Genomic DNA, 461,373 nt, shown 5'->3' with positions numbered 1-461,373 from the left:
GTTCCCCCGGATTTTCTTCACGCCTTGGGAACCCTCAGGAAAGCCCAGTGCCGCCGGGAACTCCACCTGGCGGAGATCCCGGCGCCGGCCCGGCTTGCGCCTTTCGCCGTGGCCCTGGGCGCGGAAGTCTTTGCCCCCGGAGCCGGTACCGCCGGCACTCCCCTGCACGGCCCCGCCGCCATGGCCATGGCCGCCGCGTCCGGAACGGAAGACGACGCCGGGACGGAACTGGCCACTGGCCGCTTCATCCTGCTCCACGACCCCGAAGGATCCGAAGTCTGGGACGGTGAATTCCGGATCGTGACCTACATCCGTGCAGAGCTGGAACCCGAGATGGGCAACGACGAGATGCTCGGCACCGTTGCCTGGACCTGGCTGGTGGAGGCGCTGGAAAACCACAAGGCGCCATACCGCGCGGCAGGCGGAACCGCCACCCGGGTCCTCTCCGAGAGCTTCGGCACCCTGGCAGGGCGGCCCGGGTCCATCGACATCGAACTCCGTGCCTCCTGGACCCCGGCCACCCCGGACGTCCGCTCCCACCTGGAGGCCTGGTCCGACATGGTGTGCACCTTTGCCGGCCTGCCGCCCCTGCCGGACGGCGTGACACCCCTGCCGCACCGCCGTCGGAACTGACGCCAGTGTGCTGCGGGCAACGGCACCGCGCCGGCAGCCAGGGACGGCGGAAAGCCCTCCCGGCGGCCGGCCGGTAAACTGAAGGCACCATGACCCCAAACATTCCGGAAAACACCACGGCCGGCGTCCCGGCTGCTGATACCGCACCCCACATCACGGTGGAAGGCTTCGACAGCCCCATCCCCGAAATTATCGAACTCGCTTCACCCCGGGACGGTGTTCCGCTGGTCATCGAAACGCAGTCCGGCCTGGAGCGTTGCGCCGCGGCCATTGCCGCCGGGACGGGACCGGCAGGGGTTGATGCGGAGCGGGCATCCGGGTTCCGCTACGGCCAGCGCGCGTTCCTGGTGCAGATCCGGCGCGAGGGTGCGGGAACCTGGCTGATCGATCCCGAACCCTTCGAAAACCTGGACATCATTAACGAGGCCCTGCGGGGTGTGGAATGGATCCTGCACGCTGCCAGCCAGGACCTGCCCTGCCTCTCCGAACTCGGGATGTGGCCGGACAAGCTCTTTGACACCGAACTGGCCGCCCGGCTTGCGGGACTGCCGCGGGTGGGCCTCGCCGCCGTCATCGAACAACTGCTCGGTTTCGGGCTGGCCAAGGAACACTCCGCAGCCGACTGGTCCACCCGGCCGCTGCCCGAGCCCTGGCTGCGGTACGCCGCACTGGACGTCGAGGTCCTGACGGAGCTGCGGGAGGAACTCATCGAACTCCTCCAGGCCGACGGAAAACTGGAGTACGCCGAACAGGAATTCGCGGCGATCCTGGCCGCGGGACTGCCTCCGGCCCGCGTGGATCCTTGGCGCAAGACCTCGGGCCTGCACCAGATCCGGGACCGCCGGCAGCTGGCTGCCGTGCGGGAGCTGTGGCTGGAGCGTGACTCGCTGGCCCAGAAACGGGATGTGGCGCCCGGGAGGCTGATTCCGGACTCCGCACTCGTGGCGGCAGCCAAGGCGATGCCCTCCACTGTGCCACAGCTGCTGGGAACCAAGGGATTCCATGGCCGGGCCGCGCAACGTGAAGCCCCCCGCTGGCTCCGCTGCATCGCCGCAGCCCGGGACCTCGAGGAACTCCCGCCGCTGCACCTGCCCACGAACGCACCGCCCCCGCCCCGGGTCTGGGCCGACCGGGACCCAGAAGCCGCGGCCCGCCTGGCCACGGCACGGCCCCTGCTGCAGGCCAAGGCAGAAGCGTTGAGCCTGCCGCTGGAGAACCTGCTTACTCCCGATTACCTGCGGCGGGTGGCCTGGCGGCCGCCGGCCATCATCAGCGAAGCAACAGTAGCTTCGGAGCTCCGTGCCCTGGGCGCCCGCGAGTGGCAGGTGGAACTGGTTGCGCCGCTCATTGCCGGGGCCTTCCTCCACCCGCAGCCACTGCCCGCCAAGGAACCGAAACCCGACGCCGCTCCGGCCGGGCAGTAGGCTGCACCGCTCCTTTGCGGCCCCGGACTCCCACCCCGACCCCCAGACGCTCTCTCACTTGATGCGTACATTCCGGCATCGCTCTCTCACTTACCTAACGCACGTGAGAGAGCGTCGGCAAAAAAGGGGCATTAAGTGAGAGAGGGTGCCGCTAATCCGGGGCCTTGCAGGCTAAGTTACTCGCGAGTAACATCGAGGGTATTGCCGCCGCGCCAATAGCGGAGGGCGGCGCGCTACCGGCGCCTACGTCTCAATGAGGAGTAACACGTGAGCCACCAGGGAAACGGCGCAGCCATGCGCACAGTCCGGGACGTCGTCTTTGTGGACGGCCTCCGCACACCATTCGGGAGGGCGGGGGACAAGGGGATCTATGCCGGCACGCGGGCAGATGACCTGATAGTGAAATGCATCCGGGAACTGCTGCGCCGCAACCCGTCGCTGCCGCCGGAGCGGATTGACGAGGTGGCCATCGCTGCCACCACCCAGACCGGAGACCAGGGCCTGACCCTCGGCCGCACAGCGGCCCTGCTCGCGGGGCTGCCCAGGACGGTTCCCGGGTTCGCCATCGACCGGATGTGCGCCGGTGCCATGACCGCTGTCACCGCAACGGCAGGCGGCATCGGCTTCGGAGCGTATGACGTGGTGGTGGCCGGCGGTGTTGAGCACATGGGCAATCACCCGATGGGTTCCGGCACCGACCCCAATCCGCGCTTCATGTCCGAGCGGCTGGTGGACCCTGCGGCCCTCAACATGGGCAACACGGCAGAGAACCTGCACGACCGCTTCCCGTCCATCACCAAGGATCGGACGGATGCGTACGCCGTGGCCTCCCAGGCCAAATTCGATGCGGCCCGCCGTGCCGGCAGCATCCAGCCGGACCTTGTGCCTGTGGCGACCCTGAAGCCCGGCCAGGGCTGGACCCTGAACTCAGTGGATGAACCACCCCGGCCCAGCACCACCATGGCCGACCTGGCAGCGCTGCGGACCCCGTTCCGCCCCCACGGCCGCGTCACTGCCGGCAACGCCGCCGGCCTGAACGACGGGGCCACTGCCGCCGTCCTGGCCTCCGCCGATGCTGCCGCCGAGCTGGGGCTGCCCGCCAAGATGCGCCTGGTCAGCTACGCATACGCCGGCGTCGAACCGGAGGTCATGGGCATCGGCCCCGTCCCGGCCACCGAGAGGGCCCTGCAAAACGCCGGGCTCGGCATCGAAGACATCGGACTGTTCGAAATCAACGAGGCTTTTGCCGTCCAGGTGCTGAGCTTCCTGGAGCACTTTGGCATTGCCGACGACGACCCCCGGGTCAACCGCTACGGAGGAGCGATCGCCGTGGGCCACCCCCTTGCGTCCTCCGGGGTGCGGCTGATGACCCAGCTGGCCCGGCAGTTCCAGGAGGACCCCTCCGTCCGGTACGGCATCACCACCATGTGCGTGGGCCTGGGCATGGGAGCCACCGTGATCTGGGAAAACCCGCACCACACCGACTACAGCGGAACCCGGCCGCAGAACTCCGCTGCCGCCACCCGCACCGCATCCGAAGGAGCCGCATGAGCGCCGCAGATTTCACCAAGCTTGCCGACCTGTTCCCGAACGAGACAGTCACACACTCGTACGTCCAGGACATCGAGCTGCCGGCACCGGCAGGAAAGCCAAGCCCCGGCACCTTGGCCCTCATCACCCTGGACAACGGCCTGGACCATTCCAAGCCCACCACGCTGGGCCCCAACACCCTGGTAGAGCTCGGCACCGTGCTGGAGGGCCTCCGGGAGCGCGCCGCCCGTGGCGAAATCGTGGGCGTCGGAGTGACGGGCAAACCCTATTACCTGGTAGCCGGCGCAGACCTTTCCGCCGTCAAGAACCTGGACAAGCGCGAGCACGGGCTGTGGATGGCGCAGCTGGGCCATGACGTTTACGCAACCCTCGCAAACCTTGGCGTTCCCAGTTTCGCCTTCATTAACGGCGCTGCCCTGGGCGGCGGCCTCGAAATCGCGCTGCAGGCCACCTACCGCACCGTCTCCACGGGAGCCGGCACGCTGGCGCTTCCGGAAGCCTTCCTGGGCCTGGTGCCCGGCTGGGGCGGCGTGTATCTGCTGCCCCGCCTGATCGGGCCGGAGAACGCCGTGAAGGTGATGATTGAAAACCCGCTCAGCAACAACAGGCCCCTGACCGGCTCCCAGGCTTTCGGCCTCGGCATCGCCGACGCCCTGTTCGAGCCGGCCGACTTCCTGGAGCAGTCCCTGGCCTGGGCCGCGGGAGTCATCTCCGGTGGGGTGGTTCCGGAACGTGCCAACGCCGTCGACCCCGTTGATCCCGCAACGGCGGAAAAGTGGGCTGCCGCCGTCGCGGCAGGACGGGAATTCGTGGAAGCGAAGACCTCCAACGCGGCTCCCGCACCCGGGAAGGTCCTGGACATCCTTGAGGCGAACCGCACCATGACCCAGGCGGAATCGGCTGCGCTGGAATGCGAAACCCTCGCGGAACTGATGCAGACTGACGAGTTCCGGTCCACGGTGTACGCCTTCCTGGACCTCGTGCAGAAGCGCTCCAAGCGTCCCGCCGGCGCCCCGGACCGTAAGCTGGCCCGTCCGGTCACCAAGGTGGGTGTGGTGGGAGCCGGGCTGATGGCAAGCCAGCTGGCATTGCTGTTCGCCCGGCAGCTCAAAGTCCCCGTGGTCATGACCGACATTGACCAGGCCAGGGTGGACAAGGGCGTAGACTACGTCCACGCCGAAGTGGACAAGCTCCTGGGCAGGAAGCGGATCAGCCAGGACGCCGCCAACCGGACAAAAGCCCTGGTGACCGGCTCTGTGTCGAAGGACGTGTTCGCGGACGCCGACTTCGTCATCGAAGCCGTCTTTGAAGAGCTCAACGTCAAGAAACAGGTTTTTGGCGAACTGGAAACCATCGTGGCTCCGGACTGCATCCTGGCCACCAACACCTCGTCGCTGTCCGTCACTGCCATGGCGGAGGACCTGCAGCACCCGGAGCGCGTGGTGGGCTTCCACTTCTTCAACCCGGTGGCCGTGATGCCGCTGCTGGAAATCGTCCGTGCCCCGAAGACGGACGACGCCGTGCTGGCCACCGCGTTCGAACTTGCCAAGGGCCTGAAAAAGACTGCCGTACTGGTCAAGGACGCCGCGGCCTTCGTGGTGAACCGGGTCCTCCTGCGGCTCATGGGCGAGGTGACGGCAGCCTTTGACGAGGGCACCCCCGCCGACGTCGCGGATAACGCCCTCCGCCCCATGGGCCTGCCCATGACGCCCTTCACCCTGGGCGCCATGGTGGGCCTGCCCGTGGCCCAGCACGTCCAGGAGTCGCTGCACGCCGCCTTCGGCGAACGCTTCAAGGTATCGGCCAACCTGCAAAAGCTCATCGACAACGGCGTGAAGTCCCTCTGGGTGACCGGTCCGGACGGATCGAAGGAAATCCCGGAATCCACCCTGGCCCTGATGTCCTTCGGCACCAGCCCCTCCGCTCCGGAGCAGGTGCTGCAGCGCACCCAGGATGCACTCGCGGAGGAAATCGGGCTGATGCTCCAGGAAGGCGTGGTCGCAGGGCCTGAGGACATCGACCTCTGCATGATCCTTGGCGCCGGCTGGCCGATGTTCCTTGGCGGCATCACCCCGTACCTCGACCGGGTGGGCGCCTCTGAACGCGTCAACGGCAAACGGTTCCTGCCGGCGGGAGTGGCATCCCGGCCGGCATAGTCAGGAAGCCAGGCGGCCGCCGTCGAGCCTTACCATCCGGTGGGCGGCCGCCCGGGCATAGTCCAGGTCATGCGTGACCAGCACGACGGCGGCCCCCGCCCCTGCCGCTGAGCGCACCGCGGCGTCCAGCACGGCACGGCCGCAGCCGTCGAGCGCCACGGTGGGTTCGTCCAGTGCCAGGACGGACGGCCTGCGGGCAAGGACGGTGGCCAGGGCCAGGAGGCGCTGGCTTGAAGCAGGGAGTTCAGCCGGATGCGCGTGCGCGGCGGCGGCCAGGCCCACGGAGGCCAGTGCATCATGGGCGCGTTCCAGGGCTTCCCCTGCGGGGAACAGCCGGTCCAGGCCGAAGCCCACCTCCCGGAGCACCGTCCGCTCGAACAGCTGGTCCCGGGGCTGCTGGAACAGCAGCCCCACCGCTTGCGCCACCTGGCCCGCCGGCGTCCCGGCAATATCCCTCCCCTGGACCAGGACCTGCCCGGCCGTGGGCCGGAGCAGTCCGTTCAGGTGCCGCAGGAGGGTGGACTTGCCGGCGCCGTTGGGTCCGGTCACCGCCACAATCTCGCCGGGGTGCACAGCCAGAGTTATTTCCTGCAGCACCTGGTGCCGGAAACCGCCGGCCGGTTTGCCTCCCCGGTCCCGGCGCCCGGCTCTGCTGGTGGCGGCCCTGTAGCCAAAGGACACCGCGCGCAGCTCGACCGCAGGCCCGGCGGCCCTGCCCGGCGGCACGGCTGGAGTCAGGCGGGCGGCCTTTTTCCCGGACATGAGGATGCCTGGCGGCAGCAGGTCCGGAGTCTTGGCCAGCGCCGCGGGCGTCCCGCTGGCCGTAACCCTGCCGCCCGCCAGGACCAGCCATGTTCGTGCCTCAAGGAGCGGCGGGTCGATGGCCTGGCTGAGGATGACGACGGCGGTCCCGCCGTTCACGAGGTCCCGCACCAGGCGCGCCAGCCCGGCCGCCCCGTCGCTGTCCAGTGACGCGAAGGGCTCATCCATAATCAGCACCCGCGGGTCCGCAATGATGGCGCAGCCAATGGCGAGGCGGCGCAGCTGCCCGCCGGAAAGCCGGGCCGGATCCTGGTCCAGGAGTTCAGCGAGTCCCAGGCGGGCTGCGGTCCGTTGCACCGCAGCGACCATGGTTGCCCGGTCCACTGCCGCATTTTCCAGCCCGAAGGCAAGTTCTTCGGCAACCGTTGAACGGACGGTGGACAGAACGGCAGCCGGATCCTGGGGAACGAAGCCCACCTGCTTCCCCCACTCGGCCGGATTGATCCGGGGGTCGCCGCCGTTGCCGCCAAACTGCAAACGCGTGCCCGCAAGCTCGAGGAAACCGCTCAATTCACCCCCGCCTCCAGGCGGCAGCCACCCGGCCAACAGCCAGCCCAACGTGGATTTGCCGCTTCCGGACGGACCAAGAATGGCCGTGAAGGTTCCGGGAGTGAAGTCCAGCTGCAGCCCTTCCAGTACGGGGGCAGCGTCGTCATGGAAAGTGAACGTCCGGATGCCGGCGGACAGTACGGGCCGGGCGGCGGGCGGGGTGTCCTGCTGGCCGGTCATCCCTGGCGGCCCGCCCCCGCCAGCCAGAGCCGTACTCCAACCGCGGCTGCTGCAGCAGCCAGCAGAAGCACGCGAAGCATCTGCTGGCGCCGTGTATCCGGGACCTCGCGGTAGCTGGTTCGCGGACCCGGGTTGCTGAAACCGCGTGCTTCCAGGGCGGCTGCCCGGGTTCCTGCCTCCTCCACGAGGGACAGCACCAGCGGCACTGCCTGCAGCCGAAAGGCAGCGGCCCGGTGCAGCAGCCCGCGGCGGACCACCAGGCCGCGGGACTCCTGGGCCTGCCGGATCCGTCCGGCGCGTGCCATGATGGCCGGCAGCAGTGTCAGCGTGGATGCCAGCACGAAAGCAAACCTGCCCCGAAGGCCGCGTGCCGGGAGTGCCGCCACCAGGTCAGGAACCGTGACGCCGAAGGAGAACACCAGGAGGGCCAGGACCGCGGCTCCCAGCTGGGCTGCCCGTTCGAGGGCGAAGGCGAGTCCCTCGCTGGTAACCCGGGCGGGTCCAAACTGTGCCAGGACGTTGCGTCCCTCCGGGAAGAACAGCCCGTGCATGAGCAGCAGCGACAAGCCCAGGGGGGCCAGGACCGCCGCGGCGGCCGGCAGCATGCGGCGCAGGGTACCGCTCCGTGCCGACACGCCCACCGCAGCCGCCATGACGGCGAGGGACAGCGGCAAGCTGGCGGCCGCCGTCGTGATGGCTGCGGTGCTGCCGGCGGCTGCGAGGGAGGTCAGCGGATTAAGCCGCACGGGACGGGAATCAGGAGCCCTGGCCGGGCGCTTTGCCGGCCAGCACACGGTGCCGGCGGACAAACGGGAACTGCAGCCGGATGCGGCGGGGCAATGCGTACACCAGGAGGGCCACCACGGTAAAGACGATGGCCTTGTCCATGGGGTCGGAAATGAGCGCCTGTTTGGTGATGGCGGCCAGGAGTGTGTCGCCCATGGACCGGAAGGCACTGACGATCGCCCCCGTGGCAAGCCCCGAGGTGCCGCCGAAGACGAACGCAGCCACGGGAGCGGAGACCACGCCGCCCAGGATGCCGGTGGCGAAGCCGGCCACCGGGGCCAGGTAGAAGCGGCGGAACATTCCGTGGCGGGCGGCGAGGCCGGCCAGGCACCCGATCAGGGCTGCGCCGGCCGCGAACGGCAGGACGGTGGGGTTGAAGAAGGACCAGACGATGCTGCTCAGCGCCCCCGTGGCCGCACCGGCCGCCGGGCCGGCCAGGACCGCGATCAGGACGGTGCCGATCGCGTCCAGATAGAACGGGACCAGGGTGCTGCCAACGAACTGTCCCAGAACGATGTTCAACACCAGCGCCACAGGAATCAGCACCACGGTGGAGGTGGGCAGGGTGGGCAGGACGGCCACAATCAACAGGATGGCCCCGGCAAGGAATCCGGACAGGGCGATCAGGGCCGAGGCGCTTCCCGGTCCCCCGGTGATGTCAGCGGGCTGGTTGAGGACCAGGTAGATGTACGTGCCGGCGATGGCCGCGGCGCCGAGGATTTCCAGCAGCCGGCGCCTGCGGGCGGCGGCCGGTGCGGGGGACGGCAACGTCAGGGAGGGCGATGACATGGGGTTCCTTCGGGATGCGTTTCGGGAGCGCCCGGCGTTGCCGGGCGGAGGAACGCTGCCTATGTCACCTCGGCAACTGCGGACAGGCTATTCCGCCCGTCCGGTCCGCAGCCCATTCTACTGGCCTCAGCCCTGCCCGACGCTCCGGGCCAGCCTGCCCACGGAGGACACCAGCTCACGGAAGGCCGCCCCGGGATAATTGAGGGAGACCACCCGCGCGTTCGGCGGCCGTCCCCACAGCCCGCGGAAATCTGCCACCGTGGTGCCCATCAGCATTTCCGAGCCGGTTTCCACGTCCACGGCGGCGGGACGGGCCTGGAAATCCAGGGTTCCGGCGGCCACCCCGGCCGCGAAGTAGTCGTGGACGTGGGCAAGGTAGCCCTGGTCGTAGCGGCGGTGGAACTCGAAGTAGAACCGGAGGGCGTCGGACAGGTGCCGGACGAGCAGGTTGTCCGAAGTGCTGTGCAGCCCCTCCGGCTGTTCCGGCAGCACGTCCTCTGGAACTCCCGCCCCCGCCGCCTCCGCCAGCTGCCGGAGATGGGCGGGGTGGAGTTCCATCCGTTCGGTGGTGTCCAGGGAACAGACGATCGGCAGCTTCTCCAGCGGCTGGCCTGCAAATGCCGCATACACCTCCTTCGCCGCGTGCGGATCCACGTGGGTGTTCCACTCGGCAGTGGGTGTGGTGTTCCCCTGGTAGTAGAAGCTGCCGCCCATGATGACCACCTTTGCCAAAAGTTCCGGCAGCCGCGGTTCCTGCCGCAGGGCGAGGGCGAAGTTCGTCAGGGGCGCGGTGATGAGGGCGGTCAGCTCCCCCGGCCGCGCCCTTGCATGCTCCACCCACAGGTCCACGGCATTTCGGCCGGAAACGGCTCCGGCGGGGTCCGGCAGGACGGCGTAGCCAATCCCCTGGGGGCCGTGGGTTTCGGGGGTTGTCAGCAGCGGAATGGCGAGCGGTCCGCGGGCACCGATGGCCACCTCCACCCCGGGCCGGCCGCACAGTTCAAGCAGGGCCAGGGTGTTGCGGGCAACCTGGTCCGCGTCCACGTTTCCGGGGGTTGCGGTGACGGAGACGAACTCGGTGTCCGGCAATGCGGCAAGGTAGGCGATGGCCAGGGCGTCGTCGATGCCCGTGTCCACGTCGAGCAGGAAGGCGGTCATGGCGGCCTAGAAGAGAGCGACCTTGGGCACTGCAGGGAAAATGGCGTCCAGTTCCGCGAGATCCTGTTCCGATGGAATCCAGTCGGCTGATGCGGCGTTCTGGCGGACCTGGTCCGGCCTGGTGGCGCCCGCGATGACCCCAGCCACTGACGGCTGCGCTGCGAGCCAGGAGAAAGCAACCTGGATTTCGGTCAGGCCGCGTTCCTTCGCGAAGCTGCTGAAGCTGCGCAGCTGGTCCCAGTCGGCGTCGTGGACAAGGTGCTTCCGGGTGTGGCTGAGCCGGGAGCCTTCCGGTGCGTGGCCCGGTGAATACTTTCCGGTCAGGAGGCCGTTGGCGAGGGGGAAATAGGGCAGGACGCCCAGGCCGAACTCCTCCGCGGCGGGCGTCACCTCGAGTTCAGCGCGGCGGTCCAGGAGGTTGTAGTGGTTCTGCGTGGATATGAAGCGTTCCCCGCCAAGCTCCCGGGCTACATACTCTGCGCGGGCAATCTCCCAGCCTGCCAGATTGGAGTGTCCGATGTACCGGACCTTGCCGCTGGTGACCAGGGTGTCCAGGGCGGCAAGGGTTTCGTCGATCGGAGTCAGCGGGTCCGGCGTGTGGAACTGGTAAAGGTCGATCCAGTCGGTGCCCAGCCTGCGCAGCGACCCCTCCACCGCCTGGAGGATGTACCTGCGGGAGCCGCGGGCACCGAAGTCGTGTCCGCTGGCACCCTTCATGTCCATGCCGAATTTGGTGGCAACCACCACGTCCGCGCGCCTGCTGCCCAGGGCCTTGCCCAGCATCGTCTCGCTGAGGCCGGGTTCCCTGCCGTAGGTGTCGGCGACGTCGAACAGGGTAATTCCTGCGTCCACGGCCGCGCGGACCACGGCGTCGGTTCCTTCCTGGCTCTCTGTGGCGGTATTGGCGCGGCCCAGGTTGTTGCAGCCCAGCCCGACAGTGGAGACGGTAAGCCCTGACTTTCCAACGCGGCGGTACGTGGTCATTGGGCGCTCCTAGGGGCTGAAGGTGTTGGCCGGCTTGCCGGAATGCTTGAGTTTGAAGTGGGCGGGATCATTGAAGGCGGCGGCACCGATGCTCAGTTTGGTGAAGTCCAGGTCCTCGTTGCGGGCGCAGATCTTGATGGCATTGACGGCCTTGTTGACGTCCGGGCAGAGGCAGAAAATGTTCAGCTTGTAGTCGGTGAATTCTGAGCGCTCCACGGTGCCGAGTCCGCGCCAGGCCAGGTGGCTGATAAGGGCGTCGGTGGCCTTTTCCTCCAGGCGGCGGTCACGGTCGGTGCCCTCCCTGGTCTTCAGCGCGAACTGGGCCACCACCCAGAACTGCTCCTCCTCGGGGATTTCGGCATACCCGTCCTCGGCGCACTGGACGGCAAAAGCATCCAGCAGCCCTTCGGCTGCTGCGGCATCCGGGACGTCCGTCTCCTCGGTCTTGCTCTGGTGGCCCACAGCGCCGTAGTTCATGACGAACTGGTTGTACTCCTCGTCGTACCAGGCTTCCCGGAAGTGGAGGGCGCCTTCGTCGTCGCGCTTGTAAACCCTGACAATTCCGCTCATTTTCGTCCTTTTGTGAACCATGCGACGTCTGTGCCGTCGAAGGGTGCCTGCTGTGCCTTCACGGCCTGGTAAAGCCCGTCCGCTGCGGACTGGATGTCCGCCACCAGCCGGTCCGGATAGTTCATGCTGACGGCGTGGTCCGCGAACTCGTCCTGGTCGTCGATGAAGACGCCCCGGTCCGCGGTCCGGATCACGTCAAGGTCCATGTCGATGACGTGGAATTCGGTGACGGCGGGGCGGATGGCCGTCCACTCGTGGGCAACCGCGAGGTCCACGTACACCCGGACCCCGTTGGGATGGGCGTCGTCATAGAAGGTGGCAACCCAGTCGCCCGAGCGCGGCACCAGGAGCACCGCATCGGAGCGGGTGTAGAACGCCGCGCCGGGCCGCGAGCAGAACTCGTTGGTGCCCTGGAAGATCCACCAGCCATGCTCGTCTTCGCCCAGGTAGCGCCCGGGGACCACCCAGTGCGCTTTTCCGTTCCACTTCCGGTTCCTCGCCACCACCAGCTGGCCGGGCTGCAAACCGGCGGGAATCCGCGTGGTGGTGGTGTGCATGACCGGCCCGGCATCCCCGAGGGCCCCGGGGTATTTCAGTGCATCTTCTTCCCTCACAGAATCGGAAGGCTGCCGGTTGTGGGGTGCTGCTGGCCTGGGAGGGGGCGGGCAAAGGGGACCTTTGTTCCCAGGACCTGGGCAACGACGTCGTGCGTTATCTGCTGGGCCGTCAGGCCCACCCGCTCCAGCACCTGGCTGCGCGTCCCGTGGTCAAGGAATTCCACCGGCAGGCCCACCTCATTCAGGGCGGTGTCCACGCCGGCGGCGCGCATCTCCTGGCGGATGCGGGAGCCGACGCCGCCTGCACGGACGCCGTCCTCGATGCAGATGACCAGGCGGTGGTGCGATGCCAGGGCGATGATGGACCGCGGGACGGGCAGCACCCAGCGGGGATCGACCACCGTGGTGCTGATGCCCTGGGCGCCGAGCCGGTTGGAAACGTCGAGGGCGAGCTCGGACATGGCGCCCACGCTGACGATCAGGACGTCGTTCTCCGTGGATCCAGCCGGCCGGCGGGACAGGACGTCCACGCCGTCGCTGAGGCGTTCAAGGGCCTCCACCTCCGCACCCACGGAACCCTTGGAGAAACGGACCACCGTGGGGGCGTCGCTGACGGCAACGGCCTCGCGGAGTTCTTCGCGCAGCCGGGTGGCATCACGCGGAGCGGCCAGGTGGAGGCCAGGCACAATCTGGACCATGGACATGTCCCACATGCCGTGGTGGCTGGCGCCGTCCGGGCCGGTGACGCCCGCCCGGTCAAGCACGATGGTGACACCGGCCTTGTGCAGGGCCACATCCATCAGGAGTTGGTCAAAAGCACGGTTCAGGAACGTGGCGTAGACCGCCACCACGGGGTGCAGCCCGCCGAAAGCCATCCCCGCAGCAGAGGTGAGGGCATGCTGTTCGGCGATTCCGACGTCGATGACGCGGTCCGGGTGCTTGGCGGCGAATTTGTGCAGGCCCACCGGAATGAGCATCGCCCCGGTGATACCCACCACGTCCTGGCGCTCATCCGCGATGGCCGCAATCTCGTCGGCAAAGACAGAGGTCCAGGACTGGGCACCTGCGGTACCCGTCGGTTCGCCGGTCTCGGGATCGATGATGCCCACGGCGTGGAACTGGTCGGCTTCGTGGGCGCGCGCCGGGGCGTAGCCGTGGCCCTTTTCCGTCATGGCGTGGACAATGACGGGGCCGGCGTAGTGCTTGGCGGTGGCCAGGGCGTGTTCCATGGCCTGGAGGTTGTGGCCGTCCACCGGGCCGATGTACTTCATGCCGAGGTCCTCGAACATGCCCTGGGGCGCCCACCAGTCCTTGATGCCCTTCTTCATGGCATGCAGGCTCTTGTAGGTGAACTGGCCCGCCGGGCCGCCGTTCTGGAGCTTCTTTTTCCACCAGTCCAGCGCGCGTTCGTACGCAGGGGTTGCCCGGAAGGAGTCGATGGTGGGCCGCAGCGAGGCGAGGTAGTCTGCGAAGCCGCCCACAGTGGGCGCGTAGGAGCGGCCGTTGTCGTTGACGACTATCACCACCCGGCGCTTCTTGTCGGCTGCAATGTTGTTGATGGCTTCCCATGCCATGCCGCCCGTGAGCGCCCCGTCCCCCACTACGGCGACGACGTGCCGGTCCCCTTCGCCGGTGAGCTGGCGTGCCCGGGAAATGCCGTCGGCCCAGGACAGGGACGAGGAGGCATGGGAGCTCTCCACGATGTCGTGCTCTGATTCCGCCCGGGACGGGTAGCCGGAGATGCCGCCCTCCTGGCGCAGGGTGCTGAAGTCCTGGCGCCCGGTCAGCAGTTTGTGCACGTACGACTGGTGCCCGGTGTCAAAAACGATGCTGTCGCGGGGCGAGTCGAAGATGCGGTGCAGGGCCAGGGTCAACTCCACCACACCAAGGTTGGGGCCGAGGTGCCCGCCCGTCTGGGAGACGTTTGTGATCAGGAATTCCCTGATCTCCGAAGCCAGCTGCTTCAGCTGTTGTTCGGATAACTCGTTCAGGTCCTGCGGATTCCGGATGGTGTCCAAGATTCCCAATGACCCCTCCTTCAGGTGGTAGACGTGCCGTTTAACTCTAACGCCTCGGCCCAAATGCAAAGCCGAAGCCCCGGCTGGTCGGTGACCGGCCGGGGCTTCGGAGGTGCTGCCTGCTGGCAGGAACCCGCTAGTTCGCGGAGATCTGGCGCAGCACGTACTGCAGGATGCCGCCGTTGCGGTAGTAGTCCGCTTCGCCCGGGGTGTCGATGCGCAGGACGGCGTCGAACGACGTCGTGCTGCCGTCCTCGGCGGTTGCGGTGACCTTGAGGGTCCTCGGCGTGGTGCCCTCGTTCAGGGCGGTTACGCCCTCAACGGAGAACGTTTCCGTGCCGGACAGGCCCAGCGTGGCAGCAGACTCGCCGGCCGGGAACTGCAGCGGCAGGACGCCCATGCCGATCAGGTTGGAGCGGTGGATGCGCTCGTAGCTCTCGGCGATGACGGCCTTGACGCCCAGCAGCGCCGTGCCCTTGGCAGCCCAGTCGCGGGAGGAACCGGAACCGTATTCCTTGCCGGCCAGGACCACCAGCGGGATGCCGGCAGCCTGGTAGTTCTGGGCAGCGTCGTAGACGAAGGCCTGCGGGCCGCCTTCCTGGGTGAAGTCGCGGGTGAAGCCACCTTCGACGCCGTCCAGGATCTGGTTCTTGATGCGGATGTTCGCGAACGTTCCGCGGATCATCACCTCGTGGTTGCCGCGGCGGGAACCATAGGAGTTGAAGTCCTTGCGCTCCACGCCGTTGGCCAGCAGGTACTGGCCGGCAGGGGTGTCGGACTTGAAGGAACCGGCCGGGGAAATGTGGTCGGTGGTAACCGAATCGCCCAGCTTCAAGAGCACGCGGGCACCCGTGATGTCCTTGACCGGCTCCGGCTGCGCCTGCATGCCCTCGAAGTACGGGGGCTTCCGGACGTAGGTGGAGTTCGGATCCCATGCGAAGGTGTCACCGGCCGGGGTGTCGAGCGCCTTCCAGCGGTCGTCGCCCTCGAAGACGCCTTCGTAGCCCTTGGCGAACATTTCCTTGTCGATCGACGAATCGATAACCTGCTGGACCTCAACCGGGTTGGGCCAGATGTCCTTCAGGAAGACGTCGTTGCCGGCCTGGTCCTGGCCCAGGGCGTCGGTTTCGAAGTCGAAGTCCATGGAACCGGCCAGGGCGTAGGCGATGACCAGCGGCGGGGAGGCCAGGTAGTTCATCTTGACGTCCGGGTTGATGCGGCCTTCGAAGTTGCGGTTGCCCGAGAGGACAGCAGCGACGGCGAGGTCGTTGGCCTGGATGGCTTCTGAGACTTCAGCTTCCAGCGGGCCGGAGTTGCCGATGCAGGTGGCGCAGCCGTAGCCCACGATGTAGAAGCCGAGCTTCTCCAGGTAGGGGGTCAGGCCGGACTTCTCGTAGTAGTCCGTGACAACCTTCGAGCCGGGGGCGACGGAGGTCTTGACCCACGGCTTGGACGTCAGGCCCTTATCGACGGCGTTGCGTGCCAGGACCGCGGCGGCCAGCATGACCGACGGGTTGGACGTGTTGGTGCAGGACGTGATGGACGCAATGGTGACAGCACCGTGGTCCAGCTCGAACTCGCGGCCGTCAGCCATCTTGACCGGCACCGGCTGCGAGATGCGGCCGGCTGCGCCGTGGCCTGCCGAGTACTTCGGCGGTTCACGGTCGGTGTCAGAGACGTGCGTGCCGCCGGAGGTGAAGGACGGGGCGTCGGAAGCCGGGAAGGTCTCCTCGAGGGATTCGTCCAGGGTACCGGCGTTCGCGTCGTGGGAGACGTAGTTCTTGAGGTCATGGCGGAACTCGTCCTTGGCCTCGGTCAGTTCAATGCGGTCCTGCGGGCGCTTGGGGCCTGCAATGGACGGAACAACCGTGGACAGGTCCAGTTCCAGGTACTCGGAGAACTTGATGTCGCGGGAAGGATCGTGCCAGAGGCCCTGCTCCTTCGCGTACTCCTCCACGAGGGCAACGTTCTGTTCGGAGCGGCCGGTGAGGCGCAGGTAGTCCAGGGTCACGTCGTCGATCGGGAACATGGCGGCGGTGGAACCAAACTCCGGGCTCATGTTGCCGATGGTGGCGCGGTTGGCGAGCGGCACTGCGGCCACACCTTCGCCGTAGAACTCCACGAACTTGCCCACAACGCCGTGCTTGCGGAGCATCTCGGTGATGGTCAGCACCACGTCGGTCGCAGTGGCGCCGGCGGGGATGGACCCGCTGAGCTTGAAGCCCACGACGCGCGGGATCAGCATGGAGACGGGCTGGCCCAGCATGGCGGCCTCGGCTTCGATGCCGCCGACGCCCCAGCCGAGCACGCCCAGGCCGTTGACCATGGTGGTGTGCGAGTCGGTGCCAACGCAGGTGTCCGGGTACGCACGGAGCGCCCCGTCAACTTCGCGGGTCATCACGGTGCGGGCCAGGTACTCGATGTTGACCTGGTGCACAATGCCGGTTCCCGGGGGGACAACCTTGAAGTCATCGAACGCCGTCTGGCCCCAGCGCAGGAACTGGTAACGCTCCCCGTTGCGCTGGTATTCGATCTCCATGTTGCGCTCCAGCGCGCCGGAGTTGCCGAAGGCGTCGATCTGGACCGAGTGGTCGATGACCATTTCGGCAGGCGCCAGCGGATTGACCCGCTTGGGGTCGCCGCCCAGTTCCTTGACCGCTTCGCGCATCGTCGCCAGGTCAACCACGCAGGGAACGCCGGTGAAGTCCTGCATGATCACGCGGGCAGGCGTGAACTGGATTTCTGTATCGGGCTGGGCGTTGGGATCCCAGCCTGCCAAGGCGCGGACGTGATCGGCAGTGATGTTCGCGCCGTCCTCGGTCCTCAACAGGTTTTCTAGCAATACCTTGAGGCTGAACGGAAGGTTTTCTGCACCTTCAACGGAGTTCAACCGGAAAATTTCGTATTCGGTTCCGGCTACATTAAGTTTGCCTTTTGAACCGAAGCTGTCCACAGTGCTCATCGCAGGACTCCTCTCGCAACAGTTTCATCTTTGTCGCGCGGTTGACCGCCTGCTAGTTAGGAAGCCCTAAGTAGTTTCGGGCCCGAAAATTGCACACGGCCGGCCGTGATTACGGAGCGCGACGTGGGACTACTACCGCCATAGTAGTCGATCCCGGTTCCGGCATCAGGGACGAGGGGCCAGTAACGCCACCGTCTCCAGATGATGGGTGTGGGGATACAGGTCCAGGGCCCTCAGGCCTGACAGCTCCCAGCCCGCCTGGCGGAAGTACCCAACGTCCCGGGCGAACGACGCCGGATCGCAGGATACGTAGGCAATGGCGCGGGGGTGCGCGGCCAGGAGCTGATTGACCACGGCTTTCCCTGCACCGGCGCGGGGCGGGTCCAGGATCAGGGCGTCGAAGTTCCGCGGTTTCTGGCGCAGGACCCGCTCTACGCGGCCCTGGACGATCTCCACCTGGGGTGCAGCGTGCAGGTTCTTGCGGGCGTCGCGGCTGGTTCCCGCAGCCCCCTCCACGGACAGGACCGAGCCCGTCTCCCCCACCGCGTCCGCCAGGACTGCCGTGAACAGGCCTGCACCTGCATAAAGATCCGCCACCACCGCTCCCGGGTGGAGGTAGCCGCCGCCCTGCAGGAATTGTGTGACAGCCCCCACAAGCGCTTCGGGCGCGTCGCGGTGGATCTGCCAGAACCCGGCGCCCGTGACCCGGTAGTCGTGGCCGGCCGCGGTTTCCTGCACCCAGGTGCGGCCCCGCAGCTGCTCGACGGCTGCGGACTCGGGGTCTAGCGAGGCCACCGACACGTCCGCCGGCAACTGCGCTGCGATGGCGGCCAGGCGTTTGGGCCTGGTTCCCGCGGCCGGGGCCAGCAGCACCAGCGGACGGGAGCCGTTGGCTGGAGCGGCCACTTCCACCCGCTCCACACCCTGCAGGTCGATGTCCCACAGTCGCAGTTCATTGATCGCGTCCACGGCCAGGGGCATCTCCCGCACGGGGACAATGTGCCCGGACCGGTGGGCATGCATTCCAAGCTTCCCGCCGGGGGTGACCGAAAAACTCGCGCGCGTCCGCCACCCAAGGCCGTTGCCGCCGTCGGACGCCCCTCCCACGGCCTCCACGCTGCCGCCGTCCCAGCCCGGAACGCTCTCCAGGCCGGCGAGCCGCTTCAGCTGCTCGGCCAGCACGTCCGCCTTGAGGCGGCGCTGCCTGGCAAGCGTGATGTGGCCGAATTCCGCTCCCCCCACCGGCGGGTGCCCGTGGCCCCACGCGCGCCGTGAATCAGCCAGATGCCAGAAGTGGTCCACGCGGTCGGGAGAGGCCTCGAGGACCTCGACGACGTCCGCCCGCCAGAACTTCGCGGTCTCGTCGGCGTCAGTGAGCCGTGCCCGCACCTTTTCACCCGGGATGCCGTGCCGGACGAAGATCACGCGGCCCTCATGGCGTGCGACGCAGTGGCCGCCGTGGGCCACCGGGCCCACCTCGAGCACTACTTCCGTAGCGGCGTCTCCGGAAATTCCAGGCTGGGTTTGGGTCTTGGCGGTCATTGCACGTCCTGCAGGTTCTTGGCTTCTTCGGATGATTTCAACTGCCACGGTACGCTCGCCACCATGACGCCGGGTTCAAAGTGCAGCCGGGTTTTGATGCGCAGCGCCGTCTGGTTGTGGACCAGCTGCTCCCACCACTTGCCCACCACATATTCGGGGATGTACACCACGATCAGGTCGCGGGGCGAGTCCCGCCGCATCTGCTTGACGTACTCCATGATGGGCGTGACCGTTTCACGGTAAGGGCTGGCCAGCACGGTCAGCGGCACGGGGATTTCGAGCTTCTCCCAGTCCGCCACGGTCTGGGCGGTTTCTTCCGCGTCGATGTCCACCGTCACTGCATCAAGGCGGGACGGGCGGGACGCCCTGGCATAGGCCAGGGCCCGCAGGACGGGCTTGCGCACATGGGACACCAGCAGGACGGCGTGCACCCTGGTGGGCAGCGCACGCGGCGAGGAGTCCTCGTCCACGGCCAATTCCCGGGCCACGTTGTCATAGTGCGCCCTGATGCTCCACATGATCAGGAACAGGACGAACATGGCCAACAGGGCAATCCAGGCGCCCTGTTCGAACTTCGTGACCAGCACGATCACCAGGACCAGGGCCGTCATGCCGAAGCCGATGCTGTTGATGACACGGGACTTGGCCATCCTGCGCCGGACCGCCTTGTCCCGTTCCAGCTTGAGCCGGCGGCCCCAGTGCCGGATCATCCCCAGCTGGCTGGCAGTAAAGGAGATGAAGACGCCCACGATGTACAGCTGGATGAGCTTGGTGACGTCGGCGTTGAAGGCGAGGATGAGCACCAGCGCGCCCGCGGCGAGGGCCAGGACGCCGTTGCTGAAGGCGAGCCGGTCGCCCCGGGTCCGCAGCTGCCGCGGGAGGTAGCCGTCCTGGGCGAGGATGGACCCCAGCACCGGGAAACCGTTGAAGGCCGTGTTGGCGGCAAACACCAGGATGACACCGGTGGCGGCCACCACGATGTAGAAGAGCAGCGATCCGGGGCCGAAGATGGTCTGGGCGATCTGGCTGATGGCGGGGGTTTGGATGTACCCCTCGGGGAGCGGGCTGCCGTTCAACAGGAACTCGGTGGCCGGGTCCAGGACGATGTGGACCTTGGTGGCGCTGGCCAGGAACATGATGCCCGCCAGCATGGTGGCACCGATAACCCCAAGGAGCAGCAGCGTGGTGGCAGCGTTTTTGCTCTTCGGCGGCCGGAAGTTGGGCACTCCATTGCTGATGGCTTCGACGCCGGTCAGCGCTGCAGCGCCAGAGGAGAACGCCCGGAGCAGCAGGAAAGCGCCCGCAAGGCCGACCAGCCCTTCATCGAACCCGGGGGCCGGGACGATGGTGAAGGCGGCGGACGGCGCCTGGCCCAGCCGGCCGGTGGCAGCCTGGATGAGCCCCACGGCCGTCATGCCGAGGATCGAGGCCATGAAGATATACGTGGGCACCGCAAAAAGTGTGCCGGCTTCCTTGACCCCGCGGAGGTTGACCAGTGCGAGGATCACCACGCCGATTGTGGCGATGATGGCCTGCTGCCCGTGGAGGGCCGGAACGGCGGTGGTGAGGTACGTGGCGGCGGAGGACATGGAAACGGCCACCGTCAGGACGTAGTCCACCAGCAGGGCGGACGCTACGGTGAGCCCCGCATACTTGCCCAGGTTCTCGCCGGCGATCTCGTAATCGCCGCCGCCCGAGGGGTAGGCGTGGACGTTCTGCCGGTAGCTGGCCACAACCGTCAGCAGGACCACCATGACCGCCAGCCCCACCCAGGGCGAGAACGCTACGGCGCTGACGCCGGCCAGAGCGAGGGTGAGCAGGATCTCGTCCGGCGCGTAGGCCACCGAGGACAGCGCGTCGGAGGCGAAAACCGGGAGTGCGATGCGCTTTGGGAGCAGCGTATGGGACAGCCTGTCATTGCGGAACGGCCGGCCCACCAGCACACGCTTGGCGGCGTTCAATATTGTCAGCACCCCACAAAGCTAGTCTGATTCCCGGGCGATGTCATGACGGCCGGTTGGCACCGGCGGGCGGGGGTGCTGGCGGTAGAGTTCTAGCAGCAGGACCTTGACAGGAATACAGAGGAGATACCGTGGCGCATTTCGTGATCATGGGATGTGGCCGCGTGGGGGCGACCCTGGCGCACACGCTGGAGGACGCCGGGCATTCCGTGGCCATCATCGACCAGGACGACCGCGCTTTCCGCAGGCTTCGGCAGGGATTCACGGGGCGCAAAGTCACCGGCGTGGGGTTTGACCGGGACACGCTGAAGCAGGCCGGCGTTGCCGAAGCCTATGCCTTCGCCGCGGTGTCCAGCGGTGACAACTCCAACATCCTCGCCACCCGGGTGGCACGGGAGACCTTCCACGTTCCGCACGTCGTCGCCCGCATTTACGATCCGGGCCGCGCCGAGATCTACCAGCGGCTCGGCATCCCCACCGTGGCGGCCGTCCGCTGGAGCGCTGACCAGGTGCTGCGCCGCATCCTGCCCGAACAGCACCTGGCCGGCGATTTCCGCGAACCCTCCGGGCGCCTGGTGCTCGCTGAACTGGACCTCGATTCAGGCTGGATCGGCCACCGCATCAGCAGCATTGAAAGAGCCGCCAATATCAGGGTGGCGTACCTGACCCGCTTCGGCGAGGGCCTCCTGCCCGACGCCGGAACCGCCTACCAGGACGGCGATACCGTCCACGCCATGCTTCAGGTTGACCGCAGCGCCCAGGTTGCGCAGATCCTGGCCAAAGCCCCCGCCAAGGAGTTGCAGTGAAAGTCGTGATCGTGGGCGCGGGCAGCGTCGGATCGTCCATCGCCAGGGAACTGCTGGCGCACAAGCACGAAATCCTGCTGATCGACCTCAAGCCGGAAGTTATCGGCCGGAGCGGCCTCCGGGGCGCGCACTGGCTGGTGGGTGACGCCTGCGAGCTGAGCACCCTCCAGGGAGCAAAGGTGGAGGACGCCGACGTCGTGGTTTCCGCCACCGGCGACGACAAGGTCAACCTGGTGGTCTCCCTCCTGGCCAAGACGGAATTCGGCGTCGGCCGCACGGTGGGCAGGGTGAACAACCCCAAGAATGACTGGATGTTCAACGACTCCTGGGGCGTGGACGTGGCCGTCAACACCCCCCAGCTCATGACCGCTCTGGTGGAGGAAGCCGTGGAGATCGGCGACCTTGTCCGGCTCCTCACCCTGCAAACGGGCGTTTCATCCCTGGTGGAGTTCACGGTTCCCCACGATTCGCACGTGATAGGACGGACCGTCGGGGACATCCGCTGGCCGGAGGATTCCACGCTGGTGGCCATCCTGCGCGATCACGCGCCCATCACGCCGAGCCGGGACGATGTCATTGACGGCGGCGATGAACTGTTCTTCGTGACCACCATCGCGGCGGAGGACGAACTGCGGGCACTGCTGTCCCGGGAGACGCCAGGTACGCTCACGACCACCGGTGTTCCGGAACCTGCAGGTTCCGGAACCGTCCAGCAGGCGCCGGAAGACGACGGCTTCGACGGTTAGGCGTCAGGCTTCAACGCCTCGCCCGCCTCGCCCGCGCCCTCGGCGTCGTTGGCCGGAGCAGGGCGGGTGACAAGCCAGGCGATCCAGACTCCCAGGATGTACAACGGTGCGCCCATGATCAGCCGGGTGGTGGCCAGTGCCGCGAGTCCGTCCGTGCCCATGAGGTACAGGGGAACCTGCACAACCAGGCGCAGCGCCAGCACCGCGACGATGATCCAGGTGCCCACCTGGTATGCCTTCACCCGGACGGGGTCCTTGCGCCAGTCAAGCCCCTCGTTGCGGATGAATCCGAAGAGCAGCCCCGCCACCGGCCACTTGACGGCAATGGAGAGCACCATGGCCAGGATGTAGGCGGCGTTGGTGAAGAAGCCCGGGAGGTAGAAGTCCTCCGCCTTGCCGGTGGTGTTGGCCAGCCAGGCAGAGATCCCGACGCCGACAACACCGGCGAGTGCCTGCGTCAGGGGCCGCCGCTGCACCAGCCGGACCACGGTGAACACCGCGGCGGATGCCAGCGCTGCCACGAGCGAGAGCGTCAGTTCACGGGTGATGGTGAAGGCCACGAGGAAAACCAGGCCCGGCACGATGCTTTCGGCTATGCCCTGGACTCCCCCGGCGCTGCGAAGCACATCCACACGTCCGTCGTGCGTCCGGTGGAGCCCCGCTTTGGCGGCATACTCCGCCGCGAAGCCGGCTACCGGGGATGGTTCCTGCGCGGGTCCCGGCGTCGCCTGGTTGCCGGATCCTTGGCGGTGAGCTGCCCTGTTGTCTGGAGCACCTGGCCCGGAAGGCCGGGAGGACGGGTCGGACTGGGGCGCGGTCATTCGTTCTCCTGGCTGGACAGTATTTCGTAGCGTGGGTTGAACATGGTGGGCATGCCCTGGCTCCGGGAAATCATTCCTTCGAGCCGCAACTCCGCCCCCGCTTCAATGCCCGGGACGTGCCGGCGGCCCAGCCAGACAACGCGGAGCCTGCCGCGGGCCGGCGCGGCGTGTCCGGACGGGGCCTTTGCGGCGGGCGGGTCGGCGACGATCGCGGTGAAGGCTGCTGCCTGATCCGCCGGAAGGAAGGTCACGGACTCCACGCGTCCTTGGCAAAGGACGCGGCCCTTGTCCGGGAGCTGGCCCAGGGAAAGCGGCGCGGCGGCACCGTGGGGCACATCACCAGCGGCAGGGTCAGCCAATCTGGGTAGTCTCCGGCCCACGTTCCGGTTCCTGGAGCGAAGGGGCTCCGGGAGGAGGCGTGGTGGATGCGTCCTTGGGCAGGCGCAACTGCAGAAGGTCACGCGGCGGCATGGGACTGCTGCCCCGCACCACCACAACCTGCCGGAACAGGGCCTCCAGCGGTTCCGCTGCCGCACGCTCCAGGGCTGCCGGGCCGCCCAGGACGCCGCGCAGGAACCACCGGGGACCGTCGATGCCGATGAACCGGGCCACCCGGTAGCCTTGGCTGCCGTCCGGCAGCCCTGCAGGAAGCTTCGCTACGAGTTCGGTGCCGAAGCCGCCGTCGAGCTCTTCCACCTGGCCGCCCTGTGCGCCCACGGACTGGCCGATCTGCTCACGGATTTCGTCCCACAGTCCCTCTGACTTGGGGGCTGCGAAGGCCTGGAGCTGCAGGCTCGAGCCGTTGAGGTCCAGCGTGACCGCCACAACCCTCTGGGTGGCTTCTTCCACCTCGAGGCGGAGCTGGAGCCCTTCACTGGGAGTCACCAGCAGGGCGCCGAGGTCAACGTAGCCGTCGCGGCTGCTGACTTCGGACTCGTCGAACGGGCCGTTTGCGCGGGGGCCGGTGACGGGTGCCGCCTCCCCGGCGGACTCTCCAGCAGCCAGGGAGTCGTCCGGTCCGGCGTCGTGTTCCTTCTTGGCTTTCCTGCCGAGCCCAAAGACCATCAGGGTGTCTCCTTAGTTGTGAAATATGCCGGTCCGGCCCCTGGCGGGTCCCGCCGTCGTGCTGTTCGCCCTCCCGCAACCACGCTGCAGGGAGCGGCGTCGTTCTTTACTGGGCTGGCGGCCGGCTGAAGCCGCCGGTGGACCCGAATCCGCCAGTGCCGCGCACGGATCCGCTCAATTCGCTGACTGGAATGAACTGCGCGTGCTCCACGCGCTGGATGACCATCTGGGCAATTCTATCGCCGCGGCGGAGCTCGATGGTCTGGGTGGCGTCGGTATTCAGGAGGGTCACCGCTATTTCTCCGCGGTACCCGGCATCAACTGTTCCCGGGGCGTTCACGATGGTGAGCCCGTGCTTGGTGGCCAGTCCGGACCGCGGATGGATGAGGGCCACGAAACCCTCCGGCAGGGCAATTGCCACTCCGGTGGGAACAAGCTTGCGCTCCCCGGGCTGCAGGACAACATCTTCCCTGGCGCGAAGGTCAGCGCCGGCGTCGCCCGGGTGTGCGTAGGACGGTGCCTCCAGGCCGGGATCCAGCATCTTCAGCTGGACCTGCAGGGTTGGGGCGGTTGCCGCAAGAGGCTCACCGGCGGCCACTGCTGGAGGGATGGTGTCGACGGCTGCGGAATGATCAGTCACAGTCACTCACTCTAACCCGCGCGCGCAGCTGGGACCTAGGCCACCGGCTCCCCGCCGCCACCAGGCCAGGGAGCGGCCGGGATGAAATAGGCGGGGAAAGGTGGAAAGCTTGGCTCATGCCCGAATCCAGTTCCGCAGCGCCCGTTCCCAGCACACCTCCCACCGGGTCCGCCGTGACGTACCGCGAGAAGCTGTGGCCCAATGCCTGGATCTGGATCATTGCCGCAGGGGTGTCCGGTGCTGGAATCCTGGTGTTTGCCCCTATCAGCGCAGCTGCCGGATACACGGCCGCAGTGGTGCTGTTCGCGATCATCGCGGCACTGCTGGTCCTTTCCACCCCCAGCATCGTGGTAACCGAAGAAACACTTACCGTGGGCCGTGCCACCATCGAGCGGCGCTTCGTGGGGGCCGTGCAGTCCTTCCGCAAAGAAGAAGCGACGGCGGAGCGGGGCACCCGGTTGAACGGCCTGGCATACCTCTGCATCCGGGGCTGGATTGATCCCGTTGTCAGGATCGACATCACGGACCCCTCCGATCCGACGCCGTACTGGCTGACGTCCACCCGGCGGCCGGATGAGTTGACGGCGGCGCTCTCGCGCAAGTAGCAGCACGCCCTCCTGCAGGACAGCCAGACCGGTCCGGGCGGCCGGAGAGTCAGCCCTCGCAGTCCTTGCAGTAGAAACGGCCGTCCTTTTCCCTGGCGATCTGGGAGCGGTGCCGCACCAGGAAACAGGAGGAGCAGGTGAACTCATCCGCCTGTGCCGGGACAACCTGGACCTGCAGTTCCTCGCCCGAGAGATCCGCCCCGGGTAGTTCAAAACTTGCCGCCAGCTCGCTTTCGTCCTCGTCCACCACCGCTACCGGCTTGTCCGACCGGCGCGTTTTCAATTCTTCCAGCGAATCGGAGTCCAGGTCCTCTTCGTTCTTGCGGGGAGCATCGTAATCGGTGGCCATTGCAGCAGCTGCCTTCTTCCTGTTGTGCCGCCAGGGTAACAACATCCTTGATAACGCCGGATGGCCAGCCTTGGTGCCCGGGCCGGAAACCTGTTCCGCCCGGCTTTACGCCCTGAAGTCCCGGAATATCGCGGCGCGCCCTGCCCCTTGACCCAAAACCCGTCCGGCGGGTGGCAAAGTTTCGATTGATAGTAATGCCAGGGTGGAGGATTTGTATGCAGGATCTACGGCTTGTAGGCGTACACGACGACGGGACTCACCTCCTGTTGAGCGGGGCCGGCGGCGAGATGTTCCAGCTGCCGATCGACGAAGCATTGAGGACGGCGAGCCGGTCGTCCGCCAAGCCGCGGGCTGACCGCCCCGCCGTGCCGATGTCCCCACGGGACATCCAGGCGAGGATCCGGGCAGGCGCAACCGCGGCGGATGTCGCGGAGCTCTCAGGCCTGCCCCTGGCCAAGGTGGAGCGCTATGAGGGGCCCGTCCTCGCCGAACGCGAATACGTGGCCCAGCAGGCCCGCAAGGTGGAGGTGGCATCCCCCTCCCCCGGGCACGACGCCTACCGGTCAGCGTTCGGCGACAATCCGGCAACCCTGGATGACATGGTGGCGCACCGGCTCGCGGCCCATGGCATCGATCCCGCCACAGTGGAGTGGGATTCGTGGCGGCGCCAGGACGGCACCTGGACCGTGTCTGCCACTTTCGAACCGAAGAACGGCGGGACCCCGGGCATCGGCGAAGAGCCGCCTGCCCTGTGGACCTTCAGTCCGGCCCGGAAATCCTTGCACAACGCCAACCGCTGGGCCCAGCAGCTCAGCGAGCTGGAGCCGTTGGACGGGCCGGTGCCGGCGCGCAGGCTTTCCGCCGTCTCGGACAGGCCCTTCGATTTTGAAACGGACGCGGACGCCGCACCCGGAAACCAGGCCGGCCACGCCGGGCAGCAACCCGGGAAGGACAAGGAATCGGACGGCCTCCTTGACATGCTGCGTTCCCGCCGGGGCCAGCGGCTGGGCGTGGACGAGGATTCCGACGACGCTTTGGCCCTGTTGCTGACGCATGGCGTGCCTGCCGCCCATCCGCGCCCTTCGGAAGTGGTGCCGGAAGCAGAGGCGGAAGAGACGGAACCGGGACCGGAACCAGACCAGGGGAACGCTCCTGCCGCCCAAGGCGATTCCTTCATCCGGCGGCGGGACGCCCGGCCGTCCATGCTCTCCCGGCTCAGCCTGATCCCCGCCCACCGCGACCCTGCCGATGAGAACCTGCGGCTGCATGACGGCGTGAGCACCGACACCCGGGAGATCACCATTGTGGCCTCTCCCCAGCGCCCCTCCGGCCAGGCTGAAACTGATGCGGCGGAAGGGCAGAAAACCGGCGCCACTGGTGGAGCCGGACTGGATGAGCTGCTGGGCGGAAACCCGCGGCGGCCCGCACCCAGGAACGATGACGCTTCCCCCACCACCGGCCAGCTTCCGGAGACGGGCGCCCCCGAGCGGCAGCCATCCAGGCCCAAGCGCTCCAGTGTCCCGTCCTGGGACGAGATAGTTTTCGGCACCCGGGGCGACTAAGCCACAACGGCCCGGTTCAGGCTCCCGGGCCTGTCCTGCCGGTGCCGCGCCAGAGGCAGGCATCCACTTCGAACGGCAGCAGTTGTTCCTGCTCTGCCATGAGATTCGCGCCGTGCGCCGTGACCCTGCGCATGAAGTGCCGCCGGCAGAGGGTTTCGTAGCCCACAACCGGCAGGTGATCCGGCGCTGCGGCGGCTGCTGCGTCCACGGCCATATCCACATCGCCCACCACCACCTGGGCACCCTCGGTGACCATGACGCCGTCCACCGTGCGGGCGTTGTGCGTGGCGCGGCGGCCGCACCAGCACAGTGCCTCCACCTGCAGGACCTGCACCCGGTCCGCCAGTTCAATCAGCCGCTGCGAGCCGGGAAAGAGGCGGGTGCGGAAGTCGGCGGTGATGCCGAAGGCAAAGACGTCCACGTCAATCTCGTCCACGACCTTGGCCAGCTGCTCCACCTGCTCGGGAGTGTAGAACTGCGCCTCGTCGCAAATCAGGTAGTCCACGCGCTGGCCCTGGGTGCGCCGGCGCATGACTTCTTCCCAGAAATCGGTGCCGTCCGCGACCTCAACGGCGTCCGTTTCCAGGCCGAGGCGGCTCGAGATGCGGGACTCGCCGGCGCGGTCGTTCCGGCTGAAGCGCACCCCGCCGCGGCCGCGGGCACGGTGGTTGTAGTCCATCTGCAGGGCGAGCGTGGATTTGCCGCAGTCCATGGTGCCGGAGAAAAAGACCAATTCAGCCACGGCGGGCACTCCTGCCGCCTGCCGGGAAGCACAAGAGCGGGACCTCCCGCTCAGCCTTGGTCAGTGAGCCGTGCTGGCCCACTACCTCCATTGCGGCAGGGCGGACCCGCCGCGTGTCATAGAGCGCGAGCTCATCCCGGGCGGCGATCATCACGTCACCGATCCGGCCTTCAACGGCGGTCCGGACGGGTCCGAACAGACCAGCCGCAATGGCTTCTTCCCGCGTGAAGGCCCAGATGCGCGCACCGAACCGTGCCCGCCAGGCAGCGAGCAGCCGATCGCGCGACGCTGGTCCGGCGTCGTCCTGTTCGAGGTAGAGGTGCAGCATCCTGGGTTCGCCTGCTGTATGCCGGACGCCCTCCACCAGCGAGGGGTCCGCCGGGAAGTCGATCCGCTGCTGTTCCGGAACGTCAAGCATGCCGTGGTCCGCGGTCAACAGGATGGTGGTGCCCGCCGGCAGGGAGGCATTGAGGCGCTTCATGGTGGCATCCAGTTCCTCAAGCTGGTGCTCCCACTGCTCCGACTGGCAGCCGAAGCGGTGTCCGGCCTTATCCAGTTCGTTGAGGTAGAAGTACATGAGCGCGGGGCCCGGCCTGGCCAGGACCTCGGCAGCGGCAGCAGTCCGGGCGTGCGGCGTGGTGGCGGGCACGAAGGCGCCGCCGCGCAGGGCGGCCCGGGTCATGGGTGAATCGCCGAACTGGGGAAGGCTGACGGTGGTGACGGCCGCCTGCTCCGCGGCACGCTCCAGGACAGTGGGAAACGGCTGCCAGGCAAGCGGGTCCACACCGGCGTCCCAGTTGCCGAGCAGGTTGACTACTTTGTCCTGGTCAGGGTCCAGGACGTCATAGCCCACCATGCCGTGCTGCCCGGGGGGAAGCCCCGTGCCGAAACTTGCCAGCGCCGCGGCGGTGGTGGAAGGGAAAGCGGAGTCCAGCCAGACCGGGACGTCGCCCTGCCCGGCCTGGATGACCGACCGCAAAAAGGGTGTGTGGGCGGACTTTTGCTTGAGCAGGTTCCGGCCCAGTCCGTCGGCCACCACCACGCAGACCCGGGATGCAGCAGGAAGGCCAAGGGTGTTGGCGAAACCCTCCAGCCCGAGGCTCGCTGCGGCGCTGCCCAGCACGTCCGCCACTGAACGGCGGCCGTACGCCGGCGCGGGCGGCAGGTCCGGAGACGGGGAAGTTGCGGGAGCGGTGACCGTGCGGCGTTCTTCCGGCATCAGCGCTGCTGGTGCCCGCGGCTCAGCCGGTTGCCGAAGACGCCGGACCGCGGACGCGGTGGCATGGACTGGATGTGCGGCACCGGCGCGGCGGAGCCGGTGTTGACGGCGCGCAGCGCGCGGGCGAAGAGCTTGGCGTCCTGGACTGCCTGCAGCCCGTCCGCCTCGGCGCTGATCCGCAGGACAATGTCCTCCTGCGCAATCGTGCCGCTGTAACCGTGGTCCGCTTCGCACTGTGGGTCGCCGCAGCTTGCAGGTCCCATGTCCAGCCGCTGTCCGCCGGACCAGGCAATGGACAGGGTGACCTCGCGTACCGGGTCTGACGGTTTGTAGTTCTGCGGCTGGGCGTACATGTAGCTGAGGACCACTGACCGGATTTGCGCCACGGGGACGGATTCGGTGGAGATCTGGGCCACGATCTGTTCGCCGGCCTCATCGAGCTGCTGATCGTCCACGTGGGTGATCACCAGCATGTCCGAGGTCAGCACCAGCACGGTGATGTGGCGGCGCACCTCAGCCCGGTCAAAGTGGGTCTCCAGGTGCACCAGGTGGGCAACACAGTCGCGGCCGTCCAGGGCATCATCCACCACGTCGGCCACGAGGCGGGGGTAGAAACCCGCCTTCTGGAGCGCGCCGTCCAGGCTTTGGCCCTGGGCGCTGTGGTTGTGTGAGCTGTGGCGGACGGCCTGGTTTTCATTGCCGGGCGTTTCGGGCGCCGACGCGGGAGGCTGTGAGCTCATTCCCCCATTTTCACAGATGGGCCGGTCACATGGCTAACCGCGTCAGCCGAGCATCGCCCTGCGGGCACTGTCGGTGCGGTGGGCAGCGTTGCCGATCCGCACATCAGCGGCCAGGATCACGGCACCGGAGACGCCGCAGAGCACGGGGTTGAATTCCACCAGGGCAATCTCGGGGTGGCTGTCTTTCAGCCAGGCCAGCCTGCCGGCAAGGTCCTCCAGCGCTGCGACATCAACGGGCGGGAGGCCCTGGTAGCCGAAGAGTTTGCGGGCTGCCCGCGGAGCGCGGATGAAATCGTGCACGTCGGCTGCGGACAGCGGTGGCACCCGGTGCGCCCAGTCATCCAGCAGGTTGACGGCGTCGCCGGCCAGGCCGAACGAAATGACAGGCCCCAGCAGGGGGTCCTCGATGGCCCGGAAGGTGCAGGCCTGCCCGACCGGTGCCATGCTCTGGACTTCCAGTGCAGGGTCGCCGTAGCGGGACAACGTCCGCCGCATCTGCACCACGTTGGCGCGCAGGGACTCGGGGTCCTGGATGTCCAGTCGCACTCCCCCGAGGTCGAGCCGGTGGCGCAGCGACGGGTCGGTGGTTTTCAGTGCCACCGGCCACCCAAGCGTGTCGGCGGCCGCCACCGCCTCGTCAGGGGTGTCAAAGCCCTTAGAGGGCAGCACGGTGATGCCGTAGTGGCCCAGCAGTGAGGATGCGGCAGCCTGGTCCAACTGTTTGAGCTGGTCCCCTCTCACGTCCCGCAGGAGGGTTTCAAGCTCATGCCGTGCGCTCTGCGGATCGCAGCCTTCCGGTTCCACGAAATGGCCCTGGTCGCGCGAGACCCACTCCGAGTACCGCACCACGGCTGCGAGCGCGGCCACGGCGGCCCCGGGGTTCGAAAAGCAGGGGACGGCCTGGCCGGCAGGTTTGGCAGGGTCCGGGGCACCCACCATGCCTTCCACGTAGACCGAGGGATCGAGGATCCCCGTGAAGGCGGCCACGACAGGTTTCCCCGCTTTGACGGAGCATTCGGCAAGCACTTCGGCGATGGTGTCCACGGTGAGCCCGCGGGCCGGAAGCAACGCGGCAACGGCACCATGGACGGCATCGGACTCCAACGCGGCCAGCAGTTCACTCCGCAAGGCCGGCAGGGCAATCGACTGGCCGGCGTCGAGGTCCACCCCGGCCACCAGCTGCGCGACTGTGAGCCCGTGGGAGGAGGCACTGTCCGCAACGACTTTCCCCAGCGCCTGGGAGTTGCTGCAGATGGCCAGCCCCGGCCCCGCGGGCAGCGGCTGGCCTGAGACCACCTGGGCCACGTCCATCAGTTGCTCGATGGTTTCCACCCTGATGACGCCGGACTGGCGAAGCATGGCGTCGAGGGCGCCGGCCGGTGCCTGCGTGGTGCGTACGGCGTGCCCCGGCGGCAGCCGCAGGCCCATGGCGTCGGACTTGGCCACGATGACGGGCTTGATCCGGGCCAGGCGCCGGGCCAGGCGGGAGAACTTGCGCGGGTTGCCGATCGATTCAAGGTAAAGGCCGACCGCGGAAGTGTCGGAGTCATCTTCCCAGTACTGCATCATGTCGTTGCCGGACACGTCGGCGCGGTTCCCGGCGGACAGGAAGGTGGACAGGCCCAGCCGGCGGCGGCTCGAGGCGGCATAGAGGGAAACGCCGATCGCGGCTGACTGGGAGAACAGCCCCAGGCCGCCCCGCAGCGGCAGCGTGGGCGCCATCGACGCGTTCAGTGACACGTCGGGGTGGGTGTTCACGATTCCCAGGGATGCCGGGCCGATCACGCGCATCCCGTTGGCCCTGGCCTGCCGCACCAGGTCCCGCTGCCGTAGGAGGCCGCGTTCGCCGTCGTCCGCGAAGCCTGCCGAAGCGATCACCAGGCCCTTCACCCCTGCCGCCGCACAGTCGGCCACGACGGCGGATACTTCCTCGTAGGGGACGGCGACCACCGCCAGCTGCACCCGCTCCGGGACTTCGGAAAGCCTGCCGAAGGACATCATGCCCGCCAGCTCCAGGGCCTCGGGGTTGATGGCGTAGACCGGCCCGGGGAAGCCGCCCTCAATGATGTGCTCCAGCAGCTGGTACCCCACCGTCCCCCACTTCCGGCTGGCACCGATCACCGCAATGGACGACGGCGTCAGCAGGTCGCGCACGCTCCTCGCCTCTGCGCGGTGCTCGCGGGACTCCATCACGGCCCGTGATTTTTCCGTGGGGTCGATGTTGAACTCCAGGCTCACCACGCCGTCGTCGAAATGGCGCTTGACATCATATCCGGCGTCGGAGAACACCATCAGCATCTTGCGGTTTTCCGGCAGCACCTCGGCGCTGAAGCGGCGGATTCCGTTTTCATGGGCTGCGGCGGCGAGGTGTTCCAGCAGGATGGAACCGATGCCCCTGCCCTGGTGCGAGTCCGCGATGTTGAAGGCCACTTCGGCCTCGGCGGGGTCGTCCAGGCGGTCATACCGGCCGATTCCCACGATTTCTCCGCCAATGGTGATGACGAACGCCACGCGGTCCTTGTAGTCCACTTCGGTGAACCGCTTGAGCTCCTTGCTGGAGAGCTTGGCCTTGAAGGCGAAGAAGCGCATGTAGATTGAGTTCTGGGACTGTCCCATGTGGAACTTCTGGACGGCGTCCGCGTCCGAGGGGTGGATGGGCCGCAGATGCGCGGTTCCACCGTCGCGCAGGACGACATCGGCTTCCCAATGTTCCGGATATTCGCCGTCCACGGGCTGTTCCACCATAGGCTTAGCCTAGCCAAAAACTCCCGCAACACATCCCCCATCGGCTGCAACAGCACTGCAGAAGGATTTACCAGCCCCATGGCCCGCCGCCAAAGTTCAGCCCCTCCCGCGGACAACACCCCTTACACGGAGAACATCGTGGACATCGATGTGACCTCCGAAATGGAGGGTTCCTTCCTGGAGTACGCATATTCGGTGATCTACTCCCGGGCCCTTCCTGACGCCCGTGACGGGCTCAAGCCGGTGCAGCGCCGCATCCTGTACATGATGAGCGACATGGGCCTGCGCCCTGACCGGGGCCACGTGAAGAGTGCCCGCGTGGTGGGCGAGGTGATGGGCAAGCTGCACCCGCACGGCGACACCGCCATTTACGACGCCATGGTGCGCATGGCGCAGGACTTCTCGCTGCGGCTGCCCCTGATTGACGGGCACGGGAACTTCGGCTCGCTCGACGACGGCCCGGCGGCGCCGCGGTACACGGAGGCGCGGCTGGCGGCGGCGGCCCTGACGCTCACCGACCACCTTGACGAAGACGTGGTGGACTTCGTCCCCAACTACGACAACCAGCTGACCCAGCCGGATGTCCTGCCGGCCGCTTTCCCCAATCTGCTGGTCAACGGGGCCACCGGCATCGCCGTCGGCATGGCCACCAACATGGCCCCGCACAACCTGGTGGAAGTCATCTCGGCCGCCCGGCACCTGATTGCCAACCCGGACGCCACGCTGGATGACCTCATGCGCTTCGTGCCCGGCCCGGACCTGCCCAGCGGGGGGCGGATTGTGGGGCTGGACGGGATCCGCGACGCATATGCCACCGGGCGCGGGTCGTTCAAGACTCGGGCCAAGGTGGAGGTGGAGCAGCTGTCCGCGCGCCGGACCGGCCTGGTGGTCACCGAACTGCCGTACATGGTGGGGCCTGAAAAGGTCATCGAGAAGATCAAGGACGCCGTCAACGCCAAGAAGCTGACGGGCATCAGCGACATCGTCGACCTGACGGACCGCAAGCACGGCCTGCGCCTGGTCATCGAGCTCAAGAACGGCTTCAACCCCAACGCGGTGCTCCAGCAGCTCTACCGCTATTCGCCGATGGAGGACTCCTTCGGCATCAACAACGTCACGCTGGTGGACGGCCAGCCGCAGACCCTTGGCCTGGTGCAGCTGCTCACGGTGTACGTGAACCACCGGATCGATGTGGTGCGCCGGCGGACGGTGTTCCGGCTGGGGAAGAAGAAGGACCGCCTGCACCTGGTGGAGGGCCTCCTCATCGCCATCGTGGACATCGACGAGGTCATCCAGATCATCCGGTCCTCGGACGAGGCCGCGGCAGCCCGGGCCCGGCTGATGTCCATCTACGACCTCACGGAAATCCAGGCCAACTACATCCTGGAGCTCCGGCTGCGCCAGCTGACCAAGTACTCCAGGATCGAGCTGGAGAAGGAGCAGGACGAGCTGCGCCGCGAGATCGCGGAGCTGGAGGCCATCCTTGGGTCGGAGGAGCGGCTCCGGACCCTGGTTTCGGATGAGCTGGGCGCCATTGCCGAGGAGCACGGCACCCCGCGCCGCACCGTCCTGCTGGAATCCGAGGCCGTGTCCCCCACCATCGCCGCCGACCTTGCCCTGGCCGCCGGGAAGAAGGGCAAGGCAGTGCCGCTGGCCTTGGAGATCGCGGACGACCCGTGCTGGGCCATCCTGACTGCGTCCGGGCAGATCGCGCGTACCAGCAACCAGGAGCCGCTGGCGGAAGCGGGGCCCCGGACCAAGCACGACGTCTTTACTTCCGTGGTGAAGACATCGGCACGCGGCGAGATTGCCGCCGTCACCTCCCAGGGGCGCATGCTGCGCCTGCAGGTGATGGACATGCCGGTCCTTCCGCCGATGTCAGGGCTTCCCAACCTCGCCGGCGGAGTCCCCGCCAAGGAATTCCTGACGCTGTTAAAGGGGGAAACCCTGGTGGCCTTCGCTCCGCTGGACGAAGTGCTGGCGGTCGGCACCGCGCAGGGCGTGGTGAAACGGGTCCAGCCGGACTATCCCCTGAACCGGGAGGACTGGGAGATCATCTCCTTGAAGGACAAGGACTTTGTGGTGGGGGTTGCCCCCGCGGGGGCCGACGATGCAGAACTGGTGTTCCTTACCAGCCAGGCCCAGTTGCTGAAGTTCGCCGCGGCCAGCGTGCGGCCGCAGGGCCGCACGGCGGGCGGCATGGTGGGCATCAAGCTGGCCGCCGGCGACCGCGTATTGTTCTTTGGTGCCGTCCAGCCCAAGGACGAGGCCGCCGTCGTTGTGACGATTGCCGGCACCACCGGCGCGCTTCCGGGAACGGCCCCGGGAACGGCAAAGGTCACCGCGTTCTCGGAGTACCCGGCCAAGGGGCGCGCCACGGCCGGTGTGCGGGCCCACCGTTTCCTGAAGGGTGAGGACACCCTGTTGCTGGCCTGGGCGGGCCATGGGCCTGCCAAGGCTTCCTCCGCCGCGGGCGTTGCCCGGTCCCTGCCGCAGGAGCACGGACGGCGGGACGGGTCCGGCGTGCCGCTCTCCCAGCCGGTGGATGCGGTGGGTCCCGCCATGGCCTGGCAGGATCCCGCCTAGACTGCTTGCATGCCTATCGTTCCTGATGAGAAGGACTGGACCTGGGTCCTGACGCGTCCCTGCCCGGAGTGCTCGTTTGATGCCTCCACCGTCACCCCGTCCACGGTACCGGGGAGCATTGAAAATATGCTGCCCCGCTGGCGGGCCGTGCTGCGCAGGCCGGACGCGGTGGAGCGCCCCGACGACCACACCTGGTCACCGTTGGAGTACGCCTGCCATGTCCGGGATGTTTTCAGCCTTTTTGACCAGCGGCTGAACCTCATGCTGGATTCGGACGACGCACGGTTCCAGGACTGGGACCAGGACCGGACGGCCATCGAGAAGGACTATGCCGGCGCCGATCCCGCCGTGGTGAGCGCCGAGCTGACGGCGGAGGGCAAGCAGGCCGCAGAGTCCTTTGCCGGTGTCCGGGAAGCGGAATGGGGCCGGAAAGGGCTGCGCAGCAACGGCTCCGAATTCACCGTGCTCACCCTGGCCCAGTATTTCCTGCACGACGTGGTCCACCACCTTCACGACGTCAACGGCTAACGCTCCCCTGCCGCCGCATACGCTGGCGCCGCGCTGCCCGGCTCCTCGCCGGGACGGGCCGTTAGCACCAGCCGTGCGTCCTCCGCGTGGATGTCCGCCGGGTTGTGGGTCACCAGCACTACGGTGCGCGTGCGCAGCCCCATGCGAAGGTCCGCGAGCATTGCCCGCGCCGCTTCAGCATCGAGGTGCGCCGTCGGCTCATCCAGCAGGATGACCTCGGCTCCCGTCATCAGGGTGCGGGCCACGGCCAGCCGCTGCCGTTCCCCGCCGCTCAGGAAGGCCCCGCCGGGACCAATCCTCGTGTCCAGCCCTGCGGGCAGCCGCTCCACCAGGCCGGACAGTCCGACGGCGGCGAGCACCGCGCGAAGTTCGTCGTCGTCCCCCTGCCTTCCGTCTGCTGCGGCCTGCCCTCCTGCCGGCCGGCCCAGCAGCAGGTTGCCGCGGATGGTCGAGTCAAAGAGGTGCGCCTCCTGGGGGCACCAGGCGGCCCGGCCGGTCACCCGGGCCTGCCCCGCCGCGGGCGGGAGGAAGCCAAGCAGCACAGAAAGCAGGGTGGACTTGCCGGAGCCGGAAGGCCCGGTCACTGCCAGCCAGCGGCCCGGTTCCGCCACGGCATTGAGTCCGGCGAACACCGGCGCACCGCCCGGCCAGGCAGCCGAAAGGGCGGCGAGCTCGACGCCGGGAGTCCCGCCATGGCGGGGCGGCACCTGCTGCAGGCCGTCGGCGGAGATCGCTCCGGACGTAAGAGGATCGTCGTCCAGGGCGCCGGAAGCGGCGACGCGCCGCAGGACGGTCTGCAGCGCCGGGAACTGGCGGACCGCCGTCGTCATGGCCGCGTAGGGTTCCACCAGCGCGAGAAGCAGCAGCACGACGACGGCGGCCGTTGCGGGCTCGAGCCGGCCGGCAAGGACGGCGGGAGCTGCCAGCCAGGCCGCTGCCAGGGCTGCCGCGCAGCAGGAGGCGGTGGTGAACGCGTGCCCCAGGCCGTCCGCCCAGGCGGACCGCTGGGACGCCCGGGTGGCGCTGCGGTCCTGGGCGCGCAGCCCGGCCAGCACCGGTGCCGCAACACCGTTGGCCTGCAGTTCGGCGCGGGCGTCAAGGGCAGCGGAAATGCGACGCAGGACCCCGGACTTCAGGAGCTGCTCGGCGGTGGCCGATTTCCTGTCCGCCCAGAGCGCCACCGCCGGGGCCAGCACCAGGCTTGCCGCGGCGGCGGCCAGCACGGCGGGGAACGCCTCCGGCACCAGCAGCCAGGTGGTGGCCAGCGCCAGGACGGACACCGCAACGGCGGTGACGGGCGGCAGCACAACGCGCGGCAGGAGGTCGCGGACGGTATCGACGTCGTCGATCACCGTTCCCAGGACGTTGCCGCCCTGGAGCAGGCGGCGAAGGGCGAGTGCCCTGCGGCTCAACGTCTCCCAGAGCCGGCCGCGGAGCAGGGTGAGTGCCGCGAACACGGCATCGTGCAGGAGGAGCCGTTCCCAGTAGCGGAGCACGGCCCGTCCGATCCCGAAGAACCGCACCCCCACGATGGCAGTGAGCAGGTACAGGATGGGAGGCTGCTCGCTGGCCCTGATGATCAGCCAGCCGGACAGCCCGGACAGGGCAACGGCGAAGACCGCTGCGAGGGTGCCTACAGCAGCTGCCGCGGCAAACCGGCCGCGGACCGGGGCCAGGAGCGCCGCAAGCAGGCCCGGGACGGTGCGGCTGGCGCTGGGGCCGGCGGCAGCTGCCGGGGCTGCCGGTGCGGTTGCTGGTGTGGCCGCCAGTTTCGCGTTCGCGGCGGCGGCCTGCGGTGGCCGGGCGGCGTCCTGCGGGACCCGGGCGGCGTCCAGCGCGGCCCCGGCGCCGGGGGCGGTGGGCCCGGCTGTGCCCACCGGCACCAGATGGTCGGCGAGGCTGCGGGTGCGCTGGTTGTGCGCCACCAGGATGACGGTGACGCGGCCGCGGAGTCTGCTGATGGCGTCTTCAACCGCCCGGGCCGAGCCGTCATCCAGGTGCGCAGTGGGCTCATCAAGCAGCAGGACAGTGGCCCCGGCCTCAATCCTGGCCAGCCCCCGGGCAAGGGCCACCCGCCGCAGCTCACCCGGGCTGAGCTCCGCAGGGTGCTGGTGCTCCAGGTGGGCTGCGGCGGCCCGAGCCAGGCATTTCCGGGCAGTTTCCTCCACTCCGGCGCGTCGGAGGCCGTGCAGCTCACCGGAAACGTAGAGCGCCACCTCCTCCAGCACAGTTTCCGCAAGCATGACAGGATGCTGCGGCACCCAGGCCAGGGTGCTGCGGTCAAGGCCCTCGAGGGTTCCGGTGACGGAAGTGCCGGCACCGTGCCCAACCGTCCCGGCCAGTACGCCAAGGATGGTGCTCTTGCCTGCGCCGCTGGGCCCGTCCAAGGCGGTGATCCTGCTCTGGGGCGCGGTGAAGCTGATCGGTCCGACGGCGGGGCCGGACCGTCCGCTGTAGCTCACCGTCAGGCCGTTGACAGTGACCGGCGCCCCGGGCCGGCCGGCCTTGGCTGCCGGAAGCGGACTCGGCTCCGGCGCCTCCGTGACCGCGGTGGTTTGGGCCAGGGCCACCCTGCCGTCGTCGCTGGCATGGTGGGCGGTACCCAGCTCACGCAGCGGAAGGTAGCAGTCCGGTGCCAGGATCAGGGCCAGCAGGCCGGCTTCGAGCGGCATATCGCCGTGCACCAGCCGGACGCCGATGAAAACTGCCACCACGGCCACGGAAATGGTGGCGATCAGCTCCAGCGCCAGCGCCGACAGGAAGGCGGTCCGCAGGGTCCCCATGGTGCGGACCCGGTACTCTTCCGAGATTTCCTCCAGGGCCTTGCGCTGGGCAGTGGCGCGTCCCAGTCCCACCAGGACCGGCAGGCCTTTGGCCAGTTCCAGCATGTGGGCGGAGAGCCGCGCCAGGGATGCCTGCGCTTCCCGGACATTGTCTTCCGTGTAGCGGCCGATCAGCACCATGAACAGCGGCACGAGCGGTACCGTCAGGACAATCACCACCGCGCTGACCCAGTCCGCGAAGAGGATCCTCGCGCCCAGCAGCAGCGGAATCGCGGCACAGTTCACCAGCGCGGGCAGGAACTGCGTGTAGTAGTTGTCCAGCGCGTCCAGGCCGCGGGTTGCCAGGACCGCCAGCCCGCCGTCCGCGGGCCCGGTCCCCCGGGCGCCGTTGCGAAGCGCCCTTTCGAGAAGTCCGGCGCGCAACTCCTCCTTGATGCCGAGTGCCGCACGGCGGGCTGCTACCGCCTGCCCCCAGACGGTCAGGGAGCGCAGGACCACGCCGGCCAGCCCCCAGGCAAGCTGCCCGTCCCAGCGCTGGTCTCCCGCTACCAGGCCCGCAAGGACCGAGGCCACCGCCTGGGCCATCAGGACCAGTGACAGTGCCTTCAGGGCTGCCAGCAGGCCAAGAAGGTAGAGGGCGGAGCGGGTTGCCGGGCCTGGCGGGAGGGTTGGACGCATGTCAGCCTTTGTTGGTGAGGGCCTTGGCGGCAATGGCCGGCAGGAAGCTGTGCGCCTCCGGGATGTGTGCTGAGCTGACCCGCGCCCGGAAGACCCAATAGGTCCAGGCCTGGTAGGCGATCACCAGGGGCAGGCCGAACGCGGCCACAACACTCATCAGGCCCAGAGTGTAGTCCGAGGATGAAGCATTGGAAATGGTCAGGTCAAAGGCGGGATCAAGGGTGGAGGGCAGCACCACGGGGAAGACCGCACCGAAGATGGACGCCGTGCCGAGCAGCAGAAACGCACCCAGAGCCAGGAACGCGCGCCCCTCAGCGCCCTTGCGGCCCAGTATCCAGGCGGCGGCCGCAGCGGCAACGGCCAGGAGGACAAGAACCCAGGTCCACGGCGTACCATCCAGGAACTGAACGCTGAGGGCCCATGCGGCGATGGGCAGCAGCAGGACCGGCAGCAGCCTGACGAACCAGCGGCGCGCGCGGTACCGGACCTCGCCGTCGGTTTTCAGCGCCAGGAACGCGAGGGCATGCACCAGGGAGAAGCCCACCACCGCCAGTCCGCCAAGCACCGCGTAGCCGCTGAACCACGCCAGCGGGCCACCCTCACGGTCGCCGTTGGCGTTCAGGGGAAGTCCGGTGGTGGTGAGCGCCAGTGCCGCGCCCACCCCGAACGCGGCGAAGAAGGACCCCAGGGCAATGGCCCAGTCCCAGCGCGCACGCCACTGGTCGGTGTCCACCTTGCCGCGGTATTCAAAGGCAACGGCACGGAAGATCAGTGCCACCAGCACCACCAGCAGTGGGAGGTAAAGGGCCGAAAACAGGGAGGCGTACCAAAGGGGAAAGGCGGCAAAGGTGGCGCCGCCGGCGGTCAGGAGCCACACCTCGTTGCCGTCCCAGACCGGGCCGATGGTGTTAAGCAGCACCCTGCGTTCGGTGTTGTTGCGGGCGAATATCCTCATGAGCATTCCGACGCCCAGGTCGAAGCCCTCCAGGAAGAGGTACCCGGTCCACAGCACGGCGATGGCGATGAACCAGATGGTTGGCAGCAGTTCCATTCTTCTTTTCCTCTGCTTTGGTTCGCGGCTTAGTAGGCGAAGGCCAGGACGTCGTCGGCAGCTTTTGTGCCGCCCTGTCCACCGGGGCCAGGGGTGGCATCCTCGTTTTCGTCCACAGGCGCGTGGACCAGTTCCGGCATGGCGGACACCACTCCGCCGCGGATGTACTTGACCAGCAGCTTGACCTCGACAACCAGGAGGACTGCGTAGACAGCGGTCAGCGTGACCAGCGAGGCGAGGAGCTCCCCGGCGGAAACGCCCGGTGAGACGGCGGCGGCGGTGAACATAAAGACCTGGTCGATGCCGTTCGGGTCGGGGTTGGGTGCCACCACGAACGGCTGGCGTCCCATCTCGGTGAAGATCCAGCCGGCGGCGTTGGCTCCGAACGGGGCGAGGATGCCGAAGACTGCCAGCCGCATGAGCCACGGGGATTCGGGGACGGTGCCCTTCCTGGTGATCCACAGGGCCACCAGCGCTGCCAGTGCGGCAAGGCCGCCGAAGCCGATCATCATCCGGAAGCCCCAGTAGGTGACCTCCATGACCGGCAGGTAGTCGATTTCCTGGCCGGCGCGCTCGCCGTAGATCGGGTTGTCCGGCAGGTGGGTGCCGTACTTCTCCTGGTATTCGGGCAGGAGGCTGTTGACGCCCTGGACTTCGGTGGTGAAGTCGCCCTTGGCCAGGTAGGAGAGGATGCCGGGGACTTCGATCAGTGCCACGATGTCGTCGCAGTTTTGCGAACCGAGGTTGCCAATGCTCAGGACGGAGAAGCCGGTACCGTCGTGGCAGGCCGCTTCTGCCGCGGCCATTTTCATGGGCTGCTGCTCAAACATCAGCTTGCCCTGGAGGTCGCCCGTGAGGGCGGTGCCGGCGAAGGAGATCATGGCAACTACGGCTCCGATGCGCAGGGACCGCAGCCAGACCTTGTGGTCGTCGCGGTCGCGGCCGGGAATGTCTGCTGCTTCCCCGGGAATCACCCTGCCATCGGCACCGACGGTATCGACGCCGTCGCGCCGCCTCCGCCACAGGTGGTACCAGGCGATGCCGAGCAGGAAGCCGCCGGCCACCGCCAGGGCGCCGAACAGGGTGTGGGGCACCGCTACGAGTGCGGTGTTGTTGGTGAAGACGGCCCAGGCGTCGGTCATCACGGGGCGGCCGTCGATCATCTCCACGCCCACGGGGTGCTGCATCCAGCTGTTGGCCACGATGATGAAGTAGGCGGAGAACACGGAGCCAACGACGGCGATCCAGAGGCAGGCGAGGTGGATGGCAGGCTTGAGCTGCTTCCAGCCAAAGATCCACAGCCCCAGGAACGTGGACTCCACGAAAAAGGCCAGCAGCGCTTCCAGGGCCAGCGGTGCGCCGAAGACGTCTCCGACGAACCGGCTGTACTCGCTCCAGGCCATGCCGAACTGGAATTCCTGCACGATGCCGGTGGCCACGCCCATGATGAAGTTGATGAGGAAGAGCTTGCCCCAGAACTTGGTCATGCGGAGGTATTCGGTTTTGCCGGTACGGTGCCAGGCCGTCTGCATCACCGCCACCACCAGTCCCAGTCCGATGGTCAGCGGGACCATCATGAAGTGGTAGACGGTGGTGATACCGAATTGCCAGCGTGCGATTTCCAGCGCGTCTAAAGCGTCCAAGGCGGTCCCTCGTGTCAGCGGAAGCGGATTTTCTACGTTTTGTAGAACTCCAACTTCTACCGAGTGTAGAACAAGTCTGGAAGCGGTGTAAACGTGACGTCCCCCATGAACCGACCGGAAAAGGGCGCGCGCCTATGTGTTCTACCCAATGTAGAAAGTAGCGCCGATTGGAGGTAAATTTGTTTCTGTAGTTGAAAGAATTCGCGTGCAGTCGCCGCAGCCTTGCGGCACGGCGCGGGGAACAAAGGAAAAGTGCAATGGCTAGTCTTGGTGAACTGGAACGGGCAGTCATGGACCTGCTCTGGGCGGGCCAGGAAGCAGCCACCGCCAATACCCTCCGGGACCGACTGGCGCAGACCTCGGCAGGCCAGGGTGGCGCGGCCGGCCATGAAGGCAAGGAACTTGCCGTCACCACCGTGCTCACCGTGCTGTCCCGGCTGGAGAAGAAGGGCCTGGTTGAGCGCGAACGCGGCACCCGCCCGCACCGCTACCAGGCTGTATCCAGCCGCGAGGACCACACGGCCGAACTGATGCATGAAGTACTGGGGTCAGCCCCTGACCGCGAAGCAGTGCTGGCACGCTTCATTGGCTCCGTTTCCGAAGGTGAAGCCGAGACGCTGCGCAAACTGCTTGGCCACCTCTAGCGGACCATGTTCTGGGCCTCATACCTGCTGGCGGTCCTTGCGATAGTCCTGGCGTGGCCAGTGCCTATCCTGCTCTCGCGGGCGCAGTGGCCCGCCCGCGCGCCGTTTACGGCCATGCTGCTGTGGCAGGCCATCGCACTGGCAGGCGGGCTCTCGATGATCGGCGCCATGCTGGTCTATGGGCTGGAACCGATCGGTGACAACCTGATTGCAGGGGTCCGGGCGTTGGCCGGGATGGTCCTGTTCAACGCGCCCACCACAGCCCTGGGATTCTGGCACATCTTTGCCCTGTCTGCGGCCGCGCTGCTCACCGCCCACCTGGTGTTCACGCTGCTGCTGACCTACTACAAGATTGAGCGGCAGCGGCGGCGGCACCGTGAACTGCTGGCGCTGCTGGCGTCGCCGTCGGCGGAGGGAGCCGGGACCCTGGTCATCAGCCACGACTCCCCCGTGGCCTACTGCCTTCCGGGAGGGGCGCGTTCGGTAACCGTGCTCTCCGACGGCCTGATGGCGGCGCTTGAGCCGGATGAGCTCCGCGCGGTCCTGAGCCACGAGAACGCGCACCTGAGCCAGCGCCACCATCTGCTGCTGTGGGCCTTCGCCGCGTGGCGGCAGGCGCTGCCGTGGCTTCCCACCACGCGGCTGGCGCAGGAGGCCGTGAACTCCCTGATCGAAATGCTCGCAGACGATGTTGCGCTCAAGACCGAAAGCAAAGCCACGCTCATCAAGGCGATCGCCATCGTGGCCAGCGGCTCCGCAGGGACTACCGGGGCAGAACTCCGGCCGGCTACTTCCGCCCTGGCGCTGTCCGCGCTGGACCCCGCCGCCGGCGCCGCCGGGTCTGACTCTGCCCGCACCACCGCCTCAAGGGTAAGCCGGCTGCTCTCGCCCCAGCCCGAACTCCCATCCCCCGTCCGCACCCTTGTCCTGGCCGGTTGCGTGCTGCTGCTGGCGCTGCCCACAGCCCTGCTGGTGGTGCCGGGCCTGCTTGGCTGAAGCGCCGCCGTCGGCATCCGACTCGGCATCAGACGGCGGGCGGCGTTACCGCGCGGGGCAGGCGGTCAGGCGTCGATGCGCTCCCGGTCCAGGCTGGCGGCGCCGGCAATAATGAAGTCCTTGCGCGGCGACACATCGGATCCCATCAGCAGGTCGAAAATTTCCTCGGCCTGCTTGGCGTTTTCGATCCCCACCTTCCGCAGGGTGCGGTGACGGGGATCCATGGTGGTCTCTGCCAACTGCTCGGCATCCATCTCACCCAGCCCCTTGTAGCGCTGGATGGGTTCCTTGTACCGCTTGCCCTCCTTGGCCAGCCGCGCGAGCAGCACGTGCAGCTCCGCCTCGGAGTACGTGTAGATCATCTCGTTGGCTTTCTGGCCCGCGTTGATGACTTCCACCCGGTGCAGCGGCGGGACGGCAGCAAAAACGCGGCCTTCCTCGATCATGGGCCTCATGTAGCGGAAGAAAAGGGTCAGCAGCAGGGTACGGATGTGCGCGCCGTCCACATCGGCATCCGTCATGAGGATGACCTTGCCGTAGCGGGCGGCTGCCAGGTCGAAGCTGCGGCCGGAACCGGCGCCCACCACCTGGATCAGGGCGGCGCACTCGGCGTTGGAGAGCATGTCCCCCACCGAGGCTTTCTGGACGTTGAGGATTTTGCCGCGGATGGGGAGCAGCGCCTGGAAGTCGGAGGACCGGGCGAGCTTGGCCGTTCCGAGCGCTGAGTCGCCTTCCACGATGAAGAGTTCTGAACGGTCGACGTCGTCCGTACGGCAGTCTGCCAGCTTGGTGGGCATCGAGGAGGTTTCCAGGGCGTTCTTGCGCCGCTGGGTCTCCTTGTGCACGCGGGCAGAGATGCGGGATTTCATCTCGTTGACGATCTTTTCCAGCAGGAGGGCGGACTGCGCCTTGTCGTTCCTGTTCGCCGAGCTGAGCTTGGCGCTGATCTCGCGCTCCACCACTTTGGCCACAATGGCGCGGACCGCCGAGGTGCCGAGGATTTCCTTGGTCTGGCCTTCGAACTGCGGCTCTGCCAGCCGCACCGTCAGGACGGCCGTCAGGCCTGCAAAGATGTCGTCCTTTTCAATCTTGTCGTTGCCGGCCTTGAGCTTGCGGGCGTTGCTTTCCACTGCCTTGCGGAAGGTCTTCACCAGGGCCTGCTCAAAGCCCGACTGGTGAGTTCCCCCTTTGGGGGTGGAGATGATGTTGACGAAGCTCCGTACCGTGCTCTCATAGCCGATGCCCCAGCGCAGCGCCACATCCACTTCGCAGTCGCGCTCCACCTCGGCCAGCTGGCTGTGGCCCCGTTCGTCGAGGACGGGAACGGTCTCCTTGAACTTTCCCGAGCCGTGCAGGCGCCACACGTCGGTGACGGCGGGATCGGCGGCAAGGAACTCGACGAATTCGGAGATTCCGCCGTCGTGGTGGAAGACCTCCTCGTGGACTCCAGCCTCGCCCGGGGTTCCCGGGATCCGGCGCTCATCCCTGACGGTCAGCTTGAGGCCGGGGACCAGGAAGGAGGTCTGCCGGGCACGGGCAGCCAGTTCGTCGTAGGAGAACTTGGCGTCCGGCGTGAAGATCTGCCGGTCAGCCCAGTAGCGGATCCGCGTTCCTGTGACCCCGCGCTTGGCCTTGCCCACGATGTCCAGTACCGAGTCGTCCACAAAGGGGGTGAACGGTGCTGCCGGGTCAGATTTGGAACCGGTGTCCTGGAACCGGCCGGGCTCGCCGCGCCGGAACGACATTTTGTACGTCTTGCCGCCGCGGTCCACTTCAACGTCCAGGCGGGAGGACAGGGCGTTCACCACGGAGGCGCCCACGCCGTGCAGGCCGCCCGACGCCGTGTAGGAGCCGCCGCCGAACTTACCGCCGGCGTGCAGTTTGGTGAAGACCACCTCCACCCCTGTGAGGCCGGTCTTGGGTTCCTTGTCGATGGGGATGCCGCGGCCGTCGTCGTGGATCTCCACCGAGTTGTCTGCGTGGAGGATGATCTTGATGTCATGGCCGAACCCTGCCAGGGCCTCGTCCACCGAGTTGTCGATGATTTCCCAGAGGCAGTGCATGAGCCCGCGGGAGTCGGTGGAACCGATGTACATGCCCGGGCGCTTGCGGACGGCCTCCAGGCCCTCCAGCACAGAGAGGTGCCGGGCAGTGTAATCAGAGCTTGGTGCCACTGGTAATGAACTCCTTCAGGGACGGAACAGCGGGGCTGGGGTCGCTCCCTCTAGGGTAGTCGGCTCCACGCTCCAGGGCCTGCTGCCACACGTGCAGGCGGATGTGGACCGCGCCACGTGGCGCGGAGGGCGGTTGCCTGACGGGATCTTGCGCCAACCTTGCGGATACGCGGACAGCGAACTTGCCCCATCCTTGCGATGGTTTTGTTACGAATGCTGGTTATATAGACGTACTGAACTACTAAGGAGGCCGACATGACAACAGCAGTGGCAGACCGCACACTCAACGCACTCGACCGGTGCGACCGTTGCGGAGCTCAGGCCTATGTCCGGGTTGTATTGGAGTCCTCCGGCGGTGAGCTGCTGTTCTGCGGCCACCACGCCCGTGCAGTGGAGGCAACGCTCAAGCCGTTGAGCTCCGACTGGCACGATGAGACGGGCAAGCTTCACGAGAAGGCAGCCGTAGAAATCGACTAGCCGCACTGAAAGCTGTTGGGACCCCACCGCACGGTGGGGTCCCAATTCTTTTTAACTGCGACGCGGGGCCACTCAACGCCCTCCATCCGGGGATAAAGAGGCATTGAGTGACCCCGCGTTGCCGGCCGTTGATTTAGTCCAAGTAGTCGCGGAGCACCTGCGACCGCGAGGGGTGGCGGAGCTTGGACATGGTCTTCGATTCGATCTGCCGGATGCGCTCACGCGTCACACCGTAGACCTTGCCGATTTCGTCTAAAGTCTTCGGCTGGCCATCTGTGAGGCCGAAGCGCATGGCAACCACGCCGGCTTCGCGTTCGGACAGTGTGTCCAGGACCGAGTGCAGCTGCTCCTGCAGGAGCGTGAAGCTGACCGCGTCCGCGGGAACCACAGCTTCGGAGTCCTCAATCAGGTCACCGAACTCGGAGTCGCCGTCCTCGCCCAGCGGCGTGTGGAGGGAAATGGGCTCGCGGCCGTACTTCTGGACTTCGACGACCTTTTCAGGGGTCATGTCCAGTTCGAGCGCCAGCTCCTCGGGCGTGGGTTCCCTGCCCAGGTCCTGCAGCATCTGGCGCTGGACGCGGGCCAGCTTGTTGATGACTTCCACCATGTGAACCGGGATACGGATGGTGCGGGCCTGGTCAGCCATGGCGCGGGTGATCGCCTGGCGGATCCACCAGGTGGCGTAGGTAGAGAACTTGAAGCCCTTGGTGTAATCGAACTTCTCGACCGCGCGGATCAGGCCCAGGTTGCCTTCCTGGATGAGGTCCAGGAACAGCATGCCGCGGCCGGTGTAGCGCTTGGCGAGGGACACCACCAAGCGGAGGTTGGCCTCAAGGAGGTGGTTCTTGGCGCGCTTGCCGTCGTGGATGATGAATTCAAGCTCGCGCTTGTACTTCGGATCCATGGAGCCGTCGTCTGCGTTGATCTTCTCTTCGGCAAACAGGCCGGCTTCGATGCGGAGGGCGAGGTCCACTTCCTGCTCGGCGTTGAGCAGCGCGACCTTTCCGATCTGCTTCAGGTAGTCCTTGACGGGGTCGGCGGTAGCACCGGCGGACATCACCTGCTGGACAGGTGCGTCGTCGTCATCGGCATCGGAGTAGACGAAGCCCTTGCCCGAGCCGGCAGCACCCTTGACGGGATCGGCTTCGGCGTCCTCCTCCACGGCATCCGGTCCTTCAAGGATGATGTCGTCGAGGTCTTCCTCAACTTCCTCTACTTCATCGGCGTCACCGGCCGCAGACTTCCCCGCGGCCTCGGCAGCTGCCTTGGCGCCGGGCTTGGGGCCGCGCTTTTTGGGCTCGCGCTTGCCGTCCGCTCCAGCTTCACCGGCAGAAGCCTTGTTGGCTGCCCGAGTGGCCGCCCGCTTGGCGTTGGTCGCAGCCTGCTTCTCCTCTGCGGACAGTTCGTCCTGGGCGGCGGGGTCCTTCTTCGTGGAAGACGGGGTCACAGAAAACCTTTCTAGCGGTGGTCTGTGGAATCACCATACGGGCAACACCACTATGACCCTGTCAAGTCCGTGGTGGAAACCAAGCGCCACCACGGCCGGCAGAGTCTTTAATGACAACTGCCGGAGCCGCTGTAATGTTCCCGGAAAGGGACAACCAAGAGCGCTCGATACACGGACCCAACCGGGTCTCGGCAACCATTGTCTCACGTTTCCCCGAATACGACCTCCCCGCAGATCCTGTTAACCACAGCCAGCCCAGTCCGGTAACCACAGCCAGCCCAGTCCGGCGCCCGCCGTCAGGCCGCGGCCGGTCCGAATTTCTGCCAGGCGGCGTCCTTCCGCGCGGCCCATCCGCACAAAGTGCCACGGCGGACCAGTTCCAGCAACAACTCCGCCAGGCGGTAGCCGGGCTCGATGACAAGGGCCTCACCCAGGTAGGCAGCCGCATAGGAGCCGCGTCCCCGGCACCATTCAATCCAGCCCCGTCCCGTCAGGGCGGCTGCCGCCGGTGCCCCGCCCGGCAAGGCGAGCTGCCCCAGGACAAGATCGAGGGAATCGAGCGTCCTCCATTGCGGTACCGCCGGCGCCTCCCCCATCAGGACCTCCCCATAGCCGGGTGTTCCTCGCCAGCTGGCGGACAGCAGCAGGCTCTCCTGGTGGTCACCTGTCTCCCCGGCAGGCATGGCAAAGGAGGGAGGACCGGAAGCCACCGTTCCGGAAGGAACTGTTTCCCTCCCGGCGTCTTCCGCCGCAGGCTCAAGCGGGCCCAAATCCACCTGGCTGCTGAAGATGCCGAATGCCTCGGCTCCGGCCGTCGCCGCCACTTTCCCTGCCGCAGCCATGACCAGGACCGCGTCACGCCAAGCCGGCACCAGGAGCGTAGCCCGCAGGAAGGCGTCCGAGTGTGCGGGCGCCCGCCCATCATCCACGGGACGGGCAGCATCCACTGAACGGCCGGCATCCGCGGAACGGGCAGCATCCACGGAACGGCGGGCCAGGGCCGCTTCCCACTGCCGGAGCACTGCGTCGAACTGCGGCCGGCTCTGCCGCCGCAGGTCCAACTGGGCCGACCACACGGCCTCGGCCTCCAACACCGCGTCGACGTGCCTGGCCGGCACCGGGCCGGGGGCGGGACAAGCCCCAGGCGGCGGTCCTACGCTGCTTCCCCGGTACACCATCTCCGTGCTGAGCAGGCTGTCCCGGATCTGCTGGATGGGGCGGCCTGGCGGTGGGCAGCATGAAGCATCGATGCACCACGCATCCCGCCAGTAGTCATCCCCGATATACCAGGCTTCCCGGACTGGCAGTCCGGCCCTTTCCAGCATTGAGTCCAGGCCGGCCAGCAAACCGTCGTACATGGACGGGACGGCCATGCCGCCGTTGCCGGTGAAGATCGCCAGCAAGGTGCCGTCCGCCTCCTTGTCCGCTTCGAGGTAGCCCCGGACAGCCCGCAGGTACTTTGAAGGTGCGGCCAGGACATCACGCTCCGGCAGGTCCAGCCGCAGGGTGGCTCCGAGGCTCTTGCCCTGCAGTGTCATGGCGACCAGGCTATTGGCCGGCCAGTATCCCAGCGAGTGGGGAATGAAACCGAGGATGTCTTCCGGACCGCGGACCGTGAGGTGTTCTGGAGGTGTCATGGCTCAAGCATTCGCCGGCTGCACGTCCTGGTTAAGAACGCAATGCCCCTATGTGGGCAACCCGGCACCATGTGGGTAACCCGGGCTGTGGAGGAACAGTCTCACCGGTCCTTGACCGAGGCCTGCCGGCGCCTGGCGAGGCTTTCCCGGCGCTGGCGGGCAAGGGCGTTACGCAGGGGCGGCACAACAACGCCCTGCGCCGCCATTTGGCGCCGCACTTTCCGGCGGCACACCAGCATCGCTCCCGCTCCAAGGCCCAGCAGCAGGAACTGGACGCTCATGGCAATCCTGAACGGGTCGAGCCCGTAGAGGACACCGTTGGAGAAGCCGCTGGCGAACAGGACGTCCAGCACCAGGCCAATCAGGAAGATCGCCACAAGGGCGGCGATGAAGCCTCCCACGTTGACGATCCCGGTGGCCGTACCCATCCGGTGTGCGGGATTGAAGGTGCGGGCGAAGTCAAAGCCGATCATGGAACCCGGCCCGCCCACCGCGAGCACCACCACCAGTCCGGCCAGGAGCCACAGCGGCGCCCTGCCGGGAGTCAGCAGGACGGCAGCCCAGGCTCCGGCCGTGGCACCCGCAATCAGGAGCACCATGGTGGAGCGCCGAAGCGGATGCCGGGAAACGAAGCGCCCGATGAACGGTCCCACGGCCATGGCGGCCGCGACATAGAGGGCCATCAGGGCGGCCACGGTGCCGGCGTCCAGCCCCTGCCCGGAGATGAGGAACGGGTAGCCCCACGTCATGGCAAACACCGTGCCGCTGAACTGGATGGTGAAGTGGCTCCACATTCCCAGCCGGGTCCCCGGCTGGCGCCATGCACGGGCGAGGGATGCGCCGGTGGCCCTGAGCCCCTGGTGAGCCGCCGGCCGCTCGGTGCCCGGGGGGACATCCTGCAGCAGGAGGAGGACCAGCACGACGGCGAGGGCGGACATGCCTGCCAGCATCAGGAACGCCGGGGTCCAGCCTGAGAGGTGGAGCACGAAAGCAAAGGGGATGACGCTGAACAGTTGGCCCAACTGGCCGGACATGCCCGTCAGCTGGGTGACCAACGGCACCCTGGCAGGGGCGAACCACAGCGGAATGAGCCGGATCACCGAGATGAAGGTCATGGCGTCCCCCGCCCCCACCAGCACCCTGCCGGCCACGCCTCCTGGAATGCTGTCCGCAAACGCGAGCTGGAGCTGGCCCAGCCCCATGAGGACGGCACCCCCGGCGATCATGGCCCGGGAACCGAACCTGTCCACGAGCACGCCCACCGGGATCTGGAGGCCGGCGTAGACAAGGAGCTGGAGGACTGTGAAGAACGAGATCGCCGACGCGCTGGCATTGAAGCGTTCGGTGGCCTCCAGCCCAACCACACCGAAGGACGTGCGCTGCGCCACAGCTACCAGGTATCCAAATATTCCAATGGTCCAGATAAGCCAGGCGCGGGGTGAAGTCACCCCTTCATTATGCCGTTACTCCCGCAGCCGCCCGGTCAGCAGGCGGCGGCCTACTGGCCGGGCGGCTGCTACTGCCCGGGGTTCTCCCGGGCAAGGTAGGCTTCCACCGCAGCGCCGAGGTCGTCGGCATTGGGCAGCTCGTCGTTTTCGTCGGCGAGGAGCGAGCGCCGCACGATGCCGTCAGCCTTTTCGTCGTACCGCGTCTCCAGGCGGGACACCACCTGCTGCACGTCCTCGGAAGCATCTATTTGCTCGGCGATCTGCCGGCTGACTTCACGGCCGGCTTCGCGAAGCCTGTCCGTAGGCAGCATCAGCGAGGTGGCCGCGCCCAGGTATTCGAGACCGGCCACGGCAGCAATGGGGTACTCGGCCTCTGCCAGGTAATGGGGCACGTGGATGACGTATCCGGCGACATTGCGCCCGGCCTCCACCAGCCGAAGTTCCAGGATGTGGCCCACCGCGGCCGGAACCTCAACGGTGGGCTTCCAGACCGAAATGCCCTCAATGAGGTCCGGGCGGTTGCCGTGCACGGTCACGCCAACGGGCCGGGTGTGCGGTACCGGCATCGGGATGGAGTGGATCCAGGTCACCAGGTTGACGTCCAGTTTTTCCACGATCCCCACCACTGCGCGGGCGAAACGCTCCCACTGCAGGTCCGGTTCGAAGCCTGCAAGGAGGAGGAACGGCTTGCCCAGCCCGTCCACGAGCCGGTACAGGGCCAGCCGCGGCTCCTGGTAGTCCTGGAGATGGTCCTCGACGAACGTCAGGTGCGGCCGCCGCGAGCGGTAGTCGATCAACTGGTCCGCGTCGAACACGGCCACCGGCTGTGCGTCGAGGGAGTCAAGCAGTTCCGCATTGATCTGCTTCACCACATGCCCGGCGTCGGCGAAGCCGGTGAATCCCATCACCAGGTTTAGCCCGCGGAGCTCAGGGCTGTGGAACAGCTCAATGTTGCTCGCGTAGAGCGAGTCAGGGTCCAGCAGGGAGCCGGAGATCCGTTCAAGCACGGCATGTTCCTTTCAGAGGCCAGGGTGGACAATCCTTATAACGCGCCGGGAGAACCGGGCATTCCGGCACCCTGTGTGGCGGACATCTCATCAAATTCTCCGGCCGCGGCAGGGAAGGGCTACGATCGGAACTGGCCCGCCAGCCGGGCCGGCAGACACCCGGACTGCGTTCCGAACGGCCGTACCGGGCAACCATGGCAGAGCGCCGAACATGCACCCCTGCCCGAGCATCTTTCGAGAATCGAGGACTGATCCGCGTGGTCAAGAATACTGAAATCAACCTTAGTACCCTCTCGCGGGACCTTAAGAAGAGCCCCACTGACGCTGTGGTCATTGGCGTGGGGCAGGCTGCGGACGGCCCGGTCCTCCTGGACAACCCGCTGACGGCCAAATCCGCCGAGGCGCTGGCCGATTCGCTCAAGGGCCTCGGCGTCACCGGTGCCGCCGACCAGCTGGTGCGCCTGCCCGGCCTCCCCGAAACGGGCGCAGGCATCCTGGTCCTGGCGGGCGTGGGCAAGGTTTCCGCTGCAAACCCGCTGGCCGGAGAAGCCCTGCGGCGGGCGGCGGGAAGCGCCATCCGCCAGCTTGCCGGCCTCGCCACGGTTGCCCTCGCATTTCCGACGGCGTCCGTGGCCGACGTCGCGGCCGTTGCGGAAGGTGCCGCCCTCGGCGCCTACTCCTTCACCGAGTTCCGGTCCTCGAAGGACGGGCTGAAGGATCCTGTCCGCAACGCGGTCATCTTCACGGAACTGGCCGACCATAAGGACATCCAGGCGGCGCTCAAGCGGGCCGCGCTCCTGGGCAAGGCAGTCAACGCCACCCGTTCCCTGGTTAACCAGCCGCCCAGCCATCTCTACCCCGAAACCTTTGCCGAGGCCGCCAAGGACCTGGCAAAGGGCCTCCCGGTGAAAGTCACCGTGTGGGACGAAAAGCGGCTTGAAAAGGAAGGCTTCGGCGGCATCATGGGCGTGGGCAAAGGCTCCGCCCGCCAGCCCCGGCTGGTCAAGGTGGAGTACTCCCCCGCCAAGGCAACGTCGAAGATCGCCCTCGTCGGCAAGGGAATCACCTTCGATACCGGCGGCATTTCCATCAAGCCCGCCCTGGGCATGGGCGACATGAAGAGCGACATGGCGGGCGCCGCCGTCGTCCTTAATACTGTCCTCGCCCTGGCGGGGCTCGGCCTGCCGGTCAAAGCCACCGCCTGGCTCTGCATTGCCGAAAACATGCCGTCGGGCGCGGCCTCACGGCCTGCCGACGTCCTGACCATGTTCGGCGGCAAGACCGTGGAGGTCCTGAACACGGATGCCGAGGGGCGCCTGGTGATGGCCGACGGAATCGTGGCCGCCAGCGGTGAATACCCGGACGCCATCATCGACGTGGCAACCCTGACGGGCGCGCAGCTCATCGCCCTGGGCAACAGGACGGCAGGCGTCATGGGCTCGGACAGCGTGACGGGGGCACTGAAGACGGCAGCGGACCGCGCCGGGGAACTGGTCTGGCCCATGCCGCTGCCCGAGGAACTGCGCCCCAGCCTTGATTCGCAGGTGGCCGACCTCGCGAACATCGGCGAACGCCACGGCGGCATGATGACGGCTGCCGTGTTCCTCCGCGAATTCGTCGGCAAGGGCAAGGACGGAGAACAGATCCCCTGGGCCCACATCGACATCGCCGGACCATCCTTTAACAACGGAAGCCCCTACGGCTACACCCACAAGCAGGGAACGGGCTGCACCGTCCGGACCCTGGTGGCGTATGTCGAGGACATCCTGGCTGCTGCCGCCTGACCCAGGCCCAGTTGCAGCCCCTGTGACGCGGCTTTGCGGGACGGTGATCCCTGTGCCACAAAGCCGCGTGACACTCGACACAAGCGCTCCACAAACGTGGTGCCAGGGTGGAGCATGGATAAGTGGTTCGCTAAGGTGAACCACGGTAGTCACAAATGCAAGAGAATTGGCCTGCTGGCATAATCACGGCAGTGCAAGTTCCAAGACCAGATGATGCGCGGAGAACGCGTCATCGTTCACGCGAGGGAGCGTTTAAGTGGCCGATCAGGCAACTGCGCAAGAATTCGACATCCTGGTACTCGGTGGCGGCAGCGGCGGATACGCCGCCGCGCTGCGGGCAGTACAGCTTGGCCTCACCGTCGGCCTCGTGGAGAAAGCCAAGCTGGGCGGCACCTGCCTCCACAACGGCTGCATCCCCACCAAGGCCCTCCTGCACTCCGCGGAGCTGGCCGACCACGCCCGCGACTCCGCCAAGTACGGCGTGAACGTCACCCTGGACAGCATCGACATCAATGCCGTCAACGCGTACAAGGACGGCATCATCGCCGGCAAGTACAAGGGCCTCCAGGGACTCATCAAGTCCAAGGGCATCACCGTCATCGAAGGTGAAGGCAAGCTGCAGGGCACCGACACCGTCGTGGTGAACGGCACCGCCTACAAGGGCAAGAACATCGTCCTTGCCACCGGCTCCTACTCGCGCACCCTGCCCGGCCTGGAGCTCGGGGGCAAGGTCATCACCTCCGACCAGGCGCTGACCATGGACTTCATCCCCAAGAGCGCCATCATCCTGGGCGGCGGCGTGATCGGCGTCGAGTTCGCCTCTGTCTGGAAGTCCTTCGGTGTGGATGTCACCATCGTGGAAGGCCTGCCCTCGCTGGTCCCCAACGAGGACGCCACCATCGTCAAGAACTTCGAGCGTGCCTTCAAGAAGCGCGGCATCAAGTTCTCCACCGGAGTGTTCTTCCAGGGCGTTGAGCAGAACGACGACGGCGTCAAGGTCACCCTGGTGGACGGCAAGACGTTCGAAGCCGACCTCCTCCTGGTCGCCGTCGGCCGCGGCCCCGTCACCGCCAACCTGGGCTACGAGGAAGCGGGAATCACCATCGACCGCGGCTTCGTCATCACCAACGAGCGCCTGCACACCGGCGTCGGCAACATCTACGCGGTGGGCGACATCGTCCCCGGCGTGCAGCTGGCGCACCGCGGCTACCAGCAGGGCATCTTCGTGGCCGAGGAAATCGCCGGCCTGAAGCCCGTGGTCGTCGAAGACATCAACATCCCCAAGGTCACCTACTCGGAGCCCGAAATCGCCACGGTTGGCTACACCGAAAAAGCAGCCAAGGAGAAGTTCGGCGAGGACCAGGTACAGACGCAGGAATACAACCTGGCCGGCAACGGCAAGAGCTCCATCCTGGGCACCTCCGGCCTGGTCAAACTGGTCCGCCAGAAGGACGGCCCCGTGGTGGGCGTCCACATGATCGGCGCCCGCATGGGCGAGCAGGTCGGCGAAGCCCAGCTGATCGTGAACTGGGAAGCCTACCCCGAGGATGTGGCGCAGCTGGTGCACGCCCACCCCACCCAGAACGAAGCCCTGGGCGAAGCCCACCTGGCACTCGCGGGCAAGCCCCTTCACGGCTAGTCTCCCCCAAGCACCACAGGGCCTGGTGCACCCGGCACGGAATGCCGGGTGCACTAGGCTGGCCAACAAGGCAGCAATCATCCGCACTAAAGATCAATAAGGAGAACGGGGACGACATGTCTGAATCCGTTAACTTGCCCGCCCTCGGTGAGAGCGTCACCGAAGGAACCGTCACCCGCTGGCTCAAGCAGGTAGGTGACCGGGTAGAGGTGGACGAGCCCCTGCTCGAAGTCTCCACCGACAAAGTAGACACTGAAATCCCCTCTCCTGTAGCTGGCGTGATTGAGGAAATCCTGGTTGCCGAGGACGAGACCGCCGAGGTTGGCGCTCCCCTGGTCCGCATAGGCGACGGCTCCGGCGGCGGTGCGCCTGCCGAAGAAGCCCCCGCACAGCAGGCACCTGCCGAGGAAGCACCCGCTGAAGAAGCACCCGCCCAGGAAGCACCGGCTGAAGAAGCACCCGCACAGGAAGCGCCCGCACAGCAGGCACCTGCGGCGGGCGGCGCCGGCGGCGGCGAAAGCCACGAGGTCACCCTCCCCGCGCTGGGCGAAAGCGTCACCGAAGGTACTGTCACCCGCTGGCTGAAAGCCGTGGGCGACACCGTGGAAATGGATGAGCCCCTGCTGGAGGTCTCCACCGACAAGGTCGACACCGAAATTCCGTCCCCCGTGGCCGGTACCCTGCAGGAAATCCGCGTCAACGAGGACGAGACCGCAGAGGTCGGCTCCGTCCTGGCCGTCATCGGTTCAGGCGCAGCTGCCGCTCCCGCAGAGGCTCCCTCCACCGAGGCGCCGGTGCAGGAAGCACCCAAGGCTGAAGAAGCACCCAAAGCCGAGGCGCCGGCCCCGCAGGCCGCTCCCGCACCGGCAGCAGCCCCCGCCCCGGCACCGGAAGCACCCAAAGAAGCACCCGCTCCCGCAGCAGCTGAGGCCCCTGCAGCAGGCGGCTCCGAATCCGGCTACGTGACTCCCCTGGTCCGCAAGCTCGCCAACCAGCACGGCGTGGACATCTCCTCCCTGTCAGGCACCGGCGTCGGCGGCCGCATCCGCAAGCAGGATGTCATGGCCGCAGCTGAAGCCAAGGCCGCACCTGCACCGGCTCCGGCCGCTGCCCCTGCTGCCCCGGCTCCCGCTGCTTCCAGCGCCGCTGCTTCCTCACTTCGCGGCACCACCCAGAAGGCCCCGCGCATCCGCCAGGTCATCGCCCGCCGCATGCGCGAATCCCTCGAGGTTTCCACGCAGCTGACGCAGGTCCACGAGGTGGACATGACCAAGGTGGCGAAGCTCCGTGCCCGCGCCAAGAACTCCTTCCAGGCGCAGAACGGCACCAAGCTGACGTTCCTGCCGTTCATCGCCAAGGCCGTGGCCGAGGCCCTCAAGCAGCACCCCAAGCTCAACGCTGCCTACGACGAGGACAAGCAGGAGATCACCTACCACAACGCCGAGCACCTGGCGATCGCCGTCGACACTGATAAGGGCCTCCTGGTTCCGGTCATCAACGATGCCGGAAGCCTGAACCTCGCCGGCCTGGCAGGAAAGATCGCCGACGTCGCCAGCCGTACGCGCGACGGCAAGATTGGTCCTGACGAGCTGTCCGGCGGTACTTTCAGCATCACCAACATCGGCTCGGTGGGGGCACTGTTCGACACCCCGATCATCAACCAGCCGCAGGTGGGCATCCTGGGCACCGGCGCGATCGTCAAGCGTGCCGTGGTGGTTGCCGACGAGAACGGCGACGACTCAATCGCCATCCGCTCCATGATGTACCTGTCCCTGACGTACGACCACCGCCTGGTGGACGGCGCGGACGCAGGCCGTTTCCTCCAGACCCTGAAGGCACGCCTTGAAGAAGGCGCGTTCGAAGCAGACCTGGGGCTGTAACTCCCAGCCTCGAACGACGGCGGTGCAGGCCACGGTGGGAATCCATCGGACGGCCTGCACCGCCGTCGTCGTTTAACTACTACAGGCCGTAGAATCTCTGGCTACACTGGTCCCATGAACATCGTCTATAACATCGTGGTTTTCCTGCACATCGTCGGCGCCGCCATGATCGTTGGCATCTGGATCGGCCAGATGAAAAAGCCAACAGTCCACCCGCGCCAGTTCGACGGCGCCATGCTCCAGCTCCTCACCGGCGTCGCCCTGATGGGACTCATCCCGGCCCTGGACATGGATGCCAACTACTTCAAGCTCGGCATCAAGTTCGCAGTTGCCCTCGCCGTCGGTGTCCTGGCCTTCATCGGCCGCCGGAAGTACAAGAAGGGTGAGCCCATCAGCGCTGGGCTGGCGCACGGTGTGGGCGGGCTCGCCCTGCTGAACGTGGCCATCGCCACGCTCTGGCAGTAACCGTCCTCCCAACCGGACCACCGCGACGGCGGCGCCCCTCCTCCAAGGCGGCGCCGCCGTCGTCGTTTAACAACCCGGTCATAATCCACTGACAGCGGACAGCCGGTGCACGCCGCCAGTGAAGTCCCTAGGATGGGACCGGCGGGGTCCAGGCAGCGGCCTGCCCCGGTACACATCGACCTGAGGAGTGAACATGGCAGCAACACGTTCAGCAAATGCAGTATGGAACGGCAACCTGACGGAAGGTTCCGGAACCACCAGCCTGGCCACCTCAGGCCTTGGCACGTTCGATGTCACGTGGAAGGCCCGCACGGAAGCGGCCAACGGTAAGACCAGCCCCGAGGAGCTCATCGCCGCAGCGCACGCCGCCTGCTTCTCCATGGCCTTCAGCAACGAGCTGGCAAAGGCAGGACACACCCCGGAAGAAGTCCGGGCCAAGGCTGACGTGACGTTCGTTCCGGGCACCGGCATCACCGGCAGCCACCTGACCGTCGCGGCGAGGGTCCCCGGCATCTCTGAGGACGAGTTCCAGAAGATTGCCGGCGAAGCCAAGGTGGGCTGCCCCGTGTCAGGTGCGCTGGCAAGCATCGACATCACCATGGATGCCACACTGGAATCCTGATCCGCGGTTAACGCCGAAAGGCCCTGCCTGGCCGGAGTGTTCCGGACAGGCAGGGCCTTTTCTGTTCCCGGGGCTAGTTGCCCTGGGCGCGTGCAGGCAGCGGAGCGGGCCGCAGCCGGCGGTATCCCTCACGTGCCGGCGGACGGTCCGTGGGCAGCTCCTGGATCATTTCCTTGAGCGCTCCGATGCCGTACTCCAGCTGCGGATCGCGCCCGGCCGCGTACGCGTGCGGCGGATAGGTCACTTCGATGTCCGGATCCACGCCGTAGTTCTCCACGCTCCAGCCCACTCCACCGCCGAACCAGGTGGCGTACCGCGGCTGGGTGACGCCGGTGCCGTCGGCCAGGGCGAACCGGTTGTCGATGCCCACCACACCGCCCCAGGTGCGCGTCCCGATGACCGGGCCGATACCCCGCAGCTTTGACACCTGCGTGATGATGTCACCGTCAGAACCGGCGAATTCGTCGGCCAGGATGATCACCGGGCCGCGCGGCGCGTGGTGCGGGTACGTCCGCGGCTTCTCGCCGCGGGGCATGCTCCAGCCCGTGACCTTCCGGCCGATGAGTTCGGCCACCAGCTGGGACGTGTGGCCGCCGCGGTTGCGCCGGACATCCACGATGAGTCCGTCCAGCGCCGTCTCAGTGTCCAGGTCCCGGTGGAGCTGCGCCCAGCCGTTCGCCATCATGTCCGGAATGTGCAGGTAGCCGAACTTGCCGCCGGATGCTTCCCGGACGGTGCGCCGGTTGGCGGCCACCCACTCCTGGTACCGCAAGCGTTCCTCATCCTTGACGGGCACGACGGCGACACGGCGCTGAGTGCCGGCCGCGGCTCCGTGGGCAACGCCATTGAGGAGGGTCAGCTCCACCGCACGGCCCGCCGCCCCCACGAGCTGCATGGCCGGCGTGACGCTTTCCGACAGCGGCACGCCGTCGATCGCCAGCAGGATATCCCCGGCTTTGGCGCCGACGCCCGGCCTGGTCAGGGGCGACGTGGCCAATGGATCCGAAGACTCCCCTGCCAGGATGCGGGTGATCTCCCACCCGCCCGGCGTGTGGGCCAGGTCGGCACCAAGCCTGCCCTGGCCATGGCTGCCGTTCTCGGTAACCGGCGCCGGACGGACGTAGGCATGGGAGGTCCCCAGTTCGCCGTGCAGCTCCCACAGGAGGTCCACCAGGTCATCATGCGAGCCGAGACGCTCCACGAGCGGACGGTAGCGGCGGTGGATGGACTGCCAGTCCTGCCCCGCCATGTCCTCGGCCCAGAAGAAGTCCCGCTGCAGCCGCCAGGCCTCGTCGAACGCCTGGCCCCAGACGCTGAGCGGATCCATCATGACGCGGATGCGGCCCAGGTCAACCTTGACCAGCTTCCCGGACTCCTCGTCCGCTTTGGCGTCCGTGGGAACAACCGTGACCTGCTTGTCCGAAATCAGCACCACCTTGCTGCGGTCCCCCGACAGCCGGTAGCTGTCCAGCGCGTCCACCAGGGTGGACTGCTTGCGCCGGCCAAGGTCGAACCGGACCAGGCTGGGGCGGGAGTCCTTGTCGTCCTGGCTGGCTTTTCCGTCACCGGTCACGCCGGCCAGTGCCCAGTCGAGCCACAGCAGCGCCCCGTCGGAGGCTTTCAATGAGGTGTAGTTACCCTGGGGAACGGGAACGGTGATGACCCGGTGCGCCAGGCCCTCCGGGTCTACCCGGACCTCCGGCAGCTCCGGCCCGGCCTCGTCCTGCCTGCCTGCTCCCTCGGCGGATGGTGCGTCCGCTCCTTCGGAGTCCACTGCAGGGCCGAAGGGCGACGGCGTGTCCGCAGCGAGTGCCACAAGGTACGGCTTGATGGGGCTGGGGAACGAGAGGTCGAAGGAATGTCCGTCGTACACGGGGTCAAAGCTGCGGTTCGACAGGAAGGCCAGGAACTTCCCGTCAGGGGTGAAGGCCGGGGACTGGTCGCAGAAACGGCCATCGGTGACGTCCACCGGGGCGGCATCCGGCGTTGCCACGTTGGCCAGCCGCAGCCGGCTGCGGGAACCAAAGGACGTGACCGGCTCCGACCAAACGAGCCATCGCGAATCCGCTGACCATGCAAGATCTGCCACGGTCCCTTCACCAATGCTTGCTACCAGGGCCAGTTCACCGGTCCGGGTGTCCGCTATGTACACCTCGCCAAACGAGGTGCCCACAGCGATCCTCTGCCCGTCCGGGCTCGTTTCCAGTGCGCTGGCACGGGACGTTCCCGGGAAGTCGATGCGGTCTGTGGCGTCTTCCTGCGCGCCACCTGCCTGGGCATCCGCAGCGGTGGCACCGGAGTCTGGGGCGACGTCGGCCTGCTCGTCCGTGGCATGGGTCCCGGCGTTGCTGCTGCCGCCCATGATGGCGGCGCCGGCGGCCGGAACCGGCTGTGGCAGCGCCACGGTTTCTTCGTGTTCCGCTTTATCCGTGTGCCCGGCCGCGGCTCCCTGCCCCGCAGAAAGGGTGCTGCGGGCGCCGGCCCCGCCGGCCGCGGCGGCGTGCGGTACGGGCGCAGCAATGTCCTTGATGTACAACGCCTCCGCGCCATCATGGTCTGCAATGTAGGCGATCCGGCCCTCGCCAAGCGGCCTGGGCAGCCGGGCACGGACACCGGGGGTGGCCTCGATGATGCGGGATGGGCCGTCCTTGTGCCGGAGCCAGTGGATGGTGCCATGGGCTTCCACTGCACTGGCCGAACCGGTGGCGTCCGGCACCACCGCACCGAGGTGCTTGCTGGTCTTGAGCAGGGCGGGACGCCGGGACTGGGATGCAGAGCCGAGGGTGATGTCCAGCCGCACCGCATCGGAACCCAGGTCGTGGAGCACCCACAACTCGCCGGCGGACTCGAAAATCACGCGCGTGCCGTCCGTCGCTGCGTGGCGGACGTAGAAGTCTTCATGGTCGGTATGCCGGCGCAGGTCCTTCCCGTTGGGAAGGACCGAGTACAGGTTGCCGTAGCCTTCGTGGTCCGACAGGAAAGCGATCCGGCCGCCCACCCACATGGGATCGGCGAGGTTGCCGTCAACGTCCGGGAGCAGGCGCTCGAACTCACCGTTGCCGTCCGTGTCGATCCACAGCTTTCCTGCAGTGCCGCCGCGGTAACGCTTCCACCAGGCCGGTTCGCGGGACAGCACGCTGCCTACCACCACGGGGCGTTCGTCGCCCACTTCAGGGCCGAACGCCACGGACTCAACCGGCCCGAAAGGTAGCTCTTCAGCCCAGCCGCCCTCAAGCGGCACGCTGTAAGCGTGCGTGTGCCTGCTTTCGGCCTGGCGGAAAGCGCTGGTGACCACCACCGAACCGTTAGCGGTGAAGCCCTTGACCCTTGTGGTGCTGTGGCCGAAGTACGTCAGCTGCCGGTACCCGCCGCCGTCGACCTCTGCCGATACCACCTCGGGCGCCGTTCCCTGGACCACGGTCCACACCAGCCGCTTTCCGTCGGGTGTGAAACGGGGGTTGCGGGCCGGCAGTTGGAGCGCGGAAACACGCCAGGCGCGGCCGCCACCCAGGGGCGCGATCCACACGTCGTCCTCGGCCACGAAAGTGACCAGGTCGCCATGCAAATGCGGGAAACGGAAGTAGCTCGAAAAGGTCATCGTTTGATCATAGTCAACCCTTCAGCGGCCGCAGGGAGGCGCCTCGGGGGGACGTGGCGTGGTGAGATGGAGCATGCGCATCATCATCGCCGGGGCCTCCGGGCTGATCGGCACCTCCGTGGCAGCAACCTTCCGGAACGCCGGGCACGACGTCGTGTCCCTGGTCAGGCGAAAACCTGCTTCCGCATTGGAAATCCGCTGGGACCCTGCGGCCGGTGAGTTGGACCCCGGTGCGCTGGAAGGGGCGGACGCGGTGGTGAACCTCGCCGGCGCCGGCATCGGCGACAGGCCCTGGACCCGCAAGCGCGTGGAGGAGCTTTTCCGCTCCCGGGTGGGCTCCACGCGCACCCTCACCTCAGCGATGCGCCGGCTGGATTCGCCGCCGCGCACCTTCATCAGCCAGTCCGCCTCCGGATACTACGGCGACGCCGGCAACACCGTGCTTCGGGAGGATGCGCCGCCGGGGTCGGGTGTCTTGTCACGGATCTGCGTGGAGTGGGAGGAGGCTGCACGTACTGCCCCGGACAGCGTGCGCGTGGTGATTCCGCGGACGGGCGTGGTCCTCAGCCGTAAAGGCGGAGCCATGGGCAGGCTGCTGCCACTCATGCGCCTGGGCGTGGGCGGGCCCCTGGGGAACGGCCGCCAGTACTGGCCCTGGGTCACGCTGCCGGACGTTTCCGCCGCGTTCCTCTTCCTGCTGGAGTCAGGTTCCAGTGGTCCCGTCAACCTGTGCGCTCCGGAAGACTCCGACGTCAACGCACTGGTGGCTGCACTGGCCCGCGCCCTGCACCGGCCTGCCGTCCTTCGCGTCCCTGCGCCGGTCTTGCGCCTGGTGATGCGGGAACTGGCGGAGGAGCTCCTTCTCTCCAGCCAGCGCATGGAACCGGCGGTGCTCAGGGACGCCGGCTTCACGTGGCAGCATCCCACGCTGGCGCAGGCGGCTGAATGGGTTGCCGGCGCAGAAGGGACCGCAGGCAAGGAAAACGCGGGCCTGGGATAGCACCTTGCGTTGCAGGCGCCAGGCCCAGCGCGTACCTACGCGGGGCTGCAGCGGGATCAGCCCCCGGCAAGGATGTCGCTGATCCGCCACGTGCCGTCAACGGCCGTGAGCACCAGCTTGAGCCGCCGCGGTTCGCTGGCCGGGCCAACACCGACGACGGCACCCTGGCTGTCCATTTCCTTATAGGTGGAGGAGGCGGAGACAACGCGCACCACGGCGTGCGTGTGCGTTGCGCCTTCCTCTGCCTCGACATCCGTGAGCGTGCTTGAGAATCCGGCGAGGACACGGCCGGACGCGAGCAGCTGATCGGCTGTTTGCCCGTCGGCGTTCGCGGCGCCTGACCCTTCCGCGTTCACTTCCTTGAGCAGTTCCAGGTCTCCGCTGCTGAAGGCCCGGTCCCGCAGGGCAGCGAGGCCACGGACAGCAGCAACGGGATCGCGCGCCTGCGCCTGCTGCCTCAGACCGGCAAGGCCTGCATCCCCCTCGGCATCGGCTGTGTGCGCCGGCGCCGGCACCGCGGCGTCACCATGGACGTAACCCGTTCCTTCCACCGCGGCTGCCGCTGGGCGCGGTTCAGCGCCGGCAGGTTCGGGCGGGAAACCTCCGACTCCGGAGAACCACCAGACGCAGGCGGCCGCCGCGGCCACGGCGGGAGGGATAACGTAACGTACCGCCACTGGACGTCCGGACCAAAATTTCCGAGGCAGCGTGGGCGTCCTCTTGCCTGCGTGCTTTCCATGGGCAGCCGGACGACCGTTGCCGGAACGCGGGAAGGGGATCCCCGCCGCCGGCACGGACGCCTTGACGAAGAGGGCAGGAACCCAGGGGATACGGGACCAGGGCAAGGTGGCGATCCTCCTGCCTGCAACCCGCAGTTTTTCGGCCGCTGCCCTGCGCCGGGACGGCGCCGGGACCTGCCGTCGGGTTAACAGCTCAGGAATCACTGTGGGATGCACCGACGCCGCCAGGTCCAGCGGTTCCGGTGCGGCGCTGCGGTACACCGCCGTTGCCAGCGCCGCGGCAGCAGGCCGCCCCCGCCGTTCCTCACTGAGGCCCGCTTCGAGGGCAGCGGCCAGCTCCCGCGGGACCTCCGGAACCAGGAGGGACAGGGGCGGCCGGTCTGCTGTCCGGCCCGGCACTCTGCCGGTGAGGCAGAACCAGCCGAGCGCCGCCGTCGAGTAGACATCCCTCTCCGGCTGGAGCCCGCGCACCGCATCAAGCGGGGCGGGATCGACGAAGCCCGGCGTTCCTGAAGCGTCGCCTCCGGCAGGCTCACCCAGCATCCGGGCGATGCCGAGGTCGGACAGCATCGGTTTGCCCTGGCCGGTGAACAGGACGTTTCCGGGCGAAATGTCGGAGTGGGTGAAGCCGTTGCCATGCAGGTATGCCAGCACCTGGGCGATGGGAGTCAGCACAGTTACTGTTTCGCCCACGCTCAACCTGCCCCGGCTGGACAGCAGGCCCGCGAGGGAGCCACCGGAGGCGTACTCCATCACCAGCGCCGCGCCTCCTTCGAGGGACCCTGACAGGCCGACCACGTCATGTGCTCTGACCAGGTGCGGATGGTCCAGGACGGACAGGATCCGGATCTCACGGCGCACAGCATCCGGGGACAGCCGCTGGGTACACCTGGCCCTGCCGGCGGCGGGCGGAAAGCACTTCAGGGCGACTTGCCGGCCGGTTTCCTGGTCCGTGCCGAGCCAAACGGTAGCGCTCCCGCCGCGGCCCAACTGCCGGCCAACGGTGAAGCCGGGCACCTCGGGCGCCTTCACATCTTCCATAGGTCATGTTTAGCCGAATCCGGCTTCGCCTGCAGAAGTTATCCACAGGGTGGCGGTGACGCTCCAAACCACCTCGAGGCCTGCCGTCACCTGTCGGTTGTGACCGGGTGAGCTTAAGCACTAAACCGGGTACGGGAGGCCAGGAGGTCTAAGCTGGATGCCATGACTCTTGAGTTTTCACAGCTGGGTCTTGCTCCTGATTTCGTCGACTACACCCGTGGTTGGGAAATCCAGAGTGAACTCCACGACAAGGTAGTCGCCGGGCTGGCCCCAAGCACCGTCCTCCTCCTGGAACACTCCCCGGTATATACGGCCGGGAAAAGGACCGAGGATCATGAGCGGCCATTCGACGGCACACCGGTGGTCCCGGTGGACCGGGGCGGCAAACTGACCTGGCATGGTCCCGGCCAGCTGGTGGGATACCCCATCATCAAGCTGAAGAACCGGGCAGGCATCCGTGACTACGTGGAACGCCTGGAGTCCGTGATCATCGCCGTCCTCGCCGACTACGGCATCAACGCCGTCCGCATCAAGGGACGGGCCGGCGTCTGGATCACCTCAGACAGCAAGGGCCCGGACCGGAAGATCGCTGCCATCGGGATCCGCGTGCACGAAGGCGTCACCATGCACGGCTTCGCCATCAACTGCAACAACGATCTTTCCCCTTACGCGCAAATCATTGCCTGCGGGATCACCGATGCCGGCGTGACAACGATCGCCCAGGAAACCGGCCGTGATATTGCCCCGGCCCACCTCGTTTCCCGGATCACTGAAGAACTGCGCAAGAATGAAGACGCCCTGGTCGCTACCCCCGAAGGAGCATTACTGTGACATTGGCACCTGAAGGCCGGAAGCTGTTGCGCGTTGAGCAGCGTAATGCTGCTGTTCCGGTGGAGCGGAAGCCGGAGTGGATCAAGGCCAAGGTCCAGATGGGCCCGGAGTTCGTGGGCTTGAAGAACCTGGTCAAGAAAGAGGGCCTGCACACGGTGTGTGAGGAGGCCGGTTGCCCCAACATTTTCGAGTGCTGGGAGGACAAGGAAGCCACGTTCCTGATCGGCGGGTCCGAGTGCACGCGGCGGTGTGATTTCTGCCAGATCGATACCGGCAAGCCCTCCCCGGTGGACATGTTCGAACCGACCAAGGTGGCCCGCTCCGTGCAGTCCATGCAGCTGCGCTACGCCACCGTCACCGGCGTGGCCCGCGACGACCTCGCCGATGAGGGCGTGTGGCTGTACGCCGAGACGGTCCGGAAGATCCACGAGCTGAACCCCGGCACCGGGGTGGAGCTGCTGATCCCGGACTTCTCCGGCAAACCCGAACACATCAAGGCGATCTGCGATTCCAGGCCGGAGGTGTTCGCGCACAACGTCGAGACCGTGCCACGGATCTTCAAGCGGATCCGGCCCGCGTTCCGCTACGAGCGGTCCCTGGATGTGATCACGCAGGGCCGGGACCTGGGCATGGTGACCAAGTCCAACCTGATCCTGGGCATGGGCGAAACCCGGGAAGAAATCAGCGAGGCCCTGAAGGACCTGCATGAGGCCGGGTGTGACCTGATCACCATCACCCAGTACCTCCGCCCGTCCGAGCGGCACCTGCCGGTGGACCGGTGGGTCAAGCCCCAGGAATTCGTGGACCTGCAGCACGAGGCCGAGGAGATCGGCTTCCTCGGCGTCATGTCCGGGCCCCTGGTCCGTTCCTCCTACCGGGCCGGCCGGCTCTGGGCCACCGCCATGCGCAAGAAGGGCCGGGACATCCCTGCCGAACTCGCCCACATCGCCGACGGTATCCAGGACTCCGGCACCACCCGCCAGGAAGCCAGCACCCTGCTCGCCGCCCACTCCTGACCGCCAACGCATCGTCCTGGAAGGGCCGGCACCGGAAGACTCCGGTGCCTGCCCTTCCGCTTTGGTCACGTAGAATTGAGGCACTATGGCGAAATCCCCTGATTCCAGCAACTCCACTCCGGCTGCCTCCGGCACCCCGAAGCGTGGCCTGTTCTCCCGCAAGCCCAAAGAGGCAAAGGTCAAGAAGCCGAGCCGGCTCAAGCAGATCGGCGAAGTCTTCACCATGACCCGCCGCCACGACCCCATGGTCCCGTGGCTGATGCTTCTGGTCTTCCTTGGCGTTGTGGCTGTCAGCTTCCTGGTGGGCTTCTGGCTGGACAACTGGATCACGGGCCTGATCATCGGCATTCCGCTGGGCCTGCTGGGCGCCACATTCATCCTGTCCCGCCGGGCAGAGCGGGCGGCATTCGCGCAGATCGAGAACCAGCCCGGCGCCTCCGGTGCAGCCCTGGGTACCCTCCGCCGCGGCTGGATCACCGAGGAACAGCCTGTTGCAGTCAACCCCCGTACGCAGGACGCCGTGTTCCGCGCCATCGGCCGTCCCGGCGTCGTCCTTGTCAGTGAAGGCCCCAGCCACCGCGTGAAGCCGCTGCTGGAAGCCGAGCGCAAGCGGCTTGCCCGCATCCTGCCCAACGTCACCGTGCACGTGATTGAAAGCGGCCGCGGCGAAGGCCAGGTGCCCCTCAGCGAGGTGGCCAAGAAGATGGGCAAGCTCAAGAAGGAACTCACCAAGCTGGAGGTGAACGCCGTGTCCAAGCGGATCGCTTCGCTGGGTAACCGGCTCCCCATTCCCAAGGGCATTGACCCGTACAAGGCGCGTCCCAACCGCGGACGCTAGTTTTGGACCCCGCCCCGGTTCCGGCTACTGCCGGCGGCCGGGGCGTTTTCTTTGCAGCCCACAGGGGCAGGACAGGATATTTTTGTGACCTTTAAGAACGCAGTGCTCCGCGCCTTCAGGATCCTTGCCGTCGCGGAAGCCTTCAGCTGGGCGGCGCTCCTGATCGGCATGTACTTCAAATGGATCGCCGGCACCACGGAGCTCGGCGTACAGATCGCCGGACCAATCCATGGCGCGTTGTTCGTAGGTTACGGCCTCGCGGCCCTGGCGCTCTGGCGGCTGCAGCGCTGGCCGTTCGTGGTGGCCCTGTTCGCGGGCCTCTCGGCCGTCTTCCCGTTCGCCACCATCCTGTTTGAGCGGTGGGCAGATAAGCGCGGGCACCTTACCGCCGCAGGGGCAGCAACCGGCGCCGCAGCTGTCCCGGAATCAAGCTCGGTTTAGCTCGCGCGCACGTGCGCCGGCTGCCGGCCTAGCGCCGCAGCAGCAGCGTGTTCATTGCCTTGTCATGGAGTCCGCGCTGGTCAGGATCGAAAATGACGGCGGGAACCACCAGGCAGAGCAGCACTGACCTCACCAAGGCAGCCAGGGGGCCGGGGGCCCCGCCGCCGGCCCGGACCACGTGGATTCCCATTGCCCGGTGGCCGATGCTGTAGCCAAGGGTTCCGATCAGGAGGATCTGTTCGATGGCGAAGACAGCCAGGGTTGCCCACGAATTGCCGCCGAAAGCGAAATTGCTGATCAGCAGTGCGATGGCCCAGTCGATCATGATTGCCGCTATTCTGCGGCCAGCCCGGGCGATGGAGCCCGGCCCTGACTCCGGCAAGCCCAGCCGCTCCCCCGGATACTTGGATATGCCTGAGGTGTCGGGGCCGGAGAGCCAGGAGCCGATGTCTTTGCGATCTACCACCGTCCAAGCTTAGCGACTTCCCGCAGCCCACACTGTGGATGGGGTTAGACCACAGTGTGGACAGAAGATACCGTTGCCATATCAGGGCATTCTGTAACCTGCCCGAAACAATGCGGACACGGACGGGAAATGCCGTGTCCATAGGCTGTTACCAGTTTCAAGCAACCGAGCAGCAAGCAGTACAGCAGCTATTAAGAGCAGGGTACTCACAGCAGGGAAACACAGGATGTTTCCCTGCCTTCGGATTGCGCTGGACCAGATGGCTTGCACGCCAGCTATTTACATATGCGTTAGGAGCATAGATGTTCAAGACTGCGGACGAAGTCCTCAAGTTCATCAAAGACGAAGATATTAAGTTCGTCGACATCCGTTTCACCGATCTTCCGGGCGTCCAGCAGCACTTCAACGTCCCCGCCAAGAGCGTTGACGCTGACTTCTTCATCAACGGCCAGCTCTTCGACGGATCCTCCATCCGCGGTTTCCAGGGCATCGCAGAATCCGACATGCAGCTCATCCCGGACGTCACCACGGCCTTCCTGGACACCTTCCGCATGGAGAAGACCCTCGCGCTGAACTTCTCGATCGTCAACCCGCGCACCGGCGACCCGTACCACCGCGACCCCCGCGGCGTAGCCGAAAAGGCTGAAGCGTACCTGGCGTCCACCGGCATCGCCGACACCGCGTTCTTCGCTCCCGAAGCTGAGTTCTTCGTGTTCGACAACGTCCAGTACCAGTCCTCCCCGCAGGGCAGCTTCTACAAGATCGACTCCGAAGAAGCCCACTGGAACACCGGCCGCGAGGAAGAGGGCGGAAACCTCGGCTACAAGACCCCCGTCAAGGGCGGTTACTTCCCGGTCTCCCCCACCGACAAGCAGGCCGACCTGCGCGACGCCATGTGTGTTGCACTGGACGAGGCCGGCCTTGAGGTCGAGCGCAGCCACCACGAAGTTGGATCCGCCGGCCAGGCTGAGATCAACTACAAGTTCACCACGCTGACCCACGCTGCCGATGACCTGCAGAAGTTCAAGTACGTCATCAAGAACACCGCAGATGCCTGGGGCAAGTCCGTGACCTTCATGCCGAAGCCCGTCTTCGGTGACAACGGCTCCGGCATGCACTGCCACCAGTCGCTGTGGAACGGCGGCGAGCCGCTGTTCTACGACGAGAAGGGTTACGCCGGCCTGTCCGACACCGCCCGCTGGTACATCGGCGGCCTGCTCAAGCACGCCTCCGCCGTCCTGGCGTTCACCAACCCGACGGTGAACTCCTACCGCCGCCTGGTCAAAGGCTTCGAAGCTCCGGTCAACATGGTCTACTCGCAGGGCAACCGCTCCGCCGGTATCCGTATCCCCATCACGGGCTCCAACCCCAAGGCCAAGCGCATCGAGTTCCGCGCACCGGACCCCTCCTCCAACCCCTACCTGGCCTTCGCCGCCCAGCTGATGGCCGGCATCGACGGCATCCGCAACCGCATCGAGCCACCGGCACCGATCGACAAGGACCTCTACGAGCTCCCCGCCGAGGAAGCCAAGGACATCCCCAAGGCTCCGGGCACCCTCGAGGAAGCCCTTGAGGCCCTGCGCGAGGACAACGAGTTCCTCCAGGCCGGCGGCGTGTTCACCCAGGACCTGATCGACACCTGGATCGAGTACAAGTACGAGAACGAGATCCGCCCGCTGTCCCTGCGCCCGAACCCCTACGAGTTCGAGCTCTACTACGGCGTCTAGTCTGCTGCCTGCCCGCAGGAAGAACTGAGACTGCAAAAGGCGGCCACCGGTTACCCGGTGGCCGCCTTCTGCATGTCTGGAAAGACGTTGCAGGTGGAGGCCCGGCTCCAGACGTGCTGAGACCGGGAGCCGGACCCCCTGACGAATGCCCCCCGGGTTGAAGGCTGATTCAGCCTTCCCCCCAACAAGGTTGAGAAACACCGCCAATCCACATGATCGGGCAATCGCTTTCTCAGTGCAAACGGCGGCGCGGCGCCGTTAGCCTCATTCCGGTGCTGTAAACCGGCAAAACATGATCCGCTGCGGCCCTGCCGAACCTCCGGTGTACCGGCCCCGGTCCACGAACCCTGCCCGGCGGTAGGCAGCGAGGCCCGCCGGGTTCGCCTCGTTGACGGAAAGAACGACGCCGGCCTCCCCCGTGCTGTGCCGCCGCGAAAGTCTTTCGGCGGTTGCCGCAGCCGCTGCAGCGGCGCGTGACCCCAGTCCGGCGCCCTGTTCCCGCCGATCGATCAGGAAGCCCCGGAGGAGCCAGGCGGAATGGTCATCAGGCCAGCCCGCCAGGCGCGCTGCCCCGGTTTGGAGGGTCAGGACACCAACCGCCCGGCCGGCCGCTTCAATGACGTAGGGCCGCCGCGAGTCCTCGGCCAGTCCGGCGAGTGCCATCCGAAGGGGATCGCCGACGAACCGTTCCTGTCCGGGGGCAAGTTCCAGGGACGCCACGGCTCCGAGCTGGATGGCCCGGGCATCGTCGTCCACGTCCCTGAGCGGGATCAGCCAAACGCTCCGGTCCATGCTTCTCAGGATTGGGGGCCGGCAGAATTTCCGCCGGCCGCTGATTCAGCAGGCGGACCGGCCGGATCCATCCACATCACTTCCCAGAGGTGGCCGTCCGGGTCCTGGAAGCTGTGGTTGTACATGAATCCGTAGTCCTGGGGTTTCTCGGACGGGGACCCGCCGGAGGCCAGCGCGGTCCGGACGGCCTCATCCACTGCCTCCCGGCTGTCCACGGAATAGGCGATGATCGTCTCGGCGGAGCCCTTGCTGTCCGCGACGTCCTTGGAGGTGAAGGTCTTGAAGAAGGATTCCACGAGGAGCATGACGTAGGCGTTCTCGTTGATGATCATGCAGGTGGCATTCTCGTCGGTGTAGTCCGGGTTGAAGGAAAAGCCAAGGGCCGTAAAGAAGTCCACGGAGCGTTTCAGGTCTTTGACGGGCAGGTTGAAATAGATTTGGGTAGCCATGGGCTCAAAGTAGCACCGGCCTTTGCCTGGTGTCAGCCGTTCCCCGCCATCGTGAGGGAGGCGTCCTGTCCGCCGGTCGCTGCTACTGCCCGTAAAAAACCCGCTCGAAGACTGCCCTGGCCCGCCTGCTGACGCGCAGGTAGTCCTCCTCCAGCACCGCTGCCTGGCCGGGCTCGTACCCGCACCAGCGTGCCACGGCTTCGAGGTCACGCCGTGAGGACGGGAGCAGGTCGGAGGCCTTGCCGCTCCAGATCACGTTGGCGGACCGGATGCGGCTGGCGAGCCGCCATGCGCGGGCCAGCAGGTCGGCATCGGCCCGGGCCAGCAGGCCAAGCCCGGCAGCGGCTTCCAGTGCGGGCAGCGTGGAGGTTGTCCGCAGTTCCGGGTTCTTTCCGGCGTGCTGAAGCTGCAGGAGCTGGACCAGCCATTCCACGTCGCTCAGCCCGCCGCGGCCCAGCTTCAGATGACGCGCGGGGTCGGCTCCCCGGGGCAGGCGTTCAGACTCCACGCGTGCCTTGATCCGCCTGATTTCGCGCACGTCCGTTTCGGATACCGACTGGGGATATCTGATGGGATCAATGAGTTCCAGAAAGTCCTTGGCCAGCTCGTCGTTACCGGCCATGGGGCGTGCCCGCAAGAGTGCCTGCGCCTCCCAGATGAGGGACCAGCGCCGGTAGTACTCCGCGAAGGAGTCAAGGGAACGGACCATGGCGCCGTTCTTGCCCTCCGGCCGCAGGTCCGCGTCCATCTGCAGGACCCGCTCAGCCATGATGGCCGGCTTCAGGGGCTGGGTCAGCAGCGTGGAAACCTTCGCCACGATCCGGGCTGCCTGGTCCTGGGCCTCTTCCTGGCTGAAGCCGGGCAGCGCCCTGTGCACGTACATCACATCCGCGTCCGAACCGTAGCCGATCTCGCGGCCGCCCTGCCTTCCCATGGCTACCACCAGCACCGCTGTCTTGAGGGGACCGTTGGCGGAGACAATGCCTTCGGCCACCCGCAGGGCACCAAGGACCGCAGCCCGGTCGTTGTCCGCCAGTGCCAGCCCCACCTGGTCCTGGTCCAGCAGGCCCGCCGAGTCCGCGATGGCGATCCGGAGGATCTCCCGGCGCCGGATCAGGCGGATCAGGCGCATGGCGCTTTCCGGGTCCTCATGCCGGGACATCTTGGAAGTGATCTCCTGCCACTGCGCCTCGAAACCCACCGGCGCCAGGTCCTTGTCCTGGCCCAGCCAGGCCACCGACTCGGGCGATACCTCAAGCAGGTCCGCAATCAGCCTGGAGTTGGAGAGCATGTGGCACAGCCGCTCTGCGGCGGCGTTGGAATCCCGCAGCAGCCCCAGGTACCAGTGCGTGGTGCCCAGCGCCTCGCTGACCCGGCGGAAGGCGAGCAGGCCGGCGTCGGGATCTACGCCCTCGGCCAGCCAGTCCAGCAGGACCGGCAGCAACTGCCGCTGGAGTGCCGCGCGGCGGCTCACCCCGGCGGTCAGGGCCTCGATGTGGCGCATGGCACCCTGCGGATCCCGGTATCCCAGCGCTGCGAGCCGGCCCTGGGCCGCCTCCGGTGACAGCCTGGCGTCCTCACTGCTGAGCTTGGCGGCGCTGTTGAGCAGGGGACGGTAGAAAATCCGCTCGTGCAGTTCGCGGACGGACCGCTTGGTCTTCTGCCACGTCGCCAGCAGCGCGTCCGGATGCGGCCGCTCGGTGGAGAACGGGCCGAGCACTGCTTTGGCAAGCGACCGGAGGGCAGGCTCCGCCACCGGCATCAGGTGCGTCCTGCGCAGCTGGAACAGCTGGATCCGGTGTTCCAGCAGGCGCAGGTACCGGTAGGCGTTGTCGAAGGCGGCAGCATCCGAGCGGCCGATATACCCGCCGGCGGACAGGGCAGCGATCGCGGACGTGGTGTCACGCCGTCGGAGTGTTTCGTCCGCTTTGCCGTGGACCAGCTGAAGCAGCTGGACCGTGAACTCGACGTCCCGCAGCCCGCCGCGGCCCAGCTTGATTTGCCGCTGTTCCTCGGCGGGCGGGATATGTTCGGTGACGCGCCGGCGCATCGCCTGCACTGATTCCACAAAACCGTCCCGGCTCGCCGAACTCCAGATCAGCGGAGCGACTGCCTCCTCGTAGCGGCGTCCCAGGTCGGCGTCCCCGGCGATGGTGCGTGCCTTCAGCAGTGCCTGGAACTCCCAGCTTTCCGCCCAGCGCGCATAGTAGGTCTCATGGGACGCGAGGGTGCGTACCAGCGGGCCCGACTTTCCTTCAGGCCGAAGGTTCGCGTCCACTTCCCAGAGTCCCGGTTCCCGGGCCACCGAAGAAATGGCGCGGGAGATTCCGCTGGCCAGGGCGGTGCCCACCGTGTTGGCGCGCGCATCGTCCAAGCTGCCGGGGTCCACCACATAGATGACGTCGACGTCGGAGATGTAGTTCAGCTCGCGGGCGCCGCATTTGCCCATCCCGATGACGGCCAGGCCTACACCGGCCACGTCGTCAGCGCCGTACTGCTCCCCTGCTTCTGCGCGTGAGACTGCGAGTGCCGCCTCGATCGCTGCGCCGGCAAGGTCGGCGAGTTCGCCGCCTACTGACGGCAGGAAATCCAGCGGATCGGCGGCACAGAGATCCTTGACGGCCAGGTCCACCACTCCCCGGCGGTAGGCCGTGCGGAGGGCGGCGTAGGCCTCTGCGCCTGTCAACGCTGCCACCGGACGTGCTGCCCGGGGGTCGGCGCCCACCGACCGCAACAGCGCGTCGCGCAGGTCGGCAGGATCGGACTGCAGCGGCTCCGGGCTGGCGTGGACGCGGAACGCTTCCAGGTGCTCGGGGTGCCGGATCAGGAACTCGCCCAACGCCTCGGAGGCTCCGAGGACGCGGAACATCGGCTCGCTGATGTCAGGATCGGCTGCGGCCAGCTCCCGGAGGTCCGGATGCTTTTCAATCAGGCGCACCAGGGACTGGAGGGCGGTGTCCGGGCTTGCCGCCATCTGCAGGCCCGCGAACAGCCGGTCCCGGTCCAGCCCCTCAAGCTCCGGGGCAGCAAGGAACCGCTCGCCCTTATCAAGGTCGCTGAAACCGGCCGCAATCAGGCGGCGCGCCAGGCTCACGCCCGTTCCCTAGAGGATGCCGAGGTTGCGCTGCAGCTCGTAGGGCGTCACCTGCAGGCGGTAGTCCTGCCACTCCGCACGCTTGTTGCGCAGGAAGTGCTCGAAGACCTGCTCGCCCAGGATCTGGGGCATCAGTTCCGAGTCCTCCATGGTCCGGATGGCGTCATGAAGGCTGGCCGGCAGCGGATCATGGCCCATGGCGCGGCGTTCTGCCGAGCTCAGCGACCACACATCGTCCTCGGCCGCTGCGGGCAGGTCGTAGCCTTCCTCAATGCCCTTCAAACCTGCCCCCAGCAGGACGGCGTAGGCCAGGTACGGGTTCGCGGCGGAATCGATGCCGCGGTATTCGATCCGGGCGGACTGGCCCTTGCCCGGCTTGTACAGCGGAACCCGGACCAGGGCCGAACGGTTGTTGTGGCCCCAGCTCAGGTAGCTCGGAGCCTCGCCGCCGCCCCACAGCCGCTTGTAGGAATTCACGAACTGGTTGGTCACCGCCGTGAACTCGGGCGCGTGCTTCAGGATGCCTGCGATGAACTGGCGGGCGGTCTTGGACAGCTGGAATTCCGCGCCCGCTTCATAGAACGCGTTGGTGTCGCCTTCGAACAGCGAGAAGTGGGTGTGCATGCCGGAGCCGGGGTGGGCGGTGAAGGGCTTGGGCATGAACGTGGCGTAAGTACCCTGCTGCAGGGCGACTTCCTTGATGACGGTGCGGAACGTCATGATGTTGTCAGCCGTCTGCAGGGCATCGGCGTAGCGCAGGTCGATCTCGTTCTGGCCAGGCCCCGCCTCGTGATGGCTGAATTCAACCGATATGCCCACAGATTCGAGCATGGTTACGGCGGTCCGGCGGAAGTCCTGGGCTACGCCGCCGGGAACGTGGTCGAAGTAGCCGCCCTCGTCCACGGGTACCGGTGCGCCGTCCGGCCCCGGTTCCTGCGACTTGAGGAGATAGAACTCGATTTCGGGATGCGTGTAGCAGGTGAATCCCATGTCCGCTGCCTTGGCGAGCGTCCGCTTCAGGACGTTGCGGGGGTCGGCGGCAGACGGTTCGCCGTCGGGCGTAAGAATGTCGCAGAACATGCGGGACGTCTGTTCGGTTTCACCGCGCCACGGCAGGATCTGGAAGGTGGAGGGATCCGGCTGGGCCAGCATGTCGGATTCGAAGACGCGGGCAAGGCCTTCGATAGCGGAACCGTCGAAGCCCAGGCCCTCATCGAAGGCACCCTCGACTTCGGCGGGGGCGAGGGCTACGGACTTGAGCGAACCCACGACGTCGGTGAACCACAGGCGCACGAAACGTACGTCGCGCTCTTCGATTGTGCGCAGGACAAACTCTTGCTGGCGGTCCATGATGGCCTCTTCTCCGGTCAACGTCCATGCTCCGGGGTCCGCAGAGGGGGAAAGCCGGCAGCAGTTCACCAACACTGTACTAAGCATTCGGCGCCGATGCTGGAGCCTGCGCCGCGCGTAACACAGCGTTAACACCTTCCTGCCGGGTTTCGGCTCCGGAGCGCGCCTCCGCCGCTCCCGGGGACGCGCTCCGGAGCCGTCCTATGACACGTATCACCACTGGCGGTGATCGCCGCCGGTAGCTAGGACGGCCGGTACCGCACTACGCTCATGCCATGGCCTCAAGCAACAGCCCCGACTCCAGCATGTCCGCCGATGTCCCCGCTCCCTACGGCAGCGGGCCCGGGCAGGCTGCTGCGTCTGCTGCCGAACGGAAGCCTGCGAAGGTCCGCATCCACCACCTTCAGCAGGCAAAGAGGGACGGGACCAAGTTCGCGATGCTGACTGCCTATGAGCAGTACACGGCGGAGATCTTCGACGCCGCGGGGATCGAGGTGCTCCTGGTGGGCGATTCGGCGTCGAACAACGTGTTCGGCAATGAAACCAGCCTGCCGGTGACCGTGGACGAGCTGCTCCCGCTGTGCAGGGCCGTGGCGCGGTCCGCCAAGCGCGCGCTGGTGGTAGCCGACCTGCCGTTTGGCAGTTATGAGGTTTCCCCCGAGCAGGCCGTTGCCGCGGGCGTTCGCTTCCTCAAGGAAGGCCTGGCCCACGCCGTCAAGATCGAGGGCGGCAAGTATTACGCACCGACCGTAAAGGCTATGGTGCAGGCCGGGATTCCGGTGATGGCGCACATCGGTTTCACCCCGCAGAGCGAGCACGCGCTGGGCGGGTACCGCGTCCAGGGCCGCGGCGACGACGCACAGCGGTTGATTGACGACGCCGTCGCGCTGGCTGAAGCGGGAGCCTTCAGCGTGCTGATGGAAATGGTCCCGGCGGAAACTGCGGCCGCGGTGGACGCCGCGGTCACGGTCCCCACCGTCGGCATCGGCGCCGGCAAGGAAACCACGGGCCAGGTCCTCGTCTGGCAGGACATGGCCGGACTGCGCGGCGGGCGGATGGCCAAGTTCGTCAAGCAGTACGCGGACCTGCGCAGCACCCTTTTGGATGCTGCCACCGCCTACGCCGACGACGTCAGGTCCGGTCAGTTCCCCGGGCCTGAACACTCCTTTTAGCGCCAGCGCCGGCCGGCCATACCTGCCAGCAATACCAGCCGGCAGTCACGCCGGCAGTCACCCGACGAAGGGGCGGCGGCACAGCACTCCAGCCCCAAGCGGACTGCCACTCCCGTGCCGTCAGTCGTCGTCGTCCTTTTCCCAGGCCTCGTTGCGCACGCGGACCTTCTCGAGGGCGTGCTCAGCCTCTTCCCTGGTTTTGTAGGGGCCGATCAGCTGACTCCAGTCGGACAGCCGGTCCTCTTCGATCTCATGTGTCCTGACGTTGTACCAGTACTCAGTCATCGTTGCTCCTCCGGCGGGCGGGGAAACAGCAGCGTGATCCGCGTAACTTAAATGCATACGCGGGTCGCGTGCGGCCTCCGGTTGTTAGGCGTTCTGTGGTGCCTTATATGATCAATCTATGCCTTCCCTTGCCTCGACTGCACCCATCGGCACCCTCACCCCGGGAACCATAGGTCCGCAGCGCCCCGTTCCGGCGTCCATCCCGCGGCCGGAGTACGTTGGCAAGCCCGCGCCGGCGAAATTTACCGGTTCCGAGGTGAAGTCTGCCGAGACGATCGAGAAGATCCGGATCGCCGGAAAGATCGCCGCCCAGGCCATCGTCGAAGTCGGGCGGCATATCCGGCCCGGCGTCACCACGGACGAACTGGACAAGGTGGGCCACGAGTTCCTCCTCGACCACCACGCCTACCCGTCCACCCTGGGTTACCGGGGCTTCCCCAAGTCGTTGTGCTCCTCCCTGAACGAGGTCATTTGCCACGGCATCCCGGACAGCACCGTTGTCCAGGACGGCGATATCCTGAACATCGACATCACCGCGTACATCAACGGCGTCCACGGCGACACCAACTACACCTTCCTGGTGGGCGACGTGGACGAGGAATCCCGGCTGCTGGTGGAACGCACGCAGGAGTCGCTGAACCGGGCCATCAAAGCGGTAGCTCCAGGACGGGAAATCAACGTCATTGGCCGCGCCATCCAGTCCTACGCCAAGCGCTTCGGCTATGGTGTGGTGCGTGACTTCACCGGGCACGGGGTTGGCGAAGCGTTCCACACGGGGCTGATCATCCCGCACTACGACGCCGCGCCGGCCTACAACACGGTGATTGAGGCCGGCATGGTCTTCACCATCGAACCGATGCTCACCCTCGGAACCGTGGAGTGGGACATGTGGGCCGATGACTGGACCGTGGTCACGAAGGACCGGAAGCGCACCGCCCAGTTTGAGCACACGCTGCTGGTCACGGACTCCGGCGCGGAAATACTAACCCTGCCCTAGCCTGACGTACTGACCCCGCTTTACCTCCTTCCGGTTCCCACCGGACCTAACACCAGGCCGGCCACCGGCCGCTGCAACCCTGCCCGCCACTGCCACGAACGGAAACCCATTGGCCAAGAAGGACGAGAAACCGCACAAGAACGCCCCGCTGATCGGCATCGATATCGGAGGCACGGGAATCAAGGGCGGCATTGTCGACCTGCAAAAAGGCAAACTGCTGGGCGAACGGTTCCGCGTTCCCACGCCGCAGCCGGCCACGCCGGAAGCGGTCGCCGAGGCAGTGGCACTGGTGGTTTCCGAACTGTCGGCCCGCCCGGAAGCCCCCGCCGCCGGCTCGCCTGTCGGGGTAACCTTCCCCGGCATCATCCAGCACGGCGTGGTCCACTCGGCAGCCAATGTGGACAAGAGCTGGCTCAACACGGACATCGATGCACTCCTGACCGCCCGCCTGGGCCGGCCTGTGGAGGTCATCAATGACGCCGATGCGGCAGGACTTGCCGAAGCCCGCTACGGTGCGGGCGCCGGCGTCAAAGGCACCGTCCTGGTGATCACCCTGGGCACGGGCATCGGCTCGGCCTTCATCTTTGACGGCAAGCTCGTTCCCAACGCCGAACTGGGTCACCTGGAAATCGACGGCCACGATGCCGAGAGCAAGGCATCAGCCGTGGCCCGCGAACGCGACGGGCTCTCCTGGGACGAATACAGTGTCCTCCTGCAGCGGTACTTCTCCCACGTGGAATTCCTGTTCTCGCCCGAACTGTTCATTGTGGGCGGGGGAATCTCCAAGCGGGCGGACGAGTACCTGCCGAACCTTAAGCTCCGGACCCCCATCGTGCCCGCCGTCCTCCGCAACGAGGCCGGCATCGTGGGCGCAGCCATCGAAATCGCGCTGAAGCACAAGCTCGCCAAGTAGCAGTAACCGCCAGGACGCCCCTTGGCGGGGCATCCTGGCGGTTATCCTGTTGCCGTCCAACGGCAAGGTGATGATGCCGGTGGCGGCTGCGGCTTCCCCTCCGCTGCCGCCACCGGAGCCTAGAGTGGGCTCTTCTCGGAGCTCTTGGCGGGCAGGTGACGCGCGTCATCCTCTTCCTGGCGGAGCAGGGCAATTGCCGCTTCGAAGTCTTCAAGCGATTCAAAGGCCTGGTAGACGCTGGCGAACCGGAGGTAGGCGACCTTGTCCAGCTTCTGCAGCGGACCGAGGATGACCAGGCCCACCTCGTGGGCATCGATCTCGGCGGCCCCGGAGGAGCGGATCTGTTCTTCCACTTCCTGGGCCAGCAAAGCGAGGTCGTCCTCGCTGACGGGGCGGCCCTGGCAGGCCTTGCGCACACCGTTGATCACCTTGCTGCGGCTGAAGGGCTCCCCCACGCCGGACCGCTTGATCACGGAGAGGCTGGTGGTTTCCACCGTGGTGAACCGGCGTCCGCATTCGGGGCACTGGCGGCGGCGGCGGATGGCGGAACCGTCATCGGCCATCCGGCTGTCCACCACACGGGAATCGGGATTGCGGCAGAACGGACAATACATCCTGTCTCCCTCTTCCCGTGATCCTGTTCGAAGCTGTGCAGGCGGAACACGTGCAAGCTTGATGGCAGCCAGCACAGGCTGGCCTTTCCAGTTTACGTCCCGGCCCGGGCTAATAACAAGCTTGTAACTACCACATGTTGTGGTGCCTACTACTAGATGCTGGCTTTTTCAGCCGTCACAGCCCCAGGACAGCCGGCTCTCAGGAGAACCGGGCAGTCACGGCATCACCGTGCGCCGGAAGGTCCTCCGCGCCGGACAAGCTCACAATGTGCGTGCTGACCTCGGCCAGCGCCTCCCGGCTGTAGTTAACTACCTGGATGGCCCGCAGGAACGTGGTCACATTCAGGCCCGAGGAAAAAGCTGCCGTGCCGCTGGTGGGCAGCACGTGGTTGGAGCCGGCGCAGTAATCGCCCAGGCTCACAGGGCTGTAGTCCCCCACGAAGATGGCGCCGGCATTCCGGATCCGGGCTGCAACACCGGCAGCGTCCCGGGTCATGATCTCAAGGTGCTCGGCAGCGTAGGCGTCGCAGGCGGCGATGCCCTGCTCCAGGTTGTCCACCAGCACAACTCCGGACTGCGGACCGGACAGGGCTTCGCGGACGCGCGACCCGTGTTTCGTGGCCGCCGCCTGCTGCTCCAGTTCAGTCCGTACAGCGGCCGCCAGCTCCTCGGAATCGGTAATGAGCACCGAGGCGGCCTTGGGATCGTGCTCGGCCTGGCTGATGAGGTCCGCCGCAACAAGGCGGGGCCGGGCTGTGGAGTCGGCCAGAATCGCGATCTCCGTGGTGCCGGCCTCGGAATCGATTCCCACCACGCCCTTCACCAGCCGCTTGGCCGTAGCCACGAAAATGTTGCCTGGTCCTGTCACCACATCCACCGGCTCCAGGGCCGGGCCGGCGTCTGATGCAGCCACGCCGTAGGCGAACGCGGCGATCGCCTGGGCGCCGCCGATGGCATAGACCTCCGTGATGCCCAGCAAGGCTGCGGCAGCAAGGATGGTGGGGTGGGGCAGCCCGCCGAACTCCTTCTGCGGCGGTGAGGCCAGCGCAATGGACTGCACACCGGCAGCCAGCGCCGGAACCACGTTCATGATCACGGAGGACGGGTATACGGCCAGGCCGCCAGGAACGTAGAGGCCAACGCGCGCCACCGGCACCCAGTTCTGGCTCACCAGGGCACCGTCACCGAGCTCGACGTCGATATTGCGCGGGCGCTGGCCGTCCGCAAAACGCCGGGCGCGGCTGATCGATTCCTCCAGCGCACGGCGGACGGACGGGTCCAGCCCGTCCAGCGCGGCGGAGAGGGCGTCCTGCGGAACCAGCGGATGCTCCTGCTGGACGCCGTCGAAGCGGAGGGCCAGTTCGCCCAGCGCCTCGAATCCGCGTTGCCGGACGGCGGAAATGATGTCCAGCACCTTCTCCTCGGCGTCCGCCACGGTGTGGCCCTGGGCGCGGGGCACGGCCGCGCGCAGGCCCGCGAGCGTCAGGCTCCGCCCGCGCAGGTCAACGGTGCGGAAGTCCACGACGGCGGCGGCTGGGCTGGCGGTATTCTCCGAAGAATTGGTCACCCGGCTATTTTACGGTCCCGGCAGGCGCGTAGGGCGCCCCGTGCGCGTCGCCGTCGGGCTTCTTCCCAAGCAGGTGGAGGAGCTCCAGCACGAAGACCGATATGGCAGTTGCGGCCGGCCACAGCAGCAGCACCGGCCAGGCCCGCAGCGAAAACGCGATGCTGGCGTTGGCTGAGGCGTCAACCGCCGGGCCCCAGAGGTGCGCGGCGAGGATGCCGGCCTGCCACGCCAGCACGGCACCAAGCAGGGCGCCAGCCAACCCAAGCACCAGGTCTGCCTGCGGGTCCTTACGTCTCCTGTCCGCCAGGAACACGGCAAGGAGGCACCCTGCGAAGACCAGCAGCCCGGCCAGCGTCAGGTCCCTGGGCAGCCAAACCTCGGGGTTGGTGCCGCTGCCGAAGGCAGGGTCCCTGGTGACCAGGTTCAAACCTCCGGGCGCAAGCAGCCACCAGAGGATTCCCAGCGGAACACCCGCCGCTGCAGGGACTGCGAGCAGGACCCAGGGCAGGCGGGGGCGGGAACGGAGGGCAGCTTTCGTCATGCAACAAACCTTAACAAACGTTCTTCCCCGGGATCGCCGCACCCGTATGCAACGGTTCACCAGCCGGGCCCGGGACCAATACCCTTGAAGGAGAGACACCACCAGCCAGTTCCACCCCGGGAGTTCCTGTGACAGCAAATGACGTGCCGTTCGAGCGGACGTTCAGGGAGATGTTCCGGCGCCATGCTGCCGGCGTCGCCATCATCACGGTGAACTACCAGGACCAGCCATACGGGTTCACGGCAACGTCCGTGGCCTCGCTTTCGGCACAGCCTCCGCGGTTCACGTTCAACATGGCCCGCAGCTCCAGGTCGTGGCCGGCAGTGGCAAACACCACCTACCTGGGAGTGCACATGCTGGGCCTGGAGAACCAGCAGCTTGCTGACCGGTTTGCCGGGGCGGGCAACCGCTTCGAGGGTGACCACTGGGAAGTGGGGCCCCACGGGGTGCCCATACTCAAGGACGTGGCCGGCTGGTTGATCGGCGAGGTGCAGATGCGCCTGTCGTTTGAGAACAACGCTGTTGTGGTGGTCCAGGTGGTGGACGGCCAGGTGGGCGGAGAGGGGTCCCCGCTGCTCTACCATCGCGGCGGCTACAGCCAGCCTGTCCCGCTCGACTACGAGATCTGACAGGTCCCGGCGCTGATGGCGGCCGACGACGGCGGGAGGTTCCGCCGTCGTCCGCCCACCACGGTCAGGCGTCCAGGCAGGCGGGGCCGAGGAGGACTTTCAGGTCACCAAACAGGGACGGGCTTGGGTTCACGCGCAGGTGCACCGGCAGCCCCATGATTTCCGTGCGCGTGTCCCCCTGGAGGTGCAGGCGCACCTCGGAGTTTCCGCGGTGCGTGCGGAGCACGTCGCCAAGCTCGGTAACCACGGCCTCGGTGGCCTTGTGCGTCGGCATGGTGATCACCAGCGGCCCGTTCAGTCCCTCGCTGAGGTCCGGGACGGATAGTTCCATGCAGTTCAGCGTGATGGCGCCGTCGTCGCGCTTCTGCAGCCGGCCCTTGACCACCACAATCAGGTCCTCCGCCAGCACCGACGCGATCGGGCCGTAGACCTGGCCGAAGAACATCACTTCCATGGAACCGCCCAGGTCCTCCACCTCCGCGCGGGCGTAGGCGTTGCCGCTGGCTTTGGCGATGCGCCTGCTCAACGAGGTGATCATGCCGGCGATGGTGATGATGGCACCGTCCTGTGGCCCGTCCTCGCCCAGGACGGAGGTGATGCTCATTTCCGCGTGCTGGCTCAGCAGCCCTTCCAGGCCCTGCAGCGGATGGTCCGAGACGTAAAGGCCCAGCATGTCCCGTTCGAAGGACAGCTTGTCCTTCTTCTCCCATTCCGGCAGGTCAGGGATCTCGATGCTCAGGGAGGACTCGGATTCGGCTTCCTCGAAACCGGCGAAGAGGTCGAACTGTCCGATCGCTTCGTTCCGCTTGAGCGTGATCACGGAATCGATGGCCTCTTCGTGGATCATGGCCAGGGCCCGGCGGTGGTGGCCCAGGGAGTCGAAGGCGCCGGACTTGATCAGCGATTCGATGGTCCGTTTGTTGCAGACCACGGCCGGGACCTTCATCAGGTAGTCCTTGAAGGACGTGAACGCCCCTTCGCTTTCGCGGGCGGCCACCATGGCCTCCACCACGTTGACGCCCACGTTGCGGATTGCGCCCATGCCGAAGCGGATGTCGTTGCCCACGGGCGTGAAGTTCAGGGCGGATTCGTTGACGTCCGGCGGCAGCACCGTGATGCCCATCCGGCGGCACTCGTTCAGGTAAATCGCCGACTTGTCCTTGTCGTCACCCACCGAGGTGAGCAGCGCTGCCATGTATTCGGGGGCGTAGTGCGCCTTGAGGTAGGCGGTCCAGTACGAGATGACACCGTAGGCGGCGGAGTGGGCCTTGTTGAAGGCGTAGTCGGAGAACGGCAGCAGGATGTCCCAGAGGGTTTTGACAGCCTCCATGGAGTAACCGTTGTCCTGCATGCCCTGGGAAAAGCCGGCGAACTGCTTGTCCAGTTCGGATTTTTTCTTCTTGCCCATCGCACGGCGGAGGATGTCTGCCTGGCCCAGTGAGTACCCGGCAAGCTTCTGGGCCACGGCCATCACCTGCTCCTGGTACACGATCAGGCCGTAGGTCCCGCCCAGGATCTCGGAGAGGGGTTCCTCAAGCTCGGGGTGGATGGGAATGACGGGCTGGATGCCGTTTTTCCGCAGCGCGTAGTCCGTGTGCGCGTTGGCGCCCATGGGGCCGGGCCGGTACAAGGCGAGCACGGCCGAAATGTCTTCGAAGTTGTCGGGCTTCATCAGCTTGAGCAGGGACCGCATGGGTCCGCCGTCGAGCTGGAACACGCCCAGGGTGTCGCCGCGGGCCAGGAGCTCGTAGGACGGGGCATCGTCGAGTTCCAGGTTTTCGAGGTCCAGGTCGATGCCGCGGTTCAGCTTGATGTTTTCCAGGGCGTCGGAAATGATCGTCAGGTTCCGCAGGCCCAGGAAGTCCATCTTGATCAGGCCGAGGCCCTCACACGTGGGGTAGTCGAACTGGGTGATGACCTGGCCGTCCTGGATGCGCCGCATGATGGGGATCACATCGATGATCGGGTCCGAGGACATGATCACGCCTGCCGCGTGGACGCCCCACTGCCGCTTCAGCCCTTCAATGCCCAGTGCGGTCTCGAACACCTTGGCCGCTTCCGGGTCCGTGCTGATCAGCTGGCGGAAGTCCCCGGCCTCGCCGTACCGCTTGGCTTCGGGATTCTGGATATCGGCCAGCGGGATGTCCTTGGCCATCACGGCGGGGGGCAGCGCCTTGGTGAGCTGCTCGCCCATGCTGAAGGGGTACCCCAGGACTCGGGATGAGTCCTTCAACGCCTGCTTGGTCTTGATGGTGCCGTAGGTGACGATCATGGCCACGCGCTCGTCACCGTACTTGCGCGTCACGTAGTCGATCACTTCAGGGCGGCGGCGGTCATCGAAGTCGACGTCGAAGTCGGGCATGGACACGCGGTCCGGGTTCAGGAAGCGCTCGAAGATCAGGCCGTGGCGGAGCGGGTCCAGGTCCGTGATGCGCATGGCGTACGCCACCATGGAACCAGCGCCCGAACCACGGCCCGGGCCTACCCGGATGCCGTTGTTCTTGGCCCAGTTGATGAAGTCAGCCACCACCAGGAAGTAGCCGGGGAATCCCATGGAGGTGATAACGCCAAGCTCGTAGTCGGCCTGGGCCCGGACGTTGTCGGGCACCCCGCCGGGATAGCGGTACTCCAGTCCCTTGGCTACTTCTTTGACCAGCCAGGAAGTTTCGTCCTCCCCCGGCGGGCAGGGGAACCGCGGCATGTAGTTGGCGCCGGTGTTGAAGGAGACTTCGCAGCGTTCGGCGATCAGGAGGGTGTTGTCGCAGGCGTCGGGGTGGTCGCGGAAGAGCTCGCGCATCTCCTGGGGGGACTTCAGGTAGTAGCCGCTGCCGGAGAACGCGAAGCGGGAGCCGCCGTTGTCGTAGGTGGGTTCGAGCAGGGTGGAACCGGACTGGATGGCCAGCAGGGCTTCGTGCGCCTTGGCGTCGTGCTCGTGCGTGTAGTGGAGGTCGTTGGTGGCAACGAGCGGAAGGTTGAGATCCTTGGCGAGCCGCAGCAGGTCCCCTGTGACCCGCCGTTCGATGTCCAGCCCATGGTCCATCAGTTCGCAGAAGTAGTTCTCCGCACCAAAAATGTCGCGGAACTCGGCCGCGGCTTCCAGCGCCTCGCGGTACTGGCCCAGCCGCAGGCGCGTCTGGATCTCGCCGGAAGGGCAGCCGGTGGTGGCAATGAGGCCCTCTGAGTAGGTGTTCAGCAGTTCCCGGTCCAGGCGGGGCCATTTGCCGAACACGGCATCCAGGGAGGCGATCGAGGAAGCCCGGAAGAGGTTCCGCATGCCCGCGTTGTTATAGCTGAGCAGGGTCATGTGGGTGTAGGAACCGCCGCCGGAGATGTCGTCCTTGCGCTGGTGTTCCTCGCCCCAGCGCACCCGGCTCTTGTCGCCGCGGGCCGTGCCCGGCGTCACGTAGGCTTCGACGCCGATGATGGGTTTGATCCCCTTGTCGGTGGCCTTCTTCCAGAAATCGAAAGCTCCGAACAGGTAGCCGTGGTCGGTGGTGGCGAGGGCCGGCATCCCTAGCCGCTCGGTTTCGTCGAACAGCTCGCCGAGTCGTGCCGCACCGTCCAGCATGGAGTACTCGGTGTGGGTGTGGAGATGGACAAACGAGTCGTTGCTGGAAGTCACCGGACTATTCTATGCTCCGGCCCGGACACCGCAGCGCCCGGCGTGCCCGGCCTGGCACGCCGCTAGGCCTGCCCGGACGCGAGCACTTCCAAAGCGAACGCAAGGTCCTGCGGGTAGTCGCTGGTGACCCGGACGCGTTCCCCCGTCACAGGATGGTCGAATCCCAGTTCCCGGGCGTGCAGCCACTGCCGCGTCAGCCCAAGGGTGGCGGCGAGGCGGGGATCCGCACCGTAGGTGAGGTCGCCGGCGCAGGGGTGCCGCAGCGCCGAAAAGTGGACCCGGATCTGGTGGGTTCGGCCGGTCTCCAAATGGACTTCCACCAGGCTCGCCTTGCCGAAGGCCTCCAGCACCTCGTAGTGGGTGATGGAAGGGCGGCCGTCTTCGATGACGGCGAAGCGCCAGTCATGTCCGGGATGCCGGCCGATAGGTGCGTCGATGGTGCCCACCACCGGATCGGGGAGGCCCTGCACCACAGCGTGGTAAACCTTGTCCACGCTGCGTTCCTTAAAGGCGCGCTTGAGGGCGGTATAGGCCCGCTCGGACTTGGCCACCACCATGACGCCCGACGTACCCACGTCAAGCCTGTGCACGATGCCTGCCCGCTCCGGCGAGCCGGACGTGGAGATGCGGTATCCGGCGCCGGCGAGACCGCCCACCACGGTTGGGCCCACCCAGCCTGGCGACGGGTGGGCGGCGACGCCAACGGGCTTGTCCACGACGGCGAAATCCTCGTCGTCCAGCAGGATCTTCAGGCCTTCCACAACTTCCTCCACGACTTCCAGCGGGTCCCGCCGTTCCGGCATACTGACCTGGAGGACGTCTCCCGCCACCAGTTTTGCCGACTTTCCCAGCGGCTTTCCCTTGGCGAGCACGTGGCCCTCTGCCAGGAGGGACGCAGCGACGGAACGTGAGACACCCAGGAGCGCTGCCAGGCCGGCGTCGGCCCGCGCTCCCCCGAATTCCTCCGTGACAACCATGCGCTCAGGCATCCTTGGGCTTCTCCTTGGGCTTCTCCTTGGGTTCGGACGTAAGCCGGCTCCCGTCCAGCGTTATGCCGCGAAGGGTCAGGATGCAGATGATGGCCACGGCGGAGACCACCGCTGAGTCGGCGATATTGAAAATCGCAAAGTTGGGGAGCTGGATAAAGTCCACCACGTGCCCCATCCCGAAGGACGGCTCCCGGAACAGGCGGTCGGTAAGGTTGCCCAGTGCTCCGCCCAGGAGCAGGCCCAGCGCCAGGGACCACCACACCGAACCCAGCTTGCGGACCTGGAAAAGGATGGCGATGGCAACGGCGGCCATGATGATGGAAAACACCCAGGTCACGTTCTCGCCAATGGAAAATGCGGCACCGGAATTCCGGATGAAGTACCAGTGCAGCAGGGGCGGGATCACGGGGATCCGCTCGCCTTCCACCATGGAGGAGGTTACCCACAGCTTTGTAAGCTGGTCCAGGACATAGGCGAAAAGTGCGAACCCCGCAAACACGGACATCAGCACAGCCCGGCGCGGACGCGGGGATGGTGGGACAGGGCGTGCGGAGTCCGCAGCAAGTTCGTCAGTCATGGTGCTTTCATTCGTAAAACCGGGAGTTCATGCCAAAAGCCGGTGGCCGAGGAATCCTCAGCCACCGGCTTTCAGAATACGTGCTTGACAGACTAGTTGGCTTCGCTGACCTCAGGGGTGGCCACTGAACCGCGGGCGTCCAGGTCGCGGAGCTGGCCTTCGATGTAGGCCTTCAGGCGTGAACGGTAATCGCGTTCGAAGCCGCGGAGCTGCTCCACCTTGCGTTCCAGGACGGAGCGCTGCTGCTCGAGGGCGCCAAGGATCTTGCGGGACTTCTCCTGCGCGTCGTTGACCAGGCTGCTGGCTTCGATCTGCGCCTCAGCGATGATCTTGTCCTTCTGTGCCTGGCCGTCAGCGACGTGGCGGTCGTGCATCTGCTGGGCCATGGCCAGCAGGCCGGCAGCGGATTCGGCGGAAGGCGTTGCTGCGGACGGCGTGGCGGCGACGGGGGCTGCAGCCGCGGGGGCGGCCGGCTGGATGTCCTTCTTCTTTGCCGCTTCGGCGGCCTTGGCCTCAGCCTCAGCCTTTTCGCGTGCCTCGTCCTTGTCTGCCTTGGCGGGCGCGGGAACCTTCTCCACTACGGGAGCGGAAGCCGAGCTGGCAGGAACGCTGGACCCGGCTTCGGCGAGCTTCTTGCGAAGTTCGTCGTTCTCCTGGTTCAGGCGGCGGAGCTCCACAACGATCTCGTCCAGGAAGTCATCAACTTCGTCCTGGTCGTAGCCCTCACGGAACTTGGTCGGCTGAAAGCGCTTGTTGACAACGTCTTCTGGCGTCAAAGCCATCTGGTCACCTCACTGGTCTAGTTAGTCAGTAGGCCTTCCGGCCGTCAAAACTACGGTACCTAAATTTGGTCTGGTTACTCTAATTCAACACTGCGGTGTCAAACGCGAGTTTTCTTCGCTTTGCAGTAACTGTTCCCGGAAGGGTCCGCCCTGCGCTGCTAGGTCTATTTCGGGCGATCAGGAGGCCAGGCCCCTGGTGACGCTCATCGCGATGCTGACGGCGATGAACAGGATCAGGAATCCGAGGTCCAGCGAGATGCCGCCCAGACGAAGGGGCGGGATCATCCTGCGCAGCACCTTAAGTGGCGGGTCGGTGATCGAGTACACGGCATGGGCCACCACCAGCGCGACGCCCCGTGGCCGCCATTCCCGGGCGAACATCTGCACCCAGTCGAATACCAGCCGGATGATGAGGGCAACAAAGAACAGGAGCAAAGCGAGATAGACAAGTCCGAAAGCGATTCCCATGACTTATTTCATATCTCCATGTCCATGTACGTACCCGGCGTCCTGCCGATGTGTCCCGTCTATTTCAGCACAGATGCCAGGCAGGTGTCCCTGCCTGGCATCTGCGTACAGCGTGATGTTCAGCTTTGGTTGAAGAAGCTGGCCTGCGTTTCACTGGCCTTCTTGTCATCGCCGATGACTTCAACGTACGACGGCGACAGCAGGAACACCTTGTTGGTCACCCTCTCGATGCTCCCCCGGAGTCCGAAGACAAGGCCTGCCGAGAAATCCACCAGGCGCTTGGCGTCAGCCTCGCCCATGTCAGTGACGTTCATGATCACCGGAATGCCATCCCGGAAACTCTCGCCGATGAGCTTGGCGTCGTTGTAGGAGCGGGGGTGGATGGTGGTGATCTGGCGGAGGCCGCTGGTTTCTTCGCGGCTCGAGGCCGCACGTTTGATGGGGGTCACTGGCGCGCGGTATTCCTCTTCGGGGGTGTAGGACGCTTCGCGGCTTACCTCGCGGACGGGTGCAGGTGCACGGCGCTCCTCGCGGTCAGCTTCCATCGTTTCGTCCTCATCCTTACGTGTGGTCTGTTGCTCGGGCTCGTAATGCTCATCGCCGTCGGCGAGCCCAAGATAGATCATTGTCTTGCGCAGAGCGCCGGCCATGGTCGACTCCTAATCGTGTCCCGTAAGCGGGCCGCCCAATGACTTGACAGCACTGGAGTCCCCCGCCCATCACTTCCAATAGGACCGACGCTACCCCACGGCGGGACGTGATCCGAGAATATCGGAACCGATTCGCAGGTGTGTCGCCCCAAAGGCTATGGCAGCTTCGAGGTCCTGGCTCATGCCGGCGGAGATGGCCGTGGCTGCGGGATGCTGCGCGACCAGCTGTGCGGAGACGCCGGCAAGTTTTTCAAAGGCGGGCTCCGGCGGGGCGCCCAGCGGGGCAACGGCCATGACGCCCGCCAGGCGCAGGCCTTCGGCGGCGGCTATCGCATCCGCCAGGAGCGGCACCTCCGCCGGCATTGCGCCGCCGCGGTGCGTGCCGGCGTCGTCCTCCAAACTGACCTGGATGAAGCAGTCCAGAGGCGCCCGCCCGGTACGCTCCTGCTCCTTCTGGACGGCCTTCGCCAGCGCTTCCACCAGCTGCAGCCGGTCCACCGAGTGGACAGCCGAAGCATAGCGAGCCACCGATTTGGCCTTCTTGGTTTGCAGCTGGCCCACGAAGTGCCAGGTAAGTCCGCAGTCAGCCAGGAGTTCGGCCTTCGCTGCGGCCTCCTGGTCCCTGTTCTCGCCCACGTCCGTCACGCCCAGCGACGCCAGCCGGCGGATGTCCCCGGCAGGATGGAACTTGGTGACCACGATCAGTGTCGGCAGCGGGCCCACCCGCCCGGCGGCTGCGGCAGCTGAACTGATGCGGCCCTGGACGGCGGTCAGCCGCCCGGCCAGCTCCGCCGTTCGTGCGTCGCCGTTGAGGTGATCACTCATGGCACCAGACCAAACCGGCAAAACGTCCGGTGTCCTTGGCGCGGCGGTAGGAGTAGAGCGAGTCCGTCTCCAGCGTGCAGGGCCCGGCGTATTCCACGGGGACCCCGGCCTGCTCAAGCTGGCTGCGCGCGCCGGCCGGCAGGTCCAGCCCGGGAGTACCCCAGGATGTGGTGGACCAGGCGGCAGGTACAGCGCCGGCCACCTCGTCCCGGAGGGCTGGCGGTACCTCGTAGCAGCTCCCGCAGATGGAGGGGCCCAGCCAGGCACGTACTCCAGTGGCACCAAGGGACTTCATCGTTTCCAGCGCTGCCGGAATAACGCCGCCGGCAACGCCCGGCCGCCCTGCGTGGACGGCCGCCAGGACCGGCCCGTCCGCCGAGTTTCCGGCCAGCAGGACGGGAATGCAGTCCGCAACCATGACAGCGAGCGGGAGGCCGCGCGACACGATGCCGTCAGCCTCCGGCGTCCCACTTCCCTGGTCCAGGACGGTCACGTTGGTTCCATGCACCTGGTTCATGAACCTCAGGCTGCCCGTCCCCACCCCCATGGCAGCTTCGAGCTGTTCACGGCGGTGCCCTACCTCACCCGGGTTGTCTCCTACATGCAGGGCCAGGTTTCCGGCGCTGCTGTCAGTGAACGCCGCCGAAACTCCGGGAAGAATCTCGGCGCGCCAGTGGAACAAGCCCCGGCCTACTTCAGGAAGTCGGGGACATCCAGGTCGTCCGAGTGGCTGCCGGTCAGGTCGGGCTCCACCACGGAGGGCAGGTCCACGTCGAAGCCGGAGTCGGCCGGGACTGCGGACGGACGCTGCTGTCCCCAGTTGCTCAACCCTGCGGCACCCACGCCCGCGTGGACGGGCTGCACGTTCACCTGGTGGTTGCCGGAGGAGGGAGCCTGGGAAGGGGCGGGGGCAGCAGCCGGTGCGGCAGGCCGCTGGGGCGCCACCTGGGGCTGGGACTGGTCCATGGACGGCGAGGTGGCCTTGACATCGTCAAAGCCGGCGGCGATGACGGTCACGCGGGCCTCGTCGCCAAGGGCGTCGTCGATCACGGCGCCGAAGATGATGTTCGCCTCGGGGTGGGCCACTTCCTGGACCAGGCGCGCAGCTTCGTTGATCTCGAACAGGCCAAGGTCTGAGCCGCCCTGGATGGACAGCAGGACACCGTGGGCGCCGTCGATGGAGGCTTCCAGGAGCGGCGAGGCGATCGCGAGTTCGGCGGCCTTGACCGCCCGGTCCTCACCACGTGCAGAGCCGATGCCCATAAGCGCGGAACCCGCACCCTGCATGACGGACTTGACGTCGGCGAAGTCCAGGTTGATCAGGCCGGGGGTGGTGATCAGGTCGGTGATGCCCTGGACACCGGACAGCAGGACCTGGTCGGCGGAGCGGAACGCGTCCAGGACGGAGACGTTGCGGTCGCTGATGGACAGGAGTCGGTCGTTGGGGATCACGATCAGTGTGTCCACTTCGTCGCGGAGGGCGTCGATGCCTGCCTCGGCGGAACCTGCACGGCGGCGGCCCTCGAACGTGAACGGGCGGGTGACCACGCCAATGGTCAGCGCGCCCAGCGACCGCGCGATGCGGGCGACCACGGGAGCTCCGCCGGTACCCGTTCCACCGCCTTCGCCTGCGGTCACGAAGACCATGTCAGCGCCGCGCAGGACTTCTTCGATCTCGTCCGCGTGGTCCTCGGCTGCCTGCTTTCCCACCTCGGGGTTGGCGCCGGCGCCAAGACCGCGGGTCAGCTCGCGTCCGACGTCGAGTTTCACGTCCGCGTCGCTCATGAGCAAGGCCTGGGCGTCGGTATTGATGGCGATGAATTCGACACCTCGGAGGCCGACCTCGATCATGCGGTTGACTGCGTTCACGCCACCGCCGCCGATGCCGACGACTTTGATGACGGCCAAGTAATTCTGCGGAGCTGCCACGTTACGTGTCCCTTGTTCGTGTCTTATTGCGAAAACTGATGGAGAGCTTGAAGCTTCTAACCTTAACGTTCGAGTTGAAGGTTATAGTTATGTCAAGTAACTCATGTCTGTGACGGTATTTCCTCTGGTTCGCACATTCAATAACCGGCTCCGCGTGTCGGATTAATACCGGAAAGAAAGCGCTCAGCGGGTCACCGGGTGCCGTGGCACGCTGACGTCGTAGACCCTGACCGGGTTCTTCGGATCCGCGGGAACCTTCAGGAGTGCTGCCAGCACCTTAGCCTTGAGTTCCTTCTCGCCCGCGTTGCCCCAGATGATGGTCTGGCCGTCCACGAGCTTGAGTTCCACCGCGTCCACGGACTGGGCGGAGGCGTTTGAAAGCTTGGCGAGCACGTCTGCCGGCAGCGCGCCAAGGACGGCGGCCGTGGCGCGGAAGAGGTCCTGCCCGATGGTGCCGGCGCCGCCATCGATGACGGGCAGCGATACGGACGCCGGGTCCGCCGTCGAGGCCAGCTGGACTCCCTCGACGTCCACCAGTTGGTACTGCTCCCCCTGCTTGACCAGGGCCACCGGGACGCGTTCCCGGACTTCCACGGCAAGGCCGGAGGGGGGCCTCGCCTCCGCAGACACCGATTTGACCTGGACCAGCGGTTCCAGGAGGCGGCCCACCTCTTCATCCGTGATTTGCGGAAGCGGCTTTCCCCGCAGCGGCTCAAGTGCGGCTTCCACCTGGGCCGGGGTCAGCAACCGCGTGCCCGACACGGCAATGGTGTCCACAGCAAGGACTGGCGAAAAAATGGCTCCGGCCAGCAGCGCTGCCACTATGGCAAGAAGCGTTGCAGCAACTGTCAGCACGGTCCGCTTCCGCCGTTTGCCCTTCGGTTCCGGGAATGCCAGCACATTGGCCGCGGAATCTGCCGGCTGTTCCGCCTTCCGTCCCCTGCCAAGCAGCGGCACCCCGGCTTTCCTGGTTTTCCCGGCCTTCCCGGGCTTCTGCGTCTCCGGTTCCGGAACACTCCGGGATGCCGAGATGACGGCGTCTTCACCAGCCGCGTCCGGCCGTCCGGTGCCGTGCGGGCCGTGCCCGCCGGTCCGGCCGGTGGAGGTGTATGTGGGTCGGCGGGTGCTAGCCACGCAGCGCCTCGACGATCTGCGGCCCGTAGGCCGTGACGTCCCCTGCACCTGCCGTCAGCACGATGTCCCCTTCCGCCGCAGCGGCCGCCAGCGCGGCAACGGCATCCGCTGCTGCCACCAGGCGCCCTCCCCCACCCAGGTGGTCTGCGATGAGCTGGCTGGTCACACCCGGGATGGGATCCTCGCGGGCAGGGTAGATGTCGAGCACCAGGGCGGTATCGGCGAGGTTGAGCGCGTCGGCGAACTCCTGCGCAAACTCGCGCGTGCGGGAGAACAGGTGGGGCTGGAACAGGACGTGGACCTTGTGGCCGCCGGCCACCGAGCGGGCCGCGGCGAGGGCGGCCCGGACTTCCGTCGGATGGTGGGCGTAGTCGTCGAACACGCGAACGCCACGCGCTTCGCCTTTGAGCTCAAAGCGCCGGGAGGCGCCGGAGAAGTGTGCCAGCGCCGCTGCGGCCGCACCGGGATCAACTCCCAGTTCAAGGGCGACGGCGAAGGCGGCGGCGGCGTTCAGGGCGTTGTGCCGGCCCGGTACCTGCAGGGCAAGGGGATAACGCCCCGACGGAGTGGAGACCGCTGTGTCACCGGGACCGCCGTCGTGCAGCACCAGGTCCGCCTCCGCGGAGGTTCCGTAGAGGAGCACGCGCGTGTTGCCCCGTTTCCGGGTCCTTTCGGCGAGGGCCAGCGCGCCGGCGTCGTCAGCGCAGGCCACCAGCAGGCCGTCAGCGGGAAGAAGCCCGGTGAACCGGTCGAAGGACTCATACACGGCCTCCGCGGTGCCGTAATGGTCCAGGTGGTCCGGTTCAACATTGGTCACCACGGCAATCCGCGGGCGGTAGTTCAGGAACGAGCCGTCGGATTCGTCGGCCTCTGCCACGAAGATCCCGGAAGTGCCATGGGCGGCGTTGACGCCGAGTGCGGGAACGTTCGCGCCGATCGCGAAGGAGGGATCCAGTCCTGCTCCCTGGAGCAGGATGGTGACCATGGAGGTGGTGGTGGACTTGCCGTGGGTTCCGGCCACTGTCACCACGGTGTCCCCGCCCATGGTGGCTGCCAGTGCCTGGGAGCGGTGCAGGACCGGCAGGCCTGCCTCCCGGGCGGCAACGAGCTCGGGGTTGTCCGGGCGGATGGCTGAGCCTGCCACAACAGTCTGGGCGTCGCCCAGGTTCGCCGCGGCATATCCGACAGCGATGCGCGCACCGGCCGCTGCGAGCTCCGCCATGACGGGGAGGTCTTTGGCATCTGATCCGCTCACCGGCACACCGCGCGCCACCATGATCCTGGCGACGGCGGACATGCCCACCCCGCCGATGCCCACGAAGTGGACCCGTCCCAGTGATTCAAGGGTGGGGATACTGGCGTGGTTCATGCTGCTACCGCTTCCAGGATGAGATCAGCCATGCGCTGATCGGCGTTTCGGATACCCAGCCGGTAGGAATTGGCCGCCATCGCGGCGAGCCGGGGCTGGTCAGTGACCAGTGGAACCAGTTCCCTGTCCACCCATTCGGAGGTGAAGTCCCGGTCGTTCACCAGCAAGGCGCCCCCGGCAGCAACCAGTCCGGCGGCGTTGAGGGCCTGCTCGCCGTTGCCGATGGGCAGCGGCACCAGGACAGCGGGAACACCGACGGCGGCCACTTCGCACACAGTGGCGGCACCGGAGCGGGCCAGCAGCACGTCCGCCGCCGCGTAGGCAAGTTCCATGCCGTCGATGTACTCCACCTGCCGGTAGCCGTCGGCCACCAGTGGATTGCCGGCGTCGTCAAGGACCGTTTTTCCGCGCCCGGTGATGTGCAGTGTCTGGATGCCGGCGCCGGCGAGTTGTCCGACCGCCGCGGCGACAGTCCGGTTGATGCTCTGGGCACCCGAGGATCCCCCGGTGACGATCAGCACCGGCCTGTCAGGATCCAGTCCAAGCGCCTGCCGGGCGCCGGTCCGCGCAGCGGCCCTGTCCAGGCCGGCAATCTCGGCACGCATCGGCATGCCGACATGGACGGCGTGGCGCAGCGGCGTGTTGTCGAAGGCGACGGCCACACGGCGGGTCATGAAGGCGCCCACCCGGTTGGCCAGGCCTGGACGGGCGTTGGCCTCGTGGATGACGATAGGGATTCCGCGCTTGCGGGCGGCAAGGTAGATGGGCGTGCACACGTAGCCGCCCACACCCACCACAACGTCCGCGGCCGCTTTGTCCAGGATCGCTCCGGCCTGCCGGACTGCGCCGGCGAGCCTGCCGGGAAGCCGGAGCAGGTCGGCGGAGGGCTTCCTGGGGAACGGCACGCGGTCGATGGTGGCGAGTTCGACGCCCGCGGCGGGAACCAGCCTGGTTTCCATACCGGAGGGTGTCCCGACGGCGAGGATCGCCGCCTGCGGGGACGCTCTGCGCACGGCAGCGGCAATGGCGAGGAGCGGACTGATATGTCCAGCGGTCCCGCCGCCTGCCAGGACGATGGATGGGGTGGTGGAAGTCATGGAGGGCTAGGCACGCTTTCTTGCAGTCTTCTTCCGGTTCGCGCTTTTCCGCGCCGGGTTGGCCTTGAACTTGAGCATTCGCTTCGGCCGGATGGCCGGGGCCATCTGCTCCCGGGCCAGTGAGAGCACCACCCCGATGGCGCAGAGCGACATGAGCAGGGCCGAGCCGCCGTAGGAAATGAAGGGCAGGGGCACACCGATCACCGGCATCAGGCCGGTCACCACGGACATGTTCACGGTCGCCTGCCCGAGCAGCCACACCATGATGGTGCCGGCCAGCACCCGGTGGAACATGTCTTCCTGCGCCACCACCACGCGGTAGATCGCGGCGCCGAGGATGGCGAAAAGGATAAGTACGACGACGGTTCCCACCAGGCCGAGTTCCTCGCCGATGATGGCGAAGATGAAGTCGTTGTGGGCTTCCGGGATCCAACTGTATTTTTGCCGGCTTTGTCCGAGTCCCACGCCGAACCACCCGCCGGAGGCGAGGCCGTAGAGGCCGTTCGTGGCCTGGTAGTTGGCGTCGATGCCGTCGGCGCAGGACTCTCCTGTCCACCAGGAGGTGATGCGGCACATCCGGTTTGAACTCGTGATGGCCATGACGGCCGTCCCGGCGGCCGCTGCCATGCCCGCGATACCGAAGAGGTAGAGCGGTGCCCCGGCAAAGAACAGCGCGGCAGCCGTGATCATCATGATGATCATGGCCGTTCCAAGGTCGTTTCCGATCAGGACCAGGCCCACGATGATGATCGCCATGGGGACGGCAGGAATGGCGACGTGCTGCCAGCGGCTGAGCAACTTGCCCTTCCTGGCCAGGACGGTGGCCATCCAGAGCGCGAGTGCCAGCTTGGACGCCTCGGACGGCTGGAACGTGATGCCGCCCAGGTCGATCCAGTTCTTGTTGCCGTTGACCTCGGCGCCCACGATCTGCACCAGGCCGAGGAGGACCACGGCGGCGATGATCGCCAACCAGGCGAGGCGCTTAAGCCACACCACGTTGACGCGGGACAGCACGAACATGGTGAAGATGCCAATGGCGGCAAAGAGCCCCTGCTTCATCGCATCGCCGTAGGGCGACTTGCCGGCAGCAATGGATTCCACGCTCGAGGCCGAGAGGACCATCATGATGCCGATCGCCGTCAAAGCCAGGGTGGAACCCAGGATGAGGTAGTAGGTGGAGCCGTTCTTTGACGTTCCGGTTCCTTCGAGCGCCTCCCAGAATGTCCGGTAAGCGGCCTTCAGGCGGGTGGGGAGGGTCGCCGGGGGGCTGGCCGGCAAGGCAGAGGAGCCGGGACGCGGCTTGCCCGCCTGCTGCTGGCCTGGCGGGCGTGTAGGCGTGCTGACCATTGTTACTCCTCGCCGGTCTGGGCCTGCCCTTCCACCAGCTCGCGGACAGCTTCGATGAAGGTGTCACCACGATGAGCGTAGGAAGAGAACTGATCCATGGAAGCAGCTGCCGGAGCCATCAGCACAGTATCGCCGGGGGCGGCCAGCTGGGCTGCTGACGCAACTGCCCGGGACATGGCCGGTTTCCCGGCAAGGGGTGAACCGGCGGTGATGGCACCATCTGTTGCAGCAGTCTGCACCTGTTCAGTTTCACCCGGCACCGGCACGATCACCGGGACATCGGGCGCGTGTCGCTGGAGGGCGCCTGCCAGCGGGGAGGTGTCGGCTCCGAGCAGCACCACCGCCTTGAGCCGATGGGAGTGCTCGCGGACCAGGTCGTCGTACGTGACGCCTTTGGAGAGGCCGCCGGCGATCCAGACGATGTCCTTGAAGGCGGCAAGCGACGCCGATGCCGCGTGCGGGTTGGTCGCTTTGGAATCGTTCACCCAGAGCACGCCGTTGTGGCGGGCCACCGGCTGGATGCGGTGGTCTCCGGGAATGTAGTCCTGGATCCCCTGCCGCACCGCTTTGGGTTCCACGCCGTAGGCACGGACCAGGCCGGCGGCGGCCAGCGCATTGGCCACCATGTGCCGCGGTGCGAGGGCGCCGAGGTCACGCATGGAGGCCAGTTCGGCTGCGCTGTCCTTGCGCTCCTCGATGAAGGCCCGGTCCACCAGCAGTCCTTCCACCACGCCCAGCATGCTGATGGCGGGCGTGAGGGTGGTGAAGCCGATCGCACGGCATCCTTCCACGACGTCGGCGTTCTCCACCATCCGCTCTGTTTCGATCTGCTCTGCGTTGTAGAGGCAAGCCTTTTGGGTGCGTTCGTACACCTTGGCCTTGTCAGCCACGTAGGAGTCGTAGGAGCCGTGCCAGTCCACATGGTCCTCGGCGATGTTCAGGCACACGCTGGCCACCGGCGAGAGGGATTCGGACCAGTGCAGCTGGAAGCTGGAGAGCTCGACGGCGAAGACGTCGTACTCAACCGGATCCCGGATGGCGTCCAGGATGGGAGTCCCCACGTTGCCCACGGCAATGGCCTTCAGTCCGGCGGCGCGCAACATCGACTCGGTGAGCCCCACCGTGGTGGTTTTTCCGTTGGTTCCCGTGATGGCAAGCCAGTCGGCGGTTTTGCGGCCCTCGCGGACGCGGACCCGCCAGGCGAGCTCCACGTCTCCCCAGACAGGGATGTGGGCCCGGGCGGCAGCGGCAAGCAGGGCCTGGTCCGGGCGCCAGCCGGGCGAAGTGACGATCAGCTCCGGCAGTCCGCCGTCGATCCTTGGCAGCCGGGTGACGGCGTCCTCTCCCAGCAGGACGTCGGCGGCGCCCACGATCTTGAGCGTGTCCGCGTGGGCCCTTGCGGTGTCGGTGGTGGCGGCATCCACCACCCACCACCCGCGCGCCGAGTTCGATCAGGGTGTCGGCGGCGGCGAAGCCGGAGACGCCGATGCCCGTGACCGCGACCCGCAGTCCGGCCCAGTCGGAGTCCCAGCTGACGAGGTTCTGGAGGCGGGGGGAAACGGTCACAGCAGCACAACCCATTCGGCGTAGAAAATTCCCAGGCCCACGGCCACGAAAAGCCCGCCCAGGATCCAGAAGCGGACCACTACCGTCACTTCAGCCCACCCCTTGAGTTCGAAGTGGTGCTGCAGCGGTGCCATCTTGAACACGCGCTTGCCTCCGGTGGCTTTGAAGTAGCCCACCTGGATGATCACGGACAGCGTGATCAGGACGAAAAGCCCGCCGATGATTCCCAGCAGCAGCTCCGTCCTGGAAAGAATGGCGAATCCTGCGATGGCGCCGCCGATGGCGAGGGAACCGGTATCGCCCATGAAGATCTTGGCAGGCGAGGTATTCCACCACAGGAATCCCACCAGGGCCGCGCTCATGATGGCAGCCAGGAGGGCCAGGTCCAGGGGATCCCTGACGGTGTAGCAGCCGCTGCCTGCCTCGCGTGGTGATCCGCAGGCCTGGTTGCTCTGCCATATGCCCATGAGCGTATAGGCACCGAAAACCATCACCGAGGCACCCGCCGCGAGCCCGTCCAGGCCGTCCGTGAGGTTCACCCCGTTGGTTGCTGCCGTAACGATCAGGTTGGACCAGATCACAAAGAGGATGGCTCCCAGCACGGTTCCGCCGAAGGCCAGGTCAAGCCAGGGCAGGTCGCGGACCAGGGAAATCTTGGTGGAGGCCGGCGAGAGGCCGTCCTCGTCCGGAAAGTTCAGGGCAAGCACCGCGAAGATGATGCCCACGGCCGCCTGCAGGATGAGCTTGGCCTTGGCGTTGAGCCCCAGGCTGCGCTGCCGCGAGATCTTGATGAAGTCGTCAAGGAAACCCACGAGTCCCATTCCGACCATCAGGAACAGCAGGATCATCGCTGACGCGGAAGGACCGGGTGAATCGGGGTTGACCATCATCATGATGAGGTGGGTCAGGCCGTAGCTCAGGAGGACGGCTGCCACCACCACGGTCCCGCCCATGGTGGGCGTTCCCCGCTTGGTGTGGTGCGAGGTGGGGCCGTCGTCGCGGATGAACTGGCCGTAGCCGCGACGGACCAGGAGCCGGATGAATAAGGGCGTGCCCACCAGGGCGAAGAGGAGGGCCAAACCGGCGCCGATCAAAAGTGCAATCACAGCAGAGTGCTCCTTTCATCGGCGGGCTGCGGGGATTGTGGGGGTAATGCTATCCGATCGCCCAAGTGGCGAAGCCCCACGCTGTTGGAGGACTTGAACAGCACCAGGTCCCCCGGTTCGAGTTCAGCGCTGAGCAGTTCATAGGCTTCCTCGGCGTCCTCCGCAAAGATGCATTCGTCCCCCCAGGAGCCTTCCTGGACGGCCGACACGTAGAGGGCCCGGGCTTCCCTGCCCACCACCACCAGCCTGGAGATGTTCAGCCGGACTACCTGTGTTCCCACTGCCGTGTGTTCGCGGATGGAGTCTTCGCCGAGTTCCAGCATGGCTCCCAGGACGGCCCACGTGCGCCTGCCCTGGCCCAGGTCCGCGAGTGTGCGCAGCGCGGCACGCATCGATTCGGGATTGGCGTTGTAGGCGTCGTTGATGATGGTGACGCCGTCCGCCCGCTCGGTGCGCTCCATGCGCCACCGGCTGGCGGCGGCCTGGCTGCTGAGGGCGGCGGCGATGTCCTCGCCGCTGACCCCTGCGGCCCACGCGGCTGCCGCCGCGGCGAGCAGGTTGCCGGTGTGGTGGGCTCCGATCAGCCGGCTGCTGACGTGGTGCGGTGTATCCCCGCCGGGAAGGAGGAGGTCGAATTCAGGGTTCCCCTCCGCGTTGGTGTCTGCATTGAGCGCCTGTACGGCTGCGCCCGGGCGCCCTTCGGCGGTGAATCCGAGGACGGAGGCGGAGGTGCGTGCCTGCATGGCCGCTACCCGCTCGTCGTCGAGGTTGATGATGGCGGTTCCGGAGGCTGCCAGGCCTTCCACGAGTTCGCCCTTGGCCTGGGCAATGTTTTCCACTCCCCCGAACTCGCCGGCATGTGCTGTTCCGACGGCCAGCACCACGCCGATGTCGGGCTTGACCATGTCAACCAGGTAGCTGATGTGCCCGATGCCGGTGGCGCCCATTTCGATGACCAGGTACCGGGTGTCGGTTCCGGCCGTGAAGACCGTGAGCGGCACGCCGATCTCGCCGTTGTACGAACCCTTGGGAGCCACAGTGGTGCCGTGCGCGGACAGGATGCCGGCCAGCAGGTCCTTGGTGGTGGTCTTTCCGGCCGAGCCTGTGATGCCGATGACTGTCAGTTCATCGTTGGTTTCGGCCCGGGCCGCGCGGATCCGGCGGACGGACTCTGCGGCCAGCTTCCCCATGGCCAGTACCGCGTCGGGAACCAGGACAGACGGGTAGGGGGTGCCGTCCGGCGACAGGACGGGGTGCTCCACGAGCGCCAGGGTTGCCCCGGCGGCGAACGCGGAGCCCACGAAATCGTGGCCGTCGGCGTTCTCGCCGGGTTTTGCCACGTAGAGCGATCCCTGCGTGGCTTCGCGGGAATCCGTGACCACCGAAAGAGGCGTGATCCCGGGCTCGGCGTCCAGGCGCCCATTGGTGATGTCGGCGATTTCCGCCGCAGTAAATGCAATCATCTCGGTCTAGGACTCTATCCGGTCGTCTTGGAGAACGTTGAATCCCCTGGCTGTCAAGGCGCTGCGCAGCTCCACCCTGTCGTCCAGGGCGAGGTTGACACCTTTTACTTCCTGCCACACCTCGTGGCCGCGCCCCGCCACCAGGATGGTGTCCTCGGGGCGGGCCAGTTCCACGGCGCGCTGGATGGCCTTATCCCGGGGGAAGACCTCCTCCAGGATGCAGGGCAGGGAATCCCTTGCCTTGGCTTCCCGCGCCCCGGCGAGAACGTCGGCGCGGATGGCGGCAGCATCCTCGTCGTGCGGATCGTCGTCGGTGACGATGACGGTGTCTGCGAGCCGGGCAGCTATGGCGCCCATGGCGGGGCGCTTGCCCTGGTCGCGCTGCCCTGTGGCGCCGAACACCACGATCAGCCGCGACCCGGGTTCCGGGGAACGGACAGCTTCCAGCGCCCGGGCAAGTGCGTCGGTGTTATGGGCAAAGTCCACCACCGCTGCGGGCTGTTCGGACACCAGCTGCATCCGCCCCGGAACTGCCACGGTGAAGGGGTCTTCCGCATCCAGTGCGGCCTGGAGGGTGGCAGCGTCCACGCCGCCTGCCAGCACCATGACAGCGGCCAGTGCTGCATTGGCCACGTTGAAGGTCCCAGGCAGTCCCGTATGGACCCGCAGCCTGGTGCCTCCCGGCCCGCGGAGCGTGAATTCCGTGCCGAGGCCACGGGCCGCCGTTTCCGTGACTGTCCAGTCCCCGGGGTGCTGCGCGGAGGTGCTGAGGGTGATGACCGGTACGGCGGCGGCGCCTGCCAGGCGGCGGCCCCACTCGTCGTCGACAGTCACTACGGCTTTCCGCGCACGTGCGGGCGTGAAAAGCTCCGCCTTGGTGGCGAAGTAGTCCTCCATGGTGTGGTGCAGGTCCAGGTGGTCCTGCGTGAGGTTCGTGAAGCCGGCGACATCGAACGTCACGCCGTCCACCCGCTGGTAGGAAATGGCATGGGAGGACACTTCCATCGCTGCCGCCGTCAGGCCGTTCTCGCGCATCAGTGCCAGCAGGCCGTGCACGTCCGGGGACTCCGGCGTGGTGAGCAGGCTGGGCACGGGACTCCCGCCGGCAAGGATTTCAATGGTTCCAATCAGGCCGGTCTTTTTACCCAGGGACCGCAGCAGCGAGGTAATGAAGTAGGTGGTGGTGGTCTTGCCGTTGGTGCCTGTCACCCCGAACATCTGCAGCGGCGTGCCCTCCGTGCTGTTGCTGCGGTAGATCATGGCAGACAGCGGCCCCACCACGTTGCGCGGCGCCCCAACCACCAGGACGGGCACCGCCGTATCGGAGGACAAGGCCAGGAGCCGGGCTCCGGCGTCGTCCGTCAGTATGGCCGCCGCCCCCGCTTCAATGGCCTGGGCAGCGAAGTCGGCCCCGTGCCGGACGGCGCCGGGAAGGGCGACGTACAGGTCTCCGCGCTCCACGGTGCGGGAGTTCAACGAAATACCGGTCACGGCCACGTCAGCGGACGCACCGGGAACAACGACGCCGATGGCCTCGCCAATGCTGTCCAGCCGGACAGCCTCCACAGCCGACGGGCGGAAGCGGGCCTGGCTGCCCTGGCCTTGCGGGCCTGGTTCCTCCGGGGCGGGGCTGTGGTCGGACGGGTTGAACTCTGACAAGGGATCTCCGATGTTGCTAGTGGACCGTGCGCGGCGTGGATGGGCCGCCGCAGCCGTGGGCTGCAGCGGCCGCTGCCGGTGTTACTTGGCGAACTGGGCCAGTCTGGCCGGTTCGCCCGTGGACGGCTGGACGTTGTAGGTCCGCAGTGCCTGGCTCATGACCGACCGGAACACCGGCCCGTTGGTAATCCCGTAGATGCTGCCCTTGGGCCGCTGGAGTACCACCTCAACAATAAACCGCGGATCATCCATCGGTGCCATGCCCACCAGTGAAGCGGTGTAGCCGCAGAATCCTGACTTGCCGTCATCACACGGTGATTCGGAGGTGCCGGTCTTGGCACCCACCCGGTAGCCATCGATCCCCGCGTCCTTGATCCCGCCCTCCGTGACGGCGCTCTCGAGGATGTCCTGGACCTGCTGGGCCGTCTCCCCGGAGACAATTTGCCGTGGTTCTGCCGCCGGCACCTTTTCCTCGGTTCCGTCGGCCGAAATGTAGGAGTCGATGAGCCGGGGCTGGAGCATCACGCCGTTGTTGGCGATGGACTGGAACGCCCGCACAGTCTGCAGGGTGGATTGCGACACACCCTGGCCGAACAGGACCGTGTATTCCTGGCGCCCGTCCCACTGCTCCCAGGGGGTCAGGATGCCGGAGGCGGTGGCGGGCAGGCCAATGTCAGGGGCTTCGCCGATACCGAACTTCTTCAGCCACTCGTAGCGTTCTTCCTTGCTCAGGCGCTGGCCGGCCATGACGGTGCCGGTGTTCATGGAGGAGCCCAGGATGCCGGCGAGGGTCCGTTCCTCCGTGCCGTGGGCGAAGGAGTCACTGAACGTCTGGCCGTCCACGGTGTAGGTGGGGCCCAAGGTGAATGCATCGAGCGGGCTGGCCTTGCCCTCTTCGATGAGCGCGGCAACCGTCATCATTTTTTGTACCGAGCCCGGCTCATAGGCTGCGGTGACGGAGCGGACCCCGCGGTCCTTGGCCGCCACCCGGCCCGGATCATTCGGGTCCGGGGCGTTGGTGTCCGCCATGGCCAACAGGTCTCCGGTCTTGGCGTCCATGACGATAATGACGCCCCATTCGGCGCCCAGCTTGTCCGACTGGCTTTGGATGGCCTGCTGGGCGAAGTACTGCAAATCGGAGTTGAGGGTGAGCTTGACGTCCTTGCCGTCCTGCGGCGGCGTCAGTTCATCCACGCCCACGGGGATGCGGAGTCCGTCCGCGCCGATTTCAAAGAGCCGCTTGCCGTCTGCACCCTTCAGGAGTTCGTCCTGGGTCTGCTCAATCCCTGCCTGGCCGGTGGCACCGTCCTGCAGGAAGCCAATGATGCCGCCGGCAACGGAACCGTTGGGGTATACCCGCTTGCTCACGCCCTCGGTAACGATGCCGGGAATCTGGAGCTGGGAGATGCGGTCCTCGACGTCCGGTTTCACGTCCTTGGCCACGATGTAGTAGGGCTGCTGCCCGGTTACCGCCTCGCGGATGGCGTCTTTTTCCATCCCAAGCGCCGCAGCCAGTTCCGTCAGGCCCTGCTCCCGGCTGACATCGACCAGCTTCTCCTTGGATTCGTCCAGGCGCTTGAAGGTCCCGGTCTTGGTATTTACCCTCTGGTCCACCACCACGTTGTAGCGGATAACGCTGTTGGCCAGGACCGTCCCGCGGGAGTCCAGGATGCTCCCCCGCTCGGCGGGGAGGACTGTCTGCTTCATGCGGCTGTTGAGCGCAGCTTCTGCCATGCCGCCTACATCCAGTCCCTGGACCAGGAACAGTTTGCCGCCCACCACCAGCAGGAGCGTCAGCATGATGCCCAGTCCCAGGCGCAAGCGCTTGGTGGCGTTGGGTACCTTTCCGTTTGCTGCCTTGCCGGTCCTCTGCGCCACCGTGATATCCCTTGCTGCTTGACCCTGTTGCCTGTCAGACGTGCCTGTTACTGCCCGGGGACCTTCTGTTCAGGTGCGGGAACGGAGCCGCCGTGAAGCTCCACGGCAGGGGCGGCCGCTGCGGCCGCCGCGGGAATCTCTGAAGGAGCAGCCGGAGCCCCAGCGCCAGGGTTGGCTGCAATGGACCCCGCGGCATCCGAGGCTGCAGCACCAGGGGCGGCGGCCGCGGGTGACTCCGCCGGTTTGCGGCTTTCCAGCGGTTCTCCCTTGGTGGCCGGCGGCACCACGATCAGCTGTCCCGCCACGGCGGGCGCCGGAATAACGGCACCCTCGGAGCCGCCCTTGACTGCCGGCGTCGCCTTGCCCGTGACGGACAGGGTGGAGAGGTCGATCTGGCCCTTGACAGTGGAGGCAACCATTCCCAGTTCGGACGCTTTCGCGGCCAGGTTCTGGGGTGCTTCAAAGTTCTGCACCTGCTGGGTGAGATCCTGGTTCTGCTTGGTCAGGGTGCTTTGTTTGGCCCGGAGTTCCACCAGCTGGTACTGCGCCGTGGAGACGGAGATGTTCAACACCAGCACGGCGATCAGGGCGACGGCCAGCATGGCAAAGCACAGCACCACGAAGGGTGCCCGGCGCTTGCGGGGTACGGTCCGGACCACGGACAGGGGGGTGCGGCCCTTCCGCCTGTCGCCGGGGGTACGAGCCGGAAGGCTGCTGGCGGCCGTCGAACTGCCGGAAGCGACGGGAAAGTTCTTGACGGCAGCGGTGCTCATGCAGCTCTCCTGGCTCTGATTCTTTCCGCAGCGCGCAGCCTTGCTGACGCAGCGCGCGGGTTCTCGGCGATTTCGACGGCGGTGGGCACCTCGGTGCCCTTGGTGAGGGTTTTCAGTTCGGGTTTGTGCTCTTCCAGCTCCACCGGGAACCCGAGCGGAGCTGAGGATTTGGACCGGCCCTGCAGGACGCCTTTGACGATTTTGTCTTCCAGGGAGTGGTAGGACATGACGACGATCCTGCCGCCCATGGCCAAGGAGTCGACGGCGGCGGGTACCGCACGTTCCAGGACGTCGAGTTCCTCATTGACCTCGATCCGCAGCGCCTGGAAGGTCCGTTTGGCAGGGTGGCCGCCCGTTTTGGCTGCAGAGGCAGGAACCACGGAGCGGATTTGCTCCACCAGTTCACCGGTGGTGCTGAAGGGTTTCACGGCGCGGGCTGCAACAATCCTGTTGGCGATCCGGCCGGCGAATTTCTCTTCGCCCCACTTACGGATGATCCTGACCAGTTCCTCTTCGCTGTAGGTGTTCACCACGTCCGCGGCCGTCTGGCCGCGGCTGGTGTCCATGCGCATGTCCAGCGGCGCGTCGAAGGAGTAGGCGAACCCACGTTCGCGTTCATCCAGCTGCAGGGACGAAACACCCAGGTCCATGAGGATGCCGTGCACTTCGGAGACGCCGAGGTCCGCCAGCACGTCCGGGATTTCGTCATAAACGGCATGGACCAGGTCGGTCCGTGCTGCGAACGGTGCCAGTCGCTCACCGGCAAGTGCCAGGGCTTCCTCATCCCGGTCGATGCCGATGAGGTGCAGGTCCGGGAAACGCTGGAGCATGGCTTCTGAATGGCCGCCCATGCCCAGGGTGGCATCAATGGCCACGGGAGTTTCGCCGCGGAGGCGTGCCGCCTCGAATCCGGGTGCCAACAAATTGATGCACCGGTCCCGCAGGACCGGCACATGGCGTTCGGACGTGGGCTTTTGGTGTTCGTCCATGCCTCGTCCTTTCTCGCCGTCGCTGTTTCCTTGGTGCTTCTTGGGCCAGATCCCCATCCGCGCCTATCGTCCGCCCGCCTGGCTCCGGGGAAGGTGAGCCAGGATGGCCGGCCGATGGGCGGCTGGAGATCTCATCCAAGAAACTGCCTGCTGTCCCCGCAGGCATTCAGAGAATGCCCGGGATGGGGTCATCAGTTTCGGAGAAGGCTGTTTCCTTCTCCGCGAGGTATTCATTCCAAGCCTGGGCGTCCCAGATCTCGGCCCGGGATCCGGCGCCTATGACGGCCAGTTCCCTGCCGAGGCCTGCATACTCCCGGAGCGCCGGTGGGATAGTCACGCGCCCCTGCTTGTCAGGTACCTCGTCCGAGGCTCCAGAGAGAAAGACGCGGATGTAGTCCCGCGCCTGTTTTGAGGAGATTGGCGCCTCCCGCATTTGCTCGTGGACCCGTGCAAATTCCTTCTCACTGAAGACGTAGATGCAACGTTCCTGGCCCCTTGTGAGCACCAGCCCGCTGGCAAGTTCCTCCCGGAACTTCGCGGGGAGAATGATCCGCCCCTTTTCGTCCAGACGCGGCGAGTGAGTGCCCAGAAACACTGGCCCACCGCCTGTCCGCCGTCAGGAACTGCACATCCCCTAATGTTGCAACCACCCTCTTATGTCCTCCACATTACTCCACTTTCCACCACAGTCAACGCAAACGGAGCCTTCGGGATGCCTCATTATGGGAAACAGGGCTGAAATCACGGATGTTTGGGCCTGTGGTGCAAAGTGGAGGACTTTTTTCAGTGCTGCGGCTTACCCGGCACTTCTTCGCGGGGTTCGGCCCCTTGAAAAGCTGCCCACGGGCAAACCGACGCCGCTATTGCCCAGGAATGTCCACGAATTGCGGCTTAAACGCGAAAAGGACCTGCCATAAGGCAGGTCCTTTTAGCTTTTCCCCTATCTTGGGGAGCGAAGTGGAGTACCGGCTGACCGCGCGGCCAAGGGGGCTGCTAGGGTTCCCCCCTGCGCCTTTCGTCCCACCGTTCCTCCAGGTTGCTCATGAAGGAGCTTCTCTGCTTGCCCGGCTTTCGGCCGGCCTTGGATCCGGGCTTTGCCGCAGCTGCACTACTGCGCATCGTGGCGTAGTAAACGCCTCCACCCATCACCACAAAGCCGAGTACACCTACGAAGATGTTCTGGAGAGTGACGCCCACGAGCAACAGGAAGACGCCTGCCAGGGCGCCGAGGACCCCAATCACCACATGCCTCGTGGACCATGAGCGCCCAGGGTCTGAACCCATGGAATTCGCGAACTTCGGGTCGTCCTCGTGAAGCTGCTTCTCCAGCTGCTCAAGCAGCTTCTGTTCGTGCTCCGACAGCGGCATCACGACCTCCTTTTGTAGGCCAACGTCCGGGCTGATCCCAGCCACAACTTCTGCTCCGTTAACGGCTGCTGTGCCTGAGAGGTTCCCGCTCCGCCGCTGTGGCGAAAGTCGGGAACCAGGCATGCCGTCGCAGGAGCGGGAGCATGTCCAAGAGGGTCCGGCAGTAAGTCCAGTCACTCGAAAACTATGTATATCTAAGGATAGTTTGTTGAGGGCTGTTCTGAAAGACGGCAATGACTTTCCCGGGCGCCTTCCCGGCGCTTGTTGATGCCCTTTATTCGGGGCTGTTTCCGGGCTCCATGAGACGGGCGGGAAGAACGGATTTGCTGCCGAATTTCCGGGTCACTTCATCGAGCGCCTGCTCGGCGGCGCGCCAGTTCTCGTCCCGCCGGTCAATACTCAGCTGAAGCGATGTCCTCGCCGCGTCCTCCAATTGTTCTGCCCTGACCCCTACCAGGCGGACAGTCATGGCCCGCTCGCCCACGGACTCCAGCAGTTGGAGCACCACTGCGTAAATCAGTTGGGCACTGTCCACCGGCGTCTGGACAGTCCGGCTGCGGGTGATAGTGGAGAAATCCGCAAACCGGAGCTTCAGGGCTATGGTCCGGGCCACCATCCCGGACGTCCGAAGACGCGTGGCGGTGCGGTGGGACAGGCGCAGGAGTTCCCGGTGCAGGAGTGCGTCGTCGGCAGTGTCCACGGCAAAGGTCTCCTCGGCGCCGATGCTTTTCTCCAGCCGGACCGGGGTGACCTGGCGGGGATCAATCCCCCATGAAAGCTGATGGACGTGTTCCCCCGTCGCGCCCAGCATCTTCTTGAGCGAGGACACCGGCGTCGCCGCCACGTCCGCTACCGTCCGGATACCCATCCTGGCCAGGACCTCGGCCGTCTTGGCGCCCACGCCCCAGAGCGCGCCGACGGGCAGGCTGTGGAGGTAGGGCACGGTTTCGTCCGGGCTGATCAGGAGCAGCCCGTCCGGCTTGCATCGGGTGGACGCAATTTTTGCCACGAACTTGGACTCGGCGATCCCCACTGAGGCGGTAATGCCGAGTTCCTCGGAAACCCGACGGCGGATCAATGCCCCGATCCCCCTCGGCGGCCCCAGGCGGCGGATGGCTCCGGTGACATCCAGGAACGCCTCATCAACGCTCAGCGGCTCCACCAGTTCAGTGATGGACTCGAAGATGCCCATAATCTGGCCCGATACGTCGTAGTACAGCTTGTGGCGGGGCTCGATGATCACCGCCTGCGGACACATTCTCGCAGCCACCGCCATCGGCATCGCTGATTTCACGCCGAAGGCCCTGGCTTCATAGGAGGCGGAAAGGACCACGGAGCGGTCGGCGGGGAAGCCGACGATGACGGGCCGGCCCTTTAGTTCCGGGCGCGTCCGGAGCTCTACTGAGACGAAGAAGGCGTCCATGTCAACGTGCATGATGCACTTGCGCCGGCGTCCCGGAAGCTGCGCTCCGGGTGGCTGGTTCTTACCTTCGGGCCCCACGGCTGCAATCCTATCCGTTTTGTACTGACTAAACTGGAGGCTGAATCCGGCATCAACCCAGGAGGAAAGTCCCTGTGACGGTCTTTGGAAACCTCAAGCCAGCACGTTTGGCAGTCCTCATTGCCGGCGCAGCCGTGGCCCTTGCTGCCTGCAGTCCAAGCCCGTCGGCAACCCAGGACCCCTCCGCCTCCGCCACAGCAACGGCCGGGTCCCGCGTGACGGCCTCTCCAAGCCCCTCTGCTTCCCCCAACACGTCCGCCACCGTGGGGGCGGTGGTGGAGGGCTTCCCCCAGCAGCTCCTGCCACTCATGCCCGGGGCAACAGTAGTGTCGAGCAGTTTTGACAAGGCTTCCTCTCCCGCCACCGCCGCCCTGGTGGCCACCATTACTGCGCCGCCGGCAACGGTCATCGACTTTTACACGAAAGCGCTGGAGGGCCAGGGCTTCAAGGCGGTTCCCGGCGAGTCCGTGGGCTCAGTGGCTTCCAAGGATTTTGTCCGGGGCGACAACGAGACCGTCAATCTCTCGGTGGTGGAAGCCGCCGGAGTTGCCACTTTCACCATCGGTGCCAACGTGGCAGCTGAGTCAGCCAAGTGACGGGGGCCGAACAGCTAAGGAATGAGCAGGCGGACTTCGTTGCAGCCGTAGCAGGCGAGCTCACCGGCTTCCTCACGGCCCGGCAGTCGGTCATGTCCGCCATTTCTCCGGACATCGAACCGCTGATGGGATCCATTTCCAACCTTGTGACCGGCGGCAAGCGGCTGCGCGCCCTCATGTGCTACTGGGGCTGGCGGGGTGCCGGCGGTGAGCCTGCCGCTCAACAAATTGTCGCGGCCGGCGCCGCCCTGGAGCTGTTCCAGGCGGCCGCACTGATCCATGACGACATCATCGACCGTTCCGATACCAGGCGTGGCGGGCCGAGCGTGCACCGCCGCTTTACCGAGCTGCACGGCTCACGGGGGTGGGCACTGGACAGTGAACGGTTCGGCCAGGCGGCCGCCATCCTTACCGGCGATCTTTGCCTCTCCTTTAGCGAGGAAGCCTTCACGGACATCGGTGAGCGGGCGGCGGCGGGCAGCAGGGCGCGGTTGATCTTCAACCTCATGCGGGCCGAAGTAATGGCGGGCCAGTACCTGGACATCCTGGAAGAAGTTGCCGGGCCGGTCCGGGACAGGGCAGGCGCCGTCAGCAGGGCGCAGTCCATCATCCGTTTCAAGTCCGCCAAGTACTCCACCGAGCATCCGCTGGCGTTGGGCGGTGCGCTTGCCGGCGCATCGGACGAGCTGCTCCGCGGGTATTCTGCGTTTGCACTGCCCCTTGGTGAGGCATTCCAGCTCCGCGATGATGTGCTCGGTGTCTTCGGAGACCCGCTCACCACCGGCAAACCCGCCGGAGATGATCTGCGGGAGGGGAAACGTACCGTCCTTGTGGCCCTGGCGCTGGACCAGGCCTCGCCGGCGGAGTCGGCTTTTATTGACGCACGGTTGGGCAGCCCGGACCTGTCCGCGGAGGACATCCATGAACTCCGGCGGATTATTGAGGAATCCGGAGCGCTGGCCGCCACCGAGGTACTGATCAATGAATTCGGTGCCGCGGCTTTTGTTGCGCTTGAGGCGCTCCCTTTGGACGAACTGCCTAAAACCGCCCTTAGGAGGCTGGCTGAAGCTACTGTCAGCCGGGCCTCTTAAGGGCGGATAAATTGCTCTCGCGCGGTTAAAAGCGAAGCGGTCGTTTGCAGGATGCCCGGAATTACCAGGCCAGCGTTTGGGCCCGGCGCCGGATTTCTGTCTTGCGGCCCTCACGCAGCGCGTCGATAGGGCGGCCCCGGAGCGACTCGTCCGGGGTGAAGAGCCAGACGATCAGGTCCTCATCGGAATAGCCCGCATCCGACAGGACAACAATGGTCCCTTTCAGGCTGTCCACTACCTGGCCGTCCTGAAGGAATTCTGCCGGCACCGACCGGATTTTCCGTTCGCCCACCCTTAGTGCTGCCAGGGCGCGCTCATCGAGCAGGCTATGCACCTTGGTGATGGAAACATCCAATAAACGGGCGACGTCGGGCAGCGGCAACCACTCACCCACAAGGTTTTCTACATTACTCACGGATCAAGGTTGCCACGCTGTACACCCTGCCGCCTAGTCGGTGCACTCGAAAGGAGGCCGCTGACCTGCAGACACTCCCGGAATTCTTTCTTGCTGCCATTCACTGAATTCTTGTGCTATTCCGCAATCCGTGAGAGATTCTCATTGACCACATTTGTAACAGCATTAACAGCAGTCACAGTAGTATCAGGAAATGAGAGCGGCATCCCCGTCCGCACCAGCAGTTGAGAAGAGGATTCTTTCCATGACGATGTCCCGCTCGCACAAGCAGCCCCCCAAGCCGAGCCTGCCCATGCTGGCCGCCACCACGGCGGCCCTGCCAGCGGTCGTTTTGTCATCCTTGGCGTTGGCCCAGCCGGCTGCCGCCGAGCAGCCCCAGCGCGCCATTCCCGGAACCCTGGCCGCAGCGATGAAGGCGCAGGCTGCCCAGGCGACGGCGGCGGTCATCCCGGCCTCCTCGGTTTCCACTGCCATCCCTGCGGCTTTCAAGCCCACGCAGCCGCAGGCCCCGGCCGAATACACCATTGCGCGCGGCGACACCATCAGCGGAATCGCAGGGAAGTTCGGGCTCAACACGGCCGAAGTGCTGAAGCTGAACAACCTGCAGCCGAACACGATCATCTATCCCGGCCAGAAGATCAAGCTCTCCGGTTCGGCGGCTGCCCCGGCAGCACCGTCGGCCGCTCCTGCGCCTGCGGCCCCGGCCCCTTCCGGCGGTGCGACCTACACCGTCAAACCAGGAGACACCCTGGGCGCCATTGCTGCACGGCACAACGTCAGCCTGGCAAACGTCTTTAGCTGGAACAACCTCAACATGCGCTCCATTATCTATCCGGGGCAAAAAATCAAGGTCGGCGCCGGGGACGCAGCTGCAGCCCCTGCAGCCGCTCCGGCGGGCGGCCTGGCCTCAACCTCCGCGCCGGCGGCCCCCGTACCTGCTGCTCCTGCCCCTGCCGCCCCCGCTTCAGGCTCCTACACCGTCAAAGCCGGAGATACTCTTTCGGCCATCGCCTCCCGGCACGGGGTCAAGCTCTCGGAGTTGCTGTCGGCCAACCGGCTCAGCATGACCAGCGTGATCTACCCCGGCAACAAGCTGGCCATCCCGGGCGCCCCTGCCCAGCCGGCTGCAGGGCAGCCCGCGGCATCGGTGACCCCGCTGGTCCCCAGTTCATTCCTCGGCTTCAGCTATCCTGCGGCAGTGGTCAGTTCCGCGAATGAAAACAAGGCGCTGTTGAACGCTTCGCCGGTTCCCTCCCGGGCAGAAATGCGCAATATCGTTGCTGACACTGCTCGGAGGATGGGCGTGGAACCGTCCCTCGCCCTCGCGTTCGCGCATCAGGAATCCGGCTTTGACCAGCGTGCCGTCTCTCCTGCCAATGCCATTGGCACCATGCAGGTCATTCCGAGCTCCGGCCAGTGGGCGTCGGACCTGGTGGGCCGCAAGCTGAACCTCCTGGACCCTTACGACAATGCGACGGCCGGCGTGGCGATCATCCGCCAGCTCCTGGCCACAAGCAAGGATCGGGACACGGCCATCGCAGGCTACTACCAGGGCCAGTATTCCGTCAGCAAGTACGGCATGTACGACGACACCAAGGCGTATGTGGCCGCTATCAAGGCGCACCAGAAGAACTTCGGCTGAGCTGTCCCCGCCGCGCAGGCACAGGGCCGCCAGGAAAACACGGCACGGGTCCGGACCGGTATCGGTTCGGGCCCGTTTCGTTGCGGCATTAGGATCGTAGGGTGCAGGAACACGTGTCAGACCCTCTGGTAGGAACGCTGGTTGACCACCGGTATGCCGTCAGGTCAAAGCTTGCGCGGGGCGGAATGTCCACCGTCTACCTGGCCACCGACCAGCGGCTGGAGCGGGACGTGGCCCTGAAGGTGCTGCATCCGCACCTCTCGGCGGACGAGAACTTCCTGGACAGGCTGGGCCGGGAGGCGAAGGCGGCCGCAAGGTTGTCCCACCCCCATGTGGTGGGGGTGTTGGACCAGGGCAACGACGGCCGCACCGCGTACCTGGTGATGGAGTACATCAAAGGGCACACCCTGCGTGACCTCATTAACGAGAAGGGTGCCCTGCCTCCACGCCTGGCCCTGGCACTGGTCGACCCCGTTATTGAAGGTCTGGGTGCAGCACACGCGGCGGGCTTCATCCACCGGGACGTGAAGCCCGAAAACGTCCTGATCTCCGACGACGGCCGGATCAAGATCGGAGACTTCGGGCTGGCACGTGCGGTCACGACTTCTACCAGCACCGGGGCCCTGATAGGCACTGTCGCCTACCTTTCACCGGAGCTCGTCCTGGGGAAACCGGCCGACGCGCGCAGCGACATCTATTCCGTGGGCATCATGCTGTTCGAGATGCTGACGGGACAGCAGCCGTTCAGCGGGGAAGTTCCCATCCAAGTGGCTTATCAGCACGTCAACAGCACTGTGGGGCCGCCATCAGCACTGGTTCCCGGCCTGGCCGCCGAAGTGGATGAGCTCGTCCAGTGGTGCACCGCGAACGATCCTGAGAAGCGGCCAGTGGACGGCAACGCGCTGCTCCAGGAACTCCGTCATATCCGGACCAACCTTACCGACGCCGAACTTGACCTCCATCCGCCGGCAGCAGCCGACGGGTCCGCGGCCGCCGGTCCCCCTTCCCAGCACCGGACCGAAGTAATTGGCCGGACCAGCCACCCAACAACGGTGATGCCGTTTGGCAGGCCGCCCGCCCCGCCCTACCAGCCGTCGCACGGCCAGACGCCCGCCGCCGCCGGCCAGGGCCAACCCGCCGCACCCCGTCGCACCCTCACTCCCCCCGGTGACGGCGATACAGGAGAAGTCTGGGCTCCCCCGCCTCCCGTCAGGCCAGGCAAGCGTGCCCAGCGCAAAGCGGACAGGGAAGACGAAAGGGCCCGTGCACGAGCTGCCGCCACTCCGGCCCGGACCTTGCGCGAGGGCAGTCCCCGCCGCCGTGGGGTTCTGTGGATCGTGGTCCTCATCGTTGCCGCCCTGCTGGCAACGGGTGCAGGCTGGTTCTTTGGAATGGGTCCCGGCGCCGCGGCCACAATTCCCTCCGTGGCAAACAAGACAGTTGCCCAAGCCCAACAGATCCTGGCCGACGCCGGTTTCCGGTCCACTACCAGCGATGTCTTTGACGACAATGTTCCCTCGGGCCTGGTGGTTGGCAGCGAGCCGGAAGCGGGCAGGGAAATCCGCAAGTTCCAGCCAGTCTCGCTTTTCGTCTCCAAAGGCCCCCAGCTCTTCCCGTTGCCGGACCTGGCCGGCGGCACGCTGGAGGAAGCGAAGAACGGACTGAACGCAGCCGACATGGCACTGGGTACCGTCACCGAGCAGTTCAATGAGGAAGTTCCGGCAGGTATTGTGCTGCAGCAGGACCCGGCGGCCGGAACGGCCGTGCGGCATGGCACACCCGTCGCCCTGGTGGTCTCCAAAGGCCCCGAGCCCATTCCCGTTCCCTCGGTAGTGGGACAGGACGAAAACGATGCCGTGGATGCCATCGAGGCGGCCGGACTCCAGGCGGAAGTTTCCCGCGAGGAAGTCTTCAGCAGGGACATTCCGGAAGGAGCCGTGGCCAGCCAGGCCCCGGCCACCGGTACGTTGACGCGCGGCGGCACGGTCACGCTTACCATCTCCAAAGGACCGCGGATGGTGGAAGTCCCCAGCTTCATCGGCAAGCAGGCAGGCGACGCGCGGAAGGCCCTGGAGGCGCTGGGTTTCCAGGTCCGGGTCAACAACATCCTGGGCGGCTTCTTCGGGACCGTGCGCGACCAGGACCCGGTGGACACAGAGGTGCCGGAGGGGTCGGTCATAACCCTGACCGTGGTGTAGGCGGCGGGCCGCCCACACCATTTGCGCGGATCAGGCAGGTGTCAGTGCCGGGCGAGGGCGCCGGCCACCAGGAAGGCCATCTCCAGGGACTGCATGTGGTTCAGCCGCGGGTCGCAGACCGACTCGTAACGGTCCAGGAAGGCATCCTGGTCGATCGGATCAGCGCCGCCGAGGCATTCCGCAACGTCGTCGCCGGTCATTTCAACGTGCAGGCCGCCGGGTACGGTGCCCAGGGCGTGGTGGACTTCGAAGAAGCCGCGCACTTCGTCAATGACGTCGTCGAAATTGCGTGTCTTGTACCCGTTCGGGGAGGTCACGGTGTTTCCGTGCATGGGGTCGGTGACCCAGAGCACCTGTGCACCTGACGCGGTAACTTTTTCGACGACGGCGGGCAGTTTCTCCCTGATGTTGCCGGCACCCATGCGGGTGATGAAGGTGAGCCGGCCCGGCTCGCGTTCCGGATCCAGCTTGTCAATGAGGCGGAGGGCGTCGTCGCCTGTGGTGGATGGCCCGAGCTTGACGCCGATGGGGTTCCGCACCCGGGACAGGAAGTCGACGTGGGCGTGGTCCAGTTCGCGCGTCCGCTCCCCGATCCAGAGGAAGTGCGCGGAGGTGTCGTAAGGGAATCCGGTGCGGGAGTCGATCCGGGTCAGGGCCCGCTCGTAGTCGAGCAGCAGGGCCTCGTGGCTGGCGAAGAATTCAACACGCTTCAAGGCCTCGAAGTCCGCACCACAGGAGGCCATGAACTTGATGGCCCGGTCGATGTCGCGGGCCAGCGACTCGTAGCGCGCGTGGGCCGGGTTTTCAGTGAAGCCCTTGTTCCACTGGTGCACCGAGCGGAGGTCGGCGAATCCGCCCTGGGTGAAGGCGCGGATCAGGTTCAGCGTCGAAGCGGAGGTGTGGTAGGCGCGGAGCATACGGGAGGCGTCGTGGCCGCGGGACTCCGGCGTGAAGTCGTAGCCGTTGACGATGTCGCCCCGGTAGGCCGGCAGCGTGACACCGTTACGGGTTTCATCGTTGGAGGAGCGGGGCTTGGCAAACTGGCCCGCCATGCGGCCCATCTTGATGACGGGCATGGCCGCGCCATACGTGAGCACCACTGCCATCTGGAGAATGGTCTTCACGCGTGCGCTGATCTTGTCGGCGGTTGCGGCCTCGAAGGTTTCAGCACAGTCACCGCCCTGCAGCAGGAACGCCTTTCCCTGGGCAGCGGCGGCAAGCCGCTCGCGGAGGACGTCCACCTCACCGGCAAACACCAGCGGAGGAAGGACGGAGAGTTCCTTTACGGAAGCCTCGAACACATCCCTGTCCTGCCAGCTGGGCTGCTGGGAAATGGGAAGGTCCCGCCAGTTATCAAGTCCTGGATAGTCGGCTGCTCCGCTCTGGGCAGTGCCGGACAGGGAAAAGGCGGGTTTTGCAGATAGCTCAGTCACCATCTAAGACTAACGGCAGCGCAGGCCCCCGGGACACCGCCCCGTCACGCACCCTGCGCGCAGCGTCACAACCGCTCAGCCGGCGGCGGCAGCACCACCGTCGTGGTCATCGTGGCGTGAAGGTTCCGCCCGGCCGTCCGGCCCGCCGGAAGCCTTCTTCCCCGCCCTTCCGGGACCGGAACCCGCCTCCTCCGCGTCGGCTTGGGGCGCGGAGGACGCCAGCGGCTCCGCGGCAGCCGCCGGTTCGACCGGCTTTCCCGCCATCCGCAGCTTCACAACGGCCGCGTACTCGTCCACGTATTCCTGCCCGGACAGGCGCATCAGTTCAAACATGATCTGGTCCGTGACTTTCCTTTGGACATCGCGGTCCTCTGCCTGGTCCTTGTACCTGCTGAAGTCCAGGGGCTCACCAAAGATCATGCCGATCCTGCGGATGTTTGGCAGGCGCTTGCCGATGGGCTGCACCTTGTCCGTACCGATCATGGCCACCGGGATCACGGGGACACCGGCTTGCAGGGCGAGCCGGGCGACGCCCACCTTCCCGCGGTAGAGCCTCGAGTCGGGACTCCGGGTGCCTTCAGGGTAGATGCCCAGCAGGCCGCCGTGGTTAAGGACCTCCATGCCTGCGTTCAGTGAGGCAGCCGAGGCAGCTCCCCCGGACCTGTCCATCGGCAACTGGTTGGTCAGCCGGAAGAACAGGGCCGTCAGCCTTCCCTTGATGCCGGTGCCGGTGAAGTATTCGGACTTGGCCAGGAAAACAACAGGCCGGTGGACCATCAGCGGCATGAAGATCGAGTCGGAGAACGAGAGGTGGTTGGAGGCGATAATTGCCGGTCCCTCGGCCGGGATGTTGTCCAGGCCCTTGACCCAGGGACGGAAAAGAAGCTTCAGCACAGGACCGAGGAAAATCCGCTTCATGACCCAATAGAACACGTGAGAAACCTCTCCGGAAGGCGGCCCCCGGGCCCCGCGTCGGGCCTGGCCAGCAGTTCAATGCAACCCTACTCTAGTGAGATTTGTCCGGAACAGTGACACGATGGAGCAATGAGCGAAAGCAGCACCCCGTCCCCTCCTGCCGCTTTCAGCTATCCCGGCCACGGACCGAATGCCAGGACCGGCGTGGCCATCTGCCATGGCTTCACCGGCAGTCCTTTAAGCGTGTTGCCATGGGCAGAACACCTTGCTTCACAGGGCTATGCAGTGAGCGTGCCACTGCTGCCGGGACACGGAACGGACTGGCGCCAGCTGGCCAGGACGCGCTGGGACGACTGGTACCGCTGCTTCGAAAACGCCTTCCTCGAATTGGAGCGCAGCACTGAGAGAACGTTCGTCGCCGGGCTGTCCATGGGCGGGGCCCTGGCACTGCTGGCTGCCTCACGCCACAACGTTGCCGGCGTGTCCGTGGTCAACCCCGGCCTGAGTTTCTACGACCGGCGCGTGCGGGTGGTGGGAGTCCTGAAGTACTTCCAGCGGACCACCCTCCCCATCGAGGAGGAGCAGCCTACCGCCGCGGCCACCAGCCACGGGGATTATTCACGGACCCCTCTGGCCGCTGTCCACGAGCTGAAGAAGCTCTTTGGCGCGGCTGCCCGTGGGCTCCCCCGTGTCTCTGTGCCGGTGCAGGTCTTCAAGTCTGAGACTGACGCCGTAATACCGCCGACGTCGCTGGCATTGCTCCGGAAGGGCCTGGCCGGGCACCTCACGGATGTGGTGCACCTCCGCCGCAGCGGCCATGTGGCTACGCTGGACGTGGACGCGCCGGAGATATTTGCGAAATCCAGCGCGTTCTTCCATGCCCTCGCCCGCCAGACCCCCGCATTGGAGACTCCATGACCTCCGGCCTGGACCACAGCCCCTTCAGCAGTCCGTTCACCGGCAGCGGTCCCCGCGTCGGTGTGGTGCTCTCGCACGGGTTTACGGGAAGTCCGCACGGGCTGCGGACGTGGGCCCAGTCCCTGGCCGCAGCCGGTTTTGCCGTCCGGATGCCGCTGCTCCCCGGCCACGGCACCAGCTGGCAGGAGCTCGCCCGCACCCGCTGGCAGGAGTGGCACGCCGCCCTGGATGATGCCTACCTCGAACTGGAAGCGGACTGCGATTACGTCTTTTCGGCAGGGTTGAGCATGGGCGGGGCGCTGGCACTGCGAATCGCGGCCACCCGACCCGTGGCAGGGGTGATCCTGGTGAACCCCGGCCTGGTGATCGATGATCCCCGGGCACCGCTGGCAGGCATTTTGAAGCTGGTCATGAAGAGCACCCCGGCCATCGCCAATGACATCCTCAAAGAAGGCATGGACGAGGGCGCGTATTCGCGGACCCCGGTCGCTGCAGCCCACCAGCTCAACAAGATGTTCCGCGACACCCTCAGGCTCCTCCCCCGGATCACTGCTCCGGTCCAGGTCTACCGCTCCGCCGTGGACCACGTGGTCTCCGACTCAAGCATTGCTGCGCTGCGGCGCGGACTCACCCATGCTCCACTGGAGCTTGTCCGCCTCGACAACAGCTATCACGTGGCTACCATGGACCACGACGCCGACCGGATTTTCGAAGGCTCCGTCACGTTTATCCGCTCCCTGGTTTCCGACGGGACGCCGCAAGTCCCCGCCGCGGGTCCGGCAACAACTTTGGAGGTCATGTCCCATGAACAGGCCTGACCCGGGCTCCCCCGACCAGGGCGCCAACCAGGACGACGCCGTTTGGCTGGACCTGGTGGCCCGCCTGGAGGCGGATTCCGGCACAGTCTCCGGCACCGACACCGCGCCAGGCGCTGACCCCGGTCAGGCGCCCGGCCCCGGACAGGCACCCGGCCAGGACTTCTCCGCCACAGGGCGGCCAGCCACCTTCCGGGATTTCGACCCCCTGGGCCTGGCCGGCACCACGCCGTCGGAAAGATCCGCCGCGGAACGGCAGGCCGCGGCGGATGGCGGCTCCAACGCGGGGGTGGACTCACCCTCCGGCCCCCGCGACTACGAGGTGGACCCGGAGGACGGCGATTTCGTTCCCGAGGAACCACCCAGCCTGGCGGGCACCGATCCGTTGACCATGCTTGCCTGGCTCGCTGCCGTGGGCGGACCCGTGGCACTGCTGCTGGCAGCCATGTTCTGGCGCGCCGCACCGCTGTTGGCCATCGTGGGAATCGTGGCGGTCTTCGTGCTCGGCACGGTGTACCTGATCATGAAGCTGCCGCAGGAAAAAGACGAGGACGACGACGGCGCACGCGTCTAGCGCCAGGCTTGGCCGCGGCGGCAACCCGCCGCCGCCGTAGCCACGCGTCAGCGACGCGTCCGGCTGCTTACCCTGGAGAGGTCTGCGGCGCCGATAAGCCCCGCATTGGGCCCGAGCGCGGCCAGTTCAATCCCCGCTGCGGGACGGAACCCGCGGCCTGTCAGGTTGCGTGCGAAGGCCTTCCTGGCAGGCTCCACCAACAGGTCACCGGCTGAGCACAACCCGCCGCCAATAACGAATAGCCCCGGATCCAGCGCGGCGGCAAGATTTGCCAGGCCAAGGCCCAGCCACTCCCCCACTTCCTCGAGCAGTTCGCGTGAAGCCGGATCGCCGGCAAGCGCCAGTTCCGTCACAATGGCACCGGTGATGGCGTCCGCCCGTCCGCCCACGGCCGCAAGCAGGTCCTGCGCCACCGGAGAGTTGGCCCGCGCCAGGATCCTTGCCTCGCGGCCCAAAGCATTCCCAGATGCGTACTGCTCCCAGCAGCCCCGGTTGCCGCATTCACAGCGGTGCCCGCCGGGCATGATGATCTGGTGCCCGAACTCGCCGGCCACGCCGAAGCGGCCCCGTTCTACCCTGCCGTCCATCACCATGGCTCCGCCAATACCGGTACCCAACGTGATACAAACCAAGCGGTCTTCGCCCTGGCCCGCGCCAAAGCGCCACTCGGCCCAGGCGGCGGCGTCAGCGTCGTTGGCCAGGAGCACCGGCCGGCGGAGGAGTTGCTGCAGGTTGGCCCGGAGCGGTTCATTACGCCAGGCGAGGTGTGGGCTGAACAGCACTGTGCCGCCGTCGAGATCCATCCAGCCGGCCGCGCCAATCCCTACGGACCAGATCCGGTGGCCCCTGCCCAGTTCCTCCACCAGCTCAACGATGACCTGCTCCACGGCCCGGGGATCCCTGCCCGGCGTGGTTCGCCGCGCCTCGCTGAGGATCCTGCCATCGGCATCCACCACACCCGCGGCTACCTTGGTGCCCCCGATGTCGATGCCAATGGCCAGCCCCTTACGCCCAAGGCGCAGGTGTTGCCGGAAGCCCTCGCCGCGCCGCGGACCCACCCGGCTGGAGGTGGGCCGCAGCCTCCATGGGGCAGGTCTCTTCAGTGGCCCGGCCTTTTCGCCGGGTGGCGGTACGTACATAGTCCCCCATTCTAGGTGGGCGCTTTGGACGCACGGGTGTGGCCGGCCGGAGATGCCGCCCACATGTCGCACCGCCCCGTTGACGGCAAAGTTACCGACCAGTAACTTTAGATACTGCACGGCCCGGCAGCGGCATACTAGTCTTTAGGCATACCCCTGCGCGGGACCCGGATATCAAAGGAGCTATAGTGCGCGAATTCAGTGTTCCGCCTCTTGTTGTTGTCCCATCGGAAACCAACATCACCGATCTGGTGCTGAGGCAGGCAGCAAAGGCCAGCAACCCTGCGCTCTTTTCGCGGCTGGACGCCTCCGGGTCCTGGCAGGACATCTCCGCCACAGACTTCCTGGCCGATGTCAGGGCTTTGGCGAAGGGCCTCATGGCAAGCGGCGTAGCTGCCGGGGACCGCGTGGGCATCATGTCCCGTACCCGCTACGAATGGTCGCTGGTGGACTTCGCCATCTGGTTTGCCGGCGCCGTTTCCGTGCCGATCTACGAAACCTCCTCCCCTTCGCAGGTGGCCTGGAACCTCGGGGACTCCGGGGCCGTTGCCGCCTTCGGTGAGGCAGCCCACCATGAGGACATCATCCGGCAGGCGGTGACTGCCGAGGCGCTGACGTCCCTTGAGAACGTCTGGCAGCTGGAAGGAAAGGGCCTGGACGCCCTCCGCGACGCGGGCCGAAGTGTCAGCGACGACGACCTTGAGGCCCGCCGGAAGACCGCCCGGCTGGGCGATACCGCCACCATCATCTATACCTCCGGAACCACCGGCAGGCCCAAGGGCTGCGAACTTACCCACGGGAACTTCGTGGAACTCTCAGACAACGCTCTGGCCATCATCGGCGAGATCGTCCACGAGAACGCCAAGACCATCATGTTCCTGCCCCTGGCCCACGTCTTTGCCCGCTTCATCTCCGTACTTGCCATGGCGGCCGGCACCACCGTGGCACACACTCCGGACATCAAGAACCTCCTGGCAGACCTGCAGAGCTATGAGCCAACGTTCATCCTGGCCGTGCCGCGCGTTTTCGAAAAGGTCTACAACTCCGCGCTGACCAAAGCGGAAGACGGCGGGAAGGGAGCCATCTTCCACAAGGCAGCCGATACCGCCATCGCCTTTTCCAAGGCCCGGCAGGAGGGCCGCGTGGGCTTGGGCCTGAAGCTCCGCCACGCACTGTTCGACAAACTCGTCTACGGCAAGCTGCGCGCGGCGATGGGCGGCCATGTCGCGCATGCCGTGTCCGGCGGCGGCCCCCTCGGGGAGCGGCTGGGACACTTCTTCCAGGGCATCGGGCTGCAGGTACTCGAAGGCTACGGCCTGACCGAAACCACTGCGCCGATTTCCGTGAACACACCGTCACTGATCAAGATCGGATCCGTCGGCAAGCCCCTGCCGGGCAATGCCGTAAAGATTGCCAGCGACGGGGAAATCCTGGCCAAGGGTGTCTGCGTGATGCGCGGCTACTACAAGCGGCCCGACCTGACCGCCGAGACGTTCGACGACGGCTGGTTCCGTACCGGTGACATCGGCCGGCTGGATGAGGACGGTTTCGTCTGGATTACCGGGCGCAAGAAGGAGATCATCGTCACCGCTGGTGGCAAGAACGTGATTCCGGCGCTTCTGGAGGACCAGATCCGGGCGGACGCGCTGGTGTCGCAGGTGCTGGTGGTGGGTGACAACCGGCCGTTCATCGGCGCGCTGATCACGCTGGACCAGGAGGCCCTGCCTGGGTGGCTGCAACGCCACGGCCTTCCCGCTGACACATCCCTCGAAGACGCCGCTGCCAGCCCCGTGGTCAAGGCTGCGGTCCAGGACCTCATCACGGCCGCCAACACGTCCGTGTCCCAGGCGGAGGCGATCAAGTCCTTCCGGATCGTGCCCGCCGAGTTCACGGAGGCCTCTGGCCACCTGACGCCGTCCATGAAGGTTAAGCGGGCCCAGGTGATGAAGGACTTCGAGACCGTCATCGAAGAAATGTACGCCGCGCCGCGGTCCTAGAAACAACAACGCGTAGAAACAGCAACGCGGGGTCACTTCCCGCCCGTCCGAAGCATCGGATTGGGCGGGAAGTGACCCCGCGTTTTTTGTTGAGCTACTCGACGACCAGCAGGAGGTCTCCGCCTTCCACCTGCTCGACGGCGGAGATGGCGAGCCGGGAAACCTTGCCGGCCACCGGCGTCGTAATGGATGCCTCCATCTTCATGGCCTCGATGGTGGCCACCGTGTCCCCTGCCTTCACCTCGTCACCGGGCTTGACGGTGACGGTGACGGCACCGGCGAACGGCGCCGCAACCTGGCCCGGCTGGCCGGGATCAGCCTTTTCCGCAGCCTTGACGTTGCTGACCACGGAACGGTCCCGGACCACCACCGGGCGTGACTGGCCGTTGAGGGTGCACATGACCGTGCGCATGCCCTTTTCGTCCGGCTCGGAGACTGCCTCCAGGGAAGCGATCAGCCGCACGCCCTTCTCCAGCTGGATCTCGTGCTCCTGGCCGCGCTGCAGGCCGTACAGGTAGTCGCGGGTATCCAGGACCGAGATATTGCCGTAGGTTTCGACGCTCTTGAGGTAGTCCTTGGTGGGTCCGTCAAAGAGCAGCCGGTTCAGCGTGTGCTGGCGGGTCTTGGAATCGGACTTCAGCGCTGCACTGTCCTCGGCGCTGAGCTCTACGTCGCGGACCTTCACGCTCCGTCCCTGCAGGGCCTTGGTGCGGAAAGGCTCAGGCCAGCCGCCGGGAGGGTCGCCGAGTTCGCCGGACAGGAAGCCGATGACGGAGTCCGGAATGTCGTAGTTCTGCGGGTTCTCCTCGAAGTCGGCCGGGTCTGCGTTCAGGCCCACGAGGTGCAGGGCAAGGTCCCCCACCACTTTGGACGACGGGGTCACCTTGACCAGGTGGCCGAGGATGCGGTCCGCAGCGGTGTACATGTCCTCGATGGCCTCGAACCGCTCCCCCAGCCCCAGGGCCATGGCCTGCTGGCGCAGGTTCGAGAGCTGCCCGCCCGGGATCTCGTGCTGGTACACGCGTCCCGTGGGGCCCGGCAGGCCGGACTCGAACGGCGCGTAGACGCGGCGGACCGCTTCCCAGTAGGGCTCCAGCGAGCTGACGGCCGCCAGGCTGAGCCCCGTATCCCGCGGGGTGTGCGCCAGTGCCGCCACCAGGGCAGAGGCAGAGGGCTGGCTGGTGGTTCCCGCCAGCGACGCCGAGGCAACGTCCACGGCGTCCACCCCTGCATCGACGGCTGCCAGCAGCGTTGCCAGCTGGCCGCCGGCTGTGTCGTGGGTGTGCAGGTGCACCGGCAGGTCGAAGCGTTCCCGAAGCGCGGACACCAGTTTCGCCGCTGCTGCCGGACGGAGCAGACCGGCCATGTCCTTGATGGCAAGGATGTGGGCGCCGGCGTCGACGATCCTCTGCGCCAGTTCCAGGTAGTAGTCCAGCGTGTAGAGCTTCTCCTCCGGGTCCAGCATGTCGCCGGTGTAGCAGAGCGCCACCTCGGCGACTGCGGTGCCCGTGGCGCGGACAGCGCGGATGGCCGGGGCCATCTGGCTGACGTCGTTGAGGGCGTCGAAGATCCGGAAGATGTCGATGCCGGTGGCCGCAGCCTCGTTGACGAAGGCTTCCGTGACTTCTTCAGGGTACGGCGTGTAGCCAACGGTGTTGCGGCCGCGCAGCAGCATCTGGATGCAGACGTTGGGCATGGCCGCGCGCAGGGCGGCGAGCCGGTCCCAGGGGTCTTCGCCGAGGAAGCGCAGTGCGACGTCGTAGGTGGCGCCGCCCCAGGCCTCAACAGACAGGAGCTCCGGCATCAGCGCGGTGACCGCGGGCCCGGCCGCGACGAGGTCGCGGGTCCTGACGCGGGTGGCCAGCAGCGACTGGTGCGCGTCGCGGAACGTGGTGTCCGTGACGGCTACCGCGTTCTGTTCACGCAGGGCCCGGGCGAACCCCTCCGGGCCCAGCTCGAGAAGCCGCTGCCGGGAGCCCGGAGCCGCTTCTTTGTCCTTCACGGACGGCAGTTTGCGGGCCGGGTTGGAGTGGACCTTCAGTTCGCCGTTGGGCTTATTGACAGTGACATCCGCCAGCCAGGTGAGGAGTTTGGTGCCGCGGTCGGCAGAGACGCGCGCCTTGAGCAGTTGCGGGCGCTCGTCAATGAAGGAGGTTGCCACATCGCCGGCGATGAAATCGGGATCGTCAAGCACCGCCTGCAGGAAGGAGATATTGGTGGAGACGCCGCGGATACGGAATTCGGCCAGGGCACGGCGGGCGCGGGCCACCGCGGAAGGGTAGTCCCTGCCGCGGCAGGTGAGCTTGACCAGCATGGAGTCGAAGTGCGGGCTGATCTCCGCACCTGAGTAAACAGTGCCGCCGTCGAGCCTTACGCCCGCACCGCCGGCCGAGCGGTAGCCGGTGATCTTTCCGACGTCGGGGCGGAACCCATTCGCCGGGTCCTCCGTGGTGATGCGGCTCTGCAGCGCGGCGCCGCGAAGCCGGACGGTGTCCTGGGAGAGGCCCAGGTCAGCCAGGGTTTCGCCGGCAGCGATGCGCATCTGGGCCTGCACCAGGTCGACGTCGGTGACTTCCTCCGTGACCGTGTGCTCCACCTGGATGCGGGGGTTCATTTCGATGAAGACGTGCTGCCCCGCGCGCTCACCGACTGTGTCGACGAGGAACTCAACGGTTCCGGCGTTGACGTAATTGAGGGCCTGGGCAAACTTAACCGCATCCCGATACAGGGCTTGCCGGATGTTTTCGTCCAGGTTGGGGGCCGGGGCGATCTCGATGACCTTCTGGTGGCGGCGCTGGATGGAGCAGTCGCGCTCGAAGAGGTGCATGACGTTGCCCTGGGCGTCGGCGAGGATCTGCACTTCGATGTGGCGGGGGCGCAGGACGGCCTGCTCCAGGAACATCGTGGGGTCGCCGAAGGCGGCGTCGGCCTCGCGCATGGCAGACTGCAGGGCTTCGGGCAATGCTTCGCGGGTGTCCACGCGGCGCATGCCGCGCCCGCCGCCGCCTGCCACGGCCTTGGCGAAGATGGGGAAGCCGATCTCGTCCGCTGCCGCAATGAGTTCGTCCAGGTCCTTGGACGGCGCACTGGACTTAAGGACGGGCACGCCGGCGTCCCGGGCGGCCTTCAGTGCAGCCACCTTATTGCCCGCCAGTTCCAGGACTTCCGCCGGCGGACCAACAAAGGTGATGCCGGCAGCCTTGGCGGCACGGGCAAGGTCCGGGTTCTCGGAGAGGAAACCGTAGCCCGGGTAGATAGCGTCCGCACCGGATTCCTTTGCTACCCGGACAACTTCGTCAACATCCAGGTAGGCCCGGACCGGGTGGCCTTCTTCGCCAATCAGGTAGGCCTCGTCCGCTTTCTGGCGGTGGATCGAGTTCCTGTCCTCCTGGGGGAAAACGGCAACGGTCTTGGCGCCCAGCTCGTAGCCGGCGCGGAAGGCCCTGATCGCGATTTCGCCGCGGTTGGCCACCAGAACTTTGGAAAACATACTTCTCCTGCATCATTGCGGGTGGATCGGTGAGTGGTCACAGTGTCTAGGACCTACAAGGACAAACACAAATCTTTGTGTCGACTGTCACAGATTTCCCCGTCATGTCCCGAACCCTTAGCCGGTCCGGGCGGAAACCGCCCCCGCAGCACAGTCGGTGCCATGCCGACGCCCGATAAAGCGGGATTCGCCGATGCATCAACATATGATGAATGGGGCGGCAGGACCGTCCGGCTTCGGCACTGCCGGAGCAAACATTACCCCCAACACGGCATCCGGCGTTAGGTTTTGGTCTCTCAAGTGCAAGTAGTCAGCATCAGCAGCCTTAAGGGTGGAGTCGGCAAGACTTCCGTCACCACAGGATTGGCGTCCGCGGCGCTGGCCGCAGGCATCAGCACGCTGGTGGTGGATCTTGATCCCCACGCGGATGCAACCACCGCGCTGGGCGTGCAGCCCGGCGACCAGCTGGACATTGGCAGGATGCTCAAGAGTCCGCGGCGGGCGAAGCTGGCCGAGAATGTGGTGGGCAGCAGCTGGACGGCGCGTGCGCAGGCGAACGGCTCGACGCCTGCCGTCCTGGACGTCGCTGTCGGTTCCGCGTATACCGGAATCTACGACCGGCCGGACCTTGGCCGACGTGACCTGCGCAGGCTTTCCTCGGTCCTGGCGACGGGCGGCGACTACCAGCTTGTGCTCGTGGACTGTCCGCCGTCGCTGAACGGCCTGACCCGGATGGCATGGTCCGCCAGTGACAAGGTGGCACTCGTTGCAGAGCCCGGCCTGTTCTCCGTGGCGGGCACGGAGCGGACCATGCGCGCCATTCAGCTCTTCCGGCAGGAGTTCGCCCCCAACCTTTCCCCCGCGGGTATTGTGGCCAACCGGGTGCGGAGCGGCTCGTCGGAGCACGCCTATCGGCTTGCGGAAATGGAGTCCATGTTCGGCGACCTCCTGCTGAGCCCCCGGATCCCGGAGCAGGCCAACTGGCAGCAGATCCAGGGCGCGGCCCATCCTGTGCACCACTGGCCGGGCGACTCCGCCAAATCCGCCGCCGCGCTCTTCGACGAGCTCCTGGCCAACCTGATGGCGGTGGGCAGCGGCCTGCGGAGCCGTGCCCGGTAGGGGAACACGCAGAAGGACCACGTTAACTGACAGGGCCGCTCTCCGGATGGAGAGCGGCCCTGTTCGTCAGGCTGTTCGTCAGACGGGCATCAGCTGATCTTACGGGCTGCCCGTCGCTTGCTCAGTTCGTCGTCCGGAAAGGACTGCTCGGCCGCGTGCTCGCTGGGAAGCGACGCGAGGCTGCCTTCCACTTCCCGCCATACGCGCCCGACGGCGATGCCGAACACACCCTGTCCGCCTTGGACGAGGTCAATCACTTCATCGGCGGAGGTGCACTCATAGACGCTCGCGCCGTCGCTCATCAGCGTGATCTGGGCAAGGTCCTCAACGCCGCGTTCGCGGAGGTGTTCCACTGCGGTACGGATCTGCTGAAGCGACACTCCTGTATCCAGCAGCCGCTTGACCACCTTGAGGACCAGGATGTCCCGGAAGCCGTAGAGACGCTGCGATCCCGAGCCGGCAGCGCCGCGGACTGCGGGCTCCACCAGTCCGGTGCGTGCCCAGTAGTCCAGCTGCCTGTATGTGATGCCGGCTGCCTTGCAGGCTGTGGGACCGCGGTAGCCCGCGTCCTCGTCCAGCACAGGAAGGTCTTCAGTGAACAGGAGGCCCTGGGCACCGCTCGCGGGCACAGCAACACCAGCCGTGGGCTGCTTCAGCCCGCCTGCTTCGCCTTTGGGACTCACCTGGATCCTCCTTGTCATGCGCTCCCGGGGAAACTCCTACTGCAGCGGTGCATGAAGACCATGCATGTAATTTTCGCGGGGCGCACTTTCCAGTGTGACTTGCGCGGCTGCCGTAAGCAATGGGAACTTGATACTTCGACGTTAGGCCCGGCGGCTCGGAAGGTCAAAGACCCTGAAGGGTTTCAGGGGGCGTGTCGAAAGATTCATCCTCAACTTTAACCTTAACGTGACCTTAGCCGTCGAAGTCCTCGGGCTCCACGTCATCCAGAAACTCCCGGAAGCGGCGCAGTTCGCGCTCTTCATCCACAGTGGGACCGGGCTCCGTGTCCTCACCTTCGTCATGCTCGGTGATGCGCACACCGGCCTCGTCCATGACCGAATCCGCACACCAGATGCGGCACTTCGCCCGCAGCGCGATGGCAAGGGCGTCCGAGGCCCGGGAACTCACCGTGGTCCCGTTTTCGAACTGCAACTGGCCGTAGAAGATGTTGTCCTCCACGGCGACGATGTTCACGCTGACCACCGAATGCCCCAGGGACTCGACCACATCCACCAGCAGGTCGTGTGTCATGGGACGGGGCGGGACCACTCCCTGCTGGGCGAGTGCGATGGCGCTGGCCTCCGGCGTGCCGATCCAGATGGGAACATGGCGTTCGCCGTGCATCTCCCGGAGCAGGACCAGCGGCTGGTTGGAAGGCAGTTCGATGCGAACGCCTACAATCTCGACTTCAATCATCAGATGTCCATGCGTGAGATGTGGTCCTGCACCAGGGCCCGGTGCAGGGTGAGGCAAAGATCGCTGATTTCACGGGCGGCCTCTGCTGCCCGTGCCTGGGACGCCGGGTCCTTGCGGGACGCCAGCGGGGCAACAGCACGCTCCACCAGGCCGAACTCCCGTTCCGCCGCCGCCTGGAAGGGACGGAGGTGGCGGGGTTCCAGCCCATGGCTTTCCAGCTGGACACATGCGCGTGCCACCTGGAGTGCGTGCTCATCAAACTGGCCGTTGCTGTGGCTGATCAGCCCAAAGCTCAGGAGGGCTTGCAGCAGCGGCACACTTGCGCCGGATTCAGTCCGGAGCTGTTCCTCGGTGAGCTTGCGGCCGCGGCTCTGGAGTTCCGCAGCGAGCTCGTCCGAGACGATCCGCGGGGACACCACGACGCCGGGCGGCAGGTTCTCGGGGCGTTCGCCCCTGTCGATGGCGTCGAGATAGTCCTTGATGACTTTGAGGGGAAGGTACTGGTCGCGCTGCAACGCGAGGACGAAGCGCAGCCGTTCCACATCGCTGTCGGAATACTGGCGGTAGCCCGCCGGCGTCCTCCGGGGGTTGATCAGCCCTTTTTCTTCAAGGAACCGGATTTTGGACGCAGTCATCCCCGGGAAGTCCGCGCTGAGCTGGGCCAGGACTTCCCCGATGTTCAGGACCTGCGGTCCCCGGCGTTCCGGTTGTGCCATTGCCACAGGCAGTGGTCCCGGGTTCAGCCGCGGCCTGCAGCGCTGGCAGGGCTCAGGTAGAAGGTGAGGCGGAACTTGCCGATCTGGACTTCGCTGCCGGACTTGAGCTCCACCCTGTCCACGCGGTCATGGTTGACGTAGGTGCCGTTAAGGCTGTTCATGTCCACCACCTCGAAGCTCCGTGCGGTACGCCGGAACTCGACGTGGCGCCGGGACACCGTGACGTCGTCGAGGAAGATATCGGCGTCAGGGTGGCGTCCTGCCGTGGTGACATCGGAGTCAAGCAGGAACCGGGCACCTGCATTGGGCCCGCTGTGTGCCACGAGCAGGGCGGATCCAGCCGGGAGCGCCTCAACCGAGTTGCGTTCCTCGGAGGAAAGCTTGGGGGCAATCGTGGGCTCATCCCTCACCGGGGTGAGGTTGATCGAGGTGGTCTCCGACGCCCTGGCCGCACCCGAGCCGTATTCCCCGTCGGCAGGGTTCTGTGTGTGGCCGGCCATGGACTCCTCCTCTTCCCGCTGCGGCCTTCAGGTCCGCAACCAACATATGCTCCGGACCTGCAACGCAGGCCCGGTCCCCGGTTGCCCGATCCGGCCGCTGACGTGCGAAGACATTCTGGCTTCGCTGCGTGGCCGGACCGGAATTACCGGTTAGCTTTAGCCTACCTGCTGTTCGTACTCGGATGCACTGAGCAATGACTCAACCGCGTCGGCTTCGGCAAGCTTGACCTCGATCAGCCAGCCGTCACCGTAGGGATCGGTGTTGATAAGGGCGGAATCGGTGTCAAGGGATTCGTTCCGGGCAACGACTTCGCCCGTAACAGGCGCGTAAATATCGCTGACGCTCTTGGTGGACTCAACCTCGCCCACAACCTCGTTCGCGGTGATCCTGGTGCCGACTTCCGGCATCTGGGCATAGACAACGTCCCCCAGCGCATCCTGGGCGAAATCGGTGATGCCCACCCGCACCACGCCGTCGGCATTGGGTGCGGAGACCCACTCGTGTTCGGCGGTGTAGGACAGATCTTCGGGAATGTTGCTCATCAGGGGCCTTTCATCGGGTCGAACACCAATGTCAACGCAGCCGGGAACGGCCGCGTTGAAAGTATAGGCACAACTGCCGGAGCCTTCGCGGGCGTATCTGACAAGATGGGACGCATGAGCGAGTGCAAAGCCGGTGGCCGCCCCAGGCTCGGCAGGTAACGGATGCCTGAGCTGCCCGAAGTCGCAGGCCTGGCAGGGTTCCTGGACGAGCACCTGCGGGGAAGCACGGTGTCAAAAGTGCAGATCGTTTCCTTCGCTGTGCTCAAGACCGCCGACCCGCCGTTCAGTGCCCTTGAGGGCAGGACCGTCACGGGCGTGCGGCGCTTTGGCAAGTTCATCAGCATCGATACGGACGGAATTTCGTTCGTGTTCCATCTGGCCCGGGCAGGCTGGATCCGGTTCACGGACTCCCCCACTGACGCGCAATTGAAAATGGGCAAAGGCCACATCGCCGCGCGCCTTGCCTTCACGGGCCCCGGCGGACCCCGCGGCTTCGACCTGACCGAGGCGGGCACCAAGAAGAGCCTCGCAGTCTACGTGGTGCGCGATCCGCAGGACGTGCCCGGCATCGCCACCCTGGGGCCGGACCCGTTCGCAGAGGCGTTCGACGCCGGCATGCTGGCTGAAATCCTGGCAGGCAGTTCCCAGCAAATCAAGGGACTCCTGAGGAACCAGGGCGTGATCGCCGGGATCGGCAACGCCTACAGTGACGAGATCCTGCACGCGGCACGGATCTCCCCCTTTGCCACCGCCAAATCCCTGGACCGGGAAACGGTGCAGGTGCTGTACAACGCCATCCACGACGTCCTGGGCACTGCCCTGGCGGAAGCGGCTGGCAAGCCGCCGAAGGACCTCAAAGACGTGAAACGAAGCCATATGCGCGTCCACGCCAGGACGGGCCAGCCCTGCCCGGTCTGCGGCGACACCGTCCGGGAAGTTTCGTTTGCCGATACTGCCCTGCAGTACTGCCCCACCTGCCAGACCAAGGGCAAGATCCTGGCCGACCGCAGGACCTCGAAGTTCCTCAAGTAGCAACACAAAAAGCGGAAGCGCCGGAGAAATTCTCCGGCGCTTCCGCTCTTTGGTCGGGCTGACAGGATTTGAACCTGCGACCCCTTGACCCCCAGTCAAGTGCGCTACCAAGCTGCGCTACAGCCCGCTGGTTCCGCCGTTCTCCGCTGTACGGCATCTTCGGTTTTATTCGAAGATTTCCACCAGCAGTCCGGCCGAACCACCTAGAAGAGCTTACACGATCCCGGAGGGTGCCTGTGACACTTTCCGGGATTCCGCCCCGAGGTGTGTCGCAATTAACGCTTCTTGCCGCGCTTTTCACGGACGCGCATGCTGACTTCGATGGGAGTGCCCTCGAAGCCGAAGGTTTCCCGAAGCCGGCGGGTGATGAAACGGCGGTAGCCGGGGTCCAGGAATCCCGTGGTGAACAGCACGAACTTCGGCGGCCGGCTGGACGCCTGGGTGCCGAAGAGGATGCGGGGCTGCTTCCCGCCGCGGACGGGGTGCGGGTGCGCGGCCACGAGTTCGCCGAGGAACGCGTTCAGGCGGCCCGTGGCAATGCGCTTGTCCCAGTTCTCCAGGGCCAGGTCCAGGGCGGGAACCAGGCGGTCCTTGTGCCATCCCGTCTTGGCCGAGATGTTCACCCGGGGCGCCCAGTTCACGTGGGCCAGGTCCTGTTCGATTTCGCGCTCGAGGTAGCGCCGGCGTTCGTCGTCGAGCAGGTCCCACTTGTTGAACGCCAGCACCAGGGCGCGGCCGGACTCGATGGCGAGCTGCAGGATCCGGACGTCCTGCTCGCTGAGGACTTCATCCACCGCGAGGAGCACGACGGCGACCTCCGCCTTCTCGAGCGCGGCCTGCGTCCGCAGGGAGGCATAAAAGTCCGCCCCCTGCGCCATGTGCTGGCGGCGGCGGATGCCTGCCGTGTCCACGAAGCGCCACGTCCGGCCACCGAGCTCGATGAACTCGTCCACGGGGTCGCGGGTGGTTCCGGCGGTGTTGTCCACCACCACGCGCTCGGTGCCCGCAAGCTTGTTCAGCAGCGAGGACTTGCCCACGTTGGGTCGGCCGATCAGGGCAATGCGCCGCGGGCCGCCGGAGCGGTCAGTTCCCTCGATGGTGGAGAACTCCGGGAGGACGTCCATCACGTGGTCCAGCAGGTCCGCAACTCCACGTCCGTGCAGCGCCGACACAGGGTAGGGCTCCCCAAAGCCGAGGCCCCACAGGGTGGCCGAGTCAGCTTCCTGGGCAAAGTCGTCCACCTTGTTGGCCACCATGATGACGGGCTTCTTACTGCGGCGCAGCATCTTCATGACGCCTTCATCGGTGGCAGTAGCCCCCACAGCGGAGTCCACGACGAAGAGCACGGCGTCCGCGAGTTCCACGGCCATCTCCGCCTGTTCGGCAACCCTGGCGTGGATGCCGCGGGCGTCGTGCTCCCAACCGCCGGTGTCCACAAGGGTGAAGTTGCGGCCGTTCCAGTTGGCGGAGTACATGACACGGTCGCGGGTGACGCCGGGGGTATCCTCCACCACGGCCTCGCGGCGGCCCAGGATGCGGTTCACCAGGGTTGACTTCCCCACGTTGGGGCGTCCGATGATGGCCAGGACGGGGTCGAGCTTGACGGGTCCCTCGAAGTCCTCGTCGCCATACTCCCCACGCAGCAGCGCGGCGTCTTCCTCATCGAGGTCATAGTCCTCCAGGCCGGCCCGGAGGGACGCCGCGCGAAGTTCCGCCTCGTCGTCGTCAATGGCAGCCAGCCGTTCGGCCACCTGGTCCGTGCCCGTGGGCGTGTAATCGTCTTCGCCGGCGCCGGGGTGGCCGGGAGTTTGAGTCGTATCGCTCATTGCACTGTCCTTAGTGGTCATCTGCCGGCGTCCCGGCTACTGCTGTTAAGTCTTTGTGGGCATCTGCCGTGGGCAGGGGCTGCCCGCTGAGTTGAATGGAATCCTGGACGTGCCCTGCCAGCGCAGCGCGGATTTCCAGCGCCGCCCTGTCCATTGAAGCACGCCCGCTTTCCCCGGCCCGCCGGGCAAGGGTGAGGGCATTTCCGAAGCTGACGTGGAAGCGCCTGCCCGGCCGGGGTACGTAATCCAGGTGTTCGCCGCCCCTGCGGGTCCCCAGGATCGCCACCGGAACCACCGGGGCTCCGGAGTTCAGCGCCAGCCAGGCCACGCCGCCGTTGATGTCCGCCGCCGCCCCGCTCCCCCGCGTGCCTTCGGGAAGGATCCCTACGCACCGCCCGGCGTCGAGCACTTCCTTGCAGCGCTGCAGGGCTGCGCGGTCGCCGCGCCGGTCCACCGGCAGCTGTCCGGAGGCGGTGAGCACCCGGCCCAGGAATCCGCTGAACATTTCCTGCTTGACCAGGATGTGCATGGGCCTGGGCGAGGCGCCGAACATGACAGGCCCGTCCAGGAAGCTGATGTGGTTCGCAGCGAAGATCACCGGCCCGCCGGTGGGAACGTTGTCCCTGCCCGTGACGGTGGTCCGGTACACCAGATGGTCCAGGACCCAGCCCACCGGCCTGCTCCACGCCATGGTCAGGCCGGACGGGATTCCCGGCCTGCCGTCAGTCACGGTTGAGGACCTTCGTGACGATGACGAGGGCGGCGTTCACCGTTTGGTCGAAATCAAGGTCGGATGAGTCCAGCGTGACGACGCCGGAGGCAGCCTTGGTGAAATTGACCACCGTGGAATCCTTGGCATCGCGATGGGTCACCTGCGCCGCCAGCTGTTCCGCATCCTGGGTTCCGCCGAGCTGGATGCCGCGCCGGCGCAGCCGCGCTTCCTCGCTGGCGGTCAGCAGCATCCGGACTTCGGCGCCGGGCGCGACGACGGTAGTGATGTCCCTGCCTTCCACCACCATCCGGCGGTGGTGCTTTTCAATCAGTTCCCGCTGCCGCCGGATCAGCTCAGTCCTGGCGCCGAGGGTTGTGGCCACTGCGCTGACCGCGGACGAAATGGCCGGCTCGCGGATGGCGTCGGTGACGTCCACACCGTCCACCCGCACGTAGTCCTCCTGCGGACTGGTGCTTAGTTCAAGGACCAGGTCCCGGGCGGCTTGCTCCACTGCAGCGGCATCGTTGAGCTCGATCCCGTGGGTGACGCAGTACCAGGTCAAGGCGCGGTACATCGCGCCGGTATCCAGGTAGGCCAACCGGAGCCTGCGGGCCACTTCCTTGCTGACGCTGGACTTGCCTGAGCCGGAGGGGCCATCGATGGCAACCACCAGCGGGCGTCCGATGCGCAGCGCCGGCATGGTATCGAGAAGTTCCTGTGTCATTACTGGAGTACCCGCCATCCGCGGTCGTTGAGTGCTTCGATCAGGTGGTCATGCTTGTTCGGCAACACGGATATTTCCACCATACCCACGTTTTGTCCCGACGAGTGGTCAAGCCGGAGGTCCTCGAGGTTCACACCGATCTCCCCGATCTCCGTCAAAAGCCGGGCTATCTGGCCCGGCTTGTCATCCACCAGGACCGTCAGCCAGGAATAGGCCTGCGGCGGTCCGCCGTGCTTGCCCGGAATGCGGGCCTGGCCTGCATTGCCTTCGCTCATCAACTGGGCCAGGTCCAGCCGTGCACCGGGCGCCGTGGGATTTTCCAGTGTCCCGATCAGCCGGTTGAGGTCTTCACGGACGCCGTAGAGGATCTCCACCACCTTGGCGGCGTTGCCGCCCAGGATCTGCACCCAAAGGGACGGATCGCTGGCGGCAATCCGGGTTACATCGCGCAGCCCGTTGCCCGCAAGGGACAGCGCATGCAGCGGCGTGCCCTGCAGGCGGCTGGCCAGCAGCGAGGACATGATCTGGGGCAGGTGCGACACCAGGGCAACCGCTTCATCATGTTCGTCAGCGGTGAACTGGGAGACGACGGCTCCCAGGTCGGAGGCCAGCGACCGGGCCGTCTGGAGCGCCGCCGCGGACGTTTCCTCCGAGGGACACACCACCCAGGGCATCGAGGTGAACAGCTCGCCGCGCGCGGCCACTGGACCGGACTTTTCCCGTCCCGCCATGGGGTGGGTCCCCACATAGCGGGAGAGGTCCACGCCGCGGCTGCGCAGCTGCGCCAGGATGTCCTCCTTAACGCTGGCAATGTCCACCACAACGGAAGCGGGATAGTCGGACAGGGCTTGCGCCACGACGCCGGCCGTGACGTCCGGCGGGGCCGCCACCACCACCAGTTGCGGCACGACGCCGCCCAGCTCTGCCAGCGGCCGGCCGGCACCGATATCCACGGCTACTGCCTGGTTGGTGGGCGAGGGATCGGACAGGAACACGGGCACGCCCCGGCCGCGCAGGCCCAGTCCGATACTTGTGCCCAGCAGGCCGGTACCGAGGACCACCACGGGACCGTCCAGGTGCCCGCGGCCCAGGCTGTGGAAGGCGGACATGCCTCAGAGCCCTACGGATGCCAGCAGATGGCCGACTTCCTGCTTGCCGAGGTTGCGGATGCTTCCCTGGCGCTGGTCTCCCAGGCCAATGGGTCCCACCTTGACGCGGACCAGCCGCAGCACCGGGAACCCGACGGCGTCGAAAAGCCGTCGGACAATGCGGTTCTTGCCGGAGTGCAGCACAACCTCGATCAGGACGTGGCCGGGCGTGGAGTCGACCAGCCGGAAAGAATCCACAGAGGCAAAGCCGTCCTCGAGTTCCACGCCTTCCTTGAGCTGTGCACCGATACCCTGCGGGAAGGGACCGCGCACCTGCACCAGGTAAGTCTTGGGCACTTCGTAGGAAGGGTGGGTCAGGCGGTTGGCCAGTTCGCCGTCATTGGTCAGCAGGAGCAGCCCCTCGGTGGCGACGTCAAGCCGGCCCACGTGGAAGAGCCGCTCGCCCTTGTTCTTGGCGTTCTTCAGGAAGTCGCTGATGCAGGGGCGCCCTTCGGGATCCTCCATGGTGGAAACAACGCCCTTGGGCTTGTTGAACACCATGTAGACCATGTTTTCGTCGAGCTGGATCCGGATGCCGTCCACGTGGATGACGGCCGTCTTCGGGTCGACGCGGACGCCGAGCTCGGTGACGACCTGGCCGTCCACTTCCACCCGGCCCTCGGCGATCATCTCTTCGCAGACGCGGCGCGATGCCACGCCGGCTGACGCCATCACCTTCTGCAGGCGCACGCCGTCTGCATCATGGAGCTCCGACTGGGGAACTTCACCACGCGGACCCTTCCTGCGCGAGGGCTTGCGGATGGGACCCAGGTTCTGTCCGAAGCGTTCGCTGCCAAAAGCCCGGGAAGCTGCCGTTCCGGGAGCACCGGTGCGCGGCTTTGGCTTAAGGGCGCCCGGTGTCCCTGGCGCCTTCCTGGCTCCCGGCTTGCGGGCGGCAGGTTTCCGGGACGACGCCTTGGCGGACGTGGGCTCCGGGTGTCCCTGCTGGGGACCGGCCTGGTCGGGATCGATGAACCGCTCCTCGCGCGGCTTGGGAGCGCGGTGCGGCCGGTCACTGCCGAAAGCGGCCCCGCGCTTGGCAGCGCCGCCGCGGGATCCACCCGCGGCATTGCCACCCTGGAAAGTATTGCGTTGTGGTTTGCCGCGTTCTGTTCCGCCGCGTCCCGAACCGTTACGTGGTGAACCCTGGCGTCCCGCCTGTGTCATGACCCGTCCTTCAATTGTTGTGCCGGAAAGCTGTCCGCAGACACCTCAACCGGCCGTACAGAAATAGTCTGCCCTGATAAATGTTATTGCCCAGCCAGGGCGAACCCCGCTAGATGCCTTCGGCGTCGTAGTACTCCGCGATGCCATCCAGCCCCGGAATGTGTGGTGACAACTGTGGCAGCCCGGCCACCGAACTGATTCCCATCCGTTCCAGGAAATACGAGGTTGTCCGGTAAAGGATGGCGCCGGATTCAGCATCCGTGCCCGCGTCCTCGATCAGTCCCCGCTGGGCGAGCGTGCGAACTACGGAGTCAACATTGACGCCCCGAATTGCGGATACCCTGGCCCTGGAAACCGGCTGCCGGTATGCGATGACGGCAAGCGTCTCCAAGGCTGCCTGCGTCAGCCTGGCCGTCTGCCCTTCCAGCACATACTTGCCCACGATGTCGGCAAATTCCGGCCGCGAGTAGATGCGCCAGCCGCCGCCGACGTTCCGCAATTCAAAACCCCGGGGGCTGGAGCCGAAACCAGCTGGGCTGGCCTGATCCATATCCGGGGCTTTAACAGTATAGCCGTTATACTCGCGCTGAAGTTCGGCCAGCAGCGCAGCGACCGTATCAACCGACAGGTCCAGGCCCGCTGCCAGTTCCTCTTCCGTGGCGGGCTGGTCAATAACCATCAGCACAGCCTCGATGGCGGCCTTGGCCCCACCGGGCAGGTTTTGGGGATCGGCCGCCCCTGGGCGTGCGTCGTCCATGGCTCCGTTGGTCACAACTGCTCCTCAAATTCATCGCTCAGGTTCTCCGCGGACCACTGCCGGCCACCCGCCGTCCAGTGGACGGCGAGGTCGGCAAGCGGCGAAAGCTGGTCGAACGAGACCGCCTTGTCACGGAACAGCTCCAGCAGGGCCAGGAACCGGGCCACCACCACCAGGGTTGACTCGGCATCGGCGATGATGGCCCGGAAGGTCAGGGGTGACTCACGCTGGAGGCGCAGACCCACGATCTCGGCTTGTTCCTTGACGCTGACGTTGCCGCCATGGAGGTGGGCCAGCCCGACTTCGGTGGGAGCCGCCGCCTTGGGACGCAGCGCGGCCTCCGCCAGGGCGGCGAACTGTTCGGGGGTGTGCTTCCAGACAAGTTCGGGAAGCATGGCGGCGAAGTGCTCCTCAAGGGCCACCTGGCGGGGGAAGCGCTGTGCTTCCTGGTGCAGGGTTTCGCCAAGGAGGCCGGCAACGTGCTTGAAGGCCTTGTATTGAAGCAGCCGGGCAAAGAGGAGATCCCTGGCTTCCAGGAGCGCTATGTCCTCGTCATCCTCGACCTCGCCGGCAGGAAGCAGCCGGGCGGCTTTGAGGTCCAGCAGCGTGGCGGCAATCACCAGGAATTCGCTGGCCTCGTCCAGCGCCCATTCCTCGCCCAGCTTTTGCAGCTTCCGGATGTACTTGATGAATTCGTCGGTCACCGTGGCGATCGCCACTTCGGTGATGTCCAGCTGGTGTTTTGCGATCAGCCCCAACAGGAGGTCGAACGGACCGGTGAAGTTGGCCAGCCGCACCTCGAAGCCGGGTTTGGAATCGGCCACGGCGTAGCTAGGGTGCGCCGCCGCGCGAGATCAGCTCTTTGGCCAGCCTGCGGTAGGCATCCGCTCCCACGTGGTTGCCGGCATAGCTGGTGATCGGCTCCGCCGCCACCGTGGCATCCGCGAATTTGATGGAGCGCTTGATGACGGTCTCGAAAACCTTGTCTCCGAAAGCTTCCACAAGGCGGGTGATCACTTCACGGCTGTGCAGGGTGCGGGCGTCGTACATGGTAGCCAGCACGCCGTCCACCTGCAGGCGGGGGTTGAGCCGGTCCTGCACCTTGTCGATGGTTTCCACCAGAAGGGCTACGGCACGGAGGGCAAAAAACTCGCAGATCAGCGGAATGATGACGCCGTGTGCTGCGGTGAGCGCATTGACGGTCAGCAGGCCCAGCGACGGCTGGCAGTCGATGAGGACGACGTCGTAGTCGTCCTCGACTTTCTTCAGGGCGCGGTCCAGGACCTGCTCGCGCGCCACTTCGTTCACCAGCTGGACTTCCGCTGCCGACAAATCGATGTTGGCCGGCAACAGGTCGACGTTTTCCACCCCGGTCTGGTGGATGGCATCGCGGATGTCCACTTTGCGGTCCATCAGCACGTTGTAGACCGTGAGGTCCAGCTCATGGGGATTGACGCCGAGGCCTGCGGACAAGGCCCCCTGGGGGTCGAAATCGACCAGGAGCACGCGGCGGCCGTACTCGGCCAGCGCCGCGGCGAGGTTGATGGTGGAGGTTGTCTTTCCCACGCCGCCTTTTTGGTTGACCATGGCGATCACGCGGGCCGGACCGTGGGAGGACAGCGGCGCAGGTTCCGGGAACTCCCGGTATGGGCGTCCCGTGGGGCCCATCACCGCGTTGTCCAGGTCAAATTCCGTGCCCTCCAGAGTTGCTGAACCCTGTTCGCTGCTCACGTATCTATCCACACTTTCGATGACGGTGATTTCCTGCCGCTGGATGCCAGCGCCGTTCCTTCTTCTTCCCAAGGTTACAGCGGCCGACACGGTATTCGAGGCAACTTGACTTTCCTCGGATGTTGAGCCTTGACCCTCTAGCTGAGGTCGAAGGTTGAAATTTTTCCAGACATGCAACAGCCCCCGCGGCCGGAGCGGCGGGGGCTGTTGCGGCGTTTTGTGCCGCCTGGTTCCTAGACGGTGGCCGGTACGGGCCGCGCTTCGGTTTCCTCGACGGCCGGGCCGGCGTGGCCTGCGATCATGGTCTGCTCGTCGAAGGGCAGTTCACCTGAGAGCACCTGGTTTACCTGGACGCCGTCGATCTCCTTGACCCACGTGCCGATCAGGACGGTGGCAACGGCATTGCCGGTGAAGTTGGTCAGGGCGCGGGCCTCGGACATGAACCGGTCGATGCCCACGATCATGCCTACGCCGCCCAGCAGTTCCGGCTTGTGGGCCTGCAGGCCCGCTGCCAATGTGGCGAGGCCGGCACCGGTCACACCGGCGGCGCCCTTGGAGGCGATGATCATGAAGACCAGCAGCGAGATCTGTGCGCCCAGATCCAGTGGAGTTCCCATGGCGTTGGCAACGAAGAGGGATGCCATGGTCAGGTAGATGGCCGTGCCGTCCAGGTTGAACGAGTAGCCGGTGGGTACCGTGACGCCAACGACCGGCTTGGAGACACCGAGGTGTTCCATCTTGGCGATCAGGCGGGGCAGGGCAGCTTCGGAGGATGACGTGGAGAAGATGAGGAGGTATTCCCGGCCCAGGTACTTCATCAGCTTGAAGATGTTGACGCCGGTAACCACCTTGAGCAGGCCGCCGAGGATGATCACGATGAACAGTGCGCAGGTGATGTAGAAGGCCGCCATCAGGGTGAACATGCTGACGATTGCCTGGAAGCCGGTGGCTCCCACGACGGCGGCAATGGCACCGAAGGCGCCCACGGGGGCAAGCCACATGATCATGATCAGGATGCGGAAGACGAGGACCTGGCCGTGGCCGATGGCCTTGAGGATGGGGGCGCCCTGCGGGCCCATCTTCTGGAGGGCGAACCCTACGAGGATGGCGGCAAAGAGCGTGGGGAGGACCGGAATGTCGCCCGGGATGATCCCGAGGAGGAAGGCGACAGTGCTGTCAACTTCTGCCTTCTTCGAGGGATCGTACGGTGCCAGCTTCAGGCCCTCGCCCGGGTGGATCATGTTGCCCACCACCAGTCCGATGCCGAGCGCGAAAGTGGACATGAGCACGAAGTAGCCCAAGGCCAGGCCGCCCACCTTGCCTACGGTCGCGGCCTTGGCGATGGAACCGATGCCCAGGACGATGGTGCAGAAGATGACCGGTGCGATCATCATCTTGATGAGTTTGATGAAGCCGTCGCCGAGCGGTTTGAGGGACTTGCCAACCTCGGGGAACATCAGGCCAATCACCGCGCCGAGGATGACGGCGGCGATGACCGCGATGTAGAGGTAGTGCGACTTGTCGATGCCCTTGCGCCGTGTCTTCACGGTGTCAAGCGACTCTCCTCGTTGAGAAGCCATGATGTGTCTCCTTGGATGGATAATCTGATAGACGCTGCGGCACAGTCTCTGGGCTCGGCACGTCCTCCGGTGTGATATCCATCATTGGGTACGCCGTGACCCAGCTCACCGTTGCGTTCATATTGGTCATGGAAGGTGGAGGGCAGGTCCGGATGATCCATCCCTGGAGTATCGCCCGCCGGCTTTTCGTGGCGAACCTGCTGATTGTGGTGGTCTTTATCGCCATCGTTGGTTCGGCCACCTTCGTTGACGCCCGCGACCGCACCTACGATGAGGCGGGGGAACGGATGGCGGGCATTGCCGCTTCCATCGCCGCCAACCCGCTGGTCCTCGAGGCCGCGGCGGGCCCGGACCCCACTGCTTTCCTGCAGCCCTACGCGGACGATGTCATGGCGGGAGCCGACGTCGACTTCATCACCATCATGGCCCCGGACAGGACGCGGTGGACGCACCCGCGCCAGGAGGAAATCGGCAGGCCCTATATCGGTTCCATCGATGTGGCCCTGCAGGGCGGGCAGTTTACGGAAGTGACCGCTGGAACGCTGGGGCCGTCGGTCCGGACCATTGTTCCGGTCCAGGACGACCAGGGCACGGTGAAGGCGCTGGTGGCCGTGGGCGTTACCGTCCGGACGGTGGATGTTGCGTTCGCAGGGCGCCTGCCTGCCCTGCTGGCGATTGGCCTTGCCCTGCTGGTGGGAGGATCCCTGGCCTCCTGGCTGCTGGGCCGCTACCTCCGGCGGGTCACCCGCGGCTGGGGGCCGGAGCAGCTCGCGCAATTGTTTGCCTACTACGAATCAGTCCTGCATTCCGTGCGCGAGGGCCTGATCCTCATCGACGCAAAGGGGCGGGTGGTGATGTACAACGACCAGGCGGCCGAACTGCTGGGGCTCGAAGGTGCCGGCAGCAAGGATCCCACCAGGCCGCCGTCGCTGGCCGAGCTGCCCCTCGAGGAGGAGCTCCGGGAGCTGTTCGAGTCCGGGCGGACTGCCAAGGACGAGATCATCCTCACGGGCTCGCGTGTCCTGGTGGTTAACCAGGGGCCGGCCAAGGCACCTGATTCGCCTGGAACCCGCGGCAGGACCCCCGTCTATGGCACCGTGGCCACGCTGCGTGACCGCACCGAAATCGAGGCCCTGGGCAACGAACTGGAATCCATGCGGACCCTGTCCGGAGCACTCCGTGCCCAAACCCACGAGCACGCCAACAGGCTGCACACCATGGTTTCGCTCCTGGAGCTGGGCCGGACCCAGGAAGCCCTGGACTTTGCCACCCGTGACCTGCAGCTCAGCCAGCAGTTGACGGATGACATGGTCAGTTCCGTGGACGAGCCGGTCCTGGGTGCGCTGGTGGTGGGAAAGGTGGCTGAAGCCCACGAACGCGGGGTCCAGCTGGATGTTGCCACGCTGGGATCCGGTACGGTGGCGGGTGTAGCTGTGCAGGACCTGGTCACCATCCTGGGCAACCTGCTGGACAATGCGATCGATGCTGCCGCTGAGGGCCCGCCGCCCCGGCGGGTGGAGCTCACGGTGGAGTCGGATGAGGAAGGCCTGGACATTGCCGTCCACGATTCCGGCGCCGCCCTGGAACCCGCTGCTGCCGAAAGGATCTTCCGGCACGGTTTCAGCACCAAGCCTGCGGGGCCCGGAGGGCGGGGCATCGGGTTGGCGCTGGTGCGGCAGGCCGTGCAGCGGCTGGGGGGTACCTTGACCGTTAATGGACGGCGCGGAGCGAAGTTTGAAGTTTTTCTTCCCGCAGCGGTGTCCCCGCAGAAGGAGCACACACCGTGAGCAACATCCGCGTCCTCGTGGTTGAAGACGAAGCAATCGCCTCAGCCGCCCATGCGGCCTACATCGGGCGGCTGCCGGGCTTCGAGCTGGCCGGAAGCGCCCCGGACGGGCAGTCCGCCCTGCGGCTGCTGAATGAGTTTTCCGCGGCAGGCAACCCGGTGGAGCTTGTCCTCCTGGACATGAACCTGCCTGACCTGCATGGCCTCGACATCGCGCGGCGGATGCGGGCGGCGGGGATCCTGGCGGATATCATCGCGATCACGGCGGTCCGGGAGCTGGCAATTGTGCGCAGCGCCGTGGCTATCGGCGTGGTCCAGTACCTGATCAAGCCGTTTACCTTCGCCACGTTCGCGGACAAGCTGGAAAGCTACCGGCAGTTCCGCCAGCAGCTGGCGGGCGGGGACAGGGGCCCGGGGAAAACCGGCGCCTCCCAGAGCGAAGTTGACCAGGCGTTTGCCAGCCTGCGGGCGCCCTCGGAACTCCCGCTGCCCAAGGGCCTTTCCGTTTCCACCCTTGGCTCGGTCCAGGACTTCATCAAGCAGCAGCGCGAGGCTGTTTCGGCCACCGAAGTCATGGATGCCTTGGGGATGTCCAGGGTTACGGCGCGCCGGTACCTGGAATACCTGGCGGATGCCGGAACGGTCTCCAGGACCGCCCGTTACGGAACTCCGGGCAGGCCGGAGAACGAGTACCGCTGGAGCGGGCGGTGACCCGGGCCGCAGCGTGGTTGCGCCGGGCCCGCCGGTTCAGCCTGCCGTGGGGCGCAGGGTTCCGATCAGCGTCTCGATGACCCCGGGGTCCTCAATGGTGGACGGAATGGTGTATTCCTCGCCGTCGGCAATCTGGCGCATGGTCTTGCGGAGGATCTTGCCCGACCTCGTCTTGGGCAGGGCGTCCACCACCGTCACATGCTTGAAGTCCGCTACGGCGCCGATGTCCCGCCGGACCATCGCCACCAGATCTTCGGCCAGCACGTCCGCCGGCACCTCGACGCCGGATTTGAGCACCACATACCCGGTGGGACGCTGGCCCTTGAGCGGGTCCGCGAGGCCGATCACCGCACATTCGGCCACTGCCGGATGCTGCCCGATGACCTGCTCCATCGCGCCGGTGGACAGCCGATGGCCCGCCACGTTGATGATGTCATCGGTCCGCCCCATGACGAACACATATCCGTCGTCATCCCGGTAGCCGGAGTCGCCGGTGGCGTAGCTGCCCTCGAACGCCCGGAGGTAGGAGGAGACGTACCGCCCGTCGTCGCCCCACAGCGTGGTCAGCGTCCCCGGCGGCAGCGGCAGTCCCAGCACGATGTTGCCTTCCGTCCCGGCGCCCACCTCGTCCCCAAGGCCGTCCACGATCCGGAGCCTGAACCCGGGCATCGGGACGCTGGGGGAACCAGGCTTAATGGGAAGTTCCTCGAGCCCGCGGGGGTTGGCGCAGATGGCCCAGCCCGTTTCCGTCTGCCACCAGTGGTCCACAACCGGGACGCCCACGGAGCGGGATGCCCAGTGGAAGGTGTCCGTGTCCAGCCGCTCCCCCGCCGTGAACAGCGTGCGCAGGCTGGAAATGTCGTAGTTCCGCACCAGGGCGGCCTCGGGGTCCGCCTTGCGGATTGCCCGCAGCGCCGTGGGGGCTGTGAACAGGACATTGACGCCATGGTCCTGGATGACCCGCCAGAAGGCGCCTGCGTCCGGCGTCCCCACCGGCTTTCCCTCGTACAGCACAGTGGTGGCGCCGGCAAGGAGGGGCCCGTAGACAATGTAGGAATGCCCCACCACCCAGCCCACGTCCGAGGCTGTCCACATGACGTCCCCGGGGCCGACGTCGTAGATATTGCCGAGGGTCCAGCTGAGGGCGACGGCGTGTCCCCCGTTGTCCCGGACCACCCCCTTGGGGGTGCCGGTGGTTCCGGAGGTGTACAGGATGTACAGCGGATCCGTGGCCGCGACGTCCACAGGTCCGGCCGGTTCCGCGGCCGCCATTTCCGCATCCCAGTCCAGCCAGCCATAGGCTGCGGCTGAGCCGGTGAAGCCCTCCCGTTCCCGTACAAGCACGGGAAGATCCGGCGCTCCCGCCAGGTCCAGCGCCTCCGCGACGGCGGGGAGGTATTCGATGCGGCGTGACGGTTCGATCCCGCCGGAGGCTGTCACCACCAGGGTGGGCGCGGCATCCCGGATCCGGGCCGCTAGCTCTTTCGGGGCAAAACCGCCGAAAACCACCGAATGCACCGCTCCGAGCCTGGCCGTTGCCAGCATCGCGATTGCGGCCTCCGGAATCATCGGCATGTAGATGACCACCCGGTCCCCCTTGCCCACCCCCCGGCGGCGGAGTGCCCCGGCGAAGCGCGCCACCAGGCCGGTAAGTTCCGAGTAGGTAAAACGTTGCCTCGTGCCGAGCATCGCCGAATCGTAGACCAGGGCGTCCTGGGCCCCGCGGCCGGCCTCGACGTGGCGGTCCAGCGCATTGTAGGAGGTGTTCAGCATGCCGTCCGGGAACCAGCCATACAGCGGAGCCCTGCTTGCATCCAGGCCCTGCAGGGGCGCCCGGGTCCAGGACACCTTGCCGGCAGCGTCGAGCCAAAACTCCTCCGGCCGGCTGAGGCTCAGTTCGTAGGTGTCCCGGTAGCTGTTCGTAACCATGAAAGTGCATCCCATCCACGACATTGTGATGAACGCCATGCTAGCCCGCGAACTGAGCGGAAACAAGAGGTCTGTATACACAGCTAATGCATCCGTGGCGGAAATCGCAGCCGCCTCTGGCTTTTCCTTCCATTCTGTATACACTGGAGGAAGTTGATCACCGAAGGAGGCAAGGATGCGTGCCAGTGACAGGGCCTACGCCGCACTGCGCGACGACATCACCGAATGGCGCCTCCTTCCCGGCACTGTCCTGGGCGAAGTGGAGCAATCCGAACGGCTTGGCGTCTCGCGCACTCCCTTGCGGGAGGCGCTGGGCCGGCTCACCGCGGAAGGGCTCACGACGACGGCAGGCAGCCGCGGCGTCGTCGTCACCGATGTGTCGCTCGAGGACATCGACGAACTCTTTGAACTTCGGGAAACCCTTGAGTGCAAGGCTGCCGCCCTGGCGGCCGAACGGGGTGACTCCGCAGTCTTCCTCCAGCTGCAGAAGGAGCTCCTCGAAGCACCCGCCCTTATTGACGGCACCGACGCAGGGCGGCATGCCTACTACGAACTTGCCGCCCGGCTCGACGGAGCCATTGATGCCGCCGTCTCCAATTCCTACCTTGCCCAGGCGATGCGGGGCCTGCGCGTGCACCTGGTCCGCGTGCGCCGGCTGGCCGCCGACGACGCCCAACGGCTTACTGCCGCTGCCACCGAGCATGCGGCGATAGCCGAGGCCATCGCCGCCCGCAATCCCCGGCTGGCTGAGGCAGCCACCGTCCTGCACCTGCACCGAAGCCTTTCCCACGTCAAAAACACCCACACGCCCCACGACAAGGAGCACCATGGTTAAGGAACACCACGTCCGCGTATACAAGAGCGAGGAAAACCTGCCCCGGGAGGAGCAGCTCGCCTACAAGATCGCCAAGGTTGCCACCGATCCGGTCGAAGTCACCGCTGACGTAACCGACATGGTGATCAACCGGATCATCGACAATGCCTCCGTGGCCATCGCGTCGCTTAACCGTGGTCCCATCATCTCGGCCCGGGCCCAGGCACTGGCCCATGGTCCCAGTACCGGTGGCCAGGGCGCCAAGGTCTTTGGCATCGGCGAGCGCGTTTCACCGGAATGGGCGGCCTGGGCCAACGGAGTTGCGGTGCGCGAACTGGACTACCACGACACGTTCCTGGCCGCGGACTACTCCCACCCCGGCGACAACATCCCGCCGATCCTGGCCGTGGCACAGCATACCCGGGCCAGCGGACGCGACCTGGTGCGGGGCATCGCCACCGGCTACGAGATCCAGGTGAACCTGGTCAAGGCCATCTGCCTGCACAAGCACAAGATTGACCACGTGGCGCATCTTGGCCCCTCGGCGGCCGCCGGCATCGGCACCCTGCTGGGGCTCGACGTCGAGACCGTCTTCCAGTCAGTGGGCCAGGCCCTGCACACCACCACCGCCACCAGGCAGTCCCGCAAGGGTGAGATCTCCACCTGGAAGGCACACGCTCCGGCGTTCGCAGGGAAAATGGCGGTGGAGGCCGCGGACCGGTCCATGCGCGGCCAGACTTCCCCCGTTCCCATCTATGAGGGCGAGGACGGGGTGATCGCCTGGCTGCTGGACGGGCCGGACGCCTCCTACCTGGTCCCGCTGCCGGAAGCCGGGGAAGCCAAGCGCGCCATCCTGGATACTTACACCAAGGAACACTCCGCGGAGTACCAGGCGCAGGCCTGGATCGACCTGGCCCGGAAACTGAACCGGGAGCACCCCGAAGCCACGGACCCGGCCAACGTGAAGTCCATCCTGATCAGGACGAGCCACCACACGCACTACGTCATCGGCTCGGGTGCGAACGATCCGCAGAAGTACGATCCCAAGGCAAGCCGGGAAACCCTGGACCACTCCATCCCGTATATCTTCACCGTGGCGCTGCAGGACGGCGTCTGGCACCATGTGGACTCCTACTCCCCCGAACGCGCCGGCAGGCCGGACACCGTGGACCTGTGGCAGAAGGTCAGCACCGAGGAAGATCCCGAGTGGACGCGCAGGTACCACTCCCTGGACATCTCCGAGAAGGCCTTCGGCGGGTCTGTGGAGATCGTCCTGACGGACGGCAATGTCATCACCGACGAAATCGCCGTGGCGGACGCACACCCGCTGGGCGCCCGGCCCTTCGGACGCGCTGAATACATCAACAAATTCCGCACGCTGGCCGCCGGCCTTGTGGAGGATGCCGAAGTCGAAAGGTTCCTCGCCGCCGTCGAACGCCTCCCGGAACTGGGCCCCGGCGAACTGGACCAGCTGAACATCACCGCTGCCCCCGGCGTCATCGATCTCGGTGCCGCACCCAAGGGACTGTTCTGATGCTGTACTCCAAAGTCACGCCCGAACAGAAGCGGATCCGGTTCCGGGAACTCCTCGCCTCGGGAACCGTCCAGCAGTTCCCGGGCGCGTTCAACCCGCTGTCGGCCCGGCTGATCGAGGAGAAGGGATTCGCCGGGGTGTACATCTCGGGCGCCGTACTGGCCAACGACCTGGGCCTGCCGGACATCGGACTGACCACGCTCACCGAGGTGGCCACCCGGGCGGGGCAGATCGCCCGGATGACGGACCTGCCCGCCATCGTTGACGCCGACACCGGGTTCGGCGAACCGATGAACGTGGCACGCACCGTCCAGGAGATCGAGAACGCCGGCTTGGCCGGACTGCATATCGAGGACCAGTTCAACCCCAAACGCTGCGGGCACCTGGACGGCAAGAACGTGGTGGACCTGGAGACAGCCACCAAGCGGATCCGGGCGGCAGCGGATGCCCGCCGCGACCCGAATTTCCTGATCATGGCGCGCACCGACATCCGCGCCACGGATGGACTGGCAGCGGCGCAGGACCGGGCCAAGGCGCTCGTGGAGGCCGGCGCCGACGCGATCTTCCCGGAGGCGATGGCCACACTGGACGAGTTCCAGGGCATCCGCGAAGCCGTGGACGTGCCCATCCTGGCGAACATGACGGAGTTCGGAAAGAGCGACCTCTTCACCGTCGGGCAGCTGGCGGGAGTGGGCGTGAACATGGTGATTTATCCGGTGACCCTGCTCCGTAGTGCCATGGGCGCTGCTGAGCGTACGCTGGATTCGATCAAGGCTGAGGGAACGCAGGAGGCACAGGTTGGCAGCATGCTGACCCGTGCGCGGTTGTACGATCTCGTCGACTACGAGGCGTACAACCGTTTTGACACCGGGGTCTTCAATTTCCAGGTCCCCGGAAAGCACTAAAGGACCACCGCCGGCCGCGGCCGGCATCCGAAAGGCGACAGGAACAAGGGAGTTTCAGCATGGCTGAACAGGACATTAAAAAGGGTCTCGCCGGCGTCGTAGTGGATTACACGTCAGTCTCGAAGGTCAACCCGGACACCAACTCGCTGCTGTACCGCGGCTACCCTGTCCAGGAGCTGGCTGCACGGTGCAGCTTTGAGGAAGTGGCGTACCTGCTGTGGAACGGCGAGCTGCCCACCCGGGAGCAGCTGGCGGAGTTCACGGCAAGGGAGCGGGCCGGGCGCGCCCTCGATCCGGTGGTCAAGCAGGTGGTCGATGCCCTGCCCACCAGCTCACACCCCATGGATGTGTGCCGGACGGCGGCCTCCGTGATGGGGGCCCGGCACCCGCTGGCGGAGGATTCGTCTCCTGAGGCCAACATGGCAAAAGCCGTGGACCTGTTTGCCGCGATGCCGGCGGTGGTGGCGTACGACCAGCGCCGCCGGCACGGGCAGGACGTCGTGGAGCCTCGGGATGACCTCGGATACTCCGCCAACTTCCTGTGGATGGCCTTTGGCGAGGAGCAGGTCCCCGAAGTGGTGGAGGCCTTCAACGTCTCCATGATCCTCTATGCCGAGCACAGCTTTAACGCTTCAACGTTCACGGCGCGGGTAATCACGTCCACGCTCTCGGACCTCCACTCGGCAGTCACCGGCGCCATTGGGGCGCTGAAGGGGCCGCTGCACGGGGGTGCCAACGAGGCCGTGATGCACACCTTCGACGAGATCGGCATCCGGCCCGAGGAATCGCTGGAAGAGGCAGCGGCCAGGGCCAAGGCCTGGATGGAGAACGCGCTGGCCCAGAAGAAGAAGGTCATGGGCTTCGGCCACCGAGTCTACAAGCACGGCGACTCCCGCGTGCCCACCATGAAGGCGGCCCTGGACAAGATGATCGCCCACTATGGACGGCCGGAGATCCTGGGCCTGTACCAGGGCCTGGAGACGGCCATGGACGAGGCCAAGGCCATCAAGCCCAACCTCGATTACCCCGCCGGGCCCACCTACCACCTGATGGGCTTCGACACGGAAACGTTCACGCCGCTCTTCGTGGCGAGCCGGATCACGGGCTGGACGGCCCACATCATGGAGCAGCTGGCGTCGAACTCCCTGATCCGGCCCCTGAGCGAGTACAACGGCGTAGAGGAACGGCACCTGCCGTAACCCCAGCCCTTACGGAAAGCACGACGACGGCGGGGAGCCACGGCGGTGCGGTCACCTTCCAGGGTGGCCGCACCGCCGTCGTCCTTAACGGGTCCTGCTGCCTCAGAAGAGCAGGCTCTCGGACGAGGCAACAGCTTCATTGTCGTCGTCCATGGTGACCACGATGTTGACCTTGCCGCCTTCCAGGACGACCGGGAGCCAGTGGTCGGCGTCCTGCCACATCCGGTCCACGGGAAGGGTGGCGGTGTCGAACCAGGCGGGGGCTATTTCCGCGCTTTCCGTGGGTTCGCCCTCCCAGCGGGCGGCCGTGAACAGGCGCGTGTCCATGTTCCACTCCGGTTTTGCAGGAAACACAAAGCGCACCACGCCCGCGTCCCTCAAGTCCTCGTGCCGGACTCCGACGTCGGCTTCCTCCCGCACCTCGCGGATGGCCGCTTCCGCATCGCTCTCCCCCGCTTCGACGTGGCCGCCGATGCCGACAATCTTGCCGCGCCCGAACCCGGTCTTCTTGAGCCCCAGCAGGACCTGGGGCACTCCGTCCACCTCACGCAGCAGGAAGCAGAGGGCTACAGCAGCGCCGTTCACCGTCACCCCAGCGCCCGGGGGTGCGCCGCCGCATAGATCTCGCGGAGGGTGTCGGCCGTGACCAGCGTGTACACCTGGGTGGTTGTCACCGATGCGTGTCCCAACAACTCCTGGACCACGCGGACGTCGGCACCGCCCTCAAGCAGGTGCGTGGCGAAGGAATGCCGGAGGGTGTGCGGTGAGACGTCCTTGGTGATCTGCGCCTTCCCGGCGGCGGCCTTCAGGATGGTCCAGGCGCTCTGGCGGCTGATCCGGCCGCCGCGGGCGTTGAGGAACAGGGCCGGCGTGCCTTTTCCCTTGGCGGCCAGCAGCGGGCGGCCGCGGACCAGGTAGGCATCCAGTGCCCGCGCGCCGTAGGAGCCCAAAGGGACCAGCCGTTCCTTGGACCCCTTGCCGAAGAGCCGCACGATGGCCGGGCCGGACTCCCCGGTGTCAAGGGAAATATCGTCCACATCCAGGCCAACCGCCTCGCTGATCCTGGCTCCCGTGGAATACAGGAATTCCAGGAGCGCCCGGTCGCGCAGGCCGGTGGCGGTGTCCGTTCCGGCTGCCTCCAGGATCCTGGTCACCTCATCCACGCTGATCGCCTTGGGCAGGCGCTTCCCCGGCATGGGCGGATGCACCTCGCTGGCCGGATCAGCAGGGGTATAGCCCTCCAGCGCCCAGAACTTGTGGAGCCCCCGCACTGCAACCACGGTCCTGGCCGCAGACCTGACGCCCAGGGCCGAACCGCCGTCGGACCCGTCCGACAAGGCCCGGACGTACCCGGTGACGTGGTGGCGCGTAATGTCCTGGGGACTGCTGCAGCCCTGGGCAGCGAGGTAGCGGGAGTACCGGGCAAGGTCCCGGCGGTAGGCGGAAAGGGTGTTGGCTGCAAGCCCCCGCTCCACGCCCATGTGCTGCAGGTAATCCGTGATGCCGCGCTCAATGGCGGTAGGCGGGGCAGCCGGCGGGGCGGAGTCCTGGGCGGGCCCGGAGGCCAGACCTGCAGAAGGGGCTGGCACCATCAGCGCTGGCTGGGGTGCGCCGGCCAGGGTGCGTCAGCGGGGCGGAGGTGTGCATATCCCCGCGCGCGTGCGGCAGCGGCGGCCAGGATTCCGACGACGGCGGATGGGTTGTGCAGCCGGCCTGCCAGCACCGACTCCACGGCGTCGTCCAGACCGATCCAGTGGAACTCGATCTCGGCTTCCTCGTCGGTCCGCTCGTGGCGGTCGTGGTGCGGGACTTCGGTAAGGCCGCGGGCCAGGTAGATCCTGATGGCCTCACTGGAGGAACCCGGGGAGTTGAAGACATCGGCCAGGACGTTCCACGTGCTGGCCGCGAGGTCCGCCTCTTCAGCCAGTTCGCGGGCCGCCCCCACCTGGAAGTCCTCGCCCTCCACGTCCAGCAGGCCGGCCGGGATCTCCCAGAGGTCCATGCCCACGGGGTGGCGGTACTGCTTCAGGAGGAGGATCTCGCCGTCGTCGTTCATGGGCAGCACGGCCACCGCGCCGGGGTGGTCGATGTAATCCCGGGTAAGGGCTTCGCCCGTCTCCTGCAGCTGGAAGGTGTCGCTGACAACGTCCCAGATCCGTCCCTCGTAGACCTTCTCCGTGGACAGAAGACGGCGCGGGCTCGGCGCATCCGAAACCTTGACTACATGGGTGGCTTCAGGTGAACCGGGCATCGCGCCGTCCTTTTTCTGTTGCGGAAACTACTTAGCGGCTACCGTACCGGACGGCTCGTCCTGGGCAGCGCCGGCGCCTGCGGCGGCAGCCGTGTCGGCCACTCCCTGGTGGTCCAGTGCCGCCTTGACCAGGCCGGCGAACAGCGGGTGCGGCCGGGTGGGACGAGAGCTCAGTTCGGGGTGCGCCTGGGTGGCCACGTAGTACGGGTGGACGTCTGCCGGCAGCTCCACGAATTCCACGAGCTTGCCGTCCGGGGACGTGCCGGAGAAGACCAGGCCTTCGGCGGCGATCTGCTCGCGGTACTTGTTGTTGACCTCGTAGCGGTGGCGGTGGCGTTCGCTGACGGTGGTCTTGCCGTACGTCCCGGCGATCACCGAACCGGCCTCGAGCTTGGCTTCGTAGAGGCCCAGGCGCATGGTGCCGCCCAGGTCGCCGCGGCCTTCGACGAATTCCAGCTGCTCTTCCATGGTGGCGATGACCGGGTACTTCGAATCCGGCTCGAACTCACTGGAAGAGGCGCCTTCGAGTCCCACCACGTTGCGGGCGTATTCGATGACCATGCACTGCAGGCCCAGGCACAGGCCCAGGACGGGAAGCTTGGTTTCGCGGGCGAATTTCAGGGCACCGAGTTTGCCCTCGAGTCCGCGGATGCCGAAGCCGCCCGGGACGCAGATGGCGTCGACGCCGTCGAGCGCCTTGATGGCGCCTTCGCGGGTTTCGCATTCGTCCGAGGGGACCCAGCGGATCTTGACCTTGGCGTCGTTGGCAAAACCGCCGGCGCGCAGGGCCTCGGTCACGGAAAGGTAGGCGTCCGGCAGGTCGATGTACTTGCCCACCAGTGCGATTTCCACGTGGTGCTTGGGGTTGTGGACCGCTTCGAGCAGCTTGTCCCAGCTGGTCCAGTCCACATCCTTGAACGGCAGGTCCAGGGCGCGCACGATGTAGGAATCCAGGCCCTGGGTGTGCAGGGTCTTGGGGATGTCGTAAATGCTGGGGGCATCGGCGGCGTTGACCACGGCGTCGATGTCGACGTCGCACATGCGGCCGATCTTTTCGCGCATGGCCTCGGGGACTTCGCGGTCCGAACGGATCACGATGGCTTCGGGCTGGATGCCGATGGAGCGCAACGCCGCAACGGAGTGCTGGGTTGGCTTGGTCTTCAGCTCCTGGGACGGCCCGATGTACGGAACCAGCGAAACGTGGAGGAAGAAGACATTCGTCCGGCCGATGTCCTGGCGGACCTGGCGGGCGGACTCCAGGAAGGGCTGGGACTCGATGTCGCCAACGGTGCCGCCGATTTCGGTGATGATCACGTCCGGGGCGTTCTTGCCCTCGGCGGGCAGTCGCATGCGGCGCTTGATTTCGTCCGTGATGTGCGGGATGACCTGGACGGTGTCGCCCAGGTATTCGCCACGGCGCTCCTTGGCGATGACCGTGGAGTACACCTGGCCGGTGGTGACGTTGGCTGAGCCTTCGAGGTTCTCGTCGAGGAAGCGCTCATAGTGCCCGATGTCCAGGTCGGTCTCTGCGCCGTCGTCGGTGACGAAGACCTCGCCGTGCTGGAAGGGGTTCATGGTGCCCGGATCCACGTTCAGGTACGGATCGAGCTTCTGCATGGTTACAGACAGGCCGCGTGCCCGCAGCAGATGACCGAGGCTTGACGCCGTCAGTCCCTTACCGAGCGAGGACGCCACACCACCGGTTACGAAGATGTGTTTGGTCGTCTTGGATGAGCCCGGGAACCGGGAATTTACACGGGAATTTGATCGCTGCACCACGGAATTCGAGCTTATCATCATTTGAGCCTTCCACGGGTCGCCGGCAGTGTTCCCCAAACGCCCAAGTCTGCCGGTCGGGCCGCCCCCGGAGCAAGGGGACCGGTGGCCGGCACACGGCAAAGCCGGGTTTCAGGCGCGCTGGGGCAGGAGCTTTGCGTCGTCCAGCAGTTCCTGGGCGTGGGCCTGCGCCGACTCGGAATCCTCCTGGCCGGCCAGCATGCGGGCCAGTTCCCGGACCCGTTCCGGACCGTCGAGGAGGCGGACATCACTGGAGGTGAAGCCGGTGGCGGTTCCGCCGTCGGCTCCCCGGACTGAGGTCTTGGTGACGGTGATGTGCTGGTCGGCAAAGGCCGCCACCTGCGGCAGGTGCGTGACCACCAGCACCTGGACGTGGCGGGCCAGCATGGCCAGCCTGCGGCCGATTTCGACGGCCGCACGTCCGCCGACGCCGGCGTCCACCTCGTCGAACACGAACGTCGGGACGGGGTCCACCGCTGCCAGCACCACTTCGATGGCAAGCATGACGCGCGACAGTTCACCGCCCGAGGCGCCCTTGCCCAGGGGGCGGGCGGGGGCGCCGGAGTGGGGCTGCAGCAGGAAGCTGATCTCATCGGCTCCGTGCGGCCCCAGCTGCCCGGCCTGCTCAAGGTTGATCACCAGGGTGGCATCGGCCATGGCCAACGCCTTCAGCTCCGCGCTGACCCTGGCCGAAAGGTCCTTCGCGGCCTTGGCCCTGATCTTGCTGATCGCGGCAGCCTGCTTCTTCAGGTCCGCCTCAGCCTTCACCACCTCGGCGTCCAGGGTTTCGATGCGCGTGGAATCGTCCTGCAGTTCGTCGAAGCGCACCCGGGCGTTTTCGGCCCAAACCAGGACCTCATCGATGGTGGGAGCATACTTCCGGACCAGCTTGGCCAGGGCGGCCCGCCGGTCCTCGATCTCCGCGAGCCGCTCCGGTCCTTCCGTGTCCAGCCCGGCCTGGTAGCTCGCCAGCTCCGTGGCGATGTCGTTCAACAGGAAGCCGACCTCGGCCAGCCGGGCTGCAGCGGAACCCAGCTCGGCGTCGTGCTCCGCCACGTGCTCGAGGGTCCGTTTGGCGGTGTCAACCAGGGTTGTGGCGTCCCCCGCCTCGCCGAAATCCTCGGCAATGAGGGCCTGGTGGGCTGTGCTCGCGGCGATCCGGAGCTCCTCCACGTTGGCCAGCTTCACGGCTTCGGCCTTGAGCAGCTCGTCTTCGCCGGGCTGCGGATCCACCTCGTCAATCTCGGCGAGGGCACTCTGCAGGGACTCCGCTTCCCGCAGCCGGTCCCGGGCCGCACTGCGGAGCTCCTCCAGCTCGGCCAGGCTGGACTTCCACCGGCTGTACAGGTCCTGGTAGGCCGTGAGCGGACCCGCCAAAGCCTCGCCCGCGAACTTGTCCAGGGCGCCCCGCTGTGCAGCCGCGCCCTTGAGCCGGATCTGGTCCGACTGGCCGTGGACCACCACCAGGGTTTCGCCGATCTCGGCCAGGACCCCCACCGGCGCGGCCCTGCCGCCCAGGAAAGCACGGCTGCGGCCGTCCGAGCCCAGGCGGCGGGCGAGAATCAGCTCCGCACCGCCGTCGAACTCTTCCGCCTCCGCACCTGCGTCCAGGGCCCGGGCAATAGCGGGATGGCCGGCGTCGAGCTTCAGGACAGCCTCTGCGGTGGCGCTCTTCGCTCCGCTCCGGACCGCCCCCGCATCCGAACGGGCGCCGAGGAGGAGCCCGACGGCGGTGACCACCATGGTCTTGCCGGCACCAGTCTCGCCGGTCACTACGCTCAGGCCAGGTCCCAGCGGCAAGGTTGCGTCAGTGATGACGCCAAGATCGCGGATTCTCAGTTCTTCAAGCATGGCTTCACTTTGCAGTCGACGGATCGGTGTCAGCATCGGGCTGGCCGGCCTGCGGTACCTGGAGCGGTGGCATGGGCCGCGGCGTCCTGACGATGGGGATGGGCCCGGTGTGCACGGATTCGGCCTTGAGCACAGGGCCCCGCCAACCATGGATGGGCAGCTCGAACTTCCGGACCAGGCGGGCGGAGAAGGGAGTCTGGTGGGTGCGGGCGAGCCTCACCGGAGTGGCGGATTTGGTGACCTCAACCCTTGCGCCCGGCGGCAGGTCCACCGAGCGCCTGCCGTCACACCACAGGACACCCTGGGCATCCGTCCGGCCCAGGACTTCAACGGCGAGCCGGGAGCGGGGAGAAACCACCAGGGGCTTGGCGAACAGCGCATGGGCGCTGATGGGGACAATCACCAGGGCCTCCACCTCCGGCCACACCACGGGGCCTCCAGCGGAAAAACCGTAAGCCGTGGAACCTGTGGGGGTGGCCAGCACGATGCCGTCACAGCCAAAGGACGTCAGCGGACGTTCGTCCACTTCGGTCACGACCTCAAGCATGCGCTCCCGGTTGGCCTTCTCAATGGCTGCCTCGTTCAACGCCCACGTGTGCCAGATCTTCTGGCCCCGCACCCACACCTGCACATCGATGGTCATGCGCTCTTCCACGGTGTACTCGCGGCTGGCGATCCAGTCGACCGTCTGGGCCAGGTCCGCCCGTTCGCTTTCGGCAAGGAAGCCCACGTGGCCGAGGTTCACGCCCAGGAGCGGCACGTCCACCTCGCGGACCAGTTCGGCGGCCCGCAGAATGGTGCCGTCACCGCCCAGGACCATGACCAGTTCAACATCGGGGAGCTGGACGTGGTCGTGGAGGACTTCCACGGGCTGTGCCAGGTGCCCGAAGAACCTCTCCATGTCCCCCAGCTCGGACTCCTGCATCACCGGGACAATGCCGGAGGCATGCAGGAGGGCGCACGCCTCCCAGGCGGCCTTCAGTGAGTCCTCGCGGCCCGTATGGGCAAGGACCAGTACACGCCTGCTCATCAGGTTCCGCTCTCTAGTGGTTCGGCCAGATTCGTCCGAGCAAAGCAGCGGCCGCTGCCTCACGCTCTTCGATCTTAGGCAAGTCTTCACTGATCCTGCGTTTTATCCACAGGAAGTATTCGACGTTTCCGTCCTGGCCGGGCAGCGGACTGACCGCCAGGCCGCACAGGTCCAGCCCGGCGTCGAGCGCTGCCTTGGCAACTTTCTCTACCGCCAGCCTGCGCTCCCGGTCGGATGTCACCACACCGGTGCGTCCCAGCCGGTCCTTGCCGATCTCAAACTGGGGTTTGACCATCAGCACAAGGTCCCCGCCCGGTTCGGTGCATTCCGCAAGCGGACCCACCACGAGGGCAAGGGAGATAAAGGACAGGTCGGCCACGGTGAGCTCGGCGGGACCGCCGATGTCCGCCGGGGACATGTAGCGGACGTTCAGTCCCTCGTGGACTTCCACGCGCGGATCTTCACGGAGCTGCGGCACCAGCTGGCCGTGCCCGACGTCGACCGCCACCACGTGCGCGGCCCCGCGCCGGAGCAGCACGTCAGTGAAGCCGCCCGTGGAGGCACCGGCGTCGAGGCACCTTTTACCTTGCGGTTTGATCGCGGGGAAAGCGTCAAGGGCACCTGCCAGCTTGTGCCCCGCCCGGCTGACGTAGGTGTCCTGTTCGTCATGCCGCACGGCGAGGTCCTTGCCGTCGTCCACTTGGAGGGACGCCTTGCTGAGGATCTGGCCGGCGGAGCTGACTTTCCCCTCGGCAATCAGCGTGGCCGCATGGGTGCGCGACCGGGCCAGGCCGCGCGCAACCAGGGCCTGGTCAAGGCGCACCGCCATCAGGTGCCCCCGTCCGCGGGCTGGGCGTTCAGTGCGGCAAGAAGCTCATCGTGAAGTTCGTTGTAGACGTTTTCGTGCTCGGAGACGGGGACCTGCTGCAGGGCACGCAGCCGCACGAGGGCCTGTGCCACCACGGGGTCCGTGACGCCCGCTTCAGTGGGATCAGGCCAATCCGGGGAAGGCTGGGCTGCTGCATCATCAGGTTCGGTCAGCGCAGTCATTCCACCAGTCTAGTGATCCAGCCAGACGAGTTCAGGCGTCTGCGGTACGGCGGCATCCGGAGTGGCTCCCCACCAGGCCGCGCAGGCAGCCCGCCAGGAATCAAGGCTGTCCGGGCTGCCGATGATCCCCACTGCGCCGTTGGCCACGCGGGCGGTTGCCTCACCGCATGCGTACGTGCCGTCGTCGTGCGTCACGTCCGGGTACGCCCGGTGCAGGTCCGCGAGGGAGCTGATGATGTAGTCCGGGCGCTCGGCGGCGCGGGCAGCCAGGATGGTTTGCCGGGTATCGACGCCGGTCAGGACCGCCACTGTTGCGAATCCTGCGTTGTTACCGCCCAGGATGTCGGTATCCAGCCGGTCCCCAACCACCAGGGGACGCTCCGCGCCGAGCCGTTTGGCTGCGGAATGGAACAGCGGCGCTTCCGGCTTCCCGGCCACCCGCGGGGTTTGGCCTGTTGCCGCTGCCACCGCAGAGACCAGCGTTCCGTTGCCCGGGGCGATGCCGCGGGCCTGCGGAATGGACATGTCGGTGTTGGTGGCAACCCAGAGCGCACCGGCGTTCACCACGTAGGTTGCTTCGGCCAGGTCTTTCCACCCGATTTCGGGGTTGAAGCCCTGTACCACCGCCACCGGTTCTTCCCCTTGGCTGTAGACAGGCACCAGTCCAACCAGTTCAATCTCCGCGGCCAGGGCCGGGCTTCCGGTGATCAGGACCCTGGAACCCGGGGCCAGCAGGGACGCGAGCAGGTCTGCGGCGGCCTGCGAGGAACTGACCACCTGCTGGTCCTCGGCAGGTGCCCCGAGTTCCCGGAGGTGGGCAGCCACCTGTGCGGGTGAACGGGACGCATTGTTCGTCACGTAGCCCAGCCCGACGCCAAGGCCGGTGAGCTGCTTCAGGGACTCGATGGCACCGGGAATGGCATGCGGACCGGCATAGACCACCCCGTCCAGGTCAGCCAGGAGTGCATCAAACAGGGAAATCAGGGGGACGTCAGCCATTCGTCAGTCTTCCCGGCGGTCCTGCTGGTCCCCGGCCTGGTATTCCAGGTCCTGACCGTCAGCATCGCCTGCCTCAGCATGGCCGCCGTCAGCGCCGCCGTCGTTTTCGGTTGCGGTCTCCAGCTCGTCCGGCTCCACGGAGTCCTCGTCCGATTCAGCGTCATCGGAGACAAAGTAGTCGGCTTCCTGGTCGTCGATGCCGGCGTCCTGCGGCTCGCTGGCCGGGCTGGCTCCGGGCACGGCTTCAGCTGCGCCGGCAGCGGATGCGGCCTTGGGGGCGGTCTTGGACGCCTGGGAGGCGCGCTCCAGCAAACGGCGGCGTTCGGCTTCTTCCCTGGCCTCTTCCTCCTCGTCCCAGCCGAGGTCGATGATGTCGGGCTCCTCATCCACACCCTGGCCCAAGGCGTTTTCGGCCACGACGGCCTGCTTGCGCCATTTCTCAGCCTCCTCGTCGCGGCCTACGCCGGACAGGGCGTCAGCGTAGGCACGGAACAGCCGCGGGCTGTAGGAAAAGGCCCGGTTGATGTCCAGCTGAGGGATTTCCAGTTCGGCCACAGCGGCGTCCAGCTGGCCGAGGTCTGTCCTGGCACCGGCGGCCACGATTGCGAGCTCCGCTTTGCCGGGGGCATCCAGGTCCTGGGCTTCTTCAGACCGTGCCACGTCCAAGGCGCGGTCCGGGCGGCCCAGGCCACGTTCACAGTCCGCCATGACCGGAAGGTGGACGTTGGACCCGCTGATGCGGCGGTATGTGCGGAACTCCCGCAGGGCCTCGCCATAGTGGCCGGCTGCGTAGGCCGTCAGCCCTACGGCTTCCCGGACCGCTGCCAGCCTGCCTCCGCGCCGGCTGGCAGCCAGTGCATGCTGGAAAGCGAGTTCGGGTTCTTCATCGATCAGGCGGCCTGCCATGACCAGGTGGCGGGCGACCCACTCCGCGCTCTTCGCCTCGAGCGTCTTGATCTGGTGCTGGGTGGCGCGGTCAAGTTCCTTGCCTGTGACATCCTCATCAATTTCCGGCGACCTTTCGCGGTCCGGCCGGTTCGCGCTGCGGAGGTCACGGACGTTGGGCACCCGAACAGGACGGTCTTCCTGGCGGTCACGCCCGAAGCTGCGGGGACCGGCGTCGCCACGGCTGGCACCGCGGTCGAAGCTGCGGGGCGCGCGGTCCTGGCGGTCACCGCGGGCTGGCCTTTCGCTGCGGTCACCGAAGGGTTTCCGGTTCTCTCCCCCACCGAAGCCACGGCGGTCGCCTTCTCCGTCACGCCGAGGGCGGTCCCCGAAGGAGCGGTTCTCCCGGTCGCCGTACGGCTTACGGTCACGGTCACCAAAGGGCTTACGGTCACGGTCGCGGAAGGGCTTACGCTCGCCGCCACCGAATCCACGGCGATCCCCCTCGCCGTCACGACGCGGACGGTCCCCGAAGGTTCGGTTCTCCCGGTCGCCGTACGGTTTGCGGTCACGGTCGCCGAAGGGCTTACGCTCGCCGCCACCGAATCCACGGCGGTCCCCCTCGCCGTCACGACGCGGACGCTCACCAAAGGATCGGTTCTCCCGGTCTCCGTACGGCTTACGGTCACGGTCGCCGAAGGGCTTACGCTCGCCGCCACCGAATCCACGGCGATCACCCTCGCCGTCACGACGCGGACGCTCACCAAAAGGCTTCTTGTCACGGTCACCAAAAGGCTTCTTGTCACGGTCACCGAAAGGCTTGCGCTCTCCACCGCTGGCAGAACGCCGCGCGGGATCGCTGCCGTCTCGGTTGGTGCGGGCACGGAACCCGCGGGGCTCCCCGCCAGAATTGTTGTTGCCGCGGAACCCGCCGCGGTCGTTGCCGCCCCGGTTGCCCCCGTTGTGCTCAGCCATGTGGATTCCTCCTGTTGTGAGCTGACCACTGGCGCAACTGCAGCCGCTCGTATCCGTGTTTTGTTTTCCTACGCAACCCGAAATCAAGCGCTTCGAAGTCCGTACATCTTTATCAATTCTAGAGGAGACGCCCCTACCGGCAGGACGGAGTGAAGCCCAGGCAGCAGCATCGTGGCATTATTCACACGCTCTCGCACTTGATGTGGGGTTTCCCTGGACGCTCTCGCAGTTGATGTCGGGTTTCCCTGGGCGGATTCAAGTGGTCGTTGCAACACGTCCTATGCTGCTGATTCTTCCAGTATTTGCTGGAGGGCTTGTGCGGGTGTTTTCCAGCCGAGGGTTTTGCGTAGGCGTCCGTTGAGTCCTGCGGCAGCGTAGTCGAGGTCTGCGCGGGTGACGGTGGTGAGGTCCATGCCTTTGGGGAAGTACTGTCGCAGGAGTCCGTTGGTGTTCTCGTTCGTGCCGCGTTGCCAGGGTGAGTGAGGATCGCAGAAGTAGACCTCGGCGCCGGTGGCGATCCTGACGCGTTCGTGAATGCCGACCATCTCAGCGCCTTGGTCCCAGGTCAGGGACCGGCGCAGCTGGGCCGGCAGGGTCGGAAGGGTTGCCTCGATGGCGGCCAGCACCTGCTCGCCGGTATGTCCGTTAGGCAGGTGCAGGAGCATCACGAAACGGCTACTGCGTTCCACGAGGGTTCCGATCGCCCCGGCGCCAGGGGTACCGATGATCAGATCGCCCTCCTTACGATTTTGTTGTGGGTGATTTCGGAGCTGTCGTAGTGTTTCGATCACCCTCGGGTGGCGGGTATGGCCTAGGTCGCCCTGCCGCTTGGATGGCTCACTGGGAATGGCCGCCCGCTGCCCGCCGATGACTCGACCGCTGATTGAGAATTACGACATTGATCGTTGGGTAAGGACGTGCCGGCGTAGTTATCGACAGGGCCAACCGAAATTGGAGCTGATCGAAGGAGACTGAACATGCCGGCATTCTGGGTAGGAATCGACTCAGGCAAAAGAGCACATCATTGCGTCGTGATCGATCAGACGGGGACCGTGCTGCTCTCGAAACGGGTCGAGAACGACGAAAACGCAGTGCTCGAACTCATAGCCACGATCGCGGAGATCGCGGCCGGGGGCGAAGTCTGCTGGGCCACGGATCTGAATTCCGGCGGAGCGGCCCTGTTGATCGAGTTGTTGGCCGCGCACGCCCAGCAACTGCTCTATATACCTGGACGGATCGTGCATCACGCTGCGGAGACCTACCGCGGAGATGGCAAGACCGACGCGAAAGATGCCAGGATCATCGCTGACCAGGCACGGATGCGCACGGACCTCCAACCAGTCCGCCGCACGGACCAGATCAGCGTTGACCTGCGGCTCCTCACCGCCCGCCGTACGGATCTGATCTGCGACCGTGTCCGGGCGATCAACAGGCTCCGCGCCACCTTGCTGGAATATTTCCCGGCTCTCGAGCGTGCGTTCGACTACTCCAAACAGGCGCCCCTGGTCCTCCTGGGCGGCTACCAGACACCCGAGGGCATCCGGCGGATCGGACTAGCTCGGCTCACCGGTTGGCTGAGGAAACGCGGCTGCCGCAATAGTGCCAAGATGGCAGAGAAGGCACTGATAGCCGCAAACTCCCAGCACACCGTACTGCCAACTCAGACCACAGGCTCTGCCCTGGTCGTCCGGCTGGCCGGGCAAATCAGCACTCTCGATGCGGAGATCGCCGGCATCGATGCCCAGATCACGGACCTGTTCGGGAAGCACGACAGCGCCGATGTTTTGCTCACCATGCCGGGCTTCGGCCCCGTACTCGCAGCTACTTTTCTCGCGAACATCGGCGGCAACCTGGACGCGTTTGACTCAGTCGACCGGCTCGCCAGCGTCGCGGGGCTGGCTCCCGTCCCGCGCGATTCCGGACGAATCAGCGGGAACCTGCACCGACCACGTCGCTTTAACCGCAGGCTCCTGCGGACCTGTTACCTCGCCGCCCTCTCCAGCTTGAAGAACAGCGCGGCCTCAAGAACCTATTACGACCGGAAGCGCGGAGAAGGAAAGTCGCATAAACAGGCCCTCATCGCCCTCGCCAGACGTCGCATCAACGTCCTCTGGGCGATGCTCCGTGACCACACCATCTACCAGGAACCAATGCCACGCATCACCGCTCAGGCGGCTTGACAGAAACATTGAGATTCCCAGTGCCCGGGCACTGCCCGGTCATCGGCTTCCGCGGGGCGTTCACTGATCAGCAACTCTTGCGGGACCCGGGGCCTTCGCATGCCCGCGCGCCGGTTTGGCTGCCGCACGGCCCGGCCGGTGCGCAGAGCAGCAGCGAGCTCGGCTCTCAGCCCGCCGCGGCCCTGGATGTAGATGCACTGATAGATAGTCTCCGGGCTGATGCGCATGCTTTCATCATCGGGGAAATCAATCCGCAGCCGGGCGCTGATCTGCTCCGGGGACAACCGTTCCCGCGCCGTCAGCATTCCGGCGACGTAAAGCGCCAGGGCCTCGTTGAAAACCAGCTTCCGTGCCTTAGGCCTGCGCGCCAGCTTCTGCGCACGGTTCTGCGCCGAGGACGCCAGGTACGGACGGTTGCCCCCGTTCCGGATGTTCCTGCCCAGCTCCCTGCTGACAGTGGACGGGTTCCGGCCCAAACGCCGACCGATCTCCCGCACGCCGCACCCGGCCGCCCGCCACACAGCGATCAACTCGCGCTCATCGAAGGACAGGAACCGCCCGCACGGGGGCTTCTTCGCAGGATCCACCCCACCATGCTGACGGACGATCAACCTGGCCGCAGACAGGGACATACCGGCCACCGCCGCCGCCACCTCATCAGATGCCCCAGAAGACCGCGCCTCCCAGAAAACCCGCACCACCGACTGCAACAGCTCAGGCCGACCAAAACCCACAACAACACCCCAATCACTCAGGTGTTGCAACGACCCCTTGAACCTGCCCTGGACGCTCTATCAGTTGTTGTTGGGTCTTTCGACGCTGTCGTGGTGGTCGATGCCGGTCGGGCGGGGGTGATGGTGGTGGGTGGGCTTGTCTGGGCCCGCGATAGAAAGCACATGAACTGAGAGAGCGTCGGGCCACGACCCGCGTCGAGTGAGAGAGCATCCGTCAGAAACGCGCATCAAGTGAGAGAGCGTCCGTCAGAAACGCGCATCGAGTGGGAGAGCGACCGTCAGAAACGCGCATCGAGTGGGAGAGCGACCGTCAGAAACGCGCATCGGGTGGGAGAGCGTCGGGTGGTGCGGGTGTGGGTGTGCTGTGTTCTGGTGGGGTGTGGGTGTTAAATGTGGGAGGCCCCAACCATGTTCTGGTTGGGGCCTCGACCTAATGGTTGTCCGGCGGTGACCTACTCTCCCACACCCTCCCGGGTGCAGTACCATCGGCGCTGTGGGTCTTAGCTTCCGGGTTCGGAATGGGACCGGGCGTTTCCCCCACGCTATGACCGCCGTAACCCTGTTACCCGTCACCAACCCTGTTGGGGTGGTGTGGGAAATCTCTTCGTGGTTACAACTGCTCCTGTTAGGGAGCGGTGGTGTTGTTTATTCAGTTGTGTTCCTCAGCGCAACAGGCCCGTGGCGGGTTTGTTGGTTGGGAACCACATAGTGGACGCAAGCAGTCTTGTGTATCTTTTTACCCTCCCCTGGTGCAAACGCTTTTGAACCCGTTTGCGGGGTGGGTGTGTGGTGTAAGTTATCGGCCTATTAGTACCGGTCAGCTTCACGAGTCGTTAGTCCTCGCTTCCACATCCGGCCTATCAACCCAGTGGTCTGGCTGGGGGCCTCTCACACACAAGGTGTATGGAAATCTCATCTTGAAGCGAGCTTCCCGCTTAGATGCTTTCAGCGGTTATCCCATCCGAACGTAGCTAATCAGCGGTGCACTTGGCAGTACAACTGACACACCAGAGGTTCGTCCGTCCCGGTCCTCTCGTACTAAGGACAGCCCTTCTCAAATTTCCTGCGCGCGCAGCGGATAGGGACCGAACTGTCTCACGACGTTCTAAACCCAGCTCGCGTACCGCTTTAATGGGCGAACAGCCCAACCCTTGGGACCTACTCCAGCCCCAGGATGCGACGAGCCGACATCGAGGTGCCAAACCATGCCGTCGATATGGACTCTTGGGCAAGATCAGCCTGTTATCCCCGAGGTACCTTTTATCCGTTGAGCGACGGCCATTCCACAATGTACCGCCGGATCACTAGTCCCGACTTTCGTCCCTGCTCGAGATGTCTCTCTCACAGTCAAGCTCCCTTGTGCACTTACACTCGACACCTGATTGCCAACCAGGCTGAGGGAACCTTTGGGCGCCTCCGTTACTTTTTAGGAGGCAACCGCCCCAGTTAAACTACCCATCAGGCACTGTCCCTGACCCGGATTACGGGCCGAAGTTAGATGTCCAAAGTGACCAGAGTGGTATTTCAACGATGACTCCACCCGAACTGGCGTCCGGGCTTCAACGTCTCCCACCTATCCTACACAAGCCACTCCGAACACCAATACCAAACTATAGTAAAGGTCTCGGGGTCTTTCCGTCCTGCTGCGCGTAACGAGCATCTTTACTCGTACTGCAATTTCGCCGAGTTTATGGTTGAGACAGCGGGGAAGTCGTTACTCCATTCGTGCAGGTCGGAACTTACCCGACAAGGAATTTCGCTACCTTAGGATGGTTATAGTTACCACCGCCGTTTACTGGGGCTTAAATTCTCAGCTTCGCCGTGAGGCTAACCGGTCCTCTTAACCTTCCAGCACCGGGCAGGAGTCAGTCCGTATACATCGTCTTGCGACTTCGCACGGACCTGTGTTTTTAGTAAACAGTCGCTTCCCCCTGGTCTCTGCGGCCCCGATCCCCTCCCGGACGCGAAGTCCGATCAAGGTTGGGGCCCCCCTTCTCCCGAAGTTACGGGGGCATTTTGCCGAGTTCCTTAACCATAATTCTCTCGATCGCCTTAGTATTCTCTACCTGATCACCTGTGTCGGTTTGGGGTACGGGCGGCTAAAACCTCGCGTCGATGCTTTTCTCGGCAGCATAGGATCACCAAATCCCCCCAAACGGGGGTCCCATCAGATCTCAGGCATCATGAACAGCGGATTTGCCTACCGTTCGCCCTACATCCTTAGACCGGGACAACCATCGCCCGGCTCGGCTACCTTCCTGCGTCACACCTGTTAATACGCTTGCCTCCCAGGATCAGGTCCTGCGCTCCACCAAAACCCTCACACCACAAGGGTGATCGGGCAGGTCTCGGGCAGTTAGTATCCCCTGTTCAGCATGGGCGGTTTTTCGCCGGTACGGGAATATCAACCCGTTGTCCATCGACTACGCCTGTCGGCCTCGCCTTAGGTCCCGACTTACCCAGGGCAGATTAGCTTGACCCTGGAACCCTTGATCATTCGGCGGACGGGTTTCTCACCCGTCTTTCGCTACTCATGCCTGCATTCTCACTCGTGTAGGCTCCACCGCTGGTTTACACCGCGACTTCACCGCCCACACGACGCTCCCCTACCCATCCAAACACCTGAACCACGAAGGCTTAGTCATTGTTTGAATGCCACAACTTCGGCGGTGTACTTGAGCCCCGCTACATTGTCGGCGCGGAATCACTTGACCAGTGAGCTATTACGCACTCTTTTAAGGATGGCTGCTTCTAAGCCAACCTCCTGGTTGTCTTCGCAACTCCACATCCTTTCCCACTTAGCACACGCTTAGGGGCCTTAGTTGGTGGTCTGGGCTGTTTCCCTCTCGACTATGAAGCTTATCCCCCACAGTCTCACTGCTGCGCTCTCACTTACCGGCATTCGGAGTTTGGCTGACGTCAGTAACCTTGTAGGGCCCATTAGCCATCCAGTAGCTCTACCTCCAGCAAGAAACACGCAACGCTGCACCTAAATGCATTTCGGGGAGAACCAGCTATCACGAAGTTTGATTGGCCTTTCACCCCTACCCACAGCTCATCCCCTCCATTTTCAACTGAAGTGGGTTCGGTCCTCCACGACGTCTTACCGTCGCTTCAACCTGGCCATGGGTAGATCACTTCGCTTCGGGTCTAGATCACGCCACTGCAACGCCCTATTCAGACTCGCTTTCGCTACGGCTGCCCCACACGGGTTAACCTCGCGACGTAACACTAACTCGCAGGCTCATTCTTCAAAAGGCACGCCGTCACCAGAATCAGACTGGCTCCGACGGATTGTAAGCACACGGTTTCAGGTACTGTTTCACTCCCCTCCCGGGGTACTTTTCACCTTTCCCTCACGGTACTGGTCCGCTATCGGTCATTAGGGAGTATTTAGGCTTATCAGGTGGTCCTGACAGATTCGCACGGGATTTCTCGGGCCCCGTACTACTTGGGATACTCTCACAGGCGGCACAACGCATTACAGTTACGGGGCTAACACCCTCTCTGGCCGGCCTTTCAAGACCGTTCACCTATGCGCGCACATCACACCCCACCAGCCCGGCAGAACTGGTATGGAAAGTCCCACAACCCCGACCATGCAACGCCCGCCGGCTATCACACATGGAACGGTTTAGCCTGATCCGCGTTCGCTCGCCACTACTAACGGAATCACTATTGTTTTCTCTTCCTGCGGGTACTGAGATGTTTCACTTCCCCGCGTTCCCTCCACGCACCCTATGTGTTCAGATGCGGGTCACCAAGTCACTCGCGCGCTTGGCGGGGTTTCCCCATTCGGACACCCTGGGATCACAGTCCGGTTATCGACTCCCCCAGGCTTATCGCAGATTCCTACGTCCTTCTTCGGCTCCTAATGCCAAGGCATCCACCGTGTGCTCTTAAAAACTTGACCACAAAAGATCAAAAAACACTTCTCGAGAGAACCACGAAAACCAACCACACACAACAACACCACCACCAGGGCAGTACCACCACGCGCAGCCAGATCCAGGTTCATATTCTTGGAAATTGCTTCTTATAAAAGATGCTCGCGTCCACTATGTAGTTCTCAAACAACAACCCCAAACCACACACCCCACACACACAAACGTGCATGATCGGTGCAGCCAGGAAACCAGAAACAAACAAACCCGGGAAAACCCCGGCCCTGTTGCCTCAGGACCCAACAGTGTGCCAAACACTACCCAACAACCCGCACCAGCCGCGTTCCTGAACACCCATACCTTCCCAAAGGAAGAAAGAGCGCCCGTACTAACAACCGGTCCGTGCCACCAGGCACCTATTTGTTGATATTCCACCCTTGAGCACCCGCCGCAGAACTTGCGTCTGCGCAACGGGCATATACTCCTGACAAACCCCCACCAGCGCATACACGCAGTGACAGGCCTGTAGGTGCTCCTTAGAAAGGAGGTGATCCAGCCGCACCTTCCGGTACGGCTACCTTGTTACGACTTAGTCCCAATCGCCAGTCCCACCTTCGACAGCTCCCTCCCACAAGGGGTTAGGCCACCGGCTTCGGGTGTTACCAACTTTCGTGACTTGACGGGCGGTGTGTACAAGGCCCGGGAACGTATTCACCGCAGCGTTGCTGATCTGCGATTACTAGCGACTCCGACTTCATGGGGTCGAGTTGCAGACCCCAATCCGAACTGAGACCGGCTTTTTGGGATTAGCTCCACCTCACAGTATCGCAACCCTTTGTACCGGCCATTGTAGCATGCGTGAAGCCCAAGACATAAGGGGCATGATGATTTGACGTCGTCCCCACCTTCCTCCGAGTTGACCCCGGCAGTCTCCTATGAGTCCCCACCATCACGTGCTGGCAACATAGAACGAGGGTTGCGCTCGTTGCGGGACTTAACCCAACATCTCACGACACGAGCTGACGACAACCATGCACCACCTGTAAACCGACCGCAAGCGGGGCACCTGTCTCCAGGCGTTACCGGTTCATGTCAAGCCTTGGTAAGGTTCTTCGCGTTGCATCGAATTAATCCGCATGCTCCGCCGCTTGTGCGGGCCCCCGTCAATTCCTTTGAGTTTTAGCCTTGCGGCCGTACTCCCCAGGCGGGGCACTTAATGCGTTAGCTACGGCGCGGAAAACGTGGAATGTCCCCCACACCTAGTGCCCAACGTTTACGGCATGGACTACCAGGGTATCTAATCCTGTTCGCTCCCCATGCTTTCGCTCCTCAGCGTCAGTTAATGCCCAGAGACCTGCCTTCGCCATCGGTGTTCCTCCTGATATCTGCGCATTTCACCGCTACACCAGGAATTCCAGTCTCCCCTACATCACTCTAGTCTGCCCGTACCCACCGCAGATCCGGAGTTGAGCCCCGGACTTTCACGGCAGACGCGACAAACCGCCTACGAGCTCTTTACGCCCAATAATTCCGGATAACGCTTGCGCCCTACGTATTACCGCGGCTGCTGGCACGTAGTTAGCCGGCGCTTCTTCTGCAGGTACCGTCACTTTCGCTTCTTCCCTACTGAAAGAGGTTTACAACCCGAAGGCCGTCATCCCTCACGCGGCGTCGCTGCATCAGGCTTGCGCCCATTGTGCAATATTCCCCACTGCTGCCTCCCGTAGGAGTCTGGGCCGTGTCTCAGTCCCAGTGTGGCCGGTCACCCTCTCAGGCCGGCTACCCGTCGTCGCCTTGGTAAGCCATTACCTCACCAACAAGCTGATAGGCCGCGAGTCCATCCAAAACCACAAAAAGCTTTCCACCAACCACCATGCGATGGAAGGTCATATCCGGTATTAGACCCAGTTTCCCAGGCTTATCCCAGAGTTAAGGGCAGGTTACTCACGTGTTACTCACCCGTTCGCCACTAATCCACCAGCAAGCTGGCATCATCGTTCGACTTGCATGTGTTAAGCACGCCGCCAGCGTTCATCCTGAGCCAGGATCAAACTCTCCGTTGAAGTAAAACAGACACAACCCCCAGCCCCGGGAAAACGGGACCAAAAAGCTGCACAAAATTTGAAACCAGCTGTCAAAACCAGACCACCCACAGGGGCGGATGACCCGGTCAATTCAACCAATCACTAAAACAATTGGTATCAACAAACTTGGCACACTATTGAGTTCTCAAACAACAGACACATTCGAATATTCCCGAAATAATTCAATTTGAATTGAATTCTTATTTCGTATTTCTTCGCTGCGATGTTTCAATCTTATTTGATTCATTTTCACTTTGCAAATCCGGTTATTTTCCCGGAATTCACTCTGCGGAATGAATCCGCCCACCATAAATTGAAGCATTTCTTCATCATCTCGTGGTGAAGTTGCTTCACTTTTTGGTGGGGGTTGGTCGCTATTTTTCCGCTTCAGCGGCGGCGACTCAGAAAACATTACACGCTCCCCCGCGGCCGTGCAAATCGGCTGCGGAGGAGCGTGCAAAGGGTCTGTGGCGTGCGGGAGAAGGCCTCTACGGGACCAGCACTTCCACGGTGGCAAGGTTCTTCTTCCCGCGGCGCAGCAACAGGTACTGGCCGTGCAGCAACTCGGATTCCGAGATAACAGCCTCGGGGTCGGACACCTTTTCGTTGTTGACGTAGGCACCGCCCTCGCCCACGGTCCGGCGCGCTGCGGATTTGCTTTCGGACAGCCCGGAAGCAACCAGCAGGTCCACAATCCCCATTTCGTCCACCTGCACGGTGGCGGAGGGAAGCTCGGAGGTGGCTGCCTGGAGTGTGGTCTTATCCAGGGCGGTCAGGTCTCCGTTCCCAAAGAGCGCAGCAGATGCGGCGATGACCTTTTCGGTGGCTTCGACTCCGTGCACAAGGGACGTCACTTCGTAGGCGAGTTTCCGCTGGCCTTCCCGGGCGAACGGGCGCTCCGCCACAGCAGCAGCAAGCTCGTCGATTTCGGCCCGCGTCAGGAAAGTGAAGACCTTCAAGCGGTTTACAACATCGGCATCCGCCGTGTTCAGCCAGAACTGGTAGAAGGCGTAGGGGCTGCACATGCCGGCGTCGAGCCAGATGGCGTTGCCTTCACTCTTGCCGAACTTGGTGCCGTCAGCGTTGGTGATGAGCGGGGTTCCGAGGGCGTGGACGCTCTTGCCCTCCACCTTGCGGATCAGTTCGGTTCCGCTGGTGAGGTTGCCCCACTGGTCGGAGCCGCCGGTCTGCAGCATGCAGCCGTAGTCACGGTACAGCTGCAGGTAGTCCATGCCCTGAAGGATCTGGTAGCTGAACTCGGTATAGCTGATCCCCTCGTCGGAATTCAGCCTGGAGGCCACTGCGTCCTTGCGCAGCATGGTGCCCACGCGGAAGTGCTTGCCAACGTCGCGCAGGAAGTCGATGGCGCTCAGCGGAGCCGTCCAGTCGAGGTTGTTGACCATGCGCGCGGCGTTGTCTCCCTCGAAGCTGAGGAAGCGACGCACCTGGGCCTGCAGGTATCCCACCCATTCCGCCACTGTGTCCTTGGTGTTCAAGGTCCGCTCAGCGGTGGGACGAGGGTCCCCGATCATGCCGGTGGAACCGCCAACGAGCCCCAGCGGCTTGTGGCCGGCCAGCTGCAGCCGGCGCATCACGAGCAGCTGGACCAGGTTGCCCAGGTGCAGGCTTGGCGCAGTGGGGTCGAAGCCGCAATAGTACGTGACCGGTCCGCCGGCAAGCAGCTTTTCAAGCTCTGCTTCATCGGTGGAGACGTGGACCAGGCCACGCCACTTCAGTTCCTGCCAAATGTTGGCAAAAGTGGGGTCGTTCTGCTGCGTTTCGAGGCTGCTGTTGAGTTCTGGCACGCCTTCTAAGTTAGCAGTATTGCGGCGTGCCGGATCAGCGCTTGATTCCGGCCGGTACGGGTTCCGAGGCGATGAGCCGCAGCCGCTGGGTTGCGCGGGTCATTGCCACGTAGAGGTCCCCCACCTTGCCGTGTTCGTGGTTCAGCATCATGGACGGCTCCAGCACCACCACGCCGTCGAACTCCAGGCCCTTGGCTTCCCGGGGACTCATGACCACGATGTCCTGCTCATAGCTGCCCGCGCCTGTGCCAACCCGGCGCCCGTAAGCGGCGCGCAGGGCAGCGGTGGCCTCCGGCAGGAAGTGGCCATCCGCGATCACAGCGAGCAGTCCGCCGTCGAGCGCGTCCAGTTCCTCCGGCAGGACCTCAACCAGGCGGCTGACCACCTGGCCGGCGGCCACTTCATCAATCACCGGGGACCAGCGCCCTTCACGAACGGCCTTGGGAGCAGAAACCACGAGCCCGGCGGCGTTGGCCATTCGAACGGCGGCCTCGGCGATCTGGGACGGGGTGCGGTAGTTCACCGTGAGCTCCTCGAGCTGCCAGCGGTCCCCGAACATCGGCGCAAGCGCGCCCTGCCATGAGTTGGCGCCGGCCACGGAACTGGTCTGGGCAATATCGCCCACGATGGTGAAGGATTTCAGGGGGCAGCGGCGGACCAGCAGCCGCCACTGCATCGGCGAAAGCTCCTGTGCCTCGTCTACCACGATGTGCCCGAACGCCCAGGTGCGGTCGCTGGTGGCACGCTCCGCAGCGGTCAGCCGTGCTTCCTGTTCCTGGTTCTGTTCGGCCAGGTCCTCGGCGGACATCAGCGGATCGACGCCGGCGGCCTGCATGTTGACGAGTGTCTGCTTGGCGTTGGCAAGGTCCCGGGCGCGGTCGTGTTCCTGCTGGGCGAGTCCCCGCCCGGCAGCGGCGTCGAGGTCCCCGAGCAGCTCGGCGGCTTCATCCAGCAGCGGAACGTCGGATTCGGTCCAGGGTGCGTCCGCGGGCCGCAGCAGCAGCGCGCGTTCGGCCGGGGTCAGGTTGGGGGTGCAGGCGTCGAGGATCGCGGGCTTGCTGAAGAGTTCGGAGATCAGTTTCTCCGGCGTCATGGGCATCCAGCACAGGTTCAGCGCAATCCGCACGTCCCGGGCAGTACGCACATCCTCGGCCAGGTAGGAGCGGTCGGCGTTGTTGCCGATATTTCCTGCCTCCACCAGCTCCGTCATCTGCTCCGTCAGCTCCCGGAGCAGGATCTTGACGAAGGTCACGCGTGCCTCGTTGTGGGGCTTGCCGGTGGACCGTGCGCGCTCCCGCGCCCGGCGGACCTGGCGCTGCGTCAGGACGAGCTTGCGTCCGTCAACTTCCAGGATCCGGTCTTCGGCAGGCATCCGCTGCCGGTTGGCCACTGCGTTGGCCACGACGGCGGCCATGTCCAGCCGCCCCTTGATGACAGCCACGGCCGGGTCCGGTTCGGGCACAGCGTGGATGCCCGGCATCAGCCGGCCCAGGCTTGCCATCACCACGCCGGTCTCGCCCAGGGAGGGCAGCACCCGTTCGATGTACTTCATGAACGACGACGACGGGCCCACCAGCAGCACGCCGGCGGTCTTGAGGCGGTCGCGGTGGGTGTAGAGCAGGTAGGCGGCACGGTGCAGGGCAACCGCGGTCTTGCCCGTGCCTGGGCCGCCCTGCACCACGAGGGCACCGGAGATGGACGAGCGGATGATGCGGTCCTGCTCGGACTGGATGGTGCTGACGATGTCCGACATCCGGCCGGTGCGCTTGGAGTTCAGGGCCGCGAGCAGGGCACCCTCGCCCTGCAGCGACTCGTTGTCCGCCAGCATCTCCGGATCGAGCACGTCATCCTCGATGGCTTTGACTTCGCGGCCCTGCAGGATCAGGTGCCGGCGGCGGCGGACGCCCTGCCGGTCAAAGGCCGTGGCCTGGTAGAAGTGGCCGGCCTCGGGGGCACGCCAGTCCACCATGAGCCGCTGCAGGTCCTCGGTGGTGAGTCCAATGCGCCCGATGTACTGGGCTTCCCCGGAGTCCAGGTCCAGGCGGCCGAAAACCAGCCGGTCGTCAACGGCATCGAGCTGGGCAAGGCGGTCCTCATAGAGCGCGGCGAACGCGTCACGTTCGGAAACGTTCTGCATGGTGCCCACCGCTCCGGCCCGGCGGACCTGGGCGAGCTGCTTGCGCTTCTCCTCGCGAAGCTCCTCCAGCCGGGCATACAGGCCCGCAACATAGTCCCGTTCGTGGGCCAAATCGGCGTCGTGCATCTAACGTTCCCCTATCGCAAAAGACAGACCTACTATTCTACAGGCATTTCCGTTAACGCTGGCGAAACGGGCCGGCTTCCGGCAGTCACGCCGCCGGCCCGCCCATCCGGGGCCCTGCGGCCGGCGGCCTGGCTGCCCTGGGCTTGGCGGCCTTGTACTGGGACACGGTGGGGTCGCCGGTAATCCAGAAGCGCCAGGAATACTGGTCCGAGCCGCCCGCTCCTGACACGCCTACCCTCGGTCCGGAGCTCACGGACGGGACGGGACGGGGCGGAAGCACCAGGCCGAACGGCGGCGCGAGCGCGTCGCGGCCGCTGTCCGCGGTGGTCAAGCCCAGTGCTTTGGCGAGCCGTGCCGGGCCCCTGGCCAGGTCTGCCGGGCTTTTGGAGGTGGTCCGCCGGCGCCGCGCCACGTCCGTTCCCGCCACGATCTCACCGGCCCGCAGCAGCAGTGCCGAGGCCGTTCCTTCCGGGCCGCAGACGATGTTGGTGCAGTGGTGCATCCCATAGGTGAAGTAGACGTACAGGTGCCCTGCGGGCCCGAACATGGGTGCGTTGCGGGGCGTGGGGCCCCGATAGGTGTGCGAACCGGGGTCCGGGTGCAGGGAATCCTCGGGCCCCAGGTAGGCCTCCACCTCGGTCAGCCGGACGGATACCGCTCCATCCCTGGACTCATGGGTCAGGACGGCCCCCAGCAGCAGGGGCGCAAGCTGGCGGGCGTCCCCCGAAAGGAGCTCCCGCAGCGGCTGCCCGTTCGTCAGCGGATTTATGCTCATGGCCAGACTTTATCCAAGACCGGCGCGGACACCGGCGATATGCCGGCCAAGACTACGCCACGGCCGTGTCCGATTTCCGCTAGCAGCACTCCCGGGGGACTGGCAGGATGGAGGCATGGATTTCTGGCAGCGGTACCGGGCAATTGATGCGCGGGACACCCGGTTCGATGGCCAGTTCTACACTGCCGTCCGGACAACGGGCATCTACTGCCGGCCTTCCTGCCCGGCCAGGACGCCGAAAGCGTCCAACGTCACGTTCTATGAGACCTCCGCAGCAGCGCACGACGCCGGCTTCCGCGCCTGCAAGCGCTGCCTTCCGGAGGCAGTTCCCGGCACCCCGGCCTGGAATGTCCGGCAGGACGTGGCCGGGCGCGCCATGCGGCTCATCAACGACGGCGTCATCAACCGGGAAGGGGTGGAGGGCCTCGCCGCGCGCCTGGGCTATTCCTCCCGTCAGCTCAACCGCATCCTCAGCCAGGAACTGGGCGCGGGACCGCTTTCACTGGCGCGGGCGGGACGGGCCCAGACCGCCCGCGCCCTGCTGGTGTCCACCTCCATGAAGCTGGCCGACGTCGCCTTTGCCGCCGGCTTCAGCAGCGTCCGGCAATTCAACGAGACCATGGTGGAGGTCTTCGACATGACGCCCTCCGCCCTCCGCGCCGCCCGGCATCCCAGGAAGGCCGGCGGTTCCACCGCCCTGACCCTCAGCCTCCCCTACCGCGAGCCGTTCCATCCCGGCATCTTCACCTTCCTGGCAGTCCGGGCCCTCCCCGGGATCGAGTCGGGTACGGCATCCTCCTACGCACGGACCCTCGCCCTGCCCCATGGGGATGCGCGCTTCCGGGTGGAGTACGACGACGGCGCTTCGGGGCGGCCGCTGACCCTCACCATCGGCGCGGTGGACTTACGGGACCTGCCGGCACTGTTGAGCCGCGTCCGGCGGCTCTTCGACCTCGACGCTGATCCGGTGGCCATAGACACTGCACTGGCCGGGGACGCGCGGCTGGCGGAACCTGTCGCCGAGGCGCCGGGCATCCGGATGCCCGGCGCCCTCGATCCCGCCGAAATGCTGGTCCGCGCCATGATCGGACAGCAGGTCACCGTCGCATCGGCGCGGACGGCACTCACCCAACTGGCCGCCGTCGGACGCCCAAGCCAAAACCCGGGGGAAGGGCTGGACCGGATGTTCCCGACCCCTGCCGGGATCGCTGCCGAGGGCTACGCCCTCCTGCGCGGACCTCGGCGGCGCACTGAGGCGCTGCGCGCCGCCGCCTCTGCCCTTGCGGAGGGGAGACTGGATTTTGGTTACGGCGATGACCTGGCAAGCCTTTCGGCGAAACTGCTGCCGCTGGCGGGCGTGGGCCCCTGGACAGTGGGGTACCTGGCCATGCGGGTCCTTGGCGCCCCGGACATCTTCCTGGCCAACGACGCCGCGGTGCGGAACGGCATCCGGGCCCTCCCTGCCGGCGACACGCCAGGCAGCGACTTCAGCAAGGTCAGCCCGTGGCGGTCCTACGCCACCATGCACCTGTGGCGTGCCGCGGCCCGGCCCGGGGCAGGGCCGCGTCCTGGCGGGTCCAGTAACCTTGCCGGCGCAGCCGCCGCCGGAACCGGAACAGCAGAGAAAGTGAATCGATGAAGGCCCAGTTGCTCCAGATGTCCACGCCGGACGGCCCGTTCACCATCCTCGCCCAGGACGGGGCCGTGCTCTCCAGCGGGTGGACCGACAAGCCAGGCGATCTGACCGGGCAAATCCATCCGTCCCTGCGGCCGGCCACCATGGAACTGGTGACCGGGTTAGCCGGTATCTCGGATGCCGTCGAGGCCTTTTACGCCGGGGATCCGGCGCCGGCGATGCACGTCCCGGTACTGCAGAAATCGGGGCCATTCCGGGCCCACGCCTGGGATGTGCTGCGGCTGGTGGAGCCCGGGGCGCCTGTGACCTACACGGAGTACGCGGCGCTTGCGGGCAATGCCAAGGCCGTCCGGGCGGCCGCCAGCGCCTGCGCCTTCAACGCCGCTGCCCTGTTCGTTCCCTGCCACCGCGTGATCCGGACGGACGGATCGCTCGGGGGTTTCCGGTGGGGCCTGCCCATCAAGAAGAGCCTGCTGGCACGCGAAGCGCTCTAAGCTGCCCTGGAGTGCCCGCGAGATGGCAGCACATGGCAGTGCCGCCCGGCAGGATTGCCGCGAAGTGCCATCGGGCGAAGGATTTCGGGGCGCAATCCGCTACTTCGACGAGGGGGTTCCCGACGGCCACGGCAAGAGATCCGGCAGGTCCACGCCGTCGGCAGCTGCCGACGCCCGCAGGCTGCCCAGGGTTGGTTCGCGTCCTGCCAGCCAGGCGGCATGTCCGTGATCATGCCGCTGACCACGGTGGACCGGGTGCCGCTGCCGATGGACACCGGCGGCAGGCCGAGCGGCTGCAGCACCAGCCTGTCATCGGGCTGTACGCGGGCTGACAGGAAGTCAAACAGGTGCTCGCAGAACGGCCGGCTCCACGTTTCGGGTCCCCGGCCCGTTAATAGGTCGGCGTTGTGGATGACCAGTTCGCGCCAGAGAGCGAGCCCGCCGTCGAGCACCACTCCCCCGCGGTAGGAGATCGGCGCCCACCAGCCCGTCCGGTTGGCCGCGGAATCCTTGACGCCGGGCAGCGCATCGAACGCCCGGATGGCACGGGCCAGGGCGGCGGACAGATCTGCCCTGTGGGTGTCGGCGTCGTGGCCTGCGGCCATGTCGATCGCCTTGTTCCGGCCGTCCATGCCGCCGTCATACAGCTCAACGGTTTCGCCGCGCGCCGCGTATTCGAGCTGCCGCGCCATGGCGTTGGAGATGCCGGTGAGATGGGCGAGGACATGTCCCCGCGTCCACCCCGGCAGGGCAGACGGCGCCTTCACGTCCTCGTCGGTGAGTTTGGCAACATCGGAGGTGACGTCGTCGGCGGCTTTGTGGAGCCCGGCGAGCAGGATGTCAGGTGCGGGAGCGGTCATGGCGCCCAGCCTAGTCCAGCCGTTCCCCGTCCGCCCCCAGGCGGTGGCGGATATGGCGCCGGTCGTGGCTGGCCTGCCAGAACTCCAGCTCTTCGGGACGGATCGCGTAGAGCTGCCACTGGGGGTTTTCGCTGCCGTCGGCCTGGGGCCGTTCCGCCCAGTCCCTGGCCGAGGCATCGGCGGACAGCTCCACGACGGGACCTGCCACCCGGACCTGGCGGCCCAGCGACGGCCAGTAAAAGTTGAGGGCGGCGTGCGGGTTCCCGTCCAGTTCCCGGCCCTTGCGGGAGCTGCGCGACGTGGCAAAGTGCCAGCCGTCGTCGTCAATGTTCTTCAGGATCAGCATCCTGGAGGACGGCCGGCCGGCGTTGTCCACGGTGGCGAGGCTGCACGCGTGCGGCTGCCGCTCCCCCGCGTCCAGCGCCTCATCGAGCCATTGCTTGAAAAGTTCGGTGGGGTCCTGCGGGGCCTTGTCCGGATGGAACTCCGGAAGATCGTCAGGGAAGTCTGGAAGGGTGCGAAGGAACTTGCGGAAGGTTTCGCTCATGCGGCCATGGTAGCCCGGGCCCTCCTCCCCGTCGGCGCCCCAACGCTCTCTCACTTGATGTGCGAAAACTGGCAACGCTCTATCACTTTCCTGGGGAAAGTGATAGAGCGTTGGCCGGAAAGGCACGTTAAGTGAGAGAGCGTTGGAGGTTAGCCTGCGTACTCCCGCACGTCCGCGAGTTCGCCTTCCAGCGCGGCGAGCTGGCGTTCGACGGCGGCCGGTGCCGTTCCGCCCTGGGAGTTGCGGCTGTTGAGCGACCCCTCCGTGGACAGGACGGTGCGGACCTCGGGCGTGAGGTGTTCCGAAATGGCTGCGTACTCCTCGTCCGTCAGGTCCCACAGCTCCACGCCCCGCGATTCGGCCTGCTTCACGGCCGCGCCGGAGAGCTCGTGGGCCTCCCGGAACGGGACGCCCTGGCGGACCAGCCACTCGGCGATGTCCGTGGCCAGCGCGAAGCCCTGCGGCGCGAGCGACTCCATCCGTTCGGTGTTGAACGTCAGGGTGGCAATCATCCCGGAGACGGCCGGGAGCAGGAGCTCCAGGGTGTCGGCGGCATCAAAGACCGGTTCCTTGTCCTCCTGCAGGTCGCGGTTGTATGCGAGCGGCAGGCCCTTGAGCGTTGCCAGCAGCCCGGTCAGGTTTCCGATGAGCCGCCCTGCCTTGCCGCGGGCAAGCTCCGCCACGTCCGGGTTCTTCTTCTGCGGCATGATCGAGGACCCCGTGGAATACGAGTCATGCAGCGTGACGAAGGAGAACTCCTTGGTGGCCCACAGGATGACTTCCTCCGAGATCCGGGACAGGTCCACCCCGATCATCGAGCACACCCAGGCGAACTCGGCGAAGACGTCGCGGGACGCCGTGCCGTCGATCGAGTTGTGGGCGGCGGAGTAGAAGCCGAGGTCGGCCGCCACCGCCTCCGGATCGAGTCCCAGCGACGAGCCGGCCAGGGCGCCCGAACCGTACGGCGAGACCCCTGCCCGCTTGTCCCAGTCCTGGAGCCGCTGCACGTCGCGCAGCAGCGCCCAGGCGTGGGCCAGGAGGTGGTGGCTGAGGAGCACCGGCTGGGCGTGCTGGAGGTGCGTGCGGCCAGGCATGGCGATGCCGTGGTGGGCCTTCGCCTGCTCCACCAGCGCGTCCACCGTGGCCAGCACGCCGCGGGCGATGATCCGGGCGTGGTCGCGCAGGAACATCCGCCCCAGCGTGGCCACCTGGTCGTTGCGGGACCGGCCCGCGCGGAGCTTGCCGCCCAACTGGGCCCCGGCACGCTCGATCAGGCCGCGCTCCAGCGAACCGTGCACGTCCTCATCGGATTCCGCCGGCACATAGGCGCCCGACGCCACGTCCTCATCCAGCCGGGTGAGGGCCGCGAGCATGCCTTCCAGCTCGGCGTCGTCCAGCAGGCCCGCCTTGTGCAGCACCCGGGCGTGGGCCTTGGAACCCGCGATGTCGTAGCGCGCCAGCCGCCAGTCGAAGTGGGTGGATTTGCTGAGGGCCGCGAGGGCATCTGCGGGGCCGCCGGCGAACCGGCCGCCCCACAATGCGCCGGTATTAGTGGCTTCAGACTTGTTTTCAGCCACAGGGGCTACTTTCCTGCGACCCGGATATCGCGGCCGGAGGCAACCTTGGCGGACATGCCCCACAGCTCGATGAAGCCGCGGGCCATGGACTGGTCGAAGGTGTCGCCGGTGTCGTAGGTGGCCAGGTTGAAGTCGTAGAGCGAGGTCTCGGAGCGGCGGCCGTTCACGATGGCCTGGCCGCCGTGCAGGGTCATGCGGATGTCGCCGGAGACGTACTTCTGGGTGTCCTCGATGAAGGCATCCAGGGAGCGCTTCAGCGGGGAGAACCACTGGCCGTCGTAGACCAGCTCGGCCCAGCGCTGGCCAACCGTGGCCTTGAAGCGGGCCTGCTCGCGTTCAACGGTGATGTCCTCGAGGTGCTTGTGGGCGGTGATCAGCGCCATGGCACCCGGGGCTTCGTAGATTTCGCGGGACTTGATGCCCACCAGGCGGTCCTCCACGACGTCGATGCGGCCCACGCCCTGGGCGCCTGCACGGCGGTTGAGTTCCTTGATGGCCTGCAGCGGGGTGACCTTCACGCCGTCGATCGCTACGGGGATGCCTGCTTCGAAGGAGATGATGACCTCATCCGGTGCCGGCGGGAACTCCGGGGTGGCGGTGTAGTCGTAGATGTCCTTGGTGGGGGCGTTCCAGATGTCCTCGAGGTAGCCGGTTTCCACGGCGCGGCCCCAGACGTTCTGGTCGATTGAGTACGGGTTCTTCTTGGTGGTCTCGATGGGCAGGCCCTTTTCCTCGGCGAAGGCGATGGCCTTGTCGCGGGTGAGGGCGAGGTCACGGACCGGTGCGATGCACTTCAGGTCCGGGCCGAGGGTCTGGATGCCCACTTCGAAGCGGACCTGGTCGTTGCCCTTGCCGGTGCAGCCGTGAGCCACGGTGGTGGCGCCGAATTCGCGGGCAGCCTTGACCAGGTGCTTGACGATCACCGGGCGGGAGATGGCGGACACCAGCGGGTAGTGGCCCTGGTACAGGCCGTTGGCCTTCAGGGTGGGCATGCAGTATTCGTTGGCGAACTCGTCGGAGGCGTCGGCCACGTAGGCTTCGACGGCGCCGCAGCCCAGGGCGCGCTGGCGGATGGTTTCCAGGGATTCGCCGCCCTGTCCGACGTCGACCGCCACTGCGATGACCTCGGCGCCGGTGGCTTCACCGATCCAGCCGATGGCTACCGAGGTGTCCAGGCCGCCGGAGTAGGCAAGCACAATGCGTTCAGTCACGGGGATGCTCCTTGTAATTGGGGGTGGTAGGTGTTGTCTTCAAGCTTATTGCCCGGCCTCTTCGGCCAGCTGCAGGAACCGGGCCGCGAGGTCCTGGCCGCCGTTCGGGTCGCGGGAGACCAGCAGCACGGTGTCGTCGCCGGCGATGGTTCCCAGGATGGCCGGCATCACCGAGTGGTCGATCGCCAGGGCGAGGAAGTTGGCGGCGCCGGGCGGGGTCCGGAGCACGGCGATGTTGGCTGAGGCTTCCGCCGTGACCAGCAGTTCGCTGCAGAGCCGGGCCAGCCGGGCGTCCAGGATCTCCTGGCTTACCCCGCTTTTTGCGGCCCGCTCGCCGCCTTCACCGGGTACGGCGTAGACCAGCACGCCCTCCTTGCCGCGCACCCGGACAGCGCCGAGTTCCACCAGGTCCCGCGAGAGCGTCGCCTGGGTGACCTGCACGCCGTCGTCCGCCAGCAGGGCCGCCAACTCAGCCTGGGAACGCACCGATTCACCCGTCAGGATGGCCGCAATGCGGGCCTGCCGGGCTGTCTTGGTGGCCGGGCTGGAGCCCGGTGACGCCGGTTGGGCAGACACTAGAACGTGCTCTCCCCGGTGCCTTCAACGGGAGAAAGGCCGTCCACGAAGGCCAGCCCTGAGCGGTGCATGAGCCAGGCCATCAGGGCCTTCTGGGCGTGCAGCCGGTTTTCGGCCTCGTCCCAGACAATGGACTGCGGACCGTCGATGACACCGGCGGAGATCTCGTACCCGCGGTAGGCCGGCAGACAGTGAAGCACGACGGCGTCTTCCGCGGCATGTGCCATGGCCGCCTCATCCACGGAGTACTCGCGGAACAGCTGCAGCCGGGCTTCCTTTTCCGCCTCCTGGCCCATGGACACCCAGGTGTCGGTGGCAACGACGTCGGCGCCCTTCAAAGCCGCAGCGGCGTCGGTGGTGATGGTCACCGAGCCGCCCGTTTCTGCTGCGCGTTCCTCGGCCGCAGCCACGATTTCCGCGGCGGGCAGGTACCCTTCGGGTCCGGCGATCCTTACGTGCATGCCGGCCGTAACCCCGGCCAGCAGGTAGGAGTTGGCCATGTTGTTGGCCGCATCCCCCAGGTAGCTCATGGTGAGGCCCCTGAGTTCGCCCTTGTGCTCCTTCACTGCAAGCAGGTCCGCGAGCAGCTGGCACGGGTGGTAGTCATCGCACAGGGCGTTGATCACCGGCACCCTGGAGTTTTCGGCCATGGCGACCAGTCCGGCGTGCGCCCCGGTCCGCCAAACGATGGTGGACACCATGCGTTCCAGGACCTTGGCGGTGTCCTCCACGGACTCCTTGTGGCCGATCTGGGCCTCGCCGGGGTTGATGATGAGGGCATTGCCGCCCATGTCCGCGATGCCCGTGGCGAACGAGACCCGGGTGCGGGTGGAGGTCTTGTCAAAGATCACGGCCACGGTCTTGCGCCCGCTCCCCTCGGCGGCGAAAGGCTGGACGCTGTAGGGCGCCGCCTTCATCCGGGCTGCGAGGTCCAGGACCTCAGCCTGCTCCGCAGGAGTGAGGTCCGTGTCCTTGAGGAAGTGCCGGGTAGCACTGGCTGCTGATGTCACTGGGCGTCCTTAGCTGCTTGGAGGATGGCCGGGAAGGCGGAGAGGAAGGAGTCTGCCTGGGCCCGGGTGAGGACCAGCGGCGGGGCCAGGCGGATGGTACGGGGCCCGGGGCTGTTGACGATGAACCCGGCGTCCAGGCCGGCCTGCACCACTGCCGGGGCCACGTCCGCGTCCAGGTCGAAGCCGATGAGCAGGCCTTCGCCCCGGACTTCGGTGACACCGGGCAGGGCTGCCAGGGCGGAGCGCAGGTGCTCCCCCACCGCCACCACGTTCGCCAGGACGTCCTGGCTTTCGATGGCGTGCAAGGTTGCCAGGGCGGCCGCGGTGGCCACGGGGTTGCCGCCGAACGTGGTCCCATGCTGGCCGGCCGCCAGCAACGACGACGTTTCCGCACCGAAGGTGACCAGCGCACCGATCGGGAAGCCGCCGCCCAGGCCCTTGGCCAGCGTGATGGCGTCCGGCATGATCCCGGCGTCCTCGCTGGCCAGCCACTTGCCGGTCCGGCCGATGCCGGTCTGCACCTCGTCCAGGATCAGCAGCGCCCCGACCCGGGCCGTCAGTTCCCGGGCGGCCCGGAGGTAGCCGGGCGGCAGGGGGCGAACCCCGGCCTCCCCCTGGATGGGTTCCAGGAAGACGGCGGCCACGGTCTCGTCAACGGCGGCTTTGAGTGCCTCGACATCCCCGAACGGGATGTGCACCACACCTCCGGGCAACGGTTCGAACGGCTCGCGGTAGGCCTCCTTGGCAGTCAGTGCCAGGGCACCCATGGTCCGGCCGTGGAAGGCACCCTCGAGGGCGATGATTTTGGTCCGCTTGGCAACACCGCCGCCGGTGTTGCGGCGGGCCAGCTTGAAGGCGGCCTCGTTGGCCTCGGTGCCGGAGTTGGTAAAGAACACCTTGGAGCCGGCCGGCGCCTGGGTAAGGACCAGCAGCTTTTCGGCCAGCGCGATCTGGGTGGGACTGGTGAAGAAGTTGGAGACGTGTCCCAGGGTGGCCAGCTGGCTCGAGATGACGGAGGTGACGAATGGGTGGGCGTGGCCGAGCGCGTTGACGGCGATGCCGCCGAGCAGGTCCAGGTATTCCTTGCCGTCGGCGTCCCACACCAGGCACCCGGCGCCACGGACCAGTACGCGCTGGGGCGTGCCGAACACGCCCATCAGCGAGGTGGAGTAGCGGGCCAGCCACTCTGATCCTGCATGCCCGGTGGTCTCCACCAGCTGGGCCACAGGCGTCCGGTGCTCGAGGTTTTCCGTGCTGTTCATCCGTTGATCTCCTCGTCCGGGACAACCTGGGTGCCGATGCCCGCCGTCGTAAATGTTTCAAGCAGCATGGAATGCGGCAGGCGCCCGTCCACGATATGCGCCCGCTCCACGCCCTCGTCGATTGCCTTGAGGCAGGCGGCCATCTTGGGGATCATTCCCGATTCAAGCTTGGGCAGCATGGCCCGCAGCTCGGACGCCGTGAGCGAGGAAATGAGGGAGGATTTGTCCGGCCAGTTGGCATACAGGCCTTCGACGTCGGTCAGGATCACCAGTTTGGAGGCGCCAAGGGCCGAGGCGACGGCCGCGGCCGCGGTGTCTGCGTTGACGTTGAGCACCTGGCCGGTGGTCTGGAAACCTGCCGTGCCAAGGAAGCCGTCGCCCTCATCCACTATTTCTGGCGCGACGGTGGAGATGACCGGGATCCGGCCGGCCTCGAGGATGTCCACGATGCCGGCCGGGTCGACGCCGACCACCTCGCCTACCAGCCCGAGGTCCACTTCCTCGCCGTCCACCACAGTCCCGGTGCGGACGGCGCGCAGCAGGCCGCCGTCTTCGCCGGACATGCCCACCGCGTAGGGGCCGTGGGAGTTGATGAGGCCCACCAGTTCGCGGCCCACCTGGCCGGTGAGGACCATCCGGACCACGTCCATGGCTTCCGGGGTGGTGACCCGCAGGCCGCCCTTGAACTCGGACTCGATGCCGAGCCGGCCCAGCATGGAGTTGATCTGCGGGCCGCCGCCGTGGACCACCACCGGGTGGATGCCCACGTGGTGGAGGAAGACAACGTCCTCGGCAAAGGCGCGGCGGAGTTCGTCATTGACCATGGCGTTGCCGCCGTACTTGATCACCATGGTGGTGCCGGCGAACCGCTGGATCCAGGGCAGGGCTTCAATGAGGGTCGCTGCCTTGTCCTGGGCGTCGGACATGCTGGTGGTTTCACGCGTCTGGGTGTTCATGCTGTCTCTTCCGAAAAGTGTCCGCACGGGTGGCGGGCGGCTAGCTGGAGTAGGCGCTGTTCTCGTGCACGTAGTCGTGCGTCAGGTCGTTCGTCCAGATGGTTGCCTCAGACCCGCCGGCCTGCAGGTCGATTTCCACCAGGACTTCGCGCGGTTCCAGGTTCACCAGGCTGCGGTCATCGCCGATGCTGCCGTTGCGGCAGATCTGGATGCCGTTCATGGAGACGTTGAGCTTGTCCGGCTCGAAGGCGGCGTCCGTGGTGCCGACGGCGGACAGTACCCGGCCCCAGTTGGGGTCCTTGCCGAAGATGGCAGCCTTGAAAAGGTTGGACCGGGCCACGGACCGGCTGACTGTTTCCGCGTCGGCCTCACTGGCGGCGTTGAAAGTCCGGATGGCGATGTCGTGGCTGGCCCCTTCGGCATCGGCGATCAGCTTACGGGCAAGTTCTGCGCACACCTGGGTCAGGCCGGCGGCGAATACCTCCGCGGACGGTACGGCGCCGGAGGCTCCCGAGGCCATCAGCACCACGGTGTCGTTGGTGGACATGCATCCGTCGGAGTCGGCCCGGTCGAAGGTGACCCGCGCAGCGTCGCGCAGGACGACGTCGAGCAGTTCCGCTTCCACTGCGGCATCCGTGGTGAGGACCACCAGCATGGTGGCCAGTCCGGGCGCCAGCATGCCGGCTCCCTTGGCGATGCCGCCGATACTGAATTCCTGGCCGTCCGCGTCGGTGCCAATGAACAGTGCCACCTTGGGGACGGTGTCAGTGGTCATGATGGCGGTGGCAGCGTCCGGACCGCCGTCGGCGCTCAGTGCCGCGGCAGCAGCCTCCACCCCCGGAAGGACCTTGTCCATGGGAAGCTGCTCACCGATCAGGCCGGTGGAGCAGACAAAGACGTCCGTGGCGGAGATGCCCAGCACTTCTGCGACCTTTTCCGCAGTGCTGTGGGTGTTCTGGAAGCCGGTGGGCCCGGTGCAGGCGTTGGCCCCGCCCGAGTTGAGGACCACGGCGTCGACCCGGCCGTCGGAGACCACCTGGCGGGACCAGTGGACCGGGGCGGCAGCTACCCTGTTGCTGGTGAAGACGGCGGCGGCGGCCTTGGACGGTCCATCGTTGACTACCAGGGCGAGATCAGGTTTTCCGGAGGTTTTCAAGCCGGCGGTGATGCCTGCCGCGCGGAATCCCGAAGGTGCGGTAATGGTCACGGAGCTACTCCCTGCAGGTCAAGGCCGGCAGTTTCCTTCAGGCCAAGTGCGATGTTCATGGACTGGACGGCGCCTCCGGCCGTTCCCTTGGTGAGGTTGTCGATCACGCAGGTCACGACGATGCGGCCCGCGTGCGGGTCGAAGGCCACCTGCATGGCGGCGTGGTTCGAACCCTGCACGGACTTGGTGGCGGGCCACTGGCCCTCCGGCAGGACGTGGACGAAAGGTTCGTCGTCGTATGCCTCGGTCCAGGCCTGGCGGAGCTGCTCCCGGGAGAGGCCTGGTTTCACCTTGGCCGTGGCGGTGGTGAGGATGCCCCGGCTCATGGGCGCCAGGGTGGGCGTGAACGAAACGGTCACCTGTTCCCCCGCGGCGTTCGATAGGCCCTGCTCAATTTCGGGCGTATGGCGGTGGCCGCCACCCACACCGTAGGGGCTCATGGAGCCCATCACTTCGGAGCCGATCAGGTTTACTTTGGCGGCCTTGCCGGCACCCGACGTGCCGGACGCCGAGACGATGACGACGTCGTCCGGCTGGAGGAACCCGGCGGTGAACCCGGGTGCAAGGGCCAGGAGGGCCGACGTCGGGTAGCAGCCGGGAACGGCGATCCGGGTGGCGCCTTTGAGGGCCTCCCGCTGGCCGGGAAGCTCCGGCAGGCCGTAAGGCCAGGTGCCGGCGTGGGCGGAGCCATAGAACTTCTCCCAGGCAACCGGGTCCTGAAGGCGGTGGTCGGCGCCGGCGTCAATCACCACCGTCCCCTCCGGAAGCTGCGCCGCGATCTCAGCGGAGGCGCCGTGCGGCAGTGCCAGGAAGACGACGTCGTGGCCGGCGAGGTTCTCCACAGTGGTGTCCTCAAGGATACGGCTGGCCAGCCCGTGGAGATGGGGCTGCAGTTCTCCGAGCCGGGACCCGGCGTTGCTGTGGGCGGTGATGGCTCCGATGGTGACATCCGGATGCCCGGCAAGGAGGCGCAGGACTTCTCCCCCGGCGTAGCCACTGGCTCCCGACACTGCAACAGAAATAGTCATGGCACCACCTTACAGCAAAACTATTCACTAGTACCGATATTTATGCATGCCGCGTTGCAGGTGGAAAGGTGGGGCCTCGCCGCCTGATGTCCATAGGATGGTTCGGGTAGCCGGGGCTGGAAAGGCCGGGCCCGGGGAAGGAGAGCCATGACGCATGCAATCGTCGCACGCCAGGCGGGCGGCCCGGAAGTCCTTGAGTATGCGGATGTGGACCGGCCCGCTCCAGGCCCAGGCCAGTTGCTGGTCAAGGTGGCGGCAGCCGGCGTGAACTTCATCGACACCTACAAGCGCAGCGGCACCTACAAGGTGCAGTACCCCTTTACTCCGGGCTCGGAAGCGGCAGGGACGGTTGAGGAGGTAGGCGAGGGCGTGACGGGCTTCGTTCCCGGCGACCGGGTTGCAACGGCCGAGGGTATCAACTGCTACGCGGACTTCGCGCTGGTTGCTGAGGAGGCTGCGCTTCCCGTTCCTGCCACGCTGGATGACTTCACCGCCGCTGCCCTGCCGCTGCAGGGAATGACGGCGCATTTCCTGATGAATTCCACCTTCAAGGTGGAGCCGGGACATACCGTCCTTCTGCACGCAGGCGCCGGCGGCGTGGGCCTGCTCCTGACCCAGCTCCTCAAGGCCCGCGGGGCGGAGGTCATCACCACCGTCTCCACAGGGGAAAAGGAGGAGCTGGCGCGTGAGGCCGGGGCGGACCACGTGCTGCCGTACAAGGGGTTCGCCGGGCGGGTCAGGGACATCACCGGCGGAACGGGGGTGGACGTGGTGTACGACGGAGTCGGCAAGGACACCTTTGACGGCTCACTGGAAGCGTTGCGGACGCGGGGCATGCTTGTCCTGTTCGGTGCCGCCTCCGGGCCAGTACCGCCGGTGGACCCCCAACGCCTCAACTCGGGCGGTTCCCTGTTCCTCACCAGGCCCACCATTGCCCACCACCTGCGGGATGCTGCGGAACGGCGCTGGCGCTCCCGGGAGATCTTCGCCGCTGCCGCGGACGGCAGCCTCAAGGTGAGGATCGGGGCCCGCTATCCCCTGGTGCAGGCCGCGCAGGCACACCGTGACCTTGAGGGACGGCGGACTACGGGCAAGGTGCTGCTGGTGCCCTAGCTTCGGCAGCTGGGCTGGACCTGGAGAAAACGCCAAGGTCCCCGCAGCCAGGATCTATCAATCCTGGCTGCGGGGACCTCTTCACGTCAGGAGGAGTCTCCTACCTTTGTACAGCACCTACCTCTGTACTGCCCCGAAACGCTCGGCGGCCAGTGCCACGGCGCTTGCGCGTGCGGCGGATGCTTCGTCTGCCGTCAGTGTCCTGTCGTCCGCACGGAACCGCAGCCCGAAGGCCAGGGACTTCTTGCCTTCTTCGATTCCCTTGCCGGCGTAGACGTCGAAGAGTGCAACATCCTCCAGGAGTTCGCCGGCGCCCTCGCGGAGTGCCGCCAGCACGTCATCGGCGGGCACGCCGGCCGGAACCACCAGGGCCACGTCCTGGGTTGCCACGGGGAACGTGGAGATGTAGCGGGCCACAATCACGTCCGGAGCAGCATCGAACAGGGCATCGGCATTGAGCTCCAGGGCAACCGAACGGGCAGGCATGTCCGAGGCGGCAAGCAGCTTGGGATGCAGTTCACCGGCGTAGCCCACTACTTCACCCGTGCGCAGGGACAGCCGGGCGGCACGGCCGGGGTGGAATGCCTGGTGGCTGCCCTGGCTGACCACAACCTCCACGCCCAGGACGTCGCCCGCGAGCCGGGCAATGTCCAGCGCGTCGGCCCAGTCCCAGGTACGGGGGGAATGCCCGGGGGCTGCCGGGGAGTCGTGTCCGGTGAGCACCGCGGCGAGGTGGAAGGGCTGGTGCGGGACGCCGTCGTACAGTGCATCCAGCACCTCGTCGGCAGGCTTGACGCCCAGCGGCGGGATGGACTCGGTGCCCGTTCGTTCGGCCGGAAGGAACACCAGGCCGGACTCGAAAAGCGCCAGGTCACGGAAACCGCGCGAGTGGTTGCGCTTAGCCACTTCGATAAGCCCCGGCAGGATGGAGGTGCGCAGGTAGCCTTGCTCCTCGCTGATCGGGTTGGCCAGCTTGACCGCGGTGCGGCCCGCGCCCTCGCCAGGCACGCCAAAGGTGTCGTTCGCGGCCTTGGAAACAAACGGGTAGGACAGGACCTCGGTGAGTCCCGCGTCCGCGAGCGCCTGGATCAGGCGCCGGCGCTGCTGCTGCACGCGCGTCAGCCCCCGCCCGGGAGGTGCCACGGGCAGCGTGGCGGGAATCTGGTCGTAACCCACCAGCCGGGCGATCTCCTCGGAAAGATCCTCCTTGGTCTCCAGGTCATGGCGCCAGCTGGGGGCCGTGACGCGCCAGCCGCCGTCGTTCTTCACCACGGCTGCGCCCAGGTCCTCAAGGGACGTGACGATCTGCTCTTCCGTGAAGTCGATACCGATCCGGGCGGCAGCGAAGGCCGCCGGCAATTCGATGGTCACCGAGTCCGGCGCTGTACCGACGTCGGTCCCCGCCTCGTCCGCGGTTCCGCCCGCCAACTCCACCAGGAGGTCCACCGCGCGCTGGGCGGCGATGCCGGCGATGTGCCAGTCCACGCCGCGCTCGAAGCGCTTGGACGCCTCTGAAGGCAGCTTGTGCCGCCGGCGGGAACGGGCGATGGATACTTCCTCGAAATGGGCGGCCTCAATCAGGACAGTCGAGGTGGCGTCGGAAACCTCTGTAGCGGCTCCCCCCATGACACCCGCGATGCCGATCGGTCCTGAGGCATCAGTGATCAACAGGTCCTCGGGGTCGAGCGAGCGCTCCCTGCCGTCAAGGGTGGCGAGCTTCTCCCCCGCCACTGCCCGCCGCACCACGATGTCGCCGGACAGCTTGTCCTGGTCGTAGAAGTGCAGGGGCTGGCCGAGTTCCAGCATGACGTAGTTGGAGATGTCCACCGGCAGTGAGATGGAGCGGATGCCGGCGAGGCGCAGCCTGGAGGACATCCAGGGCGGCGTTGGCCTTGTTGCGTCAACGCCGCGGACCGTGCGCGCCACGAACCGGTCGCAGCCGGGCTTGCCGTAGATGGGTGCGTCGTCGTTGATCTTGACGCCGAAGCCGCCGGAGAGCGCGGCAGGAGCGCTGACGCGGGTGGCGGGATCGGTGAAGGTGGTTCCGGTGGCGTGCGCATACTCGCGTGCCACGCCCCGGATGGAGAAGGCGTAGCCGCGGTCCGGCGTCACGTTGATCTCTGCCGCCTGGTCATAGAGGCCCAGGAGCTCCATGGCGTCAGTACCGACTTCCGGGTCCAGCCCGATGCGGGACAGCACCAGGATGCCGTCGTGGTCCTCGCCGATTCCGAGTTCGCGGACGGAGGCGATCATGCCGGCCGACAGGTGGCCGTAAGTCTTCCGTGCCGAGATGTGGAAGTCGCCGGGCAGCACGGCGCCGGGCAGCGTGACCACCACTTTGTCGCCTTCGACGAAGTTGTGGGCGCCGCAGATGATGCCCTGCACGCCGGACGGGTCGATGCCGTCGCCGGTGAGTGTCTGCTCCTGTCCCTCGGGGACCACGCGGACCTGGCACCAGTTAATGGTCTTGCCGTTGGTCTGCGGCTCCTTGACCACGCTCAGGACCTGGCCCACCACGATGGGTCCCTGCAGGGTGTCGGTGGGACGGTGGACGTCCTCCTCTTCGAAGCCGACCTTGACCAGTTCGGCCATCACGTCTTCGGCCGTTGCTCCGGCCGGTACCTCTGCGAATTCACGCAGCCAGGAAAGTGGGATACGCACTGTTTAGATCTCCATCCCGAAGTGCTCGCTGAACCGTACATCGCCTTCGATCATGTCGCGCATGTCGCCCACCTCATTGCGGAACATGAGGGTGCGTTCGATGCCCATGCCAAAGGCAAAACCTGAATAAACGTCCGGGTCGATGCCGGCTGCCCGGAGGACGTTGGGATTGACCATGCCGCAGCCGCCCCATTCAATCCAGCGCGGACCGCCCTTGGCGCCGGGGTGCCAGATGTCCAGCTCGGCGGAAGGCTCGGTGAAGGGGAAGTAGTTGGGGCGCAGCCGGATCTGGGCTTCGTCGCCGAACATCTGGCGGGCGAAGTGCTCCAGCGTTCCGCGCAGGTCCGCCATGCTGAGGTTCTTGTCGATGGCCAGGCCTTCGAACTGGTGGAACACCGGGGTGTGGGTGGCGTCCAGTTCGTCGGTGCGGAAGACCTTGCCCGGGCACAGCACATAGATGGGCAGCTCACGTTCCAGCATGGAACGGACCTGCACCGGGGAGGTGTGCGTGCGCATGAGCAGGTGGGCCTCCGGCGGCTCCACGAAGAACGTGTCCTGCATTTCGCGGGCAGGGTGGTCCGGCTTGAAGTTCAGTGCGTCGAAGTTGAACCATTCCGATTCAACCTCGGGTCCTTCTGCAATCTCCCAGCCCATGCCCACGAAGATGTCCGCGACGCGGTCCTGCAGGGTGGAGAGGGGGTGCCGGGCACCGGCACGACGACGGCGGGGGGCGGCAGTGACGTCAACCGTCTCTTCCAGCAGGATGCGGGCGTCGTTCTCGGCTTCCAGCTCCGCCGTGCGGTCGGCGAGCGCCTTGTTGACCCGCCCGCGGGAGGCACCCATCAGCTTCCCGGCCACGGCCTTCTGGTCCTTGGGCAGCTTGCCGATTTCGCGGTTGGCGAGGCTGAGCGGGGATTTCTCTCCAGTGTGGGCAAGCCTCACCACCTTCAGCTCGTCAAGGGTGGCCGCGCCGGCGATGGCGGCGACGGCCTGGTCTACAGCGGCAGTGATGGCGGCTTCATCCGTGGGGTTCGGGATGGCGGCGCCCGGCAAAGTTTCAGTCATCTACTGTTCTTAGCTACGAGTCGTGGCTGCCGGTGAACAGGCAGCCTGCATGGTTTCCCGGCGGCACGTCCGTCACTGGCAGGTCATGGATGAATGTCCCTCATGCCAGCTGCGCATTTCGGTACATTCAATGACCAGGGCAGGGCCTACCGGTAAAACCGGCGGCCACTGCCCTCCAGTCTAATTCACTTGCCCCCGCTACCATGGCCTCATGACAGGGCACCGGCCGCAGGAAGCGCCAGGGCGCCTCACGGCCGCCCAGCGCGTCAGGCAGGCCGCCAACCTGGCCAACGGCAGTACGGCCCTTGGCCTTGCCGTCGCCACAGCCGCCCGCACCGAGGTCATCCGTGGCCCGCGCGGCCTCATCGTCGCAGGGGGCTATGGATGGCGGCTGCCCTTTGCCGGGGCGTTCACCCTGGGGAACGTGGTGCTCTGCCGCCAGCCCGCCGAGGAACTGCTGGCGCGCCCTGCGTTGTTGGGCCACGAGGAAAGGCACTCCACCCAATACGCCTGGTGCCAGGGCCTTGCGTTCCTTCCCCTGTATTTCCTGGCCGCCGGCTGGTCAATGCTGCGCACCGGGAACCCCGGCACAGGCAACGTCTTCGAGCGCCATGCCGGTCTGGCAGCGGGCGGCTACCCGCGCCGGGAGGCGCGGCCGGACAAGGGGTCCGGGACCGCCATTCCTTGACTTCCATTCGAACATAGGTTCGAATAGGTGCATGAGGTGGGAGGCGCAGGCACTGGTTCCGGCTGCGGGCGAAACTGGGGCCGCGGCTGTCCCGGCATTACTGCCGCTGGCTGGCCTTGTGCGCTCCGTGACTACGCCGGAGTTCGCCGGCATCACTTTCCACGAGGTCACTGCCAAATCGGTGCTCAACAAGGTGCCGGCAGGTTCGCGGATGCCGTTTGAATGGACCATCAACCCCTACCGGGGCTGCAGCCATGCCTGTGTCTATTGCTTCGCCCGGAAGAGCCACATGTATTTGGACTTCGACGCCGGGCTGGACTTCGACAGCCAGGTGGTGGTGAAGGTCAACGCCGCTGAGGTCCTGCGCAAGGAGCTGGCAAAGCCGTCCTGGAGCCGCCAGCAGGTAGCCCTCGGCACCAACACGGACCCATACCAGCGGGCCGAGGGCCGCTACCGGCTGATGCCGGGGATCATCAATGCCCTGGCCGAGTCGGGGACTCCCTTGTCCATCCTGACCAAGGGGACGCTCCTGGCGCGGGACATTCCCCTGCTGAAGAGTGCGGCTGCCCAAGTCCCGGTGGGGTTGGGGATCTCCCTGGCCATGACGGATGAGGAGCTCTCGGAGGCGGTGGAACCGGGGACACCCGGGCCGCGGGCACGGCTCAAGCTTGTTTCCCGCCTCCGTGAAGCCGGCCTCCCCTGCGGGGTGATGGCCATGCCCATCCTGCCGTGGCTCTCGGACAGCGACGAAGCCCTGGATTCCCTGTTTGCGTCGCTGGCTGCCGCGGGCGCCACCGGGGTTTCGGCTGGGGCGCTCTACTTGAAGCCTGGCACCCGTGAGTGGTTCATGAAGTGGATTGCGGAACACCATCCAGCACTGGCAGGCCGCTACCGGCGGCTCTACGGATCCGGCTCCTACGCCTCAAAGGAGTACCGGAGCTGGCTGGCCGGCAAGGTGCGCTACTTCAAGGCCCGGCACGGGTTCACCAATTCGTCGGGGTTCAGCCACAGGGACCTGGAGGACGATCCCCGTGGCGAGGAAGCGGAGTACCCTGCAGGCATCATTCCCCAAGGATCAGCCGGCACTCCCGCAGCGGGCGGAGGCAGTCCTGCCGGACCAGCAGGCCAACCAACCCTGTTCTAGCTTCCGGGGGGTGGGACTGGGCGGCGGTCAGCCCGAAGGGACCGTTACTTTGCCGTTGGGCCCACCGGCAGGGACAGCGCTGACAGCAGGGCCCGCACGATCGGGTAATCGGCCGGGATCCACGGCAGGCCGAGGACGCTTTCCGTTTCGGCCAGGGGAACCCACAGCAGCTCATCATGGTCTTCAAGCGGCTGGGCCACCCCCTGGGCCACCTCCGCAAACCACACCCGCATGCTGGCCCGGGGATTCAGCGGCCAGCCGGCCGGCGATTCAGCGGCGAGCTCGCTGCCCAGGCGAACCGTGACTCCCAGCTCCTCGGACAGCTCCCGGACCAGGGCCGCCTCCGGCTCTTCGCCCGGTTCCACCTTGCCGCCTGGGAACTCCCACAGGCCGGCCAGGGCCTCCGGAGCACTGCGCCTGGCCACGAGCAGCAGGGAAGGTTCCTCAAGGTTGTCCAGCACTGCTCCGCCCACTACCTGTATCAGTCCAGTCACCGCCCCATTCTATGGGGGACAATGAAGGGGACCGGATCCAGCCGCCGGAATCGGGAATACCTTCCTTCCTTTCCCGGTTGCCGGAAGGGTCCGGACTGACCAGCCCCACTGCCGTGGCATCAGCAACCTTCCAGTTCCATCCCCGAAAAGCAGGCAGATGAGCAGCGTTCTCGACAAGTCCACGGCAGCCCCCGCCCGGTCCACCAACCTCGCGATGGCCATCCTCTCCCTGGCCATGGGCGGGGTGGGCATCGGGGTGACAGAGTTCACCATGATGGGCCTGCTGAAGGAAGTGGAGCAGGGGCTTGCGATTTCGACGCCCGAGGCCGGCCACCTCATCTCTGCCTACGCACTGGGCGTCGTGGTGGGAGCGCCCCTGCTCGCCGCCGTCGGCGCCAAACTCCCGCGCAAGCACCTGGCGCTCGGGCTGATGCTGATCTTTACGGTGGCCAACTTTGCCTCCTACCTCGCCCCGGATTACGGCATGATGCTGGTCTCGCGGTTCGCAGCCGGACTGCCGCACGGCGCCTTTTTTGGCGTGGCAGCTGTGATCGCCGCATCCCTGGTTCCGCCGACGCGGCGGGGCTGGGCGATCTCCATGGTGATGGCCGGCCTGAGCATCTCGAACGTGGTGGGCGTGCCGTTCGCCACCTGGCTGGGGCAGACGTACGGCTGGCGGCTGCTGTTCATCCTGGTGGGCTTCATTGGCCTGCTGACCCTGCTCATGGTGTGGAAGTTCGTCCCCTTCCAGGACGCACATCCGGATGCCAGCATCAGGCGTGAACTCGGCGCCCTCAAACGGCTCCAGGTGTGGCTGGCCATCCTGATCGGCATCGTGGGCTTCGGCGGCTTCTTCGCCACCTACACGTACATTGCCCACACCATGACCCTGGTGGCGGGCATTCCCTCGTCACTGATTCCGCTGGTGGTTGCGCTCTATGGCCTGGGAATGGTGGCGGGCAACATCGTGGGCGGCAGGCTTGCGGACCGCTCCGTCATGGGAACCCTGTACTCCGTGTTGCCCGCGATCGCGGCTGCCCTGGTGGTCTATGCGGTGGCTGCCCACTGGCCGTGGTCCGCGTTTGTCATGGTCTTCGTGGTGGGCGCGTCCGGGTCCATGCTGATCCCGGCGCTCCAGACCCGGCTCCTGGACGCGTCGCCGGACGCCCCGTCGCTGGCTTCGTCGCTGAACCACGCGGCGCTGAACGTGGCCAACGCACTGGGCGCCTTCCTGGGCGGACTGGTCATCGCCCTTGGCTGGGGCTATGTGGCACCCGCGCTGGTGGGTGCCGTCCTCGCCATCCTGGGCCTGGGCGTTGCCGTGGCCAGTGGCCTCCTCGAGCGCCGGAAGCCGCTGACCGCCTGATCCCCTGAATCCGCCGCAGGCGGTCCTGTCTCCCGGTGGAAATTCCCACGCGGCCCAGCATTTAAGGGGGCCTTTGTGGCGCTGGCCACGCAGTCCAGCGGCCGGGCAAAAACCTGCTGACATCACAGCGCCGTTATGTTAGCTTGAGCCTCATCGGGACCATCACATCCCGGTAAACATAAGGAGGAGACAATGGGTTTTCTTGCTTGGATCATTCTCGGCCTCATCGTTGGGGCCATCGTTAAGGCGGTCATGCCGGGACGGGTCGGCGGCGGTTGGGTCACCAGCCTCGTTCTGGGCGTAGTGGGCGCCATCGTGGGCGGCTGGATTGGCAGCCTCCTGTTCAACCGGGGCGATCTTGCGTTCTTCGACCTCGGCACCTGGATTCTCGCCATCGTCGGCGGCCTGGTGGTAGCCGGCATCTACGGAGCCATCACCGGACGCGGAAAGGCAACACGCGCACCCTGACGTGCACCGCGGCGGAAATCCAGCAGCACCAAGGCCCCGGCTTCATCCGGGGCCTTTATTTTTGTTGGCGCCTGAAAAGTGGAAGCTCCTAGCCGCGGACCGCTGCCGGCACCTGCTGTGAACGGGCGCTGGCATACAGGCAGACGGTGGCAGCCGTTCCCAGGTTGAGGCTCTCTGCGGATCCGTAAACGGGTACCGCCACCCGGTGGTCGGCCAGCGCAAGTTCCTCCTCGGACAGGCCCTGGGCCTCGTTTCCAAACAGCCAGGCGGTGGGCTGCTCCAGGGCGTAAGTGGAGGATGGGCCTGCCCCCGTGAGCCTGCGCCGGGCGCTTTCGTCCTGGAGGGTGTCCAGGTTGAGGGAGCCGTAGCCGTCGGCGGCGAGGATGCCGATTCCCCTGGCCCGGCAGGCAGCCGCGAGTTCACCGACGTCCGCGCCCAGCACCACCGGAAGGTGGAACAGCGAACCGGCTGTGGAGCGGACGGCCTTCGGGTTGTAGATGTCCACGCTGGAAGCCGTGAGGACGACGGCGTCCGCTCCCGCCGAATCCGCCGCCCGCAGCACAGTCCCTGCGTTCCCTGGGTCGCGGACCTGGCACAGCACGGCAATCAGGCGCGGGCCGCCGTCGAGCACTTCTTCCAGGGGGACGTCGACGAAGCGGCAGACGGCAATGATGCCCTGCGGGTTCACGGTGTCTGCCATGGCAGCCAGGACGTCGTCGGTGGCAAGGCGGGCGTTGACACCCTGGGACAGTTCCTCAAATTCCGGGAAGCGGTCCAGGCAGGCCTCGCTGGCAAAGACTTCGCTGACTACGCCCGGTCCTCCGCTCGCCAGCCGCTGCTGGTGGAGCTTGAGGGCTTCGCGGACGGCCTGTGGGCCCTCGGCGAGGAAGTGGCCCCGCTTTAAACGCGCCGGGCGCCCTGCAAGTTTTGCCACGTCCCTCACCCGATCGGCTCGGGGATTGGACAGTGGAAAATCTTGCGGGCGCCCGGTTTCGTTCATACAAGAACTTTAGTGGCTGAAGTCGCCGGTTCCTGAACTGCTCCTGCGGGGAGGCTGTTGCTAGGCAACGGCCTTCTTGGCGGAGGTGTCGGCAGGCAGCGAGTCCTTGGCAACCTTGACCAGTGCTGCGAAGGCGTTGGCGTCGGAAACGGCGAGCTCGGCGAGCATGCGGCGGTCAACCTCAACCTCAGCAGCCTTCAGGCCCTGGATGAGACGGTTGTAGGTGAGGCCGTTGGCGCGGGACGCAGCGTTGATGCGCTGGATCCACAGGCGGCGGAAGTCGCCCTTCTTCTTCTTGCGGTCACCGTAGCTGTACACAAACGAGTGCAGCAGCTGCTCTTTGGCCTTGCGGTACAGGCGTGAACGCTGTCCACGGTAGCCCTTTGCGCGTTCAAGGATAACCCGGCGCTTCTTGTGGGCGTTGACCGCCCTCTTCACACGTGCCACGTGCGTACTCCTTCGAAAATCTGATCCCAAGCATCTACTGCCGGTTTCCCGGCGGCCTGAGAAGGCTTTTTGGCAGGTGACGGGCCACCAGGCGGCAGCCAGTCAAAGAACTTGGAAATTAGATGCCGAGCATCTTACGGATGACCTTGGCATCGCCCTTGAAGACGATCTTGTCGCCGGCAAGGCGACGGGTCAGCCGCGAGGACTTGTGCTCGAGGTAGTGGCGGCGGTTGGCCTGCTGGCGGCGCAGCTTGCCGCTGCCAGTCAGCTTGAAGCGCTTCTTGGCACCACTGTGGGTCTTCATCTTCGGCATGGGAACCGATCTCCTTACGTATCCGCAGGCATGGCCTGCAGCTCTCTCGCGCAGCCGCCCTTGCGGGCAGCGTGCTGGTTGCGGACTGCCGGAGGGCGGAACCTCCAGCAGCTGTGAACTAAGTGTTTTTCTTGCCAACCGGCTTGGGCGCTGCCTTGGGGGCAGGGCGGGCGGCAGGCTTCGGCGCAGCAGGCCTTGCCACCGGCTTCGGCGGGGCGGGGACTGCTGCAGGCTTCGGAGCTGCCGCAGCGGGCTTCTCCCCTGCCGCCGGCTGGGCCGGCGCAGCCTTGGGCTCTGCAGCCTTCGGCACAGCAGCCTTTGGAGCAGCAGCCCTTGGAGCTGCCTTCGGGGCTTCCTGCTTGGGTGCCTCCTGCTTTGGTGCCTCCTGCTTGGGTGCTTCTGCGGCCTTCGCGGGCGCTTCGGCTGGAGCAGGTTCGACGGCGGCAGGTTCGACGGCGGCAGCCGGCTCCTGTGCGGGGGCTTCGGCTGCTGCCTCGGGCTCCGTGGAGACGGTGAATCCCTCAGGAAGCAGGTCCGCAAGGGACTGCGTCATGGGGGCCTGGTCGTTTCCGGATACGTCGACGCGGCCGGAGGCCTTGGCTTCGTTCTGGGCCTTGGCTTCGGCGCGCTGGGTAGCGCGGCGTGCCTCGGCCTTGGCCTCTGCCTTGTTCTTCAGCGGGCCAACCACCATGACCATGTTGCGGCCGTCAATACGGGGGCTGGACTCCACCACACCGACCTCTGCGACGTCCTCCGCGAAGCGCTGGAGCAGGCGGATGCCCATCTCCGGACGCTGCTGCTCGCGGCCGCGGAACTGGATCATTGCCTTGACCTTGTCCCCGGCGCCGAGGAAGCGCAGTGCGTGCCCGCGCTTGGTCTCGTAATCGTGGGTGTCGATTTTCAGGCGGAAGCGGATTTCCTTCAGAACGGTGTTCGTCTGGTTCTTCCGGGCTTCACGTGCCTTAACCGCGGCCTCGTACTTGTACTTGCCGAAGTCCATCAGCTTGCACACCGGAGGCTTGGCCTGAGGTGCAACTTCAACGAGATCAAGGTCGGACTCGGCAGCCAGACGCAGGGCATCCTCAATACGGACGATTCCTACCTGTTCACCTGCAGGGCCGACCAGCCGCACCTCGGGGACGCGGATACGCTCATTGATTCTTGGCTCGCTAATGTTAAAGCTCCTGTTGTTGTTGTGGATTCCGGCAAATAGAGAAGGCCCCCAATTGCCGGAGCAATCGAAGGCCTCTGAAAGATCGGATGCGGGTCCCGCGGGGGGACTGCCTGCAGGGATCCGGCGAATACCGGTTCCTTGCCCGACCAGGTACCCGGCAACCTTGCGTTCCATAAACAGCTGGAACAGCGGCTGACGCGGGTGGGAGAGAACTCCGCTTGCAAACTGCATGTCATTCTACAGAAAAAATTCCCGACAACGCAGGCGTTGCTGGGAACCTTGATTGTATGGGAACAATCCCTGAAATAACGACATCCAGTCGGTCTGTGTCAAGCTTACCAGTATGAGCACCCCAGACAGTAATTCACACGTTTTCGAGCCCGCCGGCCCCGGCGACGTCTCACAGCAGATCCGCGACATTTCCGAAGTGCCGGCCATTGAGGTCATCACCACCGCCGCGGTGCACCTGATGAGCGCCGCCGCGGTCAAGCTTGGCCTGGCTGCGGAAGAGAACGCCGAAGAGCTCAAGGACCTGGACGAAGCGCGGAAGCTGATCACTGCGCTGGCAGGGCTCGTCACGGCAGCCGCGCCGGAAATTGGTTCCCAGCACGCCGGCCCGTTGCGCGACGGACTGCGCTCCCTGCAGCTGGCCTTCCGCGAAGAGTCGCTGATCCCCGACGCACCGGGCAAGGGCCCAGGCGAAAAGTACACGGGCGCAGTCAACTAAGCGTCACTCCCCCGGCAGTCCACGACGGCGGGCGGGCCTCCAAAGGTCGGCCCGCCGTCGTGCATTTAACCGCAGGAGGGGTTCACACGGCAGCGCGCCGCCGCCGCTGCTGCAGCACCAGTCCGGCAAAGCACAGCACCACACCGGCAACGCCCACCGAGACGAACCCGCCGGAGGGCCCGATGCCGTCGATGAAAATGCCCGCCAGCGGTGCGCCCAGGGCCACGCCTGCCGTCAGGGCGGAGCCGTACCAGCCCATCGCTTCCCCGCGGCGGTCCTCGGCCACCAGGTCGGCAACTTTTTCCGACGCGGAGGACAAAACCGGCGCGCACAGCAGTCCCGGCAGGATGGAAACGAACGCCAGGGTCCAGGTGTCGTGCGCGAAGCCCATGGGGATGGTCAGTGCCGCCATGCCAAGCAGCAGGAGAATGGGCGACACCGGCCGGTGCATCGCACCGTAGACCAGCCCGCCCACCACGGACGCGGCGCACCAAAAGACGAAGACAATGCCGATTTCGCGCTGGTGCCCGCCCAGCTCCAAGGCTGCAACAATCCCCACGTCCGTGCCGCTGAGGACCATCCCCGCGCCGGCCGCGACGGCAAAGACTGCCGCCACGGTGGCGGTGAACCAGGCAAAGTTGTGGGCCACCCTGCCGCGCAGTCCCGGGCCTCCGCGCGCTTCTGCATGCGCCAGCTCGGCGGCCGGCTCCTGGAGGTGGGCGGGGGCAGCGGCAACTACCGCCGCCTCGGCAGCATGGCGCTCCTCCAGGCTGCTTTCCCCTGCCTGCCCGGCGCTGCGGGTGGGCGGGTTGAACCACATCAGGAACAACCCGGCCAAGGACGTGGATACACCGACAACCGTCAGTCCCAGCACCGTGAAGCCGCTGGTGGCGACGATCGCCCCGGCAGCCGGGCCGATCATGAAGACTATCTCGGTCGTGATCGCATCCAGCGCGAAGGCCGTACGGCGCTGATCGCCGTCGGCCAGTACACCCAGCGACTGGCGCACCACGCTGAAGATGGGAAGCGTCAGGAGCCCGCCTACGAACACAAGCGGCAGGAGCCACTGGTAGGACACATGCGGAACAACGGACCAGATGACCGATTCGGAAATAACCGACGGGATCAACGCGGTACGCAGGCCCACCGTGTCCACCCGCCGCCCGCGCCAAGGGGCGCCAACAGCGATGCCGATGGTCATGACGGCGGCCGCAGCACCGGCGGCGGCATATCCCTGGTCCAGGGTGAGGACGATGTGCAGGGTCAGCAGCACCCCCGCTGCCGAGTGGGGGATCCGGGCAACCATACCCACCAGCAACAGCCGGCGTATTGGCCGGACGGCAAGCAACTCCCGGTAGAGGGCGAAATTCACGGGTGTGATCCTTTGGTCTGCCGCAGCGGGCCGGGGATCACCCCACCTGGCTGCCGGCTAGTGGTTGGCGCGCCTCAACTTGATGTCGATCGAGTCGACGCGCTCCCCAAACAATACATTCCGTGACCACTGCGCCTGGAGTCCTGCCACCAGCTCCTGCACCCCTGCCGCATTGAGCCCGTCCTCGAGGTACAGCACCACCTGCAGCTCCGGTCCGGCGCCCCCGCCTGCCACCACTGTGCCGTCCGCCGCGCGTGCCGCCACTCCCCGCCCGGGAAGCAGTTCAACGCTCCGAACAGCGGGGAACCCTGATGCTGCCGCTCCCATCTCCGCGGCAAGGTCTTCATCGCGGTAGGACGGAAGCCAGTCCCGCTGCTGCGCCAACGCCCAGACGGCCGGCCGGCGGACAACGAAGGTGAACTCCTGCCCCGGATCAAGAACCAGCAGCTCGGCGCCTTCGGCGACAGCGGAGAGGGCCGCCCGCGCTGTGTAAACGGCGACCGGCCTGGCCCCTGGATGCCAGGCCGCCAGCGCCGCTGCCGACGTGAACGCCGGCATCGCGGTCCTGCCATCCGCTGCCTTCAGCGTGACCAGGGCCATGTCCGCCTGCTTGTCGGACTGCAGGCCGTGCCCGGCATCAGCTTCTTCCGCAAGCTGGGCAACGATGGGAATGAAGACACGGGCGGTGGCAAGCGCCGCCACGACGGCCGCTTCTTCCCCTGTTCCATTCCGAAGTGCCGCGACGGCGGCCTGGTAACCGGCGTCGGCCGTTCCGTCGTCGTCCTCGAAATTATGGATTTTGGCGTGTTCGCCCGCCAGGCTGCGGCCTGCCCACGGCTGCCCGGCTGAGTCCGCCGCGCCGCCCGCGCCTGCCAGCGCCGCTGCGATATGGCCAGGCAGGTGGCGTTGCGGAGTCCTGCCGGGCCCGGTTTCGTTGCTGGCCATGGCTGTGCCTTTGCTTTTGCGCCCGCGCTGCCTAGCGGCGGCCGGCGACGTCCAGGGCTTCGGGCAGTGTGAAGGCACCGGCGTAGAGGGCCTTGCCCACGATGGCCCCTTCCACGCCCAGCGGCACCAGCGAACGCAGCACCTTGAGGTCATCCAGGCTGGAAATTCCACCGGACGCCACCACGGGCTTGCCGGTCTTCTCAACCATCTGGCGCAGGAGTTCCACGTTGGGCCCCTGCAGGGTGCCGTCCTTGGTCACATCCGTGACCACGTAGCGGCTGCAGCCGGCTTCCTCAAGACGGCCCAGAACCTCCCAGAGGTCCCCGCCTTCCTTGGTCCAGCCACGGCCTGCCAGGGTGGTGCCGCGGACATCCAGGCCGACGGCGATCTTGTCGCCAAAGCGTTCGATGGCCCGGCGCGTCCACTCAGGGTTCTCCAGGGCGGCTGTTCCCAGGTTGACGCGGGCCACGCCGAGGCCAAGGGCGGCTTCCAGGGTTTCGTCGTCGCGGAGCCCGCCGGAGAGCTCCACCTTGATATCCAGCCTGCCCACCACTTCGCGCAGCAGCTCCGCATTGGAGCCACGGCCGAAGGCGGCGTCAAGATCTACAAGGTGCACCCACTCTGCTCCCTGCTGCTGCCAGTTCAGCGCAGCCTCCAGTGGGGTTCCGTAGCTGGTCTCGCTCCCGGCCTCCCCCTGCACCAGCCGGACGGCCTGGCCGTTGACGACGTCGACAGCGGGCAGCAGTTCAAGAACCGGCAAGTCGGTTGGGGCGGTGGTCATGTCAATCCTCAGGGTCGGGGGCAGGGTGGGCAGCGGCGGTCAGGAAGCCGGCAGCGTCAGCAGGTAGGCGGCGAGCAGCGACATCCCCGCCAGGACGTAAAACGATATCTGGGTCCAGAGCGGCTTATGCTGCTGCCGGAAGGACAGGGCGCCGCCGATAAGCAGGCCGGCGAGCCCCATCAGGAGAACCGACCACATCTAGGCGGAGCCGTCCGCGGGAGTCTCTGTGGTGCCCGGCTCCGGGGTGGCCTCCGGCTTGCGCAGGGCCTGCACCCAGTTACGCAGCAGCCGGGCTCCGGCGTCGCCGGACTTCTCCGGGTGGAACTGGGTTGCACACAGCGGCCCGTTCTCCACGGCTGCGATGAACGGTGCGCCGTGTTCTGACCAGGTGACCAGGGGCGGGGCCATCCTTGGCTGGATGACGTCGAAGTTCCATTCCTGCACACCGTACGAGTGCACGAAGTAGAACCGCTCGTTCTCGACCCCTGCGAACAGCGTTGAACCCTCGGGTACCTTGACGGTGTTCCAGCCCATGTGGGGCACCACATCGGCTGGCAGGAGCTCCACCTTTCCGGGCCACTCGCCGATCCCTTCCGCCTCGGTGCCGTGCTCGACACCCGCTTCGAAGAGAACCTGCAGTCCCACGCAGATGCCCAGGACCGGGCGTCCCCCGGCTACGCGCCGGCCGATAAGGCGGATACCGTCCACCGCCTTGAGCTCCCGCATGACGGTTTCGAAGGCACCTACGCCGGGAACCACCAGGCCGTCCGCGTTCAGGACATCCTCGGGCTTGGAGCTCAGGATAACCTCAGCCCCCGCCCGTTCCAGGGCACGGACCGCCGACCGCACATTACCGGAACCGTAGTCCAGCACGGTAACAGTGGGTTTCCCTTCCGGAGAAGGGAGCTTCCGTGAGGCTGAAGGGTCGATGATGGCGCCGTCGCGCAGGACCTGGCCGCTCACAGCGCACCCTTGGTGGAGGGGATTCCCTCAACGCGGGGATCCGGTTCCACGGCGGCGCGCAGGGCCCGGGCGAATGCCTTGAACTGGGCCTCCACGATGTGGTGGGGATCGCGGCCGGCAATCACGTTCATGTGCAGGCAGATCCCGGCGTGCAGCGTGATGGCTTCAAAGACGTGGCGGGTAAGGGACCCCGTGAAGTGCCCGCCGATCAGGTGATACTCCTGGCCCGCGGGTTCGCCGCCGTGCACAAGGTAGGGGCGGCCGGACACGTCGACGACGGCGTGGGCCAGCGCTTCGTCCAGCGGCACTGTGGCTTCACCAAACCGCCTGATACCCGCCTTGTTGCCCAGCGCCGTGCGCAGCACCTCGCCGAAGGTAATCGCGACGTCCTCCACCGTGTGGTGGACGTCAATGTGGATGTCACCGGTGGCCTTGACGGTCATGTCGATCAGGGAGTGCTTGCAAAGCGCAGTGAGCATGTGGTCGTAGAACGGCACTGAAGTGTCGATGTCCGAGACGCCGGTACCGTCGAGGTTGATTTCCACGAGCACGGACGACTCACTGGTGGCACGTTCCATGCGCGCAGTCCGGGCCGCAGCCGCATTCAATCCAGTGGTACTCATGCTTGGGTCCTTTAAGGGTCAAGGGGGTGGTCAGGGCTTCCAGCGCCGCTGCTTCCAGTCTAGGCCGGAAGGGTGGCCCGGCTTGCAAGGATGCTTTCCAGGGACGTCAGGAATGCTGTGGTTTCAGTCTCAGTTCCGGCCGTCACGCGAAGATGGCCGGAGATCCCGACGTCCCGGATCAGCACGCCGGCGTCCAGCAGTTCCTGCCACACCCGGTGCGGGTCCTCCAGGCCGCCGAAGAAGACGTAGTTCGAATCCGATGCAGCGGGCTTGAGGCCCATCCGCGTGAGCTCGGACACGATGCGGTCCCGCTGCTTCTTGATGTCCTCGACATCCGCCATGAGCGCCTCACGATGCCGGAGGGCGGCGAGGGCGGTGGCCTGTGTGATGGCGGAGAGATGGTACGGGAGACGGACCAGGCGGATGGCGTCGGTGACTTCAGGCGCTGCTGCCATGTAACCAAGCCGCGCGCCGGCCAGGGCGAAGGCCTTGCTCATGGTCCGGGATACGATGAGCCGCTCCCGGCCGGGAAGCAGTGTCAGCGCACTGGGCGTTCCGTCGTGGGCGAACTCATGGTAGGCCTCGTCCACAATGACAATGGCTTGGCTGGCTTCGCCAGCCTCATACACGGCTTCCACCACATCGAGCCCGAGCCCTGTTCCAGTGGGGTTGTTCGGGGAGCAAAGGAAGACGATATTGGGCTGCAGCTCCTTGACCTGCCGCGCTGCGGATTCAGCACTCAGTCCGTAGCCCTCAGCCCGCTCGCCCACCACGTATTCGGTATCGGTGCCGCTGGCCAGCAGCGGATACATGGAGTACGTGGGAGGAAAGCCAAGGGCTGTGCGGCCGGGGCCGCCAAATGCCTGCAGTACCTGCTGAAGGACTTCGTTTGATCCGTTCGCGGCCCACAGGTTGGATTCATCCAGCCCGTGCCCCAGGTATTCGGCCAGGGCCTTCCGGAGTTCGGTGAACTCCCGGTCCGGGTAGCGGTTGAGGCCTGCTGCGGCTTCAGTTACGGCTTCGCTGATGGCCGCCCTGACGTCCGCGGGGACACCATGGGTATTCTCGTTCACGTTGAGGAGAATGGGGACGTCCAGCTGCGGCGCCCCGTAGGGGGTCAGGCCACGGAGGTTACTGCGGAGGGGAAGCCGGTTCAGGCGCTCTAGCTGGTCATTCACCTGAACAGTTTAGTGCCAGCGCTTGGCCCCGGAAAATGTGACGGTGCCTTGTTCGCGCTTGGCGTGAAGGCGCCTCGGGGCCGGCCCGCCAAAGGCGTCGCTGACGCCGCGCCGTCCATGACCGTTCTATCCGACGGGAACGAACAACTGCTGGCCAGGATGCACTCCGCCCGCCGGCAGATTGTTCAGCTGCACGATGTCCGCCACCACATCACGGGCGTCGCGCTCCGGGGCGATACTTGCCGCGATGCCCCACAAAGATTCGCCGGGCTGGACAGTGACGGTAACGGTGGGCGTTGCGGCGAGGTCCGCCATGGAATCCGATGCCTTGGCCGGGGAATTGAAGAAGCCGGCCAGTGAGAGAAGCAGGGCTGCCAGCAGGACAAGGGGAATCCCGATCAGCACGACGCGTCCGCGGCGGGTGAGGCGCAGGGGCGGAAGCGGCGCAGGCCGCTCCTCCTGCCGTTCCTGGGACTCAGCGAGAAGCTGCCGCACTGGAAGCAGCTGTGGACGTGAACTCGGTGAAACAGGTGTAGCTGACATGAACTGATCCCTCCTGGACCGTACTGTGCTGCCCGGATGCTCCCCCGCTGCCCCTGAGAGGCTTTTCGACCGGACCTTCGAACGGCCCAGCTTGCGAATAGAACACATATTCGAACTTTGCTTCCTTAGTTTTAGCACCTATCAACGAACAATGTCGAGACTCGCTAGAACAAATGTTTGAAAAAGCCGTGTGGCTGGCCTAGTTTTGAACGAAAGAACAACCACCCGGACAGTCGATCAGCAGGGTCTGACATTCAAGGGCGGGATCGTCCGGGGCCTGGCCGCGGAAAGGCCCGGTGGACACCGAAAGGCATTGGCGAATATGGCAGCAGCAGCCGCCGGGGGCAGGGGAACCGTGCAACCGAAGAGGACCGCCAAGGGCCTGACGCCACGGCAAAAGAAGATCCTTGAAACCATCCAGCGCTCGGTCAATGAGAACGGGTACCCACCGTCCATGCGTGAAATCGGCGACACCGTCGGGCTGGCAAGCCTGTCCAGTGTTACCCATCAGCTCTCACAGCTGGAGAAACTCGGCTACCTCCGCCGGGACCCGAAGCGCCCCCGGGCCATGGAGGTCCTGATGCCCCTGACGCTGGACAGCGGGGCGGCAAAAACCCAGGGCCGGCCGGCTGATGCCGCGGCGCCCGGCGGCGCGACGGTCACGGAACTGCCCACGGCCCTGGACACCGCAATGGTTCCCCTGGTGGGCCGCATCGCCGCCGGCGGTCCCATCCTGGCCGACCAGCTGGTGGAAGACGTCATGCCCCTGCCCCGGCAGCTGGTGGGCCAAGGCGAACTCTTCATGCTCAGGGTTGCAGGAGACTCCATGGTGGACGCAGCCATCTGCGACGGTGACTGGGTGGTGGTCCGCAGGCAGGCCGACGCCGCCAACGGCGACATCGTGGCAGCCCTGCTTGATGACGAGGCCACCGTCAAGACATTCCGGCAGCGTGACGGCCACACGTGGCTGCTCCCCCAGAACACGCAGTACGAGCCCATCCTCGGCGACCACGCCACCATCATGGGCAAGGTGGTTTCAGTTCTCCGCTCGCTCTAGGCACCACTCCCGGAAGCCGCGTACTGCTGGGCGACGCGCTGGCCCGCTCCCGGCAGCCCTAGGCGTGTTCCCGGGCCAGCCTCTCCAAGGCAGCCACGGCGGTCTTCCGGTCTGTGGTGGACCAGAAGGGCGGAAGGGCAGCACGGAGGAACCCGGCGTAGCGCTCGGTGGCAAGCCTGGAATCCAGCACAGCCACCACTCCCCTGTCTCCCGTGGAGCGGATCAGCCGCCCGGCCCCCTGCGCCAGCCGGATGGCCGCGTGCGTGGCCGACACCGACATGAAGCCATTGCCGCCGGCCTGGGCTACAGCCCTTGAGCGCGCTGTCATCAGGGGATCGTCAGGCCGCGGGAACGGAATCCTGTCGATCACCACGAGCCGGCAGGATCCACCGGGAACGTCCACGCCCTGCCACAAGGACATGGTCCCGAACAGGCAGGTATTGGGTTCGTCCGCAAACTGCTTCACGAGTGCGGTCATGGTGGAATCCCCCTGGCACAGGACAGTCATGTCCAGTTTGGGGCGCAGCGCTTCCGCGGCCTCTTCCGCGGCCCGGCGGGAGGAAAACAGGCAGAGCGCGCCGCCCCCGGAGGCACGGATAAGCGCCTCAAGTTCAGCCAACGCTTCCGGGGACGCACCCCTGCCCGGCTTCGGCAGGTGCCCGGCCACGTAGAGGATGCCCTGCTTGGGATAATCGAAGGGCGACCCAACATCCACGCCGGTCCAGCTGGGGGCACCATCGCCCACAAGGCCAAGCCCGCCGGCCGCAGGTTCAAACGCGGAGCCGATGGCCAGGGTGGCCGAGGTCAGCACCACAGTGTGGCCGGCAAAGAGGCCCTCCCTGAGTTTCCCTGCCACGGACAGCGGCGCGATGTTGATCAGCGCCGGCGCGGTCTCGTCAGGCTGGGAGTATCCTTGCCCCGGGTCGAAGGAACTGGCGCGGGAAAACCAGACGACTTCGCGGTTCTCGCGGGCCGCCAGGAGCCGTTCGCAGAGTTCCAGGATGAGCAGCAGCCGTGAACGCGCAAGCTGCCGCCCGCCGTCGGCCGTGGTGCTGCTGTCCCCCTTGGAATCCGAGAGGGCAGCCCGGCATGCTTCACGCAGCTGGTCCACGCAATCCAGCTGCTCGTCATTCAGGCCATTCGGGAGCAGCCCGTTGGGAACGCCGGCAAGGGCAAGTTCCAGGTTGGCGGCGGCTGCGTTGAGCGCGTCAACCGTAATGGCGGTGTGCTTGCGGGCACCGGCCGCCGCGGCATGGACCATGGCCACGGAAAGCTGGCCGGATACCGCCCCGGTAACCCTGTCCTGCAGCTCATGGGCCTCATCCACCACCACGACGTCGTACTCGGGCAGCACTGCCAGGCCCTCGAAAGCGCTGACGGCCAGCATGGCATGGTTGGTCACCACCACATCTGCCTCGGCAGCATCCTGGCGGGCAAGCTCACTAAAGCATTCCGCAGCCATGGGGCACTTCTGCGCCCCGAGGCATTCCATTGACGTAACCGAGACCTGCCGCCACGCCCGGTCCGTCACTCCGGGCAGGAGCTCGTCCCGGTCACCGGTGGTGGTCTTCTCCGCCCATTCCCGCAGGCGGACCACCTCTTTGCCGAACTGGGAGGCCGGGCCGCCCACGGCAGCAGCGAAATGCGGGACGCTGGTGTCCTCGCCCAGGCTGAACAGCTGGCCTTCGGACGGCTCTTCGGAGGGAAAACCGCCCTCCAGTTTGTGCAGGCACACGTAGTTGGACCGGCCTTTCACCAAGGCGACCTTGACGGGCCGGTCCAGTGCCGGGGTGATGGCTTTGAGGAGCCGGGGCAGGTCCCTGCCCACAATCTGGGTCTGCAGTGCCAGTGTGGCCGTGGACACCAGGGCCGGCTTGTTGCTTTCGAGGGCGTGGGCGATCAACGGAATCAGGTAGGCCAGGGACTTTCCGGTACCCGTGCCGGCCTGGACCAGGAGGTGGTCCCCGGTCTCGATGGCACGAGCCACCTGCCTGGCCATCTCGTGCTGCCCGTCCCGGCTTTGCCCGCCCATCGCCGCAACAGCCCGGTCGAGCAGTTCAAGCACGAACTGCTCGCCGGGCGTGCCCGTGGCCTGGTCAGCCACGAGGTCAGTCATTGCTGGCGAAGGGTTCCAGTTCAGCCGCCAGGCCTTCCCGGACTTTGACTACTGCCCGGGTGCCGGCTTCATCGTGGTCAACGCTGATAATCTCCGCGTCGGATTCGTGGAGCTTGCTGACCAGGTCCCCGCGGTCGTAGGGGATCAGCAGCTCAAGCTTCACCGACGGCCGCGGAATCGCCTCGCTGATGGCCCTGAGCAGTTCCGGGATACCTTCACCCGTCCGTGCGGACACCACAACGTGGCGCGGTTCGCGCTGCTTGAGCCGCTCCACCACAAAGGGGTCGGCGGCGTCTGCCTTGTTCAGGACGATAATTTCGGGGACCTTGCGGGCGTCAACCTCGCTGAAGACCTTGCGGACCGCAGCGATCTGCCCTTCCGGATCGGGGTGGGAGGCGTCCACCACGTGCAGGATCAGGTCCGAGTCCGCCACTTCCTCCAGGGTGGACCGGAAGGCTTCCACCAGCTGCGTGGGCAGGGACCGCACGAAGCCCACGGTATCGGCCAGCGTGTAGCCCAGGCCGTCGGCGGTTTCGGCTTTACGGACGGTCGGGTCCAGGGTGGCGAACAGGGCGTTCTCCACCAGCACCCCGGCGTCCGTGAGGCGGTTCAGCAGTGAGGACTTGCCGGCGTTGGTGTACCCGGCGATGGCCACCGAGGGCACTTCATTACGACGGCGGTTGGCGCGCTTGGTCTCGCGGGCTGGCTTCATCGCGGCGATCTCCCGCCGCAGCTTGGCCATGCGGGTACGGATCCGGCGGCGGTCCAGCTCGATCTTTGTTTCACCGGGACCACGCGAACCCATGCCTGCAGCTGCGCTGCCCACCTGGCCACCGGCCTGGCGGGACATCGATTCACCCCAGCCGCGGAGGCGCGGCAGGAGGTACTCAAGCTGTGCCAGCTCCACCTGGGCCTTGCCCTCGCGGCTCTTGGCGTGCTGGGCGAAGATGTCCAGGATCAGGGCGGTCCGGTCAATGACCTTGACCTTGACGATGTCCTCCAGGCCACGGCGCTGCGAGGGTGCCAGTTCGGCGTCAACCACCACTGTGTCTGCACCTGTGGACATCACGATGTCCTTGAGCTCCTGGGCTTTTCCGGAGCCGAGGAACGTTCCGGGATCCGGCTTGTCGCGCCGCTGGACCAGCCCGTCAAGGACTTCGGAGCCGGCCGTTTCGGCGAGGGCTGCGAGTTCCCGCAGCGAGTTCTCGGCGTCAGCGAGGGTTCCCTCTGACCAGAGGCCGGCCAGGACAACGCGCTCAAGTCGCAGCTGCCGGTACTCGACTTCGGTGACGTCCTCGAGTTCAGTGGACAGGCCAGCCGTGCGGCGCAGGGCGCGGCGTTCCTCGAGATCCTGCTGGTCGCCGTCGTACGTTGTATGTTCTTCGTCGAGGCGGGAGATCGCCTGCGCCTTGCCAAGGACTGCCTTCCCGTCCCTTCCGTCCTCACCGCCGGCTGGCGTGGTAAGGCCCTTGGCCGGTACGTCCTTGGAGAGAATCCGGTCGATAACAGCCTGGATTTCCTCAGGACTCATGTCCTGGGCGGCTGGATCAGATCCGGTGTTGGGCTGGCTGGTCATGGTCTCCTTTGAAGGTTCGGCAGTTCCAGAATAGTGCCGATTGCTGGTGATTGGGGAAGTATTCGCGCTGGGCTGAGGGCCTGCGGTCATCCAAGCCTCCTGGCTTGTTGGGCCGGGCGCCCGCGAAGGCTGCCACGGCGGGCATGCCACGACTCAAGTACGTGGCGGATGTGAAAGCGGCCGGAGAAACGGCGGGAAGCCAGGCATCGGACTGACTTTCGAGTGTTGTCCGGCGACCGGCCAAACAAGGAAGCGTCTGGTCCGGTGCACTCGGCGGAAGGTTGGGAAACCTGCGTCGCCGGGGTTTGGGACATGGCTGTCGCTGGAGGACAGGCTTCGGACGGGACGGGCCCGTGCCGGTTACTCGAAGATCAGGAACATGCCCTCCAGCGTAGCAGAGGACCAAAGCGGCGGTTTCCCTTTACGCTGCAAGGGGAACTACTCTGGCCAATTATGGAGTCCGCACATTATTTCAGCGCAACACCCGCCGGCCCTTTCACACGGAAGCCATTGACGGTCGAACTGGCCGGAGAAATGCGCAAGCTGCAGACTTCCAGCGGCATCTTCAGCCCGGACGGAATCGATAAAGGCACGGCAATCCTGCTCGCGGAGGTGCCCGCGCCCGCCCCGCAGGGAAACCTCCTGGACATCGGTTGCGGCTGGGGTCCCATTGCCCTGACCATGGCCCTGCGCGCTCCCTCGGCCCAGGTCTACGCGGTGGACGTCAACGAGCGGTGCATCACGCTGACCAACGAGAACGCGGCAGCCCTCGGGCTGACCAACGTCAAGGCCAGCACTCCCGAAGCGGTGGATCCCGACATCCGCTTCGACACCATCTGGTCCAATCCGCCCATCCGGATCGGCAAGGACGAGCTGCATTCACTGCTCAAGCTTTGGCTGCCACGCCTCGCGCCCGGCGGTACGGCCTGGCTTGTGGTGCAGAAAAACCTCGGATCGGACTCGCTGCAGCGCTGGCTGGCAGCCGAACTGGACGAATCCTTCGCCGTCAGCCGGGAAGCCACGTCCAAGTCATTCCGGATCCTGAAGGTCAGGAAAGCGTCCCGGTTGCCACAATAACGGCGGGACCGCTCAGCTCCACGTGCTCATGGCCGCCGGGGCCGGCAAAGAATTTGACGCCCACCTCGCCTCCCGGAACGTGGATGCGCCAGCTGTCGGGTGCTTCCGCGCCGGCCCAGTGCCGGATGGCCACTGCAGCGGCACAGGCACCCGTTCCGCACGATTGGGTCTCCCCCACGCCGCGCTCATGCACCCGCATGGTTACGGACCCTACGCCGTCGTGCACCAGGGGTTCGGACGGAACCACGAATTCCACGTTGGTTCCGTTGGCAGGGACGGGATCCACCTGCGGTGCCGTGAAGAGCCGCGTTCCTGCGAGCTCGGAAAGCTCTGCCAGGGCAACCACAGTATGCGGATTGCCCATGCTCACCGACAGGGCTGGCCGGGGGACCTCGAGGCCCTCGGCGGTCACCAGTGAGTCCATGGCCTTGGCAGTTGCCTCGCCCGGAAAGATGAACTCCCAGGGCCCCATGTCCACGGCATAGCCTTCCCCGGTCCGCACCACAGTCTTGACCCCGCCGCGGGTTCCGATGGTGAGGGCACCGCCATCGGGCAGGTCGACCAGCCCTTCGGCGCGAAGGAAATGGACGAAGACACGGACCCCGTTGCCGCACATTTCGGACAGCGAACCGTCACCGTTGCGGTAGTCCATGAACCACTCCGCCTCGGGGGCAGTTACCAGCAGTTCACGGCCTTCCGGCAGGAAGCGCGAGGGCACGGCCCGGATGAGTCCGTCCCCGCCAATGCCGCGATGCCGGTCGCACAGCGCTGCGACTTCGTCTGCTGCGATGCTGTGGGCGCCCTCCGGATCGGCCACCAGGACAAAGTCATTGCCGGTGCCGTGCCCCTTGGAAAAGCGGAGCCCGCTCAAGGTGCGGAAGGCCGGCTCGGTGGTTTGTGCGAGGGTTGCGTCCATGGTTCAAGATTACCGGGTCCAGGTTCAGCGGCTGAGCGCCGCTGCCTGGGCCACCAGGGCGGGATCCTGCCAGTCGAGCCAGTGGATGCGGGGATCGGCACGGAACCACGTCAGCTGGCGCCGGGCGAACTGGCGGGTGGCCACTATCGTTTCTTCAGCGGCCTCCGCGACTGTAGCTTCGCCGTCGAGCACCTTGAGGAACTGGGCGTACCCCAAGGCGCGGGAGGCCGTTTTGCCCTGGCGCAGGCCCTCGGACTCAAGCCGCTCAACCTCAGCGGGCAGGCCATTGCCCACCATGCGGTGGACGCGGAGGGCGAGCCGCTCGCGGAGCTGCGCGCGGTCAACGGTGAGTCCGATCTGGACGGCCGGCTGGAAATACTCGCGCTGCGGCATGAAGGAACTGAAGGGCCGCCCGGTGAGCTGGTACACCTCCAACGCCCGAATGATGCGCCGGTCATCTGAGACCCTTCCCGCAGACTCGGGATCCACTTGCCGCAGGCGCTCAAGAAGCACGGCCTGCCCGTGGGCGGCCAGGTCGGCTTCCAGCTCCCGGCGGAGCGCCGGGTCCGTGCCGGGAAACTCAAGGACATCCAAGGCTGCCCGGATGTAAAGGCCGGAGCCGCCGGCCAGGACGGCGCGCTTGCCGCGGGAGTGGATGTCCGAGACGGCTTCACGGGCCTGCTGCTGGAACCGGGAGACGCTGGCTTCCTCGGTGACGTCCAGGATGTCCAGGAGGTGGTGTGGGACCCCCCTGCGTTCGGACATCGTGATCTTCGCCGTGCCGATGTCCATGCCGCGGTAGAACTGCATGGCATCGGCGTTGATGACTTCGCCGTCCAGCTCGAGCGCAAGGCTGACGGCGAGGTCCGACTTGCCGGAACCGGTAGGACCTACGACGGCGATGACGGGCGGGGTGGCCACCGGTCAGCGGCTGCGGACGGGCAGCGAAGGCATGCCCAATGAAACACCTTTGCCGCCGGCAGCGCTGCCGGGTACCGGGGCACCGCAGGAGTCCGCCTGCGACCTGTCCCAGGCGTCACCGGCCCGGGAACGCCGGAGGCGGTAGTCCTCAGGCGTGGGATCGGCAACCAGGTGGAAGGAAGCGGCCTCGGTAATCGTGACGGTCACCAGGTCACCCGGCCGGGGTGCTGGGGCACCCTCGGGAACCGAGAAATGCACCAGGCGCTGGTCCCTGGACCGGCCGGACAGCCGGTGTGTTTCGCCTGCCTTGCGCCCGGACTGTGCCGTAACCATGACCTCAACCCGACGGCCCAGCTGGCGCTGGTTCTCTTCTGCAGCGATACGGTCCTGCAGCGCGGTGAGCCGTTCGAACCGTTCCTGCACCACGGCCTTGGGCAGCTGGTCCGGCAGGTCCGCGGCGGGTGTTCCGGGGCGCTTGGAATACTGGAAGGTAAAAGCCGTGGCAAACCGCGACTGCTCCACCACGTCCAGCGTGGCCTGGAAGTCTTCTTCGGTTTCACCAGGGAACCCTACGATGATGTCCGTGGAGATCGCCGCGTGCGGAATCCGTTCACGCACCTTGTCCAGGATGCCCAGGAACTTGGTGGACCGGTAGGAGCGCTTCATCGCCCGCAGGATGCGGTCTGAACCGGACTGCAGCGGCATGTGCAGCTGCGGCATGACGTTCGGGGTTTCGGCCATTGCCTCAATGACATCGTCCGTGAACGCAGCGGGGTGCGGGCTGGTGAAGCGGACCCGCTCCAGTCCGTCGATCCCGCCGCAGGCCCGCAGGAGTTTGGAGAACGCCAGCCGGTCTCCGAACTCCACCCCGTAGGAATTGACGTTCTGGCCCAAAAGCGTGACTTCGATGGCGCCGTCGTCCACGAGGGCCTGGATTTCGGCAAGGATGTCTCCGGGCCGGCGGTCTTTCTCCTTGCCGCGCAGTGCGGGGACGATGCAGAACGTGCACGTGTTGTTGCAGCCCACCGAAATGGAGACCCAGCCCGAATACACCGAGTCGCGTTTGGTGGGGAGGGTGGACGGGAAGACATCCAGGGATTCCAGGATTTCCAGCTGGGCCTCGCTGTTGTGGCGGGCGCGTTCCAGCAGGGCCGGCAGGGCCCCTACGTTGTGGGTACCGAAGACGGCGTCCACCCAGGGCGCCTTCTTGAGGATGGTTTCCCGGTCCTTTTGCGCCAGGCAGCCACCAACCGCGATCTGCATCCCCGGGTTTGCTGCCTTGACGGGTGCCAGGATTCCCAGGTTGCCGTAAAGCTTGTTGTCGGCGTTTTCACGGACTGCGCAGGTATTGAAGACGACGACGTCGGCCTGCTCGCCTTCCGCCTGGACGTATCCTGCGTCCTCGAGCATGCCGGCCATGCGCTCCGAGTCATGGACGTTCATCTGGCAACCGAAGGTCCGCACCTGGTAGGTGCGCGGCTTGTTGCCGTCCATGGTGGGGGCGCCTCCGGCGTCGATGGAAGTGCCAGTACCGGGCAGGGAGGAAGGGATGGTAAAACTCACCTGTTAAGGGTACCGGTTTTACCGTTCCGCATGATCTGCCGGAGCATGGCCGTCGAGGACCTCGTTCACGATCCTGAACGCCTGGGACGGCTGGTAGCCCTTGCGGGCCAGCATAGAGGCCAGCCGACGTGTGGCTTTGTCACGCTCAGACCTTTCCCGAAGGTCCATCCCGGGACGGAGCTTCCGCTCCACCAGCTGCCGGGCGGCCGCCTCCTCGTCAGCATCGGACAGCTGTTCCAGAGCTGCGGCGGCCGTCTCCTGATCGATTCCCTTGTCCGCGAGCTCGCGGCGGAGTGCACCCTTTGCGAGTTTTCGCGACTGCGCCCGGCTCCGGACCCAGGTGTCTGCGAACTCGGCGTCATTGATCAGGCGGACTTCCTGGAACCTGTCCAGCACGGCCTCGGCCACCTCTTCCGGGATGTTCCGCTCGGCGAGCTTCCGGGCGAGCTGGAGCCTGCTCTTTGGCGATGCCGTCAGCTGCCGGTAGACAATCGCCTGGGCAACCGACACAGGATCCGGCTCGGGATCGCCAAAGTTGGGTGCGTCGGGGTCGGCGGGCCCACCCTGCTCCCCTCCTGCAGGGGCAGCCGGGCGGGCCCGCCGTGGACGTCCGCCGCTGGTGCGGGGCCGTTCCCGTTCATAACCATTCAACGGCTAGAACCCGTCAACGGCCTTCAGTTTCGGGGAGTCCTTGGATTCTGCTTCTGCAGGCTTCACGCCGACCCCGAGCTTTTCCTTGATCAGGCGCTCCAGCTCGGCAGCAAGCTCAGGATTGTCGCGCAGGAAGCGCCGCGAGTTCTCCATGCCCTGGCCCAGCTGGTCACCGTCGTAGGTGAACCAGGAGCCGGACTTCTTGATGATGCCGTGCTCCACGCCCATGTCGATAATGCCGCCTTCACGGGAAATACCCTGCCCGTAAATGATGTCGAACTCTGCCACCTTGAAGGGCGGGGCCATCTTGTTCTTCACAATCTTCGCCTTGGTCCGGTTGCCGACGGAATCGGCTCCTTCCTTCAGGGTCTGGATGCGACGGACGTCGATGCGGATGGAAGCGTAGAACTTCAGGGCCTTACCACCCGTGGTGGTCTCAGGGGAACCGAAGAAGACGCCGATCTTCTCGCGCAGCTGGTTGATGAAGATCGCGGTGGTCTTGGTCTGGCTCAGGCGGCCGGTGATCTTTCGCAGGGCCTGGCTCATCAGGCGGGCCTGGAGGCCCACGTGGCTGTCACCCATATCGCCCTCGATTTCGGCGCGGGGCACCAGCGCCGCGACGGAGTCGATCACGATGACATCCAGGGAGCCGGAACCCACCAGCATGTCCATGATTTCCAGGGCCTGCTCGCCCGTGTCCGGCTGTGAGACCAGGAGCGCGTCGGTGTCCACGCCGAGTTTCGCGGCGTACTCGGGATCCAGGGCGTGTTCAGCGTCAATGAACGCAGCGATGCCGCCCTGCCGCTGCGCGTTGGCCACGGCGTGGAGCGCAACGGTGGTCTTACCGGAGGATTCCGGCCCATAGATCTCAACGACACGGCCGCGGGGCAGGCCGCCGATGCCCAGGGCAACGTCCAGGGCGATGGAGCCGGTGGGGATGACCTCGATCGGGGCACGGACTTCATCGCCGAGCCGCATGACCGAGCCTTTACCGAACTGCTTGTCAATCTGGGCAAGGGCTGCTTCGAGCGCTTTTGCACGATCCGGGGCTGCCGCCATGGTTCACACCTCTAATGCTTTCTCGCTGTGGAGTGGCCTCAGCGGCCGGTTTATTGGTCATCTCTGACGCTAATGGGCACCACTGACATTCCGGCCGGATGACGGCGGCTATGTGGATAACCCGCTATGAAAAGCATAGCTTTACCCGAACAGGTATTCGAACAGGAACGCGGCGTGTCCGGGGAAAGGCACCTATCCTCCGCTGGGTTTGATGTCCCGCCCCAGCCGGCGTTCAGCAGGAACGTCCTGGACGTCGCAGACTGCCAGCCACACCCGGCGGGGCTCCACGCCGGCAGCCAGCGCCTGGTCCGCGGTGCGTCCGCCTACCCCGGCCAGAACCAGCGTGCTGCTGAGGACCCGCGAGTAGCCGGCGCCGAATTCGTCGTCCATAAGTCGCCAATAATCGCTGATTCGCACCAGAAAAGTCTCTCACGATCCGGCCCCCTAGAATTGTTGCCATGAGCAACCCGCCTGACGTCCCCGCCCTGCAAGGCCGCCACGACGAATCGACAGTGGACGCTGCCCTGCAGAATGTGGAGCACCAGATCAGCCTCTTCTGGCGCCGCGCACGGGCCATCTCCAACCAGCTCTCCCGCCAGGTCCATCCGGATATGGAGCCGGCCGCGTACGGTTTGTTGACGGTGATCCGCCGGGAGGGCCCCATCCGGCTCACGGACCTGGCCATGACCATCGGCGTGGGCAAGCCTTCTGTCAGCAGGCAAATTGCGTTCCTGGAAAGCTTGGGCCTCGTCTCCAAGGAAGCCGACCCGCTGGACGGCCGGGCCCAATCCATCCGGCTGACGCCCAAGGGCGAGGAGAAGATGCACCAGGTACAGGACGCCCGGCGCCAGGTTTTCCGTGAACGGCTGGGCGAGTGGCCGGTAGAGGACCTGCAGGAATTGGCCCGGTACATGGCCAAGTTGAACTCCACCTACGAGCGTGACGGGTTCCCGAAGGATGGCCAGGCGGCACCCGGTGAAGATGAATAGCGGAAAAAGCGGCATCACACAGTGAAGCCCCCGGCCGAGGCCGGGGGCTTCACTGTGTGATTCGTTCTCCAGGAGCCGCTTAGGCGGTGGACACCCTACCGGGCGCCGGAAAGCAGGCCCGTGGAAAGTTCGTCGTTGAGTTCAGTGTTGAGGTCGCGCTCAAGGTCACGGCCGTAACGCTGGGAGAATTCCTGGGGGACGGTGTCCGGAACGGCAACACCTTCAGCAACTGCCACGCGGTCGCTCACTTCGCGGAGCATGCTGGACAACGGGACATCCAGTGCCGAACAAATCGAGGAGAGGAGCTCGGACGAAGCTTCCTTCTGGCCGCGCTCCACTTCACTGAGGTAACCCAGGGAGACACGGGCGCTGTGCGAAACTTCCCGGAGCGTACGCCCCTGACGCTGGCGGACATCGCGCAGGACATCACCGATTTCGTGACGAAGTACAACCATCTTGCGCTCCTTCTGTTCGCTCTTACCCTGATCGGCGAGGCCCACATCCTTCCAGCGGACAACGCCGTTTACGGATACGGGCTGCTTTACCATCTGTATCGCCTTGCTCCCTCATTGGTCAGGTCCGCCGTGGAGCGGACCGTCGTGGTCTTTTCATCCTAGGCGCCTCCGCTCTGCGGAAGCGACACAATGTAATAACTAATCGGTACCGGCTTTTGTTCCCGCCAACTTTACAGCCGGGTAACTTCAGGAAGCCAGGGCTTCGAGGAGCCGTTCCAGCGCAGCACCGCAGGCCTGCCCGCGGATTTCTGCCCTGCTCCCTGAAAACAGGTATTCGAAGCTGTTTGTTCCCGCGGCCGTGGCGATGCCGATGTACACAGTTCCCACCGGTTTACCGTCGTGCGCTTCGGGTCCTGCGACGCCGGTGGTTGCCACTCCGACGTCGGAGCCCAGGGCTGCGCGGGCTCCTGCGGCCATGGCTGCGGCCACGTCGCCGTCAACTGATCCGACGTCGGCCAGCAGTTGCGCGGACACCTTCAGCAGGTTCGCCTTGGCGGCGTTCTGGTAAGCCACTACGCCGCCCTGGAGCATGCCGGAGGCACCGGGGGTGTCCGCGAGGACGGCGGATACCATCCCGGCGGTCAGTGATTCCGCCGTTGCCACGGTCTGCCGGAGGTCAAGTGCTTTCCGCACCGCTTGCTCGGAGAGGTGGTGGAGCGACAGATGCTGGAGGTTCGTCATGCCGGCTCCTGGCCTTTATTGCTGCCTGCCTGCCGCTTTCCCTGTGAGCGCAGGCGCATTGCCTCCACCACGTATTCCACCCCGGTCCAGACGGTGATCAGCACTGCGGCCATCATCACCGCGAAGGCCACCCAGCCGAGCCACGGGGCAAGGGAAGCCAGCGGCAGGAGGTAGAGAAAGATCGCCGCTGTCTGCACTACGGTCTTGAGCTTGCCGCCGCGCGAAGCCGGAATTACTCCGTAGCGGATCACGAAGAACCGCAAGGCCGTGATGCCCCACTCGCGGACCAGGATCACCAGGGTCACCCACCAGGGCAGCTCGCCCAGCACGGACAGCATGACCAGGGCGGAACCGGTGAGCAGCTTGTCGGCGATGGGGTCGGCGATCTTGCCGAAATCAGTCACGAGGTTCCGGCTCCGGGCGATGTCGCCGTCGAGCTTGTCTGTGTAAATGGCGACGGCGAAGGCCACTACCGCCGCCCACCTCCACGGGCCGGACTCACTCTTCAGCCCTGGCGCATCCGCAAGGAGGAACCACACGAAGAACGGGACCAGAGCGATGCGGATCATCGTCAGGATATTGGGAAGGTTCCAAACCCCGGCACGGCCTGGGCCGGCCGCGGTGGCATCGGTGCTAGTCACTTTTCTAGGCTACAGTCTCCGGGCTAGCGGCCGGTCAGGGACCAGGCGTCCTCGGAGCCGTCGTCATCGTCATAGCCACCGGGCGCGGAATCCGAGCCGTCGTAATATTCGACGTTCTGCTTCCGCTTGTCCAGGTCCGCAGCCACCAGGTCCTCCGCGTAGCCGCCCTGGGCGATATTGGCGTTGGCGTTGTCGCTCAGCGCTGCAGTCTGGGCGTCCGGCGCGGCCGGCGGTTCCTGGCCCTTCATTGCGGCCAGGACAGGGGCAAGGTCGTCGGGCTTGACCAGCACGTCGCGGGCCTTCGAACCCTCGGATGGGCCCACCACTCCCCTTGATTCCAGCAGGTCCATGAGCCGGCCTGCCTTCGCGAAGCCCACCCGGAGCTTGCGCTGGAGCATGGAGGTGGAGCCGAACTGCGTGGTGACCACGAGCTCCGTGGCCTGCAGCAGCACCTCGAGGTCGTCCCCAATATCGTCGTCGATCTGCTTCTTTTCCGCCTCGGGGGCGACGTCCTCGCGGTAGACGGCCTGGAGCTGTCCCTTGACGTGCTCCACCACCTTGTGGATTTCGGATTCGGTCACCCAGGCACCCTGGACGCGCATCGCCTTGGACGCGCCCATGGGCAGGAACAGCGCGTCACCCTGGCCGATGAGCTTCTCGGCGCCCGGCTGGTCCAGGACCACGCGGGAGTCGGTCACCGAGGAGGTGGCAAACGCCATGCGGGAGGGCACGTTGGCCTTGATGAGGCCAGTGACAACGTCCACGGAAGGCCGCTGGGTGGCAAGGACCAGGTGGATGCCGGCGGCACGCGCAAGCTGGGTGATGCGGACAATGGAGTCTTCGACGTCGCGCGGGGCCACCATCATGAGGTCGGCAAGCTCGTCCACGATCACCAGCAGGTAGGGGTAGGGACGGATGACCCGCTTGGAATCCACCGGCGGCTGGACCTTGCCCGCGCGGACGGCCTTGTTGAAGTCGTCGATGTGCTTGAAGCCGTAGTTGGCAAGGTCGTCATACCGCGCGTCCATCTCCCGGACCACCCACTGGAGTGCCTCGGCGGCCTTCTTGGGGTTGGTGATGATGGGCGTGATGAGGTGCGGGACGCCCTCGTAGGCGGTCAGTTCCACGCGCTTGGGGTCCACCATCACCATGCGCACCTCGTCAGGAGTGGCACGCATCAGGATGGACGTGATCATCGAGTTCACGAAGGAGGACTTGCCGGCACCGGTGGCTCCAGCCACCAGGAGGTGGGGCATCTTGGCCAGGTTGGCCACCACGTAGCCGCCCTCGACGTCCTTGCCGACGCCCATCACCATGGGGTGGTCGGTGCGGCGCGCGTTCTGGCTGCGGAGCACGTCACCCAGGGAGACGGTTTCACGGTCGGTGTTCGGGATTTCGATGCCGATGGCGGACTTGCCCGGAATGGGGCTGAGGATGCGGACGTCGCTGGACGCCACGGCGTAGGAGATGTTCTTGGAGAGCGCCGTGACCCGCTCCACCTTGGTTCCGGGCGCGAGTTCGATTTCGTACCGGGTCACGGTGGGGCCACGGCTGAAGCCGGTAACCGTGGCGTCCACGTTGAACTGCTGGAGGGTGTCGGTAAGGGCAGCGACGACGGCGTCGTTGGCTTCCGTGCGTTCCTTCGGGATGGATCCCGGGGTCAGGTAGTCCGAGGCCGGGAGCGTGTAGGTGACGTCCCCGGCGAGGGACAGCTGCTCGGTGCGCTGCGGGATGGGCACCGGCGGCGGGGCCGGCGCCACCGGGTTGGACGGGACGGTGGGTGCTGCCGAAGCAGCCTTGCCGGCCGCGGCAGCCATGCCGGGGGTGATCATGGGGATTGCTTCTGTGGCGTTCTCTCCGGGCGGGGAGGAAGGCGGCGACGGGACAGCACCGAGGCCCTGGGCCGCCTTGATCTTCTCGACGGCGATCTCCGCCTGGGTGGGACGGCGCACCCCTGGTGCGGGGCGGGGCGCGTTGGGCTCGTCGTCGTCAATGACTGCGTGCTCAAACGCCTCGTCGCCAACGTAGCCGTCCAGGCCGGCGTCGGCGTCTTCCTCGTCCTTGCCGAAGAGGCGGCGCCTCTTTTTCCTGGGCGCCTTGGCCGGCGCGGGGGACGCAGTGCGCTCCAGGTAGCTGCGGTCGTGGCCGTTCCGGTCCTGTTCATCCAGCAGGTCGATGCCCATGAGGTGCTCGTAGGCGCCGCGGAGCCGCCGCGGAATGGCGGTGAATGGCGTCGCGGTGATGATCAGCAGGGAGACGAAGGCCAGCAGCGAGTAAAGGACCAGCGGCACGGCGGGGTGGATCGCTGCCAGGGGTGATGCAGCGAGGAATCCAAGCATGCCGCCGGCCTGGCGGAGCCCGTCGAAGCCCTGGGCCACGGTGGGCTGTCCGCCCAAAATATGGGCCAGGCCGCAGCCGGCGAAGGTCATGATCAGGAAGCCGATGCCTACCCGGTTGTTGCCCCGCCCGTCGGACGGCTGGCGGAAGAGCCGGAACGCGCAGACGAACAGCATCAGCGGAAGCAGCAGCGCGACCCAGCCGAATGTGCCGTTGACCACGGCGTACACGGCGTCCGGGAACCAGCCGGTAAGGCCCCACCAGGCGAACGTTGCGATGAAGGTGCCCAGTGCCAGGTTGAACAGGGCTGCCCCATCCCGGCGGTCCTCGGCCGGAAGGTCGCTGACGTCATGGCCGATGCGCCGGACTCCTCCGCCCACCATGTGCCCCAAGCCCAGCCAGGCTCCGCCAACGACGCGCAGCAGCCAGGGCTGGTGGTGTTCGACGGCGGGAAGCTTGCGGGTGCGGGCCGTGCTGGAGGATCCGCCGGCACGCCCGGTTTTGGCGGCCGTGGAGGCTGAACCGCGGCCGGAGGAGCTGCCGGTTTTGCTGCCGGCGCTGCCCCTGCTGGATCCGTTGGGCGCGGAAGTAGTACGTGTGGCCATACTAGCCACGGTACCCGAGCAGGGCTGGCATTCCGGGGATTTCGCCCCGCTGATCCCCCGGTTCGCCGGCCCCTTTAACGCCTCCGGCCCGCGGTCCCGGGGGTACGGGAACGCGGGCCGGAACGGGCAATTCGCTATTACGCTTCGAGCACCACGGGGATGATCATGGGCTTGCGCCGCAGCTTGCGGTTGACCCAGGTGCCCACCACGCGGCGGACCACCTGCTGGAGCTGGTGGCTGGTGTGGTCCGCGTGGTTCAGGACAGCCTCCTCCAGTGCGGCATTGATCTTGGGAATGATGTCATCGAACACGGAATCGTCTTCTGCCACCCCCCGGGCATGGATCTCGGGCCCGGACACCACCTTGCCGGTGGCGCGGTGGATGACCGTGATGATCGAGATGAAGCCTTCGTCGCCAAGGATGCGGCGGTCCTTGAGGTCGGCGTCGGTGATTTCGCCCACGCTGGAGCCGTCCACGTAGATGAAGCCGACTTCAACCTGGCCCACCACGTCGGCCCGGTGATCCTTGAGGTCGATTACCGTGCCGTTGTCCGCGAGGATGACGCTGGCTTCGGGCACCCCGGACTCGATGGCGATTTTGCCGTTGGCGATCAAGTGGCGCGTTTCCCCGTGCACCGGCATGGCGTTCAGCGGCTCAAGGATGTTGTAGCAGTACAGCAGCTCCCCGGCGGCGGCGTGGCCGGAAACGTGGACCTTTGCATTGCCCTTGTGGATGACGTCGGCGCCGAGCTTGAGCAGTCCGTTGATGATGCGGAAGACAGCATTCTCGTTGCCGGGGATCAGGCTCGAGGCCAGGATGACGGTGTCACCTTCGCCCACCACCACACGGTGGTCGCCGTTGGCCATCCGGGACAGCGCGGCCATGGGCTCGCCCTGGGAACCGGTGGACATCAGCACCACGCGGTTGTCCGGCAGGTTGTCGATGTTCTTGATGTCCACGATCAGGCCCGGCGGGACGTCCAGGTACCCCAGCTTTTCCGCAATCGCCATGTTCCGGACCATGGAGCGGCCAACGAACGCCACTTTGCGGTTGTGCTTGGCCGCTGCATCCAGTACTTGCTGGACCCGGTGCACGTGGGACGAGAACGAGGCGACAATGATCCGCTTGCTGGCCTGGCCGAAGAGCCGTTCCAGCGTGGGGCCGATTTCCTTCTCCGCCGTGGTGAACCCGGGAATGTCCGCATTGGTGGAGTCGGACATGAAGAGGTCCACGCCTTCCTCGCCCAGCTTGGCGAAGTGGCGGAGGTCCGTGATGCGCCCGTCCAGCGGGAGCTGGTCCATCTTGAAGTCGCCGGTGTGCAGCACGGTGCCGCCGGCAGTCCGGATGAAGACGGCCAGGGCGTCGGGGATGGAGTGGTTGACGGCCACGAATTCGCATTCGAACGGTCCGAACTTCTCCACCTGCCCTTCCTCGACGGTGAGCGTGTACGGCCGGATGCGGTGCTCCTGCAGTTTCGCCTCGATCAGGGCGAGGGTGAGCTGCGAGCCCACCAGCGGGATGTCGTTGCGGCGGCGCAGCAGGTACGGAACAGCGCCAATGTGGTCTTCGTGCCCGTGGGTGAGGACCACGGCCACGATGTCATCCAGCCGGTCCTCGATATAGGAGAAATCGGGCAGGATCAGGTCGACGCCGGGCTGGGTCTCCTCGGGGAAGAGGACGCCGCAGTCAACGATCAGCAGCTTGCCGTCTATTTCGAACACGGCCATGTTCCGGCCGATCTCCCCCAGTCCGCCGAGCGGAACAATCCGGAGCGTGCCCTGCGGCAGGCGGGGAGGGGTGACAAGGCCGGTAAGGGCGGTTTGGGTCATATTGCACTACTTTCCAGGCGGAAGGGTGCTGGTCTTACTCCTCAGGAAAAGACCAGCCCCGCTTCCGCCAAATCCCCGCGGATGGTTTCGATCTCGGCTTCGTCCGGCTCCACGAGGGGCAAACGGACAATCGAGTTGGGCAGGACTCCCTGCCATTTAAGAATCTGTTTGGCCGCAACGGCCCCCTGGACGCGCGTCATGGTCGCACGGACCACGGGCTGAAGTTCAAAATTGATCTTCCGGGCGGTGCCGAGGTCGTTGGCGTTAACGGCGTCGATGAGCTCACGGAAGCGGCGGGTGGCAACGTGCGTTGTGACGCCAACCAGCCCGACGGCGCCAAGGGCCATCCAGGGAAGGGTGAGTCCGTCATCGCCTGAGTAGAAGAGAAGGTCCGTCTCGGCCATAACCCGCGTGGCGGCCACGAAGTCTGCCTTGGCGTCCTTGACGGCCACGATGTTGGGGTGCTGGGCCAGGCGGATCATGGTGTCGGGCTCGATGGGGATGGACGAGCGGCCGGGGATGTCGTACAGCATGACGGGGACATCGACGGCGTTGGCGATGGTTTCGAAGTGCGCGCGGACGCCCGCCTGGCTGGGCTTGTTGTAGTAAGGCGTGACCAGGAGGAGGCCGTCGACGCCGAGGGCTGCCGCCTGCTGCGAGAGGTGGACGGAGTGTGCCGTGTCATTGGTGCCCGTGCCCGCGATGATGGCTGCCCGGCCGCCCACTGCGTCCTTGACGGCGCGGAACATGCCGAGGTTTTCCTCGTCCGTCAGCGTTGACGTTTCACCCGTGGTGCCGGTAACCACCAACCCGTCGCAGCCGTCGTCGACCAGCTTGCTGGCCAATGCCGCAGCCTGCTCATAATCCACTGCGCCGTCCTTGGTGAACGGCGTGACCATGGCGGTCAGGAGAGTACCGAGGGCAGGAAGATGCGCGGATGTGTCAGCCATGGAAAAAACGTTACCCTGTCGGCGGCTGGTTAGGACAATGCAGGGGGCGTGATGCACGTCAAATGTCCGCTGCTTGCTTCCGCAGTCAGGATGCCGGGTGGCTGGCCGAACGCGGAGCCGCCCCGGGCTGCCGGCAGTACCGTCCGACGGCGGCCTGCCGGAGGTCCTCTGCCCATGCCGCAAGACGCTGGGCAGCCCTGACGTAGTGGAACAGCTCCACGGGGGTCAGCGCGTCAAGGTCCGTCTCGGCGAGGCGGCGGGCGAGTTCGGCACCCTCCGGCTGGGCTGCGAGGCTGATCCCTTCCCGCTCCCACTGGACGTCCTCCGGCGGACGGCCAGCCACGAGCTGGCGGAAAAGGTAGTCGACCACCCCGGGGCTCATGGCCTTCATGAGCCCCGGGGTGCCGGGCTCAGAAGCAGGATTTCCTGACGATGGAGTATGCATGCCGCCCATGCTATTCGAACATATATTCGAATACAAGGGTGACTCTTGACAGCCCGGTTACAGGCAGGTGTGAGACGATCTGGTCATGACGTCCCGAACCCCGGCCAGAACGTCCCGCAAGGCTGCCGGGCAGCCATCAGGGGGCCGGCTCCACGGCATCGACGCCGCCCGCGGCTTGGCTTTGCTGGGCATGATGGCCACACATCTGCTTCCCACTTTCGAATCAGACGCGGGCCTGACTCCCACATGGATCGGGCTCACCTTTTCGGGCCGTGCAGCCGCCCTGTTCGCCGTCCTGGCTGGAGTGGGCCTGGCACTCTCCACGGGAAAGCACAGGCCGGTGCAGAGCCCGGACCTGGGCGCTGCCCGCCGCGGCATCGCTTTGCGGGCCCTGGTGATCGCCGCCGTCGGACTGACGCTGGGCGGGCTGGAGGTGAACCTGGCCATCATCCTGGTCCATTACGCCGTCCTGTTCCTGTGCGTCCTGCCCTTCCTGGGGATGGGCCTCAAGCGCCTTTGCGCGTGGGCAGGCGGCTGGATCCTGGGGTCCCCCGTGCTCGCCTACCTGATTCGCCCCTGGCTCCTGGCCGCCGAGCCTCCGCTGAAGCTGGGCCACAACCCGTCGTGGGAGGACCTTGGTACACCATCCAGGCTCCTGGCGGACCTGTTCTTCACGGGCTACTACCCCGTGTTCCAGTGGCTCTCCTACCTGCTGGTGGGACTCGTCGTCGGCAGGCTGGTCCTGGGCAGGGCGATGCTGCCGCTGTTCCTGCTGGTGGCCGGCTCCGTGGTTGCGGTCCTGGCCAAGACCCTGGGCGTTACCGCGATGGAAAGCTGGGGCGGCCGGCAGGCCCTGGAGGAAGTGCTCAACTCACCGGGTTACCCGCTGGACAGCGTCCTGCAGGTCAACCTGACGGGCATTCCGCAGGAGGGCTCGTGGTGGTGGCTGGCGTCAGCCGCACCGCATTCCGGCACCACCCTGGACCTGCTGCATACGTCCGGGGTGGCAGTGGCGGTCATTGGTGCCTGCCTCCTGCTGGGCAGGCTGGCCGAATGGGTTGACCTGGACCTCCTGCTGCCGCTGCGCGGTGCCGGGGCCATGACGCTGACGCTGTACACCATCCATGTCTGGGTGGTCTCAGGGTTCTACCTCAAACCCCTGCCAAGCGGTTGGACCGAAGACGGGATGTACTTCGTGCAGGCGGCCGCCGCCGTCGTCGTCGGCATCGTGTTCGTGCTGCTGGCGTGGCGCGGCCCGCTGGAATGGCTCGGCCACGCCGCGAACCAGCTGGGGCGCGGCCATGTCAGGGTTGTCCGGCAGTAGGACCCGCGGTAAAAAGCCTGACGGCGTCACGCATGGAGGCCCGGGCCCGCTTGCGGTCTCCGGCGGCATCGTAGGCACAGCTCAAGCGGAACCAGGAACGCCAGTCGTCCGGGGCAGCTTCGGCCTCCGCCCGGTACTTCTCGAACTCGGCATCCGCCGCCGAGCGGACAATCCGTCCGGCCGGGGTGCGGGGCAACTCGTCCACCGGCAGCCCGCCCTCGGCCTCAAGGACTCTTGCCATCTGCTCTGTGCGCGCACCGAACATGAGTTCCCGGATCAGGGCCCAGGCGCCGATGACCGGCAGCACCAGGTAGGCAGCCCCGATGGCCTGCGCTGCCAGGTTGCTGTCCGTCAAAAGGAGGATGGACCGCTGGAAGGACACCACCAGGTAGAAAACCAGCAGCAGCGTCACGGCCCCCACCCAGATCTTGGTGCGGTTTTTCCGGAACGCAGCCAGCAGGTTGGCCACGGCTAGAGCCCCAGGTCCAGGTAGCCGTCAAGGCCCACGGTCAGTCCGGGGTGGGCGGACACGTTGCGCACGCCCAGCAGGACGCCGGGCATGAAGGAGGCGCGGTCAAAGGAGTCGTGGCGCAGGGTCAACTGCTCGCCGGCACCCCCCAGGAGGACTTCCTGGTGGGCCACGAGCCCGCGCAGGCGGACGCTGTGGACCCGCACGCCGTCGACTTCGCAGCCTCGGGCACCGGGGAGTTCGCTGGTGGTGGCGTCGGGGCTGGGTGGAACCTGCGCCGCGTTCCGTTCGGCGGCGATCAGCTGGGCAGTGCGGACAGAGGTCCCGGAGGGAGCATCCACCTTGTCCGGGTGGTGCAGTTCAATGATCTCCACCGATTCAAAGTATTTGGATGCCTTGGCGGCGAAGGCGGAGGCGAGTACCGATCCCAGGGCGAAGTTCGGTGCAATCAGGACCCCCGTTTCCGGGTGTGCTGCCAGCAGGCTTTCGAGCGCGGACAGGCGGCCGGCATCCCAGCCGGTAGTGCCCACAACGGCGTGGATTCCGTGTTCGACGGCGAACCGCACGTTCTCCTCTGTGCTCTCCGGCACCGTCAGGTCCACGATGTACCGGGCGCCCGCGGCGGTGACCTGCTCCAGCGAGTCACCCCGGCCCAAGGCGGCCACGAGTTTCATGTCGGGTGCGGCTTCAACGGCTTTTACGGCTTCTGCGCCCATGCGGCCGTTGGCGCCCAGGACGGCAACCAGCTTGGGATCGGAGAGTTGTTCGGTCATGCCGTTAACCCTACCGGCGGGCGCTGGAAGCAGGGGAACCAGGGCCTGTGCGTTACCTCGCAGCAACCGGTCCAGGTCGGGCGCCAGCGGTCAGCTGCCCGCTCCCACCCATTCCACTGTGCCGTCGGTGAAGAACTGTTCCTTCCAGATGGGAACCTGCTCCTTGATCCGGTCCACGAGTTCGGAGCAGACGGCGAATGCCTGGCCCCGGTGGGCGGCAGAAACGGCACACACCAGCGCGGGGTCGCCAATCTCCAGCATCCCGATCCTGTGCGCTGCCCAGATGCGGACCGGCTGCGTTGGCTCACCTGCCGGTTCCTCCCCGGAGGCCTGGCCCTCTGCCGCAGCGTTATGCTCCGCAACCAACTGCGCGACGACGTCCGTCATCACCTGGTGCGCCGTGGGGTGCGCGCTGTAGCTGAGGCGCTCAACCGGCTTGCCGCCGTCGTGATTGCGTACGACGCCGCTGAAGCTGACCACCGCCCCCGCCGTATCGCTCTCTACTGCCGCAATGGCCCGGTCCACGGAGATAGGCTCCGCGCTCAGGACTGCGTTCACTACCTCGAATGCTGTTTCAGTGCCCATGGCCGCCTTCCAGCTGGTCGCAAAGATGCCCGATCACCGGGTCTAGGACGGCCAGTCCGTCCATGACCCCTTTTGGTGAGCCGGGCAGGTTGATGATGAAGGTCTGGCCCGCCGCGCCGGCATATCCACGGCTGAGGGCCGCCAGCGGGGTCTTCGCGGCGCCGGCCCGGCGGATGGCTTCCATGATCCCCGGGATCTCCCGGTCCAGCAGCGGCAGCGTAACGTCCGGCGTCCGGTCATCCGGGCTCAGGCCGGTGCCGCCGCTGGTGATGACGACGGCGGGGCGCTGGGTGAGCAGCGCACGGATGGCCGCGCCGACGGGCTCGCCGTCGGGGACCACCATGGCGGGAAACACGTCAAAGCCGTGTTCGGTGAGCCAGTCTGTAATGACGGGGCCGGTTTCGTCGTCGTAGATGCCGGCAGCGGCACGCGTGGAGGCGATCACGACGCCGGCCTTGCGGCCCTGGACGTCGCCGTGGCGGTGGGGTTCGGCTGCATTGAAGGTCTTGGTCACAGGGTCCAGTCCCCGCTCTTGCCGCCGCTCTTGGCCAGCACTTTGATGTCGGTGAGGACGGCGTGCTTGTCCACGGCCTTGATCATGTCGTAGACGCTCAGGGCGGCGACGGAAGCGGCGGTGAGGGCCTCCATCTCCACGCCCGTGACGCCGCGGGTCTTGACCGTGGCGAGGACGGCCACGGAGTCCGCTGAAAGCTCGAAATCGACGGTGACCTTGGACAGCGGCAGCGGGTGGCACAGCGGAATCAGCTCGGGCGTTTTCTTGGCGGCCATGATTCCGGCAACCCTCGCGACAGCCAGGGCATCCCCCTTGGGGAGGCCGCCGGAGCCGAGCAGGCCCAGCACCTCGGCGGTGGTGTGAACCGTGGCGGTGGCGGTGGCCTCGCGGGTGGTTTCGGCTTTGGCGGAGACATCCACCATCTGGGCGCTGCCGTCCTGGCGCAGGTGCGTCAGCGAGGCGGGAGTCTGTTCTGCATTCACAGCATCCATACTTCCACCTCTGCCCCGGCGCCAAGCGCTGCCACCCCAACAGGAACGTGCACCAGCACGTTGGATCCGGCGAGCGCATGCATCAGGTGCGAGCTTTCGCCGCCCTGCAGCTCGACTGTCCCGTCCGGCAGGAGTGTGCCGCGCCGGACCTGGTGCTTATGTTCCGGGGACGTCAACGGCTGGCTGAGGAGGACCCGGAGGGACATGCGGGTGGCGGGTGCGCCGAACAGGCCCGCGAGGACCGGGCGGAGGAACATTTCGAAGGACACCAGGCAGCTGACCGGGTTTCCTGGGAATCCTAGGAACGGCCGCCCGTCAAAGCTGCCGATTCCTTGCGGGCCTCCCGGTTGCATGGCCACATGCAGGAATTCCACCGGCTGGCCTTCCATGGCCTGCCGGACCACCTCGTAGGCGCCCTTGCTGACACCGCCGGTAGTGACGATCAGGTCCGCCCCGCCTCCTTCAGTGCGCAGCAGCGTTCGCAGGGCTTCCGGATTGTCCGTGGCTATGCCGGCGCGGCGCACCCTCAGTCCGGCCTGCGTCATGGCCGCCGCCAGGAGGGTGCCGTTGGAGTCGTAGATCTTGCCGGCGGGCAGTTCCCGTCCCGGCGGCACAACTTCGTCGCCGGTGGTCACCAGCAGGACTGTTATGGGCTGGTGGACTGTCGCTTCAGGGATTCCCAGCGCCGCGAGCAGGCCCAGCTGGGCCGGACCCAGGAAGGTGCCGGCGGACAGGGCCAGGGCGCCGGCACGCACATCGCTGCCGGCTTCCCGTACATAGGTGCCGGGCGCCGCCGGCGGCAGCCACACCGTTGGCTGTTCGGTGCCGGACTTGGCCTCCTGCCCGTTCCCTTGCTGCGTGTACGGCAGGAAGCGGTCCGGGACCGCCCGTTCAATGGGCACGACGGCGTCGGCACCCTTTGGCAGCATCGCCCCGGTCATGATGGGCGCTGCCATCCCTGGCTGAAGGGCGGCGGGACTGGCGCCGGCGGGAACGGGAGGCATGACGCGCAGCTCCGCACCGCCGTCGGGCACGTCAGCGGAACGGATGGCGTAGCCGTCCATCTGCGAGTTGGCGAAGGGCGGCAAGTCAATGGGTGCGGCAATATCGTCAACCAGGCCCCGGCCCAGCGCCTCCTGCAAAGGCAACAGTTGGGTCCGCTCCACCGAACGCAGGGGCCGCAGCAGGGCGGCGACGGCGGCCGCGTGCTCGCCGACGGACCGGGCCGGGCGGGTGTGCTGCGGGGCCTGGCCGCTGGGCTGCCGGGACTTATCCTGGGCTCCGTGCGCGGACGTGCCATGCGGGTGCGGGCTGGTCATGGTTCCGCCTTCAGTAGCCATCAGGTTTGCACGTCCACTCTAACGGTGTGGAAGCCCGTGGCGCCGTCGGGGGCGGGCGGCCTGTCCTGCCCGTCCTGCACGCGGCCTGCGAGATCCGTGGCACGGACCTGAACCTCATACTGCCCTTCCGCCAGGTCCACGCCCAGCTTCCATTGGCACCAAGTGTCAGGCGAGATTGCCCTGGCCAGCTCCGCACGCTGCCACTGGCCGCGGTTAACGCGAAGCTCCACCTTTCCGATCCCCGTGCGCTGGGCCCAGGCCACGCCGCCGAACACCACCGTTCCCTTCCCGAGGCGCTCGCCGCTGCGGGGCACGTCAATCCTTGATGACATTTTGATGGGACCGCGCTCCGACCAGCCCCTCGGCGTCCAGTAACCGGCGTCGTCAGCGAACCTGGTGACTTTGAGCTCCGTGACCCATTTGGTGGCGGAGACGTAGCCGTAGAGCCCCGGTACTACCAGTCGGGCCGGGAATCCATGCTCCAGGGGAAGGGGTTCGCCGTTCATGCCGACGGCAAGCAGCGCATCCCTGCCGTCAGTGAGGATTTCGAGCGGGGTGCCCGCCGTCCAGCCGTCGGTGCTGCGCGACAGCACCATGTCCGCGCCGGGCCGAGGGCCTGCCAGGGCCAGCAGTTCCCGGACGGGCCAGCCCAGCCAGCGTGCATTGCCGATCAGGTCCCCGCCCACGCTGTTGGAAACGCAGGCGATGGTGATGTGGCGTTCGATCAGTGGTTTCGCGAGGAGCTCGGTGAAGTTCAACGCCACCTCCCGGTCCACCATTCCGGTGACGTTCAGGACCCAGGTGTCGGGGTTGAGGGAAGGGACAGCCAGCGCCGTATCGATCCGGTAAAAATCCGGATTGGCCGTGACCAGCCGGGGCATACCGTTGATCCCTGCCTCCGCGCCGGCGGGTATCGGCGGCGCAGGCGACGCGGGGACCGGCAGCATTAGTCGGCTCCTTGCTTCGCTGACCACGGCGGCGGTCCCCCGCCACACTCCGGCAAGAATGCCGCCGATGGCGGTGACAGCGGCTCCGCCCGCCACAGCCTGGAGGAAGCGGCGGCGAGGTTGCACGGGATCGGCTGCCTGCCCGGATGCGTTGTCCTTCCACTCCTCCAGCCGGCGGATCAGGAACCTCAGCAGTGCACCGGCACCGGCAGCGGTCACCACGGCCAGGGCGGCGGCGTTGAAGGTTGCTTGTGCCCGCGTCAGCACCGCTACCAGGCCCACTGCTCCGAAGACGGCAATCAGGGCAACACCGGCAAAACGCCGGCGGCGCTCAAGTACTCCAGCCAACCCGGCCAATGCAGCTATGACCAGGCCCATGCCCGCGAGGAGGGCCAGCTTGTCTGCGACACCGAAAACGGCGACAGCCCAATCCTTCACACCGGGCGGAACGGCGTCGATCACGGCGCTGCCAACAGCAGTCACCGGTGAGAGCGCCGGACTGAAGAATCCCGCCGCAAGCTCCCCCAGCACCACTGCACAGCCCACGGCGACTGCACCAGCCGCGGCCGCCAGCCATGTCCGTCGCCGCGGTCCGGACCCGCGCTGCAGTGCAGGCGGCGGTGGCTCCGGAAGCCGCGTCCCGCCGTCGTGCCCTGCCTGCTGTGGCTGGGAGCTGTTCACACCTCCAGCATAGATACGGAGGATAGCGGCGGCACTTGCCTCCCCAGCGCAACCTGCTTGCATGGCACAGACCGTCACGGGTGTGATGCAGCGCCCATCGTGGCGTAGCCTGAATCCATGAGTGTCCAGCTAGGCATGCCGCAGCCGCGCGAGGAAGCAGGCGCATCGCTGCCCTCCGACCCGGCCGCCCGTCCGGCCGATGCTCCGGCCGGACTGGCCGACCGTTACGGCCGCCGCGCCACGGACATGCGGCTATCCCTGACGGACAAATGCAACCTGCGCTGCACATACTGCATGCCTGCCGAGGGCCTGGAGTGGCTTGCAAAGCAGGCTGTGATGTCGGCGGAGGAGATTGTCCGCATCGTGCGGATCGGCGTGGAGCAGCTGGGCGTGCGTGAACTGCGGCTGACCGGCGGCGAGCCTCTGGTCCGGCATGACCTGGTGGACATCATCGCCGCGCTGCGCCGCAATCATCCGGCATTGCCCATCTCAATGACGAGCAATGGGGTGGGCCTGGCGAAGAAGGCGGCGGCGTTGAAGGCCGCGGGCCTGACCCGCATCAATGTCTCCCTCGACTCGTTGCACGAGGAGACGTTCACCCAGCTCACGCGCAGGCCTTTCCTGGACCAGGTGCTGGCCGGGGTGGATGCGGCCTGGGCGGCCGGGCTCGGGCCCGTCAAGCTCAATGCGGTCCTGATGCGGGGCATTAACGACGCCGAGGCGCCGGCCCTGCTGGCTTGGGCGCTGGAGCGTGGCTATGAGCTGAGGTTTATCGAGCAGATGCCGCTCGACGCTGACCACGGCTGGACGCGGCGGAATATGATCACGGCCGCTGAGATCCGCCAGTTGCTCTCATCGGACTTCGTCCTCAGCCCCGACCCGCGGGCCCGTGACGGCGCCCCCGCGGAACGCTTTGAAGTACGACGGCGGACGGCAGGGTCCGGCGGCTCGTCCGGTCCGGTGCTGGGCACCGTGGGGATTATTGCTTCCGTAACCGAACCCTTCTGCTCGGACTGCCGCCGGACGCGGATCACGGCAGAGGGGAAGATCATGAGCTGCCTGTTTTCGCGCGAAGAGTTCGACCTGCTTGGCCTGCTGCGTTCAGGCGCCAGCGACGAGGCTCTTGCCCGGCGGTGGCAGGACGCCATGTGGCTCAAGCCAAAAGCCCACGGAATGGACCACGTGGGGCTTGACGCTCCGGACTTCGTCCAGCCGGACCGCAGCATGAGCGCCATCGGGGGCTGAAACTTTTGAACGTACGTTACTTCGCTGCCGCGCGCGCCGCGGCCGGCCTTGAGGAAGAGCGCTTCGAGCTGGCGCCTGGTGCCACTGTTGCCGACCTGCTGGAGGCCGTGCTGTCCGTGGAGCGGCCCGAACCGCCTGCCGGCACTCCTCCGCTGCCGCGCATCCTGTCGAGAAGCAGCTTCCTGCTCAACGAGGTGGCGGTAAGGGACCACGGCGCGGTGCTGAAGGCCGACGACGTGGTGGATGTGCTGCCTCCCTTCGCCGGGGGCTAGGAGCAGCCCTGCCGCGTTTGGTCTGCAGGTCACCGGGAATGTCAGTGCCTCGATGGATGATGTTTGCATGGGAAACGGCGCGGGCACGGCACCAGCGATGGAGGGCATTCAGGCCTCCACCGCTCGCCTGGATGCCCTGTTTCTCGAGGATGCCGCTCTGGAATCCGGCACTGATGCGGGTGCCGGGGTTAATGTGCTGCAGAGGCGATACGAGCTCCGCCTGGAGCGCCTGGCGGTGGCAAAGCAACTCGAAGCGCAGATCGCCGCGGTCAAAGCCCGCGACGCCGCCGAGGCAGTCGGCATCCAGCACGCCATGATCCCGCCCGAGGCGCCCGTGCATGAACGGACCTACGCCGACATGTCCGCGGTGGAGGAAATCGCCGGGGTCCTCACCATAAGCTCCAGCGCGGCCGGGGCGCTGGTCACCCAGTCCCGGCAGCTGCACTCCCACCCGCTGGTCATGGACGCCCTCTCCGCCGGGACCATCTCCTGGCAGCACGCCAAAATCATCGCCGATGAAACAGACAGCCTCAGCCCCGCCGGCGCCACCGCCCTGGTCGCCCATTTCCTGGACCCCGACGCGCCGAACCCACCCCGCCGTGCCGCAGCCGGTGACCTGGTCCCCACACGCTTCCGGGCCAAGGTCCGGGCCTGGCGGGAACGCCACCACCCCGAGTCCCTCGAACAGCGCCACGCCAAGAGTGCAGCGGACCGGCGCATGGAATACGCCCCGGACCGCGACGGCATGGCCTGGCTCTCGCTGTACCTGCCCGGCGACACCGCAAACGCGATCTGGAACCGCACCACCGCCCTCGCCCGCGGGCTCCAAGGTCCCGACGAGCCCCGCACGATGACGCAGTTACGTCCCGACATCGTCGCCCACTTGCTCCTCAGCGCAGGACCTGTCAGAAGTAAGGCCGCGGCAAAGAGCGCAGGACAAGACAACGAAGCTGAAGGACCCGCCGGCGACCCGATCGGGAGGGCCTCGCTGGCCGCGGTTGACACCGATGACACTGGTGACACTGGTGACACCACCACGGCTTACGGCTCCTCCAATCTCGCCAGTGTCCCGGTCCCGGACGCCCAGGTCCTGGTCACGGTCCCGGTGTTCTCACTTCTCGGCCTCACCGACGAACCCGCAAGCCTGGACGGGTTCGGACCAATCCCTGCCTCCATGGCGAGGAAGCTCGTTGCCAACGGCGCTGGCTCGTTCTACCGCGTGCTCATTGATCCCCACGATGGTGCGCCACTGGAAATCGGAAGGACCAGTTATCGGCTGACCCAGGCCATGAAGAATGCACTGCGGCTAAGGGACGGCAAATGCACCTTCCCCGGTTGCAACAACCCTGCATTCGACAACGGTGCGGACCACCTAACAGCCTGGCAACACGGCGGAACCACCGGCATCAGCAACCTGGCTCAACTTTGCCCGAAACACCACCGCCTTAAACACAACAGCGGCTGGGAACCCACCTCCGCAACCCGGAACGAACCACCCGGCTGGATCTCGCCAACCGGACGGGACTACAAAGCCGAACACCACGACTGGCATCCACCAGAATGGCCTCCCGGGATTCGTCCTAATGCAGCCGAGGGGCCGGGTACAGGTGAAACAGGTGCAACGGCGGGTGCAATCACACCGGCCAGCGCCACGGTAATGCTCACGCTTCTGACGGCGGAGCCGCCCCATGAAGAGGACCACCTCGTGGATGCAGACGACATGCCGCCCGACGATCCTGTGTGGGACGACTTCTATGCCGTCCTCCCGAAACTGCCGAAGCACCCGCTCAAAGAGTGGGAGTGGGACATGGCACAGGTCTGACCCTGCCCTACCGGCAGTCGCTGGAAACTGTCAGCTCCGCTGGAACCTCGATGTCATAAAGGGAACATACGCTGAGCCAGCGCCGTCGGCTTCCCCAGACTCCCCGCCGGCCTTGCGGCCACGGTTGCGAACTTCCGTGACGTGCGTGAGTACGTCGCCGTCGACCCTCAGGGTATGGCGGGTCCAGCCCGCACTGCTGCGCCGTTCAACCCGAAGGACACCGTCGTGCCATGTGCAGCGGACTGGTGCCGCCTGGCCCGGACTGGCGTTGTCCACGTAGTACCAGAGGACGTCCTGATGGGCGGGATCGACGGTAAAGATCCCGTAGCCTTCGAAATGCGTCCCGTCCGGTTCAAGATGACGGTAGCTCTGCACCACAGCGGTACCAGCAGCCACGGCCCTGTATGTCACTTCTGATTCAACAGAACGTTCTTCCTGCCCCCAGGGACCGGCGGCAAACCTGGTAGTCCCGCGCCAGTGGCCAAGGAAGCCTGCCAAGGCTCCGGGACCGCGCGCCGGCATGGCTCCTTCCACGATCCGCCGCCTTCCTGCCGAGACTTGGCATTCCCTGTTAAAGCCCGAAGGTTTCAGTTTCCTCGAATGGTCCTACAACAGTCACAGTCCGGGGCGCCGCTGCCAGTTCGGCCGCGAGCTCCTGGACCTGCTCCGCCGTGACGGCCTTGATCAGGCGCAGCGTTTCGTCGATGTCCTGGTACTCGCCCGAGACGAGCTCCGCCCGGCCCAGCCGGGACATTCGCGAGCCCGTGTCCTCGAGGGCGAGCACAATGCCGCCGCCGAGCTGGCCCACTGCCTTGCGGAGCTCGTCGTCGGAAATTCCATGCTCCGCCAGCTTGTCCAGCTCCACAGCAAGCAGGTCCAGCACCTGGCGCACCTTGGACGGCGTGCACCCGGCGTACATACCGAAGTAGCCGGCATCCGCGTAGGAGGACGCAAACGAGTACGTGGAATACACCAGGCCGCGCTTCTCGCGGATCTCCTGGAACAGCCGTGAGGACATACCCCCGCCGAGCACGGCGTTGAGGACGCTCATGACATAGCGCCGTTCGTCGGTCGCAACGATGGTGGGGCAACCCATGATGATGTTCGCCTGCTCGACGGCGCGTTTGACGACGTGGAGACCGGCGGTCCCGGTAATGAGGGCACGCTCGGTGGACCGTCGATCCACCGGTGCCGCATCGGCCTCAAGTGACCAGCCCGCAGACTCAAGCGCCTCCACCACAAGGTCGCACACGACGTCGTGCTCCAGGCCGCCGGCTGCGGTAATCACTAGTTCGTCCGGACGGTAATAGCGCTGGTAGTGCTCCCACACTGAATCCCGGGCCACGGCCCGGATGGCGTCCGGAGTACCGCCAATGGGGCGGCCCAGCGGGTGGCTGCCCAGTACTGCTGACACGAAGTGCTCATGGGCCACATCTGTGGGGTCATCGCTGTCCATGGCGATTTCCTCAAGGATGACGTCGCGCTCCTGCTCCATTTCAGCGGGATCAAGGACTGCGCCGGTGATCATGTCCGCGATGACGTCGATGGCCATGGGCAGGTCCGTGTCCAGGACGCGGGCAAAATAGCAGGTGCTTTCCTTGGCGGTCGCGGCGTTGGACTCACCACCCACCTCGTCAAAGGCGGAAGCAATCTCCAGCGCGGTGCGGCGCCTGGTTCCCTTGAACAGGAGGTGCTCCAGGAAGTGGGTGGAGCCGTGCTGGCCGGGTGCCTCGTCCCGGGAACCCACTCCCACCCAGAAACCGATGGTGGCCGACCTCTGCCCGGGCATCGCCTCGGTGAGCACCCGCACTCCCCCGGGCAGCACCGAACGCCGGACCTCGGAGCCGCCGTCGGAACCGTGGACCAGGGTGTCGCCGCGGTGGTTCTGCTCAAGCGGCAGGGGTACAACAGTCATTGAGGCCTTTCAAAAAGGGGCAGCCGGGATCTGGCTGCCATCGTAACAGCGGCGGGGCCGGTGGATCATCCACCGGCCCCGCCGATTATGCCAGTACCGAAACCGGAACTTTAGACGTCAGCGCCTTCAGCAGGTTCGGTGGTGTGGACGCGCTCGGTCTCGACCTCGGCGCCTTCTTCCTCGGCAACAACCGGGGCCAGCGAGAGCTTTCCACGGTCATCGATCTTGGTGATCTCCACCTGGACCTTCTGGCCCACGGAGACAACGTCATCGACGTTGTCCACGCGCTTGCCGTTGGCCAGCTTGCGCAGCTCGGAGATGTGCAGGAGGCCGTCCTTGCCCGGGGTCAGCGACACGAAGGCACCGAAGGTGGTGGTCTTGACGACCGTACCCAGGTAGCGTTCGCCGATTTCCGGGACCTGCGGGTTGGCAATGGCGTTGATGGCGGAGCGTGCTGCTTCTGCAGACGGGCCGTTGGTGGCGCCAATGTAGACCGTGCCGTCGTCCTCGATGGAGATGTCGGCGCCGGTGTCTTCCTGGATCTGGTTGATCATCTTGCCCTTGGGGCCGATGACCTCGCCGATCTTGTCCACGGGGATCTTCACGGCGATGACGCGCGGTGCGAACTCGGAGAGCTCGTCCGGGGTGTCGATGGCCGAGTTGATGACCTCCAGGATGTGCAGCCGGGCTTCGCGGGCCTGCTTCAGGGCTGCTGCCAGCACTGATGCGGGGATACCGTCGAGCTTGGTGTCCAGCTGGATGGCCGTGACGAACTCGGAGGTACCGGCAACCTTGAAGTCCATGTCGCCGAAAGCGTCTTCGGCGCCGAGGATGTCGGTCAGTGCCGCGTAGCGGGTCTGGCCGTCAACCTGGTCGGAGACCAGGCCCATGGCGATACCGGCGACGGCGGCCTTCAGGGGCACACCGGCGTTCAGCATCGAGAGGGTGGAGGCGCAGACGGAACCCATGGACGTCGAACCGTTGGAACCGAGGGCCTCGGATACCTGGCGGATGGCGTACGGGAATTCCTCGCGGGACGGCAGGACCGGCACAAGTGCACGCTCTGCCAGGGCACCGTGGCCGATTTCGCGGCGCTTGGGCGAACCCACGCGGCCGGTTTCACCGGTGGAGTACGGCGGGAAGTTGTAGTTGTGCATGTAGCGCTTGGTCTTCACCGGCGACAGCGAATCGATCTGCTGTTCCATCTTCAGCATGTTCAGCGTGGTGACACCCATGATCTGGGTCTCGCCGCGCTCGAAGATGGCGGAGCCGTGGACGCGCGGCAGGACCTCGACCTCGGCGGTGAGCTGGCGGATGTCCGTCAGGCCGCGGCCGTCGATGCGGATCTGGTCCTTGAGGATGCGCTGGCGCACAACATGCTTGGTGACCGAGCGGAATGCTGCGGACAGCTCCTTCTCGCGGCCCTCGAACTGGCCGGCCAGGGAAGCGGTGACCTCGTCCTTAAGGGCGTCAGAAGCGTTGTCGCGCTCCTGCTTGTCCGCGATCTGGAAGACAGCGGCCAGCTTGTCAGCGGCAGCGGACTCAACAGCGGCGTAGACGTCGTCCTCGTAGTCCAGGAACACGGGGAATTCGACGGTGGGCTTGGCGGCGCGGGCAGCCAGGTCCGCCTGGGCTTCGCAGAGTGCCTTGATGAACGGCTTGGCAGCCTCAAGGCCCTCGGAAACAACCTCTTCGGTGGGGGCGGTGGCGCCCTGTTCCTTGATGAGGTTCCAGGAGTTGTCGGTCGCTTCGGCTTCCACCATCATGATGGCGACGTCGTCACCGGCGATGCGGCCGGCCACCACCATGTTGAACACGGAGTTTTCCAGCTGGGAGTGCTTGGGGAAAGCAACCCACTGTGATCCGTTTTCATCGGCGACCAGGGCAACGCGGACGCCGCCGATGGGGCCGGAGAACGGCAGGCCGGAAAGCTGCGTGGACATGGAGGAGGCGTTGATGGCCACCACGTCGTAGAGCTCGTCGGGGTTGATGGCCAGGACCGTCACCACGATCTGGACCTCGTTGCGCAGGCCCTTGATGAAGGCAGGACGCAACGGGCGGTCCATCAGGCGGCAGGCCAGGATGGCTTCAGTGGACGGGCGGCCTTCGCGGCGGAAGAACGAGCCCGGGATGCGGCCGGCAGCGTACATGCGCTCTTCGACGTCGACCGTGAGCGGGAAGAAATCGAAGCCTTCACGCGGGTGCTTGCCGGCGGTGGTGGCGGACAGCAGCGCGGTGTCATCGTCGATGTAAACCATCGCTGCGCCGGCTGCCTGCTTGGCGAGGCGGCCGGTTTCAAAGCGGATTACACGCTTGCCAAAGCGGCCATTGTCAATGACTGCCTCTGAGAACTGGATTTCGGGACCCTCCAAGAGAGTCACCTCCGTTTCTGTTTTACGGAAGTCCAGCCGCATCAACCCAGCCCAGTATCTGTCTACTGGCCCTGCACCCGGTCATCGATCGAGACCCACGGGCCGGGGCTTCATCAAGGAAGCCGTTCCCGGGGATCACTACCGAGGACCGCGAATGCGTGATGCGGTTGATCCTCCTGTTTAGTTATTCATGTGAAGAAGGCGGCCCGTTCCACGGAGGAAGGGGCCGCCCCAAAGTGTGACTAGCGGCGCAGGCCGAGGCGCTCGATGAGCGAACGGTAGCGGGCGATGTCAGTCTTCTTGAGGTAGCTCAGCATGCGCTTGCGACGACCAACCATGGCCAGCAGACCGCGCTGGGTGTGGTAATCGTGCTTGTGCTCCTTCATGTGCTCAGTCAGATCCTTGATCCGCTGGGTCAGGACAGCAACCTGGACCTCAGGTGAACCGGTGTCACCTTCGCCGGTTGCGTATTCCTTGATGATGGACTGCTTTACAGCGGCGTCAAGTGCCACAATATCTCCTTGGGATGTGCCGTGAGGGCCCAGGTCAGTAATTCACTGCCGGGTCTGCCGCCATGGCTTGCCCTGGACTGCCGGACGCTGCCACAACAACAGGAACCAGCCGCCACGGACTGCAGCCGGATCCATCGTTCAGTTTACCGGCCTCTGCCTAATGTTGTCGAAACCGGCTCGAATCACCCCTGCAGCCGGTCCCGCATCGCGGCCATGCCCTGCAGGGTCTCCTGGAAACTGGTGCTCAGCGGTGACAGACCCACCCGGATGCCGTGGGGAGACCGGAAGTCGGGAATTACATCCCCGGCCCACAGCGCCTCCACCGTTGCCTTGGTGAAGTCCGGATGGTCCACGGTGATGTGGCTGCCGCGCCTGGCAGGCTCGCGGGGCGTGCCGAGTTCCGCACCCAGGGGCGCCAGCAGGGCGTCGAACACTTCCACCGCGAAGTCCGTCAGCTGTATGGATTTCTCCCGGATGGCGGCCATCGTGGCCTCCTCGATGAGGTCCAGCGTTCCACGCATCGCCAGCATGCCGAAGACCGCCGGCGTTCCGCTGAGGAATCCGCGGATGCCCGCTGCCGGCTCGTACCCGGCGGCCATCTCAAAGGCGTCCTTGCGCCCCATCCAGCCCCAAATTGGCTGGTTGAGGGACGCGAGGTGGCGCTGGTTGACGTAGGCAAAGGCGGGCGACCCGGGACCGCCGTTGAGGTACTTGTAGGTGCAGCCGGCGGCAAAGTCCACGCCGGCACTGTCCAGTCCAATCTCCACCGACCCGGCGGAGTGGCACAGGTCCCACACCACCAGCGCCCCGGCGTCGTGCACTGCCGCGGTGATGGCAGGCAGGTCGGCCAGATGGCCGGAGCGGTAGGCAACCTGGCTCAGGAGTACGACGGCGGTGCGCGGCCCCGTTGCCTCCCGCACCTGTTGAACGGTCACCCCGGCGGCTGGGTCTGCCTGGATCCAGCGGAGGGTCAGGCCTTCTTCCAGGGCGATCCCTTCCACCAGGTACCGGTCAGTGGGAAAGTTTTCGGTGTCCAGGACCAGTTCGTTGCGGTCCGGGTCGGCCACCGCGGCGAGGGCTGCACGGATCAGTTTGTAGAGCACCACCGTGGTGGAGTCGGCGATGATGGTCTGGCCGGGTGCTGCGCCGAGCACGGCCCGTCCCAGCTGGTCGCCAATGGACTGCGGCAGGTCCAGCCACTCCTCGTCCCAGCCGCGGATCAGCCGTCCGCCCCAACCTTGGGTGATGAAGCGGCTGATGTCGTCGGGGGTGCGCTTCAGCGGACGGCCCAGGGAGTTGCCGTCCAGGTATGACAGCGGGGTGTCGGTGCCGATGAAGTGCTGGCGGCAGTGTGCCAGCGGGTCCTTGTTGTCCAGCTCAACTGCGCGCTGCTGCAACCATGTTTGGGCATCTTTGGTTGGTGATTGCTGGTCCATGCTCATTGCCCGATCTCCGTCCTGACGGCGAACAGCTCTGGAAAGAACGTCAGTTCCAGTGCCTTTTGCAGGAACGCGGCGCCGCTGGAACCGCCGGTCCCGGATTTCATGCCAATGGTCCGCTGGACCGTCCGCAGGTGGCGGAAGCGCCACAGCTGGAAGTTGTCCTCCAGGTCCACCAGTTCCTCGCAAGCCTCATAGGCGCCCCAGTTGCCTGCCGCGTTCTCGTAGATGTGCTTGAACAGCGGCACCAGTTCGGGAGTGTACTCGTGGGCCCTGGTCACGTCCCGCTCCAGGACGGAGGCCGGAACGTCGAATCCCTGGCGCGCGAGGTAGGCGAGGAATTCATCGTAAATACTGGGTGCCAGGAGCAGTTCCTCCAGCATGGCGTGTGCCTCCGGATCTGACTCGAACACCGGGAGCATTTTGCGGTTCTTGTTGCCGAGCACGAACTCCACAGCACGGTACTGGGCAGATTGGAAACCTGAGGAGTTGCCCAGGAAGCCGCGGAACTGGGAGTACTCGGTGGGTGTCAGGGTGGCCAGCACGGACCACTGTTCGGTGAGCGTTTTCTGGATGTGCTTCACCCGTGCGATGCCCTTGAGGGCTGATCCCAGGTCGTCTGACCTGAGCCAGGCGGCCGCGCTGCGCAGTTCATGCAGGACCAGCTTGAGCCACAGCTCGGTGGTCTGGTGCTGGATGATGAAAAGCAGTTCGTCGTGGTGTTCCGGCTTGCTGACCGGCTGCTGCGCACTCAGGAGTGTTGGCAGCTGGAGGTAGGACGCGTAACTCATCCGGGAGCTGAAGTCGCGGACAATGCCTTTGTCCAGCTTCCGGGTGTTCTTCTCGACGGACACGGTCCTGCCTTTCCCTGATGGCGCCCTTCCGGACGGTTCAGCGCCTGGCGAGCAGATCGTGGGCCTGGATGACGTCCAGGCGCATCTGTTCCACGAGTGCCTCCGGCCCACGGTAAGCCACCATGCCCCGGAGCCGGGCCACGAATTCCACGACTACTGTCTGGCCGTACAGATCGAAGTCCTCCACGGCCTCCTTGGGCCGGTCGATCACGTGGGCCTCCACCTGCCGGCTGACGCCGTCGAAGGTGGGGTTCGATCCCACGGAAATGGCCGCTGGCCACCGCTTTCCGGCCTGGTCCACGAGCCAGCCGGCATAGATCCCGTCGGCTGGAATCAGACCGCTGGCGTTGCTGGCAAGGTTTGCAGTGGGGAAGCCGAGGGCCCGGCCGCGGGCGGCACCGTGCACAACTTCGCCCCGCATACGGTGCGGCCGGCCCAGCACTGCTGCAGCCGTGGCCACGTCTCCCTCCTGGAGGACTTCGCGCACCCAGGTGGAGGAACAGCGGCGGTCCGTGCCGTCGTCGTCATGCAGGGGGTAGCCCTCGGAGCCGAACTCGCTGATGACCTGCACCTCGAAACCGAACTTGCGTCCGAGCTCCCGCATGGTTTCCAGGTCCCCTGAGTTGCCGCGGCCGAAGCGTACATCGTGGCCGATAACGACATGGCCGGCATGAAGGCAGTCCACCAGGTACTGCTCCACGAATTCCTCCGGGGTGAGGCTGGCGAGGTCCAGTGAATACTTCATGACCAGGATGGCGTCCAGGCCCAACTCCCCCAGCGCCTCCAGCTTGTCCGGCAGCCCCATGATCAGCTCAGGCGCGGATTCCGGACGGTGGACCAGGGCAGGGTGCGGATCGAAGGTGACCACAACCGCTTTGGACCGTGTGATGCGGGCCGTGCGGACCAGTTCGGACAGCACCTGCTGGTGCCCCCGGTGGACGCCGTCGAAGTTTCCGATGGTGACAACAGATGGGCCGAAGTCCGCCGGGACCTCGGACGGATCGTTCCAGATGTAGACCATCACCCTCGCCTTAACCGCTTGCAAGTACCAGTGTCCGGGCCGGTACCGGCCGCGGAACTCTCTAAGATTACCTGCATTCGGGGGCCCGCCCTGACGAAGGGGAAACCCCCGTGCGTTGCTGCTACTGCTCCGTTGGAGCGTCCGGACCTCCGCCGGGCGCAGGGCCTGAGAACAGGCGGATCAGTCCATCCACCTCCTGCGCCGCAGTGGTGGGGTGCCGGAAGTGCTGGTGCGGCCTGATGGTGTAGCGCGTCCTGCGCCCCACCCTGGCGCGCTCCAAGTAGCCGGCAGTTTCGAGGTCCTTGAGGATCTGCAGGGCAGCCCGCGTGGTGATCCCCACCCTTCCGGCGATATCGGCCACCAGGATATCGGGATCGCGTGCGACGGCGAGCAGGACGTGTCCATGGTTTGTGATGAATGTCCAGGCGGGCCGGGCCGGCCCGCCTGGACGGGGGGGAACCGGGCGGCTGGGATCGGAACTTTCAGCTGTCACGGATGCTCCCTGTGTGTAGTGCTATGGATGGTTTGACCTGCTGGGTTCCCTGCGGCGCCACAAGGGTTCCAGGGCCGCCATGTCCTCGGGTGTCGCACTCCCGAAAGGGGCTTGCGCAGGTGCCGGCAGCGGCTGCCGTCCCTGGCCCCGGGTGGCCCACAGGCTTGCGGCCACCGAGACGGAGAGGATCACTGCGATGACCGCCAGTGACACCGGGGTGGGGATGTAGTAGATGTCGATCTTCAGGAACATCTTGATGCCCACCCAGATCAGGACAAGCGCCAGGCCGGTCTTGAGGTAGATGAACCGGTGGATGAGGTCCGCCAGCAGGAAGTACATGGCACGCAGGCCCAGGATGGCGAACGCGTTGGCCGTGAACACGAGGAACACGTCGTCCGTCACCGCGAAGATGGCAGGAATGGAATCAACGGCGAAGATGATGTCCGTTGCCTCCACCAGGACCAGGACAGCGAGCAGCGGGGTGGCCAGCAGGACGCCGTCCCGCCGGATCAGGAAGCGCTGCCCATGGAAGTCGTTGGTCATGGGTACGTACCGGCGGAATAGCTTCAGCGCCCGGGACTTTGCCGGGTCCACATGGTCATTCCGGTGCCGGATCATCCGGTAACCCGTGACCAGCAGGAATGCGGCGAACAGGTACAGCACCCATCCGGCACTGGCGATGATGGCGGCACCGGCCGCGATGAAGATGCCGCGGAACACCAGTGCTCCCAGGACACCAAAAAACAGGACGCGGTGCTGGTACTCCCGCGGTACGGCGAAGTACGTGAAGATGATGGCCCAAATAAACACGTTGTCCACCGCGAGGGACTTTTCAATCAGGTAGCCGGCAAAGTATTGCTGGCCGAACTCCGCACCGTACAACTGCCACACCAGGACGCCGAAGCCAACACCAAAAGCCACCCAGACGGCGGACCACAGCGCCGCTTCCCGGACGCCGATCACATGGGCTTTGCGGTGGGCAAAGAGGTCTACGGCAAGCATCAGGACGATGAAGAGAAGGACAGCCAGCCAGCCCCACAGGGGAACATTCATCAGGAACCCACTTCCAGTCAGATTAACCAACCGGAGGTCTTTCCCGGCTCCCTCAGGAGCCTGCTTCACCGGGCCGCTCAGGGGCGGCCGGACTGACGACGAAGCATTCGGGGGATACTCCCCTCCACATGAATTAGTGAACCAGACTTCATGTGTTTAGGCAAGGACCGGCGGCGGCCGGAGCCGCATCGATCCGAGTCGAAGTGCCGGTCAGGCTGCAGCAGCCTTCGCGGCGGGCCGCCGCCGGTACAGCCACACCAGGCCCAGGATCGGCAGCAGCAGCGGGATAAAGGCGTAGCCCCGGCCAAACAGGGACCAGACGGTTTCGTGCGGGAAGGCCACGGGATCAAACACGCTCAAGGCGCCCACCACCACCACGCCGATGAGTTCCACCAGCACCGCTGCCACTGAAACTTTGAACCAGGTGCTGCCGGCCTTGGCCAGCGAGACCGTGGCCACCACGTAGACGAGGGCCGCGAAGGCGGAGAGCAGGTACGCGAGCGGAGCTTCGGAGAACTTGGTGAGGATCTGGTACCCGGCACGGGCGGACGCCGAGATGGCAAAGACGGCGTACACGGCAATGAGCAGCCGGCCCGGGCCCGTATTGCGGCTGTTGGCGGCGGTCCGGCTGTTGCCCGGGATGCGCTGGCCGGCGGCGCTGGTTGCCTGCTGGTCTTTCACGTTATGTGCTTCTTCCATTTCAATACCAGATCTGGTTCATGCGTGCCGCCATCACCAGCGCGGTGACGCCCACGGCGGCCAGGACAAAGTTGCTCCACCTGGTCCGCTCCAGGATGGACCAGTAGACGGCCGCCGGCGGCAGGAGCATGGCAGTGACGAGGTAGCCCCAGAACTCCCACGCTTCACCCGCGATAGGTTCGCCGGCAATGACCCTGACGATGGAGCCCACCAGGTAAACCAGCAGGGAAACTTCCACAGCTGCCACGGACAGGATGGTTACGTCGTTCGGAGCCTTCTTCAGGATTCCCGCCGTGAGGCAGATACCCGTGGACAGGAGCCCCACCACCAGGATGATGTAGAAATATGCGTCCACGCTCAGCCCTCCCCGACGCTGCCTGGGGTGGAGCTGCCTGGGGTGGAGTTGCCGTTGCCGGGGGCAAACACCAGCACTGGTTTGGCGAAACTGCCGGCATCAGCCAGCAGGGCCACCAGGCTTCCGTCGGGCGCGAAAGCGGCTGCCGGGTGCTCGGCAGTGGCAGCTTCGGCGCTTCCCGTGGCAGCGCCGGCAGCAATGCGGCGGCCGAAGGAAATTTCAGTGGTTTCCTCGGCGGTGAGCTCGCGGTTGGGCATCAGCGCCCGGGCGGCCTGGGACATTTCCAGGACATTGAGTTCCTCGGCCAGTTGTTCGAGCGTTCGCGCCTGTTCCAGGGAGTAGGGGCCCACGTGCGTCCTCCGCAGCGCGGTAAGGTGCCCACCAACCCCCAGCGCATTGCCCAGGTCCCGGGCCAGGGCGCGGATGTAGGTGCCGGAGGAACATTCAACGGTGACCTCCACATCCACGGTGTCCGTTTCAGGATTCCGCCGGATGGCGTGCACTTCGAAGCGGTGGATGGTGACTGGACGGGCGGCCAGGGTAACGTCCTCACCCGACCGGACGCGCGCATAGGCACGCTCACCGTTGACCTTGATGGCGCTGACGCTGCTGGGCACCTGCTGGATGTTGCCGGTCAACGCCGCAACGCCGTCGTGGATCGCCTGCTCACTGACCCCTGAAGTGCCGGCCGTGGCAGTGACTTCACCTTCGGCGTCGTCCGTTACGGTCGACTGGCCCAAGCGGATAGTGGCGGTGTAGGTCTTGGAGGTTCCCACGATGTAGGTGAGCAGGCGGGTGGCCTTGTTGATGCCCACCACCAGCACCCCGGTGGCCATGGGATCGAGGGTGCCCGCATGCCCTACTTTCCGGGTCCCTGCGAGGCGCCGCATCCGGCCAACCACATCATGGCTGGTCCATCCCTGCGGCTTGTCCACTATCACCAGTCCAGAAAGCACGCCTCCCAGTATATCGGCGCTGGTTGACGCGCCGGCGCACACGTGGGACCGGGGCCCTGCAGCAGCCCCGGCGCCAGGGCCGGGCGGCAACCCTTGCGCCAGCTAGGATGGCAGGCATGCCCGAGCTTGCCGCCCATGCCCGCGATGTGCCCGTCAACCAGATCCGCGAGATTACCGAGGCCGCGTGGCGGACTCCCGGCGCCCTGGTGCTCAGCATCGGCGAGCCCGGCTTCCCCCTCCCCCGTCACGTCCTGGACGCAGGCATGGCGTGCCTGGACCGGGACGAGACCAACTACACGCCCAACGCGGGCATCCCGGGGCTGCGCGAAGCTTTCGCTGCCCGCTTCCGGGAGCAGCAAGGCATTGATATTGCCGCTGACCGGGTCTACGTGGTGGACGGGGCGCAACAGGGCCTGCACTTCGCCATGAGCCTGCTGCTCTCCCCCGGTGACGAAATTCTGGTTCCCAATCCGGGCTACCCCACGTTTGCCATGACCAGCCGGCTCCTGAATGCCGTTCCCGTGGGCTATCCGCTGTACCCGGACCACGGTTTCCAGCCCAGGCCCGGCGACATCGAGGCGCTGGTCACGGACCGGACCCGGGTGCTGGTCCTGAACTCCCCCTCCAACCCGCTCGGCGCCGTACTTGCCGAAGACCTGACCCGCGACCTGATGGACCTGGCCCGCCGGCATGATCTGTGGGTCATCTCGGACGAATGCTACGAGGCGTTCACCTACGACGTGCCGCACGTCAGCCCCGCCAGGTTCGACGGCGGCACTCCCGATGACTCCCGCGTTTTCACGTCGCTGACCCTTTCCAAGACTTACGGGCTCACCGGGCTGCGGATCGGCGCGCTGATCTGCCCGCCCGGGATCAAGCAGGAGATGGACAACGTGATGGAGTCGATCGTCTCCTGCGTGGCGTCGCCTTCGCAATACGCCGCACTCGCTGCCCTGACCGGGCCGCAGGACTACGTGGAGCACGCCCACCGGCACTACCGGGCCAACCGGGACGCGGCGTCGGCGGTCCTCGATGCCAAGGGAATCCCTTACCTGAAGGCGCAAGGGGCCTTCTATTTGTGGGCGGATGTCTCCCATGCCACCGGAGGGGACGTCCGAAGTTGGGTACGCCGCTTCCTCGCCGACTCGGGCGTCGCCCTGGCGCCGGGGACCGCGTTCGGTTCCATCGGCGAGGGCTGGGTCAGGGTGGCGCTCTGCGGAAAGCAGGATGACCTGGTTGAGGGCCTGAACCGGCTGCCCGGCCGTCACGGTTGAGAGGTCCCTGACCAGCACAAAGGGAACTAGCGGCGGGTCCCGGAAAGTGCCCCGTCCAGCCAGGAACGCAGTACGTTTGCCGGCGCTGCGCCGGCCTGGCGGGCTACCACCTTGCCGTCCACAATGACCATCAGGGTGGGAATCGCCTGCACGTCGAACCTCCGCGACAGGGCCGGCGACTTGTCCACGTCCACCTTGACCAGTTTGATCCGACCTGGCCGCTCCCTGGCCAGCGTGTCCAGCACTGGACTCACCATGCGGCAGGGACCGCACCAGGCGGCCCAGAAGTCCACCAGCACTGGAACGGGCGACTGCTCGGCCACGGCGGCAAAATCAGCATCACCCGCAGCGACGATCCACGGCAGCCCGGCTTTGCAGCTGCCGCACCGCGGCCTGCCGGCAGCCTGTGCGGGCACCCGGTTGGTCTTCCCGCAGGCGGGGCAGCTGATAAGTGCAGGTTCCATTCCTAGTATTCCTTTCTGCCCTCAAAGGCGCCCCAGGCTTGGAAGGGCGCGTCCGACGACGCGATGTCGCCTCGGGTGACGGGCAGGAGTTCCGGCCGGGTCCCCTCGAAGTAGTCATAGAAGACGGCGTCGTCGAAGCCGGCGGCGGCGGCCCCGTGGCGGTCGGCCGCGAAATACACGCGGTCGATCCTTGCCCAAAGTGCGGAGGCAAGGCAAAGCGGGCAGGGCTCGCAGCTCGCGTACAGCACCGCCCCGTGAAGGTCGTAATTTGCCGTGGCTGCCGCCGCGGCACGGATGGCCACCACCTCGGCGTGGGCCGTGGGATCGTTGTCCCGGGTGACGCGGTTGACCCCTTCGTGCACGCGCCCGTCCGGCGTCACCACCAGTGCCCCGAACGGTCCGCCCCCTTCACTGACGTTCCTGGTGGCCAGTTCCACGGCCTGCTCCAGGTATTTGGCGGTGAGGGTGGTGTCGTTCGGCTGCGTCATAGCTAGATCCTAGCCATTCGATGCGGGATTAGGGGATGAAACAGGGGGCCTGATTAGGGGCTGGCTACCGACGACACGTGCGCCATGGCGGGCGTAGGCTGACGCCGGGGGTTCTCCTGTCCGCCTCTCCGTGAGGCTGCATATCCCGGCCCAGATTGGGCACAACCCCGGAGTATTCAATGAAGAAGAACATAACCATCATCGCCTGCTTGGCGGCTGTTGCCGCCCTCGCACCGGCGGCCCCCTCGTGGGGACACGGCCCCGCTCCGCAGCCGGAACCGGACGTCCTGGCCGAGGGTCTCGTCTCGCCACTCCACCTGGCTATTGGAACAACCAAATCCGTCTACGTAACCCAGGACTTCGCGGGCACGCTTAGCCGCGTCAACCGGGACAAGACCGTGGAAACCGTGTACCAGGCACCCCAAGGCTGGGGTGTTGCCGGTGTGGAAACGCGCGGCGCCACCACCTTTTTCCTAGAAACCAAGGGAGCGGGCCAAGGTGATCCGGCCGCTTTGGGCGGGTACCTGAAGTCCATCAATCCAAGGGGCGCTGCCAGGACCATAGCGGACCTGGCGGAACACGAGCGAAGCACCAACCCCGACGCCGGCCAGCATTATGGCTTTGCGCCTGGGACGAGCGAACAATGCCTCACGGAAGCCGCAGCCGTCCCGCAGGCTCCCCCTGGCCAGTACACAGGAGCGCTGGATTCCAATCCCTACGCTGCATACGTCCAGGGAAACAGGGCCTATGTGGCTGACGCCGGGGCAAATGCAATCCTCAAGGTCAGCGTCAATTCGGGCGCAGTCGCCACCCTGGCCGTCCTGCCGCCGAGGCCCGCGGTGCTTACGGCAGATGCCGCGGATGCCTTGGGCGCACCAAGTTGTGCAGGGTTTGAGTACGCGTTCGAGCCTGTCCCCACGGATGTTGAAATGGGGCCGGACGGCTGGCTCTACGTGTCTTCCCTGCCGGGAGGACCGGAGGTTCCTGCGCTCGGTGACCGCGGCGCCATCTTCAAGGTAAGCCCGTGGACGGGCGAGGTGAAACTCTGGGTTGAATACATCCTCAGCCCCACCGGCCTTGCCGTGGCGAACAACGGCGATGTGTACGTGGCTTCGCTCTTTGGTAACCAGATCCTGAAGTTCCACGGGTGGAAGGGACATCGCACCGAGTTCCTGGCAGTCGGGGCGCCGGCAGACGTCGAAATCCACGGCCGGACGCTCTACGCCACAGCGGACGCCCTGGGCGGTCCCCCGCCCGGCCCCGGCGCCGCCCCCTCTGGCCCACCGCAGGGCAAAGTGGTGAAGGCCGACCTCCGGTAGAGGCCGGAAACGTTTCCTGGGAAGCAGAAGGCCCGGACTGCATCTGCGGTCCGGGCCTTCTGCTGTGCCGGCTTTGATGCCGCACCGGCTGTTTATATGTCGCCGTTTACTTGTTGCCGTCTTCGTCGAGTTCCTCGTCGTCGCTGAGGTCAAAGTCCTCTTCGTCGAAGTCGTCCTCGTCGATGTCCACGTCGGCCGACGCGTCGCTCTTGTAGGGATCGGCGTCGCCGGCATGCTTTGCCTGGGCCGCCAGGGCGGCCACCTCAGCGTCGCGCTTCTTGGCTTCCCTCAGCAGCTCCTCAAGATTGGAGGCAACCTGGGGAATCTGGTCGGCCACAAATTCGAGGCTGGGAGTCAACCGGACGGTGATGTTCCGGCCAACCTCCTGCCGAAGCACCCCCTTGGCCTTCTCAAGTCCCTTGGCGGCGTCGGCCTGGACAGCCTGGTCGCCAAAGACGGTGTAGTAGACGGTGGCATGTTGCAGGTCATTGGTCACTCGGGCATCAGTAACGGTGATGCCCTCCAACCGCGGATCCTTAACCTTCCGGCCCAGGGCCTCAGCAACAACAACCTTAATCCGCTGCGCCAACTTGGCAGCACGTGCCGGATCAGCCATGAACAACTCCTAAAAAAATTTGGAACGTACGACGGCGTGTTGCAGCTGACGTACCCACGTTCGATTGATGCCACGCACTCTGGGCGGGCCTAAGACGGACCCACGTTGGGATTTTTCCGGCGGCCTGGGAGTGGCATCGGGCCTGCCGAAGCTGGGTGGCCGACGTCGTAAGACGTTGGCCACCCAGCGAAGGGGCGGGGCCGCCGGAAAAATCCCAACGACCCCGCACCCTTTAAGGCTGGAACAGCCTAGACGCGCGGCTTCTCACGCATCTCGAAGGTCTCGATGATGTCGCCTTCGTTGATGTCGTTGTAAGAGCCGAGGCCGATACCACACTCGAAGTCCGTGCGGACCTCGGTGGCGTCGTCCTTGAAGCGCTTGAGCGTCTCAACGGTGAGGTTGTCACCGATGATCTTGCCGTCGCGGCTGATGCGTGCCTTGGAGTTACGGCGGATGACGCCCGAGCGGACGATCGAGCCGGCGATGTTTCCGAACTTGGAGGAGCGGAAGACTTCGCGGACCTCGGCGGTACCCAGCTGGACCTCTTCGTATTCCGGCTTGAGCATGCCCTTGAGCGCCATCTCGATGTCATCGATCGCGGAGTAGATGACGGAGTAGAAGCGCATGTCCACGCCCTCGCGGTCTGCCAGTTCGGCAACCCGCTCGGCAGGCTTGACGTTGAAGCCGATGATGACGGCGCTGTCCACTGTTGCCAGGTTGACGTCGTTCTGCGTGATGGCACCCACACCGCGGTGGATGACGCGCAGCTGCACGCCTTCGCCGACGTCGATCTTGAGCAGGGCGTCCTCGAGGGCTTCCACGGCACCGGACACGTCACCCTTGAGGATGAGGTTGAGGGTGTCGATCTTGCCTTCGGCCACTGCCTGGTCGAAGTCTTCGAGGCTGATGCGCTTGCGGCGCTTGGCCAGGGCGGCGTTGCGGTCGGCTGCTTCACGCTTCTCGGCGATCTGGCGGGCGGTGCGCTCGTCAGCGGTCACGAAGAAGGTGTCGCCTGCACGCGGGACGTTGGACAGACCCAGCACCTGGACGGGGCGGGACGGGCCTGCCTCGGTCAGTGCGCTGCCGTCGTCGTCGAACATCGCACGGACGCGGCCGTGGGCCGTGCCTGCAACGATGGTGTCGCCGACACGCAGCGTACCGGACTGCACCAGGACGGTGGCCACGGAACCGCGGCCCTTGTCCAGGTTGGCTTCGATGGCGATGCCGCGGGCGTCCTTGTTCGGGTTGGCGCGCATGTCCAGGGCGGCGTCTGCTGTGAGCAGGACTGCCTCGAGCAGCTCGTCGATGTTGAGGTTCTGGCGGGCAGAGACCTCCACGAACATGGTGTCGCCACCGTATTCCTCGGGAACCAGGCCGTACTCGGTCAGCTGGCCGCGGACCTTGTCCGGGTTGGCGCCTTCCTTGTCGATCTTGTTCACGGCCACCACGATGGGCACGTTTGCCGCCTGGGCGTGGTTGAGCGCCTCAACGGTCTGGGGCATCACGCCGTCGTCCGCTGCGACCACCAGGATGGCGATGTCGGTGACCTTCGCACCACGGGCACGCATGGCGGTGAACGCCTCGTGGCCCGGGGTATCGATGAAGGTGATCTTCCGGTCATTGCCCTCATGGTTGTGCGTGACCTGGTAGGCACCGATGTGCTGGGTGATGCCGCCGTGCTCGCCCGCCATGACGTCGGACTTGCGGATGGCATCGAGCAGTCGGGTCTTACCGTGGTCCACGTGGCCCATGACGGTGACGACCGGAGGACGTGCCTCAAGGTCTTCGTCGCCTTCGGCTTCAAGCTCGGCGTCGAAGTCGATGTCGAAGGTGGAGAGCAGCTCGCGCTCCTCGTCCTCCGGCGACACAACCTGGAGCTTGTAGCCAAGCTCCTCGCCCAGCAGTGCGAAGGTTTCCTCGTCCAGCGACTGGGTTGCGGTTGCCATTTCACCGAGGTGGAACAGTACCGTCACCAGTGCGGCGGGGTTCGCCTCGATCTTGTCGGCGAAGTCCGTGATGGACGAGCCACGGCGCAGCCGGATCACAGTGTTGCCGTCGCCGCGGGGTACGCTCACGCCACCCAGCGACGGTGCGCTCATCTGCTCAAGTTCCTGGCGCTTTGCGCGCTTCGACTTGCGCTGCTTGCCGCGGCCTGCGCCGCCCTTGCCGAAGGCACCCTGGGTGCCGCCGCGTCCGCGGCCGCCCTTGCCAAAGCCACCGCCGGCGGGAGCACCGCCGCCGCCACCGGGACCACCGGTGCCGGGAGCGCCACCGGGGCGTCCGGGACCGCGGCCGCCGCCACCGGGACGTCCTGCACCTGCGGGTGCGGGACGCTCAGTGCGGTTGGGCATCATGCCTGGAGTAGGACGGTTTCCGCCGGCGCCACCGGGACGCGGTGCACCCGGGCGGGGACCACCGGCACCGGCTGCGGGACGGGGGCCGCCTGCACCGGCTGCGGGACGCGGACCACCGGGACGGGGACCACCCGCACCGGCTGCGGGACGCGGACCACCGGGACGGTCGCCGTCGGTGCGGCTTCCACCCGGACGGGGCATGCCCTGGGACGTGGCGAACGGGTTGTTGCCGGGACGGGGAGCACGCTCGCCGTCCCCGCCGCGGCCGCGGGGCATGCCCTGGGACGTGGCGAAGGGGTTGTTGCCCGGGCGGGGACCGCCGGGGCGGGGAGCTGAGCCACCCTGTGATCCGCCGGAGCGGGTGGGTGCTGCAGGGGTTTCAGCTTTGGGGGCCGGCCGTGCGCCGGGCTTTGCGCCCGTGGACGGAGCGGCGGGTGCTGCGGGACGGCTGGCGGCAGGTGCCACCGGTGCCGATGCCGCGGGCTGGGCTGGTGCCGCCGGAGCAGCCTGTGCCGGCGCAGCTGCCTGGGCAGCCGGTGCTGCCGGAGCGGCGGGTGCCGGTGCCTCGGACTTGGCCGCGGGCGCCTTGGGTGCAGCCGGGCCGGGAGCCGGGGTTGAAGGACGTGCTTCTGCCGACGGGGCGGGCGCCTTGGGCGCGGCGGCCGGAGCTGATGCCTTGGCGGCAGCGTCGGGGAAGGCATTGCGCAGCTTGCGCACTACCGGGGCCTCAATGGTTGAAGAGGCGGAGCGAACGAATTCGCCCAGTTCCTGCAGTTTTGTCACTGCATCTTTGGAAGTAATACCGAGCTCTTTCGCAAGCTCGTGTACGCGGACCTTGGCCACATTTCTCCTGTCTCGGTCCGCACCGAGCCAGGCACGAACCGTCTACTTCTTACTGCGGGCCCCAGCCGCGTTTACTGCGGAAGGGCCCATTGCAGAGCGCAACAAAGTTGTCATCGTTACGCACTCATCGCTGGGAACTCATCGGGTTTCCATCAGATTTCTGACCCGCTTTCAGGTTGGACGGTTGGTGTTGCAGTTGCCGGAACGCCTGCAACGTTCGGGCCTGACTTGATCCGGCGTTCGACGGCGTCAGTTCCGGTTGCGCCGCCGAGGGCGCGCCCGAATGCTCGCCGCTTGATCGCCAGAGCCAGGCACGATTCGCTGGGATGCAGCCATGCACCCCGGCCAGCCATCCGGCGTCGTTCATCCACAAGGACAGCGCTTGATCCGCTGCCTTCGGCGACGAGCCGGAGTAACTCAGACCGCAGGCCCTTCTTTCGGCATCCGATGCAGGTACGCTCCGGTTGATTCCCGCTTGATGCTGGCACGGTCATCTTCCTGACGTTCATATCTGCTGGCCATTGGACAGGCCTCCTCCGCTGTTCACCGGGCCTCCGCGAAGGGAGCTCCGATGGGAACGGAAGGGGCACGCCCGAGGCGCACGGCTGCCGGCTGTTAGGCGCGGTCTTTTCTATTCTAGCCCCTCCCGGCCGTTCTGCCCGAAACTTCGCAGGCGTTTCCGGCTTCGGGAGGCAGCCCGAGAGCGCTAGTTGTCGCGGCCGGCAGCGGCGTCGGACACAATATCGATCCGCCAGCCGGTGAGCTTGGCAGCCAGACGGGCGTTCTGGCCCTCTTTGCCGATGGCCAGGGAGAGCTGGTAGTCCGGAACCACCACGCGGGCGGAGCGGGTTGCTTCATCGGTAATGGTGACCGAATTCACGCGCGACGGCGACAGCGCACTGGCAATGAAGGTGGCCGGATTCTCGCTGAAGTCGACAATGTCGATCTTTTCGTCGTTGAGCTCAGTCATCACGGCCCGGACGCGCGAGCCCATTTCGCCGATGCAGGCACCCTTGGCGTTGATGCCGGGGACGTTTGCCTTCACTGCGATCTTGGTGCGGTGCCCTGCCTCCCGGGCCAGCGCAACGATCTCCACCGAGCGGTCGGCGATCTCCGGGACCTCGAGTTCAAAGAGCTTCCGGACGAGGCCGGGGTGGGACCTGGACAGCGTGACGGACGGACCCTTGGAACCGCGGTGGACGTCGATGACGAGGGCGCGGAGCCGGTTGCCATGGATGTACTTTTCGCCGGGAACCTGCTCGGGCGGCGGCAGCAGTGCTTCCACGGAGCCCAGGTTGACCTGGATCATGTGCGGGTTGTTGCCCTGCTGGATGGTGCCGGACACCAGTTCACCTTCGCGGCCCTTGAACTCGCCCAGGACGTTGTCGTCTTCGACGTCGCGCAGGCGCTGCAGGATGATCTGCCGGGCGGTGCTGGCGGCGATCCGGCCGAACCCCTCGGGGGTGTGCTCGAACTCACCGATGGGGGCGCCGTCGTCGTCAATCTCGACAGCCCAGATAGTCACGTGGCCGCTCTTGCGGTCCAGCTCCGCGCGGGCCTTCTCGAAGGCGCCGGGCGACTTGTGGTAGGCCACCAGGAGCGCCTGCTCGATGGTGGGGATCAGGAGGTCCAGCGGGATTTCACGCTCACGCTCCAGAAGTCTCAGTGCGCTCATGTCAATATCCATTAGGCCTCCTCAGAAGGTCCATTGTGTCCAGGTTCCAGACCATCCTCGGGGAGGTGGCTGAATTCGATCTCGACTTTTCCGTTGCGGATCCTGTCGAAAGGAAGTTTTACGGGGTCGCCCTGCCTGGGCTTCATGCCCTTCTTGACGGCGATCTCCGGGACGATGGTGACGCCGGCGTCATCCACTGCCTGGATCCGGCCCGTGACGTTGTCGCCCTGGAGCACGTTGACCTTGACCAGGCGGCCCTTGGCCCGGTGCCAGTGACGGGGTTCCGTCAGGGGACGCCCGACCCCGGGAGAGGACACTTCAAGGTCGTAGGGGCGTCCGTCGTCGCCGGGATCATTGTCCAGCACGTCCGAGAGGACCTTGGAGATGTCCGCGATGACGTCCAGGCCCACGCCGCCGGTTTCCTCCTGCGGCAGGTCCACTACAACGTGGACCACACGGTGGGACCCTGCCACGATGGCCACGTCCTCCAGGTACAGGCGGTTCGCCTGGACCGCGGGTTCGAGGAGCGCGCGGAGCCGGGCCGCTTCCGGGTTGCCTGATGAAGCCGTGGCTTCTGCATTGCTCACCATGCCGGCCGCCTCCCTATAGATGATGTGGTGTTTACTAGCGTAGCTATTTTAGCCGTCCGGTGGGACGGTGAATCCCCGCAGGCGTGACACCATGGTCTGTTGTGAAAGACGACAATCGGGAAAACCGCCCCATCCTGCGCTATTTCCGGTACGCCGTTATCTCCTTCACACTCTTCCTGGTCCTCAGCCTCGGCTTCACCCTGATCCCTGCCGAGCCTCCTGCCCCCGCGGATCCGCCCTTTTCAGAGCAGGCACGGCGGGCTGCCCTGGCGGACTCGCTGGACCTGCTTGCAGCGGCCCGGCAGACCGCCGAGGCAGCCGGGGCGGACACGGCCGCAAGCCCCGCCGCGGACGCGACTGTGACTTTGCTGACCCTGCAGGCACGTGCCCTCGTTTCGCCGTCGGAATCCTCCCTGCCGGACGCTGCGACGGCGCCGGCCTCTTCCCTGTCCTCCCCGTCCGCGGCCTCTGAAGGAACCGCGCCCGCACCTGAACCAACCACGGCGGCCACCCCCGCGGACCTCGCTGCCGCCCTCTCGACCAGCGGCCTGCAGCGGCTCAGGGACGCGGAAACAGCCGACGGCGGCATGGCACGGCTTCTGGCGGGGGCGGGCACTGCGCAGCTGCTCGCCGCCGGGAAACTCGCAGCGGCCAGCGGCGTTGCCCTGGAGACACTCCCCCATGCTGCCGCGGCGGCACCCGGCGGCAGCACCGCCGTCGGCTCCCCTGCCTCCACGCCCGGCCCCACCCCCTCCGACTGCCCCTCGCCCCACCCTGTGCCGACAGGACTTCCGGCAACGGGAAGCCCCGCTCCGGCTGCGGCTCCGGCTACTGACGGGGACGCCCCAGCGTCCGCCAGGCCGGCGCTACCAGCACTGCAGGCATCAGCCCTCGGGGCGGCGCTGTCCGCGGCAGGGGCGGCGGAGCATCAGGGCGTCTACGCCTACCAGGCAGCCCTTCCACGGCTTGCCCCCGACCAGACCCTGATCGCGCAAGGCTTCCTTGAACAGCACCAGGAGCTTGCCTCCGAAGCGGCGGCGCATGCCCGTGCGGCATGCCTTGAACCGGCCACCCAACAGCCGGGATACGTCCTTGATCCCGGTTTCCTTGCGGCGCCGGCCGCCGGGCTGGCGGCCCTGGAGCTTGCGGCCTTGCCGGTGTACGGGGATCTTGTGGCGCACGCTGATAGCGACGTCCGGAAGTGGGCCATCGCTGCCCTCCAGTCCACTGCCCGCCGCGCAGTGCAGTGGGGAGGCGACCCGGGCCCGGTTCCCGGCATCGCCCTGGACCCGGAGCAGCTGCCTGGCCTTTCCGCCGCTCCCACCGCCTCCCCTGCCCCTAAGGTGGCCCCCGGAGGCTTCTGATGGTTTGCTGAAGGCATGGATGCATTTGAACCGCCGCAGCCGTCCGGAGCCGATCCGCAGGGCCGCGGGCTCCAGCGCCACCTGGAAACCGAGCCGCATGGCAACGACATCGCGCAGCGGCTGAACTGGCTGCGCGCGGGTGTCCTCGGCGCCAATGACGGGATCGTCTCCGTCGCCGCCATCGTGGTGGGCGTTGCCGGCGCCACGGCCGAATCCGGCCCCATCCTTGCTGCAGGGGCCGCCGGCCTGGTGGGCGGTGCCGTGTCCATGGCACTGGGTGAGTACGTCTCCGTGAGCAGCCAAAGCGACAGCCAGCGCGCGCTGATCGAAAAGGAACGCCGGGAACTGGCCGAGGAACCTGAGGAGGAACTGGCCGAACTGACTGCCATCTACCTCGCCAAGGGCCTCACCCCGGAAACGGCCGGGAAGGTGGCTGAGGAACTTACTGCCCACGATGCCCTGGCCGCGCACCTCTCCGCTGAACTCAATATCGACGAGACAGACATCGTCAGCCCCTGGCATGCCGCCTTCGCATCCGCCGTGGCGTTCATCATCGGGGCCATCCTCCCCATGCTGGCGATCCTGCTCCCACCCCCGGAGATCCGGGTTCCGGTCACCTTCGCCATGGTCCTGGTGGCACTGGCACTGACGGGCGGCCTGGGGGCATGGATCGGGGGCGGATCAAAGACCAGGGCCGCGCTGCGCGTGGTGGTGGGCGGTGCCCTGGCTTTGGCCGCAACGTTCAGCATCGGCACCCTGCTCGGGGCCACGGGAGTGGTCTAAGGCTGCGCCGAAATGGCGGGGTGACTGCGACGGAAACTGCGGCGCCCCCGCAGGCCGGCCGTCCCTTGCACGTACGCTTGGGACTGATGAACCAGCCAGCAGCACTCCCCATCCCGCCGGACCTGGCTGCACGCTATGGACGCAGCCGTGAAGGCCGCGACTGGCTGGCATCCCTGCCCGGCATCGCCGGCAGTCTCCTGGAGAAGTGGCGCCTTGTTTCCGACCTCCCTCCCGGATCCCTGCCATGGAACGGCCATGGGGCGATCGTCCTGCCGGTGTGCCGGGAGTACGGCTCCCCCGCCGTCCTGAAAATTGCCTTTCCGCACGATGAGGCGAGGCGTGAGCACCATGCGCTGGCACTGTGGCAGGGTCGGGGCGCCGTCGCCTTGCTTGATTCGGATCCGGACACCTGTTCCATGCTCCTGGAAAGGCTCGACGCCGGGCGCCCGCTCTCCGGCGTCCCCATGGCTGACGCCGTAGTGGTGTGGGGAGGGCTGGTCCCGCAATTGGGACTGGTGCCTGATGACCGCCGCCAGTGGCGGGAATTCGAGCACGTTGCCGCCCGCGCGGAGCAGTGGAGCGATGACCTTCCCGCGGACTGGGAACAGCTTGGCCGCCCTTTTCCCCGGTGGCTGCTGGAAGCGGCGCTCGAAGTCTGCCAGACCCGCGGGGCGGTGGGACGGCGCTCTGCCCGGGACGTCCTGGTGCACACGGACCTGCACTTCCTCAACATCCTGGCCCGGCCGGATGCACCCGCCGGCGAAGCCACGTCCCCTGCAGGGTATGCCGCCATCGATCCACAGCCCATGATCGGCGAAGCGGAATTCGCCGTAGCCCCGCTGTTGTGGAACCGCCTGCAGGACCTGCCCCTGAACCATCCCGAGTCCGGGCTGCGGCAACGCTGCGCGGAATTCAGTTCGGCGGCCGGGCTCGATCCCGAGGCGGCCCGGCAGTGGGCCGTGGTGCGGGAAGTGGCAAACGCCTTGGCGTACGCGGGAAAGCCGGGCCACCGGGGCGACCTGGCACGTTCCCTCTGGGTGGCAAGTACCCTGGCCGGCCGCACCCTGGATGGATTGCCCCCGGCGCATGCGTTGCCGGAACCCGGCCAGGCCGCCCTCGAAGGGTGAGTTAACCTGCCCGTACAGCTGTGAGGGCGCTGGCCACGGCGTCCACTGCCGTCCGGACGTCCTCCCCCGCAGTCTGCCAGTTGCTGACGGACACCCTCAGGATGTCCCGGTCCCGCCAGCGTGAACCGGACATCCATACCTTGCCGTCCCCGATGATCCTTGCTGTCACTGCGCGGGTTGTGGCGTCGTCGCCGAAGGCAACGGACACCTGGGCGTAGCCGACGTCGTTCAGCACCTCCACTCCGTCCAGCCCGGCCAGTCCGGCGGCGATGTCCGAGGCGGCAGCGGCCATTCCCCTGACTTGCGCGGCCACTCCCTCCCGGCCCAGGCTCTTCAAGGCGGCCCACACGGGCACGCCGCGTGCACGGCGGGACAGCTCCGGGACTTTCTCGAACGGGTCGCCCGGGCCTTCGGCATCCTGGATGAGGTAGCTGGTATGCAGGCCCATGGCTGAGCGGAGGGCGGAAGCGTCCCGGACAATGGCGATGCCGCAGTCGTAAGGCACGTTGAGGGTCTTGTGGGCGTCAGTGCCCCAGGAGTCGGCGTCCTCATATCCCCGGGTCAGGCGGCGCAGCTCGGGGGCTGCTGCCGCCCACAGCCCAAAGGCGCCATCCACATGCACCCACGCTCCGTGTTGTCGGGCGATCCGGATGGCCTCGGGAAACGGATCGAACGCGCCGGAATGCAGGTTTCCGGCCTGCAGGCAGACCAGCGCAGGTCCGGATCCGTCTGCCAGGGCTGCCTCCAGGGCTTCCGGGACCAGGCGCCCCTGGCCGTCGGCGTCAACCACTGTGGGCTGCCCCAGGCCGAGATAGCGCAGCCCAAGGTCCACGGTGTCGTGCCGTTCCTTCCCCACGAAGCAGCGGATGCGCGGCGCCCCGAAGAGACCATCCCGGTCCAGGTCCCAGCCGGCGTCAGCCAGGAGGCGCCACCTCGCTGCAGCCATTCCCGTGAAGTTCGCCATGGTGGCGCCGGTGACAAAGCCCACATCGGAACCCGGCGGGAGTCCCAGCAGCTCAAGGAGCCAGTTGCCGGCGCATTCCTCGATGGCGGCCATGGCTGGCGTGGCGTAGCGCAGCCCGGAATTCTGGTCCCAGGAGCTCACCAGCCAGTCCGAGGCAAGGGCAGCGGGCAGCGTCCCTCCGATGACCCAGCCAAAGAACCGGCCGGAGGGCATCGCCATCAGGCCCGGTTCTGCCGCCCGGGCCAGGAAATCCACCACCTCCTCGGCCGGCATTCCGTCCTGCGGCAAGGGTCCGCCGAAGATTCCGGTGAGGTCATGGGCAGGCACCGCGGGACCCACCCGCCGGGTGGAAAGGCTGTTTAGCCAAGCTGCCGAGTGGCGGGCTGCCGCTGCCAAAGCGGGGCCGTACTGGTCGTCGCCGTGTGACATAACTGCATGCTACGCCTCACTTCAGGCAGCGACGAGGCCGGACAGTTGCGTACCGTCAGGCGAAGTTTTCCTGCCACACGTCGTAGCCCAGCTTCATGATGAGGGCGGACACCACCAGCAGGAAGACCACCCGGACGAAGCGGCTTCCCTGCTTCACGGCCGTCCGCGCCCCCAGGTAGCCGCCGGCCATGTTGGCTGCACCCAGGAGCAGGCCCAGTCCCCACAGGAGCGACCCGTGCGGCAGGAAGAACAGCAGTGCGCCCGCATTGGTGGCCATGTTCACGATCTTCGCTTTGGCGCTGGCTTCCAGGAAGGCATAGCCCATGGCCGAGACCAGGGCAATCACCAGGAAGGAGCCGGTGCCCGGCCCGATGAGGCCGTCATAAAAGCCAATGACGGCGCCGATCAGGCAGGCCACCACATAGTGCTTGTGTCCGTCGTGGCGCAACACGGTGATGCCGCCGACGTCCGGTTTCAGCGCCGTGAAAAGCGCGACGGCGACCAGTGCCGTGACGATGATGGGCTTGAACACGCTCGCCGGCAGCGAGGCCGCCAGGACGGCGCCGCCGAAGCTGCCCGCCAAGGCGATGACGGCCATGGGCAGCGCCGTCCGAAGATCGGGCCCCACGCGCCGGTAGTACGTGGCAGCGCTCGTGGCGGTGCCGAAAATCGAGCCCATCTTGTTGGTGGCCAACGCCTGGACCGGGGTGATGCCGGGGACGAGCAACAGGGCGGGGAGCTGGATCAGCCCGCCCCCGCCCACTACTGCGTCCACCCAGCCGGCTGCGAAGCCGGCCAGCACGATCAACAGGAGAGTGGCCAGCCCGAGCGATTCGAGTCCGGACTCCACCGGCGCCTCAGCTGGCGCGGACGGCGTTGACTACGTAGTCAACAGCCTTGTCCACCGCCACGTTCTCGGCTTCGCCGCTGCGGCGGTCCTTGATCTCCACCACGCCGTCCACCAGCCCGCGGCCCACCGCCAGGATGGTGGGAACGCCCACCAGTTCGGCGTCGCCAAACTTGACGCCAGGCGACACCTTGGGCCGGTCATCCAGCAGGACGTCAAGGCCGGCTGCTTCAAGTTCCGCTGCCAGCCGCTCGGCGGTGGCAAAGATTTCTTCGCCCTTGCCCACGGCCACCACGTGGACGTCTGCCGGCGCAACAGCGCGCGGCCACACCAGGCCCCTGGCGTCGTGGTTCGACTCTGCCAGTGCTGCAACAGCCCTGGTGACGCCCACGCCGTAGGAGCCCATCGTGACGGTGACCTGCTTGCCGTTCTGGTCCAGCACCTTCAGCTCCAGGGCCTCGGCGTACTTGCGGCCCAGCTGGAAGATGTGGCCCATCTCGATGCCACGGGCGATCTCCAGGGGACCCGAGCCGTCCGGCGCCGGATCGCCCTCGCGGACCTCGGTGCACTCGATGACTCCGTCCCAGGTAAAGTCGCGGCCTGCCACCAGCCCGTACACATGCTTGCCGGCCTCGTTGGCCCCCGTGATCCAGGCCGTCCCGCGGACCACGCGCGGGTCCACCAGGTACAAGAGCTTCGTTGCGCTTTCGGCGCCCAGCAGCGATTCGTCCAGGGACATGCCCGGGCCGAGGTAGCCCTTGACGATGAGGGGCTGCTTCTTGAGGTCTTCGTCGTTGGCGGCTTCGAGGCCGATTTCACCGGCGATCGGCAGGAAGGAGCCGATGTTGGCCTCGACGCGCTTCAGGTCCACACCGCGGTCGCCCGGGACACCGATGACCACCAGCTGGCGGTCGCCGGTGGGCAGGGTCACGGCGAGCACCACGTTCTTCAACGTGTCGGCGGCAGTCCATGCGCCGCCGTCGGCCTCAGTGCGCGGGGCCAGCGCGTTGGAGGCGGTGACCAGGGTATCGATGGTGGGGGTGTCAGGGGTGTCGCGGACGACGGCGGCCGGGGCACCGGTGAAATCGATCTCGCCGGGGACGACGGTGGTGACGGCTTCGACGTTCGCTGCGTAGCCGCCCGCCGAGCGGACGAAGGTGTCCTCGCCGATGTCGGTTGGGTGCAGGAATTCCTCGCTCTTGGACCCGCCCATGGCCCCGGCCGTGGCGGTGACCGGGATGACTTCCAGGCCCAGCCGCTCGAAGATGCGCAAGTAGGCGCCGCGGTGGGCGGCGTAACTGGCGTCCAGGCCGGCGTCGTCCACGTCGAAGGAGTAGGAGTCCTTCATGATGAACTCGCGGCCGCGCAGCAGGCCCGCGCGGGGACGTGCCTCGTCGCGGTACTTGTTCTGGATCTGGTAGAGGCTCAGCGGCAGGTCTTTATAGGAGGAGTACAGGTCCTTGACCAGCAGGGTGAACATTTCCTCGTGCGTGGGGGCCAGGAGGTAGTCGGCACCCTTGCGGTCCTGGAGCCGGAACAGCCCCTCGCCGTACTCCGTCCACCGGTTGGTGGCCTCGTAGGGTTCGCGCGGAAGGAGCGCCGGGAAATGGACTTCCTGGGCACCAATGGCAGCCATCTCCTCGCGAATGACGGCCTCGACCTTCCGCAGGACGCTGAGGCCCAGCGGCAGCCAGGTGTAGATGCCGGGGGCGGCGCGGCGGATGTAGCCTGCACGGACCAGGAGCCGATGGCTGGCAACCTCGGCATCGACGGGATCTTCACGCAGGGTGCGCAGGAACAGCTGGGACAGTCGTGTAACCACGGGTGGGTATCCGTTTCTGGGGAAGTGCTGGAGCAGCAGGGCCGGGATTTCGTCTGGGTACTAATCTACCGGCACGGGAGGCCCTGCCCGGACTCCCGCCGGACACAGTAGAGCCACGCCCGGGAATACAAAGCCCCTGGCCCCCCAACGAGGCTGGTCATCGTATCCGGGCGTGGCTCAACGCCGTTATCGCCTAAGTACTGGTGAGGACTGGTGAGACCGCCCACGCCACTCCAGCGCAGCTAGATCGAACCTATGTGATCCGGGGCACGTTGACAAGTATTTTCCCGAATCCTGCCGTTGACCACTCCAGCGGCGAGGTCTAGTTTTAATTCATCGGGTGATGAATTAGGGCCGCAAGACTGCGGCACGCGTAACCCCGGCGGAGGCTGTCATGTCCCATTCCACAGCAGCACCAAGGGTCCCGGCGGACGGGCCGGAACCTGCCATTGTTGCTTCCGGGCTGGACGTCCGGCGCGGCAAGGTGCCCGTTCTTCGAGCCCTTGACTTCGCCCTCCCGGCCGGCAGGATCACGGGCCTGCTGGGACCGTCCGGCAGCGGAAAGACCACCCTGATGAGGGCTATTGTCGGCGTCCAGCGGCTTGCCTCCGGAACGGTCCAGGTGCTTGGGCTTCCTGCCGGCAGTGCCGCCCTCCGCCACCGGGTGGGCTATGTGACCCAGTCGCCAAGCCTGTATCCGGACCTGACCGTGGAAGCGAACGTCCGATACTTCGGGGCCATGCACCGGAAGCGGAAAGCCGACGCGGCGGAGGCGATCGCCGCCGTCGGGCTTGAACGCCAGGCGCGGCAGAAGGCCGCGGACCTGTCCGGCGGCGAGATCAGCCGCGCTTCCCTGGCCTGCGCGCTGGTATCCCGTCCCCGGCTGCTGGTGCTGGACGAACCCACAGTGGGGCTGGACCCGGTGCTGCGCGCTGATCTCTGGAGCCGGTTCCGCTCCATGGCTGACGCCGGAACAACCCTCCTGGTGTCCAGCCACGTGATGGAGGAAGCCAGCCGGTGCGACCAGCTGCTCCTGCTGCGGGGAGGAAGGCTGCTCGCGCACCTGACACCGGAGGAACTGAGCCGGCGCGGACACAGCAGCGACCTTGAGCAGGCTTTCCTGCACATCATCGAGGAGTCCGCTGATGGGGGAAGGCCGGCTGCTGTTGAGGACGCCGGGCTGCCCGGCGCTGCCGGGATGCGGAGGGGGCAGTGATGGATCCCAGGATGATGCTCGCCACCACCCGCCGGGTGCTGGACCAGTTGCGCCACGACCACCGCAGCGTCGCCATGATCCTGGTGGTACCCGCACTGCTCCTTACGGCCGTGTACTTCCTCTATGAGAACGAGACGCTGCCGCCGGGGGTCCCCCGCACGTTCGACCGCGTGGGCCTGATGATGCTGGCCATTTTTCCCTTCGTGGTGATGTTCCTGGTCACGTCCATCACCATGCTGCGTGAACGCACGTCCGGAACCCTGGAGCGGCTGCTGACGACGCCGGTGCACAAGGCCGACCTTCTGTTCGGCTATGGCCTGGCGTTCTCGATCATGGCCGCCCTGCAGTCGCTGGTGGCCACAGCGGTGGCGTACTGGATCTTCGACCTGGATATTCTGGGGTCCCCCGGCTACGTGGTCTTCATCGCTGTGATCAACGCAGTCCTGGGCGTGGCACTGGGCCTGTTCTGTTCGGCATTTGCCAGGACCGAGTTCCAGGCGGTGCAGTTCATGCCGGTGGTGGTCGTGCCGCAGATACTGCTCTGCGGGCTTTTCGTGCCCCGGGACCGCATGAACGACGTTCTCGAGGCGGTCTCGAATGTCCTCCCGCTGACGTTCTCCGTGGATGCCCTGCAGGAAGTCGCGGCACATGCCGAGGCAACGGCCCGGCTGTGGCAGGACGCCGGCATCATGGCGGCGATCGTGCTGGGTGTCCTGGTGCTGGCTGCATTCACCCTGCGGCGGCAAAGCCCGTGAGCGTCCCCGCGGAGAAGAAGCAGCCCGCCGTGGCACGCAGGGGCCGCCGCGGCGGAACCACGGCATCACGGGGCCATATCCTCGAAGCTGCCAGGCGGCTCTTCGCTGAGCACGGGTTCGAAGGGACAAGCCTGCGGCAGGTGGCCCGGTCCGCCGGCGTGGATCCCGCCATGATCCACCACTTCTTCAAGGGCAAGGACGAGCTCTTCGCCTTGAGCGTGGAGCTTCCGGCCAACCCGGAGGAGGTGTTGGCCGGCGTGGAAGATTCCCGCCCCGGGGAGCGCGCCGAACTGATCGTCCGCGCCGTGCTGCGGCTGTGGGAAAGCCCGGCCCAGCCCAGCCTGGTGGCCTTCCTGCGCGGGACCGTCGGGTCAAAGGCGAAAACGGCCTTGCTGAGGGAAACCGTCACCCGCGCCATCATCAACCGCATCATGGCAGGGGTGCCGGGGACGAAAGAGGAAGTGGCGCTCCGCGGGGACCTGGTGGCAACCCAGATGGTGGGACTGATGATGGTCCGCTATGTGGTCCGGCTGGAACCGCTGGCGTCCGCCCCGCCCGAGGATGTGGTGCGGCTGGTTGCCCCGAATGTGCAGCGGTACCTGACCGGAGACCTCAGCTGACAAGGGCGGCTGTGCTGGCAGGGAGCCGCAGCCAACGGCGTCACCAACTCTCAGGTCAATACAGCTAGAAGAGCACCGTGGCGAACGTTCCAACCTGCTGGAAGCCAACCCGTTCGTAGGTGGACCGTGCCCGCGTGTTGAAGCCGTTGACGTACAGGCTGGTGATGGGGGCGACTTTTTGGGCCTGCTCCACCACCGCCGCCATGTATCCGGAGCTAAGCCCCTGGCCACGGTACAGGGGGTTCATCCAGACGCCCTGGATCTGGGTGACTTCGGAAGTGACGGCGCCCAGTTCGGCCTTGAACACCACCTCACGGGCAGCGTTGAGGTGTACCAGGGAGTGTCCTTGCCGGATCAGGCCTTCGACCCGCCGGCTGTAGAACTCCCTGCCGCCCAGAAAGGGTGAGTAGCCCACTTCTTCCTCGAACATGGCGGCGCAGGCAGGAAGGATACGGTCGAAGTCAGCCAGGTTTCCGGGCCCCAGCGCCGGGTTCGGCTGCACTGACGGCTGGCCCTCAATGGTCATCAGGGGCTGGTCCGGCCGTACCTCGTGCGCACGGTGGCCCAGTTCAATGAGTTCCGCGTGGAGGGCAAGAACAGCGGCGGCGGGTCCGAACGCGGAGGCATAGCGGCGCCCGGATCCGTTGGCGGCTGCAGCAACCACTCCCGCCAGGGCCGGGTCCAGCTGGACGGGCACCAGGTTCGCCCCGGCCCAGCACGCACCCGCCAGGACACCGTCGTCGAACACGCCCAGGACGCCGGCACCGCCGCTGGTGGGCGCGGCAGTACCGGCGGCGCGCAGGTGCGCAAGGATGAACACATTGGTGACCGGATCCCGCTGGGCGAGCAGCCTGAGGGCGGCGGTGTCCTCGCCGTCCAGGGTCCGGACCGAAATCCCCGGCGGATCGGGGACGTCCTTACGAGACGCTAACCACGGGGCTACCCTTGACAGCATCTTCGCCATCGGCCTCCCCCATCTCTTCCGCGATACGCATGGCCTCTTCGATCAGTGTCTCAACAATCTGGCTCTCGGGGACAGTCTTGATGACTTCCCCCTTCACAAAGATCTGGCCCTTGCCGTTGCCGGAGGCAACGCCAAGATCTGCTTCGCGGGCCTCGCCCGGTCCGTTGACGACGCAGCCCATGACCGCCACGCGCAGCGGGATCTCCATTCCCTCCAGTCCGGCAGTGACCTGCTCGGCCAGGGTGTAGACATCCACCTGGGCCCGTCCGCAGGAGGGGCAGGACACAATTTCCAGCTTGCGGGGCCGCAGGTTGAGCGACTGCAGGATCTGGTTGCCCACCTTGATCTCCTCCACCGGCGGGGCCGAGAGGGAGACGCGGATGGTGTCGCCGATGCCCCTGGACAGCAGGGCACCGAAGGCCGTGGCCGATTTGATGGTGCCTTGGAAGGCGGGTCCGGCCTCGGTGACGCCGAGGTGCAGGGGCCAGTCGCCCTTTTCGGCCAGCATCTCGTAGGCCGCCACCATGATGACGGGGTCGTTGTGCTTGACCGAAATCTTGAAGTCGTGGAAGCCGTGCTCCTCAAAGAGTGAGGCTTCCCAGACGGCGGACTCCACCAGTGCTTCCGGGGTGGCCTTGCCGTACTTCTTGAGGATGCCCGGTTCCAAGGAGCCGGCGTTCACGCCGATGCGGATGGACGTCCCGTGGTCGCGGGCGGCTGCTGCGATCTCCTTGACCTGGTCGTCAAACTTGCGGATGTTTCCGGGGTTCACCCGAACCGCTGCACAGCCTGCCTCAATTGCCGCAAAGACGTACTTGGGCTGGAAGTGGATGTCCGCGATCACCGGGATCTGAGACTTCCGGGCGATGATGGGAAGCGCTTCGGCGTCGTCGGCCGACGGACAGGCAACGCGCACGATGTCGCAGCCCGACGCCGTCAGTTCAGCGATCTGCTGCAGCGTGGCGTTGATGTCCGTGGTGGGGGTGGTGGTCATGGACTGCACGCTGATGGGCGAGTCAGATCCAACTCCCACGGACCCCACTTTGATCTGGCGCGTCTTGCGGCGGGGGGCAAGGACGGGGGGCGGTGCTGAGGGCATTCCCAGGCTGACCGAGGTCACGAGGACTCCTAGAGTTTCGAAAAGGGGAGGCGGCTTATGCGGCCAGGCCGGCCAGCATGCCGGTCACTGGCGACCATTCGGTGATGCGTGTTCCGGCGATCACTCCGGCGGTTGCGAACGGATCCTGCTTGAGGATCGAGTTGAGGGCTGCTTCGTCGGCTGCCTTGAAAATCAGCAGCGCACCGGCGCCGTCACCGTAGGGTCCGCTGGCGAGGATGGCCCCGTCCTGGGCCAGGCCGGCGGTCCATTCGCGGTGTGCCGGCCGGACGGCGTTGCGTTCTTCGGTGGATTCGGCGGCGTAAACGTACTCAACGGCAAAAACTGTCATACCGCTACCCTATCGCCCCGCCTGCCTTCGCACCCATCCGGGCGCCGCCGGGAGGCCCGGGAAGGCGGGATGCCTGCGGAACCGGTCAGGACAGGAAGATGACCTTGATGACCGCCGCCGTTCCTGCCGCCCACAACATGGATGCCAGGGTTCCGATGATGAACCGTTCTGCCGCCACAGGTGTTTCCTTCAGTTCGGCGAACCGGCCCAGGCCCTTGATGGCCACAATGTAGGCGATGGCTACCGGCTGGCCGGTGAGGATGGCCAGGCACACTCCCAGCCGCTCCAGGATTCCGATGATGGCACCGCCCCGAAGGATCCGCTGGGTGGCGGCCGCGGGTTCGGAGACCGAACTTGCGGTCGACGGCGACTCTGCGGCGGCGGTCAGCTCATCGTCCACGCTCTGGCCCGTGGCAGAGGGCGGGTCCACCGTCACGTCCGCAGCGGGATCCTCGGCTGCCCGGGCGGCGTCCTCGGCGGCCTTGGCGGCGTCGGCTTTGTCATCAATGGTCCTGGCCAGGCGGAACACCAGGGCGGTTACAGGCCATCCGGCGAATCCTGCAACGAGCAGTGCCACGGTAATCCAGAGGACGTTCACCGGTTTCCTTCCATGGGGGTGCGGGCAATGCGCGCGCGGGCATAATCCAGGAGCATCGCCGCCGCTGGCCTCGCCGCCCATTCTTCCTGCCAGCCGGACCTGAGCACGGCACGGCTCACCGACTGCTCCGTTATTCCGAGCTCCCGGGCCACCTGCTTCTGGCTGCCGTGCCTGCCTTCCCCCTGGAGGGCCCGCAACCGGTCCACTACCCGCCACTGCGCTTCGGTGCGTTCCTGCACCAGGCGTCCGACCAGGCGAAGTACGGCTTGGGCATTTGCAGCGGCTATGGCGTCCTCCCGGGCCTGCGGTTTCACTTCCTTACTGCGGACCATACTGCCGGCCACCACTGACAGCGGAACCTGGCCGCCTGCCGCCTTGGCCAGCTCCACTGCCTTGCGGGCTGCCACGAAGCCGCTGCCGGATCCTTCGCGCGGGCTGGCTCCTTCAGCCAGGTGCACCGCGCCGATTCCGATTCCGATGTACCAGTGCCCGCCGCGAAGGGCGTGGAGGGCGATGTCCACCACGTCGGCGGCCTGCTCCACGACGCCCTGCAGCTCATCACCCACCGAACGTTCAAAGGGAATCGGCGTGAGGGCGCCCAGGGCCGCAATCAATTCCGGAACCCGGTCCACATCGGAGGTACTGCCGCGCTGGTCGACGGTAAGAACGTACATAGCCCAACCATAATGGGCTGATTCCGCATTATCAAACAAAACTGGCTGATTTTTGGATATCAGCCGTTATCGGCTTACGACACAGAATCACCCAATCGGCGGCAGCTCAGCCGAAGATGTTCACCGGCTTCACGATATCGGCGTAGATGAGCAGCGCACTCATCCCCATGAGGAGTGCCGCCACCACGTACGTCGCCGGGAGGAGCTTGGCGATGTCGAATGCTCCGGGGTCCGGTTTTCCGAGCAATCTGGCTACCTGCCGCCGTGCTCCCTCATACAGGGCACCGGCAACGTGACCGCCGTCCAGGGGCAGCAGCGGAATCAGGTTGAAGACCGCCAGAGCGAAGTTGAGCCCCGCCAGCAGGCCGATGAGCGCGGCAAGCCGGGACTGGACGGGGATTTCCTCCATGGCAGCCACTTCCCCGGCAACCCGGCCCACGCCCACCACGCTGATGGGCCCGTTGGGGTCGCGGGGCTCCTCGCTGAACGCCGCCTTTGCCACGCCCACCACGCGTGCCGGCAGGTTGAACACCACTCCCGCCACCTGGCGGATGTTCTCCCCCGCCATGGGCAGGACGGACGACGCCGGCTGGGCCACCAGTTCAGTCTGCGAACCTATGCCAAGGAACCCGACGTCCTGGTACTGGAGGTTGCCTGCCTCGTCGGTAGCCTGGCGTCCATCCGCCCCGATCACGGGCCGGGCGGACAGGACAGGCGTGACTGTGGTGGACACCCGGGCACCGTCGCGTTCCACGGTGATGGGCACCTCACGGCCCGCGGACGCCCGGATCCATTCCGTCAGCTGGTCCCAGCTGGTGACGGTTTTCCCGTCGAAGGAGGTGACCTTGTCATTGGGCCTGAGGCCGGCAGCGGCAGCAGGCGTGGGTTTGCAGTCCGCGGAGTCGGGGTCCACGGTCTCGCCCGCCGCCACCTGGCACTTGGAGACGTCGGAGATGGTGGTGGTGGCCGTGGCCATGCCGAAGCCCATCAGGAGCACGGCGGTGAGGAGCACGCCAAGGACCATGTTCATGGCCGGCCCGCCCAGCATCACGATGATCTTCTTCCAGACCGGAAGCCGGTAGAAGACCCGGTTTTCGTCGCCCGGCCCCACTTCCTCGTGGGCCATGGACCGCGCCTCGGTGGCAAGAGTCTGGAACATGCCCGTGCTGGAGGGACGGACGGAACCATCGTCCTTGTTGGGCGGATACATGCCGATCATGGACACGTAACCACCCAGCGGGATGGCCTTTACGCCGTACTCGGTTTCACCCTTCCGGCGTGACCAGAGCGTGGGGCCGAACCCGATCATGTACTTGGTGACACGGACCTTGAACAGCTTGGCCGGCACCAGGTGGCCCACCTCGTGGAGCGCGATGGAGGCAGCGATGCCGACCGCCACGAAGACGACGCCGAGGATAAAGAGGAGAACTGGGGACATAGACGTGCTGCTGCTTCCTAGAGACTGCTGACTGCTAAACGTTCATGGGTCCGTGCGCGTGCCCAGCCCTCAGCATCCAGCACTGACTCCACCGTCAGCCCGGAGGACCCTGAATGTTCGCTGAGGACAGCCCCGATGGTGTCCACGATGTCGGTAAACCTGATGCGGCCCGCGTGGAAGGCCGTCACGGCTTCCTCGTTCGCAGCGTTGAACACCGCCGGAAAGGTGCTGCCCTGCCTGGCGGCATCCTTGGCCAGGCCGACGGCCGGGAAGGCGTCCGTGTCCAGCGGTTCGAATGTCCAGCTGGCAGCCCGTGTCCAGTCGCAGGCGGCTGCCGCTTTCGGCACCCTGTCCGGCCAGCCCAGGCCCAGGGCGATGGGAAGGCGCATATCCGGCGGGGACGCCTGGGCGATGATCGACCCGTCAATGAACTGCACCATCGAGTGGACAACGGACTGCGGATGCACCACAACGTCGATCCGGTCCAGCGGCATATCGAACAGCAGGTGCGCCTCGATGACTTCCAGGCCTTTGTTGACCAGGGTGGCTGAGTTGGTGGTGACCATGACCCCCATGTCCCAGGTGGGGTGGGCCAGCGCCTCCTGCGGGCTCACGCTGTGCAGTTCTTCCCTGCTCCGGCCGCGGAAGGGACCGCCGGAAGCCGTGAGGATCAGTTTCTCCACTTCCGACGCCGAGCCGGAGCGCAGGCATTGGGCGATGGCCGAGTGCTCGGAATCGACGGGCACTATCTGTCCCTCGGCTGCGGCTGCCTTCACCAGCGACCCGCCCACGATGAGGGATTCCTTGTTGGCCAGGGCCAGCGTGGCGCCGGACTTGAGGGCTGCCAGGGTGGGTGCGAGCCCGATGGAGCCGGTGATGCCGTTGAGCACCACATCAGCTTCCACACCGGCGATCCTCGTGGCGGCATCCGGTCCAGCCATGATGTCAGGCCGGTAACCGTGCCGGCCGGCCGCGGAGGCAGCGTCCTCGATCAGCGCGGCCAGGCGGCGGGGATCACCTTCCGCGATGCCAACAGCGGCTGCCCCGGTGTGCACGGCCTGGCGGGCAAGGAGCTCCAGGTTGGCTCCGCCTGCGCTGAGTGCCACCACCTCGAAAAGGTCCGGGGCGCCGTCGACGACGTCAATCGCCTGGGTGCCGATGGAACCGGTGGATCCGAGGATGACGATTCTGCGTGGCTGCATTGCTTAAGTATCCCGCACAGCACCGGGCGGAAACTGCCCAAGGGGCCGCGAGAGCCACCGCAGGTACCCGCTTAGGATGTCCCGAGCCGCGATTCAGGCCGCAATGCGGCAGGCACGACGCCGGACATCGCCGTTTCCGCCAGCGCCTCCCCCAGTGCCGGCGCCTGCTTGAAGAGGTTGTGGCCCCCCACGGCGCTGAGGTTCCCCGTTGACCAGATACCGACGCCGTCATCGCCCCAGGGCAGGCGGGTCACCCAGCAGTGGACGTAGCCGGCGGGTTCCGGATCCAGGCCAGGCAATGCCTTCCGGACATATGCCGAGGCACGGGTGGCAAGCGACTCCAGGGCAGATGGGTCAACAAGGCTGCCGTCCGGGCGCGCGGCAGTCACTTCGCTCAGCCCCACGGCAAAGTGCCGGCTGTCTGCAGAGGGCGCCGCGTACACGCCGGTTTCCCCAAAAAGCCCGCTGGCATCCTGGAAGGTGGGCAGCGGAACGTCCACGTCGGCCCGCACGCGGAACGTTACCCGCGCGTGCGCGGCAAGTTCGATGGGAATGTCCAGACCCGCGCTGCGCGCCAGGGCTGCCGTCCCGCGGCCGGCGCACAGGACAACGTGGTCGAACCGGTCCACGCGGGTTCCGGTACGCACCTCCGCTCCTCCATCACTGGAGTGCCGGACCGCCAGCACGTGGTCCGGCACCAGCAGGTTTTCCAGTTCCCCCGTCAGTGCCGTAAACGCGGCGTGGGTGCGGATCGCACCACCCTCGGCGTCCAGCATGGCCTTGCCTCCGAAGGCGGCGAGGATGGGCAACCTGGCCGCAAGCTGTCCCGGCGGGACCAGCTCCACCGGAATCTCCGGCAAGCCGCTGAGAACGCGGAGCTTGTCCTCCACGCTGTCGCCGATGGCTATCGCCCCGGCAGGGGACACCAGTTCCACGCCGAAGTCCGACTCCCAGTTCCGCCAGAGGGTCCGGCTGTGCCTCACGAACGCGGCCAGCCGGACGTCATCGTGGGCGTGCCTGAAGATCCTCGACTCCCCTGCTGATTGCCCCGAGCCCGGGGTCCCGGACTCGTAGACGAGTACGTCCGCTCCCGCCTTTCGAAGGGCGTGGGCTGCTGACAGCCCGATAATGCCTGCACCTACCACCGCAACACGTGTCATGGGTCCAGCAAAACATGGTTGGGCGGGCCAGCCCAGCCCGGGACCGCGCCGGGCGGTACGGCTTTCAGGCTGCAGCCAGCTCCAGCAGCCCCTTGCCCAGTGTGGCGACAGCCCCGAGGTAGGCGATGACTGTCACGATGCGCCGGGCCGCCGCGGGATGTACCCGCCCGGACAGCAGGTCCCCGGCCACGATCCCGGTGATCATTGCCGCCAGGATGGCAAGCCACTGCCAGCCTTCCAGCCCGGGAACGTGTCCGCCGGACAGCACGTATTTGCTGATCAGCGAGGTGAAGCCGGTGGTGATGAAGTACGGCTGCAGGGTGGCGCTGAAGCTTTTCTGCTCCCAGCGGCTGGCGATCGCGTAGGCAGTGATGGCCGGGCCGCCCACTCCGGCGGCGGCATTCATCAGTCCGCTGGAGAAGCCCAGGGAAACCATGGGGGCGGCTCCGCCGGCACGCCACGAGCTCCTGGTCAGCCGCTGGGAAGCGACAAGGGCAATGATGAGCAGAAGGCCAATGCAGATCTCCAGTGGTGCTTCCGGAACATTGCTGGCAAGCCAGGCGCCGGGCAGTACCCCGGCAAGGGCTGCGAGCGCCAGCCCAAAGTACTTTTTCCAGGCCACATGCCTCCAGACCCTGGAGAGAATGAGCAGGGAGGACGACGCGCCGCAGAGGTTGATGATCATGACGCCGTCGAAGGGACCCAGGAGCACCACCAGGACCGGGGACACCAGCAGGCCGAATCCGAGGCCCGCGATGCGCTGGGCCAGCGCGCCTGCAACGACGGCCGCCAGCACCAGGACAAACATCCTTCGATCCTAGTGGCAGCCCTCTGACAAGGCGTAACGTGGACTGCGTGGACTGGCTCTCCTGGTTTGACGCGCCGGAATACGAATTCGCCCGGCAGGTGCTGCAGCGCGGGGTGGCGGCACTGTATTTCGTCGCGTTCCTGTCCTCGCTGAACCAGTTCCCGGCCTTGCTGGGTGAGCGTGGCCTCCTCCCGGTCCCCGAATACCTCTCCGGTTTTAGCCGCCTGCGCAGGCCCACCCTGTTCCGCTGGCGGTACTCTGACCGGCTGCTGCGGTGGGTATGTGCCGTTGGGCTGCTGGTCTCGGCGCTGCTCGTGGCCGGCATCCCGCAGCAGGGCCCCCCGTGGGTTCCGCTCATCGCCTTCCTGGTCCTGTGGCTGCTGTACATGTCCGTCGTGAACGTCGGCCAGACGTTCTATGGCTTCGGCTGGGAAATGCTGCTCCTGGAGGCGGGCTTCACGGTGGCTTTCCTGGGCTCGGACCAGACCGACCCGCCGCGCACCATCCTGCTCCTGATCGTGTGGCTGGTGTTCCGGCTGGAATTCGGCGCCGGGATGATCAAGATCCGCGGCGGCCGGGAATGGCGTGACCTGACGGCCCTCTACTACCACCACGAGACGCAGCCCATGCCGGGGCCGCTCAGCCGGCAGGCGCATCTCCTGCCCAAGCCCCTCCACAAGGTGGAGGTCCTTGGCAACCACTTCGCCCAGCTGGTGGTACCGTTCTTCCTGTTCGCCCCCCAACCGGTTGCCAGCATTGCAGCCGGCATTGTCATCGCCACCCAGCTCTGGCTGGTGGCCACCGGCAACTTCGCGTGGCTGAACTGGATCGCCATCGTGCTCGCGTTCGCTGCGGTCAGTGATCCGGTAGCCCACGCCGTCCTGCCGGCCATTCCGCTGGACTGGCACGGGACACCGGGCGTGGACCGGGAAACCCCGCTGTGGTGGCTGGCCATCACCCTGGCCGCCACGCTCCTGCTGGTGGTGCTCAGTTACTGGCCGCTGCGCAATCTCTTCTCCCGCCACCAGCTTATGAATGCCAGCTTCAACCGCTGGCAGCTCGTCAACACTTACGGGGCGTTCGGCACCGTGACCAAGCAGCGGATCGAGATCGTGGTGGAGGGGACCCTTGACGAGGATCCGGACGACTCCTCCGACTGGCGGGAGTACGGTTTCAGGGGCAAGCCGGGTGACGTCCGCAGGCTCCCCCGCCAGTGGGCGCCCTACCACCTGCGGCTGGACTGGCTGATGTGGTTCCTGCCGCTCAGGACAGTCCACGAGGAGTGGTTCTATGCCTTCCTCGGCAAGCTCCTGGAGGCGGACCCCCAGACGCTGAGGCTCCTGCGCCATGACCCGTTCGACGGCGCCCGGCCGCGTTGGGTGCGTGTCCGCAGCTACCACTACAGGTTCGCCAGCCGGAGGGAGTTCCGGGAGACCGGGGACCGCTGGGTGCGGACGCTGCTGTACGAGCCGATCCCGCCGCTGTCCCTGCGGCGGTCGCCGGGGCGCCGGGGTTAGCGGTCAGCTATCCCATGGCCTGGGCACGGCGAATGATTTCCTGAGCGTGTTTGAGGATGGGGCCGTCGATCATCTTTCCCTGGTACTGGAAGACCCCCGAGCCGGCTGACGCAGCAGCATCGAGGAGGGCTTCAGCGTCCGCCACCTCGGTCTCGGAGGGCGCGTAGGCGGCCCTGACCACGGCGGCCTGGCTGGGATGGATGCATGCTTTGGAGCTGAAACCGGAGGCCACGGCATCGGCTGCTTCCTCTTCCAGCCCGGCAAGGTCCGGAATGTTCGTGTACACCGCATCCACCGCTTCCTTGCCGTGGGCGCGCGCAGCGAGCAGCACAGCCGCCCGCGCGTGCAGCGCCACGGCCCGGTACCCGCCGTCGGCCTTCCTGCTGGACGTACCCCCCAACGAAGCCAGCAGGTCTTCTGCACCCCACATCAGCCCCACCACGTTCGGGGCGGCTGCGATGGCGGGGGCGTTGAGGACTCCCAGCGCTGTTTCACACAGCGCGATGACCTTGTAGCCGTCCAGCGCTTCGAGCTGCTGGACAGTTTCCGTCTTGGCCAGCATGACCGTCCGGTAGGGGGTGTGGGCGAGGCAGTGAAGATCCTTCTCGAACTCCTCGGTACCGGCGGGATTCACCCTCACGATTGTGCAGCTGGGTTCAAGCTCCGGCTCCACCCCAGTGGTTCCGAGCTGCGCAAGGATGGCGCCGCGGGCACGCTTCTTGTCCGCCGGCGCCACCGCGTCCTCAAGGTCCAGGATGACTGCGTCGGCGCGGGCGGCAGCCTTCTGGTAGCGCTCGGGCCTGTCGGCAGGGCAGAACAGCAGGGCAGGGCCCATTACAAACGTCATACCGGCATTGTCTCCTGTCCGTTTCCCCGTACGCTGCCAGGCTGCCCCGCATGGGCCTCCCGCATCCACATCAGGCAGCTCCGCGTGGCCAGCGCCACCACTGCGCCGTCCTGGTTGCGGCCCGTGTGCTGCATGGTCACAATTCCCTGGCCCGGCCGTGAGCCCGACGGCCGCTTTCCACTGATCACGGTCTCGGTGTACAGGGTGTCACCGTGATAAAGCGGATGCGGGAAGGAGACATCGGTCAGGCCCAGCTGGGCGATGATGGTGCCCTGCGTAAGCTGGGAAACTGACTGGCCAACCATCGTGGCCAGCGTGAACATCGAATTCACCAGCCGCTGGCCGAAAGGCTGGCCGGCGCTCCAGGCCGCGTCGAGGTGCAACGCCTGGGTATTCATGGTGAGCGTGGTGAACAGGACGTTGTCCGCTTCCGTGACCGTCCGCCCGGGCCGGTGGGCGTACGTGACGCCCTCCTCCAGCTCCTCGAAGTACAACCCGCGCTGCTCGATGACCCGCCCGCCGCCGTCGTCCTTCCTGCCGTGAGCGTTCATACTGTGAGTTCCCGGTCTTCCTCGAAGAGGTCCGCCCCGGTGGCTGCGGCCACGTCCTCCACTGAAACGTTGGGGGCAAGTTCGCGCAGCAGCAGCCGGGACCCCGACTGGTCCGCAACAACATCGATGACCGCAAGGTCCGTGATGATCCGGTCCACGCAGCCCTTGCCTGTCAGGGGCAGGGAACACTCCTTGACGATTTTCGGATTCCCGTTCCGGTCCACATGCTCCATCATGACGATCACCTTCTTGGCGCCGAACACCAGGTCCATGGCACCGCCCATGCCCTTGACCATCTTGCCGGGGATCATCCAGTTGGCCAGGTCGCCGTTTTCGGCCACCTCCATGGCGCCCAGGACGGCCACGTCCACGTGGCCGCCGCGGATCATGCCGAAAGACGTGGCGGAGTCGAAGAACGCAGCCCCTTTGTTGACCGTGACGGTTTCCTTGCCGGCGTTGATCAGGTCCGGATCCAGGGCGTCCTCAGCAGGATAGGGGCCGACGCCGAGGATTCCGTTCTCCGAGTGGAGCACCACTTCCACGCCGTCAGGGATGTAGTTGGGGATCAGGGTGGGCATCCCGATCCCGAGGTTGACGTACTGCCCGTTGCTGAGCTCGCGTGCCACCCGGGCGGCCAGTTCATTCCGGGTCCAGCCTTTGGCGGCGGTCCCGTCCGCCTGGACTTCGTGCTGCTGGGCCGCGGCCCGGCGGTACTCGGGCCGGACGCCTTCGGGCCTCGGAGCGTAGGGGCTGTTGGGATCCATGGCTATGCTCCTGCCTGCTGGTTGCTGTGGCCCTGGGCCGGGGCCAAGGCCACGGTCCGTTTCTCGATGCGTTTCTCCGCGTTGGCCGCCAGGACCACCCGCTGGACGAAGATGCCCGGTGTGTGGATGTGCTCCGGGTCCAGCTCTCCGGGCTCCACGAGTTCCTCCACCTCGGCGATGGTGATCCGGCCGGCCATTGCACACAGCGGGTTGAAGTTCATGGCGGTGGCGTGGAAAACCAGGTTTCCGTGGCGGTCACCCTTCCAGGCATGGACCAGGCCGAAGTCCGGGATCAAAGACTCCTCCAGCACATAGTCGACGCCGGCAAAGGCGCGCACCTCCTTCGGTGCGGAGGCGATCGCGATCCCGCCCTCGGCGTCGTACTTTTGCGGCAGGCCGCCGTCGGATACCTGGGTGCCCACGCCTGCCTTGGTGTAGAACGCCGGGATGCCCGCCCCGCCGGCGCGAAGCTTCTCGGCCAGGGTGCCCTGCGGCGTCAGCACCACCTCGAGTTCGCCGGCCAGGTATTGCCGGGCGAACTCCTTGTTCTCGCCCACGTAGGAGCTGATGGTGCGGCGGATCCGCCCGTCCCGGAGCAGGATGCCAAGGCCCCAGTCGTCCACGCCGCAGTTGTTGCTGACGGTTTCTAGGTCCGACGTTCCTGCCCGGTGCAGCGCGTCGATGAGGGTGACCGGGATACCGCAGAGTCCGAATCCGCCCACGGCCAGGGAGGCGCCGTCCGGGATGTCCGCGACGGCCTCGTCAGCGCTGGCAACAACCTTGTCAATCATCGGTGATCCTCTCAGGCCGGCTTCAGTCCCTGTTCCTTCAAATCCTTGTACTACAGACCCAGTTCGCGGGCGATCAGCATCAGCTGGACCTCGGTGGTGCCCTCCCCCACTTCAAGGATCTTGGAGTCGCGGTAGTGGCGTGCCACGGTGAACTCGTTGATGAAGCCATAGCCGCCGAACACCTGGGTGGCATCCCGCGCGTTGTCCATGGCTGCCTCGCCTGCGACCATCTTAGCGATGGCCGCCTGCGTCTTGAACGGCTTGCCGGCAAGCATGCGGAATGCCGCATCGTAGTAGGCCAGGCGGGCGGAATGGGCCCGGGCTTCCATGCGTGCGATCTTGAACGAAATGGCCTGGTACTTCCCGATGTTCTGCCCGAAAGCGCTGCGTTCCCTGGCGTACTTCACCGAGAGGTCCACGCAGCCCTGGGCTGCGCCGGTTGCCAGGGCAGCAATGGCAATGCGGCCTTCATCCAGGATGGACAGGAAGTTGGCGTAGCCGCGGCCTTCAACGCCCAGCAGGTTCGCCTCCGGGACCCGGACGTCCTGCAGCGTCAGCGGGTGGGTGTCCGAGGCGTTCCAGCCGACTTTGTTGTAAGCCTTTTCCGCTTTGAAACCGGGAGTGTCAGTGGGCACCAGGATGGTGGAAATCTCCTTCTGCACGGTGCCGTCTTCGCGTTCCTTCCGGCCTGTGACGGCGGTGACGGTGACCAGCCGGGTGATGTCCGTGCCGGAGTTGGTGATGAACTCCTTGTTGCCGTTGATGACCCACTGGCCGTCCTCTCGCCGGGCCGTGGTCTTGGTGCCGCCGGCGTCGGACCCTGCCTCCGGTTCGGTCAGGCCGAATCCCGCAAGCGCCTGGCCGGAGGCCAGCAGGGGCAGCCACTCCTGTTTCTGGGCCTCCGTGCCGAACCGGTAGATGGGCATGGCCCCCAGGGAGACCCCTGCCTCGAGGGTGATGGCCACGGACTGGTCCACCCGGCCCAACTGCTCCAGGGCGAGGGCCAGTGCGAAGTAGTCGCCGCCCATTCCGCCGAATTCCTCGGGGAAGGGCAGGCCGAACAGTCCCATTTCCGCCATCTGCTTCACCACTTCGTATGGGAAGCTGTGCTCTTCGTCGTGCTTGGCGGAAACGGGTGCCACCACGTGGTCCGCAAAGTCCCGGACGGTATCGCTGAGGTCCTGGTATTCCTCGCTGAGTTCAAACCCTGCCATGTCTAGGCTCCTTCGCCGTTGGGATCGTTAGGGGTGTTTGTATCCGCCAAGGGATGGATCGTGGCCAGGACCTGGTCCGCCTTCACCAGGTCTCCGGGACGGATGCTCAGGTGTACCGTCCCCTCCAGGGGAGCCAGCAGCTGGTGCTCCATCTTCATGGCCTCCACCGAAACCAGCACCTGCCCGGTCGCCACCGTGTCGCCGTCGCTGACCGGGACGGCGACCACCGTGCCGGGCATCGGCGAGCGTACAGCGGGGTCGGCCGCGCCTTCCTCGCGCTGGATGGCCGCAAGGACGCGTTCAAGCCGTGCTTCGCGGGTCAGGAGTTCCAGCCGGCAGGACCAGCCTTCATGGCTGAGGAAGAGCTCCGACGGGGCGCCGGGCAGCGGGTTGGTCCAGGTGGGGCCCGCCGGTCCGGTGTAGACCGGGGCCAGCGAGTACTCCCTGGCCTCGCCGTCGAGCTCCAGCCGGAGGCTGCTCCGTGATGCGAGGGACAGTGAGGCCCGGCGCACGGTGCCGCCGTCCACCTGCACGGATGCCTGGATCGGCTCAGGGCCCCGGGCAAAGCCCTCCGGCACCTCCAGGCCGCTGACCGCCACGGTGGCCACGCCGCCGTCGGGCGTTCCGATGCTGATGCGCCGCGGCGCTGCCCGGCCCACACGCCAGCCGTCCTGCCGCTGCCAGGGGCCGGCCGGCGGGAGCGGGATGTTTTGGCGTTCCAGCTCGGCGGCGAAGAGCGCGGCTGCCACGAATTCGAAGGCGCCTGCCCGGCGGAAAGCGAGTTCGGGCATCCTGCGCCCGATCAGGCCGGTGTCCAGCCGCCCGGCCCGGACGTCGCCGTCGTTAATCAGCAGGCGAAGGTACTCAACGTTCGTGTGCACGCCCAGGGCGGTGTACCCGCTGAGGGCCTCGTCCAGCGTGTCCAGGGCGTCGTTCCGGTCCCTGCCCCAGGCGATGACCTTGGAGATCATCGGATCGTAACTGGAGGAGAGCTCCAGTCCTTCGATCAGCGATGAGTCCACGCGGACCCTGCCCCGGGCGGCCGCCACTTCGGTGCGCTCCGGCGCGCTGGGCCGCTGCCGCGGGCCGGGCAGCTCCTGCAGGAGGAGCACTGTTCCTGTGGAGGGCAGGAAGTTTTTTTCGGGGACCTCCGCGTAGACCCGCGCCTCCACGGCGTGCCCGTGAAGTTCGACGTCGGCCTGCCGGACGGTGAGTTCCTGGCCCGCCGCGATGCGCACCTGCCATTCAACGAGGTCGACGCCGGTCACCATCTCCGTGACAGGGTGTTCCACCTGGAGCCGGGTGTTCATCTCCATGAAGTAGAACTCATCCGGGCTGTCGTCCGAGACGAGGAATTCGACGGTCCCGGCGCCGCTGTAATTGACGCTGCGGGCGGCATTGCAGGCGGCCTCGCCGATGCGGGCACGGATGGCCGCGCCTTCCGGATGCGATTCGAGCAAGGGCGAGGGGGCCTCTTCGATGACCTTCTGGTGGCGGCGCTGCAGCGAGCATTCACGCTCGCCCAGGTGAATGACGTTGCCGTGGTGATCCGCCAGGACCTGGACCTCTATGTGCCTTGGCGTGGAAACCAGGCGTTCCAGGAAAAGGGTGTCGTCTCCGAAGGCGCTCGCCGCCACCCGCCGGGCGGTAGCCAACGTCGCCGGAAGGTCCGCCGCGCGTTCCACTACGTGCATACCTTTCCCGCCGCCGCCTGCGGAGGGCTTGATCAACAGCGGAAAACCCACGGCCGCAGCCGCTGCAACCAGCTGCTCATCCGTCATCCCGGGCTCCGCTACGCCGGGAACCACGGGGACGCCGTAACCGGCCACGTGGTTCTTGGAGCGGATCTTGTCCCCCATAACGTCCAGCGCGTCGATGCCGGGGCCGATGAAGGTGATGCCGGCCTGGTCCAGTGCGCGGGCGAAGTCCGCGTTCTCGCTTAGGAAGCCATAGCCCGGGTGCACCGCTTCCACACCGGCCTTGCGGCAGGCGTCGATGATGGCCTCGATCTTCAGGTAGCTCTCCGTGGCCGCGGCAGGGCCGATCCGCACGGCCGTGTCAGCCTCGCGCACGTGCCGCGCACCGGCGTCGGCATCGCTGTAAACGGCAACCGAGCGGATGCCCAGGGCGCGGAGGGTGCGGATCACGCGGCAGGCGATTTCACCGCGGTTGGCCACCAGCACGGTGCGGAACATGGTCTGGCCTGGCGTTGGTGTGCCGGCGAGGGAAGGCGTTGTCATGGGCGGGCTCACATCCTGAAGAGGCCGAAGGAGGTTTCGGGCAGCGGTGTGCGGGACACCACATCGAGCGCCAGGCCCAGGACTATCCGGGTGTCGGCGGGGTCGATCACGCCGTCATCCCACAGTCTCGCCGTGGAGTAGTACGGGCTGCCCTGGTCCTCGTACTGCCGGCGGATGGGCGCTTTGAAGGCCTCCTCATCCTCGGCGGACCATTCCTGGCCCGCCGCCTCGAACTGGTCCCGCTTCACAGTGGCCAGGACGCTGGAGGCCTGGTTGCCGCCCATGACGGAGATCCGGGACGCCGGCCACATCCACAGGAACCGGGGCGAGTAGGCGCGCCCGCACATGGAGTAGTTGCCGGCGCCGAAGGAGCCGCCGATGACCACGGTCAGCTTGGGCACCCTGGCGGTGGCGACGGCGGTGACCATCTTGGCGCCGTTCTTGGCGATGCCGCCCTGCTCCGAATCCTTTCCCACCATGAACCCGGAGATGTTCTGCAGAAAGATCAGTGGAATGCCGCGCTGGTCGCAGAGTTCGATGAAGTGGGCGCCCTTGAGGGACGACTCGCTGAACAGCACGCCGTTGTTGGCCACGATGCCCACCGGATGGCCGTACAGCCGGGCGAAGCCGGTGACCAGGGTGGTGCCGTACTCCTTCTTGAATTCGTGGAACCTGCTGCCGTCCACCAGCCGGGCGATGACCTCGTGGACGTCGTAGGGGGCGTTGACGTCTGTGGGCACGGCACCGTAGAGCCCCTCGGAATCTGCGGCGGGTTCGACGGCGGCACTCACCTCCCACGCGGGCGGCGCCGGCGGCGGGAGGGTGGAGACGATGTCACGGATGATCTGCAGGGCGTGTTCGTCATTTTCGGCAAGGTGATCCGTGACGCCCGAAATCCTTGAGTGCACCTCGCCCCCGCCGAGCTCCTCGGGAGTGACGATTTCGCCGATTGCCGCCTTGACCAGCGGCGGGCCGCCCAAAAAGATGGTGCCCTGGTTCCGGACGATGACTGTTTCATCGCTCATGGCGGGGACATAGGCGCCGCCGGCGGTGCAGGAACCCATGACTGAGGCGATCTGCGGGATCTTGGCCGCGGACAGCCGGGCCTGGTTGTAGAAGATGCGGCCGAAGTGCTCCTTGTCCGGAAAGACCTCGTCCTGCTTGGGCAGGAAGGCTCCTCCCGAGTCCACCAGGTAGATGCAGGGCAGCCGGTTCTCCAGGGCGATCTCCTGGGCCCGCAGGTGCTTCTTCACGGTCAGCGGATAGTAGGTGCCGCCCTTGACCGTGGCGTCATTGGAGATGACCAGCACGTGGCGCCCATGGACCAGCCCGATGCCCGCGATGACGCCCGCACCGGGGGCCTCGTTGTTGTACATCCCGTTCGCGGCCAACGGGGCGATTTCGAGGAAGGGGCTGCCGTCATCGAGCAGCTGGTCGATGCGCTCGCGGGGCAGGAGCTTTCCCCGGGCCACGTGGCGTTGCCTGGATTTCTCCGGGCCGCCCAAGGCGGCGTCCGCAAGCCGTTTCCGCAGGTCCGCCACCAGCTGCAGCTGTGCTTCGCGGTTTTCCACGAAGGCCCCGTTCGAGGGATCGAGCCGGCTGGCAATGGTCTCCATCGACGCATCCTGTTCATGGTTGGACCGGCCGGCAAAGCCAACTCGGTTAGTCTTGAGTAACTGAAAATCAGGTTAGTCCCGATTAACTGTGATGTCCAACACAGTAGGTCGCTTGCTAGACTCGCCGGGTCCGAGGAGGAATTGTGCCAAGCACCGACGCAGCGCCTGCCGGCAGTTCGACACCGGCCGGTAACCCGACAACCGCAGGTAATCCGACAAGCTCAGGTAATCCAACAAGCTCAGTTAGTCCGACAACCGCAGTTAGTCCAACCCAGCGCAGCAGGGCGAAGGAGAGCCGCCGCCAGGCCCTGCTCGCGGCTGCGGCTTCACTGTTTGCCCTGCACGGCTTCAACCGGGTTTCGCTGGAGGACCTCGGAGCTGCGGCGGGGGTCAGCGGCCCGGCCGTGTACCGCCACTTTCCCGGCAAGCAGGCCGTCCTCGCAGACTTGCTGGTGACCGTGAGCCAGGAGCTGCTGGACGGCGGGCGCCGGGTGGTGTCCGAAAATCCGGATCCCCTGGCCGCCCTTCAGCGCCTGGTGCAGTTCCAGGTGGACTTTGCGTTGGGCAAACCGGATGTCATCCGTGTCCAGGACAGGGATTTCAGCAGCCTCTCGGACCAGGACCAGGCCGCCGTCCGGGCACTGCAGCGGAGCTACGTCGAGGTCTGGGTGGACGTCCTGGCCAGGCTCCACCCGGGGACAGACAGTTCCGAGCTGCGCATGCGGGCGCACGCCACGTTCGGGCTTATCAACTCCACCCCCCATTCGGTCCGCAGCCACGGCCGGAAGATTGCGACCGGAACTGCCCGGCCCCTGCTCGAGGGCATGGCGCTTGCGGCCCTGCTGGCCGGCACGCCGCAACCGTCCCCCCACCCCTGAGTTCACACCATGGTCAGCACCATGCCCGGATCGGCCAGGATGGCGCCCACATCGGCCAGGAAGCGTGAGGCCTGTTCGCCGTCCACCAGCCGGTGGTCAAAGGAGAGGCTGAGCGTCATGACCTGGCGCAGCGCCACTTTCCCGCGGTATTCCCAGGGCATCTTCCGCACCGCGCCGAGGGCCAGGATGGCAGCTTCGCCGGGATTCAGGATGGGGGTACCGGCGTCGATCCCAAAGACACCGATGTTGGTGATCGATATGGTGCCTCCGGCCAGGTCGGCGGGCGGAGTCTTGCCCGCACGCGCCGTCTCCGCGAGCGCGGTCAGCGCTTCCCCCAGCTGGGCCAGCGACATGGCGTCCGCGTCCTTGATGTTGGGTACCATGAGTCCGCGCGGGGTGGCTGCCGCTATCCCGAGGTTCACGTAGTTGAAGGTGACGATCTCCTGGTGTTCCTCATCCCACCGGGAGTTGAGCGCGGGGCTGCGCCTGAGGGCGATGAGCACTGCTTTTGCCGCCAGGGTCAGCGGGGTGAGCTTGATGCCTGCGAAAGCCCTGCTGTCGCGCAGCCCGGTGAGCAGGTCCATGGCGGGGGTGACGTCGACGGTGAGGAATTCCGTGGCGTGCGGGGCTGTGAAGGCGCTTTGCACCATGGCCGCGGCCGTGAACTTGCGGACACCCTTGATGGGGGTCCTGGTCTCCCGCCCGCCCGGCTCAGCCTGGATACCCGCCGCAACGGTTGCTGGCTGCCCGGCGCCGGCGGACTGGGCTTCCATGAATTGCTGCAGGTCCTCACGGGTAATCAATCCCTGCGGTCCGGTTCCGGCCACGTCTGCCAGGTCCACGCCCATGTCCTTGGCGAGCTTCCGCACCGGTGGTGTCGAGCGGGGGCGCTCGGCTGCAGGCTCGTCGGGCTCGGCTTCAGCACTGGCGGCTTCCTCGGGCTTGGCTTCGACGGGCTCCACAAGCGTGAAGTTCCGTGGACGCCGGGCCGGCCGGCCGCTGCTTTCGACGACGGCGCCATAGCCAACGAGGTTCGGTTGCCGTTTCGCGGTCGCACCAGAGCCCTCAGCAGCTTCGCCCGCCGCCTCCCCCGCAGTATCGCCTGCCTCTTTCGCCGGCCCTGCGGCAGGGCCACCAGCCTCCGAAGGTGCCTGCCCGGCGTCGTCCGCTACCTCGAACGAGACGATTGGCTTGCCCACCTCCACGATGGTGCCCGGCTGTTCGTGGAGTTCCTTGATCACGCCTGCGAACGGGGAAGGAAGCTCAACAACAGCTTTCGCTGTTTCCACCTCCGCTATCACCTGGTTGAGGCTGACAGTATCGCCCACCCCGACTTTCCAGCTGAGGATCTCCGATTCGGTGAGGCCCTCGCCCAGGTCCGGCAGCCGGAATTCCTTGATCATGGTCCCGCTCATCCTTCCAACCCGCTGAGGGAGTTCGGCCGGCCCAGGGCGCGGTCCACGCCGTCAAGGATCCGGTCCAGGCCCGGCAGATGGTGCATTTCGAGCTTTGAGTATGGGTAGGGGATGTCGAATCCGGTGACCCGGACCGGGGCCGCCTCCAGGTAGTAGAAGCAGCGCTCGGTAATGCTGGCCGCCACTTCTGCCCCGAGGCCGCCCGACTGCCCGGCCTCGTGGGTGATCACAAGGCGGCCGGTCTTCCGGACGGAGGCAACAACGGCGTCGTAGTCCACCGGCGCCAGCGAGCGCAGGTCGATGACCTCGATGGAAATCCCTTCGTCACTGGCAGCCGCCGCGGCATCCTGGGCCGTCCTCACCAGCGGTCCGTAGGCCACCAGGGTTACGTCCGTCCCTTTAGTGAGGACGCGCGCCCGGTCCATGGGCAGGGCGGCGTTGGGGTCCAGGGCTTCGTCCACTTCCCCTTTGTCGTGGTAGCGGCGCTTCGGCTCGAAATAGAGCACGGGATCGTCGCAGGAGATCGCCTGCTGGATGACGGTCCAGGCGTCCTGGGGATTGGCGACGGTGACCACCCGTAGGCCCGAGGTGTGCGTGAAGTAGGCTTCCGGCGATTCCGAGTGGTGCTCGGGTGAGCCGATCCCGCCACCGAACGGAACCCTGATGGTAATGGGCATTTTGACCGCCCCGCGGGTGCGGTAGTGGATCTTGGCCACCTGGCTGACGATCTGGTCGAAGGCCGGGTAGATGAACCCGTCGAACTGGATCTCCACCACGGGGCGGTAGCCGCGGTAGGCGAGGCCGACGGCGGTGCCCACGATGGCTGATTCCGCGAGGGGCGTGTCCACCACGCGGTGCTTTCCAAAGTCCTTCTGCAAGCCATCGGTCACGCGGAACACACCGCCCAGCGTGCCGATGTCCTCGCCCAGGAGGACCACCTTCGGGTCATTTTCCAGGGACTTCCGCAGGCCCGCGTTGATTGCACGGGCAAAGGTCATCTGGGTCATCAGCGTGCACCTTCTTCTGAAACGGCCCCTGCGGGATCACCAAAGGAGGCCAGGTAACGGGCGTAATGCTCCTGCTGCCGGTCAAGCCAGGAGTTGGGCGTGCTGTAGACGTGCCGGAAGACGTCCAGCGGCTCCGGGTCCGGCATGGTGGTGCAGCCCTTCCGCATCTCGCGGGCAACGGCGTCGGCCTTGTCCTTCACCTGCTCCTGCAGCCCGTCAGTCAACAGGCCCTTCCGCTCCAGCAGCGCGGCGATCCGGCTGATCGGGTCCTTGGCTGCCCAATCCTCAAGTTCATTGGCGTCGCGGTAGCGGGTGGGGTCATCCGCGGTGGTGTGCGGCCCCATCCGGTAGCTGACGGCCTCGATAAAGGTGGGGCCGCCGCCGCGGCGGGCACGGTCCAGGGCCACCCGGGTAGCCGCCATGACGGCCAGGACGTCGTTGCCGTCCACCCGCATGCTGGGGATGCCGAAGCCCGTGGCGCGGTCTGCCAGGTGGATGTGCGACTGGAGCCGCACGGGCTCGGAAATGGCCCAGTGGTTGTTGGTGCAGAAGAACACCACAGGCACCTGGAAGCTGGCAGCGAAAACCATCGCTTCGTTGACGTCGCCTTCGCTGGTGGCGCCGTCACCGAAGTAGGTCACGGCTACTGAGTCCGCACCGTCGTTCTGGATACCCATGGCGTAACCGGTGGCGTGCAGCGTCTGGGCCCCGATGATGATCTGCGGCGTTGCCATGTTGATGGTGTAGGGATCCCAGCCGGAGGAAGCGTTGCCGCGCCACACCCGGACGATGTCCGTCAGGTCCACGCCCCGGCAGTAGGCAACCCCGTTCTCGCGGTAGCTGGAGAAGACGAAGTCATCGGCACGCAGCGCCCGGCCGGAGCCCACCTGCGCGGCCTCCTGCCCAAGGAGCGGCGGCCAAAGCGCCAGTTCCCCCTGCCTCTGCAGGGCAGTCGCTTCTACGTCGATGCGCCGGATGACCGTCATGTCCTCAAAGAGGGAACACAACTGTTCGTCGGTGATATCCCTGACCCAGTAGTCGAACTCCGGGTGGCTGATCCGTTCCCCGGAAGGAGTCACCAGTTGGACGAGGTCCCGCCCTTGCCCCTGGGGGCGCCGGGCACTCTCAGGGGCACCTGTTCCGCCCTGGCCCGTTTTGTCTGTAGACACGTTAGCCCGCAACCTTCTCACGTCGTTGACCGGCGGTTTTAGGACTTATGGTCCGCTTGTCCGCCAGCCTCCCGGGCGCCGTTGCCCCGGATATTGTGACCCTACTCACAATGCTCAAGAGGTACAACTACCGGCGCGATCACTGAGCAGAATGCTCTGCCGGGAGGCTCCGGACCGTGCTAGCGTTGCGCATTATGCAAGCCCTGGATGGCACCGACACCCGCCTGCTCTCAGCCCTGGCCCAGGATCCCCGGAAAACGGTGGTGGCCCTGGCCCAGAAGCTGGGCCTGTCCCGCAACACGGTGCAGGCCCGGATGGCGCAGCTGGAGAAGAAACACGTCTTCCTGTCCTTCGAACGGCGGATCAATCCGGCCGCACTGGGCTACCCCTTAATGGCGTTCATTTCCGTCCACGCCCAGCAGCAACGGCTCAACCAGCTGGCCCAGGAGCTGGCGGGCATCCCCGAGATCCTGGAGGGTTACGGTTTGACCGGCCCGGCCGACCTGCTGCTGCGTGTGGTGGCGCTGGATGCCGAGGACCTGTTCCGCATCAACGGAAAGATCCTGGCCTGCCAGGGCGTGGAGCGGACGGATACGGCGCTGGCCATGGGCGAGCTGATCCCCTTCCGCGTGCAGCCCCTGCTGGAGCGGGGTTCAGTGCGCGGCTAGCTGCAGCCTGCCGCCACGGGAAGGAACGACGACGGCCGGCGGCTGGAGTACGGCGGCGCCGCCCCGGGTTATAGGCTTGGTGCCAGTTACCAGGGGGCAAGCAGAGACCCCCGCAACCGCGCGGTGCCACGCACCACTTCTCCGGAAAGGCTCCACCTTGAGCAGTCCCCAGGAACCGTACCAGCCCGGCCACTCCGGCCCCGGGCCGCAGGAGCTGCCCCAGCAGCAGGTGCCGCCGCACCCCCAGCAGCCGCCGGCGGACAGCCTGGGACAATCCGGATACGCCGGACAACCCGGGCACAGTGGACAACCCATGCACGGCGCCGGCCCCGGTTCTTCCCCCTTCGGGCTTCCGGGCCACCCTCCCGCGAAAAGCCGGCGGAAGATGTGGATCATCCTGGCGAGCGTCGGCGGTGTCCTGCTGCTGGTGGTCCTCGGCATCGTGATCCTTGTCAACGTGGTGGGCAGCGCCACCAACCAGGCGCGCGGCCTGGCTGACGGTTTCACCAAACTGGTGATCGCCGGCGAAACTTCCAAGGCCTACGACGAATACCTTGACCCCGCCCTTCAGGAGCAGCTGTCCAAGGAAGCCTTTATTTCCGGCGTCGAAAGCCTTGAAATGGACGGCAGCTGCAAGCCCGCCTACAACGAACTCACGGTGGATACTGAGAACGGCATCAAAGCCGCCGATATCGCCGGACTCATCACCTGCGATGGCAAAGAGGTGGATCTTGCCTACCGCTTCGAAGGCACTGATGAGCTCAAGATGACCAACATCAAGCTGCGGCCGGCCGCCTAACGTCACTGCCGCCCAACGGAAAGGGCCTCCGTGCCGGGAAATCTTTCCCGGCACGGAGGCCCTTTCTCATGAAGTGCTGCCTATGGTCGTCCCACCGGTCAGTGGTCGACGGCCTTTTCGGCGCCCACCCCGGTGAGGGAACGGACTTCCATTTCGGCCTGCTTTGCGGTGTCTTCCCGCTTCTTGTCGAGCGTGGTTCCGAGCCAGCCCAGGAAGAAGGCCAGCGGGATGGACACGATGCCCGGGTTGCTCAGCGGGAAGAGCGCGAAGTTGGCGTCCTTGATCATTGAGGTTGCCCCGCCGGAAACCACCGGCGAGAAGATGATCAGGATGATCGCAGAGCCGAGGCCGCCGTACATGCTCCAGACTGCGCCCTGGGTGGTGAACTTCCGCCAGAACAGGGAGTAGACGATGGTGGGCAGGTTGGCGGAGGCGGCGACGGCGAACGCCAGGGCCACGAGGAACGCCACGTTCTGCCCGTTCGCGAGGATGCCGCCCAGGATTGCCAGGACGCCGATGACCACCACGGTGCGCCGGGCCACCTTGACTTCAGTATCGGCGTCGGCCTTGCCCTTGGAGATGACGCTGGCGTAGATGTCGTGGGCGAAGGACGCGGCCGCCGTGATGGTCAGGCCGGCCACGACGGCGAGGATGGTGGCGAACGCCACCGCCGAGATGAAGCCGAGCAGCAGCGGACCGCCGAGGTAGAAGGCCAGCAGCGGGGCGGCGGAGTTCACGCCACCCGGGGCGGTCTTGATGGTTTCAGCGCCAACCAGTGCGGCTGCGCCGTAGCCGAGGACCAGTGTGAAGAGGTAGAACAGGCCGATCAGCCAGATGGACCACACAACCGACTTGCGTGCTTCCTTGGCGGTGGGGACCGTGTAGAAGCGCATCAGGACGTGCGGCAGCGCTGCAGTGCCCAGCACCAGGGCGAGGCCCAGGGACATGAAGTCCAGCTTTGACGTTTCGGTCTTGCCGTACTGCAGGCCGGGGTTCAGGACGGCCGGGTTGTTGGCCGTCTCCACTGCGGCGCCCAGGAGGCTGGACAGGTTGAAGCCGTAGATTGCCAGGACCCACAGGGTCATGACTGCTGCGCCGGCAATGAGCAGGATGGCCTTGATGATCTGGACCCAGGTGGTGCCCTTCATGCCGCCGATCAGGACGTACATGATCATCAGGGCGCCGACGACGATGATCACCAGGGCCTGTCCGCCCCAGTCGCTGATGCCCAGCAGCAGGGAAATCAGGCTGCCGGCGCCTGCCATCTGGGCCAGGAGGTAGAAGAAGCAGACGGCGAGGGTGGAGATGGCTGCGGCGATGCGGACCGGCCGCTGCTTCAGCCGGAAGGACAGGACATCTGCCATGGTGAACTTGCCCGTGTTGCGAAGGAGCTCTGCAACGAGAAGCAGCGCCACGAGCCATGCCACCAGGAAGCCGATGGAGTACATGAAGCCGTCGTAGCCGTTGATGGCGATGGCGCCGGTGATGCCCAGGAAGGAGGCCGCTGAGAGATAGTCGCCGGCGATGGCGGTTCCGTTCTGGGAGCCCGTGAAGGAGCGGCCGGCGGCGTAGTAGTCAGCCGCGGTCTTGTTGTTCCGGCTGGCGCGGAACACGATCACCATGGTGACGGCCACGAAGATGCCGAAGATCCCCATATTGAGCAGCGTGGTGTCCTTGAGGGCGGCCACGTCCACCGCTGTGGCGATGCCGATCATTTGTTTGCTCCGCTCACTCGGTTGCCGTGCTTATCAAATTCGTGCCCTTCGATTTCGTTGCGGATTTCAGCCGCGATGGGGTCCAGGCGCTTGTTGGAGTAGTGGACGTACCAGCCCGTGATGGCGAACGTTGACACGAACTGGAGCAGGCCAAGGATCAGGCCGATATTGATGTTGCCCCAGACCTTGGTGGACATGAAGCCCACGGCATAGTCGGCGAGCAGGACATATGCGAAGTACCACAGCAGGAATGCTGCTGCCATGGGAAAGACAAAGCTGCGGTGACGCCTGCGCAGTTCCTTGAACTGCTCCGTCGACTGGACCTGCTCGAAGTCCACGGACGCCGCTGCGTCCGGAGTGTGGGCATCCTTACCCATCGTTCCTCCTCATTGAGACTGCCTGGACACACCCCGGCGCGGGACCCAGGACAGGGATACCAGAAATGTGACTGCAATCACTCTGCTGGCTGCCGGGCCCCACATTCCAGCCCCTGCCGCCCGCCGGTCGCTCAACGGCGGGGATGCTGCGACAAACGGCGCCTCGGCTACGCTGGGCATCATGCCGGATTCCCCCCTCCTGACCGCCGCCGCCGTGGCCGTCATCGCCATGGCCATTGCCGTTGTCGCGGGCGTGGGGCTCAAAGTACTCCGGTCCTTCCGGGACCTTGGCACCGACGCCGAGCGCGCCACCTATCACACCCTCCATGCGGCTTCCCTGGCAGGCCAGCACCTCCGCCGCGGCCTCAACCCAGCGGGCGCGGCCAAAGCGGGACGCCAGCTGCGCGCCCTGCTGGGCTGTGAGGCGCTGGCGATCATGGACACCTCCGGGGTGCTGGCGTGGGACGGCGGGGGTGAGGAACTGAAGCCGCGCATGATGGACCTTGCTGCCGGCGTCCTGGCCAGCGGCCGCACGGCTGTCCTTCCCGCCGGGGACGCCGGCGCCGCCACGGAGGCCACCGGTGGCGCTCTGGCAGCCGTCATCGCACCGGTCCGGGCCGGCACCCGTGTTGTGGGCGCCGTCGCTGCTTTTGCACCCACTGCCGGCGCGGGACTTGTCCGTGCCACAAGCGAAGTGGCGGACTGGGTGGCCGTGCAGGTGGAACTCGCCGAACTGGACGCGTCACGGACCCTGCTGATGGAGGCGGAAGTCCGGGCCCTGCGCGCCCAGATCAGCCCGCACTTCATCTACAACTCCCTGAACGCCATCGCATCCTTCATCAACACGGATCCCGCCCGGGCGCGGGAGCTGGTGGTGGAGTTCGCCGATTTCACCCGCTATTCCTTCCGCCGGCACGGGGACTTCACCACGCTCGCCGAGGAGCTTCGCTGCATTGACCGCTACCTGCTCCTGGAACGGGCCCGCTTCGGTGAACGGGTGCAGGTCAGCCTGCGCGTGGCTCCTGAAGTCCTCAGCACGGTGATTCCGTTCCTGAGCCTGCAGCCGCTGGTGGAAAACGCGGTCCGGCACGGCCTCGAGGCAAAGGAAGGTCCGGGCCACATCAGCATTACGGCCAACGACGCCGGCGCGTTCGCGGAGGTGACCATCGAGGACGACGGCGTGGGCATGGACCCGGCGCAGCTCCAGTCGATGCTGGCCGGCCATACGGACGGCGAGCACGTGGGCCTGCGGAACGTCGATGCCCGCCTCCGGCAGGTCTACGGCAACGACCACGGCCTGATCATCGAAACGGCGCCCGGCGAAGGAACCCTGATCACCATGCGCGTGCCCAAGTCCCAGCCGGGCCACGATGCCTAGGAGATTCCGGTTTCCGGCCCAGGCTGACCGCGGCACCGGCCGCCCGCCGCGGAAAGCTACCCTAGGAGGATGATTAACGTCCTCGTCGTTGATGATGAGCTGCCTGCCGTGGAGGAACTGGCTTTCCTGCTGGGCCGGGACGAACGCGTGGGGAAAGTGCTGCGCGCAACGTCCGGCAGCGAAGCCCTCCAGGCCCTGGCCTCCGCCCCGGTGGATGCCGTCTTCCTGGACATCCACATGCCGGCGGTCTCCGGCCTGGACATCGCCCGTGCCATCGCCGGGAACAGCCGCCCGCCCGCCGTCGTGTTCGTAACCGCGGACGAGGACCATGCGCTGGACGCCTTCGAACTCGCCGCCGTCGACTACCTCCTCAAGCCGGTACGCGCCGAACGCCTGGCCCGCTGCGTGGGCCGCATCAGCGAACTGCGCGACGGCGGCGCGGCGCCTGAGATGATCACCGTGGACCAGGGCGGGACCACCAAAATGATCAGGCGCGACGACGTGACGTACGTCCAGGCGCAAGGCGACTACGCACGGCTCCACACCGCCGAGGCCAGCTACCTGATCAGGGTTCCGCTGGCTGACCTGGAGCAGCAATGGGCTGAGGCGGGATTCATCCGGACGCACCGCTCGTACCTGGTGGCGCTGAAGCACGTGACGTCGATGAAACTGGCTGCGGACGGTCCCAGCGTGACGGTGGCAGGGGCCGGGCTGCCCATCAGCAGGAGGCACCTGCCTACGGTGCGCGAGAAGCTTGAGGCCACACGCATCAGGCCCACGTCATGACCAGGGTGCGGGTTACGGCTCCGCGCACGGCCGCGCGTCCCGCCCAGGAAACCCGGGAAGCCGCGCAGGACTCGGAAGTGGGCCAGGTCTTTGTCAGGTCCCTGATCAGGTCCCAGCTGCGGCTGGCCCTGGTGGTGGCTGCGGGTTTCCTGCTGATCCTCGGCGCCTTCCCCTTGATCCTCGCCGTGGTCCCGGGCCTGGCGGAGACCCGGATGGCGGGCATCCCGTTCGCCTGGCTCCTGCTCGGCGTCGGTATCTACCCGGTCATTGGGCTGAGTGCCTGGTTGTACATCCGGACTGCGGCCCGGAACGAGGCGCGGTACCGGGACCTGGCTGGTGACCAGTGAGCAGTCACCGGTGACGGGCGCCTTGGTGCAGGCATGAATCCGGGCGTGGCAATAGCTGCCTTGGTAGTGGTGAGCGTGGCCACCGCGGTCATCGGCTTCTATGGCCTGCGGATTTCACGGACCACCGGCGATTTCTATGTGGCCTCCAGGACGGTCCGCCCGTGGTGGAACGCCTCCGCTATCGGCGGTGAATACCTTTCGGCTGCCAGCTTCCTGGGCGTTGCCGGCCTGATCCTGCTGTCCGGAACGGACGCACTGTGGTTTCCGGTGGGCTATACGGCCGGGTACCTGATGCTGCTGCTCTTCGTGGCAGCCCCGCTGCGGCGGTCCGGCGCCTACACCATTCCCGATTTCACCGAAGCCCGGCTGGACTCGCTGGCGGTGCGGAGGGTGACCAGCCTGGTGGTGGTGCTGGTGGGCTGGCTGTACATCGTGCCCCAGCTTCATGGCGCGGCCCTGACCATCCGCATCACCACGGGACTGCCGTCCTGGGTGGGCTCCGTGGCAGTGGTGATCGTGGTCTGCCTGACCGTGGTGGCGGGCGGCATGCGTTCCATCACGTTTGTCCAGGCATTCCAATACTGGCTCAAACTCACGGCACTCGCCGTGCCTATCCTCTTCATCATTTTTGTACTCGCGGGCAGCGGTGCGCCTGCGCTGGCCGCACCTGCGGTCAACCCCACCGGCGCTCCCCCGGCCGGGCTCTACCAGAACATGTCGCTGCTGGTGGCCCTGCTGTTCGGAACGCTGGGTCTGCCGCATGTGCTGGTCCGCTTCTACACCAACCCTGACGGCCAGTCCGCCCGCCGCACCACACTGATCGTCCTTGGCCTGCTGTCCGTCTTCTACCTCTTCCCCACGGCCTACGGGCTGGTGGGGCGGATGTTCGCTCCCGGGCTGGCCCGGGCCGGGCAGGCGGACGCCATGGTCCTCCTGCTTCCGGGCCAACTGGTGGGCGGGACGGCAGGCGACCTGCTGTCGGCCCTGGTGGTGGCGGGCGCTTTCGCAGCCTTTCTGTCCACCACCTCTGGGCTGGTGGTTTCCCTGGCCGGGGTCATCAGCCAGGACGTGCTGGGCGGCGGCGTGGGCGGCTTCAGGCTCGCAGCGGTTGTTTCCGCCGTCGTTCCCCTGGGCTTTGCGTTCATGACGGATTCCTTCGCCCTCGCCGGAAGCGTGGGGCTGGTTTTCGCCTTCACCGCATCCACCGTCTGCCCGGTGCTGCTGCTGGGCATCTGGTGGCGGGGCCTCACGGACGCCGGCGCCATCGCCGGGATGGTCACCGGCGCACTGCTCTGCGGCGGTGCGATGATTGTTGGGGCGCTGGCCGGGGCCGCCAGTACGCCCGGCTGGCTGGCACAGCCGGCGGCCTGGACAGTCCCGGCCGCCTTTGCCGTCATGGTCGTGGTGTCCCGCGCTACGACGCAGCGCATCCCCAGGACCATGTCCAAGGTGATGACCCGGCTCCACACGCCGGAGCGGCCGCTGGCCACCGAACGCTGAAGCTCAGCTCCAGTCCCCTGCTGTTTTTCCTCGCGTCCGTGCCGCCGATGGTGGACAATGGCGCCATGTCCACCGAGGACGGCGATGCTTCCGGTTCCCTGGAGGAACTTCCTCCGGCAGTGCGCGCCCAGCTGCTCGCCACCGAGCACTGGGGCCTGCTCGCATCCCGCAGCACCACCCAAAGCGAGGTGCTGACCAGGATCAGCATGTTCTTGACGTTCACCTCCGCCAGCGTGGTGAGCGTGGCATTGGTGGGCCAGGCCACCCGGTTCTCGGATGCCTTCGTCATGGTTGCGGTGATCGTGCTGTGCATCGACGTGGTGATGGGCCTGCTCACCCAGGTGCGCGTCTTCAACGTGGGCCAGGAGGACCTCATGTATGTGACGGCCATGAACCGCCTGCGCGCAGCCTACGTGGACCTCGACCCGGGGGTGGCACCGTACCTGATGGCCGCCCACCATGACGACGAAGCCGGTGCCGGCAGGACGTACTTCTTTTTCGGGAACCGGAACGCGCTGAGCCATGTGGCCGGCAGCAGCATGGTGTTCATGACGGCCGCCAACGCCGCCCTCATCGCCATCCTGGCCGGCCTGGTGCTCACGCTCCTCGGCGCCGGGACCGCTGCGGCGGTCATCTCGGGAGCCGTGGTTGGCCTGGTCTTCGTGGCGGCCACGGTCCTCATGGGCTACCGGGCCTATACGGAAGTGTGGCTCGGGTTCACGCCGATCTCCCCTACCCCGCCTGCCGGAGACTAACCCGTCAGTCGATGGCTGCCATCAGTTCAACCACGCGGTCCAGGAAGGCGTCCACCTGCGCTTCCTCGTACCCGTCCCGGCCCACAGCCGGGCGGAACACGGCACGGCGCACGCTGTCCACGCTCAACGGCTTGTCCTGCTCCAGGTACGCGATCAGCTCATGGCACAGCCGGTCGACGTCGGCCGTGTTGTAGCTGCGGACCTTCTTCTTAGCGGGGCGGCGGAAGCGGTCGCCGTCGGGGCGGTGCAGGCGGCCGCGGAGGATCCCGGAGAGGTTTCCGATTTCGCGCAGCCAGGCTTCTTCGCCGCGGGCTGCGATCAGTTCGTCCCGTTCCCGGCGGGCGAAGGCATCCTCGAGCCTGTCCAGTGCGGCGTCCACAACTGCGGCGGAGTACCCGCCTTTGACCGGATCGAAGGAAACAGCACGGACATCGGCGCTGCTGACGGGATGCGCCGCCGCCTCGGGTGTTTCAAGGGACACCCGCGCCCGCTGCAGGAACTGGTCCACCTGTTTGGCGTTGTAGCCATAGTCGCCGCGCTGCACGCGCTCAAAGGACGCAGGGATCTGCTGATGAATGTCCAATGCCACTTTGCTTCCTTCAGTGCTCTTCAGCCGTAGTGCTTCTGCACCAGCTTATGTATGTGCGGGTCCGGTCACGGGGTTGTGTCAGGCACCGGCCACCAGCCCGTACAGGACAAAGGCTACCGGTGAGGCAAACACGATCGAGTCAAGCCTGTCCATGACGCCGCCGTGCCCGGGGAGGATGCTGCTCATGTCCTTGATGCCGAGCTCGCGCTTGACCATGGATTCGGCGAGGTCACCGGCTGTGGAAGCGGCAACCAGGCCGACGGCCAGCACCACACCCACCCACCATGGTTTGTCCAGCACGAAAAGGCAGGCCAGGATGCCGATGAGCATGGCCCCGCCAACGGACCCGGCGAATCCTTCCCAGGATTTCTTCGGGCTGATCTTGGGCGCCATGGGGTGCTTGCCCAGGGAGGCACCCACCAGGTAGCCGAAGGTGTCATTTGAGACCACCAGCAGGAGCATCACTGCCACCTGCCAGGCGCCTTCCGGGACGCTTCCGCCCGGCCAGAGCCCCAGCGGCGTTGCACCACCGGCAGCATGCAGGGGCAGGGCGGCGAAGCTGATGAAGAACGGGACCCAGCCAAGCGTGAAGACCCCGGCGAAGATGCTGTTCGCGGAGCCGGCGGCACTTTCGATGGATCGCCACAACAGCACGGCCACCGAACTGAGCAGCATGGCGAACAGGAGGCTTTCAATGCCGCCAAAATAGGCGGCGAAGGGCATCGCCACCGTCCCGGTCATGACCGGCACGATGGGCATCCTGGTGCCGTTGGCCTCCAGTGCGCGGTAGACCTCCCACACTCCGAAAATGGCAAAGGTGGTGGTGACCGCTACGAAGGCAAGCGGAAGCAGCAGCAGTCCGCCGAGTACGGCGAAGAGCATGGCCAGACCCACCACGACGGCGGCCGGAAGGTTCCTTCCGGCCTTCGGCGTCGGGTTGCTCCTGGGCTGCTTCCCCCGTGTGCGCGCCCTTGCTGCCGGGGCCTGATCTGCCTGGCCCATCAGACTTCGAGCAGCTCTGCTTCCTTGCGCTTGAGCAGCTCGTCGATGCCGTCCACGTGGGCCTTGGTGAGGTTGTCGAGCTCCTTTTCGGCGCGGGTGCCCTCGTCCTCGCCGGCTTCGCCGTCCTTGACCAGCCTGTCCAGGGTTTCCTTGGCCTTGCGGCGGATGTTGCGGATGGAAACCTTGGCGTCCTCGCCCTTGGTCTTGACGATCTTGACGTATTCCTTACGGCGTTCCTTGGTCAGCTCCGGAATGGTGATGCGGATGACGTTGCCGTCGTTGGAGGGGTTGGCACCCACCTCGGAATCGCTGAGCGCCCGCTCGATGTCACGCAGGGCCGTCTTGTCGAAGGGCGTGATAAGGATGGTGCGCGCGTCCGGGATGGCGAATGAGGCCAGCTGCTGCAGCGGCGTGGGCGAGCCGTAGTACTCCACCAGGACCTTGTTGTACAGGCCGGGGTTGGCGCGGCCGGTGCGGACGGAAGCGAAGTCTTCCTTGGCTACCTCTACGGCCTTGTCCATCTTTTCTTCGGCTTCGAGCAAGGTTTCTTCGATCACGGTCTCTCCTGAGGGTTCTGGTGCAGTCCGGCAGGCCGGCTCCCCGCACACAAGGTGGTTCTATGTTGCTGGTCCGTCACCGCCGGCAACGGCGGGAACGGAACTGTCCTGAAAACATCCTAGCCGCAGCTAGGCGGTGACCAGCGTGCCCAGCTTCTCACCGAGGATGGCGCGGGTGACGTTGCCTTCGCCTTCCATGCCGAAGACCACCATTGAAAGGTTGTTGTCCTTGCACATGGTCATGGCTGTCTGGTCCATGACCCGGATGTCGCGGCGGAGTGCGTCGTCGTAGCTGAGCGTCTCGAGCCGCTCGGCGGTGGGGTCCTTCTTGGGATCGGCAGTGTAGACAGCGTCCACTCCGCTCTTGGCCATCAGGACGACGTCGGCGTGGACCTCGAGGGCGCGCTGCGCGGCAACGGTGTCCGTGGAGAAGTACGGCAGGCCCGCGCCCGCTCCGAAGATGACCACGCGGCCCTTTTCCATGTGGCGGATGGCGCGGCGCGGAATGTACGCCTCGGCCACCTGGCCCATGGTGATGGCGCTCTGCACCCGGGTCTCCACGCCTGCCTGCTCCAGGAAGTCCTGCAGCGCAAGGCAGTTCATGACTGTGCCAAGCATGCCCATGTAGTCCGCGCGGGAGCGGTCCATGCCGCTCTGGGAAAGTTCAGCGCCGCGGAAGAAGTTGCCGCCGCCCACCACGATAGCCACCTCAACCTGGGGAACGGCAGCGGCGATCTGCTTGGCGACGTCGCGGACGGTCTCGGGGTCAACGCCCAGCTTCCCGCCGCCAAAAACCTCGCCCGAGAGCTTCAGGAGGACGCGGCGTCGGCTTTTCTCTGGCTGGATTACAGTGTTGACGGCTTCCATGATGCCTTCCCGTTGGTGAACTCTAAAAAGGTTATCCTGCGGTGCGGCCAAAGGTCCCATTCCGGGTTGGCCCAGCGCATGCAAAAGGGGCGGCCACCGAGGTGGCCACCCCTTCGCAGTTCCGGCTAGGAGCCGACGCGGAAACGCGCGAATGCGGTTCCCTTGACACCGGCCTCTTCGAGGACCTGTGCCACAGACTTCTTGGCGTCCTTGGCGAATGCCTGGTCAACCAGCACTTCACCCTTGTAGAAGCCGGTCACGCGGCCTTCCACGATCTTGGTGAGCGCGGCTTCGGGCTTGCCCTCGGCCTTTGCGGTCTCTTCGGCGATGCGGCGCTCGGACTCGACGAGCTCGGACGGAACGTCCTCGCGGGTCAGGTAGTTCGGGGCCATGGCAGCGATGTGGACGGCAACATCGTGGGCTGCGGTGGCAGCGGCTTCGCCTTCACCGTCAACAGCGAACAGCACGCCAACCTGGGCCGGCAGGTCCTTGGAGGTCTTGTGCAGGTAAGCGTCAACCGTTGCGCCCTCGATGCGGGAGATGCGGCGGACAACAACCTTTTCGCCCAGGATGGCGCCTTCTTCAACGACGACCTCGGAGAGGGGCTTGCCGTCAACGTCGGTGGCGAGCAGGGTCTCGAGGTCGGCAGCACCGGACTCGATGGCAACGGCCAGGACCTTGTCGGCCAGCTGGATGAACTTGTCAGCCTTGGCCACGAAGTCGGTCTCGCAGTTGACTTCGATCATGACGCCGACGCCGTTGCTGACCTTGGCGGCAACCAGGCCTTCAGCGGTGGAGCGGCCTTCACGCTTGGTAGCGCCCTTGAGGCCCTTGATGCGGATGATTTCGATGGCCTTTTCGGCGTCACCGTTGGCTTCGTCAAGAGCCTTCTTGACGTCCATCATGCCGGCGCCGGTGCGCTCGCGCAGGGCCTTGATGTCCGCGGCAGTGTAGTTCGCCATGTGAACCCCTCTGTCTAGAAATTTGTTGTGGTGTACGGACCGACAGGACGGCAGCCCATGGTGGGCTGCCATCCTGTCAGCAGCTCCGGACACCGCAGGGCGGTGCCGGAGAATCCGGATTTACTTGTGTTACTTGGCTTCTTCAGCGGAAGCGTCAGCGGCGGGAGCCTCAGCAGCGGGGGCTGCAGCTTCCTCTGCCGGTGCGGCAGCAGCTTCGGCCTTGTTGCCTTCGAGGAGCTCGCGCTCCCACTCGGCCAGCGGCTCTTCCGGAGCTTCAGCAGCGCCCGTGCCACGGTTGTTGCGGGCGATGAGGCCCTCGGCAACGGCGTCGGCAACAACGCGGGTCAGGAGGTTCACGGAGCGGATGGCGTCGTCGTTGCCCGGGATCGGGAAGTCGACCTCGTCAGGATCGCAGTTGGTGTCCAGGATGGCCACAACCGGGATGTTCAGCTTCTTGGCCTCGTCAACGGCGAGGTGTTCCTTCTTGGTGTCCACGATCCAGAGCACGGAAGGTGCCTTGGTGAGGTTGCGGATACCGCCGAGGTTGGACTCCAGCTTGGTGAGTTCGCGCTTGAGGAGCAGCAGCTCCTTCTTGGTGTACGCGGAACCGGCGACGTCGTCGAAGTCGATCTCTTCGAGTTCCTTCATGCGCTGGATGCGCTTGGCGACCGTCTGGAAGTTGGTCAGCATACCGCCGAGCCAACGCTGGTTGACGTAGGGCTGGCCAACGCGGGTTGCCTGCTCGGCAATTGCTTCCTGGGCCTGCTTCTTGGTGCCGACGAAGAGGACGGTGCCGCCGTGGGCAACGGTGGCCTTTACGAACTCGTAGGCGCGGTCGATGTAGGACAGCGACTGCTGAAGGTCGATGATGTAGATGCCGTTGCGCTCGGTGAAGATGAAGCGCTTCATCTTCGGGTTCCAACGGCGGGTCTGGTGTCCAAAGTGGACGCCGCTGTCAAGCAGCTGGCGCATGGTTACGACGGGCATGCCGACGCTCCTTCCGGCAGGTCATTCATGAGAGAGCCCGGAGGCTTCTTACCCTGCCAATAGTTGACGGTTGAATAGCGTGGCCCGGGGCGGGCCGTGCTCCTGGCATCCTTCACGCTTCTCATCAGGACCGCTGGGTCCTGACCGCAAGAGGCATGATCCTCCGTAAACGAGCCGGGGCGTCGCTTGTGGAGGGCTGGATGCGCGTAGTCAGCCGCCGCTCCCCCACACTCCTGAATGAGATGTGCCGACGCAAACCCGCACAGGGACATATACCGTTGGATAACCACTGGGATAGACGCTGGTCGGAAAGCGTTGAGGGCGCAGCAAACTGCTCCACCAAGTGTACTACAGGCGCCTGCGCCGGAAGGACAGGAACGACGGCGGTCCAGGCCTTGTCCACATAGCCTTGCCCGGGCCTCCCGCCGGGCACGTGAGCGGGGCACGCTGGGGGTATGAAACCGCCGCTGCTGCTTGCAGCCCTTCTCCTGATGCCTGCTTCACTGGCGCCCGGCGGGGAGCCGCTGGCCTATACCCCGGCGTCCGGTGCGCCGGCCTCGGTGCAGGTCGTGTCCATGGAGACTGCCGCGGCAGCCACTGTCCGCCCCTCCTGGCAGTGGCCGCTAAGCCCGCGCCCGCAGGTGCTCCGCGATTACGATCCCCCGCCGAAGCCCTGGCTGCCTGGACATCGGGGCGTGGATCTTGGAGCAGCGGCCGACGGCGTCAGGGTCACCTCGCCGTCGGCAGGCACTGTCAGCTTTGTGGGCGTCGTGGTGGACCGGCCGGTCATCACCATCGATCACGGCAACGGACTGCGCAGCAGCTTCGAGCCGGTGGCCAGCATCCTTGCCGCCGGTACCCCGGTGGCCGCAGGACAGGAAATCGGCACGATCCTTCCGGGGCATTGCCCCGCCGCGTCCTGCGTCCACTGGGGTGTCCGGCGGGGAGATGACTATGTGAATCCGTTGCAGTTCGTGATGGACCTGCGGCCATCGATCCTGCTGCCGCTGAACCCTTAGACGATGGCGGAAATGCCGGTGATCGCCCGGCCCGTGACCAGTGTGTTGATCTCGTGGGTGCCTTCGTAGGAATAGATGGCTTCAGCGTCCGCGAAGATCTTGGCCATCCCGAAGTCGGTGACTATGCCGTTGCCGCCCAGGATATTCCGGCCGAGGGCCACGCTCTCGCGCATCCTCGTGGTGGTGAAGGCCTTGGCCAGGGCAGACTGCTCATCCTTGGCCTGGCCGGCATCCTCCAGCTGGGACAGCCGCACCATCATGCCCATGGAACTGACGGCGTTGCCCAGGATCTGGACCAGCTGGTTCTGCACCAGCTGGAAGGAGGCCAGCGGCCTGCCGAACTGGTGCCGCTCCACTGCGTAGCGGCGGGCGACGTCGAAGGCGGCCAGCTGCTGGCCCACCGCCTGCCAGGCGACCCCGAGGCGGGTGACCTTAAGGACCTTGTTGACGTCCCGGAAGCTGTTGGCGTGGGCGAGCTTCTGGAAGTCCGGAACCGCCACGTTCCGGAGCGTGATGTCGGCGTTCTGGACAGTACGAAGGGCCGTCTTGTTCTCGATCTTCACCGCACTGAAGCCGTCCAAAGCCGTGTCCACCAGGAAGCCCTTGACCTGGTTGTCGTCCACGTCCTTGGCGTAAATGACCACCCAGTCCGAGAAGGTGGCATTGCCGATCCAGCGCTTCTCCCCGTTGAGGATCCAGGTGTCCCCCTCCCGGCGGGCGGTGGTGCGGGTACCGCCTGCGACGTCGCTGCCGCCCAAAGGCTCCGTCAGCCCGAACGCGCCAATCTTCTTCATGGCATAGATGTCAGGAAGCCACGCCTCCTTTTGCTCCTCGGAGGCAAGGGCCTCGATGGAGCCGGTGAAGAGGCCGTCATGGACGCCCATGAAAGTGGAAATGGAGGCATCGGCCCGGGTCACCTCCGCGTGGAGGAGCCCGGCGAACAGGTTGGAGTGCCCCTGCCGCCGTACCGGGCTGACCAGGTCGATGTCGGCGAGCTTGGGAATCAGGTCCATGGGGAACTCGCCCCGGTTCCAGCAGTCCGTGGCGATGGGCTTCACTTCCCGTGCCAGGAAGTCCCTGACTTCGGCCAGCCGGTCCTGCTCCTTTCCGGTCAGCAGCTGCTCAAAGGCGTAGAAATCGCCGTCGGCATAGGGAAGGGGGTTCAGGCCGGCGTCAGCGGTGGACATGGTTACCTCACAGGTGGTCAGCGGTGACCGGCGTTCCCAGGAGGAAGCACGGTAAGTTACTGATGAGTAACATACCGCAGATCCGGCCCTTAAGAAAAGAAAACCGCGGCCGACGTGATTGTCGGCCGCGGTCTGTTGCAGGGTAGGGCTACTCGGACTTGAACCGAGGACCTTAGGATTATGAGTCCCGCGCTCTAACCAGCTGAGCTATAGCCCCCCGAACCCTTCGCGGCCACTCCCGTGGGAGGGCGCAACGTGCCTGCAGGGCAAAAACACTCTAGCAAACCCCGCCAGCCGTTTTAGACCACCTTGTCCTCGAAGCCCGCACCGCGGTACAGGTCCTCGAATGTCTGCAGCGTTCCCTGGATGCTGTGGGGCTCCACCATTTCCCGGCTCACCTTCCCCATGGCGGCACGCTGATCGGCCGGAAGCTCCAGGATCCGGGTGATCTTCTTGGCGAGGTCGTCACTGTCATTCGGCGTGAAGAGGTACCCGTTTTCGCCGTCCCGCACCAGGTGGGGCAGGGCCATCGCGTCCGCCAGCACCACCGGGGTAGAGGCCGACATTGCCTCCAGGGTGACAAGCGACTGCAGCTCAGCTGTCCCCGGCATGCAGAAAAGGTCGGCCTTGATGTAGGCCTTCCGCAGTTCCTCGTCGCTCACGAGGCCGAGGAACCTGACCCTGTCCTCCAGCCGAAGGTGGCGGACCAGCTCCTCCAGCGACGAACGGACTTCCCCGCCACCAACCACCTCCAGGTGGACGTTCAGTTCCGGCGGGGTCTTGCTGATGGCTTCGATCAGCACATCCACGTGCTTTTCCTCGGCCAACCGGCCGGCGAACATCACGGTGGGGTACGGGTGGCGATCGATGTGCTCCCCGGGCTGGAGTTCGTATGCAGCGGAGTCGATGCCGTTGGACAGCGGCAGCACCTTGCGCAGGAAGGCATGCTGGTGCATGGCCTTGGCCGCCAGCGGGGTGGGCGTGGTGATGACGTCCGCCTGGCCCATGACCTTGCCCATGTCTTTCCAGGAGATCCGGCCGATGATGTTCTTGAACCACTGCGGGAACGGCAGGAACGGGTTGAGGTTTTCCGGCATGAAATGGTTCGTGGCCACGATCCGGACGCCCCGCTTCACGGCTTCGTACAGCACGTGCTCGCCGATCATGTAGTGGCTTTGGATGTGCACCACGTCCGGCTTCACCCGATCGAAGAGGAGGCTGATTTCCTTCTTGATTTCCCAAGGGAAGCAGATCCGGAAAGTTTCGTGCGTGGGCACGCTGTGGGAGCGGAGCCGGTGGACGGTACCTTCCGGGCGGAATTCGGTAAAGCTCTTGCCCTTTCCGTTGCGGCAGGCCAGGACGTGGACGTTGTGCCCCCGGCCGGTCATCCCCTTGGCCAGCCGGTAGCCGAACTGGGCTGCACCGTTGACGTCGGGTGGATAAGTGTCTGCGGCAATCAGGATGGTCAGGGGACGCTGGTCTGCGGGCGTGGTCACGGGGAGGGCTCCTGATGGTCACGGTGCGGACAGCATGTACTGGCAGCACGGTTGGCCGCTGGCGCGGGTGGCGCCTGGCCTCGTGGGTTTTTGGCGGTATCTGGGGTGGAATCGGCTGGACAGTATGTGGTGGACAGCGGGCTAACGCGTCGCCCGGCCCACGGCCTTCCGCGCGTCCTTCTTGCGCTTCGTGACCTCCGGGTGGTGCCTTGAAAGGGCGATCACCCCAACGATAGCAAGGGAGGCCGCGGTTCCCATGGCAATGGCCATCACGGCGTGGACGTCCGGACGCAGTTCGCCGAGGATCACGATGCCGATTGCAATGCCCACGATGGGGTCGATCACGGTGAGCCCTGCGATGACCAGGTCCGGCGGTCCCGAGGAGTATGCGCTCTGGACAAACCAGGACCCCAGCCCGCCGGCGGCAACGAGTGCCACCACCGAATACCACTGCACGTTCAGCAGGAACAGTCCGTTGGGGTCCAGCAGGTGCTTGCCGATGATCCTGGTGAGGACGGCCACGAATCCAAAGAGGACTCCGGCGCCCAGAATGTAGACGAAGGCGTTGATCCGGTGCTTGAACATGACGGCCAGGGTGCCGAAGAGCCCGACGGCAAGCGCCAGCAGCAGCACGATTGTGAGCTCGTCATCCAGGCTCACGTGGTGGTTCTCCTGTGTCACGTTGACGGCCAGGAGGACGAACAGTGCGGATCCTGTCACGCACGCCGCGATGGCGACGATAGTGGGGCGGTTGATGGTCAGGTCCTGGTCCTTGGCGTTGACGATGGTGGTAATGACCAGGGCGATGGCACCGATGGGCTGGACAACGGTGAGCGGGGCTGACACGAGCGCTACGGCGTTCATGGCCATGCCGGCGCACAGGAGGAGGAGGCCGAACACCCAGCGGGGGTTCCGCAGGAGCCGCAGGAAGCCGTTGGAACTCAGGGCGAGCCCCCCGGTGTCGGCCTTGACGGCGCTTCCCTGCCGCTGGGCACCAAGGGCGAGGCAGAAGGCGCCAAGCAGCGCAAGCACAACTGCCACCCACACCATCAGGAGGTCCCGTCGTCGTGATGTGCCTGCAGCCGGCCCTTCCGCAGCATGGCCCAGAAGTAGTTGTAGGCGGCGATCCAGTGGCCCACCAGCCCCAGCCCGAGCACAATCCATGCGGCCACGAACAGCTCGCCGGAGAATCCGGTGTCCAGCCGGGAGAGGACCAGCATCGGGGTTCCCAGCAGCAGCAGGCCGGTCCGCACCTTGCCCACCACGCTGACCGGCAGGTCCGGGTGGCCCCGGAAAAGGGACAGGGTCAGGGCCAGCAGGACGGCGTCCGGGATCACCAGCGCGGCGAGGTACAGCCAATGGACGACGCCGGCAATCACCAGGGTGACGGCGACAGCTATCATCGCCAGCCTGTCCGCGATCGGGTCGAGGACCCTGCCGAGCTTGGACGTCTGGTCGAAGCGGCGGGCGATATAGCCGTCAATCCAGTCCGTGCTGGCCATGACGGCCAGGACGACGACCCCTGCGCCGTACTCCTGCCTCGCCAGGACAAGCCAGATGAAGAGCGGCACACCCATGAAGCGCACCACGGTGAGCAGGTTGGGGATGGTGAACACCAGGTCATGGTCCACCTGGGGGCGTCCGGGACGGGAGCCTGCACCGATGAACTTCACCCGTTCCCCCTTCCCTTCCTGCTGCCCCCTGCGAGCGTCGTGACGTCTACCTCTGGAACCTTCCGCCGGCTGCCAGGAAACTCCGGCCGCACGTCCGGCCTAGTACGTTCGAAGGAGTTTCCTGGCCAGCACCAGGAAGACCGTTCCCGCGGCGATGAATGCTGCCAATGGCTTCCAGCGCTTTTCGAGGTCTGCGGAGCCGGACAGCGCCGAGAGCTTCTGCGCGGCAACCTCCCTGCCGTGGTTAGCCAGGGCCTGGCCTTCCCGCAGCGTCTCCTGTGCGGAGGCGAGAATGTAGCGGGCCTGGGGCTTGACATCCAGTTCGGTCCCGAGCTCGTCACGGACTTCAGTCAGGTGGTGGCGGCGCTGGTTGAGGCGCCGGAGCAGTTCGGGTTCCGAAGCGTGGGGGAATTCCTTCTCGTGCTCAGCAGCCTTGGCGGCCTTCTCGGCCTTGGCCTTGGCTGCGGCTTCATCCTTGGCCGCCTTGGCGGCCTTGGCTTCGGGGCTCTGGGGATCGAGCACGGCCGGGTTGAACGCGGACCCTTCCTTGGCAACGCCGATGTCGTGCCTGATGCCGCGGATGGTCTCCTCCGGCATGAGCGGCATGGCCTTCTTGAACTTCCGGGCGCCGATGAGGCCGCCGATGAGGGCTATCAGGAGGAAGACGGCGGAGACAAGGAGCGCAGCCAGCCACGCGGGCATGATGGTAGCGAGTCCCATAATGGCCGCCACGATGAGCCCCACTACCAGGAACATGAGGAAGACGAGGGCGACGGCGAAGAAGGCAGCAGCGACGCCGACCTGGATTCCCTTGCGCTTGAGTTCGATCTTCGCGAAGGCGATTTCGTCATTGAGCTGGCGCGGCGCCAACCGGAAAAGGAGTTTTAGCGTCCGGGGCAGCGCAATGATGCGTAATCCCCCGCTGGTGCGCCCGCTGTGACGTCCGCTCATCGGTTCCGCCTTACTGGTTATGGGTCGAATCGGCTTCCGTGTACTGCAGGGAAGTGCAGCAGCACAGTCCCCGCCACCAAAACTATCATTCAGGTTAAGGGCGAACTTCGGGGCTTGCCGTGCGGCATGGCCTACAACGCTGCAAATTAGGTTGCGCCGGGCCTAGGATTGATCTCCGTGACCATTCCCAGCAATCCGGGCGACCTGTTGAGCCGCCGCCGCAAACTCCTGTATATCCTCCTCCTCGGCGCCCTGACGGCCTTGGGTCCGTTCACGATCGACCTCTACCTGCCTGCCTTCCCCGCCCTGGAGGCCAGCCTCGGTGTCAGCGAGGCCCAGGTCCAGCTCACCCTGGCCGGGACCACCGTCGGTTTTGCCATCGGACAGCTGGTGGTTGGGCCTTTCAGCGACAAGTTCGGCCGCAGGACCCCGCTCATCCTGGCCACGGCGCTGCACATTGCAGCGTCCCTCGGTGCCGCCCTGTCCACAGACATCACCACGCTGGGCATCTTCCGCGTCCTCATGGGCGTGGGTGCGGCCGGCGGCGGCGTGGTAGCCATGGCCATGGTGCGCGACCTTTTCTCGGGCTACGCCATGGTCAAGATGTTCTCCCGCATGTCGCTTGTGAACGGCCTGGCTCCCATCCTGGCCCCCGTGATCGGCTCGCAACTGCTCCTGGTGATGCCGTGGCCGGGGATCTTCGTCTTCCTCGCCGCCTACGGCACGGTGGTGATCGTTGCGGCGCTGTTCCTGGTGCGCGAGACCCTGCCGCCGGAAAAGCGGCGGCTGAGCGGCCTGACTGCCCGGCAGCGCTACCGGATCCTCTTCAGTGACAGGGTGTTCGTCGGACTGCTGCTGGTGGCCGGGTTGAACTTCGGCGGGCTGTTCACCTACCTTTCAGCCTCCCCCTTCCTCTTCCAGGACGTATTCGGCTTCTCCCCCCAGGAGTACGGCCTGCTCTTTGGCATCAACTCGCTGGGCATCGTGGCAGGAATCCAGACGAGTTCGCGGCTGATCCGCAGGGTGCCGCCGCAGTGGATCCTCGCAGGGGCCACGGCATGGATGTTCCTGATGGCCATGCTGATCGTGGTGTTCGACCAGCTGGGGTTCGGCCTCTGGGGTGTCATGGTTCCGCTGTGGTTCTACATCATGGGGACTGGTTTCATGTTCCCCTGCGTGCAGGTGCTGGCCCTGGCGGGCCACGCCGGACAGGCGGGCACCGCTGCCTCGCTGCTGGGCTTCGCCACCTTCATGATGGCCGGGCTTATCTCGCCGGTGGTGGGTTGGCTTGGGATCACCAGCGCAGCCCCCATGGGGGCGGTACAGGGTGCCTGCATCCTGTTGGCGATTGCGGCGCTCTGGATCGTCGTCCGGCCGCGCACCGTCCCCTCGATCCACTGACGCCGGCGCCATGAAACAGGGATCCGGACGCAAGCCACACCGCAACCGCAGGGGCCTCTTCCTCGGGGCGGTGCTTGGCGCCGTCGTCGGCTATTTCGCGGGCCGCGCCCTGGGGAATCCTGCCATGGGAATCCTCCTGGGCATGGTGGCCGGTTCGGCGCTGCTCTACCGGGTTAATCCCGGCCCGTGGAACCGGCCGTGACCCGGTCCTGCGCCGAAGGGGCCCGCAAGCGGCGCTCCGGCGGGCGTACCTGCCCCGGGACCGCCTGCCCGCGATAAAATGTGTCCGTGTCCCACTGGCAGGAACAACCGCCGCTTCCGGCCACATGGCAACGGTGCGATCACCGGATACTGCCACTGTGGTGGGAGCGGCTCTGCGCCGAGACCGGTGAGCAATCAGCCGCGCTCTACGCCGCAGGACTGTTCACGGAGGACCGCCGCCGGCCCATCGCCCAGTGGTACAACCCCGCGTTCAAGGCGGCCCTGCTGGTGGCCCCGGAAACGTCCCCCGAGTGGCCGGTGCAGCGCTTCGGGATTTTTTACGCGCCCCCGGACAGCGGCGTGGTCCGCATCCATTCAGCACCCCACGAGTGGAATCCCCGGCAGCCGCGGAAGTCTCCCACCGAGCAGGAGGCGTTCCAGGCCGCCGTCGAGGAAGCGGAGCGCTTCCTGCAAGTGGAAATGGACTTCGTCTGACAGACAAAAGTCCCCGTCCCCCGCGAGCGGGGAACGGGGACTTTTTGTGTGGCTCCTCCTGCTGGACTTGAACCAGCAACCCTTCGATTAACAGTCGAATGCTCTGCCAATTGAGCTAAGGAGGAATGAAGCAGGTATGACATTAGCAAAGGTTTCCGGCCAAAGTGAAATCGGCGCAATAGCGGGCCGCGGCGGGCTCTTCAGGGCATAAAAAATCCCCGTTCCGGAGGCCCGGAACGGGGATTGCGCGCTCCTCCTGCTGGACTTGAACCAGCAACCCTTCGATTAACAGTCGAATGCTCTGCCAATTGAGCTAAGGAGGAATGAAGCGGGTATTAGCCTAGCAAAGACCCGCGCTGGAAACGAAATCGAGGCAGCCGCCGGGCCGGCGGCTACGCTTCGGCGCGCAAGGACCTGCGTTCCATCTCCAGCATCATCAGCTCCCGGTTCAGCCGCTGGTACGTTTCCGGATCGGCCGCGGGGTCCAGCCGCTGGAGCTGGCCCATCTTGTCCGCCTTGACCCGCGTGATCTGGAGCTCGAACAACCGGGACAGGATGTCCCGGCAATACTTTTGGACCGCTTCCTCGGTGCTCGCGGGCAGCGGCACCACGGAAAGCTCGGACACCAGCGGCCGCAGCGGTTCGGGGACCTCGTGCATTACCTGCTCCACCCAGCGCACAGGATCCGCGGTGAGGGCGGGGTCCGTGGCCCGCATGGCGTCGTGCACGGCCTGGAAGGCAGGCGTCACGAACCGGGCGGATGAAAAGCGCTCCCAGATACCGCCGCCAAGAAGCGACGGTTCCTGCAATGCCACTTCAAGGGCCTGCCGCTCCATGGAGGCCACCGGATCACGGGGGTCCGGCCGGTGGTAGGAAGGCACGGCTCCCGACGGCGGCCCTGCGGCTACCCCGGGTCCGCCCGGCTGGGCGGTGCTTGCGGCAGTCCGTGCAGCAGGGCCGGCCGGCCCGCCCGTTTCGCCCCGCTTGGCGCCGTTCTTCAGCTCAGCGTTGACCAGGCGCAGGACTTCGTTGGGGTCGGGCATGCCGAGCCAGCCGGTCAGCGCCTGGCAATACCCGGTCCGGGTGGAGGCGTCGCGGATGGCTGCGACCACCGGCACGGAGGCTTTCAGGCCCTGCACGCGCCCCTCCACCGTGTCCAGGTTGAACTGCTTCAGCGTGGTCCGGATGGCAAACTCGAACAGCGGCCGGCGGGACTGCACCAGGGCATGCACGGCTTCGTCACCCCGGCTTTGGCGCAGGTCGCACGGATCCGCACCGGAGGGCTCCACGGCCACGTAGGTCTGTGCCGTGAAGCGCTGGTCCTCCTCGAAGGCCCGCAGGGCCGCTTTCTGCCCGGCGGCGTCGCCGTCGAAGGTAAAGACCACCTCTCCCCCGGTGCCGTCGTCGGACAACAGGCGCCGGGCGATCTTGATGTGCTCGGTGCCGAACGCGGTGCCGCAGGTGGCCACCGCCGTCGTAATTCCTGCCAGGTGGCAGGCCATCACGTCCGTGTACCCCTCCACCACCACCAGCTGGCGGTCCTTGGCGATGCTGCGCTTGGCGAGGTCGATCCCGTACAGGACCTGGGACTTCTTATACAGCGCGGTTTCGGGGGTATTGAGGTACTTGGGGCCTTGGTCGTCCTCGTAGAGCTTCCGGGCGCCGAAGCCGATGGTGTCCCCGGCGATGTCCTTGATAGGCCAGATGAGGCGGCCGCGGAACCGGTCGTAGATGCCCCGGTTGCCTTCGGAGAACATGCCCGTCAGTTTCAGTTCCGCGTCAGTGAAGCCGCGGCCGCGGAGGTGCTTGAGGAGGGCATCCCAGCCCTGGGGGGCGTAGCCGCAGCCGAAGTGTTCCGCGGCTGCCCGGTCAAACCCCCGGCCGTGCAGGAAGGTCCGCGCCTCGGCGGCCCCTGGCGTCAGGAGTTGGGCGCGGAAGAACTCGTCCGCGATCTTGTGGGCATCCAGCAGCCGCTGCCGGCGCCCCACTTCCTCCCGGTTGGGGCCGGTCCCGCCGTCCTCGTACCGGAGCTCATAGCCGATCCGGGCTGCCAGCTTTTCCACGGCCTCCTGGAAGGAACTGTGGTCCTGTTTCTGGACGAAGGCGATGACGTCGCCGTCCTCGCCGCAGCCGAAGCAGTGGTAGCGGCCCACCTGGGGACGGACCGTGAACGACGGCGAGCGTTCGTCGTGGAAGGGGCACAAACCCTTGAAGGTTCCCAAGCCGGCGGTTTTGAGCGTGACGTACCCGTCAACCACTTCCTTGATGTCCGTGCGCTGGCGTACTTCGTCTATATCTTCACGTTTGATCAGCCCGGCCACAGAGCCATCCTAATGCGGGGGTACGACGGCGGGCGGCAGGCTGTGGCGTCCCCCACCACGGCGGCACTCACCACAGCGACGGCAGGCTCCCCACCAGCCGCTCGTACATGGCCAGCGCCGAGCCGTCCGTCAGCGAGGCCACCTGGTCGATCACCACGCGAAGGCGGGCGGCGTCGTCCGGTGCGTCCCGCCAGTCCGCGGCGAACATCGGTTCGAGGTGGCGGTCACCCGTGGCGCTGAGCGCCGTGACCAGGGCGTGGAGCACCTCGCGCTGCCGTTCATAGATGGGCTGCCGGTGCTCCGTGGTCATCACGAAGGTTGTGGCCAGGCCCTTCATCACCGCGATCTCCATGACGGTCTCATCAGGCACCATGAGCTCGGCGTTGTACCGCGTCAGGTTCTCCGGTCCGTACACGGCACGGGTGGTTTCCAGGGCGCTCTGGCAGAACCGGCCGATCAGCTGGCTGGTCATGTTTTTCAGGGCGGCCATGGATTTGCGGCTGCCGTCTGCTTCCCGCACCCACACGTCCGTGGCCTCAAGCCTGGCCAGGGCGGCGTCGATGGCCGCGGGATCGTTGTGCGGCAGGTACCACTGCTTGGCGTACCCCACCACCCGGGCGCGGTGGTCCGGGTTGTCCATCCAACGCAGCTGGAAGTGGCCCGCCACAATGGCGTCCTCGACGTCGTGCACGGAGTAGGAGATGTCATCGGCGAGGTCCATGACCTGGGCCTCCAGGCAGGACCGCCGCTCCGGCGCTCCTTCCCGGAGCCAGTTGAAGATGGGGAGGTCATCCTCGTAGGCGCCGAACTTGCTGGTCCGCTGCCCATGGATCACCGGGGCTTCCAGCGCCGACCACGGGTACTTCGCGGCCGCGTCCAGGCTGGCCCTGGTGAGGTTCAGCCCCGCAGGCTGCCCGTCCGGGGTCAGCACCTTGGGTTCCAGCCGGGTCAGCAGCCGCAGGGTCTGGGCGTTGCCTTCGAAGCCCCCGATGGCGTGGGCCACCTCGTTCAGCGCCGATTCGCCGTTGTGCCCGAACGGCGGATGGCCAAGATCGTGGCTCAGGCAGGCGGTGTCCACCACGTCCGGGTCGCAGCCCAGGGAACGGCCCAGCTCGCGGCCCACCTGTGCCACCTCCAGGCTGTGGGTCAGGCGGGTGCGGACAAAGTCGTCCGTGTCCGGTGCCACCACCTGGGTCTTGGCGCCGAGCCGGCGGAGCGCGGAGGAATGCAGCACCCGGGCGCGGTCCCGTTCAAAGTCGGAGCGGTAGACGTTCTTGGGCGGTTCCTCCACCCAGCGGGCGGAATCGTGCGTGTCATAGCCGGGCAGCACGGGCGCGTCAGTGCGCGTTTCAGCCACCGGAGACATCCAGTTCCGCCGCGGAGATCTCACGCGACTGGTCGTCATTAAGGGCCCGGGACTCGAGCCAGTCCTTGGGCAGCGCCGGCTTCTTGGGGGAACCGGCACGGCCGCGCGGGCCCTCGGCATCGCTGCCGGGGTAGGGAGATTCGGTGTCCAGCTCGTCCAGGGCTGCGCGCAGCTCCTCGAGGCTGTTGACCAGTGCCATCCGGGTACGGAGTTCGCCGCCCACCACGTAGCCCTTGAAGTACCAGGCGATGTGCTTGCGGATCTCCCGCAGCGCCTTGCCCTCGTCACCAAAGGTTTCCACCATCAGTTCGGCGTGGCGGTAGACTCCCTGGGCCACCTGGCCCAGGTTCGGCTTATGCCGGACGTCGCTGCCCTCGAATGCGGCCTGCAGGTCCCCGAACAGCCAAGGCCGGCCCTGGCAGCCGCGGCCCACCACTACACCGTCCACGCCGGTTTCGCGCACCATGCGGACGGCGTCTTCAGCGGACCAGATGTCGCCGTTGCCCAGCACCGGGATGTCCGGCAGCGCCTCGCGCAGCCGCGCAATGGCTGACCAGTCTGCCTGTCCGGAGTAGAACTGCGCGGCGGTCCTGCCGTGAAGGGCGACGGCGGCTACACCGGCATCCCGGGCGATGCGCCCGGCGTCGAGGTACGTGAGGTGGTCGTCGTCGATGCCCTTGCGCATTTTGATGGTCAGCGGGACGTTGCCCTTGGCGGCTTCCCTGACGGCCGTCTGCACGATGGACGTGAAGAGGTCGATCTTCCAGGGCAGGGCAGAGCCGCCGCCCCGACGGGTGACTTTGGGCACCGGGCAGCCGAAGTTGAGGTCGATGTGGTCTGCGCGGTCTTCCTCGACGAGCATCCGCACGGCCGCGCCGACAGTCACGGGGTCCACGCCGTACAGCTGGACGGACCGGACCTGTTCGTCCTCGTCATGCGAAATGATGCGCAGGGACTCCGGGGTCCTTTCCACGAGGGCGCGGGAGGTCACCATCTCCGCCACGTACATGCCGCCGCCGTACTCACGGCACAAACGGCGGAATGCGGAGTTGGTGATCCCTGCCATGGGTGCCAGGATCACCGGCGTGTCCACGGTAATGGGACCCAGCTTCAGGGGCGGGAGTTCCAGCTTGGGGGCGGGAGGGGTTGCTGCAACAGTCACCTGTCCATTGTTGCAAAGCCGGGCAAATCGGGCTGCCGCTTGGGCGGTCAGCCCCGGTCAGCCCGGTCAGCCCCGGTCAGCCCGGCGGCCGCGGCGTGTGGGCAGCTCCCCGTCCCGTTCTTCGCCTGCTGGGCGTGACCGCCGGGCCAGGGCCGCAGCAGCCAGCGAACCGGTGTCCTCCACGCCCGGCTCCTGAACTGCGTTGCCTTCTTCGCCGCCGCCGCCTGGTCTGGACGCACCCGCACGGAGCCGCGTGCCGCCGTCGTCCGTTTGCTTCAGCTGCCCTGTGGAAGGTTCTGCTTCGTGTGCCGCCGGCGCCGCCGGCAGGCCCGCCCGGACGCCGGTTGCCTTCACTACGAGGACCGCGATCAGCGTGGTGACCGGGATGGCCAGCACCAGGCCGATGGATCCGACGAGGGTCCGAATGACTTCCTCCGACAGTTCCGCGCTGGTGAGCGTGTCAGCGAGCGGCCGGTCATAAAGCATCACGATGATGAGGATGGGCAGGGCCGCGCCGGCGTAAGCGAAGGCAATGGTGTAGACGGTGGAGGCAATGTGGTCGCGGCCGATCCGCATGGCCGAGGTGAACAGCTTCCGGGCACTGCTGCCGGGAGCCAGTTCGTACAGCTCCCATACGGCGGAGGACTGGGTGATGGTTACATCGTTCAGCACACCCAGCCCGGAAATGATGAGTCCGCAGAGGATGACTCCGGAAATTGAGATGTTCGCCGAGGTGTTAACCAGTGTGGTGGCGTCGTGGTTGCCCACCCCGGCGAGATTCGCCGCGCCGGTGGCCCAGGCGGCCAGGAGCGCCGTGATCCCCAGCCCGAACATCGTTCCCAGGAGCGCGGTGGACGTCCGGGCAGAGAAACCGTGGGCGAAGTACAGGACTCCGATCATGATCACCGTGGACCCCACCAGCGCCAGCAGCAGCGGAGGCTTTCCTTCCACCAGCCCGGGAAGCATGAAGCCGGCCAGCACGAAGTAGGCGCCCACCAGCCCGATCAGTGCGCGCAACCCCCGCCAGCGGGCCACCGCGATCACCACCGCCGCGTACAGCAGCGCGAGCAGGACTATCGGCAGGGTCCGCACGAAGTCCACGAAGATGAAGGCCGGAGAACCCTGGGACGCGCCGGCGCCCTGGGCGTTGGACAGGTTCAGGTAGCGGATCTGGTCCCCGGGTTTCACCCCGTGCGACTTGGCGACGTCCGGGTTGATGACCACGTTGACCGGGCTTCCGCCCTTGTCAGGTTCCGTCAGGGCGAACGTGCATTCGGATCCCTGCTGGCTTTGCTGGCCCTGCTGGTTTTGGGACTGCCCGCCGTTGCCCTGCTGGGCCACACCCTGCATGCAGTTGTCCGTCTCCACGCTTTGGATGGTGCCGGTGTCGAAGGTGACGCCAGGAGCGGCGGAGTAGGGGTTGGCCAGCGAAATGCCTTCCTTGCTGCCCGACGGCCAGAGCATCGCCATGCCCGCGAGGGTGAGCAGCGTCAGTGGAATCAGGACTGCCGCCAGGATGCGGTTTGCCTTCCGCCGGGCAGCCATCGCCTGCGGCGACGGCTCCGAATGACCTGTAGAAGCGTGGGAGTGACCGGAGCCCATCAGCAGTAGAACCTCATACAGTGAACTCTACGTCCGGCGCCGTAGGGTTGATAAATAGATCGTTGGGGACTGGGAGGTACCTGGCATGGCCAACAGCAGTACTGGGAAGAACGGTGGATCGCGTCCTGCAGGGGCATCTGCGGCTCCCCGCGAGGCAGTGCTGAGCGTCCTGGGCCCGTCCGCTCCCACCCGGGGCGTGGTCCTGGTCCTGCACGGCGGCAAGTCGCAAAGCCGGGAACCCGTCGAGGCACGGCACCTCAGTCCGGCAAGGATGGTGCCGTTCGCGTGGGACCTGCACCGCGCCGGCCGGAAACACGGGCTGGCAGTGTGGTCCCTGCGCAACAGCGTCCGCGGCTGGAACGGTGCGGACATGGCGCCGCTCCACGATGCCCGGTGGGCTCTTGCACAGATCCAGGAGCAGCACCCCGGCGTGCCCGTGTTCCTGGTGGGGCACTCCATGGGCGGCCTCACCGCCCTCTGCGCCGCTGACCATCCCGCGGTGGAGGCCGTCGTCGCACTGGCTCCCTGGCTCAGCCCTGCAACGCCCGTCTCCGGGGTGGCGAGCCGCAAGGTGCTCATTGTCCATGGCACCACGGACAGGTGGACCAGCCCCGCGGCGTCGCTCATGTTTGCCCGGCGGGCAGCAGGCAGCGCCGCCAGCATGCAGTACGTGGCACTGAAGGGGGCGGGACACTTCATGCTCCGAAAAATCCGGTTGTGGCAGTCCCTCACCACCGGTTTTGTGATCAAGGCCTTTGCCGAGAGCATCGACGCGGACATCGCCCTGCCCCGGGACTTCGGGCGGCAGCTCCCGGAATCAGCCGTCCAAGTGACCCTCTGACCCCCGGCCCCGGCCCCCGCCGGACTCCCCCAACTGGGTAGCGCTAAGTGTCGTTTTGGGCCCTCAAAACGACACTTGGCGCTACCTGGTTGGCGCCGGCGGGGCTAGTCCGACACCACCACGGTTTCCGGGCCGGCGAGCCGGGCCTTGCCGCTTTCCAGCAAAGGCTCGACGGCGGCGCGCAGGGCGGTCATCGAGTCATCCAGTTCCAGCATCACCGGGTGCTGGTACGCGATGAGGGCAAGCATGTCGCGGACAGCCTCGGCGGCGTCGTCAGCTGCGAGCGCCGGTTCGTGGCCGACGAACACATCCGTAGGTGTTTCCGGCCCGGCAGCTTCCTGCCCGGGTGCCGCGTCCGGGTCGGCCGGCGCCGCGTAACTCACGGCGAAGGCGCGGATCCGGCCCTTCCTGCTCGGCGCCACCCCGGAACCGAAAGCCGATTCGGGCCTGGCACGGAGCACGATGGCGCCATGGGCACCCGTCAGCTCATCGAGGAACAGCCGCTGCACCTGTCCCACGGACAGCACACCGGGAGAATCCCAGTCGTGGATGGAGGTGTAATACCTGCCCACAACGTCGGTGAGTTCCACGGACCCGGTGGCGAGGTCCATCACCACGTCGGAGCCCGCGTTTTCATCGTTCGCCGGCCCCCCGCCGTCGTTCGTGGCAGGGAACACGGGCAGCCGAAGGGCGCCCGGCTCCACGACGACCAGCCGGGAGCGCTGGATGGGGGCCAGGCCGAAGTGCTCGGCGAAGGCTGCGCCGGCCGAGCCGGGCTCAACCTTGGCCCGGAGCGCGGAAACGCCCGACGGCGACTGTTCGGCTTCGCGGCGCAGCATGGTCAGCAACGTGGCGCCGATGCCCGAACGGCGGTGGTCCCGCGCCACCTCGATGTAGGTCCACAGCCGTTCCGGGTGCAGGGATGCCTCGTAGACCACCCCGGCGGCAACGGGGATGCCCACGCCGTCCACCACGTCCTCGGCAACGATGCAGCGCCGCCACGGCGTGCCGCCGGTTCCGTCGGTGGACGGAGCCAGGGCACCGCGGAACTGGCGGGCCTGGTGGGTTTCCGGGTCGCCCCAGATTTCCAGGAGCGCCAGGTCGTCACCCTCGCGCCATTCGCGGTATTCGATGGCCATGGCTAGGCGCCGATCAGGCGTGCGGCCAGGTAGCCCTCCACCTTGTCCAAGGAGACGCGTTCCTGGCTCATGGTGTCCCGCTCGCGGATGGTCACGGCCTGGTCCTCGAGGGTGTCGAAGTCCACGGTGATGCAGAACGGGGTACCGATTTCGTCCTGGCGGCGGTAGCGGCGGCCAATGGCGCCGGCGTCGTCGAAGTCGATGTTCCAGTTCTTGCGCAGCTGCGCGCCCAGGTCCTTGGCCTTCGGGGAGAGGTCCTCGTTGCGGCTCAGCGGCAGCACGGCAGCCTTGACCGGCGCAAGCCGCGGGTCAAGCTTCAGGACGGTGCGGACGTCCACGCCGCCCTTGGCGTTGGGAGCCTCGTCCTCCGTGTAGGCGTCCACCAGGAACGCCATGAAGGAGCGCGTCAGGCCGGCGGCGGGCTCGATGACGTACGGGATGTAGCGCTCGTTGGTGGCCTGGTTGAAGTAGCTCAGGTCCGTGCCGGAGGCCTTGGCGTGGGTGGAGAGGTCGAAGTCCGTGCGGTTGGCGATGCCCTCGAGCTCGCCCCACTCGGAGCCCTGGAAGCCGAAGCGGTATTCGATGTCCGTGGTGCCCTTGGAATAGTGGCTCAGCTTCTCCTGCGGGTGCTCGAAGAACCGCAGGTTCTCCTCGCGGATGCCCAGGCCGGTGTACCAGGCCATGCGCTCGTTCATCCAGTATTTGTGCCACTCTTCATCCGTGCCGGGCTCCACGAAGAACTCCATCTCCATCTGCTCGAACTCGCGGGTGCGGAAGATGAAGTTGCCGGGCGTGATCTCGTTGCGGAAGGACTTGCCGATCTGGCCGATGCCGAACGGCGGCTTCTTCCGGGACGTGGTGAGGACGTTGTTGAAGTTGACGAAGATGCCCTGGGCCGTTTCGGGGCGCAGGTAGTGCAGGCCTTCCTCGCTGGCCACCGGGCCGAGGTAGGTCTTGAGCAGGCCGGAGAATTCCTGCGGCTCGGTCCACTGGCCGCGGGTGCCGCAGTTGGCGCAGGCAATGTCCTTCAGGCCGTTCTCGGCCGGGCGGCCCTTCTTTTCCTCGTACTCTTCCTCGAGGTGGTCGGCACGGTAGCGCTTGTGGCAGGAGAGGCACTCCACCAGGGGGTCGGAGAAGACCTCCACGTGGCCGGAGGCTTCCCAGACCTGGCGGGGCAGGATGACGGAGGAGTCCAGGCCCACCACGTCCTCGCGGCCGCGGACCATGGACTGCCACCACTGGCGCTTGATGTTTTCCTTCAGTTCGGCGCCGAGGGGCCCGTAGTCCCAGGCAGAGCGCGAACCTCCGTAGATCTCACCGGCCTGGAACACGAAGCCCCTCCGCTTGGAGAGGGAAATGACCTGGTCGAGAACGGATTTTGCTGCCATGGGGGTAACTCCAATTTCTACAGGGCCGCTGGGTGCGGTCCGCGGTTTTCAGGCCCTGCCGGAACCGGCGGCAGGATGCCGTGGCTGCCGGGCGGGGCGGACGAAGGAAAAATGCGAAAGCTGCGTGTCCTAGCCTACCGGCCGCTGCCGGACCGGGTGCTACCTGCGCAGGGCGCCGCGCGGCCAGGGCAGGGTTGCCAGGACTATGGCGGCAAGGGTCAGGACGGTGCCAAGGACAGTGGCCGGGGCCACCACGCTGCCCGGCGCCGGCAGCACCACGTCCAGGGCCAGCGAGCCGAGTAGCTGCCCGGCGATCATCCCCAGCCCGGTCACCAGGACGCCCAGGCTGCGGACCAGCAGCGCCCCCAGCCCGATGAAGATGCAGCCCATGGGACCGCCCACGTAGTACCACCACTCCCCCGGCAGCGGGTTGCCGGGACCCGCCACGGCGACCTTGACGGCGTAGGCCACCCACAGCACCGCGCAGCCGGCAACGAAGTTGACCAGGGTGGCGGCGATGGGCGTCCCGTAGTGGACGGTGGCGGTCCCGTTCATGGCCTGCTGGAAACTCATGAGGAAGCCCGCCGCCACCGGCAGCAGGAGGGGGACCAGGAGTGCCGCCGGGCCGCCGTCGGGACCTGCCCCGCCGTCGGATCCCATACCGGGCGAAGCTCCGGTGAACCGGGGCGAAACTGCCCATGCCACGGCGGCGATGGTCAGCAGGCACCCGATGACGCGGATGCCCGTCACCGGTTTCCGGCCCGCGGGTCCGATGCCCAGCCGGTCCACGATCAGCCCGCTGACGGTCTGGCCGGTCACGGTGGCGACGGTGAACAGCGCCACGCCGAGGATGCCCACCGTGAAGGACTGCGCGAAGACGAAGAGCGCGCCGATGCCGCCGGCCAGGACGTAGATCCGGGGAAAAGCCCGGCTGCGGACCGCCGGGAGGATGCTGGCCAGCCCGGCGCGGCCGCGCGGCAGCAGGAGCGAAATGAGGATCATGACCACCAGGCCTGTGCTGAAACTCACCACGGCTGCGGCGATGCCGTCATCAAGGCGCGTGCCGAGGGCTCCGTTGATACGGCCCTGGACAGGAATGGCAAGTCCCGCGCCCACCGCGAGGGGAAGGCCTGCCAGCAGCGGCAGGCGGGGGCTGTGGGTCATTGAATCCACCTTACGTCAGGCATCATTGCTTCTATGAGCAATGTTGAAGAGATCACCATCCGCGACAGCATGATCCGCCTGGGCCAGCTCCTGAAGCTCGCCAACCTGGTGGAAGACGGGGTGGAAGCGGCAGAGCTCATCAAGAACGGGCTGGTCAAGGTCAACGGTGAAATCGACGACCGGCGCGGCCGCCAGCTCCACAACGGGGACACCGTCACGGTCAACAACCAGACCGTGCGCGTGGTGGCGCCCGCAGCCTGACCCTGCCGGGCGGACCGGCCGCCCAAGCCGCCGCCCGCCGTCGTCCGTCCTACTTCTTGAGGACCTCGTGGGTGAGGAATTCGCCCACGTGCCCGATCTCCTGCTGGTTGATCCCGTGCCACATGCCCGTGTACAGCACCTTGGTGAGCTTGACGTGCTTCCGGACCCAGCCCATGGTGTATTCGATCTTGTCCGGGGTGATCACCGGATCCTGCTGGTCGCGGCCCCAGAACATGGGGATGGTCCCGTCCAGCTCATCGTCCCGGAAGGTCGGGTCACCGCCGGCATCCACCACGAAGCCTGAGAGTCCGACGACGGCGGCGAAGTCCGTGGGGCGCTGCCGCAGGAGCGTGGTGGCCATGGCCATGCCCATGGAGAAGCCGAGCAGCGTCACGGACGGATGGCCCACCCGGATGGCGTCGATCCAGTCCAGCACATAGGACGAGGCCGCCTTGACCCGTTCCAGGGAGTAGTCGATGGACGCCGTGAGCGGGAACCAGGTGAACCCCGGCCCCATGGCGATCGGAGCCCGGACCGACGCGACGGCGAAGTCCCCCGGCAGCAGGTCAGCCAGGCTGAGCAGGTCCTGCTCGTTGGCCCCATATCCGTGCAGCAGCACCAGCAGCGGCTTGCCGTCGCGCTGGTCCTCGGGATGGGACCACAAAACAACAGGGGCAGGAAATACTTCGGCTTCAGTCATGGTTTCCATTCTTACCAGTTACTTCGAGGTAACAACCTACGTTCGCGTAGCCAGAGAGGCGGAAGGCAGGATAGGGACCGTGACTGAAGCAAGTGCCATCGAGACCTCGCCCGCGCATCCCGGATCCCACCCCTGGACCCGCTACGTGGCGATGGGCGATTCCTTCACGGAGGGCATCGGCGACCCCGAGCCCTCGAGCCCGGGCGGGTTCCGCGGCTGGGCTGACCGGGTGGCGGAGGAACTGGGCCGGACCCAGCCGGACTTCGCCTACGCCAACCTGGCAGTCCGCGGCAGGCTGCTGCAGCAGGTCGTGGACCAGCAGCTGGCCCCGTGCCTTGCCCTGAAACCCGATCTTGTGACCCTCTCCGCCGGCGGCAACGATCTCCTGCGTCCCGGCGGAGACCCCGACGTCCTCGCCGAGAAGCTCGATTCGGTGGTGCAGATCCTGGCCATGGGCGGCGCCACGGTGGTGCTGTTCAACGGACCGGACACCGGCTCCTCGGTGCTGGGCAGGATCCGCAGCAAGGTGGCCATCTATAACGAGAACCTGCGGACCGTGGCCGCGCGCCATGACGCCGTCATCGCCGACATGTGGTCCCTGCGGCAACTGGGCGATCCGCAGATGTGGGACCAGGACAGGCTGCATTTCTCCCCGCTGGGGCACCACACCATCGCAGCCATGGTGCTCGATTCGCTGAACGTGGAACACACGCTGGAACCACTGCAGCCCAAGCCGCTTCCGCCACGGAACTGGCGGGAAGCCCGCTCCAACGACCTCGTGTGGGCGCGCCAGTACTTCGTGCCGTGGGTGCTTCGACGGTTGCGGAACCAGTCGTCCGGAGACGGCATCGCGCCCAAGCGTCCGACGCCGGGTCCCGTCTTTGGAGCAGGCGTTCCCTTGGGCTCCGGCGAGGGACCGTTGGGCACGGCAAGCTAGCCACGGGCCACCCGGCGCGGTGCGGAGGCGGAGTGCCGTGCTGCGGACAGTGGAACGGGCGCCTTGTCCCGGGCGTTTAAGCTGGAGGGACACAATTGAGAGGCGCGGCACGTGAATAACCTGTTTTTCTGGATCATCATCCTGTCATTCGTTATACCGATGGCCCTGCGGATGTACCGGAAGTCCGTAGCCCGCCGAAACCATGAGCAAAGCTTCCAGGGACGGTACCCGGAGCAGTTCCCCGGCGGCGGAACCTACCCGGGTTCCAACCAGTTCGGCTCGGCCGGCCCGCAGAGCAAGCAGCCCCGGGACGGCTTCACCCAGCAGGACTATTTCAGCGGTGGCTTCCGTGAGCTCGGCCGCCCCCAGCCACTGCCGCCCGGGGAGCCCCTGCCGCCGATCCAGCCGGTTCCGCCTTTCCCCCAGGACCAGCAGTATCCGCCGTACGGGCAGCCTCAGCAGGGCCCCCGCGAAGAAGCCCCGCAGCAGCCCGCTGCCCCCGAGACTCCCCCGCCGCCGTCGGCCCCGCAGGGCTACCGCGCCCGCAAGCTGGCGGAACTGGACCAGCAGTACAGCAACGGTGAACTGTCCGTGGAGGAATACATGACCCGCCGCGGCGAGATCATGAACGGCTAGCCACCTTAATCCACCTGCGGGAAGCCCAGGTCGATCACGGATGTTGACGGATCCGGCCACCGGGTGGTCACCACTTTGCCGCGCGTGTAGAAGCGGATGCTGTCCGGGCCGTACATGTGGGTGTCGCCGAACAGGGAATTTTTCCAGCCGCCGAAGGAGAACGTGCCCACCGGCACCGGGATGGGGACGTTGACGCCCACCATCCCTGCCTCCACATCGAATTCGAACTGCCGCGCCGCGCCGCCGTCGCGGGTGAAGATGGCCACGCCGTTGCCGAACTCGTTCCCGTTCACCAGCCGGACCGCGTCACTGTACGTGTCGGCCCGGACCACTGACAGCACCGGGCCAAAAATCTCATCGTCGTAGACCTTCATGCCCGGCTTCACATGGTCCACCAAACTGACGCCGAGGAAGAAGCCGTCCGAATCGAACTGCTGCCTGCGCCCGTCCACCACCACAGTTGCACCTTCGTCCTCCGCCCCGGCGACATAGGACGCCACGCGGTCCCGGTGCTCGGCCGTGATCAGCGGCCCCATCTGCGACGCGGGATCCGTGCCGGGACCGATCTCCAGGTTGGCCATCCGGCTCTTGATCGCCTCCACGAGGTCGTCGGCAATGCTGCCCACAGCCACCAGGACGCTCACGGCCATGCAGCGTTCACCTGCTGACCCATATGCGGCTGAGACGGCCGCGTCAGCGGCCATGTCCAGGTCGGCGTCCGGCAGGACCACCATGTGGTTCTTGGCTCCGCCGAGCGCCTGGACCCGCTTGCCGTGGTCGGCGGCGCGCTTGTAGATGGACTGCGCGATGGGCGTCGAACCCACGAAGCTGACGGCCTTTACGTCCGGGTGCTCCAGCAGGACGTCCACGGCTTCCTTGTCACCGTGGACCACGTTCAGCACCCCGGCCGGCAGTCCGGCTTCGGCAAAGACCTCCGCAATGAAGACAGCCGGCGACGGGTCTTTCTCACTGGGCTTGAGCAGCACCGTGTTGCCGCACGCCAGGGCGCTGCCGATCATCCACAGCGGCACCATGGCGGGGAAGTTGAACGGCGTGATGCACGCAACCACCCCCACCGGCTGGCGGACCGAGTGGACGTCGACGCCGCTGGAAACCTGCTCGGAATGCTCGCCCTTGAGCATGTGGGACAGCCCGGTGGCGAACTCGATGTTTTCCAGGCCGCGCGAGATCTCCCCTTCGGCGTCAGAAAGGACCTTGCCGTGTTCGCTGGTGAGGATCGCGGCGAGTTCGGATTTCCGCGCGGTGAGGATTTCGCGGACCTTGAAGAAAATGCTGCTGCGGCGGGCAAGGCTGGTGGCCCGCCAGCCCGGCAGGGCTTCCTTTGCTGCCGCGATGGCCTCTTCCACGCGGGTGCCGGAGGCCAGGACAACGCGCTTCTCCTGCGCGCCGGTGGCCGGGTTGAAGACGGGGCCGAACCGCTCGGCGTCGCTGATCCGCCGGCCGTTGATGTAATGGGGAATGGTCTGCATTGGATGCCTCTTTCAGGGTAAGGAGGGAGCTATTCGGCGGTGCGGAGTGAGCCGTCCACCAGCTTGATGATCATGGAGCAGTCCTTGCCCGCCTCCCCGGCATCGATGAGGCGTTGGAACAGCTGCTGGACGTGCTGGCCGATCTCGAGCGGCGTACCGGTGTCTTCGGCGGCGCTGATGGCCAGGCCGATGTCCTTGTTGGCCAGCTCCGTGGTGAAAGTGGGCGCGAAGTCGTTGTTTGAGGCGGCGGTGTCCACGACGCCCGGAACCGGGTACCAGGTCCGCAGTGCCCAGCTGTCGCCCGAAGAGACCGAAGCGATGTCCCAAAAGACCTGCTTGTCCAGGCCAAGCCGGTCGGCCAGCACCGCGCCCTCGGCGGTTGACGCAAGGTTGATGAACAGCATGAGGTTGTTGCAGATTTTCGCTGCCTGGCCCGTGGTGGCGCCGCCTGTCGGAATGATGTTGGCGGCCATGGGCCGGATGTACTCCGTGGCGTCGGCCACTGCACCGTCCTCACCGCCCACCATGAAGGTCAGCGTCCCAGCCTTTGCTCCGCTCATGCCGCCGGAGACAGGCGCATCAACGAAGCGGTAGCCGGCGGCAGCAGCGGCGTCGTGCAGTTCCTGCGCGGAGGCTATATCGATGGTGGAGGAATCCACCAGAAGGGTTCGCGTGTCGGCGTGGGCCAGGACTCCGTCCGGCCCCTGGTACACGGCCTTGGCGTGCTCGCCCTTGGGAAGCATGGTAAAAACGACGTCCGCTCCCTCCACAGCCTCCGCAATGCTTCCGGCGGGCTTGACGCCGCCGGCCTCAGCCGCCGCCAGGGCAGCCGGATTGAGGTCGAAGCCGCGCACCTCGTGCCCGGCCTTGGCGAGATTTACCGACATGGACCCGCCCATGTTGCCCAAACCTATCCAACCAATTACTGCCATGGCATTAGCTCCTTTGCTTTGTCTCCGACCGGCGGCCGTAAGGTCCTGTGTCCACCCTCACACCCGGCTATAGTGCAATCAAGGCAAAAAATCACAGATGGCATGTGCACGGATGCACATAGCTGGAAGGCAGGAATGGCACAGCTACCGAGTCCGGACGACTTGCTGATTCTGCTGACGGTGGCCCGGCTGGGGCGTTTCAACGCCGTGGCTGAGGCGCTGGGCACAACGCACACCACCATCTCGCGCCGGATCCTTGCCCTCGACAGGCAGTTGGGCGGCCGGACCCTGGAGCGCAGCCCGCACGGGTGGGAACTGACGGAGCTCGGCGCTTCTGCCATGGCCGCGGCGGAAAGGATCGAGGAAACACTCGGTTCACTGGCCGCTGCCACCAGCCAGGACCGGGACGCCCTGTCAGGCATGGTGCGCATCAGCACCTCGGACGGTTTCGGCGCTGAATTCGTGACGCCGGCGCTGGTCCGCCTGCAGCAGCGGCATCCACTGCTGAATGTGGAGATGTTGAGCGCCACACGCAGGGTCAGCCAGAACCGCTCCGGCGTGGACCTCGAGGTGGTGGTGGGCCGCACCGACGTGAGCAACGCCCAGGCCATCTTCCTGACCAACTACTTCCTCCGGCTTTACGCCAGCCCCGCCTACGCGGCGGAGCACGGCTTGCCGGAAACACCCGACGGCGTGGGGCACCACGGCTTTGTCTCTTACGTTGAGTCGGCGCTCCAGGTGGCCGAGCTGGGGCACCGGTCCTCGCAGCTGCCGATGCCGAAGTCCAGCTTCCAGGCCACGAGCATCTTTGCCCAGGTGGAGGCCGTGCGCCAGGGCGCCGGGATCGGGCTCCTGCCGAACTTCATGGTGGCGCGCAACCCGGAGTTCGTTCCGGTGCTCCCCGAGGCGTTCCAGCGCCAGGTCCCCATCTGGGCAGTGGCACGCCCGGAGTCGCTGCGGTCCGCCCGGGTGCAGGCCGTGATCGGGGCGCTCCAGCATCAGGTGGCGGAGCGCCAGGATCTGCTGGCTGCCTGAGGCTGTTAGGACGCTGGGCTGCTCGCGGTCTGGCGTTGAATGCCCGGGATACCGGCCGCCGGACCGGTTTCAGGCCTGGAAAAGCCGCCTCACCACCTGCCCGGCGGCGAGCGCATCGAGGCCTTCGTTGATCTCCGCCAGCGGCCTGGTGTCAGTGTGCAGCAGCTCAACCGGGAGCTTCCCCCCGCGCCAGTATCCAAGGTAGAGGGGAATGTCCCGCTCCGGTACGGCGTCGCCCATGTATGAGCCCAGCAGTCGCTTGCCTGCGCCGGCAAACTGCAGCGCAGGCACCGTCAGCTCTGCGGAGGGGTGCGGCAGGCCGACGGAGACCACCGCGCCACCCCTTGTCACCTGTCCTAGACAGGAGGCCATCACCCGGGCCGAGCCCACGGCCTCGACCGCGATGTCCACCCCGTCTCCGGCGGCTTCCGCGATCAGGCGCGCGGCGTCCTCCGGGGTTCCCACTGAGGTTGCCCCGCACTTCGTGGCAAGTCCGTGCTTGGCAGTGTTGGGATCAATGGCAATGACGGCGGAGGCACCGGCGAGCGCGGCCGCCATGACGGCCGAAAGCCCCACGGCGCCGAGGCCGAAGACGGCAACCGACTGGCCTTCCCGGATGTCGGCCGTGTTGAGGACGGCTCCCATTCCGGTGAGCACGGCGCAACCGAACATGGCCGCGACTGTGTCGGGAACGTCGTCGTCGATCACCACCACAGACTCGCGGGCAACCACCGCGTAATCCGCGAAGGCGGACACCCCCAGATGGTGGTTGATCCGCTCCCCCGCCGGAGTGCGCAGCAGCGCCTCGCCGTGCAGCAGGTCACCCGAGCCGTTGACGTCGGCGGCCCGGTGGCAAAGGGCAGGCCTCCCCGCCCGGCAGGCCCGGCAGGAACCGCAGCTCGGAACGAAAACAAGGACCACGTGGTCCCCCACTGCAACATCGGTGACGCCATCACCCACTGCCGCCACCCGCCCCACGGCCTCGTGCCCCAGCGCCATGGGAAGCGGCCGGACACGGGATCCGTCCACCACTGACAGGTCTGAGTGGCACAGGCTGGAGTAGGTGATGGTGACCCCCAGCTCGCCGGCGCGGGGCTCGGGACGGCTGAGCTCCTGGATCACCAGGGGCTGCGCCTGGGCATAGCTGGTCCCGGAAGGAACTGTGGAGGAGAGGACTGCTGCGCGCATGGGTTCCTGACTTTTATGTTTGCGGACAGGCAACTGCCCGGGCCTGCGCTGGGTGCAGGTCCGGGCAGCTGCCGTGTCCATGGTGCTGTGCCGTGGGGACTACTTCCGGGCGGTTATTTCTTGGCGGCGGCCAGGAGGTCGGCGGTGCCCTGGGCGTCGGCGGCGTCGACATCGTGCAGCGAGATGCCGCGGGTTTCCTTGAGGAAGAACACCGATATCGCGGTCACCACGCAGGCGGCCAGGAGGTAGAACGCCACCGGAACGGACGAGCCGAAGCTGCCCAGCAGCGAGCTGGCGATGATGGGCGCCAGCGAGCCGGCCACGATGGAGGTCACCTGGTAGCCGAGGGAAACGCCCGAGTACCGCATGCGGGTGGGGAACATCTCGGCCATGATGGACGGCTGGCCGGCGTACATGAGTGCGTGGAACAGCAGGCCGATCGTGATGGCGGCCAGGATGATGAGGTCGTTGGCGGTATCCATCATGGGGAACGCGAAGAAGCCCCAGGTTCCGGCGAGGATCGTACCGGCCATGTAGACCGGGCGGCGTCCCAGGGCATCGGACATCCTGCCCACCAGCGGGACTGCACAGAAGTGGATGAAGTGTGCCACCAGCAGGAGGAGCAGGATGCGGGAGGTGTCCGTCTGCACAACCACCTTCAGATAGGTGATGGAGAACGTGACCACGAGGTAGTAGAGGATGTTTTCCGCGAAGCGCAGGCCCATGGCAGTGAATACGCCGCGCGGGTACCGGCGGAATACTTCGGCAACGCCGTAGCCCTTGTTCTCGGAAGTGACTTCCTTGCGGGCCTCAAGGAAGATCGGCGCGTCCTGGACCTTGGTGCGGATGTAGTAGCCGATGATGACGATCACTGCGGAGAGCCAGAAGGCTACGCGCCAGCCCCAGCCGAGGAACGCTTCCGGGGAAAGGGTGGAGGACAGGGTGAACAGCACGGCGGTGGCGAGCAGGTTTCCCATGGGGACCGCGGACTGCGGCCAGCTTGACCAGAAGCCGCGGGACTTGTTGGGGCTGTGCTCGGCGACAAGGAGCACAGCGCCGCCCCATTCGCCGCCCACCGCGAAGCCTTGGACGAAGCGCAGGAACACCAGGAGCGCCGGCGCCCAGTAGCCGATCTGCGCAAAGGTTGGCAGGCAGCCCATGAGGAATGTGGCCACACCCACCAGGATGATGCTCAGCTGCAGGAGCTGCTTGCGGCCGAATTTGTCGCCGAAGTGGCCGAAGACGATGCCGCCGATGGGGCGGGCAACGAAGCCGACCGCGTAGGTGACGAAGGCTGCGATGATGCCGTCCAGCTCGGTGCCGGAGTTGGGGAAGAACAGCTTGCCGAACACCAGCGTTGCGGCGGAGGCGTAAAGGAAGAACTCATACCACTCAACCACGGTGCCGGCCATGGAGGCCGTGACGACCTTCTTCAGGCCTGAGGACTTGACGTCGGTTTCCTCGGGCCGCCGCGCGGCGGACTTTTCCGTACTCATTGATGAACTCCTTCGGGCGTCTTCTTCGACACCACTGGGACAGTCGTGGCGGATACGTGTGATTTTGGCCACGAACCGCCGGGTCCCAACGAGTATGGTCCGCCTGAACGGCAAGCTCAACGGCGAATCATGCAGAGGCTATCTGCATAAATGCACATTTGCCTGCCGGCGAGAGGCATTCCTAGGCCGAGAGGTGCGCCCGGAGCTGGCGGCCCAACTGGCCGATTTCCGTCAGGAAGCCGTCATGGCCTATCGGCGCCTCAATGACGTGCACGTCCACGTCTCCCGGCAGGGCCGTGGCAAGTTCCCGCGACTGGGACGGGAAGTAGAGCCGGTCAGAGTCCACGGCTGCCACAAAGAACCGCGCACCCGACCGTGCCAGGGTCTCGGGAAGCGGCCCTCGGTCCCGGCAGATGTCGTGGCTCATCAGGGCGTCGGTGATTGCGATGTAGCTGTTGGCGTCAAACCGCCGGACCAGCTTGTTCCCCTGGTGGTCCAGGTAGCTTTCCACCTGGTAGCGGCCGCGGGCAGCCAGGACGCCGCCCTGCAGGGGCGACTCCGGAGCCTGGGGTTCGCGGCCGAACCTGCCTTCGAGTTCCGCCGCAGAGCGGTAGGTGATGTGCGCAATGCGCCGGGCCAGGGCCAGGCCCTCCTCGGGGAACGGGCCGCCGTAGTAATCGCCCCCGTTGAAATTCGGGTCCTGGCGGATCGCCAGGGTCTGCGCCTGGGCGAAGGCGATCTGCTCGGCCGTGCTTGCGGCGCCCACCGAAATCACTGCGCAGCGCTGCACCCGCTCCGGGAAGGTGATGGCCCATTCAAGTGCGCGGGCTCCACCCATGGAACCGCCGAGCACCGCAAACCAGCTATTGATTCCCAACTGGTCAGCCAGCCGGGCCTCGGCCACGCTGCTGTCCCGCAAGGTGACGAGGGGAAAGCGCGAGCCCCAGGGTTTGCCATCCGGTGCAGGTGACGACGGGCCGGTGGACCCGTAGCAACCGCCCACGATGTTGATGGACACCACGAAGAACCGGTTTGTGTCCACGGGCGCGCCCGGGCCCGCGAGTTGCTCCCACCAGCCGGGCTCATCCGTGTCACCCCGGGTCACGTGCGTGCTGCCGGTCAGCGCGTGCTCGATCAGGACAGCGTTGCTGCCGTCCTCGTTGAGCCTGCCCCAGGTTTCGTAGGCCAGGGTGACGTCCGGCAGGTAACCGCCGCCCTCCAGCTGCAGCCCGCCGATGGAGGCATAGCGGACGATTCCGTGTTCGGGAACGGTGGTACGGGTGACGGTAACCGTCATGGCAAGACCTCTTCTACGCGCTTGCCCGCCGTCGAATGACCGGCAGGCCAGGTCTTCACCCGGGGCACCCCACCGCGGAAGGAGGGTTGCCGGCCAGCAAGCCGGGGCTGTCACTGGCACTCATGACCTGGTTCGAGTGTACGAAACAGGCCATGCCTGCCGCCAAGAGTGTGACTGGTTGTGACTTCCCCGGCTGCCGGCCAGGTGGTGCGGCAGGTTCAGGCTGCGGCGGCCTTGGCCGCCCGGAAGCCGGCTTCGAGGTCGGCCAGGATGTCGTCAATGTGCTCAATGCCCACCGAAAGCCGCACCAGCCCCGGGGTCACGCCGGCCACTTCCTGCTGCTCCGGTGAGAGCTGGCTGTGGGTGGTCGACGCCGGATGGATGACAAGGGAGCGGACGTCGCCGATGTTTGCCACATGGGAGTGCAGCTCCAGGGCGTCCACGAAGCGCTTGCCCGCTTCCGCGCCGCCGGCCAGGTTGAACGAGACGATAGCCCCTGTACCTTTGGGACCGTATTTGCGCCCGCGCTCGAACCATGGGCTGGAGGGCAGACCCGCGTAGGCGACCGATTCGACGTCGTCACGCGCTTCGAGCCACTGCGCCACTTCCAGCGCGGTGGCAACATGCCGTTCCACCCGCAGGCTCAACGTTTCCAGCCCCTGGGCAATCAGGAAGGCGTTGAATGGCGAGACAGCAGAACCCAGGTCACGCAGGAGCTGGACCCGGGCCTTGAGGATATAGGACAGGTTGGCACCCAGGGCACCGTCCGCCCCAAGGTCACGCGCGTAGACAAGGCCGTTGTAAGTGGGGTCCGGAGTGTTGAAGCCGGGGAACTTCCCGGGGTCCTTGCCAAAGTCGAAGTTTCCCGAGTCCACGATGACGCCGGCGATCGCGGACCCATGCCCGCCCAGGTACTTGGTAGCCGAGTGCACCACGACGTCTGCACCCCATTCCAGCGGACGGATGAGGTAGGGCGTGGACAGGGTGTTGTCCACGATCAGGGGGACGCCGGCGCTGTGCGCAACTCCGGACACGCCCTCAATGTCCAGGACGTCCTGCCGCGGGTTGGACACCACCTCAGCGAAGAAGAGCTTGGTGTTGGGCTGGACCGCGTCACGCCACTGCTCGAGGTTGTCAGGATCCGCTACGAACGTGACCGAGATGCCGAACTTCTTCAGGGTGTGGGCGAAGAGGTTGTAGGTCCCCCCGTAGAGGCTGGGACTGGCCACGATGTGGTCCCCCGCCTCGGCAATGTTCAGGACCGCAAAGGTCTCAGCCGCCTGGCCGGAGCTGAGCAGCAGCGCACCCAGGCCGCCTTCGAGGCTGGCAATCCGCTGCTCCACCGCATCCTGGGTGGGGTTGCCGATCCTGGTGTAGATGGGCGCGAGCTCGGCCAGGGCAAACCTGTTCGCAGCGCTCTCGGCGCTGGGGAAAACGAACGACGTCGTCTGGTAGATGGGGAGGGCACGGGCACCTGTGGCGCTGTCCGGCTCCTGCCCTGCATGGATCTGGCGGGTTTCGAAAGACCATCCGTTGGACACTAAGGCTCCTTTGACATGGGCCCGGCAGGCTCGAAGCACCGCGGGCCGCGCTTGCCATCCGGCCGTTGCCGGACAGCCAGGTCCTCACCCGGGGCACCCCACCGCGGATGGAGGGTTGCCGGCCAGCGAGCCGGGGCTTGGCGCTGGCGCTCATGACCTGAGGCCAGTGTAGGAACAGCGCCCGACAGGGATGCGATTATGACGAACATAGACTCGGATCTTTTTGCCCGCGGACGGGCTTCACTGCTCTCCGGCGCGGGAATTCCGAGTAAGGGTTACCTAAGCTGAGAGCCCGATCACAAAGTGCCAAGATGTTGCCATGCGCATGGATCACGTCTCTTACGCCTGTGAACACGATGGCCTGGCTGCCACCACCGAACGTATTTCCTCTGCCCTCGGCGTTGAGGCAGTGAAGGGCGGGGTACACCCCCGGTTCGGAACCCGGAACATGATCATTCCCCTCGCCGGGCATAAGTACCTGGAGGTCGTGGAGGTCCTGGACCACCCCGCCTCAGACAAGGCCCCCTTCGGACAGGCAGTGCGTGCCCGGTCCGCCGCGGGCGGCGGCTGGATGGGCTGGTGCGTCGAAGTGGACGACCTCGCCCCGTTCGAGGAGCGGCTGGGCCGGTCTGCCGTGAACGGAAACCGCAAGTTTCCCGATGGCCGCGAACTCGTGTGGAAGCAGATTGGCATCCTGGGCCTCATTGCGGACCCCCAGGTGCCCTACATGCTCAAGTGGGAAGGCGATCCTTCCCTGCACCCGTCCAACGCCTACGACAGCAACGTCAAAATGAGCTGCTTGACCATTGCGGGCTCGGCGGCACGCGTGACCGAATGGCTTGGAGAGCCCGTGGAGAAGCCGCTGGAAGACGTGGCTGTGGAGTGGGTGGCCCCGCACGGGACCCCCGGGATCCTTTCCGTCACGTTTGAAACCGCCAACGGGGCAGTCACAATCTGACCCTCCTCCTATGCCTTGGGGTTTCACCTCAGGTACCGCCTTGGGCAGGAGCTACAGCCTGCCCGGATGAGCTTCGGCCGCCATCAGCTTGTGACAACGGGGTCACCTGCCGATGGCGGCCGAATCCATTTCCTGTCCTAACCCGACGGGTTGGGTCCACAGCGCGGTTGATTCTCCAGGTCCAACAGGTGAGCAAAGCAAGAACGCCCCGCCAGCTTTTCCAGGTCTCCCGGGAAAATGTCAGACCCTCCTGCGAGACTTTGGGTATGGAAATCAACCCGGCGGTGGTGCAGGCTGAGGCGGCGGTTGACGCTTCGGTGGCTGCTTTTGCGGCGGTGCTCGCTGGCGGCGGTACTGCTGGTTCCTGTACTGCCGGCGCGGGCTTTGATGATGCGTTGCAGCGGGTTGCTGATGGGGCTTTGGAGGTTTTAACCGGGGTAGCCCGGTCGGAGGCGAAGCTGGCGGCGTTGAAGGCGCAGGCGGTGGAGGTGTTTGCCGCGGCCACGCAGGCCCTGAACGGTCCGGCACGTTCACCCCAGGAGGCAACGGCGCAGGACCGGAGCCTGGTGGCCGAGGTCGGGTGTGCGCTGGTCATCGGCGACCGCGCCGCCGGTGCGCTGCTGGCCGACGCCCACGCCCTGACCACGTCCCGGCCCCGGACCCTCGCCGCTTTGCAGGCCGGGACCATTTCCTGGGCGCATGCCCGGACCATGGTGGACCAGACCCTCGGCCTTGACCCGGCCGCGGCGGCGGCCCTGGAGGACTATTTCCTGGACCCCGACGCCGCACACCGGACCACGGGTGCCACCATCGGGGAAATGCCGGCGTACCGGTTCAAGGCCAAGGCCAGGACCTGGCGGGAACGCCACCACCCCGAATCGATTGAGAAGCGTCACGCCAAGGGTGCAGCGGACCGGCGGGTCGAGTACTGGAAGGACACTGACGGGATGGCCTGGATCGCCGCGTGCCTGCCCGCGGACAAAGCATCGGCCATCTGGAACCGGCTCACCGCCCTCGCCCGGGGAATGCAAGGGCCCGGGGAAGACCGCACCCTCACCCAGCGCCGGGCAGACACCTATTGCGCCGCCCTCCTGACCAGCGGCACCAACGGCGGTTCCACAGGCTCCGGCCATGGCCCCGGCTACGGCTCTGGAGCCGGGGCCCGGGGAACAGGTGCTGAAGCCCATCCCGGGCAGGGCGATTCGATCCGTGCGCAGGTCCTGGTCACCGTGCCGGTGTTTTCCCTGATGGGACTGACCGACGAGCCGGCCATGCTGGACGGGTACGGCCCGATCCCGCCGTCCACGGCAAGGGATCTGGTCGCGAATGGTGCCGGTTCCTTCCACCGGGTGCTCATTGATCCTCGTGACGGGGCGCCGCTGGAGATCGGCCGGACCAGCTACCGGGTGACCAAGGCGATGCGGAACTGGCTGCGGCTGCGGGACGGCAAATGCCCCTTCCCCGGCTGCAGCAACCACTCCCTGGACAACGAAGCAGACCATATTCTCGCCTGGCATAAAGGCGGTGCCACCGGGATCTCCAACCTGGGACAACCCTGCCCGAAACACCACAAACTCAGGCACACCAGCGGCTGGAAACCAACACCAGCCACCAAAAACGAACCACCCGGCTGGACCTCACCGACCGGGCACCACTACAAAAGCGAACACCAGGACTGGGAACCACCCCACTGGCCAGACCTGCTGGTAGGACTGAAACCGGACGAGCGCCACAACGGGCAAGTGCATGGCGCACCGCCCCACCCGGCGATGCCCGCTGCTCATGCCTGCCCTCCCGGAGGCCTCCCCTATCTGGAGCCTCCACTTGAGGAACCTATGAGCGACAACCTGGTAGACCCGAACGACCTGCCTGCGGATGACCCCTTATGGGAGGACTTCTACGCGGTGCCGACCGGCCTGGCCGGGGACCCGCTCGTCCCGGGTCAGGAGCCATTAGGGGACCTGGAACCGGCCATTACCTAGCCGCCACCTGCTGGTCGCCATCGTCTAGGTGTGCCTGGGGCCGTCCGGACGCCTTTGGCCCAGTCCCTTATTCAGTCGCACAGCTTCACCCCAGTCCCACGGCCTTGCCGAACAGGCTGAAGCCCACGAACGCCACGATATCCAGCAGTGCGTGGGCTATCACCAGCGGCATCACCCGCCGCGTCCGCGTATACAACCAGGCAAAGACCACGCCCATCAATACGTTGCCGATAAACGGCCCGAATCCCTGGTACAGGTGGTACGTGCCGCGCAACAGCGAGCTCGCCATGATGGACAACGGAACGCTCCAACCGAATTTTCCGAAGCGGTCCAGCAGGTAGCCCACAACGATGACTTCCTCCACTATCCCGTGGCGGACCGCGGACAGGATCAGCACGGGCACTGTCCACCAGTAGGCGTCGAGTGCGCTGGGAATGATGGCGGTGGTAACCCCAAGAGCCCTTCCCGCCGCGTACAGACCGAGGGACGGGACGCCGATCAGCGCCGCCAGGCCAAGCCCCTGCAGCAGATCCCGGCCGGGCCGCTCAAAATTGAACCCCAGCCTCGTGAAGGCCGAACCGGCTTTGCTTCCGTCGCCGGATGCGGCCTGCCGCTGGTCACTGAGGAAGTAGAACACGAGCAGCACGGGCACCAGCGCGAAGACAATGTCCAGCAGCTGGTAGGTCAGATCGAAATACTCACGGGTGCTTTGCGAGCGGTTCAGTGTTGAGGTGCCCTCCGCAAGGGGCGCACGCGTCATCTTGTCCAGCAGTTGCACCACGGAGTACACGGCGGACTGGCCCAGCGAGAGGCCCAAGACGATCCAGACTTCGATCCGCAGACGACGGCGGGAGGGAACCAGCATGTTCCCATCTTGCCTGCAGTTTCTGGATCCGGCCTGATTGCCCTGCCGGTGTCCGACTCCCCGCCAGGGCTACCCCGGCCGCCGCCGCAGGTCAGGGTGGCGGCACGTCAACTGCCGGCGACTATGACTTCCGTGCCGTTCGACTCGAAGGCAGCCTTGTCGCGTGCCGAAATCCCGGAGTCGGTGATGAGCCGGGTGAAGTTGTAACCGTCCATGGTGGCGAAGGCACGCACCCCCACCTTTGAGGAGTCTGCCAGCACGTAGGAAACCCGGGCCCGGCTGGCGAGCAGGGCGTTGACCGAGGCTTCCCCCTCCCCCGTGTTGGTGGGCCCCACTTCCGGGTCGATGCCGTTGACGCCGATAAAAGCGATATCCAGCACCACTTTCTGCATGATGATGTCCGTATAGGGGCCCACCAGTTCGTAGGAGCGCGGATTGAGGATCCCGCCGGTGACCATGACCTTGATGTTGGGCCGGACTGCCAGCTGCGACGCGATGTTGATGGCGTTGGTCACCACCGTGAGGGTGGGCTGGTTGGAGGGCGCGTTGAGGTCTTCACGGGTAGCCAGGATCTGGGCCAGCACGGTGCTGGTGGTACCGCCGCACAGGCCGATCACGGCACCCGGGGCAATGAGGCCTGAGGCCGCCTGCGCGATTTGCTGCTTCGCTTCGGCGTGATCGTCCCGGTTGTATCTGCCAGGCAGGTCGTAGGCCAATGCCCCTGTGGTGGCTCCGCCCCGGGTCCTGGTCAGCAGCCGTCGCTTGGCCAGGCTGTCCAGGTCCCGCCGGGCAGTGGCCGGAGAGACGTGCAGGGTGCTCACAATTTCTTCGACCTCCACCTGGCCGGTTTTGGCGAGCAGGTCAAGGATTGCCGTCAAGCGGTCGGTGCGGGTCATGCAAAGCCTCCAGATACTCCCGCCACCAGCCTCGATGACGCTTTCTGATCATAACAGACTACTTATGATCACCTAACGTCATATCGAGGGTGGGAATCCTAGCGCTCCCGCTTCCCGGCCCGCCATACAGCGTACGTCAGGGGCATGCCGGGGCGGTACGCAAGGTGCGTAGCCGACGGCGCATTCAAGACATGGAAATCCGCACGATGTCCGACCGCGATGGAACCCACCGCCCGTTCGCCGTCGACGTCGATTCCCTTGTCCTTGTGCAGGGCAAGGGCCCCGCCGTAGGTAGCCGCGCGGACAGCTTCGTGGACGCTCAGTCCCATCTGCAGCACAGCCGTAGTGACGCAGAATGCCATGGAACTCGTGTAGGACGTGCCCGGATTGCAGTTGGATGCCAACGCCACCTGCACCCCGGCATCAAGGAGCTTCCGGGCGGGGGCCAGCGGCTGCCGGGTGGAGAGGTCGCAGGCAGGCAGGCATGTGGCCACGGTTCCGCGGCGCCCGCTTCCGGTTCCGGCGTCCCAGCCGGCCCAAGTCCCAGCGAGCGCCTCCACATCCCGGTCCGCGAGGTAGTTCACGTGGTCTACACTCGCAGCCTCCAGCTCCACCGCCAGTTGCACGCCGGGCCCTTCCCCGAGCTGGTTTCCGTGAACGCGCAGGCCCAGTCCGGCGTCCCTGCAGGCGAGCAGCACCTTGCGGGACTGCTCCACGGTGAATGCTCCCTCCTCGCAGAAGACGTCCGCCCACCGCACGAACGGCAGGACCGCCGCCAGCATTGGCCCGCACACCAGCTCGGTGTAGGCGTCGGGATCCTCCCCTGCGGGAACCAGGTGGGCACCGAGGTAGGTCACCTGGTCCGCCACTGTGGAGGCAATGCGGGCACTGCGGGCTTCGTGTTCAACGTCCAGGCCGTAGCCGGTCTTGGTCTCAAGGTAGGTGGTGCCCTGCGAAACGGCTTCGGCAACCCGGCCCAGGGCAAGCCGTGTCAGGTCGAAATCCGAGGTGGCACGCGTCGCGTTCATGGTCACCGCAATGCCGCCGGCCGAATAGGACTCCCCCGCCATCCTCGCCTCGAACTCGGCCGTCCGGTCACCGGCGAAGAGCAGGTGCGTGTGCGAATCCACCCAGCCGGGGAGCATGGCCCGCCCGCCGGCGTCGACGGCGTCATCCGCAGCGGGAGCGTCGGCCGCAGCACCGATCCATGAAATCCGATCACCTTCGATCACCACCGCAGCATCCTTCAGGACCCGGCGCTTCAGGTCCTGCGTCATCAGCTCGGCGATGTTGGTGATCAGGGTGCTCATAGAGCCATTCTTCAGCGCCGGACAGACCAGCGCGTGGCCGCCAGAGCCTGAGCTGTCCGGGATTCCGGACCGTCGCCCAATCTCCCGGCCGCTTCCGTGCCCGATTGGTGCGCCAGGATCTGGCCTGCCGCGAGCTCGGCCATCGCCGAGGACGTCTGGAAGCCGTAGCCGCCCTGCCCGGCGAGCCAATAGAACCCCGGTGCTTCGGCGTCGAATCCGGCCACCGGGACGCCGTCTGCAGCCTCGGTCCGCAATCCGGTCCAGGCCCTGCGGATATCCGTGATCCCCAACGTGGTCACCTGGTTCAGCCGGGCCACCAGGCGCTCGATGTCTCCTGGCCGGGGCTGCGCATCCTCGGGCCCGCTAGCCACCGACTCGGACGGTGAGATGAGAACGTCGTCGCCTTCACGCCGGAAGTAGAACGTGTTGTCCGCTGCCGCCACCATAGGGCTGTGCTCCGGCAGGGGATGTTCGACGGCGGCAATCGCCGCGGTGCGCCGGTACGGCTGCAGCCCCAGCTTCTCCACGCCGCTGATGACAGCGAGCTCGTCAGCCCAGGCCCCGGCAGCGTTGACGAGGACGGCGGCTTCGAAGGCCTCCATGCCGGCCCCCACCTGCCAACCGGACCCGACCCGCTGGGCGGAGTGCACGCGGGCGCCGGTGATGATGTCCGCTCCCGCGGCCACTGCACGCTGCCGATGGTCTTCGAGCAGCAGTGGTGCATTGCAGGCAAAGGACCCTGTATCGAGCCCCGCAGCGCTGAATAAATCCGGGACGAGGACGGGACAGAGGTCCAGCGCTTCGGCCGGCGTGATGGGGCGCATGTGCCCACTGGCCTCGGCGGCCACTGCGTCTTCACTCCCAATCAGCATAAAGCTGCGGGGCGTGAGCACGGGCTCCGGCAGTTCGGAGTCGCGGGCGGCGATCAGCTCCAACGTCCTGACCGTCAGTTCCTGGACCACCGGAGGGCCATAACTGGGGATGAGCTGCCGGGCCGAGCGCGAGGAGGTGTGGTAGGCCAGTTCCTGCTCCGCCTCCACCAGGCCAACGCTGCATCGGCCCGCCAGGGCGGACGCCAGGGACAGGCCGGCGATGCCGCCGCCAACAATCAGGACATCGTAATGTGCTGCCATTTTTCCATCCTTGCAGAGTTATGGGCGTCGGCGGGGCACGTCAGGCAGCCACTTCGGCACGGCTGGCGACGAACGCACGCACGCATGCTTCGACGTCGTCCGCTGAATGTGCGGCGGAAAGCTGCACGCGGATCCTCGCAGCCCCACGGGGAACTACGGGGAAGCTGAAAGCGGTGACGTAGACGCCGTGCTGCAGCATCCGGTCCGCCACCTTGGCTGCCAGCACTGCGTCTCCGAACATCACGGGGACAATGGCGTGCTCGCCGGGCAGCAGGTCGAAGCCCTCCTCCGTCATGCGTCGCCGGAACAGTGCTGCGTTCTCGAAAAGGGTGCGCCGCAACTCTGCGGAGTTCTCCACCAGGTCCAGGGCTTTGATGGTGGCGGCGACGATGGCCGGTGCCACGGAATTCGAGAAGAGGTACGGACGGGCCTTCTGCCGGAGCATGGCCACGATTTCACCCCGGCCCGAGACGTAGCCCCCCGATGCCCCGCCCAGCGCTTTCCCGAACGTGCCGGTGTAGATGTCCACCCGATCCGAGACGCCGGCGTGTTCCGGCGTACCGGCACCGGTGGCGCCCATAAAGCCCACCGCGTGGGAATCGTCCACCATCACCAGCGCGTCGTGTTTCTCGGCCAGATCGCAGATGGCTGCAAGCGGCGCGAGGTACCCGTCCATGGAAAAAACGCCGTCGGTAACGATGATCTTGCGCCGGGCATCCTTCGCCTCAACGAGTTTTGCCTCAAGGTCGGCCATGTCCTGGTTGGCGTACCGGTACCGCTGCGCCTTGCACAGGCGGATGCCGTCAATGATCGACGCGTGGTTCAGGGCATCGGAGATGACGGCATCCTCCGGTCCAAACAGGGACTCGAAGACGCCGCCGTTGGCATCAAAGCAGCTGGAGAAGAGGATGGTGTCCTCGGTGCCCAGGAAGCGGGACACGCGGGATTCGAGTTCCAGGTGCAGGTCCTGCGTTCCACAGATGAACCGGACACTGGCCATGCCGAAGCCGCGCTCGTCCATGGCCGCCTTGGCCGTGCTGATGATCTCCGGGTGGTCCGCCAGCCCAAGGTAATTGTTCGCGCAGAAGTTCAGGACGTCCGTGCCCGGCTCTCCAATCTGCCCGGCCGTGATGTGGCTGGACTGCGGGGAGCTGATCCTGCGTTCGGTCTTGAAGAGGCCCGCGATGCGGATGTCATCCAGCTCGCCGCGCAGCTGGTCCTTGATCGAGGTGTACATGATGCTCCTTAGAGTTGGGTCCAGTCGAGGACTACTTTGCCGCCGGCGCCGCTGCGGGCGAGCTCGAAGCCCTTCTCCCACTGGGCGGCCGGGAGCGTATCCGTGACGACGGCGGAAATACCGGCGTGCAGCACCGGGTTGGAGGACAGCATGGCGCTCATGGCATACCAGGTCTCATACATTTCACGGCCGTAGATCCCCTTGAGCGTCAGCATGTGGGTGACCACCTTGCCCCAGTCAATAGTGATGTCCTGGCTGGGCAGCCCCAGCATGGCAATCCGGCCGCCGTGGTTCATGTTGTCGATCATCTCCGGCAGCGCCGAGGGGTGGCCGGACATTTCCATGCCAATGTCGAAGCCCTCACGCATGCCCAGTTCACGCTGGGCGTCCCGAACCCGGGTGGTGGAGACGTCGATGGCAAGGTCTGCACCGAGCTGACGCGCAAGTTCCAGCCTGGGACGGGAGACGTCGGTGATGGCGATCTTGCGGGCGCCGGCGTGGCGTGCCACAGCGATGGCCATCAGACCGATGGGACCTGCCCCGGTGATGAGGACGTCCTCGCCCACCAGGGGAAAGCTCAACGCAGTGTGGGTTGCATTGCCGAACGGGTCGAAAATGGCGCCGAGTTCCGGAGTAACGGAAGGGTCGTGGTGGACCCACACGTTGGTTTCCGGAATCACCACGTACTCCGCGAAAGCACCATCGCGCTGGACTCCAACGCTCACTGTGTGGATGCACATCTGCCGGCGACCGGCCCGGCAGTTGCGGCAGATTCCGCACACCACGTGGCCTTCGCCGGAAACCCGGTCGCCCACCTTGACGTCGCGCACGCCGCCGCCGACTTCCACCACTTCGCCATAGAACTCATGGCCGGGGATGAGGGGAGCTTCGATGATCCCCTGCGCCCAGGTGTCCCATGACTGGATGTGCAGGTCGGTGCCGCAGATTCCGGTGGTCATGACCCGGATTTTCACGTCTGCGGGGCCCGCCACCGGTTCTGGACGGTCAACCAGCTCGAAGCCCGCCTGTGGGCCGGGCTTGTACAAAGCCTTCATCGGCTTCCTTACTCTTTTGGTCTGTTCGGCATGTTCTGCCTTCCTCATTAGAGCGAGGTTGAAGCTTTAGCACAACAGCGAAAAACTCAATTGTCGGTGTAGCTGTTCCTAATGCATAGACTGGCGGGATGGAGATTCACCAGCTCGAAATCCTTCGGGAGCTTGGAGCGCTCGGAAGCGTGAAGGCCGTGGCTGACACCCTCATGGTCACCCCGTCCGCCGTCTCGCAGCAACTGGCCCTGCTGCAGCGCAAAGTCGACGTCCCGCTCACCCGCAAGGAAGGCCGGAACCTGGTGCTCACCGAGGCCGGCCAGGTCCTCGCGGACGCGGGAGCCGCCGTCGTCAATGCCATGGCAGATGCCCGCGATGCAATCGGGAACTATCACGGCTCAACGGCCGGCAAGGTCAGCCTGTCCGGGTTCCACAGCGCCGGGCAGGCAGTGTTTGCTCCGCTCGCCCGGATCCTCGCTGCCCCGGACCAGCCGCGGATAGAACTGTCCGACGAGGACGTGGCCCAACAGGACTTTCCTGCCCTGACGGCGCGGTATGACCTGGTCCTTGCCCACCGGATGGACCACAGTCCCCGCTGGCCCGCCGAACGCGTCACGGTGATACCGCTGGCGCATGAGCCGCTGGACGTGGCCCTGCCGGCCGCCCACCGGCTGGCAGGAAAGGCGGCGCTGACGGCGGAGGACCTGGGCGGCGAAGCGTGGGTGACCAGCCACACGGGCTACTCCCCCGCTGATGTGCTGTCCGCCGTCGCCGCCGTCTCCAGCCGGGAACTGAACATCGTCCACCGCATCAATGACTACTCCACGGTCGCGGCGCTGGTGGCCACGGGCGGGGTGGTGGGACTGCTCCCGCGGTACACGGCCGGGCCTGTCCTCAACCCGGACATCGTGCTGCGGCCGCTGGAAGGAATCAGCACCCGGCGCCGGATCGACGTGCTGGCCCGCCCGGAAAACCTGAAGCGCCGGTCGGTCACCATTGTCTGCGAGGCGCTGCAGGAGATCATGGTCGGGCTGGTGAAGCAGGGCTGACCCAACTGGGTAGCGCCAAGTGTCGTTTTGACCGTCCAAAACGACACTTAGCGCTACTTACTTGGGTGCCTTACCGTGGCCGTGCCCGTTGCCGCGGCCCAGGCCGAGGCCCGGACGGTCACCGGCACCCTCAACGATCCGTTCCGCTGTGGCCTGGCCGCCGTTCTTCACCCCGGAAATCCGGACGGTGTCACCGGGAGCGATGTCCGCAAGCGAGGGCCTGGCCTTCGTCCCGGCGTCGATGGCATACGTCTGGGAGAACCCGTCTTCGCTCTTGACTGTGATGGAGCTGCTGCTGGCAGCTTCCACGGTCCCGCGCTGGCTCAGCTCGGTTTCGTAGCTTCCATCGGCCTTCTTGACCACGCTTTCGCCATGCAGCTGCTGGGGGCGTTGTGACTTGTCCTTCCGGACTTTGCCGTTGTCCTGCCCAGGGGTGGAGGACAACGACGGCGCGGGCGCGGGTGGGTCGCCGGCGCCCCATGCGAACGCCACCCCCGTCCCGGTCAGCGCCACTGCCACCGCTGCGGCGAGCAAGGTTTTGCGGATCTTGAGCGGGTCCCGGACAGACATGTGCAACCTCCTGCAGCAACGGCAGGACCCGCCCTCCCCGGGGAGCGGCGTCCTGGAGCTTCAGTGTAGGGCCGCGTGCACCGCTGCACACGAGTAGTTTCAGCCCCGTCAAACCTGAGTACCCCGCAACCGGAACTGGGTAGCAGCAAGTGTCGTTATGAGCGCTCAAAACGACACTTGCTGCTACCCAGTTGGGGTGGCGAGGCTAGACGGTGACGCCCAGCTTCTCGAGGATCAGCTCGCGGACCCGGCCGGCGTCGGCCTGGCCGCGGGTGGCCTTCATGACCCCGCCCACGATGGCACCGATGGCCTGGACCTTGCCGCCGCGGATCTTGTCCGCGACGTCGGGCTGCGCGGCCAGTGCGGCGTCGATGGCCTCCAGCAGGGGCCCGTCGTCGGACACCACGGCCAGGCCGCGCTTCTCCACGACTTCCGCCGGGCTGCCCTCGCCGGCCAGGACGCCGTCGAGCACCTCCGATGCCATCTTGTTGTTGATCTTGCCCTCTTCAACCATCCGGGCGAGCTCCACAATGGTGGCAGGCCGGACGCCGAGCTGGCCGGGGTCCACGTCCGCGTTCTTGGCGCGGCCCACGATCTCGCCCATCCACCACTTGCGGGCCACCGAAGCGGACGCACCGGCGGCGATGGTTTCCTCGATCTCGTCCATGACGCCGGCGTTCACCACGTCGCGGAACTCGAGGTCCGAGTAGCCCCAGTCGGCCTGCAGGCGCTTGCGGCGGGCGGCCGGCGGTTCGGGCAGGGTGGCTCGGAGTTCCTCGACCCATTCGCGCGACGGCACCACGGGAACCAGGTCCGGTTCCGGGAAGTAGCGGTAGTCGTCGGCGTCGGACTTGGGCCGGCCCGAGGTGGTGGTACGGGTGTCCTCGTGCCAGTGCCGGGTCTCCTGCACCACGGGGTTGCCCGCGTCCAGGACGGCGGCGTGGCGCTGGATCTCGTAGCGGACGGCGTGTTCAACGGCGCGCAGCGAGTTCACGTTCTTGGTTTCGGACCGGATGCCGAACCGTTCACGGCCGTGCGGACGGAGCGACACGTTGGCGTCACACCGGACGTTGCCGCGTTCCATCCGGGCATCGGACACACCAAGGTTCTTGACGATCTCGCGGATGGCAGCCACATAGGCCTTGGCCAGCTCGGGTGCGCGTGAGCCGGCACCCTCGATGGGCTTGGTGACAATTTCAACCAGCGGCACGCCGGCCCGGTTGTAGTCCACCAGGGAGAAGTCGGCGCCGTGGATGCGGCCGGTAGCGCCGCCCATGTGGGTCAGCTTCCCGGCATCCTCCTCCATGTGCGCACGCTCGATCTCCACCCGGAACACGGTGCCGTCGGACAGCTCGATATCCAGGTAGCCGTCGTAAGCGATGGGTTCGTCGTACTGGGATGTCTGGAAGTTCTTCGGGGTGTCCGGGTAGAAGTAGTTCTTCCGCGCAAAACGGCAGCTCTCGGCGATCTTGCAGTTGAGGGCCAGGCCGATCTTGATGGAGGACTCCACGGCAGTCCTGTTGACGACGGGAAGGACGCCGGGCATCCCCAGGTCCACCTCGTTGACGTTGGTGTTGGGCTCGTCACCGAACACATTGGGTGCGGAGGAGAACATCTTGGTCTTGGTGTTGAGCTCCACGTGGACCTCGAATCCCAGGACGGGATCGTACTTCTCCATGGCCTCTTCGAAGCTCAGGATTGCCTCGGTGTTCATTATTTTGCCTCCTGGCTTCCAACAAGGGTTTCGACAGGCCGGGCCACGGCGGCGGCCAGGTCGGGGGCGCTCTGCAGCAGCGGGCCGCCCCACTTCGCCTCGAGCAGGGACTCCAGCACGGCGCCCACCCGGTACAGGCGGGCGTCCTCACGGGCCGGGGCCAGCAGCTGGATGCCGACCGGCAGGCCGTCCTCGTCCGCCAGGCCGCCAGGCAGCGACAGCCCGGGAACGCCGGCCAGGTTGGCCGGAATGGTGGCGACGTCGTTCAGGTACATGGCCAGCGGGTCGTCCAGCTTCTCGCCCAGGCGGAATGCCGTGGTGGGTGCCGTTGGCGAGATCAGGACGTCGGCCACGGTGAACGCGGCTTCGAAGTCGCGCTGCACCAGCGTGCGGACCTTCTGCGCCGAGCCATAGTAGGCGTCGTAGTAGCCGGCGGACAGGGCGTAGGTGCCGAGGATGATGCGGCGTTTGACCTCGTCGCCGAAGCCTGCGGCACGGGTGGCACCCATGACGCGTTCGATGGTCATGGGGCCGTCCTCGGGGAGGACGCGCAGGCCGTAGCGGACGCCGTCGAACTTTGCCAGGTTGGAGGACGCCTCGGAGGGCATGATCAGGTAGTAGGCGCCCAGGGCGTACTGGAAGTTGGGACAGGACACCTCAACGATTTCCGCGCCGGCCTCTTTGAGGAGTTCCAGGGCGTCGTGGAAGCGGTTTTCGACGCCGGCCTGGTAGCCCTCGCCGTGCAGCTCCTTGATGATGCCGATCCGCAGGCCCTCGACGTTGCCTGTCTTCGCCGCTGCAACGAGGTCCGCCAGCGGATCCGGCAGCGAGGTGGAGTCGCGGGGATCGTGCCCGCCGATGACCTGGTGCAGGAGCGCCGAGTCCAGGACCGTCCGCGAAACCGGGCCGATCTGGTCCAGTGACGACGCCATGGCGATGGCGCCGTAGCGGGACACGCTGCCGTAGGTGGGCTTGACGCCCACGGTGCCGGTGACGGCGCCGGGCTGGCGGATGGATCCGCCGGTGTCCGTGCCAAGCGCGAGGGGTGCCTCGAAGGCGGCGACGGCGGCAGCGGACCCGCCACCGGATCCACCGGGAATGCGGTCCAGGTCCCACGGGTTGCGGGTGGGGCCATAGGCCGAGTGCTCCGTGGAGGAGCCCATGGCGAACTCGTCCAGGTTGGTCTTGCCCAGGATGGGCATCTTCGCGGCGCGCAGGCGCTCAACCACGGTGGCGTCGTACGGGCTGTGCCAGCCTTCGAGGATCCTGGACCCTGCCGTGGTGGGCTGGCCGATGGTGACGATGAGGTCCTTGACGGCGATGGGCACGCCCGCGAGGACGTGCAGGGCTTCAGCCTCCGCGCCGCCGGCGGCGCGGATGGCATCCACTTCGGCGGCCACGGCGAGCGCTTCCTCGGCGTTGACGTGCAGGAAGGCGTTGACGCCGCGTTCGCCGCCGTCCACTTCGGCGATCCGGTCCAGGTACGCCTGGGTGGCTTCGACGGAGGTGACCTCGCCGGCGGCCAGCTTTTCGGCCAGGGCGGCGGCCGAGAGGCGGATCAGTTCATTGGTGTCAGTCATGTTTATGCCTCATCCAGGATTGCCGGGACCTTGAAACGGTTGTCGTCGGAATCCGGTGCACCGGACAGTGCCTGTTCCGCGGTGAAGGTGTGGCCCACCACGTCTTCCCGGAACACGTTGGTCAGCGGGATGGGGTGGGACGTGGCCGGGACGTCGTCACCGGCAGCCTCACTGACGGATTTGACCGAATCAACGATGACGGCGAGTTCTCCGGCCATCCTGTCCAGCTCTTGAGCACTCATCTCAATGTGAGCGAGCCGCGCGAGATGCGCAACATCGTCACGGTTGATCGCAGCCATGGATCTCCCCTGCAAAGTTCGAATTGGTTTCCGATCCATTCTAGTGGGGAAACAAAGATGCCCGTCTGACGACCCCCAGCGGGCGTCAGACGGGCACCTTTACGCCCGGGTCCCTGCCGGGGGCAGGGACCTCAGGCAGCTACAGACTAACCGATTCCGATGGCTCCGGTCAGCATGCCGATTCCCAGCATGACCAGCGAAACCACTGCGCTGCGCCACAGGACCTTCTTGTGGTGGTCGCCGAGGTCCACCTTGGCAAGGGAGACCAGGAGCAGGATGGCCGGCACCAGCGGGCTCTGCATGTGGAACGGCTGGCCGGTGATCGAGGCGCGTGCCATCTCGGCTGCGCTGATGCCGTAGTGGCCGGCGGTCTCACTGAGGACCGGAAGGACGCCGAAGTAGAACGCGTCGTTGCTCATGAAGAACGTCATGGGGATGCTGAGGACGCCGGTGATGACGGCCAGGAACGGGCCCATGCTGGAGGGGATGATCTGGACCAGCCAGGCTGACATCGCCTCCACCATGCCGGTGCCGGTGAGGACGCCGGTGAGGACGGCGGCAGCCATGACCATGCTGACCACCGCCACGATGGACGGGGCGTGGGCCACGAGCTGGGTGCCCTGGTCCTTGATGTTGGGAAAGTTCGCCAGCAGCGCGATGGCGGAGCCCACCATGAAGACGTACGGCAGGGGCACGAGGTCGGCGATGAGCATGCCCATCACGGCCACAGTGAGGCCCAGGTTGAACCAGAACAGCTTGGGCCGCAGGGTGCTGCGGTTGGGGTCCAGGGCGGTGTCCGCCATGGCGGTGTCCTTGTCGTCCACGAGGTCTTCAGTGCGTTCCAGCACCGCTACGGATGAACCGCCGACGGCGGGGGCTGCTCCGCCAGGGTTGTTACCCTTGCGTCCGCGGCCGGTTCCCGGGCCGACGCCGTTGCCGGCGGCAGCACCGCCGTCGAACGCCTCAGCGGTGTCCGGAACGCCCCAGATCTCGGGCTGGGTGGCGCGGAGGCGGTTGCGCTCCTGCAGGCCGAGCAGCCAGGCGAAGACGAGGACGACGGCGATGCCGCCGATCAGCGACGGGAGCATGGGAACGAAGACGTCATTGACGTCGATCTTGAGGGCGGTTGCGGCGCGCGCCGTGGGGCCACCCCAGGGGACGATGTTCATGGTGCCGTTGGCCAGGCCGGCCACGCAGGTGAGGACCACCGGGCTCATCTTCAGCCGGAGGTAGATGGGCAGCATGGCCGCGGTGGTGAGGATGAAGGTGGTGGAACCGTCCCCGTCCAGCGACACGGCGGCAGCCAGCAGTGCGGTGCCCAGGACCACTTTGGCAGGGTCGTTGCCCAGCTTGCGCAGGATGAACCTGACCAGCGGGTCGAACAGCCCGACGTCGATCATCAGCCCGAAGTAGATGATGGCGAACATCAGCAGGGCTGCGGTGGAAGTCATGGACTTCATGGAGTCCAGGACCATGTCGCCGATGCCAAGGCCGGCACCTGCGAAGAGTCCAAAAACGGTGGGGACGATGATCAACGCCAGCACTGGCGTCAACTTCTTCGTCATGATCAGCACCATGAATACCGCGATCATTGCGAATCCAAGTAATACCAGCACGGCCGGCTCCTTCTTGTGAACAGCGGCACAGCGTTGTGACGCGTGCTACAGACTGTAGGGTGGCGGCCGTCACGGCCGTGCCTTTGGCTCAATTGATTGGCATACTGCTTATTGGGAGCATTTTGCTCATTGTGCTCACGGCGGCCAGGCCATCCCGGATGCAACCCCCGCCCGCCCCAGTCAAGGAGGATCATGCAGCGCTCAGCGTCCCGCGGGCCGTTGCGGTTCTCCACCCAGACCCTCCTGCTCCAGCTGGCCGTGGTGCTGCTGGTGGTCCTGTTCAGTACCGCCGTGCACGCCTGGCTCACCTACGACCGGGTGGGCAGCGAGGCGGAAAACCAGGCGCTGACCCTGGCCCGCACGGTTGCGTCGGACCCCTCCGTGCGGGCGGATGTGCTGGCCATCAGCCGGCAGCCCGGCACTCCCCCGCCGTCCGAACTCGCCGCCGGGTCCCTGATGGAGGCTGCAGAGGCGGCCCGCAGCCGGACCGGCGCGCTGTTCGTGGTGATCACGGACGAGACCGGGCTCCGGCTGGCGCATCCTGACCCGCAGCGGCTCGGGGAAAAGGTCAGCACCGACCCTTCCGAGGCCCTGGCCGGGCGGGAGGTCATCACCCGGAACACGGGAACGCTGGGACCCTCTGCCGGCGCCAAGGTTCCCGTCTACGCCCCGGGCGGGAGCACCGTAGTGGGCGAAGTCAGTGTGGGCTACTCCATGGAAACGGTGGGACAGAGCCTGGCCCGGGACATTGGCCCGGTGGCCGTGACGGCGGCCGGTGCATTGCTGGCGGGTGTCTTGGGCTCGTTCCTGCTGCGCCGCCGACTGCAACGCCTCACCCTCGGGCTGGAACCGGAGGAGATCAGCACGCTGGTCCACGACCAGGTGGCCGTGCTTGAAGGCGTGGATGACGGCGTCATCGGGGTTTCCGCCGACGGCCGCATCAGTGTTTTCAACTCCGCCGCGCAGCGGCTGCTGGACCTGCCGGACCTGGCCGGCAGCCGCTGGGAGGACGCTCCGGTGCCGGACCAGCTGAAGTCCCTCACCCGGCCCGGTTCCGGCAGAGCCGACGCAGTGGAGCTGGTGGCCGGCGGGCGGGTGCTGGTGGCCAACGCCCGCAAGGCCCTGCACCGGCGCGAGGACCTGGGCTGGGTGGTGATGCTGCGCGACCGGACGGAACTGCAGCAGCTCACCCGGCAGCTCGATGCCGTGGGAACCATGTCCACGGCCCTGCGGGCGCAGCGCCACGAGTTCGCCAACCAGCTGCACACCATCGCCGGGTTCATGAGCATTGGCCAGCACCAGCAGGCACGCGACTATCTGGCGCGGCTCGCTGCCACCGGTCCCCTGAAATTCCCGGTCGAGCAGGCCGAACTGCTCCAGGACCCCTACCTGCAGGCATTCGTTGGGGCGAAGGGGGTGGAGGCCGATGAGCGGGGCGTGGCGCTGCGGATCGGTCCGGAGACCCTGGTCCGCGGGCAGGTCACCGAGACCCAGGACGTCACCACAGTGCTCGGCAACCTGCTGGACAACGCGGTCAACGCCGCAGTGGCAGGCTCCTCGCCTGACCGCTGGGTGGAGCTGGAGGTACTGGATGAGCCGGCCGACGACGGCGGCACCCTCCACATCGTAGTCGGCGACTCGGGTGACGGGCTGGCTGAGGGAACGGACGCGGAGGCCTTTTTCGCCGAAGGTTTCAGCACCGCGTCGGGGCCGCTTTCCGGGAACGGCCGGGGAAGCGGCGGCCAGGGGTTCGGGCTGGCCCTGGCCCGGCAGCTGGCCCGCCGCCGGGGCGGCGACGTGAAAATCCTGGACCGGGGCAGCAGGGGCGGGCCGGGTGCCGTTTTCATGGCAACGCTGCCGGGAACCACGGCGGGGACATCGGGCAGGAAAAATGCAGGGGCAACCGGAAAGGACGCCAATGCCTGAGGATTATCGGGTGCTGATCGTGGACGACGACTTCCACGTGGCCAAGCTCCACGCCGCGTACGTGGATTCCGTGGCAGGATTCCTGGCCCTGGCACCGGTGGGTACCGCATCGCTTGCGCTGCAGTCCATCCACAGCCTGCGGCCGGACCTGGTGCTGCTGGACGTCTACCTGCCGGACGCTTCCGGGCTGGACCTGCTCCAGCAGCTCGATGTGGACGCCATCATGCTCACCGCGGCCTCCGATGCCCCATCAGTCCGGACGGCTTTCCGCCGCGGCGCCCTGGGTTACCTGCTGAAGCCGTTCACGTCGGAGGCGCTGTCCCAGCAGCTGCGTTCCTACGCCCGCTACCGCCGCCTCCTCGCCCAGCCCGGGGCGCTGGACCAGGATGCGGTGGAGCGCGCCAAGCGCTCCCTGGTCCCGGGGGACGTCACACCGTCGTCCAGGCCGCGCTCGGCCACGGAGGCTGCCGTGCTCGAATCGCTGGTACCCGGCGAGCAGTACTCGGCGGCCGAAGTGGCCGGCCGGGTGGGGGTTTCCCGTGCTACGGCCCAGCGGTACCTGTCCTCCCTCGCCGACGACGGGGCGGTGGACATCCAGCTGCGGTACGGGTCCACCGGCAGGCCGGAGCACCGCTACGGCCTGCCGGCCTCATGAACTGGCTGGCGCTCCTCGTGAACTAGCCGGCGCTCTTCTGGGCCACCAGCTCGATCTCCACGAGCATCTTGGGGTCCAGGAACGGCAGGACGTGCACCAGGGACAGCGTGGGACGGATGTCGCCGAACACCTCGCCGTGGGCGCGGCCGGCCTCTTCCCACTTGCTGATGTCCGTCAGGTACAGCTTGGATTGGACCACCTCTTCGAAGCCGAAGCCGGCGTCCGCCAGGACCTTACCGAGCTTCTGCAGGATGTACTGGGTCTGGGTGTAGAAGTCATCGCCCACGATCCCGTCCTCGCCGCTCGCGGCGGTGGCTGAGATGTAGAGGGTGTTGTCCACCTGGACGGCCCGGGAGTAGCCGAGGGTCTGTTCCCAGACGGAGCCGGTGCCGAAGGTTTTGCGCATGGGTGGCCTTTCAGTGCAGGATGCGGGTCGCCACCACTGTAGGGCTGCTACAGGTCCAGCCGGTAAACCAGCAGTTTTATGTCAGTTCCGGGGACCAGCCAGTCCCGCTCGGGCACCCTGCTGAAGCCCGTTTTGTCGTAGAGGCCACGGGCGCTCTGCCAGGTACTGCCGGTGGTGAGCGAGACTGCGTTGACCCCGTCCAAGGCCCTGGCGTGCTCAAGGATGGCCGCCATCATGGCTTTGCCGGCGCCGCTGCGCTGGACTGCCGGGTCCACCACCAGCATCCGGAACTCAAGCTCGTCATTGAGGGCAATGTCTGCGTACGGCTCCCCGGCACGGGCCAGCGTGACAGAACCAATCACCATGCCATCCCGCTCCGCCACCCACACGGTGGCGTGGCCGGCGCGCACGGCAACGTCCTGGACCTTGCGCATGTAGGGGTGGTTGGCGTCCTCAAAGTAGCCCGCCGCGAGGTAGGAATCGCGTGTGATGCGGGCAACGGCGTCGTAATCTGTTGCGACGGCGGGACGGACGGTTATCTGCGGCTGCACCCATCAATGGTAGTGGTACTGCCGGGTAACAACTGGCGAAACGGCACTTTCCGTGACCGAGGTATCAGTCTTTCAGAGCGGGAACTTCCCGGACAGCTCCAGCCCGCCGGCGCAGGTCCACGCGTCCAGCCGCTCCTCGTCCGTGGGGCCGCCGTCCAGCGGACTGGCCAGGCGGGGCCGCCGCACCCAGCAGCCTGCCTCCTCCGCGATCAGTGCTCCAGCGGAGAAGTCGTGCTCGTTGAGGCCGCGCTCCCCGAAGGCGTCGTGGGTCCCGTCGGCCACCAGGCACAGGTCCAGGGCCGCGGAACCCAGCCGCCGGACATCCGCGAAGCCGTCCAGGAGCTCGCCGAAGAAGGCTGCCTGCTCTGCCCGGACCGCGGGGTCGTAGCTGAAGCCGGTGGCCAGGATCTGCCCCTTACGTCCCGGAACCGGTCCCTCCAACCGGGTGGTCCTGCCACCCTCCTCTAGCCAGGCGCCCTCGCCGCGGGCAGCGTAGTAGGTGCGGCCCAGCGCCGGGGCATTGACCACGCCGGCCAGCCAGACGCCGTCGGCATCCGCCACCGCAACGGACGTGGCGTAGTAGACGATGTTGCGGATGAAATTCGTGGTCCCGTCCAGCGGATCGATGGACCAGCGGTAGCCGGTGGGTTCAGCCGGCCTGGTGGTGCCGTGTTCCTCTCCGGTGATGCTGTCCTGCGGCCGGGCGGCCGAAATGACATTGCGGACCGCATGCTCTGCGGCCACATCAAAGGCGGTGACCCAGTCGCCGGCGTCGCCCTTGTTGCTGGCCTGGAGGGCGTCCGCGTTCCGCCCGGCGAGCACCTGCGCCCCCGCCGCCGCTGCGGCCTTGGCCACGTCCAGCAGTTCCGTGGGACTGGTCATCGGGCTGCCTCCGCGCCTGCCGGTTCTACAGCTGCCGGGTCTGCGCCGGAAGCCTCCGCTTCCGGGCTCCCGCCGTCCGACAGTGCTGCCGGGCCGCCGGCCAGCAACTGCCGGAAGCCGTCCTCATCCAGCACCGGAATGCCCAGCTGTTCCGCCTTGTCCAGTTTAGTGCCGGCGCTTTCCCCGGCCACCAGGTAGCTGGTGTTCTTGGATACCGACCCGGCAGCCTTTCCGCCCCTGACCAGGATGGCTTCCTTGGCCTCGTCCCGGCTGAAGTTGGGCAGTGATCCCGTGACCACCACCGTCAGTCCTTCAAGGGTCCGGGGCATCGACTCGTCGCGTTCGTCCTTCATCCGGACCCCCGCGGCCGCCCACCGGTCCACGATCTCCCGGTGCCAGTCCTCGGCGAACCATTCCTTCAGGGCCGCAGCGATGGTGGGGCCTACGCCGTCCACATGCGCCAGCTCCTCCTCGGAAGCCTGGCGGATGGCATCCATGCTGCCGAACGCCGTCGCCAGCGCACGGGAGGCCCGCGGGCCCACATGCCGGATGGACAGTGCCACCAGCACCCTCCAGAGAGGCTGGGTTTTGGCCTTGTCCAGTTCCTTGAACAGTTTCTCGGTGGTGGCTGTTGGCCTGGACGGGGATTTCGCCGTGCCCTTGCTGTAGAAGTAGGGCACCAGTTCGTATTCCCCAGTGGGAACGCCCTTGGACCGCTTTTCACGCCGGATCCGGACACCTGCCAGGTCCTCCGGGGTGAGGTCGAAAAGCGCCGCCTCGGAGGTGAGCGGCGGGACCTCAGGCTCGGCGGGCTGGGTCAGCGCAATGGCGGCCTCCCAGCCGAGGGCCTCAATGTCGAAGGCACCGCGGCCGGCCAGGTGGAAGACCCGTTCCCGCAGCTGGGACGGGCAGGACTTGGCGTTGGGGCAGCGGATGTCCACATCGCCTTCCTTGGCCGGGGCGAGCGGGGTGCCGCAGGAAGGGCATTCGGTGGGCATCACGAAGTCACGGACCGGCGGGTCCTGCTGGTCGCGCAGGGCGAGGACCGGTCCCACGATCTCGGGGATGACGTCACCGGCCTTGCGCAGGATCACGATGTCGCCGATCTTGACGCCCTTGGCTTTGACCACGTCCTGGTTGTGGAGGGTGGCCATCTCCACTGTCGAGCCGGCCACTTTGACCGGCTCCATGAGGCCAAACGGCGTCACCCGGCCGGTGCGGCCCACGTTGACCTGGATGTCCAGCAGTTTGGTGTGCACTTCCTCCGGCGGGTACTTGTAGGCCACGGCCCAGCGCGGGACGCGGGTGGTGTAGCCGAGCGCCCGCTGGGTGGCGAAGTCATCCACCTTGATGACGATGCCGTCGATCTCGTGCAGCAGCTTGTGGCGTTTGTCGCCGTACCGCTTGATGAATTCCAGGACCTCGTCCAGGCTTCCCAGCACTTCGGAATAGGGGCTGACGGGCAGGCCCCACTGCTTCAGCAGGGCGTAGCTCTCCGACTGGCTGCCCGCCGGCAGTCCGTCGCGTGCACCGATGCCGTGGACAAACATCTTCAAGGGGCGTTTGGCGGTTTCGGCCGGGTCCTTCTGCCGCAGTGAACCGGCAGCCGCGTTGCGCGGATTCGCCAGCGGCGCCTTTCCTGCCTCGATCAGGGCCTCGTTGAACTCAGCGAACTCCTTGGACGGGATGAAGACCTCGCCCCGGACTTCCATTTCGGCCGGAAATCCCTCGCCGCGGAGCTCCCGGGGGATCTCCTGGATGGTCAGCACGTTGTGGGTGATGTCCTCGCCGGTGGTCCCGTCGCCTCGGGTGGCTGCCCGGACCAGCTTTCCGTCCCGGTACAGGAGGTTGACGGCCAGGCCGTCGATCTTCAGCTCCGTGAGCCACGCCGCGGCCGGAGTGCCGTTACCCAGCTTCCCGATGCTGGCTGAGGCCTTGGTGAGCCAGGCTTCGAGTTCCTCGAGGGAAAAGACGTCCTCCAGGCTGTACATCCGCTGCAGGTGCTCCACTGCGGCGAACGCCGCGGAGACTTCCCCGCCCACCTCCTGGGTTGGCGAGTCGTTGGAGACCAGTTCCGGATGCAGCGCCTCGATTTCCTCCAAACGGCGGAAGAGCTCGTCGAACTCGGCGTCCGAGACCAGCGGCGCGTCCTCCTGGTAGTACGCGAACCGGTATTTCCTGACCAGGTCCACCAGGTTCTCGTATTCCTCCCGGACTGATTCGGAAGGGACGGATTCGGGCTCGACGGGTTCCGTGGTGCGGGTGGCGGTCTGTTCTGCGGGGCCTGGTCCTGTACTCACAGACCTATCTTGCCATCAAGCCGGGTCACACCCATGGCTGGCTGGTCCTGTCAGTGCGTCCTGAAGCGGTTCCTGCCCCACCAGGCGAAAGAAGCCCCGGCAGCGGCCAGCAACAGGGTGCCTGCAATGATGGGCAGGAGGGTGGGTCCGCCGTCGCCGGAATCCCCTGCGGATGCTACCGCCGCCACCCGGGTGGCGGTAGCGGACCTGGTGACGGGCGCGTTCCAATCGTGCCCGTTTGATGGCCCGGTGGGCGGCGGCGAAACCGCAGTTTCCGTGGCGGCGGAAGTGGTGGGTTCGGCGGCTGGTTCTTCCGTTTCTGCCGGCGGGGCGGCCGGCACGGGCGCAGTCCCGGCAGGAGGCGCCACTGGCGGGGCGGGCTGCTGCGGAGGAGCCGGCACGGGGTCGGCGGGCGGGGCCGGGGGGCTTTCCGGCTCCTTCGGCTTCTGGGTCCGTGTGGGCTCCCCGGGCTTCGGATCAGCCGCTGTTCCGGGCTCACAGAACAGCAGCAGGCACTGGTCGGGAGACGTTGTGGAGGCGGGGATGGGTTCGGTGGAATCCGCGCCCGCCGTGCCGCCCGGGAGGAAACACAGGGCGATGGCCAGGACCGCTGCTGATGCCGTCGTCGATGCAACGCGGAGAACCGGTGTAGACGGGGTCATTGCTGCCTTTCGATGCGCGCAGTCCCCCCACCGCGGCTTTCTGGTGTCCCCCGGTAGTCTTCTACACGACGAACGGGGCCGCAAATCCACCGGATCTGCAGCCCCGTCCTGACCAGCCCTTCTAGTCCCTGCTTTCGGGGGGCAGCGCCACCTGGATCTTCCGCGCCTTGCCCCGTCCCACCACGTAGCCGCGGCCCGGGATGAATTCCGGGCTCACGCGGCCCAGCGAGGTGTTGAGCAGGCTGTCGCCTTCGATGTCGCCGGGGTTCAGCAGCAGTCCCCGCCGTCCCGATTTGAAGGGCTGGGCCAAGGACCAGGCCGACGACCAGGTGGAGGTTTCGGATTCCCCTACCACCCACTGGTCGGCCTTGATCGATGCCGTCACCAACTGCCCCACGCCCGCTTCAGCGGGCGTGTCAGTGAACTCCGTGAGGCCCTCGATGAAGATTGCCAGGGCGCCGGGATTGCCGGAGGAGTGCTCCACCAGGTCCTCAACGACTTCGGCCAGATCGTCGGCGCCCACCACCGAACGGTTCCAGATGGGCAGGGCGGCGACGGCGGAGCGCCGGGCGCCGAGGTAAATCAGCTCCATGTCGGGGTTGGACCGTCGCAGCGCATAGGCAAGCGTCACCAGGGCCACCGTGCGGCCGGCACCGGGTGGCCCTGCCAGCAGCAGTGGTCCCCTGGCCATGATCCCGGCCGGCTGCAGGGTCTCGTCGTCCACCCCGATGACGGGAAGGCCGGGGCTGCCGGCCGGCAGGACATCCAGGTCCACCTGGTCCGGCAGGGTCTCGATGCCTGTGGCGGGCTCCAGTCCCTGGCGCAGCATGGCTTCGCTGAGCTTGTGCACCTCCCGGGCCTGCAGGGCAAGGTTCGAGTTCCCGCCCAGTACCGCCAGCTGGACTTCCAGCCCGTCAAGCAGGCCGCGCCCCGGCGGCGAAGCGGCGCTAAGGACGTCCCGGGGAACATCCATCGAAATGTAGTCGTCCTCGGAGGACAGCCTCAGGACCAAGCGGCGCTGGATGGATGCGAGCAGGGATGCGGGCACGGCATTGGGCCTGTCGCCGGTGACCACGAGGTGGATGCCCAGGGTGCGTCCGTCCGTTGCCAGCTGGAGGAAGATGTCCCAGAGCGCCGAGAGCCTGCTGTGCTCGTAGGCCTCGCGGAAAGCGGACATGCCGTCCACCAGGACGAAAATCCGCTTCTCGTCAGGCCTGTTGGCCAGCTTGCGGTATTCCACGATGGTTGAGGCGCGGACTTCGGCGAAGGCCGCGGAGCGCTGCTCGGCGATGTCCTGCAGCAGGCGCAGCAGGCGCCCGACGCGTTCGACGTCGTCGCCGCTGATGACCTCCCCAACGTGGGGCAGCTCCTCCAGCATCCGCAGCCCCGAAGAACCGCAGTCAATCCCGTAGACGTGCACCGGCCCGCCACGGGGCGTGACCGCTGCTGCAATCGCGATGCCTCGAAGGGCGGCGGATTTGCCTGATCCGCCGGTGCCGTAGATGGCCATGTTGCCGTCTTTGTCCGGTTCGTAGAACACGGTGGGCTGGGCCTGCCGGGCCGGGTCGTCAGCAACGCCGAGGAGGAGTTGTTCGTCCGTACGCGGGTTCGGCAGCTTGGAGAAATCGTAGGTCTTGGCCAGTTCGTCAAGCCAGGGCTTGCGCGGGGCGCCGATGGACATGGCGCCCGCCGCGCGGACGATTGTGGCTGTCATCCGGGCGATGTCGTTCGGTCCCGCGGGCTCGGCGGTTTCGGTTTTTTCCGCCGTGGGGGCCTCCCAGCTGGGACCGGAGCCGAAGGCCATTTCCACGACGTCGATCTGCGGCCGCTGCGGCCTCTCGGTGGTCCATCCGCCGGCATAACCGGTCTGGAAGCCCTGGATCCGGCCCGGCCCGGTCTTGGCTGCGCCGCGGCCGGGAATGGAGGGATCGAAGTAGGCTGCGTCGGGCACACCCAGGATGTCCGTGGCGTCGTCCTCGTCAGCCATCCGCAGCGCAACGCGGAGGTTTGTGTTGGCGCGCAGGCTGTCCTTGATGACTCCGGCGGGACGCTGCGTGGCGAGGATGAGGTGCAGGCCAAGTGACCGCCCCCGGGCGGCCACGTCCACCACGCCGTCAACGAATTCGGGCACATCGGTAGCCAGGGCGGCAAACTCGTCCACGACAATCACCAGGTAGGGCGGTGCGTCCGGGTCCGCTTCCCGCTGCAGCGCCAGCAGGTCTTTGGCCTTCTTCCGGTTCAGCAACTGCTCCCGGTAATGGAGTTCGGCGCGGAGCGATGTAAGGGCACGGCGGACCAGGTGCGGGGACAGGTCCGTTACCAGGCCTACCGTGTGGGGCAGGTTGATGCAGTCGGCGAACGCGGCACCGCCCTTGTAATCCACGAACAGGAAGCTGACCCGGTCCGGACTGTAGGCTGCGGCCATCCCCATGACCCAGGACTGGAGGAACTCGGACTTGCCGGCGCCGGTGGTGCCTCCCACCAGGGCGTGGGGGCCCTCGTTCTTCAGGTCCAGGTAGAGCGGTTCGATGCCTTTGGAGCCCACCAGGGCGCGCAGGGTCCCGTTGTCCTTGCGGTTGGCCACTGCGCTGGCGGCCACCGAATTGTTCTCCGTCCACCGCTCCGCCACGGCCAGCGGATTGTCCAGGAAGTCCTTTCCAATCAGGGTGGCGTAGGAGACAGCGCGGGGAAGGTCGGACTCATCGGTGACGGGTTTGCCCACGTCCACCACGGGTGTCAGCATCCGGGCCAGCTGGCCCGCCAGCTCTGCGTCCACGCTCTCGCAGCTGACGGGGTAGGTATGGCGGCCCAGCCGGACCTGCCCCGTGGTGGTCCCGTGGTCGCCGTCCACCACCATGAAGTCGCGGCAGGCGGCGGGCAGCGCCTGGACATCAGTGGCCACCCACAGCACGTGGACCCCGGCATCGGGCCCGCGCTCGGCAAGGCGGGTGAGCCGGCCGCGGTCCACCGGCGCGTCGTCCTCCACGATGACCAGGACGGCGGGCACCACCGGTTCCTCCACCTCGTGCTTGGCGGGATCCAAAGCGGGACGGAGGCTGGGGCCGGAACGTTTCGCTGCCGCTTCCCGGGCCTGGACCAGGTCTTCCAAACGGGCCACCAGGGATGCGCCGCCGGCGGAACCGGCGGCCAGGTGGTCACCGGTAAGGGGGCTGTGCCCGGAACCCACGTGGGGCAGCCACTGCAGCCAGTTCCACCGTTCCCGTGACTGGGCGGAGGTGATGGCGGTCAGCACCACTTCGGCGGGCGAGTGCAGGCCCACCAGCTGGAGCACCATGCCGCGCGCCACGTCATCCACCAGGCCCCGGGCCCCGGCAATACCCAGCGAACCTGCGGTCCGGAACTGGGACACCACTGGTACGCCCTCGATATCCCGGAACTGCCGGAGGCATTCCTGGATCTCGCGGGCGTACTCAGCCTCGGTGTCGTTGTTGGTCGGCTCCTCCAGGCTGATCCGGGAAGGGGACGTGCCCAGGCCGAACCTCAGTCCGAGGAACGTGCCGTGTTCCGGCCGGTGCGTCCACAGGAGCGCGCCGAGCTTATAGATGGCGTCAACTGTGTCGCTGACAGATGGTGCTTCCTGCAGACGGACCGCCCGTTCCACGTGCTGGAGCTCGGTGATGTCCTCCCGGAAGGCTGCCATGGATGCGCGGAAGTGTTTGAGCTGCTCCTTCTGCTGGCGCCGGGTGCGCATCAGCTGGTCCACATAGTGGCCCACGATGAACAGCGGCATCATCAGCATGAACAGCACGGAGAGCGGGTTGCCCGTGACCGCGAAGATCACCGCGCCCATCAGCAGCGGAGCGATCATCATGATGTACGGAAAAGGGTGGTCCTCCGGGCGCTTTGGCCCGGCCGGGACCACGCGCCGGGGCTCCTCGAAGCGGGGAACGACGCGGGGCGAACGGTTGAAGTTGACCAGGGGCGACGTCGGGGCTGCCGCCCGCTGGTGCCCCAGCGGCACCACGGTAAGGGTGGTGTCGCCCAACGTGACGGTGTCCGAGGAGTTGAGGATGGCGCGGGTGACGGGCAAACCGTCCATCAGCAGCCCGTTCGCCGAGTTGGTGTCCACGATTTCCACGCCCTCGCCCACGGTGATCCGGGCATGGCGCTTGGAGGTCAGGGGGTCGGAGAGGCGGACGTCCACGTCACGGTCGCGGCCAATGTAGCTGGTGCCGGTGGGGAGGGAGAACTCCTTGCCGGCATCGGGGCCGGACAGTACGCGCAGGGTGGCCGCCGCCGGACCGCGGCTGGCACCGGGCGCGGTGAACTGCCCGCTCACCTGGGCAAGCGACACCACAGAACCCGGGCGAAGCCCCGATTCCAGGAGGTTGTCCGTCCGGGTCAGCACATTCCCGCTCAGGCCGCCGCCCACGAACGCTTCCTCGATCCGCAGCGAAAGGTTGTCCGGCGCAGGGGTGCCTTTGCGGCCAGGATCTGCGGCCCAGAGCACCGCCGCGGTATCGGCCACGGTGGCCAGCCCGTCCACGGTTATGGCCAGGTCCTTAGGTTCGGCAGGGTCCCGGCGAAGGGTCAGGCGGATCCTCATCCTTCGTCCATGCCCTTCATCTTCTCAATCAGGTACAGATCGTCGGGTGTGACGAGGTGCGACGTGACTGCATGTTCCACAAGCCGGGCGCGGCGGTTGGTGGCGAGTTTGCCGCCGCCGCCGCGCAGTCCGGCCACTCCCACCCGGTCGAGTTTGTCGCACACGTTGTCCAGCTTCCGGTTGAAACGGGTCAGTGCCCAGCCCAGGGTCCTGGCGGCAGCCGCCGAGGAGGGAATGGCACTGAAGCCGGTCCCCTCCCGGCGGAGCATTGGTTCGGCGAGCGCCACGATCAGGGCCTTCTGTGAGTCGGTGAAGACTACCGGGCCGATGGTGGTGTCACCATTACTGTCGTCCTCACGAGCTTCCTGCCGGAAGGACGGCGTTTTCAGGTGTACGGCGAACTCGTAGGTGGTGGGCCCTGCGGTGAAGATGATGCTGGTCCGGCTGAACACAAGCGGGATGCGGGCACCGGGCGAGAGCCAGGCCTGCATGCCGCCAGAGGCGTCGGCCACGGTGGCAGAGAGCATGCTCCCCACGTTGCTCAGCCACCAGATTCCGTCGTAGCGGGCCACCTGCAGGAACTGCCGGTGCAGGTAGGGGTTGTCGTCAATTTCCAGGTCGCCTTCGCGGCCGATGTTGAACACGTCCTCGTCCGACGGTTCGTACCATTCACCACAGAAATCTATTGCTAGATCCCCCATTTTCCGTGCCTCCTCTTTGGGCGGAACTGTACGTATCGCCGTCGTGCCGTTGCTTGCCGTGCTCTTACCGGGGACAGCGGCGCGCTCATGAGCCCGTGCAGGCGATGGAGCCCTCCTCGAGCGGGGAGAACGCGCCGTCGGACCGGACGATCATCACCTGGATGCAGGTCTCCCCCGAAGGATTCGGTTTCACCTGCACAGGCGGCTGGTCGATCGACTGGTATTCGCCGCCGCCGCCGATGGTGTAGACCCGCCACTTGTACTTGTCGCCTTCCTTGGGCTGGGGGTTGACCCATGTGAACGTGGCATCGCCGCCAGGGGTCAACGTCCCTGCCAGGCTTTCCACATCAGGCACAGTGCCGTTGTCCAGTGCATCGGCCGGGGGCCTGCTGGCCTGCTGGGTCTCCACTGCCGTGGGCGCGTCCGGGGCGGCGTTGGCCACCACCAGGCCCACCACGGCTGCAAGGGCCAGCAAGGTGCCGCCAGAGACCGCCAGCCAGAGGTTCCGTTTCCCGCGGTCGGCGGGCTGCACAGGAACATTTTCGGGTTCCTCCACCCTCGCCGGCCGATGGATGGTGGTGTCCGCGGCGTCGGCGTCCCGGACAGGGCGGCCGGCGGCAGTTGGCTCATCATCGCGGGCTGCGGAGGCGCTGCCGGCGGGACCGCGCAGGACGGTGGCCTGGGCCCACTCCTGTGCCACGGGCGCGGGCGCAGGCGAAGGCGCCGGCGGTGGAAATTTCGACGGCGGTGCCTCCCCTGCCCCCTGCCCCCGGCCATCCTGCGGCCAGGTGCGGGCAGGAAAGGTTGGCGCGCTGCCCGTCCGTTCCGGATCGATAGACGCAATGCTGCGGACGCGCGTTTCTTCGGCGCCGTCGTCCGGATGGCCATCATCCTGGTGCGGCTCCTCCAGTACTTCGAAGGGCGTGACTGCCAGGTTGAGCTCGGCCTGGATCCGTTGCAGGGCAAGGGCGAAGGCGTGCGCGGACGAATAGCGGGACTGCGGCAACTTGGCCATCGCCGTCGAGAGCGCCAGTTCCAGCGACTCGGGGACGTCGGCGCGGCCCAGGCGTGGCAGCGGCGCGTTGCTGATCCGGCTGATCAACTCGCGCTGGGAGTTATCAGCGCCGGGCAGCACAAACGGGGACCGGCCCGCCAGGAGGGTGTACAGCGTGGCGCCCAGGGCCCACACATCCACCATCACGCCGTCCACCGGCCCGTCAGTGAATTGTTCCGGCGGAGACCAGGGGATGGACATGCCTGACTCGTCGTCGGCATCCCCGGCCAGGGTGCCGGAAATGCCGAAGTCCGTCAGGGCAGGGCGGTTGTAGTCCGTGACCAGGATGTTGGCGGGCTTGATGTCACGGTGGGCGATGCCGGCCCGGTGCGCTGTCTCGACGGCGGAGGCAACCTGGATGCCGACGGCCAGGACTTCGTCCACGCTGAACCGCTGGCGGCGGTACCGGACGTCCAGGCTGGGCCGGGAGCAGTACTCCATGGCCAGGTAGGAATGTCCGTCATCCGTGACTTCCGCTTCGAAGATGGTGACGATGTACGGGTGCGAGGACAGCTGGGCCATCAGGTTGGCCTCGGACTCGAAGCGTCTGCGGGCGCCCTCCGTCTTCAGGTCCGAAAGCAGTACTTTGACTGCCACCTTGCGGCGCGGCCTGTCCTGTTCGTACAGGTAGACATCCGAGAACCCGCCCGAACCGAGCAGGCTGACATAGGTGAAGCCCGGGATGCGGGGCGGCGGCGCTACCGGCCGTTTGGAACTCAAGGAATCTCCTCAAAACGCAACGAGATGTTGTCTCCCAACTCAGCGATGTCCCCGTCCAGAAGGATGGCCATCTCGTTCTGGGCGAGGCGGCGCGGAGGCTGGCCTTCCCGTACCAGGACCGTGCCGTTGGTGGCTTTCAGGTCGCACAGCATGACGTGCCAGCCCTCCAGGCGGACCTCCACATGCGAGCGCGAGATGTCCCCTTCCGGACTTGGCACCTGGACCAGCCGGGGCATGCTGCCGCCCTGGACCCTGGACACGGACGGTTGCCTTCCGATTACCAGCGACTGGTCGAGGTCCAGGAGCTCGCCAGTGGACACGCGCACCCGTCCGAGGCGGGGGCGGGGAACCTGCACGGCGTCCGGCAGCAGCGCGGCGCCGCAGCCGGCGCACTGGGCGCGGGTGGGCGGGTTCGCGTGGCCCTGGCTGCAGACCCGGGCGAGGACGGTGGGACCGCCTGCCGCGTCGTCGGCAGCAACGGAGGCGGAGTGCCCGCCGGCCGTACCGACGTTGCTCTTCAGAACCGTCTGTCCGTCGTGGTCACCGTCAAAGGCGGTAAAGGCCGGATGCTGCCGGTCCGCTGCGGTGCCCGCCGCAGGTCCGGCGGTGTTGGGCGGCGAAGCGGGCGTGGGTGCCTGCGGCGTGGCTGGATCTTCCCCGGGCGCTGTTCCAGCACCCCGCGCTGTTCCGGCACCCGGCGTTGTTCCGGCTACGGGCGTTGTGCCGGTTCCGGTCCGCCACGGCACCGAATCAATCAGGACAGCGGCCGGCCGGACTGGGGCCGCCGGTTGCGGGGCGGAAGCTGAAGCCGGTGCGGCCTCTTCCTCCTCTGTTCCGGCCTGGGCTGAGGTGTCATCCGAAGCAGAGGAGTCATCCGGAGCAGCAATCGGAAGCTGCGCGCCTCCCTGGACCGCGGGAATGGCGCCGGCAATCAACGCCTTATCCGTTTCGGTCTCGTCGCGGACCGCGGCGTCCTCGATGCTCCGCATGACGGTGCGCTCCCACAAGTGGTCGTACGAAGTGGTCTGGTCATTGCCGCCCTGTCCGGCCGTCTCCTGTCCGGCCGTGTCCTGCCCGGCCATGTCCTGTCCGGCTGTGTCCTGCCCGGCCATGTCCTGTCCGGCCGTGTCCTGCCCGGTTGCGTCCCTGCCACCTGTCACGCTCGGGTCTTGAGCAGGGGCGGCCCCATCAAGGTGCGTATCGTCGTCGGGGAGGCCCAGAACAGTTTCGGCGGACGCTTCCTGCTCCGGCGCGATCGTCGTGTCCTGGACGTCGGCATTGGCCGGCTCCGCGGGATGGATATCAGCTATGCCCGCGGAATTAACCGGAACGGCCGCAGGTGCAGGCTGGGCAGGCTGCAGTTCCTGTAGTCCCGGAGCCAGCGCGATGGACAGGGACTGCAGCAGGACCATGCCTTCCCCCAGGGGCAGCTCCGGCCGGTCCCCCGGCCCTGCGCCTGGAACAGTCAGACGGCATGATCCGGCCAGGGCGAACCGCCGCTCGTTCCAGGTGGTTACGTCCCGCCCGTCAAGTTCCACGGGGCCGCCCGGGAGTTCCACGGCGAGGTCGAGGTCACCGCGGAGGAACACCCGCAAAGTTCCGGAGAAGTCGAGCATGCCAAACGACGGAATCTGCGTGAGTGATCCTCCCGAGCTGCTGGTGAGGGCGTGGAGCACCTCGTGCACCTGCGGTTTGCTCGCCAGCAGGTCCCATACGGCGCGTGCCATGACCGGCGGAGTGTCCGGGCCCAGGAGGACAGCGGTGCGGGAGCGGAGGATCCCCAGCCATGCGCCCGGAACGTAGCTAGTGCCGGCCATCGGTGCTTTCACTGCTCTCCCCGGACGCCGTTCCGGCCTCCTCGTGGGATAACGGCTGCGCAGCCTGCCGTCCCTGGGCACGCGCACGGGGCAGCGTATCTTCGTCAGCGTCTCCGGCGGCCTGCCGGGGCGCGGTGGTGGCAGCGCCGTCGTCGTTCAGGACGTTCCTGGCGTCCACCACGATGACGGTGACGTTATCGCTGCCCCCGTTGCGCAGGGCCGCCTGGATGAGGGCGTCGGTGGCCTCCTGGGGATCGCCTACCGTGCTGAGGATCCGAAGGATGTGCTCGTCCGTCAGTTCACCGGTGAGCCCGTCCGAGCACACCATGACACGGTCCCCTTCCTCCACCGGAAGCAGCCAGTAGTCGGCCTCGGTCTCGTCGCCGGTCCCCAAGGCGCGGGTCACCACGTGCCGGCGGGGGTGCACAGTGGCTTCCTCCGCAGTAATTTCACCCGCATCCACGAGTTCCTGGACCTCGGAATGGTCCACACTGATCTGCTCGAACCGCCCCTGGCTGAGGCGGTAGGTGCGGGAATCGCCGATGTTCATCACCAGCCAGTAGGGCATGCCCATTTGTTCCACCACCACGGCACCCGTGAGGGTGGTCCCGGCGCGCGCGCCGGTCGCCTCGCGGATGGAGTTGTCCGCCGTGACCAGGTACTGCTGGAGGACCGCAGCCGTCACACTCCGTTCGCCTGTGGCGAGCTGGGGTATGGCCGCCAGGGCACGGACACACATGCCGCTGGCGACCTCGCCGGCTTCATGGCCTCCCATGCCGTCGGCCACCGCGAACACCGGATCGGATGCAATGTAGGAATCCTCGTTGAGCTCCCGGCGGAGTCCCCGGTCCGTCCCGTAGCCGTAGCTCAGGCGCAAGCCTGTCTCGAAGCTGGAGGGAACATTGGCGGGCTGTTGGTTCATGCCTGTCCTAGGTAAAAGGTACGGTCCCCGAAGTGGACGCTGGATCCGGGGGTAACAAAAGTGGGAACACCGGGCACGAGGGGCGTGCGGACACCGTTCGGGGCCGTGACCGCGCTGCCGTTCGTGGAATTCCGGTCCGTCACCCACACTCCGGCACCATCGGTCAGGAGGTGGAGGTGGGTCTTGGAGATGGAGCGGCCCGGATCCTCGACTGCCAGCAGCTGGGCATGCTGCTCGCCTGCCTGGCCTACGGGGTTCCGGCCCAGCAGGACGCTGCGGTCGAGCTGGAAGTCGCGGCCGTCGTCGAGCCTGATCCGAAGGACCGCCACCGGCGGAGGCCCGCCCGCTCCTGGCCGGACCTGGGTGCGTTCGACGTCCTCGTCGTCCACCGGCTGCCGGTGGCCCTGGCCAACAGGCGCAGGTGCTCCGACGGCGGGACCTGACGGCGGCGCGAAAGAGGACGGGGCGGTGTATGGCATCGTCTGCGACGGCATGGTCTGCGGCTGCAGCTGCGGCTGCGGCTGCGGGTTCAGGGGAGCCGGGGACTGCACGGATCCGGCCTGCGCCGGGGGGTGCAGGGCAGACGCGGCCTGGGCAGGTGCACTGTGGGCCCGGGCTGCGGCGCCTGCCACCGGGGACAGCACCTGCTGGACAGGCGGCAGGTCCAGCGGCGCGAAGCTGTACGGGCCCTGGATACCACCGGTTGTCACGGGATCGCGCCCCGCCTTTACATCGAAGGCGAGGGTTTTTGCGGCTTTATCGTGCCAGCCGCGAAGGCGGCCGTTCTTGTCCCAGTTGTTGGACACCACCACCAGCACGGCCCAGGCGGCGCCGGCCAGCAGCAGGGGCGCCAGGATGAACAGCGCAGTGCCGAACCATTTGAAGACCACCACCAGGATCGCTGCCAGCACGGCCAGCAGCACGCCGGCACCGGTAATGAGGCCGCGGAGGAAAACTGCCCCGGCGCCGGGCGCATAGCCGTCGTTGTCCGCGCTCCGGATGCCCATGGCGAGGTTTCCGGGCGTCTTGCCGGTCCTGGCTTCGATTCCCATGACAACGAACAGGTACACCAAGGCCAGGCCGAGTCCAATGCCCCCGAACAACACCAGCGACCCGGTGTCGTACACGATGAATTGCCCGCTGCGGCTGCGGGTGATCCCGGCAAAGCCGACGGCGAACGTCACCACCAGCACTGCCAGCGGCGGCAGCCAGTCGATGACCGCAGCGCCTAGCCGCTTGCCGGCGGCAGCCGGAACAAGCTGAAGGTTCACTGCCATTCCCGTTCCTCCCCCTGGGACGGCCACCGGCTGTGCGGTGGAACCGCCGGCGCTCCCCCGCCCGGTGCCTGCGTCTGCGAGGCCCGCGGACTCATGTGCCGGTGGCCTTTGTACTACCGGGATAGTACCGGGAATCGCCGGCGCATGGGCAGCCGGACCGCCAGGCTGCGGCGCCGCGCCGGGGGTACGTCCGGCGTTCGCGTTCAGGTTGCTGCGTGCCGCGCGGTTCGGCTGCGGCGCTCCGCAGGAGGTGCAGAAGGCAGCCCCCAAGCGCACCGGCTGCCGGCAGCGGGTGCATGCCTGGAGGTCAGCGCTCATGGTTCCCGTGGTCCTTGCCTTGGGGATCCCCGGCTGGGGTTTCTTGGCCGGAAGGTTCCCCGGCCGGCGGTTGCTGTGCGGGCGGTTGCTCCCGGTGTTCGTGCACCGGAGGCAGGGCCGGGTTGCTGCCCTCCCCTGGCCATCCCACTGCACCCGTCCCCTCGGGGCGGCGCCGGCGGGCGGCCGGAGTAAGGGCTGCCAGGGCAGGCAACGCCCCCTTGCCCCGGAGCGCCAAGGCGTTGCGCGCATCGGCAAGGAGCGAGCGCGGCGAGAACCTTGCCTGCTGCCGGTGCCAGAAGCCGGCAGTGGAAGTCATTTCCTTGAGGGAGCTGTCCACAATGGTCCAGTACTCCCGCACCTCGTCCTCGCTGGGCTGGCCCGCCCCGAAGATGGACGCGTCCGCGCGCCTGGCCAGCATGGTGGTGGTGCCACCCACGGCCGGGAATGCCTCCGCCAGGACGGCAGCGCTTTCACGCCGGGTGGCCCGGGTGTCCAGTGCCGCCCCCATGTCTGTTGCCAGGCTGACCACCTCGCTCCATCCTCCGCCCACTCGCTGGGCGGGATGGCCGTCGCTGAACCGCGACTTCCGCCGTCGTGCTTTAAGCAGGGCGATGAGCAGGAGCGGCAACGCAAGGATCCCGACCGGGATCAGGGCAATCCCCAGCGCGCCCAGAAGCGCTCCCCAGAAAAGCCAGGGGTTGTTCTTCTTCTGGTCCGCGTCCAGGGCGTCGGGTGACGAGTCAGGCGGAAGGTCAGCGGGCTCCTGCGGCGGGGGCGGCGGCTGCAGAACCTGGGGCTTGGGCTTGGACTTGTTCTCCGGATCCGGCGGGATGGGGATGTTGTCCTTGGGCGGCGTGGGATCGAAGCTCACCCAGCCCACACGTTCAAAGGCCACCTCCACCCACGCGTGCACGTCCTTGCCGGTGATCCTGACCTCGCCAGCGCCGTTCTCCGGACTGGTGGGCTCAGGGTAGAAGCCCATCACCACGCGCGATGGAATGCCAAGGTGGCGCAGCATCAGCGACATGGCCACGGCATACTGTTCGTCGTCGCCGAGCATCTGCTTGGCCGTGAGCAGGTTCCTGATCCTGGCTGAACCGTGGCCGGAGACGCTGGGGAGCTGGCCTTCACTGACCAGGCCGTTGCTGAAGGCACCTGTTTTTTGGAAGTGCGCCTCAATCTGGCGCACCCGGTCAATGGCAGTGGGGGCATCCGAGGAAAGGTCATTGGCCTGCGAACCCACCACGGGCGGCACTTCGACGGCGTCGGGCAGGGACAGTTTCGCAAAGTCGTACTGAGTCAGCTGCCCGTGCTCGAGCTTCACCGGATCCGACACCTGGACCCGGTAGGAATCGCCGCGGGACAGCCCGTTTGTGGTCACGGCAGTATCCGTGCCGGAGTTGAAGTACAGGCCTGACGCGGCAGCCGAGGCGCTGTCAGCAAAGCTCAGGCCGGTGGTCTTGCGGCCGCCTGGGACGAAGAATCCCTGGTAGTCCTCGACAGTGATGTTGATGGCGTAATCGTTGGTGGCCACCACCCCGGAGGTATTGGCGAGGGTGTTGATCGACTCGGTATCCCCCACCTTGCTGAAGTTGCCCGAGCCGTTGGGATCCATCGTGTAATTGGTACCGTTGAAGGCATCCAGCGCACCCAGGCGGATGCGTCCGTCCCGGGGCAAGCCCTTGACCACGAACAGGGTGTCGTCCTTCTTGTCCTTCACAAACGTGCGGAAACTGGCCAGCGGCGTGATGTAGTCCTTCGGATCGAAGGGCGGGACCACCACGTTCCGCAGGACCTTCCGCTCACTGCCGGCAGTCACCAGCGGGGCGGACAACGCCGTGACGGCCACGCTGGCTGCGATGACCCCGGCTGCCATCCCCAGCCTCCGGATCCTGGCCCGTTGTGCCGTGGCGGAATCCGCCTGAGGATTGTTGACGGCAACTTTCCGGGTGCTGCTTCTCCGGAGCGCATCCCGACGGAACGTTGCCCAGGCGATGCCCAGTACCGTCAGGCCGATGCCGCGCTCGAGGGTGAGGAAGGCCGCATTGGTGCTGAACGCAATGCCGGTGACGAACAGGACCAGCACCGGCAGGAGGGGGAAGTACGGACTTTTGAGGCGCCACGTCAGGATGGCGGCCACCAGCGCGGTGATCAGGGAACTCAGGAAGGGGACGATCAGGACGCCGCCCGCGGTCCCCACGGGGACACCGACAGTCAGCATGTCCTTCCACGCAAACACCACGCCCAGCAGCAGGGTGCGCAGCGAGTCGAGCGTGGGGACGAAGCCGGCGATTGCCGAGTCCGGCACCGCAAGCAGCGTGCCGAAGACCAGGTAGGCGCCGAGGGCGAGGGCGGTGGTGATGAGGAGCCCGAGCCGCAGGTGCGCGTTGGCGGCGCCGATTGCCAGGCCAAGGATGATGCCGCCGAAGCCGGAGACAAGGTAGTACGGGTCGCCGCCGAAACTGAGTCCGAAGCCGAGCAGCCCCAGCCCCAGCAGTGCGGTCATGGCCCCGGCGTCCACCAGGAAATGCCAGGCCGGCTGGCCGGTGGCGAAAGCGGAACTGTCCTGGGCCAGGGCCGCTCCCCGGCCGGCACGCTGCCGGGAGGGGCGCGCCCCGGTGCGGGGACGCAGTCCTTCTGTGGACGTCATGCTGCGGCCTTTCTCAGCACAATGGCAAGATCGTTCAGGTCCCCAAGCGTCAGCACGGTGAGGTCCGCAATGTTGGCCCTGGTGGGCGAGGCTCCGGCTTCCACCCTTACGGCGAGGCTGCGGACGCCCGGCGGCACGGATGCGGCGGCGGACCGCAGCTGCGTGGCAGTCACGTGGCTGCCCACCACGAAGAAGACCACCGAGGCGTTGGGGACCGTATCTGCCAGGGTCCGGGCGAGGTCGACGGCGGTGCGGCGCATGGGCACGCCCACAATCCTGGTCATGTCATCAAGCATGTTCCGCCCGGTTTCGCACCGCAGCGGGCCTTTCTGGGTGAGGACGTCCAGTTCGCGCTGTTCGCGGATCGCCTGCCGGCCTATGGACGCCGCGGCAGAGATGGCCGTCTCGAATTCGGTTTCGGAGGCGTATTCATCCGTATTGATGGACAGTGAGATGGCCAGGTGCGCCCGGCGGGTTTCCTCGAACTGACGGACCATGAGCTTGTTGGTCCGGGCTGTGGTCTTCCAGTGGATGTGCCGCCGGTCGTCGCCGGGCACGTAGTCCCGAAGGGCATGGAAGGAAACGTCAGCGCTGGACAGGTCCGTGGTGGGCATTCCTTCGAGGTCGCGGATGAAGCCGGCAGCCGAACCGGCCAGGGCCACTGTCCGCGGGTGGACGAAGAGGTCTTCGGGTTCCGTCCACAGGACCTGCCGCCGCAGTAAGTGCAGGGGGTCTGCCCGCACGGACCGGACGGGCCCCACCACGATCACGGCGCGCCGGGCGGTGGGAATGGTGAAGAGGTCCTCGTGGATTTGTTGCGGTTTCATGCGGGGAAGGTGAAACACCGCGGTGACATTGCCCACGGGCAGTTCCAGTGCGGCCGGCAGCAGTGGCCGGGCGGATGTATTGGACACGGCGATGCTGCCCACTGCGCTGTCGCCTACCGCCACCCGGGTCCGGGCGAGGTCAAGGACGACGCCATAGGACGAGCGGCCCAGGACGAAGGCCACGGCAATCAGGAACATGACGAACGCGGCGATGGCCGCTGCCTTTGCCTCCTGCCAGCCGAACGCCTGCCCGGCGGTCCAAAGCAGGACGGCGGCGGCCAGCACGGACCAGCCCAGGACGCTGACCACCGAAAGCACGGGCCAGGGGTACTTCAGCCAACCAGCCCGGATGGTGCGCCAGGCAGGGGCGAGCGCCATCGCCGCGGTGTTCCGGCCCTCGGCCCAAACAGCCGAGGGGTGCAGCCGGACAGGCTGGCCATCCCCCTGGAAGGGATGTTTGAGACGCTCCGCGAGCCGGGTCAACGGGGTGCCGCTGGACATATGTGTGCCTTCGTTGTTGCTTTCAGGGAAGGGGCGGGACGTGCCGTCAGGCGTTGGTTCGCTGCTGCGGTGCTGCGACGTCCGCCAGGATCCGCGCCAGGACGGCTTCGGCCGTGGCGCCGGAGAACTCCGCCTCCGGATCCATGACGAAGCGGTGCGTCCACACTACGGGCGCGAGTTCCTTGACGTCGTCGGGGAGGACGAAGTTCCGCCCCTGCCCTGCAGCCCACACCTTCGCGGCGCGGACCATGGCCAGCGCTCCGCGGACGGAAACGCCGAGGCGGGTCTCGGGGGCACTGCGGGTCTCTTCGCAGAGCCTGGAGATGTACTCGAGAACGGCGGTGTCCACGTGCACTGTGGCGGCGAGGTCGGCCATGTCAGCCACCGCCTGGGTGGTGATGACGGCGGACAGGTCCTGGGACCGGTCCTTGAGGTTGGAGCCGCCCAGCAGCCGGACGGTGGAGGCGTGGTCCGGGTAGCCGATGGACGTCTTAATCAGGAACCGGTCCAGCTGCGCCTCGGGCAGCCGGTAGGTTCCGGCCTGCTCGATGGGGTTCTGGGTGGCCAGCACCATGAACGGGCGTCCGGCCTCGTAGGTGACGCCGTCAACCGTGACCCGGGATTCCTCCATGACCTCCAGCAGCGCCGACTGGGTCTTCGGCGAGGCGCGGTTGATTTCATCGGCCAGGACGATGTTGTTGAAGATCGGGCCCTTGTGGAACTCGAACTTCTGCGTCTTCTGGTCGTAGATGGTCACGCCGGTGACGTCCGAGGGCAAAAGGTCGGGGGTGAACTGGATCCGGTTGTTCGAGCCCTGCACCGTTGCCGCGAGTGCCCGCGCCAATGACGTCTTGCCGGTGCCGGGCGCGTCCTCGAACAGGACGTGGCCCTCGGCCAGCATGGCCGTGAAGGTGAGCCGGATGACGTGTTCCTTGCCCAGGACAGCCTGCCCCACGTTGGCAACGAGCTTCTCGAAGGTGTCTGCAAACCACGCGGCCTGCTCGGTGGTCATGGTCATGAATTGTTCTTTCTCTCGGGCTTGAAGACGGCGCCGTGACGGCGGATCAGCGTTTGGGCATTCCGTTCGGCGGGTTGCAGCCCAGCGAGACGGTATCGCACCGGGCGTAGTTGCCTGCGGCGGAACTGCTGGTCAGGTGGTACCAGATGCCGCTGGGGTTGGCCGCAGTCTTGTACCAGACAACATAGAAGTCCGTTTGGGCCACAACTCCGGAGTTGAACCAGATGCCGGGGCTGATGCACTGGTCCGGGTTCGTGTTCCGGTAGCTGTCCGTGCCGTACCGCGGCTCGGTGCAGGTCCTGACGGGAGCAGTGACACTCCAGGAGTCCGGCGGCGGCGGGGTGGGGTTGGCGCCGGACCGCGACGTTACAGGTCCACCGATGGCACCGTTCACCACCGTCACGGCGCGAACGCGGAGCTGGCGGGGCTGGTCCCAGCCGCCCGCTGACCGGTCGTACTTGTTGGCTTTACCGACATCGATCCAGCCGCCGCCCTCGTAGCTGACTTCGTAGTGGCTCAGCGGCCTGCCGTTGGTGTTGGGGTCGTTCCAGGTCCAGTGGACATCACCGTCACCCTTGGTAGACGTGCCGCCATCGATATTCGGGGCATTCGCGGGCCCGTAGGGGTTGCCCGTCCCGATCGCCTGGGCGTCACCGGAGATGTTGTTCCTGGTGGACGTGGCGATGATGTTGACGGTGATGTTCTGGCCGTTGGGCAGGCCGTTGATGTTTCCGCCGGGAGCATTGATGGGCCCGGACTGGCCCGTGGACGTCCGGTACGAATAGGCGATTTCACTCGCTGTGGAACCATTGCGCTGGGCTTCGGTCAGCGGCGTGAAGGTGACCTTGAGCTGTCCGCTGGTTCCGGTGTCAGCCACCGTTCCGCTGCTGACCTGGCCCGGCTTGCCGGCAGCCCGGATTGCCGCGGACTGGCCGCTGGTTCCGCTGGTGCCTGCCTTGTTGGTGGCTGAAACAGTAAACGTGTAGTTGGTTTCGGAATTGTCCACCGTCACGTTCTGCGAGGTACCCGCCACCTGCTGGCTTGCCACCACAGCGCCACCGCGGAGGGTGGTCAGGGTATAGGCCGAGATGGCGTCGCCATTGTTGTTCGGCGCAGTCCAGGTGACCTTCAGCTGACTCTGGGAACCGACCGAACTTGCCTGTGTGGCGGCCGGCGCAGCAGGCGTGGCGGGCACTCCGGCCGGTATCTCGGCAGCCGAGTAGGGGCTCCACTCGGACGGTTCCCTGGCATCGTTCCGGGCAAGGACCCGGACCTTGTAGGACACGCCGTTCTGCAGGCCCTTCCAAACGTAGCTGACCGCGGTCAAGTTCTGGATCTGGGCGTTCTGCCCCGCGGGAGGGGGTGAGATTTCCAGGTCGTAGGACTTGACCGGTGATCCCTTGCTGGCAGGGGCGGTCCAGTTGATGGACAGTTCCCGGTCGCCGAACTTCAACGACGGCGCCAGCGGGGTATCGGGCTTCACGTCAGGGCGCACCTCGGCAGAGGCAGGCGACCGGTCGGACTCGCCGAACTCGTTGGTGGCGGTCACCTGGAAGTGGTATTTCGTGTTGTTGACCAGCCCGTTGAGGGTGCAGGTGTTGGCCGGGCAGTCCTGCTGGAACCCGCCCTCGCCGTACACGGTGTACTTGGTGATGGCAGAGCCGCGGTCAGCCGGTGCCGTCCAGTTCAGGAGCGCCGTCTGGTCGCCCACGCTCTGGGCCTGGGGGGTGGCTGGGGCCTCGGGTTTGTCCTTGACCGTGAGCCGGACCCGGGCAGTTGCCTGCCGCGAGGGATCCTCCGTCTTGTCGGCCACGGTGTAGGACACCACCATGGTGCCGGTGAAGCCGGGAGCAGGCGTGACTGTCACCGAACCGCCGTCCACATCAACATTGCCGCTTCCCGTTTCGGTTGCGGCCGCGGTGATCTTCAACGGGGTTTCCGGGAAGGGGTTGGCGTCATTCGCCAGGACGTCGACGGTCACGGGCTTGCCCGCGGCAACGTTGTCCTGCACGTCGTCGTTCGCCACCGGCTTCGGCCGGTTCGAGGCCGTCACCTTCAGCTGGTAGGTGGCCGTGGCTTCAAGCCCGCGCGGATCCCTGGCCGTGACCTGGACGGCTGCGGTGGTTCCGGCGCCGCTCGAGTCGGCCGCGGAAACCTTGAGTGTCCTGCCGTCGATGCTGGCGTTGAAGCCGGCAGGCGGTCCGCCCACGAGTTCGTACTTCATCTTCTCGACGTCGTCCCGGTCCGGGTCCGAAGTCAGCTTGCCAAGGTCGGTGCTGGCGGAGTCGCCCTTCGGCACGTCCACGCTGGCGCCAAGCAGCTCCGGGGGATTGTTCTTGTTCGGATCAGGCAGCACCTTGGTTCGGATGCTGAGGGTGGATTTCAAACCGGCGGGATCGTCCGGGCCGGTTCCGTCGGTTACCTCGAAGGTGAGCGAGCCTGGCCCCACGTAGTCGGTGCCGGCCGTGTACTTCAGGCCTGTGCCGTCGCCGGTGACGGGATCGCCGCCGTCCGCGCCGATGAGCTTGATCCGGTCGGTCTGGGTGAGGCGCGGCGAGCGGCCTTCACGCACCTTGACCCACTCGTCCAGGTCAACGTCCACGGACTGGCCGGCCACCACTTCGAGGACCTCGTCCTTGGCCAGGGTGGGCACCTGCTGGCCGAGGCCCGGTACCCAGATCACCGCCGTCGACTGCTGGCCGTCAACATCCTCCACGGTGTACGGGATGAGCTGCGGCTGCTCCGTCAGGTCCACGATCATGGTGCCGTCTGCTCCGGGCCGGGCGGTGGTGGCCCCGGTGCTGATCTTGAGGTTTTCCCCGACGCCGTCGGGGTCCTCGTCATTCTTCAGGACGGGGACGTCGACGGCGGTCTTGCCCATGGTCTGGGCGGAGGTCACCCTGTCGTCGCGGGCGATGGGCGCCTTAAGGGGCACCTCGTTGTCCACCACCACGCGGATGGCGGCCTGGGCGGAGGCGTCCCGGTCGTCAGCGATGGTGTAGCGGACGTTCACGGTGCCGGCCTCGGAAGGAGCCAGCAGGATAATCCGTCCGCTCGATTTGCTCACGGTGGCCTGCAGCGCGGCGTCGGCTTCGATGCCGTCGCTGAGGATGCGGATGAGGTCGCCGTCGGGGTCGGTGTCGTTGCCGGTGGCGTCGACGGCGATCTGGCGGCCGGGGCGGACCAGGACCTCGTCGTCCACCGGCGTCGGTTTCTGGTTGATCTCGCCGCGGGGCGCGATTCCCACCGTCACCGTGCCGGTGTTGACCGCTCCTTGCCGGTCCACCACCTTGTAGCGGAACGTGTCCGTGCCGGCGCCGTCACCGGCAGCAGTGAAGTCAATGAAGTTACTGCCCACTGCCGCCGTTCCCATTGCCGGCGTGCTGTCGATGCCGGTCAGCTGCACGGAGTCACCATCGGGATCAATGCCGTCCAGCGGTACGGGAATCCGGACGGTTCCGGCAGCCACCACGCGGGCCGTGAGGTTCCGCGGCTGCGGGCGGGAGTTTTCGGCCCCTTCCAGCGGAAGGATGTGGATGGTCACCGCTGCGGCACTTTTTTGCCCCTGTGGGTCCACGGCGTTGTAGATGGCGCGAACCGTCTTCGGCTGGCTGCCTGCGATGAAACGGAGGGTGTTTTCCGAGACGAAGCTCTTTCCGTCCGCAGGGTCCACGCCCTGCGGGAGGACCGGGTCCACGGTGAGTTCCTGGCCTTGGGGGTGGGTGTCGTTGTCCAGTACGGGAATGGTGACCACATCGTTGACGCGGACGTTGACTTCGTCCGGCTTGGGCTGCGGTGCTTCCACGACGGCGGGCGCAGGCACCGGCACTACGGAGACGCTGCCCGTGGCGGACTTCTTCCCGTTGGACATGGTGTATTCGAAGAGGATCGGGTCCCTGGTCCCCAGGATGTCCGTAATGCGCAGCACGCTGTGGTTGATCACGCTGACGGAGGCGGTGGAATTTTCGGGGAGTTTCACCGACTGCAGCACCAGGACGCCGCCGGAGGGGTCGGAGTCGTTGGCCAGCGGATCCAGCAGCACGCTGCCGCCGGTGGGCATCAGCGCCACGTCGTGGACCGCAACGGGGTTGCCGGTTTCGTCCCCCGATTCCACGTCCACCCGGATGAGGCCCTGGCTGCTTTGCGGCCCGTTGCTGGCGATGTAGGTGAGGTAGACCGGACCGGGAGTGGTGCTGCGGAAGGTGAACGTTCCGCCGTCGGTCACGGGCCCCAGCTCCGCGGGACCGTTGGCTTCCACCTGGGCGAGGCGGAGGGCGCCGCCGTTGGGGTCGACGTCGTTCTTCAGCGGCGAGATGACCAGGTCCTGGCCGACCACGGCAGTGACGTGGTCGGCATTGACCACGGGCGCCAGGGCCCCTGGCGGCTGGACGTTGACCACCACTTTGCCGGTGACAGTGTCGCGGCCGTCCCAGATGGTCACTTCCACGCTTTTCTTGCCGGCTGTTGCCCCGGAATCCTGGAAGGTGAGCAGGCCGTCGCGCCGGACCTTGACCTGGTCCTGGTCGTTGTCGGCCTTGGCCTCAAGGAGGACCAGGTCGTCGCCGTCGGGGTCGATCCAGTCGGTGAGGATGTTCTGGCTGACGGTTTTGCCCTGTTCAACCAGCATGGTGGTGTTGTCGCCCCGTTTGAACTGCGGCGGCTTGTTCTGGTCCGGCGCCACCACGCTGAGTGTCACTTGGCCGCTGGCGGAAAGTCCGCGGCCGTCGGAGGCGCTGTAGCTGAACGTTTCGGTGCCGGGCTTCGCGTCGGCCGGAACCGAGATCTGGAAGGCGGTGCCGCCGTAGATGTTCTCGAGGCTGCCCAACCTGGGGCCGGAGTCCCCCACAGCGGCCGTGAGCACGTCGCCGTCCGGATCGGAATCGTTGTCCAGCACGCTGAGGATGGTGGTGCGTCCGGGACGCACCCCGACGGCGTCCGGCTTGGTTTCCGGCGGTCGGTTGGGTTTGGTGCGGTCCGGCAGCACGTTGATGGTGTTGTTGTCCGCGGATTCCTGGTCCTGCTCGTCGGACTCGTTCTTGGGCGGGACAACGTCGTCCCAGTTGTTGACCAGCTGCATGTTCTGGTTGACCAGCCACACGTTGCCGGAATTCACGTCGTTAAGGACCACCAGGTCACGGTTCACCCGGAAGACGTACGACGGCGAGGCACTCGCCTTGGGCACGTCCACGTTCTTGTCGTCACCGTCATTCACGCAGTCCCGCACATATTTGTTCGCGCCGGACCACGCCGCGTGCACGCACCCGCCCAGCTGGACGGGGGCAGCCGGCACGCCCTCGCCGTCGAACGTCACGGTCCTGGCGGTGGAACCGTCCAGCGGCTGCTTCAGCAAGGCTTTGTGGGTGGAGATGGCCACGAAGCCGCTGGCCGGCCCGCCCTGCTGCAGCTTGGCTTCCCGGGCGTTATCCAGCTGCAGGCGCTTGCCGCCGGGCAGCAGCAACTTGCCTGCGGCTGCGTCCAGGACCACCGGCTTGTCCCCCACCACAGTGAGCTGGAGGTCGCCCGCACCTTTCAGCTCCGCCCAGGTCTCGGAGTCGGAGGACAGCACCTCCCCGTTGGCGTCAACCGTGGTGATGGTTACCGCCCCGGACTTTGGGTCCGCCGAGTAGATCCGGTCGTCGTCCCCCACGGCCGAGACAATGCCCTCCGAACCCACCATCACCGGTTCGGACGCCTCCTCATCGAAGCCGTTGACGGTGGACGGGGATACGGCCCATACCTTTCCGGACGCCGCGTCCGTCACGGAAATGACCTCGGAACCAAAGCTGACGTCAGCGGAGCCGGGCAGCTGTTTGTCGCCGCCCAGCCGCATGTTCGCCGGCGACACCTGGTTCAGCGTCGAGCCGGTCTCATCGTCCACGAAGATGTCACCGGCATCCTGCAGGATGTCGAAGGTTGTGGACGCAGGCGTGACGGCGCCATCGAGGACGCGGGAGGGGTAATTGAGCCGGCCCACTGCGTTCTTGGACTTTGAAACGACCCAGACGCCGCCGTCATTCAGCTCCACCTCTGTGGTCTTGAACCCGGGATACAGGACGGCGCCGGTGACCAGGACAGCGACGGCGGCACTGAAGGCAGTGCCCGTGACGAGTTTCTTGTGGCGCCTTTTCAGCCCCAGCTTCCCCAGCAGAGTTGTCACAGCGTTACTATTCCCCTGATTTACCGCTGCCGCAGGCAGCTGCACAGGCCGGGCTGTCACCCGGCCATTGATTTGCCGCTCCTGGCGGAGCGGCTGAGACCTGATATTGAGAAGTACTGCCCGCCGCGCCGGCATTTGCGGCCAGCCGGGCAGTCCTGCCCGGTGGCAAGCTTACCGGCGGGCAGCTGGTGCCGCGATGGGGACCCCTGCCCACGGCAGACGCTCGGCGTCCACCGCCGCACCGACTATACCGCGAAAGACCATCAACTGGAGAAACTCTTTCCCGACGTTGCCACAGCACGGACCGAGGTGTCTCAGTCGAGCACGAGGCCCTTGCCTAGCCCCCGGCTGAGGCGGACAGGCCGGATTTCCCCGAACCCGCGCACGTTCTCGGGTGGCTGCGGCACCAGCACAAAGCGTTCGTCGTGTTCCAGGGCGGATGCCGTCATCGAGTCCACCAGCACCGTTCCCGGATCGGCAAGGGTGGTGAGGCGCGCAGCGAGGTTGACAGTGGGACCGTAGATATCGCCGAGCCTGGACAGGATCCTTCCCCACACCATGGCCACCCGTGCCTCCGGGAGGATCTCGTCCTCGGTGAAGGCCTGGGCGAGGGCAAGGGAGATTTCAGCGCCGGCCGCAGGGGTTTCGGCGATATACAGGACCTCGTCACCCACGGTTTTGACCAGGCGCCCGCCGCCAACGGAGATGATCTCGGCGCACTTGTTTTCAAAGCGCTGGACCAGCCGGGCCAGGGTCTTTTCGTTCATGCGCCGGGACAGGCTGGTGTAGGACACCAGGTCAGCGAAGCCCACGGCACGTGCCAGCGGCAGGGGCGCGTCGTCCTCGTCACCCTCACGGCCTTCCTCGCTGGCCTGCAGTCCGGCCTCGGCGCGGACGGCGAGCCGTTGGACGCCGGCGTTGAGCTGCCGCCGCCAGGAGTAGACCAGGATATCCTCGAGCGCATCCACCAGGCCGGGAAGTTCGTTCACCAGCCGCTTGCGGGCCACGGCGTCCGTCACCCCCTGCTCGTGGACCATGTCTTCCACCAGCGCTTCGATCTGCCACACCACCATGCGGTCCGTCATCTGGCCGATGGCACGCGTGACGGAGATGGCTGCTTCCTCGGTCAGCTTGCCGGAGCGCACCAGGTCCACCACGGTGGACAGTGCGGCCTGGTCGCGTTCGGTGAAGGCAACGTCTTCATCGCCGAAGTTGGGGAATCCCAGGGCCCGCCACAGCTTGCGGGCCGACAGAAGGGACAGGCCGGCGCCGGCGGCAACTTCACGACGGCGGAGCTTGCGTTCCCCGCCGAGGAGCCTTGACTCCAGGGCCTTCATGGCGAGCCGTTCGGCGGACATGGTGCCGGTTGCTGGATGTGCATCCGTCGGGGGCGGGGGCGTGATGGAGTCCACGCGGTCCTGCTGGTCCTCATCGTTCATCCCGTCCACCTTCTCTCAGTTCCCATGGCAATGCTCCGGCGGGGTAATCCAGTGTTCCGCCGGCCTGGCCGTCATGTTCCTCGGGCAGTTCCTCGATGGCGTCGAGGATAAAATCCCGGAACCTGGCAACCTCCGGCACGTCCCGTAAAGTCACCACGCCCTGATACCCGGTTTCCAAGGATATATTCCCGGAGCGCAACAGGCGTTGAAGTACCGATTCGTGGACAGTCAAGTTGCGCACGGACGCCAGGTTCACCTGCTGGTCCAGCCGCCGCATCATGCCGGACCTGGAAACGATCCGGCGGCTGGTGAGCGTGTACCGGGTGCCCTGCCAGCGCAGCAGCCGCGGCAGGCAGTAGCCCAGCCACACCGCCGCCACGGCCAGGACGCATCCGGCCACCAGCCACGGCGTCCACCGCGCGTTGAGTCCGGGCATCAACCGCTCCGCTTCCCCGCGGACCACCCAGGCGGCGGCAAAGGCGGCCACGGCCGGCGAAAGGATGAAGGCTGCTGCCGCCCCGGCCAGCTTCCTCGGCTGCGGGCGGGTGGTGACAATCACCTGCTCGCCCGGGACGAGGTCTTTACGCATAACCGCCCTGGCCGGACCCGTCCGGGGAAGCCCAGGGCCGCAGATGCACCACATCGCCCGCTGTCACCACATGCTCCCGGGACTCGCGGTCCACCACCAGCAGGGACCCGTACTCGTCGAGGCGGGACGCATGGCCGATAATTTCATGGTCACCTGGCAGCTGGGCCCGCACCTGCTTGCCCAGGGTGGTCATGACAGCCTCCACCCGCTTGTGCAGCGACGGGCCGCCGGCCAGCCCCGCAGCCGGGTCGCCGTCCGCGTTGCAGAAGCCGCGGTAGAGCACGGCGAAGTGCGAGAGGTAGCTCTTCAGTAGTTCCGTCCGGTCTGTCGTGACAGGGGATTCCAGGGCCACCGACGTAGCGGTGGGAACCGGGAGTTCATCCTCCCGGAGGGTTACGTTCAGGCCGGTCCCCAGGATGACGGGCGGTACCGAGCCGTCCACCATGGGCCCCAGCTGGGCCAGGATTCCGGCGATCTTTTTTCCGCGCACCAGGACGTCGTTGGGCCACTTGAGCTCGGCGGGCAGGCCGGCCGTTTCCAGCAGGGTTTCCCGGAGGGCCAGGGCGCCGATGAGGGACAACCACGAATAGGTCTGCGTGGGAAGGGGCCGGCCTTCGGCGTTCACCGGCCGCAGGACAACGGAAACGGACACCGAACTCAGCGGCGGTGCTTCCCAGCGCCTGTCCAGGCGTCCGCGGGCGGCCGTCTGGTACTCAGCGGTCAGCACCGACATATCCGGCCAGGCCGAAGGCTCAACCGTGACTGAACGGAGGAGGTCGGCATTGGTGGAACCGGTGGAGTCCACCACCTCAAGGCGGGGGATGCCGTTGGCGGACAGGAACTGCTGGTCCGCGAGGTCCCTCCGGTTCAGCGGCGTGCCGGGGGCTTGTGCGTCGTCCATACCTAAACTGTACCGACCCGGGCCGGGGGTTCCGCCTACAGGAAGATGTCCGGAACCAGCCCGTCCTCGGGCGCCCCCAGGCTGTACGGGCGGAAGTCTGAAACCCCTGCAGCGGCGAGCACCTCCTCGTCCGTGTAGAAAATCCCGCTGGGCCGCGCCCCCGTTCCCAGGTTGCCGCCGGTGAGCACGGCGTGTGCAGCGTCAGCCATGATCTGCGGGCGTCGGGCGGCCTGCACCATAACCTCGCCCTGCGGCATGTTCCTGATAGCCGCGGTGTCAATCAGGGTCCGCGGCCACAGCGAATTGACCGCAATGCCGTCTGCTTTCAGTTCCTCGGCGAGCCCCAGGGTTGTGAGGCTCATTCCGTACTTGGCCATGGTGTAGGCCAGGTGCTTTCCGGCCCAGTGGGGATCCAGGTTCAGGGGAGGGGAAAGTGTGAGGATGTGCGCCTGGACGGAGGCCCGAAGTGCAGGCAGTGCGAGCTTTGACATCAGGAACGTTCCGCGGACGTTGATGTCCTGCATCAGGTCGTACTTTTTCATGTCTACGTCGTCGGTGCGGGAGAGGTCGATGGCGGAGGCGTTGTTGATAACGACGTCGATGCCGCCGAAGCGGTCGACGGCGGCCGCAACAGCGCCCGCCACGTCGTCGTCATTCCGGACGTCCCCCACGAGCGGAAGCGCCTGGCCACCGGCTGCAACCAGCTGTTCCGCTGCCGTGAACACCGTGCCGGCAAGTTTTGGATGGGGTTCACCCGTCTTGGCCATCAGCACGATGTTGGCGCCGTCCTGGGCGGCACGAAAGGCGATGGCCAGGCCGATCCCGCGGCTTCCACCGGAGATCAGGAGGGTGCGGCCGCCCAGTGATCCTGCGGCCTTGTAGGGACTGGCGGGCAAGCCTGAAGCGTCGTTGCTCAAAGTCATGAGGAACACTCTAACCCAGCTATGTTACTTGTGAGTAACATTCGACCGCGGGCTGCGGCACGGCAGAAAATTGTAGGTTTTTCTACAGCAGCCGGTGCCAGAACCGTCACTAGACTTGCCAGCAGGGTTCGTTTTTTGTGTGGATGCTACTTAAGTCCCGCACGAGACCTGCCAGTACCATGCACCACAGAGTCCATCTGCTACAGAGCCGGAGATACTTGATGAGCCACGATCTGACAACGACAGCGGGAAAGATCGCCGATTTCCGCGACCGCCAGGCGCGTGCCGAACAGCCCTCCGGCCCCGAGGCAATCGAAAAGCAGCATGCGCGCGGCAAGAACACCGCACGCGAGCGCATCGCCCTCCTGCTGGACGAGGACTCCTTCGTCGAATTCGACGCCCTGGCCGTGCACCGCTCCACCGCATTCGGCATGGAGAAGAAGAAGCCGCTGGGTGACGGGCTGGTTTCCGGCTACGGCACGGTGGATGGCCGGCTCGTCGCTGTCTACAGCCAGGACTTCACGGTGTACGGCGGCTCCCTCAGCCAGGTCAACGGCGAGAAAATCGTGAAAGTGCAGGAGTTCGCACTGCGCAATGGCTGCCCTGTGGTGGGCATCCTGGACGGCGGCGGAGCCCGCATCCAGGAGGGTGTGGCCTCGTTGGCCATGTTCGCCGACATCTTCCGCAACAACGTCCACGCCTCCGGCGTGGTCCCGCAGGTTTCCATCATCATGGGTCCTTCAGCCGGCGGCGCCGCCTACTCCCCCGCACTCACCGACTACGTGGTGATGGTGGACAAGACCTCCCACATGTTCATCACCGGCCCGGACGTCATCAAGACCGTCACCGGCGAGGACGTGGACATGGAAACCCTGGGCGGTGCCCGGCAGCACAACGCCACCACGGGCACCTCCACGTACCTCGCCTCCGACGAAACGGATGCCATCGAGTTTGTCCGCGAACTGCTGGACTTCCTCCCCTCCAACAACCTGTCCGAGGCGCCCGTCCTGGAGCACACGCAGCAGCTGGAACTCGACGACGAGGACCTTGCGCTGGATGCCCTGATCCCCGACTCCGCCAACCAGCCCTACGACATGCGCACGGTGGTTGAACAGATCGTGGACGACGGCCACTTCCTTGAGATGCAGGCGCTGTACGCCCCGAACGTGATGATCGGCTATGGCCGGGTGGAGGGCCACACGGTGGGCATCGTGGCCAACCAGCCCCTTCAGTTCGCCGGCACCCTGGACATCGCAGCCTCGGAAAAGGCAGCCCGGTTCGTCCGCCACTGCGACGCCTTCAACATCCCCATCATCACGCTGGTGGATGTTCCCGGCTTCCTGCCCGGCAAGGACCAGGAATTCCAGGGCATCATCCGCCGTGGCGCCAAGCTCCTCTATGCCTACGCCGAGGCAACGGTTCCCAAGCTCACGGTGATCACCCGCAAGGCCTACGGCGGCGCCTACATCGTGATGGGCTCGAAGAAGCTCGGTGCCGACCTGAACCTGGCCTGGCCCACCGCGCAGATCGGCGTAATGGGCGCCCAGGGCGCCGTCAACATCCTGTACCGCCGCGACCTTGCGGCCGTTGCGGAGGCCGGCGGCGACGTCGAGGCCAGGCGCGCCGAGGTTATCCGGCAATACGAGGAGGAACTCCTCAACCCCTACCAGGCGGCGGAGCTGGGCTACGTTGATGCCGTCATCGCACCATCCGAAACCCGCCTGCAGATCATCAGGGGCCTGCGCGCCCTGCGTGACAAGCGTGCCAGCCTCCCCACCAAGAAGCATGGGAACATTCCGCTGTGATCCCCACCGAGCCTGCTGATGACAGCAATGCACCCGCTGAACCTCTGCTCTCTGTTGTGAAAGGGCAGCCGACGGCTGAGGAACTGGCGGCGCTCACCGCCGTCGTCCTTTCCCTCGGCGGCGCAGAACCTGCGCGCCCGGACAAGCCATCCGTGCGGCACTGGGTGCGCCGGCAGCAGCTCAGGCTGGACCCTACGCCCGGTCCCGGCGCCTGGAAGCGAAGCCGCGGCTAGCCTGATCTTTCGCAGCCGGGCGATTAGTCTCGGAGTGTGACTACAGACACTTCTCCTGCCACTCGCCCGCACACCCGCATCGACGCCGTCGCAGACGACTACACCGAGACGCTGATCAGGCTCAACCCGTCCTTCGCCACCACCCTCGGCATTCCCGGACACGAGACTGAATACCAGGACTTCTCCCCCGCCGGTATTGCGGGGTTCGCCGAAGCCGCCCGCAAGGCCCTTGCCGACCTGGAAGGCCTCGAGCCGGAGGACGACGTCGACGCCGTCACGCTGGACGCCATGCAGGAGCGGCTCGGCCTGCAATTGCTGATCCACGCCTCCGGCTGGGACTACGCCGACCTGAACAACATTGCTTCCCCGGCACAGGACATCCGCGCGATCTTCGACCTCATGCCCACGGAGACGGAGCAGGACTGGCGGCACATCGCCGTTCGCGCCGCCAACGTTCCGGCGGCCCTCCGCGGCTATACCGAGTCCCTGCGGCAGGCCAAGGACGCCGGACGGGTCGCTGCGGCCCGCCAGGTGAACATCGTCATTGAGCAGGTCACCAAGTACGCCGCGGCTGACGGCTTCTTCGCGAAACTGGCGGCAGGGGCAGCCACTGCCGCAGGCCCCCTGCCGGCCGCCCTTCAGGGAGAGCTCGACGCCGGTGCTGCCGCCGCCCGGGCAGCCTACGCGGAGCTGGCGGACTTCCTCCGCACCGGGCTGCTGCCCGCCGCGCCGGAGAAGGACGCCGTGGGGCGGGCACGTTACGCGCTGGCTTCGCGGTCATTCCTTGGCGCAACGGTGGACCTGGAAGAGACTTACGCGTGGGGCGTGGAGGAACTGGACCGGCTGATCGCCGAGCAGGAACAAGTGGCGGACACCATCAAAGCCGGCGCCACCATCGCCGAGGCCAAGGAGATCCTGAACAATGATCCCGCCCGCCAGCTGAAGGGAAAGGAAGCCCTGCGGGAATGGATGCAGGCGCTGTCCGACAAAGCCGTGGCCGAGCTTGCCGGCGTCCACTTCGACATCCCGGACGTCATGAAGAAACTGGAATGCCTCATCGCACCCACCGACGAGGGCGGCATCTACTACACCGGTCCCTCGGACGACTTCAGCCGCCCCGGGCGCATGTGGTGGTCCGTCCCGGCCGGCGAGGACACCTTCACCACCTGGGCCGAAACCACCACCGTCTACCACGAGGGCGTGCCCGGCCACCACCTGCAAGTCGCCACCGCCACCTACAGGCGGGAGCTGCTGAACAAGTGGCGGCGCAACGTCTGCTGGACCTCAGGCCATGGCGAAGGCTGGGCCCTGTACGCGGAAAAGCTCATGCAGGAGCTGGGCTACCTGAACGACCCCGGCGACCACATGGGCATGCTGGACATGCAGCGCATGCGCGCCGCCCGCGTGGTGTTCGACATCGGCGTCCACCTCGAACTTGAGGTCCCCGGGCGCTGGGGCTCCGGCACCTGGACCCCGGAGAAGGGGTACGAATTCCTCAAGGCGAACCTCCCCATCAGTGAGGGCCAGCTGAACTTTGAGTTCACCCGCTACCTGGGGTGGCCGGGACAGGCGCCCTCCTACAAGGTCGGCCAGCGGCTCTGGGAACAGATCCGCGCCGAACTCGAGGCCCGGCCAGGATTCGACCTCAAGGAATTCCATACGAGGGCGCTCAACATCGCCTCTGTCGGACTGGACACGCTCCGGCGGGCGCTGCTTACCTAGCCTTCGCGCGGCCGGGAGCGAGACATTAAGCACACCAGCACCGGGAATAAGTAACATAGCGCCCCTGCTCCCTTGATTTCACGCGGTTTTGCTGGTTTTAGGGGAAGTTGGGGAGCGTAATATTTCTCAATGTTCGTTCGTCGTGGTATGGGATGGGGGTCTAGCTTGTTCTGGTGAGCACTCAGACAAGCACCCCCTCCCCCGCAGGAAAGACCGGTTTCCAGCTGCCCAAATGGGCTGGCTCGTTCGGCTTCCAGATCATTGCCGCCCTCATCGTAGGGCTCGGCCTCGGCCTGCTGGCCAAGTACACCGGCAGCACCAAAGCCAGCCCCAACGCCCTCGGCGCCACGCTGCAGACCATCGGTTCCAGCTATGTGTCACTGCTGCAGACCGCCGTCGTGCCCCTGATCTTCACCGCCGTGGTCAGCTCCATCTCCAACCTCCGCCAGGTGTCCAACGCTGCCAAGCTGGCCTGGAACACGCTTCTCTGGTTCGCCATCACCTCCCTGATCGCCGTGCTGATCGGCATCGGCCTGGGCGTCCTGCTGCAGCCGGGGGCCAACACCGGCATCACCGAGGAAGCCAAGTACGCCGGCAAGTCCGGTGACTGGTGGGCCTTCCTGGTGGGCCTGTTCCCCAAGAACTTCCTCGGCCTGGGCGCCAGCTCCACCGTTGCCGAGTCCGGCGCTGTCACCACCGCTGTCAGCTTCAACGTGCTCCAGATCCTGGTGATCGCCATCGCCGTCGGTGTTGCCGCCCTCAAGGTGGGCAAGGCTGCCGAGCCGTTCCTGAACCTGAACGCCTCGGCCCTTGCCGTGATCCAGAAGGTCCTCTGGTGGATCATCCGCATCGCACCGCTGGGCACCGTCGGCCTCATCGGCAACGCAGTTGCAGTCTACGGCTGGGACACCATCGGGTCGCTGGGCAAGTTCACCTTCGCCATCTACGTAGGCCTGGCCCTGGTGATCTTCGCGGTCTACCCCATCCTGGTCCGCGCCCACGGCCTGTCCATCAAGCAGTACTTCTCCGGTGTCTGGCCGGCAGTGCAGCTTGCGTTCGTCTCCCGCTCCTCCGTAGGCACGCTGCCCCTGACCCAGCGCGTCACCGAACGCAGCCTGGGCGTCCCCCGCGCCTACGCTTCCTTCGCCGTGCCGCTGGGCGCCACCACCAAGATGGACGGCTGCGCCGCGATCTACCCGGCAATCTCGGCAATCTTCGTGGCCCAGTTCTTCGGCATCCAGCTGGACTTCACCCAGTACCTGCTGATCGCCCTGGTCTCGGTCCTCGGCTCCGCGGCAACCGCCGGCACCACGGGCGCCGTGGTGATGCTTACGCTGACGCTCTCCACGCTGGGACTTCCGCTGGCCGGCGTCGGACTCCTCCTGGCGATCGATCCCATCCTGGACATGGGACGCACCGCGGTGAACGTGGCCGGCCAGGCATTGGTCCCCACGATCGTGGCCAAGCGCCAGGGCATCCTGGACGAGGCGCTGTACAACGCTCCGCGCAACGGCACCCCGTTCGTGGACGACAGCGAGGCGGCAGCCGGCCCCACCGACGGAACCTCCACGGACACCACGTCGCGTCAGCTGGAGGATGCAAAGGCCTAAGGTCCTGCTCACCCTGCACGATGAAGAAGTCCCCGGGAAAATTCCCGGGGACTTCTTGCCGTTACGGGCCAGGTCAGTGCGAGCAACAGCCCAGGTCAGTGCCCGCCGCCACCAATGACGCCGTTCTCCACTGCCTTGGTGACCGCGTCAGCCTCGGCCTGTGTCAGCTTTCCGTCCGTCACCGCCTGGTCCAGCCGTGTCTTCAGGGCTGCGGCCTTCTCTGCCTGCCTTTCGCTCCGGAGCTCCTCCAGGGCGGCCGTGACCTTGGCCTCCTCGACGCCGAGCGATTCGGCCAGTGACTTGGCCACGGCCGCGTCGCGGGTGGCTGCATCCGGCTTCCCGCCCTCCGCCGGGCGCGAGGTGGGCCGGTTGGCCTCATGGAAGGCCTGAAGCGCCTCCGTCACCTTCGCTTCATCCACGCCGAGCTTCTCCGCAAGCGCGGAAGCCTGGGCAACGCCCCGCTCGCCGCCGCGGCCGCCGTGCTTGCCCATGCCGCCGGGCGCCGCAGTGCTGCCTTCGGCCGAGGCACTGGAGCTAACGCTTGGGGCGGGAGAGGGCGTGGTGGTTGCGGAGGCCATACCGGCAACTCCGATTCCGGCACCAAGGGCCAGCGCGGTGGCTGACAGGCCGAGGGTCATTTTCTTTGTGCGTGACATTGTTCTGTCTCCTGGATCCGCCGTCGGTGACGGCTGCTGATGAATCGTCCATCTCGGGACCCTCCCAGCATCGGCCGGCAAGTTCTAAGCAGGCTGTTCGCAACCTTTCATTCTCCTGTGAAGGCAAGTTGCGCAGAGTGCAAAGTTGCACATAGTGTAAATGCGTGACCGTATCTGCTGACTCCGCACCGTCGGGGGCGTCCCCCGCCCCGGCTGTCCCGCCGTCCCGCCGGGAGCTGAACAAAGCCGCCACGCGCCAGGCCATCACGGACGCGGCGCTGGACCTCCTGCGGAGCAAAGGACCGGGCAACTTCACGGTTGAGGACATCGCCGATGCCGCGGGAATCTCGCGCAGGACATTCTTCAACTACTTCAGCAGTACGGATGCAGCGCTGGCCTCCATCGTCCACGCGTTCCTGGACAACGCCATCCAACAACTGAGGCTGCGGCCGGCTGAGGAGCCTGTCCTGGACTCCGCCCAGGCCGCCCTGATGTCCCTTGCGGATCCCGAAGCGGTGTCCCCACTGGCGGAGCTGTTCACACTGACCCAAAACAGCCCGCTCATGGCGAATACGGAACTCCAGGCCTGGGACCACTGCCGGGAGCAGGTTTTTGCTGTGGCACGGGAACGCGTGGCCGGAACGCCTGGCGGAAAGGACGAACTGTACGTCCATGCCCTGGCCGGCTCCGTCATGTCCTGCGGCAAGGCAGCCATGGAGGTCTGGTTCAGCCGCCGCGGCGCAGACCTCTCACCCGGATCCCTGGCCGAGCTCAGGCAACTGCTCATCGACGCCATGGCGCTGCTCGGCTCCGGCTTCACGCCAGGCAACCTGGCCCCCTCACCTTCACACTCCCGTTCCTCCTGATCAGATCGGTTCCCCGCATGGCACTGTTCCTTTACCGCCTGGGCAAGTTCTCCTACCGCCGCCGCTGGCTGGTGATCTCGCTGTGGCTTGCCGCCCTCCTGGCCGTCGGTGGCGCAGCAGCCGCCTTCCACGGCACCCTGTCCAACAACTTCCAGATCCCGGGCACGGAGACCCAGCGGATCGCGGACAAGCTCAAGGAAGAGCTTCCTTCAGCATCCGGAGGCACCGCGACCATCGTCTTTGAGGCCCCCGACGGCGGATTCACGGCGGAGAGCCGGGCGGCCGTCACTGACGCGCTGGAGAAGCTCGAGACCGTCCCCGATGTCCGCGGCACCGTAGACCCCTTTGCCACGCAGGCGCAGGTGGACCAGGCCGAACAGGCAATTACCGACGGCGAGCAGCAGCTTGCCGCAGGCCAGGCACAGCTGGATGCCTCCCGGGCCCAGCTTGAAGCCGGCAAGGCACAGCTGGACGCAGCGGAACAGCAGCTCGCGGCCGCCGGTGCCCCTGCCGCCCTCGTGGAGGCACAGCTGGGGCAGCAGAAAGCCGCCCTGGCTGAGGGGCAGGCGAAGCTCGACGCCGGAGCGCTGGAACTTGAAGCCAACAAAGCAAAGCTCGAACTGGGCAAACGGCAGGCAGAGGCCTCCTCGGCCATCCGCTTCGTGTCCGAAGATGGCCGGGCCGCCGTGGCGCAGGTGCAGTTCAACACGTCGATCAACGGTTTGAGCACGGAGGTGCGCCAGCAGGTCCAGGACATCGCCCACGAAACCTCCGCTGCCGGCGTCACCGCCTACGCCAGCAAGGAGATCACCGAGGACATCTCGGAACTCTTCGGCGCCGCGGAAATCATCGGCATCGCCGTCGCGGCCCTGGTCCTGATCATCATGCTGGGAACCCTCATCGCAGCAGGGCTGCCGCTGTTGATGGCCATAGTAGGAGTGGGCGTCGGCGTCGGCATCACCTTCGCGCTGTCCGGCTTGTTCGACATGAGCTCCATCTCCCCCATGCTGGCCCTGATGCTCGGCCTGGCCGTGGGCATCGACTACTCCCTCTTCATTGTGAACCGGCACCGGACGCAGCTGCTGGCCGGAATGGATCCGGAGCAATCCGTTGCCCGGGCCACCGGCACGTCCGGCAACGCAGTGGTGTTCGCCGGCCTGACCGTAATCATCGCCCTGGCCGCCCTGGTGGTCCCCGGGCTGCCGTTCCTGACCGTCATGGGCCTGGCCGCCGCCGGAACCGTGGCCGTGGCGGTCCTGGTGGCCATCACCCTGACACCGGCCATGCTGTCGCTGATCGGCCGCCGCATCATTTCGCGCCGCGCCTGGGCCAAGGCTGATGCCCACAACGCCGAACCGGGCCACGAAGCAGCCGATGCAGCCAAGGACCGCGAGCGCAGCACCCACGGCTGGGGCGGCCTGGTCACCCGGCACCCCATCCTGGCACTCCTTGCCGGCGTGCTCCTGCTGGGCACCCTCGCGCTGCCTGCCACCCAGCTGCAGCTTGCACTGCCGGACGGCGGGTCCGAACCGGTGGACTCCGAGGCCTACCAGGCGTACGACCTGACTGCACGCAGCTTCGGCGAAGGCGTCACCGGCCCCGTCGTGGCGGTGGGCGAGTTCCCCGCCGGGCTGGACGAGGCCCAGGCCCAAACCCTGCAGTACGACGTTGCCGACAAGCTCCGCGCCGTGGACAACGTGGTGGCCGCCGTGCCGGTTGCCCTGAGCGAGGACCGCCGGACTGCCGTCTTCCAAGTCATCCCCCGGGAGGGCCCGGCCAGCGCCAGCACCGTCCAGGTGGTTTCTGAGCTTCGCGGCCTGAACGACGAAATCCAGTCCGAGTACGGGGTGGCGATGGGACTGACGGGGCAGACCGCCGGAAACATTGATGTCTCCACCAAGCTCGGTGACGCCCTGCCGCCCTACCTGGCCATCGTCGTCGGCCTTTCCCTGATCCTCCTGCTGCTGGTGTTCCGCTCCATCGTGGTGCCCCTGCTCGCCACCGGCGGGTTCCTGCTCTCCCTGGCTGCCGCGTTCGGCGCCGTGGTGGCCGTGTACCAGTGGGGCTGGCTGGGCAACGTGTTCGACGTCGCCAACCCCGGCGCCGTCCTCAGCTTCCTGCCGATCATCCTGATCGGTGTGCTGTTCGGCCTTGCCATGGACTACCAGGTGTTCATTGCCTCCGGCATGCGCGAGGCCTACATGCACGGGTCCGCGGCCAAGGAAGCAGTGCGGGTGGGATTCAGCCACGCCGCCGCCGTGGTGACTGCCGCAGCGATCATCATGGTCAGCGTCTTTGCCGGCTTCATCTTCAGCCACCTCACCATGGTCCGGCCGCTGGGCTTCGCCATGGCATTCGGCGTGCTCCTGGACGCCTTCGTGGTCCGCATGACGATTGTGCCCGCCGTCATGTACCTGCTGGGCAAAAAGTCCTGGTGGCTCCCCCGCTGGCTGGACCGGATCCTGCCGGACGTGGACGTGGAGGGTGCCCAGCTGGCGAAGCTGGACAGCGGCCATGCCAGGCACGCCAAAGCGGCCGAGCCGGTCCATTAGGCTGGAACCGTGGTCCGCCTGATTCTTGCTTCCCAGTCCCCCGCCCGCACCAAGCTCCTCACCGAGGCCGGCATCCGGCACACCGTCCTGGTCTCGGACGTGGATGAAGACGCCGTGCAGGCGCGGTACGGCGTCACGGATCCGCATGACACCGCCCTGCTCCTGGCCCGCGCGAAGGCTGAGGCTGTGGCGGCGCTTCCGGAGGCGGAGGGCGCGCTGGTCCTGGGCTGCGACTCGGTGTTCGAGTTCGACGGCGAGGCCCACGGGAAGCCCTACACCGCCGCGGTGGCCCGGGAGCGGATGCTGCGCATGAGCGGCAACACAGGCGTGCTGCATACCGGCCACTGGCTGGTGGACTGCCGGGACACGGATCCGGACGACGACGGCGGCGGGGAACAGGGCTCCGGCGCCACTTTGGGTACGGTTGCCTCAGCCGCGGTGTCCTTCCTGGAGATGGAACCGGCCGAGATTGACGCGTACATCGCCACCGGCGAGCCGCTGCAGTGCGCCGGGTCCTTCACCATCGACGGCCTGGGCGGGGCGTTCATCAGGAAGGTCGACGGCGACCCGCACACCGTCGTCGGGCTTTCCGTCTCCACGCTTCGGGACCTGCTGTCCTCGGCGAACGTCCGCATCACCGAGCTCTGGTCCGCCTGACCGGTCTTGGGGCGCCGGCGCAAAATCCCGCTACATTTCGTAGCGTCTTGTAGCTTCCCTACAAAGCTCGGCCCGTTTACACGCGGATTCCGCAAGTAATATCGGCGGAACCCTCAAAACCGCGCTAGGCTCCCTGAAGGAAAGAAGGAGACGCCTTGTCAGCAAATTTGGAGCAGTCCGCAGGAACCACGCAGTCGACCCTCACAAAGGTGCTGATCGCCAACCGCGGTGAAATTGCCGTCCGCATCATCCGGGCCGCACGCGACGAAGGCATTGCCTCCGTGGCGGTCTACGCGGACCCGGACCGCGATGCCCTGCACGTCCGCCTCGCTGACGAGGCCTATGCCCTGGGCGGGAACACGGCCGCCGAGTCCTACCTGGTCATGGACAAGATCATCGACGCCGCCCGCCAGTCCGGCGCCGACGCCATCCATCCCGGCTACGGCTTCCTAGCCGAAAACGCGCAGTTCGCTGCCCGCGTCATCGACGCCGGCATCACGTGGATCGGGCCCTCCCCGGAAGCCATCTCCGCACTGGGCGACAAGGTGCAGGCCCGGCACATCGCCGAGAAGGTAGGCGCTCCCCAGGTTCCCGGCACCGCCGATCCGGTGGAATCCGCCGAGGAAATCCTCCACTTCGTGGACCAGTACGGCCTGCCCGTGGCCATCAAGGCCGCCTTCGGCGGCGGCGGCCGCGGCATCAAGGTTGCCCGCACCCGCGAGGAAATCCCCGAACTGTTTGAATCCGCCGTTCGCGAAGCCACCGCCGCCTTCGGCCGCGGAGAGTGCTTCATCGAGCGCTTCCTGGACGCCCCCCGGCACGTTGAAACCCAATGCCTGGCGGACGCCCACGGCAACGTCGTGGTCGTCTCCACCCGCGACTGCTCACTGCAGCGCCGCAACCAGAAACTGGTGGAGGAAGCCCCTGCCCCGTTCCTCACGGAGGAGCAGAACCGGCGCCTCTACGAATCCTCCAAGGCCATCCTCAAGGAGGCGGGCTACCTGGGCGCCGGCACCTGTGAATTCCTGGTGGGCCAGGACGGCACCATTTCCTTCCTCGAGGTCAACACCCGGCTGCAGGTGGAGCACTGCGTCTCCGAGGAAGTCACCGGCATCGACCTGGTCCGCGAGCAGTTCCGGCTGGCCCGGGGCGAAGAGCTCGGCTACGGAGACCCCGAGGTCCGCGGCCACTCCTTCGAATTCCGCATCACGGGTGAAGACCCTGGCCGGAACTTCATGCCCGCGCCCGGGACCATCCGCGTGCTGAAGAACCCCACGGGCCCCGGCGTACGGATCGACTCGGGCGTCGAACAGGGCGACGAGATCAGCGGCAACTTCGACTCCATGCTCTCCAAGCTGATCGTCACCGGCGCCACCCGCACCCAGGCACTGCAGCGCTCCCGGCGTGCGCTCGAGGAGATGGTGGTTGAGGGCATCCCCACCGTCATCCCGTTCGACCTCGCAGTGGTTTCGAATCCGGCTTTCGCCCCGGCCGAGGGACCCTTCAAGGTCCACACCCGCTGGATCGAAACCGAGTTCGTCAACAACCTCCCGGCCTGGGCGCCCGACGGCGCCGCTGATCTGGAAGCCGCTACCGAGGACCGCCAGCGCGTGGTGGTGGAAGTGGGCGGCAAGAGGCTCGAGGTTGTCCTGCCCGCATCGCTGGGGTCCGTGGGAACCGGCGGCGCGGCGGCGGCCGGCAAGCCCGCCAAGTCCAAGAAGCGTTCCCGCTCCGGCGGCCCTGCTGCCGCTGCCACCGGCAACGCCCTGACGTCCCCCATGCAGGGCACCATCGTGAAGGTGGCCGTCACCAACGGTGACGTGGTGGCCGAGGGCGACCTCATTGTGGTCCTGGAGGCGATGAAAATGGAGCAGCCGCTGACCGCGCACCGCTCCGGAACCATCATCGGGCTCCAGGCCTCATCCGGTGAAACCGTGTCGGCCGGCGCCGTCATCGCCATTATCGAAGACTAGGCGGCGGAGACACCGATGCTTGCACCCAGCTTCCAGGAAGAAGTGGACCGCTACCACCTGGCTGTCCCCGAAATCACCCAGGGCAACCCCGGGCCCATCAAGGAGCTCTATTCGCAGCTCGACGACGTCACCCTGGCCAACCCGTTCGGCGGAATAGCCCGCGGCTGGGCGCAAGTGGAGGCCCGGCTGGACCAGGCTGCCCGGCAGTTCCAGGACGGCCAGATGCTCGGATTCGACACCATCTCGTCCTACACAGCCCGGGACACCGCTTACCTTGTGGAGACGGAACACTTCCGGGCTCGCCTGGACGGTGCCCCGGTGGAGGAGTTCGCGCTCCGGGTGACCAGCATATTCCGGCGCGAGGAAGGCTACTGGAAGCTGGTGCACCGGCACGCGGATCCCGCCGCCCGCCCGCAGTCGCGCCGCTCGCTGACCCAGCCTGCCGGCTAGCCAGGGCCGGCTGGCAGGCCGGCCCGCAAACCTGCACACTTAGCAGATGCTGCCTTTCCTGCTCCTTGCCTCCCGGGCGGAGGATGCCGCCGCCGAGGACGAGTACGCCGCCTACCTGAGGTACGGGGGACTCGAGCCGCATGAGCTGCGGAGGGTACGCCTGGAGGCTGCGCCGCTGCCGGACCTGGACCTTGCCAACTATTCGGGCGTGATCGTGGGCGGCAGCCCCTTCACCTCCAGCGACCCGCCGGAACAGAAATCGCCCGTCCAGCACCGCGTGGAGCGCGAACTCTCGGGCCTCCTGGACGAGTTGGTGGCGCGGGACTTCCCATTCCTGGGCGCCTGCTACGGCGTGGGCACCCTGGGAAGGCACCAGGGCGCCGTGATCGACCGGACCTATGGCGAGCCCCTGGGCGGGGTGGAGATCGAGCTGACGGAGGCCGGGCTGGAGGACCCGCTGCTGGCAGGACTCTCCCCCACGTTTACGGCTTTCACCGGCCATAAGGAGGCGTGCACGGTCCTGCCGCCGCATGCCGTCCTGCTGGCCCGGTCCGCGGCCTGCCCGGTGCACATGTTCCGGATCCGGGAAAACCTTTACGCAACGCAGTTCCATCCGGAGCTGGACGCCGAAGGCCTGTGCACCCGTATCGACATCTACCGTCATGCCGGCTATTTCCCGCCCGAGTCTGCCGAACAGCTGATGGCGGACGCCCGGCAGTTCACGGCCACCGAACCCATGAAAATTCTGCGCAACTTTGTGGCCCGCTACGCCCGCTGAGCTGCGGCAGCCCGCCGTCGTGCGCTCCTGCCCGGTTACTCCCGCACCCACAAAAAATGCCCGGCATGATCCCCGAAGTGATGGGAATCATGCCGGGCACTTCAGCCACTAACCGGGCTGGAACGCACAGGATCCGTCAGGCTACGTTGTTTTCGTAGTCCAGATCCCGGGTTTCCTTGCTCACGAACAGGGCGATGAGGGTCAGGACGGCCATGGAGGTCAGGTAGATCCCCACCAGCACGGGGCTGCCGTCCGCCAGTTCCCAGAGGGCGACGGCGATGAACGGGGCCACGGCAGCGCCCAGGATGCTCGAGAAGTTGTAGCTCACGGCCGATCCGGTGTACCGCACGTTGGTGGGGAACAGCTCCGGCAGCAGCGCACCCATCGGCCCGAAGGTGAGGCCCATCAGGGAGAACCCGATGATCAGCAGCGCCATGGTGCCAACGAAGCCGCCACTGAACAGCGGGACGAAGAGCAGGCCGAAGACAAAAATGCCTCCGGTGACGGCGAGGAGCATCTTGCGGCGGCCGTACTTCTCGGCCAGTGGGCCGGAGACCAGGGTGAAGATACCGAAGAAGACGACGCCGGCAATCAGCATCCAGAGGAAGTCGTTGCGGGTGTAGCCCAGGCCGGGCACGAACGCGGCGGCGGCCGCTTCCGTCATCGGTTTTCCTGCCTTCTCCGCCGCTGCCCGGGCCGCCTCAAGGCTGGCCGGGCGGGTGCCGTACGTCAGGGTGAAGGTGGTCATCAGGTAGAAGAGCACGTATGTGGCAAGCATGATGAACGTACCCAGGATGAGCTGGCGCCAGCTGGTCTTGAAGACCCGGCCCAGCGGCAGCTTGGCCACTTCGTTGGACTCGAGCACCTTGGTGAAGGCAGGGGTTTCGATCAGTTTCAGGCGGACGTACAGGCCGATGATCACCATGACGGCGCTGAGCAGGAACGGCACGCGCCAGCCCCAGGACTGGAAGTCAGCCGGCGAGAGCGCGTAGCTGAACACCAGGAAGATGACGTTGGCGATGATGAAGCCGATGGGGGCGCCCAGCTGCGGGAAGGTCCCGTAGATGGCGCGCTTGTTGGCCGGGGCGTTTTCCGTGGCCAGGAGGGCGGCGCCGCTCCATTCACCACCCAAGGCCAGACCCTGGGCGAAGCGCATGACCACCAGCAGGGCCGGTGCCCAGAACGCCCAGCCGGGAACCAGTGCGGTGGGCAGGCAGCCAATCAGGAACGTGGCAATGCCCATGGTCAGCAGGGAGGCCACCAGGGTGCCCTTGCGGCCGAACTTGTCGCCGAAGTGGCCAAAGACGATCGAGCCGAGGGGGCGGGCGATGAAGGCCACGCCGAACACGGCGAACGAGCTCAGGAGCTGGGTGGTTTCGTTCTGGTTGGGGAAGAACAGCTGCGGGAAGACGAGCACTGCCGCCGTGGCATAGACGTAGAAGTCGTAAAACTCGACCGTGGTGCCGATCAGGCTGGCGACGATCACGCGGCCCCGGGAGTTCACCGGCTGCGGCGATCCGGGCACCGTGGAGGTATCGGTGGATGACATAGGTAAACGCTTTCGTGAGAACCGTCCGGAGACAGCGATCGTTGCCCCGGCTCGAAATAGTTAGAGTCCAATATTAGTTCCAGCAGTCCAGTCAATGGACAAAAGGTCCAGTATCCGGACACGTGCCGTTTGTCTCATTTCCGGCCGCTCTTCACCGCCTCACGCCCCTCCGCCGGGTCCGATAGGCAAATGTCACAGCGCGTTAACAAAGATCGTCGGTCCGCGAAACGCGGCCTCCCTACCTTGGAGGAACAACATCCCCCGAAGGAGGTACACCGTGACTGTTGATCGCACCGCTGATGCCGGCACCGGCAATTCCCTTGACCTCGACGAGGCCGGGCCCGGTACCGCCGCATCCGCCAGCGCACAGCCCGGCACCACCCGCACCACAGACGCACCCACCCTTGAGTTCCGCCCCGGCCGCTGGATTGCCAACTGGGACGCCGAGAACAAGGAGCAGTGGGAAACCGCCGGCCGTGCCATTGCCCGCCGCAACCTCAACTGGTCCATCTTCGCCGAATTCCTCGGCTTTGTCGTCTGGCAGCTCTGGTCCATCGTGGTGGTCCAGCTGCCGGCAGCAGGCTTCACTTTCTCCACCTCGGAGATCTTCTGGCTCATCTCCATGCCCAGCCTGGTGGGCGCCACCCTCCGCATTCCCTACACCTTCATGGTTCCCCGCTTCGGCGGCCGCAACTGGACCATCGTGTCCGCCCTGCTGCTCCTGATCCCCTCCATCGGCCTCGCCCTGTGCGTCTCCAACCCGGAAACGCCCTTCGGCGTCATGCTGCTCATCGCTGCTCTCGCCGGCTTCGGCGGCGGCAACTTCGCCAGCTCCATGGCCAACATCACGTTCTTCTACCCTGCCCGGGAAAAGGGCTGGGCGCTGGGCCTGAACGCCGCCGGCGGAAACCTCGGCGCCGCCGTCGCGCAGCTTGCCGTGCCGATCGCCATCACCCTCCTTGCCGCGGGCACCGTCAACCTGCCCATGGCCGGCTGGATGTGGGTCCCGTTCATCGTGCTCGCCGCATTCGGTGCCTTCAAGTACATGGACAACCTGACCAGCGCCAAGGGGGACGTGGCCGGTTCGGTGGCAGCGCTGAAGGAACCGCACCTGTGGGTCATGGCGCTGCTGTACATCGGCACTTTCGGTTCGTTCATCGGCTTCGCCGGCGTGTTCCCCAAACTGATCAAGGACTACTTCCCGGCGTTTTCCTCCATCGGGGTGGGCACTGTGGCGCTGTCCCTGGCGTTCCTCGGCCCGCTGGTGGGTTCCCTGGCCCGGCCGTACGGCGGCCGCATGGCTGACCGGATGGGCGGTGCCCGCATGACCGTGGCCGCATTCGCCTCCATGGCCGTGATCACCCTGACCATGATCTGGACACTGCCCCTGAAGAACTTCTGGCTCTTCCTGGTCCTGTTCCTGATGCTCTTCACCGCCAGCGGCTTCGGAAACGGCGCCACCTACCGGATGATCCCCATCATCTTCGCCACCAACAGCCGCGCCGCCCGTAACGGTGCCAGCTCCGTGGCCACGCAGCGCCTTGCCTCCTCCGCCCTTGGCCTGATCTCGGCCATTGGCGCCTACGGCGGGTTCGTGATCCCGCAGGTGCTGAATGCCTCTAACTCCGCCAGCGGCTCGTACACCCCAGCTTTCTACGGCTTCGTCGGGGCGTACGTCCTGATGCTGGTTGTGTGCTGGTCCTGCTACATCCGCAACGCCAACCGAAATGCGATGGGACACGTCTAACATGACCAAAAGCGCCGACACGCACTGCCCTTACTGCGCCCTGCAGTGCGCCATGACGCTCACGTCTCCCACGGCACTGGCCCCGGCTTCCAAGCCGGGGTCAGTCCCCGGGCCCGCCGGCCCCGCATCCCGCACGCCAGTCCCAGACGCACCCCTTGACGTACCGCTGACCGTCCAGGGGCGGGACTTCCCCACCAACCGGGGCGGGCTGTGCCGCAAGGGCTGGACGTCCCCCAACCTCCTGAACCATCCAGGCCGGATCACCGAACCGCTGCTGAAAGGCCCCGACGGGGTCCACCGTCCGGTCAGCTGGGAGCATGCCCTGAACCTGGCCGCATCCGCTGTGCGGGATGCCCGCGCCAGGTACGGCGCTGATTCCGTGGGGGTGTTCGGCGGCGGCGGGCTCACCAACGAGAAGGCCTACATGCTGGGCAAGTTCGCCCGGCTGGCCCTGGGCACCTCCCGCATCGACTACAACGGCCGCTTCTGCATGTCCTCGGCCGCGGCCGCCGGAATGCGCGCCTTCGGCGTTGACCGCGGGTTGCCGTTCCCGCTCGAAGCCCTGGACACGGCCAGCACCATCCTCATGCTGGGCTCGAATGTCGCCGAAACCATGCCGCCTTTCGTCCAGCACCTGAAGGGAACGCGCGACGCCGGCGGGCTGATTGTCGTCGACCCCCGCCGTTCAGCCACGGCTGCTTTCACGGCCGACGGCGGAGGCCTCCACCTCCAGCCCCTGCCCGGAACCGACCTCGCGCTCCTCCTGGGCATCTCCCACGTGGTGATCCACGAAAACCTGCTGGACGCCGACTACCTGAAAGAACGCACCACGGGCTACAGCGCCGTCGCCCGCAGTGTGAACTCCTTCTGGCCGGAACGCGTCCAGTCCATCACCGGCGTGCCCGCCGAGCTCATCAGGGAAACCGCACGGCGGCTCGCCAGCGGTGCCCGCGATGGCGGCAGCTACATCCTCACGGGCCGGGGTGTGGAACAGCATGTGGACGGCACCGATACCGCCACTGCGGCCATCAACCTCAGCCTCCTGCTGGGCCTGCCCGGCTCCGCCCGCAGCGGCTATGGCACCCTCACCGGCCAAGGAAACGGCCAGGGCGGCCGCGAGCACGGCCAGAAGGCTGACCAGCTCCCCGGCTACCGCAAGATCACCGACCCCGCCGCACGCGCCCATGTTGCCGGTGTCTGGGGCGTCCCCGAGGAGCTGATTCCCGGCCCCGGGCTGCCGGCCGTCCAGCTGCTGCAGTCGCTGGGACAGCCCGACGGCGTCCGCTGCCTTTTCGTCCACGCATCCAACATCGCCGTGGCCTCCCCCGACGCCAACGCCGTGATCCGGGGGCTCCGCAGCCTGGACTTCCTGATGGTCTGCGATTTCTTCATGTCCGAGACTGCGGCCGAGGCGGACCTCATCCTTCCGGTCCTGCAGTGGGCGGAGGAGGAAGGCACCCTGACCAACCTCGAAGGCCGGGTCCTGCGCCGGCGCCGTGCACTGACCCCGCCGCCGGGCGCCCGGAGCGAGTTGTGGATCATGGCCCGCCTCGCTGAAGCCCTCGACGCCCCGTCCTCCTACAGCGAGGACCCGGAGACAGTATTCGAAGAACTCCGCCGTGCCTCCGCGGGAGGGCTTGCTGACTACTCCGGCATCGACTACGCCATGCTGGACCGCGGCGAAGCAGCCTACTGGCCCTATCCCGCAGGCAGCACCGGGACACCGCGGCTGTTCCAGGACCGCTTCGCCCATCCCGACGGCAAAGCCGTGATGACCGCGGTGGCGCCGCGCCGCCGTCGTACTCCTGCCGCAAGCCCTGACCCCGCCGCGAAAACCATGACGCTGATTACCGGCCGCCTCCTGGAGCACTACCAGTCCGGCGCACAGACCCGGCGAGTGGCGGAACTGCTGGCTTCAAAGCCGGAGGCGAAGGCGCAAATCCACCCGGCGGCAGCGGCCTCCCTTGGCATCACCGAAGGGGCATTGGTCTCGATAGCCAACGAACGCGGCGAGGTGGTGTGCCGGGCGGAGCTCAGCACCGCCATCCGCCCCGAAACGGTGTTCCTGCCCTTCCACTTCCCTGAACTTGAAAGCGCGAACCGCCTCACCGAGGCCGCAACCGATCCCATCTCCGGGATGCCCGAATTCAAATTCAACACCGTGCAGGTGCGGCCCGCGGCCGTCCCCCAGTCCACCAACGTGCTTCAAACGACGGAGGCCTCATGAGCGAGCAGATTGTCATTGTGGGATTCGGCCCGGTGGCCGCCCGGCTGGTGGATGAGCTGCTGCCCGCCGTCCGCAGTGGCCTTGTGGCCCTGACTGTGGTGGGCGAGGAAGCTGAAGCGGCGTACAACCGCGTGCTGGTGGCCGACCTCGGGGTAGGACGGACCACTGCCGACGCCTTGGCACTCTCCGACGCCGAGGCCCTGGCAGCCGACGGCGTTGACGTCCGCCTCGGCCTGCGCGTGCGGCGGGTGGACCGGGCCCGGCAGCAGGTCCTCCTGTCCGATGATGCCGCTGTCCACTATGACCGCCTGGTCTTCGCCACCGGGTCACGCCCGGTCATCCCCAACCTGACCGGCATCAACCCCGACCCCACCCACCCGGTCCTGCCGGCCGGCGTCACCGCACTGCGTGACCTGCGCGACGCGGACGTGCTGCGGCAGGCAGTGGAGGGCGGCAAGCGGGTGGTGGTGCTCGGCGGCGGCGTGCTGGGCCTGGAAACCGCCCTGGCCGCGGCCGAGGAGGGAGCCACCGTCACAGTGGTGCACAACGGGCCGCACCCGCTGGGGCGAAACATCGACCGCGGCGGCGGCGCCGTGCTCGCGGCCAGCCTTCGCCGCTGCGGTGTCCGCATGGCGGGCAATGCCCGCTCCACCGGAGTGGAGCACAACGCGGCCGACGGCGGGTTCTCGGCATTGCTGCTTGACGACGGCTCAGCGATTGACGGCGACCTCCTGGTCATCTCATGCGGCGTCCGTCCCCGCACGGAACTTGCCGAAGGCTGCGGGCTGTCCACTTCCGCCGGCATCCTGGTGGATCATAAACTCCGCGCCCATCACGAACCGCATATCTTCGCCATCGGTGACTGCGCCGAGGTCCGCTGCCCGGACCCGGACTGTGCCCGGTGCCGCAACGCCAAAGGCCCGTCTGGATTGGTGGGACCCGGCTGGCGCCAGGCGGAATGGCTGGCGGAATACCTGGCCCAGCTGGCATCAGGTGCACCGGAAGACGCTGGACTCCTGCCTGAGCTGCCCGTCGAGCAGGCCGGCGTCATCGTCCTCAAGGCCCGTGGCATGAACATGGCGGTGGCCGGTGACAACGCTGCCGAGCCGTGGGACGAGGAACTCCTCACCGCAGGGGCGGTCAACGGACGTGCGCGGCTGCAGATAGCCCAGTGGGCGGATCCCGAACACGGACGCTACGTGAAGATGACTACCCGCGGCGGTGTCCTGGAGGGCCTGGTGGCAGTGGGCATGCCCCGGACGGCGGCGGAGCTGGTGGGCCTGTTCGAACGGGGCGCCGAACTGCCTGCCGACCGGTCCCTGCTCCTTCGGCTCGACGGACCGGACCAGCTGCCGGGCGCCGGTCCTGCCGACCCGCAGGAAACCGTATGCCGGTGCGCCGGTGTCAGCGGTGCCGCCATCCAGGGGGCCGTAGAGGAAGGCTGCGCCACCGTGGCCGAGGTATCCAAGGCTACAAGGGCGGGCACGGGCTGCGGCGGCTGCCACGAGGATATTAAGGGGCTCATCGAAAAACACTTCCAGGCGGTCTCAGCCGCCTGACTAGCGCGCGGCCGGACCGGCTGGAACCGGGGCAGGAGCAGCGGGCACGCTGAGCGTAGCCCCATTGCCCCAGCCAGCCTCCACGGCTGCCTGCGCGAGTGCGCCGGCCATCGCGTTGCCGTCGGGGGCCGGCGATCCGGCCACGGGTGGAGACACCACGTAGGGCATCTCCAGGACCTCGCCGCCCTTGACGGCAACCAGGACCGCGTTGGCGGAGGCCCCGCCGGTCTCACCCTGGAAGTAGCCCGTCCACTGCAGGCAGGCAAAGTCCCCGATACCGCTGACGGGTGCGCAGTCCGGCGTCGACTTCGCCTTGGCGATATCTTCGGCGGAAGCGGGAGATATAAGGGCTACGGAGAGTCCGGCCAGTCCGCCGTCCATCGACTTGCTGGTATAGACGCACGTATAGGCCTTGCTGCCCCGCGGCTTCTCTGCGCTGTCCTGGCCGCCGACGACAACTCCCGGTACTGCTTTTGCGGCAATCTCCGGAGTGATGAGGTCACAGGCCGGGCTGCTCCGGCCGGAGGACGGCGCGGCCGCCGGGGCCTTCCCGCCGCCGCTGACTGGCTGGGAACAGGCGGCGATGATCAGCAGCGCCGGCAGGAGCAACGCAGCTGGCCGCGTGCCAGCCCGGCCAGGGGCAGCAGATGACGTGCTGCTCACGCGCTGGAGCCGGGGGAAGACCCTGACGTGTCAGTGGTTGTGGCCAGGTTCGGCTGGTTCCGGCCGGCCGGAGCCGTGACCGCAGCCAGGAACTCCTCCGTGAAGTGCTTCACGCCGTCCCATTCGGTGTAGATGTAGTCGCGGGACGTATCCAGGTCCTGGGAGCCCTGGCTCTTGACGATCTTCTTCATCAACTGGCGCTTCAGGAAGTTGTACTGGGTATACAGCAGCGCTCCGCCGAACATTGCCACGTGGCGGGGATGCCAGCCGGTCTCCTCCTCGAACTTGCCCACATAACTTTCGGCGCCGGCCTCATCACTATGGGCGGACAGGCTGACCGAGACCAGAGCGGACGGCAGGCGCTCAAGGTCCTCCCGGTTGTCCCGGACAAAGTCGGCAACGTAGCCCTCGTGCTTGCCCACGTGAATGGACGCCGCCACTATGACTCCGTCCTGCCCGTCCGGAATAGTGCCTGGAGAATGCTTCAGGTCCGCCGTTTCTGCCTCGTGTCCGTGGGCCCGGATGACATCAGCAATGTAGTCCGCGATATGGGCCGTTTGCCCCTCGACGCTGCCGTAAGCGATATAGATCTTAGCCATGCTCCACTGTGCCTGTGGCGTGCAGGCACCCGGTAGGGCACAACGGCCCCGTCCGGCCGCCGAACCTCCAGGCATCCATCCTAGCCAGCACCTTGACTACCCGGGTTGGCTCCATCCGGTGCGGCCAACCTCGGGAAACGCCGAATGGCTAGACTGGTTCCTTGGGGATGATGATCCACAGCACGATGTAGGCCAACTCCCCGACGCCTACCAGCCCAAAGATGACGAACCCCAGCCGGACCAGGAATTTCGGGAGTCCGAAGCGGGCTGCCAGGGCGGCGCAGACGCCGCCGATGATCTTGCCGCGGCGCGGCCTCACAAGAGCAGTTGTTGCCATTGCTGCTACCTAACCTTCCGTACCGGTTGAACCATTGGAGCCGAAGTCTCGGACGGCTTCCTGCAGTGCCAGGCAAGCGTCCAGCACGATCTTTTCGCGTAGTCTACGCAGGCAGTACTTGGCGGGTCCAGACCTCACAGGCCCAGTAATCGGGCCGCCAGTACATACAGCCCCCACAGCCCGGCGCCGAGCAGGATGCCCAGGTAGGTCAGCACCAGCCTGGTGTCCCGGAGATAGCATTTCGACCTGGTCAGGCCCTTCCGTCGCGCTTTCCAGTACCCTGCGAATCCGATGGCTGCGAAGACCGTGAGTGCTGCCGGACCGGCAACCCAGCCGAGCAGGGCGATGGTGGCGAAGATGCACAGCCGCAGCGGATCGAAGGGAGCCGTGGACTGCGGTTCAGATTCAGGGTCAGGCTTGTGTCCGTGACGGCCTGCATGCTTGGAGCGCATCAGCTGGGACGGCAATGGCCCGGCTGCAATACGTCTGGCATCCGATGCGGAACCCATCTTTCCTCCCTGTCACTGGCTCAAAGCTGGCGGACCGGGAGGAGTTCCCGGCCCGTGGCTGTGCTCATTCGCTGACGCGCCAATGCCGGCCACGCCTGAACAGCACAGAAGGGAGCACACTGGTGATCACCGGCGTCGCTCTTGGTGCCCACGTGGACGCAGCATTGGGTGAGCCGTTCCTCGATCATTGTGGAAATATCCATGAACGGTTTCACCATGATCCTGGTGACCCGCTCTGCGAGGAGCCGGCGCAGCCGTTGCTGCTGGCCCGGCAGCTTGCCGGCAGCCAATGTGGTGAGTGTGCCGATGCCGAGGTCGCACTGGGTGCAGATGTTCTTCCAGAGGTCCATGGTCCGCGGATGGGACAGTGAGGATTGCTCGCTCAGCAGGTCCAGCAGGGAGGACTTCATGAGGTTGCGCAGCTCAAGCGGGATCGCGGAATCGGCGATGCGGTTGGCGATGCTGTCAGGATTGAGTTCCAGCCAGGCAAGCAGCTGATCATGCCCGATGAGCGCCGCGAGTGACCTCCAGACTCCGGCATCGTCCTTCAGCATGTACCCCACCGATGCACAGTGCGGGTGGGAGCACGGGAGTGCAGTCAGGTCGTGCCAGGAAACCACACCGCCGGTCTGCCCGGCGAGCCTGTCAAGGACACCGGTGTGGGTGAGCCGGTCCGTGGGATCGATGCCGTGGCCGCGCCCGGACCCGAACACCGGCTGCAGCGCAACCCCGCCCACGAACGGGGTTTCCAGGGCCCGCATGACGACGGCGCCGACCTCGCCGTCGTTGATGCCGAGGGCTGCCGTCATGGTCAGGGTGGTGAAAATGCCCGCTTCGGACAGACGTGAAATGGCCAGGTCCTTGAAACGGGTCAGGTCTCCCCCTCGGTGGTGGATGGATGCTTCTTTGGACGGGCCGTCGTACTGGAGGTACACCTCCACCCGGTCCCGGTGCCTGGCCAGCAGCGAAAGCAATTCATCATCGGTGGCGATCAGCATCCCGTTGCTGTTCACCATGATCCGGACGATTGGCCGGGCCACGAGCTCATCCAAAAGTTCGGCCAGATGGGGATACAGCGTGGGCTCTCCGCCGGAGAGCATCAGCACGTCCAGGCGCCCGTTCTCCCGGGAGAGGCGGGTGTCGACGTTCGCGAGCACTTCGCTCAGCGGCGCGACTCCCTGCAGCTGCGGGCCGGAGGCGGTGAAGCAGGTGGGGCAGCGCAGGTTGCAGTGTTCAATGATGTCCTGCAGGAGGATGCACGTGTGCTGCGTCTGCATGGCGGGCAGGCCGTAGGCGTAGGCCTCCGGGATCTGGCGGTAATTGCCGGCCTGGTCCGGGACGTGCTGCTTGGTCGGCGCCTGCCACTTCTCCAGGTAGCGCAGGATCTCGGGAGATTCGTCATAGAGGGTGCTCACAAGGCCGTGGTCCGGGCAACCACGTTCCAGCCACACCCGGCCATCGCGGACCAGCAGCACCCCGGAGAGGCGCCGTACCTGCGCGAGCGGAGGGTTTGTCTCGTGGCAGTGCGGGCAGAAGGCTGTGACGTACCGGTGGATCCGGTCGCCGCGGAGCGGCTGGCCCGGGCCGGGCAGTGTGCGTGCGGAACGCAAAGGCGATGAAACCATCCTAGATTCCCAACTGAGCAAGGGATCCGATGCAGAGTCCGCCTCCGAGCAGCAGGAAAATCCCGAGCCCGATAAGCATCCCCGCGCCGAAACGCGATGTCTTTTTCGTTACCGCAAGGACAATGGCTATCGCCAGGTAGGCGGCAACCGGTGCGAAGGCAACTGCTCCCCCAAGGTAGCTGGCGGGCCACATCGTGGGTCCACCGGCGGGCATCGTCGCGCTCACGTAGAGGGCATAGAGCGCGAAGGCACCAAGTAGGACTCCCGCGCCTATCGAGCCGCCGCTGGCTGGCTGCTGTGGACCATGTCCTGGGCCAGCTGGAGGCGGGTTTCGGGGAACGTCGGGGGTGTCCTCAGTCATGCCGCTGCTCCTTCCATCGTGGGGCGGACCGGTTTCCCGAAGACCCGATGCATCCGCCGGAACAGCATGGTCATCTCAGGCTCTCACCCCAGCGAGGAATGAGACACAGAGGCCGCCACCGAGCAGGGTAAATATTCCCAGGCCAATCAGCAGCCCCGCACCCCACCGGGCCGTGCGGGGCCTGACCGCCAGCACAATGGCTATCGCCAGGTAGACGGCGATTGGAACGAAGGTGGACGGCCCGGTCAGGAAGCGCACGCCATATGGTCCACCGAAAACAACCGGCACCACGAGATAGAGGCCGTAGAGGGCCACTGCCCCCAGGAGGATTCCGAGCCCCATGGAGCCGACCGCCGGTTCAGGGGGCTCCTCCTCGCCCGACGGACTGCTGTCCTCGCTCATGCCGCTGTTCCTTCCATCGTTGGGCGGAGTGGTTTCCCGAACACCCGCTGCATCCGCCAGAACAGCAAAGGGAGGACAGCCAACAGGAACCATTGCGGCCGGCTCATCCCCAGCCAGAGCACTTCATTGCCGCGGACGAACTCCACGCCGAAGCGGAACAGGGCGTAGGAAGCCACGTAGCAGATGAAGAGGTCGCCAGGATGAGGCAGGCTGTCCCGAAAACGCCACATTGCCCCGAACGCCGCAAGATGGAAGGCAATCTCATAGGCAAAGGACGGATGCAGCCCCACGCCAGGGGATCCGTTCACCAGAGCAGCCTGCGCGGGGGTGAGGACAATCCCCCACGCGCCGCCGGTCGGAGTCCCGGGCAACTCGGTGAGGAGGCAGCCCACCCGCCCAATGATCAGCGCCAGGGCAACCGCGGGTGCGATGAGATCACCGGTCTTCTCCCGGTACCCCGTCAGCCGTTTCGCCAGGAGGACGCCAAGCCAGGCCCCGACAAGGCCCGCCAGGATACTCCGGTCACCATTGCCCCACCACTCAGCCAACGAAACCCCGCGGGAAAAGTCCCACGTGAGCACCCTTGAGCCGATGGCCCCGAAGGCCACCGCGAATCCTGCAATCGGCCAAAGTCTGGGATCGGACAGCCCGCGGCGGCGCTTCTCATAGGCGTAGAACAGCAGGGCTGAAAGGATTCCCAGCCCGAGAAAGGCGGCATGCACCGGCCCGTTTCCCGCGAAGGGAAGCTCGATCATGAGCAGAGTGTAACAAGGCAGTGCCGCTCTACAGGGGGCCTTTCGGCCCTTACAGGTGGACGTGCAGGCGCCGGGCCGCTTCCGAGATGGAACCGCTCAGGGAGGGGTAGACGGTGAAAGTGCTGGCAACGTCGTCGACGTGCAGCTTCTGCTTCACGGCGATGGAGATCGGAAAGATCAGTTCGGAAGCGTTCGGTCCCACGACCACCCCGCCGATGACGGTGCCTGAGCCCTTGCGGGCGAAAATCTTGACGAAGCCGTCCCGGTGGTTGCGCATCTTGGCCCTGGCGTTGCTGCGCAGGGAGAGTTTGATGACGTCGCCCTGGTACTTGCCGGAGTCGATCTCGGCCTCGGAAACGCCAACATTGGCAATTTCCGGCGAGGTGAAGATGTTCGAGGCCACCTGGTGCAGCTTGAGCGGGGTGACCGTGTCGCCCATGAAGTGCGCCACCGCAATGCGTCCCTGCATTGCTGCCACGGAAGCAAGCGGGAGCACTCCGGTGCAGTCGCCTGCAGCGTAGATGTTCGGGGCTGAGGTGCGTGAAACGCCGTCGACCTTGATATGGCCGCTCTCGCTCAGCGCCACGCCGGCCTCCTCGAGGCCGATCCCCGCCGTGTTCGGGATGGACCCCAGGCACAGCAGGCAGTGGCTGCCCGTCACCTTGGAACCGTCGCTCAGGGTGACCAGCACGCCGTCGTCCGTGCGCTCCACGGTCTCCGCGCGGGAACGGGACAGGACCCGGACGCCGCGGCGCTCGAAGACCTCTTCCAGCACCACCGCCGCGTCCACGTCGGATCCGGGAAGCACACGGTCGCGGCTGGAAATCAGTGTCACCTTCGAACCCAGGCCGTTGTAGGCGGAAGCGAACTCTGCCCCGGTAACACCGGACCCCACCACGATCAGGTCCTCGGGCAGCTCATCGAGGTCGTAAATCTGTGTCCAGTTGAGGATGCGTTCGCCGTCCGGGCGGGCCGTGGCGAGTTCGCGCGGGTGGGCGCCCACCGCAAGGAGAATGGTGTCCGCCTCTATGATTTCAGTGCCTTCCGCTGTCAGCACCTCGATGGTGTGGTCATCCAGCAGCCGGCCGGATCCTGCCAGGATCCGCACGCCCTGGTGCTCCAGGCCGTCGTGGATGTCCTTTGACTGGCTGCGGGCCAGGTTTAGGAGCCTGTGGTTAATGTGCTTGAGGTCTGCCCGCATGACCGGTACGAAGTCGCCGCCGTCGACGTCGAACTTCACGCCCAACTCCCCTGCCTCGCCCACGCGCGTCATGAGGTCCGCCGTGGCGATGAGGGTCTTGGAAGGCACCACATCCGTCAGCACGGCCGATCCGCCGAGGCCGGCCCGTTCGATGATGGTGACCTGCGCACCCAGCGAGGCGGCCACCATGGCGGCTTCGTATCCGCCCGGACCACCTCCCAGGATTGCGATCCGGGGGGAACTGAAATCTGGATGCGTAGTCACAATTCCCTATTCTCCTGCATCCTGCACGCTCCGCCAAAGAAAACGCTCTCTCAGGAAAACCGCAGGGTGGGCGCCATCACGGGCGGCAGGATAGCTTGTACTGGTGAGTACAACTGACTTCCTGAACACCGATCCCTTCGCGGCCGCCCGCGCCGCTGCCGACTACATCGCCGAGGAAACCGGCGTGGACAGCCACGACGTCGCCCTGGTGCTCGGCTCCGGCTGGGGCGAGGCAGCTGAGCTGATCGGCGAAACCACAGCCACCCTCTCGGCCGAGGAGGTTCCGGGCTTCCACGCCCCTGCCGTGGAAGGACACGTGGGCACCCTCCGCTCGGTGCTGACCAAGGGCGGCAAAAGGGCACTGGTCCTGGGCGCACGGACCCACTATTACGAGGGCAAGGGCGTACGGGCAGTCGTCCACGGGATCCGTGCAGCGGCGGCCGCAGGCTGCAAAACCCTGGTGCTCACCAACGGCTGCGGCGGGCTGCAGGAAAAGTGGTCCCCGGGCACCCCGGTGCTGATCAGTGACCACATCAACCTCACCGCGGCTTCCCCGCTGGAGGGTGCAACGTTCGTGGACCTGACGGACCTCTACTCCGCACGCATCCGGGAACTTGCCCGGGAAGTTGACGCCACCCTGGACGAGGGCGTGTACGCACAGTTCCCCGGCCCGCACTACGAAACGCCTGCCGAGGTGCAGTATGCCAAGCGCATCGGTGCCGACCTGGTGGGCATGTCAACGGCGCTGGAGGCCATCGCCGGGCGGCACGCCGGGATGGAGGTGTTCGGCATCTCCCTGGTCACCAACCTTGCCGCCGGAATCAGCCCCCAGCCGTTGAGCCACCAGGAAGTCCTCGAATCCGGTGAGGCCGCGGGTCCGCGGATTTCAAAGCTGCTGGCCGAAATCATTGCCCGGCTCTGAAAAGACACGGGGTCGTTTCCGGCCCCATCCGGGGCCCGTCATGCGCATCATCTGACCCCGCGTTGCAGGAACTCAAGGAGCAATGACGATAGGTTTATGCCCATGACGTCTTCCGATGCCGATTTCCGCCTGCTCACTGAAGCCCGCGAATGGGCTGCCAAAGACCCGGATCCCGTGACCTCGGCATCCCTCCTTGAGCTCGTGCGGCTGGTGGAGGAGGGCGCCCCGGCCGCCCGGCAGGAACTGGAGGACAGCTTCCGCGGCACGCTGCAGTTTGGCACGGCCGGCCTCCGTGCCGCCCTGGGCCCGGGACCGAACCGGATGAACCGGGTGGTGGTGCGCCGCGCAGCTGCGGGGCTTGCGGACTTCCTGCGCTCGGCGGTAGGCGAGGCCTCCCCCGGGACCCGGCCCCGCGCCGTCGTCGGCTACGATGCCCGGCACAACTCGGACGTCTTCGCGCAGGAAACCGCCGCCATCTTCACGGCAGCCGGGATTGAGACCTTCCTGATGCCGTCGGCGCTTCCCACTCCCGTGCTGGCTTACGCCGTCCGGGCCCTGGAGTGTGACGGCGGAGTCATGGTGACCGCAAGCCACAACCCCCCGCAGGACAACGGCTACAAGGTGTACCTGGGCCGGCACGCTGTCCCGGACAGCGGGAACGGCGCCCAGATCGTGACCCCCTTCGACGCCGATATCGCCGCCCGGATCAACGCCGCAGGGCCCATTGAAACGATCAGCCTGGCCCGTGACGGCTGGACGGTCCTGGATGGAAGCCTTGCTGCCGGCTACGAGGCGGCCGTCGCAGCGCTTGCCCTCCCGGAGCACTTCCCCGCGCGCGACCTGCGCATCGTCCTCACCCCGTTGCACGGCGTGGGTGGCGAGACTGCCCTGGGCGTGCTCAAGGCCGCAGGTTTCAAGGACATCACCCTGGTGGCGGAGCAGGCCGACCCGGACCCCGATTTCCCCACTGTCAGCTTCCCGAACCCGGAAGAACCGGGCGCCCTTGACCTGGCGCTCCAGGCTGCCGAGCAGCACGCCGCGGACATTGTGATTGCCAACGATCCGGACGCCGACCGGGCAGCCGTTGCCGCCAAGGACCCGGACACCGGCGCGTGGCGGATGCTGCGCGGGGATGAAGTGGGTGCGCTGCTGGGCGCGCATGTGGCGGCACGTCGCGCGGCAGGCAGAGGGGCGGACGACGGCGGCGCGGAGGAAAGCGCTACAGGAGTGTTCGCCAGTTCAATCGTTTCTTCGCGGCTGCTGGCCCGCATCGCGGCGGCAGCAGGGTACGCCCACCAGGAAACACTGACCGGGTTCAAGTGGATTTCCCGGGTGCCCGGCCTGGTGTACGGCTACGAGGAAGCCCTGGGTTACTGTGTGGCCCCGGACCTGGTGCGGGACAAGGACGGCATCTCCGCCGCACTGCTGATCGCGGAACTCGCAGCTGCCGCCAAGGCCGAGGGCAAGACCGTTTTTGACACGTTGGACGAGCTCTACCTCCAGCACGGCCTGCACGCCAGCGACCAGCTGAGTATCAGGGTGGCGGACCTGGGGCTCCTTGACGCCATGATGAACCGGCTTCGTGTTTCCCCGCCGGAGACGTTCGGGTCCTCCTCAGTGGAGGTTTACACCGACCTTGCCGAAGGTACGGACCAGCTGCCTCCCACCGACGGCCTGCTGTACGTCACCCGCGACCTGACCCGGGTGATCATCCGCCCCAGCGGCACCGAGCCCAAGCTCAAGTGCTACCTGGAAGTGATCCACCAGGTGGGTTCGGCGGCGGAACTGCCCGCGGCCCGGCAGTCGGTGCGGGCGGCACTGGATGAGGTGCTGCGGGACGTCAGCGAAGCCCTGGGACTGTAGGTCCAGCTACAGCTGGACCTCGATGATGCCGTCAACGATCCGCGTGCGGAAGGTCGCCAGGCCCAGGCCCGGGGTGCTGAAGCATTCACCGGTTTCCAGGTCGTAGACCTCTTTGTGCAGGGGCGAGGCGATGGTGGGACGGGTGCCCTTCGAGCCCAGGATGCCCCGGGCCATGACGTGCGCTCCGGTCGCCGGGTCCTCGTGGGACACCGCGAAAACCTGGGCGGCGCCCGTACGGAACAGGGCAACCTGGCGTCCAGCGATCAGGGCGGCTTCACCCCAGGCCGGTTCCAGGTCGTCCACGGCGCAGACGCTGTGCCAGCCGGATGCGGCCTCGTCCAGGCCGGCTTCAAGTGCCCCAAGTTCCAGTGTTGCCGTCATGTCCGGCCCCTCTCCCTGTGCGTATAGTCCTTCTCCATGGCCCCTTCTGCGGCCGTGTTCCACGCTAGGCTCCGGGTGTTTCAAAGGCATGCAGCCAATGTGTCCAGCGGGTAAAAGACACCTCACGTCCCCGGAAATGCGTTCGTGATGCAGAAGTTAAGTTGACGAAACAATCGGGAAACTGAAGCGAAACTGCGGCTTCCTAGTCTGGATGGACAGCTCGTCAGAGAAGGCTGCAGGGAAAACTGCCTGCGGCCCATGCGAAAGGCCCATCAGTGACCGAACAGACTTCCCGTACAGAGACTCCGCGCCGCATCGTCGTCGCCGGTGGCGGCCCGGCAGCCCACCGCTTTGCCGACGCGATGCACGCCCGTGGCCTCGATGGCTGGCATGTCACGGTGCTCACCGAAGAGGTCCACCTTCCCTATGACCGGGTCGCATTGTCCAAGGCCCTCACTGACAAGGACGTTGACCTGACCCTTGGCACGGCCTCCATGTGGGACCACCCGTCCCTGGAACTGAAAACCGGCGAGCGGGTCATTAAGATCAACGCCGAGGCCAAGAGCGTGGAAACGGCTGCCGGCAACGTCTTCGACTATGACGAACTGGTGGTGGCCACCGGTTCCAATGCCGCCCGCCTTCCCATCCCCGGCGCTGACAAGACGCACGTCTACCGGACCCTGGAGGATGTCTGGGCCATCAACAAGGCCATCGCGGAACTGCGCGAAAAGCTGGGCCGCAAGGTCAACGCCGTCACCATCGGCGGCGGGCTGCTCGGGCTCGAATCGGCCGCCGGCACCGAACAGCTGGGCGCCAACCCGATCGTCATCGACGGGTCGCAGTGGCTGATGGCCACCCAGCTTGACGAAGGCGCAGGCCAGGCGATGGGCCGCCTCATCAAGGCCAAGGGCTTTGAAGTCCACGGCGGCGTCTTCCCGTCCGAGGTTATTTCCGACGACGACGGCCAGGTCACCGGAGTCCTCATGGCTGACGGCCGGGTCATCGACGCGGACATCGTGATCGTGGCCATCGGCGTCCGGCCGCGGGACGAGCTTTTCCGCGCCGCCGAAGGCGAAGAGCAGGTGTTCAGCCTGGGCCAGCGCGGCGGCGTGGTCATCAATGACTTCTGCGCCACCGAGGTACCCGGAATCTGGGCCATCGGCGAGGTAGCCAACTTCGGCGGCATGTGCCTTGGCCTGGTGGCCCCCGCCAACACCATGGCCGAAATCGTCGCGGACCGGCTTCACGGCGGCGACGCCACCTTCCCCGGCTTCGACACCGCCACCAAGCTGAAGCTCTCCGGCGTGGACGTTGCCAGCTTTGGGGACGCCTTCGCCAAGACCGAGCACGCGCTCGAGATCGTCTACGCAGACCCGGCCCGCGGCGTGTACCAGAAGATCGTCACCACGGACGACGCCAAGACCCTCCTGGGCGGCATCTTCGTCGGCGACGCCTCACCGTACATGAGCCTGCGCCCCCTGCTGGGCCGGGAACTCCCCGCCGAGCCCGGCGCGTTCCTCAGCGCCGCCGGCGGCGGCGAGGCCCCCGAGACCGAACTGCCCGACGACGCCACCCTCTGCTCCTGCAACAACGTCACAGCCGGGACCATCCGGGACACCATCAACGGCTGCGGCGCCTGCGAAGGCAACGCACCCGTCCAGGAACTCGGCGAGCTCAAGGGCTGCACCCGTGCCGGTACCCAGTGTGGTTCCTGCGTCCCCATGCTGAAGAAGCTGCTGGAAACCGAACTGACCAAGTCCGGCGTCGAGGTCTCCAAGGCCCTCTGCGAACACATCGAACTGTCCCGCCAGGAACTGTTCGACGCCATCCGCGTCCTGGAACTGACCTCCTTCGAGGAGATCATGGCCAAGTACGGCACCGGCGCCGGCTGCGACATCTGCAAGCCAACCATCGCCAACATCCTGGCCAGCCAGAACAGCGCCTACGTTCTGGACGCCGGCCGCGGCACCCTGCAGGACACCAACGACCGTGCCCTGGCCAACATGCAGAAGGACGGCACCTACTCGGTTGTCCCGCGCATTGCCGGCGGCGAAATCACTCCCAAGAAGCTCGGCGTGATCGCCGCCGTCGCCGAAAAGTACAACCTGTACACCAAGATCACCGGCGGGCAGCGGATCGACATGTTCGGCGCCCGGCTGGAGCAACTGCCGGAAATCTGGAAGGAACTGGTGGACGCCGGCTTCGAATCCGGCCAGGCCTACGGCAAGAGCCTGCGCACCGTGAAGTCGTGCGTGGGTTCCACCTGGTGCCGGTTCGGCGTCCAGGATTCGGTAGCCATGGCCATCCAGCTGGAACTGCGTTACCGCGGCCTCCGCAGCCCGCACAAGCTCAAGATGGGCGTCTCCGGCTGTGCCCGCGAATGCGCCGAGGCCCGGGGCAAGGACGTGGGCGTCATCGCCACCGCCGACGGCTGGAACCTGTACGTCGGCGGCAACGGCGGCGCCACCCCGGCCCACGCCCAGCTGCTGGCCAAGGACCTCGACGACGAAACGCTGATCAAGTACATCGACCGCTACTTCATGTACTACATCCGCACCGCGGACCGGCTCCAGCGCACCGCACGCTGGCAGGAAGAGCTCGACGGCGGCATCAAGCACGTCGAGGACGTCGTCGTGAAGGACACCCTGGGCATCGCCGCGGACCTCGAAGCTGCCATGGCCAAGCACGTGGACACCTACATCGACGAATGGGCAGACACCCTGAAGGACCCCGAGCGCCTTCGCCGGTTCCGCTCCTTCGTCAACGCCCCTGACCAGAAGGACGATTCCATCACCTTCGTCCCCGACGAGCGCGGCCAGATGCGCCCTGCCACGCCCGAGGAGAAGGGCAAGGTCCTCATCGGCGCCTCCATCCCCGTACGCACCGGCAACGAGAGCGAGGTATAGGCATGCAGCTCAGCATTGACCTGACCGGCCGGGAAGTCCTGGTCACCGGCTCGGACCACGCTGCCCGCCAGGCGGTCCGCCGCTACGAAGCCGCGGGCGCCGTCGTCTCCCGCCTGAGCAGCCCCCAGGGGGCAGGACATGACGGACCGCTGCCCGAACGCCCGTTCCTGGTGGCCGCGGTGGACGACGGACAGCCCGGCTGGGAGAACCTCCTGGACCGGTGCCGCGCAGCCGGCATTCCCGTTGCCGCCGAACCCGCCGCGGGTGCTCCCGGCCAGGTGACCCTGGTGGGCGGCGGCCCCGGCACCACCGAACTCCTCACCATCGCCGCCATCAAGGCCCTTCGCGACGCCGACGTGGTGTTCTACGACCGGCTGGCGCCGTACCAGGAGCTCCCTTCCCTGACCTCGGCCGAGCTTGTGGACGTTGGCAAGAAGCCGGGCCACCACAAGGTCAGCCAGTGCGACATTGAAAAGCTCATGGTGGAAAGCGCATTGGCCGGCAACAACGTGGTCCGGCTCAAGGGCGGAGACCCCTACGTCTTCGGCCGGGGCGGCGAGGAAGTTGCAGCCTGTGTGGCAGCCGGCGTCAAAGTCCGCGTCATCTCCGGGGTCACCAGCGCCATCTCGGTTCCGGCCGCCGCAGGAATCCCGGTCACGCACCGGGAAGTCAGCCACATGTTCACCGTGGTTTCCGGGCACGCCCCACTGACCGAGAAGGAGCACCAGCACCTTGCCGGGCTGGGCGGCACGATCGTTGTGCTGATGGGCATCGGCACGTTGCACCAGCTCGCCGCAGGACTGCGCCGGGCCGGGATGCGGCCCGACATGCCCATGGCAGTCGTGGAGCGCGGATACCGGCCCGGACAGCGCACCACCATTGCCGACCTGGGCACCATCGCCTCGGCGGCTGCCGGCTGCAGCAACCCTGCCGTACTGGTCATCGGCGAGGTGGTTCGGGTGGCTGAGGCCAACCGCGGTCATGCCGAGGCCGCCGCCGACCTGGACCGGCTGGCGGCCTCGCTGCTGGGTTCGTGAAAGGATTGACCCCCATGACTGCACTTGCCCCTGCCGACGCTCCGCGGGTTGAAGAAGTACCGGACACTGCCGAATCGCCCTTGGAGGGTTTCCGCATCGGCGTCACCTCCGACCGCCGCTCCAGCGACCTCATCGAGGCCCTGGAACGGCGTGGAGCCGAGGTACTGCACGCCCCCGCGCTGAAGATCGCCCCCGTGCAGGAGGACATGCGGCTCATCGAGGATACGAGGGCCATCATCGAGGCCAGGCCGGACCTCTGCATCGCCACCACCGCCTACGGAATGCGCCGCTGGTGCGAGGCCGCGGATTCCTTCGGCATCGGTGAGCAGCTGCTGGAGGTCCTGGGCAATTGCCGGATGTTTGTCCGGGGACCCAAAGCCCGCGGCGCCGTGCGCGCGGCCGGCCTTGCCGACGTCGGAATCAGCAGCGACGAGACCACCGCAACACTGGTGGACATGCTGCTGGCCGAGGGCGTCCGGGGCAAGACAGTGGCCGTGCAGCTGCACGGCTACACCGACGTCAGGCAGCTTGAGCGCCTCCGCATGTCCGGGGCCACCGTGCTCACGGTCACCCCCTACCGCTGGGTCAAGCCTGACGGCGAGGACAAGCTCCCCCGCCTCATCGAAGCCGTGTGCAGCGGAAACCTTGACGTCCTCACCTTCACCAGTGCCCCCGCCGTCGACGCCCTCTGGAGCACCGCGCACGAGATGGGCGTCTACAAGCAGCTGATAGACACCCTCAAGACCAGCGTCACCACCGCCGTGGTGGGACCTGTCACGGCCCAGCCCCTCCTGGACGCGGGGGTGACGCCGCTCATCCCGGAACGCTTCCGCATGGGCGCATTGATCAGGCTGGTGTGCGAGCACCTTGCCCTGAACCACGTCCGGCGGCTGGATACCAGGTCAGGCAATATCGAGCTCCGCGGCCGCAGCCTGCGCATCGACGGCCAGCCCGTGGAACTGGCACCCGCCCCGCTGCTGCTGCTCCGCGCGCTCCTCGGCGCCGGCGGGGCGGTCCTGTCCCGCGAATCGCTGTCCGACCTGCTGGAACTCCGCGGCTCCGTCCACGCACTGGACATGACCGTCAGCCGGCTGCGGTCCTCTCTCCCGGACGGACGGCTGGTGGAGACAGTGGTGAAGCGCGGCTACCGGATCCGCGTGTGACCCACGGCATTACTGGCTGGTAAACATTGGCGAACGCCCTGCGTTCAACCTGCAACGGGCGGGAAACACCCCGGAAAAAGTGGGAGCCTACGCTGGGTTCCATCATGAAGTTCCGGCCGCTTTCCGGCCGCCAGCGAAAGGGCCAGCACATGTCCGCTCCGGCACCCTCCACGTCCACCACTTCCGGCACCCGCATCGTCATTGCCGGAGCCGGTCCTGCCGCGCAGGCACTTGTCAGCCAGCTGGACCGGGCCCGGTTCACCGGCAGCATCACCGTGCTGAGCAACCGGGACGACACCCCGGAGGCGCTGCTGGAGCTGGCGATGCTCCCCCAGGTCTCCGTCCGGTTCGGCCAGCCGGCAAGCCACATCGACGCCGCCAACCGGACCGTTGCCACGGCGGACGGCATGGAATTCGCCTACGACCAGCTGGTCATTGCCACCGGCTCGGCGCCGGTTGCCGCTCCGGTGAAAGGAGCGGCCCAGTGCCTGAGCTACTCCACCATCGACGACGCCGCCCGCATCGGCGAAGCCGTCAGTGCGGTGGCCCGGGAACTGGGCCGGCGTCCGCTGGGAATCCTGGTGGGCACGGGGGCCGCAGCGGGCCAGGCTGAAGCGGTCCTGCGCGCCCGGGGGGTACGGCCCATCCGCACCACAGCCCGCCCGGCCGCCGTCGTGCCCTCACTCTCCGCCGGCGCACCCGCCGCGTCCGCCGTCATATTCGAGGACGGCAGCAGCATGAACGGCGACCTTGTGGTCCTGGCGGAGGAGCGGGTCTCCCGGGACGGCCTCGCCGCAAGCGCCGGCCTGCGGACCGCTGCCAACGGAGGGATCGTCATCAGCGACGACTTCCGCACATCGGTTCCGGGGATCTGGGCCATCGGTGATGCTGCGGCGTTCGACGGCGTCCGGCTGGGCCTGCTGGTTGCCGCGGCTTCCGCTGCGGGCGCCTGCGCCACCCAACTGCTGACGGCTGCCTGAACAGCAACGCGGGGTCACGCCCGGCCCAATGATCCCCTCGGACAGGGCCGAAAGTGACCTCGCGTTGCCGTTAGTCCGGGTGGGTTTTGGTAGCCATGGCGTGTGGCAAGATGGTTCCGGAAACGCGCGGGCGTCACAAGCGCACCGGCCCCCCGGCCCCTGGAGAGGACCATCATGAGCAACGAAGCCACCCCTTCCGTTCAGGCAGATGCCGCCGGCACCGCCGGTTCCGGCAGCATCGCATCCTTCATCGACCACACCCTGCTGAAGCCGGAGGCCGGTGAGGCGGACGTCCTGAAGGTCTGTGCCGAAGCGGCGGAGTACGGCTTCAAGTCGGTCTGCGTCAACCCGATCTGGGTCAAGACGGTGAAGAACGCCCTCAAGGGCTCCGGCGTCCTCACCTGCTCCGTGGTGGGGTTCCCCCTTGGCGCCACGCCCACGGACGTCAAGACGTTCGAGGCCCGTGGTGCCGTGCTGGACGGGGCCGACGAGGTGGACATGGTGATCAATATTGCCGCCGCCAGGGCCGGGGATAAAGGCGCGCTCATCGACGACATCACCCCGGTGGCCGAGGCAGTACACGCGGGCGGGGCCATCCTGAAGGTGATCATCGAAACCGGCCTGCTCTCGGACAGCCAGAAAGTCCTGGCCTGCGAGGCAGCCGTGGCGGCGGGCGCGGACTTCGTGAAGACATCAACGGGGTTCAACGGCGGCGGCGCAACCGTCGAGGACATTGCCCTGATGCGTAAGACAGTCGGCCCGGGCCTGGGCGTCAAGGCCTCCGGCGGGGTGCGTTCCCTCGAGGACGCGCAGGCTATGATTGCAGCAGGTGCAACACGTATTGGTGCCAGCTCCGGGATCGCAATCGTCAAGGGTGAACAGGGTTCATCCGCCTACTGACGGCAACCGGACGCCGCCACAGATTGAGCCCCGCGGGGCGAGGAGGAAACGAATGTCGAGCAAGATTAGCGGGTCCAGCGAAGGCTCAACGTCCCACGAAGGGTTTGTGCAGACCCCGCAGAACGAGAACAAGCTCGGAACGAGCATCGTTCTTTTCGCTGTCATGATCGCGCTGTTCTTCGGAGCCATCTACTCGCTGTCCTTCCTCACCCTGGACAACCCCTGGCCGATGGCGGTGTGCCTGGGGCTGTTCGCCCTTGCGTTCTGGATCCCGCAGAGCATCCTCGGACGCTCCGACTCCGCAGGCGAACACTAAGCCACCCCAACCAGGTAGCGCTAAGTGTCGTTTTGACGCTCCAAAACGACACTTCCTGCTACCCACTTGGGTATCACGGAACCCCTGGACACTGTCCGGGGGTTCCGTCATTTGTCCGGCCAGAACGTAAGGGCTACAGCCAGAGCCTGGCCCAGGCCAGTGCGGCCTCTGCCGCACGCCCCCAGTGGCTGTGGCCGATGGACCAGGCAGCCACGCACATGCCCACCATGGCGTAGGCGCTGACGGGGATCAGCACAAGCCACTCGCGTTTCGAACCGGCACGGCCCAGCAGCGGCAGGGACAAGGCGCCGTTGGGCCGCCAGACCTGGCGCAGCAGCGGCATCCGCCGCAGGGCCTTGGGCGGCCGCACCACCAACGGCCACAGCAGGGGCACGCCGCCCGTGGTGATGAGGTCCCCCACGATATGGACCACCACGCCGGTCAGCATGGAAACCGGAAGCCAGGTCCACTGGTCCGGCGCGAACCAGGTGACCAGCCCCGCCATGGTCAGCGCAAAGAGCCAGTTGCTGATGAACCCTGCCTTGGGAAACAGTTTCAGGGCCTTGGCCGCGATGTTGATCATGAACATGCACAACAGTCCCGCGCCTACGGACAGCAGCCCCCACTCGGTCTGCAGCTGGACCTGCCCGGCCAGCGTGGCCAACAGCACGAAGAAAGCCGCCCCGAGGACCGAGTGCGTGCCCTGGCGGTGCCCGCCGCTGGCGTTCTCGATCCCGACGGCGATCACGTTGGACAGCGGCGGCAAGGAGTTCGCCACCGTACTGTGCCGGTGGTCCCAGTCGCACACCAGGGCCGTTCCCGCCGTCGCCATCCCGCCGATCAGGATCCCGGTGGCATCCAGCGGGTACCAGCCGAGCGTATACGGGCCCGTTGAGGCAATAGCTACCCACGCCGCGGCTCCCGACGCGGCGTGGTGTCCTCCCATCAAGTGCTAGCTCACCGCCAATGGCGCGTCCGAGAAAATGTTCCGGATGACGCCGTTGGCCCACTCCAGGATTTCCGCGTCCTGCAGGTCCCGCCCGCCGATCCTTGCCGTCTTCGGCTTGGGAATCAGCACTGCGTCGAGGGCAGGCTTGGACTGGGAACCAGGGTACATCCGCGTCAGCCGCATGATCTTGGACTCCGGCAGCTGGGCGGGCGAGAACTTGATGAAGTTGCCCTGCAGCGCTACGTCGGACAGGCCGGCTTCCCGAGCCCCCACCCGGAAGCGCGCCACGTCCACCAGGTTGCGGGCGGGCAGCGGCGGCTCGCCGTAGCGGTCCACCAGCTCGGCCAGCACCTCGTCGATGGCCTCGTTGGTAAGGGCGGAGGCGAGCTTCCGGTAGGCCTCCAGCCGCAGCCGCTCCCCCGGCACGTAGTCATGCGGCAGGTGCGCATTGACCGGCAGCTCGATCTTCATCTCGGCGGCCTTCTCCTCGGCCTCACCACGGTAGTCAGCAACTGCCTCGCCCACCAGCCGGATGTACAAATCGAAGCCCACACCCTGGATGTGCCCTGACTGCTCGCCCCCGAGCAGGTTGCCGGCACCCCTGATCTCCAGGTCCTTCATGGCCAGCTGCATGCCGGCACCGAGCTCATTGTGGGTGGCCACGGCCTTGAGCCGCTCCAGCGCCACCTCGCCCAGCGGTTTTTCCGACGGGTACAGGAAGTAGGCGTAGGCGCGTTCCCGGCCGCGGCCCACGCGTCCGCGGAGCTGGTGCAGCTGGGACAGGCCGTATTTGTCCGCACCGTCCACGATCAGGGTGTTCGCGTTGGAGATGTCCAGTCCGGTTTCGATGATGGTGGTGCACACCAGCACGTCAAAGCGCTTCTCCCAGAAGTCCACGATGATCTGCTCCAGGCGGCTCTCGGACATTTTGCCGTGCGCCACCTCCACCCGTGCCTCGGGCACCAGCTCGCGGATCTTGGCGGCCGTGCGTTCGATGGTGGACACGCGGTTGTGGACGAAGAAGACCTGCCCTTCGCGCATGAGCTCGCGGCGGATCGCGGCTGAGGTCTGCTTATCCGTGTACGGGCCCACGTAGGTCAGGACCGGGTGGCGTTCTTCCGGCGGCGTGGCCAGGGTGGAGGTTTCCCGGATTCCGGTCAGGGACATCTCCAGGGTGCGCGGAATGGGCGTGGCGCTCATGGCGAGGACGTCCACGTTGGTGCGCATTTTCTTCAAGGCTTCCTTGTGCTCCACCCCGAAGCGCTGCTCCTCGTCCACGATGACCAGGCCCAGGTCCTTGAACTCGAAGTCCTTGGACAGCAGGCGGTGGGTGCCGATCACCACGTCCACGGTGCCGTTCTTGACGCCCTCCGCCGTTTCCTTCGCCTCCTTGGACGCCTGGAACCGGGAGAGCGGCTTCACGCGCAGCGGGAAGCCGGAGAACCGCTCGGTGAACGTTTCGTAGTGCTGCTGTGCGAGCAGGGTGGTGGGCACCAGCACAGCCACCTGCTTGCCGTCCTGGACCGCCTTGAACGCCGCCCGCACCGCGATCTCGGTCTTGCCGTAGCCCACGTCGCCGGAAACCAGGCGGTCCATGGGGATTTCCCGCTCCATGTCGGCTTTGACCTCGTTGATGGTGGTCAGCTGGTCCGGCGTCTCCACGTACGGGAAGGCCTCCTCCAGTTCCCGCTGCCAGGGCGTGTCCGGCCCAAAGGCATGCCCCCGGGACGCCATCCGGGCCGAGTAGAGGCGGATCAGCTCGCCGGCGATCTCCTTGACGGCCTTGCGTGCCTTGGACTTGGTACTGGCCCAGTCCGCACCGCCCATCTTGCTCAGCACAGGGGTATCCCCGCCGACGTAGCGGGTCACCTGGTCCAGCTGGTCCGTGGGGACGAACAGCCTGTCCCCCGGGGCGCCCCGCTTGGACGGCGCGTACTCCAGGACGAGGTATTCACGCACGCCGTCACCGCCGCCGGCTACCTTGCGCTGGATCAGCTCCACGAACTTTCCAATGCCGTGCTGCTCGTGGACCACATGGTCGCCCGCCACGAGCTGCAGCGGGTCCACCGCGTTGCGCCGCTTGGAGGGCATGCGGCGCATGTCCTTGGTGGACCCGGCGGACGTCCTGCCCAGCAGGTCGGCTTCGGTGAGCAGGCCCAGTTTGAGCCCGTCCAGGACAAAACCGCGTCCGACGACGGCGGTGGTCACCTCGATGATCCCCGCCTGGGGCTCGTGGTCCAGGCTGTCCACGCGGGCACACGGGATGTCGTTTTCGTGAAACAGCTCCGCCAGGCGCTGGGCCGGCCCGGGACCTTCGGTGGCGACGACGATCCGCCATTGGTCCCGCACATGGGATCCAATGAAGTCCATCATTTCCGCCACGTCACCCTGGTAGCCCCGTGGTTCGCGGGCGTGCAGGTTCAGGACGTCGATGTCCGGCAGCAGTTCCTCGTCCTGGGCAAGGGAGGTGATGGACCACCAGGACACGCCATGCTCCAGCGAGGAGGTCCGGGTCTCCGTCAGGGAGCGGAAGCTGGCGGAGTGGAGGGCGGCAGTTGCCTGCGAGCTCAGGTCGAGCGGGGCCGCACCGCCGTCGGAAGCTGTGGACCAGGCCGCCTCAAGGAACTCCTCGTTGGTGGCCGCGAGATCGTGGGCCCGGGTGCGGACTTTCTCCGGCTCGATAATGACGGAAATAGACCCGGCAGGAAGCTGTTCCACGAACGGGACCATGGAGTCCACCAGCACCGGTGCCAGGGATTCCATGCCCTCCACGGCGATGCCGCCGGCGATTTTCTCCAGCATGTCAGCCGCGGCCGGAAGTTGGGACTTGAGCGTGGCGGCGCGGGACATCACGGACGGGGTGATGAGGATCTCGCGGCACGGCGGGGCATGCAGTTCGGTGGGATGGTGAAGGCCGGGCGAGGACAGCGAGCGCTGGTCTGCTACCGCGAACCAGCGCATCTGGTCCACCTCATCGCCGAAGAACTCGACCCGGATGGGGTGGTCCTCCGTAGGCGGGAAGACGTCGATGATGCCGCCGCGGACTGCGAACTCGCCGCGGTGGGTCACCATGTCCACCCGGGCGTATGCGGCGTCGGCCAAGCTACGGACCACGTCGCCGAAAGGTTTCTCCTGACCCACTTTCAGGGTGACCGGGACCAGCTCGCCCAGGCCGGCCACCACCGGCTGGACCACGGCGCGGACGGGAGCCACCACCACACGGAGGGGACCCGCCGCGGAGCTTTCCGGGTGCGCCAGCCGGCGCAGCACCGACAGGCGGCGGCCCACGGTATCCGAACGGGGCGAGAGGCGCTCGTGCGGCAGGGTCTCCCAACTGGGAAACTCCGCAACGCAGTCGGCGGGAAGGTAGGCGCGCAATGCCGCGGCCAGGTCCTCAGCCTCGCGTCCCGTGGCGGTGACGGCCAGCACGACGCCGGACCCTCCGCCGTCGGGCCCTTCCCCTGCGGAGGCAGCGGCTATCCCGTCCGCCATTTCGGCGAGGAGTACCGCGCGCAGCCCGGCGGGTGCGCTGATCTGGTAGTCCTGGCCCCGGACCGCGAACCCGCGGGCAGCCTCTGCGCGCACGCGCGCGAAGGTCTGGTCTGCGGCGAGTGCACGGCGCAGACCGTCCAGCGACGGGCCGTGGTGGGACGGGCCGGGAAGGCTCATGGCAGAAGCTCCTGTGGTTTCAGCGGAAAGCAGGCAACGCGAAAACCCGAAATTCGCTGCGAATCCCGGGTAAACCCAGCCTACCGCGCAGCACGGACAACGCGGGCCGGGACGGGGCTAGTGTGGGTGAAGGGCAGGCAGGTAGGCCGTGGCCGGGGAATGTTCTCCCCGTTTCCGGCCGTCCCCGCAGCCCGCCGCTCCGAACCGCTAAGGACGAACAGGAGTCCCGCATGACCGGAATCAATGCCCAGCGTTCACCCCAAACAGTCCTTGTCACCGGAGCCACCGGCTATATCGGCGGCCGCCTGGTGCCCAGGCTCCTGGAGGCCGGCCACACGGTCAAGGTCCTGGTGCGGTCCCCAGGCAAGATCGCCGGCGTGCCGTGGCGGGACCAGGTGGAGGTAGTGGAAAGCAGCCTCGACGACGGCGATGCCCTCCAAAAGGCGCTGGCCGGCGTCGACGTTTTCTACTACCTGGTGCATTCCATGGCAGCCGGGACGGGGTTCGAGGCGAAGGAAAAAGCCATGGCGCAGACCGCTGCGGAGGCAGCAGCGGCGGCGGGCGTGGCCAGAATCATTTATCTGGGCGGCCTGCACCCCTAGAACGTTGAGCTCTCCACCCACATGCGATCACGGGAGGCCGTGGGCAAGGTCTTCCTTGACGGTCCGGTGGACGCGGTCGTCTTCCAGGCAGGCGTGGTCATCGGTTCCGGTTCGGCCTCCTTCGAAATGATCCGCCACCTCTCCGAGACGCTGCCGCTGATGCCCGCGCCCAGCTGGGTACGGAACAGGATCGAGGCCATCGCAGTGCGGGACGTCCTGTACTACCTGGTCTCGGCAGCCTCGCTGGAAGGCAGCATCAACCGGACCTTCGACATCGGCTCGCGGCAGGTGCTCACCTACGCAGGGATGATGAAGGAATACGCCGCGGAAGCGGGCCTCCCGTACCGGGTGGTCCTGGCGCTGCCCGTGCCGGCGCCAAAGCTCGCAGGCCTGTGGGTGGCACTGACAACACCCATCCCGCTCTCCATGGCGGTGCCGCTGGTCCAGTCCCTGCAGCACGACGCCGTGTCCAACGAACATGACATTGACCAGTACATCCCACTGCCCGACGGCGGCCTCACCGACTACCGCACGGCCGTCGCCCTGGCTTTGGGTAAGGAACGTGACGGCCAGGTGGAGACCACGTGGGCCAACGCCGGTGTTGACTCCGACCCGCTGCCCAGCGACCCAGACTGGGCGGGCCACAAGGTGTACATCGACGAGCGCACTTTCCACGGGGACGTTGACCCTGCCCATGTCTGGACCGTGATCGAGGGAATCGGCGGCCGGAACGGCTGGTACTCCCTTCCGCTGGCGTGGCAGGTGCGCGGCTGGCTGGACAAGCTGACCGGCGGCGCCGGACTCCTGCGGGGGCGCCGGCACCCGCACACCCTGGCTGCCGGTGAAGTGGTGGACTGGTGGCGGGTGGAACGGATCGACCGGGGGAAGCTGCTGCGGCTCCGGGCAGAAATGCGGGCGCCCGGACGCGCCTGGCTGGAACTGTCCGTGGAACCCGACGGCAGCGGCAGCCGTTACCGGCAGCGGGCCATCTTTTTCCCCAAGGGCCTGAGCGGGCGGCTGTACTGGCTGGCCGTCCTCCCGTTCCACAGCCTGATCTTTCCGGCCATGGCCCGGAACATCACCAGCGCTGCCCGGAAGCTGGTCGATGCGGAGCCCGCCCCGATCACCCCGTAGGATGTTTGAGGCCTAATCCGTTCCCCACGTCCCAGGAGGACACATGGCGCTGAGCGCAACTACCACCCTTCCCCATTCCGTCAGCAGCGTTGCCGCTGTGCTGGTGAACGAGGACTTCCAGCGCCACGTCAGCCAGCTGGTGGGCGGCTCCCTGGAGTCCTTCACGGTTGACGGCGACGTTGCCGGTGCCTTCAGCGCAACGTCCGTCCGGACCCTGCCCACCACGCGCCTCCCGGAAATCGCCCGGAAATTCGTGGGCGAGCACTTGAAGGTGACCCAGGTGGAAAGCTGGGACGCACCCGCCGCCGACGGCTCCCGCCAGAGCAACATCTCCCTCAAGATCGCCGGCGCTCCCGTAGACGTCACCGCTGTCCAGCGGCTGGTGGCAGAGGCTGCAGGAACCCGCGTTGAGCTCGAAGGCGAGGTCAAGTCCTCCGTGCCGTTCCTGGGCGGCAAGATCGCGGATGCCGCTGAGCCGATGGTCGCCAAAGCCCTGAACCTGCAGGCGCAGCAGGCCCAGGCCTGGCTGGAAAGCCACTAGTCCGTGGAACTGCCCCTCTTCGCCGCCCTGGTCCTGGTCGTCGCCGGCGTGTGGTCCCTGGTGGTCTGGCCGCAGTTCCTGCGCAGGGTCATGAAGGACCCGCGTGCCCGTGACTCGGCCGGCAAAGCGACCAAATTCCTCACCGTCCATGTGGTGCTCGTAAGCATCTCCATGGTGCTGGGCGCGGCCACGGCCGTCATTGGCGTGATGGGGCTGGTTGGCTAGCTCTGAGGCAGCTCCAAAATGTGGCAGCTCCATAATTGCGCGAAAGGCCCTCCTCCCATCGGGACGAGGGCCTTTCGCTTCTAACCGTAGTGACCAGGGAAGCCCTGGAAGCTACGCCGCCTGGTTAAGTGCGTCCTCTGCGGCCACCCAGGAAATCATGGCGCACTTCACGCGTGCCGCGTACCGGGCCACACCCTCGAACGCGGCAGCATCGCCCAAAAGTTCGGGATCTGCGTGGATCTTGCCCCGGGAACGGAGGACTTCGCGAAAACTGTCGATGGCCTGGTGCAGCTCATCAACCGTCATTCCTTCTGCCAGTTCACTCAGCACGGAAGCCGACGCCATGGAGATGGAGCAGCCTGCCCCGTCCCAGGACACCTGCGCCACTTTCCCGTTTTCCACGGCAAGCCGCAGCGTCACCTCGTCCCCGCACACGGGGTTGAGCTGGTGCGACTGGCCGGTGGACGCGCCGGCCGGGGGCTCCGTTGCGGCGAGCCCACTGCCGTGCCGGGCCTTTGAATGGTCCAGGATGATCTGCTGGTACAGGCTGTCAAGACTCATGGTGTTACCTTCGGTCGTCTTCGTGCTAGGCGCGGAAATAGGCCCGCACGCCGGCCACGGCATCCAGGAATTGGTCGACGTCGTTCGTCGTGTTGTAGAGGTAGGCGCTGGCCCGGCTGGTGGCGGTGAGGCCGAGCCGGCGGTGCAGCGGCTGGGCGCAGTGGTGGCCAACACGCACGGCAATTCCGCGCGAGTCGAGGAACTGTCCGACGTCATGCGCGTGCACCCCTTCGACGTCGAACGCGGCAAGCCCGATGCGTTCCTCCCCCGCCGCGGGGCCAAGGACGCGGATGCCGGGGATGGCCTCAAGGCCGGCCACCATGCGCTGCCCAAGCGCGGTTTCCCACTGATGGATCCGGTCTAGCCCGGTCTCCGTAAGGTAGTTCACAGCTGCGGCAAGGGCTACCGCTTGGGAAATCCGCTGGGTTCCCGCTTCGAAGCGCTGGGGTGCAGGCAGATATTCCGCGCGTTCCATGGTGACGGTGGTGATCATCGAACCGCCGGTCAGGAAGGGCGGGAGGACATCCAGGATCTCCTGCTTGCCGTACAGCACCCCGATTCCGGTGGGGGCGAGCATCTTGTGGCCGGAGAAAACGGCGAAGTCAACGTCCAACTCCTTGACGTCCAGCGGCAGGTGTGGGGCGGACTGGCAGGCGTCCAAAACCACCATGGCGCCCGACCGCCGCGCCAGGCCTACCAGGTCGGCGACGGGGTTGATGGTGCCCAGGACGTTCGAGGCGTGGGTGAACGCGACCAACCGGGTCCTGCTGCCGATGATCTCCCCGGCGGCGTCCATCCGGAGGCGTCCGGCGTCGTCGACGGGGATATGGCGCAGTGTTGCCCCTGTCCGGAAGGCCAATTCCTGCCAGGGGATGAGATTGGCGTGGTGTTCCATCTCGGTGACCACGATTTCGTCACCCGGGTTCAGTGCAAGCTCCCTAAGCCGGGCATCGCCCCTGCCCTGGGCAGCCCAGAGCCCAGCGCTGGACAGCGCGTAGGCCAGGAGGTTGATCCCTTCCGTGGCGTTGGACGTCCAGATGGTCTCGGAATAGTCCGCGCCGACGAAGTCCGCAACCGTTTGGCGTGCGTCCTCGAAGGCTTCCGTGGCCTCCACGGCAAGGTGGTGTGCACCCCGGTGCACCGCTGCGTTGCGCTGTTCGTAGAATTCCTGCTCGGCTTCGATCACGCTCAGCGGGTTTTGGGAGGTCGCCCCCGAGTCCAGGTACACCAGCGGCTGGCCGTTGACCTCCTGGTTCAGGGCCGGGAAGTCGTTGCGGATGCGGAGGACCTCGGCGTCGTCCATGGCCGGCAAAGCGCGTTCCAGCGTGGCAGGCGTGGTTACTACGGCCAAGATGTACTCCTTGAGATGCCAACAAATGACACTCAATTGTCCCACAGCACGGCTGTGGCGGCCGCCCTGGAGGGGCAGCCGCCACAGCCGCTCCGGGCTTCAGCCCGCGGAGCGGAGGGCCGGCGACGGCTGGGGGGAGAGTCTCGGTCTCAGAAGACTCTGACGTCGCCGGCCCCGTCTTACCCGGTCCCTTGGACCGGAAACTTGCGAGGCCTTGTACTGCTGGGGCCGTGCATTGCGGCTGTTTTCCTGCCGCTTGCTTCGACTCCTTAAGTAAATCCTGCTCAGCGCTGGGGTACACGAGTAGGCAGTACTCTATTTCGGCGACCGGGGACTACCGGGATGGGCGGGTGATACCCGGGAGTGTTGTACCGGAAGGGCGGGCAGGAAGCTCCGGGCTCCGCTCCAAGGGGCACGCCAAAGGCCGGCCGCAGCCGCGGACGGCAACAGCTTGTTGGGCCTGCTCTGTGGAGGTTCGGACTATTTGGGAAGTGCGGAGTCCAGCTCATCCCGGCTGCGGACGCCGAGTTTGACGTACGTACGGTACAGGTGGCCCTCGACTGTCCGGACAGAGACCATGAGCCGTTGTGCGATCTCGCGGTCAGTGAGGCCCTGCACAGCAAGCTCCACGATGTCCTGTTCACGGCGGGTGAGGTGGACAGCGGGAGCTGCGGCGATGAAGCGGCCCTCCCGGAAGCGTTCACCCAGTTCATGGTCGCACTTCTCGCGCTGGGCAACGGCCTGCCTGGACCGGCGTCGCTCCCCTGCGTGCTCAAGCACTGTGCTGGCCCGGGCGTAGGCCTCGCGGGCGAGGTTGACGAAGCCGGATTCCTCCAGCGCGGCCGCCGTGTCCATCAGGGTATCGCCGTCTGCGGCCTCCCAATCGACGGACAGCTTCAGCATCGCCGCAGCCCAACGACCCTCCACGCCCTTGGCTGTGCTTTGCACCATGGGGATCACCGAGGGGTCACCCAGGTCCCAGCACACGGCCAGGAGTTCCAGGAGTGTCCCCGCTCTTGAGCTCGCCTCCGGAGTGGTGGCCAGCGTGTGCAGCGAGGCCAGGCCCTTGCCGTCCCGGGACAGGTACTCCCCGGCGGCAGCAACGTAGGCGCCCGCCAGGAAGTCGTGGGCGGGGCCGCCTGCCACCGCGTCCTTGTAGTCCTGTTCAAGCCGCTTGGCCTGTGCCGTGTCCCCCAGCCTGGCTGCTGCATAAAAGCCCAAAGCGGAGCCGAAGCGGAACAGCAGGAGCGGATCGTTGAGCCGCAGGGCCTCCACCGCGGGCAGCAGCAACTGGTAGGCGCGCTCCATGCGGCCCTGCCGAAGCATGGAATAGCCGCGCAGGACCTGCAGGCTGCCGTTGAACGTTGCGGCGGCCAGTGCATGCGCTGCGGCATAACTGTCAAGTTCACGCTCCGCGGACTCCCACTCACCCATCGCGAGGTAGTCGGTGACGAGCCGGCCCAGCACAAACTCAGAAAAGAAGAACAGCTCATTTTCCAGGGCGCGAAGCTCCGAAGCGGCCAGGAGCGCCGCATCGAGTCCCTCCGCGGGCCGGCCCGCAGCGGCGAGGGCGTGGGCCAACAGGGCTTCCGCGAGCGCATTGAGGGGCTGCCCGCCTGTCCCGGTGGAGCTGCGGTTCCTGATCCCGGCCGCGCGGCTTCTGAGCGCTTCCACGTCCACGTCGGCGCCGAACTGGAGCAGCTCCAACAGCTCCTCCTGCCATGCCCGGACGGCCTCCGGTGCGTCCTGGTGCCGTCCGCGCACGTCCTCGGCCAGCGCCGCCAGCTGCTGCCCCGTGGCCTGGTGGGCGAATAAGCGCAGCAGAAGGACCGAAGGGCCGTCCGGGTGGCCGGCCAGCTGCAGCCAGCAGCTGTCCAGCAGTGCGGCGGCGTCGGCGTAGGCGCCCTCGTTGTACAAGGCCCGCGCCTGGATGGCCCGGGCAAGGGGAACGAGTTCCGGGTCATGCACCTTGGCGGCTATGGCACGCGCGCTGCCGTTGCGGAAACGGGCCAGCGCCTCGCGTGAGGCCGCGAGCATCTCACTGTCCGGTACGCGCAGTCCGCACTCAAGAGCCCACTCGACGGACCGCAGCCGGCCTTCCCCGCGAGCTGCCGCGGGGTCCTGGTGCGCCCGGATCTTTTCCAGCAGCTGGAGGCTGCGTGAGACCGAGATGGTGTTTCTGATCGCGTTCGAGAACAGTGCGTTCCACACGGAAAGTTCGGACGGCACCCCGGAATTCTCGACGATCATCTGCTGGTCCAGCAGGGACCGGACCACCGGCGCGCCGCAGATGTCTTCGATGACTTTCCGGCCCACCGGTCCGGCCAGGGCAATGAGTTTCAGCGCTTCCTGTTCCTCCGGCGGCCGTCGAAGGTGGTCCTTCGCCACAACGGCGGTCAATCGGACGCCGTCGGTGGGCAGCGGGCCCAGCAGGACCCAGATGCCGTTCCGCTTGGCAAGGATTCCAGCTTCGGCAGCATCATGCAGCAGGGCGTCCAGTACGCGCGGATTGCCGCCCGAGGCGCTCCAGACGGCGTCCACGGTGGCGTCCGGGACCGTCCCGTCAAGGACGTGGGCCAGTACTTCCTCGATCTGTTCGCGGTTCAACGGGCGGAGGTCCACGCGTTCGGCCAGGCCGTCGTACCACAACTGGTCCAGTGGTTGCGGCAGGCCTGGCCGGGGCCTTGCCCCCGCTACCACGGTTGCCCAGCCGGCGGAGATCAGGTCCGCAACCACGCCTGCGGACGCATCATCGAGGTGGTGGGCGTCATCCACGATCAGGAGGACAGGTGCGCCGTTGCCTGCCTTCAGCTTCTCAAAGTAGCTCCACATGGACCGCAGGACGGCGACGGGCGAGACCGATTCCTCCGCTGTCAGTTCGCCGGTGTAAGGGGTCAGTACCCCGAAAGGCACGGCTGCGAGGGCGGTGCTGCCATGGATCTGCAGCACGTTCAGTTCCCCGGAAAGCCGCTCGGCGATGCCTTCCGTGAGGGAGGATTTTCCAATGCCCGGCCCGGCCATGATAAAAATCGCCTGGCTGGCGCGGTTCCGGACGATATTGCAGATCCGGTCCAGGGGTTCCCGCCGTCCGGCGAGGAGACGGTGTGCAGTAGGCGGCTTGTGGCCGTTAGACGAGTCCAGTCAGATCACCCCTGGAAGTTACGCCGAGCTTGGTGAAGACCTGGTAAAGGTGGCCTTCCACAGTACGCACAGACACACCCATTTCCAAGGCAATGTCCCGGTTGGAGGCCCCCCGGGCTGCCAGCCGGGCAATCTGGCGCTCCCTGCTGGTCAGCAGCGGGCTGCCGCTGCTGGGCACGATGGGAAGATTCGACACGGTGGCGGCCAGGATATCCAGGCGGGCCTGGGCAGTCCTGGCGGTCAGCGGATCACCGGCCTGCCGGGCGAAGTCCACGGCCAGTGCCATGCACCGCGCTTCCACGGCGTCCAGTTCCAGCGTGGCGGCCAGTTCGCCACCGGCCAGCAGGGTCTTGGCATCCTTTGTCCGGCTGCCCACCGCTATGAGCCGCGAAACCTCGGCCAGGGGTCCCTGCCGGTAGCCCGCAATCTCCTCCAGCAGGCGGAAGTCGGCATCACTGCCGTTCACGGTGGCAGCGAGGAGGTTGATTCCGGCCAGCGTGAACCGCCCTGCTTCCATGTTCCGGCGGGCGGACTGTTTGAGTCCGGCCACTGCGTCAGGGTCCCCGAGCCAGCGGCCCGCCACCTGTGCACAAAACTCAACGATGCTTTCAGTGATGAAGCTGGCTGTCTGCCCTGGGGTCCGCTGCAGTTTTGCGAGGTACTTCCGCGCCTGGGCAGCGTTGCCTGTCTGGGCATGGGCCAGTGCGATGGCTGCATGAGCGCAGCGCAGTGCGGCCTGGACGGGCTGGAGCTCCAGCTGGGCGGCAGCGGAGATAAGCGGCTCAAGGGCGGCCGCGCCCCTGCCGGAATAGACGTAGGCGATGCCGGCGGCGAGTTCCGTTGCAGCGCTGCGGAAAGGGAGGCTGTGCGGTTCCTCCCTGCCTTGGGGTGCCAGGAGATCGATGCAGCGCCGCCATTGTCCGGCCATCAGCAGGACCAGGTAGGCCTCCCTGGTGTACCGTTCCCGCAACCCCACAATATGGGAGGCATCGCTGATCTGGCCGCCCAGCTGCCGCATGATGCTCAAGGCGTCCATTTCGCGTCCGGTCATGGCCAGCGAGGTCATCAGCAAGATGGCCGCATTCATCCGGTAGCCGGTATCTGGATTCCTCGCTGGATCAGCAGCCGCCTCGAGGGCGGGGATGATGCCCGCGTAGTCGCCGATGAAAGCGCGGTACTCGAACTGGCTCAAGGCCACCTTGTTTGCTGCGGCTGCTGCCGGCTCAGGCCAGGCAGCAGACCTTGCTGCTTCCTCCAGCCTTGTCCGGGCCTCCCCCAGCAACTCCGGGACATTGCCGGCCTGGTCCGGCAGCCACAGCATTACTTGCGACTTGGCCGCGACGACGTGGGCGTAGTCCTCGACATCGAGGCTGTCCAGTTCCGGCTGTGAAATGTCGTCAAGCGCTGCCATCGCCTGTACGGGCAGGTCCAACTGCAGGTACGCGGCGGCCTTCCGGCACTGGCCCGCAACCCACTGGCGGTCCGTACGTTTGAGCATTTCCGCGTATGTCAGGGCAAACTTGGGATCGAACAGCTGGACCGCGGCGTCGGCGGCCGCGAGGGCCAGTGCGGGGCTCAGCTCTGACTCGCATTCGTGGGTCCAGGCCGCGAAAGCCATGAGTTCATCGACGCTCATGCCTGCAGGATCAGGTTCCACGCCGCCGAGGAGGACGCTGCGCAACTCCCTGCGGCGGGCAATGCTCAGCCACGTCCGCACGACGTCGCCGATGTACTTCTCGCGCAGCGACACCCAGCGATGGTCGGAGGCGTCGATCTCCAGCAGGCCGCCGTCTTCCATGTTGGCGACCACTTCCGCGCCGAAAATGGCGGTTAGCCTGGCCAGTTCCACCCGCCGGGCACAGGAAAGCATCTCAATGACTTCCCGCGTTTCGGGCGTCTCCCGGGACCAGCGGGACCGGACAATGTCGTCAAGGCTGGCAGCGCCCTCCAGCACCACCTTGTCCCGCAGGGTCCAGACCGAATCGGAAAGCACGAGGTTTCCGGAGAGCTGCTGCTCCGTGACGAGCGCCTTGAGCAGAAGCGGGTTCCCGCCGACCATCTGGTGGTAGGTACTGACCAGGGATGCCGACACCCTGTGCCCAAGGAGGGACAACAGGACCTGTCGGGTCTGAAGCTCATTCAGGTTGCTGAGCCGGACTTCGGTGAGGCGGCGGTCCGTCAGCAGCCAATGGAAGTCCGCGGGAAGATCGCTGGTTTTCGGTGCGACGGCGACAATCTTTGCGGTGCCCGTCAAGAGTACGTTCAGCAGCACCCCGGCACTCATGTCGTCGATGCTTCCGGAAGTGTCCAGGGTGATGACGCAGGGCCGGCCGCCGGCGTCACTGCGGATCAGCGAGGTGATGCCCCGCAGAATGGCCGTGGGCGAACCCATGTAGGCCTGGGGAAGCCGGGCAAGCAGGAAGGAAAGGCAGCCGTAGGGAGTGCTCGAGCCGGCCGGCCCGCTGCGCAACTGCAGCGACCAGACATCCGGTCCGAGGTCCATGACGGCCGCCCGGGCAAGTGAGGACTTTCCCACCCCACGGCCCCCCGTGATGACCACCCCGAGGGAGTCTTCCCTGGTGAGGGCGCTGCGGACGGATTCAAGGTGCGCTCCCCGGGCAGGGGCAGACCACAGCTGCCCCTCCGGCGTTCCGGAAGTATCTTTCTTCGGCCCAACGTCGTGAGGTGTTGACCCACGTCCCCAGCTAAGTGGCTCGATTGACATGAACTTATCCCCTACATCCCGCGATAGCGGGGTGTGGCCCCATTGCTCCCCCGCATAGGAAGAAGCGTACCCTCCGGTAGAGACAACGAAACAGGGCCTAAGGCCTTAAAGTTTCTATGTTGCTAGCCCGCGGATTTTGCAGGATGGAACTTTTGCTGCGCTGCCGTCAGGCCGTCCTGCAGCAGCACTTCGACTGCGTCCGCAGCCTCATCCAGCAGGAAAGGCAGTTCCTTCAACTCTGCAGAACCAAAGTTCCGGAGGACGTAATCAGCTGTGTCCATGCGTCCCGGCGGCCGCCCCACCCCCACCCGGACCCGCAGGTAATCCTTCGTGGCCAGGGTTTTGGAGATATCCCGCAGCCCGTTGTGGCCGCCTTCGCCGCCGCCGAGCTTCAGTTTCACTGTATTAAAGGGAATGTCGATTTCGTCGTGGACGGCAACCACACGGTCCGGTGAGATGCCGTAGAAGTTGGCGAGCGCGGCCACCGGTCCGCCGGAAACATTCATATAGGTCATCGGTTTGGCCAGCACAACACGGGGCCCGCCGATGCCAAGGCGTCCCTCGAGGACCTGCGCACGCGCCTTGTGGCTCTTGAAACCGGCGCCCATCCGGGCCGCAAGCTCGTCAAGGACCATTTGCCCGACGTTGTGCCTGTTGCCTTGGTACTGAGCTCCGGGGTTTCCGAGGCCAACGATGAGCCAGGTGTCAGTCATGAGTCAATCCTAGGGTGGGGCACTCGGCGATCCGGTGCCGGCAACGGACAGTTAACATGCCAGTGGCCGGACCCCATGGGAGTCCGGCCACTGGCACACAAGGGGGCAGCTTACTCGGCTGCAGCTTTCTCTGCAGCTTCAGAAGCTTCACCGGAAACAGCTTCGCCGCCTTCGGTGGCGCCCTCTTCTTCCGTAACGGTGGCCTCGGAGATGTTGATCACGAGCGCCTCGGCGTCGGTCAGCAGGACTGAGCCCTTGGGCAGTACCAGGTCGGAAGCGTGGATGTGCTCGCCGGCGGCGCGGCCTTCGATGCTGACCTCGACGGACTCGGGCAGGTGGGTTGCCTCGGCCTCGAGGGACACAACGGTCAGCTCCAGGTTGTGCACGGTGCCGGGGGCGGTTTCGCCGCTGACGTGGACCGGAACGTCAACCGTAACCTTTTCGCCCTGGCGGACGGTCAGGAGGTCGATGTGCTCGATGATCTGCTTGATCGGGTCGCGCTGGACGTCCTTCACCAGGGCCAGGTGGCCCTCGCCGTTGATGTCCAGGGACAGCAGCGCGTTGGCGGTGCGGACAGCCAAGGTGGTGGCCTTGGCCGGCAGGGTGACGTGGATGGGGTCCGCGCCATGGCCATAGATGACGGCGGGGATCAGGTTGGCCATCCGGGCGCGGCGGGCGTAGCCCTTGCCGAATTCGGTGCGTACTTCTGCTGCGAGCTTCTGCTCAGACATGGAAAACTCCTTGAATACTAAACGGTGTTCAGCAAGGGCGGAGGTCTGTTGCGACCTTCAACGCCGGGCGGCCGGAGGCGGCCCTTCAAGAAGGCAGCCCTTCCAGTGGAAGGGCAGATCAGACCCAGTCGATAACGGAGACCTGCGGCGGCCTGCCGGTACAAACCGGCATTCCGATGCTCTCCCTCGCCAAGGTATCGCTGACCAGCTTACCAGCGCCGTGCGGGTTAACAGAAAACGGGCCCTGCTCCCGGCGGCCGTGTGATTGGCCGCCGGGCAGGGCCCGTGGTCAAAGGGTCAGGCGTTGCCGTCGAAAAGGCTGGTGACCGAGCCGTCGTCGAACACTTCACGGACGGCGCGTGCGATCAGCGGTGCGATGGACAGCACCGTCAACTGCGGGAACCGCTGGGAGGAAGTGAGCGGCAGCGTGTTGGTGACCACCACTTCACGGGCCCCGGATTCTGAGAGGCGCTTGGCCGCGGGATCGGAGAACACCGCGTGGGTGGCCGCGATGATGACGTCCTTCGCACCCGCGTTCTTCAGCACCTGGACCGCCCCGGAGATGGTTCCGCCGGTGTCGATCATGTCATCGATCAGGACGCAGGTGCGACCCTCGATCTGGCCTACCACGGTTTTGGAAACCGCTTGGTTGGGCACCGTCAGGTCGCGCATCTTGTGCACGAACGCTAGCGGGGCTCCGCCGAGGCGTTCGGCCCACTGCTCAGCGACCCGGACGCGTCCGGTATCCGGGGAGACAACCGTGACGTTCTCGGCGTCCACACGGGTCCGGATGTAGTCGGCGAGCAGCGGGATGGCCATGAGGTGGTCCACGGGGCCGTCAAAGAAGCCCTGGATCTGGGACGTGTGCAGGTCCACGCTCATGATGCGGTCCGCGCCGGCCGTCTTGTACAGGTCCGCCACCAGGCGGGCCGAAATGGGTTCGCGGCCGCGGCCCTTCTTATCCTGGCGGGCATAGGGGTAGAAGGGCGAAACAACGGTGATGCGCTTGGCCGAGGCCCGCTTGAGCGAATCGATCATGATCAGCTGTTCCATGAGCCAGTTGTTCAGCGGGGCCGGGTGCGCCTGGATGACAAACGCGTCCGTTCCGCGCACGCTCTCGCCGGCGCGGACGTAGATCTCACCGTTGGCGAAGTCGTAGGCATCCACGGGCAGCAGGTCCGTACCGAGCTCCTTGGCGATCTCCCGGGCCAGTTCGGGGTGGGCCCGGCCGGTGGCGAGCACCAGTTTCTTCTCGCCGCGCGCCGTAATTTCGCTCATGTTACTTGCCCTCTTCTGTAGATGCCGGGGTACTTGAGGAATCTGTGGTGGCTGCCTGGGCCAGTTCGGCGGAGCGGGTGCCCGGGCGGTTGGCGGCAACCCAGCCTTCGGTGTTGCGCTGGGCGGCTACGGTCAGCGCCAGCGCTCCGGCCGGCACGTCCTTGCGGATTACCGCGCCGGCGCCGCTGTAGGCACCGTCCCCCACGGTGACCGGGGCAACAAAGACCGTGTTGGAACCGGTGCGGACGCCGGAGCCGATGACAGTGCGGTGCTTCATCTCGCCGTCGTAGTTTGCCGTGATGTTGCCGCAGCCGATGTTGGTGTCCTCGCCGATTTCGGCGTCGCCGGCGTAGCCGAGGTGGGACAGCTTGGAGCCGCGGCCGATGGTCACGTTCTTTGTCTCGTAGAACGCGCCGATCTTGCCGGTCTCGCCCAGGACCGTGCCGGGCCGCAGGTAGGTGAAGGGCCCGACGGCGGCGCCGGCACCGATGGCGGCACCGGAACCGTGCGTGCGGGTAACTTTTGCGCCCTCACCGATGGTGACATCCGTCAGGGTAGTGTCGGGGCCGACGACGGCGTCCCTGGCCACGGTGGTGGCGCCATGGAGCTGCGTGTTGGGAAGGATGCGGACGTCCTCGTCCAGGGTGACTGAGGAGTCGATCCAAGTGGTGGCGGGATCCACCACGGTGACGCCGGCGCGCATCCACGCCTCGACGATGCGGCGGTTCAGCTCGGCTCCCAAGGCAGCAAGCTGGACCCGGTCATTGGCACCTTCCACCTGCCAGCGGTCGGCGGTGACGACGGCGGCAACGCGGCCGCCCGCCTGGCGGGCCAGCCCAAGGACATCAGTCAGGTACTTCTCGCCCTGGGAGTTGTCGGTGGTGACGTGGGCCAGTGCGTCCCGCAGGACGGCGGCGTCAAAAGCGTAGATGCCCGAATTCACTTCCCGGATGAGCCGTTCAGCGTCGGAGGAGTCCTTGTGCTCACGGATGCCGGTAACGGTTCCGTCCTCCCCGCGGAGGATCCGGCCGTACCCGGTGGCATCATCCAGGACGGCGGTCAGGACCGTCACGGCGTTCGCTTCACGCTCATGGGTAGCGACCAGTTCGGCCAGCAGTTCCCCCGACAGCAACGGCACATCGCCGTAGGTCACCACAACAGTGCCGGTGAGCTCCTGCCCGGCGTCCAGGGCCTGCAGCGCAACTTCCACGGCGCGGCCGGTACCCGGGACATCATCCTGGTCAACGATGACTGCGGCCGGATCCAGCGCCGCAACATGCTGTGCCACCAGGTCCCGTTCGTGGCGGACCACGATGGCCAGCTGCTGTGGATTGATGCTCCGTGCGGCCAGGAGTGCGTGGCCCACCATGGACCTGCCGCCAATCTCATGAAGGATCTTGGGAGTACGCGATTTCATCCGTGTACCGGCGCCTGCCGCCAGGACGATGACTGCGGCCGGACCGGTATTCTCGGGGATCACGTACTGGCTCTCCTTGCTTGGTTACGCTGGCGCTTACAGTGCCCGGCCACATCGGAGGCGGCACCGAATGTCTTGCTGCTGAACGCTCCATGCACAGCAGTTCCGCCCATAGGATTCGAACCTATACTCCACGGCTCCAAAGGCCGGGGTGCTGCCGTTACACCAGAGCGGACCATGCCGAAGGCGCGAGGCCCGGGCACAAGTCCTTATTTTGCCACGGGTTCGGGGCACCGCGCGACACGGGGCGCCCCTCCCCCTGTCCCCGGGCCGTCCAGCCGCTGCAATTCCGGCCGGAAGCGGTAGGGCATGATGGAAATGTGAGCAACAACCCTCCGCGCACACGGATGACAGGCCTGCAGCGGCGGAACCAGCTGATCGACGTCGGACGCGGCCTTTTCGCCGTCCGCGGCCTCGACGGGACCACCATCGAGGAAATAGCTGCCTGCGCCGGGGTGTCCAAGCCCGTCATTTATGAACACTTCGGGTCCAAGGAAGGGCTGTACACCCAGGTGGTGGACCACGAGTTCCGGCTCCTCCTGGACGCCATCAACGAGGCCCTGACCCAGGAGGCCAAGCCCCGCGTCCTGGTGGAGCGCGCCGCCCTTGCCCTGTTGACCTACATCGAGGACCGCACCGAAGGATTCCGGATCCTGATGCGCGATGCACCGCCGTCCCAGCCCGAAGGCGCCTTCTCCACCCTGCTCTCCCACGTCACGGCCAAAGTGGAGCACATCCTCGCCGACGAGTTCGACCGGCGGGGCTTCAGCGCCCAGGACGGTGCCATGTATGCCCAGATGCTGGTTGGCATGGTGGCTATGACCGGCCAGTGGTGGCAGGACAGCCGCCAGCCCGACAAGCACACAGTCGCGGCGCACCTGGTCAACCTCGCCTGGAACGGGCTGACGGGCCTGAAGAAGGACCCGGAGCTGAAGTCGGAGGGTTGACTGCGCGGTTAGGTCCGCGGCGCAGTGGCCCTTAGTCGCCCAGGAGCTCCGATGCCTCGAGCCATTCGAGTTCCAGGGCGTCCTTTTCCTCAGCCAGGTCCTTGAGCTGGCTGTTCTGTTCGGCGAGGGCGTCGAAGTCGGACTTTTCCGTGCTCTTGACCATGTCGTCGTGGAGTTTCTTTTCCTGCTGATCGAGTTTCTTGAGCTGCCGTTCGATCCGGTTAAGCGCCTTGCGGGCGTCGCGCTTGTCGGCCTCCGAGGGACCGCCGGACGCCGCAGCCGGGCCCGTTGCCCCGGCGCTGGTGACGGGGTTGCCGCCGCCGGTGACGGTGGAGCCTGCCAGCGCTGCTTCCCGGAGCTCAAGGTACTGGTCCACGCCGCCGGGCAGGCCGCGGATCTTGCCGTCACCCAGGAGCGCCATCTGGTGGTCCGTGACGCGTTCCAGCAGGTACCGGTCGTGGCTTACAACCACCAGGGTGCCGGGCCAGCCGTCCAGGACGTCCTCCACCGCAGCAAGGGTGTCGGTGTCGAGGTCGTTGGTGGGTTCGTCGAGCATCAGCACGTTGGGTTCGCCGACCAGCAGCCGGAGGAGCTGGAGCCGGCGGCGTTCACCACCGGACAGGTCCTTGACCGGGGTCCACTGCTTCTCGTTGGTGAAGCCAAGCTGCTCCACCAGCTGGCCTGCACTGAATTCCTTGCCGCCCACGTTGAAGGACCGCTTTTCCCGCTCAATCACTTCGATGACGCGCAGGTCCTTGACGTCGTCGAGTTCCTTGACCTCCTGCGTCAGGACAGCGGTAACCACGGTCTTGCCGCGCTTGACCTTTCCGGCGTCGGGAAGGATTTCTCCGTTGAGCAGCTTGAGGAGTGTTGTCTTGCCGGCGCCGTTGACGCCCACCAGTCCCAGGCGTTCTCCGGGGGCAAGGCGCAAGGTGATGTTGTCGAAGAGCTTCCGTCCGTCGTCGGCACCCTGGAAGTTGAGGGAGACGTTCTCCAGGTCCAGGACGTCCTTGCCCTGGCGTGCCGTGGCCATCTTGCTGAGGGCCATGGAGTCCCGCGGCTCAGGCACATCGGCGATGAGGGCGTTCGCGGCCTCGATCCTGAACTTCGGCTTTGCGGTCCGCGCGGGTGCGCCCCGGCGGAGCCAGGCGAGTTCCTTCTTGACCAGCTGCTGGCGCTTGCCCTCAACCACGGACGCCATCCGGTCCCGTTCGGCGCGGGCCAGCACGTAGGCGGCGTAACCGCCTTCGAAGGGATCCACGATGCCGTCGTGGACTTCCCAGGTCTTATTGCAGACCTCGTCGAGGAACCAACGGTCGTGGGTTACCACCAGGAAGGCGCCCTGGTTGGCCCGCCAACGCGTCTTCAAATGGCGCGACAGCCAGGCCACACCCTCGACGTCCAGGTGGTTGGTGGGCTCGTCCAGCATGATGACGTCGTGGTCTTCGATGAGGAGCTTGGCCAGCGCCACGCGCCGCTTCTGGCCGCCGGACAGGGCGTGCACATTGGCGTGCCAGTCGACGTCGGACACCAGCCCGCCCATGATTTCCCGGATGCGGGGGTTGCGCGCCCATTCGTAGTCCGCCTGGTCCCCCACGATCGCGGCACCCACCGTCAGGTCGCCGTCGAGCACGTCACTCTGGTCCAGGTACCCCACGTTCACGTCTCCGCGCTTGGTGACCCGGCCGGAGTCAGGGGTGGAGCGAAGCGCCAGCAGGCGCATCAGGGTGGACTTTCCGTCGCCGTTCCGCCCCACCATGCCAATCCGGTCGCCCTCCTCCAGACCCAGGGTGATGCCATCCAGGACGGTACGGGTTGCGTAGGAGACCGTCAGGTTCTCGCCGCCAAGAAGGTGTGCCAAAGGGAACTGCTTTCTGCTTCAGGTTGGGACTGGAGGTTGTTAGAGGAGGGTGTCGGAAATGATGCGCGCCCCGGGAACCGGTCCGTGGACGGAGAGTGCGGTCAGGCCGTAATGCCGCAGATCCTCTGCGAGGCTCTCGGCCGCCACAGGGTCATCGGCGAGCAGGGCCACTGTTGGCCCCGATCCGGACACTATCCCTGCAATGGCCCCATGGGACTCTCCGATTCCCAGCGTATCGCGCAGCGCAGGCGCCAGCTCGATGGATGCCCGTTGGAGGTCGTTGACCAGGACGCGGCTGAGGGCTTCCGCGTCTCCGCTGCGCAGGGCCGTGAGGATCTGCGGATCCACGCCGACGGGTTCAGCGGCCTGGACGCCGCCGGCCTCCCGCAGGCGGTCAAGGGTCCGGTACACCTCGGGAGTGGGAAGACCGTAATCGGCCGTGACCAGGACCCAGTAGGTCTGTGCTTTCGCCAGCGCCGGAGAGAGTTCGTCGCCGACGCCCAGTCCCACCGCCGCGCCTCCCAGCAGGGAAAACGGAACGTCGGCGCCTAGTTCGCCTGCAAGGTGTGCCAGTTCTTCCCGCGAGAGGCCGCTGTTCCACAGCGCATCACATGCCAGCAAGGTGGCGGCGGCGTCTGCCGAACCGCCGCCCATGCCGCCGGCAACCGGCACGCGCTTGGTGATTTCCAAGTGGACGCCCGTGGAGCGTTCGGAGACGTCCGCCATGATCGCCGCAGCCTTATAGGCAAGGTTGCTTCCGTCCAGGGGGATGTCGGCAGCGTCAAGGTCAACTGTGCTCTCCGGACTCAGGCTGACGGTGATGCCCGGGGTGTCGGTGCTGGTGGCCGCAACTTCCTCGTACAAGGACACAGCAAGGTAGACGCTGGCCACCGAGTGGTAGCCGTCCGGACGGAGCGGCCCCACTTCCAGTGACACATTGACTTTGCCCGGGGCCTTGACGCGGACAGTCCTGGCAGCAAAACGTCCTGCCGGCGCGTTCATGCCAGCGCCTGCTTGGCTTCTGCAATTTTGGCGAAAGCGCCAATGTCTATGACCTCACCCCTGGCGGTGGGGTCGACGCCGGCAGCCACCAGGCAGCGCTCCGCTTCGGGTGCGCCGCCGGCCCAGCCGGCCAGGGCTGCGCGGAGGGTCTTGCGCCGCTGGGCGAAGGCGGCGTCCACCACTGCGAAGACCTGCTCCCTGGTGGCGGTGGTGGCCGGTGGTTCACGGCGCGTGAAAGCCACCAGGCCTGAATGTATTTTCGGCGCCGGCCAGAAGACGTTCATCCCGATCACGCCGGCCTTGCGCATCTGGCTGTACCAGGCGGCCTTCACCGAGGGCACGCCATAGGTTTTTGATCCGGGGCCTGCGGCGAGCCGGTCAGCCACCTCGTCCTGGACCATCACCAGGCCGTGCCGAAGGCTGGGGAAATACTGCAGCAGGTGGAGCACTACGGGAACGGCGACGTTGTACGGCAGGTTGGCCACAAGGGCGGTGGGCTGCACGGGCAATTCGGTGACCTTCATGGCGTCCGCGTGCACCAGATGGAAGTTGCCGGCAGCACCCGGGCGCCATTCCTTGACGGTTTCCGGGAGCTTTGCCGCAAGGACGGGATCGATTTCCACAGCAACCACCGACGCCGCTGCATCGAGCAGCCCAAGGGTAAGGGAACCCAGCCCCGGGCCCACCTCAAGCACTGTCTCGTCCGGTCCGATATCCGCCGCGGCCACAATCCTGCGGATGGTGTTACCGTCAATCACAAAATTCTGGCCCAGGGTTTTGGTGGGGCGGATGCCGATCTCCTCCGCCAGCCGGCGTATGTCGGATGCACCGAACAACGGTGCGGGCGCGGCGGGGGTTGGTTCAGTCACCTAGGTATCCTATCCCGCGCACCGCGTGCGTCCTGCCCCTTTAACGGCGGCGGCCGGGCCCGATGATCCGGGCCCGGCCGCCGCGCCCTGGCGGGCACGAATATGCTGGGATCAGCTGGTGGCAGCCCATCCGCAGCCCCACGGCTGCAGGCCGCGCTGGGCGTAGACGCGGTTTGCGATATCGATTTGCTGGGCCTTGGTGGCAAGGCTGGCGTTGGGCGCGTAAGCCCCGCCGCCGGCACCAATCCAGGTCTGGATATCGAACTGGAGGCCGCCGTAGTAGCCATTGCCGGTGTTGATGCTCCAGTTTCCGCCGGATTCACACTGGGCGATTTTGTCCCACATGGCTTCATTCATCATTGCCGGAGCAGCGGCGCCGGTATTGGTGCCGGCGCTGGCGGCGGGAGCGGCCTGGGCCATGGGCTTCGGCTTGGTGCCAACCGTGATCTTCTCCGTTACGGGCTGTACGGCAACGTTTTCGGCGACCAGGGTGCGGGAGGCTTCGCGGCCGTCAACCAGAACCAGTTTGTAAGTCTTCTCCACCTTGCCCGCCACGCCTGCCTGGGTGACTTCCTTTTCGCCCTTGAGGAGTTCGGCGCTTTCCGTTGTGACGCTCTCGAAGGGCACGTCCTCGGAGGTAACGTCGGTCCGGGTGTTGTCCACGCGGGACACCTTGATAACCATGTTGTTCACCACGTGGGCGTTGGCCGGCTGCGACATGCGGTCGTTCGCGCCGAGGGTCAGGCCGGCGTCTTCGAGGACTTTGCCCACCGTGGCCGCCGTCGTGGTGGCGGTGTCCACCTTTCCGTCGGCAACGATGCTGACGGATTTAGGTGTGGAGATGGAGACGTAGGATCCGGCGACGGACAGCTGGGCGTCCTTCGGGACGGAAACAGAGGACGCGCTGGCCACGCCGAGTTCGGTAACCAGTCCGGCGACGTCCTGGGCGGTGGTGTTCACAACCTTTTCGGAACCGTCAAGGCTGACCTTGACTTCTTTGGCCTTGTTGACGTTGATGACCGTACCGTTCCGGACTGATGCATCAACCGCCGGCGAGATGCGGTCGGCAGGGTTTAGCTCGAGGTTCGCACTCTTGACCACCTGCCCCACCGTGCCGCCGAAGGTCTGCACCGAAGAGACCTTGCCGTCAACGTTGAGCGTGATGGTTTTGTTATTGCCGACGAAGGCTACGAGGCCCACTACGAGTGCGCACAGCACCAGCAGTTGGGCGCCAACCTTGATAAAGCTGAACTTGCCGTCCGAGGTGAAGAACTTGATCACGATTGCCCGTAACTTTAGGACCATCCGGGCACGGGGAATCGCGCAATAAAATGCCCGGCACCGCCGTCAAGGCAGTCCGGGCACCGTTGCGCCGCCACACTCCGCGCAACGGTCAGGCCAGGGCAGAGCCCAGCAGTCCAGCTGCAAATTGAAGTGAAATTATCCGATGGCCTTCCCCGACCCCGGCTAATAGTTGTCCACTGTAACCGGAGCGTTATAAAGCAACCAAGAAAATTGCATACCTGGTATTCATCGAGGTAACGGTGCGGCGACGGGCTCCTGGTCCCAGCTCCCGTATGCGGCCACGGTGTTACCGGCTATCCGGGAGCACATCTCAGCCAGGTCAGTTCCTGTCAATTCGGCCATGGCGCGGACTGTGTAGGGAATCATGTAGCTTGCATTCGCCCTCCCCCGGTGGGGATGCGGGGTCAGGAACGGCGCATCGGTCTCCACCAGCACCAGGCTGGGATCGGCAACCGCAAGGGCCTCACGAAGGTTGCCTGCGTTCCGGAAAGTCAACGTCCCCGCAAAGGACATCCGCCAGCCCTGCTGGTTGCAGATCTTCGCGAGCTCCCCGTCGCCCGAGAAGCAATGGAAAACGACCCGCTCCGGAGCCCCTTCTTCACGCAGGACCTGGACTACGTCGTCGTGCGCGTCACGGTCGTGGATCTGGAGCGTAAGGTCCAGCCGTTTTGCGATGTCGATGTGGCGGCGGAAGGAGTACCGCTGATGCGCCAGGCCTTCCCCCTCCGTCCGGAAGAAGTCGAGTCCCGTCTCGCCAATTGCCCTGACCCGCGGATGGAGCGCCAACCGCTCAATCTCGGCGAGCGCCTCTTCAAGCTCGCCGCGTGCCGCATAGCGGGGCGCGTCGTTGGGGTGCAGCGCCACTGCCCCGAGCAGCCGATCGTCCAGGTCAACCGCCTGGACGGTGAACCTGGAAGACTCCAGATCGCAGCCCACCTGGATTGCGCCTCGGACGCCCACGGCCTCCGCGGCATCCAGCGCCGCCTTTACTCCCACGGGGGCCTTGCCGTCAGGGAAGTCCAGATGGGTGTGGTTGTCCATGACCGGCACAGGCAGGGGCTCGGGCGCGGGAGGAAAGCCCTTCTGCCGGGAGTCTCCGGAATCAGGGGTGTGGTCCGTCGCGGTGGTGCGGTAGGCGGCGGGAGGAAGCGAAGAAGACATCCAACCACCCTAACCGGGAACGCTCCCCCATATTTGCTGGAACTCTCTGTCAGCCGCGGCAGTTGTGTTAGTAGTCTGGTACGAACACATGCGAACGCCCACCGACGGGCGAAGGCAGGCTTGCTGTCCCGTCCAGGTGCACCCCGGGCTGAAAGGTTGCCGATGGAACCCCACCGACGCACTGCCAACGATGTGAGCGCTGCGAACCGCGGCCTGGCGGGGATCACCGATCCCGTCAGCCGCCTGAACGGGCACCGGCCGGCCGCCATGGACGCCGCTTCCTTCCATGCTGCAACCCAGCGCATCCTCACTTCCGTTAATACTGTCATCGACGGGAAATCGGATGCCGCGAAGCTGGCGCTGACTGTCCTGCTGGCCCAGGGGCACCTGCTGCTTGAAGATGTGCCCGGGGTAGGAAAAACCCTCCTCGCGAAGACCCTTGCCAGGACCATCGACTGCACCGTCAACCGGATCCAGTTCACCCCTGACCTGCTGCCGTCCGATGTGACCGGCGTGTCCATCTACAACCAGGCCTCCCGGCTGTTCGAGTTCCGGCCGGGAGCGGTTTTCGCCAACATCGTCATCGGGGACGAAATCAACCGCGCCTCCGCCAAGACACAGTCAGCGCTGCTCGAATGCATGGAAGAACACCAGGTGACCGTGGACGGCACCTCCTACCGCCTGGACGAACCCTTCATGGTGGTCGCCACCCAGAACCCCATCGAAATGGAAGGAACCTACCCGCTGCCCGAGGCCCAGCGGGACCGCTTCATGGCCCGGATCTCCATGGGCTACCCGGACGAGGCCGCCGAAATCGAGATGCTGGAAACACACCAGGCAACGTCACCCCTGGCCAAGGTCTCCGCTGTGGTTACGTCAGCCGATGTTGCGGCCATGATCACCACCGTCCAGCAGGTGTATGTATCCCAGGCCGTCAAGGAGTACACCGTCTCGGTGGGCAGGGCCACCCGGGAAAGCCCCCTCCTCCGCCTGGGGGCCAGCCCCCGGTCCATGCTGCAGTTGCTGCGCGCGGCAAAGGCCACTGCCGCCTTGGACGGACGGGACTTTGTCCTGCCGGACGATGTGGTGCAGGTTTCCGAATCGGTGCTTGCCCACCGGATCATCCTTGACCGCAAGGCCGCGGGTGCCGGCGAAACTCCGCACAGCGTCCTGCGGGGCATCCTGTCACGGCTGCCGGTTGTGTCCGAAGCCGCGGGTGCCGGGAACAGGACTTCGACACATGCTGCCAGGACAGCAGCCCCGGTCACCGGACTGGGCAGGAACCACTAGGCGGGCATCCATGGCACTGCTGGACAGGGTGCCCCGGCACCTCTTCACCCAACGGGGCTGGGGCATGATCGCCGCCGGCGGAGCCGCGCTCGGCGCCGCCCACGTCATGGGCCGCAGGGACCTGCTGACGCTGAGCGTGCTGCTGATCGTCCTCCCCCTCGTTTCGCTGGCTGGCATCCGTCTGGTCAAGCCCAGGTTCCAGGTGTACCGCGAATTCAATCCGTCCCCGGTGGAGACATCTGCGCCCACCACTGTCCGGCTCGCTGTGGCGAGGACGGGAAACGGCAGCGGCAGGGCCACCATGGAGGAGCGGCTCCCGTCCCGCTTCGGTGAATCTCCCGCGTTCCGCTTTCCCTCACGCTCCGCCACCGGCGGCACCAGCCGGTATGAATACCGCCTGCGGTCCGTCCAGCGGGGACAGTTCCTCATCGGTCCCGTGACAGCCGAATTCACGGACCCTTTTGGCCTCTCGCTCCACCGGCAGGCAATAGACGACGGCGACGTCCTCACCGTGACGCCTGCCGCCGTCGTTCTTCCCCTGACCGGGCTGGCCGGCGCGCGCGGCAACGACGGGGTCACGGCGACGAGGATCCGGGCCAATCCCAGCGACGACGACGTCATGACCCGGGAATACCGCCACGGGGACCCGATGCGGCGGGTGCACTGGGCTGCCACCGCCCGGCACGGCGACCTTATGGTGCGGCAGGAGGAGTCTGTCACCACGCCCGAGGCCACGATCATCATGGACCACCGGCTCGCTGCATTCTCTGGGGGCGGGGCAGGACATGAAGTGCCGGCGGGACCGGACGGGCATCCGATGGCCAGCAGCGAAGCGTTCGAATGGTCGGTGGTGGCGGTCATGTCCATCAGCGCGCACCTGGCCGAACGCAACTACGCCCTGCGCCTGTTGGATACGGGCGGTGGGCCGGCGTTCCTGAAATCGCCGTCGGCACCGGAACCGGAAATGGAGGAATACAGCGGTAGCGGCGGACTTCAGTCCATCGGTGAAAGCCTCGCCGCAATCCAGCTGACCGGGGCACAGCATGCCCACCGGGACACTGCCCTTCGCGGCCTGGCCGCCAAGGTTGCCGGGCCCACGGAACGTCACCCCCACCACCCCGCTGCCGAGGCGTTTGATGACCTGCTGATGGACAAGCTGTCCGCACACCGGATGCGGGGACCGCTGATCGCCGTCCTGGGAACCATCTCGCGCACCGAGGCACTCGCCCTCGCCCCGGCTGCTGGATATGGCACCAATGCTTTCGCCCTCATCGTTGTTGACAGGCCGCAGGATTCCGCGGAGGTCCTGGAGGTGCTGCGGCAGGGAGGGTGGCGGGCAGTTGCCGTCCCGCCGTCGGTTCCCGTTCCCGCCGCCTGGAACCAGTTCGACCAGGATGTGGCCGTACCCCCGCCCACAGCCGAGGTCCGCCGCGGAGCGGGGGTGGCGCGATGACCGTGGCACCGGCCCGGAATCCGGAAACCGGCCGGCAGCCCGGGACACAGGGGGAACCATCGGCCGTCCGGCCCCGGGTCGGGGTCTATCCCTGGGCCATGGCAGGTTCCATAGCAGTAGCTGTCGCCGGTGCCGCCCTTTCTCTGAACGGCGTGCTCCGGGGATGGGGCTGGTACTGGCCTGTCTTGACCACCGTCCTGGCGGTCTGCTTCACCCTGGCTGCCCTTCGTGCCCTGCGCGCCCAGCCCCTCCTGGTCACGGCGGGCGGTTTCCTTTCCCTGGGGGCCATCCTTACCCTGACCTTCTTCCGCGGATCCAGCATCGCGGGCGTGATTCCCACTGGCAGCACCCTGGCCGACCTTGACCGCCTGATCCGGCGCGCGAGCGAAACCGTGCTTTCCGAAACCGCCCCCGTGGCGCCCAACGTGGGAATCGTCATGGTGGTCTGCGCTGTCCTTGGCCTGGCGGTCATCCTGGTGGACGCACTCGCCCTGCCGCTCGGCATGCCTGCCGCCACTGGTGTGGGCCTCCTGGCCATCCTGGTTGTCCCGGCCATGATTAAGCCGCAAAGCGTGGGCTTCTGGGGATTCGCCGCCACCGTGGCCGGCTACCTGATGATCCTCGGCTGCAGCCAGTGGTTTGTCCCCGATCCCCGGCTTCAAACGGATTCAGCACGCAGCCCGGGCCAGACGAGGCGTGCTGTCCTCACCGGATCTGTTGCACTGGCCGCCACCCTGGTGCTCCCCCTGGCCATTCCCGGGTTCGACCAGGGCACGTTCCCGCAGGGTTCGCGGCTCAATCCGTGGGGCACATCCTCGGGCCTCAACCCCATGATTACCCTTGGCAACAGCCTCCGGACACCTGACGGAAGCGGGCGCATCACCTATGCCACCAATGCCCCCACCCCGTTGTACCTGCGCTCCGTCACAGTGGACCACTTCGACGGCGAATCCTGGGGCCCCGACGACCGGGACGCCTCCCGGGTGCCGATGGGCGGCCGGATTGATCCCGGGTACACGGTCCTGGCGGACGAGCAGCTGCGGCTGGTCACGGCCGTTGACGCAGGAAGCTTCAACAGCCCCTACCTTCCAGCGCCCTACGCCCCGGAGTCCGTCCGGGGCCTCAGCGGGCAGTGGAGCTGGGACCCTGCCACGTTGAGCATCAAGGGTTCCGATACCACCACCTCCCGCCGGCAGGAGTACCTGGTCACATCGTCGGCACCCAAACTGACAGCGGCGCTCCTGGCGCAGTCCTCGGCCCCTGTCCAGGGCATCCCGGACGACTTCACCAGGATCCCCGGCAACGTTCCCGGAATAGTCCGCACCACCGCCGACACAGTAGCGGGTGAAGGCACGCCCTACCAGAAGGCGATGGCCATCCAGAAGTACCTGCGGTCCGCGGAGTTCACCTATTCGCTGCAGTCACCGGTCCAAGGCGGCTACGACGGCAACGGCCTCTCCGTGTTGGCAGACTTCCTGGAACAGAAGAGCGGCTACTGCATCCACTACGCATCCGCGATGGCGGTCATGGCACGGCTGGAGGGGATTCCAAGCAGGATCGCGGTGGGGTATGCGCCGGGCAGGCTCACCGGCGCAACGGTTTCTGTGGCCGGCCAGGGGGAACTGCCGGAGTACGAAGTGGACGCCCGTGATGCCCACGCGTGGCCCGAACTGTACTTCCAGGGGCTGGGCTGGGTGCCCTTCGAACCTACTCCGTCGCGCGGCGTGGTTCCGGATTACGCCACGGAAGCATCGGCGTCCGCAGCCCCTGATGCGCTGGATAACAACCAGGACGTGATCCCTGACGCCACTCCGGCCCCTGCTCCGGCTCCCAGCGCCACGCCGCTGCCCGCCCCGGGTACCGGTGGAAGCACGGACACGGGCGTGCAGCTGATGCCTGTGCTGCTCGGCGCCGGCGGTGTCCTTGGCACCGCGCTCCTGCTGGCCGCTCCGCGCCTGGTGCGCGCGGGCATCCGGGCGCGGCGCCTCCGGCCGAGGGAAACCGCGAACGCCGTGCCGCTGGCCTGGCTGGAGCTGCAGGACCTGGGAAACGACTATGGCCTGCCACCGGACCCCAGCGAGACCGCGAGGACCTACTCGTCACGGCTCCGCGGCACTGTGCTGGGGGAACCGGACGGGCTGGACCAGGCCGCCCACCAGGCGGTCCTGGCCCTTACCGCGGACTTCGAGCGCCACAGCTACGGCCGTCCGCCCCTCCCCGGCCCGGCACCGGTAAAAGAGGGCGGGACCTCCGTCGCTGCCAACCGCGATCCCGGCGAGATGGCAGGACGAATCACGGCAGTGGAGCAGTCCCTGCGGGCAAACGCTCCCCTCGCCCGGCGGGTCCAGGCGGCCTGGGTCCCGGCGTCAGTCATGGGGCGGCTGGGCAGGCTCCTTGCCGCGCCGTTCCGCGCTGCCGGAAGCATCCTGCACAGGACGGCGAAAGCCGCCGCCCACTCGTGGCCCGGTTCTTCCAGGCATGGAGTGCGCGACGGCGTTCGGCGGCAAAGCGGCGGCTGACCTGCCGCAGGCAGCGCAGGCTACGCGTCCAAGCGTTATCCGGCGTAGGGGTCGGCGATGCCGATGTACTGCGTGTACAGGTATTCCTCGATGCCTTCGAGACCGCCTTCGCGGCCCAGGCCGGACTGCTTGACGCCGCCGAAGGGGGCCGCGGCGTTGGAAATCACGCCTGCGTTCAGGCCGAGCATGCCGGTTTCGAGTTTTTCGCCCATCCGGATGCCGCGGTTCAGGTCCTTGGTGAAGACGTAGGCCACCAGGCCGTATTCGGTGTTGTTGGCAAGCCGCACGGCGTCGTCTTCGCTGCTGAAAGTGATGATCGGTGCCACGGGCCCGAAGATCTCCTCGGACAGGATCCGGGTGCCTTCGGTGACACCCGAGAGGATGGTGGGCTGGTAGAAGTAGCCGGGGCCCTCCACCGGTCCGCCGCCCAGGACGGCCTTCGCGCCGGAGGCTACGGCGTCGGACACCAGTTCATGGACCTTGTCGCGGCTCTTCGCGTCAATCAGCGGACCCACCTTGGACTCCGGCTCGGTGCCGCGGGCGGTGGTCATTTCCTTCATCTTCGCGGCGAACTTCTCCGCGAACTCCGCCGCCACGGATTCATGCACGATGAAGCGGTTGGCAGCGGTGCAGGCCTCGCCCATATTGCGGAGTTTCGCGAGCATGGCCCCGGCCACGGCGGCATCCAGGTCGGCGTCCTCGAACACCAGGAACGGTGCGTTGCCGCCGAGCTCCATGGAGGTGCGCAGGACAGTATCGGACGCGTCGGCCAGCAGCCGGCGGCCCACCTCGGTGGAGCCGGTAAAGGAGAGCTTCCGCAACCGGGAGTCCTTGATCAGCGGCCCGGTGGTGGCACCTGCAGTGGACGTGGGGATCACGTTCAGGACACCCGCCGGCAGGCCCGCTTCCATCATGACGGCGGCGAACAGCTGGGAGGTCAGCGGGGTCAGGTTCGCCGACTTCAGGACCATGGTGCAGCCGGCAGCAACTGCCGGGGCGATCTTGCGGGTGGCCATGGCCAGCGGGAAGTTCCACGGCGTGATCAGCAGGCACGGGCCCACCGGCTTCTTGGTCACCAGCAACCGGGACTTGCCGTCCGGGGACACCGAGTACCGGCCGAACGCGCGGACGGCTTCCTCGGAGAACCAGCGCAGGAACTCGGCACCATAGGTGACCTCGCCGCGGGCTTCAGCCAAGGGCTTGCCCATTTCCATGGTCATCAGGAGCGCGAAGTCCTCGGCACGTTCGGTGACGAGTTCGAAAGCACGGCGGAGGATCTCGCCGCGTTCCCGCGGCGGGACCTTTGCCCAGGACTCCTGGGCTGCTGCGGCAGCGTCCAGGGCAGCCTTTCCGTCCTCGGCGCCGGCGTCAGCAATGCTGAGCAGGACGTTCCCGGTGGCGGGGTCTTCGACGTCGAAGGTCTTCCCTGAGGCGGCGTCCCGCCATTCGCCGTTGATGAGCAGGCCTGTAGGAACAGTGGCCAGAAGGGCGCTTTCGCGGTCTGCGGAAACGGCCGGCTGTGCAGTGACAGTCACGATGACTCCCTTGTCAGTAGGGGTAATTGCAGCCCGCCTGGGGCGGCCGGAACAGCTGCCTGGGTCCGGGCTGATTAGTTGCCAGACTACTGCCGCGCCCCTGCCGGGTCTACGCCTTTACGCACTGCCCAAAAGCCAACCTCCTGTGCACCTGCACAGCCAGCTCCAGTGGCTGGCAGCGGGACCGGGAGCCGCCGGTTTTACCTGGCGGCCAGGACGGCGGAATAGAGTTCGCGCTTACTCACCCGGACATCCTCGGCGACGGCGGCCACGGCCTCTTTCAGTCGGATGCCCTGGGCCACGAGTTCGTTGACGGCCGCCACGTGGTCCGCGGGTTCGCCGGCCGCCTTGTCCGGCGCTCCGCCCAGGACCACTGCGATTTCTCCGCGCACTTCACTGGTTTCCGCCCACTGCAGCAGCTCGGCCAGGGTTCCGCGGATCACCTCCTCGTAGGTCTTGGTCAGTTCGCGGCACACCGCTACAGGCCTGTCCGGGCCGAACCGGTCCCGCAGGGCGCGGAGCATGGCTTCAAGCCGGTGCGGGGCCTCGAAGAACACCATGGTGCGCCGCTCCCCCGTCAGGTCTGCCAGGCGGGACGCCCTCTCGCCAGCCTTTCTCGGCAGGAAGCCTTCGAAGCAGAAGCGGTCCGTGGGGAGGCCGGACAGCGCCAGGGCTGTGAGAACGGCAGAGGGGCCGGGAACGGCCGTCACTGTCAGGCCGGCCGCCACCGCTCCCTCCACCAGGCGGAAACCGGGATCGGAGACCGAGGGCATCCCGGCGTCCGTGACCATGACAAGGGTGCTCCCTGCCCGTACCTGCTCAAGAAGTTCGGCGGTCTTGGCGGCCTCGTTGTGCTCGTGGTAGCTGATGACGCGGCCCGCCACCGTGACACCCAGACTTTGGACCAGCCGGTGCAGGCGTCGGGTGTCCTCGGCAGCAACGATGTCCGCCGTCCCCAGGAGCTCCACCAGCCGGGCGGACGCATCACCGGTGTTCCCGATGGGAGTGGCTGCGAGCACGATGCGCCCTGCAGTCGCAGGGCCGGAATCAGGAGCTGTGTTGGGGTTAGGGTCCACGCCTCCAGCCTACTGCTGCGGGGGACTTGCCGGCCGCAAACGGTAGCATGGGGCTCGTGACGCAGACCTCGACGCGGCCGGGCGGGACCGGACCCTCCGCCCCCGCGCCAGCCGAATCCGACGGGACAGCGGAGACAACGGAGGTTCGCGCCGCACGCCCCTGGCTCAGCCGGCCGGACGAGGCGTTCACCGAAGATTCCCTCCTGGCCAGGCTCCTTGGGGCGGGACCGCGATGGCGCGACTACCCCGCTTCGCTGAGGGTATGGCTCCTGCTGGTTCCGGTCCTCACGGCAGCAGCCGGAGGCATCCTGAGGTTTGTACGGCTCGAAGTGCCGCCCAAGCTGGTCTTCGACGAAACCTACTACGTCAAAGACGCATACTCGTATCTGATCAGTGGTTACGAACGGAGCTGGCCGGACAAGGCGAACGACGCCTTCAATGCCGGCAACCCGGGCGTGCTGCTGGACTCCCCCGAGTACGTGGTGCACCCACCGGTGGGCAAGTGGATGATCGCCGCCGGCATGTGGATCTTCGGCCCGGAGAACCCCTTTGGCTGGCGCTTCGCCGCCGCACTGACCGGCACGCTGTCCATCCTGCTGCTGTCCCTGATTGCCCTGAAGCTCTTCCGGTCGCTTCCCCTGGCGGCCGCCGCCGGGCTCCTCCTGGCCGTGGACGGCCACCACCTGGTGATGTCCCGGACATCCCTGCTGGACATCTTCCTGATGTTCTGGGTCCTGGCCGCGTTCGGCGCCCTGCTCCTGGACCGTGACGACGGCAGGCGGCGCCTGGCGGCACGCCTTGCCCGGGCTGCCACAGGCGGCGGAGGACGGCCGACGGCGGCACAGCTTCTCCCCGGACCGTGGCTTGGTATCCGCTGGTGGCGCCTGGCGGCGGGCCTTTGCCTGGGGCTGGCCGTGGGCACCAAGTGGTCCGGCCTCTTCTTCCTGGCCGTCTTCGGAGTGCTCACGGTCCTGTGGGACCTGAATGCCCGCCGGGTGGCTGGAGTGCGTGGCTGGATCAGCGGCGGCATCATCAAGGACGGCATCCCGGCGTTCCTCAGCATGGTTCCCGTGGCCGGCCTCGTGTACGCGGCAACCTGGACCGGATGGTTCAGGTCAGAGGACGCCTACTTCCGCCGGTGGGCCCAGAGCAACCCCGCTGCGGGGTGGGACTGGCTTCCGGATTCTGTCCGATCACTGGCCCACTACCACCTGGAGGCGTACACCTTCCACCAGGGCCTCGGTTCGGAGCACCCGTACGAGGCGAGCGCCTGGAGCTGGCTGGTACTCGGCAGGCCGACGTCGTTCTTTTACGAATCCCCCCAGCCGGGCACCCCGGGCTGCGACGTGGAAAAGTGCACCTCAGCCATCCTTTCGGTGGGAAACCCGCTGATCTGGTGGGGCGCCGCAGTCTCCCTGGTGGTCCTCCTCTTTTGGTGGGCCGGGCGGCGGGACTGGCGGGCGGGCGCGGTGCTCGCCGGCGTGGCCGCCGGGTACCTGCCCTGGTTCCTTTATCCGGAACGGACCATGTTCTATTTCTACGCCGTCTCCTTCGAGCCCTTCCTGATCCTGGCCCTGGTGTACTGCCTGGGGCTGGTCCTGGGAAGGGCAGCCGATCCCCCATGGCGGCGGCGTTCCGGCCTCTACCTCGTGGCCCTCTTCGTGAGCGCCGTCATCCTGCTCTCGGCCTTCTTCTACCCCATCTGGACTGCCGAAGTCATCCCCTACGACGCCTGGAAGGTCCGGATGTGGATGCCGTCCTGGATCTAGGGCAGGATGGCATCAGACCCCCCGATGGAGCCGCTGCCGCGGCGTGGCAGCGGAACGGAGACCTGCTGTGAGAGAAGCAAGCACTGAACTGCTGGTTGAGCTTGATGCCGCCAGCAACGTGACTGACCTTCTGCTGGAACAGCATGCGGCCAACCCTGCCCATGCCCTGTACCGGCGGAAGGGGCCCAACGGGTGGGTGGACGTGAGCGCCCATACCTTTCTCCAGGACGTCAGCGCCCTGGCAAAAGGCCTGATTGCCGGCGGAATCGAGCCCGGCGACACGGTGGCCGTCATGTCCCCCACCTCGTACGAGTGGACGCTGGTGGATTTCGCCATCTGGTTTGCCGGCGGGGTTACGGTTCCCATCTACGAGACGTCCTCCGCCCGGCAGGTGGAGTGGATCATCCGTGACGCGGGGGTGCGCCGCGTCTTTGCGGGGGATCGCCCAACCGTCGACCTGGTCACGGATGTCGTGGCCGGCTCGGCCCTTCTCCGGGACAGGCTGGTCAACGTGGTGCGGATGGATTACGACGGCGAGGCACCGGACCTTGCCAGCCTCGCCGCCGCCGGGGCCGGGGTCACCGACGCCGAGCTTGAGCGGCACCGCAGCCGGGCAGGCCTGGACGACGTCGCATCGCTGGTTTACACCTCCGGCACCACGGGCAATCCCAAGGGCTGCGAAATCACCCACGGCAACTTCGCCCTGGTGGCCAAGAACATCGTGGCGTTCCTCCCGGAACCGCTGCTGCAGGATCAGGCCCGTACGCTGATGTTCCTGCCCCTGGCCCATGTCCTGGCCCGCGCAGTGCAGGTGGTCTGCCTTGCCGCAGGGGCCACGCTGGGCCACACCCCGGGAGCCGCCCAGCTCCTGGACGATCTGCAAACGTTCCGGCCCACCTTCCTGCTGGTGGTGCCCCGGATTTTCGAGAAGGTCAGGGCAACCGCGGCGCACAAAGCCGCCCTGGCGGGCAAGGCCGGGCTCTTCAAAGCGGCTTCAGCGACAGCCATCGAATACTCCCAGGCGGAGGACAAAAGAAACCGCGGCGAGGGCAACGGCCCCGGGCTGCTCTGCCGGATCCGGCACGGCATCTTCGACCGGCTGCTGTATCCCCGCCTGCGGCAGGCCCTGGGCGGCCAGGTGGGGTACACCGTATGCGGGGCGAGCCCGCTGGCCCTCGAGGACGCCCACTTCTTCCGGGGTGCAGGGATCCCGGTGCTGGAAGGTTACGGCCTGACCGAAACCACGGCACCATGTACGGCCAACACTCCGTCACGGACGCGGGTGGGCTCGGTGGGGATACCCATTCCCGGCACCACCATCCGGGTGGCGGAAGACGGCGAAATCCTGGTCAAGGGGATCGGGGTTTTCAAGGGCTATCACGCCAACGCGGCTGCCAACGCCGAGGCCTTCGTGGACGGGTTCTTCCGGACCGGGGATCTTGGGCAGATCGATTCGGACGGGTTCCTCACCGTGACGGGCAGGAAAAAGGACCTGCTGGTCACCGCCGGCGGAAAGAACGTTGCACCGGGCCCGCTCGAGGAAAAGATCCGTGCCCACCATCTGGTGGGCCACGCCGTGGTGGTGGGCGACGGCATGCCCTTCATTTCTGCGCTGGTGACACTCGACCCCGAGGGCATGGACAACTGGCGCTCCGAGCAGGGGCTGCCGTCCCTGCCCGCGAGCGAGGCGATCAACGATCCCGAGGTTCTTGCGGCGGTCCAGGAGGCGGTGGACCAGGCAAACCTGCTGGTATCCAAAGCTGAGTCCATCAGGAGTTTCTCGCTCATAGACGCCCAGTTCACCGTGGAATCAGGACACCTCACGCCCTCCCTCAAACTGAAGCGCGCCGCCGTCGTACGCGATTACGGCGAGGAGATCGCCAGGCTCTACGCCTGATCGGCAGGCTGCCCTGCCGCCGGCTCCTCCTTGACCAGGCCGCGGCGGCGCCGTGTGGGCCAGGTCAGGATCAGCGTCACTAGCGCCGTCACAAGCACCAGGACGGCAATCACCATGCCGGCATCGATCCAGAACTGTCCAGGGAACAGCCGGATCAGGGTATCGTCCAGGCTGAAGGTCCAGGTCCCGTCCGCGAAGAAGACGCGATGGAACTCCGTGAAGAACTGCTGCCAGCCAAGCACCGCCAGGGTGCCCAGGCCCAGGATGAGGACCAGGGTGACCAGGGACCCCGCGAACAGGCCCCGCCGCACTCCCCCGGCGCTCCGCTTGCGGAGGTACAGGATGGCGATAAGGCTCACCAGGATCAGCAGGACGCCGGCACCGAAGGTGGACAGGATCACCAGCTTGACGTCGGCCATATGGCTGACTTCGCCGTCCTTGAACAACTTGTCGCCGCCGCGGTGCACCAGATCGCCCAGGTAGCGGGGCCCGGACCAGTTCGTGAGGTAGTCCACGGCGTAGGAGCCGTAGGTCATCCGGTCATCGGTATTGAATCCGTACCCGTCACCCGGGAAACCGGGACGGTTGTATTCCACCCACAGGAACAGCGGACTGGTGACAGCCCTGACGGCAAGGATCAGCAGAATCACGGGGAAGAAAATGGCGAGCAGCACCTGCATCACGCGCGGAGCCACGGGTTTGGCGTTGGCGGCGCTTTCCCGCTGGGCGTTGCGGCGTTCCACTTCCTCTTCCGGCGGCCGGACCTGCAACGCGGAGGTGGGGAGCGGCTCCTTGAAGACCGGCGAGCTTTCCTTTTCGGCAGGTTCGACGGCGGCTTCCGCGGCTTTGCGGTCCGCCCGGGTTTCCGGCACGGCGGGTCCGTCCGGGGTGGCGGTACTGGCCGGGCCGGCAGTGCCTTGGGTGCCGGCAGTGCCGGCAACCGGGGCGGAGCCGGTACCGGGTGCGCGGGAGGAACCGGACGCTGCACCGGAATCGTCGGCGGCAGGGGTCAGCCAGGAAAACGCGGGCTCGTCGGAGTCCCCGGACGGGTCCAGGAGAGGTTCCGGCTGCGGCTCGGCGCTTTTGGCGCGGGCCGGTCTTTCGTCTTTCACAGCAGCGTCACTTCCGTCGTGTTTCCGCGCCAGGCCGTGCCCGGCCGGCGCGCTCTATCTGTTGACGAGCCTACCGTCCGGTCCTTCGGCTGTGCGAGGAACCACCCCGGCGGGATTACAACGATTCAGGCAGCGATTTCCGTGTACCCCGCGTCTTCCCGCCGGAGGTCGCCGCGTTCCCCGGCGAGGTAGGCCGGCCTCCCCCAACGCACAACATAAATCCAGTAGGCAGCCAGGACTGCAGCGCCAATGCCAATCTTCGCCCAGACCGGGAGAGGGCTCGGGGTCACGAACCCTTCCACCAGGCCGGAGACGAACAGCACCAGCACCAGTCCCAGCGCCAC

General features: G+C 66.4%; 390 protein-coding genes, 5 tRNA genes, 3 rRNA genes, 5 pseudogenes and 2 riboswitches (2 of these 405 cut by a window edge). Of the genes and pseudogenes, 121 read left to right on the top strand and 282 right to left on the bottom strand.

The features are described from left to right. The 4 genes from ASPHE3_RS08045 to ASPHE3_RS08030 form a co-directional block, all read left to right on the top strand. Positions 1-633 carry the 3' portion of a DUF3000 domain-containing protein gene (locus ASPHE3_RS08045; protein ID WP_013600732.1) on the top strand. Its footprint begins 21 nt before the window's first position, so the window shows 633 of its 654 coding nt (coding positions 22-654); its start codon lies off the left edge, out of view; the stop codon is at positions 631-633. Positions 634-722: 89 nt separating this feature from the next. Beyond that, on the top strand, positions 723-2,057 hold the full coding sequence (locus tag ASPHE3_RS08040) for an HRDC domain-containing protein (protein ID WP_013600731.1): 1,335 nt from the start codon (positions 723-725) through the stop codon (positions 2,055-2,057). A 267-nt stretch (positions 2,058-2,324) separates the two neighbouring features. Continuing rightward, on the top strand, positions 2,325-3,608 hold the full coding sequence (locus tag ASPHE3_RS08035) for a thiolase family protein (protein WP_013600730.1): 1,284 nt from the start codon (positions 2,325-2,327) through the stop codon (positions 3,606-3,608). After that, positions 3,605-5,764 (top strand): 3-hydroxyacyl-CoA dehydrogenase NAD-binding domain-containing protein, encoded by a 2,160-nt coding sequence (locus ASPHE3_RS08030; RefSeq protein ID WP_013600729.1) that lies wholly within the window; start codon positions 3,605-3,607, stop codon positions 5,762-5,764. Before ASPHE3_RS08035 ends, ASPHE3_RS08030 begins: the two co-directional genes overlap by 4 nt. Here the strand turns inward: ASPHE3_RS08030 and ASPHE3_RS08025 are convergent, their stop codons facing one another. The 11 genes from ASPHE3_RS08025 to ASPHE3_RS07975 all read right to left on the bottom strand — a co-directional run bounded on the left by ASPHE3_RS08025 (position 5,765) and on the right by ASPHE3_RS07975 (position 20,654). After that, on the bottom strand, positions 5,765-7,315 hold the full coding sequence (locus ASPHE3_RS08025; protein ID WP_013600728.1) for an ABC transporter ATP-binding protein: 1,551 nt from the start codon (positions 7,313-7,315) through the stop codon (positions 5,765-5,767). Next, on the bottom strand, positions 7,312-8,061 hold the full coding sequence (locus tag ASPHE3_RS08020) for an energy-coupling factor transporter transmembrane component T (protein WP_041652028.1): 750 nt from the start codon (positions 8,059-8,061) through the stop codon (positions 7,312-7,314). Before ASPHE3_RS08020 ends, ASPHE3_RS08025 begins: the two co-directional genes overlap by 4 nt. A gap of 10 nt (positions 8,062-8,071) precedes the next feature. Further along, positions 8,072-8,890 carry a hypothetical protein gene (locus tag ASPHE3_RS08015; protein ID WP_013600726.1) on the bottom strand — a complete coding sequence of 273 codons (819 nt, stop codon included), beginning with the start codon at positions 8,888-8,890 and terminating at the stop codon, positions 8,072-8,074. A gap of 126 nt (positions 8,891-9,016) precedes the next feature. After that, positions 9,017-10,048 (bottom strand): nucleoside hydrolase, encoded by a 1,032-nt coding sequence (locus ASPHE3_RS08010; RefSeq protein WP_013600725.1) that lies wholly within the window; start codon positions 10,046-10,048, stop codon positions 9,017-9,019. Positions 10,049-10,054: 6 nt separating this feature from the next. Next, on the bottom strand, positions 10,055-11,032 hold the full coding sequence (locus ASPHE3_RS08005; protein WP_013600724.1) for an aldo/keto reductase: 978 nt from the start codon (positions 11,030-11,032) through the stop codon (positions 10,055-10,057). Between the two features lie 9 nt (positions 11,033-11,041). Next, a complete protein-coding gene (locus tag ASPHE3_RS08000; RefSeq protein WP_013600723.1) occupies positions 11,042-11,602 on the bottom strand; it encodes a hypothetical protein in 561 nt (186 codons plus the stop codon). Continuing rightward, a complete protein-coding gene (locus ASPHE3_RS07995) occupies positions 11,599-12,216 on the bottom strand; it encodes a DUF402 domain-containing protein (RefSeq protein WP_013600722.1) in 618 nt (205 codons plus the stop codon). Before ASPHE3_RS07995 ends, ASPHE3_RS08000 begins: the two co-directional genes overlap by 4 nt. Continuing rightward, a complete protein-coding gene (gene dxs / locus ASPHE3_RS07990) occupies positions 12,213-14,186 on the bottom strand; it encodes a 1-deoxy-D-xylulose-5-phosphate synthase (protein ID WP_013600721.1) in 1,974 nt (657 codons plus the stop codon). Before dxs ends, ASPHE3_RS07995 begins: the two co-directional genes overlap by 4 nt. A 127-nt stretch (positions 14,187-14,313) precedes the next feature. Further along, the gene (locus ASPHE3_RS07985; RefSeq protein WP_013600720.1) at positions 14,314-17,139 is read right to left on the bottom strand and encodes an aconitate hydratase; all 2,826 of its coding nucleotides are present in this window, start codon (positions 17,137-17,139) and stop codon (positions 14,314-14,316) included. Positions 17,140-17,304: 165 nt separating this feature from the next. After that, a complete protein-coding gene (locus ASPHE3_RS07980) occupies positions 17,305-18,681 on the bottom strand; it encodes a class I SAM-dependent RNA methyltransferase (RefSeq protein WP_013600719.1) in 1,377 nt (458 codons plus the stop codon). Next, the gene (locus ASPHE3_RS07975; RefSeq protein WP_013600718.1) at positions 18,678-20,654 is read right to left on the bottom strand and encodes an APC family permease; all 1,977 of its coding nucleotides are present in this window, start codon (positions 20,652-20,654) and stop codon (positions 18,678-18,680) included. The genes ASPHE3_RS07980 and ASPHE3_RS07975 overlap by 4 nt, the downstream gene beginning before the upstream one ends. Positions 20,655-20,773: 119 nt before the next feature. On the opposite strand from ASPHE3_RS07975, the gene ASPHE3_RS07970 reads away from it, so the two are divergent. Next, positions 20,774-21,448 carry a potassium channel family protein gene (locus tag ASPHE3_RS07970; protein WP_013600717.1) on the top strand — a complete coding sequence of 225 codons (675 nt, stop codon included), beginning with the start codon at positions 20,774-20,776 and terminating at the stop codon, positions 21,446-21,448. Next, a complete protein-coding gene (locus ASPHE3_RS07965; RefSeq protein ID WP_013600716.1) occupies positions 21,445-22,194 on the top strand; it encodes a potassium channel family protein in 750 nt (249 codons plus the stop codon). Before ASPHE3_RS07970 ends, ASPHE3_RS07965 begins: the two co-directional genes overlap by 4 nt. Here the strand turns inward: ASPHE3_RS07965 and ASPHE3_RS07960 are convergent. From ASPHE3_RS07960 to dut, 4 genes are all read right to left on the bottom strand, one after another. Then, positions 22,191-23,015, bottom strand: coding sequence for a DUF3159 domain-containing protein (locus ASPHE3_RS07960; RefSeq protein WP_013600715.1), 825 nt, complete (start codon positions 23,013-23,015; stop codon positions 22,191-22,193). The two genes, ASPHE3_RS07965 and ASPHE3_RS07960, sit on opposite strands and share 4 nt — an antisense overlap. Beyond that, positions 23,012-23,374, bottom strand: coding sequence for a single stranded DNA-binding domain-containing protein (locus ASPHE3_RS07955; RefSeq protein WP_013600714.1), 363 nt, complete (start codon positions 23,372-23,374; stop codon positions 23,012-23,014). The genes ASPHE3_RS07960 and ASPHE3_RS07955 overlap by 4 nt, the downstream gene beginning before the upstream one ends. Continuing rightward, positions 23,367-24,080, bottom strand: a complete 714-nt coding sequence (locus ASPHE3_RS07950; protein ID WP_013600713.1) for a DUF3710 domain-containing protein — start codon at positions 24,078-24,080, stop codon at positions 23,367-23,369. The genes ASPHE3_RS07955 and ASPHE3_RS07950 overlap by 8 nt, the downstream gene beginning before the upstream one ends. Before the next feature lie 106 nt (positions 24,081-24,186). Then, entirely contained in the window at positions 24,187-24,720 is a 534-nt protein-coding gene (gene dut, locus ASPHE3_RS07945) for a dUTP diphosphatase (protein ID WP_013600712.1), read from the bottom strand. A 116-nt stretch (positions 24,721-24,836) separates the two neighbouring features. Here dut and ASPHE3_RS07940 point away from each other — a divergent pair, with 116 nt between their 5' ends. Then, positions 24,837-25,325, top strand: a complete 489-nt coding sequence (locus ASPHE3_RS07940; RefSeq protein ID WP_013600711.1) for a DUF3093 domain-containing protein — start codon at positions 24,837-24,839, stop codon at positions 25,323-25,325. Positions 25,326-25,374: 49 nt separating this feature from the next. On the opposite strand, the gene ASPHE3_RS07935 is transcribed toward ASPHE3_RS07940, so the two are convergent. Further along, entirely contained in the window at positions 25,375-25,674 is a 300-nt protein-coding gene (locus ASPHE3_RS07935) for a DUF4193 domain-containing protein (protein ID WP_013600710.1), read from the bottom strand. 215 nt (positions 25,675-25,889) lie between these two features. Between ASPHE3_RS07935 and sepH the strand changes: the two genes are divergently transcribed. After that, on the top strand, positions 25,890-27,236 hold the full coding sequence (gene sepH / locus ASPHE3_RS07930; RefSeq protein ID WP_013600709.1) for a septation protein SepH: 1,347 nt from the start codon (positions 25,890-25,892) through the stop codon (positions 27,234-27,236). 16 nt (positions 27,237-27,252) lie between these two features. On the opposite strand, the gene ASPHE3_RS07925 is transcribed toward sepH, so the two are convergent. From ASPHE3_RS07925 to ASPHE3_RS07910, 4 genes are read right to left on the bottom strand one after another with little or no spacing between them, the layout of a single operon-like run. After that, the gene (locus tag ASPHE3_RS07925; RefSeq protein WP_013600708.1) at positions 27,253-27,978 is read right to left on the bottom strand and encodes a thymidine kinase; all 726 of its coding nucleotides are present in this window, start codon (positions 27,976-27,978) and stop codon (positions 27,253-27,255) included. Further along, the gene (locus ASPHE3_RS07920; protein ID WP_013600707.1) at positions 27,971-29,197 is read right to left on the bottom strand and encodes an alkaline phosphatase family protein; all 1,227 of its coding nucleotides are present in this window, start codon (positions 29,195-29,197) and stop codon (positions 27,971-27,973) included. Before ASPHE3_RS07920 ends, ASPHE3_RS07925 begins: the two co-directional genes overlap by 8 nt. Continuing rightward, positions 29,197-29,937, bottom strand: coding sequence for a DUF5998 family protein (locus tag ASPHE3_RS07915; protein ID WP_013600706.1), 741 nt, complete (start codon positions 29,935-29,937; stop codon positions 29,197-29,199). Before ASPHE3_RS07915 ends, ASPHE3_RS07920 begins: the two co-directional genes overlap by 1 nt. Before the next feature lie 42 nt (positions 29,938-29,979). Then, entirely contained in the window at positions 29,980-32,682 is a 2,703-nt protein-coding gene (locus tag ASPHE3_RS07910; RefSeq protein WP_013600705.1) for a bifunctional acetate--CoA ligase family protein/GNAT family N-acetyltransferase, read from the bottom strand. A gap of 78 nt (positions 32,683-32,760) precedes the next feature. On the opposite strand from ASPHE3_RS07910, the gene ASPHE3_RS07905 reads away from it, so the two are divergent. Next, positions 32,761-35,268, top strand: coding sequence for a DNA gyrase/topoisomerase IV subunit A (locus ASPHE3_RS07905; RefSeq protein WP_013600704.1), 2,508 nt, complete (start codon positions 32,761-32,763; stop codon positions 35,266-35,268). A 9-nt stretch (positions 35,269-35,277) separates the two neighbouring features. After that, positions 35,278-35,796 (top strand): DinB family protein, encoded by a 519-nt coding sequence (locus ASPHE3_RS07900; RefSeq protein ID WP_013600703.1) that lies wholly within the window; start codon positions 35,278-35,280, stop codon positions 35,794-35,796. Here the strand turns inward: ASPHE3_RS07900 and cydD are convergent. The 3 genes from cydD to ASPHE3_RS07885 are packed head-to-tail and all read right to left on the bottom strand — an operon-like array spanning position 35,793 to position 41,885. Next, positions 35,793-39,257, bottom strand: coding sequence for a thiol reductant ABC exporter subunit CydD (gene cydD, locus ASPHE3_RS07895; RefSeq protein ID WP_013600702.1), 3,465 nt, complete (start codon positions 39,255-39,257; stop codon positions 35,793-35,795). The two genes, ASPHE3_RS07900 and cydD, sit on opposite strands and share 4 nt — an antisense overlap. Position 39,258: 1 nt before the next feature. Beyond that, positions 39,259-40,308 carry a cytochrome d ubiquinol oxidase subunit II gene (gene cydB, locus ASPHE3_RS07890; protein WP_013600701.1) on the bottom strand — a complete coding sequence of 350 codons (1,050 nt, stop codon included), beginning with the start codon at positions 40,306-40,308 and terminating at the stop codon, positions 39,259-39,261. A gap of 29 nt (positions 40,309-40,337) precedes the next feature. Continuing rightward, on the bottom strand, positions 40,338-41,885 hold the full coding sequence (locus tag ASPHE3_RS07885; RefSeq protein WP_049786120.1) for a cytochrome ubiquinol oxidase subunit I: 1,548 nt from the start codon (positions 41,883-41,885) through the stop codon (positions 40,338-40,340). 323 nt (positions 41,886-42,208) lie between these two features. Here ASPHE3_RS07885 and ASPHE3_RS07880 point away from each other — a divergent pair, with 323 nt between their 5' ends. Together ASPHE3_RS07880 and ASPHE3_RS07875 are read left to right on the top strand one after the other, a co-directional pair. Then, positions 42,209-42,595 (top strand): BlaI/MecI/CopY family transcriptional regulator, encoded by a 387-nt coding sequence (locus ASPHE3_RS07880; protein WP_013600699.1) that lies wholly within the window; start codon positions 42,209-42,211, stop codon positions 42,593-42,595. Between the two features lie 6 nt (positions 42,596-42,601). Beyond that, positions 42,602-43,591: a M56 family metallopeptidase gene (locus tag ASPHE3_RS07875; RefSeq protein WP_013600698.1), complete on the top strand. Its 990-nt coding sequence runs from the start codon at positions 42,602-42,604 to the stop codon at positions 43,589-43,591. A 65-nt stretch (positions 43,592-43,656) separates the two neighbouring features. Here the strand turns inward: ASPHE3_RS07875 and ASPHE3_RS07870 are convergent, their stop codons facing one another. Continuing rightward, on the bottom strand, positions 43,657-45,765 hold the full coding sequence (locus tag ASPHE3_RS07870; protein ID WP_013600697.1) for a DNA gyrase/topoisomerase IV subunit B: 2,109 nt from the start codon (positions 45,763-45,765) through the stop codon (positions 43,657-43,659). Between the two features lie 255 nt (positions 45,766-46,020). On the opposite strand from ASPHE3_RS07870, the gene ASPHE3_RS07865 reads away from it, so the two are divergent. Next, positions 46,021-46,242, top strand: coding sequence for a DUF7455 domain-containing protein (locus ASPHE3_RS07865; protein WP_013600696.1), 222 nt, complete (start codon positions 46,021-46,023; stop codon positions 46,240-46,242). Positions 46,243-46,375: 133 nt separating this feature from the next. Here the strand turns inward: ASPHE3_RS07865 and ASPHE3_RS07860 are convergent, their stop codons facing one another. The 4 genes from ASPHE3_RS07860 to ASPHE3_RS07845 all read right to left on the bottom strand — a co-directional run bounded on the left by ASPHE3_RS07860 (position 46,376) and on the right by ASPHE3_RS07845 (position 51,781). Continuing rightward, positions 46,376-47,689, bottom strand: a complete 1,314-nt coding sequence (locus tag ASPHE3_RS07860; protein WP_013600695.1) for an RNA polymerase sigma factor — start codon at positions 47,687-47,689, stop codon at positions 46,376-46,378. 296 nt (positions 47,690-47,985) lie between these two features. Further along, positions 47,986-49,326 carry a DUF4192 family protein gene (locus tag ASPHE3_RS07855; RefSeq protein ID WP_013600694.1) on the bottom strand — a complete coding sequence of 447 codons (1,341 nt, stop codon included), beginning with the start codon at positions 49,324-49,326 and terminating at the stop codon, positions 47,986-47,988. A 101-nt stretch (positions 49,327-49,427) separates the two neighbouring features. Next, positions 49,428-50,774, bottom strand: coding sequence for an MFS transporter (locus tag ASPHE3_RS07850; protein ID WP_013600693.1), 1,347 nt, complete (start codon positions 50,772-50,774; stop codon positions 49,428-49,430). A gap of 68 nt (positions 50,775-50,842) precedes the next feature. Further along, positions 50,843-51,781 (bottom strand): proteasome assembly chaperone family protein, encoded by a 939-nt coding sequence (locus tag ASPHE3_RS07845; protein ID WP_013600692.1) that lies wholly within the window; start codon positions 51,779-51,781, stop codon positions 50,843-50,845. Between the two features lie 257 nt (positions 51,782-52,038). On the opposite strand from ASPHE3_RS07845, the gene ASPHE3_RS07840 reads away from it, so the two are divergent. The 5 genes from ASPHE3_RS07840 to ASPHE3_RS07820 all read left to right on the top strand — a co-directional run bounded on the left by ASPHE3_RS07840 (position 52,039) and on the right by ASPHE3_RS07820 (position 58,171). After that, a complete protein-coding gene (locus ASPHE3_RS07840; protein ID WP_013600691.1) occupies positions 52,039-53,565 on the top strand; it encodes a leucyl aminopeptidase in 1,527 nt (508 codons plus the stop codon). Positions 53,566-53,821: 256 nt separating this feature from the next. Continuing rightward, positions 53,822-55,204: a dihydrolipoyl dehydrogenase gene (gene lpdA / locus ASPHE3_RS07835; RefSeq protein ID WP_013600690.1), complete on the top strand. Its 1,383-nt coding sequence runs from the start codon at positions 53,822-53,824 to the stop codon at positions 55,202-55,204. 116 nt (positions 55,205-55,320) lie between these two features. Then, positions 55,321-57,084 carry a 2-oxoglutarate dehydrogenase, E2 component, dihydrolipoamide succinyltransferase gene (gene sucB / locus ASPHE3_RS07830; RefSeq protein WP_013600689.1) on the top strand — a complete coding sequence of 588 codons (1,764 nt, stop codon included), beginning with the start codon at positions 55,321-55,323 and terminating at the stop codon, positions 57,082-57,084. A 114-nt stretch (positions 57,085-57,198) separates the two neighbouring features. Next, positions 57,199-57,549 (top strand): hypothetical protein, encoded by a 351-nt coding sequence (locus ASPHE3_RS07825; protein ID WP_013600688.1) that lies wholly within the window; start codon positions 57,199-57,201, stop codon positions 57,547-57,549. A gap of 193 nt (positions 57,550-57,742) precedes the next feature. Next, positions 57,743-58,171 (top strand): OsmC family protein, encoded by a 429-nt coding sequence (locus ASPHE3_RS07820; protein WP_013600687.1) that lies wholly within the window; start codon positions 57,743-57,745, stop codon positions 58,169-58,171. A gap of 73 nt (positions 58,172-58,244) precedes the next feature. Here the strand turns inward: ASPHE3_RS07820 and ASPHE3_RS07815 are convergent, their stop codons facing one another. Then, on the bottom strand, positions 58,245-61,769 hold the full coding sequence (locus tag ASPHE3_RS07815) for a S41 family peptidase (protein ID WP_013600686.1): 3,525 nt from the start codon (positions 61,767-61,769) through the stop codon (positions 58,245-58,247). Between the two features lie 73 nt (positions 61,770-61,842). Here ASPHE3_RS07815 and ASPHE3_RS07810 point away from each other — a divergent pair, with 73 nt between their 5' ends. Next, complete coding sequence (locus ASPHE3_RS07810) at positions 61,843-62,769, top strand: TIGR01777 family oxidoreductase (protein ID WP_013600685.1); 927 nt, start codon at positions 61,843-61,845, stop codon at positions 62,767-62,769. 56 nt (positions 62,770-62,825) lie between these two features. Here ASPHE3_RS07810 and ASPHE3_RS07805 read toward each other — a convergent pair whose 3' ends face one another. Further along, positions 62,826-64,550: a serine/threonine-protein kinase gene (locus tag ASPHE3_RS07805; RefSeq protein ID WP_013600684.1), complete on the bottom strand. Its 1,725-nt coding sequence runs from the start codon at positions 64,548-64,550 to the stop codon at positions 62,826-62,828. Positions 64,551-64,703: 153 nt separating this feature from the next. Here ASPHE3_RS07805 and lipB point away from each other — a divergent pair, with 153 nt between their 5' ends. The 4 genes from lipB to ASPHE3_RS07785 all read left to right on the top strand — a co-directional run bounded on the left by lipB (position 64,704) and on the right by ASPHE3_RS07785 (position 67,676). Then, on the top strand, positions 64,704-65,381 hold the full coding sequence (gene lipB, locus ASPHE3_RS07800; protein ID WP_081459829.1) for a lipoyl(octanoyl) transferase LipB: 678 nt from the start codon (positions 64,704-64,706) through the stop codon (positions 65,379-65,381). Next, on the top strand, positions 65,378-66,397 hold the full coding sequence (lipA, locus tag ASPHE3_RS07795) for a lipoyl synthase (protein ID WP_013600682.1): 1,020 nt from the start codon (positions 65,378-65,380) through the stop codon (positions 66,395-66,397). Before lipB ends, lipA begins: the two co-directional genes overlap by 4 nt. Positions 66,398-66,482: 85 nt before the next feature. Further along, complete coding sequence (locus tag ASPHE3_RS07790; RefSeq protein ID WP_013600681.1) at positions 66,483-67,235, top strand: DUF4191 domain-containing protein; 753 nt, start codon at positions 66,483-66,485, stop codon at positions 67,233-67,235. 84 nt (positions 67,236-67,319) lie between these two features. Then, entirely contained in the window at positions 67,320-67,676 is a 357-nt protein-coding gene (locus tag ASPHE3_RS07785) for a DUF3817 domain-containing protein (RefSeq protein ID WP_013600680.1), read from the top strand. A 28-nt stretch (positions 67,677-67,704) separates the two neighbouring features. Here ASPHE3_RS07785 and ASPHE3_RS07780 read toward each other — a convergent pair whose 3' ends face one another. Further along, on the bottom strand, positions 67,705-68,142 hold the full coding sequence (locus ASPHE3_RS07780; protein ID WP_013600679.1) for an RDD family protein: 438 nt from the start codon (positions 68,140-68,142) through the stop codon (positions 67,705-67,707). Positions 68,143-68,444: 302 nt separating this feature from the next. Here ASPHE3_RS07780 and glnA (ASPHE3_RS07775) point away from each other — a divergent pair, with 302 nt between their 5' ends. Further along, complete coding sequence (gene glnA, locus ASPHE3_RS07775; RefSeq protein WP_013600678.1) at positions 68,445-69,869, top strand: type I glutamate--ammonia ligase; 1,425 nt, start codon at positions 68,445-68,447, stop codon at positions 69,867-69,869. A gap of 264 nt (positions 69,870-70,133) precedes the next feature. Here glnA (ASPHE3_RS07775) and ASPHE3_RS07770 read toward each other — a convergent pair whose 3' ends face one another. From ASPHE3_RS07770 to glnA (ASPHE3_RS07755), 4 genes are all read right to left on the bottom strand, one after another. Beyond that, positions 70,134-70,661: a GNAT family N-acetyltransferase gene (locus ASPHE3_RS07770; RefSeq protein ID WP_013600677.1), complete on the bottom strand. Its 528-nt coding sequence runs from the start codon at positions 70,659-70,661 to the stop codon at positions 70,134-70,136. A 5-nt stretch (positions 70,662-70,666) separates the two neighbouring features. Then, positions 70,667-71,110: a VOC family protein gene (locus ASPHE3_RS07765; RefSeq protein ID WP_013600676.1), complete on the bottom strand. Its 444-nt coding sequence runs from the start codon at positions 71,108-71,110 to the stop codon at positions 70,667-70,669. 82 nt (positions 71,111-71,192) lie between these two features. Continuing rightward, entirely contained in the window at positions 71,193-74,204 is a 3,012-nt protein-coding gene (locus ASPHE3_RS07760; protein ID WP_013600675.1) for a bifunctional [glutamine synthetase] adenylyltransferase/[glutamine synthetase]-adenylyl-L-tyrosine phosphorylase, read from the bottom strand. 9 nt (positions 74,205-74,213) lie between these two features. Next, complete coding sequence (gene glnA, locus ASPHE3_RS07755) at positions 74,214-75,554, bottom strand: type I glutamate--ammonia ligase (RefSeq protein WP_013600674.1); 1,341 nt, start codon at positions 75,552-75,554, stop codon at positions 74,214-74,216. 275 nt (positions 75,555-75,829) lie between these two features. Here glnA (ASPHE3_RS07755) and panB point away from each other — a divergent pair, with 275 nt between their 5' ends. Next, positions 75,830-76,726, top strand: coding sequence for a 3-methyl-2-oxobutanoate hydroxymethyltransferase (gene panB / locus ASPHE3_RS07750; RefSeq protein ID WP_041652027.1), 897 nt, complete (start codon positions 75,830-75,832; stop codon positions 76,724-76,726). Between the two features lie 120 nt (positions 76,727-76,846). Here panB and ASPHE3_RS22010 read toward each other — a convergent pair whose 3' ends face one another. Further along, a complete protein-coding gene (locus ASPHE3_RS22010) occupies positions 76,847-77,011 on the bottom strand; it encodes a hypothetical protein (protein WP_013600672.1) in 165 nt (54 codons plus the stop codon). A 118-nt stretch (positions 77,012-77,129) separates the two neighbouring features. Between ASPHE3_RS22010 and map the strand changes: the two genes are divergently transcribed. After that, on the top strand, positions 77,130-78,008 hold the full coding sequence (gene map, locus ASPHE3_RS07745; RefSeq protein WP_013600671.1) for a type I methionyl aminopeptidase: 879 nt from the start codon (positions 77,130-77,132) through the stop codon (positions 78,006-78,008). Positions 78,009-78,117: 109 nt separating this feature from the next. After that, positions 78,118-78,921 carry a polyphosphate--glucose phosphotransferase gene (gene ppgK, locus ASPHE3_RS07740; protein WP_013600670.1) on the top strand — a complete coding sequence of 268 codons (804 nt, stop codon included), beginning with the start codon at positions 78,118-78,120 and terminating at the stop codon, positions 78,919-78,921. Positions 78,922-79,040: 119 nt separating this feature from the next. Here ppgK and nrdR read toward each other — a convergent pair whose 3' ends face one another. The 3 genes from nrdR to ASPHE3_RS07725 form a co-directional block, all read right to left on the bottom strand. Continuing rightward, positions 79,041-79,535 carry a transcriptional regulator NrdR gene (nrdR, locus tag ASPHE3_RS07735; protein ID WP_013600669.1) on the bottom strand — a complete coding sequence of 165 codons (495 nt, stop codon included), beginning with the start codon at positions 79,533-79,535 and terminating at the stop codon, positions 79,041-79,043. A gap of 199 nt (positions 79,536-79,734) precedes the next feature. Next, entirely contained in the window at positions 79,735-81,102 is a 1,368-nt protein-coding gene (gene hisD / locus ASPHE3_RS07730) for a histidinol dehydrogenase (protein WP_013600668.1), read from the bottom strand. A gap of 4 nt (positions 81,103-81,106) precedes the next feature. Further along, a complete protein-coding gene (locus tag ASPHE3_RS07725) occupies positions 81,107-81,643 on the bottom strand; it encodes a hypothetical protein (protein ID WP_013600667.1) in 537 nt (178 codons plus the stop codon). A gap of 128 nt (positions 81,644-81,771) precedes the next feature. On the opposite strand from ASPHE3_RS07725, the gene ASPHE3_RS07720 reads away from it, so the two are divergent. Then, on the top strand, positions 81,772-82,272 hold the full coding sequence (locus tag ASPHE3_RS07720; protein ID WP_041652026.1) for a flavin reductase family protein: 501 nt from the start codon (positions 81,772-81,774) through the stop codon (positions 82,270-82,272). A gap of 64 nt (positions 82,273-82,336) precedes the next feature. Here the strand turns inward: ASPHE3_RS07720 and dnaE are convergent, their stop codons facing one another. The 23 genes and pseudogenes from dnaE to dinB all read right to left on the bottom strand — a co-directional run bounded on the left by dnaE (position 82,337) and on the right by dinB (position 109,364). Next, positions 82,337-85,894 carry a DNA polymerase III subunit alpha gene (gene dnaE / locus ASPHE3_RS07715; RefSeq protein ID WP_013600665.1) on the bottom strand — a complete coding sequence of 1,186 codons (3,558 nt, stop codon included), beginning with the start codon at positions 85,892-85,894 and terminating at the stop codon, positions 82,337-82,339. A 62-nt stretch (positions 85,895-85,956) separates the two neighbouring features. Beyond that, the gene (locus ASPHE3_RS07710) at positions 85,957-86,883 is read right to left on the bottom strand and encodes an RluA family pseudouridine synthase (protein ID WP_013600664.1); all 927 of its coding nucleotides are present in this window, start codon (positions 86,881-86,883) and stop codon (positions 85,957-85,959) included. Continuing rightward, positions 86,876-87,460 carry a signal peptidase II gene (gene lspA / locus ASPHE3_RS07705; RefSeq protein WP_013600663.1) on the bottom strand — a complete coding sequence of 195 codons (585 nt, stop codon included), beginning with the start codon at positions 87,458-87,460 and terminating at the stop codon, positions 86,876-86,878. Before lspA ends, ASPHE3_RS07710 begins: the two co-directional genes overlap by 8 nt. Before the next feature lie 92 nt (positions 87,461-87,552). After that, positions 87,553-88,242: a DivIVA domain-containing protein gene (locus ASPHE3_RS07700; RefSeq protein ID WP_013600662.1), complete on the bottom strand. Its 690-nt coding sequence runs from the start codon at positions 88,240-88,242 to the stop codon at positions 87,553-87,555. Positions 88,243-88,419: 177 nt separating this feature from the next. After that, complete coding sequence (locus ASPHE3_RS07695; protein WP_013600661.1) at positions 88,420-88,710, bottom strand: YggT family protein; 291 nt, start codon at positions 88,708-88,710, stop codon at positions 88,420-88,422. A gap of 119 nt (positions 88,711-88,829) precedes the next feature. Continuing rightward, on the bottom strand, positions 88,830-89,360 hold the full coding sequence (locus ASPHE3_RS07690) for a cell division protein SepF (protein WP_013600660.1): 531 nt from the start codon (positions 89,358-89,360) through the stop codon (positions 88,830-88,832). 90 nt (positions 89,361-89,450) lie between these two features. Further along, positions 89,451-90,185, bottom strand: coding sequence for a YggS family pyridoxal phosphate-dependent enzyme (locus ASPHE3_RS07685; RefSeq protein ID WP_013600659.1), 735 nt, complete (start codon positions 90,183-90,185; stop codon positions 89,451-89,453). Further along, a complete protein-coding gene (locus ASPHE3_RS07680) occupies positions 90,178-90,867 on the bottom strand; it encodes a polyphenol oxidase family protein (protein WP_013600658.1) in 690 nt (229 codons plus the stop codon). The genes ASPHE3_RS07685 and ASPHE3_RS07680 overlap by 8 nt, the downstream gene beginning before the upstream one ends. Positions 90,868-90,875: 8 nt before the next feature. After that, entirely contained in the window at positions 90,876-92,114 is a 1,239-nt protein-coding gene (ftsZ, locus tag ASPHE3_RS07675; protein WP_013600657.1) for a cell division protein FtsZ, read from the bottom strand. Between the two features lie 183 nt (positions 92,115-92,297). Further along, a complete protein-coding gene (locus ASPHE3_RS07670) occupies positions 92,298-93,248 on the bottom strand; it encodes a cell division protein FtsQ/DivIB (protein WP_013600656.1) in 951 nt (316 codons plus the stop codon). Further along, entirely contained in the window at positions 93,241-94,617 is a 1,377-nt protein-coding gene (gene murC, locus ASPHE3_RS07665; protein ID WP_013600655.1) for a UDP-N-acetylmuramate--L-alanine ligase, read from the bottom strand. The genes ASPHE3_RS07670 and murC overlap by 8 nt, the downstream gene beginning before the upstream one ends. Further along, positions 94,614-95,714 (bottom strand): undecaprenyldiphospho-muramoylpentapeptide beta-N-acetylglucosaminyltransferase, encoded by a 1,101-nt coding sequence (gene murG, locus ASPHE3_RS07660; protein ID WP_013600654.1) that lies wholly within the window; start codon positions 95,712-95,714, stop codon positions 94,614-94,616. The genes murC and murG overlap by 4 nt, the downstream gene beginning before the upstream one ends. Positions 95,715-95,720: 6 nt before the next feature. After that, complete coding sequence (ftsW, locus tag ASPHE3_RS07655) at positions 95,721-97,061, bottom strand: putative lipid II flippase FtsW (protein ID WP_013600653.1); 1,341 nt, start codon at positions 97,059-97,061, stop codon at positions 95,721-95,723. A gap of 2 nt (positions 97,062-97,063) precedes the next feature. Continuing rightward, a pseudogene (gene murD / locus ASPHE3_RS07650) lies at positions 97,064-98,642 on the bottom strand (UDP-N-acetylmuramoyl-L-alanine--D-glutamate ligase). Next, positions 98,624-99,733, bottom strand: coding sequence for a phospho-N-acetylmuramoyl-pentapeptide-transferase (gene mraY, locus ASPHE3_RS07645; RefSeq protein WP_013600651.1), 1,110 nt, complete (start codon positions 99,731-99,733; stop codon positions 98,624-98,626). The pseudogene murD and the gene mraY overlap by 19 nt, the downstream one beginning before the upstream one ends. Next, the gene (locus ASPHE3_RS07640) at positions 99,730-101,196 is read right to left on the bottom strand and encodes a UDP-N-acetylmuramoyl-tripeptide--D-alanyl-D-alanine ligase (protein WP_013600650.1); all 1,467 of its coding nucleotides are present in this window, start codon (positions 101,194-101,196) and stop codon (positions 99,730-99,732) included. Before ASPHE3_RS07640 ends, mraY begins: the two co-directional genes overlap by 4 nt. Positions 101,197-101,202: 6 nt before the next feature. Further along, positions 101,203-102,855 (bottom strand): UDP-N-acetylmuramoyl-L-alanyl-D-glutamate--2,6-diaminopimelate ligase, encoded by a 1,653-nt coding sequence (locus ASPHE3_RS07635; RefSeq protein WP_013600649.1) that lies wholly within the window; start codon positions 102,853-102,855, stop codon positions 101,203-101,205. An 81-nt stretch (positions 102,856-102,936) separates the two neighbouring features. Beyond that, positions 102,937-104,733 (bottom strand): peptidoglycan D,D-transpeptidase FtsI family protein, encoded by a 1,797-nt coding sequence (locus ASPHE3_RS07630; protein WP_013600648.1) that lies wholly within the window; start codon positions 104,731-104,733, stop codon positions 102,937-102,939. Between the two features lie 47 nt (positions 104,734-104,780). After that, positions 104,781-105,506, bottom strand: coding sequence for a hypothetical protein (locus tag ASPHE3_RS07625; protein WP_013600647.1), 726 nt, complete (start codon positions 105,504-105,506; stop codon positions 104,781-104,783). Beyond that, positions 105,503-106,495, bottom strand: coding sequence for a 16S rRNA (cytosine(1402)-N(4))-methyltransferase RsmH (gene rsmH, locus ASPHE3_RS07620; protein ID WP_013600646.1), 993 nt, complete (start codon positions 106,493-106,495; stop codon positions 105,503-105,505). The genes ASPHE3_RS07625 and rsmH overlap by 4 nt, the downstream gene beginning before the upstream one ends. A 166-nt stretch (positions 106,496-106,661) precedes the next feature. Further along, positions 106,662-107,090 (bottom strand): division/cell wall cluster transcriptional repressor MraZ, encoded by a 429-nt coding sequence (mraZ, locus tag ASPHE3_RS07615; RefSeq protein WP_009358613.1) that lies wholly within the window; start codon positions 107,088-107,090, stop codon positions 106,662-106,664. Between the two features lie 398 nt (positions 107,091-107,488). Then, a complete protein-coding gene (locus ASPHE3_RS07610) occupies positions 107,489-107,863 on the bottom strand; it encodes a DUF3040 domain-containing protein (RefSeq protein WP_013600645.1) in 375 nt (124 codons plus the stop codon). A 274-nt stretch (positions 107,864-108,137) separates the two neighbouring features. Beyond that, entirely contained in the window at positions 108,138-109,364 is a 1,227-nt protein-coding gene (gene dinB / locus ASPHE3_RS07605; RefSeq protein ID WP_041652025.1) for a DNA polymerase IV, read from the bottom strand. Positions 109,365-109,438: 74 nt separating this feature from the next. Here dinB and ASPHE3_RS07600 point away from each other — a divergent pair, with 74 nt between their 5' ends. Both ASPHE3_RS07600 and ASPHE3_RS07595 read left to right on the top strand, forming a co-directional pair. Further along, positions 109,439-109,960 (top strand): hypothetical protein, encoded by a 522-nt coding sequence (locus tag ASPHE3_RS07600; RefSeq protein ID WP_013600643.1) that lies wholly within the window; start codon positions 109,439-109,441, stop codon positions 109,958-109,960. Continuing rightward, a complete protein-coding gene (locus tag ASPHE3_RS07595) occupies positions 109,957-111,051 on the top strand; it encodes a polyprenyl synthetase family protein (RefSeq protein ID WP_013600642.1) in 1,095 nt (364 codons plus the stop codon). Before ASPHE3_RS07600 ends, ASPHE3_RS07595 begins: the two co-directional genes overlap by 4 nt. Positions 111,052-111,112: 61 nt before the next feature. On the opposite strand, the gene ASPHE3_RS07590 is transcribed toward ASPHE3_RS07595, so the two are convergent. After that, positions 111,113-111,466: an Rv2175c family DNA-binding protein gene (locus tag ASPHE3_RS07590; protein WP_041652024.1), complete on the bottom strand. Its 354-nt coding sequence runs from the start codon at positions 111,464-111,466 to the stop codon at positions 111,113-111,115. A gap of 244 nt (positions 111,467-111,710) precedes the next feature. Between ASPHE3_RS07590 and ASPHE3_RS07585 the strand changes: the two genes are divergently transcribed. Then, positions 111,711-113,108 (top strand): lytic transglycosylase domain-containing protein, encoded by a 1,398-nt coding sequence (locus ASPHE3_RS07585; RefSeq protein WP_013600640.1) that lies wholly within the window; start codon positions 111,711-111,713, stop codon positions 113,106-113,108. Positions 113,109-113,209: 101 nt separating this feature from the next. Beyond that, entirely contained in the window at positions 113,210-115,306 is a 2,097-nt protein-coding gene (pknB, locus tag ASPHE3_RS07580; protein WP_041652023.1) for a Stk1 family PASTA domain-containing Ser/Thr kinase, read from the top strand. Positions 115,307-115,347: 41 nt separating this feature from the next. On the opposite strand, the gene ASPHE3_RS07575 is transcribed toward pknB, so the two are convergent. Together ASPHE3_RS07575 and ASPHE3_RS07570 are read right to left on the bottom strand one after the other, a co-directional pair. Beyond that, positions 115,348-116,742, bottom strand: a complete 1,395-nt coding sequence (locus tag ASPHE3_RS07575) for a class II 3-deoxy-7-phosphoheptulonate synthase (protein ID WP_013600638.1) — start codon at positions 116,740-116,742, stop codon at positions 115,348-115,350. A gap of 72 nt (positions 116,743-116,814) precedes the next feature. Continuing rightward, entirely contained in the window at positions 116,815-117,672 is an 858-nt protein-coding gene (locus tag ASPHE3_RS07570) for a lysophospholipid acyltransferase family protein (RefSeq protein ID WP_013600637.1), read from the bottom strand. Between the two features lie 111 nt (positions 117,673-117,783). Between ASPHE3_RS07570 and ASPHE3_RS07565 the strand changes: the two genes are divergently transcribed. Genes ASPHE3_RS07565 through ASPHE3_RS07555 form a run of 3 tightly spaced genes read left to right on the top strand, consistent with a single transcriptional unit; the run spans position 117,784 to position 119,961 of the window. Continuing rightward, positions 117,784-118,572, top strand: a complete 789-nt coding sequence (locus tag ASPHE3_RS07565; RefSeq protein ID WP_013600636.1) for an alpha/beta hydrolase — start codon at positions 117,784-117,786, stop codon at positions 118,570-118,572. Then, a complete protein-coding gene (locus ASPHE3_RS07560) occupies positions 118,569-119,390 on the top strand; it encodes an alpha/beta hydrolase (protein WP_013600635.1) in 822 nt (273 codons plus the stop codon). The genes ASPHE3_RS07565 and ASPHE3_RS07560 overlap by 4 nt, the downstream gene beginning before the upstream one ends. Continuing rightward, the gene (locus ASPHE3_RS07555; RefSeq protein ID WP_013600634.1) at positions 119,377-119,961 is read left to right on the top strand and encodes a hypothetical protein; all 585 of its coding nucleotides are present in this window, start codon (positions 119,377-119,379) and stop codon (positions 119,959-119,961) included. The genes ASPHE3_RS07560 and ASPHE3_RS07555 overlap by 14 nt, the downstream gene beginning before the upstream one ends. 47 nt (positions 119,962-120,008) lie before the next feature. Here the strand turns inward: ASPHE3_RS07555 and ASPHE3_RS07550 are convergent, their stop codons facing one another. Next, on the bottom strand, positions 120,009-121,100 hold the full coding sequence (locus tag ASPHE3_RS07550) for an ROK family glucokinase (RefSeq protein WP_041652022.1): 1,092 nt from the start codon (positions 121,098-121,100) through the stop codon (positions 120,009-120,011). Positions 121,101-121,288: 188 nt separating this feature from the next. Here ASPHE3_RS07550 and ASPHE3_RS07545 point away from each other — a divergent pair, with 188 nt between their 5' ends. Next, positions 121,289-123,097 carry an AMP-dependent synthetase/ligase gene (locus ASPHE3_RS07545; RefSeq protein ID WP_013600632.1) on the top strand — a complete coding sequence of 603 codons (1,809 nt, stop codon included), beginning with the start codon at positions 121,289-121,291 and terminating at the stop codon, positions 123,095-123,097. Positions 123,098-123,191: 94 nt separating this feature from the next. Here the strand turns inward: ASPHE3_RS07545 and ASPHE3_RS07540 are convergent, their stop codons facing one another. Next, a complete protein-coding gene (locus ASPHE3_RS07540) occupies positions 123,192-126,587 on the bottom strand; it encodes a pyruvate carboxylase (protein WP_013600631.1) in 3,396 nt (1,131 codons plus the stop codon). A gap of 300 nt (positions 126,588-126,887) precedes the next feature. Here ASPHE3_RS07540 and ASPHE3_RS07535 point away from each other — a divergent pair, with 300 nt between their 5' ends. After that, entirely contained in the window at positions 126,888-127,706 is an 819-nt protein-coding gene (locus tag ASPHE3_RS07535; RefSeq protein WP_041652021.1) for a ParA family protein, read from the top strand. Between the two features lie 89 nt (positions 127,707-127,795). Here the strand turns inward: ASPHE3_RS07535 and ASPHE3_RS07530 are convergent, their stop codons facing one another. The 5 genes from ASPHE3_RS07530 to gcvH form a co-directional block, all read right to left on the bottom strand. Further along, positions 127,796-128,389 carry a MerR family transcriptional regulator gene (locus ASPHE3_RS07530; protein ID WP_009358601.1) on the bottom strand — a complete coding sequence of 198 codons (594 nt, stop codon included), beginning with the start codon at positions 128,387-128,389 and terminating at the stop codon, positions 127,796-127,798. 232 nt (positions 128,390-128,621) lie between these two features. Further along, positions 128,622-129,125 (bottom strand): bifunctional nuclease family protein, encoded by a 504-nt coding sequence (locus tag ASPHE3_RS07525; RefSeq protein ID WP_013600629.1) that lies wholly within the window; start codon positions 129,123-129,125, stop codon positions 128,622-128,624. Beyond that, positions 129,125-129,841, bottom strand: coding sequence for a transcriptional regulator FtsR (ftsR, locus tag ASPHE3_RS07520; protein ID WP_013600628.1), 717 nt, complete (start codon positions 129,839-129,841; stop codon positions 129,125-129,127). The genes ASPHE3_RS07525 and ftsR overlap by 1 nt, the downstream gene beginning before the upstream one ends. Before the next feature lie 23 nt (positions 129,842-129,864). Then, complete coding sequence (locus tag ASPHE3_RS07515; RefSeq protein ID WP_013600627.1) at positions 129,865-130,341, bottom strand: FHA domain-containing protein; 477 nt, start codon at positions 130,339-130,341, stop codon at positions 129,865-129,867. Positions 130,342-130,497: 156 nt separating this feature from the next. Then, a complete protein-coding gene (gcvH, locus tag ASPHE3_RS07510; RefSeq protein ID WP_013600626.1) occupies positions 130,498-130,884 on the bottom strand; it encodes a glycine cleavage system protein GcvH in 387 nt (128 codons plus the stop codon). 162 nt (positions 130,885-131,046) lie between these two features. Here gcvH and ASPHE3_RS07505 point away from each other — a divergent pair, with 162 nt between their 5' ends. Next, positions 131,047-131,916: an Fpg/Nei family DNA glycosylase gene (locus ASPHE3_RS07505; RefSeq protein ID WP_013600625.1), complete on the top strand. Its 870-nt coding sequence runs from the start codon at positions 131,047-131,049 to the stop codon at positions 131,914-131,916. A 50-nt stretch (positions 131,917-131,966) separates the two neighbouring features. Here ASPHE3_RS07505 and ASPHE3_RS07500 read toward each other — a convergent pair. From ASPHE3_RS07500 to ASPHE3_RS07455, 10 genes are all read right to left on the bottom strand, one after another. Next, positions 131,967-132,043: transfer RNA gene (locus ASPHE3_RS07500), tRNA-Pro, on the bottom strand. Positions 132,044-132,191: 148 nt separating this feature from the next. Beyond that, positions 132,192-133,742 (bottom strand): ribosome biogenesis GTPase Der, encoded by a 1,551-nt coding sequence (der, locus tag ASPHE3_RS07495; protein ID WP_013600624.1) that lies wholly within the window; start codon positions 133,740-133,742, stop codon positions 132,192-132,194. A gap of 10 nt (positions 133,743-133,752) precedes the next feature. Beyond that, positions 133,753-134,433, bottom strand: a complete 681-nt coding sequence (locus tag ASPHE3_RS07490; protein WP_049786118.1) for a lysophospholipid acyltransferase family protein — start codon at positions 134,431-134,433, stop codon at positions 133,753-133,755. Positions 134,434-134,464: 31 nt separating this feature from the next. Beyond that, entirely contained in the window at positions 134,465-135,178 is a 714-nt protein-coding gene (gene cmk, locus ASPHE3_RS07485; RefSeq protein WP_013600622.1) for a (d)CMP kinase, read from the bottom strand. After that, the gene (locus ASPHE3_RS07480) at positions 135,178-136,287 is read right to left on the bottom strand and encodes a prephenate dehydrogenase (RefSeq protein ID WP_013600621.1); all 1,110 of its coding nucleotides are present in this window, start codon (positions 136,285-136,287) and stop codon (positions 135,178-135,180) included. Before ASPHE3_RS07480 ends, cmk begins: the two co-directional genes overlap by 1 nt. A 3-nt stretch (positions 136,288-136,290) precedes the next feature. Then, positions 136,291-137,493 carry a pseudouridine synthase gene (locus ASPHE3_RS07475; protein ID WP_013600620.1) on the bottom strand — a complete coding sequence of 401 codons (1,203 nt, stop codon included), beginning with the start codon at positions 137,491-137,493 and terminating at the stop codon, positions 136,291-136,293. Positions 137,494-137,602: 109 nt separating this feature from the next. Continuing rightward, positions 137,603-138,250 carry an SMC-Scp complex subunit ScpB gene (gene scpB / locus ASPHE3_RS07470; protein WP_041652669.1) on the bottom strand — a complete coding sequence of 216 codons (648 nt, stop codon included), beginning with the start codon at positions 138,248-138,250 and terminating at the stop codon, positions 137,603-137,605. Positions 138,251-138,261: 11 nt separating this feature from the next. Then, positions 138,262-139,074: a segregation and condensation protein A gene (locus tag ASPHE3_RS07465; RefSeq protein WP_013600618.1), complete on the bottom strand. Its 813-nt coding sequence runs from the start codon at positions 139,072-139,074 to the stop codon at positions 138,262-138,264. 7 nt (positions 139,075-139,081) lie between these two features. Then, positions 139,082-139,981 carry a ParA family protein gene (locus tag ASPHE3_RS07460; RefSeq protein ID WP_013600617.1) on the bottom strand — a complete coding sequence of 300 codons (900 nt, stop codon included), beginning with the start codon at positions 139,979-139,981 and terminating at the stop codon, positions 139,082-139,084. A 233-nt stretch (positions 139,982-140,214) separates the two neighbouring features. Beyond that, positions 140,215-141,561 (bottom strand): cation:dicarboxylate symporter family transporter, encoded by a 1,347-nt coding sequence (locus ASPHE3_RS07455; RefSeq protein WP_041652020.1) that lies wholly within the window; start codon positions 141,559-141,561, stop codon positions 140,215-140,217. A 152-nt stretch (positions 141,562-141,713) separates the two neighbouring features. Between ASPHE3_RS07455 and ASPHE3_RS07450 the strand changes: the two genes are divergently transcribed. Next, positions 141,714-143,348 (top strand): sensor histidine kinase, encoded by a 1,635-nt coding sequence (locus tag ASPHE3_RS07450; protein ID WP_013600615.1) that lies wholly within the window; start codon positions 141,714-141,716, stop codon positions 143,346-143,348. After that, complete coding sequence (locus ASPHE3_RS07445; protein ID WP_013600614.1) at positions 143,345-144,058, top strand: response regulator; 714 nt, start codon at positions 143,345-143,347, stop codon at positions 144,056-144,058. The genes ASPHE3_RS07450 and ASPHE3_RS07445 overlap by 4 nt, the downstream gene beginning before the upstream one ends. Positions 144,059-144,094: 36 nt before the next feature. Here ASPHE3_RS07445 and ASPHE3_RS07440 read toward each other — a convergent pair whose 3' ends face one another. Continuing rightward, on the bottom strand, positions 144,095-145,987 hold the full coding sequence (locus tag ASPHE3_RS07440; RefSeq protein WP_013600613.1) for an AMP-binding protein: 1,893 nt from the start codon (positions 145,985-145,987) through the stop codon (positions 144,095-144,097). 175 nt (positions 145,988-146,162) lie between these two features. On the opposite strand from ASPHE3_RS07440, the gene ASPHE3_RS07435 reads away from it, so the two are divergent. From ASPHE3_RS07435 to ASPHE3_RS07420, 4 genes are read left to right on the top strand one after another with little or no spacing between them, the layout of a single operon-like run. Continuing rightward, positions 146,163-146,822: a GntR family transcriptional regulator gene (locus ASPHE3_RS07435; RefSeq protein WP_013600612.1), complete on the top strand. Its 660-nt coding sequence runs from the start codon at positions 146,163-146,165 to the stop codon at positions 146,820-146,822. Further along, positions 146,815-148,335: an MmgE/PrpD family protein gene (locus tag ASPHE3_RS07430; protein WP_013600611.1), complete on the top strand. Its 1,521-nt coding sequence runs from the start codon at positions 146,815-146,817 to the stop codon at positions 148,333-148,335. The genes ASPHE3_RS07435 and ASPHE3_RS07430 overlap by 8 nt, the downstream gene beginning before the upstream one ends. Then, positions 148,335-149,240 carry a methylisocitrate lyase gene (gene prpB / locus ASPHE3_RS07425; RefSeq protein ID WP_013600610.1) on the top strand — a complete coding sequence of 302 codons (906 nt, stop codon included), beginning with the start codon at positions 148,335-148,337 and terminating at the stop codon, positions 149,238-149,240. The genes ASPHE3_RS07430 and prpB overlap by 1 nt, the downstream gene beginning before the upstream one ends. Before the next feature lie 59 nt (positions 149,241-149,299). After that, positions 149,300-150,439: a bifunctional 2-methylcitrate synthase/citrate synthase gene (locus ASPHE3_RS07420; RefSeq protein ID WP_013600609.1), complete on the top strand. Its 1,140-nt coding sequence runs from the start codon at positions 149,300-149,302 to the stop codon at positions 150,437-150,439. A 102-nt stretch (positions 150,440-150,541) separates the two neighbouring features. Here the strand turns inward: ASPHE3_RS07420 and ASPHE3_RS07415 are convergent, their stop codons facing one another. The 11 genes and pseudogenes from ASPHE3_RS07415 to ASPHE3_RS22005 form a co-directional block, all read right to left on the bottom strand. Further along, positions 150,542-151,024 carry an 8-oxo-dGTP diphosphatase gene (locus ASPHE3_RS07415; protein ID WP_041652019.1) on the bottom strand — a complete coding sequence of 161 codons (483 nt, stop codon included), beginning with the start codon at positions 151,022-151,024 and terminating at the stop codon, positions 150,542-150,544. A gap of 2 nt (positions 151,025-151,026) precedes the next feature. Next, positions 151,027-152,031 carry a site-specific tyrosine recombinase XerD gene (gene xerD, locus ASPHE3_RS07410; protein ID WP_013600607.1) on the bottom strand — a complete coding sequence of 335 codons (1,005 nt, stop codon included), beginning with the start codon at positions 152,029-152,031 and terminating at the stop codon, positions 151,027-151,029. Then, complete coding sequence (locus ASPHE3_RS07405) at positions 152,031-152,690, bottom strand: NUDIX domain-containing protein (RefSeq protein ID WP_013600606.1); 660 nt, start codon at positions 152,688-152,690, stop codon at positions 152,031-152,033. The genes xerD and ASPHE3_RS07405 overlap by 1 nt, the downstream gene beginning before the upstream one ends. Positions 152,691-152,717: 27 nt before the next feature. Then, positions 152,718-154,487, bottom strand: coding sequence for a CTP synthase (locus tag ASPHE3_RS07400; protein WP_041652665.1), 1,770 nt, complete (start codon positions 154,485-154,487; stop codon positions 152,718-152,720). A 111-nt stretch (positions 154,488-154,598) separates the two neighbouring features. After that, positions 154,599-156,338, bottom strand: coding sequence for a DNA repair protein RecN (recN, locus tag ASPHE3_RS07395; RefSeq protein WP_013600604.1), 1,740 nt, complete (start codon positions 156,336-156,338; stop codon positions 154,599-154,601). 4 nt (positions 156,339-156,342) lie between these two features. Beyond that, entirely contained in the window at positions 156,343-157,368 is a 1,026-nt protein-coding gene (locus ASPHE3_RS07390; RefSeq protein ID WP_013600603.1) for an NAD kinase, read from the bottom strand. 13 nt (positions 157,369-157,381) lie between these two features. Further along, on the bottom strand, positions 157,382-158,197 hold the full coding sequence (locus tag ASPHE3_RS07385; RefSeq protein WP_013600602.1) for a TlyA family RNA methyltransferase: 816 nt from the start codon (positions 158,195-158,197) through the stop codon (positions 157,382-157,384). Next, entirely contained in the window at positions 158,197-158,418 is a 222-nt protein-coding gene (locus ASPHE3_RS07380) for a hypothetical protein (protein ID WP_013600601.1), read from the bottom strand. The genes ASPHE3_RS07385 and ASPHE3_RS07380 overlap by 1 nt, the downstream gene beginning before the upstream one ends. A 9-nt stretch (positions 158,419-158,427) precedes the next feature. Next, positions 158,428-159,417, bottom strand: coding sequence for an HAD-IIA family hydrolase (locus ASPHE3_RS07375; RefSeq protein ID WP_013600600.1), 990 nt, complete (start codon positions 159,415-159,417; stop codon positions 158,428-158,430). Between the two features lie 3 nt (positions 159,418-159,420). Then, positions 159,421-161,277: a hypothetical protein gene (locus ASPHE3_RS07370; RefSeq protein ID WP_013600599.1), complete on the bottom strand. Its 1,857-nt coding sequence runs from the start codon at positions 161,275-161,277 to the stop codon at positions 159,421-159,423. 278 nt (positions 161,278-161,555) lie between these two features. Further along, positions 161,556-162,017 (bottom strand): annotated as a pseudogene (locus tag ASPHE3_RS22005) (IS30 family transposase); the annotation flags it as partial. 237 nt (positions 162,018-162,254) lie between these two features. Here ASPHE3_RS22005 and ASPHE3_RS07360 point away from each other — a divergent pair. After that, on the top strand, positions 162,255-163,457 hold the full coding sequence (locus ASPHE3_RS07360) for an IS110 family RNA-guided transposase (RefSeq protein WP_013599339.1): 1,203 nt from the start codon (positions 162,255-162,257) through the stop codon (positions 163,455-163,457). A 14-nt stretch (positions 163,458-163,471) separates the two neighbouring features. On the opposite strand, the pseudogene ASPHE3_RS07355 reads toward ASPHE3_RS07360, so the two are convergent. The 8 genes and pseudogenes from ASPHE3_RS07355 to ASPHE3_RS07325 all read right to left on the bottom strand — a co-directional run. After that, a pseudogene (locus ASPHE3_RS07355) lies at positions 163,472-164,212 on the bottom strand (IS30 family transposase); the annotation flags it as partial. A 418-nt stretch (positions 164,213-164,630) separates the two neighbouring features. Next, positions 164,631-164,747: ribosomal RNA gene (gene rrf / locus ASPHE3_RS07350) — 5S ribosomal RNA — on the bottom strand. A gap of 230 nt (positions 164,748-164,977) precedes the next feature. Next, a 23S ribosomal RNA gene (locus tag ASPHE3_RS07345) occupies positions 164,978-168,104 on the bottom strand. Between the two features lie 511 nt (positions 168,105-168,615). After that, positions 168,616-170,138, bottom strand: a 16S ribosomal RNA gene (locus ASPHE3_RS07340). Together the 16S, 23S and 5S rRNA genes form the textbook arrangement of a ribosomal RNA operon. A gap of 166 nt (positions 170,139-170,304) precedes the next feature. Next, positions 170,305-170,571, bottom strand: a complete 267-nt coding sequence (locus ASPHE3_RS22000; RefSeq protein ID WP_148258086.1) for a hypothetical protein — start codon at positions 170,569-170,571, stop codon at positions 170,305-170,307. Positions 170,572-170,647: 76 nt separating this feature from the next. Beyond that, entirely contained in the window at positions 170,648-171,964 is a 1,317-nt protein-coding gene (gene tyrS / locus ASPHE3_RS07335) for a tyrosine--tRNA ligase (protein WP_013600598.1), read from the bottom strand. 34 nt (positions 171,965-171,998) lie between these two features. Further along, complete coding sequence (locus tag ASPHE3_RS07330) at positions 171,999-174,227, bottom strand: HelD family protein (protein ID WP_013600597.1); 2,229 nt, start codon at positions 174,225-174,227, stop codon at positions 171,999-172,001. A gap of 85 nt (positions 174,228-174,312) precedes the next feature. After that, positions 174,313-175,002: a DNA-3-methyladenine glycosylase gene (locus tag ASPHE3_RS07325; protein ID WP_013600596.1), complete on the bottom strand. Its 690-nt coding sequence runs from the start codon at positions 175,000-175,002 to the stop codon at positions 174,313-174,315. Between the two features lie 115 nt (positions 175,003-175,117). On the opposite strand from ASPHE3_RS07325, the gene ASPHE3_RS07320 reads away from it, so the two are divergent. Both ASPHE3_RS07320 and ASPHE3_RS07315 read left to right on the top strand, forming a co-directional pair. Then, the gene (locus ASPHE3_RS07320; RefSeq protein ID WP_013600595.1) at positions 175,118-176,641 is read left to right on the top strand and encodes a DNA-3-methyladenine glycosylase 2 family protein; all 1,524 of its coding nucleotides are present in this window, start codon (positions 175,118-175,120) and stop codon (positions 176,639-176,641) included. Then, positions 176,638-177,132 (top strand): methylated-DNA--[protein]-cysteine S-methyltransferase, encoded by a 495-nt coding sequence (locus ASPHE3_RS07315; protein WP_013600594.1) that lies wholly within the window; start codon positions 176,638-176,640, stop codon positions 177,130-177,132. The genes ASPHE3_RS07320 and ASPHE3_RS07315 overlap by 4 nt, the downstream gene beginning before the upstream one ends. A 99-nt stretch (positions 177,133-177,231) precedes the next feature. On the opposite strand, the pseudogene ASPHE3_RS07310 reads toward ASPHE3_RS07315, so the two are convergent. The 10 genes and pseudogenes from ASPHE3_RS07310 to argC all read right to left on the bottom strand — a co-directional run bounded on the left by ASPHE3_RS07310 (position 177,232) and on the right by argC (position 187,366). After that, a pseudogene (locus tag ASPHE3_RS07310) lies at positions 177,232-177,992 on the bottom strand (maleylpyruvate isomerase family mycothiol-dependent enzyme). Positions 177,993-178,002: 10 nt separating this feature from the next. Further along, the gene (locus tag ASPHE3_RS07305) at positions 178,003-178,539 is read right to left on the bottom strand and encodes a pyridoxine/pyridoxamine 5'-phosphate oxidase (protein ID WP_013600592.1); all 537 of its coding nucleotides are present in this window, start codon (positions 178,537-178,539) and stop codon (positions 178,003-178,005) included. A 149-nt stretch (positions 178,540-178,688) separates the two neighbouring features. Next, positions 178,689-180,116 carry an argininosuccinate lyase gene (argH, locus tag ASPHE3_RS07300; RefSeq protein ID WP_013600591.1) on the bottom strand — a complete coding sequence of 476 codons (1,428 nt, stop codon included), beginning with the start codon at positions 180,114-180,116 and terminating at the stop codon, positions 178,689-178,691. A gap of 5 nt (positions 180,117-180,121) precedes the next feature. Further along, a complete protein-coding gene (locus ASPHE3_RS07295; RefSeq protein WP_013600590.1) occupies positions 180,122-181,327 on the bottom strand; it encodes an argininosuccinate synthase in 1,206 nt (401 codons plus the stop codon). A gap of 45 nt (positions 181,328-181,372) precedes the next feature. Beyond that, complete coding sequence (locus ASPHE3_RS07290) at positions 181,373-181,903, bottom strand: arginine repressor (protein WP_013600589.1); 531 nt, start codon at positions 181,901-181,903, stop codon at positions 181,373-181,375. Continuing rightward, the gene (argF, locus tag ASPHE3_RS07285; protein WP_013600588.1) at positions 181,903-182,913 is read right to left on the bottom strand and encodes an ornithine carbamoyltransferase; all 1,011 of its coding nucleotides are present in this window, start codon (positions 182,911-182,913) and stop codon (positions 181,903-181,905) included. The genes ASPHE3_RS07290 and argF overlap by 1 nt, the downstream gene beginning before the upstream one ends. Beyond that, a complete protein-coding gene (locus ASPHE3_RS07280; protein ID WP_013600587.1) occupies positions 182,910-184,175 on the bottom strand; it encodes an acetylornithine transaminase in 1,266 nt (421 codons plus the stop codon). Before ASPHE3_RS07280 ends, argF begins: the two co-directional genes overlap by 4 nt. Further along, complete coding sequence (gene argB / locus ASPHE3_RS07275) at positions 184,172-185,131, bottom strand: acetylglutamate kinase (RefSeq protein ID WP_013600586.1); 960 nt, start codon at positions 185,129-185,131, stop codon at positions 184,172-184,174. Before argB ends, ASPHE3_RS07280 begins: the two co-directional genes overlap by 4 nt. Before the next feature lie 40 nt (positions 185,132-185,171). Further along, positions 185,172-186,338 (bottom strand): bifunctional glutamate N-acetyltransferase/amino-acid acetyltransferase ArgJ, encoded by a 1,167-nt coding sequence (gene argJ, locus ASPHE3_RS07270; RefSeq protein WP_013600585.1) that lies wholly within the window; start codon positions 186,336-186,338, stop codon positions 185,172-185,174. After that, positions 186,335-187,366, bottom strand: a complete 1,032-nt coding sequence (argC, locus tag ASPHE3_RS07265) for an N-acetyl-gamma-glutamyl-phosphate reductase (RefSeq protein WP_013600584.1) — start codon at positions 187,364-187,366, stop codon at positions 186,335-186,337. The genes argJ and argC overlap by 4 nt, the downstream gene beginning before the upstream one ends. 147 nt (positions 187,367-187,513) lie before the next feature. On the opposite strand from argC, the gene ASPHE3_RS07260 reads away from it, so the two are divergent. Then, entirely contained in the window at positions 187,514-188,479 is a 966-nt protein-coding gene (locus ASPHE3_RS07260; protein ID WP_013600583.1) for a quinone oxidoreductase family protein, read from the top strand. A 117-nt stretch (positions 188,480-188,596) separates the two neighbouring features. Here the strand turns inward: ASPHE3_RS07260 and pheT are convergent, their stop codons facing one another. Together pheT and pheS are read right to left on the bottom strand one after the other, a co-directional pair. Beyond that, on the bottom strand, positions 188,597-191,140 hold the full coding sequence (gene pheT / locus ASPHE3_RS07255; protein WP_013600582.1) for a phenylalanine--tRNA ligase subunit beta: 2,544 nt from the start codon (positions 191,138-191,140) through the stop codon (positions 188,597-188,599). A 3-nt stretch (positions 191,141-191,143) separates the two neighbouring features. Further along, a complete protein-coding gene (gene pheS / locus ASPHE3_RS07250) occupies positions 191,144-192,205 on the bottom strand; it encodes a phenylalanine--tRNA ligase subunit alpha (protein WP_013600581.1) in 1,062 nt (353 codons plus the stop codon). A 211-nt stretch (positions 192,206-192,416) separates the two neighbouring features. Between pheS and ASPHE3_RS07245 the strand changes: the two genes are divergently transcribed. Together ASPHE3_RS07245 and ASPHE3_RS07240 are read left to right on the top strand one after the other, a co-directional pair. Next, entirely contained in the window at positions 192,417-192,893 is a 477-nt protein-coding gene (locus tag ASPHE3_RS07245) for a hypothetical protein (protein WP_013600580.1), read from the top strand. Positions 192,894-192,924: 31 nt separating this feature from the next. After that, on the top strand, positions 192,925-194,037 hold the full coding sequence (locus ASPHE3_RS07240; RefSeq protein WP_013600579.1) for an Rv2578c family radical SAM protein: 1,113 nt from the start codon (positions 192,925-192,927) through the stop codon (positions 194,035-194,037). Positions 194,038-194,081: 44 nt separating this feature from the next. On the opposite strand, the gene ASPHE3_RS07235 is transcribed toward ASPHE3_RS07240, so the two are convergent. Next, complete coding sequence (locus ASPHE3_RS07235) at positions 194,082-194,531, bottom strand: (deoxy)nucleoside triphosphate pyrophosphohydrolase (RefSeq protein ID WP_041652018.1); 450 nt, start codon at positions 194,529-194,531, stop codon at positions 194,082-194,084. A gap of 157 nt (positions 194,532-194,688) precedes the next feature. Between ASPHE3_RS07235 and ASPHE3_RS07230 the strand changes: the two genes are divergently transcribed. Together ASPHE3_RS07230 and ASPHE3_RS07225 are read left to right on the top strand one after the other, a co-directional pair. Continuing rightward, positions 194,689-195,897, top strand: a complete 1,209-nt coding sequence (locus ASPHE3_RS07230) for an MFS transporter (RefSeq protein ID WP_013600577.1) — start codon at positions 194,689-194,691, stop codon at positions 195,895-195,897. 192 nt (positions 195,898-196,089) lie between these two features. Beyond that, complete coding sequence (locus ASPHE3_RS07225) at positions 196,090-196,365, top strand: GlsB/YeaQ/YmgE family stress response membrane protein (RefSeq protein WP_009358633.1); 276 nt, start codon at positions 196,090-196,092, stop codon at positions 196,363-196,365. A gap of 88 nt (positions 196,366-196,453) precedes the next feature. Here ASPHE3_RS07225 and ASPHE3_RS07220 read toward each other — a convergent pair whose 3' ends face one another. From ASPHE3_RS07220 to infC, 4 genes are all read right to left on the bottom strand, one after another. Next, the gene (locus ASPHE3_RS07220) at positions 196,454-197,365 is read right to left on the bottom strand and encodes a TrmH family RNA methyltransferase (protein WP_013600576.1); all 912 of its coding nucleotides are present in this window, start codon (positions 197,363-197,365) and stop codon (positions 196,454-196,456) included. A 60-nt stretch (positions 197,366-197,425) separates the two neighbouring features. After that, positions 197,426-197,812 (bottom strand): 50S ribosomal protein L20, encoded by a 387-nt coding sequence (gene rplT / locus ASPHE3_RS07215; protein WP_013600575.1) that lies wholly within the window; start codon positions 197,810-197,812, stop codon positions 197,426-197,428. 118 nt (positions 197,813-197,930) lie between these two features. Further along, positions 197,931-198,125: a 50S ribosomal protein L35 gene (gene rpmI, locus ASPHE3_RS07210; RefSeq protein ID WP_009358635.1), complete on the bottom strand. Its 195-nt coding sequence runs from the start codon at positions 198,123-198,125 to the stop codon at positions 197,931-197,933. Positions 198,126-198,243: 118 nt separating this feature from the next. Continuing rightward, positions 198,244-199,530 (bottom strand): translation initiation factor IF-3, encoded by a 1,287-nt coding sequence (gene infC / locus ASPHE3_RS07205; RefSeq protein ID WP_254362997.1) that lies wholly within the window; start codon positions 199,528-199,530, stop codon positions 198,244-198,246. Positions 199,531-199,642: 112 nt separating this feature from the next. Here infC and ASPHE3_RS07200 point away from each other — a divergent pair, with 112 nt between their 5' ends. Further along, on the top strand, positions 199,643-200,026 hold the full coding sequence (locus ASPHE3_RS07200; RefSeq protein WP_013600573.1) for a DUF1844 domain-containing protein: 384 nt from the start codon (positions 199,643-199,645) through the stop codon (positions 200,024-200,026). An 82-nt stretch (positions 200,027-200,108) separates the two neighbouring features. Here the strand turns inward: ASPHE3_RS07200 and ASPHE3_RS07195 are convergent, their stop codons facing one another. From ASPHE3_RS07195 to ASPHE3_RS07165, 8 genes are all read right to left on the bottom strand, one after another. After that, complete coding sequence (locus tag ASPHE3_RS07195; RefSeq protein WP_013600572.1) at positions 200,109-201,398, bottom strand: MFS transporter; 1,290 nt, start codon at positions 201,396-201,398, stop codon at positions 200,109-200,111. A gap of 57 nt (positions 201,399-201,455) precedes the next feature. Next, entirely contained in the window at positions 201,456-202,343 is an 888-nt protein-coding gene (locus tag ASPHE3_RS07190; RefSeq protein WP_013600571.1) for an SseB family protein, read from the bottom strand. A gap of 31 nt (positions 202,344-202,374) precedes the next feature. Then, positions 202,375-203,124, bottom strand: a complete 750-nt coding sequence (priA, locus tag ASPHE3_RS07185; protein ID WP_013600570.1) for a bifunctional 1-(5-phosphoribosyl)-5-((5-phosphoribosylamino)methylideneamino)imidazole-4-carboxamide isomerase/phosphoribosylanthranilate isomerase PriA — start codon at positions 203,122-203,124, stop codon at positions 202,375-202,377. Positions 203,125-203,163: 39 nt separating this feature from the next. After that, positions 203,164-203,322, bottom strand: coding sequence for a hypothetical protein (locus tag ASPHE3_RS22255; RefSeq protein ID WP_013600569.1), 159 nt, complete (start codon positions 203,320-203,322; stop codon positions 203,164-203,166). Then, a complete protein-coding gene (gene hisH, locus ASPHE3_RS07180; protein ID WP_013600568.1) occupies positions 203,323-204,087 on the bottom strand; it encodes an imidazole glycerol phosphate synthase subunit HisH in 765 nt (254 codons plus the stop codon). Further along, positions 204,084-204,710 (bottom strand): imidazoleglycerol-phosphate dehydratase HisB, encoded by a 627-nt coding sequence (gene hisB, locus ASPHE3_RS07175; protein WP_013600567.1) that lies wholly within the window; start codon positions 204,708-204,710, stop codon positions 204,084-204,086. Before hisB ends, hisH begins: the two co-directional genes overlap by 4 nt. A 59-nt stretch (positions 204,711-204,769) precedes the next feature. Further along, positions 204,770-205,888 carry a histidinol-phosphate transaminase gene (locus ASPHE3_RS07170; protein WP_013600566.1) on the bottom strand — a complete coding sequence of 373 codons (1,119 nt, stop codon included), beginning with the start codon at positions 205,886-205,888 and terminating at the stop codon, positions 204,770-204,772. A gap of 126 nt (positions 205,889-206,014) precedes the next feature. Then, positions 206,015-206,431 (bottom strand): LysM peptidoglycan-binding domain-containing protein, encoded by a 417-nt coding sequence (locus ASPHE3_RS07165; protein WP_081459828.1) that lies wholly within the window; start codon positions 206,429-206,431, stop codon positions 206,015-206,017. A 322-nt stretch (positions 206,432-206,753) separates the two neighbouring features. On the opposite strand from ASPHE3_RS07165, the gene lexA reads away from it, so the two are divergent. Next, positions 206,754-207,488 (top strand): transcriptional repressor LexA, encoded by a 735-nt coding sequence (gene lexA / locus ASPHE3_RS07160; protein ID WP_013600564.1) that lies wholly within the window; start codon positions 206,754-206,756, stop codon positions 207,486-207,488. A 58-nt stretch (positions 207,489-207,546) separates the two neighbouring features. On the opposite strand, the gene ASPHE3_RS07155 is transcribed toward lexA, so the two are convergent. Together ASPHE3_RS07155 and hflX are read right to left on the bottom strand one after the other, a co-directional pair. Then, positions 207,547-209,604: an ATP-dependent DNA helicase gene (locus tag ASPHE3_RS07155; protein WP_013600563.1), complete on the bottom strand. Its 2,058-nt coding sequence runs from the start codon at positions 209,602-209,604 to the stop codon at positions 207,547-207,549. Beyond that, entirely contained in the window at positions 209,597-211,180 is a 1,584-nt protein-coding gene (gene hflX, locus ASPHE3_RS07150) for a GTPase HflX (RefSeq protein WP_013600562.1), read from the bottom strand. Before hflX ends, ASPHE3_RS07155 begins: the two co-directional genes overlap by 8 nt. A 453-nt stretch (positions 211,181-211,633) precedes the next feature. Here hflX and ASPHE3_RS07145 point away from each other — a divergent pair, with 453 nt between their 5' ends. After that, entirely contained in the window at positions 211,634-212,257 is a 624-nt protein-coding gene (locus tag ASPHE3_RS07145; RefSeq protein ID WP_013600561.1) for a class I SAM-dependent methyltransferase, read from the top strand. Here the strand turns inward: ASPHE3_RS07145 and dapF are convergent. From dapF to ASPHE3_RS07115, 6 genes are all read right to left on the bottom strand, one after another. Then, on the bottom strand, positions 212,229-213,173 hold the full coding sequence (gene dapF, locus ASPHE3_RS07140) for a diaminopimelate epimerase (protein WP_013600560.1): 945 nt from the start codon (positions 213,171-213,173) through the stop codon (positions 212,229-212,231). The two genes, ASPHE3_RS07145 and dapF, sit on opposite strands and share 29 nt — an antisense overlap. A 24-nt stretch (positions 213,174-213,197) precedes the next feature. Beyond that, on the bottom strand, positions 213,198-214,094 hold the full coding sequence (miaA, locus tag ASPHE3_RS07135; RefSeq protein WP_013600559.1) for a tRNA (adenosine(37)-N6)-dimethylallyltransferase MiaA: 897 nt from the start codon (positions 214,092-214,094) through the stop codon (positions 213,198-213,200). Positions 214,095-214,097: 3 nt separating this feature from the next. Further along, on the bottom strand, positions 214,098-215,657 hold the full coding sequence (gene miaB, locus ASPHE3_RS07130; protein WP_013600558.1) for a tRNA (N6-isopentenyl adenosine(37)-C2)-methylthiotransferase MiaB: 1,560 nt from the start codon (positions 215,655-215,657) through the stop codon (positions 214,098-214,100). A gap of 18 nt (positions 215,658-215,675) precedes the next feature. Continuing rightward, positions 215,676-216,167 carry a regulatory protein RecX gene (locus ASPHE3_RS07125; RefSeq protein WP_013600557.1) on the bottom strand — a complete coding sequence of 164 codons (492 nt, stop codon included), beginning with the start codon at positions 216,165-216,167 and terminating at the stop codon, positions 215,676-215,678. Positions 216,168-216,311: 144 nt separating this feature from the next. After that, the gene (gene recA, locus ASPHE3_RS07120; protein ID WP_013600556.1) at positions 216,312-217,367 is read right to left on the bottom strand and encodes a recombinase RecA; all 1,056 of its coding nucleotides are present in this window, start codon (positions 217,365-217,367) and stop codon (positions 216,312-216,314) included. 192 nt (positions 217,368-217,559) lie between these two features. Then, complete coding sequence (locus ASPHE3_RS07115) at positions 217,560-217,784, bottom strand: DUF3046 domain-containing protein (RefSeq protein ID WP_041652017.1); 225 nt, start codon at positions 217,782-217,784, stop codon at positions 217,560-217,562. A gap of 41 nt (positions 217,785-217,825) precedes the next feature. Here ASPHE3_RS07115 and ASPHE3_RS07110 point away from each other — a divergent pair, with 41 nt between their 5' ends. Then, a complete protein-coding gene (locus ASPHE3_RS07110) occupies positions 217,826-218,356 on the top strand; it encodes a MarR family winged helix-turn-helix transcriptional regulator (RefSeq protein ID WP_013600554.1) in 531 nt (176 codons plus the stop codon). A gap of 95 nt (positions 218,357-218,451) precedes the next feature. Here the strand turns inward: ASPHE3_RS07110 and ASPHE3_RS07105 are convergent, their stop codons facing one another. The 7 genes from ASPHE3_RS07105 to ASPHE3_RS07075 all read right to left on the bottom strand — a co-directional run bounded on the left by ASPHE3_RS07105 (position 218,452) and on the right by ASPHE3_RS07075 (position 226,359). Then, the gene (locus tag ASPHE3_RS07105) at positions 218,452-218,904 is read right to left on the bottom strand and encodes a helix-turn-helix domain-containing protein (RefSeq protein ID WP_041652016.1); all 453 of its coding nucleotides are present in this window, start codon (positions 218,902-218,904) and stop codon (positions 218,452-218,454) included. Between the two features lie 153 nt (positions 218,905-219,057). Further along, positions 219,058-219,552, bottom strand: a complete 495-nt coding sequence (locus ASPHE3_RS07100) for a CinA family protein (RefSeq protein ID WP_013600552.1) — start codon at positions 219,550-219,552, stop codon at positions 219,058-219,060. After that, positions 219,549-220,193 (bottom strand): CDP-diacylglycerol--glycerol-3-phosphate 3-phosphatidyltransferase, encoded by a 645-nt coding sequence (gene pgsA, locus ASPHE3_RS07095; RefSeq protein ID WP_013600551.1) that lies wholly within the window; start codon positions 220,191-220,193, stop codon positions 219,549-219,551. The genes ASPHE3_RS07100 and pgsA overlap by 4 nt, the downstream gene beginning before the upstream one ends. A gap of 23 nt (positions 220,194-220,216) precedes the next feature. Beyond that, on the bottom strand, positions 220,217-223,135 hold the full coding sequence (locus ASPHE3_RS07090) for an FtsK/SpoIIIE family DNA translocase (RefSeq protein WP_013600550.1): 2,919 nt from the start codon (positions 223,133-223,135) through the stop codon (positions 220,217-220,219). Positions 223,136-223,272: 137 nt separating this feature from the next. After that, entirely contained in the window at positions 223,273-224,964 is a 1,692-nt protein-coding gene (locus ASPHE3_RS07085) for a ribonuclease J (protein ID WP_013600549.1), read from the bottom strand. Positions 224,965-225,005: 41 nt separating this feature from the next. Next, positions 225,006-225,914: a 4-hydroxy-tetrahydrodipicolinate synthase gene (gene dapA, locus ASPHE3_RS07080; RefSeq protein ID WP_013600548.1), complete on the bottom strand. Its 909-nt coding sequence runs from the start codon at positions 225,912-225,914 to the stop codon at positions 225,006-225,008. 85 nt (positions 225,915-225,999) lie between these two features. Beyond that, entirely contained in the window at positions 226,000-226,359 is a 360-nt protein-coding gene (locus ASPHE3_RS07075) for a hypothetical protein (protein WP_041652660.1), read from the bottom strand. Positions 226,360-226,444: 85 nt separating this feature from the next. Here ASPHE3_RS07075 and ASPHE3_RS07070 point away from each other — a divergent pair, with 85 nt between their 5' ends. Then, the gene (locus tag ASPHE3_RS07070; RefSeq protein ID WP_013600546.1) at positions 226,445-227,683 is read left to right on the top strand and encodes a heparan-alpha-glucosaminide N-acetyltransferase domain-containing protein; all 1,239 of its coding nucleotides are present in this window, start codon (positions 226,445-226,447) and stop codon (positions 227,681-227,683) included. Here ASPHE3_RS07070 and ASPHE3_RS07065 read toward each other — a convergent pair. From ASPHE3_RS07065 to ASPHE3_RS07035, 7 genes are all read right to left on the bottom strand, one after another. Continuing rightward, a complete protein-coding gene (locus tag ASPHE3_RS07065; protein WP_013600545.1) occupies positions 227,664-228,152 on the bottom strand; it encodes a hypothetical protein in 489 nt (162 codons plus the stop codon). The two genes, ASPHE3_RS07070 and ASPHE3_RS07065, sit on opposite strands and share 20 nt — an antisense overlap. A gap of 2 nt (positions 228,153-228,154) precedes the next feature. Beyond that, positions 228,155-228,925 carry a 4-hydroxy-tetrahydrodipicolinate reductase gene (gene dapB / locus ASPHE3_RS07060; RefSeq protein ID WP_013600544.1) on the bottom strand — a complete coding sequence of 257 codons (771 nt, stop codon included), beginning with the start codon at positions 228,923-228,925 and terminating at the stop codon, positions 228,155-228,157. A 90-nt stretch (positions 228,926-229,015) separates the two neighbouring features. Next, the gene (locus ASPHE3_RS07055) at positions 229,016-229,510 is read right to left on the bottom strand and encodes a molybdenum cofactor biosynthesis protein MoaE (RefSeq protein ID WP_013600543.1); all 495 of its coding nucleotides are present in this window, start codon (positions 229,508-229,510) and stop codon (positions 229,016-229,018) included. Next, positions 229,500-230,024 (bottom strand): MogA/MoaB family molybdenum cofactor biosynthesis protein, encoded by a 525-nt coding sequence (locus tag ASPHE3_RS07050; RefSeq protein WP_013600542.1) that lies wholly within the window; start codon positions 230,022-230,024, stop codon positions 229,500-229,502. Before ASPHE3_RS07050 ends, ASPHE3_RS07055 begins: the two co-directional genes overlap by 11 nt. Continuing rightward, positions 230,021-230,515, bottom strand: coding sequence for a cyclic pyranopterin monophosphate synthase MoaC (gene moaC, locus ASPHE3_RS07045; protein ID WP_013600541.1), 495 nt, complete (start codon positions 230,513-230,515; stop codon positions 230,021-230,023). The genes ASPHE3_RS07050 and moaC overlap by 4 nt, the downstream gene beginning before the upstream one ends. After that, the gene (locus ASPHE3_RS07040; RefSeq protein ID WP_141000977.1) at positions 230,503-231,834 is read right to left on the bottom strand and encodes a molybdopterin molybdotransferase MoeA; all 1,332 of its coding nucleotides are present in this window, start codon (positions 231,832-231,834) and stop codon (positions 230,503-230,505) included. Before ASPHE3_RS07040 ends, moaC begins: the two co-directional genes overlap by 13 nt. A 20-nt stretch (positions 231,835-231,854) precedes the next feature. Then, on the bottom strand, positions 231,855-233,336 hold the full coding sequence (locus ASPHE3_RS07035) for a molybdopterin-dependent oxidoreductase (protein WP_013600539.1): 1,482 nt from the start codon (positions 233,334-233,336) through the stop codon (positions 231,855-231,857). Between the two features lie 264 nt (positions 233,337-233,600). On the opposite strand from ASPHE3_RS07035, the gene moaA reads away from it, so the two are divergent. The 3 genes from moaA (at position 233,601) to ASPHE3_RS07020 (ending at position 236,822) form a co-directional block, all read left to right on the top strand. Then, positions 233,601-234,728 carry a GTP 3',8-cyclase MoaA gene (gene moaA, locus ASPHE3_RS07030; protein ID WP_409372049.1) on the top strand — a complete coding sequence of 376 codons (1,128 nt, stop codon included), beginning with the start codon at positions 233,601-233,603 and terminating at the stop codon, positions 234,726-234,728. Between the two features lie 5 nt (positions 234,729-234,733). Continuing rightward, positions 234,734-235,000 (top strand): MoaD/ThiS family protein, encoded by a 267-nt coding sequence (locus tag ASPHE3_RS07025; RefSeq protein ID WP_013600537.1) that lies wholly within the window; start codon positions 234,734-234,736, stop codon positions 234,998-235,000. A gap of 67 nt (positions 235,001-235,067) precedes the next feature. After that, on the top strand, positions 235,068-236,822 hold the full coding sequence (locus tag ASPHE3_RS07020; RefSeq protein WP_013600536.1) for an HNH endonuclease signature motif containing protein: 1,755 nt from the start codon (positions 235,068-235,070) through the stop codon (positions 236,820-236,822). Positions 236,823-236,852: 30 nt separating this feature from the next. On the opposite strand, the gene ASPHE3_RS07015 is transcribed toward ASPHE3_RS07020, so the two are convergent. From ASPHE3_RS07015 to truB, 12 genes are all read right to left on the bottom strand, one after another. Continuing rightward, entirely contained in the window at positions 236,853-237,218 is a 366-nt protein-coding gene (locus ASPHE3_RS07015; RefSeq protein WP_246084647.1) for a DUF1579 domain-containing protein, read from the bottom strand. Between the two features lie 175 nt (positions 237,219-237,393). Continuing rightward, positions 237,394-238,737: a M16 family metallopeptidase gene (locus ASPHE3_RS07010; RefSeq protein ID WP_013600534.1), complete on the bottom strand. Its 1,344-nt coding sequence runs from the start codon at positions 238,735-238,737 to the stop codon at positions 237,394-237,396. Positions 238,738-238,847: 110 nt separating this feature from the next. Continuing rightward, positions 238,848-241,109, bottom strand: a complete 2,262-nt coding sequence (locus tag ASPHE3_RS07005; RefSeq protein WP_041652015.1) for a polyribonucleotide nucleotidyltransferase — start codon at positions 241,107-241,109, stop codon at positions 238,848-238,850. 242 nt (positions 241,110-241,351) lie between these two features. Continuing rightward, on the bottom strand, positions 241,352-241,621 hold the full coding sequence (rpsO, locus tag ASPHE3_RS07000; protein ID WP_013600532.1) for a 30S ribosomal protein S15: 270 nt from the start codon (positions 241,619-241,621) through the stop codon (positions 241,352-241,354). Between the two features lie 182 nt (positions 241,622-241,803). Next, entirely contained in the window at positions 241,804-243,063 is a 1,260-nt protein-coding gene (locus ASPHE3_RS06995; RefSeq protein ID WP_013600531.1) for a kynureninase, read from the bottom strand. Further along, positions 243,060-243,914, bottom strand: a complete 855-nt coding sequence (kynA, locus tag ASPHE3_RS06990) for a tryptophan 2,3-dioxygenase (RefSeq protein WP_013600530.1) — start codon at positions 243,912-243,914, stop codon at positions 243,060-243,062. Before kynA ends, ASPHE3_RS06995 begins: the two co-directional genes overlap by 4 nt. Before the next feature lie 37 nt (positions 243,915-243,951). Further along, on the bottom strand, positions 243,952-244,935 hold the full coding sequence (locus tag ASPHE3_RS06985; protein WP_013600529.1) for a bifunctional riboflavin kinase/FAD synthetase: 984 nt from the start codon (positions 244,933-244,935) through the stop codon (positions 243,952-243,954). Between the two features lie 121 nt (positions 244,936-245,056). Continuing rightward, a complete protein-coding gene (locus tag ASPHE3_RS06980) occupies positions 245,057-245,428 on the bottom strand; it encodes a helix-turn-helix transcriptional regulator (RefSeq protein ID WP_013600528.1) in 372 nt (123 codons plus the stop codon). 21 nt (positions 245,429-245,449) lie between these two features. Then, positions 245,450-246,481, bottom strand: a complete 1,032-nt coding sequence (locus ASPHE3_RS06975) for a TerC family protein (protein WP_013600527.1) — start codon at positions 246,479-246,481, stop codon at positions 245,450-245,452. Positions 246,482-246,691: 210 nt separating this feature from the next. Next, a complete protein-coding gene (locus tag ASPHE3_RS06970) occupies positions 246,692-247,162 on the bottom strand; it encodes a hypothetical protein (protein ID WP_013600526.1) in 471 nt (156 codons plus the stop codon). Positions 247,163-247,181: 19 nt separating this feature from the next. After that, positions 247,182-247,535 carry a hypothetical protein gene (locus ASPHE3_RS06965; protein WP_013600525.1) on the bottom strand — a complete coding sequence of 118 codons (354 nt, stop codon included), beginning with the start codon at positions 247,533-247,535 and terminating at the stop codon, positions 247,182-247,184. Between the two features lie 2 nt (positions 247,536-247,537). Further along, entirely contained in the window at positions 247,538-248,491 is a 954-nt protein-coding gene (gene truB / locus ASPHE3_RS06960) for a tRNA pseudouridine(55) synthase TruB (protein ID WP_013600524.1), read from the bottom strand. 116 nt (positions 248,492-248,607) lie between these two features. Between truB and ASPHE3_RS06955 the strand changes: the two genes are divergently transcribed. Continuing rightward, positions 248,608-249,765, top strand: coding sequence for a pyridoxal phosphate-dependent aminotransferase (locus ASPHE3_RS06955; protein WP_013600523.1), 1,158 nt, complete (start codon positions 248,608-248,610; stop codon positions 249,763-249,765). Between the two features lie 26 nt (positions 249,766-249,791). Here ASPHE3_RS06955 and trxA read toward each other — a convergent pair whose 3' ends face one another. Both trxA and ASPHE3_RS06945 read right to left on the bottom strand, forming a co-directional pair. After that, positions 249,792-250,229, bottom strand: a complete 438-nt coding sequence (gene trxA, locus ASPHE3_RS06950; protein WP_013600522.1) for a thioredoxin — start codon at positions 250,227-250,229, stop codon at positions 249,792-249,794. Between the two features lie 2 nt (positions 250,230-250,231). Then, entirely contained in the window at positions 250,232-250,717 is a 486-nt protein-coding gene (locus ASPHE3_RS06945) for a nucleoside deaminase (RefSeq protein ID WP_013600521.1), read from the bottom strand. A gap of 179 nt (positions 250,718-250,896) precedes the next feature. Between ASPHE3_RS06945 and ASPHE3_RS06940 the strand changes: the two genes are divergently transcribed. After that, positions 250,897-252,036, top strand: coding sequence for a ScyD/ScyE family protein (locus tag ASPHE3_RS06940; protein WP_013600520.1), 1,140 nt, complete (start codon positions 250,897-250,899; stop codon positions 252,034-252,036). 106 nt (positions 252,037-252,142) lie between these two features. Here ASPHE3_RS06940 and rbfA read toward each other — a convergent pair whose 3' ends face one another. The 5 genes from rbfA to ASPHE3_RS06915 all read right to left on the bottom strand — a co-directional run bounded on the left by rbfA (position 252,143) and on the right by ASPHE3_RS06915 (position 258,114). Continuing rightward, on the bottom strand, positions 252,143-252,652 hold the full coding sequence (gene rbfA / locus ASPHE3_RS06935; protein WP_013600519.1) for a 30S ribosome-binding factor RbfA: 510 nt from the start codon (positions 252,650-252,652) through the stop codon (positions 252,143-252,145). Positions 252,653-252,900: 248 nt separating this feature from the next. Next, the gene (infB, locus tag ASPHE3_RS06930) at positions 252,901-255,849 is read right to left on the bottom strand and encodes a translation initiation factor IF-2 (protein WP_013600518.1); all 2,949 of its coding nucleotides are present in this window, start codon (positions 255,847-255,849) and stop codon (positions 252,901-252,903) included. 152 nt (positions 255,850-256,001) lie between these two features. Then, a complete protein-coding gene (locus ASPHE3_RS06925; RefSeq protein ID WP_217259048.1) occupies positions 256,002-256,343 on the bottom strand; it encodes a YlxR family protein in 342 nt (113 codons plus the stop codon). Positions 256,344-256,555: 212 nt separating this feature from the next. Then, entirely contained in the window at positions 256,556-257,536 is a 981-nt protein-coding gene (gene nusA, locus ASPHE3_RS06920) for a transcription termination factor NusA (protein ID WP_013600516.1), read from the bottom strand. After that, positions 257,536-258,114 carry a ribosome maturation factor RimP gene (locus ASPHE3_RS06915; RefSeq protein WP_013600515.1) on the bottom strand — a complete coding sequence of 193 codons (579 nt, stop codon included), beginning with the start codon at positions 258,112-258,114 and terminating at the stop codon, positions 257,536-257,538. Before ASPHE3_RS06915 ends, nusA begins: the two co-directional genes overlap by 1 nt. A gap of 101 nt (positions 258,115-258,215) precedes the next feature. Between ASPHE3_RS06915 and ASPHE3_RS06910 the strand changes: the two genes are divergently transcribed. The 3 genes from ASPHE3_RS06910 (at position 258,216) to ASPHE3_RS06900 (ending at position 261,388) form a co-directional block, all read left to right on the top strand. Then, on the top strand, positions 258,216-259,478 hold the full coding sequence (locus ASPHE3_RS06910) for a DUF4439 domain-containing protein (RefSeq protein WP_013600514.1): 1,263 nt from the start codon (positions 258,216-258,218) through the stop codon (positions 259,476-259,478). Between the two features lie 15 nt (positions 259,479-259,493). Further along, on the top strand, positions 259,494-260,261 hold the full coding sequence (locus tag ASPHE3_RS06905; RefSeq protein WP_013600513.1) for a VIT1/CCC1 transporter family protein: 768 nt from the start codon (positions 259,494-259,496) through the stop codon (positions 260,259-260,261). Between the two features lie 86 nt (positions 260,262-260,347). Continuing rightward, entirely contained in the window at positions 260,348-261,388 is a 1,041-nt protein-coding gene (locus ASPHE3_RS06900; protein WP_013600512.1) for an aminoglycoside phosphotransferase family protein, read from the top strand. A 1-nt stretch (position 261,389) separates the two neighbouring features. Here the strand turns inward: ASPHE3_RS06900 and ASPHE3_RS06895 are convergent, their stop codons facing one another. The 3 genes from ASPHE3_RS06895 to ASPHE3_RS06885 are packed head-to-tail and all read right to left on the bottom strand — an operon-like array spanning position 261,390 to position 265,450. Continuing rightward, positions 261,390-262,781, bottom strand: a complete 1,392-nt coding sequence (locus tag ASPHE3_RS06895) for a pyridoxal phosphate-dependent decarboxylase family protein (protein ID WP_013600511.1) — start codon at positions 262,779-262,781, stop codon at positions 261,390-261,392. Positions 262,782-262,836: 55 nt separating this feature from the next. Beyond that, the gene (locus tag ASPHE3_RS06890; protein ID WP_013600510.1) at positions 262,837-263,631 is read right to left on the bottom strand and encodes a sulfite exporter TauE/SafE family protein; all 795 of its coding nucleotides are present in this window, start codon (positions 263,629-263,631) and stop codon (positions 262,837-262,839) included. 7 nt (positions 263,632-263,638) lie between these two features. Then, the gene (locus ASPHE3_RS06885) at positions 263,639-265,450 is read right to left on the bottom strand and encodes a proline--tRNA ligase (protein ID WP_013600509.1); all 1,812 of its coding nucleotides are present in this window, start codon (positions 265,448-265,450) and stop codon (positions 263,639-263,641) included. A 394-nt stretch (positions 265,451-265,844) separates the two neighbouring features. Here ASPHE3_RS06885 and ASPHE3_RS06880 point away from each other — a divergent pair, with 394 nt between their 5' ends. Genes ASPHE3_RS06880 through ASPHE3_RS06870 form a run of 3 tightly spaced genes read left to right on the top strand, consistent with a single transcriptional unit; the run spans position 265,845 to position 268,041 of the window. Further along, positions 265,845-266,666: an ABC transporter ATP-binding protein gene (locus ASPHE3_RS06880; RefSeq protein WP_013600508.1), complete on the top strand. Its 822-nt coding sequence runs from the start codon at positions 265,845-265,847 to the stop codon at positions 266,664-266,666. An 11-nt stretch (positions 266,667-266,677) separates the two neighbouring features. After that, the gene (locus ASPHE3_RS06875) at positions 266,678-267,421 is read left to right on the top strand and encodes an ABC transporter permease (protein ID WP_013600507.1); all 744 of its coding nucleotides are present in this window, start codon (positions 266,678-266,680) and stop codon (positions 267,419-267,421) included. After that, positions 267,418-268,041, top strand: coding sequence for a TetR/AcrR family transcriptional regulator (locus ASPHE3_RS06870; protein ID WP_120692652.1), 624 nt, complete (start codon positions 267,418-267,420; stop codon positions 268,039-268,041). Before ASPHE3_RS06875 ends, ASPHE3_RS06870 begins: the two co-directional genes overlap by 4 nt. Before the next feature lie 64 nt (positions 268,042-268,105). On the opposite strand, the gene ASPHE3_RS06865 is transcribed toward ASPHE3_RS06870, so the two are convergent. The 9 genes from ASPHE3_RS06865 to ASPHE3_RS06825 form a co-directional block, all read right to left on the bottom strand. Beyond that, entirely contained in the window at positions 268,106-268,996 is an 891-nt protein-coding gene (locus ASPHE3_RS06865) for a GNAT family N-acetyltransferase (protein WP_013600505.1), read from the bottom strand. Next, the gene (ispG, locus tag ASPHE3_RS06860; protein ID WP_013600504.1) at positions 268,959-270,125 is read right to left on the bottom strand and encodes a flavodoxin-dependent (E)-4-hydroxy-3-methylbut-2-enyl-diphosphate synthase; all 1,167 of its coding nucleotides are present in this window, start codon (positions 270,123-270,125) and stop codon (positions 268,959-268,961) included. Before ispG ends, ASPHE3_RS06865 begins: the two co-directional genes overlap by 38 nt. A gap of 34 nt (positions 270,126-270,159) precedes the next feature. Beyond that, on the bottom strand, positions 270,160-270,453 hold the full coding sequence (locus ASPHE3_RS06855; protein WP_013600503.1) for a YciI family protein: 294 nt from the start codon (positions 270,451-270,453) through the stop codon (positions 270,160-270,162). Positions 270,454-270,538: 85 nt separating this feature from the next. Then, complete coding sequence (locus ASPHE3_RS06850) at positions 270,539-271,051, bottom strand: hypothetical protein (RefSeq protein WP_013600502.1); 513 nt, start codon at positions 271,049-271,051, stop codon at positions 270,539-270,541. Next, complete coding sequence (locus ASPHE3_RS06845; protein WP_013600501.1) at positions 271,048-271,725, bottom strand: MarR family transcriptional regulator; 678 nt, start codon at positions 271,723-271,725, stop codon at positions 271,048-271,050. Before ASPHE3_RS06845 ends, ASPHE3_RS06850 begins: the two co-directional genes overlap by 4 nt. 106 nt (positions 271,726-271,831) lie before the next feature. Beyond that, positions 271,832-273,163 carry a M50 family metallopeptidase gene (locus ASPHE3_RS06840; protein WP_013600500.1) on the bottom strand — a complete coding sequence of 444 codons (1,332 nt, stop codon included), beginning with the start codon at positions 273,161-273,163 and terminating at the stop codon, positions 271,832-271,834. A gap of 17 nt (positions 273,164-273,180) precedes the next feature. Further along, positions 273,181-274,365, bottom strand: coding sequence for a 1-deoxy-D-xylulose-5-phosphate reductoisomerase (dxr, locus tag ASPHE3_RS06835; protein ID WP_013600499.1), 1,185 nt, complete (start codon positions 274,363-274,365; stop codon positions 273,181-273,183). Between the two features lie 71 nt (positions 274,366-274,436). Then, positions 274,437-275,525: an NAD(P)/FAD-dependent oxidoreductase gene (locus ASPHE3_RS06830; RefSeq protein ID WP_013600498.1), complete on the bottom strand. Its 1,089-nt coding sequence runs from the start codon at positions 275,523-275,525 to the stop codon at positions 274,437-274,439. Positions 275,526-275,589: 64 nt separating this feature from the next. Then, positions 275,590-276,333 (bottom strand): sulfite exporter TauE/SafE family protein, encoded by a 744-nt coding sequence (locus tag ASPHE3_RS06825; RefSeq protein WP_013600497.1) that lies wholly within the window; start codon positions 276,331-276,333, stop codon positions 275,590-275,592. A gap of 47 nt (positions 276,334-276,380) precedes the next feature. Between ASPHE3_RS06825 and ASPHE3_RS06820 the strand changes: the two genes are divergently transcribed. After that, the gene (locus ASPHE3_RS06820; protein WP_041652651.1) at positions 276,381-277,850 is read left to right on the top strand and encodes a lipase maturation factor family protein; all 1,470 of its coding nucleotides are present in this window, start codon (positions 276,381-276,383) and stop codon (positions 277,848-277,850) included. A gap of 7 nt (positions 277,851-277,857) precedes the next feature. Here ASPHE3_RS06820 and ASPHE3_RS06815 read toward each other — a convergent pair whose 3' ends face one another. From ASPHE3_RS06815 to ASPHE3_RS06785, 7 genes are read right to left on the bottom strand one after another with little or no spacing between them, the layout of a single operon-like run. Next, positions 277,858-278,697: an HpcH/HpaI aldolase/citrate lyase family protein gene (locus ASPHE3_RS06815; RefSeq protein ID WP_013600495.1), complete on the bottom strand. Its 840-nt coding sequence runs from the start codon at positions 278,695-278,697 to the stop codon at positions 277,858-277,860. After that, on the bottom strand, positions 278,694-279,248 hold the full coding sequence (locus tag ASPHE3_RS06810; RefSeq protein WP_013600494.1) for a MaoC family dehydratase: 555 nt from the start codon (positions 279,246-279,248) through the stop codon (positions 278,694-278,696). The genes ASPHE3_RS06815 and ASPHE3_RS06810 overlap by 4 nt, the downstream gene beginning before the upstream one ends. Beyond that, complete coding sequence (locus ASPHE3_RS06805; RefSeq protein ID WP_013600493.1) at positions 279,245-280,012, bottom strand: CoA transferase subunit B; 768 nt, start codon at positions 280,010-280,012, stop codon at positions 279,245-279,247. Before ASPHE3_RS06805 ends, ASPHE3_RS06810 begins: the two co-directional genes overlap by 4 nt. 2 nt (positions 280,013-280,014) lie before the next feature. Continuing rightward, positions 280,015-280,803: a CoA transferase subunit A gene (locus ASPHE3_RS06800; RefSeq protein ID WP_013600492.1), complete on the bottom strand. Its 789-nt coding sequence runs from the start codon at positions 280,801-280,803 to the stop codon at positions 280,015-280,017. A 50-nt stretch (positions 280,804-280,853) separates the two neighbouring features. Continuing rightward, the gene (locus ASPHE3_RS06795; protein ID WP_013600491.1) at positions 280,854-282,017 is read right to left on the bottom strand and encodes an acyl-CoA dehydrogenase family protein; all 1,164 of its coding nucleotides are present in this window, start codon (positions 282,015-282,017) and stop codon (positions 280,854-280,856) included. A 2-nt stretch (positions 282,018-282,019) separates the two neighbouring features. After that, positions 282,020-284,257, bottom strand: a complete 2,238-nt coding sequence (locus tag ASPHE3_RS06790; RefSeq protein ID WP_013600490.1) for an ATP-binding protein — start codon at positions 284,255-284,257, stop codon at positions 282,020-282,022. A gap of 8 nt (positions 284,258-284,265) precedes the next feature. Then, entirely contained in the window at positions 284,266-285,873 is a 1,608-nt protein-coding gene (locus ASPHE3_RS06785; protein WP_013600489.1) for a carboxyl transferase domain-containing protein, read from the bottom strand. 143 nt (positions 285,874-286,016) lie between these two features. Between ASPHE3_RS06785 and ASPHE3_RS06780 the strand changes: the two genes are divergently transcribed. Next, positions 286,017-286,751 (top strand): SACE_7040 family transcriptional regulator, encoded by a 735-nt coding sequence (locus tag ASPHE3_RS06780; protein WP_013600488.1) that lies wholly within the window; start codon positions 286,017-286,019, stop codon positions 286,749-286,751. A 2-nt stretch (positions 286,752-286,753) separates the two neighbouring features. Here ASPHE3_RS06780 and ASPHE3_RS06775 read toward each other — a convergent pair whose 3' ends face one another. From ASPHE3_RS06775 to pdhA, 3 genes are read right to left on the bottom strand one after another with little or no spacing between them, the layout of a single operon-like run. After that, on the bottom strand, positions 286,754-288,154 hold the full coding sequence (locus tag ASPHE3_RS06775) for a dihydrolipoamide acetyltransferase family protein (RefSeq protein ID WP_013600487.1): 1,401 nt from the start codon (positions 288,152-288,154) through the stop codon (positions 286,754-286,756). Positions 288,155-288,162: 8 nt separating this feature from the next. Then, positions 288,163-289,173, bottom strand: a complete 1,011-nt coding sequence (locus ASPHE3_RS06770; protein WP_013600486.1) for an alpha-ketoacid dehydrogenase subunit beta — start codon at positions 289,171-289,173, stop codon at positions 288,163-288,165. Further along, positions 289,173-290,342 (bottom strand): pyruvate dehydrogenase (acetyl-transferring) E1 component subunit alpha, encoded by a 1,170-nt coding sequence (gene pdhA, locus ASPHE3_RS06765; protein ID WP_013600485.1) that lies wholly within the window; start codon positions 290,340-290,342, stop codon positions 289,173-289,175. Before pdhA ends, ASPHE3_RS06770 begins: the two co-directional genes overlap by 1 nt. A 194-nt stretch (positions 290,343-290,536) precedes the next feature. Here pdhA and ASPHE3_RS06760 point away from each other — a divergent pair, with 194 nt between their 5' ends. Together ASPHE3_RS06760 and ASPHE3_RS06755 are read left to right on the top strand one after the other, a co-directional pair. After that, positions 290,537-291,010, top strand: a complete 474-nt coding sequence (locus tag ASPHE3_RS06760) for an Lrp/AsnC family transcriptional regulator (RefSeq protein WP_013600484.1) — start codon at positions 290,537-290,539, stop codon at positions 291,008-291,010. 157 nt (positions 291,011-291,167) lie between these two features. Beyond that, entirely contained in the window at positions 291,168-291,809 is a 642-nt protein-coding gene (locus tag ASPHE3_RS06755; RefSeq protein ID WP_041652010.1) for a hypothetical protein, read from the top strand. Positions 291,810-291,907: 98 nt separating this feature from the next. Here ASPHE3_RS06755 and ASPHE3_RS06750 read toward each other — a convergent pair whose 3' ends face one another. Both ASPHE3_RS06750 and ASPHE3_RS06745 read right to left on the bottom strand, forming a co-directional pair. Further along, a complete protein-coding gene (locus ASPHE3_RS06750) occupies positions 291,908-293,524 on the bottom strand; it encodes a solute symporter family protein (protein WP_013600482.1) in 1,617 nt (538 codons plus the stop codon). Further along, positions 293,521-293,901 carry a DUF485 domain-containing protein gene (locus ASPHE3_RS06745; RefSeq protein WP_013600481.1) on the bottom strand — a complete coding sequence of 127 codons (381 nt, stop codon included), beginning with the start codon at positions 293,899-293,901 and terminating at the stop codon, positions 293,521-293,523. Before ASPHE3_RS06745 ends, ASPHE3_RS06750 begins: the two co-directional genes overlap by 4 nt. A gap of 181 nt (positions 293,902-294,082) precedes the next feature. Between ASPHE3_RS06745 and ASPHE3_RS06740 the strand changes: the two genes are divergently transcribed. The 5 genes from ASPHE3_RS06740 to ASPHE3_RS06720 all read left to right on the top strand — a co-directional run bounded on the left by ASPHE3_RS06740 (position 294,083) and on the right by ASPHE3_RS06720 (position 298,667). Then, a complete protein-coding gene (locus ASPHE3_RS06740; protein WP_013600480.1) occupies positions 294,083-295,279 on the top strand; it encodes a sensor histidine kinase in 1,197 nt (398 codons plus the stop codon). A gap of 69 nt (positions 295,280-295,348) precedes the next feature. Next, positions 295,349-296,065 carry a LytR/AlgR family response regulator transcription factor gene (locus tag ASPHE3_RS06735; RefSeq protein WP_013600479.1) on the top strand — a complete coding sequence of 239 codons (717 nt, stop codon included), beginning with the start codon at positions 295,349-295,351 and terminating at the stop codon, positions 296,063-296,065. Further along, entirely contained in the window at positions 296,062-296,412 is a 351-nt protein-coding gene (locus ASPHE3_RS06730) for a DUF485 domain-containing protein (protein WP_013600478.1), read from the top strand. Before ASPHE3_RS06735 ends, ASPHE3_RS06730 begins: the two co-directional genes overlap by 4 nt. Before the next feature lie 33 nt (positions 296,413-296,445). Then, a complete protein-coding gene (locus tag ASPHE3_RS06725; RefSeq protein WP_041652009.1) occupies positions 296,446-297,912 on the top strand; it encodes a sodium/solute symporter in 1,467 nt (488 codons plus the stop codon). 65 nt (positions 297,913-297,977) lie between these two features. Further along, complete coding sequence (locus tag ASPHE3_RS06720) at positions 297,978-298,667, top strand: hypothetical protein (RefSeq protein WP_013600476.1); 690 nt, start codon at positions 297,978-297,980, stop codon at positions 298,665-298,667. 4 nt (positions 298,668-298,671) lie between these two features. Here ASPHE3_RS06720 and ASPHE3_RS06715 read toward each other — a convergent pair whose 3' ends face one another. The 6 genes from ASPHE3_RS06715 to rpsB form a co-directional block, all read right to left on the bottom strand. After that, positions 298,672-299,256: a DivIVA domain-containing protein gene (locus ASPHE3_RS06715; protein ID WP_041652008.1), complete on the bottom strand. Its 585-nt coding sequence runs from the start codon at positions 299,254-299,256 to the stop codon at positions 298,672-298,674. Positions 299,257-299,334: 78 nt separating this feature from the next. Then, on the bottom strand, positions 299,335-300,258 hold the full coding sequence (locus tag ASPHE3_RS06710; RefSeq protein ID WP_013600474.1) for a phosphatidate cytidylyltransferase: 924 nt from the start codon (positions 300,256-300,258) through the stop codon (positions 299,335-299,337). Continuing rightward, complete coding sequence (gene frr, locus ASPHE3_RS06705) at positions 300,258-300,815, bottom strand: ribosome recycling factor (RefSeq protein WP_013600473.1); 558 nt, start codon at positions 300,813-300,815, stop codon at positions 300,258-300,260. Before frr ends, ASPHE3_RS06710 begins: the two co-directional genes overlap by 1 nt. Positions 300,816-300,944: 129 nt before the next feature. Next, entirely contained in the window at positions 300,945-301,682 is a 738-nt protein-coding gene (pyrH, locus tag ASPHE3_RS06700; RefSeq protein WP_013600472.1) for a UMP kinase, read from the bottom strand. Between the two features lie 125 nt (positions 301,683-301,807). Continuing rightward, positions 301,808-302,644: a translation elongation factor Ts gene (tsf, locus tag ASPHE3_RS06695; protein WP_013600471.1), complete on the bottom strand. Its 837-nt coding sequence runs from the start codon at positions 302,642-302,644 to the stop codon at positions 301,808-301,810. 129 nt (positions 302,645-302,773) lie between these two features. Then, complete coding sequence (gene rpsB, locus ASPHE3_RS06690; protein ID WP_013600470.1) at positions 302,774-303,631, bottom strand: 30S ribosomal protein S2; 858 nt, start codon at positions 303,629-303,631, stop codon at positions 302,774-302,776. A 455-nt stretch (positions 303,632-304,086) separates the two neighbouring features. Between rpsB and ASPHE3_RS06685 the strand changes: the two genes are divergently transcribed. Then, the gene (locus ASPHE3_RS06685) at positions 304,087-304,650 is read left to right on the top strand and encodes a M23 family metallopeptidase (RefSeq protein WP_013600469.1); all 564 of its coding nucleotides are present in this window, start codon (positions 304,087-304,089) and stop codon (positions 304,648-304,650) included. Here the strand turns inward: ASPHE3_RS06685 and ASPHE3_RS06680 are convergent. The 6 genes from ASPHE3_RS06680 to ASPHE3_RS06655 form a co-directional block, all read right to left on the bottom strand. Next, positions 304,647-305,837, bottom strand: coding sequence for an acyl-CoA dehydrogenase family protein (locus ASPHE3_RS06680; protein WP_013600468.1), 1,191 nt, complete (start codon positions 305,835-305,837; stop codon positions 304,647-304,649). The genes ASPHE3_RS06685 and ASPHE3_RS06680 overlap by 4 nt on opposite strands. 143 nt (positions 305,838-305,980) lie before the next feature. Continuing rightward, positions 305,981-306,054: transfer RNA gene (locus ASPHE3_RS06675), tRNA-Ile, on the bottom strand. Between the two features lie 82 nt (positions 306,055-306,136). After that, positions 306,137-307,333: a glycosyltransferase gene (locus ASPHE3_RS06670; protein ID WP_013600467.1), complete on the bottom strand. Its 1,197-nt coding sequence runs from the start codon at positions 307,331-307,333 to the stop codon at positions 306,137-306,139. Positions 307,334-307,474: 141 nt separating this feature from the next. Continuing rightward, positions 307,475-308,383 (bottom strand): DMT family transporter, encoded by a 909-nt coding sequence (locus ASPHE3_RS06665; RefSeq protein WP_013600466.1) that lies wholly within the window; start codon positions 308,381-308,383, stop codon positions 307,475-307,477. Next, positions 308,383-309,006, bottom strand: coding sequence for a CDP-alcohol phosphatidyltransferase family protein (locus ASPHE3_RS06660; protein WP_013600465.1), 624 nt, complete (start codon positions 309,004-309,006; stop codon positions 308,383-308,385). The genes ASPHE3_RS06665 and ASPHE3_RS06660 overlap by 1 nt, the downstream gene beginning before the upstream one ends. A 99-nt stretch (positions 309,007-309,105) precedes the next feature. Further along, complete coding sequence (locus ASPHE3_RS06655) at positions 309,106-309,957, bottom strand: phage holin family protein (RefSeq protein ID WP_013600464.1); 852 nt, start codon at positions 309,955-309,957, stop codon at positions 309,106-309,108. Between the two features lie 177 nt (positions 309,958-310,134). On the opposite strand from ASPHE3_RS06655, the gene ASPHE3_RS06650 reads away from it, so the two are divergent. From ASPHE3_RS06650 to ASPHE3_RS06640, 3 genes are all read left to right on the top strand, one after another. After that, positions 310,135-311,358, top strand: coding sequence for a multidrug effflux MFS transporter (locus tag ASPHE3_RS06650; RefSeq protein WP_013600463.1), 1,224 nt, complete (start codon positions 310,135-310,137; stop codon positions 311,356-311,358). 10 nt (positions 311,359-311,368) lie between these two features. After that, on the top strand, positions 311,369-311,560 hold the full coding sequence (locus ASPHE3_RS06645; RefSeq protein WP_013600462.1) for a hypothetical protein: 192 nt from the start codon (positions 311,369-311,371) through the stop codon (positions 311,558-311,560). 86 nt (positions 311,561-311,646) lie between these two features. Further along, positions 311,647-312,054: a hypothetical protein gene (locus tag ASPHE3_RS06640; protein WP_013600461.1), complete on the top strand. Its 408-nt coding sequence runs from the start codon at positions 311,647-311,649 to the stop codon at positions 312,052-312,054. Positions 312,055-312,103: 49 nt separating this feature from the next. Here ASPHE3_RS06640 and ASPHE3_RS06635 read toward each other — a convergent pair. The 6 genes from ASPHE3_RS06635 to ASPHE3_RS06610 form a co-directional block, all read right to left on the bottom strand. After that, positions 312,104-312,179, bottom strand: a tRNA-Asn gene (locus ASPHE3_RS06635). Between the two features lie 125 nt (positions 312,180-312,304). Continuing rightward, a tRNA-Asn gene (locus ASPHE3_RS06630) sits at positions 312,305-312,377 on the bottom strand. Positions 312,378-312,446: 69 nt separating this feature from the next. Further along, on the bottom strand, positions 312,447-314,375 hold the full coding sequence (dnaG, locus tag ASPHE3_RS06625) for a DNA primase (RefSeq protein ID WP_013600460.1): 1,929 nt from the start codon (positions 314,373-314,375) through the stop codon (positions 312,447-312,449). A 67-nt stretch (positions 314,376-314,442) separates the two neighbouring features. Beyond that, on the bottom strand, positions 314,443-315,741 hold the full coding sequence (locus ASPHE3_RS06620; RefSeq protein ID WP_049786048.1) for a deoxyguanosinetriphosphate triphosphohydrolase: 1,299 nt from the start codon (positions 315,739-315,741) through the stop codon (positions 314,443-314,445). Then, a complete protein-coding gene (gene dusB, locus ASPHE3_RS06615; protein WP_013600458.1) occupies positions 315,725-316,903 on the bottom strand; it encodes a tRNA dihydrouridine synthase DusB in 1,179 nt (392 codons plus the stop codon). Before dusB ends, ASPHE3_RS06620 begins: the two co-directional genes overlap by 17 nt. 66 nt (positions 316,904-316,969) lie before the next feature. Then, positions 316,970-318,505, bottom strand: a complete 1,536-nt coding sequence (locus ASPHE3_RS06610; RefSeq protein WP_254362994.1) for a YibE/F family protein — start codon at positions 318,503-318,505, stop codon at positions 316,970-316,972. An 85-nt stretch (positions 318,506-318,590) separates the two neighbouring features. Here ASPHE3_RS06610 and ASPHE3_RS06605 point away from each other — a divergent pair, with 85 nt between their 5' ends. Further along, positions 318,591-319,346 (top strand): alpha/beta hydrolase, encoded by a 756-nt coding sequence (locus ASPHE3_RS06605; protein WP_013600456.1) that lies wholly within the window; start codon positions 318,591-318,593, stop codon positions 319,344-319,346. 104 nt (positions 319,347-319,450) lie between these two features. On the opposite strand, the gene ASPHE3_RS06600 is transcribed toward ASPHE3_RS06605, so the two are convergent. The 3 genes from ASPHE3_RS06600 to ASPHE3_RS06590 form a co-directional block, all read right to left on the bottom strand. Further along, positions 319,451-320,485, bottom strand: a complete 1,035-nt coding sequence (locus ASPHE3_RS06600; RefSeq protein WP_013600455.1) for a GNAT family N-acetyltransferase — start codon at positions 320,483-320,485, stop codon at positions 319,451-319,453. A gap of 2 nt (positions 320,486-320,487) precedes the next feature. Then, the gene (locus ASPHE3_RS06595; RefSeq protein ID WP_013600454.1) at positions 320,488-321,873 is read right to left on the bottom strand and encodes a glycine--tRNA ligase; all 1,386 of its coding nucleotides are present in this window, start codon (positions 321,871-321,873) and stop codon (positions 320,488-320,490) included. 159 nt (positions 321,874-322,032) lie between these two features. Beyond that, on the bottom strand, positions 322,033-323,037 hold the full coding sequence (locus tag ASPHE3_RS06590) for a DMT family transporter (RefSeq protein WP_013600453.1): 1,005 nt from the start codon (positions 323,035-323,037) through the stop codon (positions 322,033-322,035). A 33-nt stretch (positions 323,038-323,070) separates the two neighbouring features. Here ASPHE3_RS06590 and ASPHE3_RS06585 point away from each other — a divergent pair, with 33 nt between their 5' ends. Then, positions 323,071-323,298: an RNA-binding S4 domain-containing protein gene (locus ASPHE3_RS06585; protein WP_013600452.1), complete on the top strand. Its 228-nt coding sequence runs from the start codon at positions 323,071-323,073 to the stop codon at positions 323,296-323,298. Positions 323,299-323,347: 49 nt separating this feature from the next. Here ASPHE3_RS06585 and ASPHE3_RS06580 read toward each other — a convergent pair whose 3' ends face one another. Continuing rightward, positions 323,348-323,998, bottom strand: a complete 651-nt coding sequence (locus ASPHE3_RS06580) for an alpha/beta hydrolase (protein ID WP_041652007.1) — start codon at positions 323,996-323,998, stop codon at positions 323,348-323,350. A gap of 79 nt (positions 323,999-324,077) precedes the next feature. On the opposite strand from ASPHE3_RS06580, the gene ASPHE3_RS06575 reads away from it, so the two are divergent. Both ASPHE3_RS06575 and ASPHE3_RS06570 read left to right on the top strand, forming a co-directional pair. Then, positions 324,078-324,935 carry an SGNH/GDSL hydrolase family protein gene (locus ASPHE3_RS06575; protein ID WP_013600450.1) on the top strand — a complete coding sequence of 286 codons (858 nt, stop codon included), beginning with the start codon at positions 324,078-324,080 and terminating at the stop codon, positions 324,933-324,935. 111 nt (positions 324,936-325,046) lie between these two features. Continuing rightward, positions 325,047-325,571, top strand: coding sequence for a hypothetical protein (locus ASPHE3_RS06570; RefSeq protein ID WP_013600449.1), 525 nt, complete (start codon positions 325,047-325,049; stop codon positions 325,569-325,571). A gap of 5 nt (positions 325,572-325,576) precedes the next feature. Here the strand turns inward: ASPHE3_RS06570 and ASPHE3_RS06565 are convergent, their stop codons facing one another. Both ASPHE3_RS06565 and mmsB read right to left on the bottom strand, forming a co-directional pair. Next, positions 325,577-327,061, bottom strand: coding sequence for a CoA-acylating methylmalonate-semialdehyde dehydrogenase (locus tag ASPHE3_RS06565; protein ID WP_013600448.1), 1,485 nt, complete (start codon positions 327,059-327,061; stop codon positions 325,577-325,579). 29 nt (positions 327,062-327,090) lie between these two features. Further along, a complete protein-coding gene (mmsB, locus tag ASPHE3_RS06560) occupies positions 327,091-327,993 on the bottom strand; it encodes a 3-hydroxyisobutyrate dehydrogenase (RefSeq protein WP_013600447.1) in 903 nt (300 codons plus the stop codon). A gap of 135 nt (positions 327,994-328,128) precedes the next feature. On the opposite strand from mmsB, the gene ASPHE3_RS06555 reads away from it, so the two are divergent. Then, positions 328,129-329,028 carry a LysR family transcriptional regulator gene (locus ASPHE3_RS06555; RefSeq protein WP_013600446.1) on the top strand — a complete coding sequence of 300 codons (900 nt, stop codon included), beginning with the start codon at positions 328,129-328,131 and terminating at the stop codon, positions 329,026-329,028. A gap of 69 nt (positions 329,029-329,097) precedes the next feature. On the opposite strand, the gene ASPHE3_RS06550 is transcribed toward ASPHE3_RS06555, so the two are convergent. The 4 genes from ASPHE3_RS06550 to ASPHE3_RS06535 all read right to left on the bottom strand — a co-directional run bounded on the left by ASPHE3_RS06550 (position 329,098) and on the right by ASPHE3_RS06535 (position 334,550). Then, positions 329,098-330,216, bottom strand: coding sequence for an alcohol dehydrogenase catalytic domain-containing protein (locus ASPHE3_RS06550; protein WP_013600445.1), 1,119 nt, complete (start codon positions 330,214-330,216; stop codon positions 329,098-329,100). A 113-nt stretch (positions 330,217-330,329) separates the two neighbouring features. Next, the gene (locus ASPHE3_RS06545; protein ID WP_013600444.1) at positions 330,330-331,712 is read right to left on the bottom strand and encodes an MFS transporter; all 1,383 of its coding nucleotides are present in this window, start codon (positions 331,710-331,712) and stop codon (positions 330,330-330,332) included. A gap of 181 nt (positions 331,713-331,893) precedes the next feature. Further along, on the bottom strand, positions 331,894-333,009 hold the full coding sequence (gene metX, locus ASPHE3_RS06540; RefSeq protein WP_013600443.1) for a homoserine O-acetyltransferase MetX: 1,116 nt from the start codon (positions 333,007-333,009) through the stop codon (positions 331,894-331,896). A gap of 12 nt (positions 333,010-333,021) precedes the next feature. Further along, positions 333,022-333,137, bottom strand: a riboswitch (SAM riboswitch). Between the two features lie 90 nt (positions 333,138-333,227). Next, a complete protein-coding gene (locus ASPHE3_RS06535) occupies positions 333,228-334,550 on the bottom strand; it encodes a bifunctional o-acetylhomoserine/o-acetylserine sulfhydrylase (protein ID WP_013600442.1) in 1,323 nt (440 codons plus the stop codon). 42 nt (positions 334,551-334,592) lie between these two features. After that, a riboswitch (SAM riboswitch) is annotated at positions 334,593-334,708 on the bottom strand. Between the two features lie 161 nt (positions 334,709-334,869). Here ASPHE3_RS06535 and ASPHE3_RS06530 point away from each other — a divergent pair. Then, positions 334,870-335,508: a VOC family protein gene (locus ASPHE3_RS06530; RefSeq protein ID WP_013600441.1), complete on the top strand. Its 639-nt coding sequence runs from the start codon at positions 334,870-334,872 to the stop codon at positions 335,506-335,508. 266 nt (positions 335,509-335,774) lie between these two features. Then, positions 335,775-337,490, top strand: coding sequence for an HNH endonuclease signature motif containing protein (locus tag ASPHE3_RS06525; protein WP_013600440.1), 1,716 nt, complete (start codon positions 335,775-335,777; stop codon positions 337,488-337,490). 85 nt (positions 337,491-337,575) lie between these two features. Here ASPHE3_RS06525 and ASPHE3_RS06520 read toward each other — a convergent pair whose 3' ends face one another. From ASPHE3_RS06520 to tdh, 6 genes are all read right to left on the bottom strand, one after another. Next, the gene (locus tag ASPHE3_RS06520) at positions 337,576-338,355 is read right to left on the bottom strand and encodes a CPBP family intramembrane glutamic endopeptidase (protein ID WP_013600439.1); all 780 of its coding nucleotides are present in this window, start codon (positions 338,353-338,355) and stop codon (positions 337,576-337,578) included. Positions 338,356-338,462: 107 nt separating this feature from the next. Beyond that, on the bottom strand, positions 338,463-339,251 hold the full coding sequence (locus ASPHE3_RS06515) for a DeoR/GlpR family DNA-binding transcription regulator (protein ID WP_013600438.1): 789 nt from the start codon (positions 339,249-339,251) through the stop codon (positions 338,463-338,465). 98 nt (positions 339,252-339,349) lie between these two features. Then, positions 339,350-340,561, bottom strand: a complete 1,212-nt coding sequence (gene hutI, locus ASPHE3_RS06510; protein ID WP_013600437.1) for an imidazolonepropionase — start codon at positions 340,559-340,561, stop codon at positions 339,350-339,352. A gap of 11 nt (positions 340,562-340,572) precedes the next feature. Beyond that, a complete protein-coding gene (locus ASPHE3_RS06505) occupies positions 340,573-341,694 on the bottom strand; it encodes an NAD(P)/FAD-dependent oxidoreductase (protein ID WP_013600436.1) in 1,122 nt (373 codons plus the stop codon). Between the two features lie 40 nt (positions 341,695-341,734). Then, positions 341,735-342,931 (bottom strand): glycine C-acetyltransferase, encoded by a 1,197-nt coding sequence (locus tag ASPHE3_RS06500; RefSeq protein WP_013600435.1) that lies wholly within the window; start codon positions 342,929-342,931, stop codon positions 341,735-341,737. Positions 342,932-342,939: 8 nt separating this feature from the next. Further along, complete coding sequence (gene tdh / locus ASPHE3_RS06495; RefSeq protein WP_013600434.1) at positions 342,940-343,986, bottom strand: L-threonine 3-dehydrogenase; 1,047 nt, start codon at positions 343,984-343,986, stop codon at positions 342,940-342,942. 128 nt (positions 343,987-344,114) lie between these two features. On the opposite strand from tdh, the gene ASPHE3_RS06490 reads away from it, so the two are divergent. Next, the gene (locus ASPHE3_RS06490) at positions 344,115-345,026 is read left to right on the top strand and encodes a LysR family transcriptional regulator (protein ID WP_013600433.1); all 912 of its coding nucleotides are present in this window, start codon (positions 344,115-344,117) and stop codon (positions 345,024-345,026) included. A gap of 57 nt (positions 345,027-345,083) precedes the next feature. On the opposite strand, the gene ASPHE3_RS06485 is transcribed toward ASPHE3_RS06490, so the two are convergent. The 5 genes from ASPHE3_RS06485 to ASPHE3_RS06465 all read right to left on the bottom strand — a co-directional run bounded on the left by ASPHE3_RS06485 (position 345,084) and on the right by ASPHE3_RS06465 (position 350,805). Beyond that, complete coding sequence (locus ASPHE3_RS06485) at positions 345,084-345,596, bottom strand: DUF5666 domain-containing protein (RefSeq protein ID WP_013600432.1); 513 nt, start codon at positions 345,594-345,596, stop codon at positions 345,084-345,086. A gap of 205 nt (positions 345,597-345,801) precedes the next feature. After that, complete coding sequence (gene gatB / locus ASPHE3_RS06480) at positions 345,802-347,310, bottom strand: Asp-tRNA(Asn)/Glu-tRNA(Gln) amidotransferase subunit GatB (RefSeq protein WP_013600431.1); 1,509 nt, start codon at positions 347,308-347,310, stop codon at positions 345,802-345,804. After that, positions 347,310-348,890 (bottom strand): Asp-tRNA(Asn)/Glu-tRNA(Gln) amidotransferase subunit GatA, encoded by a 1,581-nt coding sequence (gene gatA, locus ASPHE3_RS06475; RefSeq protein WP_013600430.1) that lies wholly within the window; start codon positions 348,888-348,890, stop codon positions 347,310-347,312. The genes gatB and gatA overlap by 1 nt, the downstream gene beginning before the upstream one ends. A 2-nt stretch (positions 348,891-348,892) precedes the next feature. After that, complete coding sequence (gene gatC, locus ASPHE3_RS06470) at positions 348,893-349,189, bottom strand: Asp-tRNA(Asn)/Glu-tRNA(Gln) amidotransferase subunit GatC (protein WP_013600429.1); 297 nt, start codon at positions 349,187-349,189, stop codon at positions 348,893-348,895. Positions 349,190-349,335: 146 nt separating this feature from the next. Next, on the bottom strand, positions 349,336-350,805 hold the full coding sequence (locus ASPHE3_RS06465; protein ID WP_013600428.1) for a CitMHS family transporter: 1,470 nt from the start codon (positions 350,803-350,805) through the stop codon (positions 349,336-349,338). Between the two features lie 192 nt (positions 350,806-350,997). On the opposite strand from ASPHE3_RS06465, the gene ASPHE3_RS06460 reads away from it, so the two are divergent. After that, entirely contained in the window at positions 350,998-352,731 is a 1,734-nt protein-coding gene (locus tag ASPHE3_RS06460; RefSeq protein ID WP_013600427.1) for a sensor histidine kinase, read from the top strand. Further along, the gene (locus ASPHE3_RS06455) at positions 352,724-353,386 is read left to right on the top strand and encodes a response regulator (protein WP_013600426.1); all 663 of its coding nucleotides are present in this window, start codon (positions 352,724-352,726) and stop codon (positions 353,384-353,386) included. The genes ASPHE3_RS06460 and ASPHE3_RS06455 overlap by 8 nt, the downstream gene beginning before the upstream one ends. 22 nt (positions 353,387-353,408) lie before the next feature. Here the strand turns inward: ASPHE3_RS06455 and ASPHE3_RS06450 are convergent, their stop codons facing one another. The 19 genes from ASPHE3_RS06450 to ASPHE3_RS06360 form a co-directional block, all read right to left on the bottom strand. After that, entirely contained in the window at positions 353,409-353,792 is a 384-nt protein-coding gene (locus ASPHE3_RS06450) for a RidA family protein (RefSeq protein WP_013600425.1), read from the bottom strand. 47 nt (positions 353,793-353,839) lie between these two features. Further along, positions 353,840-354,343 carry a GNAT family N-acetyltransferase gene (locus ASPHE3_RS06445; protein WP_013600424.1) on the bottom strand — a complete coding sequence of 168 codons (504 nt, stop codon included), beginning with the start codon at positions 354,341-354,343 and terminating at the stop codon, positions 353,840-353,842. A gap of 72 nt (positions 354,344-354,415) precedes the next feature. Then, a complete protein-coding gene (locus ASPHE3_RS06440; RefSeq protein WP_013600423.1) occupies positions 354,416-355,225 on the bottom strand; it encodes an inositol monophosphatase family protein in 810 nt (269 codons plus the stop codon). Continuing rightward, the gene (gene ligA / locus ASPHE3_RS06435; protein ID WP_013600422.1) at positions 355,222-357,525 is read right to left on the bottom strand and encodes an NAD-dependent DNA ligase LigA; all 2,304 of its coding nucleotides are present in this window, start codon (positions 357,523-357,525) and stop codon (positions 355,222-355,224) included. Before ligA ends, ASPHE3_RS06440 begins: the two co-directional genes overlap by 4 nt. Before the next feature lie 50 nt (positions 357,526-357,575). Beyond that, positions 357,576-358,187, bottom strand: a complete 612-nt coding sequence (locus tag ASPHE3_RS06430; RefSeq protein WP_013600421.1) for a hypothetical protein — start codon at positions 358,185-358,187, stop codon at positions 357,576-357,578. A 121-nt stretch (positions 358,188-358,308) separates the two neighbouring features. Further along, the gene (locus tag ASPHE3_RS06425) at positions 358,309-362,754 is read right to left on the bottom strand and encodes an FtsK/SpoIIIE domain-containing protein (RefSeq protein ID WP_013600420.1); all 4,446 of its coding nucleotides are present in this window, start codon (positions 362,752-362,754) and stop codon (positions 358,309-358,311) included. Continuing rightward, positions 362,751-363,455 (bottom strand): hypothetical protein, encoded by a 705-nt coding sequence (locus tag ASPHE3_RS06420; protein WP_041652006.1) that lies wholly within the window; start codon positions 363,453-363,455, stop codon positions 362,751-362,753. The genes ASPHE3_RS06425 and ASPHE3_RS06420 overlap by 4 nt, the downstream gene beginning before the upstream one ends. An 85-nt stretch (positions 363,456-363,540) precedes the next feature. Continuing rightward, positions 363,541-365,229 carry a serine/threonine-protein kinase gene (locus ASPHE3_RS06415; RefSeq protein WP_013600418.1) on the bottom strand — a complete coding sequence of 563 codons (1,689 nt, stop codon included), beginning with the start codon at positions 365,227-365,229 and terminating at the stop codon, positions 363,541-363,543. Further along, the gene (locus ASPHE3_RS06410; protein ID WP_013600417.1) at positions 365,226-367,046 is read right to left on the bottom strand and encodes an FHA domain-containing protein; all 1,821 of its coding nucleotides are present in this window, start codon (positions 367,044-367,046) and stop codon (positions 365,226-365,228) included. Before ASPHE3_RS06410 ends, ASPHE3_RS06415 begins: the two co-directional genes overlap by 4 nt. After that, positions 367,033-367,968 carry a PP2C family protein-serine/threonine phosphatase gene (locus tag ASPHE3_RS06405; protein ID WP_013600416.1) on the bottom strand — a complete coding sequence of 312 codons (936 nt, stop codon included), beginning with the start codon at positions 367,966-367,968 and terminating at the stop codon, positions 367,033-367,035. Before ASPHE3_RS06405 ends, ASPHE3_RS06410 begins: the two co-directional genes overlap by 14 nt. Further along, on the bottom strand, positions 367,965-369,245 hold the full coding sequence (locus tag ASPHE3_RS06400) for an RDD family protein (protein WP_013600415.1): 1,281 nt from the start codon (positions 369,243-369,245) through the stop codon (positions 367,965-367,967). Before ASPHE3_RS06400 ends, ASPHE3_RS06405 begins: the two co-directional genes overlap by 4 nt. Positions 369,246-369,552: 307 nt before the next feature. Further along, positions 369,553-372,213: a transglutaminase family protein gene (locus ASPHE3_RS06395; RefSeq protein ID WP_013600414.1), complete on the bottom strand. Its 2,661-nt coding sequence runs from the start codon at positions 372,211-372,213 to the stop codon at positions 369,553-369,555. Further along, positions 372,210-373,541, bottom strand: a complete 1,332-nt coding sequence (locus tag ASPHE3_RS06390; RefSeq protein WP_013600413.1) for a DUF58 domain-containing protein — start codon at positions 373,539-373,541, stop codon at positions 372,210-372,212. The genes ASPHE3_RS06395 and ASPHE3_RS06390 overlap by 4 nt, the downstream gene beginning before the upstream one ends. Before the next feature lie 46 nt (positions 373,542-373,587). After that, positions 373,588-374,559 carry an AAA family ATPase gene (locus tag ASPHE3_RS06385; protein WP_013600412.1) on the bottom strand — a complete coding sequence of 324 codons (972 nt, stop codon included), beginning with the start codon at positions 374,557-374,559 and terminating at the stop codon, positions 373,588-373,590. A 46-nt stretch (positions 374,560-374,605) separates the two neighbouring features. Continuing rightward, a complete protein-coding gene (locus tag ASPHE3_RS06380) occupies positions 374,606-380,716 on the bottom strand; it encodes an Ig-like domain-containing protein (RefSeq protein WP_013600411.1) in 6,111 nt (2,036 codons plus the stop codon). 314 nt (positions 380,717-381,030) lie between these two features. Then, the gene (locus ASPHE3_RS06375) at positions 381,031-382,155 is read right to left on the bottom strand and encodes an adenylate/guanylate cyclase domain-containing protein (RefSeq protein ID WP_013600410.1); all 1,125 of its coding nucleotides are present in this window, start codon (positions 382,153-382,155) and stop codon (positions 381,031-381,033) included. Further along, the gene (locus ASPHE3_RS06370; protein ID WP_013600409.1) at positions 382,145-382,744 is read right to left on the bottom strand and encodes a PH domain-containing protein; all 600 of its coding nucleotides are present in this window, start codon (positions 382,742-382,744) and stop codon (positions 382,145-382,147) included. The genes ASPHE3_RS06375 and ASPHE3_RS06370 overlap by 11 nt, the downstream gene beginning before the upstream one ends. Beyond that, entirely contained in the window at positions 382,737-383,645 is a 909-nt protein-coding gene (locus ASPHE3_RS06365; protein WP_013600408.1) for a biotin--[acetyl-CoA-carboxylase] ligase, read from the bottom strand. The genes ASPHE3_RS06370 and ASPHE3_RS06365 overlap by 8 nt, the downstream gene beginning before the upstream one ends. Before the next feature lie 35 nt (positions 383,646-383,680). Continuing rightward, on the bottom strand, positions 383,681-384,568 hold the full coding sequence (locus ASPHE3_RS06360) for an SDR family oxidoreductase (protein ID WP_013600407.1): 888 nt from the start codon (positions 384,566-384,568) through the stop codon (positions 383,681-383,683). Positions 384,569-384,789: 221 nt separating this feature from the next. Here ASPHE3_RS06360 and ASPHE3_RS06355 point away from each other — a divergent pair, with 221 nt between their 5' ends. From ASPHE3_RS06355 to ASPHE3_RS06340, 4 genes are all read left to right on the top strand, one after another. Next, positions 384,790-386,373, top strand: a complete 1,584-nt coding sequence (locus ASPHE3_RS06355; RefSeq protein ID WP_013600406.1) for an acyl-CoA carboxylase subunit beta — start codon at positions 384,790-384,792, stop codon at positions 386,371-386,373. Continuing rightward, positions 386,370-386,606, top strand: coding sequence for an acyl-CoA carboxylase subunit epsilon (locus ASPHE3_RS06350; protein ID WP_013600405.1), 237 nt, complete (start codon positions 386,370-386,372; stop codon positions 386,604-386,606). The genes ASPHE3_RS06355 and ASPHE3_RS06350 overlap by 4 nt, the downstream gene beginning before the upstream one ends. Positions 386,607-386,642: 36 nt before the next feature. Further along, positions 386,643-388,328, top strand: coding sequence for a DUF885 domain-containing protein (locus tag ASPHE3_RS06345; RefSeq protein WP_013600404.1), 1,686 nt, complete (start codon positions 386,643-386,645; stop codon positions 388,326-388,328). A gap of 173 nt (positions 388,329-388,501) precedes the next feature. Next, on the top strand, positions 388,502-389,938 hold the full coding sequence (locus tag ASPHE3_RS06340) for a dicarboxylate/amino acid:cation symporter (RefSeq protein ID WP_013600403.1): 1,437 nt from the start codon (positions 388,502-388,504) through the stop codon (positions 389,936-389,938). Positions 389,939-390,033: 95 nt separating this feature from the next. On the opposite strand, the gene ASPHE3_RS06335 is transcribed toward ASPHE3_RS06340, so the two are convergent. Continuing rightward, on the bottom strand, positions 390,034-390,594 hold the full coding sequence (locus tag ASPHE3_RS06335) for a hypothetical protein (RefSeq protein ID WP_041652005.1): 561 nt from the start codon (positions 390,592-390,594) through the stop codon (positions 390,034-390,036). 164 nt (positions 390,595-390,758) lie between these two features. On the opposite strand from ASPHE3_RS06335, the gene ASPHE3_RS06330 reads away from it, so the two are divergent. The 6 genes from ASPHE3_RS06330 (at position 390,759) to ASPHE3_RS06305 (ending at position 397,870) form a co-directional block, all read left to right on the top strand. After that, on the top strand, positions 390,759-391,460 hold the full coding sequence (locus ASPHE3_RS06330) for a TetR/AcrR family transcriptional regulator (RefSeq protein WP_013600401.1): 702 nt from the start codon (positions 390,759-390,761) through the stop codon (positions 391,458-391,460). Positions 391,461-391,477: 17 nt separating this feature from the next. Then, positions 391,478-394,012 carry an MMPL family transporter gene (locus ASPHE3_RS06325; RefSeq protein WP_013600400.1) on the top strand — a complete coding sequence of 845 codons (2,535 nt, stop codon included), beginning with the start codon at positions 391,478-391,480 and terminating at the stop codon, positions 394,010-394,012. Positions 394,013-394,021: 9 nt separating this feature from the next. After that, entirely contained in the window at positions 394,022-394,669 is a 648-nt protein-coding gene (locus tag ASPHE3_RS06320) for a Maf family protein (RefSeq protein WP_013600399.1), read from the top strand. 155 nt (positions 394,670-394,824) lie between these two features. Then, positions 394,825-396,642, top strand: a complete 1,818-nt coding sequence (locus tag ASPHE3_RS06315) for an acetyl/propionyl/methylcrotonyl-CoA carboxylase subunit alpha (protein ID WP_049786047.1) — start codon at positions 394,825-394,827, stop codon at positions 396,640-396,642. Positions 396,643-396,657: 15 nt separating this feature from the next. Then, positions 396,658-397,092, top strand: a complete 435-nt coding sequence (locus ASPHE3_RS06310; protein WP_013600397.1) for a YybH family protein — start codon at positions 396,658-396,660, stop codon at positions 397,090-397,092. A gap of 46 nt (positions 397,093-397,138) precedes the next feature. After that, positions 397,139-397,870: a glutamine amidotransferase gene (locus ASPHE3_RS06305; RefSeq protein ID WP_013600396.1), complete on the top strand. Its 732-nt coding sequence runs from the start codon at positions 397,139-397,141 to the stop codon at positions 397,868-397,870. Positions 397,871-398,006: 136 nt separating this feature from the next. Here the strand turns inward: ASPHE3_RS06305 and ASPHE3_RS06300 are convergent, their stop codons facing one another. Further along, a complete protein-coding gene (locus ASPHE3_RS06300) occupies positions 398,007-399,419 on the bottom strand; it encodes an MFS transporter (protein WP_013600395.1) in 1,413 nt (470 codons plus the stop codon). A 277-nt stretch (positions 399,420-399,696) separates the two neighbouring features. Here ASPHE3_RS06300 and ASPHE3_RS06295 point away from each other — a divergent pair, with 277 nt between their 5' ends. Genes ASPHE3_RS06295 through ASPHE3_RS06285 form a run of 3 tightly spaced genes read left to right on the top strand, consistent with a single transcriptional unit; the run spans position 399,697 to position 404,952 of the window. After that, positions 399,697-401,166 carry an MFS transporter gene (locus tag ASPHE3_RS06295; protein ID WP_013600394.1) on the top strand — a complete coding sequence of 490 codons (1,470 nt, stop codon included), beginning with the start codon at positions 399,697-399,699 and terminating at the stop codon, positions 401,164-401,166. Between the two features lies 1 nt (position 401,167). Next, the gene (locus ASPHE3_RS06290; RefSeq protein WP_013600393.1) at positions 401,168-403,393 is read left to right on the top strand and encodes a molybdopterin oxidoreductase family protein; all 2,226 of its coding nucleotides are present in this window, start codon (positions 401,168-401,170) and stop codon (positions 403,391-403,393) included. After that, positions 403,390-404,952 carry an FAD-dependent oxidoreductase gene (locus ASPHE3_RS06285; protein ID WP_013600392.1) on the top strand — a complete coding sequence of 521 codons (1,563 nt, stop codon included), beginning with the start codon at positions 403,390-403,392 and terminating at the stop codon, positions 404,950-404,952. The genes ASPHE3_RS06290 and ASPHE3_RS06285 overlap by 4 nt, the downstream gene beginning before the upstream one ends. Here the strand turns inward: ASPHE3_RS06285 and ASPHE3_RS06280 are convergent, their stop codons facing one another. From ASPHE3_RS06280 to ASPHE3_RS06240, 9 genes are all read right to left on the bottom strand, one after another. Then, positions 404,953-405,615: a hypothetical protein gene (locus ASPHE3_RS06280; RefSeq protein WP_174266589.1), complete on the bottom strand. Its 663-nt coding sequence runs from the start codon at positions 405,613-405,615 to the stop codon at positions 404,953-404,955. Further along, entirely contained in the window at positions 405,612-406,214 is a 603-nt protein-coding gene (locus ASPHE3_RS06275) for a flavodoxin domain-containing protein (protein ID WP_013600390.1), read from the bottom strand. Before ASPHE3_RS06275 ends, ASPHE3_RS06280 begins: the two co-directional genes overlap by 4 nt. 148 nt (positions 406,215-406,362) lie before the next feature. Continuing rightward, positions 406,363-406,551 (bottom strand): PspC domain-containing protein, encoded by a 189-nt coding sequence (locus tag ASPHE3_RS06270; RefSeq protein ID WP_013600389.1) that lies wholly within the window; start codon positions 406,549-406,551, stop codon positions 406,363-406,365. A gap of 134 nt (positions 406,552-406,685) precedes the next feature. After that, positions 406,686-407,060: a hypothetical protein gene (locus tag ASPHE3_RS22415; RefSeq protein ID WP_013600388.1), complete on the bottom strand. Its 375-nt coding sequence runs from the start codon at positions 407,058-407,060 to the stop codon at positions 406,686-406,688. A 20-nt stretch (positions 407,061-407,080) separates the two neighbouring features. Continuing rightward, complete coding sequence (locus tag ASPHE3_RS06260) at positions 407,081-408,670, bottom strand: radical SAM protein (protein ID WP_013600387.1); 1,590 nt, start codon at positions 408,668-408,670, stop codon at positions 407,081-407,083. A 16-nt stretch (positions 408,671-408,686) separates the two neighbouring features. Next, the gene (locus tag ASPHE3_RS06255; RefSeq protein WP_041652004.1) at positions 408,687-409,046 is read right to left on the bottom strand and encodes a hypothetical protein; all 360 of its coding nucleotides are present in this window, start codon (positions 409,044-409,046) and stop codon (positions 408,687-408,689) included. Positions 409,047-409,121: 75 nt separating this feature from the next. Further along, on the bottom strand, positions 409,122-409,448 hold the full coding sequence (locus tag ASPHE3_RS06250) for a hypothetical protein (RefSeq protein ID WP_013600385.1): 327 nt from the start codon (positions 409,446-409,448) through the stop codon (positions 409,122-409,124). Then, positions 409,445-410,203 carry a prolipoprotein diacylglyceryl transferase gene (locus ASPHE3_RS06245; RefSeq protein WP_013600384.1) on the bottom strand — a complete coding sequence of 253 codons (759 nt, stop codon included), beginning with the start codon at positions 410,201-410,203 and terminating at the stop codon, positions 409,445-409,447. The genes ASPHE3_RS06250 and ASPHE3_RS06245 overlap by 4 nt, the downstream gene beginning before the upstream one ends. A gap of 49 nt (positions 410,204-410,252) precedes the next feature. Continuing rightward, positions 410,253-411,668, bottom strand: a complete 1,416-nt coding sequence (locus tag ASPHE3_RS06240; protein ID WP_013600383.1) for an NAD(P)H-quinone dehydrogenase — start codon at positions 411,666-411,668, stop codon at positions 410,253-410,255. 103 nt (positions 411,669-411,771) lie between these two features. Here ASPHE3_RS06240 and ASPHE3_RS06235 point away from each other — a divergent pair, with 103 nt between their 5' ends. Both ASPHE3_RS06235 and ASPHE3_RS06230 read left to right on the top strand, forming a co-directional pair. Then, on the top strand, positions 411,772-412,590 hold the full coding sequence (locus ASPHE3_RS06235; RefSeq protein ID WP_013600382.1) for a purine-nucleoside phosphorylase: 819 nt from the start codon (positions 411,772-411,774) through the stop codon (positions 412,588-412,590). A gap of 102 nt (positions 412,591-412,692) precedes the next feature. Continuing rightward, a complete protein-coding gene (locus tag ASPHE3_RS06230; protein WP_174266588.1) occupies positions 412,693-414,453 on the top strand; it encodes a phospho-sugar mutase in 1,761 nt (586 codons plus the stop codon). A gap of 6 nt (positions 414,454-414,459) precedes the next feature. Here ASPHE3_RS06230 and nirD read toward each other — a convergent pair whose 3' ends face one another. Beyond that, positions 414,460-414,834 carry a nitrite reductase small subunit NirD gene (nirD, locus tag ASPHE3_RS06225; protein WP_013600380.1) on the bottom strand — a complete coding sequence of 125 codons (375 nt, stop codon included), beginning with the start codon at positions 414,832-414,834 and terminating at the stop codon, positions 414,460-414,462. Positions 414,835-415,109: 275 nt separating this feature from the next. Between nirD and nirB the strand changes: the two genes are divergently transcribed. The 6 genes from nirB to ASPHE3_RS06195 all read left to right on the top strand — a co-directional run bounded on the left by nirB (position 415,110) and on the right by ASPHE3_RS06195 (position 422,136). Next, entirely contained in the window at positions 415,110-417,740 is a 2,631-nt protein-coding gene (gene nirB, locus ASPHE3_RS06220) for a nitrite reductase large subunit NirB (RefSeq protein ID WP_013600379.1), read from the top strand. A 2-nt stretch (positions 417,741-417,742) separates the two neighbouring features. Further along, positions 417,743-418,777 carry a uroporphyrinogen-III C-methyltransferase gene (cobA, locus tag ASPHE3_RS06215; protein WP_013600378.1) on the top strand — a complete coding sequence of 345 codons (1,035 nt, stop codon included), beginning with the start codon at positions 417,743-417,745 and terminating at the stop codon, positions 418,775-418,777. A 14-nt stretch (positions 418,778-418,791) separates the two neighbouring features. Next, entirely contained in the window at positions 418,792-419,940 is a 1,149-nt protein-coding gene (locus tag ASPHE3_RS06210; protein ID WP_013600377.1) for a uroporphyrinogen-III synthase, read from the top strand. Positions 419,941-420,089: 149 nt separating this feature from the next. Further along, a complete protein-coding gene (locus tag ASPHE3_RS06205) occupies positions 420,090-420,920 on the top strand; it encodes an FAD-dependent oxidoreductase (RefSeq protein ID WP_041652635.1) in 831 nt (276 codons plus the stop codon). Positions 420,921-421,094: 174 nt separating this feature from the next. Then, positions 421,095-421,820 carry a deoxyribose-phosphate aldolase gene (deoC, locus tag ASPHE3_RS06200; RefSeq protein WP_013600375.1) on the top strand — a complete coding sequence of 242 codons (726 nt, stop codon included), beginning with the start codon at positions 421,095-421,097 and terminating at the stop codon, positions 421,818-421,820. Positions 421,821-421,872: 52 nt separating this feature from the next. Continuing rightward, positions 421,873-422,136, top strand: coding sequence for a hypothetical protein (locus ASPHE3_RS06195; protein ID WP_013600374.1), 264 nt, complete (start codon positions 421,873-421,875; stop codon positions 422,134-422,136). Positions 422,137-422,269: 133 nt separating this feature from the next. Here ASPHE3_RS06195 and ASPHE3_RS06190 read toward each other — a convergent pair whose 3' ends face one another. Then, on the bottom strand, positions 422,270-423,082 hold the full coding sequence (locus ASPHE3_RS06190; protein WP_013600373.1) for a metal-dependent hydrolase: 813 nt from the start codon (positions 423,080-423,082) through the stop codon (positions 422,270-422,272). A 6-nt stretch (positions 423,083-423,088) separates the two neighbouring features. Then, positions 423,089-426,754, bottom strand: coding sequence for a transcription-repair coupling factor (gene mfd, locus ASPHE3_RS06185; protein WP_013600372.1), 3,666 nt, complete (start codon positions 426,752-426,754; stop codon positions 423,089-423,091). Between the two features lie 230 nt (positions 426,755-426,984). Between mfd and ASPHE3_RS06180 the strand changes: the two are divergent. From ASPHE3_RS06180 to ASPHE3_RS06170, 3 genes and pseudogenes are all read left to right on the top strand, one after another. Next, positions 426,985-428,490, top strand: a pseudogene (locus tag ASPHE3_RS06180) (SDR family oxidoreductase). Between the two features lie 43 nt (positions 428,491-428,533). Then, entirely contained in the window at positions 428,534-429,031 is a 498-nt protein-coding gene (locus ASPHE3_RS06175; RefSeq protein ID WP_013600371.1) for a DUF2505 domain-containing protein, read from the top strand. Positions 429,032-429,034: 3 nt separating this feature from the next. Then, on the top strand, positions 429,035-429,256 hold the full coding sequence (locus tag ASPHE3_RS06170; protein WP_013600370.1) for an SCO4848 family membrane protein: 222 nt from the start codon (positions 429,035-429,037) through the stop codon (positions 429,254-429,256). Positions 429,257-429,367: 111 nt separating this feature from the next. On the opposite strand, the gene sufU is transcribed toward ASPHE3_RS06170, so the two are convergent. From sufU to ASPHE3_RS06125, 9 genes are all read right to left on the bottom strand, one after another. Further along, positions 429,368-429,817, bottom strand: coding sequence for a Fe-S cluster assembly sulfur transfer protein SufU (gene sufU, locus ASPHE3_RS06165; RefSeq protein ID WP_013600369.1), 450 nt, complete (start codon positions 429,815-429,817; stop codon positions 429,368-429,370). A 25-nt stretch (positions 429,818-429,842) separates the two neighbouring features. After that, positions 429,843-431,168 carry a cysteine desulfurase gene (locus ASPHE3_RS06160; RefSeq protein ID WP_013600368.1) on the bottom strand — a complete coding sequence of 442 codons (1,326 nt, stop codon included), beginning with the start codon at positions 431,166-431,168 and terminating at the stop codon, positions 429,843-429,845. 480 nt (positions 431,169-431,648) lie between these two features. Beyond that, on the bottom strand, positions 431,649-434,189 hold the full coding sequence (locus tag ASPHE3_RS22815; RefSeq protein WP_013600367.1) for a LuxR C-terminal-related transcriptional regulator: 2,541 nt from the start codon (positions 434,187-434,189) through the stop codon (positions 431,649-431,651). A gap of 106 nt (positions 434,190-434,295) precedes the next feature. Then, positions 434,296-437,034: a helix-turn-helix transcriptional regulator gene (locus tag ASPHE3_RS06150; protein WP_013600366.1), complete on the bottom strand. Its 2,739-nt coding sequence runs from the start codon at positions 437,032-437,034 to the stop codon at positions 434,296-434,298. 122 nt (positions 437,035-437,156) lie between these two features. After that, a complete protein-coding gene (pth, locus tag ASPHE3_RS06145) occupies positions 437,157-437,747 on the bottom strand; it encodes an aminoacyl-tRNA hydrolase (RefSeq protein ID WP_013600365.1) in 591 nt (196 codons plus the stop codon). Positions 437,748-437,857: 110 nt separating this feature from the next. Further along, positions 437,858-438,478 (bottom strand): 50S ribosomal protein L25/general stress protein Ctc, encoded by a 621-nt coding sequence (locus ASPHE3_RS06140; protein WP_013600364.1) that lies wholly within the window; start codon positions 438,476-438,478, stop codon positions 437,858-437,860. A 297-nt stretch (positions 438,479-438,775) separates the two neighbouring features. Beyond that, entirely contained in the window at positions 438,776-439,756 is a 981-nt protein-coding gene (locus ASPHE3_RS06135; protein ID WP_013600363.1) for a ribose-phosphate diphosphokinase, read from the bottom strand. A 1-nt stretch (position 439,757) separates the two neighbouring features. After that, complete coding sequence (gene glmU / locus ASPHE3_RS06130) at positions 439,758-441,236, bottom strand: bifunctional UDP-N-acetylglucosamine diphosphorylase/glucosamine-1-phosphate N-acetyltransferase GlmU (RefSeq protein ID WP_013600362.1); 1,479 nt, start codon at positions 441,234-441,236, stop codon at positions 439,758-439,760. A 100-nt stretch (positions 441,237-441,336) separates the two neighbouring features. Continuing rightward, positions 441,337-441,408 (bottom strand) — tRNA-Gln (locus ASPHE3_RS06125). Between the two features lie 145 nt (positions 441,409-441,553). Here ASPHE3_RS06125 and ASPHE3_RS06120 point away from each other — a divergent pair. Next, positions 441,554-442,180 (top strand): TetR/AcrR family transcriptional regulator, encoded by a 627-nt coding sequence (locus ASPHE3_RS06120; protein ID WP_013600361.1) that lies wholly within the window; start codon positions 441,554-441,556, stop codon positions 442,178-442,180. Positions 442,181-442,211: 31 nt separating this feature from the next. On the opposite strand, the gene ASPHE3_RS06115 is transcribed toward ASPHE3_RS06120, so the two are convergent. From ASPHE3_RS06115 to ASPHE3_RS06095, 5 genes are all read right to left on the bottom strand, one after another. Further along, the gene (locus ASPHE3_RS06115; RefSeq protein WP_013600360.1) at positions 442,212-444,041 is read right to left on the bottom strand and encodes an ABC-F family ATP-binding cassette domain-containing protein; all 1,830 of its coding nucleotides are present in this window, start codon (positions 444,039-444,041) and stop codon (positions 442,212-442,214) included. 39 nt (positions 444,042-444,080) lie between these two features. Then, positions 444,081-445,043 carry a 4-(cytidine 5'-diphospho)-2-C-methyl-D-erythritol kinase gene (locus ASPHE3_RS06110; protein ID WP_013600359.1) on the bottom strand — a complete coding sequence of 321 codons (963 nt, stop codon included), beginning with the start codon at positions 445,041-445,043 and terminating at the stop codon, positions 444,081-444,083. After that, positions 445,040-445,912: a 16S rRNA (adenine(1518)-N(6)/adenine(1519)-N(6))-dimethyltransferase RsmA gene (gene rsmA / locus ASPHE3_RS06105; RefSeq protein ID WP_013600358.1), complete on the bottom strand. Its 873-nt coding sequence runs from the start codon at positions 445,910-445,912 to the stop codon at positions 445,040-445,042. The genes ASPHE3_RS06110 and rsmA overlap by 4 nt, the downstream gene beginning before the upstream one ends. A gap of 111 nt (positions 445,913-446,023) precedes the next feature. Then, complete coding sequence (locus ASPHE3_RS06100) at positions 446,024-447,193, bottom strand: resuscitation-promoting factor (RefSeq protein ID WP_041652003.1); 1,170 nt, start codon at positions 447,191-447,193, stop codon at positions 446,024-446,026. Positions 447,194-447,442: 249 nt separating this feature from the next. After that, complete coding sequence (locus tag ASPHE3_RS06095) at positions 447,443-448,378, bottom strand: TatD family hydrolase (RefSeq protein WP_013600356.1); 936 nt, start codon at positions 448,376-448,378, stop codon at positions 447,443-447,445. A gap of 162 nt (positions 448,379-448,540) precedes the next feature. On the opposite strand from ASPHE3_RS06095, the gene ASPHE3_RS06090 reads away from it, so the two are divergent. Genes ASPHE3_RS06090 through ASPHE3_RS06080 form a run of 3 tightly spaced genes read left to right on the top strand, consistent with a single transcriptional unit; the run spans position 448,541 to position 453,640 of the window. Further along, positions 448,541-449,668 carry an AAA family ATPase gene (locus tag ASPHE3_RS06090; protein WP_013600355.1) on the top strand — a complete coding sequence of 376 codons (1,128 nt, stop codon included), beginning with the start codon at positions 448,541-448,543 and terminating at the stop codon, positions 449,666-449,668. A gap of 10 nt (positions 449,669-449,678) precedes the next feature. After that, positions 449,679-451,121, top strand: a complete 1,443-nt coding sequence (locus tag ASPHE3_RS06085; RefSeq protein WP_013600354.1) for a DUF58 domain-containing protein — start codon at positions 449,679-449,681, stop codon at positions 451,119-451,121. Further along, positions 451,118-453,640 (top strand): DUF3488 and transglutaminase-like domain-containing protein, encoded by a 2,523-nt coding sequence (locus ASPHE3_RS06080; RefSeq protein ID WP_013600353.1) that lies wholly within the window; start codon positions 451,118-451,120, stop codon positions 453,638-453,640. Before ASPHE3_RS06085 ends, ASPHE3_RS06080 begins: the two co-directional genes overlap by 4 nt. 35 nt (positions 453,641-453,675) lie before the next feature. On the opposite strand, the gene ASPHE3_RS06075 is transcribed toward ASPHE3_RS06080, so the two are convergent. Continuing rightward, complete coding sequence (locus tag ASPHE3_RS06075; protein ID WP_013600352.1) at positions 453,676-455,175, bottom strand: NAD-dependent succinate-semialdehyde dehydrogenase; 1,500 nt, start codon at positions 455,173-455,175, stop codon at positions 453,676-453,678. A 200-nt stretch (positions 455,176-455,375) separates the two neighbouring features. Continuing rightward, positions 455,376-456,251 (bottom strand): 16S rRNA (cytidine(1402)-2'-O)-methyltransferase, encoded by an 876-nt coding sequence (gene rsmI / locus ASPHE3_RS06070; RefSeq protein ID WP_041652002.1) that lies wholly within the window; start codon positions 456,249-456,251, stop codon positions 455,376-455,378. 47 nt (positions 456,252-456,298) lie between these two features. Here rsmI and ASPHE3_RS06065 point away from each other — a divergent pair, with 47 nt between their 5' ends. Continuing rightward, a complete protein-coding gene (locus ASPHE3_RS06065; RefSeq protein WP_013600350.1) occupies positions 456,299-458,020 on the top strand; it encodes a dolichyl-phosphate-mannose--protein mannosyltransferase in 1,722 nt (573 codons plus the stop codon). A gap of 67 nt (positions 458,021-458,087) precedes the next feature. After that, complete coding sequence (locus tag ASPHE3_RS06060) at positions 458,088-459,917, top strand: AMP-dependent synthetase/ligase (protein ID WP_013600349.1); 1,830 nt, start codon at positions 458,088-458,090, stop codon at positions 459,915-459,917. On the opposite strand, the gene ASPHE3_RS06055 is transcribed toward ASPHE3_RS06060, so the two are convergent. Both ASPHE3_RS06055 and ASPHE3_RS06050 read right to left on the bottom strand, forming a co-directional pair. Continuing rightward, positions 459,908-461,029, bottom strand: coding sequence for a TIGR01906 family membrane protein (locus ASPHE3_RS06055; RefSeq protein WP_013600348.1), 1,122 nt, complete (start codon positions 461,027-461,029; stop codon positions 459,908-459,910). The two genes, ASPHE3_RS06060 and ASPHE3_RS06055, sit on opposite strands and share 10 nt — an antisense overlap. Before the next feature lie 125 nt (positions 461,030-461,154). Beyond that, on the bottom strand, positions 461,155-461,373 hold the 3' portion of the coding sequence (locus ASPHE3_RS06050; RefSeq protein ID WP_181405761.1) for a stage II sporulation protein M. 774 nt of this gene lie beyond the right edge of the window; 219 of the gene's 993 nt are visible here — the last part of the coding sequence; its start codon lies off the right edge, out of view; it ends in the stop codon at positions 461,155-461,157.

This window comes from Pseudarthrobacter phenanthrenivorans Sphe3 (assembly GCF_000189535.1).
In the GTDB taxonomy this organism is placed as follows: Bacteria; Actinomycetota; Actinomycetes; order Actinomycetales; family Micrococcaceae; genus Arthrobacter; species Arthrobacter phenanthrenivorans.
The sequence above is the reverse complement of the archived record's forward strand: the minus strand, read 5'-3'. Positions and strand labels throughout refer to the sequence as shown.

Excerpts from the sequence above, each read along its gene's own strand:
- ASPHE3_RS08040 (WP_013600731.1), top strand. The coding sequence starts at position 723 with ATGACCCCAAACATTCCGGAAAACACCACGGCCGGCGTCCCGGCTGCT.
- ASPHE3_RS08030 (WP_013600729.1), top strand. The coding sequence starts at position 3,605 with ATGAGCGCCGCAGATTTCACCAAGCTTGCCGACCTGTTCCCGAACGAG.
- ASPHE3_RS08025 (WP_013600728.1), bottom strand. The coding sequence starts at position 7,315 with ATGACCGGCCAGCAGGACACCCCGCCCGCCGCCCGGCCCGTACTGTCC.
- ASPHE3_RS08015 (WP_013600726.1), bottom strand. The coding sequence starts at position 8,890 with ATGTCATCGCCCTCCCTGACGTTGCCGTCCCCCGCACCGGCCGCCGCC.
- ASPHE3_RS08010 (WP_013600725.1), bottom strand. The coding sequence starts at position 10,048 with ATGACCGCCTTCCTGCTCGACGTGGACACGGGCATCGACGACGCCCTG.
- ASPHE3_RS08005 (WP_013600724.1), bottom strand. The coding sequence starts at position 11,032 with ATGACCACGTACCGCCGCGTTGGAAAGTCAGGGCTTACCGTCTCCACT.
- ASPHE3_RS08000 (WP_013600723.1), bottom strand. The coding sequence starts at position 11,602 with ATGAGCGGAATTGTCAGGGTTTACAAGCGCGACGACGAAGGCGCCCTC.
- ASPHE3_RS07985 (WP_013600720.1), bottom strand. The coding sequence starts at position 17,139 with ATGAGCACTGTGGACAGCTTCGGTTCAAAAGGCAAACTTAATGTAGCC.
- ASPHE3_RS07980 (WP_013600719.1), bottom strand. The coding sequence starts at position 18,681 with ATGACCGCCAAGACCCAAACCCAGCCTGGAATTTCCGGAGACGCCGCT.
- ASPHE3_RS07960 (WP_013600715.1), bottom strand. The coding sequence starts at position 23,015 with ATGACCGCGCCCCAGTCCGACCCGTCCTCCCGGCCTTCCGGGCCAGGT.
- ASPHE3_RS07950 (WP_013600713.1), bottom strand. The coding sequence starts at position 24,080 with ATGGTCTTTGGGCTCGGCAGGAAAGCCAAGAAGGAACACGACGCCGGA.
- ASPHE3_RS07940 (WP_013600711.1), top strand. The coding sequence starts at position 24,837 with ATGCCCGAATCCAGTTCCGCAGCGCCCGTTCCCAGCACACCTCCCACC.
- ASPHE3_RS07935 (WP_013600710.1), bottom strand. The coding sequence starts at position 25,674 with ATGGCCACCGATTACGATGCTCCCCGCAAGAACGAAGAGGACCTGGAC.
- sepH (WP_013600709.1), top strand. The coding sequence starts at position 25,890 with ATGCAGGATCTACGGCTTGTAGGCGTACACGACGACGGGACTCACCTC.
- ASPHE3_RS07920 (WP_013600707.1), bottom strand. The coding sequence starts at position 29,197 with ATGCCGGAAGAACGCCGCACGGTCACCGCTCCCGCAACTTCCCCGTCT.
- ASPHE3_RS07915 (WP_013600706.1), bottom strand. The coding sequence starts at position 29,937 with ATGAGCTCACAGCCTCCCGCGTCGGCGCCCGAAACGCCCGGCAATGAA.
- ASPHE3_RS07910 (WP_013600705.1), bottom strand. The coding sequence starts at position 32,682 with ATGGTGGAACAGCCCGTGGACGGCGAATATCCGGAACATTGGGAAGCC.
- ASPHE3_RS07905 (WP_013600704.1), top strand. The coding sequence starts at position 32,761 with ATGGCCCGCCGCCAAAGTTCAGCCCCTCCCGCGGACAACACCCCTTAC.
- ASPHE3_RS07900 (WP_013600703.1), top strand. The coding sequence starts at position 35,278 with ATGCCTATCGTTCCTGATGAGAAGGACTGGACCTGGGTCCTGACGCGT.
- cydD (WP_013600702.1), bottom strand. The coding sequence starts at position 39,257 with ATGCGTCCAACCCTCCCGCCAGGCCCGGCAACCCGCTCCGCCCTCTAC.
- cydB (WP_013600701.1), bottom strand. The coding sequence starts at position 40,308 with ATGGAACTGCTGCCAACCATCTGGTTCATCGCCATCGCCGTGCTGTGG.
- ASPHE3_RS07885 (WP_049786120.1), bottom strand. The coding sequence starts at position 41,885 with ATGATGGTCCCGCTGACCATCGGACTGGGACTGGTGGTGGCGGTGATG.
- ASPHE3_RS07880 (WP_013600699.1), top strand. The coding sequence starts at position 42,209 with ATGGCTAGTCTTGGTGAACTGGAACGGGCAGTCATGGACCTGCTCTGG.
- ASPHE3_RS07875 (WP_013600698.1), top strand. The coding sequence starts at position 42,602 with ATGTTCTGGGCCTCATACCTGCTGGCGGTCCTTGCGATAGTCCTGGCG.
- ASPHE3_RS07865 (WP_013600696.1), top strand. The coding sequence starts at position 46,021 with ATGACAACAGCAGTGGCAGACCGCACACTCAACGCACTCGACCGGTGC.
- ASPHE3_RS07855 (WP_013600694.1), bottom strand. The coding sequence starts at position 49,326 with ATGACACCTCCAGAACACCTCACGGTCCGCGGTCCGGAAGACATCCTC.
- sucB (WP_013600689.1), top strand. The coding sequence starts at position 55,321 with ATGTCTGAATCCGTTAACTTGCCCGCCCTCGGTGAGAGCGTCACCGAA.
- ASPHE3_RS07825 (WP_013600688.1), top strand. The coding sequence starts at position 57,199 with ATGAACATCGTCTATAACATCGTGGTTTTCCTGCACATCGTCGGCGCC.
- ASPHE3_RS07820 (WP_013600687.1), top strand. The coding sequence starts at position 57,743 with ATGGCAGCAACACGTTCAGCAAATGCAGTATGGAACGGCAACCTGACG.
- ASPHE3_RS07815 (WP_013600686.1), bottom strand. The coding sequence starts at position 61,769 with ATGACCTTTTCGAGCTACTTCCGTTTCCCGCATTTGCATGGCGACCTG.
- ASPHE3_RS07810 (WP_013600685.1), top strand. The coding sequence starts at position 61,843 with ATGCGCATCATCATCGCCGGGGCCTCCGGGCTGATCGGCACCTCCGTG.
- ASPHE3_RS07805 (WP_013600684.1), bottom strand. The coding sequence starts at position 64,550 with ATGGAAGATGTGAAGGCGCCCGAGGTGCCCGGCTTCACCGTTGGCCGG.
- ASPHE3_RS07790 (WP_013600681.1), top strand. The coding sequence starts at position 66,483 with ATGGCGAAATCCCCTGATTCCAGCAACTCCACTCCGGCTGCCTCCGGC.
- glnA (WP_013600678.1), top strand. The coding sequence starts at position 68,445 with ATGTTCAAGACTGCGGACGAAGTCCTCAAGTTCATCAAAGACGAAGAT.
- ASPHE3_RS07770 (WP_013600677.1), bottom strand. The coding sequence starts at position 70,661 with ATGGACCGGAGCGTTTGGCTGATCCCGCTCAGGGACGTGGACGACGAT.
- ASPHE3_RS07765 (WP_013600676.1), bottom strand. The coding sequence starts at position 71,110 with ATGGCTACCCAAATCTATTTCAACCTGCCCGTCAAAGACCTGAAACGC.
- glnA (WP_013600674.1), bottom strand. The coding sequence starts at position 75,554 with ATGGACCGCCAGCAAGAGTTTGTCCTGCGCACAATCGAAGAGCGCGAC.
- panB (WP_041652027.1), top strand. The coding sequence starts at position 75,830 with ATGGCCTCAAGCAACAGCCCCGACTCCAGCATGTCCGCCGATGTCCCC.
- ASPHE3_RS22010 (WP_013600672.1), bottom strand. The coding sequence starts at position 77,011 with ATGACTGAGTACTGGTACAACGTCAGGACACATGAGATCGAAGAGGAC.
- map (WP_013600671.1), top strand. The coding sequence starts at position 77,130 with ATGCCTTCCCTTGCCTCGACTGCACCCATCGGCACCCTCACCCCGGGA.
- nrdR (WP_013600669.1), bottom strand. The coding sequence starts at position 79,535 with ATGTATTGTCCGTTCTGCCGCAATCCCGATTCCCGTGTGGTGGACAGC.
- ASPHE3_RS07725 (WP_013600667.1), bottom strand. The coding sequence starts at position 81,643 with ATGACGAAAGCTGCCCTCCGTTCCCGCCCCCGCCTGCCCTGGGTCCTG.
- ASPHE3_RS07710 (WP_013600664.1), bottom strand. The coding sequence starts at position 86,883 with ATGCCTGAGCGCATGGTTGTCACGGAGGAATTCGGGGGAGCGCGGGCC.
- lspA (WP_013600663.1), bottom strand. The coding sequence starts at position 87,460 with ATGACTGACGAACTTGCTGCGGACTCCGCACGCCCTGTCCCACCATCC.
- ASPHE3_RS07700 (WP_013600662.1), bottom strand. The coding sequence starts at position 88,242 with ATGGCTTTGACGCCAGAAGACGTTGTCAACAAGCGCTTTCAGCCGACC.
- ASPHE3_RS07695 (WP_013600661.1), bottom strand. The coding sequence starts at position 88,710 with ATGGGAATCGCTTTCGGACTTGTCTATCTCGCTTTGCTCCTGTTCTTT.
- ASPHE3_RS07690 (WP_013600660.1), bottom strand. The coding sequence starts at position 89,360 with ATGGCCGGCGCTCTGCGCAAGACAATGATCTATCTTGGGCTCGCCGAC.
- ASPHE3_RS07685 (WP_013600659.1), bottom strand. The coding sequence starts at position 90,185 with ATGAGTGATCACCTCAACGGCGACGCACGAACGGCGGAGCTGGCCGGG.
- murC (WP_013600655.1), bottom strand. The coding sequence starts at position 94,617 with ATGAACCACGCCAGTATCCCCACCCTTGAATCACTGGGACGGGTCCAC.
- murG (WP_013600654.1), bottom strand. The coding sequence starts at position 95,714 with ATGACTTCCACCACCCCATCCATCGTCCTGGCAGGCGGCGGGACCGCT.
- ftsW (WP_013600653.1), bottom strand. The coding sequence starts at position 97,061 with ATGGTCAGCACGCCTACACGCCCGCCAGGCCAGCAGCAGGCGGGCAAG.
- ASPHE3_RS07640 (WP_013600650.1), bottom strand. The coding sequence starts at position 101,196 with ATGATTGCATTTACTGCGGCGGAAATCGCCGACATCACCAATGGGCGC.
- ASPHE3_RS07625 (WP_013600647.1), bottom strand. The coding sequence starts at position 105,506 with ATGAGCACCGCTGCCGTCAAGAACTTTCCCGTCGCTTCCGGCAGTTCG.
- rsmH (WP_013600646.1), bottom strand. The coding sequence starts at position 106,495 with ATGGACGAACACCAAAAGCCCACGTCCGAACGCCATGTGCCGGTCCTG.
- ASPHE3_RS07610 (WP_013600645.1), bottom strand. The coding sequence starts at position 107,863 with ATGCCGCTGTCGGAGCACGAACAGAAGCTGCTTGAGCAGCTGGAGAAG.
- ASPHE3_RS07585 (WP_013600640.1), top strand. The coding sequence starts at position 111,711 with ATGACGATGTCCCGCTCGCACAAGCAGCCCCCCAAGCCGAGCCTGCCC.
- ASPHE3_RS07575 (WP_013600638.1), bottom strand. The coding sequence starts at position 116,742 with ATGGTGACTGAGCTATCTGCAAAACCCGCCTTTTCCCTGTCCGGCACT.
- ASPHE3_RS07565 (WP_013600636.1), top strand. The coding sequence starts at position 117,784 with ATGAGCGAAAGCAGCACCCCGTCCCCTCCTGCCGCTTTCAGCTATCCC.
- ASPHE3_RS07560 (WP_013600635.1), top strand. The coding sequence starts at position 118,569 with ATGACCTCCGGCCTGGACCACAGCCCCTTCAGCAGTCCGTTCACCGGC.
- ASPHE3_RS07555 (WP_013600634.1), top strand. The coding sequence starts at position 119,377 with ATGAACAGGCCTGACCCGGGCTCCCCCGACCAGGGCGCCAACCAGGAC.
- ASPHE3_RS07550 (WP_041652022.1), bottom strand. The coding sequence starts at position 121,100 with ATGTACGTACCGCCACCCGGCGAAAAGGCCGGGCCACTGAAGAGACCT.
- ASPHE3_RS07540 (WP_013600631.1), bottom strand. The coding sequence starts at position 126,587 with ATGTTTTCCAAAGTTCTGGTGGCCAACCGCGGCGAAATCGCGATCAGG.
- ASPHE3_RS07525 (WP_013600629.1), bottom strand. The coding sequence starts at position 129,125 with ATGATTGAAGTCGAGATTGTAGGCGTTCGCATCGAACTGCCTTCCAAC.
- ftsR (WP_013600628.1), bottom strand. The coding sequence starts at position 129,841 with ATGGCACAACCGGAACGCCGGGGACCGCAGGTCCTGAACATCGGGGAA.
- ASPHE3_RS07515 (WP_013600627.1), bottom strand. The coding sequence starts at position 130,341 with ATGGCCGGCCACACACAGAACCCTGCCGACGGGGAATACGGCTCGGGT.
- gcvH (WP_013600626.1), bottom strand. The coding sequence starts at position 130,884 with ATGAGCAACATTCCCGAAGATCTGTCCTACACCGCCGAACACGAGTGG.
- ASPHE3_RS07505 (WP_013600625.1), top strand. The coding sequence starts at position 131,047 with ATGCCTGAGCTGCCCGAAGTCGCAGGCCTGGCAGGGTTCCTGGACGAG.
- der (WP_013600624.1), bottom strand. The coding sequence starts at position 133,742 with ATGAGCGATACGACTCAAACTCCCGGCCACCCCGGCGCCGGCGAAGAC.
- ASPHE3_RS07490 (WP_049786118.1), bottom strand. The coding sequence starts at position 134,433 with ATGGCGTGGAGCAGGCCGGTGGGCTGGGTCCTGGACCATCTGGTGTAC.
- cmk (WP_013600622.1), bottom strand. The coding sequence starts at position 135,178 with ATGACACAGGAACTTCTCGATACCATGCCGGCGCTGCGCATCGGACGC.
- ASPHE3_RS07480 (WP_013600621.1), bottom strand. The coding sequence starts at position 136,287 with ATGTCCGCCTTCCACAGCCTGGGCCGCGGGCACCTGGACGGTCCCGTG.
- ASPHE3_RS07475 (WP_013600620.1), bottom strand. The coding sequence starts at position 137,493 with ATGACACAGGCGGGACGCCAGGGTTCACCACGTAACGGTTCGGGACGC.
- scpB (WP_041652669.1), bottom strand. The coding sequence starts at position 138,250 with ATGGACGACGCACGCCCAGGGGCGGCCGATCCCCAAAACCTGCCCGGT.
- ASPHE3_RS07455 (WP_041652020.1), bottom strand. The coding sequence starts at position 141,561 with ATGGCTTCTCAACGAGGAGAGTCGCTTGACACCGTGAAGACACGGCGC.
- ASPHE3_RS07450 (WP_013600615.1), top strand. The coding sequence starts at position 141,714 with ATGATCCATCCCTGGAGTATCGCCCGCCGGCTTTTCGTGGCGAACCTG.
- ASPHE3_RS07440 (WP_013600613.1), bottom strand. The coding sequence starts at position 145,987 with ATGGTTACGAACAGCTACCGGGACACCTACGAACTGAGCCTCAGCCGG.
- ASPHE3_RS07435 (WP_013600612.1), top strand. The coding sequence starts at position 146,163 with ATGCGTGCCAGTGACAGGGCCTACGCCGCACTGCGCGACGACATCACC.
- ASPHE3_RS07430 (WP_013600611.1), top strand. The coding sequence starts at position 146,815 with ATGGTTAAGGAACACCACGTCCGCGTATACAAGAGCGAGGAAAACCTG.
- prpB (WP_013600610.1), top strand. The coding sequence starts at position 148,335 with ATGCTGTACTCCAAAGTCACGCCCGAACAGAAGCGGATCCGGTTCCGG.
- ASPHE3_RS07420 (WP_013600609.1), top strand. The coding sequence starts at position 149,300 with ATGGCTGAACAGGACATTAAAAAGGGTCTCGCCGGCGTCGTAGTGGAT.
- xerD (WP_013600607.1), bottom strand. The coding sequence starts at position 152,031 with ATGGTGCCAGCCCCTTCTGCAGGTCTGGCCTCCGGGCCCGCCCAGGAC.
- ASPHE3_RS07405 (WP_013600606.1), bottom strand. The coding sequence starts at position 152,690 with ATGCCCGGTTCACCTGAAGCCACCCATGTAGTCAAGGTTTCGGATGCG.
- ASPHE3_RS07400 (WP_041652665.1), bottom strand. The coding sequence starts at position 154,487 with ATGATAAGCTCGAATTCCGTGGTGCAGCGATCAAATTCCCGTGTAAAT.
- recN (WP_013600604.1), bottom strand. The coding sequence starts at position 156,338 with ATGCTTGAAGAACTGAGAATCCGCGATCTTGGCGTCATCACTGACGCA.
- ASPHE3_RS07390 (WP_013600603.1), bottom strand. The coding sequence starts at position 157,368 with ATGAGCAGGCGTGTACTGGTCCTTGCCCATACGGGCCGCGAGGACTCA.
- ASPHE3_RS07385 (WP_013600602.1), bottom strand. The coding sequence starts at position 158,197 with ATGGCGGTGCGCCTTGACCAGGCCCTGGTTGCGCGCGGCCTGGCCCGG.
- ASPHE3_RS07380 (WP_013600601.1), bottom strand. The coding sequence starts at position 158,418 with ATGACTGCGCTGACCGAACCTGATGATGCAGCAGCCCAGCCTTCCCCG.
- ASPHE3_RS07375 (WP_013600600.1), bottom strand. The coding sequence starts at position 159,417 with ATGGCTGACGTCCCCCTGATTTCCCTGTTTGATGCACTCCTGGCTGAC.
- ASPHE3_RS07370 (WP_013600599.1), bottom strand. The coding sequence starts at position 161,277 with ATGGCTGAGCACAACGGGGGCAACCGGGGCGGCAACGACCGCGGCGGG.
- ASPHE3_RS07360 (WP_013599339.1), top strand. The coding sequence starts at position 162,255 with ATGCCGGCATTCTGGGTAGGAATCGACTCAGGCAAAAGAGCACATCAT.
- ASPHE3_RS22000 (WP_148258086.1), bottom strand. The coding sequence starts at position 170,571 with ATGTTTTCTGAGTCGCCGCCGCTGAAGCGGAAAAATAGCGACCAACCC.
- ASPHE3_RS07330 (WP_013600597.1), bottom strand. The coding sequence starts at position 174,227 with ATGCACGACGCCGATTTGGCCCACGAACGGGACTATGTTGCGGGCCTG.
- ASPHE3_RS07325 (WP_013600596.1), bottom strand. The coding sequence starts at position 175,002 with ATGAGCATAAATCCGCTGACGAACGGGCAGCCGCTGCGGGAGCTCCTT.
- ASPHE3_RS07320 (WP_013600595.1), top strand. The coding sequence starts at position 175,118 with ATGGATTTCTGGCAGCGGTACCGGGCAATTGATGCGCGGGACACCCGG.
- ASPHE3_RS07315 (WP_013600594.1), top strand. The coding sequence starts at position 176,638 with ATGAAGGCCCAGTTGCTCCAGATGTCCACGCCGGACGGCCCGTTCACC.
- ASPHE3_RS07305 (WP_013600592.1), bottom strand. The coding sequence starts at position 178,539 with ATGAGCGAAACCTTCCGCAAGTTCCTTCGCACCCTTCCAGACTTCCCT.
- ASPHE3_RS07280 (WP_013600587.1), bottom strand. The coding sequence starts at position 184,175 with ATGAACAGCACGGAAAACCTCGAGCACCGGACGCCTGTGGCCCAGCTG.
- argB (WP_013600586.1), bottom strand. The coding sequence starts at position 185,131 with ATGAACACCCAGACGCGTGAAACCACCAGCATGTCCGACGCCCAGGAC.
- argC (WP_013600584.1), bottom strand. The coding sequence starts at position 187,366 with ATGACTATTTCTGTTGCAGTGTCGGGAGCCAGTGGCTACGCCGGGGGA.
- ASPHE3_RS07260 (WP_013600583.1), top strand. The coding sequence starts at position 187,514 with ATGACGCATGCAATCGTCGCACGCCAGGCGGGCGGCCCGGAAGTCCTT.
- pheS (WP_013600581.1), bottom strand. The coding sequence starts at position 192,205 with ATGACTGAAACTTTGCCGGGCGCCGCCATCCCGAACCCCACGGATGAA.
- ASPHE3_RS07245 (WP_013600580.1), top strand. The coding sequence starts at position 192,417 with ATGACAGGGCACCGGCCGCAGGAAGCGCCAGGGCGCCTCACGGCCGCC.
- ASPHE3_RS07240 (WP_013600579.1), top strand. The coding sequence starts at position 192,925 with ATGAGGTGGGAGGCGCAGGCACTGGTTCCGGCTGCGGGCGAAACTGGG.
- ASPHE3_RS07230 (WP_013600577.1), top strand. The coding sequence starts at position 194,689 with ATGAGCAGCGTTCTCGACAAGTCCACGGCAGCCCCCGCCCGGTCCACC.
- ASPHE3_RS07225 (WP_009358633.1), top strand. The coding sequence starts at position 196,090 with ATGGGTTTTCTTGCTTGGATCATTCTCGGCCTCATCGTTGGGGCCATC.
- ASPHE3_RS07220 (WP_013600576.1), bottom strand. The coding sequence starts at position 197,365 with ATGAACGAAACCGGGCGCCCGCAAGATTTTCCACTGTCCAATCCCCGA.
- rpmI (WP_009358635.1), bottom strand. The coding sequence starts at position 198,125 with ATGCCGAAGATGAAGACCCACAGTGGTGCCAAGAAGCGCTTCAAGCTG.
- infC (WP_254362997.1), bottom strand. The coding sequence starts at position 199,530 with ATGCAGTTTGCAAGCGGAGTTCTCTCCCACCCGCGTCAGCCGCTGTTC.
- ASPHE3_RS07200 (WP_013600573.1), top strand. The coding sequence starts at position 199,643 with ATGAGCACCCCAGACAGTAATTCACACGTTTTCGAGCCCGCCGGCCCC.
- ASPHE3_RS07190 (WP_013600571.1), bottom strand. The coding sequence starts at position 202,343 with ATGGCCAGCAACGAAACCGGGCCCGGCAGGACTCCGCAACGCCACCTG.
- priA (WP_013600570.1), bottom strand. The coding sequence starts at position 203,124 with ATGACCACCGCCCCAACCGACTTGCCGGTTCTTGAACTGCTGCCCGCT.
- ASPHE3_RS22255 (WP_013600569.1), bottom strand. The coding sequence starts at position 203,322 with ATGTGGTCGGTTCTCCTGATGGGGCTCGCCGGCCTGCTTATCGGCGGC.
- hisB (WP_013600567.1), bottom strand. The coding sequence starts at position 204,710 with ATGAGTACCACTGGATTGAATGCGGCTGCGGCCCGGACTGCGCGCATG.
- ASPHE3_RS07165 (WP_081459828.1), bottom strand. The coding sequence starts at position 206,431 with ATGTCAGCTACACCTGTTTCACCGAGTTCACGTCCACAGCTGCTTCCA.
- lexA (WP_013600564.1), top strand. The coding sequence starts at position 206,754 with ATGGCAGCAGCAGCCGCCGGGGGCAGGGGAACCGTGCAACCGAAGAGG.
- ASPHE3_RS07155 (WP_013600563.1), bottom strand. The coding sequence starts at position 209,604 with ATGACTGACCTCGTGGCTGACCAGGCCACGGGCACGCCCGGCGAGCAG.
- hflX (WP_013600562.1), bottom strand. The coding sequence starts at position 211,180 with ATGACCAGCCAGCCCAACACCGGATCTGATCCAGCCGCCCAGGACATG.
- ASPHE3_RS07145 (WP_013600561.1), top strand. The coding sequence starts at position 211,634 with ATGGAGTCCGCACATTATTTCAGCGCAACACCCGCCGGCCCTTTCACA.
- dapF (WP_013600560.1), bottom strand. The coding sequence starts at position 213,173 with ATGGACGCAACCCTCGCACAAACCACCGAGCCGGCCTTCCGCACCTTG.
- recA (WP_013600556.1), bottom strand. The coding sequence starts at position 217,367 with ATGGCGGCAGCCCCGGATCGTGCAAAAGCGCTCGAAGCAGCCCTTGCC.
- ASPHE3_RS07110 (WP_013600554.1), top strand. The coding sequence starts at position 217,826 with ATGAGCAACCCGCCTGACGTCCCCGCCCTGCAAGGCCGCCACGACGAA.
- ASPHE3_RS07105 (WP_041652016.1), bottom strand. The coding sequence starts at position 218,904 with ATGGTAAAGCAGCCCGTATCCGTAAACGGCGTTGTCCGCTGGAAGGAT.
- ASPHE3_RS07100 (WP_013600552.1), bottom strand. The coding sequence starts at position 219,552 with ATGACGAACCTCCAGCATCTGTCGCTCCACCACCTCTCCGAGCAAGCG.
- ASPHE3_RS07090 (WP_013600550.1), bottom strand. The coding sequence starts at position 223,135 with ATGGCCACACGTACTACTTCCGCGCCCAACGGATCCAGCAGGGGCAGC.
- ASPHE3_RS07085 (WP_013600549.1), bottom strand. The coding sequence starts at position 224,964 with ATGACCCAAACCGCCCTTACCGGCCTTGTCACCCCTCCCCGCCTGCCG.
- dapA (WP_013600548.1), bottom strand. The coding sequence starts at position 225,914 with ATGGCTGACACATCCGCGCATCTTCCTGCCCTCGGTACTCTCCTGACC.
- ASPHE3_RS07075 (WP_041652660.1), bottom strand. The coding sequence starts at position 226,359 with ATGCATACTCCATCGTCAGGAAATCCTGCTTCTGAGCCCGGCACCCCG.
- ASPHE3_RS07070 (WP_013600546.1), top strand. The coding sequence starts at position 226,445 with ATGACGTCCCGAACCCCGGCCAGAACGTCCCGCAAGGCTGCCGGGCAG.
- dapB (WP_013600544.1), bottom strand. The coding sequence starts at position 228,925 with ATGACCGAACAACTCTCCGATCCCAAGCTGGTTGCCGTCCTGGGCGCC.
- ASPHE3_RS07055 (WP_013600543.1), bottom strand. The coding sequence starts at position 229,510 with ATGGGCACTGAAACAGCATTCGAGGTAGTGAACGCAGTCCTGAGCGCG.
- moaC (WP_013600541.1), bottom strand. The coding sequence starts at position 230,515 with ATGGATGCTGTGAATGCAGAACAGACTCCCGCCTCGCTGACGCACCTG.
- ASPHE3_RS07040 (WP_141000977.1), bottom strand. The coding sequence starts at position 231,834 with ATGACCAGCCCGCACCCGCATGGCACGTCCGCGCACGGAGCCCAGGAT.
- moaA (WP_409372049.1), top strand. The coding sequence starts at position 233,601 with ATGAGTGTCCAGCTAGGCATGCCGCAGCCGCGCGAGGAAGCAGGCGCA.
- ASPHE3_RS07020 (WP_013600536.1), top strand. The coding sequence starts at position 235,068 with ATGGGAAACGGCGCGGGCACGGCACCAGCGATGGAGGGCATTCAGGCC.
- ASPHE3_RS07010 (WP_013600534.1), bottom strand. The coding sequence starts at position 238,737 with ATGACTGTTGTACCCCTGCCGCTTGAGCAGAACCACCGCGGCGACACC.
- ASPHE3_RS06995 (WP_013600531.1), bottom strand. The coding sequence starts at position 243,063 with ATGAGCATGGACCAGCAATCACCAACCAAAGATGCCCAAACATGGTTG.
- ASPHE3_RS06985 (WP_013600529.1), bottom strand. The coding sequence starts at position 244,935 with ATGGTCTACATCTGGAACGATCCGTCCGAGGTCCCGGCGGACTTCGGC.
- ASPHE3_RS06975 (WP_013600527.1), bottom strand. The coding sequence starts at position 246,481 with ATGAATGTTCCCCTGTGGGGCTGGCTGGCTGTCCTTCTCTTCATCGTC.
- ASPHE3_RS06955 (WP_013600523.1), top strand. The coding sequence starts at position 248,608 with ATGCCCGAGCTTGCCGCCCATGCCCGCGATGTGCCCGTCAACCAGATC.
- trxA (WP_013600522.1), bottom strand. The coding sequence starts at position 250,229 with ATGGAACCTGCACTTATCAGCTGCCCCGCCTGCGGGAAGACCAACCGG.
- ASPHE3_RS06945 (WP_013600521.1), bottom strand. The coding sequence starts at position 250,717 with ATGACGCAGCCGAACGACACCACCCTCACCGCCAAATACCTGGAGCAG.
- ASPHE3_RS06940 (WP_013600520.1), top strand. The coding sequence starts at position 250,897 with ATGAAGAAGAACATAACCATCATCGCCTGCTTGGCGGCTGTTGCCGCC.
- rbfA (WP_013600519.1), bottom strand. The coding sequence starts at position 252,652 with ATGGCTGATCCGGCACGTGCTGCCAAGTTGGCGCAGCGGATTAAGGTT.
- ASPHE3_RS06925 (WP_217259048.1), bottom strand. The coding sequence starts at position 256,343 with ATGACCGTGCCAGCATCAAGCGGGAATCAACCGGAGCGTACCTGCATC.
- nusA (WP_013600516.1), bottom strand. The coding sequence starts at position 257,536 with ATGGATATTGACATGAGCGCACTGAGACTTCTGGAGCGTGAGCGTGAA.
- ASPHE3_RS06915 (WP_013600515.1), bottom strand. The coding sequence starts at position 258,114 with ATGGTGAGCAATGCAGAAGCCACGGCTTCATCAGGCAACCCGGAAGCG.
- ASPHE3_RS06905 (WP_013600513.1), top strand. The coding sequence starts at position 259,494 with ATGGATGCATTTGAACCGCCGCAGCCGTCCGGAGCCGATCCGCAGGGC.
- ASPHE3_RS06900 (WP_013600512.1), top strand. The coding sequence starts at position 260,348 with ATGAACCAGCCAGCAGCACTCCCCATCCCGCCGGACCTGGCTGCACGC.
- ASPHE3_RS06895 (WP_013600511.1), bottom strand. The coding sequence starts at position 262,781 with ATGTCACACGGCGACGACCAGTACGGCCCCGCTTTGGCAGCGGCAGCC.
- ASPHE3_RS06880 (WP_013600508.1), top strand. The coding sequence starts at position 265,845 with ATGTCCCATTCCACAGCAGCACCAAGGGTCCCGGCGGACGGGCCGGAA.
- ASPHE3_RS06875 (WP_013600507.1), top strand. The coding sequence starts at position 266,678 with ATGATGCTCGCCACCACCCGCCGGGTGCTGGACCAGTTGCGCCACGAC.
- ASPHE3_RS06865 (WP_013600505.1), bottom strand. The coding sequence starts at position 268,996 with ATGCTGTCAAGGGTAGCCCCGTGGTTAGCGTCTCGTAAGGACGTCCCC.
- ASPHE3_RS06855 (WP_013600503.1), bottom strand. The coding sequence starts at position 270,453 with ATGACAGTTTTTGCCGTTGAGTACGTTTACGCCGCCGAATCCACCGAA.
- ASPHE3_RS06845 (WP_013600501.1), bottom strand. The coding sequence starts at position 271,725 with ATGTACGTTCTTACCGTCGACCAGCGCGGCAGTACCTCCGATGTGGAC.
- ASPHE3_RS06840 (WP_013600500.1), bottom strand. The coding sequence starts at position 273,163 with ATGTCCCCAGTTCTCCTCTTTATCCTCGGCGTCGTCTTCGTGGCGGTC.
- dxr (WP_013600499.1), bottom strand. The coding sequence starts at position 274,365 with ATGCAGCCACGCAGAATCGTCATCCTCGGATCCACCGGTTCCATCGGC.
- ASPHE3_RS06830 (WP_013600498.1), bottom strand. The coding sequence starts at position 275,525 with ATGACACGTGTTGCGGTGGTAGGTGCAGGCATTATCGGGCTGTCAGCA.
- ASPHE3_RS06825 (WP_013600497.1), bottom strand. The coding sequence starts at position 276,333 with ATGTTTGTCCTGGTGCTGGCGGCCGTCGTTGCAGGCGCGCTGGCCCAG.
- ASPHE3_RS06815 (WP_013600495.1), bottom strand. The coding sequence starts at position 278,697 with ATGACGTTTGTAATGGGCCCTGCCCTGCTGTTCTGCCCTGCCGACAGG.
- ASPHE3_RS06810 (WP_013600494.1), bottom strand. The coding sequence starts at position 279,248 with ATGAACGCTCACGGCAGGAAGGACGACGGCGGCGGGCGGGTCATCGAG.
- ASPHE3_RS06805 (WP_013600493.1), bottom strand. The coding sequence starts at position 280,012 with ATGGATCCCAACAGCCCCTACGCTCCGAGGCCCGAAGGCGTCCGGCCC.
- ASPHE3_RS06800 (WP_013600492.1), bottom strand. The coding sequence starts at position 280,803 with ATGATTGACAAGGTTGTTGCCAGCGCTGACGAGGCCGTCGCGGACATC.
- ASPHE3_RS06795 (WP_013600491.1), bottom strand. The coding sequence starts at position 282,017 with ATGGCAGGGTTTGAACTCAGCGAGGAATACCAGGACCTCAGCGATACC.
- ASPHE3_RS06790 (WP_013600490.1), bottom strand. The coding sequence starts at position 284,257 with ATGACAACGCCTTCCCTCGCCGGCACACCAACGCCAGGCCAGACCATG.
- ASPHE3_RS06785 (WP_013600489.1), bottom strand. The coding sequence starts at position 285,873 with ATGGAGACCATTGCCAGCCGGCTCGATCCCTCGAACGGGGCCTTCGTG.
- ASPHE3_RS06775 (WP_013600487.1), bottom strand. The coding sequence starts at position 288,154 with ATGATCAAGGAATTCCGGCTGCCGGACCTGGGCGAGGGCCTCACCGAA.
- ASPHE3_RS06770 (WP_013600486.1), bottom strand. The coding sequence starts at position 289,173 with ATGACCCAGATGACCTTTGCCCGTGCAATCAACGCGGGCCTGCGGAAG.
- ASPHE3_RS06760 (WP_013600484.1), top strand. The coding sequence starts at position 290,537 with ATGCAAGCCCTGGATGGCACCGACACCCGCCTGCTCTCAGCCCTGGCC.
- ASPHE3_RS06750 (WP_013600482.1), bottom strand. The coding sequence starts at position 293,524 with ATGATCGGCATCGCCACAGCGGTGGACGTGGCCGCCCTCAAGGACACC.
- ASPHE3_RS06745 (WP_013600481.1), bottom strand. The coding sequence starts at position 293,901 with ATGGGTAAGGATGCCCACACTCCGGACGCAGCGGCGTCCGTGGACTTC.
- ASPHE3_RS06740 (WP_013600480.1), top strand. The coding sequence starts at position 294,083 with ATGCCGGATTCCCCCCTCCTGACCGCCGCCGCCGTGGCCGTCATCGCC.
- ASPHE3_RS06735 (WP_013600479.1), top strand. The coding sequence starts at position 295,349 with ATGATTAACGTCCTCGTCGTTGATGATGAGCTGCCTGCCGTGGAGGAA.
- ASPHE3_RS06730 (WP_013600478.1), top strand. The coding sequence starts at position 296,062 with ATGACCAGGGTGCGGGTTACGGCTCCGCGCACGGCCGCGCGTCCCGCC.
- ASPHE3_RS06725 (WP_041652009.1), top strand. The coding sequence starts at position 296,446 with ATGAATCCGGGCGTGGCAATAGCTGCCTTGGTAGTGGTGAGCGTGGCC.
- ASPHE3_RS06720 (WP_013600476.1), top strand. The coding sequence starts at position 297,978 with ATGTCCACCGAGGACGGCGATGCTTCCGGTTCCCTGGAGGAACTTCCT.
- ASPHE3_RS06710 (WP_013600474.1), bottom strand. The coding sequence starts at position 300,258 with ATGGGCCAGGCAGATCAGGCCCCGGCAGCAAGGGCGCGCACACGGGGG.
- pyrH (WP_013600472.1), bottom strand. The coding sequence starts at position 301,682 with ATGGAAGCCGTCAACACTGTAATCCAGCCAGAGAAAAGCCGACGCCGC.
- tsf (WP_013600471.1), bottom strand. The coding sequence starts at position 302,644 with ATGGCGAACTACACTGCCGCGGACATCAAGGCCCTGCGCGAGCGCACC.
- rpsB (WP_013600470.1), bottom strand. The coding sequence starts at position 303,631 with ATGCCCGTCGTAACCATGCGCCAGCTGCTTGACAGCGGCGTCCACTTT.
- ASPHE3_RS06685 (WP_013600469.1), top strand. The coding sequence starts at position 304,087 with ATGAAACCGCCGCTGCTGCTTGCAGCCCTTCTCCTGATGCCTGCTTCA.
- ASPHE3_RS06680 (WP_013600468.1), bottom strand. The coding sequence starts at position 305,837 with ATGTCCACCGCTGACGCCGGCCTGAACCCCCTTCCCTATGCCGACGGC.
- ASPHE3_RS06665 (WP_013600466.1), bottom strand. The coding sequence starts at position 308,383 with ATGGTGTGGGTGGCAGTTGTGCTTGCGCTGCTTGGCGCCTTCTGCCTC.
- ASPHE3_RS06655 (WP_013600464.1), bottom strand. The coding sequence starts at position 309,957 with ATGAGCGGACGTCACAGCGGGCGCACCAGCGGGGGATTACGCATCATT.
- ASPHE3_RS06645 (WP_013600462.1), top strand. The coding sequence starts at position 311,369 with ATGAAACAGGGATCCGGACGCAAGCCACACCGCAACCGCAGGGGCCTC.
- ASPHE3_RS06620 (WP_049786048.1), bottom strand. The coding sequence starts at position 315,741 with ATGTCTCCGGTGGCTGAAACGCGCACTGACGCGCCCGTGCTGCCCGGC.
- ASPHE3_RS06610 (WP_254362994.1), bottom strand. The coding sequence starts at position 318,505 with ATGGGCTCCGGTCACTCCCACGCTTCTACAGGTCATTCGGAGCCGTCG.
- ASPHE3_RS06605 (WP_013600456.1), top strand. The coding sequence starts at position 318,591 with ATGGCCAACAGCAGTACTGGGAAGAACGGTGGATCGCGTCCTGCAGGG.
- ASPHE3_RS06600 (WP_013600455.1), bottom strand. The coding sequence starts at position 320,485 with ATGGCCATCGAATACCGCGAATGGCGCGAGGGTGACGACCTGGCGCTC.
- ASPHE3_RS06595 (WP_013600454.1), bottom strand. The coding sequence starts at position 321,873 with ATGGCAGCAAAATCCGTTCTCGACCAGGTCATTTCCCTCTCCAAGCGG.
- ASPHE3_RS06590 (WP_013600453.1), bottom strand. The coding sequence starts at position 323,037 with ATGACCCACAGCCCCCGCCTGCCGCTGCTGGCAGGCCTTCCCCTCGCG.
- ASPHE3_RS06585 (WP_013600452.1), top strand. The coding sequence starts at position 323,071 with ATGAGCAATGTTGAAGAGATCACCATCCGCGACAGCATGATCCGCCTG.
- ASPHE3_RS06580 (WP_041652007.1), bottom strand. The coding sequence starts at position 323,998 with ATGACTGAAGCCGAAGTATTTCCTGCCCCTGTTGTTTTGTGGTCCCAT.
- ASPHE3_RS06565 (WP_013600448.1), bottom strand. The coding sequence starts at position 327,061 with ATGCAGACCATTCCCCATTACATCAACGGCCGGCGGATCAGCGACGCC.
- mmsB (WP_013600447.1), bottom strand. The coding sequence starts at position 327,993 with ATGGCAGTAATTGGTTGGATAGGTTTGGGCAACATGGGCGGGTCCATG.
- ASPHE3_RS06555 (WP_013600446.1), top strand. The coding sequence starts at position 328,129 with ATGGCACAGCTACCGAGTCCGGACGACTTGCTGATTCTGCTGACGGTG.
- ASPHE3_RS06550 (WP_013600445.1), bottom strand. The coding sequence starts at position 330,216 with ATGCGCGCAGCAGTCCTCTCCTCCACAGTTCCTTCCGGGACCAGCTAT.
- ASPHE3_RS06545 (WP_013600444.1), bottom strand. The coding sequence starts at position 331,712 with ATGAGTACGGAAAAGTCCGCCGCGCGGCGGCCCGAGGAAACCGACGTC.
- metX (WP_013600443.1), bottom strand. The coding sequence starts at position 333,009 with ATGACGGTTACCGTCACCCGTACCACCGTTCCCGAACACGGAATCGTC.
- ASPHE3_RS06530 (WP_013600441.1), top strand. The coding sequence starts at position 334,870 with ATGCGCATGGATCACGTCTCTTACGCCTGTGAACACGATGGCCTGGCT.
- ASPHE3_RS06525 (WP_013600440.1), top strand. The coding sequence starts at position 335,775 with ATGGAAATCAACCCGGCGGTGGTGCAGGCTGAGGCGGCGGTTGACGCT.
- ASPHE3_RS06520 (WP_013600439.1), bottom strand. The coding sequence starts at position 338,355 with ATGCTGGTTCCCTCCCGCCGTCGTCTGCGGATCGAAGTCTGGATCGTC.
- ASPHE3_RS06515 (WP_013600438.1), bottom strand. The coding sequence starts at position 339,251 with ATGACCCGCACCGACCGCTTGACGGCAATCCTTGACCTGCTCGCCAAA.
- hutI (WP_013600437.1), bottom strand. The coding sequence starts at position 340,561 with ATGAGCACCCTGATCACCAACATCGCCGAGCTGATGACGCAGGACCTG.
- ASPHE3_RS06505 (WP_013600436.1), bottom strand. The coding sequence starts at position 341,694 with ATGGCAGCACATTACGATGTCCTGATTGTTGGCGGCGGCATCGCCGGC.
- ASPHE3_RS06500 (WP_013600435.1), bottom strand. The coding sequence starts at position 342,931 with ATGTACACCTCGATCAAGGACCAGCTGCGCGGCGAGCTGGATGACATC.
- tdh (WP_013600434.1), bottom strand. The coding sequence starts at position 343,986 with ATGAAGGCTTTGTACAAGCCCGGCCCACAGGCGGGCTTCGAGCTGGTT.
- ASPHE3_RS06490 (WP_013600433.1), top strand. The coding sequence starts at position 344,115 with ATGGAGATTCACCAGCTCGAAATCCTTCGGGAGCTTGGAGCGCTCGGA.
- ASPHE3_RS06485 (WP_013600432.1), bottom strand. The coding sequence starts at position 345,596 with ATGTCTGTCCGGGACCCGCTCAAGATCCGCAAAACCTTGCTCGCCGCA.
- gatB (WP_013600431.1), bottom strand. The coding sequence starts at position 347,310 with ATGAACACCGAGGCAATCCTGAGCTTCGAAGAGGCCATGGAGAAGTAC.
- gatA (WP_013600430.1), bottom strand. The coding sequence starts at position 348,890 with ATGACTGACACCAATGAACTGATCCGCCTCTCGGCCGCCGCCCTGGCC.
- gatC (WP_013600429.1), bottom strand. The coding sequence starts at position 349,189 with ATGGCTGCGATCAACCGTGACGATGTTGCGCATCTCGCGCGGCTCGCT.
- ASPHE3_RS06460 (WP_013600427.1), top strand. The coding sequence starts at position 350,998 with ATGCAGCGCTCAGCGTCCCGCGGGCCGTTGCGGTTCTCCACCCAGACC.
- ASPHE3_RS06455 (WP_013600426.1), top strand. The coding sequence starts at position 352,724 with ATGCCTGAGGATTATCGGGTGCTGATCGTGGACGACGACTTCCACGTG.
- ASPHE3_RS06450 (WP_013600425.1), bottom strand. The coding sequence starts at position 353,792 with ATGCGCAAAACCTTCGGCACCGGCTCCGTCTGGGAACAGACCCTCGGC.
- ASPHE3_RS06440 (WP_013600423.1), bottom strand. The coding sequence starts at position 355,225 with ATGACCAGTCCCACGGAACTGCTGGACGTGGCCAAGGCCGCAGCGGCG.
- ASPHE3_RS06430 (WP_013600421.1), bottom strand. The coding sequence starts at position 358,187 with ATGACCCCGTCTACACCGGTTCTCCGCGTTGCATCGACGACGGCATCA.
- ASPHE3_RS06425 (WP_013600420.1), bottom strand. The coding sequence starts at position 362,754 with ATGAGGATCCGCCTGACCCTTCGCCGGGACCCTGCCGAACCTAAGGAC.
- ASPHE3_RS06420 (WP_041652006.1), bottom strand. The coding sequence starts at position 363,455 with ATGGGGGATCTAGCAATAGATTTCTGTGGTGAATGGTACGAACCGTCG.
- ASPHE3_RS06410 (WP_013600417.1), bottom strand. The coding sequence starts at position 367,046 with ATGGCCGGCACTAGCTACGTTCCGGGCGCATGGCTGGGGATCCTCCGC.
- ASPHE3_RS06405 (WP_013600416.1), bottom strand. The coding sequence starts at position 367,968 with ATGAACCAACAGCCCGCCAATGTTCCCTCCAGCTTCGAGACAGGCTTG.
- ASPHE3_RS06400 (WP_013600415.1), bottom strand. The coding sequence starts at position 369,245 with ATGGCAGTGAACCTTCAGCTTGTTCCGGCTGCCGCCGGCAAGCGGCTA.
- ASPHE3_RS06395 (WP_013600414.1), bottom strand. The coding sequence starts at position 372,213 with ATGACGTCCACAGAAGGACTGCGTCCCCGCACCGGGGCGCGCCCCTCC.
- ASPHE3_RS06390 (WP_013600413.1), bottom strand. The coding sequence starts at position 373,541 with ATGTCCAGCGGCACCCCGTTGACCCGGCTCGCGGAGCGTCTCAAACAT.
- ASPHE3_RS06385 (WP_013600412.1), bottom strand. The coding sequence starts at position 374,559 with ATGACCATGACCACCGAGCAGGCCGCGTGGTTTGCAGACACCTTCGAG.
- ASPHE3_RS06375 (WP_013600410.1), bottom strand. The coding sequence starts at position 382,155 with ATGAACGATGAGGACCAGCAGGACCGCGTGGACTCCATCACGCCCCCG.
- ASPHE3_RS06370 (WP_013600409.1), bottom strand. The coding sequence starts at position 382,744 with ATGCGTAAAGACCTCGTCCCGGGCGAGCAGGTGATTGTCACCACCCGC.
- ASPHE3_RS06365 (WP_013600408.1), bottom strand. The coding sequence starts at position 383,645 with ATGGACGACGCACAAGCCCCCGGCACGCCGCTGAACCGGAGGGACCTC.
- ASPHE3_RS06360 (WP_013600407.1), bottom strand. The coding sequence starts at position 384,568 with ATGACTTTGAGCAACGACGCTTCAGGCTTGCCCGCCAGTCCCTACAAG.
- ASPHE3_RS06355 (WP_013600406.1), top strand. The coding sequence starts at position 384,790 with ATGAGCCACGATCTGACAACGACAGCGGGAAAGATCGCCGATTTCCGC.
- ASPHE3_RS06335 (WP_041652005.1), bottom strand. The coding sequence starts at position 390,594 with ATGTCACGCACAAAGAAAATGACCCTCGGCCTGTCAGCCACCGCGCTG.
- ASPHE3_RS06325 (WP_013600400.1), top strand. The coding sequence starts at position 391,478 with ATGGCACTGTTCCTTTACCGCCTGGGCAAGTTCTCCTACCGCCGCCGC.
- ASPHE3_RS06310 (WP_013600397.1), top strand. The coding sequence starts at position 396,658 with ATGCTTGCACCCAGCTTCCAGGAAGAAGTGGACCGCTACCACCTGGCT.
- ASPHE3_RS06305 (WP_013600396.1), top strand. The coding sequence starts at position 397,139 with ATGCTGCCTTTCCTGCTCCTTGCCTCCCGGGCGGAGGATGCCGCCGCC.
- ASPHE3_RS06300 (WP_013600395.1), bottom strand. The coding sequence starts at position 399,419 with ATGTCATCCACCGATACCTCCACGGTGCCCGGATCGCCGCAGCCGGTG.
- ASPHE3_RS06290 (WP_013600393.1), top strand. The coding sequence starts at position 401,168 with ATGACCAAAAGCGCCGACACGCACTGCCCTTACTGCGCCCTGCAGTGC.
- ASPHE3_RS06285 (WP_013600392.1), top strand. The coding sequence starts at position 403,390 with ATGAGCGAGCAGATTGTCATTGTGGGATTCGGCCCGGTGGCCGCCCGG.
- ASPHE3_RS06275 (WP_013600390.1), bottom strand. The coding sequence starts at position 406,214 with ATGGCTAAGATCTATATCGCTTACGGCAGCGTCGAGGGGCAAACGGCC.
- ASPHE3_RS06270 (WP_013600389.1), bottom strand. The coding sequence starts at position 406,551 with ATGGCAACAACTGCTCTTGTGAGGCCGCGCCGCGGCAAGATCATCGGC.
- ASPHE3_RS22415 (WP_013600388.1), bottom strand. The coding sequence starts at position 407,060 with ATGGGTTCCGCATCGGATGCCAGACGTATTGCAGCCGGGCCATTGCCG.
- ASPHE3_RS06255 (WP_041652004.1), bottom strand. The coding sequence starts at position 409,046 with ATGACTGAGGACACCCCCGACGTTCCCCGAAACCCGCCTCCAGCTGGC.
- ASPHE3_RS06250 (WP_013600385.1), bottom strand. The coding sequence starts at position 409,448 with ATGAGCGAGGACAGCAGTCCGTCGGGCGAGGAGGAGCCCCCTGAACCG.
- ASPHE3_RS06245 (WP_013600384.1), bottom strand. The coding sequence starts at position 410,203 with ATGATCGAGCTTCCCTTCGCGGGAAACGGGCCGGTGCATGCCGCCTTT.
- ASPHE3_RS06230 (WP_174266588.1), top strand. The coding sequence starts at position 412,693 with ATGACGTCTTCCGATGCCGATTTCCGCCTGCTCACTGAAGCCCGCGAA.
- nirD (WP_013600380.1), bottom strand. The coding sequence starts at position 414,834 with ATGACGGCAACACTGGAACTTGGGGCACTTGAAGCCGGCCTGGACGAG.
- cobA (WP_013600378.1), top strand. The coding sequence starts at position 417,743 with ATGCAGCTCAGCATTGACCTGACCGGCCGGGAAGTCCTGGTCACCGGC.
- ASPHE3_RS06210 (WP_013600377.1), top strand. The coding sequence starts at position 418,792 with ATGACTGCACTTGCCCCTGCCGACGCTCCGCGGGTTGAAGAAGTACCG.
- ASPHE3_RS06205 (WP_041652635.1), top strand. The coding sequence starts at position 420,090 with ATGTCCGCTCCGGCACCCTCCACGTCCACCACTTCCGGCACCCGCATC.
- deoC (WP_013600375.1), top strand. The coding sequence starts at position 421,095 with ATGAGCAACGAAGCCACCCCTTCCGTTCAGGCAGATGCCGCCGGCACC.
- ASPHE3_RS06195 (WP_013600374.1), top strand. The coding sequence starts at position 421,873 with ATGTCGAGCAAGATTAGCGGGTCCAGCGAAGGCTCAACGTCCCACGAA.
- ASPHE3_RS06190 (WP_013600373.1), bottom strand. The coding sequence starts at position 423,082 with ATGGGAGGACACCACGCCGCGTCGGGAGCCGCGGCGTGGGTAGCTATT.
- mfd (WP_013600372.1), bottom strand. The coding sequence starts at position 426,754 with ATGAGCCTTCCCGGCCCGTCCCACCACGGCCCGTCGCTGGACGGTCTG.
- ASPHE3_RS06175 (WP_013600371.1), top strand. The coding sequence starts at position 428,534 with ATGGCGCTGAGCGCAACTACCACCCTTCCCCATTCCGTCAGCAGCGTT.
- sufU (WP_013600369.1), bottom strand. The coding sequence starts at position 429,817 with ATGAGTCTTGACAGCCTGTACCAGCAGATCATCCTGGACCATTCAAAG.
- ASPHE3_RS22815 (WP_013600367.1), bottom strand. The coding sequence starts at position 434,189 with ATGGCCGGGCCGGGCATTGGAAAATCCTCCCTCACGGAAGGCATCGCC.
- ASPHE3_RS06150 (WP_013600366.1), bottom strand. The coding sequence starts at position 437,034 with ATGTCAATCGAGCCACTTAGCTGGGGACGTGGGTCAACACCTCACGAC.
- pth (WP_013600365.1), bottom strand. The coding sequence starts at position 437,747 with ATGACTGACACCTGGCTCATCGTTGGCCTCGGAAACCCCGGAGCTCAG.
- ASPHE3_RS06140 (WP_013600364.1), bottom strand. The coding sequence starts at position 438,478 with ATGTCTGAGCAGAAGCTCGCAGCAGAAGTACGCACCGAATTCGGCAAG.
- ASPHE3_RS06135 (WP_013600363.1), bottom strand. The coding sequence starts at position 439,756 with ATGAGCGAAATTACGGCGCGCGGCGAGAAGAAACTGGTGCTCGCCACC.
- ASPHE3_RS06110 (WP_013600359.1), bottom strand. The coding sequence starts at position 445,043 with ATGAACGCGCCGGCAGGACGTTTTGCTGCCAGGACTGTCCGCGTCAAG.
- ASPHE3_RS06095 (WP_013600356.1), bottom strand. The coding sequence starts at position 448,378 with ATGTCTTCTTCGCTTCCTCCCGCCGCCTACCGCACCACCGCGACGGAC.
- ASPHE3_RS06090 (WP_013600355.1), top strand. The coding sequence starts at position 448,541 with ATGGAACCCCACCGACGCACTGCCAACGATGTGAGCGCTGCGAACCGC.
- ASPHE3_RS06085 (WP_013600354.1), top strand. The coding sequence starts at position 449,679 with ATGGCACTGCTGGACAGGGTGCCCCGGCACCTCTTCACCCAACGGGGC.
- ASPHE3_RS06080 (WP_013600353.1), top strand. The coding sequence starts at position 451,118 with ATGACCGTGGCACCGGCCCGGAATCCGGAAACCGGCCGGCAGCCCGGG.
- ASPHE3_RS06065 (WP_013600350.1), top strand. The coding sequence starts at position 456,299 with ATGGGGCTCGTGACGCAGACCTCGACGCGGCCGGGCGGGACCGGACCC.